Raw genomic sequence first — 343,482 nt, forward strand, 5'->3', positions numbered from 1 at the left:
CCCGCTCCACCAGCAGCGGCAACGGCTCACTGCTGGTCACCAGATCCCGCAGCGGATGCCTGGCCAGGACCTCGTCCACCTCCGGCGTCAGCGCCCCTGCCAGACGAGCCGCCGCGGGGCGGTCCTCGTCCCGCAGGGCGTCGACGGCGGTGAGGATCACGTCGCGCAGTCCCTCCTCCTCGGGCACACCGGCGGCCGCCCGCTCGTACAGACGCGCGCCCTCCTCCAGGACGACGTCCGTGTCCATGCCGGCCGGGATCTTGATCTCGGCATGGTGGCGCCAGGTACCGACCGGGTCCCCCCAAGCCTCGACGGTGAACGTCCACAGGCCGGGTTCCCCGGCGGTGACCGTGGCGCCCCAGCGGTCCGTCCCCGGGGCCAGTTCCCGCAGCGGTGTCCACGGGCCGGGCCGGCCCTCGGGGTCCCTCAGGACGACATTGGCGGCCACCGCGTCGTGCCCTTCCCGGAACACGGTCGCCGAGATCTCGAAGGTCTCGCCGGTGACGGCCTTGGCCGGCCGGCGCCCCTGCTGGACCACCGGGCGGACATCGAGTACGGGTATGCGCCCGACGGCGGTCGCGTCGCCAGGTGGTGGTGGCGAGGCCGGCGGACCGGCATCGGCCGGGCGCGCGGGGCGTGCTTCGCCGCCGGGCGCGCGCGCCCCGGTGGTGCGGCGGTTGGGGGGTGCTGGCGAATGGTGCTTGGCGGGCATGACCGCTCCTGTCCGCGTCAACGTGGGTGGGCGGAGGTCTGTGGGGAGGTGGGTCCTGCTTGGTGCTCCTGAGAGGGGTACCCGCAGGAGCCTTCCCACCCTATTCGGGTGGGCAATCCGGCACTTTGTTAACTACTCACGCGTATGTCGACACACAAGACCGGCCTCGTCCGCGATGGACGAGGCCGGCCCCCTGGTATGGCTGCTCCTTCGCCCTACTCGCGCGGCACCCGCAGTAACTTGTCCGGCGAACCGACGCCCCGGCCGGAGACCTTCCCGGTCGCCGCTCCGGCCGTCAAGGCCCTCCCGACCTGGGCCGGAGTCGCTTTCGGATGATCGTCCAGATAGAGCGCGGCCGCGCCCGCGGCGTGCGGAGACGCCATCGAGGTACCGGAAGAGGTGGCCCGCGCGATGTCGCTCGCGGCGGACGCGGAGGTGATGGCGACGCCGGGGGCGAACAGATCGAGCGCCGGACCGTGGTTGGAGAAGGCCGATTTCGTATCCCCCCGGTCGGTGGCCCCGACCGTGATGGCCTGCTTGACGCTCCCCGGGGAGTAGAGGCCGGCCGGCATGCCGTCGTTGCCCGCGGCGACCGTGTAGGTGACGCCGGAGGCGATGGAGGCACGGAGGGCGGCGTCCAGCCGGTCGTTGCGCGGGCCGCCCAGGCTGAGGTTGGCCACCGCGGGTTTCTTCGCGTGCCGGGTCACCCAGTCGATCCCGGCGATCACCCGGGCCGTGGTGCCCCCGCCGTGGGCGTCGAGGACGCGCACGGAGACGATCCGGGCCTTCTTGGCGACGCCGTGGGACGTCCCGGCGACCGTGCCGGCGACGTGCGTGCCGTGGCCGTTGGCGTCCGAGGCGACCCGGTCGTTCCCGACGAAGTCCCAGCCGTGGCCCGCCCGGCCGCCGAAGTCCCGGTGGGTGGTCCGGACGCCGGTGTCGATCACGTAGACCGTCACCCCCGCACCGGCCGGCCCGGGCCAGCTGTAGCTCCCCTCCAGCGGCAGCCTCGGCTGGTCGAGGCGGTCCAGCCCCCAGGACGGAGGGTTCTTCTGGGTGCCGTCGAGCCGTACGCGGGTGTCCTGGACGACCGAGGCGACCCGGGGGTCGGCGGCCAGCCGCCCGGCCTGTCTCTCGTCCGCGCGGACCGCGTAGCCGTTCAGGACCGTGCCGTAGGTGTGGCTGATCTGCACCCCGTACTGTCCGGCGAGCCTCTCTCCGGCCGCCGACCGGGCAACCGTGCCCTTCTCCAGCGTCACCAGGTAACTTCCGTGCACGGAGCCGGGTGATCCGGCGCCGGGTATCCGCCCCTCCGGTGCGGCGTGCGCGGGCAGGGTCATGGCCGAAAATGCCGCGGTACAGACCGCCGCGGCCAGGCCCCCCGTCCGGCGCAGACGCCGCTCGCGCGTCCGAGCCATGGTCCGAGTTCCCCTCCTCGACTCGGCGTACGGCTGCCGCGCGGCGCCGCGTACGGCGGGCACGGGCCGATAACGCCAGAGGCAGCCTCTCGTGACGGGTGAAGCACCACAAGGACGCCTATGGGTGCGGAATCGGCCATATCCGCGGATGGTGCTGTTCAGGCCGATCGGGCTGCGGGTGGCGGAGCCTCAGCGGCGGAGGCACCGACGCCGGTACTGTCGTAGGAGACGTCGTCGAAGCCCTGCGAAATCCAGCGAACGCGCCGAGGTGGAACCCGTGAAGGCGATCCGTCGATTCACCGTCCGACCCGTTCTCCCCGACCCCCTCCGGCCGATCGGTGATCTGGCCCGCAACCTGCGCTGGTCATGGCACGCGGAGACCCGTGACCTGTTCCGGTCCGTCGACCCCGAGCGGTGGGCCGCCTCGGGCGGCGACCCCGTCCGGCTGCTCGGCAGCGTGCCGCCCGCCCGGCTCGCGGAGCTGGCCGGGGACGGCCCGTTCCTGCGCCGCCTCGCCGCGGTCGCGGGCGATCTGCACGACTACACGACCGGCGACCGCTGGTACCAGTCCCAGCCCGAACAACTGCCCGCCGCCATCGCGTACTTCTCGCCCGAGTTCGGCATCACGGCCGCCCTGCCCCAGTACTCCGGCGGCCTCGGCATCCTGGCCGGCGACCACCTCAAGGCGGCCAGCGACCTCGGCGTCCCGCTGATCGGCGTCGGCCTGCTCTACCGGCACGGCTACTTCCGCCAGACCCTGTCCCGGGACGGCTGGCAGCAGGAGCACTACCCGGTCCTCGACCCCAACGAGCTGCCCGTCGTCCAGCTGGAGGAGCCCGACGGCACCCCCGCCCAGGTCTCCCTCGCCCTGCCCGGCGGCAAGCAGCTGCACGCCCGGATCTGGCTGGCGCAGGTCGGCCGGGTCCCGCTGCTGATGCTGGACTCCGACGTCGAGGAGAACGACCTCGGCGAGCGCGGCGTGACCGACCGGCTCTACGGCGGCGGCAGCGAGCACCGGCTGCTCCAGGAGATGCTCCTCGGCATAGGAGGTGTCCGGGCGGTACGGACGTACTGCCGGCTGACCGGCCACCCCGCGCCGGAGGTGTTCCACACCAACGAGGGACACGCCGGGTTCCTCGGTCTCGAGCGGATCGCCGAACTCTGCGCCGAGGGGCTGGACTTCGACTCCGCACTGGAGTCGGTCCGCGCCGGGACCGTGTTCACCACCCACACCCCCGTCCCGGCCGGCATCGACCGCTTCGACCGCGAACTGGTCGCCCGCCACTTCGGCCCCGACGCCGAGCTGCCCCGCATCGACGTCGACCGCGTCCTGCGGCTCGGCATGGAGAGCTACCCCGGCGGGGAACCCAACCTCTTCAACATGGCCGTCATGGGCCTGCGTCTCGCCCAGCGCGCCAACGGGGTCTCCCTGCTGCACGGCAACGTCAGCCGCGAGATGTTCGCCGGCCTGTGGCCCGGCTTCGACGCCGACGAGGTGCCGATCACGTCCGTGACCAACGGGGTGCACGCGCCCACCTGGGTCGCACCCGAGGTGTTCCGGCTCGGCGCGCGGCAGATCGGCGCCCAGCGTGCCGAGGACGCGCTGACCGTCGGCGGCTCGGACCGCTGGGACGCGGTCGCCGACATCCCCGACCAGGACATCTTCGATCTGCGCCGGGTCCTGCGCGAGCAGCTCGTCGAGGAGGTGCGCGAGCGGCTGCGGGCCTCCTGGCGGCAGCGCGGCGCCCACACGGCCGAGCTGGGCTGGATCGACGGCGTCCTCGACCCGGACGTCCTCACGATCGGCTTCGCCCGGCGCGTCCCGTCGTACAAGCGTCTGACGCTGATGCTGCGCGACCGGGACCGGCTGATGGGCCTGCTGCTGCACCCCGAGCGGCCCGTCCAGATCGTCGTCGCCGGCAAGGCGCACCCGGCCGACGACGGCGGGAAGCGGCTGGTGCAGGAGCTGGTGCGGTTCGCGGACGACCCGCGGGTGCGGCACCGGATCGTGTTCCTGCCGGACTACGGCATGGCGATGGCGCAGAAGCTGTATCCCGGCTGCGACATCTGGCTGAACAACCCGCTCAGGCCGCTGGAGGCCTGCGGCACCTCCGGCATGAAGGCGGCGCTCAACGGCTGTCTCAATCTCTCCGTTCTCGACGGCTGGTGGGACGAGTGGTTCCAGCCCGACTTCGGCTGGGCCATCCCCACGGCCGACGGTGCCGGGACCGACCCCGACCACCGCGACGACATAGAGGCCGCGGCGCTGTACGACCTGCTGGAGCAGCGGGTGACGCCCCGCTTCTACGAGCGCGGGCAGAGCGGGCTGCCCGACCGGTGGATCGAGATGGTCCGGCACACGCTGAGTCTGCTCGGGCCGAAGGTGCTGGCCGGGCGGATGGTCCGGGAGTACGTGGAGCGGCTCTACGCGCCCGCGGCCCTCTCCCACCGGTCCATGGGCCCGGACGCGGCGCGGGATCTCGCCGAGTGGAAGGGGCGGGTGCGGGCGGCTTGGCCGGGGGTCACGGTCGACCACGTGGAGACGTCGGCGTCCGACACCCTGGCCGAGCTCGGTACGACGCTGGGGCTGCGGGTGCGGGTCGCCCTCGGCGATCTCGGGCCGGACGACGTGGATGTCCAGGTCGTCTCGGGGCGGGTGGACGAGGAGGACCGGATCGGTGACGCGACGGTCGTGCCCCTGAAGCCGGTGGGCTCCGCCGATCAGGAGGGGTGCTGGGTTTATGAAGGGCCCTTGTCACTGGATCGCACCGGGCCTTTTGGGTACACGGTGCGGATCCTTCCCGCGCATCGGCTGATGGCGTCCAGCGCGGAGTTGGGGCTTGTGGCCGGGCCTTCCGAGGAGCTGGTGGCGGCGGCGGGGTTGTTGATGCGGTGAGTTCGCCGTCCGCCGCGCCCCTCAGGCGTCCGCACCGCCCTGCGTTGCCAGGTTCCGCAGAACGGTGCCGCACCGTCGTGCGTACGCGTGCTGGAAGCCCCTGGTGGCCGGGCCGCCCGCCTTCGCGTACCACTTGGCGGCCCGGCTGAACGCGTTCACCGTCAGCCAGACCGTGCCGTCTCCCGTGCGGTCGACGACGAACGACTCCTCGCCGGTCTCCGGGTGGCCGGGCAGGGTGCCGTAGGCCCAGCCCGCCCGGCGGGGTTCCTCGACCGTCCAGACCACGCGGCAGGGGGCCTTGATCATGCCGGCGAGGGTGACCGTGACGTCCACGCCGGGGGCGGCGCGGTCCGCGCTCGCGTCGATTCCCACGCCCATCGCACGGTGCATCTCCCAGGTGAGGACGGCCTCCGAGGCCCGGCGGAAGACCTCCTCGCCCTCGCCGAGACGGGTGCGTACGTTCATGGGACGGAAGCCCGGCGGGCAGAAACCCTGGTCACGGGTGGCGCCGACATCGGCGTAGGTGAAGTCCTGCGAAGACATGGTCCCCAAGAGTAGGGCGGTACCCGGACCCGCTTCGGGTCCGGGTACCGCCCGTGGTCGTGCTTCGGTCAGCCGACGTTGACGGCGGACCAGGCGGCCGCGACCGCCTTGTACTCGGTGCTGCTCGCTCCGTACAGCGCCGAGGCCGCGTTCAGAGTGGCCGTGCGGGCGGCCGCGTACTTGGTGGTCGACGTCATGTACGTCGTCAGCGCCTTGTACCAGATCTGCAGCGCCTTGGTCCGGCCGATGCCGGTGACCGTGGAACCGTTGGACGTCGGCGAGTCGTAGGAGACGCCGTTGATCGTCTTCTTCCCGCTGCCCTCGGACAGCAGGTAGAAGAAGTGGTTTGCGGGGCCGGAGGAGTAGTGGACGTCCAGGCCGCCGAGGCCGGCGGACCAGCTGTCCTTGGACGAGCCGTCCTTGCTGGGCTTGTCCATGTGGCGCAGCGGGCTGCCGTCGCCGTTGATGTCGATCTCCTCGCCGATGAGGTAGTCACCGACGTCGGAGGAGTTGTTCGCGAAGAACTCGGCGCCCGCGCCGAAGATGTCGCTCGTGGCCTCGTTCAGACCGCCGGACTCGCCGCTGTAGTTCAGGCCGGCCGTGGCCGACGTCAGACCGTGGCTCATCTCGTGCGCGGCCACGTCGAGCGAGGTGAGCGGGTGGGTGTTGCCCGAGCCGTCGCCGTAGGTCATGCAGAAGCAGCTGTCCGACCAGAAGGCGTTGACGTAGTTGTTGCCGTAGTGGACGCGCGAGTAGGCGGCCTTGCCGTCGTTGCGGATGCCGCTGCGGCCGAAGGCGCTCTTGTAGAAGTCCCAGGTGACCTGGGCGCCGTAGTGGGCGTCGGCGGCGGCCGTCTCCAGGTCGGACGGGTTGCCGGTGCCCCAGACGTCGTCCGGCCCGGAGAAGAGGGTGCCGGTGCCGGAGGTGCCGCGGTTCAGGTTGTACGTCTTGTGACCGCCGCGCGTGCCGTCGGTCAGGTTGTACGTCGAACCGGACTTGGTGGTGGTGAGGTCGACCTTGCCGCTGTACGTGGTGGTGCCGGTGCCGGTCTCGATGGCCTGGTACTCGTACAGCTTCTCGCCGCTGGCGGCATCGGTGACGACGTGGAGTTCGTTCGGGGTGCCGTCCTCCTGGAGGCCGCCGACGACCGTCTCGTAGGCCAGGGTGGGCTTGCCGTCGGCCGCCCAGATCACCTTGCGGGGCGCGGAGTTCGCCCCGGTCTTCTCCGAGCCGGCCGCCTTGGCGAGGGTCACGGCCTGCTTCTCGGCCTTGGCTGCGGTGACCGCCGGCTTGAGCGAGGCGACCTTGAGCGTGGCCTTCGTGGCTCTGGTGACGCCCTTGTTCGCGCCGGACTCCGACTCGTGCACGACGAGGTCGCCGCCGAGGACCGGCAGGCCGGCGTAGGTGCGCTCGTAGCGGGTGTGGACGGTGCCGTCGGCGTCCTTCACGACGTCCTTGACGACCAGCTTCTCCTGGGCGCCGAGGCCTATCTCGTCCGCGGTCCGCGTGGCGTCCGCCTGCTGCTCCTGGATGAGCGCGGTGCGGGCGGGCGCGGAGAGCAGCACGGGGGCGGCGGCGAGTGCCGGCTTGCTCGCGGAGTCCGCGGCGACGCTGCTGCCGGGGGTCAGACCGGTGGTGATCAGGGCACCGGCGGCGACGGCGGTGGCGATGGCCAGCGTGGCGCGCTTGTGACGCGCGTAGAGAGGGGAGGTCACACGAGCTCCTAGGTGTGGGGGAAGTGCTGTGGTGCCGTGCGGCGTGGGGGAAGAGTGGCACTTGAGACGCGTACATGTCAGGAGTGGCGGTGATGTTGGCCGGAATTCGACGACGAGATGTATGCGTGGGCACGTGAAACGGACGCCGCCCCGGGGGATTCGAACCCACCGGGGCGGCGCCCTGACTTGAGAGGCCTACGGCCCGCGATCTACGGGAACGTCAGCTTCCAGCTGTTGATGTAGCCGGTGTCGACGGCCGCGTTGTCCTGGACCCGAAGCTTCCAGACGCCGTTGGCCACCTCGGAGGAGGCGTTCACCGTGTAGGTGGTGCTGAGGTTGTCCGCGCTTCCGCCGGTGCCGTACCCCTTCAGCGTGTACGCCGTGCCGTCGGGGGCGACCAGATCCACCTTGAGGTCACCGATGTAGGTGTGGACGATGTCCACGGCGACCTGGAGGTTGGACGGCGCGTTGCCCGTCCGGCCGGAGACGGTGACCGACGAGGTGACCGCCGCGCCCCGGTCCGGGATCGCCACGTCGGCGGTGTTCTCGAAGGACGTACCGCCGCCGCCTCCGTCACCGGGCCGGGTGCCGACGTTGATGCCCGCCCACGCGTGCTGGACCGCCTTGTACTCGGCGCTGTCCGTGCCGTAGAGCTCACCGGTGGCCGCGAGGGTGCCGGTGCGGGCGCCCGCGTAGTTGGTGGTCGAGGTGAACTTCGTGGTGAGCGCGCGGAACCAGATCTTCTCCGCCTTGTCCCGGCCGATGCCGGTGACCGGAAGGCCGTCCGAGGTGGACGAGTTGTACGTGACACCGTTGATGGTCTTGGTGCCGCTGCCCTCGCTCAGCAGGTAGAAGAAGTGGTTCGCGGGGCCGGACGAGTAGTGCACGTCGATCGAGCCGATGCCCGAGTACCAGCTGTCCTTGGACGAGCCGTCCTTGCTCGGCTTGTCCATGTAACGCAGCGGCGTGCCGTCGCCGTTGATGTTGATCTCCTCGCCGATGAGGTAGTCACCGACGTCGGAGGAGTTGTTCGCGTAGAACTCGACCGTCGAGCCGAAGATGTCCGAGGTCGCCTCGTTCAGACCGCCGGACTCGCCGCTGTAGTTGAGGCCGGCGGTGTTCGAGGTGAGCCCGTGGGTCATCTCGTGCGCGGCCACGTCGATCGACGTCAGCGGGTTCGCGTTGCCCGAGCCGTCGCCGTAGGTCATGCAGAAGCAGCTGTCCGACCAGAAGGCGTTGACGTAGTTGTTGCCGTAGTGGACCCGGGAGTACGCGCCCACGCCGTCGCCGCGGATGCCGGAGCGGCCGTGCACGTTCTTGTAGTAGTCCCAGGTCAGGGCGGCACCATAGTGCGCGTCTGCGCCCGCGGACTCCAGGTTGGACGGGGTGCCGTTGCCCCACACGTCGTCCGGGCCGGAGAACAGGGTGCCGGTGCCGGAGGTGCCGCGGTTGAGGTTGTACGTCTTGTGGTTGCCGCGGGCGCCGTCGGTGAGGTTGTACGTCGACCCGGACTGGGTGGTGGTGAGGTCGACCGTGCCGGAGTACACCGTGTTGCCGGTGCCGGTCTCGATCGCCTCCCACTCGAACAGCTTCTCGCCGGTGGTGGCGTCGGTGACGACGTGCAGTTCCTGGGGTGTGCCGTCGTGCTGGAAGCCGCCGACGACCGTCTCGTAGGCCACGACCGGCTTGCCGCCGGCGGCCCAGATCACCTTGCGGGGCTCGCGGTTGATGTCGGCGTTCTTGGCCTCGTCGGCCTCGCCGGCGGTCAGGGCCTGCTGCCGGGCCTTCGCGGCGGGCACCGCGGTCTTCGTCGTCGCCGGCTTGATGGCGGCGCGGGTGGCCTTCACGACGGCCGCGGTGGCGTCCGTCTTCGTGCTCTCGACGACCAGGTCACCGCCGAGGACCGGCAGGCCGTCGTAGGTGCGCTCGTAGCGCGTGTGCACGGTGCCGTCGCGGTCCTTGAGGACGTCGCGGACGACCAGCTTCTCCTTGGCGCCGAGGCCCAGGTCCTTCGCGGTCTGCGCCTTGCCGGCGTCGGCTTCCCGGATCAGCGCGGCGCGCTGGGCGGGGGTGAGCCTGACCGACTCGGAGCCGGGGTTCGCCTTGGTCGCGGCCGACGGTGCCTTCTCCGGGGCCGCGATGGCGGTGCCGCCCTGGACGGCGGTGGCGATCAGCGCGGCGACGCCGGCGAGGGCCACGGCCGCGGTGCGGCGGGGGGTGTGGGGAGTGCGTCTGTGGGAGGTGCCTCTTCGCGAGGAACTGCTTCTCAACACTGACTCCTTCTGCGGGACCGGGGGTCGCCCGGCCTGGGGAGGTGGAGGTGTTGCTGTGGGGTTCCTGTGGAGCAGTCGTGGGAAGCGTGGCAGGCGACCGCGCTTTCTGTCAGGAGCGCGTCAACACAATGGCCGGAAACGGTTCGTTGTCCGGAAGTTCATGTTCGCTATACGGACGCTTCCCGTCCTCCTTGAACCGCCGCCCTACGCCAGACTGTCCCGCCAGGCCCGGTGCAGATCCGCGAACCTGCCGGTGCCCGCGATGAGTTCGGCCGGTTCGCCGTCCTCCACGATGCGGCCGTGCTCCATCACCAGGACCCGGTCCGCGATCTCGACGGTCGACAGCCGGTGCGCGATGACCACGGCCGTACGGCCCTTCAGCACCGTCGTCATGGCCCGCTGCACCGCACGCTCCCCGGGGATGTCCAGCGAGCTGGTCGCCTCGTCGAGGATCAGCACCGCCGGGTCGGCCAGCAACGCCCGGGCGAAGGCCACCAGTTGCCGCTGCCCGGCGGAGATGCGGCCGCCGCGCTTGCGGACGTCGGTGTCGTAGCCGTCGGGCAGGCCGCTGATGAAGTCGTGCGCGCCGATCTCCTTCGCCGCCTGCTCGATCTCCTCGCGGGTGGCGTCCGGGCGGCCGATCGCGATGTTGTCGGCGACCGTGCCGGAGAACAGGAACGCCTCCTGCGTCACCATGACCACCCCGCGCCGCAGCTCGGGCACGGCGAGGTCGCGCAGGTCGACGCCGTCCAGCAGCACCCGGCCCCCGGAGGGGTCGTAGAACCGGGCCAGCAGCTTGGCCAGGGTCGACTTGCCGGCGCCCGTGGAACCGACGACCGCGACCGTCTGCCCGGCCGGAAGGGTGAGGTCGAACGCGGGCAGCACCTCGCCGCCGGTGCGGTAGCCGAAGCGGACGCCGTCGAAGACCACTTCGCGGCCGGGGTGCTCGCCTTCGAGCGGCGGGAGCTGCCGGGGGGTGGCCGGCTCGGGGACCGACGGGGCCTGGGCGAGCAGGCCGGCGATCTTCTCCAGTGAGGCCGCCGCCGACTGGTAGGAGTTCAGGAACATCCCGAGCCGGTCGATGGGGTCGTACAGCCGCCGCAGGTACAGGACCGCGGCCGCCAGCACGCCGAGGGCCAGTGTGCCGTCCGCGACCCGGTAGCCGCCCCACAGCACGATCGACGCGACCGCCGTGTTGGCGACCAGCCGCGAGCCGGTGACGTAGCGGGCCATCTCCAGCAGCGCGTCGCCGTTGACCCGTTCGTGCCGGCTGTTGAGCACGCCGAAGTCCGCGTCGTTGGCGGCCTCGCGGCGGAAGGCGCGCACCGGCCGGATGCCGTTCATCGTCTCGACGAACTTGACGATGACGGCCGCGATGGCGGTCGACCGCGCCCGGTACACCCGGGCCGCCCGCCGCCGGTACCACCGCACGAGCGCGTACAGCGGCACCAGGGACGCCACCGCCACGCCCCCGAGCCCCAGGTCGAGCCAGAGCAGCATCGCCGAGATGTAGACGAAGGAGAGGATGACCGTCACGAGCTCATGGAGGCCCTCGTCCAGCAGTTCGCGCAGCGACTCCACGTCGGCCGTGGAGCGGGAGATGAGCCGGCCCGAGGTGTAGCGCTCGTGGAAGTCGACACTCAGCGCCTGTGCGTGGCGGAAGATCCGGCCGCGCAGGTCGAGCAGCACGTCCTGGCTGACCCGGGCCGCGGCGGCGACGAACGCGAACTGCAGCCCGCCCGCGGCCAGCGCACACCCCAGATAGCCGGCGCCCACCGCGATCAGCGGCCCGTGGTCCTGCGCCCGGAACGCCGGTACGGCACGGTCGATGGCGTACGCCACGAGCAGCGGGCCCGCCTGCACGACCGCCTGCTGGAGCAGCAGCAGGAGCGTGGTGACCGCGACCCGGGCCTTCATGGGCGAGAGCAGGGAGCGCAGCAGGGCCCCGGTGGCGCCCGGCGGAGTGGGCAGGACGTCCCGGTCGAAGGGGTCGCCGGTCGCGGCGGACGGGTCGTCGGGCCGATGGCCGGGCCGGTCGCCGGGTTTGTTGCCGGGTTTGTTGCCGGCCGGTGCGCCGGTGGCCGCCGTCATCGTGCGCCCTCCTCTTCCCCTGACATCAGATGCGCGTACTCGGCGTTCGTGCGCAGCAGTTCGTGGTGGGTGCCGACCGCGGCGATCCGGCCGCCGGACAGCAGCGCGACGCGGTCGGCGAGCAGCACGGTGGAGGGGCGGTGCGCGACGATCAGGGCGGTGGTGTCCGCGAGGACCTGGCGCAGGGCGGCCTCCACGGCGGCCTCGGTGTGCACGTCCAGGGCCGACAGCGGGTCGTCCAGGACGAGGAACTCCGGCTGCGCGACGACGGCCCGGGCGAGCGCGAGGCGCTGGCGCTGGCCGCCGGAGAGGCTGAGGCCCTGCTCGCCCACCGGGGTGTCCGTCCCCTGGGGCAGGGAGTGCACGAAGCCCGCCTGGGCGACGGCCAGCGCACGCTCCAGGTCGGCGTGGCCGGCGGTGTCCCCGGCACCCATGAGAACGTTGTCGCCCACCGACGCCGAGAACAGCGTGGGCTCCTCGAAGGCCACGGCGACCTTGGCGCGCAGGGCTTGTCTGGACAGGCCGGTGATGTCGGCGCCGTCGAGGGTGATCCGGCCCGAGGTCAGCTCGTACAGGCGGGGGATGAGCGCGGTGAGAGTCGTCTTGCCGCTGCCGGTGCCGCCGACCAGGGCCATGGACTCACCCGGCCGGATGTGCAGGTCGATGTGCTGGAGGACGGGCGGGGTGTCGGGCGGAGCGTCGGGGTAGCGGAACGTGACGTCGTGGAAGCGGAGCCCTCGTTCCCGGACGCGCGCCGAGCCCGTGCCGGGGGCTGGGACAGCGGCGGAGACGGAGCCCGGGCCCGGGGTGGCGGCCGGGGCGCAGGCCCGCTCCGCGGCGCCCTCCACCTCCGCGTCCATCACCTCGAAGTACCGTTCCGTCGCCGTCGCCGCCTCCTGGCTCATCGCCAGCAGGAAGCCGATCGACTCCACCGGCCACCGCAGCGCCAGCGCCGTCGACAGGAACGCCACCAGCGTCCCCGCCGACAGAACACCGTCGGCCACCTGGACGACCCCCACCACCAGCGCCGCCCCGATCGCCACCTCCGGCAGCGTCACGATGACGCCCCAGATCGTCGCCAGCAGCCGCGCCTTGCGCAGTTCCGTGCCGCGCAGCGTCTTCGACAGGTCCCGGAACGCCCGCTCCTGGCTCCGGTGGCGGCCGAAGCCCTTGATGATGCGGATACCGAGCACACTCTCCTCGACGACCGTCGTCAGGTCGCCGACCTGGTCCTGGGCACGCCGGGCCAGCTTCGCGTAGCGCCTCTCGAAGATCAGGCAGGTGACCATGACGGGCACGGCGGGCCCGAGGATGACCAGCCCCAGCGTCCAGTCCTGGAGCAGCATGATGATCACGCCGACGAGGATCGTCACCCCGTTGACCAGGAGGAACGTCAGCGGGAACGCGAGGAACATGCGCAGCAGCATCAGGTCCGTCGTCCCCCGGGACAGCAACTGCCCCGAGGCCCACCGGTCGTGGAAGGCCACCGGCAGCCGCTGGAGATGCCGGTACAGAGCCGCCCGCATCGACGCCTCGACGTGCGAGAGCGGCCGGGCCACCAGCCACCGGCGCAGCCCGAACAGCAAGGCCTCCGTGAAGCCGAGCAGCAGCAGGAACAGCGCGCCGAGCCACACCCCCGCCGGGTCCCGGTCGGCGATCGGCCCGTCCACCATCCACTTCAGGGCGAGCGGGATCACCAGGCCCACGCAGGAGGCCACGATCGCGACGAACGCGGCACTGACCAGCCGCGCCCGCACGGGCCGCACGTACGGCCACAGGCGCAGCAGCGTACGCACGGCGGAACGGTCCTGGGTGGGGGCTGGTGTCGTGGCCATCAGCAGCGAGCCTACGGATCGCCACTGACACTGCCCACCGAGTTTCCGCCGGACCCGGATCGGCCGTTGGTCCTACGACCTGGGGGAATGTTCGACGGGTCGTACGGCCGCATCGTCCTGTCGTCCACGGCAGGCCCTGGGTGCCACGCCGCCGGATGGCCCATCCCACCGGTTCGCGACCTTTCGGCCCTAATCTGCGCAATATGAATAAATGCCATATCGCACCTCTTGCATGCGCCGCGGCGCTGCTCGGGACGGGCCTCGGCGCCGCCGCGCCGACCGCCGCACACACGGTCCACCTCGTCAGACCGGGAGAGTCGATCCAGAAGGCGGTGGACTCCGCCCGGCCGGGTGACACCGTTCTGCTCGCCCGCGGCACCCACCGCGAGAGCGTCAGCGTGAGCACACCCGGACTCACCCTGCGCGGCATGGGCCGCGGTACGGTGCTCCGGCCGCAGGCGGGCCCGGGCACCGCGACCGCACCCGACACCGCGACCGCACCCGACACCGGGAGCGCCGCCGGCAGCTGCGCCGCGGCCGGCAACGGCATCTGCGTCGAGGGCACGCGGGACCACAACGTGGACGGCGTCACCATCGCCTCCCTGACGGTGACCGGCTTCCGCAAGGCCGGCGTCTACGCCCACGAGGCCGACAGGCTGACCGTGCGGAACGTCGGCGCGGTCGGCAACGGGGTGTGGGGCATCGCCACGGAGCAGTCGGTCCGCGGGGTGTTCCGCGGCAACACCGCCCGGGACAACGGCGACGCGGGCCTGTTCCTCGCCAACACGGTCACGGCGGAGCAGGGTGCCATGGACACCGGGGGAACGCTGGTCGAGCGCAACCGGCTGCAGGGCAACCGGATCGGCGTCACCGTCCGCCGGCTGCGCAACCTGACCCTCACCGACAACCACCTCACGGGCAACTGCGCGGGGGTGTTCGTCGTCGGCGACGAGAACAAGCCGAAGGCCGGCCTCGTGACCGTGCGCGAGAACCGCATCGAACGCAACAACAAGTCCTGCCCGAAGACCGCCCGGCTGGACGCCCTGCAGGGATCCGGCATCGTCCTCACGGGCACCGAGGACAACCTGGTCACCCGCAACGTGATCAGGGACAACGTCGGCACGTCGCCGCTGTCGGGCGGCATCGTCGTGTTCAAGAGCTTCGTCGGCACGCCCAGCGAGCGGAACCGGATCAGCCACAACCTGCTGCAGGGCAACGCTCCGGCGGACCTGGTCAACACCGACCCCGGCCAGGGCAACACGTTCCAGGGCAACACCTGCCGGCTGTCCACGCCCGCCGGCCTGTGCTGACCCCCCACCGTTGACGTGATCGAAACAGGAAGGCGGCACATGACGACCACCCATCCCGCACCTCCGCCGTCCATGCGGCTGCGGGAACTCGCCTTCGGGGCGGCATGTGCCGCCGCCCTGCGCGCGGCCGCCCGGCTGGGCGTCGCCGACGCCCTCGGTGACGACCCCATGGCCGTGGAGGACATCGCGGCCGCGGTGAAGACCGAACCCGGACCGCTGCGACGGCTCCTGCGAGCCCTGTCCTGCCACGGCGTCTTCGCGGAACGCCCGGACGGGACCTTCGCGCACACCGACGTCTCCCGGCTGCTGCGCGAGGACGACCCCCACAGCCTGCGCGCCATCACGCTGTGGTGCACCGAGCCGTGGACCTGGGACGTCTGGCCGAAGCTGGACGAGGCGGTACGCACCGGCCGGAACGTGGTGGAGGGCCTGTACGGCAAGGAGTTCTTCCCCTACCTCAACGAGGACGCCCCGGAGTCCGCCGACGTCTTCAACCGCGCCATGACGACGTCCAGCCTGCAGTCCGCCCAGGACGTCGCGGAGTTCCTCGACCTGACCGGCCACACGTCGGTCGCGGACCTCGGCGGCGGCCAGGGGCACGTGGTGGCGAGCCTCCTGGACAAGTACCCCGCCCTGCACGGGACCCTGGTCGACCTGCCCAGGGTGGTGGAGAACGCCGTGCCGAGACTGCGCCCGGGCGGCGACCTCGCCCACCGGGCGCGCGTGGTGCCCTGCGACGTCCGGACGGCCGTACCGGTGAAGGCCGACGTCTACGTCATCAAGAACATCCTGGAATGGGACGACGAGAGCACCGCCCGCACGCTGCGCAACGTCCGCGAGGCCGGCGGACCGGGTACGCGGGTCGTGGTCATCGAGAACCTCGTCGACGACTCGCCCTCGATGCGGTTCAGCACCGCCATGGACCTGCTGCTGCTCCTCAACGTCGGCGGGGCGAAGCACACCACCCGGAGCATGCTGGACCGGCTGGCCGAGGCGGGTCTGGCCGTCGACGACGTCAGTCCGGTCAATCCCTATCTGCACGCGTTCGACTGCCGCGTCCCCGCCTGACCGGGCCGCTTCCCGAGGGCCCCGGTGCTTCCGGGGCTCCGCCCCCCGGCAGGCCACCGGTCGCCGGGTCCGCGCTGTCGCGGACCCGGCGACCGGTGGCCTGCCGGCGAGGTCAGCCGGCCGGTTCGCGCTCCCAGAGGTAGAAGCGCTGCGCCATGGCGTCCTTCGGGGAGCGCCAGGTCTCGGGGTCGTACGCGCTGACGTACGCGGACAGCCGCTCGCTGACCTCCCGGAACTCGGGATGGCCGGTGATCCTGGCGATGGCCGGCCCGGGGTCGCGCTCGGCCTCGATCAGGTGCATGTACACATCGCCGAACTGGAAGAGGCTGCGCCGGGTCACGCCGACGAGGTGCGGCAGCTCCCCCCGGTCGGACTCCTCGAACACCTTGGCGATGTCGGGCGCCGACCCGGGGGCCATCCGGGCGACGATCAGAGCTTGGTGCATGGGCGTTCTCCGTCCGGCTCAGTCGGTCGGACCGGCACTCGCACCGCGCTCCGCGGCGATCTTCTCGACGCGGTCGCGGATCAGGGCCATCTGTACCTTGGAGTTCCGGTTGATGTTGTCCGTCATCCACTCGTCGTCGACCGGAGCGTCCGGCTTCATCGCGAAGTCCTGCGTCCAGACCATCCGCGTGCCGGCCGGGACCTCCTCGTACCGCCAGTGGATGTCCATGTGGTCGAAGGGACCCGTCTCGACCCGCCGGGCCTTGACGGTGAGCGTCTCGCGGTCCGGCTCGCGCTCGGAGACCCAGCTCCACACGGTGCCGTTCTCGTCCGGGTGCATCGTCAGCCGGAAGGTCGTCCTGTGGCCCTCCCGGGAGAGGATCTCGACGGAGGCGTACTCGCTGAACAGCCGCGGCCAGTTCTCCAGGTCGTTGGTCACCTCCCAGACCAGGTCCACGGGTGCGGCGATGGTGATCTCGTTCTGTGTGTGTCCGGTCATGTCACGCTCCTGCCAGGAGGGCACCGTTGACGAGGTCGAGGAACTGCCGGGGCGTCTTGGAGCGTTCGGCGTCGGTCGGCATCGGAGTGCCGTACCGGTTCTCCAGCTCGCCCACGATGCCCAGCAGGCCCAGCGAGTCGACCCCGAGGCTCTCGAAGGCCGTCTCGTCGCGGCGGAGTTCCTCCGGGGCGACGGTGACGCCGGTGCACTTCTTCATGAGTTCGGACAGCTCTTCCACAGTGATGCGGTCAGTCATGCCATTTCCCTTCCTTGCCTGTTTCCACGGCGCCTCACGACGAGGCGTCGGTGGCGCCGTGCCGCAGCACCAGCGCCGAGTTCGACCCCGTGAGTCCGCGGCTCAGCACCAGCGCCGTGCGTACCTCGGCGGTACGGGCCCGGCCTGTCACGAGGTCGAGGTCGTGGCAGATGTCGAAGACATTGGGGGTGGGCGGGATCAGACCGTGCTCCATCGAGAGCACCGCCGCCGCGGTGTCCATCAGCGGCGCCGCGCAGTAGCCCCGGCCGATCCCGGTCTTCGGCGCGGTGACGGGCACCCGGGTGCCGTGGGCCCCGAGAGCATCGGCGATGGCCAGGGCCTCGGCCCGGTCCGCCTCCGGTACGCCGAGGGCGTCGGCGAACACCACGTCGATCTCCTCGGGGGCGCAGCCGGCCTCCGCCAGGGCGCCCCGGACGGCCTGGGCGAGTCCTTCCCGGGACTCCTCCCAGCGTGAGGCCCCTGTGAAGGTCGCCGCGTGCCCGGCCAGGTGGGCCCGCACGGGCGCGCCCCGCTCCCGGGCCGTGCCCTCCGCCTCCACCACGACCATGGCGCCGCCCTCCGCGGGCACGAACCCGCAGGCCGCGGACGTGAACGGGCGGTAGGCAACGGTCGGGTCGTCGACCGTGCTGAGTTCCGTGTAGCCGAGCTGGCAGACCATCGAGTAGGGCGCGATCGGCGCCTCGGTCGCCCCGGCCACGATCACATCGGTGCCGCGCCGTACGGCTCGTGCCGCGTGGGCGAGGGCGTCCAGGCCGCCGGCCTCGTCGGCGGCGACGACCGAGCAGGGGCCCTTGAAGCCCCGGCGGATGGAGATCTGGCCGGTACTGGCGGCGTAGAACCAGGCGATGGACTGGTACGGGCCGACGAAACGACTGCCCTTGCCCCACAGCTGCTGGAGCTCGCGCTGTCCGAACTCGCCGCCGCCGGAACCGGCCGCGGTGACCACACCCACGGAGAACGGCACCTCGTCGGTCACGGACCGGGGGAGCCGGGCATCGTCCAGCGCCAGGTCGGCCGCGGCCATCGCGAAATGCGTGAACCGGTCGGTCTGCACCAGGAAGCGCTCCTCGATCGCCGCCGCCGGGTCGAAGTCGCGCACCTGGCCCGCCACCCGCAGCGGCAGATGCTCACAGCCCTCCCGGGTGACGCGGTCCAGGACGCTGATGCCCTCCTTGGTGGACTTCCAGAAGGACTCGGTACTGGATCCGTTGGGCGCGACCACACCGATTCCCGTGACGGCCGCGCGCTGAGGACGAGGTTCGCTCATCGTGACTTCTCCCTCGGCCGGTTCATGACCACCGCGGACTGGAAGCCGCCGAATCCGCTGCCCACCGAGAGCACACTGTCGAGGCTGCGCTCACGGGCCACGCGGGGGACGTAGTCCAGGTCGCACTCGGGGTCCGGGGTCTCGTAGTTCGCGGTCGGCGGTACCACCTGGTGGGTCAGGGCCAGCACACAGGCGACGAGTTCGATCGCTCCGATGGCGCCCAGGGAGTGGCCCACCATGGACTTGATGGAACTCATGGGGGTTTCGTAGGCGTGCGGTCCCAGGACCCGCTTGACCGCGGCGGTCTCGTGGCGGTCGTTCTGCTTGGTGCCCGAGCCGTGCGCGTTGACGTAGTCGATCGCGGTGGGGTCGAGCCGCGCGTGGTCGAGGGCGTCCTCGATGGCACGGGCCATCTCCACGCCCTCGCTGGTGAGGCCGGTCATGTGGTAGGCGTTGCCGAAGGTGGCGTAGCCGCCGAGCTCGCAGTACACGCGCGCGCCGCGGGCCCTGGCGTGTTCGAGCTCCTCCAGGACGAGTACGGCGCCGCCCTCGCCCATGACGAACCCGTCGCGGTCGGCGTCGAAGGGACGCGAGGCGTGAGCCGGGTCGTCGTTGTTCGAGGAGGTGGCCTTGATGGCGTCGAAGCAGGCCATGGTGATCGGGGAGATCGGCGAGTCCGAGGCACCGGCTATGCAGATGTCGGCCCGGCCCTCCTCCACGGTGTGGAAGGCGTAGCCGACCGCGTCGAGCCCGGAGGTGCAGCCCGTGGACACGGTCTGCACCGGGCCGCGCGCCCCGAACCGCTCCGCCACCGTCGAGGCGAGCGTGCCGGGCGTGAACGCGCGGTGCAGGTCGGGGCCGGCTTCCCGGTGGTCCACGTCCCAGCGCTGCCCGCCGTGGCTGACCAGGACGTAGTCGTGCTCCAGCCGGGTGGTGCCGCCGACCGCGGTGCCGAGCGAGACGCCGACCCGCCAGGGGTCCTCGGCGGCCAGGTCGAGACCGGCGTCCCGCACCGCTTCGTCGCCCGCCACCATGGCGAACTGGATGTAACGGTCGCTGCGTTCCACCTCCCGCGCGTCCAGGCCGTGGGCCGCGGGGTCGAAGTCGCACTCGGCGGCGATCCGCGACCGCAGACCGGACGGGTCGAAGAACGTGATGGCCCGTGTCGCGGTGCGCCCGGCCGCCAGGAGATCCCAGAACGCCGGTACGCCTATGCCTCCGGGAGCGACGATACCTATGCCGGTGACCGCCACTCGCCGCGTCATGATTGGACCTGACGTCGTTCGGCCGCCTCCGCTCCCACCACCGCGGACTCGGCGTCGGTTCCCTCGGTGTCGACGTGTCCCAGTGGCGGACTCGGCGCCAGGGGACCGAGGTGGAAGACCAGCCGGGCCTCCACGTCGCCGACGTTGCGGAAGCGGTGGCGCACGTTGACGGGGATCAGCAGCCCCTGCTCGGGCCGGAGCGGGTGCGGCTCCCCGTCCAGGTCCACCTCGAGCTGCCCGCACACCACGTACACGAACTCCTCGGAGTACGGGTGGTAGTGCTCACCGATGCGGTCACCGGGGTCGATGAGCGCCACGCCCATGAATCCACTGGTGGCGCCCACCGCGGCCGGAGTGAGCATGGCGCGCAGGTCACCGCCTCGCCGGCGGTTGGGCTCGACGTCGCTCAGGCTCACGATGTTGGGACGAGATGTGATCACGCGTTCCTCCGTTGAGGTGCTGCACCACCGCGGGAGAGGCGGCATCGCCTCTCCCGCCGGACGGTGAATCAGGCGTCGGACGACCGGCGGTCGGTGACGAGATCCATGCGCGCCAGTTCGAGCAGGCGCGCGAGGCTGCCGTCCTTCGACGCGGGCACGTCCATGCCCGCGGCGTCGTCCAGGAGCGTCGTCAGCTCGGTCACCTGCGCCGAGTCGGACAGACCGAGTACGTGGCCGGGGTCGGCCTCCTCGATCCCGCCGTGCACGTCGATCAGCCGTACGACGACGTCGTCGCGCTGGAAGATCGTGCTGCGCAGGACCGGGCTGCGCGGGTCGTCCGCGGCCGCCTCGTCCCGGTGGGCCAGGAGCTCGGCGAGCTGCATCCCGCGTTCCGGCCGCGCCGGGTAGTACAGGGCGTACCGCTCGGCCCGCGGCTCCTGCCGCCCCGCCGTCACGTGGTGGACGGCCGGCAGCGCGGCCCTGGTGAAGAAGACCCGGGCGGATTCGGGGTCGCCCAGGTCCCGGGCCTGCTCCAGATGGGGGTTGATGGCTTCCTCGACGGCCCGCACCTCGGGCTGCCGGGCGACGTGGCGCAGCGCGGCCAGCAGGTCGCCCCGCACCTCGACGGCCCGCACCACCCGGTTGCCGTGCATGAACAGGGAGGTGCGGCACAGCCGGGTGGTGTCGTCGACCTTCGGCTCGGGTGACTCGTAGTCGGCGAGGATCTTGGCGACGATCTCCTCGCTGCCCGGCTTCACGGTGAACGTGAGCGCGTGCCGGATCACACCGTCACCGATCCGGGGCGCCGTCTGGAGGCGGCGCCCCGCCTGGTCGGCGCCCTTCGCCGGTCCGCCGGTCTCGCGGACGACGTGGAAGCGCAGCGACCGTGTGTCGCGCACGCAGCTGTGCAGCGGCTCCACCATCCGCACGTGCTCCTCGCTGTTGACCCAGGCGAGGAACGGCGGGGCGCTCTCCCACTCACTGGTGATGAGCCACTGGGAGGGGTTCTCGATCGACTGGCACAGCTGGTCGCTGACGTGCCCGGGGACGGACGCGACCTGGTTGCACAACTGTTCGTAGGCTTCGAGGAACTCCTGCTGGGCCCCGTCGTGGACGTCGACCAGGAGGACGACTCGGAGCCGGGAACCGTCGAACACGGACTGGGAGACATGGTGCGAGGCCTGTCGCGCCCGCGAACCTGCCCCCCGTTCGGACGTGGTGGTCATCCTGCGCACATCTCCTTCGCGGCGGGGATCGTGAACGCCGGCCGCAGGGATGCGACGTCGGCGTTCCTCGATCCTGTGGCCGTCCCCGCACATCGCGCGACTCGGACGGCGTCCGCGGGTGACCGGCACGGGTGGCCGCCGGACGGGACGGGTCAGGACAACCGGGCCGTCCGCGCGGTCACCGGCCTGCCGGTCGCGGTACCCCGTCCGGGTGATGAGCGCGTGTTCCGCCCGCTCCTCAGCACCCGCCGGGGCACTCGCCGGTTCCAGGCTCGCGAGGATTCAGCCGACGGCCAGCCCGGTCCGCAGGACCTCGCGCAGCACCCCTTCGGCATCGGGGGCCGGACCCGGCGACCGCCAGGCGACGAACCCGTCGGGCCGGACGAGCACGGCGCCCCCGGGCCCCGTGCCGTGACGCTCCGCCCAGTCGGCGGCGTCCTCCGGCACCAGGTCGGCCAGGGGGCCGGTGCCCACCCGGTACGACTCGAGCGGGAGGGACAGCTCGTCGGCGAGGCGGACCGCGGCCTCGTGCCACGCGTTCGGCTCGGCGGCGTCACTGAGCAGCACCAGGGACCGCTCGTAGAGGTCGAGCGTCGACATCCGTTCGTCCCCGCGACGCACCCACAGGTGCGGGGCCCTGCTGCCGGGGCCAGCGGTCAGGTCGAGGCTCTCGGGTACCACGGGGGCCGCGGGATCGGCGCCGACGACAGCGCCCTGCGGGTAGCGGTACCCGAGGGCCACGTTGAGGATGCCGCGCTGGGGGCCGCCGCCCGCTCCGGCCGGCGGGGCGAATCCCGGATGGCTGTGCTCGGCCGACCGGGCCGCGGCACGCGCGCTGGTGGCCTCGGCCACGGGACGGCGCTCGGCGTCGTAGGTGTCCAGCAGGCGCTCCCCGGCCCAGCCGTCGAGCACAGCGGCGAGCTTCCAGGCGAGGTTGTGCGCGTCCTGGATGCCGGTGTTGGAGCCGAAGGCCCCGGTGGGAGACATCTCATGCGCAGAGTCACCGGCCAGGAACACGCGTCCGGACCGGTAGCTGCGGGCGACCCGCTGAGCGGCGTGCCACGGCGCCTTGCCGGTGATCTCCACGTCGAGGTCGGCGACCCCGACCGCCCGGCGGATGTGCTCGATGCACCGCTCGTCCGTGAATTCCTCCAGGGTCTGGCCGTGTTCGGGGTGCCAGGGAGCGTGGAAGACCCAGTTCTCGCGGTTGTCCACCGGCAGCAGGGCGCCGTCGGCTTCCGGGTTCGTCAGGTAGCAGACGATGAAGTGGCGCTCGCCCACGACATCGGCGAGGCGGCGGGAGCGGAAGGTGAGGCTGACGTTGTGGAACAGGTCGCCGGGTCCGCTCTGGGCGATCCCGAGCTGCTCACGCACGGGGCTGCGCGGACCGTCCGCGGCGACGAGGTAGTCCGCGCGGATGGTGGTGTGCTCACCCGTCTCGCGGCTCTTGACCACGGCGGTCACACCGGTGTCTCCGGCGTCGAACGACATCAGCTCGGTGGAGAAGCGCAGGTCTCCTCCGTGCCCGCGGGCGTGGTCGAGCAGGACCGGTTCGAGGTCGTTCTGGCTGCACAGGCACCAGGCGCTGGGGCTGAAGCGGGCCAGGCCGCCCCCCGGGTCGATGTCCTTGAACAGCCACTCGCCCGCGTCGCCGACCAGCGTAGGCGTTTGGAGGATGCCATGATTGACGGCCAGGGTGGCGGCCGCCTCCTTGATCGCCGTCTCGGCACCCGCGACCCGGAACAGTTCCATCGTGCGGACGTTGTTGCCACGGCCTCGCGGGTGAATGGAGGTGCCCGCGTGGCGCTCCACCAGCACGTGCGGCACGCCCAGCCGTCCCAGGAACAGCGAGGTCGACAGGCCGACCAGGGAGCCGCCGACGATGAGGACCGGGACGCTGATGGTGTGCGGATCCGTCTGTCCGCCTCGTTCGTTCATCACTCTCGCCTCCAGCGCGTCGATGCCGCCGACCCGGCCGGATGCGGCGGCGATCCTCATGCATGCCCCGGGAAGGTGACAGTGGCTCAGGCTTCACCCGCCTGCTGCGTGCTGCCCGTCCGCGCCCGCCGGCCGCCCCACCGGGGTCACCCCGCCACCCGCAGCAGCAGCACCGCCCGCGCCGGCATCGTGATCTCCGTCCCCGCCCGGTGCTCCACGCCCGGCGCCTCCCCCTGCTCCTCCCGGCTCGTGTCGACGACGACCTCGTAGCGCTCGGCCCACGGCGGCCCCGGCAGGGTGAAGTCCACCGGCCCCTCGCCCGCGTGCAGGACGGCCAGGAAGCTGTCGTCGAGGATCTGCTCCCCGCGCTCGTCGCGTCCCGGGATGTCCCGGCCGGACAGATACATGCCGAGGGTGGCGGCGGGCGCGTACCAGTCCTGCTCCGTCATCTCGGTGCCGCGGGACGTGAACCAGGCCAGGTCCCGCAGCCCGTCCGCGGTCTGGGCCCGTCCCGAGAAGAACGCCCGGCGCCTGAGCACCGGGTGGCGGTGGCGCAGCGCGATCAGCCGGGAGGTCAGCGCGAACAGGGCCCGCCAGCCCGGATCCTCCAGCAGCCCCCAGTCCAGCCAGCCGATCTCGTTGTCCTGGCAGTAGGCGTTGTTGTTGCCGCGCTGGGTGCGGCCCAGTTCGTCGCCCGCGACCAGCATGGGCACACCCGTCGACAGCAGCAGGGTGGTCAGCAGGTTCCTGAGCTGCCGGCGCCTGAGCGCCCGTACGCCCTCGTCGTCCGTCTCGCCCTCGGTGCCGCCGTTCCAGGCCCGGTTGTCGTCCGTGCCGTCCCGGTTGCCCTCGCCGTTGGCCTCGTTGTGCTTGCGCTCGTAGGAGACCAGGTCCCGCAGCGTGAACCCGTCGTGCGCGGTGATGAAGTTGACGGACGCGTACGGCCTGCGCCCGCCCCAGGCGTACAGGTCGCTGGAGCCCGACAGCCGGTAGCCCATCTCGCGGACGTCCGGCAGGGCGTGCCGCCAGAAGTCCCGTACGGCGTTGCGGTACCGGTCGTTCCACTCCGTCCACAGCGGCGGGAACGCCCCCACCTGGTAGCCGCCCGACCCCACGTCCCACGGCTCGGCGATCAGCTTCACCCGGCGCAGCACCGGGTCCTGGGCGATGACCGCCAGGAACGGGGAGAGCATGTCGACGTCGTGCATGGAGCGGGCCAGCGCCGCCGCCAGGTCGAAGCGGAAACCGTCCACGCCCATCTCCGTGACCCAGTAGCGCAGCGAGTCCGTGATCAGGCGCAGCACCTGCGGCTGGACCACGTGCAGCGTGTTGCCGCAGCCGGTGTAGTCGGCGTAGCGGCGGGCGTCGTCCTGGAGGCGGTAGTAGCCGCGGTTGTCGATGCCCTTGAGGGACAGGGCCGGGCCGAGTTCGCCCGCCTCGGCGGTGTGGTTGTAGACCACGTCGAGGATGACCTCGATCCCGGCCGCGTGCAGGGCGCGCACCATCCGCTTGAACTCGCCGACCTGCTGCCCTCTCGTCCCGGAGGCCGCGTAGGCCGCGTGCGGGGCGAAGTAGCCGATGGAGTTGTAGCCCCAGTAGTTCTTCAGGCCCCGGCGCAGCAGATGGTCCTCGTGCGCGAACTGGTGCACCGGCAGCAGCTCCACCGCCGTCACCCCCAGCTTCACCAGGTGCTCTATCGCCGCGGGGTGCGCGAGGCCGTCGTAGGTGCCGCGCAGTTCCTCGGGGATGCCCGGGTGCAGCCGGGTGAAGCCCTTGACGTGCAGCTCGTAGATCACCGAGTCCGCCCACGGCGTCTTCGGGCGGCGGTCGTCGGCCCAGTCGTCGTCATCGTGGACGACGACGCCCTTCGGGACGTGCGGCGCGGAGTCCCGGTCGTCGCGCACGGTGTCGGCGACATGCTGCTGCGGCCAGTCGCGGACGTGCCCGTACACCTCCGGCGGCAGACCGAAGTCCCCGTCCACGGCGCGGGCGTAGGGGTCGAGCAGCAGCTTCGCGGGGTTCCAGCGGGCGCCCGTCCACGGGTCCCAGCGGCCGTGCACCCGGTAGCCGTAGCGCTGCCCCGGCAGCACGCCGGGGACGAAGCCGTGCCAGATCTCGTGGGTCAGCTCGGCGAGCCGGACCCGCGACTCCTTGCCCGACTCGTCGAAGAGGCACAGCTCGACCCCCTCGGCCCCGCCCGCCCACAACGCGAAGTTGGTGCCCGCCACCCCGTCCGGGCCCACCCGGAACCGGGCCCCCAGCGGTGTCGGCGCACCCGGCCACGCGGGCACGGTGGGTGGCGGCGCGGCCCGCCGCGCCCCGTTCACGGCGGCCTGGCGCCCGTTCCCGGTGGCCTGACGACCGGCCACCGCCTCCTGCTCGGCTGCGCTGGACACCTGTCAGCCTCCCGCGGCTCGTGGGACGACGGGGGACAGAGGGGTGCGGCCCTGTCTGCGGCCCGGGCCGCGGCTCCCCTGCGCGTCGTCCTCCCCACTGTTCTGCCCAGAGCGTGGGTCGCACTCACGTTTCCCCGGGGGCGGGCATGGTCGTTTCCGGGGACATGGCCGGTCGTTGGGCACCTCGTGAGGCACGTACAAGGGCGCGCGCGGCGCGCGAGGGCCGCGCTGGCCGCCGTAGTGACATGGGCAGGGCTCCTCGCCGGGGCCACCGGCTGTACCTCGGACGACGTGGGCGGGATCGCCGGGGTGTTCGGCGCGCCCCCGGCGCCCGAGGACGTCATCAAGGTCTCGCCCGGCGACGGCAGCAGGGGAGTGCGCCCCGGCGAGCGGCTGCGGGTGCGCGTGCCCGACGGCCGGCTGGAGAAGGTGAATGTCGTCAGGTCGCAGGACGCACAGGAGTCCCCGGTGCCCGGCCACCTCTCCGCCGACGGCCTGACCTGGGAACCCGACGAGCCGCGGCTCGCGCTCGCCGCCAAGTACACGGTCGACGCGGTGGCCGTGGACGGCGACGGACGCCGCTCGGCCCGGCGCACCACCTTCACCACCTACGTCCCCGAGGAGCGCTTCATCGGCTACGTCGCCCCGGAGAACCGCGCCACGGTCGGCACCGGCATGATCGTCTCCCTGGAGTTCAACCGGCAGATCGCGAACCGCGCCGCCGTCGAACGCGCGGTACGCGTCACCGCCCGCCCGGCCGTCGAGATCCGCCCGCACTGGTTCGGCAGGACACGCCTCGACTTCCGCCCCGAGGACTACTGGAAACCCGGCACCCAGGTCACCGTCGCCCTGCGCCTGCGCGACGTCGAGGGGTTGCCCGGCGTCTACGGCCTGCAGCACAAGACGTTCTCCTTCACCGTCGGCCGCAGCCAGGTCTCCGTGGTCGACGCCGCCGCCCACTCCATGGAGGTCCGGCGCGACGGCGAGCCCCTCGCCACCGTCCCGGTCACGACCGGCGCCCCGAGGACGACCACCTACAACGGCAAGATGGTGGTGACCGAGATGCTCGACGTGACCCGGATGAACGGCGCCACGGTCGGCTTCAAGAAGCGCGACGGCAAGGGCGAGTACGACATCCCGGACGTTCCGCACGCCATGCGCCTGACCGACTCCGGCACCTTCCTGCACGGCAACTACTGGGCGCACCACACCGTCTTCGGCCGCACCAACATCAGTCACGGCTGCATCGGGCTGCGCGATGTGAAGGGCGGCGGCTCGGACACCCCGGCCGGCTGGTTCTTCGACCGCAGCCTCATCGGGGACGTCGTCGAAGTCGTCAACAGCAATGACAAAAAGGTTGCTCCCGACAATGGGCTCGGAGGATGGAATATGGACTGGAACGCATGGAAGGCGGGCAGTGCCGTGAAGTAGCCGGACAGGGGGACGGGTTGACCCGGCGCTCCGTTGGGACCGAACAGTGACAATCGCGGGCCTCCGGCGCCGTCCGGCCTGTGGTTACTATTCGCCGACGCGCGGGGGACGCGCGGGTGCGCGTGCGGGCCTGACCAGGCCCGGGGAGGGGAGAACCACTTGAACGGGCGACCGATATCGGGGGCGTCGGTTGGGCGCAGGAACGGAGTGCTCGCGCTGATACTCGGCGCGCTGCTGTTCGCCGTCACGGCGTGCGGCGGCGGGGGCACCGGCTCCGGTTCCGGCGGGAGCGACAGCAAGGGGAGGGACTCGGACGCCGCGCAGAGCAAGCAGTCCGAGGCGGTCGTCAGCATCACCCCCGAGGACGGAGCCAAGTCCGTCGACACGAGCGGTGCGCTGAAGGTCACCGCCGCCAAGGGGAAGCTGACCGAGGTCGAGGTCAAGGACGCCGAGGGCAACAAGGTCGAGGGCGAGATATCCGGCGACGGCACCGGCTGGACGCCGTCCACCCACCTGGCCGGTGCCACCAAGTACACGGTCCACGCGGTCGCCAAGGACTCCGAGGGCCGCACGGCCGCGGAGGACGCCGGCTTCACCACGCTGACCCCGAAGAACACCTTCATCGGCACCTTCACCCCCGAGGACGGCTCCAAGGTCGGCGTCGGGATGCCGTTCTCCATCCGCTTCTCGCGGGGCATCACCCACCCGGAGGACGTCGAGAAGGCCATCCGCATCAAGACGGAGCCGGCCGTCGACGTCGAGGGCCACTGGTTCGGCAACGACCGCCTCGACTTCCGCCCGGAGAAGTACTGGAAGCCCGGCACCAAGGTGACCGTCGACCTGAACCTCGACGGCGTCGAAGGCCGCTCCGGCGTCTACGGCGAGCAGGACAAGAAGGTCGAGTTCACCATCGGCCGCAACCAGGTCTCGGTCGTCGACGCCAAGAAGCTCACCATGAAGGTGATGCGCGACGGCAAGGTCATCAAGACCATCCCGGTCACGACCGGCAAGCCCGGCATGGAGACCTGGAACGGCCAGATGGTCATCAGCGAGATGCTCACGGTGACCCGGATGAACGGCGAGACCGTCGGCTACGGCGGCGAGTACGACATCAAGGACGTCCCGCACGCCGTTCGCCTGACCACCTCCGGCACGTTCCTGCACGGCAACTACTGGGCGAGCGGTGCCTTCGGCAACTACAACGCGAGCCACGGCTGCATCGGCCTGCGCGACGTGCGCGGCGGCTGGGACAAGAAGGTGGCGGCCGCGTGGTTCTTCAACCACTCGATGGTGGGCGACGTGGTGGTCGTCAAGAACTCCGAGGACCGGACCGTCGACCCGGACAACGGGCTCAACGGCTGGAACATGTCCTGGGAGAAGTGGAAGAAGTAGTTCTCCGCTGCTGACAAGAGGGCCCCGGTGTGACGGACCGCACCGGGGCCCTACCCGTTAGCCCCCGTTAACCTGCTGCCTATGACCGTCTCTCTCGAAGTCGCTGAAGGCGTCGGCACGCTCCGTCTCGACCGCCCGCCCATGAACGCGCTGGACATCGCCACGCAGGACCGGCTGAAGGAACTCGCCGAGGAGGCCGCGCGGCGCGAGGACGTCCGGGCCGTGGTGGTCTACGGCGGCGAGAAGGTGTTCGCGGCCGGCGCGGACATCAAGGAGATGCAGGAGATGGACCACACCGCGATGGTCCTGCGCGCCCGCGCCCTGCAGGACTCCTTCACTGCGGTGGCCCGGATCCCCAAGCCGGTCGTCGCGGCCGTGACGGGCTACGCGCTGGGCGGCGGCTGCGAGCTCGCCCTGTGTGCCGACTTCCGCATCGCCGGCGAGAACGCCAAGCTCGGCCAGCCGGAGATCCTGCTCGGTCTGATCCCCGGGGCCGGCGGCACCCAGCGCCTGGCCCGCCTGGTCGGCCCCTCCAAGGCCAAGGACCTCATCTTCACGGGCCGGATGGTGAAGGCCGAGGAGGCCCGCGAGATCGGCCTGGTGGACCGGGTCGTCCCCGCCGACGAGGTGTACACGCAGGCGCACGCCTGGGCAGCCAAGCTGGCACAGGGCCCGGCGCTCGCGCTGCGCGCCGCGAAGGAGTCGATCGACACGGGCCTGGAGACGGACATCGACACGGGCCTCGCGATGGAGCGGAACTGGTTCGCGGGTCTGTTCGCCACCGAGGACCGCGAGCGCGGGATGCGCAGCTTCGTGGCGGAGGGGCCGGGCAAGGCGAAGTTCCTGTGAACAGCCCTGCAGGGGCTTGCAATTGACACGGTGTCTGACCCGGGGTCCCTCGATGGGGCGGTTTATGGCAGCCTTAAGGCAACCTTAAGCCCATCTGGTCGGGGGAGTCCGGCCCTCACTCCGGAACCGTGCCTTCCAGCAGGTCGGGAGAGCTTCGCGCGGTTTCGAAGTGCCTCCGGCATATGACATCGGACCGCCGTTCCACCGCCCGTTCACCGGGGCGTATTCCCCGGGAACGGCCCCGTGCGGCGCTCCGGGCGGCCATGATGGGGGCATGGCGGGGCTGGAGGGTACGGAACAGCCGCGGGGGCACGCTCATGCGGCCGCGGCGCGCTGGTCGCCGACCGTCGAGGACGAACACGCGCTCAAGGCGCTGGAGCTGTACGGCAACCCGACGGAGGCAGAGGTTCCGCTGCCGTCCCGCCCCGAGTCCGCCGCCACCGCGAGACGGCTCACCCAGGTCGTGGTCCTGCGCCACTGGGGACTCACCCCCAAGACCACCGAGGACGCGGTCCTGCTCGTCTCCGAACTGGTCGGCAACGCCGTCCGCCACACCGGCGCCCGCGTCTTCGGACTGCGCCTGCACCGGCGCCGCGGCTGGATCCGCGTCGAGGTGCGCGACCCCTCCCGGGGACTGCCGTGCCTGATGCCGGTCCAGGAGATGGACATCAGCGGCCGGGGCCTGTTCCTCGTCGACAAGCTGGCCGACCGCTGGGGGGTCGATCTGCTGCCCCGGGGCAAGACCACCTGGTTCGAGATGCGGGTCGCCGACCGCTGACGCGCGCTGCCTCACCCGGTCGCCGGACGGACGAATCACAGGTTTCCCCACAAGACGCCCATTAAATGGTGCAATGCACCGCCATCTCGTCAAGAGCGCCCTGGTCACGGGTGCCGTCCTCGCCGTCCTCGCCGCCTGCGGCACCGGCAGCGGGGAGCGGACCTCCGAGGCACGGGGCACCAAGGCCGCCGTGCCCGCACCGCCCGAGAAGAAGCCCGTGAAGGGCCTGCCCGGCATGCCGCCCGTCCTGGACCCCGAGGACGTGTACGCGGCCGACCGCCCCGACAAGCTGTCCCCGGTGGTCAAGGACTTCCCGTCCCGGGTCTACGTCCCCAACACCGAGTCCGACACCGTCTCCGTCATCGATCCGAAGACGTACGAGATCATCGAGACGATCCCCGTCGGCCGGCAGCCCCAGCACGTCGTGCCCTCCTGGGACCTGAAGACGCTCTGGGTCAACAACAACCGCGGCCACACCCTCACCCCGATCGACCCGAAAACCGGCAAGGCGGGCAAGCCGGTCGACGTTCACGACCCCTACAACCTCTACTTCACGCCCCACGGCAGATACGCCGTCGTCATGGCCTCCCTCGACCGCGAGCTCGTCTTCCGCGACCCGCACACCATGGAGATCAAGAAGACCGTCCCGGTCTCCTGCTACGGCGTCAACCACGCCGACTTCTCCCTCGACGGCCGCTACTTCATCGTCTCCTGCGAGTTCAGCGGCGAGCTCCTCAAGGTCGACACCGAGAAGATGGAGGTCGTCGGGCAGCAGCGGCTGCCGTTCGAGGGCGCCATGCCGCAGGACGTGAAGATCTCGCCCGACGGCAAGACGTTCTACATCGCCGACATGATGGCCCACGGCATGTGGGTCCTCGACGGCGACAAGTTCACCGAGCCCACCCTGATGCCCACCGGCAAGGGCTGCCACGGCCTCTACGTCAGCCGCGACTCCCGCGAGATGTACGTGTCCAACCGCGGCGAGGGAACCGTCTCCGTCTTCGACTTCACCCAGGGCAAGCTGACCAAGAAGTGGAACCTGCCCGACGGCGGCAGCCCCGACATGGGCGGCGTCTCCGCCGACGGCAAGGTGCTGTGGCTGTCCGGCCGCTACGACGCCGAGGTGTACGCCATCGACACCCGCACCGGCACCCAGCTCGCCCGTATCCCGGTCGGCAGCGGCCCGCACGGCCTCGCGGTCTACCCGCAGCCCGGCCGCTACTCGCTCGGCCATACGGGCATCTTCCGGTGACACCCATGTGCCGTCCACCGAAGGCAAGTTGACACGCCCTGATCGGGTGAGGGTCCCGGTCGCGTCACGACGCACCCGCGATCGTGCCGTGCATGATCACTCTTCGTCCGAGGCGGCGGGCCGCTGCCGCCGCACTCAGCCTCGCCGCCGTCCTCACCACCACGGGCGCCGCACCCGCCGAGACCCCGGCTGCCGCCGCCGGGGTGGCCGCCCCCGCACCGGCCGCCTGCCCCGTCCAGTTCGACGACAAGGTCAAGGCCGCCGCCGACCGCCGGGTCGACGTCGGCCGCATCACCCCCGACCCCTCCTGGCGCACCACCTGCGGCACCCTCTACCGCGCCGACGGCCGCGGCCCGTCCGTCGTCTTCGAGGAGGGCTTCCAGCCCAAGGACGTCGTGAACGGCCAGTACGACCTGGAGAAGTACGTCCTGGTCAACCAGCCGTCCCCGTACGTGTCGACGACGTACGACCACGACCTGTTCAAGAAGTGGAAATCCGGCTTCAACTACTACGTCGACGCCCCCGGCGGCATCGACGTCAACCGGACCATCGGCGACGCCCACAAATGGGCCGACCAGCAGGAGGTCGCCTTCCCCGGCGGCATCGCCCGCCAGTACGTCATCGGCGTCTGCCCGGTCGACAAGCAGACCAGGACCGAGATCATGAGCGAGTGCGAGAGCAACCCGCACTACCGGCCCTGGCACTGAGCAGCAGCGTCTCCGAGCCCACGGGCCGGTAACCCGCCGCCTGGAACGCCCGCAGACTGCGGGCGTTCCCCGCGGACACCTGCGCCCACACCGGAGCGCCCCCGGTCAGCTGCCGCGCCGCCGTCACCAGCCGCCGCCCGACCCCCCGGTGCCGTGCCCCCTCGTCCACCTCGACGGCGACCTCCCACCGCCCGGCCACCCCACGGCCCAGCACGAGCACCCCGCCGTCCGCCGCCCACACCCGCACACCGTCACGCCGTCTGCGGGCCGACGCCACGCGCGGATGCCCGGGGTCGTCGATCTCCGTCAGCGCGACCGGCGGCTCCCCGGGCAGCGCGGCACCGGTCAGCAGCACGTCGATCGTGTCGGAGACACGCCCCGTCCGGTCCATCAGGGCCGTCAGGAAGCGGGCGTTCATCGTGGCCGCGAGCGCGTCGCAGTCGGTCCGGGCGAGGGTGCTGCGCACCCAGTCCGGGTCCTCGTCGGTGAAGACGACCGAGTGGGCCGTGAAGGCGAGCACCCCCGCGTCCCGGGGTGAGGGCTGGGGCACGATCGTCGTACCGCCGTCCGCCGGCGGGAAGACGCCCCGCGCCGCCGCGTCGAGTATGTCCCCGAGGCTGTCCGTCACCGTCGCGCTCCTTGAGTCTCCACCCGATGGAGGGTCCAGACTCGCAGACATGATCGACGACGCCAGCGGACTGCTCACCATCGGGGAACTGGCCCGGGTCACCGGACTCACCGTGCGCACCATCCGCTACTGGTCCGACCGGGGCGCCCTGCCTCCGGTGGGCCGGTCCGCGGGCGGCTACCGCCTCTACGACGCGCCGTCGGTGGCCCGGCTGGAGCTGATCCGCACCCTGCGCGAGCTGGGCCTCGGCCTGGCCGACGTCCGCCGCGTGCTGTCCGGTGAGACCACCGTCGCGCAGGTCGCGGCTGCACACGTGGTCGCCCTGGACGCGCAGATCCGGTCGCTCAAGGTGACCCGCGCCGTGCTGTCGACGGTGGCGAAGCGGGGCTCGGACGCGGAGGAGATGACGCTCGTGAACAGACTGGCACGCCTGTCGGCGGCCGAACGGCGGCGGATCGTGGAGGAGTTCGTGGACGAGGTGTTCCGCGGGCTGGACACCGCGGACCCGGTGATCCGGGAACGCATGCGCGACACCGCCGCCGACCTGCCCGAGGAGCCCACGCCCGAGCAGGTCGACGCCTGGCTGGAGCTGGCGGAGATGCTCCGGGACCCGGACTTCCGGGCCGAGATGCGCAAGGTGGCCGAGTTCAACGCGGCCGACCACGGGCAGGACGCGCCCGCCGGGGCATCCGTGTGGTTCTCCCGGCGGCTCGTGCAGCTGGGAGCCGACGCCGTCGAGCGCGGCGTCGCCCCCGACTCGCCGGACGCGGCCGAGGTGCTCAGCGGGCTGCTGGGCGACGCCGACCCGGCGACCGTGCTGGCCCGGCTGCGGTCGCACGCCACCCACCGGGTGGCCCGGTACCGCGAGTTGCTGGCCCTCGTGAAGGGCACCGGGCCCGAGGCCGCGTACCGGGCGGAGTTCGCCTGGGTGGTCGCCGCGCTGGAGGCGCGCACGGCCGGTTAACCTGACCTGCGTCAGACCTGCGTCATCAGGACGTACAGCACGAGATGAGGGGCGGATCGGTGGCGGACATCGAGGAAGCACGCAAGCAGTTCGAGCGGATCGATACGGACGGTGACGGGTTCATCACCGCTGCCGAGTTCAAGGCCGCCCTGGCCGGGTCGGGTGACTGGAACGTCACCGAGTCGGTCGCCGAGGTCGTCATCAAGACCCGGGACCTCGACGGCGACAAGCGCCTGAGCTTCGACGAGTTCTGGGCCTACCTCAACAAGTAGCCCGCCCGGGCGCAGCCGAGCGAAGGGGCCCGGTCCGCGATCACCGGACCGGGCCCCTCGCCATGCCCGGAGCGAAGTGCGCCAGGCCCCTCCCCGGCGGCGGAATAGCCCACCCGCCCCGCGGGTTGACCGTGGTCACGAGGCTCCACGAGACGCTGTTCAGCTCGGGAAGGGCTAGGCGAGGACATGAAGATCGGCATCATCGGCGCGGGCAACATCGGCGGCAATCTGACCCGGCGGCTCACCGCCCTCGGTCATGACGTGTCCGTCGCCAACTCCCGGGGGCCCGAGACGCTCACGGCCCTCGCGGAGGAGACCGGCGCGACGCCCGTGACGGTCGGCAAGGCGGCACGGGGCGCCGAGATCGTCGTCGTCACCGTCCCGCTCAAGGCCATCCCGGACCTCCCCTCCGGCCTGCTCGACGGCGCGGCGGACGGCGTCGCGGTCATCGACACCGGGAACTACTACCCCCGGCAGCGCGACGGCAGGATCACGGGGATCGAGGACGACGGCCTCACCGAGAGCCGCTGGACGGAACGGCACATCGGCCATCCGGTGATCAAGGCCTTCAACGGCACCTTCGCCCAGGACATCCTGGACCGCCCGCTCCCCGCCGGCGACCCCGGCCGGATGGCCCTGCCGGTGGCCGGCGACGACGAGACGGCCAAGCGCAAGGTACGGGACCTGATCGACGCGCTCGGCTTCGACACGGTCGACGCGGGCGGCATCGACGACTCCTGGCGCCAGCAGCCCGGCACCCCGGTCTACGGCCTGCGCGACGGCGCGGAAGCGGTCACGAAGGCCCTGGCGGAGGCCTCCCCGGAACGCACGCCGGAGTTCAGCGGCTAGGCCGGATCAGGCGTCCTCCGCCCACTTCCGCAGCGCCGCCCTGCTCTCGAAGTCGGCCACGTTCTTGTCCAGCGGGTCGTCGGTGTACTGGTGGAAGCGCCACTTCGCCTTGATGCGGGGCTTGCCCGCCGAGACGTAGTCGGCGATCCACAGGCCGTCGCCCGCATAGGACGTCGTGTCGACGTTGAGCCAGAAGTCGCGGTTGGCGTAGAGAATGACCTGGTTGTCGGGCCGCAGATCCTTCAGCTTCCGGATGAACAGGTCCTTCTCGGCGTTGCTCGCGTGGGTTCCGTTGCTGGTCGTCTCCCAGTCGACGGCGAGGATGTCGCCCGCCCGGTCCGGGGCCTTGCTCACGAAGTACTCGGCCTGGGCGGTGAGGTTGCCGGGCCACAGGAAGTGGTAGAAGCCGACGACCAGCCCGGCGTCCCGGGCCCGCTTGGTCTGGGCGGCGAGTTTGGGGTTGACGTAGGAGCGCCCCTCCGTCGCCTTGACGAAGACGAAGGAGAGGCCGTCGGTGCCGTAGGTGGAGGACTGGTAGGCGCTCACATCGATGCCGCGCAGCATGGAGGGCTCCCTGAAGTGCTGTGGGGGAGGGGAGTTGGTGTCCACCACCTTGGCACGGCCTGCCGTGGGATGACGTGTAAACGTCAACTTGGGTGAACCATGGGACGGGTGTCCGCCGCCGTCGCGGTGATCCGGTCCGCCAGGTCCGCGACGGCCGACAGGAGCCCGGCCGGTGGCAGGGCGAGGTCCAGGGTGTGGGCGGTGACGGTGATGCCGGAGCGGCGGATGACGTGGTCCGTGGGCCCGTTCTGGGTGGTGGCGGCATACACGAGATGGCCGTGCGGCAGGCCGAGCGCGGTGCAGTAGCCGAGCAGCTGGCCGAGGTGGTCGGTGGAGGGCGCGGCCCTGTCGAGGAACACGTACTTCGCGTCGACGACGGAGACCGCACGGCCCGCCCGGTACAGCACGATGTCCGGCCGCAGCCGCACCCGGCGGGCCACGTCCAGCCGGTGGTGCCCCTCCTGCCCGGCGCAGCGGACGCCCCGGCGGGCCAGGACGTCGCCGAGCGCCACCGTGAGGAACCGCTCGAAGACGTCCGGAAGGTGGAGCAGGAAGCCCTCCGCCGTGACGGGGCTGCCGCCCTCCGGCTGGACGGAACGGGCGGACAGCACCAGCTCCGCGAGCCTCAGCACCCGCGCGTAGCGGGAGTTGAGGCGGTTCGGTGTCCAGCGGGGCAGCGGCGCGCCCGGGTGGAGGGGGCGGACGCCCGTGAGCCGGCCGGCGAGGTGGCGCAGGGCCTGGCGGGTGTGTACGGGCACTCCGGGCAGCCGGGCGGCCAGGTCCAGGGCCGTGAGCAGGATGCGGTTCTCGGCGATGTCGGGGGTGTGGTCGTCGTAGCGCACGGCGACGGGCAGCGGCAGGCCGACGCGGCGCAGCTGGTCCGCCGTGCGGATCCGGCCGCGGATCAGGGGCAGGTCCTCCTCGACCGTGCGGTAGCCGTGCAGCACTCCGGTGTCGAGGGTGCGGCGTGCGGCGCGGGCGAGCAGCCCGGCGACCGCGGGGAGGAGCTCGTCCGACTCGGCCGCGCCGACCGGCTCGGGCCGCCAGGGGTCGTCGGAGGAGTAGGAGAGCAGGAACAGCAGGTCCCGCACGGGGAGTTTGGGGCGCAGATGGAGCTGGACGGTCCCGCCGGAGGGGGTGCGCAGCCGGACCAGCCCGGCCTTCTGGTTCCCCCGCAGGCGCCAGCGTCCGCCCGCCGCGGGGGTCAGCCGCACCAGGCCCGGCACGGTGAGCAGCCCGGCGATCTGGTCGCCCGTCAGCTCCCGCACGATGCCGGGGCCGGTCTCCGGAACGGTGAGGAGGAGGCCGGTCACGCCTCCTCCGGGCCCCGCTCCAGCGCCGCACGCAGCGCGGGCAGGCCGTACTCCTCCTCCACGTCGATCCCGGTGCCGTAGAGCTGGTCCTCCAGCAGGGGCAGGATCTGGGTGCGCCAGACGAGGCCGAGCCCGTCCGGCCGGGCGGCGGCGGGCTTCATCAGGTACGACGGTCCGATGGCGCGGTCGGCGTCCCCGAGCCGGGTGTTGAGCTCGTCCAGCAGCCGGGCGGCGGTGTCCGGCAGGCCGCGCTCCCGCAGCCAGCGGTCCAACAGGCCCCGGACGGGCGGCTTCTCGGGGGACAGGCGGCGGAAGGCGAACCGGCGCCGCATCGCCGCGTCGACCAGGGCGATGGAACGGTCGGCGGTGTTCATGGTGCCGACGAGGAACAGGTTGCCCGGCAGGGTGAACGGGGCGTGCGGGCTGTACTGGGTGGTGACGGGCTCCTCGCGGTACTCCAGCAGGAAGTACAGCTCGCCGAAGACCTTGGCCAGGTTGGCCCGGTTGATCTCGTCGACGATCAGGACGTACGGGTTGGACGGGTCCTTCGCGGCGCGCTCGGCGAGCAGCCGGAACGGCCCGGGCACGACGTCGAACACCACCGAGCCGTCCTCGCCCCGGACCGGGCGGAAGCCCTCGAAGAAGTCCTCGTAGGTGTACGAGGGGTGGAACTGCACGAGCTCGACCCGGTCGGGACCGGCCAGATGCCGGGCGAGGGCGCGGGCCAGGTAGGTCTTCCCGGTGCCGGGCGGGCCGTGGAAGACGAGCTGTCCCTGCTCCTGGAGCTGCTCGGCGGTCTCCCTGAGCCAGTCCAGCGGCATCAGCAGCCGCGCGGCCAGCTCCTCGGTGACGGGGGGCAGTTCCAGCGGCTTGGTGACGTCGACGTCGACGAGTTCCTCGGCGACGACGTCCTCCAGGCCGGCCCGCTCGGCGAGTTCGGCGGCGATGCTGCTGACGTCGTAGAGCGTGGGCGGCAGCGGCAGCCGGGCCTGCACCCGCTCGGGCAGCTCCGCGCGGACGAGCGGCCGCTCGGCGGTGGCCCAGCGCACCGGGCGGCGCCGGGCGTTGTCCGGGCCGTCCGAGGTGTCGTACTCCGCCGGGCCCTGGACCGTGCCGACGTGCACCTCCTCCGGTGTGACGGTGACGACCAGATCGCCCGGCTGCATCACGGTGACGAAGGCGTGCAGCTGGTACGCAGCCTGTCCGCGCAGTTGGGCGCTGGCCTCGGGCATCGCCTCGGCGACGGCCCGCTGGACGTCCTGCTTGGCGGAGCCGGCGGGGATGTCGGGAATCTCGCGCCAGGACATCGAGCAGTAGCCCTGCCGGAGCCAGTCCGGGATGAAGTTGCGCCCGTCGACGTTGTACCCGCGCACCAGCCAGCCGCGCTGCTCGTGCTCGACGGTACCCCCGCGCCATCTGCGCACCCACGGCTCGTCGTAGAAGTCGACGGCCTGCCCGGTCTGTTCCCGGAGCGTCCGGCACAGCTCCAGCAGGTCGAGGTCGTCGTCCCCGGTGGGCTCGGGGAGCTCGTCCGCGAACGCCTTGACGATCTCCTGCTTGTGGTAGGCGCTGGCGATCGGCTGGTAGAAGTCCGGGAAGAGCAGGAACAGCAGGACGTGGATCTGCGCCCGCCCCTTCTTGTGCCCGACCGACTCCTGGATGCCCAGGCACAGGGCCTTGAACGCCATCGGGTCCTTCAGCAGCGCGTCCCGCTCGGCGCCGGTCATCCCGGCGAGCCGCTCCACCAGCAGGACCAGGATCTGGAACTGCGCCCACCGGTAGTTGAGGAAGCCCTGGCCGCCGTGCAGGAAGCCCGTCAGGCCCGGTTCCAGATCCGCCGGAACGGTCACCGGGCGGCCGGCCCAGGACAGCACCTCGCCGAGGATCTGCCGCTTCTTGGCCGGCCCGATCTGCTCGGGCACGAGCGGTGCCATGTTCACGAACAGCAGCTCGGCGGCGAGTACGACGGTCGCGTCCGGGGCGCCGTCGAGTTGCCGGCGCAGTTTGACCAGGAAGGTGTCCGAGGATTCGTCCGGCCGGTCCACGAACCGTCTGCGCAGATCCGAGGCAGTCGCCCCGGTCCAGGCCGCAAGCTCCTGCGCAAAGGCGGACTTCCCGCTCGTCAGCCCGTCGTGGAAGACCCGCCGCACCGCCGCCACGACATCGGTACTTTCCGGCCGCCTCGCCACTGTGCCACCCCCTGGTGCTCGAAAGGCCCAGCTTAGGAGGGATCCGTGCGGTGCGGACAGGCATGTCCGGTCCGGCTCGGGGCCGCTCACAATCGGATCACTCACCTCCGGGGGCGACTTTCGGCCGACCTGCATCACACAGTTCACGGGAAGCACACAGGTAACCCGTCGGAATGTGCGCTTTCTTGTGCAACCGCTTCACGCCAGTCAGCGCGCGAGCCCGGAGTAAACCCTTGTTACGGACTGTAGGCCTGTGGCTATGGTGACTGTCGTGCCCGGCGGGACATGACCACCCGCTACGGCACGACTTGAGCGAGCGCCCGGGGGAACCGGCGCCGCTACGGGGGAGGGGAGTTCGTCATGCCACGATGCCGGCAGTCGCCTTCGGTGCCGAGCCGTGTCCACGTGGGGACGCCGTCCGGAAGCGGACGGGCCAGGGGGAAGATCTCCGACAGCGGCAGCATCGCGCACGTCGGCCGCCGCTGACGGCGGCGTGAACGGCCGGCGGTATGCCGGCCGTGTCCGTCGGGGGACTTGAGGCGTCAGGGGACTTGAGGCGTCAGCGGCTTTAGGAGTCAGGGGATTTGAGGCGTCGCCCCCTGGGTGCGGGCGGTGCGGATGCCGCCCCGCTTCCCCGCTCCGGGCGGCGCAGCGGGTCCTTCCCCGGCCACCTCGTGAGCCTTTCCCACATCTCGCCGTCTCCCGCTGTCGTCCGACGGGTGGCGGGCGGGCCCGGCAAGGCGCGCACAAGAGCGCGTCACCCCTTTCCCACCGCAGCGCAGCGAGGACCTGCCGAACGGCCGGCCCGCACGCAGTCCTGACCAGAAAGGAACAGAGACGTGAAGCCGATGACCAAACTGGCCCTGCCGGCCCTCGCCGTGGCCGGCGGGATCCTGGTGGCCGTCGCGGGGACCAGCCTCGCCCAGGGGGAATCCGGGGCGCGGGCCGAGACCGCGGCGCCGGTGGCGAAGGCGTTCGTCGGGGACCCGGAGGATCCGGGCACATGGCGCCTGCCCGTGGAGACGTTCGCGCCGACCAAGGCGCAGACGCGCATGGTCAGCGCCAGCCGTGACGAGCTGATCGACGCCTGCATGGACGGCAAGGGCTTCCCCGAGTGGACCCCGGCCCCGGATCTCCCGGACCTCGGTGGAACGACTCTGACCGACTGGCGGTACGGCATCCACGACGCCCAGGAGGCCCAGGAGCACGGCTACCACCCGGACCCCGCGGCACAGAAGGCGTACGACGACGCCCTCGCCCGGGACAAGTCCGGCGACACCGACCGCGGTGCCCTGCGCTCCTGCGTCGACCAGGCGGACGGCGGCGTTCCCCGCCTCGCCGTGTCCCCCCTGGTCAATCAGATCGGTGGCTACTCCTACCAGACGGCGCGCGAGGCACCCGAAGTGCAGAAGGCGTTCCAGCAGTGGTCGGAGTGCATGAAGACCAAGGGCTTCGCCTACGCCCAGCCGATGGACGCCGCGGAGGACTCCCGTTTCCTCACCGCCGACAAGGCGACCGAGCTGGAGAAGGACACCGCGGTGGCGGATGTCGCGTGCCGGGACAAGGTCAACGTCGAGAAGACGTGGTTCGACGCCGAAGCCCGCATCCAGGAGCAGGAGATCAGCAAGAGCCGAGCGGCACTCGAGGAGCAGCGGGCCGGCATCAAGACGGCCGTGGCCAAGGCCCGGGCCCTCGACTGACCACCGAACGACATCAGGAGATCACAGATCATGTCCCATCTGGTCAAGCGGGCCGCAGTCGTCGGTGCCGCCCTCGCCGCCGTGTTCACCATGGCCCCGAACGCCCAGGCCCTGGACGGCGACCACCACAACCTCTACTCACCGTCCGCATGTGACGATCACTGGAGGTCGGCGTTCTCCTTCCACATCTTCTTCAACTCGAACCTGAAGGGGTCGTACCGCAACATCGGTTACTCCGTCTACGACTTCGGCTCGCTCAAGGCGGGCGCGGGTGACCCCAACAACTATCCCCTGCGGTTCTGCCAGATGGGCGCGTCCGCTCCCTGGCCCGGGTCCAACCAGAAGATCAAGAACAACGCCGCATCCGCGAGGAACGACCACTACAAGTACATCGGCCGCGTCTACTACCGCAGTGGCTACAAGGGCGCGCAGGACGTGCTGAGCCCGAACGAGACCATCGGCAAGTTCTCGAAGGTCTACAACGAGAACGCCTCTTTCAAGTGGACCAGCTCCTGACCGGCATTCACATGCCGTTCGTCGGCCGGCGCGGCCTTCGTCCCCGAAGGCCGCGCCGGTATCTCACTCGTGCCCGAAAAGCAGCCATTGGAGGACGGCAGTTGAAAGTTCGCAGACCGGGCCGTGCCGGGATCGCGGGCCTCGCGGCCACCGCGGTCCTGACCGGGCTCATACAAGCCGCGCCGGCGTTCGCCGAGACCAGTCCCCCCGACCCGAAGCCGTCCGGGAATCCGTCGTCCGGTCCGCCGACGCGGGTGACGGATCCCGGCGAGAAGCTGGGGAAGGGCTGGAAGACCTCGGCGGACCGGGCCGTGACCACCGCGGCGGACAGCGGCGGCTTCAAGGTCCTCGTGGCGGACAGTGAGGACGCCTACCGGTGGCGGACCGTCGCCTCGCTGGCGGAGCCCGGCATGCCGGCGGACACCTGGATCGGCAACTCCTGCGTCATGGACCGTGACCACGCAGCGGTCGTGTACGCGCCGCGTACGTTCACGAACAAGCCGGACCTGATGCAGGGCGGTGCCTTCACCGCGGTCGTCGACCTGAAGTCCGGCCGGGTCACGAAGCTGCCGTTCACCGGCTCGCTGGCCTACTTCGACCCGTCGTGCAACCCCGGGACGCGCACGGCGGCCTTCACCGCGTCCCGCGACAGCAAGACCCGGCTCGTCACCGTCGACACCAGCGGCAGGACGACCAGCGATACCACTGTCACCGGACAGGTGACCTCGGCCGTCCCGGTGAAGGACGGCCTCGTCGCCGCCCACGGCCGTCACCTCGTGCACGTCTCCCCGGCGGACGGCAAGCCCCGGAGGCTCGCTGCCGCGGACAGCGTGCCGTTCGACATCCGCCCCACCAGCGAGGGGATCGCCTTCCTCGACCACAGCGGCGGCACGGCGCGCGCCAAGCTGTGGAAGGGCCGGGGCACACCGTCGACGCTCGGCTCGGGGAAACTCGGCGACCTGGCCCTCGAACAGGGCAGCGAGGGGCGGGCCTTCCTCACCGGCGACACCACGGACGCGAAGCTCACCGGTACCGCGGTGGCGCGCCTGGACGTCCCGGCGGACACGGATGTGTCCAGCCACGGCCGACTGGCCGTCGACCCCGTGCTCATGCCCGGCGTGCGTGCGGGCCTGGACCGGATCGGGAACGCGGGCAAGGGTTTCACCAAGGCCGAACCCTCGTCGCGGGCGCGCACGTCTCAGGACCCCACCGACTCGGACCCCGCGCCGCCGACCGTGACCAGTGTCGCGACCGCGACCGGCAAGAAGATCACCCAGACGATCGCCGACACCACCAGCCGCACGGGCAAGGAGTCCTTCTCACCCGCCCTGGGCGCGGCGGGCAAGAGCGGGCGGGCGCCCGAGAGGAGCGGGCGGGCGGCACAGGCGGCCGACCCGCACAATCCGGTCGACACGGACCGCTGGTGCTCCATCCCGCGTAACGACGTCAAGGCGCTGGCGCTGCAGCCGACTCCCAACCAGGTCGAGTGGGCCGTCAACATGGCGATCCGCGGCGAACTGCGCTCCAAGTGGATCAAGCAGGGAGGCTGGCGCTCGGGCCTGGGCACCGTCGACCCGCAAGGGCTGTTCCCGGCCCCCGCCCTGAAGGGCGGTGGGCGCATCCCCGCCCAGGTGCTGCTGGGCGTACTCGCCCAGGAGTCGAACCTGTGGCAGGCCGAAGGCGGCGCCATCCCCGGCCAGATGGGCAACCCGCAGGCGGCGATCGCGGGCTTCTACGGGCACAAGGGGGAGACGTCCGAGGCGTACTGGAGGATCAACTGGCACCAGTCGGACTGCGGCTACGGTGTCGGACAGGTCACCGACGGCATGCGCCTCGCCGGCCTGGAGAAGCCCGGCGAGACCTCTCTGTCTCCGGCGAAGCAGAAGGCCGTGGCCCTGGACTACGCGGTCAACATCGCCGCGTCGATGTACATCCTCGCGGACAAGTGGAACCAGGTGCACACCGCGGGGCAGACCATCACCGTCAACAACGACGACCCGTCGAAGCCGGAGAACTGGTTCGCCGCGCTGTGGAACTACAACCTCGGCTTCAACGAGAACAAGGGTGACGGCAAGCCGTGGGGCCTGGGCTGGTACAACAACCCCGCGAACCCGTCCTACCCGGCCTCGCGGCACCCGTTCATGTCCAACCCGCGTGACGCCGCGAAGCCCCAGAACTGGCCGTACCAGGAGAAGGTGATGGGCTGGTCCGCCTGGTCCATGGACACCGGCTACTCCTACGGCAGCGACGGGCGGCAGGACTGGCCCGGCGAGTCCGGGTTCTCCAGCGCCGGATTCCGGCCCGCCTGGTGGATCAACCCGGGGCAGCGCGACCTGGTCAAACCGCCACTGGACGCGTTCTGCAACACCACCAACAACTGCAACTCCGCCAACCCGCCGGACTGCCCCGACGCCAAGTGCTACGAGAAGTACTGGTGGCGCGGATCGAACGTGACGTGGAAGAAGAACTGCGACGCCGACTGCGGCAACGAGAGCATCAAGTACGTCACCCTGCGCGAGGAACCGGGCCGCGGCACTCGGCTGAAGCACGGCACGCCGGAGTGCGGCGCCGCCCCGGCCGGTGCGTTTGTCGTGGAGTCCCTCGCGGACAACGTCGAGACCTACAGTTCCTGCGGGGCGTCGGGCACCGACGCGGGGAAGTTCGAGTTCACGTTCCATCCCAACCCGGCGTCGACCGGTCCGGGTCTGGGCCCGTTCGAGGCCAAGGGAGACCTGCACCAGATCGGTGGTGGGCACGGCGGCCACTTCTGGTACACGCACACCCGTGACGCCGCTCATCTCGGCGGCCCCGGCGGCCGGATGACCATCGACGGCACCTGGACCCTGGACCGCAACGTCGAGTGGGCCCGCGTCTACGCGCACATGCCGGACACCGGGGCGCACACCCAGCAGGCCCACTACGTGATCAAGGGGGTCGCGGGCGGTGAGCGCCACCGCTACGTCAACACCCACCACAGTAAGAACACCTGGGTCGAACTCGGCGTCTACCGCTTCACCGGCACCCCCCGGGTGGAACTGACGAACACCACCGACGACGGCACCGCTGACGAGGACATCGCCTGGGACGCCGTCGCCTTCCAGCCGCTGTCCGGCAAGCCGAAGCACATGGTCGTCGCCATGGGCGACTCCTACACCTCCGGTGAAGGTGCCGGGTCCTATTCACCCGAGTCCGACAGGGACCACGGGAAGAGCAGCTGGAACGCGTGCCGGCGCAGCGACAACTCCTGGCCGCGCAAGATGAAGTTGCCCGGTCAGAGCACCAGCATCGGCGAACTGGCGAAGGACAGGAGCGCCACCGTCGACTTCCTGGACGTCAGCTGCTCCGGCGCGAAGACCTCGCAGCTCACCACGGGAGACCCCACGCCATGGGGAGACATGGGCAACTACCGCGAGAAGAGCCAGATCGACTCCGGTGTCCTCAGCGCGGACACCACACTGGTGATGCTGACCATCGGCGGCAACGACGGGGACAACTTCACCGAAGCCATCACGAACTGCTACGTCATGTGGGGGACGTGTGACGCGGCCGACTACACGGGCAGGGTCGACCAGGCGGTCACGGACACCGGTACAGTCATCGGCCAGATCGCGGGCGCCGCGCCGAACGCCCAGATCGTCCTCATGGGCTACCCGCGTCTGGTTGGTGAACAGCCGTGCGTCACAGCAGACTTCGACGCCCTGAACCAGCTGGCCGACTACTTCCGGGACAAGCAGAAGGCCAAGGTGGCGGAGCTGAGCAGGACCGGGACCAGGGTGGCGTTCGCCGATGCGATACCCGCCTTCCGGGGACACGGGATCTGTGAGGGCGACGAGTGGATCAACCGTGTCGTCGCCGGCCCGAACGGCGACGGCGACTTCCACGCCGGTGACCCGGCCAACCAGGCCCCGTGCCTGCCCTGGCCCGGGGAGAACGTCTGTGCCAGCCTGGAGTCGTTCCACCCGAAGAACGCCGGTACCGCGGGCTACGCCCGGGTCATGGAACAGGCACTGGCCGGTATCGGATACAAAGGCAGCTAGTGGGACCTGACACAACCGGCGGTGCGGTGGTCACGGGGCGGGCGAACCGCCTCGTGACCACCGGCTGCCTGACCATCCTGATCGCGCTGATCATTGTTCTCGGCGTCCCTGTCTCCTGGTTGTGGTACCGGCACTGGCACGACGGGCACGTGAACAGTGAACGCAGGGACAGGGCGTTCGCATCGATCCGGGAGCAGGCCCGTGCCACAGCGGACGAAACGGCCCGCGCACTCGGCACGAGCGGCGCCACTGGCACCGACGCCCTCATCGGCGTGATCTGGCGGCACACCGAAGCTCCCGTGATCACTTATGAAGCGTCCCGTCGCGAGTTCACCGCCACGGCCGCGAGATCCGCCCGGTACGACCATGCGGTCGTGTTCCCCGGTGGCGGACCCGTCGAGGTGACCCTGTGTTTCGTCGTCACCTACACCCATCGCACCGGTCAGGCATGGACGTCGCGAGTCTCCGAGCGGGACGACGAGGTGTGTCGTCCGGGCACCGATATCGGTGGTCTGGTACGCCTCGCGCAAACGCGCATCTCCGGTATGTATGCCCAGGACCTGACGCGAGCCGGAGTGCAGAAGGCCCTGGATCCCACCGGACGGCATACCTACGAGGTCAAGAGCGTGGTGCGCGAGGGGGACTCGACGACCGTCTCCGTCGTCGTGTCGAGTTCGGGGGCAGCGGTCGGCCAGTGCTACCGCTTCACCCGGCCCGTCCCCGGCGGCGCCGGCCGGGGTCCCGCCACCGCGGTTCCCACGTCCGCATGCTGACCCGGCGGCCGTGACGCACGGCGAGGCGGAACGCCCGCGCCACTCGAGCCCTAGCACTCGATGATGTTCACCGCCAGCCCGCCCCGGGCCGTCTCCTTGTACTTCACCGACATGTCCGCGCCGGTGTCCTTCATGGTCTTGATGACCTTGTCCAGGGACACCTTGTGGGAGCCGTCGCCGCGCATCGCCATGCGGGCGGCCGTGACGGCCTTGACCGCGGCCATGCCGTTGCGTTCGATGCAGGGGATCTGGACCAGACCGCCGACCGGGTCGCACGTCAGACCCAGGTTGTGCTCCATGCCGATCTCGGCGGCGTTCTCGACCTGTTCGGGCGAGCCGCCGAGGACCTCGGCCAGGGCGCCCGCGGCCATCGAGCAGGCGGAGCCGACCTCGCCCTGGCAGCCGACCTCGGCGCCGGAGATCGAGGCGTTCTCCTTGAAGAGCATGCCGATCGCGCCCGCGGCGAGCAGGAAGCGGACCACGCCCTCCTCGTCGGCGCCCGGCACGAAGTTCACGTAGTAGTGCAGGACCGCCGGGATGATGCCGGCGGCGCCGTTGGTGGGGGCGGTGACGACCCGGCCACCGGCGGCGTTCTCCTCGTTGACCGCCATCGCGTAGAGGGTGATCCACTCCATCGCCAGGGCCAGCGGGTCGCCCTCGGAGCGCAGCTTGCGCGCGGTGTTCGCGGCCCGGCGGCGCACCTTGAGACCGCCGGGCAGGATGCCCTCCTGGGACAGTCCGCGCGCCACGCAGTCCCGCATCACCTGCCAGATCTCCAGCAGGCCTTCGCGGATCTCCTCCTCGGTGCGCCAGGCCCGCTCGTTCTCCAGCATCAGCGCGGAGATGGACAGGCCCGTCTCCTCGGTCAGCCGCAGCAGCTCGTCGCCCGTGCGGAACGGGTACTTCAGCACGGTGTCGTCGAGCTTGATGCGGTCCGCGCCGACCGCGTCCTCGTCGACGACGAAACCGCCGCCGACCGAGTAGTACGTCTTGGTCAGCAGCTCCGCACCCGAGGCGTCGTACGCCCACAGCGTCATGCCGTTCGCGTGGTACGGCAGGGCCTTGCGGCGGTGCAGGACCATGTCGTCGTCGAAGGAGAACGCGATCTCGTGCTCGCCGAGCAGGTTCAGCCGGCCGCCGGCCTTGATCGCCTCCACGCGTTCGTCGGCGCTCGTGACGTCCACCGTGCGGGGCGAGTCGCCCTCCAGGCCCAGCAGCACCGCCTTGGGCGTGCCGTGGCCGTGTCCGGTCGCGCCGAGCGAGCCGTACAGCTCCGCGCGGACCTGTGCGGTCGGGGCCAGCAGCTCCTCGTTGCGCAGCCGCCGGGCGAACATCCGGGCCGCGCGCATCGGGCCGACGGTGTGGGAGCTGGACGGGCCGATGCCGATCGAGAACAGGTCGAAGACCGAGATGGCCACGGGGAACTCCTGACTACGGGGGTGGTGCAGAGGGGGTGGGTGCCGCGACCGCTTGTGACGGACGCGGCACCCGAAAGGTTTCTTCGTTACTTGTTCAGACCCGGGTACAGCGGGTGCTTGCCGGCCAGGGCCTTCACCCGGGCCTTGAGGGCCTCGACGTCGTACGACGGCTTCAGCGCCTCGGCGATGACGTCCGCGACCTCCGCGAAGTCCTCGGTGCCGAAGCCCCGGGTCGCCAGGGCCGGCGTGCCGATGCGCAGACCGGACGTCACCATCGGCGGACGCGGGTCGTTCGGGATCGCGTTCCGGTTGACGGTGATGCCCACCTCGTGGAGCCGGTCCTCGGCCTGCTGGCCGTCGAGCTCCGAGTGGCGCAGGTCGACCAGGACCAGGTGCACGTCCGTGCCGCCGGACAGGACGTCCACGCCCACGGCCCGGACGTCGTCCTTCACCAGACGCTCGGCCAGGATGCGGGCACCCTCCAGCGTACGGCGCTGGCGCTCCTTGAAGTCCTCCGAGGCGGCGACCTTGAAGGCGACCGCCTTGGCGGCGATCACATGCTCCAGCGGGCCGCCCTGCTGACCGGGGAAGACGGCGGAGTTGATCTTCTTGGCCAGTTCGGCCGTGGAGAGGATCACACCGCCGCGCGGGCCGCCGAGGGTCTTGTGGGTCGTGGTGGTGACCACGTGGGCGTGCGGCACCGGGTTGGGGTGCAGCCCGGCCGCGACAAGACCGGCGAAGTGGGCCATGTCGACCATCAGGTACGCGCCGACCTCGTCGGCGATCCGGCGGAACTCCGCGAAGTCCAGCTGCCGCGGGTACGCCGACCAGCCGGCGACGATCAGCTTCGGGCGGGACTCCTTGGCCAGCCGCTCCACCTCGGCCATGTCGACCCGGCCGTCCTCGCCCACGTGGTAGGCGACGACGTCGTAGAGCTTGCCGGAGAAGTTGATCTTCATGCCGTGGGTCAGGTGCCCGCCGTGCGCGAGGTTCAGGCCCATGATGGTGTCGCCCGGCTTGAGCAGCGCGAACATCGCGGCCGCGTTGGCCTGGGCGCCCGAGTGCGGCTGGACGTTGGCGTGCTCGGCGCCGAACAGCTCCTTGACGCGGTCGATCGCGATCTGCTCGACCACGTCGACGTGCTCGCAGCCGCCGTAGTAGCGGCGGCCCGGGTAGCCCTCGGCGTACTTGTTGGTGAGGACCGAGCCCTGCGCCTCCATGACCGCGACCGGAGCGAAGTTCTCCGAGGCGATCATCTCCAGCGTGGACTGCTGGCGGTGCAGCTCGGCGTCGACCGCCGCGGCGACCGCCGGGTCGAGCTCGTGCAGGGGTGTGTTCAGGACGGACATACGACTCCCTCAGCCCGCGGAGAACGCGGTGTACTCGTCGGCGGAGAGCAGGTCGCCCGGCTCGTCCGTGATCCGCACCTTGAACAGCCAGCCGCCCTCGAAGGGGGCCGAGTTCACCAGCGACGGGTCGTTCACGACGTCCTCGTTGACCTCGGTGACCTCACCGGAGACCGGGGAGTACAGGTCGGACACCGACTTGGTCGACTCCAGCTCGCCGCAGGTCTCGCCGGCGGACACGGAGTCACCGACCTCGGGAAGCTGGACGAACACGACATCGCCGAGCGCGTTGGCCGCGTGCTCCGTGATGCCGACCGTCGAGACGCCGTCCTCGGCGGCCGACAGCCACTCGTGCTCCTTGCTGTAGCGCAGCTCATTGGGGTTGCTCATGGCCTGGATTCTCCTGTACGCGCGGGAGTGCTGTGGAAGGGGGGACTGCTGGTGAGCTGGGACGACGGGCACGAGGCGCTGCCGCGGCCCTCCGGCCAGTGTCTACTTCTGGCGCTTGTAGAACGGCAGCGCCACGACCTCGTACGGCTCGTGACTGCCCCGGATGTCCACGCCCACGCCGGTCGAGCCGGGAGCGGCGTGCGCGGCGTCGACGTACGCCATCGCGATCGGCTTGCCGAGGGTGGGGGAGGGGGCGCCGGAGGTGACCTCGCCGATCACCTCGCCGCCGGCGACGACCGCGTACCCGGCGCGCGGGACGCGGCGGCCCTCGGCGACGAGCCCGACCAGCACGCGCGGCGGGTTCTGCTCGGCCCGGGCGGCGGCCTCGCGCAGGGCCTCGCGCCCCACGAAGTCGCCCTCCTTCTCGAACTTCACCACCCGGCCGAGACCGGCGTCGAAGGGGGTGAGGGAGGTCGACAGCTCGTGCCCGTACAGCGGCATGCCCGCTTCCAGGCGCAGCGTGTCGCGGCAGGACAGCCCGCACGGGACCAGGCCGACGCCCTCGCCGGCCTTGGTCAGGCCCTGCCACAGCTCGACGGCGTGCTCGGGCTTCACGAACAGCTCGAAGCCGTCCTCGCCGGTGTAGCCGGTCCGGGCGATCAGGGCCGGGACGCCCGCGACGGTGCCGGGCAGCCCGGCGTAGTACTTCAGGCCGTCGAGGTCGGCGTCGGTCAGGGACTTCAGGATCCCGGGCGACTCCGGTCCCTGGACGGCGATCAGCGCGTAGGCGTCCCGGTCGTCGCGGACCTCGGCGTCGAAGCCGGCGGCGCGCTCGGTCAGCGCGTCGAGGACGACCTGGGCGTTGGAGGCGTTCGCGACGACCATGTACTCGGTCTCACCGAGGCGGTAGACGATCAGGTCGTCCAGGATGCCGCCGTCGGCCCGGCAGATCATGGTGTAGCGGGCCCGGCCCGGCTTCACACCGCCGATGTTGCCCACCAGGGCGAAGTCGAGCAGGGCGGCGGCCTGCGGGCCGGTGACGGTGATCTCGCCCATGTGGGAGAGGTCGAAGAGGCCGGCCTTCGTGCGCACGGCGGTGTGCTCGTCGCGCTCGGAGCCGTAGCGCAGGGGCATGTCCCAGCCGGCGAAGTCGGTCATCGTCGCGCCGAGCGAACGATGCAGGGCATCGAGCGCGGTGTGACGGAGTTCTCCTGTACTGCTCACGGTCGGTCGTCTCCCAGGGCAATGACGGGCGAGGTCGTTCCTCCCCATCTGTCATCGGAACCTGAGAGGTTCGCCATGACCGCGCTGGTCCATGGCTTGCACCTTGGGTGGAGCCGGCCTGCCGGGGCAGGGGAGGGCCCGCTTTTCAGATGTGCCTCGCCCGCGCGGTAACGGGGCCTGAGAGATTCAAGGGAGGGACTTGCTCCTTCGGCGCCCCAGCGACAGCTGCTGCTGGGAACTCTCCCGCGCGGATTCAAACGGCCGGTATGCAGTTGGCGCGCACATCATTGCACGCATCCTTCCGGCGCGGCAGGGGGACCTTTCCCAGGGAGTGCACGAGTCCCGCCCGCCGGACACGGCGACCTGTAGCAGCCCTGTTGCAGGACAAGAACGTAAATGAGAGGCCTGCGGCATTACCTTCTCTTTACACTCGGCGGGGATGGGACTCCGTACCTGGCCCCAGGGGAGGACGATCACGGTGAACAGGACCACCGCGTACGCGACGACGGGCATCGCGCTGCCCGATCAGCCGGCCGCTCCGGCCGGGGCGGTCCGCGCCCCGGCGCCGGCACCGGTCGTCCGCGATCTGCGCGACCGCGACGGCCGCAGCCCGCACGCGCTGCTGTTCGGCCCCCGCGACCTCGTCGTGGTCACGGGCCTGCCCGGCAGCGGCAAGTCCACGCTGATGCGGCGCACCGTGCCGGGCCGGCGCGTCGACTCCCAGGACACCCGTGACCGCTGGGCCCGCCGCATGCCGCGCGTCCTGCCGTACGCGCTCTACCGCCCGTTCGTCCGCCTCGCCCACTACGCCGGGCTGCGCCGCGCCCTGCGCACCGGGGAGGGCGTCGTCGTGCACGACTGCGGCACGCAGGCCTGGGTCCGCCGCTGGCTCGCCCGCGAGGCCCGCCGCCGGGGCGGCACCCTGCACCTGCTCCTCCTCGACGTCACCCCCGACCAGGCCCTGGCCGGCCAGCGCGACCGGGGCCGCGGCGTCTCGCGCTACGCGTTCCTGCGCCACAGGGCGGCCAGCACCCGCCTCCTGCGCGCGGTGGAACGCGGCGACCTCCCCTCCGGCTGCGGCTCAGCAGTCCTCGCCGACCGCGACGCGGCGAACGCCCTCCACAGAATCGGCTTCACGGGCTGAGGGACGTGGGGCGAGGGACGGGGGCAGGGGGCAGGTGGCGGGGTGGCGGCCGCAGGGACCGGCGTCCGCATCCGCCCGACCTCCCCGCCGCGCCCCGTCATCCACAGCCCTGCCGCCCCGCGTCCGGCAGCCGTTAGCCTTTGTGCCACAGCAGTGGTTCCAGGCAGGCGGTAGGCAGATGGACATCCCGGCGGGCTTCTCCGCGGACTTCCCGGCGCAGACGCAGACCCACCCGCACGGCGGTTGGCCCGGCAACGAGCTGGAGGAGGTGCTCTCGGCCTCCCTCGGCGCCGGCCCGGCGGCCGGCGGGCGGATCGTCGAGGTGCTCGGCCGCAGCTTCGTGTGGATTCCGCTGCCCAGCGGCGGCGGCCCGCACAGCGGCCCCCTCGACCTGCCCGGCATCGAGATCGACGGCCAGGCGTTCGTGCCGGTGTTCAGCTCAGAGGAACAGTTCCGCCAGGTGGTCGGCTCCCACATGTCGTACACCATCGCTCCCGCCGTGGAGTTCGCCCGCGGCCTGCCCCCGCACGCGGGCATCGCCGTCAATCCGGGCGGCGTGGTCGGCATCCCGCTTCCGCCGCCCGCGGTGGCCGAGCTGTGCCGGGCCGGCCGCACCCCGCTGGACGGTCCCGCGAGCGGCGGCCGGGTCCGCCTCTTCGAGCCCGACTGGCAGGAGGATCCGGTGGACTTCCTCGCCGCCGCCTCCGCCGAGTTCGAGGCGATCGGTGTCGTCGTCACGGCCCGCCGCTGTCTCGCTGCGATCGAGACCGCCGACCCCGTGATGTTCGTCGGCGTCGAACTCTCCCAGTGGGAAGGCGACCTGCGCGCCCTCCCGCTGGACGCCCTCACCCGTGCCGTCAGCGCCGTCCCGGCCCCCTGGCCGGTCAACCTCGTCCTCCTGGACGTGGCGGAGGACCCGGTGGGAGCTTGGATGCGGGAGCGGGTCCGGCCCTTCTACCAGCGGTAGGGCAGCCGGCCCGGGGGCGCGAGGCTGTACGTCATGCGGCTCCGCCGCGTGGGCGCGATCAACCACACACGACCCGCACCCGCCCGACGGCATAATCCACGGGCGCCCCTGCGGGCTTAAGCTAGGGCACCGTCGAGGCGTTGTACGAAGGGGCGGTAAAGGTGAGCGCGAGCGGCACGGCCGCGGCCGGACAGGTCGAGCACATGCTGCGCCAGGTCACGCCCGGGCGTTACGACGCCTACGAGGCTCTCCTGCGCGCGCTCGCGACCCCGCACACCGGCCAGATCTGGATGCTCCTGTGGCACGGCCAGGCCGGCTCCCCGGACGCCCAGTACGGAAACATGGACGTCGACGGTCACGGTTACGCCCCCTGCGTGACCTCCGCCCAGGAGCTCTCGGCCAGCGGCTGGAACCGGTCCTACGAGGTGGTCGACGGGGTCGACGTCGCCCGCGCGCTCTACCCCGACCACCACGGCCTCTGGCTCAACCCGCACGCCCCCGGCGGCGGCGTCGGCATCCCCTGGCTCGACCTCCGGCGGATCGCCACGGGTCTGGACCGCCAGCCCGCAGGTCCCCTGAGACTGTCCGAACCCGCCATCGAGATCCCGCAGTTCTACGCCCTGCTCGCGCAGAACGCCCACCGCACGCCGGCCGTCCGCTCGCTGCGCCGCGCCTGGGTGCAGCCCGCGCTCGGCGCGCCGTACCTCGCCATCGGACTGGACGTGTACGACACCTCGCCGCCGGCCGTGGACTCCGTGCGCGCGATGATGCAGCAGTCCCTGGGCGCCGTGCCGGACGGGCTCCCCGTGTCGACCGTCGCCATGTCCGACGAGCACGACCCGGTCGCCATGTGGCTGCGCGCGAAGGCGCGCCCCTTCTACGACCGCGAGGCCCACGCCACCGCCCCCGTCCAGGCCCCGGCCTCGGGCTACGGATACCCTCCGGCCCAAGGCCGGTACTGACCGGCTGGAAGTCGCCCCTCGCGCCCCCTCTCTCGCCACCCTTCGAACGCGACAACCGCTCAGCTCTCCGCGCGTAGATAGGGGCGACATGTGCATTTGTGTCCTAAAATGCCCCTGTCCTCACGCGTCCGACCCCTGTTACCCGCTGTCCGGATAACGGAACCTCGCAGACAGCATCACGTTTGCGCATCCTTTCACCGCCAAGTCTGGCAACAGATCGCCAAAGCGTTGAAGACTCCCCGCAAGACACGGGCCGGGTCGGTCTCGTGTACGAGACAAACAAAACCGCTACAGCGGCAGCCAGGGGCTCGGCGATCGCCGGCCCGAGAGGGGTCAATCGCACCGTGACCGCACCGATCGAGACCACCGGGGCGGAAGCCGGAGCACAGCCCGAGGCCGTGCTCTCCGGGGTCAAGAAGAGCCAGATCGAAGGGCGTTCGCTCACCCAGATCGCCTGGATGCGCTTCAAGCGGGACAAGGTGGCGATGGCGGGAGGCGTCGTCGTCATCCTGCTCACGCTGATGGCGGTGTTCTCCAAGCCGATCCAGTGGATCTTCAACCTCGATCCCAACAAGTTCAACCAGGACCTCATCGACCCCGCGCTGCTCGCCCCCAAGGGCGGCTGGGGAGGGATGAGTTGGGACCACCCGCTCGGCGTGGACCCCCAGTACGGCCGGGACATGCTCGCCCGCATCATCGACGGCTCCTGGGTCTCCCTGCTGGTCGCGGGCGGCGCCACCCTGCTGTCCGTGTGCATCGGCACCGTGCTCGGTGTCGTCGCCGGCTACTACGGCGGCTGGATCGACAGCGTCATCAGCAGGCTGATGGACACCTTCCTGGCCTTCCCCCTGCTGCTGTTCGCCATCTCGATCTCCGCCGCCGTGCAGGACGGGTTCTTCGGCCTCGAAGGCCTGCCGCTGCGCATCTGCGTGCTGATCTTCGTGATCGGCTTCTTCAGCTGGCCGTACATCGGCCGCATCGTGCGAGCCCAGACGATGACCCTGCGCAAGCGGGAGTTCATCGAGGCCGCCACGAGCCTCGGGGCACGCGGCCCGTACGTCCTGTTCCGGGAGCTCCTCCCGAACCTCGTCGCACCGATCCTCGTCTACGCGACGCTGATCATCCCGACGAACATCCTGTTCGAGGCCGCGCTGAGCTTCCTCGGCGTCGGTATCGCTCCGCCACAGGCCTCCTGGGGCGGCATGCTCAGCAACGCTGTGGATCTCTACACGGCTGATCCGCAGTACATGTTCGTGCCCGGACTGGCGATCTTCATCACCGTCCTGGCCTTCAACCTGCTGGGTGACGGGCTGCGTGACGCCCTCGACCCTCGCAGCAAGTGATCCATCGAATGAGGGAGCTTCCTCAGGTGAAGACGAGAAGGGTGACCGCCGGCGTTGCGTCGGTCCTGGCACTGTCGCTGGGTGCTGCCGCGTGCGGCGGCGGAGGTGACGACAACGACGGGGGAGGCAACGGCAAGAAGGACGCCGCGCTGAACTCGATCGTCAACGCGTCGGACAAGAAGGGAGGGACGGTCACGTACGAGCACTCGGACGTGCCGGACTCCCTCGACCCGGGCAACACGTACTACGGCTGGGTCCAGAACTTCTCCCGCCTCTACGGCCGGACGCTCACCACGTTCAAGCCGGCGGCGGGCAAAGAGGGCCTGGAGGTCGTGCCGGACCTCGCCGAAGGGCTCGGCAAGTCCAGCCCGGACGCCAAGACCTGGACGTACAAGCTGCGTGCGGGTGTGAAGTTCCAGGACGGCACCCCGGTGACGTCCAAGGACGTGAAGTACGCCATCGAGCGCTCCAACTTCGCGCCCGAGGCGCTGTCCAACGGCCCGACCTACTTCAAGGCGTACCTTGAGGGCGGCGACAAGTACAAGGGCCCGTACAAGGACAAGTCCGCCGAGGGCATCAAGTCCATCGAGACGCCGGACGACCGGACGATCGTCTTCAAGCTGAAGCAGCCGTTCGCCGACTTCGACTACCTGGCGACGTTCTCGCAGACGGCCCCCGTGCCGAAGGCGAAGGACACCGGTGCGAAGTACGTCCAGGCCATCCAGTCCTCCGGCCCGTACCAGTTCGAGTCCTACGAGGAGGGCCGCGGCGCGACCCTCGTGCGCAACCCGCAGTGGGACGCCAAGACGGACCCGGTCCGCAAGGCCCTGCCGGACAAGATCACGATCAAGTTCAAGGTCAACCCGGTCACGGTCGACAACAACCTGATCTCCGACAAGATCACGGCTGACGCGGCCGGCACGGGTGTGCAGCCGCAGACCCAGCCGAGGGTGCTGCGCGGCAAGCTCGCCGACCAGACCGACAGCTCCTACGCGGGCGCCACGCAGTACATCGCGCTCAACGTGAACGTGAAGCCGTTCGACAACGCCGACTGCCGCAAGGCCGTGCAGTGGGGCCTCGACAAGCAGTCGGTGCTCGACGCCATGGGCGGTTCCCCGAAGGGCGACGTGGCTACCACGCTGCTGCCGCCGTCGGTGAACGGCTACACCAAGTTCGACACCTACGCGACCGACGGTCACAAGGGTGACGTGGCCAAGGCCAAGGCGGCGCTGAAGGCGTGCGGCAAGCCGAACGGCTTCAACACCATCCTGACCGCCCGCTCCGACCGCCCCGCCGAGGTCGCCGCGGCGACCGCCACCCAGGCGTCGCTGAAGAAGATCGGCATCAACGTCGAGATCAAGCAGTTCCCCTCCGGCAAGTACTTCTCCAACTTCGCCGGTGTCCCGAGCTACGTCCACGACAACAAGCTCGGCATGCTCTCGATGGCGTGGGGCGCCGACTGGCCGACCGGCTACGGCTTCCTCGACCAGATCATCAACGGTGCCGCCATCAAGCCCTCCGGCGGCAACAACCTGATGGAGCTGGACGACCCGAAGATCAACAAGGCCCTGACGGACGGGATCGCCAACACCGACGACGCCGCCCGCACCAAGGCCTGGGGCGACATCGACAAGATGGTGCTCGACAACGCCTCGGTCGTCCCGCTGGTCTACCGCAAGAACCTGCTGCTCCGGCCGACGTCCGCGACCAACGTCACGGTCACGCAGGCCTACCTCGGCATGTACGACTACCTGCTGATGAGCTCCTCGAAGTAATTCAGCAGGCCGGATCCTTTCGAAAGGCAGGTGAAGGCACCGGGTGGCCGCGGCGGACGACCCCGCCGCGGCCACCCGGGGCCGTACAGCTGTGGCTGCGTACATCCTCCGACGCGTCATGGGCGCCGTGCTGTTGCTGCTGGTGGTCAGCGCAGTCACTTTCGCCATCTTCTTCCTGGTGCCCCGCCTCGGGGGCCAGACGGCCGACCAGTTGGCCACCCAGTACGTCGGCAAGGACGCGAACCCCGAGTCCGTCGCCGCGATCAAGCAGAACCTGGGGCTGGATCTGCCCGTCTACGAGCAGTACTGGAACTTCATCAAGGGCATCGTGGCGGGCGCGGACTACAGGTTCGGTCCCGACGCGACGCACTGCAGCGCACCCTGCTTCGGGTACTCCTTCAAGAACCACGTCGAGGTGTGGCCCCAGCTCCTGGAGCGGATCCCCGTCTCCCTCTCGCTGGCCGTCGGTGCCGCGGTGATCTGGGTGGTCTTCGGTGTCATGACCGGCGTCGTCTCGGCGCTGCGCAAGGGCAAGCCGATCGACCGCGCCGCCATGTTCATCGCCCTCGCCGGCGTCTCGCTCCCGATCTTCTTCACCGGCCAGATCCTGCTCGCGCTGTTCGTCTACGAGATCCCGATCTGGGACAGCGTCGACTACGTCCCGTTCACCGAGAACCCCGCCGAATGGGCCTGGCACCTGGTGCTGCCCTGGGTCAGCCTCGCCTTCCTCTTCTCCGCGCTCTACGCCCGGCTCACCCGGGCGGGCATGCTGGAGACGATGAGCGAGGACTACATCAGAACGGCCAGGGCCAAGGGTCTGAAGGAGACCACGGTCGTGGCCAAGCACGGCCTGCGCTCCGCTCTCACCCCGATCGTGACGATCTTCGGCATGGACTTCGGCATCCTCATCGGCTCCGCGGTGCTCACCGAGACCGTCTTCTCGCTCCAGGGCATCGGCGCCTACGCCATCCAGTCCATCCAGACGAACGACCTGCCCATCATCATGGGCGTGACCATGGTCGCCGCGTTCTTCATCGTCTTCTGCAATCTGATCGTCGACCTGGTGTACGCAGCCATCGACCCCCGGGTGAGGTACTCGTGAGCAAGCTCGACAAAGCCGCGCTCGGCGAACCGGACTCCACCGCCCCGTCCGTCCCGGACGACGTGTTCCTGTCCGTCCGTGATCTGCGCATCCACTTCGACACCGACGACGGCCTGGTCAAGTCCGTCGACGGCGTCAGCTTCGACGTGCGCAAGGGCAAGACCCTGGGCATCGTGGGCGAGTCCGGCTCCGGCAAGTCGGTCACCTCGCTCGGCGTGATGGGCCTGCACCGCTCGGCGCGCGCCAAGGTCTCCGGCGAGGTCTGGCTGGACGGCCAGGAGCTGATCGGGGCCGACCCCGACGTCGTACGGCGGCTGCGCGGCCGGAAGATGGCCATGATCTTCCAGGACCCGCTGTCGGCGATGCACCCCTACTACTCGGTGGGGCACCAGATCGTCGAGGCGTACCGCGTCCACCACGACGTGAGCAAGAAGGCCGCCAAGCAGCGGGCGATCGAGATGCTCGACCGCGTCGGCATCCCCGAGCCCGCCAAGCGCGTCGACGGCTACCCGCACGAGTTCTCCGGCGGTATGCGCCAGCGCGCCATGATCGCCATGTCGCTGGTGAACAACCCCGAGCTGCTCATCGCCGACGAGCCGACCACCGCGCTGGACGTCACCGTGCAGGCGCAGATCCTCGACCTGATCCGGGATCTGCAGAAGGAGTTCGGCTCCGCGGTCATCATGATCACCCACGACCTGGGCGTGGTCGCCGAGATGGCGGACGACCTGCTGGTCATGTACGGCGGCCGGTGCGTGGAGCGCGGCCCCGCCGAGGACGTGTTCTCCGAGCCCCGCCACCCCTACACCTGGGGCCTGCTCGGCTCGATGCCGCGTCTGGACCGCGAGGAGACCGACCGGCTCATCCCGATCAAGGGTGCGCCGCCCTCCCTCATCAACCTCCCGTCCGGCTGCGCCTTCCATCCGCGCTGCCCGTACGCGGACATCCCGAAGGACAACGTCACCCGCACGGTCCGCCCCGAGCTGACCGAGGTCGGCGGCTCGCACTGGGCCGCCTGCCACATGACGCAGGAGCAGCGGGAGCGTATCTGGACCGAAGAGATTGCGCCGAAGCTGTGAGCGACGACAAAACGGTGAGCACACCGGACACGAGCGGGAGCACCCTCACCAAGGGCACCACCGCCGACGGCGAGGTCCTGCTGAAGGTGACCGGCCTTCAGAAGCACTTCCCGATCCGCAAGGGCCTGCTCCAGCGGCAGACCGGCGCGGTGCGTGCCGTCGACGGCATCGACTTCGAGGTGCGCAAGGGCGAGACGCTCGGCGTCGTCGGTGAGTCGGGCTGCGGCAAGTCCACCATGGGCCGGCTGATCACCCGCCTGCTCGAACCGACCGGCGGAAAGGTCGAGTTCGAGGGCCAGGACATCACGCACCTGAAGACCGGCGAGCTGCGCCCGATGCGCCGCGACGTGCAGATGATCTTCCAGGACCCGTACTCCTCGCTGAACCCCCGCCACACCATCGGCACGATCGTCGGCGCCCCCTTCCGGCTCCAGGGCGTCGACCCCGAGGGCGGCGTGAAGAAGGAGGTCCAGCGGCTGCTGTCGGTGGTCGGCCTCAACCCCGAGCACTACAACCGCTATCCGCACGAGTTCTCCGGCGGCCAGCGCCAGCGCATCGGTATCGCCCGCGCGCTCGCGCTCAACCCGAAGCTGGTCGTGGCGGACGAGCCGGTCTCCGCGCTGGACGTGTCGATCCAGGCGCAGGTGGTGAACCTGCTGGACGACCTCCAGGAGGAACTGGGCCTGACGTACGTGATCATCGCGCACGACCTGTCGGTGGTCCGGCACGTCTCCGACCGCATCGCGGTGATGTACCTCGGCAAGATCGTCGAGCTGGCCGACCGCGACAAGCTGTACAAGTCGCCCATGCACCCGTACTCCAAGGCGCTGCTGTCGGCCGTGCCGATCCCGGACCCCAAGCGCCGGGGCGTCAAGAGCGAGCGCATCCTGCTCAAGGGCGACGTGCCCTCGCCGATCGCCCCGCCGAGCGGCTGCCGCTTCCACACCCGGTGCTGGAAGGCGACGGAGATCTGCAAGACGACCGAGCCGCCGCTCAAGGAGCTGCGGGCCGGGCAGCAGGTCGCGTGTCACCACCCGGAGAACTTCGAGGACCAGCAGCCGCAGGACACCAAGCTGCTGTCCTCGGCCGAGAAGGCGGCCGGGAACGGCGCCACCCCCGTGGAGAAGTGACCCACCACGAGCCCCCGCCCTCGCACATCAGGGCGGGGGCTCACCCGTGGGGGAAAATGCCCGTGTGCTCCAGCAACTCTTCAGCCCGTCCGTCCAGCACACGCTCGACCTGATCGGCATCTTCGTCTTCGCGATCTCCGGCGCCCTGCTGGCCGTGCGCAAGAACTTCGACGTGTTCGGCATGGCCGTCCTCGCCGAGGTCACCGCGCTGGGCGGCGGGCTCTTCCGCGACCTGGTCATCGGAGCCGTACCGCCCGCCGCCTTCACGGACCTGGGGTACTTCCTCACCCCGCTCCTCGCCACCCTCCTCGTCTTCTTCCTGCACCCCCAGGTCGAGCGCATCCAGGTCGCGGTGAACGTCTTCGACGCGGCCGGCCTCGGCCTGTTCTGCGTCGCCGGCACGATCAAGGCGTACGAGTACGGGCTCGGCCTGACCGCCTCCGCCGGTCTGGGCCTGACCACCGCCGTGGGCGGCGGCGTGCTGCGGGACGTGCTCGCCAACGAGGTGCCCTCGCTGCTGCGCTGGGACCGCGACCTGTACGCCGTCCCGGCCATCGTCGGCTCCGCCCTGGCCGCGCTGTGCATCCGCTACGACGCCCTGAACCCGCTCACCAGCGGGCTCGCGGTGATCACCGCCTTCGTACTGCGCCTGCTCGCGATGCGGTACCACTGGCGAGCTCCGCGGGCGTGGCACCGGCGTTCGACGGTGAGCGAGGAGGAGCAGCCCGTCCTGCCGTGACGGGCCGGGCGCCCATCTGCTGGGTCAGCCAGCGGAACACCGGGACCACCTGCGGCCGCCACAGCGCCATGTTGTGACCGCCCGCGCTCTTCGGGATGTACACGACGTGCACGGTCGTCGGGGCCTTCGCGGCCTGCTCCAGGGCCACGGCGGCTTCGTAGCCGTCGTGCGGCTGGCCGGAGAGGTACAGCGCGACGCGCGGCGGGACGGGCGACCTGCGCAGCATCAGGTACGGGTTGTTCTCGGTGCGCAGGGCGGGGCTCTGCGCGGTGAGCGAGTCGCGCTCGCCGATCGGGTCGTTGTAGCCGGACAGGCTGACGGCCGCCCGGTAGCGGCCGGGGTGGGCGATGGCGAGCCGGGCCGCGCAGTGCGCCCCGGCCGAGTAGCCGGCGACGGCCCAGCCGCGCGGGGCGGACTGGGCGCGGAAGTTGTCCATGACCATCTTCGGCACGTCGACGCTGAGCCAGGTGTCGGCGTCGACCGTGCCCGGGATGTCGGCGCAGCCGGTGTCCACCCCCGCCAGCAGGTTGGTGCGGGGCGCGACGAGGATGAACGGGGCCACCCGGCCGTCGCGCATCAGCGGCTCCAGCTGCTCGTGCGCGTGCAGCGAGCCGAACCACGCCTTCGCCGAACCGGGGTAGCCGGGCAGCAGCTCGACGACCGGGAACCGGTAGTGCCGGTAGGCCGGTTCGGCGTACTGGGGCGGCAGCCAGACGTAGACCTCGGCGTTCACCCCCGACACCCGTCCCCGCAGCTGGGTCACCCGCACCCCGCCGGCCGCGCTCATCCCGGGGCCGGTGGCCGGCGTGAAGGTCTGCCGTACCTTGGGCAGCTTCGTGAGCGCGATGCCGCCGGTGCCGTCGGCGCCCAGATTCGCCGCCTGCTGCACGTGGTCGCCGGTGCCGAGCAGGTCGGCCCAGTTGTCGTACAGGTCGTTGGCGTTATTGACCAGCGTGAAGACCAGGGCCACGGCCGTCCCCTGCGCGAACAGCAGCATCAGCGCCCGGGCCGCGGTGCGCAGGGCCCTGGGCCCGCGGATGCGCGACCAGAGGACCAGCGGAGTGACGAGGGCGGCGACGGACAGCACGACCAGGGTGCAGAGGAACGGCGTTCCGGTGAGGCTCATGCCCCTGCAGAGGGCGGGGCCGGTGCGAGGGTTTACGGACCAGTCGGACACTTACCGAGAAGTTGCCCCTGTCTCACCAAGGTATGAGCCACGCCTGCCCGGAGCACAAAGCTACCGCTTAGTAGCAACATCTTGTACTGTTTCAGCCATGCCAGAAGCAGCCACCGCCCCGGCCGCCCGGGCCACGATCGGCGACAGCGAGTTCGACCGCGACACCGCGCTCACCCGCCGCGCGCCCGGCGTCTACGACATCGACCTCTCCGCCGGCTGGACGATCATCAGGGCCGTCAACGGCGGCTACCTGCTGGCCGTCCTGGGCCGCGCCCTCGCGGACGCCCTGCCGCACGCCGACCCCTTCACCATCTCGGCGCACTACCTGACCGCGTCCCAGCCCGGCCCGGCGGTCGTCCGCACCGACGTCGTCCGCACCGGCCGCACCCTGTCGACCGGACAGGCCTCCCTTTTCCAGTACGACGACGAGGGCCGCGAGGTGGAACGCATCCGCGTGCTGGCCTCCTACGGCGACCTGGACACCCTGCCCGACGACGTCCGCACGACGGCCCGGCCCCCCGCGATCCCGCCCATGGAGCACTGCTTCGGCCCCGAGGACGGACCCGCCCCCGTGGACGGCAGCTCGGCGATCACCGAGCGCCTGATGCTCAAGCTCGACCCCTCCACCCTCGGGTGGGCCCTCGGGCAGCCCTCCGGCAAGGGCGAGATGCGGGCCTGGTTCGGCCTGAAGGACGGGCGTGACCCCGACCCGCTCTCCCTGCTGCTCGCGGTGGACGCGCTGCCGCCCACCGCCTTCGAGATCGGGCTGAAGGGCTGGGTCCCCACGGTCGAGCTGACCGTGCACGTGCGCTGCCGTCCGGCGCCGGGTCCGCTGCGGGTGGCGATCACCACGCGCAACCCCGCCGGCGGCTTCCTGGAGGAGGACGCCGAGGTGTGGGACAGCGCGGACCGGCTGGTCGCGCAGTCCCGGCAGCTGGCACGGGTCCGGCTGGGCTGAACTTCGCCTCGCTGACAGGCGGTTCGCAGGCCGGTCCCAAGGGAGGCCCACGCGGCGCTGGTTGAGTGCTCGCCTCGGGACTCCTTCGACTCCCTGGAGCTGTCTCTCATGAAGCGTGTGCGTCTCCTCCCCGCCGTGGCCCTGCTGGCGCTCTCGCCCCTGGCCCTGGTGGCCTGCGGCTCGGGCGGCTCCTCGTCGTCCTCGGACGGCGGCGGTGGCTCAGGGCAGGGGCAGGCCTGCCAGGCACCGTCGGGGGCGGCTTCGGGCACTCCGGGCGGTGCCCCTTCCGGTGCGCCCTCGCGGGCCCCGTCGGGTGCTCCCTCCGCCGGTGCGAAGCCGGCGGGTACGCCGTCCGCGGCTCCTTCGGGGATGCCCGGCGGCACGCCGGGAGGCGGGCGGGGCGGCCCTGGTGGTCCCGGCGGCGGTCAGGGCGGCGGCTGCGGCGGCCCGGGCGGCGACCGGGCCGGGGGCGGTCAGGCGCAGGGGTAGGTGCAGGGCAGGGGCGGTGCGTCCGGTGAACGGGCGCGCCGCCCCTGCGCGTTGCATGAGGGGGTCAATCCAGCCAGTGCTGCCGGCCGAGGCCGATCAGCCGCATCTGGCGGGTCGCCAGCTGCGTGACGTGCGAGGTCCGGTCGGCGCGCTCCTCCTCCGGCCCCTCCAGGGCCTCCAGGAACAGCGACGCCGTGCTCAGCATCTGGTCGACGTAGAGGTGCGCGAGCATCAGCAGGTCGTCCTCGCTCCAGCCGCGCGACACCGGGTCCTTGGCCAGCTCGGCCCTGACCTCCTGGGCGAAACGGGCCAGTTGCTCGCGTATCGCCTCCCGGACCGGCTGGACTCCGCCATGTCGTTCACGGGCGATGAACCGGACATGGGCGGGGTACCCGTCGACGTGACGGGCGATCAGGTCGATGGCGCGCGCGACGCGTTCCTCGGGGTCACCCGTCGCGGACACCGTCGTCCGGATCATCGGGTGCAGGCTGCCCAGCGCTTCCTCGACCAGGGCCACCCCCAGATCCGCCGTGGAGCGGAAGTGGCGGTAGAAGGCGGTCGGGGCGACTCCGACGGCGCGGGTGACCTCGCGCAGTCCCAGGCTGCTCAGGCTCTGCTCCTCCAGCAGCGCCAGGGCCGCGTCCAGGAGTGCCTTCCGGGTCTTCTGCTTCTGGGCCTGCCGGATGCCGAGGGTGTGACTCATACCATGCAGTTAACAACTGTTCTCTGGAATTGGAAAGTCATGAGGAGCGCTAGACTGGGAAGTCAGTGAACAACTGTAACCACAACCGTTCACCGAAACCCTGGGGGCTGTTTCCCATGCTGTTCATCGTCGCCGCGCTCCTGCTGCTGGGTGTCGTCCTGGGCACCGTGGCCCACGCGCCGCTCACCTTCTCCCTCGCCGCGGGCGCCGTCATCGCCGTCTGGCTCGGCATCTTCGCGGTCCGCGAGCGCGGCCGCCGGCGCCACACACAGGCCCACTGACACCGTCCGCCACCTTCGAACCGACACGGGAGTCGATCATCATGCAGCTCACCGCCCCGGCCTCGCGCCGCACCGGTATCCGTGACACCGACGGCATGGCCGTCGCGTCCTTCATCCTCGGCCTGCTCGGGCTGCTCGTGCTCAACGTCTTCCTCGGCCCGATCGCCATCGTGCTGGCGAGTGTCGCCCTGTGGCGCGGCACCGAGCGTCGCGGCCGCGCATGGCTCGGCCTGGGGCTGGGCGTCGCCGACCTGCTGGTCCTCGCCGCCTTCATGGAGTTCGACAGCACCATCTCGTGGAGCTTCTGAGCCGCCGTCGGACAACCGTCCGCCGCTACGCCGCGGCCGGGCCCGGGGACGACGGGCCGTCGCAGCGCCGTACGGCGGTTCACGTTCGGCCAGCCTTGCTCCGAGGCCGGTCGAAAGGGAGCCGTAGAATCGGGCTCACCATGGCTTACCTCGACCACGCCGCGACCACCCCGATGCTCCCGGAGGCGGCAGAGGCGCTCACCGCGCAGCTGGGTGCCACCGGCAACGCGTCCTCCCTCCACGCATCCGGCAGGCAGGCCCGCCGCACCGTCGAGGAGGCCCGCGAGACCCTCGCCGAAGCCCTCGGCGCCCGCCCCAGCGAGGTCGTCATCACCTCGGGCGGCACAGAGGCCGACAACCTCGCCGTCAAGGGCCTTTACTGGTCACGCCGTGACGCCGACCCGGCCCGCACCCGCGTCCTCGCCAGCCCCGTCGAGCACCACGCGGTCCTCGACGCCGTGCACTGGCTCGGCGAACACGAGGGCGCCACCATCGAGTACCTGCCGGTCGACTCCCACGGCCGCGTCCACCCGGACGCCCTGCGCGAGGCGATCGCCCGCAACCCCGGCGACGTGGCCCTCGCCACCGTCATGTGGGCGAACAACGAGATCGGGACGATCCTGCCCGTTCGTGAACTCGCCGACGTGGCAGCCGAGTTCGGTGTGCCGCTGCACTCGGACGCCGTCCAGGCCTTCGGCCAGATCCCGGTGGACTTCGCCGCCTCGGGCCTCGCCGCGATGACGGTCTCGGGCCACAAGATCGGCGGTCCCTACGGCATCGGCGCGCTGATCCTCGGCCGTGAGCACACCCCCGTACCCGTCCTGCACGGCGGCGGTCAGGAACGCCATGTGCGCTCCGGGACCCTCGACGTCCCGGCCATCGCCTCCTTCGCCGTCGCGGGGCGGCTGGCCGCCGAGCAGCGCGAGTGGTTCGCCCGCGAGATCGGCGCCCTGCGCGACTCCCTCGTCAGCGCCGTCCGTTCCGCCGTGCCCGACGCGATCCTCGGCGGCGACCCGGATCCGCAGGGCCGCCTCCCGGCCAACGCGCACTTCACCTTCCCCGGCTGTGAGGGCGACTCCCTGCTGCTCCTCCTCGACGCCCAGGGCATCGAGTGCTCCACCGGCTCCGCCTGCACCGCCGGCGTCGCCCAGCCCAGCCACGTCCTCCTGGCCACCGGCACCGACCCCGACCTGGCCCGCGGCACCCTGCGCTTCTCCCTCGGCCACACCTCCACCGAGGCCGACGTCGAGGCGCTGGCCAAGGCCATCGGCCCGGCGGTCGAACGGGCCCGGGCGGCGGGACTGACCTAGGGCCCGGTGCCGACGAGCCCCGGAGCTCAGGCCGGTGTCGTACGCGCCCGGCGTACCAGGCGCATGTACTTGTCCCAGTCCCAGTGCCGCCCGGGGTCCGTGTGGTCCGTGCCCGGGACCTCCACGTGGCCGATGATGTGCTCGCGGTCGACGGGTATGTCGTAGCGGGCGCAGATCCGGGCCGTGAGACGGGCCGAGGCCTCGTACATCTCGTCCGTGAGGTCCTGCGGGCGGTCCACGAAGCCCTCGTGCTCGATGCCGACACTGCGTTCGTTGTAGTCGCGGTTGCCCGCGTGGTAGGCCACGTCCAGCTCGCGGATCATCTGCGTGACGCGCCCGTCCTGGCGGACGATGTAGTGCGTGGCGGCCTTGTGCCCCGGGTCCCGGAAGGCTTTCACCGCGCTGTCGTGGCTGCCCTGCGTGACATGGATGATCACCATGTCTATGCCGAAGTCGTCGGGGCGGTCCGCGCGGCGCCAGTTCGCGTCCGACGCCGCCACCCAGCGCGCGCCCGTGTAGTCGACCGCACCCTCCTCGCGCGGCTTCTCGACGCCCGGAGTGCGCCACCACAGCCGCGCCAGCTCGTCCCGGGCCAGCACGGCGGAGCCCGCCGCGGCCACCGTGCCACCGATCAGCAGCGCGCGGCGGCCGACCTTCCGGTCGCCGTCCTTCGAAGCCTTCCGCTGTCCCATGTGATCGTCAACGGATACCCGGCGGTCCTGGTTCCCGCGCCCCGTACCCTGGAAGGGTTATGACTGAGACCCCGCAGCGCCCCCGCCCCCTCCGCGTCCTGGCCGCCATGTCCGGCGGCGTCGACTCCGCCGTCGCCGCCGCCCGCGCGGCCGAAGCGGGCCACGACGTGACCGGCGTCCACCTCGCGCTCTCCGCCAACCCCCAATCCTTCAGGACCGGCGCGCGGGGCTGCTGCACCATCGAGGACTCACGCGACGCCCGCCGCGCCGCGGACGTCATCGGCATCCCGTTCTACGTGTGGGACCTCGCCGACCGCTTCCGCGAGGACGTCGTCGAGGACTTCGTCGCCGAGTACGAGGCCGGCCGCACCCCCAACCCCTGCCTGCGCTGCAACGAGAAGATCAAGTTCGCCGCCCTGCTCGACAAGGCGCTCGCGCTGGGCTTCGACGCGGTCTGCACCGGCCACTACGCCCAGGTGATCGTGCGCGAGGACGGCACCCGCGAGCTGCACCGCGCCTCCGACATGGCCAAGGACCAGTCGTACGTCCTCGGCGTGCTGGACGACCGGCAGCTCGCCCACGCCCTGTTCCCGCTCGGCGACACCGTCACCACCAAGGACGAGATCCGCGCCGAGGCCGAGCGCAGGGGCCTGGCCGTGGCCAAGAAGCCCGACTCGCACGACATCTGCTTCATCGCCGACGGCGACACCCAGGGCTTCCTGGCGAACCGGCTCGGCAGGTCCGAGGGCGACATCGTCGACGAGTCCGGCGCCAAGCTCGGCACGCACGAGGGCGCGTACGGCTTCACCATCGGCCAGCGCAAGGGCCTGCGCATCGGCACCCCGGCCCCCGACGGCAAGCCGCGCTACGTCCTCGACATCTCGCCCGTGGACAACACGGTGACCGTCGGCCCGGCGTCCGCCCTGGACGTCAGCGCCCTCACGGCCGTCAAGCCCCGCTGGTGCGGCGCCGCCCCCACCGGCCCCGGCACCTACACGGCCCAGCTGCGCGCCCACGGCGGCGAGACCGAGGTGACCGCCGAGATCGTCGACGGCTCCCTGGAGGTCACCTTCGCCGAGCCCGTCCGCGGCGTCGCCCCCGGCCAGGCGATCGTGCTGTACGACGGCACGCGCGTGGTGGGCTCGGCGACGATCGCTGCGACGACCCGGGCGACGGCGGGCGTGGCCTGATCCCGCCGGGGGACCAGGGGGCGGGCTCCACGCGCGTGTGCCTCCGCGCCGCCCGCCTCAGTCCCGGCTGAAGAACTCCGTCAGCACCGGCGCCAGCACGTTCGGCTCGACCATGTGCGTCTGCCCCTGGAGCGTGCGGTACGTGCCCTCAGGGACCGAGTCAGCGATCGCCCGGGCCGCCTCGCGCAGCCAGGAGGGGCTCGCGTCGCCCGCGACCGCCAGGACCGGGACGCCGACCGAGCCCAGCCGGGAGCGCGGAACCCGGCCGTCGCGCATCACGGCGTCGTCGTAGGCGAGACTCGCGGCCATCGTCTCCATGCCGGCCCACATGGGGGACTGGCGGGCGCCCTGGATCACCCCCTCGGCCAGACCGGTCAGCCGCAGGAACAGCTCGACCGCGTCCCCGCGCCGCCCCTCGCCGAGCGCCTCCGTCAACCGCTCCGTGTACTCCGCACGCTCCTTGGCGCCCTCCTCGGACATCGCGAACGGCGTCTCGTACACCGCCACGCGCCGTACCGGCAGCCCGCTCGCCGCCGCCTCCAGCGCCAGCGCCCCGCCCGAGGAGATGCCGTACAGGAGCGCCTCGCCGCCCACCGCCTCGATCACCGCGGCCAGGTCCTCCACCTCACGCTCCACGGCGTACGGCGCGGTGTCCCCGCTGGCGCCGCGGCCCCGGCGGTCGTACACCACGGCCTGGAAACGCTCCGAGAGCGACACGGCCAGCGGCGCCAGGGTGCCGCCCGTCGACATCGCGCCGCTCACCAGGACCACCGCGGGGCCGCGTCCGGTGCTCTCGTAGGCGATGCGCGTGCCGTCCCGCGAAAGAGTCTTCTTGTCCATGCTCATGCAGACTGCCGCACGGGGCGGTGTTCATCGATGAGGCGGGCGGCGCGTCAGCCGATCAGAACACTTCCACCTCGTAGAAGCACAGGTGGTCCCTGATCTCCGCCACGTCCGGCTTGGGGTCCGGATACGCCCAGACGAGGTCCGCCGCGTCCGGCAGCGACCAGTAGGAGGCGGTGCCCTTGAACGGGCAGTACGTCTGCGCGTCGGACGGCGTCAGCAGGTCCAGCCGCACGTCCTCACGCGGGATGTAGTACCGCTCGGGACAGCCCGTCTCGCGCAGCACGAGCGACCGCCCGCTCTCCGCCAGCACCTGCCCGCCGTGCACCACGCGCACGCGCCGGTCGCTGCGCTCGATGGTGATGCGATGCCCTGTCGTCACGATCGCCCCTCCTTGGGTAGCCGACTCCTCCCGTACAGCGCAGGCTGAAGCGGAGTTCTTCCCCCGCCGCAGGAGGCCCCCATGCGCGCCAAGGAACCGGCTGCCGGAAACCGCTCCCGCCTGCTCCACCAGGTCCGGTACGCCCTGCGCCACCCGGAGCGCGTGCCCGCGCACGCCCGGCGTGCGGTGCGCGACGCATGGCTGCGGCTGCGCCACCCCGACCACATCGCGTACTACCGGGCCGTGATGGCCTCGGACGCGGCCCGCAGCGCCGAGGCGGCGGTGGGGCACAACCCCTCGCGCGAGCAGTGGGCGCGGATCGGCCGCATGCAGTTCGACTACCTGGTGGGCCACGGCCTGCGGCCGCACCACCGGATGCTGGAGATCGGCTGCGGCAACCTGCGCGCCGGACGGCTGTTCATCGGCCACCTCGACACCGGGCACTACTACGGCATCGACATCTCGCCGCACATCCTGCTCGCCGCCCAGGACACCCTGGTGGCCGAGAAGCTCCAGACCAAACTGCCCTACCTGGCGCTCGCGGGCGACCTCACCTTCGCCTTCCTGCCGGACGCGCACTTCGACGTCGTGCACGCGCACAGCGTCTTCTCGCACTCACCGCTGCACGTCATCGAGGAGTGCTTCGCGAACGTCGGCCGGATCCTCGCGCCCGGCGGGTTCTTCGACTTCACCTTCGACCGCACCGAGGGCGAGGAGCACCAGGTCCTGCACGAGGACTTCTACTACCGGACGCGGACCCTCACCGACCTCGCCGCGAAGCACGGCCTGGACGCCCGGTTCATGGACGACTGGGAGCGCCTGCCGCACCGGCAGTCCAAAATACGGCTCACCGCCGCGGCGGACCGGGCCCGTACGGTGGGTTCATGAACATCTGTGTCTTCCTGTCCGCCGCCGACCTCGACGAGCGCTACACCCGCCCCGCGCGGGAGTTCGCCAAGCTGCTGGGCAAGGGCGGTCACACGCTCGTGTGGGGCGGCTCCGACGTCGGCCTCATGAAGGTGGTCGCCGACGGGGTGCAGGAGGCGGGCGGCCGGCTGGCCGGCGTCTCCGTGCAGTTCCTCGCGTCCAAGGCCCGCCCGGGCGTCGACGAGATGGTCGTCGCGAAGGACCTCGCCGAGCGCAAGAAGCTGCTCCTGGAGAGGGCCGACGCCGTGGTGATCATGGTCGGCGGCACGGGCACCCTCGACGAGGCCACCGAGATCCTGGAACTGAAGAAGCACGGGCACACCGACAAGCCGGTGGTCCTGCTGAACACCGCGGGCTTCTACGACGGGCTGAAGGAGCAGTTCCGCCGCATGGACGCCGAGGGCTTCCTGCCCCGGCCGCTCACCGACCTGGTGTTCTTCGCGGAGGAGCCGGTGGGGGCGCTGGCGTACCTGGAGGAGAGCCGGGGCATCGGGTGACCGGCTCTGATGCGAGCATGGCGGGCATGGCTACTCATGTGATCACCGGAGCCGGCTCCGGCATCGGCGCGGCCGTGGCCCGCCGCCTGCACGCGCGCGGGGACGACCTCGTGCTGCACGCGCGCGACGCGGGCCGCGCGAAGGAACTGGCGGCCGAGTTCCCCGGGGCGCGGACCCTGGTCGGCGACCTCGCCGACCCCGACCGGCTCTCCTGGGCCTTCTCCCACCAGTCGCTGCCCGACCGCGTGGACTCGCTGCTGCACATCGCCGGCGTCGTCGACCTCGGCCCGGTCGGCGAGCTCACCCCGAAGGCCTGGCGCCACCAGCTCAACGTCAACCTGATCGCCCCCGCCGAGCTGACCCGTCACTTCCTTCCCCAACTGCGCGCCGCCCGCGGCCACGTGGTCTTCGTCAACTCCGGCGCCGGCCTCAACGCCCACGCCGACTGGTCCGCGTACGCCGCCTCCAAGCACGGCCTGAAGGCCCTCGCCGACTCCCTGCGCCACGAGGAGCACGGCCACGGGGTCCGTGTCACCTCGGTCTACCCCGGCCGCACGGCCAGCCCCATGCAGGCCAAGGTCCACCAGCAGGAGGGCAAGGAGTACGACGCCTCGAAGTGGATCGACCCGGAGTCGGTCGCCACGACGATCGTGATGGCCCTGGATCTGCCCAGGGACGCGGAGGTCAACGACCTCACGGTGCGCCCGGGAGGCTGACCCCGGTGAAGGGGCTGCGTAGGCTTCTCCGGTGAGCGAAAACAGCCAGTTCAGGTTCGGCGCGGCCACCGGCGTGGGATCCATGCCCGGCGGCGACGCCCGTGAGGCCGCCAAGACCGTCACCGGCACCTTCGAGGACTTCCCCTTCCTGCCCGAACTGCCCGCCCGGGGCCCCGGCGCGGACATGATCGGGCGGACCGCGGGCCTGCTCGTCGAGCTGTACGCACGCGTGGAGCCCAGCGGCTGGCGGCTCGGGGACCGGCCGGGGCGGGACACCAAGCGGGCCCGCTCCTGGCTCGGCGAGGACCTCGACGCCCTGGAGGAGTTCACGCAGGAGTACGAGGGGCCGCTGAAGGTCCAGGCCGTCGGTCCCTGGACCCTCGCCGCCAACCTGGAGCTGCGCAACGGCGAGGCGGCCCTCTCCGACGCAGGCGCCTGCCGCGACCTCGCCGCCTCCCTCGCCGAGGGACTGCGGCTGCACCTCGCCGAGGTGCGGCGGCGGATCCCCGGCGCGCAGCTCGTCCTCCAGCTCGACGAGCCGTCCCTCACGGCCGTCCTGCGCGGCCGGGTGAAGACCGCCAGCGGCTACCGCACCCACCGGGCCGTCGACCGGCAGGTGGTCGAGCAGACGCTGCGCGACCTCGTCGGCACGCACACCGCCGGCCCCGTCGTGGTCCACTCCTGCGCCCCCGACGTGCCGTTCGCCCTGCTCCGCCGGGCCGGTGCCGCCGCCGTCTCCTTCGACTTCTCCCTGCTCACCGAGCGTGACGACGAGACGATCGGGGAGGCCGTGGAGGGCGGCACCCGGCTCTTCACCGGTGTCGTCCCGGGCGCGGAGGGCCCATTGTCAGACCCTGCCGGTAGCGTCATGGGTGTCAGGACGCTGTGGCGCAGGCTGGGGCTGGCTCCGGGGCTTCTCGCGGAGGCGGTCACGGTCACCCCGGCGTGCGGACTGGCGGGGGCCTCCCCGGGGTACGCGCGCACGGCTCTCGCGCACTGCGCCCGGGCGGCGAGATCCCTCGCGGACAACCCAGAGTAACGGGAGGACGACACGGTGGCCGGCGACAAGCAAGCGGAGACGACGACGGTGCCCGCCGAGGCACGGGAGAAGCACGCGCGCCTCGCGGAGCAGATCGAGGAGCACCGCTTCCGCTACTACGTGAAGGACGCTCCCGTCGTCAGCGACGCGGAGTTCGACCAGCTGCTGCGTTCCCTGGAGGCGCTGGAGGAGGAGCACCCCGAGCTGCGCACGCCGGACTCCCCGACCCAGAAGGTCTCCGGGTCCTACGAGACGGAGTTCACGGCGGTCGAGCACCGCCAGCGCATGCTCTCCCTCGACAACACGTTCAACGACGAGGAGATGGCCGCCTGGACGGAGCGCATCGCCAGGGAACTGGGCGAGCAGGAGTACCACTTCCTGTGCGAGCTCAAGGTCGACGGCCTCGCCGTGAACCTCACCTACGAGCACGGCCGCCTCACCCGCGCGGCCACCCGCGGTGACGGCCGCACCGGCGAGGACATCACGCCCAACGTGCGGACCATCGCGGAGATCCCCGACCGGCTCGAGGGCGACTCCGTCCCCGACCTCGTGGAGATCCGCGGCGAGGTCTACTTCCCGATGGAGAAGTTCCAGGAGCTCAACGCCCGCCTCGTCGAGGCCGGTGACAAGCCCTTCGCCAACCCGCGCAACGCGGCGGCCGGTTCACTGCGCCAGAAGGACCCGCGCGTCACCGCCACCCGGCCCCTGCACATGGTGGTCCACGGCATCGGCGCCCTGGAGGGCTTCACCGGCCTGACCCGCCTCTCCCAGGCCTACGACCTGCTCAAGACCTGGGGCCTGCCCACCTCCCGGCACAACAAGGTGGTCGACGGCCTGGAAGGCGTACGGGAGTTCATCGCCTACTTCGGCGAGAACCGCCACTCCGTGGAGCACGAGATCGACGGTGTGGTCGTCAAGCTCGACCAGATCCCTCTCCAGGGCCGCCTCGGCTCCACCTCGCGCGCCCCGCGCTGGGCGATCGCCTACAAGTACGCGCCGGAGGAGGTCAACACCAAGCTCGTCAACATCCGGGTGGGCGTGGGCCGCACGGGCCGCGTCACCCCGTACGCCCAGGTCGAGCCGGTCACGGTCGCGGGCTCCGAGGTCGAGTTCGCCACGCTGCACAACCAGGACGTGGTCAAGGCCAAGGGCGTCCTCATCGGGGACACGGTCGTGCTGCGCAAGGCCGGTGACGTCATCCCGGAGATCCTCGGCCCCGTCGCCGACCTGCGCGACGGCACCGAGCGCGAGTTCGTGATGCCGAGCGAGTGCCCCGAGTGCGGCACGGCGCTGCGGCCGATGAAGGAGGGCGACGTCGACCTGCGCTGCCCGAACGCCCGCACCTGCCCGGCCCAGTTGCGCGAGCGCCTGTTCTACCTCGCGGGCCGCAAGGCGCTGGACATCGAGCACTTCGGCTATGTGGCGGCGGCGGCCCTCACCGCCCCGCTGGAGCCGAAGGACCCGCCGCTGGCCGACGAGGGCGACCTGTTCGACCTCACCATCGAGCAGTTGCTGCCCATCAAGGCGTACGTCCTCGACCCGGACAGCGGGCTGCCCAAGCGCGACCCGAAGACGGGCGAGGAGAAGGTCGCCACGATCTTCGCGAACCAGCAGGGCGAGCCCCGCAAGAACGCGGTCGCCATGCTGGAGAACATCGCCGCGGCCAGGGAGCGCCCCCTGGCCCGCGTCATCACCAGCCTGTCGATCCGTCACGTCGGGCCCGTCGCCGCGGAGGCGCTGGCCCGCGAGTTCCGCTCGATCGAGCGGATCGACCAGGCCACGGAGGAGGAACTGGCGGTCACCGAGGGCGTCGGACCGACCATCGCCGCCTCCCTCAAGCAGTGGTTCGCCGAGGACTGGCACCGCGACATCATCCGTAAGTGGAAGGCCGCCGGCGTCCGCATGGAGGCCGAGAGCACCGGCGAGGACGAGGGGCCGCGCCCGCTCGAAGGCCTCACCGTCGTCGTCACCGGCACCCTCGAACACTTCACCCGGGACGGCGCCAAGGAGGCGCTGCAGAGCCGCGGAGCGAAGGTGACCGGCTCCGTTTCGAAGAAGACGTCGTTCGTCGTCGTGGGGGACAGCCCCGGATCGAAGTACGACAAGGCGATGCAGCTGAAGGTTCCGGTCCTGAACGAAGAGGGTTTCGGCGTCCTGCTGGAGCAGGGACCGGAAGCCGCGGCCGAAGTCGCCCTTTCGGCCGAGGAGTAGCGGTTGAAGGCCACCCGTTCGGCGCATACCAGATGCATACGGGTGGCTGGGGCGCATTCGGGCAACCGTCGGCGACCGCTGCCCGTGGAAGCCTTCTGCGGCCTACTGTTGAGATGTGCGCCTGCCGTGCCCAGCTGCGGTCGGGGCATCCTCGTGCTCGCACAGAGCGCGGGGAAGGGTTTTCGGGCGCGGGCCGTTGAGGGATGTCGGGCACCGGGCCGCGGGGCGTGGGCACCGCCGGCTGTGAGAGGGACGGGAATGGAACCGACCGAGAGCGCCGTGCCGGGCTCACGGCTGCGCCGTGTGGCGGTCGCATGGCGCGCAGTCCGTGGGGCCGTGCGGTCGGCGGGGCGTCCGGGAGCGGAGGTGCGCGCCGTCGGACAGTACACCCCCGACGGACGGGGTGACGGGGGGCGCGCCGTGGACGGCCCCGGCGCACAGCCGATCACCGAACACCCGCCCGTACTGGCCGGTGCGGACGACCCGGACGGCGAACGGCACCAGTCCTGGCCCGCGCTGCCAGCGGCCGTCGTCGCGGCGGCCGGGCTCGTCCTGGGCGCCGGCTTCTACCGCGCCTTCACCGGCGGCCACGCGCTCTTCCCGTCGGGCACGGCCGGCTGGGCGCTGGCCGTGCTGACCGGCATCATCGTCGGCCACCTCGTCATGCTGGGCCGCTCCCGCTGGTGGGGCGGCACCGGCTCGGGCGCCGCCCTCACCCTCGCCGTGCTGCTGCTCTACGGCTGGGTTCCGGCCGGCATGGTCAGTCTCACCGTCGTCGTGCTGGTGGGCATCGCCCGCCGCAACCGCTGGCGCCAAGGCGTGCTGCACGGCGCCGTCGACCTCCTCGGCATCGGCGCCGGCGCGCTCGTGCTGGGCGTCTTCGGAACCGTGCCGTCCGTCGAGTCCCCGGCGGATCCCGCCGCCTGGACGCTCGCCACGGCACCCCAGGTGGCCCTGGTCGCCGTCGCCTACCTGATGGTCACCCGCGTCCTGCTCTGGTACCTGCACGCCCCGCGCCCCGGACTGCCCACCGTCGCCCGCACCGCCCTGGTCAGGCAGGGTCTGGTCGCCGTCGCGCTGCTCGGCATCGCGCCGCTGGTCTGTGTGGTCGCCGTGGCCAAGCCGATCCTGCTGCCGCTGTTCTCCATCCCCCTGATCGCCCTGGACTCCACCCTGTGGATAGCCCGGGCCCGCGCGGAGGAACAGCTGCGCGACCCGCTGACCGGGCTGCCCAACCGCCAGTGGCTGCTGGAGCGTATCTGGACCGCTCTCGACGACGCGGAGCGGATCGACGCCCGCGCCGCCCTGATGCTGATCGACCTCGACCGGTTCCGGTCGGTCAACGACACGCTCGGTCATCTCGCCGGTGACCGGCTGCTGCTGCAGATCGCCGACCGGCTGCGGGTGGCGCTGCCGCGCGGGGCGGAGGCGGCCCGGCTCGGCGGGGACGAATTCGCCGTCTTACTGCCGGTCGCCGACTCCACGACGTCCGCGACCCGGATCGCCCGCACCCTCGTCGCCGCCCTCAGCTCCCCCCTCGACCTCGACGGCCTCACCCTCGTCCTGGAGGCCAGCGCCGGGGTCGCCGTCTTCCCCGACCACGCGCTGGACGCCGAGGGGCTGCTGCGGCGGGCGGACGTGGCGATGTACCAGGCGAAGCGGGACCGCACCGGCGTCGAGGTCTACGAGTCGAAGCGCGACTCCAACACCCCCGACCGTCTCGGCCTGCTGGGCGATCTGCGCCGCGCGCTCGACGCGCACGAGGTGCATCTGCACTACCAGCCCAAGGTCCGCTTCGACGGGCAGGTCGCCGGCCTGGAGGCCCTGGTCCGCTGGGTGCACCCCGAGCGGGGCAAGGTGCCGCCGGACGAGTTCATAGCGATCGCCGAGTCCTCGGGCCTGATGCCCCACCTCACCGAGTACGTGCTGGAGACCGCGCTCGGCCAGGTCGCGCGCTGGCGGGAGCAGGGCCTGTTCGTCCCGGTCGCGGTGAACGTCTCCCCGCGCGACGTGCACACCCCCGGCTTCGCCGGCTCCGTCGCCGCCCGGCTGGCCCGGCACGGCGTCCCGGCGGGAGCGCTCCAACTGGAGATCACGGAACACGTCCTCCTGGAGGACCCGCAGCGCGCCGCCGACACCCTCAACCAGCTGACCGCGCACGGCGTGAAGATGTCCCTCGACGACTTCGGCACGGGCTACTCCTCGCTGGTGCACCTGCGCCGGCTGCCGGTCAGCGAGCTGAAGATCGACCGTTCGTTCGTGGCCCGCCTCGCGGTCGACACCGAGGACGCCGAGATCGTGCGCTGCACGGTCGACCTCGCGCACTCCCTCGGCCTGCTCGTCGTCGCCGAGGGCGTCGAGGACGACGAGACCTGGGAACGCCTGCGCGACCTCGGCTGCGACGCCGTCCAGGGCTGGCTGGTCGCGGCGGCGATGCCCCCGGAGGAGACCACGGCCTGGCTCCGCGCCCGGGGCTCGCGGGGCTGGCAGCGGCCCCGGGCCGCCCTTCCGGCGGCCGCTACGGACGAGTCGGGCCGCGTCGGCTAGTCACCGGCACCTGACGCGCCCTCGCGGAGCCGGGGCGCGAAGGTCCGGCAAACCGTTTCACGGGCACGGCCTCCCGCCCCATAGGATTAGGCCAAACCACATTCACTCACCCCTGAGGATCGCTGCATGCCTGGCATCACGCGCGAGGAGGTCGCCCACCTCGCCCGGCTGGCGCGTCTGGAGCTGAAGCCCGAAGAGCTTGACCACTTCGCGGGACAGCTGGACGACATCATCGGCGCGGTCGCCCGCGTCAGTGAGGTCGCCGACCAAGACGTACCGCCGACCTCGCACCCGCTCCCGCTGACGAACGTCATGCGCGCGGACGAGGTCCGTCCGTCGCTCACCCCCGAGCAGGCGCTCTCCGGCGCCCCGGCCCAGGAGCAGCAGCGTTTCAAGGTGCCGCAGATCCTGGGGGAGGACTAACAGCCATGACGGACATCATCAAGCTCACGGCCGCCGAGACCGCCGCGAAGATCGCCTCCGGCGAGCTCACCGCGGTCCAGGTCACCGAGGCCCACCTCGCCCGCATCGAGGCCGTCGACGAGAAGGTGCACGCCTTCCTGCACGTCGACCGCGAGGGCGCCCTCGCCCAGGCCCGTGCCGTGGACGAGAAGCGCGAGCGCGGCGAGAAGCTCGGCCCGCTGGCCGGCGTGCCCCTGGCGCTGAAGGACATCTTCACCACCGAGGGCGTGCCCACGACCGTCGGTTCGAAGATCCTCGAAGGCTGGATCCCGCCGTACGACGCGACCGTCACGCAGCGGCTGAAGGCCGCCGACGTCGTCATCCTCGGCAAGACCAACATGGACGAGTTCGCCATGGGGTCCTCCACCGAGAACAGCGCCTACGGCCCGACCGGCAACCCCTGGGACCTCACCAAGATCCCCGGCGGCTCCGGCGGCGGTTCGTCCGCCGCGCTGGCCGCGCACATGGCCCCCCTCGCCATCGGCACCGACACCGGCGGCTCCATCCGCCAGCCCGCCGCCGTCACCGGCACGGTCGGTGTGAAGCCGACGTACGGCGCGGTCTCCCGCTACGGCATGGTCGCCTTCTCGTCGTCCCTGGACCAGGGCGGGCCCTGCGCCCGTACGGTCCTGGACGCGGCGCTGCTGCACGAGGTCATCGCCGGGCACGACCCGCTCGACTCCACGTCCATCGACGAGCCCGTCCCGGCGGTCGTCGAGGCCGCCCGCAACGGCAGCGTCCAGGGCATGCGCGTCGGCGTCGTCAAGCAGTTCCGCGGCGAGGGCTACCAGGCCGGCGTCATCCAGCGGTTCGACGAGTCCGTCGAGCTGCTCAAGGAGCTGGGCGCCGAGATCGTCGAGCTGGACTGCCCGTCCTTCGACCTGGCGCTGTCGGCGTACTACCTGATCGCGCCCTCCGAGTGCTCCTCGAACCTCGCCCGCTTCGACGGCCTGCGCTACGGCCTGCGGACCGGCGACGACGGCACGAACTCCGCCGAGGCGGTCACCTCGCTCACCCGCGAGGCCGGCTTCGGCCCCGAGGTCAAGCGCCGCATCATGCTCGGCACCTACGCGCTCAGCTCCGGCTACTACGACGCGTACTACGGCAGCGCCCAGAAGGTCCGCACGCTGATCAAGCAGGACTTCGACAAGGCGTTCGAGCAGGTCGACGTGATCGTCTCCCCGACGACCCCGACCACCGCGTTCGCGATCGGCGAGCGTGCCGACGACCCGATGGCGATGTACCTCGCCGACCTGTGCACCATCCCGACCAACTTGGCGGGCAACGCGGCCATGTCGCTGCCGTGCGGTCTCGCCCCGGAGGACAACCTCCCGGTCGGCCTGCAGATCATCGCCCCCGTCATGAAGGACGACCGCCTGTACAAGGTGGGAGCAGCCGTCGAGGCCGCCTTCGTGGAAAAGTGGGGCCACCCGCTGATCGAGGAGGCTCCGTCACTGTGAGCGCACTGTCCAAGGCCAAGGGCTTCAAGAAGTCCAAGTCCGGTCTGTACATCTCGATGGCCACGTCGGCGTTCGGCGCCGTCGGTGTCTACAAGCAGATCAAGAAGGCCCGCGGAGACAACGACACGCTGCGGCTGCTCGACGCCGTCGTGACCGGCGCCGCGGTCGTCACCAACCTGGCCATTCTCTATCGCGAGCTGAAGCAGCTGGGCGACGACGACGTTCTGCTGGGCTGAGAGGGAAGTTCACCGTGACCACCACGACCGACCTGGTGTCGTACGAGGACGCACTCGCGTCGTACGACCCCGTCATGGGCCTTGAGGTCCATGTCGAACTCGGCACCAAGACCAAGATGTTCTGCGGCTGTTCGACCGCTCTCGGGCAGGACGCCAACACGCAGACCTGCCCGGTCTGCCTCGGCCTGCCCGGCGCGCTCCCGGTCGTCAACGCGACCGGCGTCGAGTCCGCGATCAAGATCGGCCTCGCGCTGAACTGCGAGATCGCCGAGTGGTGCCGCTTCGCCCGGAAGAACTACTTCTATCCGGACATGCCGAAGAACTTCCAGACCTCCCAGTACGACGAGCCGATCGCCTTCAACGGCTACCTCGACGTGCAGCTGGAGGACGGCGAGACCTTCCGCGTGGAGATCGAGCGCGCCCACATGGAGGAGGACACCGGCAAGTCGACGCACGTCGGCGGCGCCACCGGCCGTATCCACGGCGCGTCCCACTCCCTGCTCGACTACAACCGCGCCGGCATCCCGCTCATCGAGATCGTCACCAAGCCGATCGAGGGCGCGGGCGAGCGTGCCCCCGAGGTCGCGCGGGCCTACGTCCGTGAGCTGCGCGAGCTCATCAAGGCGCTCGGCGTCTCCGAGGCCCGGATGGAGATGGGCCAGATGCGCTGCGACGTGAACCTGTCGCTGCGCCCGAACGGCACCGAGAAGTTCGGCACGCGTTCCGAGACGAAGAACGTCAACTCGCTCAGGTCCGTGGAGCGAGCGGCCCGCTTCGAGATCCAGCGGCACGCGGCCGTGCTGTCGTCCGGCGGCACGATCATCCAGGAGACCCGGCACTTCCACGAGGACACGGGGTCGACGACCTCGGGCCGCGTGAAGGAGGAGGCCGAGGACTACCGGTACTTCCCGGAGCCCGACCTCGTCCCGGTGGCCCCGTCCCGCGAGTGGGTCGAGGAGATCCGGGCCGGGCTGCCCGAGCTGCCGCTGGTCCGCCGCAACCGGCTCCGCGAGGAGTGGGGCGTCTCGGCGACCGACATGCAGGCGATCCTCAACGCCGGCGCGCTGGAGCCCATCGTCGCCACGATCGAGGCCGGGGCCGACGCCGCCTCCGCCCGCAAGTGGTGGATGGGTGAGCTGGCCCGCAGCGCCAACGAGTCGGGCAAGGCGCTCGACGAGCTGGCCATCACGCCGGCGCAGGTGGCCCGGGTCACCGAGCTCGTCGCGAAGGGCGACCTGAACGACAAGCTGGCCCGGCAGGTCATCGAGGGCGTCCTCGCGGGCGAGGGCACCCCGGACGAGGTCGTCGACAAGCGCGGTCTGAAGGTCGTCTCCGACGAGGGCGCCCTCACCACTGCCGTCGAGGAGGCCATCGCCGGCAACCCGGGCGTCGCGGACAAGATCCGCGGCGGCAAGGTGGCCGCGGCCGGCGCCCTGGTCGGCGCGGTCATGAAGGCGACGCGCGGCCAGGCCGACGCGGCCCGTGTGAAGGAGCTGATCCTTCAGAAGCTGGGCGTCAGCGAGGGCTGACCCCCGTGGATCCGACGAGGGGGGACGCACCGGACCCGGTGCGTCCCCCCTCGTCATGCACTCAGCGGCGGCGGCCGACGACCCGGACGAAGCCCAGCGTGCGGCCCCGGTCGAGGCGCAGCATCTCGGCGCACTGGCCGGCCATCCGGACGTGCCACTCGTCGGTGTGCTCCTCGGCCACGACCTCGCACCAGCGCAGCCAGTCGCGCCAGCCGTCCTTCAGCCAGTCGGCCGTCTCGACGGCCACCGCCCCGCTGCGGGTCCAGTGGCGCTGCCACCACGCCGCGGTGTGGAAGCACCAGAAGTCGGGCTCCCAGTACGGCTTCAGAAGCTCCGGCGGTTCGACGCCGTCGATCTCCTCCCGCAGTGCCGGTACGACGACGCCGATCCGCCCGCCGGGCTTCAGCAGCCGCGTCAGGCTGGGCAGGTACAGGTCGTCGGTGCCGAAGTACTGGTAGGCGTCGATCGAGACGATCGTGTCGAAGCTGTTCTCGCCGAACGGCAGGTCGTGCGCCTCGGCGAGCACGGGCAGGACGCGGTCGGCGACACCCGCCTCGGCGATGCGCCGGGCGTTCTCGTCGGGCTTGATCCACAAGTCGGCGGCCGTGACCTGGGCGTCGTACTCCCTGGCGAGGAAGATCGACGTCATGGCGCGGCCGCAGCCCAGGTCGAGCACGCGGGAGCCGGGGCGCAGGGTGTCGAGCCCCAGGGCGGGGGCCAGCCACTCCAGCAGCCACAGGGCGTGCGGGCCCATCTGGTTGTCGATGGTCCAGCGGGCGTCGTAGCCGTTGCTGCGCGGGTAGCCGGGGTGGCTCACACGGTCAGTGAGGGGGTCGTTCGAGGTCCGGGAAGTGATGTCCGGCATCGGTGAACGGGCTCCTTGGGTCCTTGAGGAAGAAGGGGGATGCGGAGGAGCTCGGTCGGACCGTCAAACAATGCACCTGCTTCGGCCGGGCGGCGGGAGGCCGCGGGCATTCCTCGGACCAGCGGACGCTAACAGCCGGCCCCTCGCCCCCGCATCCGTTTTTCGCCGCCCGGCGCGCTACCGTCTCGGCCATGAGTGGACGCGCTGATTCCGACACCGATGGAGAGATGGCGGACTCGGAGGCGACCGCCGCACAGGACGAGGCCGGCGACCCGGCGGAGGGCGAGGACCCGGCGCAGGGCGAGGAGGACGCGCGCCGGGCCCGCTGGACCGCGGCGGGCACCGGCGCCGCACTGACGCTGGCGGGCCTCGCCGCGGCGCTGCTGCGCCTCGCCCGCTCCGCGCCGGCACTCGTCCCGGCCGCGTACGCCGGCGGGGCCGCCGTCTGTGCTGCCGCCGCCGTGCTGGGCTCGCGCGGCCGCACCCGGCGCGCGCTGTGGCTGCTGATCGCGGGCGTGATGGTGATGGCGTTGGGGGATCAGTTCGACTGAGTCCGGCCGCTGTGAATAAGCCCACGAAACCGACAAATGATCTCGTTGGTTTGTAAGAGTGGCAGCGCATTGCTCATGCGTTCTTTGCTGGCTGTTCAGTTCATGTACGACTGTTCCCGGCCAAAGATCCACACAAGGCAACTCCGGGAGCACGTTTCGTGGCAGCCCTCGCACGCTGGTGCGTCCAGCGCCGTCTGCTCAGTGTCCTGCTGTGGCTTCTCGCGTTCGCGGGGGTCGCCGCCGGCGCCGCCGTCGCCGGCACCACGTACTCGAACGACTACCAGGTCCCCGGCACCGAGTCGGGCCGCGCCTCCGAGCTGCTGCACGAGGGCTTCCCGCAGCTCGGCGGGGACAGCGACACCGTCGTCTGGCACACCGCCTCCGGCAGCGTCCGCGCCGCCGACGTCGAGCAGACGATGACCCGCACCCTGGAGCGGATCGAGGACCTCCCCGGGGTGGCCTCGGTCACCAGCCCCTACGACGGACCGGGCACGGGCCGCATCAGCGAGGACGGCCGCACGGCGTACGCCTCGGTCACCTTCGACGACCAGGCCGAGGACATCGCCGAGGGCGAGGCACGGGCCGTCGTCGACACCGCCAAGGGCGCCGAGACCGACGGACTCCAGGTGGAGCTGGGCGGCAGCGCCGTCGCGCTCACGGAGTCCTCCGGCGGGCACCTCGCCGAGGTCATCGGCGTGATCGTCGCCGCGGCGGTGCTGTTCCTCGCCTTCGGCTCGCTCGCCGCCTCCCTGCTGCCCATCGCCACCGCCCTGGTCGGCGTCGGCACCGCCTACGCCGGGATCGTGCTGCTCGGGCACGCCATGACCGTCGCGGACTTCGCCCCCATGCTGGGCATGCTCGTCGGGCTCGGCGTCGGCATCGACTACGCGCTGTTCATCGTCACCCGGCACCGGCGCGGGCTGAAGCGCGGGCTGTCCGTCACCGAGGCCGCCACCAACGCCGTCGCGACCACGGGACGGGCGGTCGTCTTCGCGGGTGCCACCGTTTGCATCGCGCTGCTCGGCATGCTGATCCTCCGGCTGAGCTTCCTCAACGGCGTCGCCGTCGCGGCCAGCCTCACCGTGATCCTCACCGTCGCCGCCTCGGTGACCCTGCTGCCCGCCCTGCTGTCCTTCATCGGCATGCGCGCGCTCAGCCGCCGGGAGCGCCGCCGCCTCGCCGAGCACGGGCCGGAGCCCGAGGTGCCCACCGGTTTCGCGGCCCGCTGGTCGGCCTTCGTGGAACGCCACCCCAAGGTGCTCGGCGCGGTCGCCCTGGTCGTCATGGCCGTCCTCGCGCTGCCCACGTTCTCCCTGCACCTCGGCACCTCCGACCAGGGCAACGGCCCGAAGACGGCCACCACCCGCCAGGCCTACGACCTCCTGGCCGACGGCTTCGGCCCCGGCGTGAACGGCCCGCTCACCCTCGTCACGAAGGTCGACGGAGCCGACGACAAGCTCGCCCTGGAGAACCTCGACGGCACCCTCCGTGCCACCGACGGCGTCGCCTCGGTCACCCCGGTGACGTTCGACTCCGGCGGCCACACCGCGTACCTGACCGTCGTCCCGGAGTCCTCCCCGCAGTCGAAGGACACCAGCGACCTCGTCGACCGGCTGCGCGGCGAGGTGCTGCCGCGGGCCGAGTCGGGTACCTCGCTCGACGTGCAGGTGGGCGGCATGACGGCCGGCTACGACGACTTCGCCGACGTCATCGTCTCCAAGCTGCCGGTGTTCGTCGGGGTCGTCATCGGCCTGGGCTGTCTGCTGCTCCTGCTCGCCTTCCGCTCCGTCGGCATCCCGCTGAAGGCCGCCGCGATGAACGTCGCCGCCGTCGCCTCGGCCTTCGGGGTGGTGGTCGCGATCTTCCAGTGGGGTTGGGGCAGCGAACTGCTAGGCCTCGGCAGCGCCGGGCCCATCGAGCCCTTCCTGCCCGTGATCATGGTGTCGGTGCTCTTCGGCCTCTCCATGGACTACCAGGTCTTCCTGGTCAGCCGGATGTACGAGGAGTGGCTGGAGACCGGCGACAACCGCCGGGCCGTGCGCGTCGGCCTCGCCGAGACCAGCCGGGTGATCAACTCCGCGGCGGTCATAATGATCTCCGTCTTCCTCGCCTTCGTGCTCAGTGGCGACCGCGTGATCGCCATGTTCGGCATCGCCCTGGCCGCCGCCGTCGCCCTGGACGCCTTCGTCCTGCGCACCCTCCTCGTCCCGGCCCTGATGCACCTGCTCGGCGGCGCCAACTGGTGGCTGCCCCGCTGGCTGGACAAGCGCATGCCGCGCATCAGCATCGAGCCGCCCGAGAGCCGTGCCGCCCATGAGAGGCTGGCCGCCGCGACGGACGCCGAGGTGGCGGACGTCCTGGCGGAGGAGGAGCGGCAGCGGGATGTACGCGATATCCCTGGGTGACGACGCCGAACTGAGGCCCCTGGAGCCCTGGCACGCCGGCGAGTTCCTGGCGCACCTGGAGCGGGGGCGGGAGTTCATCGGCCAGTACATCCCGTTCGGGACGACCGAGACGGACCTGCTCTCGGCCCGGGCCAAGCTCCAGCTCTACGCCGACATGCGCGCCGCCGACACCGGCTCCCTGCACGGCCTGTGGCTGGAGGGGAGGCTGGTGGGCGGGGTGCTGTTCCTGAACTTCGACGCGGCGACCGGAAACTGCGAGGTCGGCTGCTGGCTGGAGCCGGCCGGAACGGGCCGGGGCCTGGTGACCCGCGCGATGCGGGTCCTCATCGACTGGGCCGTCGAGCAGCGCGGCATCCACCGCGTCGAATGGGTCGCCGCCTCCGGCAACCAGCCGAGCCTGAACGTGGCGCGGCGACTGGGCATGACCCGGGACGGTGTGCGGCGCGAGGCGCACCCCTATGGTGGCCTACGGCACGATCTCGAAGTCTGGTCGGTGCTGGCACCCGAGTGGCGCGCGGCACGCGCGCGTGCCGCTCACAACGATCATTAAGAGACTTCTCAGACAGCGACCCTACGGTGCGAGACATGGCTACGAACGCAGTGGACGAGACCGAGGCCACCCAGGCCACGACCGACGAGAAGGCGGTGGACACCACCAAGTCCGACGAGGTGCCCCAGACCGGGGTCCCGGCCGCGGCCGAGGACGCGCAGACCAAGGAGGAGAGCCCCTCCGGAGTCGGCCAGGGCGCCGCCGCCGTGGTCTCCGCGGCACTGGGCGTCGTCTCGCTCACCGGCAGCTGGATCGGCACCGTCGCCTCCGCGCGCCAGAACCTCATCGGTCAGCTGGAGACCGCGCAGAACGCGGGCGTGGCCCAGCAGATCCAGGCGGTCTACGGCGACGCCTGGCAGACCACCGCCCTGTGGGGCGGCCTGTTCGCGCTGATCGCGCTGGTCACCGGCGTCGTCACGCTCGCCCGGCCCGCGTTCGGCACGCCGGGCAGGATCCAGGCGCCCTGGATCAAGTCCGTCGCCTGGGCGGGAGTCGCGCTCGGCGTCATCGGCCTGTTCCTGGCCGTCCTCAAGTACACCGGCGTCCTGCTCGGACTGCCGTCCGCGAGCTGAGAGCCCGCGCGTCCTGAGGGGTCTCAGGCGGTTCCGTAAGCACCTTACTGAGCCCCTGAGGCCCCTCAGCCGCGTCTAAGGCCCCTCCCGGTGCCGAAGATGCGGAACTCTCCCGATGTGGCGGACCCGCCTGGGGGACGAGAGTGAGGTCATCGCGGAGAAACCCTCCGTGACCGGCCTCTCCTCAAGGACACACCATGCATGAGTACGAGCTCCAGCAGCTGCGCACCTTCGACCTCATCCGCCGGGCCGACCACGAGCGCCTGGTCCGCGAGGCGGCCCGGGCCCGCCGCACGGCCCGCCACGAAGCCGGCACGGACACCGCCGAGCACGAGAGCCATAGCCGCCGCTTCCGGCGGCCACGGTCCGCCCGGACCGCGTGAACACCGGGGCGGGACCGGCCCCGGCCGTGGCCGTCCGGGAGGCAGCGGCCGTCGTTCCTGCCGGAACGGCGGCCGCTGCTCCGGCCGTTGCGCGGAAAACCGGTGCCGCGCTGCCGGACCCGCATGCGATGCTCGGGGCCGTGGAGACCCGGTCCCTCAGCCCCGTGTTCGTCGGCCGTGCCGAGGAACTGGGCACGCTGCACGAGGCACTCGTGCGTGCCTGCGAGGGCGAACCGCAGGCGGTGCTCATCGGCGGGGAGGCGGGAGTCGGCAAGACCCGCCTGGTCGAGGAGTTCGCCGCCGCCGCCCGTGACCGCGGGGCGGTGGTCGCACTCGGCGGCTGCGTGGAGATCGGCGCCGACGGGCTGCCCTTCGCCCCCTTCTCCACCGCGCTGCGCGCCCTGCGCCACGAACTCCCCGGCGAGCTGGCCGCCGCGGCCGCCGGCCAGGAGGAGGAACTGGCCCGGCTGCTCCCCGAGCTGGGGGAGTCGAGGGCCGGGCGGCACGACGAGGACGGCATGGCCCGCCTCTTCGAGCTCACCGCACGACTGCTGGAGCGCGTCGCCGCCGAGCACACCGTCGTCCTCGCCCTGGAGGATTTGCACTGGGCCGACGCCTCCACCCGCCACCTGCTCTCCTACCTCTTCCGCACCTTGCGCACCGGCCGCCTCGTCGTCCTCGCGACCTACCGCTCCGACGACATCCACCGCCGCCACCCGCTCAGGCCCCTCCTCGCCGAACTCGACCGGCTCCGCACGATCCGCCGCGTCGAACTCGCCCGCTTCAACCGCGAGGAGGTGGGCCGCCAGATCGCCGGGATCCTCGCCCGGGAACCCGCGCCGGACCGGGTCGACGCGATCTTCGAACGCTCCGACGGCAACGCCTTCTTCGTCGAGGAACTCGCCGTCGCCGCCCACGAGGGCTGCCGGACGGGCCTGACCGACTCCCTGCGCGATCTGCTGCTCGTCCGCGTCGAAGGGCTTCCTGAGCCGGCCCAGCAGGTCGCCCGGATCGTCGCCGAAGGCGGCTCCACCGTCGAGTACCGGCTGCTGGCCGCCGTCGCCCGGCTCGCCGAGGACGACCTCATCGAGGCACTGCGGTCCGCCGTGAACGCCAGCATCCTCGCCCCCGCCGGCGACGACGGCTACCGCTTCCGCCACTCCCTGGTCCGCGAAGCCGTCAGCGACGACCTGCTCCCCGGCGAACGCTCCCGCCTCAACCGCCGCTACGCCGAGGCCCTGGAGACCGACCCGTCCCTCGTCCCCGCCGACCAGCGAGCAACGCGCCTGGCCAGCTACTGGTACCACGCCCACGACGCCGCCAAGGCCCTGCCGGCCGTCCTCAAAGCCTCCGTCGAGGCCCGCCGCCGCCACGCCTACGCCGAGCAACTCCGGCTCCTGGAACGGGCGATGGAACTGTGGGACGCCGCCCCCGACGCCGTACGCGAGACCCTGCGCCCCGTCGACTACGCAGAGGCCTACCCTCCCCCACTGCCTGAACGGCGTGGGGGGACCCCCAGCGGCTGCGACCCGGCCACCACCGCGCTGCGCTACCTGGACCTGCTGGCCGAGGCGGCCGTCGCCGGACGGCTCTGCGGGGAGCGCGAACGCGCCCTGAAGATCACCAAGCGGGCGCTGCGCCTGCTGGACGAGGAGAGCGACCCTCCCCGTGGCTCTCAACTGCGTTCGGGCAGGGGGGACCCCCAGCGTTCCGCCTGGTTCTGGATCCAGCGCTCCCGGCTGGTGCAGAGCCTCGCCCGCGGCGACGGCTGGCAGGAGATCGCCACCGCGCAGGACCTGGTGCGGGGCCTGCCGCCCTCCGAGGTGCACGCCGAGGTGCTCGCCACGGCCGCCCACTGGTCGATGCTCCACGAACCCGGCCCCGAGGTCCTGACCGCCGCCGAGCGGGCCGTCGAGTACGCACGCATGGTCGGCGCCGAGGACATCGAGGCCAACGCCCGGCTCACGCTCGGCGGGCTCATGGTCGACGCCGGCCAGATCGAGGCCGGGCTGACGCACATGTACGAGGTCAGGGACGAGGTGGTGGCGCGCAGTCTCGCATCGGTCGCGGGCCGAAGCCATGTGAACCTGCCCTCCGTCCTCGAAGGCGTCGGCCGCTCCGAGGAGTCCGTCGACATCCTCCAGGAGGGCCTGCGGCTCACGGGGAGGATGGGCCTGCGGATGGCCGAGGCCTGGATCTGGAGCAACCTCGCGGAATCCCTCATCTCCCTGGGCCGCTGGACCGAGGCCGCCGAGGCGGCGGTCAGCGCCCAGCGGCACGGGCGGACGGCAGCGCCGTACGGGTCGGGAGCCAACAGCCTGGCGTTCCTCGCGCTCGCCCGCGGCGAGGTGCCCGAGGCGGGGCGCCATCTCGCCGAGAGCCGCGCCTCCTACGGCCCGCACGGCCCCATGCCGCAGCACGACCTCCCGGTCGCCTGCCTCACCGTCGCCGTCGCCGTCGCCGAGGGCCGCCTTCCCGACGCCCGCGCCGAACTGGCCCGCACCCTGGAGTCCGGCTTCCCGCCCGGGACCCAGCGCTACGCCTGGCCGCTGCTCCTCGAAGCGGCCACGGCCGAGGCCGACGCCCGGACGCTGCCGGCCGCACAGGAGGGCCGCGAGGAGGCGCTGGCCGGCATCTCGGGGGCCGCCAAGCACCTCACCACGAACGCCCCCGTCTGGCTCGCACACGAACGGTGGGTCCGCGCCGAACTCCACCGCGCCGAGGAGCGGAGCATCCCGGACATCTGGTCGGAGGTGGTCACCGCCTTCGAACCCCTGGGCCGGCCCTACGACCTCGCCCGCGTCCGGTACCGCCTGGCCGAGTCCCTGCTGACGTGCGGCGGGGAGGACGAGCGAGAGCGCGCCGCGGAACTGCTCCGCCTCGCCCACGCCACCGCCCGCCACCTCGGCGCACGGCCGCTCGCCGACGCCGCCACCGCACTCGGCCGACGCGCCCGCCTCCCGCTCGCGCCCGCCACGGCACCCGGCCCCGCGCCCGCCGACCCCGCCGAGGCCCTGGGCCTCACCAGCCGGGAACGGGACGTGCTGCGCCTGGTCGCCGCCGGCCACACCAACCGCCGCATCGCGGAGGAGTTGTTCATCTCGCCGAAGACCGCGAGCGTCCACGTCTCCAACATCCTGGGCAAACTCGGCGTCTCCGGGCGGGGCGAGGCGGCGGCGGTGGCGCACCGGATGGGACTGTTCCCGGCCGAACTGCTCATGCCCGGCCCGGCGGGCTGAGGCATACGCTGTAAAGGACGTCGCGGCTCCCGCGGCTCAGGGAGGCTCCGTGTTCAACATGTTCGAGGAACTGTTCTCGCCCGGGCGCAAGCACACCCGCGACGAGCAGAACCGCCTGGAACTGACCCGTGAGGACGTCGGGGACGGCGACCCCGGACGCGGACCGATAGACCTCGCGTCCGGGAAGGTCGTCGTGCGCCCGTCCCCGGAGGAGGCGGAAGACCCGGGGGAGTAGGCGGGCTCTACTTCACCCGCAGCTCCAGGATCCGGTCGTCCCCGTCCTCCGGGCTGCCCCGGCCGTCCGTGTTGCTGGTCACCAGCCACAGCCGGTCGCCGCCCGCCGGCACCACCGTGCGCAGCCGGCCGTACTCGCCCTCCAGGAAGGCCTGCGGCTCGGCCGAGGCCTCGGTGCCGTTCAGCGGGATGCGCCACAGCCGCTTGCCGCGCAGGCCCGCCATCCAGACCGACCCCTCGGCGTAGGCGATGCCGCTGGGGGAGGCCTCGGCCGTGGTCCACTGGTCGACCGGGTTGTGGAACTCCCCGTCGCCGGACCGGCCCTCGGCCTCCGGCCAGCCGTAGTTGTCGCCCGGCTTGATCGCGTTGAGCTCGTCCCAGGTGTCCTGGCCGAACTCCGAGGCGAACAGCCGCTGCTTGCCGTCCCAGGCGAGGCCCTGCACATTGCGGTGGCCGTAGGAGTACACCGGCGAGTCAGGGAACGGGTTGCCCGGTGCCGGCTCGCCCTCCGGGGTCAGGCGGAGGATCTTGCCGCCGACGGAGTCCTTGTCCTGGGACAGACCGGTGTCGCCGCTCTCGCCCGTGCCCACGTACAGCATCTTGTCCGGGCCGAACTCGATGCGCCCGCCGTTGTGGATGAAACCCTTGGGGATGCCCCGGAAGACCGTGTCGGGAGCGCCGAGCTGCTCGCCGGAGGGCTTCCGCTCGTCGTAGATCATGCGGACGATGCGGTTGTCGGAGGCCGAGGTGAAGTACGCGTAGACCATGCGGTCCGAGGCGTAGTCGGGGGACAGGGCCAGCCCGAGGAGGCCGCCCTCGCCGGCCGCCGAGACCCCGGGCACCTCGCCCAGTTCGGTCTTCTTGCCGGTCTTCTCGTCGACCCGGACGATCGTCCCCTCGTCCCGGGACGCGACGAGCAGGCCGCCGCCCGGCAGCGGAGCGAGGCCCCAGGGGGACTCCAGGCCCTCGGCGACGGTACGCACCACCTCCACCGAACCCTGGGCGGGAGGTGTCTCCTCGGCGGCCTGCCGCGGCGGCGCGGACGACCCCGGCGCCGTACGGCCCGGGGAGGTGCTCCCGTCCTTGCCGGACGATCCTCCGCCGTCGGAGGAGCAACCGGCCGTCAGCAGGAGCGCGGCGGCCAGCACGGTCGGGACGGCTCGACGTGGCACGATCATGGTCCCTTCGACGGGGCGGGTCCTCTCCCTGTCATACACCGCTCGCGGCTCCCAGGTTCCCGATCACGGAACGCCGAACCGGGAAGGCGGGGTTTGCCCGGGAACGCACCGGCGTCGGCACCGGGCCTCAGTCCCACGACCCCTGGGCCGGCGGCAGCTCCGCTATCTCCTCGAGATCGCCGGGGGTCAGGCGCAGTGCCGCCGCGGCCGTGTTCTCGGTGACCCAGCGCTCCTGCTTCGTACCCGGGACCGGGACCACGTGCGGGCCCTGCGCCAGCACCCACGCGAGGGCGACCTGGGCGGGCGTGACGCCCGTGCCGTGCCGGCGGGCCACGCGGCGCAGCCCCGCGACGACCGGCTGGTTCGCGGCCATCATCTCGCCCGTGAAGCGGGGGTGCCGGGCGCGCGGGTCGTCCGCCTCGAAGCCCGCGCCGGGCCGCAGCCTGCCGGTCAGGAAGCCGTTGCCCAGCGGCATCGCCGCGAGGAAGCCGACCCCCCGCGTCCGGCACCAGGGCAGCAGGGTCTCCAGCGCCTCCGGCGACCACACCGACAACTCGGCCTGCACCGCGCTCACCGGGAAGACCTGCTGCACCCGCTCCAGTTGCCGGATCGTCCCGTCGTGCAGCCCGGCCCCGGTCCGGCGGCCGGCCCGCGCCCCCACCGCGCACAGGCCCAACGCCCGTACCTTTCCGGCCTGGACGAGCTCCGCCATCGCGCCCCAGGTCTCCTCCACCGGCACCTCGGGGTCGGACCGGTGCAGCTGGTAGAGGTCGATGACGTCCGTCTGCAACCGCCGCAGCGACGCGTCGCAGGCCCGCTTCACGTACCCGGGGCGGCCGTTGGCGACGATGTGCTGGTCGCCCACGAGCAGCCCGACCTTCGTCGACACGAACGCGTCGGACCGCCGCTCCTTCAACGCCCGCCCCACCAGCAGCTCGTTGGTGAAGGGGCCGTACATGTCGGCCGTGTCCAGCAGGGACGCGCCCAGGTCGAGTGCCCGGTGCACCGCCCTGAGCGACTCGTCGCCGCGCCGCCTCGACGCGCTGTAGGCCCAGCTCATCGGCATGCACCCGAGTCCGACGGCCCCCACCGCGAGCGCCGCCGCGCCGATCGTCCTGCGCTCCACCTGGTCGTGACCCTCCCTGTTCGAGCCACCCCAACCTAACCTCTGCCGTCGCACGCTCCTGACATAGCCTCCAGAGCATGACTGCTGACGTGTGGCTGCCCATCCCGCCGGACGAGATCGACGGGCTCCCCGAGGGCCCGGACTACCGCTTCTGGAACGGCGGGGAGGACTTCCCCGCGGACCCGGCCGACTGCGCCTTCTACGTCGTCCCCTACATGAAGCCCAGCCCGCTGTGCGTGCGTCCCATGGGGCGGATGAGCAACGTCCGGGTCGTGCAGACCCTCTCCGCCGGGATCGACCACGTGGAGCCGGGGCTCGGGCACCTGCCCGCGGGTGTGCGGCTGTGCAATGCGCGCGGGGTGCACGAGGCCAGCACCGGCGAGCTCACCCTCGCGCTGATCCTGGCCTCGCTGCGCGGGATCCCCGACTTCGTGCGCGCGCAGGACCGGGGGGAGTGGCTCGGCGGCTTCCGGCCCGCCCTCGCCGACAAGAACGTCCTCATCGTGGGGTACGGCTCGATCGGCGAGGCCATCGAGGACCGGCTCGTTCCGTTCGAGGTGGCGCGGGTGGCGCGCGTCGCGCGCTCCGAGCGCACCACGGCGCGCGGTCCGGTGCATCCGCTCACCGAACTCCCCGCGCTGCTGCCGGAGGCGGACGTCGTCATCCTGTCCACCCCGCTCACCGAAACCACCCGTGGCCTGGCCGGAGCCGACTTCCTGTCCCGGATGAAGGACGGCGCGCTCCTCGTCAACGTCGCCCGCGGTCCCGTCGTCGACACCAAGGCCCTGCTCGCCGAACTCGAGACCGGCCGTATCACCGCCGCCCTCGACGTCACCGACCCGGAGCCGCTGGCGCGCGAACACCCCCTGTGGCGTGCGCCGGGGGTACTCATCAGCCCGCACGTCGGCGGACCCACCTCCGCGTTCCTCCCGCGCGCCAAGCGGCTCCTGGTGGACCAGTTGAACCGTTATGTGAACCGGGAGCCGCTCCGCAACGTGATCCTTACGACGGGTGCATCAACCGACTGAGAGACCTTCGAGTACCGTCCGCAATCCTCCAGGTGCGGTGGGTACTCATCTATCTATTGATCGTCACGGAGCGTAGAGAACCTATGTCCCTGAGTGACGAGACTGGTGTATCGTCCCGACAGGGGATGCGCCGGGGACCGTTCCGGCGCCGGGGATGGGCACTTCGGACTGTGAGGGGGGCGACAGGCGATGCACGGCCTTTGGACGAGCGATCCGACGGGGCGGGGCTGCAGGCGGCGACCCTGGCGGACGGCCGCGGGCAGCCGCGGACGCCACGCCGATCACGTCGGCCACCACACCCACCACAGCAAACGCCACAGCGGGCACCACACCGAACGCGGCCGGCACCGCGGACCCGGCAGCCGCAGGAGGCATGACCAGCCGGTCCACCGGGGCCGGCGGGGCCCGGGAGCGGCGCGGACCGGGAGGACCCGGTGAGCGCGCCCCCCACCCCCACGCTGGACGGAGCGCTGCGGGCACAGCCTCCCTCCCCGGGCGCGCTGCTGCCCCGCACGCCGGCCACCGGCCACCGGCCGGGCCTGGCCCTCCAACTCGTCCTGGCCCTGGCCTGCGCGGCATACGCCGCGGGCTCCGCGTTCGGCTGGGGCTCAGCCCAGCTGGCCCTGATCATGGGCGACTTCGGGCTCAGCGCCGCGGCCGGCACCGCCGCCGTCTCGTGCTTCCTCTACGCCCGCAGCCGCCGCACCGGCTTCCGGCCCGCCTGGCTGCTGTTCGGCCTCTCCTCGGCCATGGCAGCCCTGGGCAATCTGGTCTGGGGGTGGTACGAGGTGGTCCTGGGACTGCCCGTGCCCAGCCCCAGCTACGCCGACCTGTTCTTCCTCTGCTTCGCGCCACCCGCGATCGTCGGGCTGCTCGTGCTCGCCAAGCGGCCGGTCACCAAGGCCGGCTGGGTCTGCCTGGGGCTGGACGCCTGGCTGATCGGCGGCTCGTTGCTGACGCTGGCCTGGAGCCTCGCCCTCGCCCAGGCCGCGAAGTCCGAAGGGCCGGGCGTGGCGCACACCGCGCTGTCGCTGGCGTACCCGCTGCTCGACATCGCGCTGGTCAGCATGGTGCTCGCCCTGCACTTCAGGCGGTCAGCGGTGAACCGCTCCGCGGTCAACACCGCCATCGGCGCCCTGGCGCTGACCGTGATGTGCGACGCTCTGTTCACCTCGCCGCTCATGCACCACGACTACCGCTCCGGCCAGCTGCTCGACGCGGGCTGGTTCGCGGGCTCGCTGCTGCTGGCGTACGCCCCGTGGGCCGGGCCCCGCGCGGAGGCCGACCGGCACGGCACCGACCGGCACGCCGGCACGGGGCACACCCGCGTGGTGCACGAGCACGTGCCGGGGCAGCGCGGCGGCCCCCACCATCCCCTGCTCCTGCCGGGCGCCGAGCACAGCCGATACCCGGCCGCCCGGCCCATCGCCGGCTCGCTGGCCGCCCTCACGCCGTACCTCGCGGCCGCCGTGTGCACCCTGGGGATCCTGTACAACGTCCTCAACGGCCGCAGCGTCGACCGCGTGGTCCTGCTGACCGGGGGCACGGTGGTGCTCGCGCTCGTCGTGCGCCAGGGCATCATGCTGCTCGACAACATCACCCTCACACAGGAACTGGCGCAGAAGGAGAACCACTTCCGCTCCCTGGTGCAGGGCTCCAGCGACGTCATCATGATCGCCGCCCCCAGCGGCGTCCTGAGGTACGTCTCCCCGGCCGCCGCAGGTGTGTACGGCCGCCCGGCGGAGGAGCTGGTGGGCACGGAACTGGCCCACCTCATCCACCCCGAGGACCTGGGCTGCGTCGTGCACGAGGTGCGCAGATTCCTCGCCGCCAACCCGGTCGAGGAACCCACCACGCGCATCGAGTGCCGCTTCCGCTCGGGCGACGACAGCTGGCTGAACGTCGAGTCCACCGTCAACCGTCATCACGGCGGCCTCATCTTCAACAGCCGCGACGTGACCGAACGGGTGCGGCTCCAGGCGCAGTTGCAGCACAACGCCGAGCACGACCCGCTCACGGACCTGCCCAACCGCGCCCTGTTCACCAAGCGCGTGCAGCACGCCCTCTCGGGCCGCCGCGCCTCCGACCGGGGCGTGGCCCTGCGGAACACGGCCGTGCTGTTCATCGATCTCGACGGCTTCAAGGCCGTCAACGACACGATCGGGCACCAGGCCGGCGACGAGCTGCTCGTCCAGGCCGCCCGCAGGCTCCAGGACTCCGTCCGGCACGGCGACACCGCGTCCCGGCTCGGCGGAGACGAGTTCGCGGCCCTGATCGCCGGGGACAACACCCGCGACCGGGACGCCCGGGAGCGGCACATCCTGGAGCTCGCCGACCGCCTCAGGACGACGCTGTCCCAGCCCTACCTCATCGACGGCAACGATGTCCGTGTCAACGCCTCCATCGGCGTGGCCTTCGCCGAGGCCGGCCTCGGGGCGGGCGAACTGCTGCGCAACGCCGACCTGGCCATGTACCGGGCCAAGGCCGGCGGAAAGGGCCGTGTCGAGCTGTACAAGCCGCAGATGCAGCAGGACGTGGCCCGCAAGGCCGAGCTCGCCACCCGCCTGCGGGCCGCCCTGCACGACGGGGAGTTCGCCCTGCTGCACCAGCCGGTGGTGTCGCTGGAAGACGGCCGGATCACGTCGGTGTCCGCGCAGGCGCGCTGGCGCTCCTCGCAAGGGGTGCTCTTCACCCCGGCGGAGTTCCTGCGCGTGGCCGAGGACAGCGACAAGACCGCCGAGCTGGGCCGGTGGCTGATCGAGGAGGCCGTCGAGCAGGCCGCCGAGCGGCACGCCACCGGGCTGTCCGTGCCGGTCGTGGTGCGGATGAGCGCCCGTCGGCTGCTGGACCGGTCGATGCCGCTCGGCTCGATCGAGGCGCTGCTCACGCGGCACGGGCTGCCGTCCGGCTCGCTGATCATCGAGCTGTCCGACGCCGACCCGAGGGTCTCGCTGGACGAGCTGGAACGGCGCCTGGGCGCCCTGCGGCGGGTCGGCGTACGGATCGCGCTCGACGGGTTCGGCAGCGGCTACGCGGCGATCACGGCCCTGAGGAGGCTCCCCGTCGACGTCCTGAAGCTGGACCGCGGTCTGGTCGAGGGCGTCGTCGAATCGGCCCGCCTGCACAAGATCACCAGCGGGCTTCTGCGCATCGCGGGCGATCTCGGGCTGAAGTCCGTGGCCGAGGGGGTGGATCTGCCCGAGCAGGTCACCGCCCTGCGCGCGATGGGCTGCACGCACGGGCAGGGCATGGCGTTCTCCGGGCCGCTCGACGAGTACCGGCTGCGCCGGGCGCTCGCCGGCGGCCGCTATCCGGTGCCGAACGGACCGGCCGAACCGGCGTTAGTGGGCGGCTCCCCGCGGTTGTACAGCTCGGGGGTGTCCGCCGTCATCGGAGGCGGTACGGCCCTCCGCTCACATAATGAGACTCCCGTCCCACCCACTTGACAGTGAGTGCGTGCCGGGGAGAGGGTCAGTGCCATGCGCACCCGAATTCTCGTACTTGGAAAGCGCGTCGGCTGACGCTGAGCCTCGACCGCTCAGCGATCCCACCCGGCGCGCTCCCCTCGCTTGCCTTATGGCACGAGGGGTTTTTTGTTGCACAGGCGCCTTTCGTGCGACAACCGAATACCGTACAAACCTCGCATAAACCCTCAGCATCTGAGAAGAGAATGCCGATGACCGAGCAGGCCACCGGGGCCCACCACCCGCAGCCCCGGCCCCGATCCGGAGGACACTCCGCCCCCGAGCAGGTGACGGGCGCGCAGTCCCTCATCCGCTCTCTCGAGGAGGTCGGCGCCGACACGGTATTCGGCATTCCCGGCGGTGCGATCCTCCCGGCCTACGACCCGCTGATGGACTCCACCAGGGTGCGCCACGTCCTGGTCCGCCACGAGCAGGGCGCCGGTCACGCCGCCACCGGCTACGCGCAGGCCACCGGCAAGGTCGGCGTCTGCATGGCCACCTCGGGACCCGGCGCGACCAACCTGGTCACCCCCATCGCCGACGCGCACATGGACTCCGTGCCGCTGGTCGCGATCACCGGCCAGGTGGCGTCCAAGGCGATCGGCACGGACGCCTTCCAGGAGGCGGACATCGTCGGCATCACCATGCCGATCACCAAGCACAACTTCCTCGTCACCAAGGCCGAGGACATCCCGCGGATCATCGCCCAGGCGTTCCACATCGCCTCCACCGGCCGCCCCGGCCCGGTCCTGGTCGACATCGCCAAGGACGCCCTCCAGGCGAAGACCACCTTCTCCTGGCCGCCCGCCATGGACCTGCCCGGCTACCGCCCGGTGACCAAGCCGCACGCCAAGCAGATCCGCGAGGCCGCCAAGCTGATCACCCAGGCCAGGCGTCCGGTGCTGTACGTCGGCGGCGGCGTGATCAAGGCCAAGGCCACCGCCGAGCTGAAGGTCCTCGCCGAGCTCACCGGCGCGCCCGTCACCACCACCCTGATGGCGCTCGGCTCGTTCCCCGACAAGCACCCGCAGCACCTGGGCATGCCCGGCATGCACGGCTCGGTGGCCGCCGTCACCGGTCTGCAGAAGGCCGACCTGATCGTCGCCCTCGGTGCCCGCTTCGACGACCGCGTGACCGGCAAGCTGGACAGCTTCGCCCCGTTCGCCAAGATCGTCCACGCGGACATCGACCCGGCCGAGATCGGCAAGAACCGCGCCGCCGACGTGCCGATCGTCGGTGACGCCCGCGAGGTCATCGCCGACCTGATCCAGGCCGTCCAGAAGGAGCACAGCGAGGGCCACCGGGGCGACTACAGCGCCTGGTGGAAGGACCTGAGCCGCTGGCGCGACACCTACCCGCTCGGCTACGACCAGCCCGAGGACGGCTCGCTCTCCCCGCAGCAGGTCATCGAGCGCGTCGGACAGCTCGCCCCCGAGGGCACGATCTTCGCGGCGGGCGTCGGCCAGCACCAGATGTGGGCCGCCCACTTCATCGAGTACGACAAGCCGGGCACCTGGCTGAACTCCGGCGGCGCCGGAACCATGGGCTACGCCGTCCCGGCCGCCATGGGCGCCAAGGCCGGAGCCCCCGAGCGGGCCGTCTGGGCCATCGACGGCGACGGCTGCTTCCAGATGACCAACCAGGAGCTCACCACCTGCGCCCTGAACAACATCCCGATCAAGGTCGCCGTCATCAACAACGGTGCCCTCGGGATGGTCCGCCAGTGGCAGACCCTCTTCTACAACCAGCGGTACAGCAACACCGTCCTGCACTCCGGCCCGGACGACGTCAACCCCGAGGCCCGCGGCACCCGTGTCCCCGACTTCGTGAAGCTGTCGGAGGCCATGGGCTGCTACGCGATCCGCTGCGAGTCCCCGGACGACCTCGACAAGGTCATCGAAGAGGCGAACTCCATCAACGACCGCCCGGTCGTCGTCGACTTCATCGTCCACGAGGACGCGATGGTCTGGCCGATGGTCGCCGCCGGCACCTCCAACGACGAGATCATGGCCGCCCGGGACGTCCGCCCCGACTTCGGCGACAACGAAGACGACTGAGAGCCGTCCAGGACTTTCAAGCAGAGGAAGCAGATCATGTCCAAGCACACGCTCTCCGTCCTGGTGGAGAACACCCCCGGCATCCTCGCCCGGATCGCCGCCCTGTTCTCCCGCCGCGGCTTCAACATCGACTCCCTCGCGGTCGGCGTCACCGAGCACCCCGACATCTCCCGCATCACCATCGTCGTCGGCGTGGAGGACCTGCCGCTGGAGCAGGTCACCAAGCAGCTCAACAAGCTCGTCAACGTGCTGAAGATCGTCGAGCTGGAGCCGTCGCAGGCGGTGCAGCGCGAACTCGTTCTGGTGAAGGTGCGCGCCGACAACGAGACGCGCTCCCAGATCGTCGAGATCGTCCAGCTGTTCCGCGCCAAGACCGTCGACGTCTCCCCGGAGGCCGTCACCATCGAGGCCACCGGATCCGGCGAGAAGCTGACCGCGATGCTCAAGATGCTGGAGCCGTACGGCATCAAGGAGCTCGTCCAGTCCGGCACGATCGCGATCGGCCGTGGCGCCCGTTCCATCACGGACCGGTCGCTGCGCGCCCTGGACCGGTCGGCGTAAGACGGAAAGCGGGCGGTCGGCGCGCCGTCGGCCGCCCGTATTCCGAGACCCTCAGACTTCCCTTCCGCCCCCCGTCATACGGTGGGACGCAACACCTGCACTCCCGAGGAGAGAACCCAAAGTGGCCGAGCTGTTCTACGACGCCGACGCCGACCTGTCCATCATCCAGGGCCGCAAGGTCGCGGTCATCGGGTACGGCAGCCAGGGCCACGCCCACGCGCTGTCGCTCCGTGACTCGGGTGTCGACGTCCGCGTCGGTCTGCACGAGGGCTCCAAGTCCAAGGCCAAGGCCGAGGAGCAGGGCCTGCGCGTGGTGAGCCCGTCGGAGGCCGCCGCCGAGGCCGACGTCATCATGATCCTCGTCCCGGACCCGATCCAGGCCCAGGTCTACGAGGAGCACATCGCCCCGAACCTGAACGACGGCGACGCCCTGTTCTTCGGCCACGGCCTGAACATCCGCTACGGCTTCATCAAGCCCCCGGCCGGCGTGGACGTCTGCATGGTCGCCCCGAAGGGCCCGGGCCACCTGGTCCGCCGCCAGTACGAGGAGGGCCGCGGCGTTCCGTGCATCGCCGCCGTCGAGCAGGACGCCACGGGCAACGGATTCGCGCTGGCCCTGTCGTACGCGAAGGGCATCGGCGGCACCCGCGCCGGCGTCATCAAGACGACCTTCACCGAGGAGACCGAGACCGACCTGTTCGGTGAGCAGGCCGTTCTCTGCGGTGGCACCGCGGCGCTGGTCAAGGCCGGTTTCGAGACGCTGACCGAGGCCGGCTACCAGCCGGAGATCGCGTACTTCGAGTGCCTGCACGAGCTGAAGCTGATCGTGGACCTCATGTACGAGGGCGGCCTGGAGAAGATGCGCTGGTCGATCTCCGAGACCGCCGAGTGGGGCGACTACGTCACCGGCCCGCGGATCATCACGGACGCCACCAAGGCCGAGATGAAGAAGGTCCTCGCCGAGATCCAGGACGGCACCTTCGCGCAGCAGTGGATGGACGAGTACCACGGCGGCCTGAAGAAGTACGGCGAGTACAAGAAGCAGGACTCCGAGCACCTGCTGGAGACCACCGGCAAGGAGCTGCGCAAGCTCATGAGCTGGGTCGACGAGGAGGCGTAAGCCTCACGGCCGAGGGGCCGGAGCATCCCGCTCCGGCCCCTTCGGCGAACCCGGGGTAACGTCGGTGGTACGGCGTTGTCCATCCCGTCCGGCCACGGACGGGTGATCCTTCCGCAGCGGCACAAGACGACGCCCCGTGCGCCACTAGACTGCTGCACACATACGCGTCAGGCCCACAGCGTCGTGCGTCTCCAACGCGGCAAGCATCCCTCCACCGCCTGCGGCCGTCGGGACGGCCGTCCGCAGCACTGGACTTGTGAGGACTCACGTGAGCTCGAAACCCGTCGTACTCATCGCTGAAGAGCTGTCGCCCGCCACCGTCGACGCGCTGGGCCCGGACTTCGAGATCCGGCACTGCAACGGCGCGGACCGGGCCGAGCTGCTCCCGGCCATCGCCGACGTGGACGCGATCCTGGTCCGTTCGGCCACCAAGGTCGACGCCGAGGCGATCGCCGCCGCGAACAAGCTGAAGGTCGTCGCACGAGCCGGCGTCGGCCTGGACAACGTGGACGTCTCCGCCGCCACCAAGGCCGGCGTGATGGTCGTCAACGCCCCCACCTCGAACATCGTGACCGCCGCCGAGCTGGCCTGCGGTCTGCTCGTCGCCACGGCCCGCAACATCCCGCAGGCCAACGCCGCGCTGAAGAACGGCGAGTGGAAGCGCAGCAAGTACACCGGCGTCGAGCTGGCCGAGAAGACCCTCGGCGTCGTCGGCCTCGGGCGCATCGGCGCGCTCGTCGCGCAGCGCATGTCGGCCTTCGGCATGAAGGTCGTCGCCTACGACCCCTACGTGCAGCCCGCGCGCGCCGCCCAGATGGGCGTCAAGGTCCTGTCGCTGGACGAGCTGCTGGAGGTCTCCGACTTCATCACCGTCCACCTCCCCAAGACCCCCGAGACCCTCGGCCTGATCGGCGACGAGGCGCTGCGCAAGGTCAAGCCGAGCGTGCGCATCGTCAACGCCGCCCGCGGCGGGATCGTCGACGAGGAGGCGCTGTACTCCGCCCTCAAGGAGGGCCGGGTCGCCGGTGCCGGTCTCGACGTGTACGCGAAGGAGCCCTGCACGGACTCCCCGCTCTTCGAGTTCGACCAGGTCGTCGCCACCCCGCACCTCGGTGCCTCCACCGACGAGGCGCAGGAGAAGGCCGGTATCGCCGTGGCCCGCTCGGTGCGCCTCGCCCTCGCCGGTGAGCTCGTGCCGGACGCGGTGAACGTGCAGGGCGGCGTCATCGCCGAGGACGTCAAGCCGGGTCTGCCGCTCGCCGAGCGCCTGGGCCGGATCTTCACCGCGCTCGCCGGTGAGGTCGCGGTCCGCCTCGACGTCGAGGTCTACGGCGAGATCACCCAGCACGACGTGAAGGTGCTGGAGCTGTCCGCGCTCAAGGGTGTCTTCGAGGACGTCGTCGACGAGACGGTGTCGTACGTCAACGCCCCGCTGTTCGCACAGGAGCGCGGTGTCGAGGTGCGCCTCACCACCAGCTCCGAGGCGACCGAGCACCGCAACGTGGTCACGGTGCGCGGCACCCTCGCCGACGGCGAGGAGGTGTCGGTGTCCGGCACGCTGGCCGGCCCGAAGCACCTGCAGAAGATCGTCGCCGTCGGTGACTACGACGTGGACCTCGCGCTCGCCGACCACATGATCGTGCTGAAGTACGAGGACCGCCCCGGTGTCGTCGGCACGGTGGGCCGCATCCTCGGCGAGGCGGGCCTCAACATCGCCGGCATGCAGGTGTCGCGGTCGGTGGCCGGTGGCGAGGCGCTGGCGGTGCTGACCGTGGACGACACGGTGACCGCGAACGTGCTGGCCGAGGTGGCCGCGGAGATCGGCGCGACCTCGGCCCGGTCGGTGAACCTGGCCTGACCTTCCCGGGGGCTGCGCCCCCGGATCTCCGTTCGCCCCGGACGGGATCGTCCTCAGACGCCGGACGAGCTGAGCTGATCAGCTCGTCCGGCGTCTTCTCGTGCGCGGCCCCGCCGCAGGGTCACCACCGCCGCTGCCGCCGCCACGGCCATCAGCACCGTCCCGGTGACCGCGGCCGCGTGCATGCCGCTCGTGAAGGCCTCGCGTGCCGCCGTCGCCAGGGCGTCTCCCGCCCGCCCCGGCAGCCGGCCGGCCACGGCGAGGGCGCCGCCCAGGGTCTCCTGGGCGGCGGCGGGCGCCGAGGCGGGGATCTCGTGGCGGTAGACGGCCGTGCCGATGGAGCCGAGGAAAGCCATGCTGAGCGCCCCGCCGAACTCCGTGCCGGTCTCCATCAGGGACGAGGCGGCGCCCGCCTTCTCCACCGGGGCGGCGCTCATGGCCAGGTCGACCACCAGGGCCATGACGGTGACGATGCCGCAGGCCAGGACGGCGCAGGCGGCCAGCAGCAGCCAGAGCGAGTCCGTCCCGGTCAGGGCCAGCAGCACATAGCCGCACGCGGTGACCGCGAAGCCACCGCCCACGACGTGCGCCCGGGGCACGCCCCGCTGCACCAGCTGGGCGGCGACCGGGGCCGCCAGGCCGATGGGCACCGACGGCAGCAGGCTCCACAGCGCCGCCTCCAGCGGGCTCTTGTCCAGGACCGACTGGATGTACTGGGTCGTGAAGTACGCCGAGCCCATCATGCCGAAGGCGGCCATCAGGTTGAGGGCCATGGCCGGACTGAAGCCGGGGCGCCGGAACAGCTCCGGCGAGATGAGCGGGGACACCGCTGTGCGCTGACGGTGCACGAACAGCGCGGCGAAGAGCAGTCCGGCCGACACCGACAGTGCGTACCGCACGTTCCAGCCCTCCGAAGCGAGCTCCTTCAGGCCGTAGATCACGGGGAGCACCGCGGCCATGGACAGCGGGACGCTCGGCCAGTCGAAGCGGCCGGGATGCGGGTTCCTGGATTCCGGCAGCAGGAGCGGGCCGAGGACCAGGAGCATCACCATCGCCGGCAGGTTGACCAGGAAGACCGAGCCCCACCAGAAGTGCTCGACGAGGACGCCGCTCAGTACCGAGCCCAGGGCGATGCCGGCCGTCATCACGCCCGACCACAGGCCGATGGCCTTCGCGCGCTGGCCGGGGTCGGTGAACATCGTGCGGACCAGCGCCATCGTGCTCGGCATCAGCGTCGCGCCGCCGATGCCGAGCAGGGCGCGGCCCGCGATCAGGGTCTCGGCGCTGTTCGCGTAGGCCGCCAGCAGGGACGCCGTACCGAAGGCGGCGGCGCCGATCAGCAGGAGCCTGCGGCGGCCGATGCGGTCGCCGAGCGAGCCCATCGTCATCAGCAGACCCGCCAGCACGAAGCCGTAGACGTCGAAGATCCACAGCTGCTCGGTGGCGCTGGGTTCCAGGTCGGCGCTGATCGCCGGGATCGCGAAGTAGAGGACCGAGACGTCCATCGAGACCAGCAGCAGCGGCAGCATCAGCACGCCGAGCGCCGTCCACTCGCGACGGCCGGCGCGGGCCGGAGGGTGGGGTGTCGTCATGAGCAGGACTGTACGAGCGTCTTAAACGCTTGTCTAGTACGGTCGTATAAGACGCTCGTCTGGACTCCGGGGTAGGGTGACGTGCCATGGGACACCGTGAGGATCTGCTGGAGGGCGCCAAGCGCTGCCTGCTGGCGAAGGGCTTCCTGCGCACGACCGCGCGCGACATCGTCAAGGAGTCGGGGACCAACCTGGCGTCGATCGGCTACCACTACGGCTCGAAGGACGCGTTGCTGGCGCGGGCGTACGTCGAGATGGTGGAGGGCATGTCCGACGCCTTCGAGGGCGGCGGCGAACTGCGGGGCGAGCCCGGGTCGTTGGAGCGGTTCACCGAGGTGTGGGCGAACATCATCGGGACCATGCGGGAGCCCGGCTCGCTCTGGCGGCTCAGCATGGAGATCGTGGCCATGGGGGACCAGCTGCCGGAGGTGCGGGAGCACCTCGCGCGGGCGCAGCGCGAGGGGGCGCGCGGGATCGTCACGCTCTTCCACGGAGGGCGCGAGGAGGACGTCTCCGAGGAGCGGGTGGACACCCTCGGGTACTTCTACCTCACCCTGATGATGGGGCTGATGGCGCAGTGGACCTTCGACCCCGAGAGCGCCCCCGAGGCCGGTCAGCTCGCCGCGGGGCTCCGCCAGGCGATCGAGGGCGCTACCCGGACGTGACGCGCCCCTCGCGCATCTCGACCACCCGGTCCGCGAAGTGCCGTACGACCGCCCGGTCGTGGCAGATGAACAGGTAGCCGAGGCCCAGGTCGTCCTGGAGGCCGGCGAGCAGGTTCAGCACGCCCGCCCGCACCGACGGGTCGAGGGACGACACCGGCTCGTCCAGGACCAGCAGGCGTGGGCCGGAGGCCAGGGCGCGGGCGATACCGGCCCGCTGGCACTGGCCGCCGGAGAGTTCGTGCGGCCGGCGGTCGCCGTACGCCGGGTCGAGGCCGACCCGGTCGAGGAGTTCGGCGACCCGGGCGGGGCCGTCGGCGGGATGCCAGCGGCCCTGGACCTTCAAGGGCTCGGCGATGGCGTCCCGGATGCGGTGGCGGGGGCTGAGAGTGCCGTAGGGATCCTGGAAGACCGGTTGCAGGCGGGGCCGCAGCGGACGCAGCTCGCGTTCGGAGAGGGTCGTCAACTCCCGTCCCTCGAAACGCACATGGCCCGCGGCCGGGCGGCGCAGCTGGAGCACCGCAAGGGCCGTGGAGGACTTGCCGCAGCCGGACGGGCCGTTCAGGGCCAGGGTCTCGCCGGCGGCCAGGGAGAAGGAGACACCGTCCACGGCGGTGACCGGGCCGTAGCGGACGACCAGGTCCCGGACGTCCAGCAGAAGGTCGTCGGTCATGCGGTCTGGCGCTCCTTCAGGAACAACGCGTGGGCGGGGTGGGGGAGTTCCTCGGCGCGGTGGCAGGCGAGCAGACGTCCTTCCACCTCCCGGGGCTCCGGTTCCGCCGTGCGGCAGGCATCCGCCGCGAGCGGGCAGCGCGGGGCGAAGGCGCAGCCCGGCGGGAGGGCCCCCGGGGCGGGCGGGGTGCCCCGCAGGGCGGGGAGACGGCGGCCGGGGAGCGCGTTCCGGGGGAGCGACGCCAGCAGACCGGCCGTGTAGGGGGTCCGGGGACGGGCCAGCACCTCGTCCGCCGCGCCGAGTTCGGTGAGCCGCCCCGCGTACATGACCAGCACGCGGTCCGCGTGGCCGCCGACGACGTCCATGTCGTGCGTCACCAGGACCAGCGCGGCCCCGACGGCTTCCCGCTGCTCCGCCAGCAGCCGCAGCACCTGGTCGCGCCGCTCCTCGTCGAGAGCGGTGGTGGGCTCGTCGGCGACGACGACGTCCGGTTCGTTGATGGTCGCCATGGCGATCACCGCGCGCTGCCGCATGCCGCCGGAGTACTCGTGCGGATACGCCCGTGCCCGGCGGGCCGCGTCCGGGATGCCGACCCGCTCCAGGGCCGCGACCGCCCGGGCCCGCGCCTCCTTGCGGGACACCCCGGCCACCGACCGTACGGCGGCGGCCAGTTGGTCGCCCACCGGGTGCACCGGGGAGAGCGCGGACAGGGCGTCCTGCGGGACCAGGGAGATGCGCCGGCCGCGATGGGCCGAGAGGTCCGGGCGGATCGTCCCGCTCGTCGTCGCGGAACGCGGGAGCATGCCGAGCAGGGCGCGGGCCGTGAGGGACTTGCCCGCTCCCGACTCGCCGACGACGGCCAGCACCTCGCGCGGGCGGACGTCGAAGGACACGCCGCGCACGGCCTCGACCCCGTCGAAGGCGATCCGCAGTTCGCGCACCGACAGCAGTGGCTCAGACTCCAACGGGGGCCTCCTTCGTGACCGGAGCGGGGGTGGCGCGCCGTGTCCTTTGGCCTCGCGCGAGCGCGGCCCCCGACACCGCCAGACCGGCCAGCAGGGCCAGCGCCACCGCCGGGGCGAGAGCCGCCCACGGGGCGCGTTCCACATAGGCGCGGGACTCGTCGAGCAGCAGACCCCACTCGGGAGCGGGTGGCTGCGCGCCCAGACCCAGGAAGCCCAGCGAGGCCAGGGCCAGGGCGATGCCCGGCAGCCGCAGCAGGGCGTGCCGGGCGACCGGGGCGGCCACGGACGGCAGCACGTGCCGGGTGAGGATCCACAACGGGCTCGCCCCGATGGCCCGTTGGGCGGTGAGGAACGCCGACGCGCGCACCTCCTGCACCAGGGCCGCCGCGTGCGCGGACAGGGCCGGCCAGGAGATCAGCGCGACCGCGAGGGCCGCACCGCCGGTGCCTGGCCCGACGACCGCGGCGACGAGGATGCCGACGATCACCGGGGGCAGGGCGTTGGCGATGTCCGCCGCGCCCTCCGCGATCCGCGGCAGGAACCCCAGCGCGAGCGCGACCAGCAGGCTCAGCAGGCAGACGGCCGCCGCCGTACCCACCGTGGAGGCGGCGCCGTGGCCCAGCCGGGCGAGCACGTCACGGCCGAGGCCGTCGGTGCCGAGCGGGTGCGTCCACGAGGGCGCGGCCAGCCTGGCCGTGGTGTTCACCGCGTACGGGTCCCGCAGCAGGCCCCAGCCGATGGTCACGGCCAGAACGGCGAACAGCGCCGACGGGACCGCGGGGTGCGCGCGGACCGGCCGGACCGGGGGCAGCGCCAGCGAGGCGTCCCGCAGGGCCGGGCCCAGCAACCGCCGCCGTGTGAACGCCGCCAGCGCGCCCGTGACCAGGCCGAGCGCGAGCAGCCCCAGCACCGAGCCCTGGAGCAACGGCAGGTCCTGCGACTTGGCCGCGCCCAGCGCGGTACGGCCGATGCCCGGCACGGCGAACACCGTCTCCACGGCGACCGCGCCACCGGTCAGCCCGACGGCGGCCATCCCGAACTGCGGGACCAGCGGCGGCAGGACGCGCCGCAGCGCCGCCCCCGCGATCCGCGCCCGGCTCACCCCGGCGCCCCGCCACAGCTCCACCCACCGCTCGTCGAGCACGGCGGGCAGCGCGTCCGCGACCAGCCGGCCGAGCAGGCCGCCGGCGGGGACACCGAGGGCCACGGCGGGCAGGACCATGTTCTGCGGGCCCACCCAGCCCGACGTCGGCAGCCATCCCAGCCACACCCCGAACACCAGCAGCGCGACCGTGGCCAGCAGGAACTCGGGCACGGCGGCCAGCATCGCGGCCCACGCCCCGGCCGAGGCCCGGCCCCGCACCAGCACCGGCGCGACCAGCGCGCAGGCCAGCAGCACCGCGACGCCGAGCGAGGCGCCCATCAGCGCCAGCGACACCTGGAGCCCGGAGACCACGGAGGGCAGGACCTCGGTGCCCGACACCCAGGACGTACCGAGGTCGCCGTGCAGGAGGCCGGAGGCCCAGCCGGCCAGCAGGGACAGCGGCCCGGCGTCCAGGCCGAGGTCCCGCCGTACGGACTCCAGGGCTTCCTCGGTCGGGTCCTGCTCTGCGGAGCGGGCGCGCAGCACGGCCAGCGCCGGGTCCCGGCCGGAGAGCCAGGGCAGCAGGCCGACGGCGGCCAGGACGGCGATCAGGCAGCACAGCCGGGTCAGCGCGGCGGCACCGGCCAACCGCCGTATACGGGATCTCACTTGACGTAGGTGTCCGCCGTGACGAGCTCCCGCTCCCGCGGGTCGTGGGCGACACCGGTGACGCCCTCGGCGTCGCCCTGGATCACCCGCTCGTGCAGCATCGGCACGGCGGCGTCGGTGCCGAGCACGGCGGCCTCGGCGGCGATGACCGCGGCGCGGCGCGGGTCACCGCTCCTGGCCCCGCCGGCCTTCTTCAGGGCCTTGTCGACGGCCGGGTCGGCGAGCTGGGCGAGGTTGAAGGAGCCGTCGGAGGCGAAGTCGCTGTAGAGGTAGGCGGCCGGGTCGCCGGAGTCGAGGACGGTGGCGCGGGAGAGGATGAACGCGTCGAACTCGCCCGCCAGCGCGTCGGATTCGATGTTCGCGTATTCGCGCACGTCGAGCTTCACCTTGAACCCGGCCTTCTGCAGCTGCTGTTGCAGCGCCGCGGCGACCTCGGGCAGCTCGGCGCGGTCGGTGAAGGTGCCGATGGTGATCGTCCGGCCGGCCGGGTCGCCCGCCGCGGCCCGCCTCACCGGCTTGCGCAGCTCGGCGGCCCACGGCAGGGCGGGGCCGAGCAGCCCCTCGGCGACGTCGGCGCGCCCCTCGTACACGCCCTTCACGATCGACTCGGCGTCGATCGCCCCGCGGGCCGCCGCCCGCAGCCCGGCGTTCTTGAAGGGACCCTTCTCCGTGTTGAGGTAGAGGGTGTTGGTGCGCGGCATGGGGACCTCGGTGATCAGGTCCTGGTCCAGGACCGCCGCCTGTGAGACCGGGATCGCCTCGACGATGTCGGCCTCGCCACTGCGCAGGGAGGCCGCGCGGGCGGTGCCGTCGGGCACGAACCGCACGTCGATCCCGGGGGCCTTGGCTTTCTTCCCCCAGTAGCGGTCGTAGCGGTCCAGGGCGGCGGAGGAGGTGCCGTCGACCTTCGTCAGCTCGAAGGGCCCGGTGCCCGCGCCGACGGGGTCGACTACCTTCCCCCGGTAGGCCTTGGCGGCCAGGATCGACAGCTGCGGGGAGCTGAGCCGCTGCGGGACCAGAGGGTCCTCGGTGGCGGTGGTGACGATGACCTTGCCGCCGTCGGCCTTCGCGGTCAGGTCCACGCCGTCGAGGATGCGGGGCTTGGGGGAGGCCGCGGCGGCCTTGTCGAGGGAGTTGACCACGGCTTTCGCGGTGAGCTCGGTGCCGTCGTGGAAGGTGACCTTCTCGCGCAGGGTGAAGGTCCAGCTCCGGCCGGACTGCTTCCACCCGGTGGCGAGCGCGGGCTCGGCGTCCCCGTCCGCGTTCAGCTTGACCAGGGTCTCCGCCGTCGACCAGCGCGACAGCTTGAAGGCGTCGTCCGACAGCGGGGACAGTGCCGAGCGCGGGGGCAGCATCATGGCGAGGCGTATCCGCTTCCCTCCCGCCCCGGAGTCGTCCGAGGCCGGCTGCCCGCCGGCGAAGCAGCCGGTGAGCAGGGCAGAGGCAGCGGTCAGGGCGGTGAGGGGGACGAGACGAGCGGGGACGCGCACGGGACACCTCGGTCAAGGCATGGTCAAACAACGGTCAATGGTTGAATGCGCCACGACCGTAGCACGATGACAATCGTTTTCAAGAGTGGGGTGTCCGGGTGAAACCCTCAGCCGGCCGGGCCCGGCGCCGCACCGCCTGCGAGCCGGGCCCCCTTCAGTGCCATGTGCAGCAGCAGCCGGTCCTCGCCGTCGTCCAGGTCCAGGCCGGTGAGCTTCTCGACGCGGGAGAGCCGGTAGTACAAGGTCTGGCGGTGGATGCCCAGCTCGGCGGCGGCCCGGGCGGCCTGGCCGGCGCAGTCCAGGTAGATCTCGGCGGTGCGGGCGAGTTCGCGGTGGGCGGGGGAGAGCAGCGCCTGTACGGCGGGGTCGTGGGCCAGGTCCGGCGGCAGGGCGGTGAGCAGCCGGAACGGTCCGATGGCGGACCACTCGGCGACCGGCCCGAACCGGGGCTCCGCGAGCGCCGCCCGCGCGGCGGCCGAGGCCTCCCGCCAGGCGGGCCCCAGCTCGGCGAGACCGGAGCGGGGGGTGGCGATGCCGGCGGCGGGACCGCGTGAGGCGCTCCCGGCCGGCCCGTGCGCGACCGGTCCCCCGGCCTTGCGGGACGTGCCGGCCGATGCCCCACCCGCGCCGCCGGGGGCCGGTGTGCCCGGGGTGGTGTCGGCCGGTTGTCCCCCCGGCCCGCGGGCAGCCGCACCGGCCGGGCTCGCACCCGCCACTGCGGGGAGTCCCCCCGGTCCGGCGCCCGAGCGCCCCCGCTCCAGCAACCGTCCCGCCGCCGTCGTCGCCGGTGTCAGCACGTCCGTCGAGCGCAGGCGCATCAGAACCGCCACGCACTGCTCGGCCGCCCCCCACGGCAACGTGCACAGGGCCGTCGCGCCCGGCATCGAGCGGACCGACGGCGCCTCGTCCGGGTCGGCCGAGGGCCAGGGGGCCACGCACACCACCGTGTGGGGGCCGTCGGCGCGGGACCCGAGGGCAGTGCGGAGCTCCGCGATCGCCATGTCGCTCTGCCAGCCGGGCTCGGCGGTGAGTACCGCCCTCAGTTCGCGGCTGAGGTCGGCGCCGTGCTGGGCCTCGTCCGCGAGGAGGGCGCCGATGCGGGCCGTGACCCGCATGGCGGCGTCGAGCCGGGGTTCGCTCGGGCCGGGATCGTCGTCCAGGAGCCAGACGTAGCCGTGCACCACGCCCCGGTGGCGGACGGGAAGACAGATGCGGCCCCGGTAGACCCCGGCCTCCGGTGTCGGGGGGATACGGACCGGGCCCGTCGCCCGGGTGATGCCGAAGCCCTCGAACCACGCCCGGACCGCCGCGGTCGAGCGGCGGGTGAGGATCGAGCGGGTGCGCACCGGGTCCAGGGCCGACGGGTCGAGGTCGCCCTCGCTGTCGTACGCCCCGAAGGCGATCAGCTCGAAGTCCCGGTTCTCCAAGGTCGCGGGCGCGCCGAGCAGCTCCGAGATCTCGTCGACCAGCTCCTCGTAGTCGCCCCTGTGTTCCGACGTCACCCGGGCATTGTCGCGCACTTCCAGGACCTCTTCATACATCTGTCTGAGATCTGCGGCACGAATGCGTGACAGCTGTCGATGGCCGACGATCGGAGGGATCCTTAGGTTTCACGGTGGTTCTCCGTGCCGTACCCGACGCGTCATCCGCGAGGGGTCCGGCCCTCACGTTGCTTGTGCTCTGGAGGTGCCCCGTGCTGGGTCCCGTGATTCTCGCCGCGTCACGCAGCGACCGGATGCGACGCCTGATCTCGGCGGCCCCGGTGACCAAGCAGGTCGTCGACCGCTTCATCCCCGGCGAGGACGTCGACGACATCGTCCCCGTCGTCCGGGACCTCGCGGGCAACGGCCTGGAACTGACGATGGACGTCGTCGGCGAGGACATCACCAGCCCCGCGCAGGCCGCCGCCGCCCGGGACGCCTACCTGGAGCTCGTCGACCGCCTCAAGCCGCTGGAGCTCGGCACCCGCGCCGAGATGTCGGTGAAGCTGTCGATGTTCGGGCAGGCCCTTGAGGACGGCCACGAGCTGGCCCTCAAGAACGTCCGTCCGGTCGTCGAGGCCGCCGCCGAGATCGGCACCACGGTCACGCTCGACGCCGAGGACCACACCACCCTCGACTCGATGTTCGCCATCCACGAGGAGCTGCGGAAGGACTTCCCGCAGACCGGCTGCGTCATCCAGGCGTACCTTTTCCGCACCGAGGCCGACGCCCGCCGCCTCGCGGAGAGCGGCAGCCGGGTCCGCCTGGTCAAGGGCGCCTACAAGGAGCCGGCCTCGGTCGCATACCAGGACAAACACGAGATCGACCGGGCATACGTTCGTATTCTGCGGACGTTGATGGACGGGAAGGGGTACCCGATGATCGGGTCCCACGACCCGCGCCTGATCGCGATCGGCCAGGAACTCGCCCACCAGGCCCGGCGCGAGCTCGACGAGTACGAGTTCCAGATGCTCTACGGCATCCGCACCGACGAGCACCTGCGGCTGGCCGCCGAGGGTCACCGGATGCGCGTCTACACCGCGTACGGCACCGACTGGTACGGCTACTTCATGCGCCGTCTCGCGGAGAAGCCGGCCAACCTGCGCTTCTTCGCCCGCTCGATGCTCACCAAGGGCTGACAGCTCTACACGGGCTGAGACCGACACACCGCTCAGTAAGGAGTTACGGAAAACATGGACGCTGTGACCCAGGTCCCCACCCCCGTCAACGAGCCGGTGCACGGCTACGCCCCCGGCTCGCCCGAGCGGGCCCGGCTGGAGGCCAAGCTGAAGGAGCTGGCCGACAACCCCGTCGACCTGCCCTGCACCATCGGCGGCGAGAAGCGGATGGGCGGCGGCGAGGCCTTCCAGGTCGTCCAGCCGCACAACCACAAGGCCGTGCTCGGCACGTACCGCAACGCCACGCAGGCGGACGCCCAGGACGCCATCGACGCGGCCCTGGCCGCCGCCCCCGCCTGGCGCGCGATGTCCTTCGACGACCGCGCGGCGATCATCCTGCGCGCCGCCGAGCTGCTGTCCGGGCCGTGGCGCGAGACGCTCGCCGCCTCCACCATGCTCGGCCAGTCCAAGACCGCCCAGCAGGCCGAGATCGACACGCCCTGCGAGCTGATCGACTTCTGGCGGTTCAACGTCTCCTACGCCCGCAAGCTGCTCGCCGAGCAGCCCCCGGCGAACTCCCCGGGCGTGTGGAACCGTCTGGACCACCGCCCGCTGGAGGGCTTCGTCTACGCGATCACGCCCTTCAACTTCACCGCCATCGCGGGCAACCTGCCGACGGCCCCGGCCCTGATGGGCAACGTCGTCGTCTGGAAGCCGTCCCCGACGCAGACCCACGCCGCCGTGCTGCTCATGCAGCTGCTGGAGGAGGCCGGTCTGCCCAAGGGCGTCATCAACCTCGTCACCGGTGACGGCATCGAGGTCTCCAAGGTCGCCCTGGAGCACCGCGACCTCGCCGGCATCCACTTCACCGGCTCGACCCCCACCTTCCAGTACCTGTGGAAGACGGTCGGCAACAACATCGAGAAGTACCGCACCTACCCGCGCCTCGTCGGCGAGACCGGCGGCAAGGACTTCCTCGTCGCCCACCCGTCGGCCGACCCGGCGATCCTGAAGACGGCGTTCACCCGAGGTGCCTTCGAGTTCCAGGGCCAGAAGTGCAGCGCCACCTCCCGGGCGTACATCCCCGCCTCGATCTGGAACTCCGGTTTCAAGGAGGAGCTGGCCGCCGAGGTCGACGGCATCAAGATGGGCGACGTCACCGACCTGTCGAACTTCATCGGCGCCGTCATCGACGAGCGTGCCTTCGCCAAGAACAAGGCCGCCATCGACCGCGCCAGGGAGGACGCCTCCTGCACGATCGTCGCGGGCGGCACGTACGACGACTCGGTGGGCTGGTTCGTCCGCCCGACCGTCATCGAGTGCACCGACCCGGAGAACGAGGTCTTCCGCACCGAGTACTTCGGCCCGATCATCGCCGTGCACGTCTACGAGGACGACAAGTACGACGAGATGCTGACCCAGATGGAGTCCGTCTCCGACTACGCGCTGACCGGCTCGGTCATCGCCAACGACCGCGCGGCGGCCGCCTACACGGCGGACAAGCTCCGCTACGCCGCCGGCAACTTCTACATCAACGACAAGTCGACCGGTGCCGTCGTCGGCCAGCAGCCCTTCGGCGGCGGCCGCGCCTCCGGCACCAACGACAAGGCCGGCGCCCCGCAGAACCTGATGCGCTGGACCCTGACCCGCGCCATCAAGGAGACGCTGGTCCCGCCGACGGACTACACCTACCCGCACATGGGCTGACACGCCCGGCGCACCGACGGGCCAGGTCGAAAAGACCTGGCCCGTCGGCATGCCCGGCAACAACACTGGGGCCATGACCACGACGGAGACCGTGACCACCGACGACGGCGTACGACTGTGGGCCGAGCGCTCCGGCCGGGGCGCCACGCCCCTGGTGCTCTGCCACGGCGGCCCCGGACTGTGGGACATGTTCGACGACGTCGCCGGACTGCTGGGCGACCTCGCCACGGTGATCCGCTGGGACCAGCGCGGCTGCGGGCGCTCGGGGCCCTGCGACGGCCCGTGGACCGTCGAACGCTTCGTGGCGGATCTCGAAGCCGTACGACGGCACTTCGGGCTGGACCGGACGGCGCTGCTCGGCCACTCCTGGGGCGCGCAACTGGCGTTGCACCACACACTGGCCCACCCGGACAGGGTCAGCACGCTGGTCTACGTCAGCGGTACCGGCATCGGCCCGGACACCGGCTGGCACGGCGCGTACAAGGAGAACCAGCGAGCCCGGCTCGGGGAGCGGCCCGAACGCCTGGCCCGCTGGCGGGAGCTGACGGACATGCCGGGGCGCGACGGGGCTCAGGAGCGGGAATGGGCGGTCCTCCACTGGTCGGCAGAGTTCCCGGACACCGACCGGGCGACGGAGCATGCCGAGCGGATGGCCGAACCCTGGCTCGGGATCAACGCCGCGTGCAACAAGCAGCTGAACGCCGCGGCGAGGAGTGCCTGCGGCACCCCCGGCCTGTACGCCGCCTGCGCCGCCCTGGACGTGCCGGTGCTCATCGTCGACGGGGCGGAGGACATCCGGCCGCGCTCGGCGGTGGACTCCCTGGAGCGGGCTCTGCCGCACGTGACGCGGGTGACGTTCCCGGAGGCCGGTCACCTGCCGTGGGTGGAGGATCCCAGGGCCTTCCAGGAGGCGGTGGCGGCGAGCCTCGGGTCCGGATAACCGGTCGAGAGCCACCCGGCCCCTTCACATACTGGCCGGATGACCATCCGAGTACGCACCGCCCATACCGCCGACCTGGCCCCCGCCGAACTCGACTCCGCACGCGGCCTGCTGGACGCCGCGTTCGAGGGCGACTTCGGTGACGAGGACTGGGACCACGGCCTCGGCGGCATGCACGCCCTCGTCCACGACGGCTCGGGGCTCGCCGCGCACGGCGCGGTCGTGATGCGCCGGGTGCGGCACCGCGGCCGGTGGCTGCGCACCGGGTACGTCGAGAACGTCGCCGTCCGCGCCGACGCGCGCCGCACCGGCCTCGGCGGGCTGGTCATGGCGGAACTGGAACGGATCGTCGACCGCGCCTACGACCTCGGTGCCCTCTCCGCGAGCGACGACGGAGCCCGGCTCTACACCTCGCGGGGGTGGCAGCTCTGGAGCGGCCAGGTGCACGCCCTCAGCCCGCGGGACGGCGTCGTCCGCCTGCCGGAGGAAGAGGACAGCACCTATGTACGGCCCGCCCTCGCCGGTCCGCTCGACCCTGCGTACGAGCTGCTCTTCGACTGGCGCGACGGCGACGTGCTCTAGAAATCACCGCAGGTCAGAGCAGTGTGACCCAGTCCACTGTCTCAGATAGTAGGAAGTCCGAGTAATTGTGGAGACAGACGCTCCGCGCTCCCTTAGTTTTGTAGGAGCCGAACGTCTCGCTCGACCAAGCGAATGGCGGTCGTGAGCCGGGCCCCGTGCAGGCAACCCCTGCGGCACCGCTCCCCGCCCCTTCCGGCGTCTCGATAACCCGCCCTTGCACTCCGTGCTGTCGAAGGAGTCGATTTCTCATGGCCGAGACGACCGTCCGCCGCCGAGTCCGTCACGTTTCCCGTACGACCGAGTCCGACCGCAAGAACGCCGCCGCCGCGCTCCAGCGCGCCCTAGACCGCAGGGACAACGGCGGATCCAGCGGCCACTGAGCCGCACATCGCAACAGGACCGGGAGCCGCCCGACGAGGTGCGGTGCGGGGCCTCACGCCCCGCGCCGCACCTCGAAGTGGTCGATCCGCTCACCGCCCGACGTCAGCGCCGACACCCGCAGTCTCGGCCTGGCGCCGCTCTCCGCCTCCACCGAGAGGAACGAGAAGCCGCGGTAGCGCACCCGCGACCACTGCGCCGACTCCTCCTTGGTGTCCCGGGACTTGGTCCACCGGAACGTGGTGACCGGCTCGTGGTCGGCGGTGTTCCCCTCGTAGCTCTCCTTCACGCCGTCGGGGAAGCCGTACAGTTCCTTGCCGCCGCCGCCCGCGGTGACGTACACGATCCCGTCCCGCCGCGGATCCGTCGCCCCGCCGACCGGCACCGGCCTGCCCACCTCACCGCCCCGGATCGCGTCGGTCCGCTCGTAGACGTGGTTGTGCCCGTTGATCACCAGGTCCACCTCGTGCCGGGCGAACAACGGCAGCCACTCTGCCCGCACTCCGCCGTCGGAGGCGTGCGTGGAGGTCGAGTACGCGCAGTGGTGGAAGAAGACGACGATGAAGTCGACGTCCTTCGAGGACCTCAGCTCGCCGAGCTTGCTGTCCAGCCACTTCGTCTGGCGCCCTTCCGTGTAGCCGAAGTTGGCGGGGATCTCGTACGACACGTCGTTCGCGTCCAGCGCGACCACGCCCACGTTGCCGTACGTGAAGGCGTACACGCCCGGCGCCGTGCGTGCGTCGAAGCCGCTGTCCGGCAGGGAGAACCGGGCGAGCTGGCCGCCGTAGCCGTCGGGTGAGTACCAGGCCTCCATGTCGTGGTTGCCGGTCGTCACCATCCACGGCACCGACCGGGCCACCGGCTCGGTCTGCTTCAGGAACCGGTCCCACTGGCTCGCGTCGAAGACGTCCGACTCCTTGCCCTTGCCGGTCGGGTCGGCGTAGCAGATGTCGCCGGCGTGCAGATGGAAGGCGGGCTCCCGGCGCAGCAGCGTACGGTCGTTGAGGGCCGCCTCGTCGCCCACGCCCTGGTCGCCGAACGCGGTGAACACGAACCGCTCCGGCGGGCTCGCCGGTGCCGTGCGGAAGGACGTGACGGTTCGCCGGTGCCGCGGGGCGGCCGGGTCGAAGCCCTCGTGGCCTACGCCGTAGTAGTACGTCGTGCCCGGGCGCAGGCCGTCCAGCGCGGCGTGCAGGTAGTACTGGTCGACCGCCGCCCGGACGCCCTTCAGCTCCGGGGTGTGCAGGTCGCGCAGCTCCGCCTCGATCTTGCGGCCGAGGTCGTCGGGGCGCAGGCCCACCCGGACGTACGGCTTCTTCACCGCGAGCGGCACCTGCCAGGAGATCCGCATCTGCGTCCGGGGGTCGGCACCGAACGCCAGATGGCGGCCGAAGGGCGTGACGAGGGAGCCGGGCGCCGTCGCGGTGCCCGGCGACGGGCTCCCGGCCGTCGTGGCGCCGCCCTGCCCGGACCGGGAGCCGGAACCGGAGCAGCCGGTCAGCAGCCCGCTCGCCACCGCGCCCGCGGTCACCAGGGTGCGCCGCCGCGACAGCCGCGTCCGCAGGTACTCGTGCTGCTCCGCCATGCTCATCCGGCGGGCGAGCTCGGGCGGGATGCCGAAGTGGGGGATCTCCATGTCCAGTGAACTTCCCAGCGGAGCCCAACGTCCCCACCACGTACGGGTGAACGCGAGCCGACGGACGCGTGCCTTCCCCCGGGCGGGTGCCGTCCCGCTGTCCGCATCACGGACACCTCATGTCATCCCATGGGACGAGGAGTAGGGTGCCCGCATGTCTCGCAGCATCAATCTCGCAGTGATCCCGGGTGACGGCATCGGCCAGGAGGTCGTGGCCGAAGGTCTGAAGGTCCTCTCCGCCGTCCTTCCGCAGGATGTGAAGCTGGAGACCGAGGAGTACGACTTCGGCGCCCGGCGCTACCACGCCACCGGTGAGACCCTCACCGACGCCGACCTCGACGCCCTGAAGCGGCACGACGCCATCCTGCTCGGCGCGATCGGCGACCCGTCCGTGCCCTCCGGCGTCCTGGAGCGCGGCTTCCTGCTCAAGCTCCGCTTCGCCTTCGACCACCACGTCAACCTGCGTCCCTCGAAGCTCCTGCCGGGGGTCGCCACCCCGCTCGCGGGCGAGCCGGAGATCGACTTCGTCGTGGTCCGCGAGGGCACCGAGGGCCCGTACACCGGCAACGGCGGCACGATCCGCAAGGGCACCGAGCACGAGGTCGCCACCGAGGTCTCCGTGAACACGGCCTTCGGTGTCGAGCGCGTGGTCCGCGACGCCTTCGCCCGGGCCCAGGCCCGCCCGCGCAAGAAGCTCGCGCTGATCCACAAGAACAACGTGCTGACCTTCGCCGGTCACCTGTGGACGAACATCTTCAACAAGGTGGCCGAGGAGTTCCCCGAGGTCACCACCGAGTACATGCACGTGGACGCGGCGACGATCTACCTCGTCACGCAGCCCGAGCGCTTCGACGTGATCGTCACGGACAACCTCTTCGGCGACATCGTCACCGACCTCGCCGCGGCCGTCTCAGGCGGCATCGGCGTCGCCGCGAGCGGCAACATCAACCCCTCCGGCGACTTCCCCTCGATGTTCGAGCCCGTGCACGGCTCGGCCCCGGACATCGCCGGCCAGGGCAAGGCCGACCCGACCGCCACCGTGCTGTCCGTCGCCCTGCTGCTGCGCCACCTCGGCTACGAGGCCGAGGCCGCCCGCATCGACGACGCGGTCGCCGCCGACCTGTCGGAGCGCACCGGCAAGCCCGCCCGCTCCACCTCGGAGATCGGCGACGCCCTCGCCGTACGCGTAGCCGGCTGACCCGCCGCTGCACACCGCAAGCCGCCGGGTCGCGACCGCGCCCGGCGGCTTTCGCATGTTCCCGCCGGGTGCCACCATCGACCACCGGGCCGCATTCACCCCGTTCCTTCCGCCGCCGCCCCCGGGCGATAATCGAACGCGAGGCCGCGGAATGAGGGAATGCTCGGACGTCCTAGCACTGGTCACCATCAGAGCAGTACCGAGCGCGGCCCGTCACTACAACCGGTGAAGGACATCAACCCATGACGACGCCCACGATCGAGCTCAAGCCCTCCGCCAACCCGCTCTCCGCCGCGGAACGCGAGGGGATCCTGGCCAACCCCGGGTTCGGCCGCCACTTCACCGACCACATGGTGACGATCAAGTGGACGGAGGGCCGCGGCTGGCATGACGGCCAGCTCGTGCCGTACGCGCCGATCTCCCTCGACCCCGCCACCACGGTCCTGCATTACGCCCAGGAGATCTTCGAAGGGCTGAAGGCCTACCGCCAGCCCGACGGCTCCGTCGCCACCTTCCGCCCCGAGAAGAACGCCGAGCGGTTCCAGCGCTCCGCCCGCCGGCTCGCGATGCCCGAGCTGCCGGTCGAGACGTTCATCGAGGCGTGCGACGCCCTGGTGAAGCAGGACAAGGCGTGGGTGCCGGCGCACGGCGGCGAGGAGTCCCTCTACCTGCGCCCGTTCATGATCGCCACCGAGGTCGGGCTGGGTGTGAAGCCGGCCAACGAGTACCTGTTCCTGGTGATCGCCTCCCCGGCCGGCGCGTACTTCCCCGGTGGTGTGCAGCCGGTGTCCATCTGGGTCTCCGAGGACCGCGTCCGTGCCGTCCCCGGCGGCATGGGCGACGCGAAGACGGGCGGCAACTACGCGGCGTCCCTGCTCGCGCAGGCGGAGGCCGCCACGAAGGGCTGCGACCAGGTCTGCTACCTCGACGCCGTGGAGCACACCTGGGTCGAGGAGCTGGGCGGCATGAACCTGTACTTCGTGTACGGCGACAAGATCGTGACACCCTCGCTCACCGGCTCGATCCTGGAGGGCGTCACGCGCGACTCCCTGCTCGCCGTCGCCCGTGACCTCGGGTACGAGGCGGAGGAGGGCCGGGTCTCGGTCGACCAGTGGCAGCGGGACTCGGAGAACGGGTCGCTGACCGAGGTCTTCGCCTGCGGTACGGCCGCGGTTATCACCCCCGTCGGCACGGTGAAGCGGGCCGGGGCGGAGTGGAAGCAGAGCGGGGGAGAGCCGGGCGAGGTCACGCTGCGGCTGCGTCAGGCGCTGCTGGACATCCAGCGGGGCACGGCGTCGGACCAGCACGGCTGGATGCACCGGCTGGGCTGATCCCCCCAGTGTTCCTGTGACGCCGGCCCCGGGCTCTCGATCGAGCCCGGGGCCGTTGTCTTGTCCGAACGCACCGAGCCTTTAGATCGACGTTCAATTCTTCTCTGCCTTTTTCTACCGTCATCGGAAGGGATTGTGTATACCTTCGTTAGAGTGATGCTCTAATCATGGACGGCAAGGAGGTGCCCCGGCGTGAGACTGACTCCCACCGAGCGTGACCGGCTGCTGCTCTTCTCGGCCGCCGAGCTGGCCCGGGCCCGCAAGGCGCGCGGTCTGCGGCTGAACGTGCCGGAGGCCACCGCGCTGATCGCGGACACCGTGTGCGAAGCCGCACGGGACGGTGCCCGGCTCGCCGAGGCGATCGAGCGGGCCCGGGCGGTGCTCGGCCCGGACGACGTGCTGCCCGGCGTCGCCGGCATCGTCACCGAGGTGCACGTCGAGGCCGTCTTCGACGACGGCTCACGGCTCGCGGTCGTCTCCGACCCCATCGGAGGCGGCTCGGGGCCGGACGCCCCGGGGGCCCTGCTGCCCGGGCCCGGGCAGCCCGAGCCCGAACCGGCCGTACGGCTGCCCGTCACCAACACCGCGACCGTGCCCGTCTCCGTGACCTCCCACTTCCACTTCTTCGAGGCCAACCCCCGGCTCCGCTTCGACCGCGGGCGGGCCTACGGCATGCGGCTCGCCGTGCCCGCCGGCTCGTCCGTGCGGTTCGGGCCGGGGGAGAGCAGCGAGGTCGGGCTCGTCCCCATCGGCGGCGAGCGGGTCGCGACCGGATTCGCCGGGCTGGTCGACGGGCCGCTGGACGCGCCGGGCGCGCAGGTGGAGGCGCTGCGGCGGGCCGCCGCCTGCGGCTACCTCGGCGTACCGGACACACCGGAGCAGGAGGCCGGACGATGAGCCGCCCAGGAGGCCACCCCGCCGAGGCCCGCCGCCTCTCCCCGTACGAGTACGCCGCCACGCACGGGCCCCGCGCCGGCGACCGCATCCGTCTCGGCGACTCGGGGCTGACCGTCAAGGTCGAGTCCGACTCCCAGCGCCCCGGCGACGAGTTCCTCGCCGGGTTCGGCAAGACCGCCCGTGACGGGCTGCACCTGAAGGCCGCCGCGGTCCGGGAGACCTGTGACGTCGTGGTCAGCAACGTCGTCGTGATCGACGCCGTGCAGGGCATCCGGAAGGTGTCCATCGGCATCCGCGAGGGCCGGATCCACTCGATCGGGCGGGCGGGCAACCCCGACACCCTCGACGGGGTCGACGTGGTCGTCGGCACGGGCACCTCGATCGTCTCCGGCGAGGGCCTCATCGCCACCGCCGGGGCCGTCGACACCCATGTCCACCTGCTGTCGCCGCGGGTCATGGAGGCCTCGCTGGCGTCCGGCGTGACCACGATCATCGGGCAGGAGTTCGGGCCCGTCTGGGGCGTCGGCGTCAACTCGCCCTGGGCGCTGCGGCACGCGTTCGGCGCGTTCGACGCCTGGCCCGTCAACATCGGCTTCCTGGGCCGGGGTTCGTCGTCCCACCCGGCGCCTCTCGTGGAGGCCCTCGCCGAGGGGGGTGCGAGTGGCTTCAAGGTGCACGAGGACATGGGCGCCCACACCCGCGCCCTGGACACCGCGCTGCGCGTCGCCGAGGAGCACGACGTCCAAGTCGCCCTGCACAGCGACGGACTGAACGAATGCCTCTCGGTCGAGGACACCCTGCGCGTGCTGGAGGGCCGCACCGTCCACGCCTTCCACATCGAGGGCTGCGGCGGCGGGCACGTGCCGAACGTCCTGAAGATGGCGGGCGTGCCGAACGTCATCGGCTCTTCCACCAACCCGACCCTCCCCTTCGGCCGGGACGCCGTCGCCGAGCACTACGGCATGATCGTCTCGGTCCACGACCTGAAGACCGACCTGCCCGGCGACGCCGCCATGGCCCGCGACCGCATCCGGTCCGGCACCATGGGCGCCGAGGACGTCCTGCACGACCTGGGCGCGATCGGCATCACCTCCTCGGACGCGCAGGGCATGGGACGCGCGGGCGAGACGGTCCGCCGTACGTTCGCCATGGCCGGGAAGATGAAGACCGAGTTCGGCGCACCCGACGAGCACGACAACGAGCGCGTCCTGCGCTACATGGCCAAGCTGACCATCAACCCGGCCCTCGCGCACGGGCTCGCGCACGAGGTCGGGTCCATCGAGACCGGCAAGCTCGCCGACCTCGTGCTGTGGCGGCCCGAGTACTTCGGCGCCAAGCCGCAGCTGGTGCTGAAGGCCGGCTTCCCCGCGTACGGCGTGACCGGCGACCCGAACGCGGCGACCGACACCTGCGAACCGCTCGTTCTCGGGCCGCAGTTCGGCGCGCACGGAGCGACACCGGCCGACATCTCGGTGGCGTTCGTCGCCCGGGCCGCGCTCGACCAGGGGCACGACACCCTGCCGACCCGGCGCCGCAGGGTCGCCGTGCGCGGTACCCGGGGCATCGGCCCGGCCGACCTGCGCCTCAACTCCCGTACCGGAGCCGTCGATGTCGACCAGCGCACCGGTCTCGTCACCCTCGACGGCGAGCCGCTGCACTCCGAACCCGCCGACTCCGTCTCCCTCAACCGTCTCTACTTCCTCTGAGGATCAACGATGTCCGCAGCCGCCGACGGCTTCCGCATGCCCGCCGAATGGGTCCCGCACGAACGGACCTGGATGGCCTGGCCGGGCCCGAACCCGACCTTCGACGACCCCGAGGACCTGGCCGCCGCCCGGATCGCCTGGGCGTCGGTCGCCCGCGCGGTGCGCCGCTTCGAACCGGTGACAGTGGTGTGCGGGCCGGGGCAGGCCGCCGAGGCCGCCGCGCTCCTCGGGCCGGGCGTCGACACCGTGGACCGCGACCTCGACGACGCCTGGATGCGCGACATCGGCCCGACCTTCCTCACCGACGGACGCGGCCGACTGGCCGCCGTCGACTGGACGTTCAACGGCTGGGGCGCCCAGGAGTGGGCCCGGTGGGACCACGACGCGAAGATCGCCGGGTACGTCGCGCACCTCGCGGGGGCGCGCACGTACACCTCGGAGCTCGTCAACGAGGGCGGGGCGATCCATGTCGACGGCGAGGGCACGGTCCTGCTCACCGAGACCGTCCAGCTCGGCCCGGAGCGCAACCCGAGCTGGTCCCGCGAGCAGGTCGAGGCCGAGATCCACGCACAGCTCGGTACCCGCAAGGCCATCTGGCTGCCGCGCGGCTTGACCGGCGATTACCCTCCCCCGAGCTCTCGGCTTCGCTCGAGCAGGGGGTACCCCCACCACGGCTTCGGTACCCTCGGCCACGTCGACATCGTCGCGGCCTTCGCCCGCCCGGGCGTCGTCGTGGCGCACTCCCAGCCGGACCCGGCCCACCCCGACCACGAGGTGACCCGGGAGGTCATCGGCCTGCTGAAATCACAGACGGACGCGCGCGGACGGCGCCTGGAGGTCGTCGAGGTCCCCGCCCCGACCGTCCTGGAGGCCGACGGCCACTGGGCCGACTACTCCTACATCAACCACTACCTGTGCAACGGCGGCGTGGTCCTGTGCGGCTTCGACGACCCGCGCGACGAGATCGCGGCCGGCGTCTTCCGCCGCCTCTTCCCCGAGCGGACCGTGACGCTGGTGGACGCCCGTACGATCTTCGCGGGCGGTGGAGGCGTCCACTGCATCACCCAGCAGCAGCCGAGGACCTAGGAGCGCAGATGGCCGGTGGGCGCAGGCAGGCCCCGCCCCGCGAGGACGTCCTCGCCGCCGCCATGGAGATGATCGCCGAGCGCGGCCTGGAGAAGCTCACCATGGCCGCCCTCGGCCGCGAGGTCGGCATGAGCAGCGGCCACCTGCTCTACTACTTCGGCTCCAAGGACGAACTGCTGCTGCGCACCCTGGAGTGGAGCGAGGGCCGGCTCGGGGCCGAGCGGGGGCGCTTGCTGACCCGGACCGCACCCGCCCGCGAACGCCTCGACGCCTACGTCGACCTGTACGTCCCGGACAGCCACCGCGACCCGCACTGGACGCTGTGGCTGGAGGTCTGGAACCGCTCGCAGAACGCCGACGCCGACGCCCGTGACCGGCAGGCCGCCATCGAGGGCGCCTGGCACCGCGACCTCGTCGCCCTGCTCGCCGAGGGCATCTCGCGCGGCGAGTTCCGGCGGGTCGACCCGGACCGGTTCGCCACCCGGCTGCGGGCGCTGCTGGACGGCTTCTCCATCCACGTGGCGATCGGCCTGCGCGGCACCGACCGGGCCCAAGTCCTCGGGCATGTGCGCGAGTTCCTCGCCGACGCCCTCCTCGCGGACACCTGAACGCACGCCCGGGTTGTACTCAATACGACGGATTGACCCTGTGGGCCGTCGTGATGTTGGCTCTGGGAAGCCCTCGGCGCGGGGCCGGGGGAAATGCGTCCACGGGGACACGGGGAACACAGGGGGAAACAGCACATGACCAGCACCAGGAGGGTCACGTCCGGCGCGCTCGGCGTGGCCCTGGCCGTCTCACTCGGCACCGCCGCCGCGCTGCCCGCGACCGCCGCGCCCACGGCGCCGCGGACCGGGAAGGCGAGCGTCGCCCCGGACGGCACCGACGGCAACGGCCCCTCCGGCAGGCCGAGTCTGAGCGCCGACGGCCGCCATCTGGCCTTCGTCTCCAGCGCCGACAACCTCGTCGCCGGTGACACCGACGGCACCGCCGACGCCTTCGTCCGCGACCTGAAAACCGGCACGACCCGACTGGCCGGCAGGTCGGTGGACGGCTCCGTCGACGACGTCGCCCTGAGCGGCAATGGCCGGTACCTGGCCTTCAGTGCCACCGACTCCGGCGACGGCCTGAGCCACATCTGGGTCGAGGACCTCCGGACCGGCGCCGTACAGCGCGTCAAGGACAGTCTCGAGGGCGGCTACGACACCGGACGGCAGCCCGCCATCAGCGCCGACGGCCGCTACGTCGCCTTCGTCGCCCAGCGGTCCGGCCCCGGGGAGGGCGAGGACCGCTGGGGCCGCGTCTACCGCGTCGACCGCACCGGCGGCGAAGCCGTCCGCATCAGTCAGGTGCCCGCCGCCGGCGACCGCAAGACCGCCGCGGCCAACCCGTCCATCAGCGCCGACGGCAAGCGCGTCGGCTACCAGTTCCTCGTGCCGCATCCGGCCTCGGGCGACTGGAGCGACGCCTACGTCCGTGACGTCCCGAGCGGCGAGCTGATCCAGGCCGACCGGGCCCCGGACGGCCGGACCTCCGACGGGCAGACCGAGTTCCCGCAGGTCAGCGCGGACGGCCGGTACGCGGTCTTCAACTCGCTCGACTCGCGGCTCACCCCGGGCGACACCAACCGGGGGCACAACGCCTTCGTCAGGGACCTGAAGACGGGCGAGCTGCGCCGGATCGACGCCGCCGACCAGGCCGCCTTCACCGCGTATCCGAGGCTCAGCGCCGACAACCGCCACCTGGCCTTCACCTCGGCCGACCCGGGCGACACGAACCGCACGACCCGTGCGTACGTCCGCGACCTGCGCACCGGAACCACGGTCCTCGCCAGCCCGGACGCCCGGGGCGGCGCCAACGACCAGAGCGTGTCCGCCCCGGTGATCGACCGCCACGGCCGCACCATCGCCTTCGGCAGCGCCTCACCCGACCTCGTGCCCGGCGACACGTACGACACCTCGCACGTCTACGTCCGTCACATGAGGTGACCGACCGCATCCTGAGACAATCGTGAGCGGAGCGCGGGGGTTGTGCCAGACTTCCCCCGTGCTCTCGTTCGCCATGATTATTGGCAGCAGGCGCGCCGGTCCGCAGTGACCACCACGTACGACCAGGTACGGGTGGACACCGTCGTCCTCGACCCGCGCGCAGACCTCTCGCACCCGCGAGAGGTTTTTCGCATTTCTGGCCCACCCACAGCCGGAGGCGAGAGCGCGAGGGAGTATGTGAGGGCGGTGGAGCCGGTCATTCCGGTACGACCGAGATCCCATTCTCAGGAGCCTTGAGACCATGACCGCTACCAGCGACCTCGACGATTCGTTCCACGTCTTCGACACCACCCTGCGCGACGGCGCCCAGCGTGAGGGCATCAACCTCACCGTCGCCGACAAGCTGGCCATCGCACGGCACCTGGACGACTTCGGCGTGGGCTTCATCGAGGGCGGCTGGCCGGGCGCGAACCCCCGGGACACCGAGTTCTTCGCCCGCGCCCAGCAGGAGATCGACTTCCGGCACGCCCAGCTCGTCGCGTTCGGCTCCACCCGCCGCGCCGGCACCACCGCCGACCAGGACCCGCAGGTCAGGGCGCTCCTGGAGTCCGGCGCCCCGGTGATCACGCTGGTCGCCAAGTCGCACGACCGCCATGTCGAGCTCGCCCTGCGCACCACCCTGGACGAGAACCTGGCGATGGTCCGCGACACCGTGTCCTTCCTCAAGGAGCAGGGCCGCCGGGTCTTCATCGACTGCGAGCACTTCTTCGACGGCTACCGGGCCAACCCCGAGTACGCCAAGGCGGTCGTCCGTACGGCGTCGGAGGCCGGCGCGGACGTCGTCGTCCTGTGCGACACCAACGGCGGCATGCTCCCGGCGCAGATCCAGGCCGTCGTCTCCACGGTCCTCGCCGACACCGGCGCCCGTCTCGGCATCCACGCCCAGGACGACACGGGCTGCGCGGTCGCCAACACCCTGGCCGCCGTCGACGCCGGCGCGACGCACGTGCAGTGCACGGCCAACGGCTACGGCGAGCGCGTCGGCAACGCCAACCTCTTCCCCGTCGTGGCGGCCCTGGAGCTCAAGTACGGCAAGCGGGTCCTGCCCGAGGGGCACCTGCGGGAGATGACGCGCATCTCGCACGCCATCGCCGAGGTCGTCAACCTCACCCCCTCCACGCACCAGCCCTACGTCGGCCTCTCCGCCTTCGCCCACAAGGCCGGATTGCACGCCTCGGCGATCAAGGTCGACCCGGACCTGTACCAGCACATCGACCCCGAGCAGGTCGGCAACACCATGCGCATGCTGGTCTCCGACATGGCCGGGCGCGCGTCCATCGAGCTCAAGGGCAAGGAACTCGGCATCGACCTCGGCGGCGACCGCGAACTGGTCGGCCGGGTGGTCGAGCGCGTGAAGGAACGCGAGCTCAAGGGCTACACGTACGAGGCGGCCGACGCCAGCTTCGAACTCCTGCTGCGCGCCGAGGTCCAGGGCGGGCCGCTGCGCTACTTCGAGGTCGAGTCCTGGCGCGCCATCGTCGAGGACCGGCCCGACGGCTCCCACGCCAACGAGGCCACGGTCAAGCTGTGGGCCAAGGGCGAGCGCATCGTCGCCACCGCCGAGGGCAACGGCCCCGTCCACGCCCTGGACCGGTCCCTGCGCGTGGGCCTGGAGAAGATCTACCCCCAGCTCGCCCAGCTGGAGCTCGTGGACTACAAGGTCCGCATCCTGGAGGGCAAGCACGGCACCAACTCCACGACCCGCGTGCTGATCTCCACGTCCGACGGCACGGGGGAGTGGTCGACGGTCGGCGTCGCCGACAACGTCATCGCCGCCAGCTGGCAGGCCCTGGAGGACGCGTACACCTACGGGCTGCTGCGCGCGGGAGTCGCACCGGCCGAGTAGCCGCGGCCCGGCCGGGTGCCCGGGGCGGGTGTCACATCGCCGTGTCCCGGGACCGCGGGACCGGGACCTCGCCGCCCCGCTCGCGGCCGGGGGCCCGGTCCAGGCGGAAGAGGCCCGCCGTGTGGGAGCGCTGACCGGTGGCGGTGGCCGTGGAGCGGGTCAGCTCCTCGACGCCGTCGGCCAGATAGCCGATCCACGCCGCGCCCTCGTCCTCGATGATGCGCTGCGCGTCGGCCCGCAGCCGCTCGATCACCCCGAGCAGGGCGGCCTGCTCCTTGTCGCTGGGGGAGTCGGTGGTCCTCAGGAACGCCTGCGCCCAGTCGGACTGCGCCTTCTTGAGGATCTGCTGCAACGCCATCTCCGCACGGATGTAGCGGGTCCACGATGCCGAGAACCCGAAGATCCGGTCGAAGAGCACGCAGCCCGCCCCGCCGGCCAGGAACACGAAGCCCCACTCGGGCTGCACGGCCGTGGGCGCGGCCGCGTGCACCAGCGGCGTGATCGTGCCGACTATGCCCAGCAGTGTGGCGAGCGCCCGCAGCGAGCGCGACCACAGTGACGGTCCCCGGCGCCGCGCCAGATACCAGCCGATCGCCGAGGTCACCTCCGCCTCGGCATGCCGGAACAGCTCCCACAGCAGGTCGGCCCGCGTACGCGAGCGGTCCAGCTCGGTCAGTTCGGACACCGTCATGTCCGCGGCCCTGCGTCTTCCGAACATGCCCCTGTTACCGCCCTTCCTGGATGGCCAGAGGCATCCTAGGCCCAGCCCCGGCCATAAATCCCTGCCTCACCGGATAACCCTTTATGGGTGGTTTCGGGTAGCTTCGAACATATGAAGGCCGCACTGGTGCGTACCGTCGTACGTCTGCTGATCGTGCCGGTCGCCGCCGTACTGGCGGTGCTGCTGGCCGGTGCGCCGGGCGCGCACGCGGCCACCGACCTCACGGAGGTCGCCCAGGAACTGCGCGAGAACCCCGTCTACGTCGATCCGGCCGCCTCCGGGCAGCTGGCGGCATCGGACGCCGAGGCGCTCGCCGACAAGATCAAGGACGCGGACAAGCCCGTCTTCGTGGCGGTCCTCCCGGCCGGTTATCCCACGCAGGACCTCTTCCGGAACCTGCGCACGGAGACCGGCATCACCGGCCTCTACGGCATCCACCTCGGTGACCGGTTCGACGCCCGTGCCGACAGCTCGGTGATGAGCCGGCAGGCGGTGTCCAACCTGGTCACGGCGGTGCAGGGCGCCGGCGACACCAAGGCCCAGCTGAACGACTTCGTCGACGACGCCCTGCGCAACGTGGGCGGTTCGGCGCCGAGCAGCTGGAGCGACGGCTCGGGCACCGACGTGCCGGTCGGCGGCCTGATCACGATCGGCGGGCTGGTCGCGGCCGGCGGCGCGGGCGCGTACACCCTGGTCCGCCGCAACCGCCGCCGCCACGAGGAGGAGCAGCGGGCCGCGCTGGAGAAGCTGCGGGTGGTCGTCGACGAGGACATCACCGCGTTCGGCGAGGAACTCGACCGCCTCGACTTCCACCCCGGGGAGCCCGGCGCCGACGACGCGATGCGCACGGACTACGAGCGTGCCCTGGACTCCTACGAGCGGGCCAAGTCCTTGATGGCGGCCGCGGCGAAACCGGAGGACGTCCGTGCCGTCACCGAGGCCGTGGAGGACGGCCGGTTCTCCCTGGCCCGGCTCGCGGCCCGCCGCGAGGGCGGCGCGCTGCCGGAGCGCCGGCCGCCCTGCTTCTTCGACCCGCGCCATGGCCCCGCCGTCGCTGACGCCTCCTGGACGCCCTCGGGCGGCGCAGCCCGCGAGGTCCCGGTCTGCGCGGCCGACGAGCGGCGTCTCGCCGAGGGCCGCGACCCCGCGATCCGCGAGGTCGACACGGACCTCGGCCGCCGTCCCTACTGGGAGGCCGGACCGGCGTACGGCCCCTGGGCCGGCGGCTACTTCGGCGGCGGCCTGCTGCCCGGCCTCCTCGTCGGCACCATGCTCGGCAGCATGATGGCCGCCCCCGCCTACGCGGCCGACTACGGATCCGGCTACGGCGACTTCGGCGGCTACGAGGGCGGCGACGTGTCCGGCGCGGACTTCGACACCGGCGATTACGGTGGCGATTTCGGAGGCGGGGACTTCGGAGGCGGCGGAGGCTTCGGCGGGGGAGGGGACTTCGGGGGCGGGTTCTGAGCCGAGGCGTGGGTGCCGGGGGCGGGCACGCGAGCTCAGTGCCGTGTAGCTCCTGGCCCGTGGCTCGCTGCTGCCGTGCCGCCACCCCGGCGACCGCGAACGCCAGGGCCACCAGAGCCGCGCTGACCCACAGCGGCCCCCGGTACCCGAACCCCACGCCGATCACCGCACCCCCGGCCCAGGGCCCCACCGCCGCACCCACGTTGAACGCGGCCGTCGCGAAGCCCCCGGTCACGCTGGGCGCGGGCTGGTGCGCCCCGGCCCTCGGGGCCGGGCACCCGGTCCCGGCACCAGCAGGGTGACGAGCAGCCGGGGGCTGCGCAGCGACCGCAGTTCACCGCGAGCGGGCGGCCTCAGCGGCCCGGCATCGGCGTCACGGACAGCCACCGGAGAGCCGGTGGCCGCACTCTGGACGCCTCGGGGCCGGACATGGGCGGCAGGTCAGGCGGACCCGGGCGACCGGGTCCACCGGTTTCCCCCGGCTCCGCCCGGGCGGCGGTCAGGGTCGTGTCCCTCCGGCCGCCGCCACGATGGACGATGATGACCGCGGCGAGACAGACGGTCAGCCCGAGGGCGGTCTGAGCGCCGAACGGCTCACCGAACATCAGCGCGCCCCAGACCGCGGTGACCGGGGCCATCAGGAACATCAGCGTGTTGACCTTGGTGACGCCGGCGCGCTTCAGGATCAGCCAGTACAGCCCGTACCCGCCGAACGTGGACAGCCCCACGAGCCAGGCGACCGCCACCCAGAAGTCCCACCGGCCGGGCGGCGCGGCGGCGCCGGTGCCCAGGGCCAGTACGGAGAAGAGGACCGCGCTGGTCGCGCAGTGCACGGTCAGCGACACCGACGGGGTGACCCGCGAGCGGGAACGGCTCTCCAGGAACGTCGCCGCGACCAGGGACAGCATGCCGAGCAGCGGCACGGCGTACGCCCACCAGGCCACGTCGCCGCCGGCCGCCGCGTCGGCCAGCGTGACCACGGCGACGCCGCTCAGCCCCAGGCCCAGACCGATCCACTGCCGGCCCGAGACGTACTGCCCCAGCAGCGGGCCGGCGAGGGCGCCGGCCACGAGGGGCTGGACGCCGTCGATCAGGGCCGTCGTACCGCTGGAGACGCCGAGCTGGATGGCGTAGTAGACGCTGAGCAGGTAGCCGCTCTGCGAGAGCACGCCGATCATGGCCTGCCGGGTCAGATCGCGGGTCGTCAGGCCCCGCCAGGCCGATCGCGTGAGGACGGCGACGACCACCAGGACGACGGCCAGCGGCAGGAACCGCCACATCAGGATCGTCGGCGCGGACGCGCTGCCGGCGCCGAGCTTCGCTCCGATGAAACCGGAACTCCAGCACAGGACGAAGGCGAGGGAGAGCAGGATGTTCACGACATCACAACCAGTAGACAGATCGGTTTACCCGTTCCCCCGTCACTATACAGATCGGTATAGTCGAGTGTCATGGGGACCACCGCGCAGAACCCGCGCCGGATCACGATGACGCCCGCCGCCCGCCGTGCCCTGACGGCCGCCGGCCGGCTGTTCTACGAGCGCGGCATCCACGCCGTCGGCGTCGACCTCATCTCCGCCGAGGCCGGCGTCACGAAGAAGACGCTCTACGACCGGTTCGGCTCCAAGGAGCAGATCGTCGTGGAGTACCTGGCGGACCGCGACGAGCGCTGGCGGGCCTTCCTCGGCGAGCGCCTCGACGCGGTGGGCCCGGACCCCCGCGAACGCGTCCTGGCCGTGTTCGACGCCTCGCGCGCCTGGGCGGCGGAGTTCAGCCCCAGGGGGTGCAGCATGGTCAACGCCCACGCGGAGATCAGCGACCCCGCCCATCCGGCCCACCCGATCATCACCGGGCAGAAGCGGTGGATGCTCGCCCTGTTCACCCGCTTCGCCGAGGAGATCGCGCCCACGACGGCGGACTCGACGGCCCGGACGCTGATGCTCCTGCACGAGGGCGCCCTGGTCGCCCATGGCCTGGGCGTCTTCCCGGACGCCATCCCCCAGGCCCGCGAACAGGCGCGCCTGCTGCTCGCATAGCGGACGGCAGCTGTCCTACTTCCTCCCTACGGTGATGCCATGACCACTTCCGACGGCTCCCGCCCGCTCTCCTTCGAGACCGTGGCCGACCTGGACGCCTGGCTGGCGGCACACCCGGCCCCGCACCCCGGCCTCTGGGTCAGGGTCGCGAAGAAGGGCTCGGGCGTCCCCTCCGTCAGCGCCGCCGACGTCAACGACCTGGCGTTGTGCCACGGGTGGATCACCGGGCAGCGCAAGGGACTTGACGAGTCGCACTACCTCCAGCGGATCACCCCGCGGCGCCCCGGCAGTCTCTGGTCCATGGTCAACGTCCGGCGCGTCGAGGAACTGACCGCCGCCGGGCGGATGCGGCCCCGCGGGCTCGCGGAGGTGGCGTCCGCACGGGCGGACGGCCGGTGGGACGCGGCGTACGCGTCCCAGAAGGAGGCCGAGGTCCCGGCCGACCTGGCGGCGGCCCTGGCCCGCAGCCCCCGCGCCGCCGCGGCCTTCGGGGCCCTGGGCCGTACGGACCGCTATCTGGCGATGCTCGGCGTACTCCGAGCCAGGACGGCGAGAAGCCGCGCCGCGCAGGTGACGGCGACGGTGAAGAACCTGGAGGCCCGGGCCTCTGCCCCCTGAGCCTCACGGCGTGGAACGACCGGCGTGGCGACCGGCACCTGTCCAGCACGACGAAGGCCGCACCGGACGGGCCCGGCACCGAAGCGGCGCCGGGCCCTGGAAGCCGCCGGTCAGAGGGTCGATGCCGCCGAGGCGATGGCGGAGGCGAAGGTGGAGACCTCCGTGTAGACGCCGGGCGCCTCGGGCCGGGCGCAGCCCTCACCCCAGCTGACGATGCCGACCTGGATCCAGCCGCCGGCGTTGTCCTTGCGGAACATCGGGCCGCCGGAGTCGCCCTGGCAGGTGTCGACGCCGCCCGCGTCGAAGCCGGCGCAGATCTCCTCGCTCGCGACGAGGCCGCTGTACAGACCGCCGTAGGCCTTGCACGCGGCGTCGCTGACGAACGGCACGGTCGCCTTCAGGAGGTAGCGCTGCTGGGAGCCGCCCTCGCGGTTCGCGCCCCAGCCGGCGACGGTGAAGTCACCGGTGTTGTACTGCGAGGTCGTGGCGATCTTCAGCGTCGGCAGGTTGATGGGCTGGGCGAGCTTGATGAGCGCCCAGTCCTTGCCGGTGCCGTTGTAACCGGGGGCACGCAGCACCTTGGTGGAGCGCACCTGGACCCGGCCGCTGGTGGACTGGAGGTCGACGACGCCCGCGGTGGCGGTGATGCTCGTGTTGTTGCCCGAACTGCCCACGCAGTGCGCGGCCGTGAGCACGATCTGCTGGGTGTAGAGCGCGCCGCCGCAGCCCATGGAGAGCCGGACCATGAACGGGAACTCGCCCTGTGCGGCCCGGGTCCCGCCGACGACGGGCGACGGCGCGGCCTGCGCGGCGGAAACGGGCTGGAGACTGGCGATCGCGAGCGCGGCGGCGCCGAGGGCCGCGCATCTCTTGAGGGCCGTGAGGAGTCTCTTCAACGTGATGCCTTTCGTGGGGGGTTGACTGGGGAGGTGCAACCGAAGCATCAGATTGACGAGAACATGACAGCAGCAGGAGCAAAAAGAACGTCCATGTGCTGGCATGGACTGGTCAAAATAGCGCTGCTGGATTATGAGAACGCCGGCAGTCTTTGCACAAGGGGCGGGAACCGGCCAGACCGGCCCGGGGCGGTGTCACCGGGCCGGTCCCGCGGGGCTCACGCGTTCCGGATGGCGGAGATGTCGAAGTTGAGCTTGATCTTGTCGGAGACCAGGACGCCACCGGTCTCCAGTGCGGCGTTCCAGGTCAGGCCCCACTCGGAGCGCAGGATCTCCGCCTTGCCCTCGAAGCCGACGCGCTCGTTGCCGAAGGGGTCCTTCGCGGCGCCGTTGAACTCGAGGTCGATGGAGAGGGGGCGGGTGGTGCCGAGGATCGTCAGATCGCCGGTGATCCGGTAGTCGTCACCGCCGAGCGCCTCCGCCTTCGTGGAGCGGAACGTCATGGCCGGGAACTCGTCCGCCTTGAAGAAGTCCGCGCTCTTGAGGTGTCCGTCGCGGTCGGCGTTGCCCGTGCTGATGCTGTCCATCACGACGTCGATGGAGGCCGTCGACCGCGACGGATCGCCGCCGTCGAGGTGGAGCGTGCCGGTGAAGTCCCGGAAGCTGCCCTTGACGTTGGTGACCATGGCGTGCCGGGCGACGAAGCCGATCGTCGAGTGCGCGGGGTCGATCGTGTAGTCGCCGGTCAGGGCGGCCAGCTCCGGGTTCACGGCACCGGTGGCGGTGGCGGTGGCGGTCCGGGCGTCGTTGCGGCTGAAGATGCTCATGGTGTGTACGCCTCCTGCGTGGGATGTTGAATCTTTAACTACTCCAACGCGACCCACCGTAGACCTATTCCGTTCAATGTTCAACTTCTTCGGTGGAGGAGTTTCCCACCGGCTCGCCGCGCACCTCGTCCGTACCCCCGCTTGGCGCAATCACCCGGCCCGTTGGGGTGGTGGTCCCGCCGGATGCGGCGCACCGCGTCGGCACGCGGCCGACCCCGCGCCCGGGGTGCGGTGGGGCGGCGGCACCCGGGCCCCGCCGGACCACCCTGCGGTGGCGGCGTACGGCGAGACGGGGTTCCGTTTTCAGTGACCGTATGGAGACAGACGAGACCACGGCGGACGCACAGCGCAGGGGAGCGACTCGTGACACTCACCGGCTCCGGCTCGGCCTACGACCCACCGGCGGACCCCGCCCCGCGCCGCTCCACGGCCCCGATCCCGGTCCGGGTGAACCAGTACGGACCGCCGCGACGGCTCGACCGGCGCGTCGCCCTCGTCACCGGAGCCTCCTCCGGCATCGGGGCGGCCACGGCCCGGCGGTTCGCCATGGACGGCTGGCAGCTGCTCCTCAGCGGACGCGACCGGCGCCGCCTGGAGCAGACGGCGTCCGGCACCACGGCCGTCGTACTGCCCGCCGACCTCGCCGCCCCGGACGGCCCGCGCCTGCTGGCCCAGTCCGCGCTGCACACCACCGGCCGGATCGACGTCCTGGTCGCCGGGGCGGGCATGGGCTGGGCGGGCCCCTTCGCCACCATGCCGCACACCGACATCGACCGGGTGCTGACCCTGGACCTCAACGCCACCCTCCACCTCGTGCGCGAGGTGCTGCCCTCCATGATCGCGGCGGGACGCGGCCGCGTGGTGCTGCTCGGCTCGGTCGCCGGCTGCGTGGGCCTGCGGGAGGAGGCGGTGTACTCCGCCGCCAAAGCCGGTCTGGCCGCCTTCGCCGAGGCGCTGCGCCAGGAACTGCGCGGCACGGGCGTGGGCGTGACCTTCGTCGTGCCCGGAGCGGTCGACACGCCCTTCCACACCCGCCGCGGCAGGCCCTACGACGGCACCCGCACCGGCCTCCTCTCGCCCGGCTGCGTCGCCGGCACGATCTGGGAGGCCGTCCGGCAGAACCGCGACGAGGCCTACGTCCCCACCTGGCTGACCGTCCCCGGCCGGGTCCGCGGCCTCGCGCCGGGCCTGTACCGCCGTCTGCTGAACCGCTTCGGCTAGGGCCTGCCGTCTGGATGACAGCTCCTGGCTCCCGCCCGCCGTTCCCCCGTTCCGGTCACTCCGGCCGGATCCACCATTCAGGTGGGCGCCTCCCCGTGGTAGGGCATGGGCATGACTCCCCAGCGCCGCGTCTTCCCCCGCCGTACGGCCGGGGCCGCCGCCCTGTTCCGCCCCGGCCGCCGCGCCCTGCTGCTGGCGGCCGCGGCCCTGGCGGCGACCGGGGGCGCGGCCCCCGTGGGCCGGGGCACCGACGCGCCGGGCGATCCGTACGACACCCTCCGCCGCCGCTGGCTCGGCATCTCCCTCGGCACCGGCTACGACCCCACGGCCGAGCCCTACGCCGCCCGGCTCGCCGAGACCGGCGCCCTGGCCCGCGACCTGCGCGCGAGCATGGCCCCGGCGGCGCGTTCCCTCTGGCCCGGCCACCCCTTCGACCCGCCGGCGGGCATCACCCTCAGCTACGGCCGGCTGTGGACCATGACCCGGGCCTACCTCCAGCAGGGCACCGGCTCGACCGCCGACCCCGCCCTCCTCGACGGCATCCTGCGCGGCCTGGACCACCTCTCCGCCACCGTCTACAACCCCACCACCACCCGCTACGGCAATTGGTGGGAGTGGCAGATCGGCAGCCCCCGCCTCCTGACGGACATCACGGCCGCCCTGTACGAGGAGCTGGGGGAGGCCCGGGTCGATGCCGCCTGCGCCGCCGTCGACCACTTCGTCCCCGACTCGGCCCTCGCCGACTACAGCGGCACCTCCACCGGCGCCAACCGCGTCGACCTGTGCCGCTCCGTCGCCCTGCGCGGCATCCTGGGCCGCGACCCCGCCAAGATCGCCCTCGCCCGGGACGCCCTCTCCCCGGTCTTCCCCCACGTCACCCGCGGCGACGGCCTCTACGCCGACGGCTCGTTCGTCCAGCACACCTGGGTCGCCTACTCGGGCACGTACGGCCAGGTCATGCTCGACGGACTCGGCCGGCTCCTCGCCCTGCTCGCCGGATCCGACTGGGAGGTCACCGACCCGAACCGGCAGATCGTCCTCGACAGCGTCGAGCGCGCCTACGCCCCGCTCATCCACGACGGGCTGGTGATGGACAGCGTCAACGGCCGGGCCATCAGCCGCGGTCACCTCACCACCGACGACCGCGAGCTGCTGCGCAGCGACCACTACCACGGCCACCAGCTCATCGCCGCCATCGCCCTGCTCACGGCCGGCGCGAGCCCCGCCGAACGCGACCGCTGGCACGCCCGTGTCAAGGGCTGGATCGAACGGGACACCGTGGCCCCGATCCTGACGGCACCCCAGTTCGGCGTCGCCGAACTGGCCCGGCTGCACGCCATCGCCGGCTCACCCGTCCCGGCCGCGCCCGAGCCCCCCGGGCACCACCTCTTCGCCGCCATGGACCGTGCCGTCCACCGCGGCGCAGGATTCACCGTGAACATCGCCATGGCCAGCGACCGCATCGCCCACTACGAGTGCGGCAACGGCGAGAACCCCCGCGGCTGGCACACCGGCGCGGGCATGGTCAGCTGGTGGGCCGAGGGCACCGGCGACCAGTACACGGACTGGTTCTGGCCGACCGTCGACTGGTACCGGCTGCCCGGCACCACCGTCTCGACCAAGCGGCTCGCCGACCGCGAGGGCGGCGAGTGGGGCACGGCCCGCCCGGACACGCGCTGGGTCGGCGGCACCACCGACGGCACCTGCGCGGCCCTCGGCCAGCACCTCAAAGGCCTCGGCTCCACCCTCGAAGCCCGCAAGTCCTGGTTCTGCGTCGCGGACGCGGTGATCTGCCTCGGCGCCGGGATCACCTGCGCCGACGGCGTCCCGGTCGAGACGATCGTCGACAACCGCAACCTCGGCGCATCCGGCACCCAGCGCTTCGTCAAGGGCCCCAACTGGGCCCACCTGGAGGACCACGGCGGCTGGATCCTGCTCGGCCGCGAGCCCAAGGCGCTGCGCGAGGACCGCACCGGCGCCTGGTCCGACATCAACACCGGCGGCACGCGGGAGCGGTGCACCCGCCGCTGGCAGACCCTCTGGCTCGACCACGGCACCGACCCCGAGGACGCCACGTACGCCTACGTCCTGATGCCCGGGGCCTCCCGCCGCGCGGTCGCGCGCCGTGCCACCGACCGCCACTGGCTGTCGGTCCTCGCCAACGACGCCGCCCGCCAGGCGGTCACCGTGCCCTCCCTCGGCTGCACGGCCGCCACTTTCTGGCGGGCGGGGACGGCGGGCCCGCTCTCCGCCTCCGGGGGCGCCAGTGTGCTGATCGTCCGGCGGGGCCGTACCGCTACCCTCTGCGTGAGCGAACCGCCCCGTACGGGCGAACCGCTGGAAGTCGTCTGGGACCACCCGGTCCGGCGGGCCGACCGCGCGGACGAGACGGTCGAGGTGCTCTCCACAGGCCGCCGGCTGCGCGTGCGCGTCACTCCGGGGGAGGCATGTGCCACACATGTCTGCGAGGTCACTCTCGCCTGACCGCTTTGTGCGACCCCTACAAGCGACACGCCCCCTGAGCAGTCGGAAAGGCTCAACCCCGCCACGGTTCTGTTCAGGGGTGCCAGGAAAACACGCCGGAGACTGTGAGGAGTCGACGGCCCGCATTCCTCGCTCGGCTTCGTAAGGTCACTACATGACCGTTTTGGATGAGGCGCCGGGCGAGCCGACCGACGCGCGCGGACGCGTGGCCGAACTGCACGAGATCCGTGCGCAGGCGGTGGCCGGACCGAGCGAGAAGGCGACCAGCGCGCAGCACGCCAAGGGCAAGCTGACCGCGCGGGAGCGCATCGAACTCCTCCTCGACCCGGACTCCTTCCGGGAGGTCGAGCAGCTGCGCCGGCACCGGGCCACGGGCTTCGGCCTGGAGGCCAAGAAGCCCTACACCGACGGTGTGATCACCGGCTGGGGCACGGTGGAGGGCCGCACGGTCTTCGTCTACGCGCACGACTTCCGCATCTTCGGCGGCGCGCTGGGCGAGGCCCACGCCACGAAGATCCACAAGATCATGGACATGGCCATCGCGGCCGGTGCCCCGCTGGTGTCGCTGAACGACGGCGCCGGCGCCCGCATCCAGGAGGGCGTCTCGGCGCTCGCCGGCTACGGCGGCATCTTCCAGCGCAACACCAAGGCCTCGGGCGTGATCCCGCAGATCTCGGTGATGCTCGGCCCGTGCGCCGGCGGCGCGGCCTACAGCCCCGCCCTCACCGACTTCGTCTTCATGGTCCGCGAGACCTCGCAGATGTTCATCACCGGCCCGGACGTCGTCAAGGCGGTCACCGGCGAGGAGATCACGCAGAACGGCCTGGGCGGCGCCGACGTCCACGCCGAGACGTCCGGCGTCTGCCACTTCGCCTACGACGACGAAGAGACCTGCATCGCCGAGGTCCGCTACCTCCTCTCCCTGCTCCCGCAGAACAACCGCGAGAACCCGCCCCGCTCGGAGTCCTCGGACGCGGCCGACCGACGCTCGGACGTCCTCCTGGACCTCGTCCCGGCGGACGGCAACCGGCCGTACGACATGGCCAAGGTCATCGAGGAGATCGTCGACGACGGCGACTACCTGGAGGTCCACGAGCGCTGGGCCCGCAACATCATCTGCGCGCTGGGCCGGATGGACGGCCAGGTCGTCGGCATCGTGGCGAACCAGCCGCAGGCCCTCGCGGGCGTGCTGGACATCGAGGCCTCCGAGAAGGCGGCCCGCTTCGTCCAGATGTGCGACGCGTTCAACATCCCGATCATCACTCTTCTGGACGTCCCCGGCTTCCTCCCGGGCGTCGACCAGGAGCACGGTGGCATCATCCGCCACGGCGCGAAGCTCCTCTACGCCTACTGCAACGCGACCGTGCCGAGGATCTCCCTGATCCTGCGGAAGGCCTACGGAGGTGCGTACATCGTCATGGACAGCCAGTCCATCGGTGCCGACCTCACCTACGCCTGGCCGACGAACGAGATCGCCGTCATGGGTGCGGAGGGTGCGGCCAACGTCATCTTCCGCCGCCAGATCGCCGACGCCGAGGACCCCGAGGCCATGCGGGCCCGCATGGTCAAGGAGTACAAGTCCGAGCTGATGCACCCCTACTACGCGGCCGAGCGCGGCCTGGTCGACGACGTCATCGACCCCGCCGAGACCCGCGAGGTGCTCATCAAGTCCCTCGCCATGCTCCAGACCAAGCACGCGGACCTGCCGTCCCGCAAGCACGGCAACCCGCCGCAGTAACCCTGCGGACATCTTCCTCACGGAGACTGACACCCATGGAATCTGCTGATATCCGCGTCGAGAAGGGCCACGCCGAGCCCGAGGAGGTCGCCGCCATCACGGCCATCCTCCTGGCCCGCGCCGCCGCCCGCCCCACGGACACGACCCCGGCCCACCGCGGCCGCATCAAGGCGGGCTGGCGCCGCCTGGAACGCGAGCCGGGCTTCCGCGCCCCGCACAGCTGGCGCTGACGCCTCCACGCCCTCACGGCCCCGTCCTCCTTCGGGAGGGCGGGGCCGTGGTGCTTGGCCGGCGGACGGTCACGTCCACGTCCACGCCGGGGAAGTCGAGGGCCGCCGGGTGGTCAGGGAGCAGGCAGTGGCCGAGGTTCAGGTAGGTCACGCCGGCTGGGGGGAACGAACCGACGTCCATCCAGGCGGTTACGTCGATGTGCGAGAGGGCCAGGCTCGGGCCGCAGCCGCAGCCGCGACGGGGAGCGGGCCGCGGCGCCGGCCCCCGTCGTCCCCGGTGGCCCGCAGACTCACGTACGCCGCCGACAGCCGCACCCGCGGCCCCGCCGCCCGGTCCGACGTACGGCGGAACAGCTCCACCTCGTCCAGGTCCCGGCTGATCAGCTCCAGGTACCGGCGCCGGAACGCCGTGTCCCGGTCCGTGCCGTCCGGCGCGAGCAGGGAGCAGTCCGGCAGGCGCTCCGGGAGCCGGGCGACTTCGGCGCCGAGCGTGGCCGTCCGGGCCAGGAGTTCGGCCCGGCCCGTTCCTCGAAGACCGGCAGGCTCCGCACGATCCGTACGTAGTGCTCCACGCACTCGGCGAAGAGCGTCTCGTACAGCCGGGACTCCGCCCTCGCTCAGCCCCACCGGGGCGCGCACCGACCCGGTGATGCGGCGGATCAGCTCCGCCGGGTCGGCGTCCGCCGCGAGCACGGCCTCGTCCGAGAGGTCCGCCCGCGAACGTGTCGCACACCGCGTCGGTGACCGCCTGTTGCCCGGCCTCGTCCAGCCCCCGGAACTCGTGCTCCAGGTACGGCTCCAGCCGGTCGAACACCGCGTCGGTGATCTGCCCGAACTGCCGCTCCACACTCCGCCGCAGCCGCAGCCCGGGCACTCGGGCCCGCACCAGCTCCGCCATCGACAGGTGCCGTTCCTGCTCGCGCCGCCTGCCGCCGAGCCACAGGTCGGCCGCCGTCCTCGCCACGGTCGTGCCCAGCCGTAACGCCGCCGCCTCCGCGCTCATCGCGTCCCCCTCCCGAAAACACCCGCGGCCCCCGTTCCTCCCACAGGAGGAACGGGGGCCGCAAGCGAAACGCGCCCGTTACCGCAGGCGAGCCATCAGCGCGTGCTCCACCAGCGTGATCAGCGCCGACTTCGCGTCCGCGCGGTGGCGGGCGTCCGTCGTGATGATCGGGGTGTCGGGGCCGATCTGGAGCGCCTCGCGGACCTCGTCCGGCGTGTACGGCTGCTGGCCGTCGAAGCCGTTCAGGGCGATGACGAACGGCAGGCCGGAGTTCTCGAAGTAGTCGACGGCGGGGAAGCAGTCGGCGAGCCTCCTCGTGTCGACCAGCACGATCGCGCCGATGGCGCCGCGCACCAGGTCGTCCCACATGAACCAGAAGCGGTCCTGGCCCGGCGTACCGAAGAGGTACAGGATCAGGTCCTGGTCCAGGGTGATACGGCCGAAGTCCATGGCGACCGTCGTGGTCGTCTTGTCCCCGGTGTGGGTGAGGTCGTCGATGCCGGCCGAAGCGGACGTCATGACGGCCTCGGTGCGCAGCGGGTTGATCTCCGAGACGGCACCCACGAACGTGGTCTTGCCCACGCCGAAGCCGCCAGCCACCACGATCTTCGCGGACGTGGTGGAGCGGGAAGGCCCTCCGCTAGAGCTTGCGAAGTCCACTGAGCACCCTTTCGAGCAGTGTCACGTCTGGCTGGCCGCCGGCGTTCTCGTCGCCGCCGGGCTGATGGATGGCGACCAGTCCCGCCTCCGCCAAGTCGGCGACGAGGATCCTGGCCACGCCGAGAGGGATCGTGAGGAGCGCCGAGATCTCGGCGACCGACTTGATTTCCCGGCAGAGGTTGCAGATCCGCTGATGCTCGGGCAACTGGCCCTGCATCTGGTGCGGCTGCGCAGTGGTGTGCACCAGCGCCTCGATGGCGAGCTGGTAGCGCGGGCGGGTCCGGCCGCCGGTCATGGCGTACGGACGCACCAGGGGGTTGTTCGACGCCCCGGCGGGCGCCGGCTCCGGGGTGCGGCGCTGCGGCTGCACAGGCTGGATGCGCGGGGCCGGCGGCTGGTCGTACGGCGACGGGCCGGGGCCCTGCGGCGCGTACGGCTGCCGGTGGCTCGGTGCGGAGGGGAAGTTGTAACGGTTCGGGTTCTGACCACCGTCGCCCTGGCCCTGGGCAGGGCCGTACGACCAGTTGCCCGAAGACGAACCGCCTGGGGGTGTTACCACTTTCTCCTCCTCCGACTGTGCCTGGCACCCATCGCTGTGGAGCCGCGTCCCGAAACCTTACGGCCACGGGACGCCAAAACGCACCGTCCGTCTGTTAGTTGAGCAGGCTCCCCTGGAGCTCTGCACGAAGGTCCGGTGTCAGGACCGTACCGGCTCGGTCGACCAGCAGCGCCATCTCGTACCCGATGAGGCCGATGTCCGCCTCCGGATGTGCGAGAACGGCGAGCGACGAACCGTCGGATACGGACATGATGAAGAGGAATCCCCGCTCCATCTCCACAACGGTCTGGTTCACGGCGCCTCCCTCGAAGATCCGGGAAGCGCCCGCCGTCAGCGACGTCAAACCGGAAGCGACGGCCGCGAGCTGGTCGGCGCGGTCGCGGGGGAAGCCTTCGGACATCGCCAGAAGGAGTCCGTCGGCGGAGACCACCACCGTGTGGGACACCCCCGGGGTGTTGTCCACGAAGTTGGTGATCAACCAGTTCAGGTTCTGTGCCGCCTGGCTCATCGGGCTCACACTAACGCTCCTGGTTGTAGGTGCTGTCAGGACCGAAGCCCTGGCCGTTCGTTTCACTGCCTGCGCTGCGTCCGCGCTGGACGCCCCGACGCAGGTTGCTCAGCCTGCCCCGGACGTCCTCCGGGGCGCGGGAGACCTGTGGGCCTCCCTGGGGGGTGCTCTCGGCGGCTCCCTCGATCAGGTTGGCCTTGGGAACCCGCCTCGGCAGGCCGGAGGAGGTGACCCCGCCCGCCTTGGGCTTCCGGAGCTGCGAAGCCTGCTGCCACCGCTCGTCGTTGGCCGAGCGCCAGTCGTCGCCCTTGCTCTCCGGAGCGGAGGCCGACGGCTCCTGGCTCACATGCCGTGCGCCACCCGTGCCGTTCGCACCGCTCGCGGTGGCTCCACGGCGGGGAAGCCCGGCGTCGGTCATCGTGTGAGCGGCGGAGGGGCTCGATCCCGGACGGTCGAAGCCTACGCGGTCCTGCTCACTTGCGTCAGCGGCCTGCGCAGATTCCGTTTCCTGGGCCTGAGAAGAGTACTGGCTCGGGTAGCCGTTCTGGTAACCGTCCTGCTGCGGCCAGTCGTCCTGGTGGCGCCGCTGCTCGAACGCGGCGAATCCGCCCTGCCCGCCCGCGCCCGGAGCCGAGGGCTCCTCCTGGGCCGGCTCCGCATAGGAGGAGGGCTCCGGGTAGCCGCCGTTCGGCGAGAAGGTGTCGTTCTGCGGCAGACCGCCGTTCGGCGCGTAGTACTGCTCGTCGTACGCAGACCGCTGCGGCTCCTCGTACGACGCCTGCTGCTCCTGGTACGGCGCCTGCTGTTCCTGGTACGGCGCCTGGCGGTCGTACGCGGACGGCTGCTGCTCCGGGTAGCCGGACTGGCCGGTGTCGTAGGCCTGCCCGGCGTCGTAGCCCTGCTGCCCGTTGTACTCGTCGCGGTAGCCGGTCGCCTGGGAGGGCTCCTGGCTGCTCTGCCCGGGCAGCGCGGGCTGCTCGTGCGACTGCGACTCCAGGGCCGCCCGGCGCTCCTCGCGCATCAGGGAGCGGCCGACGGGGTCCAGCTCGCGTATGTCGTCGGGGACGTCGGAGTAGCGGCTGTCGTCGAAGCCGAGCTCCGCGGCCGTGCGCATGGGCTGGCCGAAGTTCTCGCCGCCGCCGAAGTTCTGCTCCGGGATGATCTGCGAGACGGTGAACTCGTCGCGGTCCACGTGCTGCTCGCCGCCACCACCGTGGGTGATCGCGTCCGGCAGCATGACCAGCGAGGTGGTGCCGGCCTGCTCGCCCGAGGGGCGCAGCTGGACCCGGATGCCGTGCCGGTCGGACAGCCGGCCGACCACGAACAGGCCCATGCGCTGGGAGATCGCGGCGTCCACCGTCGGCGGGTTGGCCAGCTTGTGGTTGATGTCCGCGAAGTCCTCGGCGGTGAGGCCGATGCCCTTGTCGTGGATCTCGATCATCACGCGGCCGTCGGGGAGACGGGTCGCGGTGACGCGGACCTTGGTCTGCGGGGAGGAGAACGTCGTGGCGTTCTCCAGGAGCTCGGCGAGCAGGTGCACGAGGTCGGTCACGGCGCGGCCGTGGATCTCGGCCTCCGGGACACCGGACAGCTCGATGCGCTCGTACTGCTCCACCTCGGAGGAGGCGGCGCGCAGCACGTCGACCAGCGGGACCGGCTGGTCCCAGCGGCGGCCGGGCTCCTCGCCGGCGAGGACGAGGAGGTTCTCGCCGTTGCGGCGCATACGGGTCGCCAGGTGGTCCAGCTTGAAGAGGTTCTCCAGCTGGTCCGGGTCGGCCTCGTTGTTCTCCAGGTCGGTGATCAGGGTCAGCTGGCCCTCGATGAGCGACTGGTTGCGGCGCGACAGGTTGGTGAAGATCGCGTTGATGTTGCCCCGCAGCAGGGCCTGCTCGGCGGCGAGCCGGACGGCCTCGCGGTGGACCTGGTCGAAGGCGCGGGCGACCTCGCCGATCTCGTCGGTGGTGGCGATCGGGATGGCCTGGACACGGGTGTCGACGCGGCCGGGGTCGGTGCGGGAGAGCTGGTCGACCAGCATCGGCAGACGCTGCTCGGCGATGCCGAAGGCGGCGTTGCGCAGCTGGCGCATCGAGCGGCTCATCTGGCGGGCGACCGCGCCGGCCAGGATGAAGGCGAGGAGCAGGGCGACCACGACGGCGGCACCGGTGATGTAGGCGTCACGCTGGGCGTCGTCGGCGATGTCGGACGCTTCGCTCACGGCCTTGTCGGCCAGGTCCGTCTCGATCTTCTCGTACGCGTTGAACTTGAGCGTGTTGACCGCCCACCAGTTCTCGGCGGTGATGCCCCGCTCGGCGAGTGCGGCGCGCGCGCTCGGGTCCGTGCTCTGCAGCGTGGCCACGCCCGAGATCATCGTCGTCGGGTTGGCGGGCGGCGGGACGTAGTCCGGGTTCTTGGCCTTGGCCTCCCGGGCCATCGCGGCGCCGTCGGCCTTGATCTTGGCCTCGGCCTGCTTGAGCTTGGCCGCGTCCTGCTCGGTGCCACCGCCGATGTACTCCTGCACGGCGATGCGCTCGAGGTAGGCGTAGGAGGACAGGGCGATGCGCTGGCTGGCCAGGTTGCCGGCGTCCGGGCCCGGCTTGACCAGGATGTGCATGCCGATGGAGCGCTGCAGCGACAGGGCCGCCTTGGTGAGCTCGATGGCGTACACGGTCCGGCCGTAGCTGGTGATGTTGCCGGTGCCGAGACCGAGCTCGTTGGCGAACTCCGTCAGCGGGTGGGCGACCTCGACGTAGCCCTCTTCGGTCTGTACACCCTTGAGCTTGGAGGTGTACGCGACCTGGCGCAGGGTGGCCAGCTCGGGCTCCACCTTGCGGAAAAGCTTCAGCCGGCGCTCCAGGCCGGGCTTGGCCGGCATGTTCTGCGCCGCGGCGTCGAAGGCGTCCGCCGCCTCGTCGGTGGCCTTGCGGACCTGAGTGACGGTCGCCTTGTCCTGGGCGCTCTGGGCGCTGCCCTTCAGCAGGGGCGCCGCCGACGCGTCACGTTCGATGTAGAGGGCGTTGGCGTAGAGCAGCGAGGCGCGGACCAGGCGCGCGGTGTTCTCCGCGTCCTCGGCCTCCTGCCAGGTGTCGATCGAGCTCTTCACCTGGAAGCCGCCCATGACGAGGCCGACCAGCACGGGTATGAGCAGGATCGCGTTGAGCCTGGTCGCCACGCGCCAGTTGCGCGGGGAAAGACGGCCGCCGCTCTCGGCGGGCGCGGCCGTCGGTTCCGAACCGGGCACGGGGGCGGGCGCCGCTGTGCGCGGCGGCGGGGTGAAGTTGCCCCGGGCCGACGGCTCGGGACTGTTCTTGCTTCGCCTCACTCGACCAACAACCTCTCGGCGGTCGGCACCAACGTTGTGCCGCAGTGTTCAGAGCCCAACACGCCTCGATGGACGAGTGCGTCATTGACTATTGGGCAGTTCAGGCATTCCAGCACGACGACCTGCGCTCTTCCAAACAGTCCGGGAGGGGGAATCGACGTGATGTAAGCCCCAGATAAAACGGTCATAAAGAGCGAGCCCCGCCAAAAGGCGGGGCCGTTGTGCGCGCAGCGAGACCGGATGTGCGCGACGCGTGGCCATACCACCCGATTCCTCTGCCGAAACGTTATGAACACCTTGGCCGACCGTGTCAAAGGACACAGCCGGCTCCGGTGCATCTACGACAACTGCCGTATGGCGCTCCTGAATTGGGTGCTACCTCAGCCGTGCCATCAAAGCGTGCTCGACCAGCGTGATCAGGGCACTCTTCGCATCGGCCCGGTGCCGGGCGTCCGTCGTGATGATCGGGGTGTCCGGTCCGATCTGCAGCGCCTCGCGTACCTCTTCGGGCTGGTAGGGCTGCTGTCCGTCGAAGCCGTTCAGGGCCACGACGAACGGCAGACCCGAGTTCTCGAAGTAGTCGACGGCCGGGAAGCAGTCGGCCAGGCGCCGGGTGTCCACGAGCACCACCGCGCCGATGGCGCCGCGCACCAGGTCGTCCCACATGAACCAGAAACGGTCCTGGCCCGGGGTACCGAAGAGGTACAGGATCAGGTCCTGGTCCAGGGTGATACGGCCGAAGTCCATGGCCACCGTGGTGGTGGTCTTGTCCCCGGTGTGGGTCAGGTCGTCGATGCCCGCGCTGGCCGAGGTCATCACGGCCTCGGTCCGCAGCGGGTTGATCTCCGAGACGGCGCCCACGAACGTGGTCTTGCCCACGCCGAAGCCACCCGCCACCACTATCTTCGCGGAGGTGGTGGATCGACCCTGGTCAGAGCTTGCGAAGTCCACTGAGCACCCTTTCGAGCAGTGTCACGTCCGGCGCACCGGTGGCGTCGTCGCCGCCCGGCTGGTGGATCGCGACGAGACCGGCCTCGGCGAGGTCCGCGACCAGGATCCGGGCCACACCCAGCGGCATGTTGAGCAGCGCCGAGACCTCGGCCACCGACTTCACCTCACGGCAGAGGTGGCAGATCCGCTGGTGCTCCGGGAGCAGCCCCATGAGCGCGGCGGGGTCCGCGGTCGTGCTGATCAGTGCCTCGATGGCCAGCTGGTAGCGCGGCCGCGTCCGGCCGCCGGTCATGGCGTACGGCCTTACCAGCGGCTGGTCGCCCTCGTCCTCGTACGGCTCCGCGTACGGATCATGAGAGGCGGTGGGCGGGGTCATGGGTCCTCCGGGCGGGACAGCAAGTCGGTCAGCAAGCCGTCTGACGGGGCCTGTGTGGGGTGTGTGGCAGCCGGACGGTGATGTGGTGAGACGGGTGGTGCCGGGGCCGATCAGTGGAGCAGACTGCCTTGGAGCTCAGCTCGCAGGTCGGGGGTGAGAACCGCGCCCGCGCGGTCGACCAGGAGCGCCATCTCGTAGCCGACGAGGCCGATGTCGCACTCGGGGTGGGCGAGGACCGCCAGGGACGAGCCGTCCGAGACGGACATGAGAAAGAGGAACCCTCGCTCCATCTCCACGACCGTCTGCGCCACCTCACCGCCCTCGAAGATCCGGGAAGCGCCCGCCGTCAGCGACGTCAGGCCCGAGGCGACGGCCGCGAGCTGGTCCGCGCGGTCGCGCGGGAAGCCCTCCGACAGCGCCAGGAGGAGACCGTCGGCGGACACGACGACGGTGTGGGACACCCCGGGGGTGTTGTCCACGAAGTTGGTGATCAACCAGTTGAGATTCTGTGCCGCCTGGCTCATCGGACTCAACTAACGCTCCTGCTGGTGAGTGGGCCGTGGGTGGCTGCCGGTCTGTGTGGACCCGGCCTGACGACCCTGTGCGATTCCCCGACGGAGATTGGTCAGCCGGCCGCGCACGTCATCGGGCGCACGCGAGACCTGCGGACCGCTCTGGTGGGTTTGCTGCTGTGCCGTGCCCGGGACGAGGTTCGCCCGGGGCACCCGGCGCGGCAGGCCGGAGGTGGTGACACCACCCGCGGCGGGCTGGCGGACTCGCTCGGCCTGGCGGACGAGGTCGTCGTTCGGCGAGGTGCGCCAGCCGGCGGGGGCGGAGGACCGCTGCGGACCGGTGGGTCCCTGCGGCTGCTGCGGGGCGGCCGGAGCGGAGCCGTTGGTCTGCGGCTGCTGCTGCTCCTGCTGGCCGTGGAACCAGTTGGTTTCCAGCGTGTCGTACAGCGGCGTACGACCGTCGCCCGGACCGGACGCCGGTGGCAGGGCCTCGGGCTCCTGCCGGACGGGCCGGGCCTGCGGGGCGGGCGGCCGCGGGGCGCCGAAGTCGGCAGGTCCCCGGCCGCCGTTGACCTGCGGCTGCTCGAACCGGCCCGTGCCCGCGGGGTCGGCCGCGGTGGCCGGTCCCGGGAGGGTGGGCCGCCCGGCGCCGTTGTCCTGGCGCGGTGCGGGGTACTGGCCGGTCGAGCCGTTGTCGTAGGACTGCGGCGCCGGGTACTGGCCCGACGTGGACGAGTCACGGTGACCGCCCGGGGTGCCGAAGACGTCCGGGCGGACGAAGGCCCCCTGGTCCTGGCCCTGCTGTGCGTTGGCGCCGGGACCGAACGGGTCCGCGTGCTGGGCAGCGCCGAAGTCGGCCGGCGAGCCGAGGCCCTGCCGGTCGTCGCGCGGCACGGCCGGCATCTGCGCCGTCGCACCGGGACCCTGACGGTCGTCGACGCGCGGCAGGGAAGACGTGCGGGAGACGTCCGGCTGCTCCTCGTGACCGCGCGGGGCGTCCAGCGAGGCACGCGGCACCGGCGGCTGGGCGTTCTCGTCGCTCCAGCTCGGTACGCGCTGCTGCGCGTCGCCACCGGGCAGCTCGGCCCGCGGACCACCGCGCGGCGGCAGCTGCGGCCTGCGGCCCTTGCCCTGCTCGGCGTTGCCGCCCTGCTTCTTCCGGCTGCGGCCACCGCCGAAGGCGTCCTGGCCCTGCTGCGGCCCGTTGGTGCCCGCGGCCTGCAGACCCTGCGGGGCACCCGGAGCCTGCTGACCGAACCCGGCGCCACCGGTCGGAGCGGGACGGCCCTGCGGGGGGCCACTCTGCTCGAACGACGACGGGCCGGGGCCCTGCGGTCCGCGCGCACCGCCCTGCGATCCGGGACGGCCACCGTCCCCGTCCCGCCCGGGCAGCGCGGCTCGCGGGCCCTGGCCGGGAGCGAGCCGGCCGCCGCCGGGGGCACCGCCACCGAAGGCACCGCCGGAGGCGCCGGCCCCGAGGGCACCGCCGCCCTGGCCGGCACCGGCGGCACGCCGGGCCGCGGCCGCACCGGCGGCGGCCTGCGCGGCGGCGGGACCGCCACCGACGGGAGGCTGACCGGGCTGCTTGGGCTGGGGCTTCCTGCCGCCCTGGGCGACGTCGACGGGCAGCATGACCAGCGCGGTCGTACCACCGGAGTCGGACGGGCGCAGCTGGATGCGGATGCCGTGCCGCTGGGACAGACGGCCGACCACGAAGAGGCCCATGCGGCGGGAGACGGAGACGTCCACCGTCGGGGGAGAGGCGAGCCGCTCGTTGATCGCGGCCAGGTCTTCCGGCGACAGACCGATACCGGTGTCGTGGATCTCGATCAGCACACGGCCGTCGGGCAGCGCGTGACCGGTGACCTTGACCTTGGTCTGCGGGGAGGAGAAGGAGGTCGCGTTCTCCAGCAGCTCGGCCAGGAGGTGCACGAGGTCGTTGACGACCCGGCCGGCCACTTCGGTGGTCGGCACGGAGGCCAGTTCGATGCGCTCGTACTGCTCCACCTCGGACGCGGCGGCACGGAGCACGTCGACCAGCGGCACCGGACGGGTCCAGCGGCGGCCGGGCTCCTCACCCGCGAGGACGAGGAGGTTCTCACCGTTACGGCGCATGCGGGTGGCGAGGTGGTCGAGCTTGAACAGCGAGGACAGCTGGTCCGGGTCGGCCTCGCGGGACTCCAGTTCGGAGATGAGCGAGAGCTGACGCTGGATGAGGCCCTGGGAGCGGCGCGAGAGGTTGGTGAACATCGCGTTGACGTTGCCCCGCAGCAGGGCCTGCTCGGCGGCGAGGCGGACCGCCTCGCGGTGCACGTCGTCGAAGGCCGCGGCCACTCGGCCGATCTCGTCCCGGGAGTGCACACCGACCGATTCCACGGACGTGTCGACGTCCTGCGGGTCGGACTCGGACAGCTGCTTGACCAGCTCGGGCAGACGGTCGGAGGCGACCTTGGTCGCGGTGTCCTCCAGCCGGCGCAGCGAGCGGATCATGGAGCGGGCCACGACGAAGGCACCGACCAGCGACACACCCAGCACGATCAGGATCAGGGCACCGGAGATGATCGCGTCGCGCTCGGTGGCGCTGCGCAGCTCGCGGGCCTTCTGTTCCATCTCCTCGAGCAGGGTGTGCTCGATGTTCTTCATCTGCTGGATCTTGGTGGAGCTGTCGTCCAGCCAGTCGCGGTAGGACCGCTTGTCCTGCTGGGCGAGACCGCTCGCGGAGACCAGGGCGCGACCCGCGTAGGTGTCGGTCGCCTTGATCGTGGAGTTGCCGCCGTCCTCGATCGGCTTGAGCAGCTCGGCGGCGGCGTCCTCGCCGTAGATGCTCTTGAAGCTGCGGATCTCGGACTTCTGGCTCTCCAGGGCCGACTCGGCGTAGAGCCGGTCGTTCGGGGAGAGCTTGCCGGCCGTGGTGTTGCTCGCGGGCAGCGCCGCCGCGAGGGCCGCGCGCTGGATCGAGGAGTACTCCTTGGCGGAGGAGAACGCCGCGAGCGCTCGCGTGCGCTGGATCATGTCCGGGTTGCTGGTCGCCTCGGCCATGTCCTGGGAGAGGTCGATCAGGTTCTCGATCAGACGGTGGTACGCCTCGACCGTCTGCGTGGAGTTGCCCTCGGAGGCGTAGGCGCCCTTGCGGATCTGCGCCAGGTCGCCCAGCTCGCCGGCGAGCTGGATGAGGTACTCGCGGACGCCCTTGAGGTTGCCGTCCTTGCTGGCGCTGTCGATCTCCTCGGAACTGTCGAGGAAGTTCTTCATCGCCCGGTCGGTCTTCTCGCGAAGCCCCTTGACCGTGAAGTCGGTCGCCTTGCCGCCGTGGGCGAGCGGGCCGGCCGACTGGTCGCGTTCCTCCTGGAGCGCGGCCGACAGCTCGGTGGCCTGCTTGGTCATGTCCGTCAGCAGCTTCATGTTGTCGAGCTGCTGGATGTCGTCCATGGACTGGTTGATACGCAGCGCGCCCAGCGAGGTGGCCGCGACCACCGGGAGGGCGAGCAGCGACACCAGTCGCGTGGAGATGCGCCAGTTGCGCAGGGCTATTCGCGGCCCGGGGCCGGTCGGGCCCGTCGGCGGCTTCAGCGCCGGGGAAGGGCCCGCGGGCCCCGACGGGGCCGACGTGCCGGGGCGCCCGGAGCGCTCACCGCCGTCACCGGCAGGGCCCTGGTTCTGGGCGTGCTGGGGCGAGGGGCCGCCAGTCATGGGGCCAGTCCCGCCGTGCGGCTCCGGCGCCGCCGAAGCGTTGCCATCCCTCTTGAAACGTCCCTGCACTAGCGTCGCAACCTCTGGACCAGGCACCCCGTCGCCTGAACGGCGGGGCACGGTGTCGGCGTTCTGGGGACGCCCTGAAAACGCCCCCGTGGTGGTCTTGAGTGACCGGCGCTGGCTCCCCCTTCTCGCCGCCACTCGGCGCGACTGTGCGCCCCCTGTGCGCCGGCTCGATCCTGCGGCGGTCCGTGAGATTCCAGCACAGCACAGGATCTCCAACAAGGCCCGTAGGCCGAGCCGTGATGTAGGTGACACCACGTGAACGCCGGATCACCGGCCGTAGAAGGCGAGTTCGCCCATTTCGGGCGTAAGTCCGCGAGTCGCCGAGCGGTGCCGGGTGTCCCAGTCGCCATGATCAGGAGCGGAATGATGGCTTCAGTGAGCCAATGTCCGTTTCGCAGACGTGGAGCGCGAGTCCGGATTGACCGATTCGCCCTCTGATTCGTGAGGAAACTCACACGCTGATCATGGTCTTCGCGCGAACGAGCCGGGGAATCGCATGTTTAGCCTGACGCTTTACAGCGATGGCACAACCGACAACCCGCGCCCGTGCGGAGGTTTCACACACCCTCCCGGCGCCCGTCACAGGACAGGGTCAAGTAAACAGTGAAGACGACGACGATGTTCCACAAGATCGCCAACCCGCGACGCACGACGCTGGCTCACCTGGACGACGCCGACGAACTGCAGACGCCGGAGCAGCCGGAGCACCCCGTCGACCTCCCGGCCCAGACCGCAAACCCCAAGCGCACCGTCCTCATGGAGATCCCCGTCGCGGCCGCCGCAGCCGCGGAATGACACCTGGTAGTACGCGTGCCGGCCGCCGGATGCTCAGGGCGGAGGGACACGGATTTCGGAGGGGCGCCCCGTGTGACGGGGCGCCCCTCCGTAATGCGCGGGGCGGGGGGACCTCCCCGCGTTAGCCTGGACCGTCAGACTCCAGCCGCTTCAGTCAAGGGGCCAAGCATCCCGTGCGCATCGCCAGGTTCTCCATCGACGGGAACGTCGCCTTCGGCGCCATCGAGGGCGACAAGCAGGACGAACTCGTCCTGGACATCATCAAGGGCATCCCGTTCGCGGACTTCGAGCTCTCCGGCACGAAGGTGCCGGTCAGCAAGGTCAGGCTGCTGCCGCCGGTGCTGCCCAACAAGGTCGTGGCCTTCGGCCGCAACTACGCGGAGCACGCCCGCGAGCTGGGCAACGAGGTGCCCGACGCCCCCTTCGCCTTCTTCAAGCCGTCCACCTCGGTGATCGGCCCGGGCGACGAGATCCAGTACCCCTCCTTCTCCGAGGAGGTGCACCACGAGGCCGAGCTGGCCGTCGTGATCGGCCGGATGTGCCGCGAGGTCCCGCGCGAGCGCGTCAAGGACGTCATCTTCGGCTACACCTGCGCCAACGACATCACCGCTCGTGACGTGCAGCGGCGTGAGAAGCAGTGGGCCCGGGCCAAGGGCTTCGACAGCTCCTGTCCGCTCGGCCCCTGGGTGGAGACGGACCTCGACGCGAGCGACCTCACCATCCAGCTCACGGTCAACGGCCAGCAGCGTCAGCTGGGCCGGACCAGCGAGATGATCCACTCCGTCGAGGACCTGATCGTCAACATCTCCGAGGCCATGACGCTGCTCCCCGGCGACGTGATCCTCACGGGCACCCCGGCTGGGGTCGGCCCCCTGAACGTCGGCGACGAGGTCGCCGTCACCATCGAAGGCATCGGCACTCTCACCAACAAGGTTGTCAAGCGTGGCTAGCGCACCCGTACGCGTCCGTTTCTGCCCCTCGCCCACCGGTAACCCCCACGTGGGCCTGGTCCGCACCGCCCTGTTCAACTGGGCGTTCGCCAAGCATCACCAGGGCACCCTGGTCTTCCGCATCGAGGACACCGACGCCGCCCGTGACTCCGAGGAGTCGTACACCCAGCTGCTGGACTCGATGCGCTGGCTGGGCTTCGACTGGGACGAGGGCCCCGAGGTCGGCGGCCCGCACGCGCCGTACCGCCAGTCGCAGCGCATGGACCTCTACAAGGAGGTCGCGCAGAAGCTGCTCGACGGCGGGTACGCCTACCGCTGCTACTGCTCCCAGGACGAGCTGGACACCCGCCGCGAGGCCGCCCGCGCCGCCGGCAAGCCCTCCGGCTACGACGGCCACTGCCGCGAGCTGAGCGCCGAGCAGGTCGAGGAGTACAAGGCCCAGGGCCGCGAGCCCATCGTCCGCTTCCGGATGCCCGACGAGACGATCACCTTCACCGACCTCGTCCGCGGCGAGCTGACCTTCACCCCGGAGAACGTCCCGGACTACGGCATCGTCCGCGCCAACGGCGCCCCGCTGTACACGCTGGTCAACCCGGTCGACGACGCCCTGATGGAGATCACCCACGTCCTGCGCGGCGAGGACCTGCTCTCCTCCACCCCGCGCCAGATCGCCCTGTACAAGGCGCTGATCGAGCTGGGCGTCGCCAAGGAGATCCCGTCCTTCGGCCACCTGCCGTACGTGATGGGCGAGGGCAACAAGAAGCTCTCCAAGCGCGACCCGCAGTCCAGCCTGAACCTCTACCGGGAGCGCGGCTTCCTCCCCGAGGGCCTGCTCAACTACCTCTCCCTGCTGGGCTGGTCCCTCTCGGCCGACCAGGACATCTTCTCGGCCGAGGAGATGATCGCCGCGTTCGAGATCTCCGACGTGAACCCGAACCCGGCCCGCTTCGACCTCAAGAAGTGCGAGGCGATCAACGGCGACCACATCCGCCTGCTGGACGTGAAGGACTTCACGGAGCGCTGCCGCCCGTGGCTCCAGGCGCCGTTCGCCCCCTGGGTCCCGGAGGCCTTCGACGAGGCGAAGTGGCAGGCCATCGCCCCGCACGCGCAGACCCGCCTCAAGGTGCTCTCCGAGATCACCGACAACGTCGACTTCCTGTTCCTGCCGGAGCCGGTGGAGGACGAGGCCAGCTGGACGAAGGCCATGAAGGAGGGCTCGGACGCCCTCCTGCGCACGGCCCGCGAGAAGCTGGAGGCCGCCGACTGGACCTCCGCCGAGTCGCTCAAGGAAGCCGTCCTGGCCGCCGGCGAGGCCCACGGCCTGAAGCTCGGCAAGGCCCAGGCCCCCGTCCGCGTCGCCGTCACCGGCCGCACGGTCGGGCTGCCGCTGTTCGAGTCCCTGGAGGTCCTCGGCAAGGAGACCACCCTGGCCCGGATCGACGCGGCGCTGGCGAAGCTGGCCGCGTAACGCGCGACACCCCGTACGGCGAGGGCGGCGTCCGGTTCGGACGCCGCCCTCGCCGTGTCCGCCCAGCCGTCACCCGGAGTTCACCCTTCCGGCCAACTCCCGTCCCCGCACGGGACGTTGGATGCCCCCTGTGCGCACGGTGCGCGTGTGCGCCCTGGTACAGGGGGAGAGAACATGATCCGTTCACGAAGACTCGTCCGCGCGGCCGTCGGCGGGGTGGTCGCCCTGTCCTGCACCGTCCTGACCGCACCCGCGCAGGCGGCACCCGAGGCCGACGAGCCGGCCGGCACGGTGCGGCTCGTCACCGAGAAGCGCGTCACCGTCGACTACCCGTGGGCCGGCGCGTCCGGCTTCCAGTACCGGCCCGGAACCACCGCGGTCACCACGGTCGACTACCCCGACGCGGCCCCGCCCGCCCACGCCGGCCCGGACGACCTGGCCAGCGGCACCGACGTCCTGAACACCCGCGACAGCCAGACCGTCACCCAGCGGCACCGCTCCACGGGCGTCACCGCCACCGTCACGATCCCCTCCGGCCAGGCGTACCGGGCCGCCGCGGGCTGGAGCGTGCTGACCATGGACGGCACCGGCGCCCTGCACGTGCTGCGCGCCGGTGCCGACGGCACCACCGAGGACACCCCGGTCACCGGCCTTCCCGCGGGCGCCCGCCCCGTCCACTACCGCACCGGCGGCTCCGTCGGCCGTCTCGCGATCGTCTACGTGCTGGAAGACAAGACCTCCGTCGGTCTGGTCGACCTCGCGGACGGCGCCTTCCGCACGTACGTCACCGGCGACGAGGCGGCCCCGCAGCTCGCCTTCAACGACCGCTGGCTCGTCGCCGACTGGAAGGCGATCCGGGTGGACGCCGGACCCGGCACCGAGCCCACCGCCCTCACCAGGACCGACGCCCAGCTCGAAGCCGTCGTCGGCGACCGGCTCCTGATCGGAAACCCGGGCTTCGTACTGGGCGGCACCGAGGCCGCGCTGACCGCCCGCGACCTGGTCACGGGCGCCACCGGCACCGTGCTCACCTCGTCGTTCGGCGGCATCGGCCCGACCCTGGACGGCGGCGCCCTGGCCACCGCGGGCCCCTCCAGCCTCGACTGGAACATCCACCGCATCACCCCCACCGGCAGCGGCGGCCTCACCACCACCGAAGTGGCCCGGGTCCCCGCCGCCGCGACCGGCGTGCAGGGACTGGCCGTCGCCGGCGGCGAGTTGTTCCTCTACGGCGCGACGCCCGGTGCCTCACTGCGCTACAGCAGCTTCCAACTGGACGCCACCGGCCGGCCCGACGGCCCCCAGACCCGCCGCAGCCCGGCCCTGAGCCCGTCCACCTGCCTCCCCGGCGACGCCGCCTGCCCCCAGCTGGAGGCCCTCGGCGACGGCCGCGTCAGCCACCTGTGGACCGCCGACACGGGCGAGGAATCCGTCCTCAACGTGGGCCTCGACACCACGACTGTCCTCAACGAGCCCACGAACGGAGATTCCCGCGGCCGGATCGGCGGCAGCACCGGCCGTTACGTGCTCTACAACGGCGGTTCCGGCAAGCAGCGGGTCGTCGACTTCCCGCGCGGGGCGACCGCCGGCGAGACCGCTCTCACCCGCGACCGCACCGCCGCCGCGGTCTGGGGACAGACCCTGTGGGCCCCGGGCAGCACCCAGGGCTCGGTCACCGGCCGCAACCTCAAAACCGGCTCGACCACCACCATCGCCACCGGCGCCCCCTGCACCCCCACCGACATCCAGGCCGTCAACACCTGGCTGTACTGGTCCTGCGGCAGCTCGGCGGGCGTCTTCGACCGGGCGGCAGGCCGCAGGATCACGGTCCCGGCCGACATCGGCCCGGCCCGCCTCGCCGACGGCTTCCTGCTCCGCGAGAACCGCACCACCCACGAGCTGCTGCTCACCGACTTCCACACCGGCACCGCCACCACCCGCACCCTGGTCAAGCTGCCCGCCACCGACCAGAACACCGGCGGCAGCAACGGCCGCTGGGCCGTCGACCGCTTCGGCGGCCACATCGCCTACCTCAACGGGACCTACGGCGAGGTGTCGATCGTCCCCAGCGGCGTCCCCACCTCGCCCCTCGCGCAGATGGAAGCCCAGGTCTACACGCCGTCCGTGATCGGCAAGGCCTTCCCCTGGGCCCCGGTCTGGCAGCTGAACAAGCCCTCCACCTGGACCCTGACCCTCACCGACGCATCCGGCAGGCCCGTCCGCACGCTGACCGGCGCCTCCACCGGGGCCGCCGTACGCCCCGCCTGGGACGGCACCACCGACAGCGGCGGCGCCACGGGCGGCCCCTACACCTGGAAGCTCACCGCTCACCCCCGCGACGGCCAGGGCCCCGACCTGACACTCTCCGGGACCATGAACCCGGGCTGAGAACGGAACGCGGTGGGTACGGTCGGGGCATGAGCATCCAAGCCGTGGTCTGGGACGTCGACGACACCCTCTTCGACTACACCACCGCCGACCGCCTCGGCATGAGCGCCCACCTCACGGCCGAGGGCCTGCTCGACGACCACGAAACCGTCGAGCAGGCCATCACCCGCTGGCGGGAGATCACCGACCTGCAATGGGCACGCTTCGCGGCCGGCGAGGCCACCTTCGAGGCCCAGCGGCGCGACCGGGTGCGGGTGTTCCTGGACCGGAACCTCACCGACGCCGAGGCCGACGCGTGGTTCCAGCGGTACCTCACCCGGTACGAGGCGGTCTGGGCCCTCTTCCCGGACGTCCTGCCCGTCCTCGACGCCCTGTCCGCCAGCCACCGGCACGCCGTGCTCTCCAACTCCAGCCTCCACGTCCAGGACCGCAAGCTGCGCGCCCTCGGCGTCCACGACCGCTTCGAGACCATCCTGTGCGCGGCCGAGCTCGGCATCTCCAAGCCCGAGGCCGGGGCGTTCCTCGCGGCCTGCGATTTCCTCGGCCTCCCGCCGCACCAGGTCGCCTACGTCGGTGATCACCCGGAGATCGACGGACGGGGTGCCGCCGACGCCGGCCTGCTGTCGGTGTGGATCGACCGCGGCGGTCTGTACGCCACGATCGACCCGCCCGTCGGGCCGCACCGCATCGCCTCCCTCGCCGAACTGCCGTCCCTGCTCGGCTCGGATACTCGTTTTGGAGCCCCGTCCACCTTCGGGTAATGTTCTTCCTGCGCCGCGGGAGCGGGCCGGAAGGCCGGAACCCCAGGCGCACAACTAGAACAAAACCCCTTCGGGGGCTTGCGTTCCAGTGGCCTATGGTGTAATTGGCAGCACGACTGATTCTGGTTCAGTTAGTCTTGGTTCGAGTCCAGGTAGGCCAGCTCGCAGAGCTCATCTGCATCGCCCCCGTTGTGTAGCGGCCTAGCACGCTGCCCTCTCAAGGCAGTAGCGCCGGTTCGAATCCGGTCGGGGGTACTGGTTCCGAACGATCGACGATCATCTCGGAACTGCTAGGGCCCCCGTTGTGTAGCGGCCTAGCACGCCGCCCTCTCAAGGCGGTAGCGCCGGTTCGAATCCGGTCGGGGGTACTGACTGGTCTAAACCACATTGGTCTATGGTGTAATTGGCAGCACGACTGATTCTGGTTCAGTTAGTCTTGGTTCGAGTCCAGGTAGACCAGCTCGGACCTGCGGAAACGCAGGATCCACGCCCCCGTTGTGTAGCGGCCTAGCACGCCGCCCTCTCAAGGCGGTAGCGCCGGTTCGAATCCGGTCGGGGGTACACATCACAAGAGGCTCCTCACTTCGGTGAGGGGCCTCTTGCGTATGCCCTTCTTGGGGCGCGGGGAACTGCGCGATCAACCAAGGCCGGCCGTCAGCCGACATGAAACCCGAGCTGCCATGGCGCCTGGTCGGGGAAAGCCTGCCGCGGCGTTGAGGCCGACCTTCCCCCGAAACGCTCAGCCGGTCCGCCGAAGTGCCTCGGAGAGGCGCCCCGCCGCATCGATCACGGCCTGTGCGTGCATCCGGCCCGGGTGACGCGTGAGACGCTCGATCGGCCCGGACACGGACACCGCCGCCACCACCCGGTTCGACGGCCCCCGCACCGGCGCGGACACCGACGCGACGCCCGGCTCCCGCTCACCGATCGACTGCGCCCAGCCCCGCCGCCGCACACCCGACAGGGCCGTCGCCGTGAAGCGCGCCCCCTGCAGACCGCGGTGCAGCCGCTCCGGCTCCTCCCAGGCCATCAGGATCTGAGCCGAGGAGCCGGCCTTCATCGTGAGCGTCGAACCGACCGGGACCGTGTCCCGCAGACCGGACAGACGCTCTGCCGCGGCGACGCAGATGCGCATGTCGCCCTGGCGGCGATAGAGCTGCGCGCTCTCGCCCGTGATGTCACGAAGGTGCGTGAGCACCGGGCCGGCGGTGGCGAGGAGACGGTCCTCACCCGCGGCCGCGGCAAGCTCTGCCAGACGGGGGCCGAGAATGAAACGGCCCTGCATGTCGCGCGCCACCATGCGGTGGTGTTCCAGGGCCACGGCCAGGCGGTGGGCCGTGGGTCGTGCCAGTCCGGTGGCACCGACCAGTCCCGCGAGGGTGGCCGGGCCGGACTCCAGAGCGCTCAGGACGAGGGCCGCCTTGTCCAGAACGCCGACGCCGCTACTGTTGTCCATGAAACGATACTCGCGTCTCACTCTGTGAAACGCAAGTTCAAATTTCCGTGGAACGCGCCACCCTGGAATCACGAAGTCACAACGGCCCGTGACGTAAGGGCCTGGTGGCGTGTGCCCGGTATCAGGGGAACGGGCGCCGCCTCCTCCTCAAGATCTCTAGTTGGGTCGGCGGACCGTAGCCGGCCGGAGGGAACAGCGATGGGTAGGACACTCGCGGAGAAAGTCTGGGACGACCATGTCGTCCGGCGCGCGGAGGGCGAGCCCGACCTTCTCTTCATCGATCTGCACCTGCTGCACGAGGTGACCAGCCCGCAGGCGTTCGACGGTCTGCGCAAGAGCGGCCGTACCGTGCGGCGCCTGGACCTCACCATCGCCACCGAGGACCACAACACCCCGACCCTGGACATCGACAAGCCGATCGCGGACCCGGTATCGCGCGTGCAGCTGGAGACGCTGCGCAAGAACGCCGCCGATTTCGGGGTGCGCCTGCACCCGCTGGGCGACGTCGAGCAGGGCGTCGTGCACGTGGTGGGCCCGCAGCTGGGTCTGACCCAGCCCGGCACCACCGTGGTCTGCGGTGACTCCCACACCTCCACGCACGGCGCGTTCGGCGCGCTGGCGTTCGGTATCGGCACCTCCCAGGTGGAGCACGTGCTGGCCACCCAGACGCTGCCGATGTCGCGGCCGAAGACCATGGCGATCACGGTCGACGGTGAACTGCCCGAGGGCGTCACCGCCAAGGACCTGATCCTGGCGATCATCGCGAAGATCGGCACCGGCGGCGGGCAGGGCTACGTCCTGGAGTACCGCGGCGAGGCCATCGAGAAGCTGTCGATGGAAGCCCGGATGACCATCTGCAACATGTCGATCGAGGCCGGTGCCCGCGCGGGCATGATCGCCCCGGACGAGACCACCTTCGCCTACCTCAAGGGCCGTCCGCACGCCCCCGAGGGAGCCGACTGGGACGCGGCGGTGGAGTACTGGAAGACGCTGAAGACGGACGAGGACGCGGTGTTCGACGCCGAGGTCGTCATCGACGCGGCCTCGCTGTCGCCGTTCGTCACCTGGGGCACCAACCCCGGGCAGGGCGCACCGCTTTCGGCGTCCGTCCCCGATCCCGCTTCGTACGAAGACGCATCGGAGCGCTACGCCGCCGAAAAGGCCCTGGAGTACATGGGGTTGGAGGCCGGGCAGCCGCTGCGTTCCATCAAGGTGGACACCGTCTTCGTAGGCTCGTGCACCAACGGCCGCATCGAGGACCTGCGCGCCGCGGCCGAGCTGCTCAAGGGCCGCAAAGTCGCCGACGGTGTACGGATGCTGGTCGTGCCGGGCTCGGCACGGGTGGGGCTGCAGGCCGTCTCCGAGGGTCTGGACGTGGTCTTCAAGGAGGCCGGCGCCGAGTGGCGGCACGCGGGCTGCTCGATGTGCCTGGGCATGAACCCCGACCAGCTGGCCCCCGGTGAGCGCTCGGCGTCCACCTCCAACCGCAACTTCGAAGGCCGGCAGGGCAAGGGCGGCCGCACCCACCTGGTGTCCCCGCAGGTCGCCGCCGCCACCGCCGTCCTGGGCCACCTGGCCTCCCCGGCCGACCTGTCCGCCGACGCCCCCACGCCCGCTGGAGTCTGATCACCCATGGAAGCCTTCACCACCCACACCGGCCGGGCGGTGCCGCTGCGCCGTTCCAACGTCGACACCGACCAGATCATCCCCGCGCACTGGCTCAAGAAGGTCACGCGCGACGGGTTCGAGGACGGGCTGTTCGAGGCCTGGCGCAAGGACGAGACGTTCATCCTCAACCAGAGCGAGCGCATGGGCGCGACCGTGCTGGTCGCCGGCCCCGACTTCGGTACCGGATCCTCGCGTGAGCACGCCGTCTGGGCCTTGCAGAACTACGGCTTCAAGGCCGTGATCTCCTCCCGCTTCGCCGACATCTTCCGTGGCAACTCGCTCAAGAACGGCCTGCTCACGGTCGTTCTGGAGCAGAAGACCGTGGACGCGCTGTGGGAGCTGACCGAACAGGACCCGCAGGCCGAGATCACCGTCGACCTGGAGCGCCGCGAGGTGCGCGCCGAGGGCATCACCGCCTCCTTCGAGCTGGACGAGAACTCCCGCTGGCGGCTGCTGAACGGCCTCGACGACATCTCGATCACCCTCCAGAACGAGGCCGACATCGCCGCCTACGAGGCCAAGCGCCCGGCGTTCAAGCCGCAGACCCTCCCGGTCTGACCCCAGGCACGGCCCGCCGCCTCTGAACAAGGCGACTTTCGGCCACCGCAACACCCCCTCTGTACCCCCGATCAGCCCGATCGGGGGTACAGCTGCGTCTGCACCCGAACGGCCCTGCCCGCCCACGGTTCAGCTGCCAACTTCCCGCGTTATGCAGGTGGTTGCTGGGGTACGCGAGGAGCACAACCGTGACTTCCACGTGTGCCCGGAAGGCCGTTTGAGGCGTCAGTTGTCCCCTGCGCAGGCGACAACTCGCCCCAGATGGCACAATCTGTGCATGGAACACGACGGCCAACTCGAGCTCTATGCGGCAGTCGCGGACCAACTCAAGGAAGCGCACACAAGGGTGCGCGCACTGCAAGTCCCGGAGGGCGTACGGATGGCGCTGACCCGGAAGCTGCTGGTCATTACGGCCGCGGCCAAGCACGATCTCGCCGACGCGACAAGGCGGCTGGAGCGGTTCTCAGCGGACCTCGACGAGGGACGATTCCCCGACGAGGAACGCTGAACCCCGCGACACCGTCGAGTTCGTTGCGGCACAAGGGTGATAAGCCCGTTTCGTGTTTGATTTGCGGTATATATCTGCCTAACGTGCGAAAAGCTTGAACACTTTCGTTCTGGCGATGTCTCCGAAGGGGAAGACGTGAACAAGGCGCAGCTCGTAGAAGCGATTGCCGACAAGATGGGCGGCCGTCAGCAGGCCGCCGATGCTGTCGACCATGTACTGGACGCCATCGTCCGCGCGGTCGTCTCGGGTGAGCGGGTCTCGGTCACCGGCTTCGGTTCGTTCGAGAAGGTCGACCGTCCGGCCCGGTACGCCCGTAACCCCCAGACGGGCGAGAGGGTTCGGGTCAAGAAGACCTCCGTTCCGCGCTTCCGCGCCGGTCAGGGCTTCAAGGACCTGGTCAGCGGCTCGAAGAAGCTCCCGCGCGGCGGCGAGGTCTCCGTCAAGAAGGCGCCGAAGGGCAGCCTGACCGGCGGTGCCGGCGCGACGGTCAAGAAGGCCGCCGCGAAGAAGGCGACCGCGAAGTCGGCCGCCGCGAAGAAGACCACCGCCAAGAAGACGACGGCGAAGAAGGCCACCACGAAGACCGCGGCCGCGAAGAAGACCACGGCGAAGAAGGCGCCCGCCAAGAAGACCACGGCGACGTCCAAGACCACCGCCGCGAAGAAGACCACCGCGAAGAAGGCCCCGGCCAAGAAGGCCACGGCCAAGAAGGCGCCCGCCAAGAAGTCGACGGCGCGCAAGACCACCGCCAAGAAGACCACCGCCCGCAAGAAGTAAGGGCGCTGGAGTACTCACGCGCCGGGCCGGACTCCGCACGGAGTCCGGCCCGCGGCGTGTTCAGCACGTGGTCAGAGGGTCTGCAGGGTCACCAGAGTGATCCGGAGCGCGTCCTTCGCACCCTCCACCTCGATGCGCACCCGCTGTCCCGGGCGCAGCAGCCTGAGGCCGCCCGCGTCGAACGCGGCCGCGTCGAAGGGCACCGGGGTGCCGTCGTCCAGGAGCACCTGCCCGCTGCGGCTTTCGGGGTCGTACGTGTACGCGGTCGCCTGCATGGCCGCAGCCTACTGCCCGGGTATCAGCAATCGCGCGGCGGCCGCGGCCGTATGAGGGCCGACCCCCAGGGCCAGTGCGCTGCGCAGGTCCTCGCCGGTGTCCACGTCCTGGCGTACGGAATCCACCGCCGTGAGGGGCAGTTCCACGGCGCCGGACGCGCGGTGCCGGGCCCTTGAATCCGCGCCGAAGTCCGGGCGCAATTCGCAGCCCGCAGCCGCTGCCAGCAGGGTCGTGCCGATTGCGGCCGCGTCCGGGAGAAAAGCGCGCGGGAATTCGGCGGCGGCGTCGAGTACCCGGGACAATTCCGCGGGGCGCAGGGCCGGCAGATCGGCGTTGAGCGCGGCCACGGCCCGGGCCGGGCGGACCGACCGTACGGCCCGCGTCGCGTGTGCGAGGGCGGCGTTGAGGCCGCCGCCCGGCTCGTCGGGGATGATCGCGGCGCCCAGTGCCGCCAGCTCACGACCTGCCCGGGCGTCGTCCGTGACGACTGCCACATCCCCTACCGCCGGGCAGGCCAGCGCGGCCGCCACGGTGTCCTGGGCGAAGGCCAGCGCCAGGTCCGGCCGCAGCCCGTCGTCCGCGGTGTCCGCAAGCCTGCTCTTGGCCTTGGCCAGGGGCTTCAGGGGTACGACCAGGGTCCACTGCACGGGTGTTCCGTCCTCCTCTTGTCGCGGTCATTGTCACCCGGGGGCATCGGGTGGGCGGCGTGCCGGGGCGTACGGTGTTCTCGACAGACCGGCGGCCTGGGGCGACACTTGTGCGGCCCCCCGTGGCCCCGGCTTTCAGGCCCTAGAGGAAGGTGTCCGCGTGCCCCGCCGCAGAATCGGCTTCTGGTACCGCTTCGCCGCGGTGATCTGCAAACCGCCGCTGGTGGTTCTGCTCAGGCGGGACTGGCGTGGAATGGAGAACATTCCGGCCGAGGGTGGATTTATCACCGCGGTGAACCATAATTCGCACATCGACCCCTTCGCTTACGCGCACTTTCAGTACAACACCGGGCGGGTCCCGCGATTCCTCGCGAAGAGCGGGCTTTTCAAGAAGGGATTCGTCGGGGCCGCAATGCGGGGCACCGGGCAGATCCCCGTCTACCGCGAGAGCACGGACGCGCTGAGCGCCTTCCGGGCCGCGATCGACGCCGTGGACCGCGGGGAATGCGTCGCCTTCTATCCCGAGGGCACCCTCACCCGCGACCCGGACGGCTGGCCCATGACCGGCAAGACCGGGGCCGCGCGGGTCGCGCTGCAGACCAAGTGCCCGGTGATCCCCGTGGCCCAGTGGGGCTGCAACGAGTTGCTGCCGCCGTACGCGAAGAAGCCGCATCTGCTGCCGCGCAAGACGCACCGGGTGCTCGCCGGGCCGCCCGTGGACCTCGCGCGGTTCTACGACCGGGAGATGACCGCGGACCTGCTGAAGGAGGCCACGGAGGTCATCATGGCCGCCGTGACCGCCCAGCTGGAGCAGATCCGCGGCGAGAAGGCGCCCGAGACGCCGTACGACCCGCGCCGGGAGCGGATCGAGCAGCGGCGCAGAACACAGGCGCAGACGCATCAGAAGTCCGGGCAGAGCGTGCAGGAAGAGGGGCTGGGCAAGTGAGCAAGCCGGTCAAGGCGGCGGTGCTGAGCGCCGGTTCGTGGGGTACGGCCTTCGGCATGGTGCTCGCCGACGCGGGGTGCGAGGTCACCCTGTGGGCGCGCCGCCCGGAGGTCGTGGAGGCGATCAACTCCACGCGGACCAATCCCGACTACTTCCCGGGCGTCGAGCTCCCGGAGAACGTGCGGGCCACCACCGATCCCGCGCAGGCCGCGGCGGACGCCGACTTCACGGTCCTGTCGGTGCCCTCGCAGACCCTGCGCGGCAACCTCGCCGAGTGGAGCCCCCTGCTGGCCCCCGACACGGTCCTCGTGTCGCTGATGAAGGGCGTCGAGCTCGGCTCCGCGATGCGGATGAGCGAGGTCATCGACGACGTCGCCAAGGTCGGCCCGGACCGGATCGCCGTGGTGACGGGGCCCAACCTGGCCCGGGAGATCGCCGCGCGGATGCCGGCCGCGGCCGTGGTGGCCTGCACCGACGAGGTCGTGGCCCAGCGCCTCCAGGCCGCCTGCCACACGCCGTACTTCCGCCCGTACACCAATACGGACGTGGTGGGTTGCGAACTGGGCGGAGCCGTGAAGAACGTCATCGGCCTCGCCGTGGGCATCGCGGACGGCATGGGGCTCGGCGACAACGCCAAGGGCTCGCTCATCACCCGCGGCCTCGCCGAGACCACCCGGCTCGGCATGGCGCTCGGCGCCGACCCGCTGACCTTCTCCGGACTCGCGGGCCTGGGCGACCTGGTGGCCACCTGCTCCTCGCCGCTGTCGCGGAACCACACCTTCGGCACCAACCTCGGCAAGGGCATGACCCTGCAGGAGACCATCGCGGTCACCAAGCAGACCGCCGAGGGCGTCAAGTCGTGTGAGTCGGTGCTGGATCTGGCCCGCCGGCACGGCATCGACATGCCGATCACGGAGACGGTCGTCGGCATCGTGCACGAGGGCAAGCCTCCGGTGGTGGCCCTCAAGGAGCTGATGTCGCGCAGCGCGAAGCCCGAACGACGCTGAGCGACGCGAGACCGGCGGCGCTTACTAGCGGCCCTACCAACGGGTACTCTCAACGCGATATGAGCACCGAGAACCTCCCCCAGAGCCCCGAGCAGCCGCCTCGCAAGCCGCGTGTGGCCGTCGTGTTCGGCGGGCGCAGCTCCGAACACGGGATCTCCGTGGTCACCGCCGGCGCCGTCCTCAAAGCCATCGACCGGACGAAGTACGACGTCCTGCCGATCGGCATCACGCAGGACGGGCGTTGGGTGCTCACGGCGGACGAACCGGAGCGGATGGCGATCGTCGACCGGCGCCCGCCGAGCGTCGACGCCCTGGCCGAGTCCGCCGAGGGCGGAGTGATCCTCCCGGTCGACCCCGCCAACCGCGAAGTGGTCTACAGCGAGCCGGGATCGGTGCCCAAGGCCCTCGGCGAGGTCGACGTGGTCTTCCCGGTGCTGCACGGCCCGTACGGCGAGGACGGCACCCTCCAGGGCCTCCTGGAGCTCTCCGGCGTCCCATACGTGGGTTCGGGCGTGCTCGCCTCGGCCGTGGGCCAGGACAAGGAGTACATGAAGCGGGTGTTCACCTCGTTCGGGCTGAAGGTGGGCCCGTACGTGGTGGTGCGCCCGCGCGAGTGGGAGCAGGACCAGGCGGCCGCCCGCAAGAAGATCGTCGACTTCGCCGGCGAGCACGGCTGGCCGCTGTTCGTGAAGCCCTCGCGGGCCGGTTCCTCGATCGGCATCACCAAGGTCGACGACCTCTCCGGTCTAGACGAGGCGATCGCCGAGGCCCAGCGGCACGACCCCAAGATCCTCGTGGAGGCCGCGCTGCGCGGCCGTGAGATCGAGTGCGGTGTCCTGGAGTTCGAGGACGGCCCCCGGGCCTCCCTGCCCGCGGAGATCCCCCCGCCCGAGGCGCAGGCGTACTACGACTTCGAGGCCAAGTACATCGACTCCACCCCGGGTCTCGTCCCGGCGCCCCTCACCCCCGAGGAGACGGCCGGCGTCCAGCGCCTGGCGGTCGACGCCTTCGAGGCGGCGTCCTGCGAGGGCCTGGTCCGCGCGGACTTCTTCCTCACCGAGGACGGCGAGTTCGTGATCAACGAGATCAACACGATGCCCGGCTTCACGCCCATCTCGATGTATCCGCAGATGTGGCAGGCGAGCGGGGTGAGCTACCCGGAGCTGATCGACCTGCTGGTGCGGGCGGCACTGCGCAGGTCGACCGGCCTGCGCTGATCATCGACGCCCGGCGTTCAGGAGGCGATCCCCTTGGGGATCGCCTTCTTCACGGCGGCGGCCAGATCGATCAGCACACTCGAACTGTCCACGCCCTCCGGCGCCCGGACCTCGACGTAGGCCTCGCGGTTGGCGGTGGTGAACCGGTACCCGTCGTCGCCCTGCTTCTCCATCAGCCAGTCCACGCCGTTCACACCCCCGGCGACGGCGTCCGGATCATGTCCGTCGGCCACCCTCGGGTCGACCATCTTCGGCGGCTGCGGCACACCGCAGCGAAGTATGATCGCCGGGCTGCCCCAGCTCGCCGTCAGCGCCGACGCGGGCTCGGGATCCTCCCGGCGCTCACCGTTCACCTTCGCGGGCAGTACCTTGTCCAGGTTCCGGCACAGTTCCGCGACCTTCGCGTCCGGACTGGGAACCGCCGCCGACGCGCTGTCGTCTGCTGAGGAGCAGCCCGCAACAGTGATCAACAGCGCGACAGCGGGCAGGCGGAACACGCGGACGACACAACGGTGCCGGTGACGGAAAGAGTTCACCGGCACAGGGTAGACGGGGGCTAGAGATGGACCACCGGGCAGGTCAGGGTGCGGGTGATGCCGTCCACCTGCTGGACCTTGGCGACCACCATGCGGCCGAGGTCGTCGACGGTGTCGGCCTGCGCCCGCACGATCACGTCGTACGGTCCCGTCACGTCCTCGGCCTGGATGACCCCAGGGATCTTGCTGATCGTCTCGGCGACGGTCGACGCCTTGCCGACCTCAGTCTGGATCAGGATGTACGCCTGTACCACGGAACCTCCAGGGCGGCCACGAGGATCATGTGGGGAAAAGGAACGCCACGGTATCGCGTCGCCGCTCGCCGCGGGGAGACCTGCGGGGACCGGGTCTTGCGCGCCGAGGTGCAGGTCCGGCAGAACTTGACGGTCACTTCGACCGTAGCGAGGACCGAGATGCCTCGCGACCGGGCATGGACAGGGACAGAAGGGGAGAAAGGGCAATGAAGGGCACTGTTGGTGAGCTCGGTGAGTTCGGGCTCATCAGGGAGCTCACCTCCCGTCTGACCACCACCCCGGCGGTCCGGGTCGGCCCCGGCGACGACGCCGCCGTCGTGGCCGCCCCCGACCGCAGGGTCGTGGCGAGCACGGACATCCTGGTGGAGGGCCGGCACTTCCGGCGCGACTGGTCGACGGCCTACGACGTGGGCCGCAAGGCGGCCGCGCAGAACCTCGCCGACATCGCCGCCATGGGTGCCGTACCGACCGCGCTGCTGCTCGGCCTGGTCGTCCCGGCCGAACTGCCGGTCACGTGGCCGAGCGAGCTGATGGACGGCCTGCGCGACGAATGCCAGGTGGCGGGCGCCGCCGTGGTCGGCGGTGATGTCGTGCGCGGCGACTCGATCATGGTGTCGATCACCGCGCTCGGCGATCTGCGCAACCAGGAGCCGGTGACGCGGGCGGGCGCCCGGCCCGGCGATCGCGTCGCGGTGACCGGCTGGCTGGGCTGGTCGGCCGCCGGGTACGCGGTGCTGTCGCGGGGGTTCCGCTCGCCGCGCGCGTTCGTGGAGGCGCACCGGCGGCCCGAGCCGCCGTACCACGCGGGTCCGGCCGCCGCCGGGCTCGGGGCGACCGCGATGTGCGACGTGAGCGACGGGCTGATCGCCGACCTCGGGCACATCGCCGAGGCGAGCAAGGTGCGGATCGACATCCGCTCCGGGGCGATCGACATCCCGTCCCAGATGAACGACATCGGGCAGGCCGTCGGGGTCGACCCCATGCAGTGGGTGCTGACCGGGGGAGAGGACCACGCCATCGTGGCGACGTTCCCGCCGGACGTGAAGCTGCCCGCCCGCTGGAAGGTCATCGGCGAGGTCCTCAACCCCTCGGCACTGCCCCAGGTCACGGTCGACGGGGCGCCGTGGACCAGCAAGGGCGGCTGGGACCACTTCGGGGACATAGAGTCATGATCCCGGGCGTCCTGACGGTGGCGGGCTCCGACTCCGGCGGAGGCGCGGGCATCCAGGCCGACCTCAAGACGATGCTCGCGCTCGGCGTGCACGGCATGAGCGTCGTCACGGCGGTGACCGCGCAGAACTCCCTCGGCGTGCAGGGGGCTTGGGAACTGCCCGTGGCGGCCGTGCGGGCCCAGTACCGCAGCGTCGTCGACGACATCGGCGTCCGGGCGGTCAAGACCGGGATGCTCGCCTCCGCGGAACTCGTGGAGGCGGTCGCCGAGTTGATCGCGGGGACGGACGCCCCGGCCGTGATCGACCCGGTGGGTGTCTCCAAGCACGGCGACGCCCTGCTCGCCGCCTCCGCGCTGGACTCCGTCCGTACGAAGCTGCTGCCGGTGGCCACCGTCGCCACACCGAACCTCGACGAGGTGGCCCAGATCACGGGCGTACGGGTCGAGTCGGAGGCGGACATGCGGCGGGCCGCCGCGGCCGTCCTCGCGTACGGGCCGCGCTGGGCGCTGATCAAGGGCGGGCACCTGCCCGGTGACGCCGTCGATCTGCTCACCGACGGATCCGAGGAGCACTGGCTGCGGGCCCCGCGGCACGACAATCGCCACACCCACGGCACCGGTTGCACCCTCGCCTCGGCGATCGCCTCCCAGCTCGCCAAGGGGCAGTCCGTGCCGGAGGCGGTGGCGGCGGCGAAGGAGTACCTCACCGGGGCCGTCGCGGCCGGGTTCGCGCTCGGCGGGGGGATCGGCCCGGTGGATCACGGCTGGCGCCTCCGGGCGGCATCCGAGCGCTGAGGTGCGGGACGGGCGCTGGTGTGCCGTGCCCGGACATCAGCGCTGGTGTGCCGGGCCCGAGCGCCGATGTCCGGGCACGGCAAAGAGCCGGTCCACCAGAGGTGGACCGGCTCTGCAGCGAACCAGCAGTGGCCGCGCGCTAGCTGAGCGTCAGCGCGAGACCTTGCCGGCCTTGATGCACGAGGTGCAAGCGTTCACGCGCTTCGGCGTCCCGCCCACCACGGTACGCACACGCTGGATGTTCGGGTTCCAGCGGCGGGACGTACGGCGGTGCGAGTGCGAGATGTTGTTGCCGAAGCCCGGCCCCTTGCCGCAGACGTCGCAGTTGGCAGCCACGGGTCACTCCAAAGACTTCAGATGCACTTACGGTTGATCCCGGCAGGCCGGGATCAAGATTCTCGGGCTTTGTGGAGCCGGTCGAATCCGAGTGGCGTTGCCAGGGGGAAGGCCCGATCAGATCGGGCAACCGGAGCAGCATACAACGGCTGCACCCGTAGAACGAAACTACCATGGCAGCTCAGGGGCCCGGTCCCCTCCCTCTTCCGGTGAACACCGCCCCGGGGTCTACGCTGCGAGCCACGTCCAGCAGCTCAGGGAGGCGTAGTGGCGCAGGTGCCGCAGACATTCTTCGATGCTCTCGCGGTGCGCACCTGGTGCGGTCTCGCGCTGGAGACACTGGGGCGGGCGCGTGAGGAGATCGACGCGATCAACGTCTACCCGGTGGCGGACGGCGACACCGGCACCAACCTTTATCTGACGGTGGAGTCGTCGGTCGCGGCGGTCGAGGCGGTGTTCGCCGGGCACGCGGCGGGGTCCGGCCCCGGCGGGCCGACGCTCGCCGACGCCGCCCGCGCGATGGCGCACGGGGCGCTCATCGGCGCCCGCGGCAACTCCGGGACGATCCTCGCCCAGCTGCTGCGCGGCATGGCCCAGGTGCTGGCCGCCGACGACCCCGCCCACGCGGACGGCCAGGGCCTGCGGCTCGCCCTGCGGCAGGCGGCCGACTCCGCCCGCAGGGCCGTCGCCCATCCCGTGGAGGGCACCGTCCTCACGGTCGCCTCGGCCGCCGCCGACGCCGCGGACGACGCCCGGGGCGACTGCGGGACCGTCGCCCGGGCGGCCTACGACGGAGCCCGCGCGGCCCTCGCCGCGACCCCGGGCCAGCTGCCCGTCCTGGGACGCGCCGGCGTGGTCGACGCCGGGGGGCGGGGGCTGGTGGCGGTGCTCGGAGCGCTGGTGGAGACGCTCACGGGGGAGAGGGCGCGGGGGGTGGCGGGGAGTGCGTACCCCAACCCCTCCGAAGGCCGAGTGGACCCCCCAGGGGACCGCGCGCCGGTCGACGGCGTCCCCGACGAGTGCGCCGACAGCGCCGCCGCCGTGCCGGGCCAGGAAGGGCCGGCCTTCGAGGTGATCTACCTCCTGGAGGCCGGGGACCGGGCCGTGGAGCGGCTGCGGGAGCGGCTCGACGCCCTCGGGGACTCCCTCGTCGTGGTCGGCGGCGACGGGCTGTGGAACGTCCACGTCCACGTGGACGACGCGGGCGCCGCCGTCGAGGCCGGCATCGAGGCCGGGCGGCCCCACCGGATCCGCATCACGCACTTCGGCGCGGGCGACGTCCACACCACCGGCGCCGAGCGGCCGCCCCGGGAACGCGCCCAGCGGGCCGTCGTGGCCGTCGTGCCCGGCGAGGGGCTGGCCGGGCTGTACACCGAGGCCGGCGCGACGACCGTGCTCGCGCGCCCCGGGGAGCCGCCCGCGAGCGGCGAGCTCGTCCAGGCCGTACGGCGGGCCCACGCCCGCGAGGTCGTGCTGCTGCCCAACGACGCCGATCTGCGTCACACCGCAGCGGCGGCCGCCGAGCAGGTCCGCACGGAGGGCATCCGGGTCGCCCTGATCCCGACCCGCTCGGCGGTCCAGGGCATCGCGGCACTGGCCGTGCACGAGCCGGACCGCCGCTTCGACGAGGACGTCGTGTCCATGACCTCCGCCGCCGGGGCCACCCGCTACGCCGAGGTCACCGTCGCCGAACGCCAGTCCTGGACGATGGCCGGCATCTGCCAGGCCGGCGACGTGCTGGGGCTCATCGACGGGGACGTGGCCGTGATCGGCTCGGACATCGCCGAGACCGCCGAGACCGTGCTCGACCGCATGCTCTCGGCCGGGGGCGAGATGGTCACCCTGGTCCTCGGCGACGATGTCCCCGGCACTGTTGCCGAACACCTGGAGGGCCGGGTCCGCGAGGGGTACCTCGCCGTCGACACGGTCGTGTACCGCGGCGGACGGCAAGGGGCCCTGCTCCTCATCGGCGTCGAATAGCGCCGGGGCCGCCTCGACGGAACTGGCGGGACGCGACGGGCTGGTGCCCGGCGGCCGCCACGCCGTCGCCGATCAGCCCTGGCTCGCCGGCCACGCCACAGCCGGCACCGTCCTCTTGTCCGCCACCGTGTTCCTGGAGCCGGCCGTGGCCGCCGCGGGCCGCTACGGCATCGAACAGGTCGGCGAACCGGCCCCAGCAAGCCCCTCTCGACATGCAAGTCGCCGTCGGGCTCAGTCCGGCCGCTCCGCCAGCAGCCGGAGCAGCTGCTCCGCCTCCGCCCGGCGGGCCCGGACCACCTCGCCCTCGCCGTCCCCGTCGGCCGCCTGCGCGCCGCCGTGTGCCTCGTACGCCGCCAGGACCGCACGCGCGCGTGCCACCGCGTCGGCGGGGCGGCCCAGGTCGGCCTCCAGCCGGCCCGCGGCGAGTTCCGCGCCGGTGCGGCTGTGCAGGGCGCCGTCCCCGAGGGAGGCGAACACCCCGGCCGAGCGCACCATGTGGGCCAGTGCCTCCTCCAACACCTCGCGGACCGGGGCGCCCCCGGCGTCCTCCTCGGCGGCGGAGCGGGCCAGCAGGTCGCCCGACTGCCGGTGGGTGTGGCCGAGTTCGGCGACGAGCTGCTGCCGGCTCTCCTCGTCGGCGGCTGCCTGCCGTGCCGCCTCGCACTCCCGTATCGCGTCCGCCATCAGGCCGCGTGCCTCGTCCAGCCCGGCCTTTGCGCGGAGCGCCAGCCAGGCGCGGGCGCGCAAGGAGCGGATCAGGCCGTGGGTGTTGCCGAGCTTGCGCCACAGGTCGCCCGCGCGCGCGTAGGCCCGGTCCGCCTCGGCGGGCAGCCCGGCCTGTCCGAGGGACTCCCCGGCCAGGTGGGCGAGGGTCGCGTGGTCGTGCTGCTCGGGCCAGTGCCGGGCGATCTCGGCGGCCTGCAGGCGACGTTCGGCGGCAGCCCGGTGCTCGCCGAGCTCGCTCAGGCAGTCGCCGAGCCACCACTGGGTCTGCACGACCGCCCCGTCGCCGTGCGTCTCGGCGGTCAGTTCGGGCAGCGCCGACTCCAGCACCTCCGCGGCCTCGGCCCACCGCCCCTGCCGCAGCAGGAAGCCGCCGAGCTGCTGTCGCGCCCAGGCCCCGAGCGTCGCCGACTCGCCCGCCTCGTCGGCCCAGTGGGCGGCCTCCAGGGCGTGCCGGGCGGCCTCCACGGCCTCACCCCGGCCGCCGACGACCTCGGCGAGCTGAAGGTGCAGCTGGGCCCGTCCGGGCGCCTCCAGATGCGCCCCGCCGTGCTCCAGGGCAGCCCGCAGCGTCGTTCAGCCTCCGCCATGTCGCCGAGATGGTGGGCCAGAGAGGCGAGCCGGGCCTCGTACTCCACCGCGTACCACGGCAGCTCCGCCGCCACGAACGCCGCCGCGCCCCGCGCGAACAGCTCCGCGGCCCTCTCCAGATCCCCGGCCAGCCCCGCCAGCTCCCCGAGCATCGCCCGGGCCTCGGCGACCCGGGCGGCCAGCCGTACGTCCTCCCCGGCCCGGCCCTCGACGAGCGCGAGGACCTCCCGGACGGCGGCCTCGGCCTCGGCGAGAGCCGCCCCGTCGCCCTCGCCGCCGTGCGCCCGGCGCGTCAGGATCCGGGCCCGGCTCATCACGACGGACGCCGTCTGCCGGATGCCCGTGCCGTCGGCGGCGTACAGCGCGAGGACCTCGTCGTACGGGCCGGTCACCGCCACCACGGCGCCCTCCACGTCACCCGCGAGCGCGCGGACGTACGCCCCACGCGCGCGTGCCGCCAGCGCCTCGCCCGGGTCACCCGCCTCCGTGTAGAGGCCGGCGGCGCGTTCGAAGAGCTCGGCGCCTTCGGGGCCGAGGGACATCGCCTCGTGGTCGGCCATCTCGGCACGGTCGCGCGGGTCGAGCCCGGCGCCCCCGGCGGCCTCGGCGGCGGCCGCCCACGCCTCCACGGCGCCCGGCCGCAAGGTGTCCGACAGCCGCCGTGCCTCGGCGAGCAGGGAGGGCAGATCCGGCTGCCCGCTGCCGGGGACCGGAACCGTGGGGCGGGCGGGCGGCGGGACCGGCCGTACCGACCGCACCCCCAGCGGCAGGCGCCCCACCAGCGGTTGCCGCGCCATCCGCGCGCGTGCCCGCTCGCTCACGTGCGTCGTGCCGTTGCGTTCGTCGAAGCGCGCGGCCAGGGCGAGGGCCACCTCGCGCGCGTGCGCTGCGAGTTCGCGGGCGGTCCACTCCCGGCCGGGCGGGCCCGGCACCTGCCGGTCGCCCAGCCCGAGGACGGTCAGCCGGTCCATGAGCAGGGCCACCACGCTCATGAAGTCCAGCTTGCTCTGCGGCTGCCCGTCGTCCGTGAAGTACGCCGGCCGCTCCGCGAGCAGCTCCAGACCCCGCGCCTCGTTGCCGGTGAGCGCGCAGAACTCCACGTGCTCCGCGTAGGCGCCGCGCATGCTCTCCATCGACCGGACGAGCCGGAAGCCCCGCAGATGGCCGGCCCGGGCCTCCTCCTCACGTCCCAGCCTCAGCAGCGGCACCAGGGACGACGCGAGGGCCGTGTGCGGCTCGTGGGCGCAGGTGTACTCGCCCTCCAGCACCGGCCCCCACAGCTCCAGCGCCTGCGCGTCCCGCCCCTGCTCCGCCTGCCACCAGCCCTGCCCGTGCAGCTCGCACGCGTGGCAGTCGGCCATGCTGTCCCGGTCGGCCGCCAGCCACGCGGCGTACGCCCGCTCGGCCCGCGCCACGTCCCCCACGTGCGCGGCCACACTGTGCTCGGCGCTGCGCACCGCCCGTTCCGAGTAACCGGCGAGCCGGTAGCGGTGCTCCATCTCGCCGAGCCACTTCTCGATCGACGCGAGCGGGACGTGCGGCTGGTCGAGCATGCCGGCCGAGACCCATTTGAAGACCCAGTGCAGCGAGTGGGTCTCGTACTCGTCGAAGTCCTCGGGCCGTTCGTCCCACATGCGCAGCAGACGCGCGAAGGGGACGAACATCTTCCCCTTCTCGGAGCTGTAGTTGTAGACCTTCAGCTGGTGGCCGAGCGCCTCGATGACGGCGAGCGGGACGTTCAGCTTCTCGGCCGCCGTCAGGAGCTCCTCCGCGCGGGCGTTGCGGGCCGGTCCCTCCGGCTGTCCGGAGTTCTCCGCCATCGCCTCGCGCAGGGCGTCGAAGTCGGTGATCTCCGTCATGCCTGACCGTCCTCGCTGTGCGTGGCCCACTCCAGGAGGCCGATGAACGCGCGGTTGAGCAGCGCCGAGTCGGCCGGCCTGAGCGGTCGCTGCGCCATCAGCAGCGCCTGCCCGTAGAGCGACTCCGTGGCGGTGCCGATCAGCTCCGGGTCGGGCAGCGCGCCGATCCTCCGGACCAGCGGATTGAGGTGGTTGAGGACCAGACGCGCGCGGGGTGCGCTGCCCCGCAGGGAGCCCAGGATCCCCGCCCACAGGTCGTCGGCCCGCGCCTCGGCGTCCGCGCGGGCCTGCTCGTGCCGGGCGTCCCGGTCGTCGAGGTGCAGCGCGGGCACGGACAGCGGGTGGAAGGCCCGCAGGACCACGTCACAGCCCAGCGGGTCGAGCCGGGCCCGGGCCGCCGCCAGGAAGCCGGATAGCGCCAGCTCCTCGGCCGGGTCGACCGCGTCCAGGTGCGCGGTCACCGTCTCCGCGTCCAGCTCGGCGACCACGGTCCCCGGCCGCACCGACGGCAGGGCCTGAACCAGCTCGCTGTCGTACGTGTAGCCGCCGTTGATCACGCCGATGCCCTGCGCGGACGCGATCGGCGCCACCTGCCGGTACTCCTCGACGGTCCGCGTGAAGTGCACCACCGGGTGCCGCTGCGCGAACTCCTCCAGCGACAGCCGCCCGTCGGTCGTCTCGAACGGCAGCCACGGCAGCATCGTGCGCAGCATCTCCCGGTCGTGCCGGGCCAGCGACTTCACGCCCAGGTGGTGCACCGACAGGAACGCGGCCAGCCGCTCCGGATCACCGGCCGCGAGGCCCGTCAGCCAGGCCCGTATCCGCTCGCCCAGCGCCTCCCGCACGGCCGCCAGCGTCTCGTCCTCGTACAGCGACTCGCGCGACGCCGTGGGCCGCAGACTGTCCGTGTCGAGCACGCAGCGCACGAAGAACGCCCAGTCGGGCAGCAGCTGTTCGGCCCGCTCGGTCAGCAGCATGCCCTTGAGGTGCACGCGGTGACCGGCGCGCTGGGCCGGGCTGACCGCCGACGGCAGCACGTACGCCACCCCGCGGATGCCGGCCAGCGGCACGGACAGCTCGATCGTGTCCAGCGGGGTGAAGCCGAACAGGCCGTGGCAGTGCCGGGCAAGGGCGACGCGCCGGGCGGCCGGGCCCGGATACGGACGGTCCCAGGGCGCCGGAAGGTCGGTGACCGCCTCGTCGCCGACCCGGACGTCGTACGGCAGCAGCGACCCGAAGTCCCGGGCCAGCGCCTCGACCCGCCCGGGCGAGAGCCACTCCGCGGCACCCGCCCGGGCCACCAGGTGCACGGTCGTGCCCGGTTCGGGCCGCTCGGCATCCGGCAGCGTCCGCACGGTGTACGAACCGTCGTCGGACGCCGTCCACTCCACCGGCGGTGACCCGGGCGTACGGGCGCTGCGGCTGACGACCCGGATCCGCTCGGCGACGACGAAACAGGCCAGCAGCCCGATGCCGAACTGCCCGAGGAAGTCGGACCGGGCCTCCTCGAGCCCCTCGGCCCGCTTGGAGCTGCGTCCGATGGTGGCGAGCAGACTGTGCACGTCCGCCTCGGTGAGGCCCACGCCGGTGTCCTCGACACGCAGGGCACCGCCTTCGGCGTACAGCCGGACCCGGGCCGGAGCGTCGGGTTCCGTCGTGCGTCTGGCCGTGATGGCGTCCACGGCGTTCTGCAGCAGCTCCCGCAGGTACACCTTCGGACTGGAGTAGAGGTGGTGGGAGAGCAGGTCCACCAGACCACGCAGGTCGACCTGGAACGTATGAGGTGACGAGGGCGAATGGGGTGCCTGGGATGCCTGTGAGGTCTGGGAGTCCATCTTCACGGCGCCGGTGGGGGACTCGCGACGGCGCGGGGTCGGGCGGTCCCGGTGGGGCGGTGACCGCGAAAGAGGGCCGGGAGCGCGTCATCCTAAGGCGCGAACCAGCCGCCTGACCAGGGGTTTCCGGGACCTTTACGGCGATCCGGCCGCGGCCTGGGAGCCATTGTCAGTGGCGTGGTGTGCAATGGATCTCGTGCCCGCACTGGAAGAACCCCTGCGCCAGCCGCTGAAGTCGGTGCTCGGCCCCGCCACCGCGAAGGTGATGGCCGAGCACCTCGGCCTGCTCACCGTCGGCGACCTCCTCCACCACTACCCGCGCAGATACGAGGAGCGCGGCCAGCTCACGCACCTCGCCGACCTCCCCATGGACGAGCACGTCACGGTGGTCGCGCAGGTCGCCGACGCCCGTCTGCACACGTTCGCCTCCGCCAAGGCCCCGCGCGGCAAGGGCCAGCGCCTGGAGGTCACGATCACGGACGGCAGCGGCCGGCTCCAACTGGTCTTCTTCGGCGCGGGCGTCCACAAGCCCCACAAGGAACTCCTGCCGGGCACGCGCGCGATGTTCGCGGGCAAGGTCTCCGTCTTCAACCGCCGCCTTCAACTCGCCCACCCGGCCTACGAGTTGCTGCGCGGCGACCCGGAGGAGTCCGTCGAGACCTGGGCGGGCGCGCTGATCCCGATCTACCCCGCCACCGCCAAGCTGGAGTCCTGGAAGATCGGCAAGGCGATCCAGACGGTCCTGCCCACAGCACAGGAGGCCGTGGAGCCGCTCCCGGACTCCCTGCGCGAGGGCCGCGGCCTGGTGCCCCTCCCCGAGGCCCTGCTGAAGATCCACCGCCCGCACACCAAGGCCGACATCGAGGACGCCCGCTCCCGCCTCAAGTGGGACGAGGCCTTCGTCCTCCAGGTCGCCCTGGCCCGCCGCCGCCACGCGGACGCCCAACTCCCCGCCGTCCCCCGCAGACCCGCCCCCGACGGCCTCCTCACGGCCTTCGACGCCCGCCTCCCCTTCACCCTCACCGACGGCCAGCAGCGCGTCTCCCGCGAGATCTTCGACGACCTGGCCACGAGCCATCCGATGCACCGGCTGTTGCAGGGGGAGGTGGGTTCCGGGAAGACGATGGTGGCGCTGCGCGCCATGCTCGCCGTGGTCGACGCCGGTGGGCAGGCCGCCCTGCTCGCGCCCACCGAAGTGCTCGCGCAGCAGCACCACCGGTCCATCGTCGAGATGATGGGCGAGCTGGCCGAGGGCGGCATGCTGGGCGGGGCCGAGCAGGCCACCAAGGTGGTGCTGCTCACCGGCTCCATGGGTGCGGCGGCCCGGCGGCACGCCCTGCTCGACCTCACCACCGGCGAAGCCGGCATCGTCATCGGCACGCACGCGCTGATCGAGGACAAGGTGCAGTTCCACGACCTGGGCCTGGTCGTGGTCGACGAACAGCACCGCTTCGGCGTGGAGCAGCGAGACGCCCTGCGCGGCAAGGGCAAGCAACCCCCGCATCTGCTGGTCATGACGGCCACACCCATCCCGCGCACGGTCGCCATGACCGTCTTCGGCGACCTGGAGACCTCCGTCCTGGACCAGCTCCCGGCGGGCCGCTCGCCGATCGCCAGCCATGTGGTCCCGGCCGCGGACAAGCCCCACTTCCTGTCCCGCGCGTGGGAAAGGGTCCGCGAGGAGGTGGAGAACGGCCACCAGGCGTACGTGGTCTGTCCCCGCATCGGCGACGAGGAGGACGACCCGAAGAAGTCCGGCAGGAAGAAGCCGCCGGAGTCCCCGGAGGACGCCGCGGAGAAGCGCCCGGCCCTCGCCGTCCTCGACGTGGCCGACCAGCTCACCAAGGGCCCCCTGCAGGGCCTGCGGGTCGAAGTCCTGCACGGCAGGATGCACCCCGACGACAAGGACGCCGTGATGCGCCGCTTCGCCGCCGGCGAGACGGATGTCCTGGTGGCCACGACGGTCATCGAGGTCGGCGTCAACGTCCCGAACGCGACCGCCATGGTGATCATGGACGCCGACCGCTTCGGCGTCTCCCAGCTCCACCAGCTGCGTGGCCGTGTGGGCCGTGGTTCGGCCCCCGGCCTCTGTCTCCTGGTCACCGAGATGCCCGAGGCGAGCCCGGCCCGCCAGCGCCTGGGCGCGGTCGCCTCCACCCTCGACGGCTTCGAACTCTCCCGCATCGACCTGGAACAACGCCGCGAGGGCGATGTCCTCGGCCAGGCCCAGTCGGGCGCCCGCACCTCCCTGCGGATGCTGGCCGTCATCGAGGACGAGGAGATCATCGCGGAGGCGAGGCAGGAGGCGACGGCGGTGGTCGCCGCCGACCCGGAACTGACCCACCTCCCGGCCCTGCGCACGGTGCTGGAGGCCCTCTTGGACGAGGAGAGGGAGCAGTACCTGGAAAAGGGGTGAGGGGGACCGGCCCTCTTTCAGGGGCGCGGGGCGTAATCCGTATGCGGCTACCGCCGCGGGGGCGCGACCAGCCACAATGAACCTGAAGCCGCCCACAATCAAGGACCGAAGATGACCCGCGTGATCGCCGGCGCAGCCGGTGGACGTCGCCTGGCGGTACCTCCAGGCACCGGCACCCGCCCCACCTCCGACCGTGCACGCGAAGGCCTCTTCTCCACCTGGCAGTCCCTCCTCGGCGGCCCCCTGGACGGCGAACGCGTCCTCGACCTCTACGCCGGCTCCGGCGCCGTGGGCCTGGAGGCACTCTCCCGGGGCGCCGGCCACGCCCTCCTCGTCGAAGCCGACGCCAGAGCCGTCCGGACGGTCCGCGAGAACGTGAAGAACCTCGGCCTCCCCGGCGCCGAGGTCAGATCCGGCAAAGCGGAACAGATCATCCGTACGGCACCCCCCAGCGACCCGTACGACCTCGTCTTCCTCGACCCCCCGTACGCCGTCACGGACGACGATCTTCGGGAGATCCTCCTCACACTCGGCACAGAGGGCTGGCTCGCCGACGAAGCCCTCGTCACCGTGGAGCGCAGCACCAGAGGCGGTGAATTCCGGTGGCCCGAGGGTTTCGAACCCCTCCGGGCCCGTCGCTACGGCGAGGGAACGTTTTGGTACGGTCGCGCCGCCTCTACGTGCGAAGACGCACGATGACCGGACCGGAGAGCGAGGGAACACAAGTGCGCCGCGCCGTCTGTCCCGGGTCGTTCGACCCGATCACCAACGGACACCTCGACATCATCTCCCGCGCCTCCAGGCTGTACGACGAGGTCTATGTCGCGGTGATGATCAACCAGGCCAAGAAGGGCCTGTTCGAGATCGAGGAGCGGATCGACCTGATCCGCCGGGTCACCGCCGAGTACGGCAACGTCCGCGTGGAGGCCTTCCACGGCCTGCTCGTCGACTTCTGCAAGCAGCGCGAGATCCCCGCCATCGTCAAGGGCCTGCGCGCGGTCAGCGACTTCGACTACGAGCTGCAGATGGCCCAGATGAACAACGGCCTCTCGGGCGTGGAGACCCTCTTCATCCCCACCAACCCCACCTACAGCTTCCTGTCGTCCTCCCTGGTCAAAGAGGTCGCGACCTGGGGCGGCGACGTCTCCCACCTGGTGCCCGCGGAGGTCCTCGGCGTCCTCACCGAGCGCCTGAGGAAGGACTGAACCCGCCCCGGACGTCCCCGCGGGGCCTGACTGCCCGTCACCCGGTGTTCCGAGGCGACCCCGTGGCCGTACAGTCGTCCCGTCCGTCTCCAACGCATCTGTAGAGAGTGGCGAGCACACGGTGGACGTGCAGAAGAAGCTGGACGAGATCGTCTCCGCGGTCTCCGGCGCCCGGTCCATGCCCATGTCGGCCTCGTGCGTGGTCAACCGCGCCGACCTGCTCGCGATGCTGGAAGAGGTGCGCGCGGCGCTGCCCGACTCCCTCGCCCAGGCCCAGGAGCTGATCGGCGGCCGCGAGCAGATGGTCGAGCAGGCCCGTCAGGAGGCCCAGCGGATCATCGAGGGCGCGCACGCCGAGCGCGGTTCCCTGGTGTCCGGCACCGAGGTCGCCCGCCGCTCCCAGGCCGAGGCCGACCGGATCCTGGCCGAGGCCCGCCAGGAGGCCGAGGAGATCCGCGCCGAGGCCGACGAGTACGTCGACTCCAAGCTCGCCAACTTCGAGGTTGTCCTCACCAAGACCCTGGGCTCCGTCGGCCGCGGCCGCGAGAAGCTCCTGGGCACCGGCCCCGGCACCGACGAGCAGGGCTACGAGGACGAGGACGCCCCCGAGCGCAGCCACGACCCGGAGACCCAGCGCCGCAGCGCCGACGAGTACGTCGACGTCAAGCTGGGCGCCTTCGAGGCGGTCCTCGCCAAGACCCTGGAGGCGGTGGGCCGCGGCCGGCAGAAGCTGCACGGCCGGATCGCCACCGACGACCTCGGCTCCCTCGCCGACGACGCGAGCACCGTCCAGCACTCCAGCGACGCCGACTACCTCGCCGACCTGGCCGCCCTCGCGGACCAGAAGCCGGCCGAGCGGCCCGCCCAGCAGCAGGACTACGCGCAGCCGCAGCAGCCGGAGCCGGTGTACGGCTACCAGCAGCAGCCCGACCCCTACGGCGGCTACCCGCAGCAGGCCTACGCCGCTCAGCAGGACCCCTACGGCTACCAGCAGGCCGATCCGTACGCCTACCCGGGCTACGACCCCCAGCAGGCGGCCTACGACCCGAACCAGGTCCAGCAGCAGCCGCAGCAGGCCTCCCCGGCGCAGCAGGGCCACCAGGGGTACGCGCTCGACGAGACCAGTCTCTTCGACACCAGCATGATCAGCGCCGAGCAGTTGCGGGCCTACGAGCAGGGCCGGGGCCAGGGCTGAGGTCCGGATTGGGCCGACAGCGAAAGGTCCAGTATCCTGGCTCTTCGGTCGCGTGTACGTCCGCGATCAACGCTGCCCGGGAACACCGAAGGGCGGCGTCCACGAGTTCTCACCGAAAGCAGGAATGGCCCTGAACGCCCGCCTCGACCACCGCAACCCCCTCGTGTTCGACACACACGAGCTGGGTCGGCGGCCTGGTGCGCTGCAGCGCCTGACCCGCACGGTCGACGCTCCCAAGGACCTCGGTCTCAAGGGAGTCATCGGAGTGCCGGAAGGCGCCCCGGTGGAGCTTGAACTCCGCCTGGAGTCGGTCATGGAAGGGGTGCTCGTCACAGGCACCGCCCGTGCCGCGGCCGAGGGGGAGTGCGTAAGGTGTCTGGAGCCGCTCGAGCAGGAGCTCGAAGCGGATTTCCAGGAGATGTTCTCGTACCCTGACGCCGACGACCGGGGCCGTGTGATCGCGGAACCGGGCGACGACGCCGAGGACGACGAGGACAGGCTCTTCCTCGAGGACGGCTTGTTCGACCTCGAGCCCGTGCTGCGTGATGCGGTGGTGCTCGCACTGCCGATGCAGCCGGTGTGCCGGGAAGACTGCCCCGGTCTGTGCGCCGAGTGCGGTGCGCGGCTGGCGGACGACCCGGACCACCACCATGACGCCGTCGACATCCGTTGGGCGGCATTGCAGGGACTCGCCGGCACCATGAAGGACGGCGAGAAGGACGAGATGAGCGGCGGCGCGCCTCAGTCAGCACGCGCCGACGAGAAGCAGGAGAAGTAGCCGTGGCTGTTCCGAAGCGGAAGATGTCGCGCAGCAACACGCGCCACCGCCGGTCGCAGTGGAAGGCTGCGGTCCCCACCCTGGTTGCGTGCGAGCGCTGCCACGAGCCCAAGCAGCAGCACATCGCGTGCCCGTCGTGCGGCACCTACAACAAGCGCCAGGTCCTCGAGGTCTGAGCGGCTGGTGAGAGGCACTGTGTCCACGCCTAAGAACAAGTCTTCCCGTGTGAGCGGGAGTGCTCCGGCGGACAACCAGGCCTCGTCCCACACGCTTCTGGAAGGGCGGCTCGGCTACAAGCTCGAGTCCGCCCTTCTGGTGCGCGCACTGACCCACCGGTCGTACGCATACGAGAACGGCGGTCTGCCGACCAACGAGCGCCTGGAGTTCCTCGGGGACTCCGTACTCGGCCTCGTGGTCACGGACACGCTGTACCGCACCCACCCCGACCTGCCAGAAGGCCAGCTGGCCAAGCTGCGGGCGGCGGTGGTGAACTCGCGTGCGCTCGCCGAGGTGGGCCGTGGGCTCGACCTGGGCTCCTTCATCCGGCTCGGCCGCGGTGAAGAGGGCACGGGCGGCCGGGACAAGGCATCCATCCTCGCCGACACCCTCGAAGCGGTGATCGGCGCCGTCTATCTCGACCAGGGACTGGACTCGGCGGCGGAGCTGGTGCACCGCCTGTTCGACCCGCTGATCGAGAAGTCCTCGAACCTCGGAGCCGGCCTGGACTGGAAGACCAGTCTCCAGGAGCTCACCGCGACCGAGGGGCTCGGTGTCCCCGAGTACCTGGTCACGGAGACCGGCCCCGACCACGAGAAGACCTTCACTGCTGCCGCCCGCGTCGGAGGCGTCTCGTACGGCACCGGCACCGGCCGCAGCAAGAAGGAGGCGGAGCAGCAGGCCGCCGAGTCCGCATGGCGGTCCATCCGGGCCGCGGCGGACGAGCGCGCGAAGGCGGCCAAGGCCGCCGAGGCGACGCAGACGGCAGCCGCTCAGGCCGCCCACACGGCCGTCGACGGTCCCGCCGACGGCTGACCGCCGCCGCCCGCACCGGGCGGCGAGCACAGCGCACCCGAGCGCCCGCCCCTGCCCGGGGCGGGCGCTCGCGTCATCCACACGTCTGGGACGGGGGACCCCATGCCCGAGTTGCCCGAAGTCGAGGTCGTACGGCGCGGTCTCGAGCGGTGGGTCGCCCACCGGACCGTCGCCGAGACCGAGGTGCGGCACCCGCGCGCCGTGCGCCGCCACCTCGCGGGCGCCGACGACTTCGCGCACCGCCTGAAGGGCCACCGCATCGGCGTCCCCAGCCGCCGCGGCAAGTACCTCTGGCTGCCCTTGGAGGACACCGACCAGTCGATCCTGGCCCACCTCGGTATGAGCGGCCAGCTCCTGGTTCAGCCGCACACGGCCCCGGACGAGAAGCACCTGCGCATCCGCGTTCGTTTCACCGACGCCCTGGACACCGAACTCCGCTTCGTCGACCAGCGCACCTTCGGCGGCCTGTCGCTGCACGAGAACACCCCCGACGGCCTGCCCGACGTCATCGCGCACATCGCCCGCGACCCGCTGGACCCGCACTTCGACGACGAGGCCTTCCACCAGGCGCTGCGCCGCAAGCGGTCCACGATCAAGCGGGCCCTGCTCGACCAGTCGCTGATCAGCGGCGTCGGCAACATCTACGCCGACGAGGCGCTGTGGCGCGCCCGCATCCACTACGAGCGCCCCACCGCCACCTTCACGCGCCCGCGCACCCTGATGCTCCTGGGGCATGTGCGGGACGTGATGAACGCGGCCCTCGCGGTGGGAGGCACCAGCTTCGACAGTCTCTACGTCAACGTCAACGGGGAGTCGGGCTACTTCGACCGGTCGCTCGACGCGTACGGCCGTGAGGGCCTGCCCTGCCGGCGCTGCGGCACGCCCATGCGGCGGCGGCCCTGGATGAACCGGTCGAGCTACTACTGCCCGAAGTGCCAGCGGCCTCCGCGGATCACGCCCTAGCGGAGTCGTACCGCTCGCGCGCGGCCAGGACCTCGTCCATGCTGCCCTCCACGCAGTGGATGAGGGCGAGCAGCCGCTCGGCCACGTGGCGTCCCAGCGGCGTCAGTTCGTAGTCCACCCGGGGCGGGTTGGTCGGCTGGGCCTCGCGGTGGACGAGGCCGTCGCGCTCCAGGGCGTGCAGCGTCTGGGACAGCATCTTCTCGCTCACCCCGTCGACGCGGCGGCGCAGCTCGTTGAAGCGCAGCGAGCCCTCGTACAGGGCGCCGAGCGTGAGGCCGCCCCAGCGGCCCATGACGTGCTCCAGCGTGCCGCGCGACGGACAGGCCTTGGCGAACACGTTGTACGGGAGGTCGTCGAGCCCCTCCGTGAGCTCCTGGGTGGTGGTCATATGCCCCAGCCTACGCCAGCACAGCGCTAACCGACAGAAGGCACTAACCGAAAGTTAGCGCCTTCTGCCGGAATGCCCAGGGTGCCCTAGTAGCCGAAGTTCTGGGTCCACCAGGGGCCGCCGGAGCCGAACTCGACACCGACGCCCAGCGTCTTGAAGTCGCAGTTCAGTATGTTCGCGCGGTGGCCGGGGCTGTTCATCCAGGCGTCCATCACGGCCGCGGCGTCGGCCTGGCCGCGGGCGATGTTCTCGCCGCCGAGGTTCGATATCCCGGCCTTCTCGGCCCGGTCCCAGGGCGTGCGGCCGTCCGGGTCGGTGTGGTCGAAGAAGCCCCGCGCGGCCATGGCCTCGCTGTAGTTCTGGGCCAGACCGGCCAGGGCGCTGTTGGCGGCGACCGGGCTGCAGCCCACCTTGGCCCGCTCCTCGTTCACGAGGCTGAGCACCTGGGCCGCGGCGGCGGACTCGCCGGCCAGGGCGCCGGTGGCGCCGGGAGCCTTCGGGGCCTTGGTGGCCGTACGGGAGGGCGTGCTGTCCGGCTTCTCGCTCGGGGTGGCCGCCGGCTTCTTCTTCTCCGGGGTCTTCTCCTGCGTCTTCTCCGGCTTCTCCGGCGTCTTCGTCGGCGCGGCGGAGGACTTGGAGGCGGAGGGCGACGGGGACGCGGAGCGCTCGACGTCCCGGCTGGTGGACGTGTCGTCCCGGCTGTCGGCACTGCCGGAGGTGCCGCCCTGCTCGACCGGGGTGTTGGTCGGCGTGTTCCCGGCCTGGACCTTGTCGGCTCCGCCGTTGCCGCCGAGCTTGTAGTTCTCGAGGCCGGGCACGGCGCCGGTGGCGACCGCGACCGTGCCGAGGGCGACGGCGGCGGAGACGCCGAGCAGGCCGGTGCGCATCGGCCGGGCGGTCTTCTTGCGACGCCGGTGCGAACCCGGGCGGCGGCCGCCGCCGTCGGGCGTGAAGCCGTCGCTCGCGAAGACGGCTGTCTCCTCGAAGCGGTCACCCGCGGCGGACCCCTCCGCCCCGAACAGGTAGGCCTCGCTCCTCGCGTAGGTGCCGGCGTACGCCTCCGGGTTCAGATAGGGGGCGATGCCCATCGTCGGTGCGTCGTCCGCGGTGGGGTACAGCGGATCGCGCCCCTCCGCGAAGCCGTTTGCGTGGGTGATTCCCGTGGCGCGGCCCGTGGCGGCGCGGCCGGCGTCGGAGCGTCGGTGGCGTCCCATGTCCTGGCCTTCCTCGTCCTGGCGGTCGACTCGTCCTCGAGATCAACACCAAACTCACTCGATCGTGTGAGTTTCATATGAGATTCGTTGAGGGGGGACGGTACCGCATGGCGCAAGTGGAGGAAGTGCCCGGAGGGAGATTGGGCGGTTAGGTTGCAGTCATGAGCGAGGATGTGCGATTGGTCGCCTGGGTGCGTGGACGCGTCCAAGGTGTGGGTTTCCGCTGGTTCACGCGTGCCAAGGCATTGGAGATCGGCGGCCTGAGTGGCTTTGCTCTCAATTTGGGCGACGGACGGGTCCAAGTGGTCGCGGAGGGCGGACGCGAGGGCTGCGAGGGGCTCCTGGAGTGGCTCCAGAGTGACGACACGCCCGGCCGCGTGGACGGCGTCACCGAGATCTGGGACACACCGCGCGGCGGCTACGACGGCTTCGCCATCCGATGAGCACGCCCGCCGGGCGGCCCCCGGGGCCGCCCGCGGGCGACCGCCCCGAACAGAAACTCGCTGGTGATTGCCGAGAACCGCTTGCCTTGGCCCGCTCCACCCGCAAGGATGATCGCCACGCCCCGAGGGCCCCGCAGAAGCCGCAGTACGGCCGTTCCAGGCCGCGCGCGCCCGGGCCGCCCCCAATACGGGGCGTGATCGTGTTGACCGTCAAACTTTTTGGTGAGACGCTGAAAGCCCCGCGCACCTTAGCTGTTTGGCATGGCTGAACGGCAGCACAACTCCAGGCCCTGCCAAGACCGCGGGTGCGAATCCCTCACGACCCACACCGCAGCGGTCGGTCACGCATTGTGGAGGACCATCCATCATGGCAAAGGCGCTTCTCGGTTACGTCGGCGGCTCCGACCCTCGACTCCTCGCCGAGATGCGACGGCTCCAGCAGCGCGTCCAGGACCTGGAATCCGAGCTCGGACGAATCCAGGCGGAGAACGAAGCGCTGACGGCTGCCGCTTCTCACGACAGGATCATGGAGAGCGTTGACGCACACCAGGCGGAGCCTGCGCTCACCTGATCACTGCACCGCTCCACAACAGCACAGCAGTGGTTGGGCCGCCCGTCACAACCGCCTAGTTGTCTGAAGTGCAAGGGACGCCCCGTCGGCGTCCCTTCTTTCTTGCCTTGCTTGCCCCCGCATCCTTTCACCGTCTTTAACGTCTGATGTGCCCTGCGCGTTCAGCGGCGAAACCGTGGGTTCATGGAGTGAGACCGACCCGGGCGGTAGAGTCCGGCGGCGTGCACCTCAAGGCCCTGACCCTCCGCGGGTTCAAGTCGTTCGCCTCCGCGACCACCCTCCGGTTCGAGCCGGGGATCACGTGCGTCGTCGGACCGAACGGCTCGGGCAAGTCCAACGTCGTCGACGCGCTCAGCTGGGTCATGGGCGAGCAGGGCGCCAAATCGCTGCGCGGCGGCAAGATGGAGGACGTCATCTTCGCCGGCACCACCGGGCGCCCCCCGCTGGGCCGTGCCGAGGTGTCCCTGACCATCGACAACTCCGACGGCGCCCTGCCCATCGAGTACGCCGAGGTCACCATCACGCGGATCATGTTCCGCAACGGCGGCAGCGAATACCAGATCAACGGCGACACCTGCCGCCTCCTCGACATCCAGGAGCTCCTCTCCGACTCCGGCATCGGCCGTGAGATGCATGTGATCGTCGGGCAGGGCCAGCTCGACTCCGTCCTGCACGCCGATCCCATGGGCCGCCGCGCCTTCATCGAGGAGGCCGCCGGCGTCCTCAAGCACCGCAAGCGCAAGGAGAAGGCGCTGCGCAAGCTGGACGCGATGCAGGCCAACCTCGCGCGCGTGCAGGACCTCACCGACGAGCTCAGGCGGCAGCTCAAGCCGCTCGGCCGCCAGGCCGCCGTCGCCCGCAGGGCCGCCGTCATCCAGGCCGACCTGCGCGACGCCCGTCTGCGCCTCCTGGCCGACGACCTCGTACGGCTCAGGGAGGCCCTCAAGGCCGAGGTCGCCGACGAGGCCGCGCTGAAGGAGCGCAAGGAGTCCGCCGAGCAGCAACTGCGCAGGGCGCTCCAGCGCGAGGCCCTCCTGGAGGACGAGGTACGGCAGCTCACGCCGCGGCTCCAGCGTGCCCAGCAGACCTGGTACGAGCTCTCCCAGCTCGCCGAACGCGTACGGGGCACGATCTCGCTGGCCGACGCCCGTGTGAAGAGCGCCACCTCCGCGCCCCCGGAGGAGCGGCGCGGCCGCGACCCCGAGGACATGGAGCGCGAGGCCGCCCGCATCCGCGAGCAGGAGGCCGAGCTGGAGGCGGCGCTGGAGGCGGCCGAACGGGCCCTGGAGGACACGGTCGCCCACCGTGCCGAGCTGGAACGGGCGCTCATCCAGGAGGAACGGCGCCTGAAGGACGCCGCCCGCGCCATCGCCGACCGGCGCGAGGGGCTGGCCCGGCTCAGCGGCCAGGTCAACGCCGCCCGCTCCCGTGCGGCCTCCGCCCAGGCCGAGATCGAACGCCTGGCCGCCGCCCGCGACGAGGCGCAGGAACGTGCCGTCGCCGCCCAGGAGGAGTACGAGGCCCTCAAGGCGGAGGTCGACGGCCTCGACGCCGGTGACGCGGAGCTCTCCGAGCAGCACGAGGCGGCGAAGCAGCAGCTGGCCGAGGCCGAGGCGGCCCTCACGTCAGCCCGCGAGGAGGCCACGGCGGCGGAACGCAAGCGGGCCGCCACCCAGGCCCGCCACGAGGCCCTGGCACTCGGTCTGCGCCGCAAGGACGGCACCGGGATGCTGCTCGCGGCGAAGGACCGCCTCTCCGGCCTGCTGGGCCCGGCGGCGGAGCTCCTTACGGTGACCCCGGGGCACGAGGCCGCCCTGGCCGCGGCGTTCGGGGCGGCGGCGGACGCGATCGCCGTCACGACCCCGGCCTCGGCGGCAGACGCGATCAGACTCCTCCGCAAACAGGACGGAGGCCGGGCCACCCTGCTCCTGGCAGGAGATCCTCATCCTGGGGGCGCGGGGAACTGCGCGAACGACCACAACGGACCCGCAGACGCACGACACACCTTCGCCGCAGATCTGGTCCGCGGCCCCACCGAGCTCATGCCGGCCGTACGCCGGCTGCTCCACGGCGTCGTCGTCGTCGGCACCCTCGAAGACGCGGAAGACCTCGTATACGGTCACCCCCACCTCACCGCGGTGACCGCGGAAGGCGACCTCCTCGGCACCCACTTCGCCCACGGCGGCTCCGCCGGTGCCCCCAGCCTCCTCGAAGTGCAGGCCTCCGTCGACGAGGCGGCAGCCGAACTGGAAGAGCTCGCCGTCCGCTGCGAGGCGCTCACCGAGGCTCAGCACGCGGCCGTGGAGCGGCGCAAGGAGTGCGCCGCGCTGGTCGAGGACGTGGGGGAGCGGCGCCGGGCCGCCGACCGGGAGAAGTCGTCCGTCGCCCAGCAGCTCGGCCGGCTCGCCGGGCAGGCGCGGGGCGCGGCGGGAGAGGCCGAGCGGTCCACGGCCGCGGCGGCACGGGCGCAGGAGTCCCTCGACAAGGCCCTCGCCGAGGTCGAGGAACTGGCCGAGCGGCTCGCCGTCGCCGAGGAGATGCCGATCGAGGAGGAGCCCGACACCTCCGTCCGGGACCGGCTCGCCGCCGACGGCGCCAACGCACGCCAGACCGAGATGGAGGCCCGTCTCCAGGCCCGTACGCACGAGGAACGCGTCAAGGGCTTGGCCGGACGGGCCGACTCGCTGGACCGGGCCGCCCGCGCGGAACGCGAGGCACGCGCGCGTGCCGAACAGCGGCGGGCCCGGCTCCGGCACGAGGCAGCCGTCGCCGAGGCCGTCGGCGCGGGTGCGAGGCAGCTGCTCGCGCACGTCGAGGTCTCCCTGGCCCGTGCCGACGAGGAGCGCACCGCCGCGGAGGCCGCCAAGGCCCGCCGGGAGCAGGAACTCGCCCGTGCCCGCACCGAGGGGCGCGACCTCAAGGCCGAGCTCGACAAGTTGACGGATTCGGTCCACCGCGGCGAGGTACTCGGCGCCGAGAAGCGGCTGCGCATCGAGCAGTTGGAGACCAAGGCGCTGGAGGAGCTGGGTGTCGAACCGGCCGGACTGGTGGCGGAGTACGGACCGCACCAGCTCGTGCCGCCCTCGCCCCCCGCCGAGGGCGAGGAGCTGCCGGAGGATCCGGAGCACCCGCGCAACCGGCCGAGGCCGTATCTCCGGGCCGAGCAGGAGAAGCGCCTGAAGTCGGCCGAGCGTGCCTACCAGCAGCTCGGCAAGGTGAACCCGCTCGCTCTGGAGGAGTTCGCCGCGCTGGAGGAACGCCACCAGTTCCTCAGCGAGCAGCTGGAGGACCTGAAGAAGACGCGGGCGGACCTCCTGCAGGTGGTGAAGGAGGTCGACGAGCGCGTCGAGCAGGTCTTCACCGAGGCCTACCGGGACACGGCCCGGGAGTTCGAGGGCGTGTTCTCGCGCCTGTTCCCGGGCGGTGAGGGACGGCTGATCCTGACCGACCCCGACAACATGCTCACCACGGGCGTGGACGTCGAGGCGCGTCCGCCGGGCAAGAAGGTCAAGCGGCTGTCGCTGCTGTCGGGCGGGGAGCGGTCGCTGACCGCGGTGGCGATGCTCGTGTCGATCTTCAAGGCGCGGCCCAGCCCGTTCTACGTCATGGACGAGGTCGAGGCCGCGCTCGACGACACCAACCTCCAGCGGCTCATCCGGATCATGCAGGAGCTCCAGGAAGCCTCCCAGCTGATCGTGATCACCCACCAGAAGCGCACGATGGAGGTCGCCGACGCGCTCTACGGCGTCTCCATGCAGGGCGACGGTGTGTCGAAGGTCATCAGCCAGCGCCTCCGGTAGATGTGTGTCCTCTACACCGGTCTCACCTGCACCTCTCCATGGCTTCAACACTTGAACACACAGCTCCCACATCCCTGCCTCAGATTCACAGCTACTGATCTATTGACTTCGAAACTTGAAGGCATAGTCTCGGCAACGTTCCTTTTACCTTCAGGTACCTTCAGGTGGACCTCGAAGGGCAGATCCCCTCCGGCAGCGTTGCCGGTGGCCCGAGGAGTACACGTGACCAGCACAGCGCAGGCACCCAAGTCAGGAGCCAGGACGGCTCACCCCGATCATCTCGGGCACGTCGTCTTCATCGCGGCGGCGGCCGCGATGGGCGGTTTCCTCTTCGGCTACGACAGTTCCGTGATCAACGGCGCCGTCGAAGCCATCCGTGACCGCTACGACGTCGGCTCCGCGGCCCTCGCCCAGGTCATCGCCATCGCCCTCATCGGCTGCGCCATCGGTGCCGCCACCGCCGGCCGCATAGCCGACCGCATCGGCCGCATCCGGTGCATGCAGATCGCCGCGGTCCTCTTCACCGTCAGCGCCGTCGGCTCCGCGCTCCCCTTCGCGCTGTGGGACCTCGCCTTCTGGCGCGTCGTCGGCGGCTTCGCCATCGGCATGGCCTCCGTGATCGGCCCGGCCTACATCGCCGAGGTCGCCCCGCCCGCCTACCGCGGCCGGCTCGGCTCCTTCCAGCAGGCCGCGATCGTCATCGGCATCGCCGTGTCGCAGCTGGTCAACTGGGGTCTGCTGAACGCCGCCGACGGTGACCAGCGCGGCAAGCTGATGGGCCTGGAGGCCTGGCAGGTCATGCTCGGCGTCATGGTCGTCCCGGCCATCCTCTACGGGCTGCTCTCCTTCGCCATCCCCGAGTCCCCGCGCTTCCTCATCTCCGTCGGCAAGCACGAGCGCGCCCGGGAGATCCTCACCGAGGTCGAGGGCAAGGACGTCGACCTGGACGCTCGCGTCGCCGAGATCGAAGGCGCCATGAAGAGCGAGCACAAGTCGAGCTTCAAGGACCTGCTCGGCGGCAGCTTCTTCTTCAAGCCGATCGTCTGGATCGGTATCGGCCTGTCGGTCTTCCAGCAGTTCGTCGGCATCAACGTCGCGTTCTACTACTCCTCGACGCTGTGGCAGTCGGTCGGCGTGGACCCGACGGACTCGTTCTTCTACTCCTTCACCACGTCGATCATCAACATCCTCGGCACCGTCATCGCGATGATCTTCGTCGACCGCATCGGACGCAGGCCGCTCGCGATCATCGGCTCGGTCGGCATGGTCGTCGGCCTCGCCCTGGAGGCCTGGGCGTTCTCGTACCACCTGGTCGACGGCAAGCTGCCGGCCGCACAGGGCTGGATCGCCCTGATCGCCGCGCACGTCTTCGTCCTCTTCTTCGCCCTGTCCTGGGGTGTGGTCGTCTGGGTCATGCTCGGCGAGATGTTCCCCAACCGGATCCGCGCCGCCGCGCTGGGCGTGGCCGCCGCCGCGCAGTGGATCGCCAACTGGGCCATCACCGCGAGCTTCCCGTCGCTGGCCGACTGGAACCTCTCCGCCACGTACGTGATCTACACCGCGTTCGCCGCGCTCTCGATCCCGTTCGTCCTGAAGTTCGTCAAGGAGACGAAGGGCAAGGCCCTGGAGGAGATGGGCTAGGCCCGTCCCACGACTCGGGGAGGAGGGGCCAAAGTCCCCGCTGCCCCTCTCCCCGTAACCCGCCGCCGCCCCGGTTCGGCCACTGCCCGAGCCGGGGCGGCGGTCTGTCGTCTCACCAGATCAGGACGCCGCCCTCGATCACCCGGGTGTCGAGCGCGGCCACCTCCAGGTTCCGCAGCCGCCGCGCCAGCCCCGCCCGGTGCTCCGCGAGTCCGCGCGGTCGCCGCGTGCTCTCGGCGATCGCGTCGAGGTGATCGCGCAGCAGCGCCACCTCGCGCAGGAACTCCGCCACGTCCTCGGCCTCGACCTCCAGGTCGCCGTCGGCCAGGACCGGCAGGAACCGGGCCCCCGTCGCGCGCACCGACGGCGATCCCCACACCGTCCGGCGCCAGGACTCGAACCCGGCCGAGTCGTCGCGCCCCTCGGGGACGTCGAGTATCCGCCGCTGTCCGTCCGGCTCACGCAGGAACACGTCGACCGACAAGCTCATGGCGTCAGTGGATCACCGAGGAGGCGCGGCGGGCCACCGTTCATCCGGCAGGGTCAGCCGTCCAGGCCCGGCAGCACCCGCTCGCAGAACAGCTGCAGGCTCCGCCACCCCTCCTCCACCGGCATCCCGCCCGACAGCGGATGCAGGACATAGGAGTCCAGCCCCAGCGCCACGCACGCCTCCGGGGTGAGGATCCGGTACACGCCCTCAGCGCGGAGGTCCTCGACCGTCGTCGCGCCCGACTTCACCGCCGAGCGCACTCCGCCCGACTGCCAGGAGGCGTACGTCCGCGCCTCGTGCAGGAAGTGCCGCCCGTACTGCGCCCAGGCCCGGTCGGGGTCCTCGGCCACGTGCAGCAAGGGCGTCTCGGCGGCGGGCATCATCGCCCAGCCTTCGGTGCCGTACTCGACGAGCCGCTCCTTGTAGTACGCCTCCAGCTCCGGCAGGTGCGCGCTGGGGAAGAAGGGCAGCCCGAGCCGGGCGGCCCGGCGGGCGGCGGCCTTCGAGGAGCCGCCGACCAGGAGCAGCGGGTGCGGGTCGGTGAACGGGCGCGGGGTGACGCGTACCGTGCGGCCCCGGTAGGAGAAGGGCTCGCCGGTCCACGCCTTCAGCAGGGTCTCCAGCAGCTCGTCCTGGAGCCGCCCGCGCCGGGCGAAGTCCACGCCGAACAGGTCGTACTCCTCGGGCCGGTACCCGATCCCGGCGACCGTCACCAGCCGGCCGCCGCTCAGCAGGTCCAGCACGGCGATCTCCTCGGCGAGCCGCAGCGGGTCGTGCAGCGGACCGATGATCGCCGAGACCGTGACCGTGATACGCCGGGTCGCGCCGAAGACCGCCCCGGCGAAGGCGAACGGCGACGGCAGCCAGTTGTTCTCCGCCCCGTGGTGCTCCTCCGTCTGGACCGTGGTGACGCCCCGGTCGTCGGCGTACGCGGCCATCTCCAGGGCCGCCCGGTACCGGGCGCCGAGCTCGGCGGGGGAGGCCCCGGGAGCGACGAGGTTGAAGCGTGCGACCGTGACGGGCATGGCGGCGTCTCCCTCCACCGGGCGGGTGTCCGGGGGACGTTAGCTGACGATGCGTCAGACGGCCAGGGGTGTGGAGATCCGGCGCCCCGCGCCCCCGCGGGGCGGTGCGAGCGGGGTGCTCCGGGGGCCCATGACTGATACTGGACCCGTTATGGACATCGTCATCCTTGCTGTAGTCATCGCCGTGGTCGTGCTCGGCGCGCTCGGCGGGCTCATCGTCGGCAGCCGGCGCAAGAAGCAGCTGCCGCCGCCCCCGCCCGCGGCGCCCGACATCACCGCCCCACCGGCCGAGCCGCACGTCGGCGACGAGGCCGAGACGCCGCGGGAGGAACCGCGGCGCACGATAGAGGAGGTGGATCTCCCGGACGGCTCGGCTCCGGTCGTAGTCGAGGAGCCGCCCGCCGAAGCCCCCGAGATCGAGATCCCGGAACCCACCGCCGGCCGTCTGGTCCGGCTGCGGACCCGGCTCTCCCGCTCGCAGAACGCCCTCGGCAAGGGGCTGCTCACCCTGCTGTCGCGCGAGCACCTCGACGAGGACACCTGGGAGGAGATCGAGGACACGCTGCTCACGGCCGACGTCGGCGTGCAGCCCACCCAGGAACTGGTCGAGCGGCTGCGCGAGCGTGTGAAGGTGCTCGGCACCCGCACCCCCGAGGAGCTGCGCACCCTGCTGCGCGAGGAGCTCGTCACCCTGGTCGGCCGCGACATGGACCGCGTGGTCAAGACCGAGCCGGAGGACCGCAAGCCGGGCATCGTCATGGTCGTCGGCGTCAACGGCACCGGCAAGACCACCACCACCGGCAAGCTCGCCCGCGTCCTGGTCGCCGACGGCCAGAGCGTGGTCCTCGGCGCCGCCGACACCTTCCGGGCCGCCGCCGCCGACCAGCTCCAGACCTGGGGCGAGCGGGTCGGCGCCCACACCGTGCGCGGACCGGAGGGCGGCGACCCCGCCTCCGTCGCGTTCGACGCGGTCAAGGAGGGCAAGGAGATGGGTGCGAACGTCGTGCTCATCGACACCGCCGGCCGTCTGCACACCAAGACCGGCCTCATGGACGAGCTCGGCAAGGTCAAGCGGGTCGTGGAGAAGCAGGCCCCGGTCGACGAGGTGCTGCTCGTCCTGGACGCCACCACCGGCCAGAACGGCCTGGTCCAGGCCCGGGTCTTCTCCGAGGTCGTCGACATCACCGGCATCGTGCTGACCAAGCTGGACGGCACGGCCAAGGGCGGCATCGTGGTCGCGGTCCAGCGCGAGCTGGGCGTTCCGGTCAAGCTCGTCGGGCTCGGCGAGGGTGCGGACGACCTGGCGCCGTTCGAGCCGGAGGCGTTCGTTGACGCCCTTATCGGGGAGTGAGCTCGGCACCAGCCGCGGCACGACCTGCGAAGAACCGTCCCTGCGCGAGAAGCGCCCGCCCCCGAGGTGCAGTCGGGGCCGGGCGCTTCGCTCTGTGTCCTTGCCGTGCCTACGCTCGTGACCGGTGCGCCACGTAGGCCAGCGTGCCCAGCACCAGGCGGGCCTCCGGCGGCCGGGAGGCCGAGTCCAGGGCGGGGGAGCGCAGCCAGCGGACCGGGCCGAGGCCACCGCGATCGGAGGGCGGTGCCGTGATGTGCGTGCCGGGGCCGAGGCCGCGCAGGTCGAGGGAGTCAGGGTCGTCCCAGCCCATGCGGTAGAGCAGGCCGGGCAGGTCGGCGGCGGCGCCGGGGGCGACGAAGAAGTGGGCCCGGCCGTCCGGGGTCGCCGCGACCGGGCCGACGGGCAGGCCCATCCGCTCCAGCCGGGCCAGCGCGCGGCAGCCGGCGGGCTCGGCCACCTCGATGACGTCGAACGCCCGGCCTACCGGGAGCATCATCGAGGCGCCGGGGAACTCGCCCCACGTTTCGGTCACGTCGTCCAGCGTCGCCCCGGCGGCGAGCACCGGCGCGAAGTCCAGCGGGTGCGCGCCCGGCTCCGGGCAGTCGTCGCGGCCGCAGGAGCAGGCGCCCGCCGAGGCCCGGGCACCCGGCGCCACGTCCCAGCCCCACAGGCCGGTGTACTCGGCCACGGCCGTACCGTCCGACGTGCGGCCGCGGCGGCGTGAGCCGGTCCGGATGTCGCGCATGCCCCGGCTGATGCCGATCGTGAAGCCCATGCCCCCTCCAACGGGTCCGCCGCACCGGTGGTTACGCTGCGATCGCTATGCGTGACTCTCTGTTTCCGCCTTCCCGGGCGCCGGTCGGTTCATTCAGCGCCCGGACGTGCCCACGGTTGCGTGCCCGACGACGCGCGCCCCCGAGTGCATCACTGCACCCGCTCGTGGTTGTGCTGCGTCAAGTCAATCGCGCGTAGCCGTACGTGAGTTCATTCGAAGGGGTGGCGAATGGTGGCGTTTCCGTATGAGCCGTGGCTGGACGGGTGATCGTAGGATTACTTTGTGTGCACGAGTCCTGGGGGCACATGCGCTCGTGGGTATGCCGGAGGCAAGTCGTCATTCCGTTCGAAGGGTGACAAGGGCCGGACGGACGGCCGTACGAACCGGCATGCTGATAGGGCTTGGCGCACTCGGCGACAAGTGGTCTCAGGGATGGGGGCGTTCCAGTGAGCGGCAACGGCGGAAGCGGAACGAACGCTGCGAGCGCGACGCACGCTGACAAGCGCCCGAACGAGCTGCTCACCTCCTGGTTCGTGCGCAGCGGCTGGTCCAAGGGCGAGCTCGCCCGCCAGGTCAACCGCAGGGCACGCCAGTTGGGCGCCAACCACATCTCCACGGACACCTCCCGCGTGCGCCGCTGGCTCGACGGCGAGAACCCCCGCGAGCCGATCCCCAGGATCCTGTCCGAGCTGTTCTCGGAGCGCTTCGGCGTCGTCGTCTCCATCGAGGACCTGGGGTTGCGGACCGCCCGCCAGTCACCCTCCGCGACCGGCGTCGACCTGCCCTGGACGGGCCCGCAGACCGTGGCCCTGCTCAGCGAGTTCTCGCGCAGCGACCTGATGCTGGCGCGGCGCGGCTTCCTCGGGAGCTCGCTGGTCCTGTCCGCGGGCCCGGCCCTCATCGAGCCCATGCAGCGCTGGCTCGTCCCCTCGCCTCCCGCCCCGCGCACCGAGCCCGAGCCCGCGGGCGGCTCCGGTCGCGCCCGCGGCCGGCTCTCCCGGCCCGAGCTGGACCTCCTGGAGTCCACGACGGTGATGTTCCGCCAGTGGGACGCCCAGTGCGGCGGCGGCCTGCGCCGCAAGGCGGTCGTCGGCCAGCTGCACGAGGTGACCGACCTCCTCCAGGAGCCCCAGCCGGAGTCCACCACCCGCCGCCTGTTCAAGGTCGCCGCCGAACTCGCCGAGCTGGCGGGCTGGATGTCGTACGACATCGGGCTCCAGCCGACCGCGCAGAAGTACTTCGTCCTCGCGCTGCACGCCGCCAAGGAGGCCGGTGACCGGCCCCTCGGCTCGTACGTGCTGTCCAGCATGAGCCGCCAGATGATCCACCTCGGCCGGCCCGACGACGCGCTGGAGCTGATCCACCTCGCGCAGTACGGCAGCCGGGACTGCGCGAGCCCGCGCACCCAGTCGATGCTGTATGCGATGGAGGCCCGCGCCTACGCCAACATGGGGCAGCCCGGCAAGTGCAAGCGGGCGGTCCGGATGGCCGAGGACACCTTCGCCGAGGCCGACGAGTGGGACGAGCCGGACCCGGACTGGATCCGCTTCTTCTCGGAGGCCGAGCTGTACGGCGAGAACTCCCACTCCTACCGCGACCTGGCCTACGTCGCCGGCCGCAGCCCCACGTACGCCTCGCTGGCCGAGCCCCTGATGAACCGGGCCGTGAAGCTCTTCGCCGAGGACGACGAGCACCAGCGGTCGTACGCGCTGAACCTGATCGGCATGGCCACGGTGCACCTCCTGCAGCGCGAGCCCGAGCGGAGCACGGTCTTCGCGACCGAGGCCATGCAGGTCGCCAAGAAGGTCCGCTCCGAGCGCGTCAACACCCGGATCCGCAAGACGGTCGACACCGCCGCCCGCGACTTCGGCGACCTCGGTGAGGTCGTCGACCTCACCGAGCGGCTCGCCGCCGAACTGCCCGAGACCGCCGAGGCGGTCTGAGAAGCCGTACGACCCCCAGAACCCCGGCCGCGGCCGGCCCTCCCGAACTGCCCGACTCGGCTCCCCCATGCCAGGTCATCGGAAGGCCGACCGCGGCCGGTCTGTGTGCCCACGGCTGCCTGAAGCCGAAGGTTGCGCCACGATAACGATCGGCTCGCCCGCAATCCGGCAGTTCATCGACGCGTAACACAGAACGGGCCTTCGTCACGGCCGCGAAACAACGAGGGGCTTCGACCGAAACCGCGCTGCGCCAATCTCGTGGCGCATAACCGGCCCACCCCTCAATCCGCTCGAGGCTTCGCCCGCACGGGGCCGTACCAATGACGAGGAGACGCCGATGGCACCAGCCATCACCCTTGCCGCAGAGGCGCCCAAGCTCTCTGCCGCGAACACAGGGTTCATGCTCATCTGTTCCGCCCTGGTGATGCTCATGACCCCGGGTCTGGCCTTCTTCTACGGAGGCATGGTCCGCGTCAAGAGCACCCTGAACATGCTGATGATGAGTTTCATCAGCCTCGGGATCGTCACCATCCTGTGGGTGCTGTACGGGTTCTCCATGGCGTTCGGCACCGACTCCGGCAGCCTCATCGGCTGGAACTCCGACTGGGTCGGTCTCGGCAACATCGGCCTGACGGAGCTGTGGCCCGGATACACCATTCCGGTGTTCGTGTTCCTGGTCTTCCAGCTGATGTTCGCGATCATCACCCCTGCCCTGATCAGCGGCGCCCTCGCGGACCGCGTGAAGTTCAGCGCGTGGGCGCTGTTCATCGCCCTGTGGGCCACGGTCGTCTACTTCCCGGTCGCGCACTGGGTCTGGGGCACCGGCGGCTGGGCCTTCGAACTGGGTGTCATCGACTTCGCCGGTGGTACGGCGGTGCACATCAACGCCGGTGCCGCCGCGCTCGGCGTGATCCTCGTCATCGGCAAGCGCGTCGGCTTCAAGAAGGACCCGATGCGCCCGCACAGCCTGCCGCTGGTCATGCTCGGCGCCGGTCTGCTGTGGTTCGGCTGGTTCGGCTTCAACGCCGGCTCCTGGCTCGGCAACGACGACGGCGTCGGCGCGCTGATGTTCGTCAACACGCAGGTCGCCACCGCCGCCGCCATGCTCGCCTGGCTCATCTACGAGAAGATCCGCCACGGCGCGTTCACCACGCTGGGCGCAGCCTCCGGCGCGGTCGCGGGCCTGGTCGCCATCACCCCGGCCGGTGGCGCGGTCACCCCGCTCGGCGCGATCGCCGTCGGCGCCATCGCCGGTGTGCTGTGCGCCATGGCCGTCGGCCTGAAGTACAAGTTCGGCTACGACGACTCCCTGGACGTCGTCGGCGTCCACCTGGTCGGCGGTGTCCTCGGCTCCCTGCTGATCGGCCTCTTCGCCAGCGGCAAGGGCCAGTCCACCGTCGAGGGCCTCTTCTACGGCGGCGGCCTGACCCAGTTCTGGAAGCAGTGCGCCGGTGTCTTCGCGGTGCTCGCCTACTCCCTGATCGCCTCCGCGATCCTCGCCTTCATCCTCGACAAGACCATGGGCATGCGGGTCCCCGAGGACGACGAGGTCGCCGGCATCGACCAGGCCGAGCACGCCGAGACCGCATACGACTTCAGCGGCGCCGGTGGCGGTGCCGCCAAGACCGCCGCCACGGCCCCGGTCGCCGCGGCCGCGAGCAAGAAGGTGGACGCATGAAGCTCATCACCGCCGTCGTGAAGCCGCACCGGCTCGACGAGATCAAGGAGGCCCTGCAGGCCTTCGGAGTGCACGGCCTGACGGTCACCGAGGCCAGCGGCTACGGTCGTCAGCGGGGCCACACCGAGGTCTACCGCGGTGCCGAGTACACCGTCGACCTGGTCCCCAAGATCCGCATCGAGGTCCTGGTCGAGGACGACGACGCCGAGCAGCTGATCGACGTGGTGGTCAAGGCGGCCCGCACCGGCAAGATCGGTGACGGCAAGGTCTGGTCCATCCCGGTCGACACGGCCGTACGGGTCAGGACCGGCGAGCGCGGCCCCGACGCGCTCTGAAGGACCTTGAGGCAGGCAAACAGAACGGGAGTCGCCGGGTGACGGGTACGGACGTGCAGAAGGAAGCAGAGGACTCGGGACCCAGCGGCTACGCGGCGGCCCGGCTGCGTCTCCTCACCGAGGAGACGCGGCCAGGGCCGCCGCGCCGTGCGGCCCTGGCCCAACTGACCGACGACTGGCTGACCGGCCTGTTCGCGGCGGGCGCCGAGGGGCTGCGCGGGGCGTCACTGGTCGCCGTCGGCGGCTACGGACGGGGTGAGCTGTCCCCGCGCAGCGACCTCGACCTGCTTCTGCTGCACGACGGCGGTGACACCAAGGCGGTCGCCGCCCTCGCCGACCGGCTCTGGTACCCCGTCTGGGACCTGGGCCTGGACCTCGACCACTCCGTCCGCACCCCCGCCGAGGCCCGCAAGACCGCCGGCGAGGACCTCAAGGTGCAGCTGGGCCTCCTGGACGCCCGGCACATCGCCGGTGACCTCGGTCTCACCACCTCGCTGCGCACCGCCATCCTGGCGGACTGGCGCAACCAGGCGCCCAAGCGCCTCCCCGAACTCCAGGAACTGTGCGCCGAGCGCGCCGAGCGCCAGGGTGAGCTGCAATTCCTGCTGGAGCCCGACCTGAAGGAGGCCCGTGGCGGGCTGCGGGACGCCACCGCGTTGCGGGCCGTCGCCGCCTCCTGGCTCGCCGACGCCCCGCGCGAGGGCCTCGCCGACGCCCGGCGCCGGCTCCTCGACGTCCGGGACGCCCTGCACCTGGCCACCGGCCGGGCCACCGACCGGCTCGCGCTCCAGGAACAGGACCAGGTGGCCGCCGGGCTCGGCCTGCTCGACGCGGACACGCTGCTGCGGCAGGTGTACGAGGCCGCGCGGGTCATCTCGTATGCGAGCGATGTCACCTGGCGCGAAGTGGGGCGTGTCCTGCGATCGCGCGCCGTGCGGCCCCGGCTGCGCGCCATGCTGGGCGGCGGGAAGCCGAGCGCCGAGCGTTCCCCGCTGGCCGAAGGCGTGGTGGAGCAGGACGGCGAGGTGGTGCTCGCCCGCGCCGCGCGCCCCGAGCGCGACCCCGTGCTGCCGCTGCGTGCAGCGGCCGCCGCCGCACAGGCCGGCCTCCCGCTCTCCCTGCACGCCGTACGGCGTCTGGCGGCCACCGTGCGCCCGCTGCCCACGCCCTGGCCCGCCGAGGCCCGCGAACAGCTCGTCACCCTGCTCGGCTCCGGCCGCCCCACCATCGAGGTGTGGGAGGCCCTGGAGGCCGAGGGGCTGATCACCCGGCTGCTGCCCGACTGGGAGCGGGTCCGCTGCCGCCCGCAGCGCAACGCCGTGCACCTGTGGACCGTCGACCGGCACCTGATCGAGACCGCGGTGTGCGCCTCCGAGTTCACCCGCCGGGTCAGCCGCCCCGACCTGCTGCTGGTCGCCGCGCTGCTGCACGACATCGGCAAGGGCTGGCCCGGCGACCACTCCGTGGCCGGCGAGATCATCGCCAGGGACGTGGCCACCCGAATCGGCTTCGACCGCCACGACGTGACCGTCATCGCCACCCTCGTACGGCACCACCTCACGCTCATCGACACCGCCACCCGCCGTGACCTGGAGGACCCGGCCACCGTGCGCTCCGTCGCCGAGGCCGTCGGCTCCCAGGGCACCCTGGAGCTGCTGCACGCGCTCACCGAGGCCGACGCCCTCGCGACCGGCCCGGCCGCCTGGTCGTCCTGGCGCGGCTCGCTCGTCGCCGACCTGGTCAAACGCGTCTCGGCGGTGCTCGCCGGAGACGCCCCGGACGACCCGGAGGAGGCCGCGCCGACCGCCGAGCAGGAGCGGCTCGCCCTGGAGGCGGCCGCCACGGGCAGTCCCGTGCTCGCCCTGCGGGCCCAGACCGAGCCGCCCGCCGGGCAGGAGCCGTCCGGCGACCCCGAGCCGCTCGGCGTGGAGCTGCTCATCGCCGTCCCCGACCAGCCCGGGGTGCTGCCCGCGGTGGCCGGTGTCCTCGCCATGCACCGGCTGACCGTACGCACGGCCGAGCTGCGCTCCGTGTACCTCCCGGACGGTGTCGACGGGTCCGTGCTGCTGCTGGACTGGCGGGTCGCCGCCGAGTACGGCTCCCTGCCGCAGGCCGCCCGGCTGCGCGCGGACCTCGTCCGGGCCCTGGACGGCTCCCTGGACATCGCGGGCCGCCTCGCCGAACGGGACGCGGCCTATCCGCGCCGCCGGGGCGTGGTCGCCCCCGCCGCCCGGGTGTCCGTCCACCCGGCCGCCTCCCGGCTGGCCACGGTCATCGAGGTCCGCTCGCAGGACGCGCCGGGCCTGCTGTTCCGCATCGGCCGCGCCCTGGAGGACGCGAGCGTGCAGGTGCGCAGCGCCCACGTCTCGACGCTCGGCGCCAACGCCGTCGACGCCTTCTACGTGACCGGCCCGGAGGGCGCCCCGCTGCCCGGGGACGAGGCGGCGTCGGTGGCGCGGAAGCTGGAGGAGACATTGCGGGGGTGAGGCCGACCCGGCGACTTGTCACGCCGGGATACCCTGGAGGGCGATTCCCTGTAGCCACCGACCCCGAGGACCGCGAGCGCCGTGTTCGATACTCTTTCCGATCGCCTCTCAGCGACCTTCAAGAACCTGCGCGGCAAGGGACGGCTCTCCGAGGCGGACATCGACGCCACGGCGCGCGAGATCCGGATCGCGCTCCTCGAGGCGGACGTGGCGCTTCCCGTCGTCCGGACGTTCATCAAGAACGTCAAGGAGCGTGCCCTCGGAGCCGAGGTCAGCAAGGCGCTGAACCCCGCCCAGCAGGTCCTCAAGATCGTCAACGAGGAACTGGTCACCATCCTCGGCGGCGAGACCCGGCGTCTGCGCTTCGCCAAGCAGCCCCCCACCGTGATCATGCTGGCGGGTCTGCAGGGTGCCGGTAAGACCACCCTCGCGGGCAAGCTCGGCCGCTGGCTCAAGGAGCAGGGCCACTCGCCGCTGCTGGTCGCCTGTGACCTCCAGCGCCCCAACGCCGTGAACCAGCTCAGCGTCGTCGCCGAGCGCGCCGGTGTCGCGGTCTACGCCCCCGAGCCGGGCAACGGCGTCGGTGACCCGGTCAAGGTCGCCGAGGACTCGATCGAGCACGCCAAGTCGAAGGTCCACGACATCGTGATCGTGGACACCGCCGGCCGCCTCGGCATCGACCAGGAGATGATGCAGCAGGCCGCGGACATCCGCGACGCCGTCTCCCCGGACGAGATCCTGTTCGTCGTCGACGCGATGATCGGCCAGGACGCCGTCAACACCGCCGAGGCCTTCCGTGACGGCGTGGGCTTCGACGGCGTGGTGCTCTCCAAGCTCGACGGTGACGCCCGCGGTGGTGCGGCCCTGTCGATCCGGCAGATCACCGGCAAGCCGATCATGTTCGCGTCGAACGGCGAGAAGCTCGACGACTTCGACGCCTTCCACCCTGACCGGATGGCCTCCCGCATCCTCGACATGGGTGACCTGCTCACCCTGATCGAGCAGGCGGAGAAGACGTTCAGCCAGGAAGAGGCCGAGAAGATGGCCTCCAAGCTGGCGTCCAAGAAGGGCCAGGACTTCACCCTGGACGACTTCCTGGCCCAGATGGAGCAGGTCCGCAAGATGGGCTCCATCTCCAAGCTGCTCGGCATGCTGCCGGGTATGGGCCAGATGAAGGACCAGATCAACAACCTCGACGAGCGGGACGTCGACCGCACGGCCGCCATCATCAAGTCGATGACCCCGGCCGAGCGCCAGGAGCCGACGATCATCAACGGCTCGCGCCGGGCCCGTATCGCCAAGGGCTCCGGCGTCGAGGTCAGCGCGGTGAAGAACCTGGTCGAGCGGTTCTTCGAGGCCCGCAAGATGATGTCCCGGATGGCCCAGGGCGGCGGCATGCCCGGGATGCCGGGGATGCCCGGCATGGGCGGCGGCCCCGGCCGGACGAAGAAGAAGCAGAAGCAGGCCAAGGGCAAGCAGCGCTCCGGCAACCCGATGAAGCGCAAGCAGCAGGAGCAGGAGGAGGCCGCCCGCCGGGCCGCCGCGGCCGAGGGCGGCGGCGCCTTCGGGCTGCCGCAGCAGGGCGGCAAGGACTTCGAACTCCCCGACGAGTTCAAGAAGTTCATGGGCTGACGTCCCGCCCGAACCGCACTGAGGGCGCCCCCTTGTTCAGAAGGGGGGCGCCCTCAGTGATGTGCCGGCGGCGGCTCGCCGGTCAGCCGTTCGGGAACTTCCAGATGTACGGCTCGCCGTCCTCCTCGGACCAGTGGACCTCGACGCTCTTGGCGTTCGCCGGGATCACGTACGTCTCGCAGAAGACATGGCTCTCGCCCTGCTTCCAGCTGTCGACGTCGTACGGGTCCTCGCAGCCCGCCGCGTCCTCGGACGCGCCGATGAGGACGGTGCCGCGCTGTCCGTCGGCGAAGACGGCGGTGCCGTCGTGCACGTCGGAACCGTCGGTGAGGGCGGGCCCGCTCTTGTGCGTGTACTTCAGGTGCGCGACGGCCAGCACCTTGCCCTTGACCTTGCCGGGCTCCGAGACGGCCTTCGCCGCCTCCGCCTCGGTACCCACGTCGACCTTCTGTGCCAGGACCTCGTAGGTGACCTCGCCCGGGTCCTCCGCGACCTTGCCCGTCGCGCTCTCACCGGCCCCCATCTCGCCGCCGGAGGTGGGCTCCGGCGACGGCGAGGCCTTGGCCTGGGCGGTGCCCGTGCTCTTCGCGTCGGCTGTGTCGTCGCCGCCTCCGCAGCCGGTGAGCGTCAGAGCGAGGACGGCGACGGGCGCGACGAGGCGCAGCGCGGTCTGGTGGTGCGGCACAGCAGCTCCTGTATGCAGATGTGTAGGTCCCCCGAGCGGTGGATCACATTAAGCGTTCATGATCCACTTGGGGAAACCAGAAGCAGCCCATGGTGCTTTCTTCACACCATTCACACCTGCATCGGAAGCCCGTTCGTCAATGCGTTGTCAGCGCGTTCGTCAGGGAGTCCGGGCGATCAGGTACCGGAACACGTTCGGCATCCACACCGTGCCGTCCTGGCGCCGGTGCGGATGCAGGGCCTCGGTCAGCTCCTTGTCCACCTGCACCTGGTCCGTCGCCGTCATGGCCGCGTCGAACAGGCCCGTCGACTTCAGGCCGCGCACCGCGCTGTCCACGTCGGCGTAACCGAAGGGGCACGCCACCCGCCCGGAACCGTCCGGCCTGAGACCGGCTCGCTGGGCGACGTCCTCCAGGTCGTCGCGGCAGGCCGGACGCCAGCTGCCCGAGGTGCGCAGCGGCTCCGCCAGCTTCGTGGCCACCCGCATCACGGACGCCGTGGCGCAGCGCTCCGGCGGACCCCAGCCGGCCAGCACCACGGCCGCACCGCGCTGGGTGAGCGGCGTCGCCTCCGCGAGCAGACCGCCCAGCCCCTCCGAGTCGCCCGCCAGGCACCCGATCGGCTCGAAGGCGGTCACCAGGGTGTAGCCGGGAGCGCCCGGCACCGCGGTGTCCCGGGGCGAGCCGTCGACCAGCCGGGCCTCCGGGCCCGTCCGCGTACCCGGCGTCCCGGGCAGCAGCCGCTCCCGCGCCAGGGTCATTCTTTCGGGGGAAGCGTCGACACCGGTGACCGCCGCTCCCCGGGCGGCGGCCATCAGCAGGGAGAGTCCGGAACCGCAGCCGAGGCCGAGCAGCCGCGTGGCCGGACCCACTTCCAGTCGCTCGTAGACGGCCTCGTAGAGCGGTACGAGCATCCGCTCCTGGATCTCGGACCAGTCACGCGCGCGTGCACGCAGGTCCACGCGGGGTGCGGCCCCCGCGTGAGGCAGGTGCTGCCGCACGAGCGTAGGTGTCATAAGTAAGCGCCCCAATCCGCCGAGAGTTGCCTCTTGCCCGATTCCATGGCCCCCGTGACAGTGCGCTCGCACTACCCCCGTATGCCAGGAAACTCCCCCCTCGACCTGTCGTCCAGTGGAATGGGGCAGGGCTTATGAGTTGTCATGTGCCTATGGCGAGATTTCACATTCCGGCAACCTGGGCCCGTACCATCCCGCCATGGCCAAGGCACCCGTTCTCACCTCCCGGGCGGACGATTTCCCGCGCTGGTACCAGGACTTGATCACCAAGGCGGAGCTCGCCGACAACGGTCCGGTGCGCGGCACCATGGTCATCCGGCCGTACGGGTACGGGCTGTGGGAGCGGATGCAGGCGGAGATGGACGCCCGCATCAAGGAGACGGGCACCCAGAACGCGTACTTCCCGCTGCTGATCCCCGAGTCGTACCTCGCCCGGGAGGCCGACCACGTCGAGGGCTTCGCGCCCGAGCTGGCCGTGGTCACCCACGGCGGCGGCAAGGAACTCGAAGAGCCCGCCGTGGTCCGCCCCACCTCCGAGATGATCATCAACGAGTACTTCTCGAAGTGGGTGCAGAGCTACCGCGACCTGCCACTGCTCATCAACCAGTGGGCGAATGTCGTGCGCTGGGAGCTGCGGCCCCGCCTGTTCCTGCGGACGTCCGAGTTCCTCTGGCAGGAGGGCCACACCGCGCACGCCGGCTACGAGGAGGCGCGCGACTTCGCCGCGCACATCCACCGGCAGGTGTACGAGGACTTCATGCTGAACGTCCTCGCGATGGACGTCGTCCCCGGCCGCAAGACCGTCAGGGAACGGTTCGCCGGTGCGATCAACACCCTCACCCTCGAAGGCATGATGGGCGACGGCAAGGCCCTGCAGATGGCCACGAGCCACGAGCTGGGCCAGAACTTCGCGAAGGCCTTCAACACCCGGTACCTGTCCAGGGACGGCCGGCAGGAGCTGGTCTGGCAGACGTCCTGGGGTTCCACCACCCGCATGATCGGCGCCCTGGTGATGATGCACGGCGACGACAACGGCCTGCGCGTCCCGCCGCGGCTGGCGCAGATCCAGGCCGTCGTGCTGGCGATCAAGGGTGACGAAGCGGTTCTGGCCAAAGTCCGCGAGCTCGGCGCCCGGCTCAAGGCGGCCGGCGTCCGCGTCCACGTCGACGACCGCACCGACACCCCCTTCGGCCGCCGCGCCGTCGACTGGGAGCTCAAGGGCGTACCGGTCCGCATCGAGATCGGCCCGCGTGACCTGGAGAGCGGCACCGCGATGCTGGCCCGCCGCATCCCGGGCGGCAAGGAGCCGGTGGCGCTGGAGGACCTGGCCGGGCTGCTCCCCGAGATCCTCGAAGAGGACCAGGCGCTGCTGCTCCGGCAGTCCCGCGAGCGCCGCGAGTCCCGTACGACCGAGGTCTCGACCCCGGCGGAGGCCGTCGAGGCCGCCACGGCGGGGGGCTGGGCGCGCATCCCGTGGGCCGTGCTCGGCGAGGCGGGCGAGGCCGAACTGGCCGAGCACGCGGTGACCGTACGGTGTCTGGTCGCCGAGGACGGGTCGGTGCCGGACGCCGACGACGCGCCCGGTAACGTCGCGGTCGTCGCGCGCGCTTACTGAGCAGGGCCCCAGGCGGCCGAAACGCCTCTTGCGTACCCGCGGACCTCTGCTACATCGGCGCGCGCGGTTTGCGTACGCGCCGGCGCGTACGCGGGACTACGCACCACCTTGTGGTGAGCTGCGAGGCTTATCCACAGATCAGCGCACCCGCCCTCGTCGGGACGCATCAGAGGCAACTGACGGGTACGTGCAAATTATTTGGGATGGCCCGGAATCGGAACACTGAGGCACCCCGGCTCGTTGTCATTACGTGAGCACGACACAGACACCACCTGTTCTCGCCGCAGAGCTGGCACAGGCGTGGGCCGACATTCAGCGGTACCACCCCGAGCTGCCCGACCTTGCCGCGCCAGAGTCCCTGATCGGGGAGTCGTCGTCCGCGTGCGGTCACGAGCTCTCCTTCGAGCGACTGCTCCATGAGGCAGTCCATGGCATCGCCGCCTCCCGCGGCGTCCGCGACACCTCCCGTGCCGGCCGCTACCACAACCGCAGATTCCTCGCGATCGCCGAGGAGCTGGGCCTGGACCACCCCGAGGAACCGCATCCCAGCAGCGGCTTCTCCCTGGTCACGCTCACCCCCGAGGCGAAACGCCGCTACCGCCCGACGATGGAGCGCCTCCAGCGCGCCCTGAAGGCGCACACCGCGGCGACCTCCTCCGACACCTCCCGCACCTTCCGGGGCCCGGCCGCCCGGCACGGCTCCTCCGGCGGCGGCGTCCGCGTCAAGGCGGTCTGCGACTGCGGCCGCAACGTCCGGGTCGTCCCGTCGGTCCTGGCCCAGGCCCCGATCGTCTGCGGCGGCTGCGGCAAGCCGTTCCGGATCCCGGACGTCGTGGGAGCGGTAGCGAGCTGACGCCCTCCACCGGCATCTCGTGGCTGCCGGTCGTCGGCGCGGGGCTCGGACCGTGTCGCGCACCCGACGTGCCCCCCTTCCACGCCGGGTGCGCCGTCGGCATGCCCGCACACCGGCGCAGGCCCCCGGCCCGGAGCGCCCCCCGGGGTGTGGCACAATGGCTAGCTGTACTCGACAGCCGCACAGGAACCCTCTCGCCTCCGGCTGACGCGTCCATCGGGCACTCGGGTACCGCAACCCCACGCGGCATTTCCGCCGTGCCCAACCACGTCAAAACCAGGAGAACCCACTCCCGTGGCAGTCAAGATCAAGCTGAAGCGTCTGGGCAAGATCCGTTCGCCTCACTACCGCATCGTCGTTGCCGACTCCCGTACCCGCCGTGACGGCCGGGCCATCGAGGAGATCGGCAAGTACCACCCGACGTACAACCCGTCGGTGATCGAGGTCGACGCCGAGCGTGTGGCGTACTGGCTCGGTGTCGGCGCCCAGCCGACCGAGCCCGTGATGGCCATCCTCAAGAAGACCGGCGACTGGCAGAAGTTCAAGGGCGAGCCCGCCCCGGCTCCGCTGCTGACGCAGCCGGAGAAGGCCGCGCGCCCGTCGTTCGAGGCCATCGGTGGCGAGGACGAGGGCAAGGGTGAGGCGATCACCCAGAAGAAGAAGGCTGAGAAGAAGGACGAGGCCGCCGCTGAGTCCGCTTCGACCGAGGCCTGAGCATGCTCGAGGAGGCTCTCGAGCACCTCGTGAAGGGCATCGTCGACAACCCTGACGATGTGCAGGTCGCCTCGCGCAACCTGCGCCGCGGTCGCGTGCTCGAGGTCCGGGTCCACCCGGACGACCTCGGCAAGGTGATCGGCCGCAACGGCCGCACCGCACGCGCCCTGCGTACCGTCGTGGGCGCCATCGGCGGTCGCGGCGTCCGCGTCGACCTCGTCGACGTGGACCACGTCCGCTGACGCTTAACGCGTAACCGGCTCGGGCCGGGGAGGGCCTGAGGGCCGTCCCCGGCCCGCAGTCGTATGACAGGAGATTGGACACGTGCAGCTGGTAGTCGCACGGATCGGCCGTGCCCATGGCATCAAGGGTGAGGTCACCGTCGAGGTACGGACCGACGAGCCGGAGCTGAGGCTCGGCCCCGGCGCCGTACTCACCACCGATCCCGCCTCCGCGGGACCGCTCACCATCGAGACGGGCCGCGTCCACAGCGGCCGCCTCCTGCTGCGCTTCGAGGGCGTCAGCGACCGCAGCGGCGCCGAGGCCCTGCGCAACACCCTCCTGATCGCCGAGGTCGACCCGGAGGAACTGCCCGAGGGCGAGGACGAGTACTACGACCACCAGCTCATCGACCTCGACGTGGTCACCGCGGACGGCACCGAGGTCGGGCGGATCACCGAGATCTCGCACCTGCCCACCCAGGACCTGTTCATCGTGGAGCGCCCCGACGGCAGCGAGGTGATGATCCCCTTCGTCGAGGAGATCGTCAGGGAGATCGACCTGGAGGAGCAGAAGGCCGTCATCACCCCGCCGCCGGGACTGATCGACGACCGCGCGGAGATCGCCTCCAGCCGGGACGAGTCGTAATGCGCCTCGACGTCGTCACGATCTTCCCCGAGTACCTGGAACCCCTGAACGTCTCCCTCGTCGGCAAGGCACGCGCGCGTGGACAGCTCGACGTGCACGTCCACGACCTGCGTACCTGGACCTACGACCGGCACAACACCGTCGACGACACCCCGTACGGCGGCGGGCCCGGCATGGTCATGAAGACCGGGCCGTGGGGGGACGCACTGGACTCCGTCCTGGCCGACGGCTACGAGACGGGCTCCCGGGCGCCCGCCCTCATCGTGCCCACGCCCAGCGGCCGCCCCTTCACCCAGGAACTCGCGGTCCAGCTCTCCGAGCGCCCCTGGCTGATCTTCACGCCGGCCCGCTACGAGGGCATCGACCGCCGCGTCGTCGACGAGTACGCGACACGGATGCCGGTGTACGAGGTGTCCATCGGCGACTACGTCCTGGCCGGTGGCGAGGCGGCCGTCCTCGTCGTCACGGAGGCCGTGGCGCGGCTGCTGCCCGGGGTCCTGGGCAACGCCGAGTCCCACCGCGACGACTCCTTCGCGCCCGGCGCGATGGCGAGCCTGCTGGAGGGGCCCGTCTACACCAAGCCGCCCGAGTGGCGCGGCCGGGACATCCCCGACGTGCTGCTCAGCGGTCACCACGGGAAGATCGCCCGCTGGCGCCGCGACGAGGCCCTCAAGCGCACCACCGCCCACCGGCCCGACCTCATCGAGCGCTGCGACCCCAAGGCCTTCGACAAGAAGGACCGCGAGATGCTCTCCATCCTCGGCTGGGCACCCGACCCGGCGGGAGAGCCGTACGGCCGATTTTGGCGCAGGGCCGACGGCGTGGAAGAATAGCCAGCTGTTGTGCGTCCGTCCGGCGTGCGCCCCTGCCACAGGGGGAGACGACGTCCGCCCCGACCCGCACACACCTGATCCCGAAAACCTAGTTTCCGTTGATGACCTGTGGCATCAGCGAGGAAAGCAGACTCATGTCTCACCTGCTCGACACCGTCGACTCCGCGTCGCTGCGCAGCGACGTCCCCGCCTTCCGCCCGGGCGACACCGTCAACGTCCACGTCCGCGTCATCGAGGGCAACCGCTCCCGTGTGCAGCAGTTCAAGGGCGTTGTGATCCGCCGCCAGGGCTCCGGCGTGCGCGAGACCTTCACGGTCCGCAAGGTCTCCTTCTCCGTCGGCGTCGAGCGCACCTTCCCGGTGCACACCCCGATCGTGGAGAAGATCGAGCTCGTCACCAAGGGTGACGTCCGTCGCGCCAAGCTGTACTACCTGCGCGAGCTGCGCGGCAAGGCCGCGAAGATCAAGGAGAAGCGCGAGAGCTGAGCGCTCTCCGGGGTTCACACCGGGGCCGGATAGCATCTGGCTCCGATGGACACCGAAGCACAGCCGACGGAGCGCGACCGCTCCTCCCGCCCTTCCGCATCCGAGGGAACGACCTCGGAGGCCGCAGGGCCGGAGGACCGGTCGCGTTTCGCGTTGGTGTCGCGACTCAGCTCCTGGATCCCGGGCGGCCGGATCACTCTCACCCTGCTCGTCTGCCTGCTTTTCCTGCTGTTGCTCAGTACGTTCGTGCTGCGCCCGTTCCAGATCCCCAGCGGATCCATGGAGCAGGGATTGAGGATCGGGGACCGGGTTCTCGTAAATAAGTTGGCATACCGTTTCGGTGCCGTGCCGCAGCGGGGAGACATCGTCGTGTTCGACGGGACCGGGTACTTCGGGCACGCGGACTACATCAAACGCGTTGTCGGTGTGGGGGGAGACCGCGTGGTCTGCTGCGACAGGGAGGGGAGGATCCAGGTGAACGGCCGGCCGGTCGACGAGTCGGGCTTCCTGTATCCCGGCGACAGCCCGTCCGCGGTGCCCTTCGACGTCGTCGTGCCCGACGGCACCCTGTTCGTCCTCGGCGACCACCGCAGCGACTCCAGCGACTCCCGCGACCACCTCGGCTCGCCGGGCGGCGGCATGATCCCCGTCGGCGACGTGATCGGACGAGCCGACTGGATCATCTGGCCCTTCGGTCACGTCACCGGGCTGCACCGCCCCGACGCCTACGCGCGCGTGCCCGCCGGAAGGGCGGGCGCCCATGGGTAACCGCGGCAAACCGCGCGGCGTCCCCGCGAGCCCCGCGGAGAACCTGCTGCCCACCGGCGCCCGGCGCGCCGCCGGCGCCGCCTCCAGCGGCCGGACACGCGCCGAGCGGCGCAAGCTCCAGCGCAAGGTCAAGCGGCGCCGCAGGCGCGGTGCCGTCAAGGAGATACCGCTCCTCGTGGGCGTCGCCGTCCTGATAGCGCTCGTGCTGAAGACGTTCCTCGTGCAGGCCTTCGTCATCCCGTCCGGCTCCATGGAGCAGACGATCCAGATCGGCGACCGCGTCCTGGTCGACAAGCTCACCCCGTGGTTCGGCTCGAAGCCGCAGCGCGGGGACGTCGTCGTCTTCAAGGACCCCGGCGGCTGGCTCCAGGACGAGCAGCCCGCCAAGCAGAAGTCGGACCCCGTCGTCATCAAGCAGGTCAAGGAAGGGCTCACTTTCATCGGCCTGCTGCCGTCGGAGAACGAGAAGGACCTCATCAAGCGGGTCGTCGGTGTCGGCGGCGACCGCGTCAAGTGCTGCGACACGCAAGGGCGCGTGACCGTCAACGGCGTCCCGCTGATCGAGGACTACCTGTATCCCGGCATCGCCCCGTCCGACACGCCGTTCGACATCACCGTCCCCCAAGGGCGGCTGTGGGTGATGGGCGACCACCGGAACAACTCCGCGGACTCCCGCGCCCACCAGGACACCGACTACGGGGGCACCGTCTCCGAGGACGAGGTGGTGGGCCGCGCCATGGTCATCGCCTGGCCCTTCGGGCACTGGAACATGCTGGAGGAACCGAATACCTACGCCTCCGTGTCCGACTCGGCCACCGGGTCGACCGCTGCTCCCGAACTGTCGCATAGGGTTGCCTCCTACGATTCGAATGGAACGATCCAGCTCCCGACCCCTGCGGAACTCCCGCTCGTTATGGGAGTGGTGGGCCTGCGTCGTGTGTGGGGCAGGCGGCGGCACAGAGTGAGGAGTTGGCGTGGGGGATGTGGCGGTTGGCGCACGGTCCGGACACGACGGCGAGGAGCATCGCGGACGCCCCGCGGAATCCGCCGTCCCGGCCGCGGACAGCGCCGTGACCTCCGGGAGTGACTCCGGGACAGCCGAGGACGGCAGGGTGACGGGAGAACACACGACAGCCGGAGAGCCGGGCGGACCGGCCCGGACACCGAAGAAGCCGCGCTCCTTCTGGAAGGAGTTGCCCATCCTGATCGGTATCGCGCTGGTTCTGGCGCTGCTGATCAAGACCTTCCTGGTGCAGGCGTTCTCCATCCCCTCCGACTCGATGCAGAACACCCTCCAGCAGGGTGACCGCGTCCTGGTCGACAAACTCACCCCCTGGTTCGGCTCCGAGCCCGAGCGCGGCGAGGTCGTCGTCTTCCACGACCCGGACAACTGGCTGGCGGGCGAGCCGACCACGGACCCGAACGCCCTGCAGACCTTCCTCAGCTGGATCGGCCTCATGCCGTCCGCGGAGGAGAAGGACCTCATCAAGCGCGTCATCGGCGTCGGCGGCGACACCATCGAGTGCAAGGGCACCGGCCCGCTCACGGTCAACGGCAAGGCGCTGAACGAGCAGTCGTACGTCTACGCCGGCAACACGCCGTGCAGCGTCGACGACCAGGGCGGCCAGTTCAAGGTGAAGGTCCCCAAGGGCTTCATCTGGGTCATGGGCGACCACCGGCAGAACTCGCGGGACTCCCGCTACAACCAGTCCGACAAGAACCACGGCATGGTCCCGGTGAAGGACGTCGTCGGACGCGCCGTCGTCGTCGCCTGGCCGATCAACCGCTGGGACAACCTGCCGGTGCCGGACACCTTCGACCAGTCCGGTCTGAACGCCCAGCCGAACGCGGCGGGCCTGCCGGTCGCACCGCAGGGGATCGCGCTCCTCGGTGTGGTGCCGGTGGTGCTCTGGCGTCGCCGGAAGCAGTGATCCCGACCATGGGCTGACCGTGGCCTGTACCCCCGGGTAGGGTGCGGACCCATGGGTGGCGAGAGCATGACGCACACGGCCCCGCGCAGCGGCGGCTCAGGGACGGGCCCGGTGGGCAGCCGGACCGGACAGCGACTGTCCGGGCTGGCCGTCGCACTGGGCCTTGTGCTGTTCCTCGGCGGGTTCGCCTGGGGAGCGGTGGTCTACCGGCCCTACACCGTCCCCACCAGTTCGATGACACCGACGATCGACGCGGGCGACCGGATCCTGGCGCAGCGCGTCGACGGTGGCGAGGTGCGCCGCGGCGACGTCGTGGTCTTCAAGGACGCGACCTGGGCCAACGCCCCCATGGTCAAGCGCGTGGTCGCCGTCGGCGGCGACACGGTCTCCTGCTGCCAGGACGGCAGGCTGAAGGTCAACGGCAAGGAGATCGACGAAACGTACCTGCCCAAGGGCACCCCGGCCGAGATGAGCAACTTCCCGACCGTGACCGTCCCCAGGGGCCGCCTTTTCCTGCTCGGCGACGAGCGCGGCAACTCCGTGGACTCCACCGCCCACCTGACCGACGCCGCCAGCGGCACGGTGGCGCGCTCGGCCGTGGACGCCCGTGTCGACTCCGTCGTGTGGCCGATGAAGGGCATGCTGGAGCGCCCCACCGGCTTCGAGCCGCTCGGCGCCCTCTCCTCGCCCGGCCCGCTGCGGACGATCACGCTCCTCGTGATCGCCGGCGCCGTGCTCGTCCTGGGCGGAGGCGCCTATGGCCCCATCGCCAAGCGCACCGGCGCCGCCCGGGCCCGACGGGAGAGCGCGGAACCCGCAGGTGCCCGCTGAGGCCGTGGGGACGGGCCAGGACACCTACGAGGGCGGGTTGCGCAAGGTCGCCCGGGTCGTGCTGCTCGACCCCCGGGATCGCATCCTGCTGCTCCACGGGCACGAACCGGACGATCCGTCTTACGACTGGTGGTTCACCCCCGGCGGTGGCGTCGAGGGCGACGAGAGCCGTGAACAGGCCGCCCTGCGGGAACTCGCCGAGGAGACGGGCATCACCGAGGTCGAGCTCGGCCCGGTGCTGTGGCGGCGGAGGTGCTCTTTCCCGTTCGCCGGACGCCGCTGGGACCAGGACGAGTGGTACTACCTGGCCCGCACCGACCGCACGGCGGTGGCCGCCACCGGGCTGACCGAGCTGGAACGGCGCAGTGTCGCCGGAGCGCGCTGGTGGACGTGTCCGGAACTGAGCCGGGCACATGAGACGGTGTATCCGACCAGACTCGCCGGGCTGCTGCGCACGCTGCTCGACGAGGGTCCCCCGGCCAGGCCTGTGATCCTTGACCCGGAAATCGTCTAGGGGCTCACGGGACTGGCGCACAATGGGGGGATCGCACGGCTGAAGGGGAACATGCCATGAGCGCCGAGGACCTCGAGAAGTACGAGACCGAGATGGAGCTGAAGCTCTACCGGGAGTACCGCGATGTCGTCGGTCTGTTCAAATATGTGATCGAGACCGAGCGGCGCTTCTACCTGACCAATGACTACGAGATGCAGGTGCACTCGGTCCAGGGTGAGGTGTTCTTCGAGGTGTCCATGGCGGATGCCTGGGTGTGGGACATGTACCGGCCGGCGCGGTTCGTGAAGCAGGTCCGCGTCCTCACGTTCAAGGACGTGAACATCGAGGAGCTGAACAAGAGCGACCTGGAGCTGCCGAGCGGGTGACAGGGTTGTCCACAACCGCTGAGTAACCCACCAAGATCAACTCCTTGGACGTGGCTGCGTGATCGTTGGCACCGGAGGTGGTGCCGACATGACCGCACATCTGGCACGCAGTGCCATGGGCAGGTACGGGGAGAGCCTGGCCGCGCGGCGGCTGGCCGAGGCCGGTCTGACGGTCCTGGAGCGCAACTGGCGCTCCGGCCGCACCGGCGAGATCGACATCGTGGCCAGGGACGGGGACGTCCTGGTCGTCTGCGAGGTGAAGACCCGCAGGGAGGGCCGCTTCGAGCATCCGATGGCAGCCGTGACCCCGCAGAAGGCGGAGCGGCTGCGGGACCTGGCCGAGCGGTGGATCCAGACGCACGGAGGCGCGCCGCCCGGCGGAGTCCGCATCGACCTGGTCGGGGTGCTGCTGCCCGCCCGCGGCGCCGCCGTGGTCGAGCATGTGCGGGGGGTGGTCTGAATGGCATTCGCCCGTACGTGTTCGGTCGCGCTGGTGGGCGTCGAGGGCGTGGTCGTCGAGGTCCAGGCGGACCTGGAACCCGGCGTCGCGGCCTTCACGCTGGTGGGGCTGCCCGACAAGAGCCTCACGGAGAGCCGGGACCGGGTACGCGCAGCCGTCGTCAACTCGGGCGCGGCGTGGCCGCAGAAGAAGCTCACCGTCGGCCTGAGCCCGGCCTCGGTGCCGAAGTCCGGCAGCGGTTTCGACCTGGCCGTCGCCGCGGCGGTCCTCGGCGCGGCGGAGCGCATCGACCCGCGCGTCCTCGCCGACATCGTGATGATCGGCGAACTCGGGCTGGACGGCCGGGTGCGGCCGGTGCGAGGGGTGCTGCCGGCGGTCCTGGCCGCGGCCGGTGCGGGGTACGAGCAGGTGGTGGTGCCGGAGTGCGCCGCCGCCGAGGCGTCCCTCGTGCCCGGCGTGTCGGTGCTGGGCGTCCGCAGCCTGCGGCAGCTGATCGCCATCCTGGCCGACGAACCGGTGCCCGACGAGGAGCCGGACGAGCAGGGCCGCCCGGACCCCCTGCTCGCCGGGCTGCGCATGCCGGGGACCGGCGCGGCCACGGGCATGCACAGCGTCGGCGCGGCGCAGCCGGACCACGGCCATGACCTGGCGGACGTCGTCGGGCAGACCTCGGCGCGCACGGCGGTGGAGGTGGCCGCGGCGGGCGGGCACCACCTCTTCCTCGAAGGACCGCCCGGCGCCGGCAAGACGATGCTCGCCGAGCGGCTGCCGACCGTCCTGCCCCGGCTCGGCCGGCAGGAGTCGCTGGAGGTCACCGCGGTCCACTCGGTGGCGGGCCTGCTGCCGCCCGGCAAGCCGCTGATCGATGTCGCCCCCTACTGCGCACCGCACCACTCGGCCACCATGCAGGCGCTCGTCGGCGGCGGCCCAGGCGTCGCACGGCCCGGGGCGGTGTCGCTGTCCCATCGAGGGGTGCTGTTCCTCGATGAGACGCCGGAATTCAGCAGCCAGGCCCTGGACGCGCTGCGGCAGCCGCTGGAGGCGGGGCACGTCGTGATCGCGCGCAGTGCGGGAGTGGTGCGCTTCCCGGCGAAGTTCCTCATGGTGCTCGCCGCCAACCCCTGCCCGTGCGGCCGGTTCTCGCAGCGCGACGACCTGTGCGAGTGCCCGCCCTCGGCCGTCCGCCGCTACCAGGCCAGGCTCTCCGGCCCGCTGCTGGACCGCGTAGACCTGCGGGTCGAGGTGGACCGCGTCACCCGCGCCCAGCTGACCGCCTCCGGCGCCAGGGGCGAGTCGACCGCGACGGTCGCCGACCGGGTGCGGGCGGCCCGGGAACGGGCCTCGCACCGCCTCGCCGGCACCCCCTGGTGCACGAACAGCGAGGTGCCCGGCCGCGAGCTGCGCAGCCGCTGGTACGCCGTGCCGGGCGCGATGGACGAGGCCGAGCGGAGCCTGGAGCGGGGCGTCCTGACCGCCCGCGGGCTCGATCGCGTCCTGCGCGTGGCCTGGACCGTCGCCGACCTCGTCGGCCACGACCGGCCCGACGCCTCGGACGTCGCCCTCGCGCTCCAGCTGCGCACCGGAGTGCCGCGAGGCGTCCCCATGGCCATCGGGGCACTGACATGAGCGTCGACGGCGGACCGGACGAGGAGCTGCTCGGCCGTGTCCTGCTCACCCGGGTCATCGAGCCCGGCGACGAGGTCGGCGGGCGGTGGGTGCGGGAGCTCGGGGTCGGGGCGGTGGTGCGGCGTCTCGGGGAGGGCGGGGCGCCTCTGCCGGGGGCGAGAGGGACGCGGTGGGCCGGGCTGGTGGCCCGGGCTCGGGCCGCCCGGCCGCGCCGGGATCTTGAGGCCGCCCGGGACGCCGGAGTCCGGTTCGTGTCCCCCGGGGACGCGGAGTGGCCGGGGCAGCTCGACGATCTCGGAGATGCCCGGCCCCTGGGGCTGTGGGTGCGCGGGCGGCCCAGTCTGCGGATGTGGGCGCTGAGGTCGGTCGCCGTGGTCGGTGCCCGGGCCTGCACCGAGTACGGGGCCCATATGGCCGCGACCCTCGCCGCCGGCCTCGCCGAGCAGGGCTGGGTCGTGGTGTCCGGCGGCGCCTACGGAGTCGACGGCGCCGCCCATCGCGGAGCGCTAGGAGCCGGCGGCGCCACCGTCGCCGTCCTCGCCTGCGGCGTCGACCGGCCCTACCCCCGCGGCCACACCCAGCTGATCAGCAGGATCGCCGAACAGGGGCTGGTGATCGGCGAGTTGCCGCCCGGCGATCACCCGACACCGAGCCGGTTCATCCTGCGGAACAGAGTGATCGCCGCACTCACCCGCGGCACGGTCGTCGTCGAGGCCGCCCTCCGCAGCGGCTCCCTGGTCACCGCGCGGGCGGCACAGCGCCTCGGCCGGCACACGATGGGCGTGCCGGGCCCGGCCACCAGCGGGCTCTCCGCCGGAGTGCACGATCTGCTGCGCGGCGAGGCGGCCCTGGTCACCGACGTCGCGGACGTCGTCGAACTGGTCGGTGACATCGGAGAGCTGGCCCCCGACCGGCGCGGTCCCGTCCTGCCCCGGGACCTGCTGGAACCGGCCGCCCGGCAGGTGCTCGCCGCACTGCCCGGCCGCGGGTCCGCCCGGCCGGACGAGATCGCGCGCTCCGCACAGACCGCACCGGACGACGCGATCGCGAGACTGTACGAACTCCGAGCACTCGGTTACGTCGAACGACACGGCGACGGCTGGAAGTTGACACGCCAGGCGGTGATGTCGGTCCGCGACGGTCGCGGACCGGGTTGACCGTGCCGGTTCGGCCGTCCGGGGGAACCCCGACATCCCTTGGAAATGCGCCCAGTTGAGGCCTTCGGGTGATCACACCGGGCCGCCGCGACGCCCGGCGGGACGTCCTCGGGAACAGGTCTGCGCCCGCCTTGGCCTCCTTACTTCGCACACCGCGACTCCGTAGTCACGCTACGCTCACGAGGATCCCGACACGGACAGGCAACTCGACATCAGACAGACAGCTCACCTCAGCAGCACCACTTCGCAGCAGAACGGCACAAGGCGACGAATGCCCCAGCACACCTCCGGGTCCGACCGGGCGGCGATCCCCCCAGCCGCCCGTGACGGTGGCAGCGTGCGGCCGCCCGCTCCCTCGACGCTCGACGAGCTGTGGCGGTCGTACAAGGCGACGGGGGACGAGCGGCTGCGGGAGCAGCTGATCCTGCACTACTCGCCGCTCGTGAAGTACGTCGCGGGACGGGTCAGTGTGGGCCTGCCGTCCAACGTCGAGCAGGCCGACTTCGTCTCGTCCGGGGTCTTCGGACTGATCGACGCCATCGAGAAGTTCGACATCGACCGCGAGATCAAGTTCGAGACGTACGCGATCACCCGGATCCGCGGCGCGATGATCGACGAACTCCGGGCGCTGGACTGGATCCCCCGCTCGGTGCGGCAGAAGGCGCGCAACGTGGAGCGGGCGTACGCCACGCTGGAGGCGCGGCTGCGGAGGACCCCGAGCGAGGGCGAGGTGGCCTCCGAGATGGGCATCGCCGTCGAGGATCTGCACGCGGTGTTCAGCCAGTTGTCGCTGGCCAACGTGGTGGCCCTGGAGGAGCTGCTGCACGGGAGCGGTGAGGGCGGCGACGGGCTCAGCGTCATGGACACGCTGGAGGACACGGCCGCCGACAACCCCGTCGAGGTCGCCGAGGACCGGGAGCTGAGGAGGTTCCTGGCGCGGGCGATCAACACGCTGCCCGACCGGGAGAAGACCGTGGTCACGCTGTACTACTACGAGGGCCTCACCCTGGCCGAGATCGGGAACGTGCTGGGTGTGACCGAGAGCCGGGTCAGCCAGATCCACACCAAGTCGGTGCTGCAACTGAGAGCGAAGCTCGCGAGCTTCGGCCGCTGACCAGGCCGGATGCCGCCGGATCGGCCTCAACCACTCCCGGATGGCGGGACGCGTCCGTAGAGTGTTGACGTGCCAAGGATTCGAGCGGCCTCCGTGGCCGAGCACCGGTCGATGCAGCGAGCCGCCCTGCTGGACGCGGCTCGTTCCTTGTTGTCCGAGGGCGGTACGGAGGCGCTGACCTTCCCGGCCCTCGCCGAGCGGACGGGCCTCGCGCGATCGTCCGTCTACGAGTACTTCCGGTCCCGGGCGGCCGTGGTCGAGGAACTGTGCGAGGTCGACTTCCCGGTCTGGGCGGCGGACGTGTCGGCGGCCATGGAGCGGGCCGGGACGGCCGAGTCGAAGGTCGAGGCGTATGTGCGCCGGCAGCTGGAACTGGTCGGGGACCGGCGGCACCGGGCCGTGGTCGCGATCTCCGCGAGTGAGCTCGACGCGGGGGCGCGGGAGAAGATCCGGGCAGCGCACGGCGGGCTGGTCGCGATGATCGTCGAGGCGCTGGGCGAGCTCGGGCACGCGCAGCCCCGGCTGGCGGCGATGCTGCTGCAGGGGGTCGTGGACGCGGCCGTGCGGAGGATCGAGCTGGGGGCGGCGGAAGAACCGGCCGCCATTGTCGATGCGGCGGTTTCCATGGCTCTGCGGGGTGTGCGGGGCTGAAGGCGGGGCCGGTCCGCAGTCGGCCGGGCGGAGTCCCGACGCGTCCACCCGCGGGCGGCCACAATGGCCCGCCCACCTGCGGAGAGCTATGCGAGCGGCAGCAGCCTGGACGGGCCTCTGCGCAAAAGCCACGACGGCAGCAGCGACAGCGGGTCCAGGTACACCTCGCCGCGACGCAGCCCCCAGTGGACGCACGAGGCCGCCGTGCAGTGCGAGCCGCTCGCGTCCACGGTGCCGATCACCTCGCCCGGTTCCACCTCCTCGCCCTTCTCGACCGTCGCCGTCACCGGTTCGTACGTCGTGCGCAAGGGCGGATCGCCCGTCCCCGTGAGGTCCACCGAGACGACTCCCTTGCCGGCCACCCGGCCCGCGAAGGAGACCCGGCCCGCGGTCACCGCTCGAACCGGTGTGCCCGCCGGCGCCGCCAGGTCCACGCCCCGGTGGCCGGGGCCGTAGGGCGTCGCGGGTGGCTCCCAGCCCCGCAGGACCCGGGGGCGTAAGCCGACGGGCCAGGTGCGGCCGATCGCCGGCACGGTGACGTCCGCGAGGGGCGCGTCCGCCGCGAACAGCGGTGGTGGCGGGGCCAGCAGGGCCGTCGCCGTGACGATCAGCAGCAGGATCAGGCGCGCGCAGACGCGCGCACATCGGTTCGCTCGCATGCGGAAAGCGTCCCGGAAGGCGGGCGTCGCCGCTCGCGGCTGTGGGCGGGTGCGCGGTTGTGGACAACGGCGTCACCCGGCACCCCGCGGGTCCCGTACACTTCTGGTGGCGACCCGAGCCATCGGGTCGACTTCGCACGCCCCGATACGAACCTCGGCAACGGGCCCGTATCAGCGCCCCTCGGTCCCTCGTGGAACGGCGCGCAGTGGGCGTCAGGCGCGGAAGCCGTCCGGCATCCGCGGCACAACCGAGAAATTCAAGGAGATACGGCCATGGCCGTCGTCACGATGCGGGAGCTGCTGGAGAGCGGCGTCCACTTCGGTCACCAGACCCGTCGTTGGAACCCGAAGATGAAGCGCTTCATCTTCACGGAGCGCAACGGCATCTACATCATCGACCTGCTCCAGTCGCTGTCGTACATCGACCGCGCCTACGAGTTCGTCAAGGAGACCGTCGCCCACGGCGGCACGGTCATGTTCGTCGGCACGAAGAAGCAGGCGCAGGAGGCCATCGCCGAGCAGGCCACTCGCGTCGGCATGCCCTTCGTGAACCAGCGCTGGCTGGGCGGCATGCTCACCAACTTCTCGACCGTCTACAAGCGCCTGCAGCGCCTGAAGGAGCTCGAGCAGATCGACTTCGAGGACGTGGCCGCCTCCGGCCTCACCAAGAAGGAGCTGCTGGTTCTCTCCCGCGAGAAGGCCAAGCTGGAGAAGACCCTCGGCGGTATCCGCGAGATGTCCAAGGTGCCCAGCGCCGTCTGGATCGTGGACACCAAGAAGGAGCACATCGCCGTTGGTGAGGCCCGGAAGCTGAACATCCCGGTCGTCGCGATCCTCGACACCAACTGCGACCCCGACGAGGTCGACTACAAGATCCCGGGCAACGACGACGCGATCCGCTCCGTCACCCTGCTCACCCGCGTCATCGCCGACGCCGTCGCCGAGGGCCTCATCGCCCGCAGCGGTGTCGCCACCGAGGGCAAGGGCGAGAAGGCCGCCGGCGAGCCGCTCGCCGAGTGGGAGCGTGACCTGCTCGAGGGCGAGAAGAAGGCCGACGAGGCTGCCCCCGCCGCCGAGGCCGCCCCCGCCGCCGAGGCCGCTCCGGCCGCTGAGGCCGCTCCGGCCGCCGAGGCCCCCGCCGCCGAGGCCGAGAAGCCGGCCGAGGGCGACAAGCCGGCCGAGGCCGAGCAGGCCTGACCCGTCAGTCCCGTGGTGACGGCGGGAGCGGTACTGCATCCACCAGCGCCCTCGGCGCGGTGAAGTCCGCTCCCGCCGTTCACCCGTAGGTCAGCGGAAGGACAGCGCGCTCCTGCTCCATGGAGCGCATCCGCAGATCTTCGATCTTCCAGACTTCGAGAGAGATTCACAGACTCATGGCGAACTACACCGCCGCCGACGTCAAGAAGCTCCGTGAGCTCACGGGCGCCGGCATGATGGACTGCAAGAAGGCGCTGGACGAGGCCGAGGGCAACGTCGAGAAGGCCGTCGAGGCGCTCCGCATCAAGGGCCAGAAGGGCGTCGCCAAGCGCGAGGGCCGTTCCGCCGAGAACGGTGCCGTCGTCTCGGTCATCGCCGACGACAACTCCTCCGGTGTCATCGTCGAGCTGAAGTGCGAGACGGACTTCGTCGCCAAGGGTGACAAGTTCCAGGCCGTGGCCAACACCATCGCCCAGCACGTCGCCAAGACCTCCCCGGCCGACCTGGAGGCCCTGCTCGCCTCCGAGATCGAGGCCGGCAAGACCGTCCAGGCGTTCGTCGACGAGGCCAACGCCAACCTGGGCGAGAAGATCGTCCTGGACCGCTTCGCGCAGTTCGCCGACGGCTACGTGACGGCGTACATGCACCGCACGATGCCCGACCTGCCCCCGCAGATCGGTGTCCTCGTCGAGCTGGACAAGCCGAACGCGGAGATCGCCAAGGGCGTCGCCCAGCACATCGCCGCCTTCGCGCCGAAGTACCTCTCCAAGGAGGACGTGCCGGCCGAGGTCGTCGAGTCCGAGCGCCGCGTCGCCGAGGAGACCACCCGCGCCGAGGGCAAGCCCGAGGCCGCCCTGCCGAAGATCGTCGAGGGTCGCCTCAACGGCTTCTTCAAGGACGCCACGCTGCTCGGCCAGCCGTACGCTCTGGACAACAAGAAGTCCGTCCAGAAGGTCCTGGACGAGGCCGGTGTCACCCTGAAGCGCTTCTCGCGCATCAAGGTCGGCATCTGAGTCCGTACCGCGCTCGACGCCCGGCCCCGATAGGGTCGACAGCAGTCGTCCGCGTACGCCGTCACATGAGTGGCGGACGACAGCAGATCTGACAAGGAGGCCATTGCCGTATGGGATGCGAAACACGCCCCACCGGCAATGGCCTTCTTGGTATGTGCAACACGTGAAAGAGGCGGGATCCCCCATGACCACCAAGGCCCAGAAGAGCGACGACGGCAAAGTGCGCGGCCGGTTTCTGCTGAAGCTGTCCGGAGAGGCCTTCTCCGGTGGCGGCGGCCTGGGCGTCGACCCCGACGTGGTGCACAAGATCGCCCGTGAGATCGCCGCCGTCGTGCGCGACGGCGCGCAGATCGCGGTCGTCATCGGCGGCGGCAACTTCTTCCGCGGCGCCGAACTCCAGCAGCGCGGCATGGACCGGGCCCGCTCCGACTACATGGGCATGCTCGGCACCGTCATGAACTGCCTCGCCCTCCAGGACTTCCTGGAGAAGGTCGGCGTGGACTGCCGGGTGCAGACCGCCATCACCATGGGCCAGGTCGCCGAGCCGTACATCCCGCTGCGCGCCGTACGGCACCTGGAGAAGGGCCGCGTGGTCATCTTCGGCGCCGGTATGGGCATGCCGTACTTCTCGACCGACACCACCGCCGCCCAGCGCGCCCTGGAGATCGACGCCGAGGCGCTGCTCATGGGTAAGAACGGCGTGGACGGGGTCTACGACTCCGACCCGAAGACCAACCCGGACGCGGTGAAGTTCGACCACCTCGGCTACGGCGAGGTCATCACGCGCGATCTGAAGGTCGCCGACGCCACGGCGGTGACGCTGTGCCGCGACAACAAGCTCCCGATCGTGGTCTTCGAGCTGCTGGCGGAGGGCAACATCGCCCGCGCCGTCAAGGGTGAGAAGATCGGCACGCTGGTGGGGGACCCCGGCAGCCGGGACTGATACCCGAGAACGACCCCGTCCGGGGGACGGACGGGACGGAGCCGGGCCGGGGGATGGACAATGTCCCGCCGGTCGGGAACCGTTCAGAAGAAGACGCGACGCAGCCGGCCGCCGCCCCACATGGAACCGCAGCCGGGCCTACTCAAGACACGCAGGAGCAAGTGGTGATCGAAGAGACCCTCCTCGAGGCCGAGGAGAAGATGGAGAAGGCCGTCGTGGTCGCCAAGGAGGACTTCGCCGCGATCCGCACCGGCCGTGCGCACCCGGCGATGTTCAACAAGATCGTGGCCGACTACTACGGCGCGCCGACGCCGATCAACCAGCTGGCCTCGTTCTCCGTGCCCGAGCCGCGTATGGCCGTGGTGACCCCCTTCGACAAGAGCGCGCTGCGCAACATCGAGCAGGCGATCCGCGACTCCGACCTGGGCGTCAACCCGAGCAACGACGGCAACATCATCCGGGTGGTGTTCCCCGAGCTCACCGAGGAGCGCCGCCGCGAGTACATCAAGGTCGCCAAGGGCAAGGGCGAGGACGCGAAGATCTCGATCCGCTCCGTGCGCCGCAAGGCGAAGGAGGCCATCGACAAGCTGATCAAGGATGGCGAGGTCGGCGAGGACGAGGGCCGCCGTGCGGAGAAGGAGCTCGACGACACCACCGCGAAGTACGTCGCGCAGGTGGACGAGCTCCTGAAGCACAAGGAAGCGGAGCTGCTCGAGGTCTGATGAACGACTCTTCCTGGGGGGCGCCGCCACAGGCCGGGTACTGGGGGCCCACCGACCAAGGGCATGGTCGCGGGCACGTCCAGGGGCCGGGCCACGGGCACGTCCAAGGGGCCGCTCCGGCGGGTCCCGCATACGATGCGTATGAAGCGCCTCAGACTCGCCCCATGCCCATCGTGCCCGACGTGACCGACTTCGGCGGAAACCAGGATGACGACCGGGGGGCTGCTCGGCTGAGCGGCACCCCGGTCCGAAACGACACGAATCCGGAGCCCATGCCCGACGCCTCGCAGCCGGCACCCAAGCCGCCGAAGAAGAGCGCGGGTCGCGACCTGAGTGCCGCGATAGGGGTCGGTGTCGGGCTCGGTGCGGTGATCGTCGCCTCGCTGTTCGTCGTCAAGGCCGTGTTCGTCGGCGTCGTCGCGGTGGCCGTGGTGGTGGGCCTGTGGGAGCTGACCAAGCGGCTGGAGGAACGCAAGGGCATCCGGGCGCCCCTCGTGCCGCTCGCGCTCGGCGGTGCCGCGATGGTCGTCGCCGGGTACGTCCGGGGCGCCGAGGGCGCGTGGGTGGCGATGGCGCTCACGGCGCTGGCCGTCCTGGTCTGGCGCATGACCGAACCACCCGAGGGCTACCTGAGGGACGTCACGGCCGGTGTCTTCGCGGCGTTCTACGTGCCGTTCCTCGCGACCTTCGTCGCGATGATGCTGACCGCGGAAGACGGCGCGCAGCGGGTGCTCACCTTCCTGCTGCTCACGGTCGTCAGCGACACCGGTGCCTACGCCGTCGGCTGGCGGTTCGGCCGGCACAAGCTCGCCCCACGCATCAGCCCCGGCAAGACGCGGGAGGGCCTGCTCGGCGCGGTCTCCTTCGCCATGGTCGCGGGGGCGCTGTGCATGCAGTTCCTCATCGACGACGGTGCCTGGTGGCAGGGTCTGGTGCTGGGCCTCGCGGTCGCGGTCACCGCCACGCTCGGCGACCTCGGCGAGTCCATGATCAAGCGGGATCTCGGCATCAAGGACATGGGCACGCTGCTGCCGGGCCACGGCGGCATCATGGACCGCCTCGACTCGCTGCTGCCCACGGCTCCGGTGGTGTGGCTGCTGCTCGTGCTGTTCGTGGGGTCCGGCTGAGCCGACCGGTTGTCGTCAGCGAGCCCCTGCCCGGCCGGGCAGGGGCTCGCTGACGTCTCGGGGAGACGCCCGGGGGCCTGGGGTGGGACGATTCAGATGTACCTCCCAAAGGAGGCCATCATGGCCATCATCCGAGAGAGCATCGACGTCGACCGCCGTCCGGAGGAGGTCTACCAGTACGTCATGGACACGCAGCGCATGCCGGAGTGGCAGCTGAGCGCCGTGTCCGCGGAGCGTCTCGACGAGGGGCCCGTCGGTGTCGGCACCCAGGTCCGGGTGACCCGGCACGTCGGCCGTCGTGTCATGCCGATGACCATGGAGGTCACCGAGTACGACCCGCCGCACAGCTGGGGCATGCGCGGCGTCGACGGACCCGTCCGGGCGCATGTGCACGGCGAGGTCGAACCCTACGACGAGGGCCGGCGCTCCCACGTCACGATCGACATCGACTTCGAGGGCCACGGCATGGGCAAGGTCCTGGTCCCACTCGTCGTACGCCCCCAGGTCCGCAAGGAGCTCCCGCGCAACGAGCGGCTTCTCAAGGACCGGCTGGAGGGGACGGGCGGGTAGAGCGTCTTTCGCCCCGGCGGCTCGCCTCAGCGCCGCCGGGGAAACTTCCAGCCGTTCCGGCGCAGCTTGAACAGGACGGATACCCCGCAAAGGGCCCACACGGCGAGGAAGGCCCACGTGAACCACGGCGGGCCCTGCCGCTTCTCGGCCAGATGTACCGATGTCGCGCAGAAGGACGTCATTGCGCGCGCGTGCCCGGCCTCATGGACAGGAACACTCGGTTCCGCCGACCGGGGCCGCAGGCCACGTGAATCGATCTGCGACACTGGTACGGCCATGCCTAAGCCCGGAGAACTGATGTGATCCGGGCACGAAGAAGCCCCCTACCAGCGATGTTGCCGCCAGTGGGGGGCTGTCTTGTACCCGCCGGGCCGTCCCTGGGCCGTCAGGGCTTCTGGGCCGTGCCGAAGACGCCATCCAGGGCCCGGCGGGCGCGCTCGGTGCTGCTGGGCATCAGGTGGGCGTACACCCGCAGTGTCATCGCCGGGTCGGAGTGCCCGAGGTATTCGCTGACGGCCTTGATGCTCTCGCCCGCGTCCAGGAGGACTGAGGCGTAGAAGTGGCGGAGGGCGTGCATTCCGTGCTGCCGAGCGGAGGCGTACGGCTTGCCGGGTTCGGGCGTCGGGATGAGGCCGGCCGCCGCCAGGGCAGGCTTCCACTCCTGGATGTTGAAGTTGCTTCGCCAGACGATCCCGTCGGCCGTGTTGGTGAAGATGAGGCGGCGCTCGGTGAGGGGGCCGTCCGGCCTGGCCCACGGCAGCTTGATTGCTACGGGCGGGTGATTCTTTATGTGCCGCCGCAAGGCGGAGGCGACCGAGGACGGCAGCGGTACGTCCCGTTCCTTGTTGCCCTTGGGTGGAGCGAAGACGGCGACGCCCCGGATCAGCTTGACCTGAGCGGTGACCCGCAGGGTGTCGCTGTCGAGCTGCAAGGTGTCTTCGGCCAGGCCGAGGATCTCGCCCTGGCGGAGGCCGCATCCGCTGCCGACGTCGACCATGGCTCGGTAGCGCTCGGGTAGGGCGTCTCGGACCGCTCGTATCTGCGAGGGGAGCCAGGGCACGACCCGGGCAGTCGAGACGGCGGGCGGACGCACTGACGCTGCCGAGCACGGGTTCCGGGCGAGGAAGCCGTCATCCACGGCGGCCGACAGCACAGCGCGGACGTTGGCGTAGATGTTGCGGGCGTAGGTGCTGCCCATCGGACCGTTCTCCAGGTCGCGCACGAACTCGCGGATGTGGACCGGGCGGAAAGACCCGAGCGGTCGAGCCCCGATACGCGGGAAGGCGTGCAGCCGAAGCCGGGTCTCCACACCGATGCGCGTGTTCAGGTCGGTGGTCTGCCCGGTGATCCAGCGCTCCGCGTACTGCTGAAAGGTGGTCTGCGCTGCCCTGGGGTCCACGTACTGACCACGGGACATGTCGGCAGCCGTCTCGGCCAGCCACTCTTCCGCCCGGCGCTTCTGGCGGTCCGGGAAGGACTTGCTCTTCTCTGTGCCGTCCGGGCCGACGTACCGAGCTCGGTAGCGGAGTCCGTTGCCGTAGCGTTCGGTCTTGACCCTCATCGGCTTGCCGTCTGGCCCCGGCTCGGTCTTGTACCAGCGGTCTTGGATGTGTCCCGCCATCAGGCAGCCTCCCCAAGCTGGGAGTCCACCCAGGCCCGTATGTCGTCCGGGTCGAAGCGGAGATGCCGGCCGACTCGGAAGCCGCGGGGACCGGTGCGCTTGCGGCGCCACTGGTAGACCGTCTCGACGCTGGGCAGCTCGAACATCTCGACCAGGTCCTCAGGCGTCAGGAACCGGGTCGGCAGCTCTGAGGCCATGGTCAGTACTCCCCTTCGGTGAGTTGGTCGCGTAGGGCTTCGCGGGCGGTTTCGCGGTTGAGTTGGAGGCCGCGGGCGATGGTGGCGGCCAGGACGGATTCGCCGGGCGTGTGGCCGTGTCCGGCGTACTGCCAGTCGGTGAGGACGAGGACGGTGTCCGGCTCCTGGTCCTCGAGGCCGAGGGCGGCGTGTTCCTGGGCGGCGCGGTAGTCGGCACGGGCCTGCCTCAGGGCGCCGAGGGTGGTGGAGTAGCGGCGGGACTTCGAAGAGAAGTGGCCGCGAAAGCCGAGCATGTGAGCCCAGGCCCACAGGCGCCGGTCCGGGTAGAGCGGGTCGAGCTGCTTGCAGGCCTCGATGAGGCGGCGGGTGTGGTCGGGGACCTGGTGGCGGTCGAGCTCGGAGAGTTCGCCGATGCGGCGGTCCAGGGTGCCGGTCGTCTCGGCGGCCTTGGTGGCGTACTTGGCCACGTAGGAGGCGACGGCCTGTTCGGTGATGTCGGAGCCGTCTCCGAACGCCTTGACCGGCCGGACGTCGAGCTGTCGGCCCCAGCGGAAGGTCCGGGCGGGTTGGTCGTCGGCGGCGGGGACGGAGACCGAGGTGTAGGAGTGCGCGGCGGCGGCCCGGATGGCGTCCGTGAGGAGGTCGACCGTGGCCCAGTTCGGCGGTGGGGTGCCGGGCCCGTCCGGTCCGTCGATGCGGATCACGGCGTGGAAGTGCAGAGCCCCACGCTTCTGGAACTCAGCGACCTTGCCGTAGGAGAGCCGAGCGGCTTCTTTCAGCTCCCGCTGCGAGAGGCCGGCGCGGGCGGCTACCTCACGGCGGAGCCGGTTGGTGAAGCGCTGCCAGAGCTGTCCGGCGTGGTTGTTGAACAGCACCGTGCCCGCGTAGTCGTACGTCTCGGGGTCGAGCGCCGTGCCGAGGGCGGAATCGTCGGCGGCGTGGCGGGTGCCGCAACGGCAGACACCCCGGTCGGGCCGGTTGTGGACGCGACCGAACGAGGGGGCGGTGAGGGTGGCGAATACGCGGGGGTGGTCGCGGACGGTGGCGGGGATGTCGCGTCGGTCGTCTCCGGCCAGGCCCGCTCGGATGAGGTGGTAGGTGTCGCCCGCGTACGTCCAGGCGCAGGAAGGGCAGCGGGAGGCCCGGCGGTTGCCGCAGGCGACGCGGAGCCGCCCGCCCGGTTCGCCCTCGGTGGAGTAGTGGTGCAGCGTCTCGCCGGTGGTCTTGTCCTTGTGCAGGACCCAGCCGGTCAGGTGGATGGGGTCGGCACAGCCGCCGGTGCGGCGGATCTGCTCGTGCCAGCGGTGGTAGTCAGAGGCCGAAGTCACCCTCAGCAGGTCGCCGAGGGTGGCACGGTCGAGCAGCTGCTCAGGCACGAGCACCCTCCCGGTCGGGGCGGGTGCGGGTGACGCCGAGGCCGTCGCAGGCCGGGCAGTGGGCGGTGATGGTGCGCAGGTGACCACGGTGGTCGCGGCCGCCGAGGGTGACGGCGACGGAGGCGAAGCCGTCGCAGGCCGGGCAGATCCTCGGCGGGGGCGAGCTGTGGTGGGCCATGATGGTGGTTCCTTTCGATTGCGGTTGGAAGGAACGGCCCCGGGTGGCGGCGTGCTTGGCGGCTTGTGCGCCACCCGGCGGCCTCTCAGCGAGTGGTGTGGGAGCCCCGGCGGGTGCGGCCCTTGGCCGCATACATGGCGGCGTCGGCAGCGGCGAGGGCGTCTGTCAGGAGGGGCACCGGCAGCTCCGCGATAGGGCAGACGCCGACTGAGGCGGCCAGCGGCCGGTGCAGCACTGCTGTGAGCGCGTCGAGGTCGCCGGCGGCCAGGTCCCGGATCACGGCGACGAATTCGTCCCCGCCCAGGCGGCCCGCGGTGCCGTTGTGTCCGCACCAGGCGCGCAGCCGGTCGGCGGTGGCGACGAGGGCGGCGTCCCCGGCGGCGTGGCCGTGGGTGTCGTTCAGGGTCTTGAAGTGGTCGAGGTCGACCAGGAGCACGGCCGCGTTCGGGTGCCGGCGGATGAGGTGTTCGGCGCGGGCGGTCCATCCGGCGCGGGTGTGCAGGCCGGTGAGCGGGTCGCGGCGGGCGCAGGCGAGACGGCGGGTGAGGATGCCGCCGTGCACGGCCCAGCCGAGTAACGGCACGATGCTCGCGGCTATGTGCAAGTCCATGGCGTTGCTCCTTGGCGATGGCGGTTGGCTGACGGAATCCGGTCCCAGGAGCGGCGGCGTGCTTGGCGGCTTGTGCGTCGCCCCTGGGACCGTTCAGCGGCGGTGCTGCGAGGAGATGAGCGAGCGGATCACTACGGCGCAGACGGCGACGGACGCGCCGGTGACGGCGACGGCCAGGAGCATCGAGACCAGGACGGCGCCGACGACCAGGACCACGGCCGTACCAGCGCCCACCAGGGCGAGGGCTGTGCCGGGGGTGAGCTGGATCGTCGGGCGGGTCGACGCGGTCGGCGCAGGGACGGGCGTCGGGTGGTGCTGGACCACGGTGGTGGGCTCGACGACGGTGGGCGGGGTGATGAGTCCGGTAGGGCTGGGCATGGTGGGGATCTTCGGGCGGAGCATGGCGGTTCTCCCTTCGGGGCTACTTGCTGAGGGCGGTGTCGATCGCGGGGGCCAGGACGCTGTCGGCGAGGAGGTATCCGCCGAGGAGGAGGACAGCGACGAGCCACCAGGGCGGGCGGAGGAACTTGACGCCGAGGTAGCCGACGACGGCGAGGGCGAACCAGAGGGGGACCTGCACGGCGGTGTCTCCTAGCGGACGCGGCAGCGGTGGGTGCGGGCGGCGAGCTGGGCGGCGCTCTGGCTGGAGTGGTCGGCGGACCAGCCGCAGCGGTCGGCGGTGCAGACGGCGGCGTACTTGGTCTGGCCGTGGCGGTCGCGGTGGGTGCCGATCTGCACGGGGCCGATCCGCATCACGGAGTGGAAGTAGTCGCGGGCTGGCATGGCGGATGGTTCTCCTTCCGGGTCAGGCGAGCTGGGCGGCGATGGCGTCGGCGAGGTGGGGCGGGACGCCGAGTCGGGCACGCAGGGTGTCGGTGTCGATCGGCGCGCCGGTGCGGTCGCGGTAGTCGGCGGCGACCTTGCGGGCGTGGTCGATGAGGACGGCGGGGACTGCGGGTGCCGGGTCGGCGGGCGGAAGCGCCGGCGGTTCCTCCACCGGGGCCGGGGCGGGCTCCGGGTCCGGCGTGGGTTCGGGGGCCGGTTCGCGGTCGTCGGCGAGATCGGGTTCCGGGGCCGCGGCGGGCGCCGAGGCATCCGGCATCCGGTGGTCGCCGGAGTGTGCGAGGAGGGTTCCGCCGAGGAAGGCGAGCGCGGGCCATCCGGCGATGCCGAGGCGGAGCAGGGCGGGCGGGTCGGTCAGGTCGAGAAATCCGGCGGTGGCGACGTTGGCGCCGAGCGAGGCGAACAGGGCCATGAGGAACCAGCACCAGGCCAGCCGGGACGGGCCCTCACTGCGGAGTCGTCGCCAGGCGGCGACCAGGAGCAGGTCGACGCTGACCGGGTAGGCCCAAGCCTTCCAGCCGTCCTGTCCGGCAGCGGCGGCCAGGTCGTGCAGATGGGCGAAGGACAAGGCTCCGGCGATGACGGCCTGAACCAGGACGGCATCGACGCGCAGGCTGTGACGGGCAGTCATCAGGACTCCTCCCCGGTCGGCGGTTCGGGGAGTGAGGCGGCCAGGGAAGGGCTGACGGCGTCCACGAAGTCGAGGTCAGCGCCGGTCGTGTCGGCGTAGAGGGCGAGCTGGCCCAGGAGCAGGACCGTGCGGGCGAAGTCCTCGCAGTCGGGGCACATGGCGGGGGTTCTCCCTTCATCAGACATGGCAGGGGCAGGGACCTGGCGCGAAGGGCGGTCGCACCGACCGTTGGGCGGGGGAACTCAGGCCGTGACGGGAGCCGTCTTGGACAGCGGCACCGGGGCCTCGGAGGAGCTGACCAGCTCGGGCCGGAAGGCGGCCAGTTCGGGCAGGGCCGGTGTGCGGTCGGCGTGCCGGTTGCAGGTGTTCACGGCCTGGCGGAGCGAGGTGTGCGGGGCCCGGATGCGGTGCCAGCCACCGGTGGAGTCCCCGGCGATGGCCAGCCCGCGTGTCTCTGCGGGGATCTGGATGGCGGCCAGGACCGCTTCCGGGGAGATGTCGCCGAAGGCCATGTTGGCGCTGGTCTCGTCGTTGACGCGGTGGGCGGTGCGGCCGGTGAGCTGGGCGCGGAGCATGGTGATGCCCTTGCCGAGTTCGGAGCCGAAGCGCTGCCCGCAGATTTCGAGGTAGATGCCGGCCGCGCGGCCGAGCTGGGCGAGACGGACCAGTGTGGTGATGATGCGGTCGCGGCGCTTCTCCTCCTCCTTGCCGGCGAACAGGGCGAGTTCGGCGACCTCGTCGACCAGGACCACGACCGGGACGGGTCGGATGCCGTCGGGCAGGTCCCAGATGTCGGCGGCTATCTCGGCGTCGGGCACGGCGGAGGTGATGCGCTGCTCAGCCCGGATGAGCTGGTAGACCCCTTCCATGCGGGACACGAGCGCGTCGAGGAGCTCGGCGGCGGTGTCGGGGTTGTCGGCGAGGGCGGAGAACCGGCGGGCCAGCGGGAACAGCTCCACCCCCTGTTTGCAGTCGATGCCGACCAGGGCGACGTCCATCGGGGCGAGCCCGGCGACCAGGTTGCGCTGGTAGACGGACTTGCCAGACTCGGTGGCCCCCAGGGTGAGGGCGTGCGGAACGGCCCGGTAGTCGCGGTAGTGGACCGAGCCGTCCTCGCGCAGGGCGACCGGAACCCTCATGGGGCGGGTGTCGACCTTGGCGGGCATCTGCACCCGCTTGAGGACGTCGTAGCCGGTCATCCGCACTTCCACGACACCCGAGCGCACCTCACGCGAGGTGACCCCGTACATGGAGAAGGAGTGGCGCAGCCGGTCCGAGGCGGCGGCGACGTCGAAGGCGTCCTGACCGGGGCGCAGTCCCAGGCGCAGGACCAGACCGGTACGGGTCGGCCGGAAGCGCAGGATGCGCGGCGGGCGGGAGTCCGGCACGGGCCGGTTGGCGATCCGTGCCAGAGCCAGGCGCCAGCGCGGGGGCGGGACCGTCAGGCCACAGGCGTCCATGACGGAGGCGTAGCGGACCAGGACCCGCAGCGAGGCGAGGGTGACGCCGAAGGTCATCCAGTACCAGGCGGGGCGCCGCCACCGCAGGAGACCCGCAGCAGCGACGACCAGCACCAGAGCGACCGTGAAGGCGGTCATTGTCAGGCCGCCTTCGAGTTCGCGGCAGCGGCGGCCAGCGAGGTGACGGCGACCGCGCGGAAGGCGATGCCGTGCCGCTTCTGACCGTTGAAGTCGTTCTCCCACGGCCGTGCGATCAGGCCCGTGAGCGCGACCGGCGTGCCCATGGTCAGCTCACCGGAGATGCCCGGCTCGGGGACGGTGATGGAGAGGATCTCCACCTCGTCGTTGGCGGCGAACATCACGTCGACCGTCATCAGTTTCGCGCCGGACTCGACGTCCATGGCGATCTCACCGGTACGGCGGTCCTTCACCTTGGGCTGCGGGGTCTTGGCGACCATCACGGTCGCGGCGGAGGTGTCCACGGGGATCTGACGCATCGTCTTGTCTCCTGCTGTGGTGGGTTCTTGGCCGACGTCCCGTCGGTGAGATCAGGAGACCGCGAGAGGGGGTGGACGCATCACGGCCCGTATGGACGTTTAGGGACGTCTGAGCTACCGTCAAAACGTCCCTACGGGTCCCTAGGAGGGAACACCATGGCGAACGAGCGTCTGCGGGCTGCGATTTCGGCGAAGGGCGAGACGATCCAGTCCGTCGCCGAACACGTCGGAGTCGATCCCAAGAGCGTCGAGCGCTGGATCACCACCAACCGGACTCCGCACCGGGGGCACCGCTGGAAGGCCGCGAGCTTCCTCGGGGTCGACGAGGTCTACGTGTGGCCGTCAGTCGAGAAGCAGGCGGAGAAGGCGAGCGCGTCGGAGCTGATCACGTACTACCCGCACCGCGGTGCCGTCCCTGCCCCGCTGTGGTCCTCCCTGATCGAGAAGGCGACGGACCAGGTCGACATCCTGGTGTACGCGGGACTCTTCCTCTTCGACAGTCACCCGGACCTGCCGGACCAGTTGGCCGAGAAGGCGAAGGCCGGCGCCCAGGCTCGCATCCTGTTGGGCGACCCGGATTCCGCGGCCGTGCGCCAGCGTGGCGAGGAGGAGGGCATCGGCGACGACCTGGCGGCCCGAGCGCGGATAACTCGCCGGTACTTGCAGCCCGCCATGTCGACGCCCGGCGTCGAGGTCCGGCTGCACGACACGATCCTCTACAACTCGATCTACCGGTTCGACGACGACGTGCTGGTGAACCCCCACGTGCTCGGAGCTCCCGCCGGACAGAACCCGGTGATGCACTTCAAGTACCTGCCGGGAGCACGGACGTTCCGGCACTACATGCGGAGCTTCGACTACGCGTGGGACCAGGGCCGAAAGGCATAACCGGCTCCCGACGTGCGACGCTGAACGCATGGCACGCGTCGACTACTTCAACGATCCGAACGCCCCGAAGGCGAACAGCCTCGTCCCCTCTGTGACCGCCGTGGCCCGTAATGAGGCCGGTGAGGTCCTGCTGATCCACAAGACCGACAACGATCTGTGGGCCCTGCCCGGAGGCGGCATCGACCTGGGCGAGTCCGCGCCCGACGCGGCTGTACGCGAGACCAAGGAAGAGACCGGGTTCGACGTCGAGGTCACCGGCCTGGTCGGGATATACACGAACCCCGGACACGTCATGGCGTACGACGACGGTGAGGTCCGCCAGCAGTTCTCGATCTGCTTCCATGCCCGCATCGTCGGCGGCCGGCTGCGGACGAGCAGCGAGAGCAAGGAAGTAGCGTTCGTCGATCCGAGCAGGCTGGACGAGCTGAACATCCACCCGTCGATGCGCATGCGGATCGACCACGGATTGGCCGGCCGGACCGAGCCTTACATCGGTTGATGTCCTCGGTATGGTCCCGCCATGAACGAAACCGACCCGTCGACGGAAGCGGCCAAGGGCAGAGTGCCCCTACGGCTAGACCCCGACGACCTGCGATGGCTGTCTACCCACTGCTGCTGCTCATCGGACGCGTCCGATGAAGAGAAGGACCGCTGCGGACGTCTGCGGTTCCGCGCCAGCGCGGCACTGCACAAGCACGGGCATTCTCGCTGACCAGGTGATCAAGAGCTAACGCCAAGACGGCTGCGCGTCCGCTCGACAGCCGCACCGAGGTACGGTCGCGCTTTGCTGATCGCGTTGTGCACCTCGCTGCCCGGTTCGTAGCGGACGAGGATCTCGTCAATCCGCGTGTCGAAGTCGAAGGACTGCCCGGCGGGGCCGGTCGTCATGTCGGCGAAGATCAGCGCATCGAGGACGGGGGAGTCCTCCCGCTCGTAAACGGCCAGCTCTGCCGACAGACCGCGCTGCTCTGCTTCGTACACGGCCCCGGAGTGGTGAGCGACCAGCCGCACGAGACGCGTCGGCGCACCCAGCGTTTCCAGGTGGCGGGCACCGTCTAGGGGATGGAACCCGGTGTCCCGCAGTTCTGGGGCGTAACCGATGTCGTGCAGCCATGCTGCGGCGACGAGGAGGTCCCGGTCAGCTTCGGACACAGCCGCAGCAGCTTCCTGAGCTCGAGCAGCTACCGCCTGAGTGTGCAGCCAGCGGTTTCCGAGCCGGGGGAGCAGAGACTCGGCGAGTTCGGCCGCTCCCTGGGGCGTGTCCAGTGCAGAAGGCATGCATGGAACGGTAGCCGAGACGAGCAGTGAGCCGACAGGCCACGATCGAGCGGTTTCGATCATGGTGCGGTACAAGTTTCCCTACATCATCAAGGCTCGCTTCGCTCGCTCGCCCGGTGGCCCACAGTGCTTGTCGATCATCGCCAACCCGACCGCCGCACACTCCGCCCAAGCGCATCAAACGGCCGCGCCCGGCCCGCACACCACCGCCACCACGATCCGGCCTCAGGAAGGGAAAGACGCAACAGCAGCTCGACCCCAACGCCCCGCTTCCGGGGCCACGCCGCACCCTTTCCACCCGGTTGCCTACACCAGTAGGTCGGATCAAACCGAGGGCCGCACCGGAGCGCGGCGGCGCCGGTCGGTCGCCGCCGCGCCGCCTCAATGTCTTCGCCACCGGCCGCACGGCGCCGCCCGCCCGTCGCCGCACGCAGCGGCCACATTCCAACACGGGCACGGGGGCGAACGGTGATCCCCAACGGTGCAGGTCAAAGACGCTTTGTGTTACCGAAAGAGGCCGGATCGTGGTGGCGGTGGCATGCGGGCCGGCGCTGTCAGATGCGCGGGCGTTCGCACGGCCCGCTGGTCCCGCACCAGGTCACCGGCCGGACGGCGAGCGCGGCCATGGGGAGGGGAGAACCCCGTCGTGGCTGGGGCGGTCGGCTCCGCGACTTTAGCCAGCCACTTTGGCGCGAGCCTCGAAGATCATGGCCCCAACGTCGTGCTTTAACGGGCAGGTCAACAGACTGCCCGACGCGCCGGAAGCTTACGGGGCCATGATCACTCGCGCCAAAGCAGCTCCCGGCCAAAGTCACTACGCCGACCGCGTGACCAGGCACAAGGCTCCAGTGGCTGGGCCGTCTGTGGGCCGCGCGCGGGCAGACACTTAACGATCACCGCGACGCTACACAAGGCCGAGCCGTATCCCGAGCGAGCCATCCCCGGCGTGATCCTTGCCCCGTTCGCGCGGTGCCAAAGACGGGCTGCTGCGCGATCCGATACGGCCGTGTCTGTGTGTCGTACAGAGCCGAGTTTGTGGCCGCATCAGGAGTCAGAGGGGCGCGCGGCGGTTCGTAATGAACCCCCCTTGTGCGCCGGTGACAGACAGCATTGACGGGAGTACCTTCGGTGTCGGATGCGGGTTCGCGGGGGGCGACGTCAGCAGTCGTCAGACGCCCGCGGATCGGGGCCAAGGCACGGGGGGAAAGAATGTCCTTTGAGTACAACTTTGAAGAATTCTCGCGTTACATTCAGGAAAAGCATCAGGAATCGGTCGAGGAACGCGGGGGTAGTTTCAACTTGGCTCTGTTCGGTGATTCTGGCGCCGGCAAGAGCACTCTTATCAACACGGTGTTCGGCGTAAAACTAGCCCCGACGGGCATCGGCAATCGACAGACAACGCACGTGCGGTTCTACCGGGTGCCTGATGACGGCCCAATTGGCATCTACGACACACCGGGTTTCGAAATTGGGGCAGGAGACCTTCCCACTCTTATCGCCAAGATCGAGAGCATCTTAAAACGCCCTGGGCGGGGTCCAACCTCTGAGCCCATTCATGCTGTCTGGTTTGTCGTAAACCCCAGCGCAAATCGCTTCCTTGATAGCCACGCAAATATGGTGCGAGCCCTCGACGATCTCGGGCTTCCCGTCTTTGTCGTGCTCACCCACGTGGTTGGCGACGTGATTGGCCAGAAAGCCGTGCTTTTGCGGGAGGCTATCACAAAAAGGGGCCTACCGCTGGCTGCGGGGAAAGTCTTCCTCGTCAACTCGATAGAGGTTGTTACGCCAAAGTCTACCTACCCAATACACGGGGTGAGGGAACTTCTTGATTCGACGGTCAAAGCAATACCCGAAGCCGCACGAACTGCAGCGATGACGGCTCAGCGGCTCGACTTCACGGTTCAGCGCGCACGGTCTGAGCATGTGATTCTGCTTGCCGTGAATGCGGCGCTGGGAGCGCACGCGGCTCCCCCCGTAGTCGACATGGCGGCGTTACTCGCTGTCCACGGCGGCATGATGGCTGGAATCAGCGTCGCCTATGGCGTACCGGTAGACGTGAAATCCCTGTCAAATCTCTTGTGGAGAATTCTTGTTGGCAGTGTGGCAATCAAAGAGGGTGCTGGCTGGCTCGCCGAAGAGCTAGCGAAGCGAGCTGCAGAGGAAGCCGGTAAAAAGGCCGCAGCTAAGGGACTTGTCAAGTTCGTGCCTGGTCTTAACTTCGTGGTCGGAGCGGTGAGTACGATCATCGGGGCGCCCATGATGTACATCGTTGGGCACGCCTGGATGGATGTTTGTGAATATCTGCGAACCCATCCAGATCAAATAACAGACGACGGCGAGACGCGGTATGGCGAACTATTCCTAAGGTGCTATCGAAAGCGCCTTCAAGAAGGCGGCCCGAGTTGGCTGTCGCAGTTGCTGCATCGTGGGGCCGATAAATGAGTGAAAATACCCGTCGCAATCCAAGTATCGAAAACCGTCAGCGCCCAAACCGGAGAGGGCGTGCTCACAACAACTCAGCTATCCGAGAAGAAGTTACTAGAGAGCTTGCTGACGCCGCACAGCGAGGGCTGGACGGCGTTCCAATCGCCGAAGAGACTGTACCCGCATTCCAACAACTCTTCCTGACCGGCATCGAAGAAGTACTCGGGCAACCTTCCAGACGACCTGAAGCAACGGCCGTCGCGGAGCGTTTCTCCAGCGACCTCGCCACCGAGACGCGACGGAGAAGTCTCGCCGCCGTCAGCCTGGCGGTATTTACCCATATTAAAGATGCAGCCTGCCCGATGTGGCCATTCTGCCCCTAGCCCCATGGAAGGTCGTTAGCAGTGGCCGATCCTGAGGCGACCGAGCGGCGGAGACTTGCCCTGGCTGCAGGGGTAGACACATGCAAGCACGTGCTCACCCTCACGACCGCAGTCGTGACCCTTACGATCAGCTTCGCCAAAGACATCTCTGCTGACGCTTCCGCGTCTGATCTGTTGTGGCTGCGCCTGTCGTGGCTGAGCCATGCGGTCTCGGTGCTCGCCGGTGTGATCACCCTGCTCGCGCTGGCCGGCACAACACATGAGGCCGACGAAAATCGATCGATCTACGCTACGAATATTCGCCTGCCAGCTGCAGTACAAATGATCTTCTTCGGTCTGGGTGTGGGATTCGTCGTCGCCTTCGGTGCCCTGGCCGTTTAGCGGGAAGGTTTATCGTGCACAGGTTGGCCACTGTGCTGCTGCTGGCGATGATGGCCGCGGGCCGCTCGGCCGCGCCTGCCTCACCGAAGAACAGGTTGCGGCGCCAGTCAGAGTCACGCCGTCTCCCCCGCCCGCTGCGCCAGTCCGCGGAGCGGCGATCCAAACTGATTCGGCCCTGGGCCCCCCGGAGTAATTTCAGTACAGCACCGAAGTACAGCAACCGCCGCGACCCCAGTCGACCGCCGCTGGCTGCAGGACCACCGGTGACCAGCCAGGCAGACCTCAGCGACCACCCCGCCGATAGTTCGCATCGGGGGGCACGCCGGCAGGCCGCCTTCACTCGGCAGGTGAACCTTCCCAGTGCTGTTACGCCGACCGCTTCGTTGGGGTGAACACCCAATTGGACAAGTGTCCTTTGTGGCGGTCGAGGGACTCATCCATGGTGAAAGATAGGTATTCGTATCGGAAATGCTCTGACTCGTAACGCCGATCAGCTTGCTCCAGCGCGTCTACAAATTCTTCTGCGCTCGGCCGTTCATCGAATGTCTGCATTGCCGTACGGATAATGACCCCCAAGAGGTAGCTTGGGAGTCCGTCCGCCTCTTCTTCGCTCGAATGCTTCTTCACATTCGCCTTGAATAGCTCGCGCCAGATAACGGTGAACGGAGATATCTCCTGGATGTCCCTACGGGCTGTCCAGGCACCCGGAGGGATGTGCCAGGCGAGGCGCTGTTGGACAGGCAGGGTTTGGACCTGCCGGCTACGGATATGCATCCGCGGAGCCGTATAGCGCCGCCTTTTGCCTCTCTGAGCAGTCGAGGAACCACGGACCAGTAGTCGAGCAAAAAGGTGACCCGATCGTATGGGTCGATGCGAACTGATGTGGCAGATGTAGAGCTATCCGCTCCGAACCCCCTCGCCTCGAAGGCGCGCGGAGAAATGCTGTAGTCGGGCTTCTCGGTTCCTGCGATTGCCAACCCAGGCGTGTACACAGTGATCGCGGTTCTGCCGGGGTTTTCAACAACAAGCTGAGCCAGCTCTATGTTCTCACTACCTGATTCACCCAGGTCGGTGGTATTCAGTTCCCATTTGCCAGATCGGTTGACCATGATCTTCGAATTAGGCTCCCAAATGGCCACGTTAAGGTAGACCTTGGGACGCCCGCCGTCGAGTCGGTGCTTGGCGATCTGCCAGCCGAGGGCACCCAGGGCCACGGCGAAGCTAAGCAATGACACCGCGAGGGCCAGAACGGCAACGGGTACTCCGAGGACAGCGGGTGATGCCGAAGCGGAGATCAACATCCGGTCATGGTACTGACAAGTGGTGACACGGGGGCCGGATTCAGCACGGAGGCGGAGGATGCTGTCCGCCGACTCCAGGACGCCCTTGCCGCGATCACCGTCAAGACGGTTGACCTTGGCAGCGTTCGCCTACCTCGGTGACCGCCCCGCCCAGTTCGCATCGAGGGGCAACCTGAAATCCACGACTGACATCAACGACACCGGACGGGGATGCACGTCAGCGTCTCTGTCCGGCTGTTACACCAGCCGACGACCGCAGTCGGAGCGGGCTCGGATCGAACTCCTAAAGCGGTGCTCAAACGGCCGTGAACTATCCATGGACTCGTTGGACTCGTCCTGCCTCACCTACCACGTGCAGAACCGTGACCTGCCGCGTTGCCCGCCAATCAAGGAGCCTCCGGAGCCGTTGCAGTATGGCAGGCCAGGGCAGTGCAGTGGCCGCCCGGCCCATAGGCCGCATCGAAGCAGGGGTGCATGCTGAGCCGCGACTTGACTCGACCATTGAGAACCACCGCCCTCACCATGAGGCCAGCGCTATGCCTCAAGTCTTGCATCCAGCAGAATCCGCCGCACTACAGATGGATATTCTGGCAAGTTGCGAAACTCAGTAACCGAGTTCCGCCCGAAAGCTTGATGAATATTTGTGCCCGATCTGGCAATCAAGGCAACCTGAGCGCCGAGTGCTTGTGCTAGTCCGAGCTCGTAGTAACAACTTGGTCGTTCTAGCGAAAGGTCAGCGATTACCAAAGCTGCTTGCTTAAGCTCACTTACAACTCTCGCTAGGTCGAATTCCTTTCCAGTCTCGGGTAGGCCGCGATCTAGTGGAAAATGAACTGATAGATTGAATTCCTCCGCCGCGCTACTCAGGCCTGCCCGTTTTTCGTAATAGTCCTCGTCGGATGATACGGGCATGATTGAGTAGATGTAGTGGTTCATTTACTTACTCTTCTTTTCGGTTTGCTCCGACTTGCTGAATGGTGACGGATGGTCTGTGACATCACTCCAGCTCAGCGCGGAGAAGGTCAGTACAGAGAGGAAGATCAAGGCGAAGATGGCGCCAAAGGCCCGAGGAATGAAACGCTCCGCGCTTGAAGAGCGCAAGCCGCGCACGAAACTATTTGTCGAAGATGATTGTAGAGCCTGAGCTCTCGCCAGCGCTTGCCATTCCTTGTCGAAGCAATTGAAGGACTCTGCTACTGAAGGCCCATTGGGGCCTTCGAATGTTACCAGCGGTGCCATGTTGTTTAGCACTTCAAACTTGGCCGTGTTGAGTGCCTTGAAGTCGTCGATCTGCTTTAGCCAGTAGAAGCACATGAAGCAGGCGACGGCGCTAAGGACGAGAATTCCGACAATCCCCACCAATAGGAATGTATCATGCGAAGAAGCCCATCCGAGCACCACGCCAATCGCCAATAGGCTCGCTGTTAAGACGGAATAGTTCCAGCGATTCATAGCCAGCCGTCTCTCGGTGACTTTTTCTGTCGACTCGTAATAGAGGCGATACTCCTCGAACGAGACAGGGGGCTGGCTTGGTGGAGGGGGCATGTGCACCTCGTCGTGGAACGCAGCAGCTTGACACGGCCGAAGGTTAGCGGCGCTCCGCACCGACCGCGCGACTGTCATCAAAGATCGTTCGCCCGCGGCGCAGACTGCGACCGCCGCTGACCGATCCACGTTGAGCTACGCACCCAGAAGGTGAGACGGGCCGCGCGCGGCAGCGGTGATCGTGACGGCCGAGCCCTGGGCCGTCCCTGGGCCGTGCGAAGACGACCAACGCTGACAGACGGCACCCACAGGTGACCACCCCCACCCCACTCTGGCCTGGGCAACCGGAGTTGATCTGCCACACTGGATGGGTTATGCCTGCACCCGGAGAACTCACTTTCGTAGCCCCCCGCGGAGCCAAGAAGCCGCCGCGGCATCTTGCCGATCTCACTCCTGCCGAGCGCAAGGAGGCCGTTGCCGCTGTCGGGGAGAAGCCGTTTCGTGCCAAGCAGCTCTCGCAGCACTACTTCGCGCGGTACGCGCATGATCCGGAGCAGTGGACCGACATTCCGGCCGGTGCCCGGGGGCGGCTGCAGGAGGCGTTGCTGCCCGAGCTGATGACCGTCGTGCGGCATCTGTCGACCGACCAGGGCACCACCCGCAAGACGCTGTGGCGGCTGTTCGACGGGACGCTCGTCGAGTCCGTGCTGATGCGCTACCCGGACCGGGTGACCATGTGTATCAGCTCCCAGGCGGGGTGCGGGATGAACTGCCCGTTCTGTGCCACCGGGCAGGCGGGTCTCGACCGGAATCTGTCCACCGCCGAGATCGTCCATCAGATCGTGGACGGGATGCGGGCCCTGCGGGACGGGGAGGTCCCCGGCGGCCCCGCGCGGCTCAGCAACATCGTCTTCATGGGCATGGGTGAGCCGCTCGCCAACTACAACCGGGTCATCGGCTCCATCCGGCGGCTCACCGACCCCGAGCCCGACGGTCTCGGCCTGTCCCAGCGTGGCATCACCGTCTCCACCGTCGGGCTCGTCCCGGCCATCCACCGGTTCGCCGACGAGGGCTTCAAGTGCCGCCTCGCCATCTCGCTGCACGCCCCCGACGACGAGCTGCGCGACACCCTCGTGCCGGTGAACACGCGCTGGAAGGTCCGGGAGGTGCTGGACGCCGGCTTCGAGTACAGCGCGAAGTCCGGGCGGCGGCTGTCCATCGAGTACGCGCTGATCCGGGACATCAACGACCAGGCCTGGCGGGGTGACCGGCTCGGGCGGCTGCTCAAGGGCAAGCCCGTGCACGTGAACCTGATCCCGCTGAACCCGACGCCCGGCTCCAAGTGGACCGCCTCGCGACCCGAGGACGAGAAGGCGTTCGTCGAGGCGATCGCCGCTCATGGTGTGCCGGTGACGATCCGGGACACCCGTGGTCAGGAGATCGACGGGGCGTGTGGTCAGCTCGCGGCCACCGAACGGTAGTCTGACCGCCGTAAGAACATCTGCATATTCCGACAGGGGAGCGCCACAGCGCTGAGAGTGCGGCACACGGCCGCAGACCCTCCGAACCTGGCCCAGGTCATTCTGGGTAGGGAGATCGGTCATCACTCGAGCTGTTGCGCCCCGCCCGGGACCCTGGAAGTCCCGGGCGGGGCCGCGTCTTCTCCTGGTCACTCCAGGAGGAATCCAGTGCGAAACAACATCAAGCGGCTGACGGCGGCAGTCGTCGGGCTCGGCATGGCCGGCACGCTCGCCGCGTGCGGGTCGTCCGGCGGCGGTCAGGGGTCCGGCGACTCCAAGACCGTGACGCTCGTCAGCCACGACTCGTGGGCCGCGTCCAAGGACGTCATCGCGGCCTTCGAGAAGCAGTCCGGCTACAAGGTCGACGTCCTGAAGGACGGCGACGCCGGGCAGGCCGTGAACAAGGCCATCCTGACCAAGGACAACCCGCAGGGCGACGTCTTCTTCGGCGTCGACAACACCCTGCTGTCCCGCGCCCTCGACAACGGCCTGTTCCAGCCGTACGAGGCGAAGGGATCCGATCTGATCCTGCCGGAGTACCGCGTCGACCAGGACAAGCACCGGGTCACGCCCATCGACACCGGCGACATCTGCGTCAACTACGACAAGAAGTACTTCGCCGACCACAAGCTGGCGCCGCCGCGGAGCTTCCACGACCTGGTCAAGCCCGCGTACAAGGACCTGCTCGTCACCGAGAACGCCTCCTCGTCCTCGCCCGGCCTGGGCTTCCTGCTCGGCACGGTCGCGCAGTACGGCGACGACGGGTGGGAGGGCTACTGGCTGAAGCTCAAGGCCAACGGCGTGAAGGTCGTCGACGGCTGGGAGCAGGCCTACAACCAGGAGTTCTCCGGCTCCAGCAGCGGCAAGAAGGCCAAGGGCGACCGGCCGCTCGTCGTGTCGTACGCCTCCTCGCCGCCCGCCGAGGTGCTGTACGCCGACCCGAAGCCCACCGCCGCCCCGACCGGGGTCGCCGAGGGCACCTGCTTCCGGCAGGTCGAGTACGCGGGGCTGCTCAGCAACGCGAAGAACACCAAGGGCGGCAAGGCCCTCCTCGACTTCCTCATCAGCAAGCAGTTCCAGGACGACATGCCGCTCAACATGTTCGTCTACCCGGTGCGCGAGGGCGCCCAGGTGCCGCCGGAGTTCGTGAAGTACGGGCCGCAGGCGAAGGACCCGGAGACCATGGCCCCGGCGAAGATCGCCGACCATCGTGACCAGTGGGTCAAGTCGTGGACCTCACTCGTACTGAAGTAGCCGCCCGGAAGCGGAGCGCGGCGGCGCGGTTCGGTCTGCTGGCCGCGCCCGTCGCGTTCTTCGCGGTCTTCTTCGCCTACCCCGTCGCCGCGATCGTCGCGCGCGGCCTGAAGACCGACGGGACCTGGCACATCGGGCGGATCGGGGAGGTGCTGGCGCAGTCCGACGTCCGGCACGTGCTGTGGTTCACCACCTGGCAGGCGTTCGTCTCCACCGCGCTCACCCTGATCGTCGCCCTCCCCGGCGCGTATGTCTTCGCGCGTTTCAGCTTCCCGGGCAAACAGGTCCTGCGGGCGGTCGTGACCGTGCCGTTCGTGCTGCCGACGGTCGTCGTCGGCACGGCGTTCCTGGCGCTGGTCGGGCGGGGCGGGCTGCTCGACGAGCTGTGGGGCGTACGGCTGGACACCACCGTGTGGGCGATCCTGCTCGCGCACGTCTTCTTCAACTACGCGGTCGTCGTCCGGACGATCGGCGGGCTCTGGGCGCAGCTCGACCCGCGGCAGGAGGAGGCCGCGCGGATGCTCGGGGCGTCTCCGCTGAGGGCCTGGCGGCAGGTGACGCTCCCCGCCCTCGGCCCGGCCGTGGCCGCCGCCGCGCTCATGGTCTTCCTGTTCACCTTCACCTCCTTCGGTGTCGTGCAGATCCTCGGCGGGCCCACCTTCTCCACCCTGGAGGTGGAGATCTACCGGCAGACGTCCGAGATCTTCGACCTGTCCACGGCGGCCGTGCTGACACTGATCCAGTTCGCCGCGGTGGGCGCGATCCTCGCCCTGCACGCCTGGACCGTACGGCGGCGGGAGACCGCGCTGCGGCTGGTGGACCCGTCCGTGACCGCGCGCCGACCGCGCGGCGCCGGGCAGTGGGCGCTGCTGGGCGGGGTGCTCGCCACGGTCGTGATCCTGCTCCTGCTGCCGCTCGCCGTGCTGGTGCAGCGGTCCCTGGGTGCGCCGGGCTTCGGCTACTACCGGGCGCTGACCAGCGAGGACGGCGGGGTGTTCCTGGTCCCGCCGATCGAGGCGATCGGCAACTCCCTGTCGTACGCCGTCGCCGCCACGCTCATCGCCGTGGTGATCGGCGGTCTCGCCGCGGCCGCGCTCACCCGCCGGGACGCCGGGCGGTTCGTACGCGGCTTCGACGCACTGCTGATGCTGCCCCTCGGGGTGTCCGCGGTGACCGTGGGCTTCGGGTTCCTGATCGCCCTCGACGAGCCGCCGCTGGATCTGCGGTCCTCCTGGATCCTGGTGCCGCTTGCGCAGGCCCTGGTCGGGGTGCCGTTCGTGGTGCGGACCATGCTGCCCGTGCTGCGGGCGGTGGACGTCCGGCTGCGGGAGGCGGCCTCCGTGCTCGGGGCCTCGCCCTGGCGGGTGTGGCGGGAGGTGGACCTGCCGATGGTGCGGCGGGCACTGCTGATCGCGGCCGGGTTCGCCTTCGCCGTGTCCCTCGGCGAGTTCGGGGCGACGGTGTTCATCGCACGGCCCGACCGGCCGACCCTGCCGGTGGCCGTGGCCCGGCTGCTGGGGCGGCCCGGTGACCTCAACTACGGCCAGGCGATGGCCCTTTCGACGATTCTGATGGTGGTGTGCGCCGTGGCCCTGCTGGTGCTGGAGAGGCTTCGCACGGACCGGACGGGGGAGTTCTGATGCTGCTGGCTCTGCGGGGCGCGACGGTCCGTTTCGGCGGGCGGGCGGTGCTGGACGCCGTCGATCTGGAGGTCGCCGAGCACGAGATCGTGTGTGTGCTCGGGCCCAGCGGCAGCGGCAAGTCGACCCTGCTGCGCGCGGTGGCCGGGCTGCAGCCCCTCGACTCCGGGCAGGTGGTGCTCGACGGCCGCGACCAGGCCGGGGTGCCCGCGCACAGGCGCGGGGTCGGGCTGATGTTCCAGGACCACCAGCTCTTCCCGCAGCGGGACGTGGCCGGCAACGTCGCCTTCGGATTGCGGATGCGCAGCGAGCCGAAACCGCGACAGGCCGAGCGTGTACAGGAGTTGCTGGACCTGGTGGGGCTGCCGGGCGCGGGCCGCCGGGCCGTAGCGATGCTGTCCGGCGGGGAGCAGCAGCGGGTGGCGCTGGCCCGGGCCCTCGCGCCGAGCCCGCGGCTGCTGATGCTGGACGAGCCGCTGGGACAGCTCGACCGTTCGCTGCGAGAACGGCTGGTCGTCGAACTGAGGGAACTGTTCGGCCGGTTGGGCACGACCGTGCTCGCCGTGACGCACGACCAGGGGGAGGCCTTCGCGCTGGCCGACCGGGTCGTGGTGATGCGGGACGGGCGGATCGCCCAGTCCGGTACGCCCCTCGACGTCTGGCAGCGGCCCGCCGACGCGTTCGTCGCCCGCTTCCTCGGGTTCGAGAACGTGGTCGAGGCGACGGTCGGGACGGAGGCCGCGGACACGCCCTGGGGCAAGGTGCCGGTGCCGGAGGGCGCCCCGCAGGGGACACGGACGCTGCTGGTGCGGCCCGCCGGAGTGCGCCTGGTGACCGCGGACAAGGGCCTGCGCTGCACGGTGGCCGCGCGTACCTTCCGGGGCACCCATGTCGCCGTGCACCTCCAGCCCGGGGACGCCCCGCGCCTGGAGGCGGCGTGCGCGCTGCGGGCGGCACCCGAGGTGGGGGACGTGGTCGGGGTGGAGTTCGACGCGGCCGAAATCGTGGTGCTCGGCTGAACGTACCCGCCTAGGGTGCGAGGCATGACGCCACTCGCGCACGACCGCTACTGCGACGAAATCGCCCACCAGATCGTCCTGTTGAGGCAGGTGGTGAGCTCCGGGGCCGATCTGTCCGGCACGGTGCCGACCTGCCCCGACTGGTCGCTGGAGGAACTCGTCCGGCACACGGGCGGTGCCCTGCGCTGGGCGGAGTTGATGGTGCGGACCCGGGCCGCGGAGGAGGTGGCCGAGGAGCAGGTGCCGGGCGTGGCCGGTCCGGAGGCCGCCGGTGACGCCGCCGCACTGGACGCCTGGCTGGCGGAGACGGGCGAGCGGATCGTCGCCACGCTGCGGGAGGCCGGGCCGGACGCGAAGGTGTGGGGCTGGGCCGGGATACAGACCTCCGGGTTCTGGGCCCGCAGGATGACCCATGAGATCACCGTGCACCGCGCCGACGCGGCACTCGCCGCCGGGCTGCCCTACGAGGTCGCGCCCGAGGTCGCCGCCGACGCGATCGACGAATGGCTCCAGATCGTGGAGTACGTGCAGCGGACGGAGCCGCAGGACGTGGTGGGGGAACTGGTCGGCCTGGGCCGCAGCATCCACCTGCACGCCACCGACGGGGGACCGGACCTGAACGCCGAGTGGCTCGTCGAGCTCACCGAGGGCGGTGTCCGCTGGCGCCGGGGCCACGAGAAGGCCACGGTCGCCCTGCGCGGGCCGCTCACCTTCGTCCTGCTCGCGTTCTACCGCCGGCTGCCGCTGGACGCGAAGGAACTGGAGGTCCTGGGCGAGCGGGAGTTGCTGGAGTTCTGGCTGGAGCGGGCCACCTTCGGCTGAGACGGTCGAGACGGTACGAGGCCCGCCCCCGGTCGGGGGGCGGGCCTCGCCATGGTGTGTGCCGCGGGCGTCAGCTGTCGCTGTTGGCCCCGCGACGGCGCATGCCGAAGAACACCGCACCGCCACCGACGACGACCAGGGCCGCAGCGATGCCGGCGATGATGCCGGTGTTGGAGTCGGCACCGGTCTCGGCGAGGTTGGAGTCACCGGCCGGGGCGGGCACGTTGGCCGCGGGCGAGGTGCTCTGGCTCTCCGACGGCTCCGGAGCCGGGCTCTCGCTCTCCTCGGCCGGCTTGGAGGGGGAGGCCGACGGGGTCGGCGTCGCCGGCGGAGTCGAAGCCGGAGGAGCCGAAGGGGGCTCCTCCTCCTTCTTGCAGGCGGTCGCCGGGGTGACGAGGTTCGGCTTGATGTCCTCGTCGACGTAACCGGCGGCCTTGACGTGGATGCGGTACTCGGCGTTCGGCTTCCACTTCTCGGCGAAGGTGATGGTGGTGCCCTCGCGCGAGCCCTTCACCTCCTGCTCGCCGACCTTCTTCACGTCGGCGCCGTTGTTCTCCAGGTACACGGTGACCGTCGCCGGGATGCCGGCGGCGTCCACGTCGGTGACGGTGATGACGCCCTTGTCGCCATCGCACTTCGCCTCGGCGGAGAACTCGCTGATGTCGCAGGCGAGCGCGTTGCCGGCGGTACCGAGCGCGAGCGCGGCCGAGGCGGAGACGACACCGAGGACACGCACGGCACGTGCGCGGCGGGGTACGGACAGAACTGCCACGTTTGTCCTTTACAGGATTGCTCAAGCGGGGGGTTGGGGCAGTGCTGACTGGACATCAGCACCACCGTGAGGCTCACAGGTCTATAAGCGCTGCATAAGTAGTGTCAACGCATATGCAGGTTGCAAGCACTTGCTTTGCCTTCTTATTAACCGCCGAGACGTTTCAACGCCTTTGGCGCCTCCTCGATCCGGTCCACCAGCGCGATCCGCGCCTCCATCGAGCGGCCCCGGGCCAGCGACCGGAGCAGCGGCCACGCGGGCAGCTTCTCCGTCCAGTGCGCGCGGTTCACCAGCACCATCGGCGTCGGTTCGCCGCGGGATTCGTAGTAGTTGGGCGTCGCGTTGTCGAAGATCTCCTGTACGGTCCCGGCGGCGCCCGGCAGGAACACCACACCCGCGTCGGACCGGGCCAGCAGGCCGTCCTCGCGGGTGGCGTTGGCGAAGTACTTGGCGATGTGGGAGGCGAAGGCGTTCGGCGGCTCGTGGCCGTAGAACCAGGTCGGGATGCCGACCGAACGGCCGCCCTGTGGCCAGCGGGTGCGTATCTCGAAGGCGGCCGTCGCCCACTGGGTGACCGACGGGGTGAAGTGCGGTGTCTTGGCCAGGAGTTCGAGCGAATCGGTGAGCATGTCGTCGCCGAAGGGGGCGGCGTACGCGCCGAGGTTCGCCGCCTCCATCGCGCCCGGGCCGCCGCCGGTGGCGATCGTGAAGCCGGCGCGGGCCAGTTCCCGGCCCAGGCGCGCGGCGCCCGCGTACTCCTCGGTGCCGCGGGCCATCGCGTGGCCGCCCATGACGCCCACGACCCGGGCGCCGGACAGGAGTTCGTCGAGCGCGTCCGAGACGGAGTCGTCGTGGACCGAGCGCAGCATCGACGCGTAAATGTCGCGGTCCGCCTTCGTGCGCTGGAACCAGGCGTAGGCGAGGGCGTCGGGCGTGGCCTCGTAGCCGTCGGCCAGCGACGCGAAGAGTTCGTCCGGCGAGTAGACCAGGCCGCGGTACGGGTCGAACGGCAGGCCCGGGACCGGCGGGAAGACCAGGGCACCGTCGGCTCGGACCTTCGCGTCCGCGTCCTCGCGCATCGCGCAGCCGAGGAAGACCGCGCCCGCCGTGTCCGTGGTGAGCAGCTCGCGCGTACGGTCCGTCAGGTCGACGGCCTGGACGCGGTATCCGGCGAGGGTGCCGCGCGCCGAGACGGTGGCGTCGAACTCCTCGAGGGTCTCTATCTCACGGTCGTCGTGGTGGGCCGCATGGGCGGGCATCGTCTGCACTCGCCCATGCTGGCACAGCCGCCGTCAGCCCTGGACGGCCGCCGGGTCCATCCATACGACCTCGAAGGTGTGGCCGTCCACGTCGTCGAAGGCGCGGCCGTACATGAAGCCGTGGTCCTGCGTCTCGCCGGAGACGGAACCGCCCGCCGCGACCGCCTTCTCGACCAGCTCGTCGACCTTCTCGCGGCTCTCGGCGCTCAGCGCGATCAGCACCTCGCTGGTCTTCGTCGAGTCCACGATGTCCTTCTTGGTGAACTGCGAGTACTTCTCTTTGGTGTGCACCATCACCACGATGGTCTCGCTGATCACGACCGAGGCGGTCGTGTCGTCGCTGAACTGCTCGTTGATCGTGAAGCCCAGCTCCGTGAAGAACTTCTTCGAGGCGCCGAGGTCGCCGGTGCACAGGTTCACGAAGATCATCTGCTGGTACATGCGAGGTCTCTCCCATCAAGTCCGTGTCGTTACGCGGGGATAGACCGGGCGCCGGTCCGGAACTCATCGCCGTACGGAGATTTTTCTCGTACGAGTTTCCGGCGGCGGCCGCGGGACTCAGCGCGCCAGGGGGAGCGCCGCCAGTTCCGCGACCGTCAGGGTCAGCGGACCGAACACGGCGAGCAGCGCGCCCGCGCGCAGGGCGGCGGCGCTGCGCAGCGTCGTGGCGGGGGCACCCAGCCGCATCAGCGCGGCGGTGGTGCCGGCCCGGGCCTGCCTGGCCTCGACGGCCGCCGTGAGGAGCGTCGCCGTGGTGCAGCCGGTCACGAGCAGCACGCCGAGGGTGGTGAGCGGGCCGAGTGAGAGCCCGTCCGGGGCGTGCACCAGCGCCATGGCCCAGGCGGCGGACAGCACCGCGCAGACGACACCCAGGGGGCGCCCGATGCGGACCGCCTCCGCCATGAGGATGCGGCCGGCCAGCAGCCGCAGGGCGCCGGGCCGGGCCGACTGGAGCAGCCGTCCGCACAGATGGGTCAGGCCCGGACCGGCCAGGGCCAGGCCGACGGCGGCCAGCGCCCAGCCCGCCAGCACGCCCGGGGAGGCGCCGGAGAAGGAGAGGTCGGGGGGTGTCGGAGCGGTACGGCTCGTGTAGCTCACCACGGCGAGGCCCGCGGCCAGCACGGTGATGCCCCAGGGGAGACCGGAGGGGGCGGCGGTGGTGTCCGGCAGGGCCGCGTCGGAGGCCTCGTGGGGGGCCTCCTCATGGGGGGCGTCGGGCGCCGCGGGGCCCGGGTGCCGTGACAGGGCCCCGGCGGGGCTGATGGCTCCGGCCGCGTCCGGCGCCGCCGCGTGCGCGCTGAGCCGCTGGGCGGGATCGCCGGCCGGACCGAACGCGCCCGCCGCTTCCGGTGCGGCCGGGTGCGGGGATGCGGGCGGAGTCACGTCCGCAGCCGGGGCTACGGCGTCCGGGTCCGCCGCGGGCGGCCGGGCGGGGTCCGCGACCGCGCTCACCGTCCCGCCGGGGTCCGCGACCACCGCCGAGGCCGGCCCGCCGGTCCGGGCCGTCGGCGGGCCGCTCTCGGCGGCGGGCCCGGTGGTACGGCCGCCCGTGGGCCGGACGATCTGCCGGCCGAACCGGCCGTACGCGCCGAAGGTCTCGCGGGTGCTGGTGCGCCGGTAGGCGCCGAAGCTGCCGTACATCCGGGCCGCCCGGGGCGCGGCCGGCCCCGCCTCACGCGGGCGCAGGGTCAGTGCCACCGCCACCGACGCGCCGACGGGCACGAACGCCAGCAGGGTCAGAGTGCCCGGCAGCGGCAGCGGCCGGCCCGCGGCGAGGGACTCGGCGGCGGCGCCGTCGAAGGGCATGCCCGTCACGTCGCCCCGCAGGTGCAGGAAGACGAGCAGGGCCAGCATCGAACCCAGCGTGCAGGACAGGGCCGTCGTCGTCGCCGAGACGGCCATCATGCGGACCGGCCCGAGGCCGATGGCCGAGAGACCGGAGCGGGGCTTGGTGCCGGGGTCGGTACGGGCCACCGCGACCGCGAAGTACACCGTGGCGGCCAGCGGGGCCGTGCACCAGGCCAGCCGCAGCGCGGCGGCGCCGGGGGAGCCGGGGTGGCCCATCGCGTAGCCGAGGGCGCAGAGCAGCAGGAAGCCCGTGCCCGCCGAGGCCGCCGTGACCAGGAGGCGGCGCAGCTGGACGGCGGGGTGGGCGCCGCGGGTCAGACGGAGAGCGAGCACGCGGCCCGGCCTTCCGGCTCGCTGGTCTCGGCGACCGGGGGCAGGTGGACCGTCTGCACGCGCCGCCCGTCGAGCAGGGACACCGTGCGGTCGGCGAGGGCCGCCGTCTCGGCGTCGTGGGTGGCCAGGACGACCGTGATGCGGTGGGAACGGGCCGCCGTGGTGAGGGTGCGCAGCACATGGGCGCGGTCGGCGCGGTGCAGGGGCGCCGTGGGCTCGTCGGCGAACAGCACCGACGGTGCGGGGGCCAGGGCGCGGGCGATGCAGACCCGCTGACGCTCGGCCTGTACCAGCTGGTGCGGCCGTTTGCGGGCGCTGTCGCCGATGTCCAGGCGCTCCAGCCATTCCAGGGCCGCGGTCTTGGCGCGGCGCGTGCTGGTGCCGCGCAGCATCAGCGGCAGGGCGGCGTTCTCCCAGGCGTTGAGCTCCGGCACCAGGGCGGGGGCCGGGTCGATCCAGCCGAAGCGGTCGCGGCGCAGCCGCTCGCGGGTGAGGGGGCCCATGGTGTGCACGGGAACGCTGTTGAACCAGACCTCGCCACGCCGCACGGGCACCAGGCCGGACATGCACCGCAGCAGGGTCGTCTTGCCGCTGCCGCGGGGTCCGCCGACGGCGAGGATCTCACCCTCGCGCACACCGAGCGAGACGCCGCAGAGCGCGGGCGTGCCGTCGTCGTGCTGGAAGTGCAGGGCGCGTACCCAGAGCACGTCGTTGTCCGGCAGGGCCTCCATGCGCGTACACCTCGGTTCAGATCCGTAGTTCCCGTGTCCATCCCCCGTGCGGGGGAACGAAGGCAGGGCCGATCGGTCACTGGGCACGCTAGGCAGAGGGCGGCCGGACCCCGGACAGCACGCGGCCCCGGGCCGCCGTTTCTCACTCGAACGGGCGGCACCGGGGCCGGTGTTGATCATCCAGGCAGACGATCGGAGCGACGACGGGTCAGAGCTTGGTCCACGCCTCCGAGAGGGTGGCGCGCAGGATCTGCTCGATCTCGTCGAACGTCGACTGGTCCGAGATCAGCGGCGGGGCGAGCTGGACGACCGGGTCGCCGCGGTCGTCGGCGCGGCAGTACAGGCCGTTGTCGTAGAGCGCCTTGGAGAGGAAGCCGTACAGGACGCGCTCGGTCTCCTCGTCGTTGAAGGACTCCTTGGTGTTCTTGTCCTTCACCAGCTCGATGCCGTAGAAGAAGCCGTTGCCGCGGACGTCGCCGACGATCGGCAGGTCGTGGAGCTTCTCCAGGGTGGCGCGGAAGTTGCCCTCGTTGTCCAGGACGTGCTGGTTGAGGTTCTCGCGCTCGAACAGGTCGAGGTTGGCCAGGCCCACGGCGGCGGAGACCGGGTGGCCGCCGAAGGTGTAGCCGTGCAGGAAGGTGTTGTCGCCCTTGTAGAACGGCTCGGCCAGGCGGTCGGAGATGATGCACGCGCCGATCGGGGAGTAGCCCGAGGTCATGCCCTTGGCGCAGGTGATCATGTCCGGCACGTAGTCGAACTTGTCGCAGGCGAAGTACGTGCCCAGGCGGCCGAAGGCGCAGATGACCTCGTCCGAGACGAGCAGCACGTCGTGCCGGTCGCAGATCTCGCGGACGCGCTGGAAGTAGCCGGGCGGGGGCGGGAAGCAGCCGCCCGCGTTCTGCACCGGCTCCAGGAAGACAGCGGCGACCGTGTCCGGGCCCTCGAAGAGGATCTGCTGCTCGATCTGGTCGGCGGCCCAGCGGCCGAAGGCCTCCGGGTCGTCACCGAAGAGCGGGGCGCGGTAGATGTTGGTGTTCGGGACCTTGTGCGCGCCCGGCACCAGCGGCTCGAAGGGGGCCTTCAGGGCCGGCAGACCGGTGATGGACAGGGCGCCCTGCGGGGTGCCGTGGTAGGCGACCGCGCGGGAGATGACCTTGTGCTTGGTGGGCTTGCCGGTGAGCTTGAAGTACTGCTTGGCGAGCTTCCAGGCGGTCTCCACCGCCTCACCGCCGCCGGTGGTGAAGAAGACCTTGTTCAGGTCGCCCGGGGCGTGCCCGGCCAGGCGCTCGGCCAGCTCGACGGCCTTGGGGTGGGCGTAGGACCACACCGGGAAGAACGCCAGCTCCTGCGCCTGCTTGAAGGCGGTCTCGGCGAGCTCGACCCGGCCGTGCCCGGCCTGCACCACGAAGAGGCCGGCGAGGCCGTCCAGGTAGCGCTTGCCCTTGTCGTCGTAGATGTACGTGCCCTCGCCCCGGACGATGGTGGGGACGGGGGACTTCTCGTACGACGACATGCGCGTGAAGTGCATCCACAGGTGGTCGTACGCGGACTGGGAGAGGTCCTTGCTCACGGCTATCGGGTCCTCACGGTTATCGGGTTCCCCACATGTAGGTCTGCTTCTTGAGCTTGAGGTAGACGAAGCTCTCGGTGGAGCGCACTCCGGGCACGGCCCGCATGCGTTTGTTGATGACCTCCAGGAGGTGGTCGTCGTCCTCGCAGACGATCTCCACCATCAGGTCGAAGGAGCCTGCGGTCATCACCACGTACTCGCATTCGGACATGGCCGACAGCGCGTCCGCGACCGCCTCCACGTCGCCCTCGACGTTGACGCCGACCATCGCCTGTCTGCGGAAGCCCACGGTGAGCGGGTCCGTGACGGCGACGATCTGCATCACGCCCTGGTCGAGCAGCTTCTGGACGCGCTGGCGCACGGCCGCCTCCGACAGGCCCACGGCCTTGCCGATGGCGGCGTACGGCCGTCGGCCGTCCTCCTGGAGCTGCTCGATGATGGCGAGGGAGACGGCGTCCAGCTGCGGCGAGCTGCCGTTCCTGGACTCGCGGGAGGGCTCGCGGGGTTCCCGCGACCCCTTCTGGTCTGCGCTTCGACTGGCCACGAGGTCACTGTGCACGAGGTCTCGACACTTCCGCAAGCCTGGATCGATGAAATCCGTTGTTTGAGTCCCCGACACCTGCGGATTCCGCACGATCGAAGGGAGCGGGGGTGTTGAAAACGTGGGTCGGCCGACTAGGGTGGGTGTCTCAAGTACTGGACATCCGAACTGGAGGGCCGGCAGTGAGCACCGAGCTGCGTCGTCTGCGCAACTACATCGGCGGTGAGTTCAAGGACGCCGCCGACGGACGGACCACCGAGGTGGTCAATCCCGCGACGGGCGAGGCGTACGCGACCGCTCCGCTGTCCGGGCAGGCGGACGTGGACGCCGCGATGGCGGCGGCCGCCGAGGCCTTCCCCGGCTGGCGCGACACCACGCCCGCCGAACGCCAGAAGGCCCTGCTGAAGATCGCGGACGCCTTCGAGGAGCGCGCCGAGGAGCTGATCGCGGCCGAGGTGGAGAACACGGGCAAGCCCATCGGGCTGACCCGCTCCGAGGAGATCCCGCCGATGGTCGACCAGATCCGCTTCTTCGCGGGCGCGGCGCGGATGCTGGAGGGCCGCTCGGCCGGTGAGTACATGGAGGGCCTGACCTCCATCGTGCGCCGCGAGCCGGTCGGTGTCTGCGCGCAGGTCGCGCCGTGGAACTACCCGATGATGATGGCCGTGTGGAAGTTCGCCCCGGCGATCGCGGCGGGCAACACCGTCGTGCTGAAGCCGTCCGACACCACCCCGGCCTCGACGGTCCTCATGGCCGAGATCATCGGCTCGATCGTCCCCAAGGGCGTCTTCAACGTCATCTGCGGCGACCGCGACACCGGCCGCCTGATGGTCGAGCACGAGACCCCGGCGATGGCCTCCATCACCGGCTCGGTGCGCGCCGGCATCCAGGTCGCCGAGTCCGCCTCCAAGGACGTCAAGCGCGTCCACCTGGAGCTGGGCGGCAAGGCCCCGGTCGTGGTCTTCGAGGACACCGACATTGCCAAGGCCGTCGAGGACATCTCGGTCGCCGGCTACTTCAACGCCGGCCAGGACTGCACCGCCGCCACGCGCGTGCTCGTCCACGAGTCCATCCACGACGAGTTCGTCTCCGCGCTGGCCAAGGCCGCCTCCGAGACGAAGACCGGGCAGCCGGACGACGAGGACGTGCTGTTCGGCCCGCTCAACAACCCCAACCAGCTCAAGCAGGTCGAGGGCTTCATCGACCGGCTGCCCGCGCACGCGCGCGTGGAGGCCGGCGGCAAGCGGGTCGGCGACAAGGGCTACTTCTACGCGCCGACCGTCGTCTCGGGCCTGAAGCAGACCGACGAGATCATCCAGAAGGAGGTCTTCGGCCCGGTCATCACCGTGCAGTCCTTCTCCGACGAGGAGCAGGCGGTGAAGTGGGCCAACGGCGTCGAGTACGCGCTGGCCTCCTCCGTGTGGACCAAGGACCACGGCCGCGCCATGCGGATGTCCAAGAAGCTGGACTTCGGCTGCGTGTGGATCAACACGCACATCCCGCTGGTCGCCGAGATGCCCCACGGCGGCTTCAAGAAGTCCGGCTACGGCAAGGACCTCTCGGGCTACGGCTTCGAGGACTACACGCGGATCAAGCACGTGATGACGTCGCTGGACGCGTAGTCGAGCGGTTCGGCTGTGACGGCCCCGGGCGCTGCCGCCCGGGGCCGTTCGCGCGCCTGCCACGCAGCATGCCCTCGTTTTTGAACGTGTTCAACATGGGCGTAGAGTGCCGGCATGAGCGACAGAGCCGCCCTGCTGAAGGGCATCCGCGCCTGGCTGGTCTTCTTCGTCGTGTGCCTGGTGCTCAGCGGCGCCACGGCCTTTCCCCTGGTCCACGAACTGCGGTGGACCGAGGATGTGTTGCGCGGGCTGTCCGTGGGTGAGTACCTGCCCGGGCTGACGGACTGGATCGAGCGGGTCCGGGCCGGCCTCGAACAGGCCGACGCCGAATACCCCTTCCTCCTCTACGGCACGGACTGGCTGGCCTTCGCTCACCTGGTGATCGCGGTCGCCTTCTACGGGCCCTACCGTGACCCGGTCCGCAACATCTGGGTCGTCGAGTTCGGCATGATCGCCTGCGCGGGGATCATCCCGCTCGCCCTGATCTGCGGACCACTCCGCGGGATCCCCTTCTGGTGGTCGGTGATCGACATGGCCTTCGGCGTGTTCGGGGTGATCCCGCTGTACCTCGTCCGGCAGCGGATCAAGCGGCTGGAGGCGCTGACCGCGCCGGCGGCCGTCCCGGCGTCCGGTGGCTGAGAAAAACCGTTATCCCGGGAACCTTCACGCCGTCTCCCCGCATGTGATCCCCCACATAGCCAAGACCCCCGTCCTGTCTGAGAGGGTGCGTGCGGAAAAGTACTGATCCCATCCGGCGAGAGGCCACCGTGGACAGTCAGCACTGGCGCGCCGTCATCACGGCGGCCCAGGCCGGCGACCGGCGGGCGCTGGACGAGCTGGTCGGGGGCTGGCTGCCGCTGGTCTACAACATCGTCGGCCGGGCGCTGAACGGCCACGCCGACGTCGACGACGTCGTGCAGGAGACCATGCTGCGCGCGGTGGGCCACCTCGGTTCGCTGCGCGACCCGGACAGTTTCCGGTCCTGGCTGGTGGCGATCGCCATGCGGCAGATCCGCGACCGGGCCCGGCAGAAGACCCCGGACCGGCTCGTCGAGGAGGCACCGGCCTCCGACTTCGCCGAACTGACCGTGCTGCGCCTCCAGCTGGAAGGCCAGCGGCGCGAGGTCGCCGAAGCGGTGCGGTGGCTCGATGACGAGGACCGCCGGCTGCTGTCGCTGTGGTGGCTGGAGGTCGCGGGCGAACTGACCCGGCGCGAACTGGCCGCCGCCGTCGGCATCACCCGGCAGCACGCCGCCGTGCGCGTCCAGCGGATGAAGGAGCGACTGGAGACATCGCGCGGCATCGTCCGCGCCCTGGACGGCGCCTGCCCCGGCCTGCGCGAGCTGACCGGCCGCTGGGACGGCCGGCCCGACTCGGTGTGGCGCAAGCGGCTGGCCCGGCACATCCGCGGCTGCGGCTACTGCGGCGGCACCCGCGAGGCCGTCGTACCGGCCGAACGCCTCCTGGCCGGTATCGCCCTCGTCCCGCTGCCCGTCGGTTTCACGCTGTCGCTCGCCTTCGGCGGCAAGACCGCGGCTGCCGCCACCTCCGCCGGCTGGTCCGCCAAGCTGCTGGGCGCGCTCACCAAGCCGGCCGTCGCCATGACGGCGGGTGCGACGATCGTCGCGGGCGGCGCCTACGTCGTCACGCAGCCGCCGGACGCCGCGCCGCCCCGGGCCGCCCTCGCGCCCACGGCCACGGCCACCCCCGAACCGCCGCGTTCGTACGCGCCGCCCGCCCCCACCCCCAGGTCCTCACCGCCGCCGACGAAGAAGACCGACCCCTACGGGACCGTCGTCGACACCGTCGACCGCGCCCCCGACCCGAACGCCCGGCCCGCCGCCCTGCCGCGCCGCCCCGAATCCGGCATCACCAGCACCGGCGGCCCCAAGGCCGTCATGCAGCACCGCGGCGACCGCGTGACCCTCACCGGCCGGGGCTACGTCCTGGTCCGCTGGCAGATCTCACCCCGGTCCCGGCCCGGCGCGCTGGTCATGCCCTCCTGGACCGGCCTGGAGGGGAGGCTGTTCCATGTGGCGTCCGGCGGCTGGCGCCGGATGGACGACCCGCTGCCCGGCGCCCCGAACGGCTACGCCACCGGCATGGGCGGACCGGACATCGGCTACGCGGTCCTCCCGCCCGGCACCCAGCAGATGTGGCAGAACGAGTACTTCTACCTCGACGGCACCGTCACCCTCACCCAGAACGAACGGGGCTGCGACTACGGCCTCACCGTCTTCCCGTCGGACCGGGATGCCGTGGTCGGGGACATCAACGAAGGCCCCGCCGACGGCGCCATCCGCTACGGGCTCGTCCGCGACACCGGCACGGACAGCGCGCCGGTGCCGCAGTACGTCACGCGCTCGGCCCCGGCCGACCCGGCGACGGTGCCGCAGCGCTCGCGCGTGTAGCGCACAGCACGTCGACGCGGTTCGTCGTGATCGAGTCCACGCCCGCCTCCAGCAGCCGCCGCATGGAGCGGCGGGTGTCGGGGGTCCAGACGGAGACCAGGTGGCCGTCGGCGTGCACGCGCTCGGCGAGAGGGTGGTCCACCAGCGAGAAGCGGTAGTTGAGCCAGCGCGGGCGGACCGCCTCCAGCAGCACGGGCCGGGGCGGGGCCAGGGTCGTCCAGGTGAGGGCGATCTCGGCGGCCGGATCCGCCGCCCGCACGGCGAGCATGGCGTCGGCGCCCGCGCAGTAGTAGACCCGGTCCGCCGCCCCGGCCTCCGCCACGACGCCCATGATCCGGCGCACCGCCCGCACATCGGGCGACCCGGGCAGGTCGATCATCACCCGGTGCCCGTCGGTCGCGGGCAGGGCCTCGGCCAGCGTCGGCACCCCGCCGCCGGTCAGCCCGCGCACCTCCTCGGACGACAGCGCGAGCAGGGGCCGCTCGTGCTCCCACAGCCGCTTCAGCGTCGCGTCGTGCAGCAGCACCGGCACGCCGTCCCGGGTGAGCCGTACGTCGATCTCCACCGCGTCCGCGCCCCGGCGCAGCGCGGAACGCAGTGAGGCGACGGTGTTCTCCCGGACGCGGTAGGGGTCGCCCCGGTGGGCGACGGCGACCGGGGCGGGCGTCATCGGGAGAGCCACTGCGCGGTGTACGTGTCGATCTCGCCGGCGATGCGGGCCTTGCCCGCCGCGTCCAGGAAGGATGCCTCGACGGCGTTCTTCGCCAGTTCGGCCAGGCCCCGCTCGTCGAGGCCGAGGAGCCGGGCGGCGACCGCGTACTCGTTGTCGAGGTCGGTGCCGAACATCGGCGGGTCGTCGGAGTTGATGGTGACGACCACCCCGGCCCGCACGAACTCCTTGATCGGGTGCTCGTCGAGGGTGCGGACCGCGCGGGTGGCGATGTTCGAGGTCGGGCACACCTCCAGGGCGATCCGGTGCTCGGCGAGGTGCGCGAGCAGCTTCGGGTCCTGCGCGGAGCTGGTGCCGTGCCCGATGCGCTCGGCCCGCAGGTGGGTCAGAGCGTCCCACACGGTCTGCGGGCCGGTCGTCTCGCCGGCGTGTGGTACGGAGTGCAGTCCGGCGGCGATCGCCCGGTCGAAGTACGGCTTGAACTGGGGCCGTTCCACGCCGACCTCGGGCCCGCCGAGACCGAAGGAGACCAGGCCCTCCGGGCGCAGCCGGTCGTCGGTGGCGAGCCGGGCCGTCTCCTCGGCGGCCTGCAGACCCGCCTCGCCGGGGATGTCGAAGCACCAGCGCAGCACGGTCCCGAACTCGGCCTCGGCGGCCTTGCGGGCGTCCTCGATCGCGTCCATGAAGGCCCGCTCGTCGATGCCGCGCCGGGTCGAGGAGAAGGGGGTGATGGTCAGCTCGGCGTACCGCACCTGCTGCCGGGCCAGGTCGCGGGCCACCTCGTACGTCAGCAGCCGGACGTCCTCCGGGGTGCGGATCAGGTCGACGACCGACAGGTACACGTCGATGAAGTGCGCGAAGTCGGTGAACGTGAAGTAGTCGGCCAAGGCCTCGGGGTCGGTGGGCACCTTCGAGTCGGGGTGCCGAGCGGCCAGTTCGGAGACGATCCGGGGGGAGGCGGATCCCACGTGGTGCACGTGCAGTTCGGCCTTGGGCAGGTCCGCGATGAAGGCCCTGAGGTCGCGGGGGGCGTGAGGGTCGACGAGATGCTGGGTCAAGGTTCCTCCCCGGAACGGCGCCCCGGCCGGCACAGGGCGGGCGGGCGCGGGTGATCGGCTGATCGGTGACTCGGCATCATCGTAGGCCGTGGCGCAGCGCCCTCGCCGGGGGCACGGTGCCGTATCGATGTGCGGCTCCGCCGCGCGGGCGCGACCGGCCCCGGCGCACCCGCCCTGTGGCTCGCACCGGACGGCCCCGTAGCATGACGGGACGATCGACCCAGGGGGGACGCACGATGACGGACGCGACGCAGCCCGACGGAGGCAGCCACGACCCGTGGGCGCCTCCGGAGAACACGCCCTCGCCCGACAAGAACCAGTCGCCCCGGCCGCCGTCCGTGCACGACCAGGCCACGGTCACCTCCATGCCGGGTTTCACCCCGCCCGCCGGCACCCCGCAGTTCGACGCCTCCGCCACCGGCGCCGTGCCGCCCCCGCCCGTGGCTCCCACCGGCCCGGGGGCGGCGCCGGGCGGTTACGGATACCCGGGGAGCTACCCCCAGAGCGGCTACGGCTGGCCGGGCATGCCCATGGCCCCGCAGAACGGCATGGGCGTCGCCGCGATGGTGCTCGGCATCATCTCCTGCACCCTCTTCTGTCTCTACGGCGTGGTCTCCCTGGTCACCGGCATCCTCGCCGTCGTCTTCGGCATCAAGGGCCGCAAGCGCGCCGAGGCCGGGGTGGCCACCAACCACGGTCAGGCCCAGGCCGGTCTGATCATGGGCATCATCGGGATCATCCTCGGCATCACGGTGATCGTCCTGATCGCCGTGGGCATCACGGCCGCGATCAACAGCGACCGCGACGACGACCCGTACTACGGCGCCGCCGGCCCGGTGGCCACCGCCCCGTCCCACCGCTGAAACAGCCGCCCTCCGAGGCCGACTTGGCCACTACGATGCCCTGGTCTGACAACGGAGGGGAGAGCGTCCATGTCCAACACCAATCCGCCCCCGGGTGGTTTCGGCCCGCCGGCCCAGCCGCCGCAGCAGCCGGCCCCGGGCTACGGCTATCCGCAGCAGTCCGGCCCGGGCTACGGCTACCCCCAGGGCGGCCCCGGCTACCCTGCCGCGCCGCCCGTGGGTTACCCGCAGGCGCCCGGCTACGGGATGCCCGCGCAGCCCAGCAACGGCATGGGAACCACGGGCCTGGTGCTGGGCATCATCGGCGTGGTGTGCAGCCTGACGTTCATCATGTGGTTCTTCGGCGTGATCCTGGGCATCCTCGCGATCATCTTCGGTGCCATCGGCCGCGGCAAGGCCACCCGCGGTGAGGCCACCAACAAGGGCGCGGCGACCGCGGGCCTGGTCTGCGGCATCATCGCCACCGTGATCCTGCCGCTGCTCGGGTTCCTGCTGTTCGCCAGCATCATGGGCGGGCTCGGCGCGGCGTCCTGAAAGGGGCGCGCGGAGTGCGGCAGGGGCCGGTCCATGGGACCGGCCCCTCACTCATGCTCTCGCCGTCCGCAGCCGCTCCCGCGCCTCCATCAGGGCGAACCCCAGCAGATTCGGCCCCCGCCACCGCTCCGGATCCATCGCCGCCTCGTCGTCCGCGGCCAGCCCGATGCCCCAGACCCGGTCCACGGGGCTCGCCTCGACCAGCACCCGCTCGCCCGTGCCCAGCAGGTACGCCATGAGTTCGGGATGCGCGCCGAACTTGTGGACGCTGCCCTCGACGACGATCCGGAACCGCTCCCGGGCCCAGGTCGCCTCGTCGAAAGCGCGCACCAGCCGCCCGGCCTTCTTCGCCTCGGCGGGATGCCCCGCGGCCAGCGCGGCACGCTCCGCCGCCGGGTCCTCGAAGAGCCGGGCCTTCTCGGCCATCATCCAGTGCTCGGCCGTTGCGTAGGCCACGCCGTCCACCGTGAACGGCGAGGGCCACCACTGGCTCAGACAGCTCGCGCCGATCCGGCCGTCCGGCCGCGGCCGGTGCCCCCAGAAGTGCAGGTACCTGACCCTGGCCCCCGCGCGGACCGCCCTGATCAGGGCCTCCCGCGAGCCGACCGCCCCCGTGATCTTCTCCATGCACGCGAGTGTGGCACGCACCACTGACACAGCGTCCTGCCTTTTCGCGTGGAACTCGACACCTGGTCGACAGATTCCGTCGCGTAACCAAAAATCAACAACGGAATCACTTGTTGGCATGCCATACCTCTGTCAGGATCGGCACTCAAATCGAGCCTGAGCCACGCCGGCCCCATCAGGGGACACGGAGGAGAGCGACATGCACAACCCGGGCACTGCCATCCCGGACCGATTCCCGGCGGAGGAGCGCTTCGCACAGGGCGCGCAGTACATCGCGGGGCGCCTGACCAGGGGCACCTCCGGCCGTACGCACGCCGTCGTCGACCCGGCGTCCGGCGAGGAGGTCCTCACCTACGAGCTGGCCGGCCCGGCCGACGTCGACCGGGCCGTCGCCGCCGCCCGCGCGGCCTTCCCCGGCTGGGCGGGAGCCACCCCCGGCGAGCGGTCCGACGCCCTGCACCGGTTCGCCGCGGTCCTCGCCGACCGGGCCGAGGACTTCGCCCGCGCGGAGTCGCTCCAGTGCGGCAAGCCGCTGAAGCTGACCCGCGAGTTCGACGTCCCCGGGACCATCGACAACACCGCCTTCTTCGCCGGTGCCGCACGGCATCTGCAGGGCCAGTCGGCCGGTGAGTACTCCGGCGACCACACCTCGTACGTCCGGCGCGAGCCCATCGGCGTCGTCGGATCGATCGCGCCCTGGAACTACCCCCTCCAGATGGCCGCCTGGAAGATCCTCCCGGCGATCGCGGCGGGCAACACCATCGTCCTGAAGCCGGCCGAGCTGACCCCGCTGACCTCGCTGCTCTTCGCCCAGGCGGCCACCGACGCCGGGATCCCGGACGGCGTGATCAATATCGTCACCGGCACGGGCAGGGAGGCCGGGGAGCACCTCGTCGGCCACCCGGACGTGGCCATGACGTCCTTCACCGGCTCCACCGCCGTCGGCAAGCGCGTCGCCGAGGTCGCCACCGCCACCGTCAAGCGCCTCCATCTGGAACTCGGCGGCAAGGCGCCCTTCGTGGTCTTCGACGACGCCGACCTGGAGGCCGCCGCCCACGGCGCGGTCGCGGGCTCCCTGATCAACACCGGGCAGGACTGCACGGCCGCCACGCGCGCGTACGTGCAGCGGCCGCTGTACGAGGCCTTCGTGGAGCGGACCGCGGCGCTCATGGAGACGGTCCGGCTCGGCGACCCCTTCGCCGCCGGCACCGACCTGGGGCCGCTGATCTCGCAGGTGCAGCGGGACCGGGTGGCCGGGTTCGTGGACCGCGCACGGGCCTACGCGCGCGTGGTGACCGGCGGGGAGGCACCCGAGGGCGAGCTCGCCAAGGGCGCCTACTACCGGCCCACGCTGATCGCCGACGCGGCCCAGGACAGCGAGGTAGTCCAGTCGGAGATCTTCGGGCCGGTCCTGGTCGTGCTGCCGTTCGACACCGACGACGAGGGTCTCGCGCTCGCCAACGACACCCCGTACGGGCTCGCCGCCTCCGCCTGGAGCCGGGACGTGTACCGCGCGAACCGGGCCACCCGCGAGATCAAGGCCGGCTGCGTCTGGATCAACGACCACATTCCGATCATCAGCGAGATGCCGCACGGCGGCTACAAGTCCTCCGGCTACGGCAAGGACATGTCCGCGTACTCGTTCGAGGAGTACACCCAGATCAAGCACGTCATGTTCGACAACACCGCGGTGGCCGCCAAGGACTGGCACCGCACCGTGTTCGGGGACCGATAGCCGTCTGCAGGCCGCCTGACCAACGGCCGTCCACCCTCCGAAAGGGCACCACGCGCATGGAGCAGTACGAGCCCGACCGCCTGTCCGCGGCCCAAGTGGCCGCCATGCGGCGCAGTTTCACCAACGGCAGGGCCGCCCTCACCCGGCGGTCGCTGCTGCGCGCCTCGGCGGGCGGAGCGCTCGCGGCCGGCGGAATCGGCACGCTGAGCGCCTGTGGCATCCCCGCCGCCGGCCAGTCGAAGGGCGGCGTCCCGGCCGAGGACCACTCGGCCAAGGAGAAGACGGTGAACTTCTCCAACTGGACCGAGTACATGGACGTCGACGACAGCGGCAAGCACCACCCCACGCTGGACCAGTTCGCGAAACGGACCGGCATCAAGGTCAAGTACACCGAGGACATCAACGACAACAACGAGTTCTTCGGCAAGATCAAGCCGCAGCTCGCCGCGGGCCAGGACACCGGCCGCGACCTGATCGTCCTCACCGACTGGCTGGCCGCCCGCCTCATCCGCCTCGGCTGGGCGCAGAAGCTCGACCCGAGCAACCTGCCGCACGCCTACGCCAACCTGTCGGCCCAGTTCCGCAGCCCCGACTGGGACCCGGGCCGCGCCTACTCGTACGTCTGGCAGGGCATCTCGACCGTCATCGCGTACAACAAGAAGGCCCTCGACGGCGTCGAGGTGAAGTCGATATCCGACCTGCTCGACAACCCCAAGCTCAAGGGCCGGGTCGGCTTCCTGTCGGAGATGCGCGACAGCATCGGCATGACCCTGCTCGACATGGGCAAGGACCCGGCCGACTTCACCGCCGACGACTACGACGCGGCCATCGCGCGGCTGCAGAAGGCCGTCGACAAGGGCCAGATCCGCCGCTTCACCGGCAACGACTACACCTCGGACCTGACCAGCGGCGACTTCGCGGCCTGCGTCGCCTGGGCCGGGGACGTCGTCCAGCTCAAGGCGGACAGCCCCGACATCGACTTCCTCATCCCGGACAGCGGCTACGTGACGTCGACCGACAACCTGCTGATCCCCAACAAGGCCCGGCACAAGACCAACGCCGAGCGGCTCATCGACTTCTACTACGAGCCGAAGGCGGCCGCCGAACTCGCCGCGTACATCAATTACGTGTGTCCCGTCGACGGCGTGAAGGCCGAGCTGGAGAAGATCGACAAGGACGCGGCGAACAACCCGCTGATCATTCCCGACAAGGCCATGGCCGCCAAGTCGCACGCCTTCCGCTCGCTGAGCTCGAAGGAAGAGACCGAGTTCGAAGCGAAATTCGCGAAGCTGACGGGGGCGTGACCACCATGACGAACCAGACCGGCCCCGGCGGCGACGTCCGCCTCACGGGCATCGCCAAGACGTACGGTGCCTTCACCGCCGTGCACCCGCTCGACCTGACCGTGCCGCAGGGCTCCTTCTTCGCCCTGCTCGGCGCCTCGGGCTGCGGCAAGACCACCACCCTGCGCATGATCGCGGGCCTGGAGGAACCCTCCGCCGGCACCGTCTTCCTGGGCGACCAGGACGTGACCGCCCTCCCGCCCTACAAGCGGCCGGTGAACACGGTCTTCCAGTCCTACGCCCTCTTCCCGCACCTCGACATCTTCGAGAACGTCGCCTTCGGCCTGCGCCGGCGCGGCCTGAAGTCGGTGAAGAAGCAGGTCGAGGAGATGCTGGAGCTCGTCCAGCTCGGCGAGCAGGCCCGCAAGAAGCCGCACCAGCTCTCCGGCGGCCAGCAGCAGCGCGTCGCCGTGGCCCGCGCGCTGATCAACCACCCCAAGGTGCTCCTGCTCGACGAGCCGCTCGGCGCCCTCGACCTCAAGCTGCGCCGCCAGATGCAGCTGGAGCTCAAGCGCATCCAGACCGAGGTCGGCATCACCTTCATCCACGTCACGCACGACCAGGAGGAGGCCATGACGATGGCCGACACGGTCGCCGTGATGAACGGGGGCCGCGTCGAGCAACTGGGCGCCCCCACCGACCTCTACGAGAACCCGCGCACCACGTTCGTCGCGAACTTCCTCGGCACCTCGAACTTCATCGAGGCCGAGGTCGACTCCAGGAGCGGCGAGGAGATCGTGCTGAAGGCGGGCGGCGGCAAGCTCGTCCTGCCCGAGGCGCGCTGTTCCGCGCCCACCGCCACCGGCGGCAAGGTGCTGGTCGGCGTCCGCCCGGAGAAGATCTCCCTCAGCCACGCGGACGACGCCGGCGAGATACCGGAGGGCCGCAACCGCATCACGGGCCGGATCGCCGACTCCAGCTTCATCGGCGTCTCCACGCAGTACGTCGTCGACAGCCCGGTCTGCTCCGACTTCGAGGTCTACGCCCAGAACATCGACCGCGACCCCCGCCTGGTGCCCGGCGCCGAGGTCGTCCTGCACTGGAACCCGGCCCACACCTTCGGTCTGGACGCCGCCCAGGACGCCGACGCCGGAGTGGAAGAGGCGGCCTGATGAGCACACTCACCGAGGCGCCACCGCCCCTCGCACCGCAGGCGCCCGAGCCGAAGCGCCCCAAGCGCCGGGGCCGCCTGACGCCGTACTGGCTGCTGCTCCCCGGCATCGTCTGGCTGCTGGTGTTCTTCGCGCTGCCGATGATCTACCAGGCCTCCACTTCCGTGCAGACGGGCTCCCTGGAGGCGGGCTACAAGGTCACCTGGCACTTCGCCACCTACTGGGACGCGCTGTCCGCGTACTGGCCGCAGTTCGTCCGCTCGGTGCTCTACGCGGGCACGGCGACGATCCTGTGCCTGCTGCTCGGCTACCCGCTGGCCTATCTGATCGCCTTCCGCGCCGGCCGCTGGAAGAACCTGATCATGATCCTGGTGATCGCGCCGTTCTTCACCAGCTTCCTGATCCGCACCCTCGCCTGGAAGACGATCCTCGCCGACGGCGGCCCGGTCGTCGGCGCGCTCAACACGCTGCACGTCCTGGACGTCACCAACTGGCTCGGCATGACCGCCGGCGACCGCGTCCTCGCCACCCCGCTCGCGGTGGTGTGCGGTCTGACGTACAACTTCCTGCCGTTCATGATCCTTCCGCTCTACACCTCGCTGGAGCGCATCGACGGACGCCTGCACGAGGCGGCAGGCGACCTGTACGCCCGGCCCTGGACGACCTTCCGCAAGGTCACCTTCCCGCTGTCGATGCCGGGTGTCGTCTCCGGAACCCTGCTGACCTTCATCCCGGCGGCCGGTGACTACGTCAACGCCGACCTGCTCGGCTCCACCGACACCCGCATGGTCGGAAACGTCATCCAGACACAGTTCCTGAGAGTGCTCGACTATCCGACGGCCGCGGCGCTCTCCTTCATCCTCATGGCGGCCATCCTCCTCATGGTCACCTTCTACATCCGCAGGTCCGGGACGGAGGATCTGGTCTAAATGCCCTTCGTCAACTGGCTCAAGAGAAATCTCGTCGTCATCGCGGGACTGCTGACCCTCGGCTATCTGCTCCTGCCGAACGTCGTCGTGACGGTGTTCTCCTTCAACAAACCGAAGGGACGCTTCAACTACGAATGGCAGCAGTTCTCCCTCGACGCCTGGAAGGACCCGTGCGGCGTCTCCGGGCTGTGCGGGTCGCTGTCCCTCAGCCTCCAGATAGCGTTCTGGGCGACCCTCGGCGCCACGCTCCTCGGCACGCTGATCGCCTTCGCCCTGGTCCGCTACCGGTTCCGCGCCCGCGGCGCCGTGAACTCGCTGATCTTTCTGCCGATGGCGATGCCCGAGGTCGTCATGGCCGCCTCGCTGCTCACCCTGTTCCTCAACATGGGTGCCCAGCTCGGCTTCTGGACGATTCTCATCGCCCACATCATGTTCTGCCTGAGTTTCGTGGTCACGGCCGTCAAGGCGCGTGTGATGTCGATGGATCCAAAACTGGAGGAGGCGGCACGGGACCTGTACGCGGGCCCGTTCCAGACCTTCGTCCGGGTCACACTGCCGATCGCGGCACCGGGAATCGCGGCGGGCGCGCTGCTCGCTTTCGCGCTCTCCTTCGACGACTTCATCATCACGAATTTCAACGCCGGCTCGACCGTCACGTTCCCCATGTACGTGTGGGGCTCGGCGCAGCGTGGAACGCCCGTTCAGATCAATGTCATCGGCACGACCATGTTCGTCGTCGCCGTACTGTTCGTCCTGGTTTCCATGGTTGCCGGAAACCGCCGCAACAGGCAAAAGGCATAACCGTAGGGAGTTGAAATCATGGCCCCGAGCGCCATGAATCAGTGGACCCGTTCGCTTTCCGACGCCCAGCCGGTCCCGTACTGGCTGGACGACCCCGGCCGGCCCCGGCCCGAACCCGCCCTCACCACCTCCGAGACCTGCGACCTGCTGGTCGTCGGCGGCGGCTACAGCGGGCTGTGGACGGCGCTGATCGCCAAGGAACGCGACCCGCAGCGGGACGTGGTGCTGGTGGAGGGCCGCGAGGTGGGCTGGGCCGCCTCCGGCCGCAACGGCGGATTCTGCGCCGCCTCCCTCACCCACGGCCTGCCCAACGGCCTCACCCGCTGGCCCGACGAGATCCACAAGCTCCAGGAGCTGGGCGACCGCAACCTCGACGCGATCGAGGCCGCCGTCGCCCGGCACTCCATCGACTGCGACTTCGAACGCACCGGCGAGATCGACGTCGCCACCGAGGCGTACCAGGCGCGCGAACTGCGCGAGTGGCACGAGGAGACCGCCCGCCGGGGCCTGGCCGAGGGCGTCGAGTTCCTGGACGCCGACGCCGTACGGGAGCAGGTCGACTCGCCCACCTTCCAGGCGGGCCTGTGGGACCGCAGGGGCGTCGCCATGCTGAACCCCGCGAAGCTCGCCTGGGGCCTGAAGCGGGCCTGCGTGGAACTGGGCGTGCGCGTCTACGAGCACACCCCCGCCCTGACCCTGAAGCCTTACGGCCCCGGCATGGCCGTCCGCACCCCCTACGGCCGGATCCGCGCCCGCCGGGTCGCCCTCGGCACGAACATCTTCCCGAACCTGGTCAGACGCGTCCGCTCGTACACCGTCCCGGTCTACGACTACGCCCTGATGACCGAGCCGCTGACCGACGGGCAGCTCGACTCGATCGGCTGGAAGAACCGCCAGGGCCTCGGCGACAGCGCCAACCAGTTCCACTACTTCCGGCTGTCCGCCGACAACCGGATCCTGTGGGGCGGCTACGACGCGATCTACCCCTACGGCGGCCGCGTCCGCGCCGAGTACGACGACCGCCCCGAGACCTACGCCAAGCTCGCCGGGCACTTCTTCACCTGCTTCCCGCAGCTGGAGGGTGTCCGCTTCTCCCACGCCTGGGGCGGCGCGATCGACACCTGCTCCCGCTTCTCGGCGTTCTTCGGCAGCGCCCACCAGGGCAAGGTGGCCTACGCGGCCGGGTACACCGGCCTCGGTGTCGGCGCCACCCGGTTCGGCGCCGAGGTGATGCTGGACCTGCTGGCGGGGGAGCGCACCGAGCGCACCGAGCTGGAGATGGTCCGCAGGAAGCCGCTGCCCTTCCCGCCCGAGCCGTTCGCCTGGACGGGCATCGCCCTCACCAAGTGGTCACTGGCCCGCGCGGACGCCCAGGGCGGCCGCCGCAACCTGTGGCTGCGCACGATGGACCGGTTGGGGCTGGGATTCGACAGCTGACCGACCGGGTGTGATCCGGTTCACTCCAAGGAGGTACCGGAACCCGCGTAATGGCCGGGGGGACACCCCCTTCTCCCTCGTGATGCCCTCCGGACGCCCCGCGCGTCCGCGAGGTCCGCGAGAGAGAAGGGGGTCTTTCCGATGACCGGTGCGAAGACGGCGGTCGAGTGGCTCGCATCCGTCGCACCCGATCCCGCGGCCTGCCGCTGGGAGTGGGAGCGCAACCCGCTCGGGGTCGCGCTGCTGCCGGCGGGCAGCGCCTGGGACGTGCTCATCCTGCCCGGCGAACTCGGCTACGCGACACTCGACGTGCTGAGCCGCGTCCTCGACCAGCAGGGGCCCGTGCTCGTCGACTGCGGCGACGCGCGCATGGGCTTCTTCGTGCCCCCGGGCACCGCGGCCCGCTGGCTCGGCACCGGCATCCGGACGGCCGGCGCCGGCACCTGGATCGTGGTGCCGTACCCGGGCCGCTCCTCACCCGGTGGCGTCCGCTGGCTGGTACCGCCCGACGGCTCGGGCCTGCTGACCGACCCGGCCCTGCTGGAACTGGCCATGCACGAGGCGGCGGCGGGCCTGGCGACGGAGAACGACGGTCAGGGGCCGGGTGGTTGAGACCGGCCGGGCGTCGTCACCGTCCGGAGGAACAGCCACAGCGACGTCAGCAGCACCGCGCTCAGACACCAGCCGGCCACCACGTCCAGTGGCCAGTGATAGCCGCGGCGGACCAGGCCGTAGCTCGCGCCGAGGACCACGGCGGCGCAGAGGGTGATCAGGGCGCGGCGGGCCAGGGCCGTGCAGAGCCAGGGGAGCAGCAGCAGGGTCGCGCAGCCGTAGGCGATGGCGGCGGTGGCGGTGTGGCCCGAGGGGTAGTAGCCGGTGCCGGGCGGGACGGCCGGGGTGCCCGGGCGGTCGGTGAGTTCCTTCAGCGGGACGACCAGCGCCGAGACCAGGGCCAGGAGGAGGGCCGCCGCGGCGCCGGGCAGCCACCAGCGGTCCGCCCCGGCGCTACGCCGGCGTACGGCGACATACCCGGCCGCGAGGGCGAAAACCGGGACCGCGACCGGGATGTTGCCGAGGTCGGCGAGGAGTTCGGAGCAGCGGTCCGGGTTCACCAGGACGCGGCTGAGCCGTTCGTCGAGCCGGACGAGCGGGCCGCCGGCGACGACCTGCCAGGTGATCAGGGCGAAGAGGAGGGCCGGAAGGGCGAGCAGGAGGGCGACGGAGCCCGGGAGCGCGGCGCGTTCCTGGTTCGCGGGGATCGGCATGGGGGACAGCTTGGCACGAGCACCGACGCCCACTCGCGGCCCCTGCGGAGGACCACGTGAACCACCCGTCACACGACGACGGCCTCCTCGAGCACTGCCCGTGGCGCTTCGCCGGACAGGCCTCGGACCGGCAGCGGACTGCCCAGGAGCAGCGGCAGAAGCGGCTGTTCGCGGGGCCCGGGGAGGTGCGTCTGGGCGAGGACTGCTTCGTCGCGGAGAGCGCCGCGGTGTACCCGGACGTCCTGCACCTGGGCGACCGCTCGTACATCGCGGCCCAGGCCTACGTCACCGGCCGGCTTCGCGCCCGGCCTGCCGGTCCACCGGCAGCCGGTCACCAGCCGGGGGATCACCGTGGGCGACGACGTGTGGATCGGCTCCCACGTGGTCGTCCTCGACGGCGTCACGGCTGGCTCCCCTGAACGACCTGGTGCGGCGGGCGGCCGAGGCGGGTCACGGCCCGCACAGCGTCTCGGCACTCACCGAAACGCTCAGGAAGGAGGCGTTAGAGGGAGGTCGGCCGCCCCGGAACAGGGGGGGTGGTTCCGGGGCGGCCGTCCGGACCGGAACGTCGCGCGCCCCGGGGGGTTTGGGGCGGGCGACTGTCCGATCGGTGAGGAGATCCAGAGCCTCAGGCTCCGGTTGTGTGCGCGAGGGCACGACCAGGTCGAAGCTGGGGAGGCCCCGGCCTGATGTCACCCACAGTCCCCTGTGGGCGGGGTGTATCTCTCATCTGGGTAGAACCTACGACAGGGGCGGGGCGCAGGACAGGCCGTGGGGCCGCCTGTCATCCACCTCGCACACCTTCTTCACACGCTCTGCCGCTCGCCGCCCCGGTAGCGGAACCGGGGCGGCTCACCTGACCGGACGCCGGCTCAGATGCGTGTGCCGGGGGTTCAGACGCGGGAGAACGCCTGCTCGATGATGTCGAGGCCCTCGTTCAGCAGGTCCTCGCCGATCACCAGCGGGGGCAGGAAGCGGAGCACGTTGCCGTAGGTGCCACAGGTCAGGACCAGCAGGCCCTCGGCGTGGCAGGCCTTGGCGAGCGCGGCGGTCGCCTCCGGGTTCGGCTCCTTGGTGGCGCGGTCCTTGACCAGCTCGATGGCGATCATCGCGCCGCGGCCGCGCACGTCGCCGATGATGTCGAACTTCTCGGCCATGGCGGTGAGGCGGGCCTTCATGATCGCCTCGATGTTCTTCGCCTTGGCGTTGAGGTCGAGCTCCTTCATCGTCTCGATCGAGCCGAGCGCACCCGCGCAGGCGACCGGGTTGCCGCCGTAGGTGCCGCCCAGGCCACCGGCGTGCGCGGCGTCCATGATCTCGGCGCGCCCGGTGACGGCCGCGAGCGGCAGACCACCGGCGATGCCCTTCGCCGTCGTGATCAGGTCCGGGACGATGCCCTCGTCCTCACAGGCGAACCACTGGCCCGTCCGGCAGAAGCCGGACTGGATCTCGTCGGCGACGAAGACGATGCCGTTGTCCTCGGTGAACTTGCGGATCGCCGGCAGGAAGCCCTTGGCCGGCTCGATGAAGCCGCCCTCGCCGAGCACCGGCTCGATGATGACCGCGGCGACGTTGTCGGCGCCGACCTGCTTGCTGATCTGGTCGATGGCCTGCGCCGCGGCCTCGGGGCCGGCGTTCTCGGGCCCGGTCGGCCAGCGGTAGCCGTACGCCACCGGCACCCGGTACACCTCGGGCGCGAACGGGCCGAAGCCGTGCTTGTACGGCATGTTCTTCGCGGTCAGCGCCATCGTCAGGTTGGTGCGGCCGTGGTAGCCGTGGTCGAACACCACGACGGCCTGCCGCTTGGTGTACGCCCGCGCGATCTTGACCGCGTTCTCGACGGCCTCGGCGCCGGAGTTGAACAGGGCGCTCTTCTTGGCGTGGTCACCGGGGGTCAGCTCGGCGAGCGCCTCGGCGACCTCGACATACCCCTCGTAGGGCGTGACCATGAAACAGGTGTGGGTGAAGTCGGCGAGCTGCGCCGACGCCCGCCGTACGACGGCCTCGGCGGAGGCGCCCACGGACGTCACGGCGATGCCCGACCCGAAGTCGATCAGCCGGTTCCCGTCGACGTCCTCGATGATCCCGCCACCGGCACGCGCCGTGAACACGGGCAGCACGGACCCCACGCCCTGCGCGACCGCGGCGGTACGGCGGGCCTGCAGCTCCTGCGACTTCGGACCGGGAATGGCGGTGACGACGCGGCGCTCCTGCGGAAGTGCGGTCATGCGGGGCTCCTGGGGTGGTGCGGATGGTCTCGACGGACGCTTGGCTTCTTTTCTCGCAGGCTAGGGCGGGGGAAGGGGGGTGGGCATGCTCCATGTGGGCGTTGTCGGCGGAGCGCCTTGTCCGGGGTGGACATGGCAGTCTCGTGGGGCTGGTGCCCACGACCCGGCCGTGTAAGCGGTGAACTCCCCAGGAGAGGGCGTTAGATTGGCTCGCTGATGGTGGACGGAGCGGCTGGTCAGGGGGCAAGGGCGATGGACAGCGACGGGACGCAGGACGCGCGGGGTACGCATGCGAGTCCCGTGCCGCGCCCGGCGGGACCTCCTCAGGTGCCCGCGATGCCGACCAGGCCGCCCGCGGCCCCCGGGATGCCGCCGCTGCCGGACGGGTCGGCGTTCCTCACCTGGCTGCGCGCGCCGCGCCCCGATGCCGCACCGGGCGTGTGGCGTTTCGGGCACCGGCCGCGGCCCGCGGAGGAGCCCGAGGAGATCCCCACCCGGCAGCTGCTGAGCGGGGCGCTGATCGCCTTCCTCGTGGGATGGCTGATCTGGTCGCTGCTGCAGAACGGCTACCTCGGCACCTGGTGGTGGGTGCCGTTCGACCTGATCGTCCCCGACGCCTGGCGCGGCGGCGACAGCGATCTCGGGGAGACCGGGACGTTCATCGTCTACCAGGGCTACGAGCTGCTCGTCGCCCTGGGGATCATGATCGGGGCGGCCCGGCTCGGCCGCTGGGGCGAGGTGTGGCGCCGCTTCGTCACCCCCCGCTTCCGCCGGCCGGAGGCCCAGGAGGCCCGCACGGCCCCCGAGGACGACCCGGCCCAGTGGAACGAACTGCGTGCCGCCGGGGCCGCGGACGCCGCCGAGCGCCTCGCCACCGAGGCCCGTTCCGGACTGATGCGCGACGTCGACCATGCCCGGATCCTCCGCGCCTGGCAGGGGGTGCGCACCGGACGGCACAGCCTCGCCACCTTCAGCGGCGCCGTGCTCAAGGACGGCGCCGCCGCGTGCCTCCACCCCTCCGGGGAACGAGACCTGCCCGCCCGGCTCGCCCGGCACGACCTCGTCACCGGGCAGGTGCGGCTCGGCACCACCGTGGACGACGCCCGCAACCCGTACGCCTACCGCGGCACCGGGCTGGCCCTCGGGCCCGACCTGCTCGGCACCTCCCTCGTGGCCGTCGGCCCCGCCGGCTCCGGCAAGACCGGGACCGTCGTCCGTCCGCTCGCCGAGTCGCTCTGTCTGCACGCCCTCGCCGGGCGCGCCGCCGTGGTCGTCGTCGGGGCGGCCGGCGCGGGGCTCGGGCCGGCCGACGCCTACGACGTGGTCGTACGGATCGGGAACCAGGACTCCGAGTACGACCTCGATCTGTACGGGGGCAGCACCGACCCGGACGAGGCCGCGGCCGTGCTCGCCGAGGCCCTCGTCGGGGACCTCGCCGACCCCCACCCCGGCAGCGACAGCCGCCGGTCCACCACCGTCCTCGCCCAGCTGCTCGGGCCCTTCCGGGCCGTGCACGGGCGGTTCCCTTCCGTACCGGAGCTGCGGCAGCTGCTCGACGGCGCGCCGGGGCCGTTCGCCGCGCTGCGGCAGGGGCTCCAGGAGGCCGGGCAGGAGTCGCTGCTGCGGGAGCTCGACGCCCGGGAGCGGCAGATGGGGCAGCCCGGGGACGTCGGCGGAGTGCTGGGCGACCGGGTCGCGCTGCTCGACCGGCCGGCCTTCGCCGGGTTCTTCGACACCTCCGGGCAGTCCCGGCCCTTCACGCTCAAGGCCCTCGACCACCCGGTGCGGGTGCGCATCGACCTGCCGCAGCGCGGCCACGCCGACGCCTCCAAGATGCTGGCCCGGCTCGTGCTCGCGCAGTTCACGGCGAGCGTCGCCGTACGCGAGGACCGGTCGCTGTTCGCCTGCCTGCTGCTGGACGACGCGACCGGGGTGGTGACGCCCGAGGCCGTGCGGGGCATCCAGCGGCTGCGGTCCGGCAACGCCGGGGTCGTGCTCACCCTGCGGACCCTGGACGACGTGGCCCGGCCGCTGCGGGGACCGCTGCTCGGGGCCACCGGATGCCGGATGGCGCTGTCGGGGCTCACACCGTGGGACGGGCAGGACTTCGCCGAGGTGTGGGGCAAGGAGTGGACCGAGGCCCGCGACGTCACCGACCGGCAGATCATCGCGGAGACCCCGGCGGGCAAGGCCGTGCACATGCTGCGCCGGGTGATCACCGGCAAGGCCCCGACCGCGCGGGCGGTGACCGTGCGGCAGGTCGAGCGGGAGCGCTGGTCCGCCTCCGAGCTGGCGCACGGCGTACCGGCGGGGCACGCGGTGCTGTCGCTGACCGACGTCAAGGGCGAGCACGCGCCACCGCTGCTGGTGGATCTGCGGGGCTGACCCCTGCCCACGGGTGTGGGTACGCGGGGACCGTACGGTGAGGCAGAATCGTCACAGGTCGTTCATACGCGGCGGCCAAAAGACACAGTGATCACACAGCCCTGACGCAGAAGGCCTCATGCCCCCGACGCTCGCCTCGCTCGTCCACCACTCCGCGCTGAAGCTGACCGTGCGGGCGGGCGAGGACCGCCTCGACGTGCCGGTCCGCTGGGCGCACCCCAGCGAGCTCGCCGACCCCGTCCCCTACATGGAGGGCGGGGAACTGCTGCTGATCACCGCGCTCAAGCTGGACGCCGAGGACCCGGAGGCCATGCGCCGCTACGTGCGGCGGCTGGCCGGGGCCGGGGTGGCCGGGCTCGGCTTCGCCGTCGGCGTCAACTACGAGCAGATCCCCGAGGCGCTCGTCGACGCGGCCGAGAAGGAGGGCCTGCCGCTGCTGGAGGTGCCGCGCCGCACCCCGTTCCTCGCCATCAGCAAGGCCGTCTCCGCCGCCATCGCCGCCGACCAGTACCGGGCCGTCACCGCCGGCTTCGCCGCCCAGCGCGAGCTGACCCGGCAGGCCCAGACCGGCGGGCCGGAGGGGCTGCTGGCCGCGCTGGCCGCACAGGTCGACGGCTGGGCGGCGCTGTACGACGCCTCGGGCGCGGTCGTCGCCACGGCACCGGAGTGGGCGGGGCGGCGTGCCGCGCGGCTCACCGGCGACGTGCAGAAACTGCGGGACCGCCCCGCGCCCGCCTCCTCCGTGGCCGGCGGGCCGGAGAACGAGGACCGGGTCGAGCTGCACACCCTCGGCACCGGCCGCCGCCCCCGGGCGGCCCTGGCCGTCGGCACGGCCGCGGCCCCGGGCACCGCCGAGCGCTACGCCGTCCACTCGGCCATCGCGCTGCTGACCCTGACCACGGAACGTTCCCGGTCCCTCCAGGCCGCCGAGCAGCGGGTCGGTGCGGCGGTGCTGCGCATGCTGCTGGCCGGGGAGCCGGACCACGCCCGCGCGGTCGCCGGTGACCTGTACGGCCAGTTGCTGGACGCGCCGTTCCGGATGATGGTCGCGGAGCGGGTGCCGGTCTCGGCGTCCGCCGCGCTGGCCCGTGCCGAGGCGCGCAAGGGCGCTGCCCCCGCCGAGCGGCACTCGGCCGCCGCGCTCGCCGCGGCCGACCCCGGCGGCGACCCCCTCGCGGCGCTCGCCGATGTCGTGGAGTCCGCGGCCGCCCGGGCCGGGGAAGCCGTGCTGGTGGTGCCGGAAGGGGAGCGGCTGGTGGTGCTGGCCGCGGACGGCGGCGCCGCCGCCGCGGCCTGCGGGGAGTACGCCGCCGCCCTGGAGACGGCCCGGGCGGGGATACGCGAGAAGGTGCCGGGCGGCGAGGAGGACGAACTGGTCGTGGGCCTGTCGGCACCGGCCGGGCCCATCGCCGCGTCCGCCGCCTACAAGCAGGCCGAGCAGGCACTGTCGGTGGCGCGGCGACGCGGGCGCGTCCTCGTGGAGCACGAGCAGATGGCGGCCGGATCGGTGCTGCCGCTGCTGGCGGACGACGCGGTACGGGCCTTCGCCGACGGCATGCTGCGGCCGCTGTACGAGCACGACGCCACGGGCCGCGGCGACCTCGTCGCCTCCCTGCGCGCCTGGCTGTCCAGGCACGGCCAGTGGGACGCGGCGGCGGCCGACCTCGGCGTTCACCGGCACACCCTGCGCTACCGCATGCGGCGGGTCGAGGAGATCCTCGGCCGGTCCCTGGAGGACCCGGACGTGCGGATGGAGCTGTGGCTGGCCCTGAAGGCCACCACCACGGAGTAGCCAAACCGTAGTATCCGCTTCCGCCACTGCTACGGCTCGGACAAACGCCCTTCGGTCACCTCGCCCCTACCTTTGATCCGTAGCACAGGACCACCCCCAACGCCGAAGGGCCGGAACGAACATGACCTCCACCCACGCCTTCTGGCTCGCCGGCCGCCAGGCCACCGGCGAGGACACCTTCGACGTCACCTCCCCCTGGGACGGGCGGCTCGTCGGCACGGTGAGCGTGCCGACGGACGCGCAGGTCGAGGAGGCCGTGGCCGCCGCGCACGCCGTCCTGGACGAGTTCGCCGCCACCCCCGCCCACGTCCGGGCCGCCGCCCTCGACCACGTCAGCAAGCGCCTCGTCGAGCGCACCGAGGAGATCGCGCGGCTGATCTCCGCCGAGAACGGCAAGCCCATGAAGTGGGCGCGCGGCGAGGTCGGCCGGGCCGTGTCGGTGTTCCGGTTCGCGTCCGAGGAGGCCCGGCGGTTCAACGGCGGCGAGGCCCAGCGCCTGGACACCGACCTCGGCGGCCAGGGCCGGCTCGCCCTCACCCGCCGCTTCCCCAAGGGCGTCGTGCTGGGCATCGCGCCCTTCAACTTCCCGCTGAACCTCTGCGCCCACAAGATCGCCCCGGCCATCGCCGCCGGCGCCCCCATCATCCTCAAGCCGGCCCCGGCGACCCCGCTGTCCGGCCTGATCATCGGCGAGCTGCTGGCCGAGACCGAGCTGCCCGCGGGCTCCTGGAGCATCCTGCCGGTCGCCAACGACAAGATGCCCGCCCTCGTGCAGGACGAGCGGCTGCCCGTCATCTCCTTCACCGGCTCCGAGAAGGTCGGCTACGCGATCATGGACTCGGTGCCGCGCAAGCACTGCACCCTGGAGCTGGGCGGCAACGGCGCGGCCGTCGTCCTCGCCGACTGGGCGAGCGACGAGGACCTGGAGTGGGCGGCGAACCGCATCGCCACCTTCTCCAACTACCAGGGCGGCCAGTCCTGCATCTCCGTGCAGCGGGTCATCGCCGACGCCTCGGTGTACGACCGGCTGCTGCCGCGCATCGTCGCCGCCGTCGAGGCCCAGGTCACCGGTGACCCGGGCGACGACAGCACGGATGTCGGCCCGCTGGTCAGCGAGGACGCCGCCAAGCGCGTCGAGTCGTGGGTCCAGGAGGCGGTCGACGCCGGTGCCGCGCTGCTCACCGGCGGCAAGCGCGACGGCGCCTCGTACGCGCCGACCGTCCTGGCCGACGTGCCGGCGGACGTCACGATCTCCTGCGAGGAGGTCTTCGGGCCGGTCCTCACCGTGCAGAAGGCGGACGGCGAGGCCGCGGCCTTCGCCGCCGTGAACGACTCCAAGTACGGCCTCCAGGCGGGTGTCTTCACCCACGACCTGCAGACCGCCTTCCGCGCCCACCGGGCCCTGGAGGTCGGCGGTGTCGTCATCGGCGACGTGCCGTCCTACCGCGCCGACCAGATGCCGTACGGCGGCGTCAAGCAGTCCGGCGTGGGCCGTGAGGGCGTGCGGTTCGCCATGGAGGACTACACCTACGAGCGGGTGCTGGTGCTGACCGGAATCAGCCTCTAGCTCATGGGAACCATTTTCATATAGGCTCTGCGAAGAGGCCCGGCACCGATGCCTTCCGGTGCCGGGCCTCTTCTCTGTGCCGGCCTGCTCCGGACCCTCAACCGGAGAAGCCGACGTGCGCGAGCCGCAGCGGGCCGCGCAGTCTGAGGTGCACGTCGTGGACGCCCGCGGCGGCGACGGACGCGCTGAGTGAGACGTAGTCGTACGGGCCCGGGGTCGGTGCTGCGGGCGACAGCACCGCGAGGACGGGGCCGCCGTCGAGGGACAGCTCGACCGTGCCCTCGCCGGCCACCTCCACCGTCACCTCGGAGATGCCCCGCCCGAAGTCGCAGGCGCGGTAGACGAGTTCGCCCGTCGCCGGGCCCGCCGGTGTCACCGCGTCGCCCGACACCTTCGTCCGGTCGACGATCTCGATGCCGCTGTACTCGTCGAACCCGGCCGCGGGGAGACCGTTCGCCACGACCGCGCGGGGCAGGGCCGGCTCGCCGACGAGCGTCACCACCGTGCGCAGCCGGACGTCCTCGCTGGACGCCCCCGCCAGCAGCTCGTACCCGCCCGGCTCCACCCGCCACCGGTCCTGGGCGACGTCCCAGAACGCGAAGGCGCTCAGCGGGACCTCGAAGCTCAGCTCGGCCGTCGCCCCCGGGGCGAGGGTGACGCGGCGGTGGTCCAGCAGCTCGCGGCGCGGACGCGGCACGGACGGCTCGACGGCCCGGGCGTAGAGCTGGGCGACCTCGTCGGCGGTGACATCACCGGTGTTGGTGACCGAGAAGGAGACGTGCACGGTCTCCTCTTCGGCCCGGGCCGTCAGGTCGCCGTACGCGAACCGGGCGTACGACAGGCCGTGCCCGAAGGGGAACAGGGGCGTCCCCTCGAAGTACAGGTACGTCTGACGGGAGCCGATGACGTCGTAGTCGAGGAGGCCGGGCAGGCCGGTGTCGTCGGCGTACCAGGTCTGCGGGAGGCGGCCGGCAGGGGAGACGTCGCCGGCCAGGACGCGGGCCAGGGCGGTGCCGGCCGCCTGGCCGCCGTGCGCGGTCCACAGCACGGCGGGCAGCCCGGCCGGGTCGACGGCGTACGGATAGGCGGAGACCAGCGCCAGCACGGTGGCCGGGTTCGCCGCGCGGGCCGCCCGCAGCAGCCGTTCCTGGTGGTCCGGCAGGCGCAGGGTCGTACGGTCCTCGGTCTCGCGCCCGTTGATGTACGGGTCGTTGCCCGCGACCACCACGACCACGTCGGCCGCCGCGGCGGCCCGCGCCACGGCCTCCTCGCCGCGCTCGGCGACGACCAGCTCGAAGACCTCGGCGCCCGCGTCGGCAACCTTCACGCCGCCGGCGGAGACAGACACGTGGCGACCCGTCCCCAGGTGCTTCAGGAGGTGCCCGTTCCCGTGCGGTTCCAGGCGGAAGGTCTCCTGCACGATCCAGCCGCCCGGCTGGTCGGCGGAGGCGCGGAGGCAGCCGTCGTCGGCGACCGACAGGTAGCGGCCGTCGGGGGCGCGCAGGGTCAGGACGCCCCCGCCCCAGTCGGCGAGCGCCAGTTCGGTGCCGTCCGCGTCGGTGGTGAGCGCGGGCAGGTCGGTGCGGCCGGTGAGCAGGGCCGGGTCGAGCGCGCCCTCGGCCCCGCGCACCTCGGTGGCGGCCCCCTCGGCCACCGGCACGTGCAGGAACGCACCGGTGGAGGTCTTCAGCCGGACCCGGTCCACGCCTTCCGTGAAATCCACCCGCTCCGCGCCGAACCGCGCGTGGAGGCCCTCCAGCGGGGTCGAGCGGTGGATGAGGGTGCCGCTGTACCAGTCGAGTTTGCACTCGTCGGCGAGCAGCCCGACCACCGCGACGCGGGTGTCCGGGGCGAGCGGCAGCACCCCGTCGTTCTTGAGCAGCACGATCGCCTGCTCGGCGGCCTCCTGGGCGAGGGCGCGGTGCGCCGGGGTGTCGAACGCGCCGGTGGCGTCGTGCGGGTCGTACTCCGGGTCGAACTCGCCGAGCCGGAAACGGACCGAGAGCTGGCGGCGGACGGCCGTGTCGACATCGGCCTCGGTCAGCAGACCGCGCTCCAGGGCGCCGCGCAGCCGCCCGGTCATCTGCGAGGAGTCCGTGCCGTGGTCGGTGAAGCTGTCGACCCCCGCGACGAGGGAGGCGGCGGTGGCCTCCTCGTGGGTGTCGAAGTAGTGCTCCGAGTCGACGAGGTTGCTCGGCGCGCCCGCGTCCGAACAGACCAGCAGCTCCTCGTCCGTCCAGGCGCGCAGGTGCTCGCGCAGGTACGGCGACACGTGGTTCGGGCGGCCGTTGACCAGGTTGTACGCCGGCATCACCCCGGCCACCGCGCCCGCCTCGACGGTCTCGCGGAAGGCCCGCAGGTCGTACTCGTGCAGCACACGCGGGCGCACCGAGCTCGATGTCGTGGAGCGGTCCGTCTCGTTGTTGTGGGCCAGCCAGTGCTTCAGCACGGGCGCGGTGCGCCAGTAGGTGGGGTGGTCGCCGCGCAGGCCGTGGGTGTAGGCCGTGGCGATCGCCGAGGTGAGCTTCGGATCCTCCGAGTAGCCCTCCTCGTTGCGGCCCCACAGGGGGTGGCGCAGCAGGTTGACCGTCGGGGACCAGACGTTGAGTCCGACCCGGTCGTCCCTGGCGCGCATCGCGCGGATCTCCTTGGACACGGCGTCGCCGACGCGCCGCACCAGCTCCGGGTTCCAGGTGGCGCCGAGGCCGACCGCCTGCGGGAACACTGTCGCCGGGCCCATCCACGCCACCCCGTGCAGGGCCTCCTGGCCGGTGCGGAAGGCGGCGATGCCGAGCCGCTCGACGGCCGGGGCGAACTGGTGCAGGAACGACGTCTTCTCGTCGAGGGTGAGCCGCCCCAGCAGGTCGTCGACGCGCTTCGCGAACGGCAGCTGCGGATCGCGGAACGGTTCGGTGGGCAGCGGAAGTTCGGTCACGTGGGGATCCCCCTGCGATGGATCGGCGAGGCGCTTTCGAAGCGCTTCGATGCTGGGTCGGCGACGGGTCGGGTGTCAAGAGCCGAGGCTGTCGCTTCAAGTCGTGCATGAGGAACGGTCCCCTCTCGCACCTGCGAGGAAGTTTGGGGACGACCCTTGTGCACCCTGGGGTGTTCACTTAACCTCACAGCAACATCGAAGCGCTTCGACTGCGGAAGCCTCTCTGGTCGAAGTGTCGCTTCTGCTCAGCCAGTTCCACTCGAGACACCGCAGCCGACGGCCTTCCGCCGGGTGTCCTGGTGCGCCATGAAGGGTTGACGCAATGACGCCGAACGCCGCCTCCGCCTCCTCCGGACCGAGCCGGAGAAGCTTCCTCGCCTCCACGGCGGTCGCCACCGCGGCCGTGGCGGGCGGGATGCCACTGCTCGCCGCGTGCGGCGGGTCGGAGGGTGGTTCGCGGGACGGCACCACGTCGGGCAAGGACGCGAAGAAGATCCTGCCGGCGTATGTGGCGAGCAACGTGGTGAAGCCGGACATCCCTGCCAAGAACGGCTCGGCCATGGGCTTCACCAGCAAGCTGGACCTCTCCACCCTCAAGACCTCGGTCACGAAGAAGCTCGGCAAGGGCGGCAAGGTCACCGTCATGGCGCCGTTCTGGGGTTCGCCGCCGAAGCAGAACAACGCCTACTACACGGCGATGAACGACCTGATCGGCGTCGACGTCGTCTGGCAGAACCAGGACGGCAACACCTATGACCAGAAGCTCGGCGCGGTCCTCGCCTCCAGCGACGTCCCGGACGTGGTGGTCGTCCCCGGCTGGAACATGGGCGGCAAGATACCCAGCGCCATCATCAGCAAGTTCGCCGACCTCGGCCCCTACCTGTCCGGGGACAAGGTCAAGGAGTATCCGAACCTCGCGGCGATCCCGACCGACGCCTGGCAGCGTTCCATCTTCGGCGGCAAGCTGCGCGGCCTGCCCATGCCGGCGCCGTCCGCCCCCTCCATGGTGCCTCTGTACCGGCAGGACATCTTCGAGAAGGAGGGCTACGAGGTCCCGAAGTCCTGCGACGAGTTCATGGCCCTGGCCAAGGAGATCACCAACGCCAAGGCCAAGCGGTGGGCCTGCCTGGACATGAAGTGGACCGCCTTCCAGGCTTTCGGTGTGCTCTCGGGATCCGAGAAGCCGCTCGGCTGGAACCTCGTCGACGGCAAGCTCGTCAACCGCATCGAGACCGAAGAGTTCCTCGAGGCGCTGGAGTGGTCCCGGAAGCTCTTCGCCGCCGGGGTCGTCCACCCCGACTCCAAGATGGGCAAGAACGCACCCGACCCGGGTCCCAAGTTCGCGGCGGGCGAGTTCCTGATCTACCCCAACAACATCTCCCAGTGGTGGGGCCGCACCGCTGAACAGGCCACTCAGAACCCGGACTTCAAGATCTGGGGCATGGACGTCTGGGGCCACGACGGCGGCGACCCCATCCTGTGGGCCGACCAGCCCGCCGGCATCTTCGCCTTCGTCAGCAAGAAGGCCTCCGAGTCGGTCATCCGCGACGTGCTGGCCGTCGCCAATGTCACCGCGGCGCCGTACGGCACCAAGGAGTACATGATGACCAACTACGGCGTCGAAGGCACCCACTACACCGTCAAGGACGGCGTCCCCGTCAAGTCCGACAAGGGCAACATCGAGGTGATGAACGCCTACGTCATGGTCGCGAGCCCCGCCGCGACCCTCGCGCACCCCGACTTCCCCGAGGTCGCCAAGGGCCAGGTCGAGTGGCAGCAGCGCATGGGCGCCTTCGCCAAGAAGTCCTCCTTCTGGGGCATGCAGATCACCGAGCCCGCCCGGTACACCAACCTCTCGAACGACGTCGAGCAGCTCGAGGACGACATCGTCCGCGGCCGGAAGAAGATCAGCGACATGCAGCAGTTCGTATCCGACTGGAAGAGCAAGGGCGGCGACAAGCTGCGCGACTGGTACCAGAAGCTTCTCGACGAGAACGGCTCGGCGGCGAGCTGACCAGGCTCTGAGGCAAGGAGAACTGCCGTGTCCCACAGCACGGTGCCTCGGAGCAGCACCGAGGCCGGAACGCTCGAGAAGGTCCCGGTGGCGTCCGGTGACACCACCGGTTTCCGGGAGAAGCCACCTGCGGGCAAGCTGAGCCTCCGCCACAGGTTCCGACGCGATCGCGTCCTGGTGCTCATGACGCTGCCGGCCGTCCTGCTGGTGCTGGTCTTCAACTACCTGCCCATCCTCGGCAATGTCGTCGCCTTCCAGGACTACGACCCCTACATCAGCGACAACGGCATCGTCTCCATCCTGAACAGCCCCTTCGTGGGCGTGGAGAACTTCCAGCGGATCTTCGAGGACTCGGCTTTCTGGAACGCCGTCGAGAACACGCTGGTGCTGTTCTTCGTCCAGCTCCTGCTGTTCTTCCCGATCCCGATCCTGCTCGCTCTGCTCATCAACAGCGTGGTCCGGCCCCGCGTACGGGCCGTCGCGCAGGCGGTGCTCTACCTGCCGCACTTCTTCTCGTGGGTGCTGGTCATCGCCGTCTTCCAGCAGATGTTCGGCGGCGCGGGAATGCTCTCCCAGCTGCTGCGCCAGAACGGGTACGACGGCATCGACATCATGACCAACCCGGACACCTTCCCCTTCCTGCTCACCGCGGAGAGCGTGTGGAAGGACGCCGGGTGGGGGATCATCGTCTTCCTCGCCGCCCTGGCGTCGGTCAGCCCGGACCTGTACGAGGCCGCCGCGATGGACGGTGCGGGACGCTGGCGCCGCATGTGGCACGTCACCCTCCCCGCCCTGCGGCCGGTCATCGCGCTCCTGCTCGTGCTGCGCGTCGGCGACGCCCTGACCGTCGGGTTCGAACAGATCCTGCTGCAACGCGACGCCGTCGGACCGGGTGCGGGAGAGGTCCTCGACACCTTCGTGTGGTGGAACGGTGTGCGCAACCAGGACTTCAGCTACGCGGCCGCCGCCGGTCTCATCAAGGGCGTGGTCAGCATCGGCCTGGTCCTGGCCGCGAACAAGGTGGCCCATCTCATGGGCGAGCAGGGGGTGTACAAGAAGTGACCGCCGTCATCGAGAAACCGGCGAACAAGCCGCGCCCGTGGACCGCGCCGCCCCGCCCCGCGTGGGAGGAGGAGCCTTCCAAGGCCGGCCTCGCGGGCAAGGGCATCGCCCTGTCGTTCGCCTGCCTGGCGATCCTCTTCCCGCTGTGGATCGTGATCGTCACCAGCCTGTCCTCGCGGAAGACCATCGACGAGGCGGGGGGCCTGGTGCTGGTGCCCAAGGGCATCACGTTCATCGCGTACCAGGAACTGCTCAGCGGCGGCCAGGTCACCCGCGCCGCGATCATCAGCATCCTCGTCACCCTGGTCGGCACGCTGTTCTCCATGGCGGTGTCCGTGCTGTGCGCCTACGGCCTCTCCCGTAGCGGATCCCTCGGCCACCGCTGGATCCTGATGACGCTGCTGGCGACCATGTTCTTCAGCGCCGGCCTCATTCCCACGTACCTGCTCGTGCAGTCCCTCGGCCTGATGGACAGCTATCTCGCGCTGATCCTGCCGAGCGCGATCAGCGTCTTCAACATCCTGGTGCTGCGTGGCTTCTTCATGGGGATCTCACAGGAACTCATCGACAGCGCACGCATCGACGGTGCCGGAGACTTCCGCATCCTCCAGCAGATCGTCATGCCGCTGTCGCGGGCCGTCCTCGCGGTGATCACACTGTTCTACGCCGTCGGGTACTGGAGTGCCTGGTTCAACGCGTCGCTCTACCTGAACGACCAGGACATGATGCCGTTGCAGAACGTCATGATCCAGCTCGTGCAGAAGCAGGAAGCGCCGGTCGGCCTGGGCCAGGCCATCAAGACCGGTCAGTTGTCGGGGCTGGCGGTGCAGATGGCGGTCATGGTGATGGCCCTCTTGCCGGTTGCCGTGCTGTCGCCCTTCGTCCAGAGGCACTTCAAGAAGGGCATGCTCACCGGGGCCGTCAAGGGCTGACGCCCTTTCCCGAGGTCTCGCCGCAGGGCTGCCGGTCATGTGTCGTTCGCGGCTAGTCGTGGTTGCTCGCGCAGTTCCCCGCGCCCCTGAGGGCACCCACTTCCCCCCTCTTGGCAAGAACCGAGGTATCTCATGAGCACGTTTCACCTCAGCAGACGTTCCGTGCTGGCCGGGACCGCGGTCGCCGCCGCAGCCGTCTCCCTGCCGCTGACCCAGGGGCGCGCACAAGCCGCCGCCCCTGCGAAGAGCGGGTACCGCTGGCGCAACGCCGTCCAGGGCGGCACGGGATTCATCACCGGGGTGCTGTTCCACCCCTCCGCCAAGGGGCTCGCCTACCTCCGCACCGACATCGGCGGTGCCTACCGCTGGGACGACCGGAGGGACCGGTGGCTCCCGCTGACCGACCACATCGGCTGGGACGACTGGAACCTGCTCGGTGTGGAGGCCATGGCCGTCGACCCGGCGCATCCGGACCGGGTCTACCTCGCCCTGGGCACGTACGCGCAGTCCTGGGCCGGCAACGGGGCCGTGCTGCGTTCGGAGGACCGCGGCGCGACCTGGCAGCGCACCGACCTCACCGTGAAGCTCGGGGCCAACGAGGACGGGCGCGGCTGCGGCGAGCGGCTGCTGGTGGATCCCCGGGACAGCGACACCCTGTGGCTCGGCACCCGGCGCGACGGGCTGCTCAGATCCACCGACCGGGGCGCCAGTTGGCAGGCCGTGAGTTTCCCGGCCGAGCCGAGCGCCACCGGCCAGGGCATCACGCTCCTGGTCGCCGCCGGCCGCAGCGTCTACGCCGGCTGGGGCGACTCCGACGGCACCTCCGCGAACCTCTACCGCACCACTGACGGCGCCACCTGGGAGGCCGTCCCGGGGCAGCCCGCCGGCACTGCCGCCAAGGTTCCGATCCGGGCCGCGTACGACCGGCACACCCGCGAGCTGTACGTGACGTACGCCAACGCCCCCGGCCCGAACGGGCAGTCCGACGGCAGCGTGCACAAGCTGCGGACGCCGAACGGGAAGTGGACCGAGGTCACCCCGGTGAAGCCGGGCGGCACGACGGCCGACGGCTCCGCCGACTCCTTCGGCTACGGCGGTGTCGCCGTCGACGCCCGCCGGCCCGGCACGCTCGTCGTCTCGACGAACAACCGCTGGGCCGACATCGACACCGTCTTCCGCTCCACCGACGGCGGCCGCACCTGGACGTCCCTGAAGGACAAGGCCGTTCTTGACGTGTCCGAGACGCCGTACCTCAACTGGGGCGGCGACAAGCCGAAGTTCGGCTGGTGGATCCAGGCCGTCGGGCTCGACCCGTACGACTCCCGGCACGTGGTCTACGGCACCGGCGCGACCCTCTACGGCACTCGCGACCTCCAGCACTGGGCCCCGCAGATCCGCGGTGTGGAGGAGGCGTCCGTCCGCCAGCTGGTCTCGCCCCCGACCGGTCAGGCGCACCTGCTCAGTGGCTCCGGGGACATCGGCGTGATGTACCACGAGCGGCTCACCTCGTCGCCGTCGCGGGGCATGGCGTCGAACCCGGTGTTCGGCACGGCGACGGGCCTGTCGCTGGCCGCCGCCAAGCCGTCGTACGTGGTCCGGTCCGGCTGGGGGGACAACGGCAACGGCGCCTTCTCGAACGACGGCGGCAAGACCTGGGCCCCCTTCAAGACCCAGCCGGACGTCGCCAAGTCCGCGCCGGGCCCGATCGCCACCAATGCCGACGGCAGCGTGCTGCTGTGGTCCTTCGGCACGGCCTACCCCGGCCACCGCTCGGCGGACAACGGCGCCGGCTGGTCCGAGGTCACCTCCTTCCCGAAGGGCGCCACACCGGTCGCGGACCCCGTCGACCCGGCCCGCTTCTACGCCTTCGACACCACCACCGGCACGCTGTTCGCCAGCACCGACAGCGGCCGGACCTTCACCGCGAGGGCCACCGGCCTCAACTCGGGGGACAGCGAGTTCCAGCTCGTCGCCGCCCCGTGCCGCTCCGGCGACCTCTGGCTGAGCCTGAAGTGGAACGGGCTGTACCGCTCGACCGACGGCGGCGCGACCTTCACCAAGGTGAGCAGCTGCTGGGCCTCGTACACGCTCGGATTCGGCAAGGCGGCCGAGGGTGCCTCCTACCCGGCGATCTACCTGGTCGGCTCCACGGACGCCGTCACGGGCGTCTACCGCTCCGACGACGAAGCCGGGACCTGGACGCGGATCAACGACGACCGGCACCAGTGGGGCTGGATCGGCGCCGCCGTCACCGGCGACCCGCGGATCCACGGACGGGTCTACATCGCCACCAACGGCCGCGGCGTGCAGTACGGGGAGCCCGTCTGATGCCCGACCTGAGTGAGGTGACCAGGGGGCGGTTGCTCTTCGGAGGCGACTACAACCCCGAGCAGTGGCCCGAGGCAACCTGGCACGAGGACGTGCGGCTGATGAAGGCCGCCCGCGTCAACTCGGTCACGCTCGGTGTCTTCTCCTGGTCGATGCTCGAACCGGAGCCGGGGGCCAGGGAGTTCGGCCGCCTGGACACGCTGATGGACCTGATGCACGAGAACGGCATCGGGGTCGTCCTCGCCACGCCCACCTCCTCGCCTCCGCCCTGGATGGGCCGGCTGCACCCCGACACCCTGCCCGTCACCGAGGACGGCCGCACCGAGTGGTGGGGCGGCCGGCAGCACTTCTCGCACTCCAGCGCCACCTACCGGCGCTACGCCGCTGCCATCACCGAGGACCTGGCCGCCCGCTACGGCGGCCATCCGGCCCTGACGATGTGGCACATCAACAACGAGTACTGCACCTACGACTACGGCGACGAGGCAGCGGCCGCCTTCCGCCGCTGGCTGCGCGAGAGGTACCGCACGCTCGATGCCCTCAACGAGGCCTGGGGCACCGCCTTCTGGAGCCAGGGCTACGACACCTGGGACGGCATCCTGCCGCCCCGCCTGCCGCACTACCTGCGCAACCCCGGCCAGGTCCTGGACTTCCGCCGTTTCACCTCCGACATGCTCCTGGAGTGTTACACCGCCGAGCGGGACATCGTCCGGCGGCACACCCCGCACCTGCCGGTCACCAGCAACTTCATGCCCCTGTGGTTCGGGCAGGACGCCTGGCGCTGGGCCGAGGAGGAGGACGTCGTCTCCGTCGACCTCTACCCCGACCCGCGCGACCCCCTCGGCGCCCAGCACGGCGCCCTGGTCCAGGACATGACCCGCTCCCAGGCGCGCGGGCCCTGGATGCTGATGGAGCAGGCGGCCGGGCCGGTCAACTGGCGGGGTGTGAACCACCCCAAGCCGCGCGGCCTCAACCGGCTGTGGTCCCTCCAGGCCGTGGCCCGGGGCGCCGACGCCGTCTGCTACTTCCAGTGGCGCCAGTCCCGGCAGGGAGCGGAGAAGTTCCACTCCGGCATGGTCAGCCACGCGGGGGAGGAGGGCCGCACGTACCAGGAGGTCAAGCGGCTCGGGGCCGACCTGGAGCGGATCGCGCCCGAGGTGACCGGCCGGCACCTCAGCGCGGACGTCGCCGTCCTGCACGACTGGCACGCCTGGTGGGCCGGTGCCCAGGACGGCCGGCTGTCCGGCCGGGTGGAGTACCCGGACGTCCTGCGCGCCTGGCACCGGGCCCTGTGGCAGGCGCACCTCACCACCGACTTCGCCCACCCCGAGCACGACCTGACGCCGTACGCGCTGGTCGTCGTGCCACAGCTGTACGCGCTCACCGACGCGGCGATCGACAACCTCCTCGCCTACGTGCGGCAGGGCGGCACCCTCGTCTGCGGGTTCCAGACCGGCGTCGCCGACGAGGACGACCGGGTCCGCCCCGGCGGCATGGACGCCCGGCTGCGCCAGCTGTTCGGCATCCGCACGCTGCACGAGTGGTGGCCCCTGGACGAGGGGGAGAGCGTCGCCTGCGAGGGCTTCGGCGGCACGCTGTGGTCCGAGGAACTGGAGGGAGACGGCACCGCCGAGGAGACCGTCCCCTACAAGGGCGGCGAACTCGACGGACTGCCCGCCGTCCTGCGCAAGGGCCGGGCCTGGTACGTCTCCACGCTCCCCGAGCCGGAGGCGCTGCGCGGCATGCTCGCCTCGATCGCCGACGGCGTGGGCGTCCGGCCGGTGCTCGACGGGCTCCCCGAGCAGGTCGAGGCCGTACGCCGGGGCGAGGTGCTGTTCGTGCTCAACCACGGCCCCGAGCCGGTGACCGTGGACGTTCCCGGCACCCACCGCGACCTGCTGACCGGTGCGGACGTCACCGACCGGGTCACCCTCGACCGCCACGGGGCGGCGGTGCTCCGGCCATGACCGCCTCCGCCCCCGTCCACGGCACCTGGGAGCCGCACCCGGCCGCCCGCTGGGAGGACGCCTTCCTCAGCGGCAACGGCCGGCACGGCGTGATGGTGCTCGGTGATCCGCACGCCGAGCGGGTCGTCGTCACGCACCACACCCTGGTGCGGCCCAACGGCCGGGACCCCCGCCCCCCGCGGCTCGCCGACGACCTGCCCGGGCTCCAGGACCGCCTGCTGGCAGGCGACGTGAGAGCCGCCGAGGACTTCACGGACGGCCGCCCGCTCCAGTGGGTGCAGCCCTTCCACCCCGCCTTCCAGATCCGGCTGCGGCGGCCCGCCGACACCTGCCACGACTACCGCCGCGACGTCGACTTCACGACCGGCGTGGTGCGGGCGGCCTGCGCCGGGTGGACCAGCCGCGTCTTCGTCTCCCGCGCCGACGACGTGATCGTCCAGCAGGTCACCGGCCCCGGCCTCACCCTCGGCATCGACCTCGACCCCCACCTGCCCGGCGCCCCCGCCGGCCTGGGCATCGGCCACGGAGCCGTCCTCACCCCCGAGGGCGCCCTGCTCAGCCTGCGCGCCCGCTACCCGGACGGCGACCGGGCCTGCACCGGCGTCACCCAGGTCACCGTCACCGGCGGCACGACCACCCTGGTGCCCCCGGGCGTGCGCATCGAGGGCGCCCGGTCCGTGCTGCTCCTCACCCGGGTGCACCGGCACACCGGCGAACTGGACGTGGTCGCCGAGGGCCGCGCCCTGCGCGACCTGCCCGGTGCGTACGACGAGCTCCTCGACCGCCACACCGCCCTGCACCGCACCGCCTACGAGCGCGTCACCCTCGACCTCGCCGCCGACCCCGCCGAACGGTCCCTGCCCGGCTCCGAGTTGCTCAAGCAGCCCCGCGGCGCCGCCCTGCTGGAACGCCTCTTCGCCGCCGGGCGCTACCACCTGCTCTCCGCGAGCGGTCTCTTCCCGCCCCGCCTGACCGGACTGTGGACCGGCGACTGGAACACCGCCTGGTCGGGCGCGTTCACCAACGACGCCAACCTCAGCCTCCAGACCGCCTCGGCCGCTGCCGCAGCCCTCCCCGAGGTCACCGAGGCCCTCGCGAACCTGGTCCACCGCCAGCTCCCCGACTGGCGGGACAACGCCCGCGCGATCTTCGGCACCCGGGGCGCCGTGGCCCCCGCCCACACCGACGGTGAGTCCGGCCACTCCTACCACTACAACCGCGAGTACCCGCTGCACCTGTGGACCGCCGGCGCCGACTGGCTCCTCAAGCCGCTCGCCGACCACGACGAGACCCACGGCACCCGCGACCCCCGCACCGCCGCCGCCTTCGCCGAAGTCGCCCTGTTCTACGAGGACTTTCTCACCAGGACGGACGAGAACGGCCACCTCGTCGTCGTGCCCTCCTACTCACCGGAGAACCGCCCGGCCAACGCGAGCTGGGGCACGATCAACGCCGCCATGGACCTCTCCGCGGCCCGCCACGCCCTGCGCACGGCGGCCGCCTACCACCCGGACACCCCGGAGGCCGCCCGCTGGCACGCCCTCGCCGACCGGCTTCCGCCGCACCGGATCAACGAGGACGGAGCCCTCGCCGAATGGGCCTGGCCCGGCCTGACGGACTCCTACGACCACCGCCACCTCAGCCACCTCTACGGTGTCTGGCCGCTCGACGAGATCACCCCCTACGACAGCCCCGAACTCGCGGCCGCCGCCCACCGCGCCCTCGAACTGCGCGGCGCCGAGAACGACTCCGCGCACGGCCACCTCCACCACGCCCTCGTCGCGGCCCGGCTCCGGGACGCGGGCCGCGTCGCCCACGCCCTCGGCCAGGTCCTGGACGGCGACTTCTTCCACGCCTCCCTGATGAGCGCCCACTACCCGAAGCGCGACGTCTACAACGCCGACGCCGCCCACACGCTGCCCGCCGTGCTGATCGAGATGCTCGTCCAGTCGACCCCCGACCGGCTGGTCCTGCTGCCCGCGCTGCCGTCGGCGTACCCCGAAGGCGCCCTGCGCGGGGTACGCACCCGGTTCGGGGCCGGGCTCGACCTCACCTGGACGCGGGACGGTGCCACCGCCGTCATCAGGCCCGGCCGCACCCACCGCGTCGAACTCCGCACTTCCTCCGGCGCAGAATCCCTCCACCTGGTCGCCGGAGAGGACCGCGTCCTCACCCTGAGGACGCGGTAGTTCCCCCCACCCATGGAAGGGACACCATGGCATCAAGCACGCTGCGCAGGGTCACCAAGGCCCTGCTGGCCCCCACCCTGGCGCTCGGCGCCACCATCGGCCTCGCCTCGGCCCCCGCCTCCGCCGCCGTCTGGAACTCCTGCGACCAGTGGGGCCAGACCAACCTGAGCGGCTACACGCTGTACAACAACATCTGGGGCAGTGGCGCCGGCAGCCAGTGCATCTGGGCCAACTCCGGCACCAACTGGGGCGTCTGGGCCAACCACCCCAACACCGGCGGCATCAAGTCCTACCCGAACCAGACGAAGGCGATCAACAAGTCGATCACCTCGCTGGGCTCGCTCTCCAGCAGCTACAACGTCAGCGTCCCGTCGTCCGGCGCGTACAACACGTCGTACGACATCTGGGACACGGACCACGACTACGAGATCATGCTCTGGGTCAACAAGACCGGACCCGTCGGCCCGCTCGGCAGCTCGCAGGGCACCGTCAGCCTCGGCGGCCACTCCTGGAACGTCTTCAAGGGCACCAACGGCGCCAACGAGGTGTTCTCGTTCATCCGCACCTCCAACTCCAGCTCCGGCACCGTGAACATCCTGCCGATCCTGAAGTGGATCAAGGACACCAAGAAGTGGATGGGCAACGAGACGATCGGTGACGTGCAGTTCGGCTACGAGGTCACCTCGTCGTCCGGCGGGCTGAACTTCACCACCAACAACCTGACGGTCAGCAGCAGCTGATCCGTCACCGGCCGGGGCCGGCCGTGCCGTCAGGCTCGGTCGACCTCGGCCCGCAGCGCGTCGTACCCGGCGAAGGCCGACTCGACCTCGTCGCGGGTGAGGCCGTAGCGGGAGAGGTCGTAGGTGTGCCTGCGGGTGCCCCTCGGGCGGGCGACGGCCGCGGGGAGCCGGGCCGTCTCGGTCTCGGTCCACGGGGCACCGACGGCCGCGTAGAGCTTCGGCGCACCGGACGCCGGGTCGGAACCGAGCCAGGCGTACGGGGCGTCCACCAACTGCTCCGGCGGGACGGCCGCCCGGGCCGCGAGACCGCGCGTCATGGCCCGGCTCAGCAGCTCCAGCCAGGTGGCTCCGATGCCGGCCAGGTCGACGGGGCGGGTGCTGACGGCCATGCCGTGCTCGATCAGGGAGCAGAAGGACGCCACGACGGTCACCGGATCGCGGTGGCACCACACGATCGTGGCGTCGGGGAACACCGTCAGCAGCGCGTCCAGGTTCTCCAGGTGCATGGGGGACTTCAGCATCCAGCGCCGCCGCGGACGGCCGTACTGGAGCACCTGGTAGACCTGCTTGAGGTACCGGTAGTCGGCGGTGAAGTCCCGCGCGCAGTGCCAGGCCTGGTACTCGGGGAGGCGCGCCTGGGATAACGGCATGAGGGCGTGCGGCAGCGCGAACGTGCACTCCTCCGGGCCCTCGGCGGCCATCGCGTGGATGTCACGGAAGCGCGGCGCGAACAGGTCCGTGCCCCGGACCATCCGGCGCCCGGCCGCGATCGCCCTGCGTCGCTCCCGGGGTGGCAACTCCAGGTCCGGTGCGAGCAGTTCCCACAGCAGAGGGCTGCGGTGCCCCTCGGAGAGCGACAGCACGGAGTGCGTGACGGTGGTCGCGGTGCGGGGCAGGCCGACGACGAACACCGGCCTCTCGATGGGTTCCCGCTCGATCTCCGGGTGCTCGGCGATCAGCCGCCGCACCCGTGCCCGGTTGGCGAGATGCCGCCGGATGTGCCCCTGAGCGGCCTGCCAGCCGACCGGGGTGAGGTGTTCCGCCTTCGCCCACCAGCCCAGCAGGGTCCGGAAGCCGTCGACGAACTCCCGATCTCCCGGAGCCTCACCGGCCTCCACCACGATGCGGTCGAAGACCCGGCCGGGAGCCCGGCGGGACCCGAAGGCCGGCCGCAGCAGCAGACCGGCCACGGTGAGGGCGAGCGGTGAAGAGGCCACGAGAAGACACTGTCCGCCGAACTGTCCTTCGTGGCAAGCCAGTTGGGAGACGGCCGGAACGCTCTCGCCCCGGCCGTCCGCACCGCGCGGCTACTCCGCCACAGGCAGCCGTGCCCCGTCCCGCAGGAACAGCGGGATGCGGTCCAGCGGGGCGTCGACCGTCACGGAACGGCCGCCCTCGTACGTCTCACCCGTCCACGCGTCCGTCCAGGCCGCACCCGCAGGCAGGTACGCCGTACGGGCGGTGGCGCCGGCCGTCAGTACCGGCGCGACCAGCAGGTCCGGGCCGAACAGGTAGGAGTCGTCGACCGACCAGGCAGCCGGGTCGTCCGGGAACTCCAGGAACAGCGGCCGCATCACCGGCAGGCCCTCCTCGTGAGCCGCTCGCATGACGTCCAGCACGTACGGCTTCAGCCGCTCGCGCAGCCGCAGGTACCGCTCCATGATCGCCCCGGCCTCCTCGCCGTACGACCACACCTCGTTCGGGCCGCCCGTCATCTCCGGGCCCAGCGGCATGCCCGGGTCGCGGAAGCCGTGCAGCCGCATCAGCGGGGACAGAGCGCCGAACTGGAACCAGCGGACCATGACCTCGCGGTACGCCGGGTCGTCCGGGTCGCCGCCGTGGAAACCGCCGATGTCGGTGTTCCACCACGGGATGCCCGAGAGGGCCGTGTTCAGCCCGGCCGCGATCTGCCGGCGCAGGGTCGGGAAGTCCGTGCCGATGTCACCGGACCACAGGGCGGCACCGTAGCGCTGACTGCCCGCCCACGCCGAGCGGTTGAGGGTGACGATCTCCTCCTCGCCCGTGGCGGCCAGGCCCTCGTAGAAGGTGCGGGCGTTCTCCGCCGGATAGGCGTTGCCGACCTCAAGGCCCGGGCCCGCCCAGTACCGCAGGTTCTCCTGGAAACCGGGCTTCAGTTCCGGCTCGCAGGCGTCCAGCCAGAACGCCGTGATGCCGTACGGGTCGAGGTAGTTCTCCTTCACCTTCGACCACACGAACTCCCGGGCCTCCGGGTTGGTCGCGTCGTAGAAGGCCACCTGGACCGTGGAGGCGACCTCCTTGTCCGGCCAGTCGGCGTGCGCCATCGGGCCGTACTGGGTACCGATGAACCAGCCGCGCTGCTCCAGGACCGGGTGGTTCTCGCTCAGCGGCGACACCGACGGCCAGACGCTCACCACCAGCTTGATGCCGAGCTCCTCCAGCTCCCGCACCATCGCCGCCGGGTCCGGCCACTCCTTCGGGTCGAACTTCCAGTCGCCGAGGTGCGTCCAGTGGAAGAAGTCGCAGACGATCGCCGAGATGGGCAGCCCCCGCCGCTTGTACTCCCGGGCCACCGCCATGAGTTCGTCCTGGGTGCGGTAGCGCAGCTTGCACTGCCAGAAGCCCGCCGCCCACTCCGGCAGCATCGGGCTGCGGCCGGTCACCGCGCTGTAGCGGCGCTGCCCGTCGGCCGGGTCGCCCGCCGTGATCCAGTAGTCGATCTGCCGGGCCGAGTCGGCGACCCACCGGGTGCCGTTGTGCGCCAGCTCCACGCGGCCGATCGCCGGGTTGTTCCACAGCAGGGTGTAGCCACGGCTGGAGCTGAGCACCGGGATGCCGACCTCGGCGTTGCGCTGGATCAGGTCCAGCACCAGGCCCTTCTGGTCCAGGCGTCCGTGCTGGTGCTGGCCGAGGCCGTACAGCTTCTCGTCGTCGTAGGCGGCGAAGCGCTGCTCCAGGCGGTGGTGGCCGTTGCCGACGGCCGTGTAGAGGCGCGAGCCCGGCCACCAGAAGTGGGCGCGGTCCTCGGCGAGGATCTCGGCGGAGTCCTCGGTGCGCAGGAAGCGGATCAGACCCTCGGCGCTCACCTCGACGGTGAGCGCGCCGACGGTCAGCCGCCCGCGTCCGTCCTCGGTCTTCACCGTGGCCGCCGTCGCGGGAGCCTCGTCGAGCAGGGCGCCCGGGAGTCCTTCGAGGACCGGGCCGCCGAGCCGGGCCCGCACCCGGACCGCGTCCGGACCCCACGGCTCGATCCGGAGGGTCTCCTGGCGGCCGCTCCACTCCAGCGCTCCGTCCCGCTCGCGGAACGTGCCGACGGTCGGGGAGGACTGCGCCAGACTCACCTGGGGCTGGGTTTCGGCAGGCTGATTCACGTGGCGTGCTCCTGTGCTCCTGGAGGAGTGCAGACATGGGGGTGCCCTGAGAGGGCGGTGTTCCCGAAGTGCGGGGGAGGGGCGCCTACGGCCGGCTGGGCGCCGGCCCCGTGCTCCCCCGGACCGTCAGCTCGGGCGCGATCAGCACGACCTCGTCGCTGCCGCGCCCGTCGAGCTTGGCCACCAGGTGGTCCACGGCGTGCCGCCCCATCTCCTGCGCGGGGATGGCGACCGACGTGAGCCGCACCGAGGCCTGCGTCGCGACCTGGTCGGGGCAGATCGCGACCACCGACACGTCCTCCGGCACGGCCCGGCCCTGCTGCCGCAGCAGCGCGAGCAGCGGCTCGACCGCAGACTCGTTCTGGACGATGATCCCCGAGGTCCCCGGGCGTTCGTCGAGGATCCGGGCGAGCGTCACCGCCATCGCGTCGTACCCGCCCTCGCACGGCCGGTGCAGCAGCCGCACCCCCAGCTCCCGGGAACGGGAGCGCAGTCCCTCCAGGGTGCGTTCGGCGAAGCCGGTGTGCCGCTCGTAGACGGCCGGGGCCTCCCCGATGACGGCGATGTCCTGGTGCCCCTGCTTGGCCAGGTGCTCCACGCACAGGGCGCCCGTCGCCCGGAAGTCCAGATCGACGCAGGTCAGACCCGTGGTGTCGGCGGGCAGCCCGATCAGCACGGAGGGCTGGTCCGTCTCCCGCAGCAGCGGCAGCCGCTCGTCGTCGAGTTCGACGTCCATCAGGATCATGCCGTCGGCGAGCCCGCTGCCCGCCACGCGGCGCACCGCGTCGGGGCCCTCCTCGCCGGTGAGCAGCAGCACGTCGTACCCGTGGGCACGGGCGGAGGTCGCCACGGCGATGGCGATCTCCATCATCACCGGCACGTACATGTCCGTGCGCAGCGGGACCATCAGCGCGATGATGTTCGACTTGCTGCTGGCCAGGGCACGGGCCCCGGCGTTCGGGTGGTACCCGAGCTCGCGGATGCTCCGCTCCACCCGCTGCCGGGTGTTCGCGGAGATGGACCGCTTGCCGCTGAGGACATAGCTCACCGTGCTCGCCGAGACTCCGGCGTGCTGGGCGACCTCGGCAAGGGTGACCATCCAGCTCTCCAAGCTCTTGTGAAGCGCTTCGACAGTGCGCGTAGCTGACAGGGGTGGGTGAGGGTGGTTCGACAGTAGCCCCAGCGAGAGTGGGTGTCCATAGGTTATCGAAGCGCTTCGATACCGATTTCCCGGAGCGCTTTCAGAGACGGAGCCGCCACCGGGAGGGCACCTCGATGCAACACCGTCGTCAGGCGGACGACAAGTGCCGGGGGCGCCCCGCCCCCTTCGGCTGAACGGACGCGCGAGGACTGGTGGGAGCGTCCGGATTCGGGTACCAACGATCCAGTAGCACTGGTCGGTAACGAAACGATCCTCCATCTTCCTAGTTGCGGCGAGGTGCCCCTCATGTCCGCTTCCACCACCCCCTCTTCCCGTCCCGCCGTCACCGAGCGGGAGGCCCGTGAGGTGGCGGAGGCCGCCCGGGAACAGCACTGGCGCAAGCCCAGCTTCGCCAAGGAGCTGTTCCTCGGCCGCTTCCGGCTCGACCTCATCCACCCCCACCCCCTGCCGGACGACGAGGCGGCCCAGCGCGGCGAGGAGTTCCTCGCCAAGCTCCGCGACTTCGTCGAGACGAAGGTCGACCCGGCCCTCATCGAGCGCGAGGCCCGGATCCCCGACGAGGTGATCGACGGTCTGAAGGAGCTCGGCGCCTTCGGCATGAAGATCGACACCAAGTACGGCGGTCTCGGCCTCGGGCAGGTCTACTACAACAAGGCGCTCACCCTGGCCGGCTCCGCCAGCCCCGCGATCGGCGTGCTGCTCTCCGCGCACCAGTCGATCGGCGTGCCCCAGCCGCTGAAGCTGTTCGGCACCCAGGAGCAGCGCGAGCGCTTCCTGCCACGCTGTGCCCGCACGGACATCAGCGCCTTCCTGCTCACCGAGCCCGACGTCGGCTCCGACCCGGCCCGCCTCGCCACCACGGCCGTGCCCGACGGCGACGACTACGTCCTGGACGGCGTGAAGCTGTGGACCACCAACGGCGTCGTCGCCGACCTGCTGGTCGTCATGGCCCGGGTCCCGAAGAGCGAGGGCCACCGCGGCGGCATCACCGCCTTCGTCGTGGAGACGAACGCGCCGGGCGTCACCGTCGAGAACCGCAACGCCTTCATGGGGCTGCGCGGCATCGAGAACGGCGTCACCCGCTTCCACCAGGTCCGCGTCCCCGCCGCCAACCGCGTCGGCGAGGAGGGCCAGGGCCTGAAGATCGCCCTGACCACGCTGAACACCGGGCGGCTGTCCCTGCCCGCGTCCTGCGTCGCGGCGGGCAAGTGGTGCCTGAAGATCGCCCGGGAGTGGTCGGCGGCCCGCGAGCAGTGGGGCAAGCCCGTCGCGCACCACGAGGCGGTCGGCTCCAAGATCTCCTTCATCGCGGCCACCACCTTCGCCCTGGAGGCCGTGACGGACCTGGCCTCGCAGATGGCCGACGAGGACCGCAACGACATCCGCATCGAAGGCGCCCTCGCCAAGCTGTACGCCTCCGAGATGGCCTGGACGATGGCCGACGAGCTCGTCCAGATCCGCGGCGGCCGGGGCTTCGAGACGGCCGAGTCCCTGAGGGCCCGCGGCGAGCGCGGCGTCCCCGCCGAGCAGCTCCTGCGCGACCTGCGGATCAACCGCATCTTCGAGGGCTCCACCGAGATCATGCACCTGCTGATCGCGCGGGAGGCCGTCGATGCCCACCTCTCGGTCGCCGGCGACCTCATCGACCCCGAGAAGTCCCTCGGCGACAAGGCCAGGGCGGGCGCGAACGCGGGCGTCTTCTACGCCAAGTGGCTGCCGAAACTGGTCGCGGGTCCCGGCCAGCTGCCCGCCTCCTACGGCGAGTTCAAACACGAGGTCGACCTCTCCGGGCACCTGCGCTACGTCGAGCGCACCGCCCGCAAGCTCGCCCGCTCCACCTTCTACGCCATGTCCCGCTGGCAGGGCCGCATGGAGTCCAAGCAGGGCTTCCTCGGCCGGATCGTCGACATCGGCGCCGAGCTGTTCGCCATGAGCGCGTCCTGCGTCCGGGCCGAACTCCTGCGCAGCCAGGGCGACCACGGCCGCGAGGCCTACCAGCTCGCCGACGTCTTCTGCCGCCAGGCCAGGATCCGTGTCGAGGAGCTCTTCACCCGCCTGTGGACCAACACCGACGACCTCGACCGCAAGGTCGTCAAGGGCGTCCTCTCCGGCACCTACGAGTGGCTGGAGCGGGGCATCGTCGACCCGTCGGGCGAGGGCCCCTGGATCGCGGACGCGACACCGGGACCGAGCCGGAGGGAGAACGTCCACCGGCCGATCCGGTAGCCCCGGCCTCCCCGGGGGCGCGCATAGAGGTGGCGCGCGCCCCCATGAGGGGGATGCGCTGTCCTCACACACCGGCCTTACGGCAACAATGGAGCAATGAGCGACAGTCCAGCCCCCCTCGCCGATCCCCATCTGGTCTACGACCCCGTAGCGGGCGACGGCCCCAAGGACGTGGTGATCCTCGGCTCCACCGGGTCCATCGGCACCCAGGCCATCGACCTCGTGCTGCGCAACCCCGGCCGGTTCCGGGTCACCGGTCTCTCGGCCAACGGCGGCCGGGTCGCCCTCCTCGCCGAGCAGGCGTACCGGCTGGGGGTGCGGACGGTCGCCGTGGCCCGCGAGGACGTCGTACCGGCCCTGCGCGAGGCGCTCACCGCGCAGTACGGCACGAGCGAGCCGCTCCCCGAGCTCCTCGCAGGCCCGGACGCCGCCACCCAGCTGGCGGCCTCCGACTGCCACACCGTCCTGAACGGCATCACCGGCTCCATCGGACTCGCCCCGACCCTCGCCGCCCTGGAGGCGGGCCGCACCCTCGCGCTCGCCAACAAGGAGTCGCTCATCGTGGGCGGCCCGCTGGTCAGGGCCCTCGCCAAGCCCGGGCAGATCATCCCGGTCGACTCCGAGCACGCCGCCCTCTTCCAGGCCCTGGCCGCCGGCACCCGCGCCGACGTCCGCAAGCTGGTCGTCACCGCCTCCGGCGGCCCCTTCCGCGGCCGTACGAAGGCCGAGCTCGCGAGTGTCACCGTCGAGGACGCCCTCGCCCACCCCACCTGGGCCATGGGCCCGGTCATCACGATCAACTCCGCGACCCTCGTCAACAAGGGCCTGGAGGTCATCGAGGCGCACCTCCTCTACGACATTCCCTTCGACCGCATTGAGGTGGTCGTGCATCCCCAGTCGTATGTCCACTCGATGGTTGAGTTCACGGATGGATCGACACTGGCCCAGGCGACCCCGCCCGACATGCGCGGGCCCATCGCCATCGGCCTCGGCTGGCCCGAGCGCGTGCCCGACGCCGCGCCCACCTTCGACTGGAGCAAGGCCTCGACCTGGGAGTTCTTCCCGCTCGACAACGAGGCCTTCCCCTCGGTGAACCTCGCCCGGCACGTGGGCGAGCTCGCGGGCACCGCCCCGGCCGTGTTCAACGCGGCCAACGAGGAGTGCGTGGAGGCGTTCCGCCGGGGCGCGCTGCCGTTCAACGGGATCATGGACACCGTCACCCGGGTCGTCGAGGAGCACGGCACCCCGCGTACGGGAACCTCACTCACCGTGTCGGACGTCCTCGAAGCGGAGACCTGGGCGCGGACCCGGGCCCGGCAACTGGCGGCACAGACGGCGGAGGCCCGTGCATGACGACCTTGATGTTCATCCTCGGCATACTCCTCTTCGCGGTCGGCCTGCTGTTCTCGATCGCGTGGCACGAGCTGGGGCACCTGTCCACCGCCAAGCTCTTCGGCATCCGCGTGCCGCAGTACATGGTCGGCTTCGGGCCCACCCTCTTCTCGCGCAACAAGGGTGAGACGGAGTACGGCATCAAGGCCATCCCGTTCGGCGGCTACATCCGCATGATCGGCATGTTCCCGCCCGGCCCCGACGGCCGGATGGAAGCCCGCTCCACCTCCCCCTGGCGCGGCATGATCGAGGACGCCCGCACCGCCGCCTACGAGGAGCTCAAGCCGGGCGACGAGAACCGCATGTTCTACACGCGCGCCCCCTGGAAGCGCGTGATCGTGATGTTCGCGGGCCCCTTCATGAACCTGGTCCTGGCGGTGGCGCTGTTCCTCACCGTCCTGATGGGCTTCGGCATCACCCAGCAGACCACCACGGTCAGCTCGGTCTCCCAGTGCGTGATCGCGCAGAACGAGAACCGCGACAAGTGCGAGAAGGGCGACCCGGCCGCCCCCGCTGCCGCCGCCGGCCTCAAGGCGGGCGACAAGATCGTCTCCTTCAACGGTGTGAAGACCGACGACTGGAACAAGCTGTCCGACCTGATCCGCGCCACCCCCGGCAAGGAGGTGCCGATCGTCGTCGAGCGGGGCGGCCAGGACGTCACCCTGCACGCGAAGATCGCCACCAACCAGGTCGCCAAGAAGGACTCCTCCGGCCAGATCGTCGAGGGCCAGTACGTGCAGGCCGGTTTCCTCGGCTTCAGCGCCGCCACGGGCGTGGTCAAGCAGGACTTCGGCGACTCGGTGACCTGGATGGGCGACCGGATCGGCGAGGCAGTCGACTCCCTCGCCGCCCTCCCCGGCAAGGTCCCGGCCCTGTGGAACGCGGCCTTCGACGGCGCCGAGCGCGAGGCCGACTCCCCGATGGGCGTGGTCGGCGCCGCCCGCGTCGGCGGTGAGATCTTCACCCTCGACATCCCGCCCACCCAGCAGCTGGCCATGGCCCTGATGCTGGTCGCCGGCTTCAACCTCTCCCTGTTCCTGTTCAACATGCTCCCGCTGCTGCCGCTCGACGGTGGCCACATCGCGGGCGCCCTCTGGGAGTCGCTGCGCCGCAACACGGCCAAGCTGCTGCGCCGGCCGGACCCGGGCCCCTTCGACGTGGCGAAGCTCATGCCGGTCGCCTACGTCGTCGCCGGGATCTTCATCTGCTTCACGATCCTGGTCCTCATCGCCGACGTGGTTAACCCAGTGAGAATCTCCTAGTCATACGGCGTTCGAGGCGGCCCGGCATGCTTTTCGCCGGGCCGCCTCCCATGGGGTGGCACGGCGGGTGGGATGTGCCCGCCCCGAGGCATGTGCCGTAATCTCGAAGCTCGGAGCCCGCTGCTCACGGGACCGGACCTTGATCCACGACTTGGGGTTGCACAGCAGATGACTGCGATTTCTCTCGGCATGCCGTCCGTTCCGACCAAGCTCGCCGAGCGCCGGAAGAGCCGCAAGATCCAGGTCGGATCCGTGGCCGTCGGCGGGGACGCCCCCGTCTCGGTGCAGTCGATGACCACGACCCGCACGTCGGACATCGGCGCGACCCTCCAGCAGATCGCCGAACTGACCGCCTCCGGCTGCCAGATCGTCCGGGTCGCCTGCCCGACGCAGGACGACGCCGACGCCCTCGCGACCATCGCCCGCAAGTCGCAGATCCCGGTCATCGCCGACATCCACTTCCAGCCGAAGTACGTGTTCGCGGCCATCGAGGCCGGCTGCGCGGCGGTCCGCGTCAACCCCGGCAACATCAAGCAGTTCGACGACAAGGTCAAGGAGATCGCCAAGGCGGCCCGGGACCACGGCACCCCGATCCGCATCGGCGTCAACGCCGGCTCCCTCGACCGGCGCCTGCTCCAGAAGTACGGCAAGGCGACCCCCGAGGCCCTCGTCGAGTCGGCCCTGTGGGAGGCGTCCCTCTTCGAGGAGCACGACTTCCGGGACATCAAGATCTCCGTCAAGCACAACGACCCGGTCGTCATGATCGAGGCGTACAAGCAGCTCGCAGCCCAGTGCGACTACCCGCTGCACCTCGGCGTCACGGAGGCGGGCCCGGCCTTCCAGGGCACCATCAAGTCGGCCGTCGCCTTCGGCGCGCTCCTCTCCCAGGGCATCGGCGACACCATCCGCGTCTCGCTGTCCGCGCCCCCCGCCGAGGAGGTCAAGGTCGGCATCCAGATCCTGGAGTCGCTGAACCTCAAGGAGCGCGGCCTGGAGATCGTCTCCTGCCCGTCCTGCGGCCGCGCCCAGGTCGACGTCTACAAGCTGGCCGAAGAGGTCACCGCCGGCCTCACCGGCATGGAGGTCCCCCTCCGCGTCGCCGTCATGGGCTGCGTGGTGAACGGCCCCGGCGAGGCCCGCGAGGCCGACCTCGGCGTCGCGTCCGGCAACGGCAAGGGCCAGATCTTCGTCAAGGGCGAGGTCATCAAGACCGTCCCCGAGTCCAAGATCGTGGAGACGCTCATCGAAGAGGCCATGAAGCTCGCCGAGCAGATGGAGAAGGACGGCGTGACCTCGGGCGAGCCGTCGGTGGCGGTCGCGGGCTGAGCCTTCCACGCGGCCGGCGGGGTCCGGCCTTTCCGGGGGCGCAGGGAACGGCGCGACAAGCCACCGAGGTCCCGCGCCCGCCCGGAAACCAGAACCCCGAGCTCCGAGACGCCCCACCCAAGTAGCGCAGCTATAGTGCGGAGACCAGCAACCCCAGTTCGTGAGGCCCGCACGTGTTGACGCAGACCACCTCACGGGTCCTCGAACCGAGCGACCTGGACGCGGCGCTCGCCGTCCTCGACCGCGAGCCGGTCGCGAACGCCTTCGTGACGTCCCGCGTACAGGTCGCCGGACTCGACCCGTGGCGGCTCGGCGGCGAGATGTGGGGCTGGTACGAGGACGGCATACTCACCTCCCTCTGCTACGCGGGCGCCAACCTGGTCCCGATCTGCGCCGGCCCACGTGCCGTCCGCGCCTTCGCCGACCGCGCACGCCGGGCCGGCCGCCGCTGCTCCTCCATCGTCGGCCCCTCCGGCGCCACCTCCGACCTGTGGCGGCTGCTGGAACCCCAGTGGGGCCCGGCCCGCGAGGTCCGCCGGCACCAGCCGCTCATGGTCACCGACCGCCTCCCGGCCGACATCACCCCGGACCCCTACGTCCGTCGTGTCCGCAAGGACGAGATGGAGACGATCATGCCGGCGTGCGTCGCGATGTTCACCGAGGAGGTCGGCGTCTCCCCGCTGGCCGGCGACGGCGGCCTGCTCTACCAGGCCCGCGTCGCCGAACTCGTCGGCTCCGGCCGCGCCTTCGCCCGCTTCGACGCGGACGGCAAGGTCGTCTTCAAGGCCGAGATCGGCGCCGCGACGGACCGCGCCTGCCAGATCCAGGGCGTGTGGGTGGCCCCCGAGTACCGGGGCACCGGCCTGGCGGCCCCCGGCATGGCCGCCGTACTGCGCTACGCCCTGGCCGACGTCGCTCCGGTCGTCAGCCTCTACGTCAACGACTTCAACACGGCGGCCAGGAGGGCCTACCAGAGGGTGGGCTTCCAGGAAGTGGGAGCTTTCATGAGCGTCTTGTTCTGAAGGCGCCCCCAAAGGGGCGCGGGGAACTGCGCGCTCAGCCACATCCAGCCCGCACTCGGCAATGAACGGGAACCCCCCTGTAGGCTCCCCGCCATGGACCTGGTGATCGGCTCCCTCGACCTCTCCGCCCATGTCGACGAGGCCCTGGAAGTCCAAGCGGTGGCATTCGGTCTAGGCCCCGACGAAGTAGCCGTCCGCCGCCAGATCGTCCTCCGCCACATGACCTACCCCGGCGCCCGCGCCCTCGGGGCGACAGTCGGCGGCAGCCTCGTCGGCTTCGTCTACGGTATGCCCAACGACCGCACCCACTGGTGGTCCACCGTCGTCGAGCCCTACCTCCGCGCCCAGCACAACGACCACTGGCTCGACGACTCCTTCGTGATCACCGAGCTGCACGTCCACCCCGCCTACCAGAACCGCGGCCTCGGACGCTCCCTGATCACCACGATCACCGACGGCGCCGCCGAACCCCGCTCGATCCTCTCCGCGATCGACACCGACAGCCCGGCCCGCGTCCTCTACCGCTCCCTCGGCTACCAGGACCTGGCCCGCCAGGTCCTCTTCCCCAGTGCGCCGAAGCCGTACGCGGTGATGGGAGCCCCCTTGCCCCTGCGCCGCGGATAACCGATTTCCACCGCCGCGCACCCCCCGGATAACCTCCTGCCATCACCTTCCCCCACTCTCGGCTCCGCTCGAGCGGGGGGACCCCCAGCAGCAGGAGCAGAGGAACCATGGCGAACGTACCGGTCCAGCGCATGTCCCAGTTGTTGGCGAAGACGTTGCGCGACGACCCGGCGGACGCCGAGGTCCTCAGCCACAAGCTCCTCGTCCGCGCCGGCTACGTGCGCCGCACGGCCGCCGGCATCTGGAGCTGGCTGCCGCTGGGCAAGAAGGTGCTGGCCAACGTCGAGCGGATCGTCCGTGAGGAGATGGACGCCGTCGGCGCCCAGGAGGTGCTGCTCCCCGCGATCCTGCCGCGCGAGCCCTACGAGGCCACCGGCCGCTGGGAGGAGTACGGCCCCGAGCTGTTCCGCCTCCAGGACCGCAAGGGTGGCGACTACCTCCTCGGCCCCACCCACGAGGAGATCTTCACCCTCCTGGTGAAGGACCAGGCGTCCTCCTACAAGGACCTGCCGGTCATCCTCTACCAGATCCAGAACAAGTACCGCGACGAGGCCCGGCCCCGCGCCGGCATCCTGCGCGGCCGCGAGTTCCTCATGAAGGACTCCTACTCCTTCGACACCGAGGACGAGGGCCTCGCGAAGTCCTACGCCCTGCACCGCGAGGCCTACCAGAAGATCTTCGCCCGCCTGGGCCTCGACTACCGCATCTGCGCCGCGACGGCCGGTGCGATGGGCGGCTCCAAGTCCGAGGAGTTCCTGGCCCCGGCCGAGGCCGGCGAGGACACCTTCGCCGACTGCCCCAACTGTGACTTCGCCGCCAACACCGAGGCGATCACGTACGAGTTGAAGCCCGTCGACGGCTCGGACGTGCCGGCCGCCGAGGACATCCCGACCCCCGACACCCCGACCATCGAGACCCTCGCGGCCTCCCTCGGCGTCCCCGCCTCGGCCACGCTGAAGAACCTCCTCGTGAAGGTCGACGGCGAGATCGTCGCCGTGGGCGTCCCCGGGGACCGCGAGGTCGACATGGACAAGGTCGAGGCGCACTTCGCCCCGGCCGCCGTCGAGCTGGTCACCGAGACGGACTTCGCGGCCCGTCCCGACCTGGTCCGCGGCTACGTCGGACCGCGGGGCCTGGAGAAGGTCACGTACATCGCCGACCCGCGGGTCGCCCCGGGCACTGCCTGGATCACGGGCGCGAACAAGGCCGGCACGCACACCAAGAACGTGGTCGTGGGCCGCGACTTCGAGGTCGGCGAGTACGTCGACGTCGTGGTCGTGCAGGAAGGCGACCCCTGCCCGAAGTGCGGCACGGGCCTCGTCCTCGACCGCGCCATCGAGATCGGCCACATCTTCCAGCTGGGCCGCAAGTACGCCGACGCCCTCAAGCTCGACGTCCTCGGCCAGAACGGCAAGCCGGTCCGCGTCACGATGGGCTCCTACGGCATCGGCGTCTCCCGCGCGGTGGCCGCCCTGGCCGAGCAGAGCGCCGACGACAAGGGCCTGTGCTGGCCCGCCGAGGTCGCCCCGGCCGACGTCCACGTGGTCGCCGCCGGCAAGGCCCTGCAGACCGAACTGGCCCTGGAGATCTCCCAGAAGCTGGCCGCCGCCGGCGTCCGCGTCCTGGTCGACGACCGCCCCGGCGTCTCCCCGGGCGTCAAGTTCACGGACTCCGAGCTGATCGGCGTACCGCAGATCCTGGTGGCCGGCCGGCGCGCGGCCGACGGTGTGGTCGAACTGAAGGACCGCCGCACCGGCGAACGCGAGGAACTGACGGTCGAGGAAGCCGTCGCCCGCCTCACGGCGTAGCACGAGCCCGCCCGGCGTCGGCGCTCCAGCCCGGAGCGCCGACGCCGGTCCGGCGTGGCCTTCGGCCCGCCGTAGTGAACGGGTGGGCGGGGCGTCCCGGCCGGGAGGCCCCCTCCGGTGCCGGGCGGGTCCTCCGGCCCGGCACCGTCACACGCGGGTTGCGTGATCCTCTGGCCGGCGACAGCTCCGCATCCGGGACCGGCCGCTCGGCCCGGCGTCTTCGTCGGTCTGGCGTAAGTCCCCTGTCCGGGGCCGGTGTGGCCTCCGGTCCGTTGTCCGGTTCCGGCACGCAGGGCGTGCGTGCCGGGGTTCGTCTCAGCGTTCGCGTTCCGGCGCGCTCACAGCCACCCCGCGAACTCCAGCAGCAGCTCCGCATCGCGTGGCCGTCCGACCCGGCCCGCCCGTACGCCCGACTCCACCGCCCGGAACAGCGTCCAGCCCCGCAGGCGCTCCTGGTCCACGTCCAGGGACTCGGCGAGCCGCTTCACCCGGCGCCGGGTCGTGGCCGCGCCGGACGGCTGGGCGATCAGGTCCTCCACCCGGTCCCGGACCAGCCGGGCCAGGTCGAAGGCGCACTCGCCGACCACCGGGTCGGGCCCCACGGCCAGCCACGGCATCCGCTCCCCGGCGAGCACCTTGCTCTGCCGGAACGTGCCGTGCAGCAGCCGGTGCTCGGGCGGCGCGGCCAGCAGCTCCTCGCGCGCTGCGAGCGCCACCTCCACCAGGGGCGCGACCTCGGGAGCGGCCTGCGCACGCGCCCGCATCGCCTCCGCCTGCCGCCCGGTCCGCTCGGCCACGGTCTCGAAGGGGAAGCCGGGGGGCGGCTCCACCCACAGCCGCCGCAACGTCCCCGCCGCCTCCAGCAGAGCCTTCGCCTCCGGCAGCGACCGCACCGACACGTCCGGATGCAGCCGCTCCAGCAGCAGCACGCCCTCGGTGGAGAACTCTTCGAGCAGCTGCACCGCACCGCGCCCGGCCCAGTGCGCCAGCGCGGCCCGCTCCGCTTCCGGGCGCGCCCGGCCCGGAGCCAGCTTGAGCACGGCCGGCGTCCCGTCCGCGGCCCGCACCAGTACGACCAGGCTGCTGCGCCCGCCGGGCACCTGCACCCGCTCCACGGTCAACTCGCGTAGCGCGACGGCCCGCTGCGCCGCCTCGGGCAGCTTCTCCAGCCAGTCGTCACCGTCCGGTGCCGTCTCACCGAGCGCCCTGACCAGGCGCTTCGGCGGTTCGAAAACCATGAGCGAGTCGTTCCCTTCGTGCTGTCCCCGGTGCGTGCCCCGCGCGGGTCACGCCGTCGGCGCCGCCGAGGGCGGGGCGGTGCCGGCCCGCTCCGCGAGCCCAGGGAAGGCTACGCTCTCGCCGCGCCAGCGCACCGCCCGTACTGCCGCCTCCCGCAGCGCCTCCGCGGCCAGGGCCCGCCGCCCGCCGCCCGCCGCGCGCACCAAGTCGGCGTACACACCGGCCACCCGGTCCTCCAGCTCGGCCGCGAGCCGCACGGCCGCCGGCGAGTCCGGCACCTGGAACGGCAGCGCGTAACCGGCGGACGCGGCCACCGGCCGGCCCCCCAGGTCCTTCACCTCACGCACCAGCGCGTCCCGGCGCGCCCGGTGCGCGTCGTACGCCGTCACCGCCTCCTTGCGCCGCCCGTCATCGATCCTGCCGCCGACGACGCCGTAGCCGTACACCGCCGCGTGCTCGGCCGCCAGCGCGTCCTGCAGGGCCCGCAGCTCCCGGTCCTCGTCCTCGCTCACGCGTCCCCCTCCGTCAGCAGATACACATGCGCCGCCCCGGCCGCCGCCACCGACGCCAGCAGTCGCGCCAGCTCACCCGGCACCCCGCCCAGCGCCTTGGTCCGCCGGTCGGCGAGCTCCTTCTCCGCCGCGGCGAGCCCCGCGAGGGCCTCCTTGTCGTTCCCCGGCACGGCCCCGGACGGTGAGGGCGAGTCCGAAGAGGACGCCGATGCCGACGCGGACGCCGAGGGTGACGCTTTCCGGCCACCGCCGAGGGCCCGCGCGTGCCGCACGACCTCCTCGCGCAGCGGCCGCAGCCGGTCCGCGAGCCCCGGCCGGGCGGCGATCACCGCGTCGTAGCGCTCCACCAGAGCCTCGCTGTCGCGGGCCGCACGCGCGCGTGCCCGGTCGGCGGCGGGCTGGCCGTCACCGGCCGGGCCGCCGGAATCCCCGCCGGTGCAGCCCGTCAGGGCGAGGGCCGCCGGGGCGACGGCGAGCAGGCTCCTTCTGCGCGGCCCCGAGCGGGCACGCGGCGATGGGGGGAACGGCACGTCAGACGTCCTCGGGGCTCGTTTCGAGAAACATTCGAGAAAGAAGGCACTGCGAGGGCTGCACGCCCGTGATCACGGTACCCGGGCCCCCGCCCCACATCACTCAGCGGCACTGTTCGTGACCGGGTGGACGGCAACACTCCCCGCGACCGGATACCCTTTGACCAGACACGCGACCCATCCCACAACAGCACACGCGGCCGAGGAGTCACCCGGATGAGCACCACCCAGAGCGAGAGGCTGCGAGGACTGCTGGAGCCGCTCGTCACCTCTCAGGGCCTGGACCTCGAAGAGATCGAAGTGGACTCCGTCGGACGCAAGCGTGTGCTGCGCGTCGTCGTCGACTCGGACACGGGCGCCGACCTGGACCAGATCGCCGATGTGAGCCGCGTGCTCTCGGCGAAGCTCGACGAGACGGACGCGATGGGCGAGGGCGAGTACACCCTCGAAGTCGGCACCCCGGGCGCGGAGCGCCTCCTCACGGAACACCGGCACTACGTCCGCGCCACGGAGCGGCTGGTGAAGTTCCAGCTGGCCGAGGGCGGCGAGCTGGTCGCCCGGATCCTGAAGGTCGACGACGAGGGTGTCGACACCGAGGTGCCCGGGGTGAAGGGCCGCAAGGCCACCGCGCGCAGACTCGCCTTCGACGAGATCGTCCGGGCGCGTGTCCAGGTCGAGTTCAGCCGCAAGGACAACAAGAAGGAAGAGGAGGCGTAGCCGTGGACATCGACATGAGCGCCCTGCGGGGCTTGGTTCGGGAGAAGGAGATCTCCTTCGACCTGCTGGTCGAGGCGATCGAATCGGCCCTCCTCATCGCCTACCACCGCACCGAGGGAAGCCGCCGCCACGCGCGCGTGGAGCTCAACCGGGAGACCGGCCATGTGACCGTGTGGGCGAAGGAGGACCCCGACGACCTCGAGGAGGGCCAGGAGCCCCGCGAGTTCGACGACACCCCGTCCGGCTTCGGCCGTATCGCCGCCACCACGGCCAAGCAGGTCATCCTGCAGCGCCTGCGCGACGCCGAGGACGACGCGACGCTCGGCGAGTACGCCGGCCGCGAGGGCGACATCGTCACCGGAGTGGTCCAGCAGGGCCGCGACCCGAAGAACGTGCTCGTCGACATCGGCAAGCTGGAGGCCATCCTGCCCGTCCAGGAGCAGGTGCCGGGGGAGACCTACCCCCACGGCATGCGGCTGCGCAGCTACGTCGTCCGGGTCGCCAAGGGTGTCCGCGGCCCGTCCGTGACGCTGTCGCGCACGCACCCCAACCTGGTGAAGAAGCTCTTCGCCCTGGAGGTGCCGGAGATCGCCGACGGATCGGTGGAGATCGCCGCGATCGCCCGTGAGGCCGGTCACCGCACGAAGATCGCCGTCCGGTCCACCCGCTCCGGTCTGAACGCCAAGGGTGCCTGCATCGGCCCCATGGGCGGCCGCGTGCGCAATGTCATGGGCGAGCTGAACGGCGAGAAGATCGACATCGTCGACTGGTCGGACGACCCGGGCGACATGGTGGCGAACGCGCTGTCCCCGGCGCGGGTCTCCAAGGTGGAGATCGTGGACATGGCGACCCGGTCGGCCCGGGTGACCGTGCCCGACTACCAGCTGTCCCTGGCCATTGGCAAGGAAGGGCAGAACGCCCGCCTCGCGGCCCGGCTGACCGGCTGGCGGATCGACATCCGCCCGGACACGGAACCGGCCGGTAGCGGCTCCGAGGAATAGATCCAAGCCGCGCGTCGTTCAGAACACGACAGGTTCCCGCGCGGCAACTGTTCGATCCCTGCCCCAAAGGGGTGAGGGGCGTACGGGGAGGTAGACTTAACAGTGTCTGGCCGGACGCGCGCCCGCGCATGCCCTGAACGCACCTGTGTGGGGTGTCGGGAGCGAGCGGCCAAGGCCGAACTGCTGCGGATCGTGGCGATCAAGGACGAGTGCGTCCCTGATCCACGCGGTACGCTGCCCGGCCGGGGTGCGTACGTTCACCCCGCACCGGTCTGTCTCGACCAGGCGGTTCGCCGCCGGGCGTTCCCGCGGGCACTGCGCGTCCCGGGGCCGCTCGACACAAAGGCGTTGCGCCGATACGTCGAGCAGACAACAGTTGCCGAGCAGGCAACACCGTAAGACGTGCCGTACGGAACCCCGTGCGGCTAGGTACCTCGCGAGTCGAAAGCAGGTCGAGATTGCGATGAGCACTCGATGAGTACGCGATGAGTACGCCCATGAACTAGCGACGGTCCGGACGCAACCCGGACCTCAAAGGAGCGAAGTGGCTAAGGTCCGGGTCTACGAACTCGCCAAGGAGTTCGGCGTCGAGAGCAAGGTCGTCATGGCCAAGCTCCAGGAACTCGGTGAATTCGTCCGTTCGGCGTCTTCGACGATCGAAGCGCCCGTTGTACGCAAGCTGACGGACGCCCTCCAGCAGGGCAGCGGAGGCGGCAAGCCCGCCCCCGCGCGCAAGGCTGCCCCGGCGAAGCCGGGTGCCCCCTCTCCCGCGCAGGCTGCCCGTCCGGCCGCCCCGCGCCCGCCGGCCCCCAAGCCGGCCGCCGCAGAGAAGCCCGCGGCTCCGGCCGCGCCGGCCTCTCCCGGCCCCCGTCCCACCCCGGGCCCGAAGCCCGCGCCGCGGCCCGCCCCGGCGTCCCCGGCTCCGACCACGCCCGAGTTCACCGCGCCCCCGGCGGCTCCCGCCGCGCCGGCCGCCTCTCAGGGCCAGGGCTCCGGCCCGCGTCCGGGCGCCCCGCGTCCGGCCGGCCAGGCGCCGCGTCCGGGTGCCCCGCGTCAGGGCGGTCCCGGCCAGGGTGGCCAGGGCCGCGGTGACCGCGGCGACCGTCCCGGCGCTCCGCGTTCGGGTGGCGGCGCCCCGCGTCCCGGTGCCCGTCCGGCCGGTCCCCGTCCGGGCAACAACCCGTTCACCTCTGGTGGCTCCACCGGCATGGCGCGCCCGCAGGCGCCCCGTCCGGGCGGCGCCCCGCGTCCGGGCGGCCCCGGTGCGCCCGGTGGTGCCCCGCGTCCGCAGGGCCAGGGCCAGGGCGGTCCCCGTCCGCAGGGCGCCGGCGGCGGTCCCCGTCCGCAGGCTCCGGGTGGCGCGCGTCCGACCCCGGGCGGCATGCCCCGCCCGCAGGGCGGCGGCCCGCGTCCCGGCGGCGGTCCCGGTGGTCCGCGTCCGAACCCCGGCATGATGCCGCAGCGTCCTGCTGCCGGCCCGCGTCCCGGTGGCGGTGGCCCCGGCGGCCGCGGTCCCGGTGGCGGCGGTCGTCCCGGTGGCGGCGGCGGTCGTCCGGGTGGCGGCGGCTTCGCCGGCCGTCCCGGTGGCGGCGGTGGCGGTTTCGCCGGTCGTCCCGGTGGTCCCGGTGGCGGTGGCGGCGGTTTCGCCGGTCGTCCCGGTGGTCCCGGTGGCGGTGGCCGTCCCGGCTTCGGTGGCCGTCCCGGCGGTCCCGGTGGCCGTGGTGGCACGCAGGGTGCCTTCGGTCGTCCCGGCGGTCCCGCGCGTCGTGGCCGCAAGTCGAAGCGGCAGAGGCGCCAGGAGTACGAGGCCATGCAGGCCCCGTCGGTTGGCGGTGTGATGCTGCCTCGCGGCAACGGCGAGACCGTTCGCCTGTCGCGCGGTGCCTCGCTCACCGACTTCGCGGAGAAGATCAACGCCAACCCGGCGTCGCTCGTCGCGGTCATGATGAACCTCGGCGAGATGGTCACGGCCACGCAGTCCGTCTCCGACGAGACGCTGCAGCTCCTCGCCGACGAGATGAACTACACGGTTCAGATCGTCAGCCCGGAGGAGGAGGACCGCGAGCTCCTCGAGTCCTTCGACATCGAGTTCGGCGAGGACGAGGGCGACGAGGAGGACCTGATGGTCCGTCCGCCCGTCGTCACCGTCATGGGTCACGTCGACCACGGTAAGACCCGGCTCCTCGACGCCATCCGCAAGACGAACGTCATCGCGGGCGAGGCCGGCGGCATCACCCAGCACATCGGTGCCTACCAGGTCGCGACCGAGGTCAACGAAGAAGAGCGCAAGATCACCTTCATCGACACCCCGGGTCACGAGGCGTTCACCGCCATGCGTGCCCGTGGTGCGCGGTCGACGGACATCGCGATCCTGGTCGTCGCGGCCAACGACGGCGTCATGCCGCAGACGGTCGAGGCGCTCAACCACGCCAAGGCGGCCGAGGTCCCGATCGTCGTCGCGGTCAACAAGATCGACGTCGAGGGCGCCGACCCGACCAAGGTGCGCGGTCAGCTGACCGAGTACGGCCTGGTGGCCGAGGAGTACGGCGGCGACACGATGTTCGTCGACATCTCCGCCAAGCAGGGTCTGCACATCGACTCCCTGCTGGAGGCCGTGATCCTCACGGCCGACGCCTCGCTCGACCTGCGGGCCAACCCGAACCAGGACGCGCAGGGCATCTCGATCGAGTCCCGTCTCGACCGCGGCCGCGGTGCCGTGTCGACGGTCCTCGTCCAGCGCGGCACCCTGCGGGTCGGCGACACCATGGTGGTCGGCGACGCGTACGGCCGAGTCCGGGCGATGCACGACGACAACGGCAACAGCGTTGCCGAGGCCGGTCCCTCGACGCCGGTTCAGGTCCTGGGCCTGACCAACGTCCCGGGTGCGGGCGACAACTTCCTGGTGGTCGACGAGGACCGTACGGCCCGTCAGATCGCCGAGAAGCGTGCCGCCCGTGAGCGCAACGCCGCGTTCGCCAAGCGCACGCGCCGTGTGTCGCTGGAGGACCTGGACAAGGTGCTCAAGGCCGGCGAGGTCCAGCAGCTGAACCTGATCATCAAGGGTGACGCTTCCGGTTCGGTCGAGGCCCTCGAGTCCTCGCTGCTCCAGCTGGACGTCGGCGAAGAGGTCGACATCCGCGTCCTGCACCGCGGCGTCGGTGCGGTCACGGAGTCCGACATCGACCTGGCCATGGGCTCCGACGCCATCGTCATCGGCTTCAACGTGCGCGCCGCCGGGCGTGCGCAGCAGATGGCCGAGCGCGAGGGTGTCGACGTCCGGTACTACTCGGTCATCTACCAGGCGATCGAGGAGATCGAGGCGGCCCTCAAGGGCATGCTCAAGCCGGAGTACGAAGAGGTCGAGCTCGGTACGGCGGAGATCCGCGAGGTCTTCAAGTCGTCCAAGCTGGGCAACATCGCGGGTGTTCTCATCCGCTCCGGCGAGGTCAAGCGCAACACCAAGGCGCGCCTCATCCGCGACGGCAAGGTGGTCGCGGAGAACCTCAACATCGAGGGCCTGCGTCGCTTCAAGGACGACGTCACCGAGATCCGCGAAGGGTTCGAGGGCGGTATCAACCTCGGCAACTTCAACGACATCAAGGTCGACGACGTCATCGCGACGTACGAGATGCGCGAGAAGCCGCGCGTCTGACCTGAGTCACGATCGGGGCCGATCGGCGGGACTTATTCCGTCGATCGGCCCCGGCCGTTGCGTGTACGGTTCCCGTATCGGCGTCGAAGCGTGGCGCCCGTACCCCGAACCGGCGGGACATCCGGATACACACATGTATGTGGGGACTCTGTCCTTCGATCTGCTCCTCGGCGACGTCCACTCGCTCAAGGAGAAACGCTCTCTCGTCCGTCCGATCGTGGCCGAACTCCAGCGCAAGTACGGGGTGAGCGCGGCGGAGACGGGGAATCAGGACCTCCACCGCAGGGCCGAGATCGGGCTCGCGGTGGTCTCAGGGGAGACGGGACACCTCACCGACGTCCTGGACCGCTGTGAGCGGCTCGTCGCCGGGCGGCCCGAAGTCGAACTGCTCTCGGTTCGACGCAGGCTCCACAGCGACGAAGACTGAAGCAACAAGTAAGCACTTAAGGAGACGGACCAGTGGCCGACAACGCGCGTGCCAAGAGGCTGGCGGACCTCATCCGAGAGGTGGTGGCCCAGAAGCTGCAGCGCGGGATCAAGGACCCGCGGCTCGGCTCGCACGTCACCATCACGGACACCCGGGTCACGGGTGACCTCAGGGAGGCGACCGTCTTCTACACGGTGTACGGGGACGACGAGGAGCGCGCGGCGGCCGCCGCCGGCCTGGAGAGCGCCAAGGGCATCCTGCGCTCCGAGGTGGGCCGGGCCGCCGGTGTGAAGTTCACGCCGACCCTGGCCTTCGTCATGGACGCCCTCCCGGACAACGCCCGCACCATCGAGGACCTCCTCGACAAGGCGCGCCAGTCCGACGAGAAGGTGCGCGAGGCATCCGCGGGCGCCAAGTACGCCGGCGACGCCGACCCGTACCGCAAGCCCGACGAGGACGACGAGACGGACGACGGCGCCGAATGACCCAGAAGCACACCACGCCCGACGGCCTTGTCATCGTCGACAAGCCGTCGGGCTTCACTTCGCACGACGTCGTCGCCAAGATGCGCGGTATCGCCAGAACGCGACGCGTCGGGCACGCCGGCACCCTCGACCCGATGGCGACGGGCGTCCTCGTCCTCGGCGTCGAGAAGGCCACCAAGCTCCTCGGCCACCTCGCGCTGACCGAGAAGGAGTACCTGGGCACCATCCGGCTCGGGCAGAACACCCTCACGGATGACGCCGAGGGGGAGATCACCTCCTCCACGGACGCCTCCGAGGTCACCCGCGACGCGATCGACGCCGGCATCGCCGCGCTGACCGGCGACATCATGCAGGTGCCCTCCAAGGTCAGCGCCATCAAGATCAACGGCGTGCGGTCGTACAAGCGGGCCCGGGAGGGCGAGGAGTTCGAGATCCCGGCCCGGCCCGTGACGGTCTCCTCCTTCGGCGTGTACGACGTCCGGGAGGCCGTCGCCGACGACGGCACTGCCGTACTCGACCTGGTCGTCTCGGTCGTCTGCTCCTCCGGCACCTACATCCGGGCGCTGGCCCGCGACCTGGGCGCCGGCCTGGGCGTCGGCGGTCACCTCACCGCTCTGCGCCGCACCCGCGTCGGCCCCTACAAGCTGGACGCGGCCCGCACCCTCGACCAGCTCCAGCAGGAGCTGACCGTGATGCCGATCGCCGAGGCCGCCGCGGCCGCGTTCCCCCGCTGGGACGTCGACGCCCGGCGGGCCAAACTGCTCACCAACGGCGTGCGGCTGGAGATGCCCGAGACGTACGCGGGCTCCGGCCCGGTCGCCGTCTTCGACCCGGAGGGCCGCCTCCTGGCGCTCGTGGAGGAGCAGCGGGGCAAGGCCAAGAGCCTGGCCGTCTTCGCCTGACGGAGGACCCGGGGGCCGGTGTCCGCCCGTGGAGCGGCAGCCACGGGGTACCTCCACTGCCGCCGCTCCACGGCCCCCCTCGGTTCCCCCACCCCTAGGGTGTATCCAGCCGCCCCCGATCCTTCACCCGTCCGTGCGGGCGCTCGGAGTGAACGGGGGGAGCGGAAGGGGGCGCTTTCGCCGAGCGATCTGTCCCGCTGATCATCCCGCCCCTACTGTCCAACACAAGGGCACGGGTGTACGGCGGGGAGGCTCGACGATGGCGTCGCGGAACCGGTCCCGGGAGACGGACGACAGCTCACAAGGCTCCCCTGACGTCCCCGGAACAGCACGGCACGAGGACGGGGCGGTCCCCGGCGACACCCTCGTCCGCATCCACGACCTGGCCGGCCGCCCCCGCGGCACCGGCTTCCTGGCCGACCACCACGGCACCCTGATCACCAGCCACGAGGCCGTCGACGGCCTGCCCCGCATCGTCCTGTACGGCGCCGGGGACCGCCGCCGCGTCGTGTCCGCCGACGCGGTCACCCCGCTGCCCGCACTGGACCTGGCCCTCGTACGGACCGAGGGTCTCGGCGTGCCGCCGCTGCCCGTCACCGTGCGGGAGGGGCCCAGGACCGGCGCCTATGTACGGATCGCCGCCGGCGGCTGGCGCGAGGCCCGGCTGCTGGGCTCGACCTCCGTGACCTACGCGGCCACGGACCGCTTCCACCGCCTCGACGACGCGCTCGAACTGGCGGTCGGCACGGCAGGGCGGGACGCGCTGCGGCTGGGCGGCGGAGCGGCCGGCGGCCCCGTGCTCGACGCCGCGACCGGTGCCGTGGTCGGGGTGCTGGGCACCGCGCTCAGCTCCGATCACCGCGAGGTCGGGTTCGCCGTACCGCTGCGTTCCCCGCTCCCCGGTGCCGCGCGGTCCCTCGCCGACCTGCTCGCCGAGAACGCGGCGACGGTCCCCGCGTACGGCGCGGACCTCAATCTCGCCGGGGTGCTGGACCTGACCGCCGCCTCCGTGGCACTGGAGGGCCCGCCCGGCGGCACCGGTGTCCCGCAACCGGTCGAACGGACGGCCGTGGCGGCCGGGTTCACCGCGTTCACCGGCGGCCCGGCGGCCGTGCTCGGCCTCGTCGGCCCCCCGGGCAGCGGTCGTACGACGGAACTCGCGGCGCTCGCCGCGCGCCGCCGGCGGGACGGGCAGCCCACGCTCTGGCTGCGCGGCAGTGAACTGCGGGACGGCGACGCGTCGGTGGCGGACGCGGCACACCGGGCGCTGAGCCGGGCCGCCTCCGCCGTGGCCGCCTCCGCCCCGGCCGGCCCGGGCGACATCACGCCCGAGCGCCTGGCCCACCTCGCCCGGTCCGCGGGCCGCCCGCTGCTGCTCCTGCTCGACGGCCCCGAGGAGATGCCACCGGCCCTGGCCCGCCGCCTGACCGACTGGGCGGACGGGAGCACGCGGTGGCTGCGGGGGACGGGAGCCCGGCTGGTGGTGGCGTGCCGGGCGGAGTACTGGGAGACCGCGCCCTTCCCCGCGGAGCCGTGCGTGCCCCTCGGCGACCTCACCGAGAGCGAGGCGCGGGAGGCGTACCGGAGCCACGGCATCGCGGGTCACGCCCTCGCCCCGGCCGACGCCCGGCATCCCCTCACCCTCGGTCTGCTCGCCGAGGTCCGGGCGGCCCTCACCGAGCCGCCCGAGGCGGCCGTGGTCGACCGGAACGACGTCTTCGCGGCCTACCTCGACCTGATGTCCCTGCGCATCGCCCAGCGCCTGGCAGCCGGCGACGGTCTGCAGGGCACCGCCGTACGCCGCCTGGCCGCCAAGGTCGCCGGGCAGGTGCACGAGGCCGCCCGGCGCAGTCTCGGACCGGGGCCGGGGTACCTGGACCAGGAGGTGTTCGCGGCCGTGTTCCCGTGGGGGGCCGCCCCGGCGCGGCTCGGCGGCGGCAGCGGCTGGGCGTCGGCCGTAATCGCGGAGGGCCTGCTCGTGCCCGCCGGACCCGGCTACCGCTTCGCGCACGAGGGGCTCGCCGACTGGCTCCAGGGCATGCACCTCGACCTCGACGAAGCGCTGCACGCCCTCGTCCACCGCGCCGAGGACGCCCCGTCCGACCCCGTGCCGCACCACCGCATCGGGCCGGTCGTCCAGGCCCTGCTGTACCTCGGCCGCCAGCACGGCCCCGGTCAACTGGCCTCCCGCCTGGCCGACCTGGTGCACGCCCTGGACGCCGATCCGCGCTCCTGGTGGGCCGCCCGGCTGCTCGCCGGGACGCTGTCGGCCCTGCCCGACGCGGCGCCGTACACGGAGGTGCTGCGGCTGCTCGCCGACCGGATCGTGGCCTGGCGGCGGCAGGAGCGGCCCGTGCCGGAGGAGCTCGGGCCCGCGTTCTGGACCGGCGTACGGCTCCCGGAGGAGGCGCGCTGCGCCCTGCTGCGGCGGCTGGTCCACGCCGACGGGCCGCCGTGCGAGGCCGGGCCCCGCTTCCTGGACGCCGTCGCCGGACTTCTCGCCGCCGACCCCGCCGCCGTGCAACCGCAGCTCGCCCGCTGGTTCGACGACGAGCAGCCGCTGCCCGCCACCCCGCACGCGACCGTGGCCACGGCCGCCCAGGCGCTGCTGCACACCCACCGTCACGGCGCCCTGGACGGTCTGACGGACGTGCTCGTCGACCGTGCGCACCGGCGGGCCGACGAACTGCTCGCCGTGCTGGCCGAGGAGGAACCGTCGCGGGTGTGCCGGGCCGTCGACCGGTGGGCGCGCGACGAGCGGCCCGCGCGGCGGAGCGCCGCGGTGGCGCACGGACTGCGCGTCGCGCCGCACGTGAGCACCACAGGCGACCGCGCCCTCCTGCGCTACGCGGCCCTCACCCTGCTCGCCCGGCCCGCCGACCGTGCCCTGCACGGCGGCGCCCTCGCCCTCCTCGTCCAGGACCCCCACACCCGGGCCCGCTACCTCCCGCGGGCGCTGGAGCACTTCGCGGCGGGCGACCCGCGGTTCTCGCCGGAGGCGCTGGCCGGCGCCCTCCTGACCGACCCCGAGCCCGTCCTCGCGGCCTTCGCGGCCCGGCTGGAGCGGCCGGACGGGGAGGAGGCCCTGCGGGCCCTCGCCGACGCCGCCCCGCCCGGCCTGGCCCGGCGGGTCGCCGCTGTGGTGTGCCGGGCGGCCTCGCTGCGGCCGGAACTCGCCGGGCAGGTGGCCGCGTACGCCGACCAGCGGCTCGACCGGGGCCCCGCCGCCCGGCCCGTGCTCCTGCCGCTGATCACGGGCCTGCTGGAGGACGGCCCGGTGCGGCTGCGCTGCGCCCTGGCCGCCGCCCTGACCCTGCCCGGCATCCCCGCCTCGCGTCCGCTGCGCCGGGAGCTGCGCGACGCGCTCCTCGCCCGCGAGCACGACACCGACGTCCTGGACGCGCTCCTGCAGGCCGCCGCCCGCAACGGCGAAGACGACCTGCGCGACCTCGTCCACCGCATCGGGCGGCTCCTCGTGCGCACCCCGGAGGGCGCCACCCGCTTCGACCGCGCCCTGGTCGACCTGGGCCGGCACGTGCCCGGCTTCGCCGGCCGCGCGGCCGCCTGGCTGGCCGAGTCGCCCGAGGAATGGGTGGCGCTGGTCGGGCCGAGCTCCCACCGCATGATCGAGAACCTGGCGGGCGCGGGCGTCCTCGCATGACCGGCCTCACGGCGCCGGGCCGCAGTACGGTGCCGTGCGCCCGGTCACAGCCCCCATGCCGATGCGGGCAGGAGGCACCCGGCATGGCACCCTTAGACCTGCGCACGAGGCAATGACGGACAACCGACCGGACACGGGTTCGACGAGCTTTCGACAAGGAGCAGGCACAGTGCAGCGCTGGCGTGGCTTGGAGGACATCCCCCAGGACTGGGGACGCAGCGTCGTCACCATCGGCTCCTACGACGGAGTGCACCGCGGGCACCAGCTGATCATCCGGCATGCCGTGGACCGCGCCCGGGAACTGGGCGTTCCCGCCGTCGTCGTCACCTTCGACCCGCACCCCAGCGAGGTCGTCCGCCCCGGCAGCCACCCGCCGCTGCTCGCCCCGCACCACCGCCGCGCCGAACTCATGGCCGGCCTGGGCGTGGACGCGGTGCTCATCCTCCCCTTCACGACCGAGTTCTCGAAGCTGTCCCCGGCCGACTTCGTCGTCAAGGTCCTGGTCGACAAGCTGCACGCCAAGGCGGTCGTCGAGGGCCCCAACTTCCGCTTCGGCCACAAGGCCGCCGGGAACGTGGAGTTCCTGTCCACGCAGGGCAAGACCTACGACTTCGAGGTCGAGGTCGTCGACCTGTACGTGACCGGCGCGGCGGGCGGCGGCGAGCCGTTCTCCTCCACGCTGACGCGGCGGCTGGTCGCCGAGGGCGACGTCGAGGGCGCGGCGGAGATCCTGGGCCGGCCGCACCGGGTGGAGGGCGTCGTCGTCCGGGGCGCCCAGCGCGGGCGCGAACTGGGCTTCCCCACCGCGAACGTCGAGACGCTGCCGCACACGGCCATCCCGGCCGACGGTGTGTATGCCGGCTGGCTGCACGCCCAGGGCGAGGCGATGCCGGCCGCGATCTCCGTGGGGACGAATCCGCAGTTCGAGGGGACCGAGCGGACGGTGGAGGCGTATGCCATCGACCGGGTCGGGCTCGATCTGTACGGGTTGCATGTCGCGGTCGACTTCTTGGCGTTCGTGCGGGGGCAGGCGAAGTTCGAGACGCTGGATGCGTTGCTGGTTCAGATGGGGCAGGACGTCGAGAGGTGCAGGGAGTTGGTGGCCGGCGAGGGGGCTGCCTAGTCCCCTCGTAAGCCGGGCGCGGGTGCGTTGTGGCTTGTCGCGCGGTTCCCCGCGCCCCTGAGGGACGTCGCCCAGTGGCAAGCGACCTGTGACTCGCCGCTCCCGCCCAGCACCTCCAGATCCTGGCCCCTGCACGCGTCCGCCACACCTGCCGCCTCCGCCTCACCACTGGCCAGGATCTGGCAGCGGGCGTGGAAGCGGCAGCCGGACGGCACGCGCGACGGGTCGGGGGGCTCGCCCGTGAGGATCACCGGGGCGCCGGGAGCCTCCGGCAGCACGGACAACAGCGCCTGCGTGTAGGGATGCCGCGGGGCCGTCAGGACCTGCTCCACCGCGCCCGTCTCCACGATCCGGCCCAGGTACATCACGGCGACCCGGTCGGCGATGTTCCACGCCAGGCCCAGGTCGTGCGTGACGACCAGGGCGGACAGGCCCAGATCGGTGCGCAGCCGGAGCAGCAGGGCGAGGATCTCGCCGCGTACCGAGGCGTCGAGGGACGCCACCGGCTCGTCGGCGACGAGGAGTTCTGGTTCCAGGACGAGCGCGCCGGCGATGACGACGCGCTGCCGCTGCCCGCCGGACAGTTCGTGCGGGTAGCGCAGGAAGAAGCGCTCCGGAGGGCGCAGCCCCGCCCGGGACAGCGCCTCGGCGACCGCCGTGCGTTCGTCGCCGCCGTAGCCGTGGATGCGCAGGCCCTCGGCGACCGCGTCGTACACCGTGTGCCGGGGGTTGAGCGAGCCGCTCGGGTCCTGGAGGACCAGCTGGACGCGTTTGCGGTAGGCCTTCAGAGACCGGCCGGAGTAGTCCAGGGGGCGGCCGTCGAAGGTGACCCGGCCCGCCGTCGGCTCGACCAGACCGAGCAGGCCGCGGGCCAGGGTCGTCTTGCCGCAGCCGGACTCGCCGACCAGCGCGACGATCTCGCCGGGGCGGATGTCGAGGTCGACGCCGTCCACCGCGCGGGCCCGGGGGCCGCCGTGCCGGCCGGGGAAGGTGACGTAGAGGCCCTGGGCGCTCAGCAGCGGGGCCGTGGTGACCTCGGGGGCCGTGGGCGACGTGGTCATGGCGTGCCGGGCCTCGCTTCCTCCAGGGGCTCTGGATCCTCTTCCGTGCCGCGGGGTGCGTCCGCGGGTGACCCGACCAGCACGCACGCCGCCCGGCGCTCCGGCCCCGCGGTCCGCAGCAGCGGGTCCTCCTCCGGGCACGACTCCAGCGCCACGGGGCAGCGCGGATGGAACGTGCACCCGGACGGCAGTGCGGCCGGGTCCGGCGGATCGCCCGCCAGCCCTTGCGGCGTGAACCGGGACGCCGGGTCGCCGATGCACGGGAACGCGGCCGCCAGGGCCCGGGCGTACGGGTGCCGGGCGTCCTCGTACACCTGGGCGGCCGGGCCCTCCTCGACCACCCGGCCCGCGTACATCACCGCGAGCCGGTCGCAGGTGTCGGCGAGGACCGCCAGGTCATGACTGATCATGATCAGGCCGAGGTCCTGGTCGGCGACGAGCTGCTCGATGAGCCGGAGGATCTGGGCCTGGATCATGACGTCGAGCGCGGTCGTCGGCTCGTCGGCGATGATCAGCCGGGGATCGCAGGCCAGGGCCATGGCGATCATGACGCGCTGGCGCTGGCCGCCGGACAGCTCGTGCGGATAGGCGTCGGCGCGGGCCGCCGGGAGACCGACCTGCTCCAGCAGTTCGCCGGTCTTCCTCTTCGCCCCCGCCGCGGTGGCCTTCTTGTGCAGCAGGATCGGCTCGGCGATCTGGTCGCCGATGCGGTGCACCGCGTTGAGGGAGTGCATCGCGCCCTGGAAGACGACGGAGGCCCCGGCCCAGCGGACCGCCCGGACCCGGCCCCACTTCATGGCCAGCACGTCCTCGCCGTCGAGGAGCACCTCCCCGGTGATCCTGGCGCCCGCCGGGAGCAGCCGCAGCAGGGCCAGCGCCAGCGTGGACTTGCCGCAGCCCGACTCCCCGGCGAGGCCGAGCTTGCGGCCCGCGTCCAGGCGCAGGTCCACCCCGCGCACGGCCGCCGCCCCGCCGGCGTACGTCACGGTCAGGTTCCTGACGTCGAGCAGACTCAACGCGACACCCCCAGCCTGGGGTTGAGGACGGACTCCACGGCCCGCCCGCACAGCGTGAACGCCAGCGCCACCACGGCGATGGCGATGCCCGGCGGCACCAGGTACCACCAGTCCCCGGCGCTGACCGCGCCCGCCTCGCGCGCGTCCTGGAGCAGCCCGCCCCACGAGACGACCGTCGGGTCACCGAGGCCGAGGAAGGCGAGGGTCGCCTCGGCGAGGATGGCCGAGGAGATGATCAGGGTCGTCTGGGCCAGTACCAGTGGCATCACGTTGGGCAGGACGTGCCGGGACATGATGTGCCAGTGGCCGCCGCCGAGCGCCTGCGCCCGCTCGATGTACGGACGGGTCTCCACGGCGAGGGTCTGGGCGCGCACCAGCCGGGCCGTGGTCGGCCAGGTGGTCACGCCGATCGCGACGACGGTCGTGGTCAGCGAGCGGGACATCACGGTCGCCAGGGCGATCGCCAGCACCAGGGTCGGCATGACCAGGAACCAGTCGGTGATCCGCATCATCACCGTCGCGTACCAGCCCTTGAAGTGCCCCGCCGTCACCCCGATCAAGGTGCCGATCGCGACCGACAGCACGGCGGCGAGCAGCCCGACCAGCAGCGACACCCGCGAGCCCCAGATCACCAGGCCCAGCAGATCCCGCCCGAACTGGTCGGTGCCCAGCGGGAACTCGGCGCTCGGGCTCTGCATCGGACGCCCCGGCGCCTCCGTCACGCTGCTCACGTCGGAGCCGACGAACACCGGTGCGAACAGGGCCAGCAGCGCGCACAGCGAGAGCGCGGTCAGGCCGTACAGCCCCGCCCGTTCGGAGCGGTACTGCCGCCAGAAGCGGGCGACGGACGCCCTGCGGCGCTGCCGGGCCAGGGCGCGCGGGCTCGGGGCCGTGCCGGTCGACGTCGTCATCGGGCCACCCGGGGGTCCAGCAGCGGATAGACCAGGTCGGCGAGGGTGTTCATCAGGATCACCGCGGCGGCGAACACGAAGAACAGGCCCTGCACCAGCGGCAGGTCGGGCACGCTCAGCGCCTGGTAGAAAAGCCCGCCCAACCCCGGCCAGGAGAACACCGTCTCCACGAGGATCACGCCCGCCACCGTCCGGCCGAGGTTGATGAAGATCAGCGTCACGGTCGGCAGCAGCGCGTTCGGCACGGCGTGCCGGCGGCGGACGAGGTCGTCGCGCAGGCCCTTGGCCCGTGCGGTCGTCAGATAGTCGCTGCCCATCTCGTCCAGCAGCGCCGACCGCGTGACCAGCAGCGTCTGCCCGTACTCCACGGCCACCAGCGTCACCACCGGGAGCACCAGGTGGTGCGCCACGTCGAGGACGTACGCGAAGCCTTCCTCGCCGCCCGACTCCATGCCGCCGGTCGGGAACATGCCGGGCAGCGGTCCGATGCCCACCGACAGCACGATGATCAGCAGCAGCCCCAGCCAGAAGGACGGGATGGAGTACAGCGTCAGCGCGAGGCCCGTGTTGACGCGGTCGCCCAGCTTGCCGTGCCGCCACGCCGACCGGGTGCCGAGGAAGATGCCCAGCGCCGTGTAGAGGACGAACGCCGTCCCCGTGAGCAGCAGGGTGTTCGGCAGCGCCTCGGTGATCTTGTCGACGACGGGGGCGCGGAACTGGTACGACGTGCCGAAGTCACCCGTGAGCGCCTTGCCGCAGTAGTCCGTGAACTGCCGCCACAGCGGCAGGTCGAGACCGAACTCGTCGCGATAGGCGGCCAGCTGCTCCGCCGACACCTGACGGCCGCCCGTCATGGTCTTCACCGGGTCGCCCGGGATCAGCCGGAAGAGGAAGAAGCTGGTCACGAGGACGGCCAGCAGCGATACGGCGGCACCGGCCACCTTGCCCGCCAGGTACCGCGGGTACGCGGAGCTCTTGCGTGCCCGCGGCCCGGCCGCCGGCCGCTGCTTGTCCTCGACCAGCGCGGGGGTCGCGTCAGCGGTCATGAGTACCCGCTCGCCGCTTCACTCGCGTTCCTCGGCGGTGGCCCGCCGCCGCATCGCCGCGAAGGCGCCGAGCCCCCCGAGGATCACGACCCCCGCGACGATCCCGACCACGACCCCCGTCGACGAGGCGTTGTCCGACGATCCGCCGGAGTCGGCCGGGACCGCCGACCACCAGCTCCAGTAGCCGTCCTGGCCGTAGATGTTGCCCGCCTTCGCCGGCATGGTCGTGATCGACTTGATCTGGTCCGTCCGGAAGGCCTCGACCGCGTTCGGATACGCCATGACGTTCATGTACCCGAGGTCGTACAGCCGCGATTCCATCTGCTTGACGATGTCCGCCCGTTTGGCGGGGTCGTACTCGGTGAGCTGCCGGGCGTAGAGCTCGTCGTACTTCTTGTCGCAGATGAAGTTGTCCGTCGCGCCCGTGTCCTTCGGGGTCGCCGGGAGCGCGCCGCAGGTGTGGATCGACAGGACGAAGTCCGGGTCGGGGTTGACCGACCAGCCGTCGAACGCCAGGTCGTACTTGCCGGCCAGCCATGGGTCGGTCACGTTGTCCAGGCAGTTGAGCTGGACACCGATGCCGAGCTCGCCCCACCACTCCTGGAGGTACTTGCCGACCGCCTTGTCGTTCGGGTCGGTGGCGTGGCACAGCACGCGGTAGGTGATGGGCTTGCCGTCCTTGCCGACGCGTTTGCCGTCGCCGTTCTTCTTGTACCCGGCCTGGTCGAGCAGCCGGGCCGCCTCGGCCGGGTCGTAGGCCAGCTTCTGGCTCGCGGACGGCTTCCAGAAGTAGTCCTGGAAGCGCGGCGGGATGTAGCCCTCGCCCTCGACGGCGTGGCCCCGGAACACCTTGTCGATGATGGCCTCGCGGTCGACGGCCCGGAACAGGGCGTTGCGCACCCGCTGGTCCAGCAGGGAGGGGTGGCCGTCCCCGAACTTCTCGCCGTTCTTCGCCTTGGCGCCCGGGTTGGTGGCGAGGGCGTAGAAGCGGCGGCCGGGGGCGTCGTTGACCTGGATGTCGTCCGCGCCCTTCAGGGACTCCGCCTGAGCGGGCGTCAGGGACGGGGACCCGGCGACGAAGGACACCTCGCCCTTGCGCAGCGCCGATACGGCCGCGTCCTGGTCCTTGTAGTAGCGGAAGACCAGCTCGTCGAACTTCGGCGCCCCGCGCCAGAAGCTCTTGTTGGCCTTGAGGCGGACGTAGCTGTCTGCCTTGTAGCCGCTCAGCACGAACGGCCCGTTCCCGACGACGGGGAAGCTCTTGTCGTTGTTGAACTCGGAGAAGTCCGAGACCTTCTCCCACACGTGCTTCGGCACGATCGGCACGTCCAGCGCGGCCATCGTGGCCTGCGGCTTCTTCAGCTCGATGACCAGCTTGGTGGGGCTCGGGGCCGTCACCTTCCTGAAGTTCCCGACGTAGCTGCCGTTCGCCGTGGCCGCGCCGGGGTCGGTCATCATCTTGTTGAACGTCCACGCCGCGTCCTCGGCGGTGGCCTGCTCGCCGTCCGACCACGTGGAGTTCGAGCGGATCGTGTACGTCCACGTCAGCTTGTCCGGCGACGGCTCCCACTTGGTGGCCAGGCCCGCGATGGCGTGGTTGTCCTTGGGGTCGTAGTTGGTCAGGTACTCGTACATGAGCCGGTGGATGCTCGTGCTGAGCAGCCGGACCGCCAGGAACGGGCTCAGCGAGTCCACGCTCTGCGCCACGGCGACGGTCAGCACCTTCTTGCCGTCGTCGGCCGCCCGGGCCTGCTGGGGCGCCGGGTCGAGCGGGGTCGCGAGACCGGCGGTGAGGGTGAGCGTGGCGGCCCCGGCCAGGGCGACGAGCCGGAGGCCGTGCGGGAGGCTGCGCTTCTGATCGTTCGTGCCCATGGTCGGACCTCGCGTCATCGCTCGGACGGGAAGGACGGGTTGATCAGCTGTCAGATGCGTGATGTGTGTGTACCAGCGGCCGTCTCCACCCGTCAACGGCGTGTTCACCCCTTGTGGCCTGCGGAAATAACGAATTGGCGAGCTTTTCGCACTCATTGGTAGAGACCACTGAAGCGCTCCTGGCCAGGGCCTGGCAACGGAATTCGCCCCTGAACGCGCCACGGCCCGCGCCGAGTCGGAACGGCGCGGGCCGGGCGGCGATCGGCCCCTCGAAAGGGGCCGATCGGGTGAGGCGATTACTGCGTCGGAGGCGGGGGCGGCGGGGTCTGCCCGTCGGGCTGGGGGTAGCCGTAGCCGGGCTGCGGGGGAGCGGCCGGGGGCTGGCCCGGCTGCGGGTACGGCTGGCCGGGGTGGGCCGCCGGCTGCCCGGGCTGCTGCCCCGGCTGCCCAGGCTGTCCCGGCTGCGGGTAGGGCGGCTGCCCGGCGGCCTGCGGGTAGGGCTGTCCCGGCTGGGCGTAGGGCTGTCCGGGCTGCGGGTACGGCTGTCCGGGCTGGGCGTACGGCTGGCCCGGCTGCGGCTGCGGCTGCGGCTGCGGCTGCTGCGGGTACGGGCCCGGCTGACCGGGACCCGGCTGTTGCTGCCCCGGGTACGGGGGCTGGCCCGGCTGGGCGTAGGGCTGACCGGGGACGGGCTGGCCCGGCATGGCCTGTCCGGGCAGCGGCGGGGCCGCGACCGGCGGCGGGTTGCCGTCGGAGGTCCACAAGCCGTGCGCCTGCTGGTGGCGGGTGAAGTCCTCGGCGACCATCGCCGCGAGGTTGAAGTAGGCCTCGCGCACCTTCGGCCGCATCATGTCGAGGTCGACCTCGGCACCGGCGGCCAGGTGCTCGTCGAAGGGCACGACGATGACGCCCCGGCAGCGCGACTCGAAGTGCGTCACGATGTCCTCGACCTTGATCATCTTGCCGGTCTCACGGACGCCGGAGATGACGGTGATGGACCGCGAGACGAGGTCGGCGTACCCGTGCGCGGACAGCCAGTCCAGCGTCGTGCTGGCACTGCTCGCCCCGTCCACGGACGGCGTCGAGATGATGATGAGCTGGTCGGCGAGGTCCAGCACACCGCGCATGGCGCTGTACAGCAGACCGGTACCCGAGTCGGTGAGGATCACCGGGTACTGCTTGCCCAGCACGTCGATCGCGCGCCGGTAGTCCTCGTCGTTGAAGGTCGTGGACACGGCCGGGTCGACGTCGTTGGCGATGATCTCCAGACCGGAGGGCGCCTGGGACGTGAACCGCCGGATGTCCATGTACGAGTTGAGGTACGGGATCGCCTGGACCAGGTCACGGATGGTCGCCCCGGTCTCCCGCCGCACGCGGCGCCCGAGGGTGCCCGCGTCCGGGTTGGCGTCGATCGCGAGGATCTTGTCCTGCCGCTCGGTGGCGAGCGTGGAGCCCAGCGCGGTGGTGGTGGTCGTCTTGCCGACACCGCCCTTGAGGCTGATCACGGCGATCCGGTAGCAGGACAGCACCGGCGTGCGGATCAGGTCCAGCTTCCGCTGCCGCTCCGCCTCCTCCTTCTTGCCGCCGATCTTGAACCGGCCGCCACCGGCCGCCGGACGGCTGCTCTTCGCCTTCTGCTTCTTGCTGTTGAGCAGCCGGTCGGACGACAGCTCCACGGCAGCGGTGTAACCGAGCGGCGCGGCACCGGGGTTCGTCGGCTGCCGCTGGTCGTGCTGCATGGGCTGCGGCCAGGCGGCACCGGTACGGGGGTCGACGGGCTGCTGCGGCTGCTGGGGCTGCGCCTCGGGCTGCGGCTGGGCCTGCGGGGGGACGCCGGGCTGTGCCTGCTGGGGCTGTGGCTGCTGCGCCGGCGGCTGGGGGAAGCCGTACCCGCCCTGGGCGTCGGGGACGCCCGGGTGCGGGAAGCCGTAGCCGGCCTGCGCGTTCGGCGCGGCCGGAGGCTGGGCGCCCGGCTGCGGGAAGCCGTAGCCGTCCGGTGGGGCCGGCGCGGGGGTGGGCGGAGCGGCGGGGGGCTGGGCCGGGGGCTGCTGGGCGGCCGGGGCGGAGGCACCCTGCTGGGGGAAGCCGTAGCCGCCCTGCGCGGGGGGCGCCTGCGGGCCGTCCGGCCGCGGGGCCGGGGGCTGTGCAGCCGGGGCGGGGGCGCCGGGGTGCGGGAAGCCGTAGGCGCCCTGCGCGTTCGGCGCGGCCGGCGCCTGGGCCTCCGGTTGCGGGAAGCCATAGCCCCCGGGCTGCGGTGCGGGCTGGGCGGGCGGCTGGTTGGGCGGCGTCGGTGCGGGCTGCTGGTTCCACGCGGCGGGCGCGGGCTGCGGCGCCTGGGGCTGGAACGGCGGCTGCTGTGCCGGCACGTAGGGCTGCGGCGGCACCGGGGGCTGCCCCTGGGCGGCCGCCGGCTGCGCGGGCACGTCCGGGCTCACAGGCTGTCCCTGCGGCTGCTGCTCCGGCTGGGCGGGCCACTGGCTCGCGGGAACCGGGGCGGCCGGCTGGTACGACGGCGGCAGCGGCGGCACGCCCTGCGGGGGCGGGGGAGCGGAGTCGGACGGTGTGCTCTGCGGGGCATCGGGGGAGGCCGGCACGGCCGGTACGGCGTCCTCCGGCTCGTTCTGCGCGGGCGCGTCCTCCGGCTCGGCGGCAGGCGCCGCCGAGTCCTCACGCTCCTGCTCGGCCCCGGCCGGCACCGCGTCCTCAGGCTCGTCAGAGTCGGGCAGGGCGTCCTCGGGCTGTTCCTGCTCGGTCTCGGCCTCGGCGTCGTCGGCCTCGATGTCCTTGGACACGGCGTCTTCCGGCCCGGCGTGCTGGGTCTCGGTGTCCTCGGGCCCGGTGTCCTGGGGCCCGGTGTCCTCGGCCGCTGCGGCTTGCGGCTCAAGGGCCTCGGGTGCCACGTCCTCGGTTTCCGGCCGGGTGTCCTCCGGCTCGGCCTCCCCGGCCGGCGGCACGTCGGTGAAGGCGTCCGCGTCCAGGGCGTACTCCGAAACCGCGGCGGAGTCGTCGGCCTCCCCACCGGGGCCTTCGTCCTCCGCGTCATCGGCACGGGCACCGCCACCGGCCCCGTCGGCGTCCTCCGCCTCGGTGACTTCGGGTGCCTCGGGCGCGGAAGCCGCCTCCGCGGCGGCACGCTCCTCGATCTCCCGCTTCAGTGCGCCGGCGGAGAACCGCATGGTGGCACCGCTCTCCAGGTCGCCGTTCCCCGGCTCCGCGGCGTCACCGGGAGCCGCCGCCGCCGGAACCCCGGGAGTGGCCGGAACCTCCGGAGCGGCAGGGGGAGTCGCCGGAGCCTCGGGAACGGGCGGTGCCTCCGGCGGAGCCGGCGGCGTCCACGGCGACTGGTGACCACCGACGGGGATGTTCGGCACAGCCGTAGGAGAGCCCGCGTCATCCGCGGGCGCCTCGGTCTGCCCCTGCGGCCGGGCCTCCGGCTGCGAGCCCTGCGGCTCGAACCCGCTCCCCATCGGAAGCCTGGGCACGGCCGAGGGACCCCCGGAAGAGGGCGCGGGCGGCGCCGGCGGCGTGAAGGGCGTACCCGGCGCGGGCGCGGGAGGCGTGAACGGAGCGCCCGGAGCGGGCGCCGGCGCGGGAGGAGTGAAAGGCGCCCCGGGCGCCGGAGCCGGAGCCGGAGCGGAAGCCTGCCCCGGCAGGGACGTCGGAAGGGACGAAGGCCCACCGGAAGGGTTGGCGTGCGGCGGCGGAGTCAGCCCGGGCAGCGGCGGCACCGGCCCCTTCGGCCTCCCGGGAACCCCAGGCGTCCCAGCAGTCCCCGGAGCCCCGGAACCTCCATTGGCCCCGGACCCCCCGGGCGCCCCCGAAGCACTGGAATCCCGGGACGCCCCGGCCCCCTGCCCCGAGGACGAACTCCCCGAGGCGTTCTGCGTGTACCAGGCGGGCGGCGCGTAGTCGATGGTGAACTCGCCCGTCATCTCCGCTGCGGACTCCGCGTCGGGCTGGTCATCGCCGGGTGTCGCCCAGCCCCCGCGGATCCCGTCCCGATCGCTGCTCACAGTGTTCCTCCTGGTGTGGTCGAGCACCCTCATGCCGTGCTGGGGCGACCCTTGCTTGTCGTCCGACGTCGTGCGAAGTCGTTTGAGGCGTATCGAGGTCGTCCGAGGTCGTCCACTCCACAGGCTCCCCCGCCTTCCCCCCTGGGACGCCGACGCCTACCACGGGTTCTGACGGCGCGCCCCGTCCCAGCCTAATCACCACAAGCCCCGCCACGGCAGGCCCGTCCACCCCCGAGCAGCTGTCCGCCGCGTCACAACCTGCCCAGAAGGTGCCCGGAAGTGACGTATACGGCAGGCACTTTGGTGAAGAAAAAGGACGGTACGTGTGAAGAGTCGTGAACCGCCTTGCGAAACAGGCGCCTTGAGTTCATGAGCGAGCAGTCGCCTTGAGGCGCGGGGGACATACGAGCCGGGGGACATGCGAGGCGGGAGACATGCGAGGCGGGAGACATGCGAAGAGGGGCGGCCGTTCACCGGCTCACCCCTCGCCCTCCACCGCGGCACCTACTGCCCGGCGTCAGACCCTCCGCCGCGCGCCCCCGGCTCAAGATCGAACTCCCCGTCCCGGGCCCCGAGCACGAACGCCCGCCACTCCGCCTCCGTGTAGCGCAGCACCGTGTCCGGGTCGAGCGACGACCGCATCGCCACCGCCCCCTCGGGCAGGTAGGCGATCTCGACCCGCTCCTCGTGCCCCTCGGTGCCCGGCGCGCTGTGCCACTCGACACCGGAGATGTCGAGGGCGTAGAGCTCGTCCCGCTCCCGTTCCTTGCGTGCCTTGATCTCCTCAGCCGTCTCCGCCATGCCGCAGCGACCCCTTCCCGACGTACGAACGATCCGAATCTGCTCACCCTAGTGGCCCCCTCCGCTCCGGCCGGGGGGTTCGAAAGACCAGGGCAAAGAGGACCCCGGCCGCCTGGTACGCTGGTCGACGGCCGTTTGTGTACGCACCCCCGGAGCGCCGCTCTGGAGGCCGCGCCCAGCGGATCCCCGCCTTCCGAGTCATGGAAGCTCCCCCGAGACACAGACCGGGGGCACTCGGTGGCCATCACAGACCATGAGGAGTACGCGTGCCGCTCGACGCCGCTACGAAGAAGCAGATCATCACCGAGTTCGGCCAGAAGGAGGGCGACACCGGCTCCCCCGAGGTCCAGGTCGCCATGCTCTCGCGCCGCATCTCGGACCTGACCGAGCACCTCAAGACCCACAAGCACGACCACCACTCCCGCCGTGGTCTGCTGATCCTCGTGGGTCAGCGTCGCCGCCTTCTCCAGTACCTGGCGAAGAAGGACATCCAGCGCTTCCGCGCGCTGGTCGACCGCCTCGGCATCCGCCGTGGTGCGGCGGGCGCCAAGTAAGACGCCGTGAGGGGAGCGGTTCCCGGAGAATGGGGGCCGCTCCCTTTGCTGTACGTGCGGAGTGTCACCACTGCTTTGTAGTGTGGTAGCACAACGCAATACGGACGACACAGCACGACAAGAAGAGGAGAGGCGCACCCAGCCGCCGCCGGTCCTCGGTAGTGGCCCCCGGGAGAGCGAACCCCGGGTGCTTCGATCGAAGACCGGCCCGCACAGCACGGCGCGCTTCTCCGCAACCGTCCCCCTGCCACACGGGCAGGGCGACGAGGACGAGGAGAAAACGCTAGTGGAGAACGAGACCCACTACGCCGAGGCCGTCATCGACAACGGCGCCTTCGGTACCCGCACCATCCGCTTCGAGACGGGCCGCCTGGCCAAGCAGGCCGCCGGCTCCGCCGTGGCGTACCTGGACGACGACACCATGGTGCTGTCGGCCACCACCGCCTCCAAGAACCCCAAGGACCAGCTCGACTTCTTCCCCCTCACGGTGGACGTCGAGGAGCGGATGTACGCCGCCGGCAAGATCCCCGGCAGCTTCTTCCGCCGTGAGGGCCGTCCCTCCGAGGACGCGATCCTCACCTGCCGCCTGATCGACCGCCCGCTGCGCCCGTCCTTCAAGAAGGGCCTGCGCAACGAGATCCAGGTCGTCGCCACGATCATGGCGCTCAACCCCGACCACCTGTACGACGTCGTCGCGATCAACGCCGCGTCCGCGTCCACGCAGCTGGCCGGCCTGCCCTTCTCCGGCCCGATCGGCGGCGTCCGCGTCGCGCTGATCAACGGCCAGTGGGTGGCGTTCCCGACGCACTCTGAGCTCGAGGACGCCGTCTTCGACATGGTCGTCGCGGGCCGCACCCTGGAGGACGGCGACGTCGCGATCATGATGGTCGAGGCCGAGGCCACCGAGAAGACCATCAAGCTGGTCGAGGGCGGCGCCGAGGCGCCGACCGAGGAGGTCGTCGCCGCCGGTCTGGAGGCCGCGAAGCCCTTCATCAAGGTGCTCTGCAAGGCCCAGGCCGACCTCGCCGCGAAGGCCGCCAAGCCGACCGGCGAGTTCCCGATCTTCCTGGACTACCAGGACGACGTCCTGGAGGCGCTCACCGCCGCCGTCAAGCCGGAGCTCGCCTCCGCGCTGACCATCGCCGGCAAGCAGGAGCGCGAGTCCGAGCTGGACCGCGTCAAGGCGCTCGCCGCCGAGAAGCTCCTGCCGGAGTTCGAGGGCCGCGAGAAGGAGATCTCCGCCGCGTACCGCTCGCTGACCAAGACCCTGGTCCGTGAGCGCGTGATCAAGGAGAAGAAGCGCATCGACGGCCGCGGTGTCACCGACATCCGCACCCTGGCCGCCGAGGTCGAGGCCATCCCGCGGGTCCACGGCTCCGCCGTGTTCGAGCGTGGCGAGACCCAGATCCTGGGCGTCACCACCCTGAACATGCTCCGCATGGAGCAGCAGCTCGACACGCTGTCGCCGGTGACGCGCAAGCGCTACATGCACAACTACAACTTCCCGCCGTACTCCACCGGCGAGACCGGCCGCGTCGGCTCCCCGAAGCGCCGCGAGATCGGTCACGGCGCTCTCGCCGAGCGCGCCCTCGTGCCGGTCCTGCCGACGCGCGAGGAGTTCCCCTACGCGATCCGCCAGGTCTCCGAGGCGCTGAGCTCCAACGGCTCGACGTCCATGGGCTCGGTCTGCGCCTCCACCATGTCGCTGCTGAACGCCGGTGTGCCGCTGAAGGCCCCCGTCGCCGGTATCGCCATGGGCCTGATCTCCCAGGAGATCGAGGGCGAGACGCACTACGTCACCCTCACCGACATCCTCGGTGCGGAGGACGCCTTCGGCGACATGGACTTCAAGGTCGCCGGCACGAAGGACTTCGTGACCGCCCTCCAGCTCGACACCAAGCTGGACGGCATCCCGGCCTCCGTCCTGGCCGCGGCCCTCAAGCAGGCCCGCGACGCCCGCCTCCACATCCTCGACGTGATGATGGAAGCGATCGACACGCCGGACGAGATGTCCCCGAACGCCCCGCGGATCATCACCGTCAAGATCCCCGTGGACAAGATCGGCGAGGTCATCGGCCCCAAGGGCAAGATGATCAACCAGATCCAGGAGGACACCGGCGCCGACATCACGATCGAGGACGACGGCACGATCTACATCGGCGCGGTCGACGGACCGTCCGCCGAGGCCGCCCGCACCACGATCAACGGCATCGCCAACCCGACCATGCCGGAGGTCGGCGAGCGCTACCTGGGTACGGTCGTGAAGACGACCACCTTCGGTGCGTTCGTCTCCCTGCTGCCCGGCAAGGACGGCCTGCTGCACATCTCGCAGATCCGCAAGCTGGCCGGCGGCAAGCGCGTGGAGAACGTCGAGGACGTTCTCGGTGTGGGCGCCAAGGTCCAGGTCGAGATCGCCGAGATCGACTCCCGCGGCAAGCTCTCCCTGATCCCGGTCATCGAGGGCGAAGAAGGCGACGAGAAGAAGGACGACGGCGACAAGTGACGTCCCGCGGCTTCCAGGCGACGGCCCGCACCTCCTCGGAGGCGCGGGCCGTCGCCCGTACCCAAACCCTCATCAAGGGCCGGAACGGCATCGGCACGGTCCGCAGGACCACCCTCCCGGGCGGCCTGCGCATCGTCACCGAAACCCTGCCCTCGGTCCGCTCCGCGACCTTCGGCATCTGGGCGCACGTCGGCTCCCGCGACGAGACCCCGGCCCTGAACGGCGCCACCCACTACCTGGAGCACCTGCTCTTCAAGGGCACCAGCAGAAGGTCCGCCCTGGACATCTCCGCCGCGCTCGACGCGGTCGGCGGCGAGATGAACGCCTTCACGGCGAAGGAGTACACGTGCTACTACGCACGCGTGCTCGACAACGACCTGCCGCTGGCCATCGACGTCGTCTGCGACATGCTGACCGGCTCGCTGATCCGCGAGGACGACGTCGACGTGGAGCGCGGCGCCATCCTCGAAGAGATCGCCATGACCGAGGACGACCCGGGCGACTGCGTGCACGACCTGTTCGCGCACACGATGTTCGGCGACAACCCCCTCGGCCGCCCGGTCCTCGGCACGGTCGACACGGTCAACGCCCTCACCGCCGACCGCATCCGCCGCTTCTACAAGAAGCACTACGACCCGACGCACCTGGTCGTCGCCTGCGCGGGCAACATCGACCACGCCAAGGTCGTACGGCAGGTCCGCGCCGCCTTCGAGAAGGCCGGTGCCCTCAAGGACCTGGCCGCGGACCCGGTCGCCCCGCGCAGTGGCACGCGCGCCCTGCGCACCGCGGGCCGCGTCGAGCTGATCGACCGCAAGACCGAGCAGGCGCACGTCGTGCTCGGTATGCCCGGCCTGTCCCGCACGGACGAGCGGCGCTGGGCCCTGGGCGTGCTGAACACTGCTCTCGGCGGCGGCATGTCCTCCCGCCTCTTCCAGGAGGTCCGCGAGAAGCGCGGCCTGGCCTACAGCGTGTACTCGTATACCTCCGGCTTCGCCGACTGCGGCCTGTTCGGCGTGTACGCCGGCTGCAGGCCCTCCCAGGTGCACGACGTGCTGAAGATCTGCCGCGACGAACTCGACCACGTCGCCGAGCACGGCCTCTCCGACGACGAGATAGGGCGTGCGATCGGCCAGCTCCAGGGCTCCACGGTCCTCGGCCTGGAGGACACCGGCGCGCTGATGAACCGTATCGGCAAGAGCGAGCTGTGCTGGGGCGAGCAGATGTCCGTCGACGACATGCTGGCCCGGATAACGTCGGTCACCCCGGACGACGTCCGCGAGGTCGCCCGCGAGATCCTGGGACGGCGGCCCTCCCTGTCGGTCATCGGCCCGCTGAAGGACAAACAGGCGGCCCGCTTGAACGACGCCGTCGCCTGACAATCCCCTGGTGAAGGAAGCACAAGAGATGAGCAAGCTGCGCGTGGCGGTCCTCGGCGCCAAGGGCCGGATCGGCTCGGAAGCCGTCCGGGCCGTCGAAGCCGCCGAGGACATGGAACTGGTCGCCGCCCTCGGCCGGGGCGACAAGCTGGAGACACTGACCGAATCGGGCGCCCAGGTCGCGGTCGAACTGACCACGCCCGACTCGGTCATGGCCAACCTCGAGTTCTGCGTCGGCCACGGCATCCACTCGGTCGTCGGCACCACCGGCTGGACCGACGAGCGCCTCGCGCGGCTGAACGGCTGGCTGTCCGCCTCTCCGGAGACGGGTGTGCTCATCGCGCCGAACTTCTCCATCGGGGCCGTCCTGAACATGAAGTTCGCGCAGATCGCGGCACCGTACTTCGAGTCGGTCGAGGTCATCGAGCTCCACCACCCGAAGAAGGTCGACGCCCCGTCGGGCACCGCCACGCGCACGGCCCAGCTCATCGCGTCGGCTCGTGCCGAGGCGGGTACGGCCCAGGCACCGGACGCCACGGAGACGGCTCTGGACGGCGCGCGGGGCGCGGACGTCGACGGCATCCCCGTGCACTCCGTCCGCCTGCGCGGTCTGCTGGCCCACCAGGAGGTCCTCTTGGGCGGCGAGGGCGAGACGCTCACCATCCGCCACGACTCCCTCCACCACAGCAGCTTCATGCCGGGCATCCTGCTCGGGGCCCGCCGCGTGGTGAGCACCCCGGGCCTGACGTTCGGCCTTGAACACTTCCTGGACCTGAACTGAGCCTCTGACCGTCATGCGCGCGAAGCTCACCTACGCCCTCACCGCCGCCGTCCTGCTCGTCTACTTCGTCCTGGTCGGCAGCCGCGGCATCCTGCTCATCGAGACCGGCACACCCCTCACCGTCACCTTCGGTGTCGCCGTGCTGATCCTGCCGGTCATCGGCCTGTGGTTCCTGTGGAAGAACACCCAGTTCGCCCGCAGGGCCAATCAACTCGCCGCCGAACTGGACGCCGAGGGCGGTCTGCCCGTCGACGAACTGCGGCGCACCCCCAGCGGGCGCATCGACCGCGACTCGGCCGACGAGGTCTTCGCCAAGCGCAAGGCCGAGACGGAGGACGCCCCCGACGACTGGCGCACCTGGTTCCGTCTCGCCGTCGCCTACCACGACGCCCGCGACACCCCGCGTGCCCGCAAGGCGATGCAGCGCGCGATCGCCCTGCACGACGGCAAGCAGCCCGAAGCGGCCTGAACCGCAGCCCCCACTCATGCCTGCGGGGCCGGACCGTGCACACGGTCCGGCCCCGCAGGCCTGAGATGGGTGAGGTCAGCGAGGGCCGTACTCCTCGGCCCACGCCTCGACCGAGTCCGCCGCCCGGTCGAAGGCGACCGCGCGGCCCAGGAAGTCCGCGTTGTGCGTCGTCATCAGCGGCGGCTGACCGCCCTCTTCCCGGCCCTGGCGGCCGAGCAGCAGCGCCTGCCCCTGCACGGTCCGCGGCAGCCCCAGCCAGCGCACCGGCTGCTGCACCGTCCGCACGGAGACGACCTGCTCCCAGGACGCCGTACGCGTCGTGAGGAACCCCACGTGCCGCAGCCCGCGGGCGCTGACCCACACGCCCATGCGCAGCAGCCGCAGGGCCGCGGCGATGACGAGCAGCGCGAGAGCGAACACGACCCCGGCCGAGGTCAGTTCGGCCGTCGCGGCGATGATGACCGCCGCGAACAGCACGAACGAGGCGAGCAGCAGCGCGAGCGCCGCCACTGCGACCCGCCACGGCCCGGGCCGGTACGGCCGCCGCCAGCGGTCACGGTCGTCGTAGGGCAACGGAACGTCGTCCGCCGCCTCGAAAACGCGGTCGGCCGTCAGGAAGGGCAGGGGCACCGGCTGGTCCTCACTCGATCCATGCGTGGGCTGTGCCCGGTGAGGCTACCGATCTGTGTCCCCGGTCACCACTGGCGGGGGGCCGGATGGAGTCACCACCGGCCCGGTGCGCTTCAGCGCTTGTCTGACGCCTGCGACTGCTGAGGCTGATTGGCCGTCTGGTCGGGCGTCAGCGCGGGCGTCCCGATGACCAGGGACCCCACGAGCCCCGCCACGATGGTGAGCCCCAGCAGCCAGCTGCCGGCCACCTGACCGACGGACGACCGCTCGCGCGGTGGGGGAGTGACATTGCTGCGGAACCTGTCGGCCTCGGCGAGGAAGGCAAACGGTACGGGTTCACGCCGACCGAACATCAGGGGTACGTCTCCTTCAAGGGTGGAACGGATCACTTTCGTCTGTAGAGACGAACGAACTCCCTCAGAGGTGCCCTGTTTCACCGACTTCATTGCGGCACGCCACCGATCGCACTGAATCGGCCGGGCCGTAGAGTGGCGTCGCCACACGACGAGATGGGAAGGCCCTGCCAACCGTGACCGACACCCCCGCCGACGACCTCAAGCCCAGCTACCGCAGTGACGTCACCGTCGAGCTGGTCAAGCACACCGCGTCAGACGCGGACGTCCTCTTCGCCGCCCGCGTCTCGACCCTCGGCGAGCAGTCCCTGGACGAGCTGAAGAAGGACCCCGAGCGTTCCAAGGGCCTGATCAACTACCTGATGCGGGACCGGCACGGCAGCCCCTTCGAGCACAACTCGATGACCTTCCTCATCAGCGCCCCGATCTTCGTCTTCCGGGAGTTCATGCGGCACCGCGTCGGCTGGTCGTACAACGAGGAGAGCGGCCGCTACCGCGAGCTCCAGCCCGTCTTCTACGTCCCGGACGAGTCCCGCAAGCTGGTCCAGGAGGGCCGCCCGGGCAAGTACGTCTTCGTGGAGGGCACCCAGGCCCAGCAGGAACTCGTCGGCCGTGTGATGGAGGACTCGTACCGGCAGGCGTACGAGGCCTACCAGGAGATGCTCGCCGCCGGTGTCGCCCGCGAGGTCGCCCGCGCGGTCCTGCCCGTCGGCCTCTACTCCTCGATGTACGCCACCTGCAACGCCCGCTCGCTGATGCACTTCCTCGGCCTGCGCACCCAGCACGAGCTGGCGAAGGTCCCGTCCTTCCCGCAGCGCGAGATCGAGATGGTCGGCGAGAAGATGGAGGCCGAGTGGTCCCGGCTCATGCCGCTCACCTACGCCGCCTTCAACGCGAACGGACGCGTGGCGCCGTAACGTGCTCCCGGTCGTCAGGTCAGGTACAGATGTACGGTTCAGCCGCGCGAAGTGTCCGTATTGCGGCATTTAGAGAAATGCATCTAGCCTGATCAAACGGGTCCGGCACTGCTTGAACCCCCGAGCAGGCAGTGCCGGGCTCCACCTTTGTCGCGACTTGTCCCCTGCCCCGCGGGCAGACCCGGTCCTGAGCAACGAGTAGCGTGTAACCCATGGCTCCGACCTCGACTCCGCAGACCCCCTTCGGGCGGGTCCTCACCGCCATGGTCACGCCCTTCACGGCGGACGGCGCACTCGACCTCGACGGCGCGCAGCGGCTCGCCGCCCACCTGGTGGACGCAGGCAACGACGGCCTGATCATCAACGGCACCACCGGCGAGTCCCCGACCACCAGCGACGCGGAGAAAGCGGATCTCGTACGGGCGGTCCTGGAGGCGGTCGGAGACCGTGCCCACGTGGTGGCCGGAGTCGGCACGAACGACACGCACCACAGCATGGAACTCGCCCGGACAGCGGAGCGCACCGGCGCGCACGGCCTGCTCGTCGTGACCCCGTACTACAACAAGCCCCCGCAAGAAGGCCTCTACCGGCACTTCACGGCCGTCGCCGACACCACCGGCCTCCCGGTGATGCTCTACGACATTCCCGGCCGTAGCGGCGTCCCGATCAACACCGAGACGCTCGTCCGCCTCGCCGAGCACCCGAGGATCGTCGCCAACAAGGACGCCAAGGGCGACCTCGGCCGCGCCAGCTGGGCGATCGCCCGCTCCGGCCTCGCCTGGTACTCCGGCGACGACATGCTGAACCTCCCCCTGCTCTCGGTCGGCGCGGTCGGCTTCGTCTCCGTCGTCGGCCACGTCGTCACCCCCGAGCTGCGCGCCCTGGTCGAGGCGTACACCTCGGGCGACGTCCAGAAGGCCACCGAGATCCACCAGCAGCTGCTCCCCGTCTACACCGGCATGTTCCGCACGCAGGGCGTCATGACGACCAAGGCGGCACTCGCCCTGCAGGGACTGCCCGGCGGGCCGCTGCGCGCTCCCATGGTCGAGTGCGCGCCCGACGAGATCGAGCAACTCAAGATCGATCTTGCCGCCGGCGGGGTACAGCTCTGACATCAGACTTCGCGCGGATCCCCGCGCAACTGCTTCACAACTGAATACGCGGGCCACCGGTGCCCGCACCCCACACAGACAACTGCTTCTGCACGAACGTCACGCGCGCCACGTGCCCCACCGGTACGTGGCGTGCGTGGTGAGGAGAGTCTTTTGAGTCATCCGCATCCCGAACTGCGCACGCCCCCGCCGCTCCCCGAAGGCGGCCTGCGCGTCACCCCGCTCGGTGGCCTCGGCGAAATCGGCCGGAACATGACGGTCTTCGAATTCGGCGGCCGCCTCCTGATCGTCGACTGCGGAGTGCTCTTCCCCGAGGAGGAGCAGCCCGGAATCGACCTGATCCTGCCGGACTTCTCGTCCATCAGGGACCGCCTCGACGACATCGAGGGCATCGTGCTCACGCACGGGCACGAGGACCACATCGGCGGCGTCCCCTTCCTCCTGCGCGAGAAGCCGGACATCCCGCTGATCGGCTCCAAGCTGACCCTCGCCCTCATCGAGGCCAAGCTCCAGGAGCACCGCATCCGCCCCTACACGCTGGAGGTGGCGGAGGGGCAGCGCGAGCGCATCGGCCCCTTCGACTGCGAGTTCATCGCCGTCAACCACTCCATCCCGGACGCGCTGGCCGTGGCCATCCGCACCCCGGCGGGAATGGCGGTCCACACCGGCGACTTCAAGATGGACCAGCTTCCGCTGGACAGCCGCCTCACGGACCTCCACGCATTCGCACGCCTGAGCGAGGAGGGCATCGACCTCCTCCTCTCGGACTCGACGAACGCCGAGGTGCCGGGCTTCGTCCCGCCGGAGCGGGAGATCTCCAGCGTCCTGCGCCAGGTCTTCGCGGGCGCCCGCAAGCGCATCATCGTCGCGAGCTTCGCCAGCCATGTGCACCGCATCCAGCAGATCCTGGACGCGGCGCACGAGTACGGCCGCCGCGTCGCCTTCGTCGGCCGCTCCATGGTCCGCAACATGGGCATCGCGCGCGACCTGGGCTACCTGAAGGTCCCCCCGGGCCTCGTCGTGGACGTCAAGACGCTCGACGACCTCCCGGACAGCGAGGTGGTCCTGGTCTGCACGGGCTCCCAGGGCGAACCGATGGCGGCCCTGTCCCGCATGGCCAACCGTGACCACCAGATCCGCATCGTCCAGGGCGACACGGTGATCCTGGCGTCGTCCCTGATCCCCGGCAACGAGAACGCGGTCTACCGCGTGATCAACGGCCTCACCCGCTGGGGCGCCAACGTGGTCCACAAGGGCAACGCCAAGGTGCACGTCTCCGGCCACGCCTCCGCGGGCGAGCTGCTGTACTTCTACAACATCTGCCGCCCGAAGAACCTGATGCCGGTGCACGGCGAATGGCGCCACCTGCGCGCCAACGCCGAGCTGGGCGCCCTGACCGGTGTCCCGCACGACCGCATCGTCATCGCCGAGGACGGCGTCGCCGTCGACCTCGTCGAGGGCAAGGCGAAGATCTCCGGCAAGGTCCAGGCGGGCTACGTCTACGTCGACGGCCTCTCGGTCGGCGACGTGGGCGAGCCGGCGCTGAAGGACCGCAGGATCCTCGGCGACGAGGGCATCATCTCGGTCTTCCTCGTCATCGACTCGTCCACCGGGAAGATCACCGGCGGCCCGCACATCCAGGCCCGAGGGTCCGGCATCGAGGACTCCGCCTTCGCCGACGTGGTTCCCAGGATCACGGAGGTGCTCGAACGCTCCGCCCAGGACGGTGTGGTCGAACCCCACCAGCTCCAGCAGCTCGTACGCCGCACGCTGGGCAAGTGGGTCTCGGACACCTACCGCCGCCGCCCGATGATCCTGCCTGTGGTGGTGGAGGTCTGACGGACCGTCGGGCCTGAGCCGACGCCAACTGGGAGCGGGGCGCCTCGATTTGCATCGAGGCGCCCCGCTCCAGTAGGTTTACAACTCCTCCCGACGGGGCACCCGGGCCAATTCAGGCACCAGGGACCATGCCCGGCCGGGGAAGGAAATCCGACTCAGAACTTCTGATAAAGTCGGAACCGCCGGAAAGGGAAACGCGGAAGCGGGAACCTGGAAAGCACCGAGGAAATCGGATCGGAAAGATCTGATAGAGT

General features: G+C 71.2%; 299 protein-coding genes, 5 tRNA genes, 5 pseudogenes and 3 riboswitches. Of the genes and pseudogenes, 193 read left to right on the forward strand and 116 right to left on the reverse strand.

Translation table 11 applies throughout. From position 1 onward, the window contains the following. Both HNR57_RS28850 and HNR57_RS28855 read right to left on the reverse strand, forming a co-directional pair. A partial coding sequence (locus HNR57_RS28850; RefSeq protein ID WP_184564470.1) for a maltotransferase domain-containing protein occupies window positions 1–712 on the reverse strand: 712 nt, incomplete at its 3' end. Window positions 713–927: 215 nt separating this feature from the next. Continuing rightward, complete coding sequence (locus HNR57_RS28855; protein WP_184564472.1) at window positions 928–2,130, reverse strand: S8 family peptidase; 1,203 nt, start codon at window positions 2,128–2,130, stop codon at window positions 928–930. A 277-nt stretch (window positions 2,131–2,407) separates the two neighbouring features. Here HNR57_RS28855 and HNR57_RS28860 point away from each other — a divergent pair, with 277 nt between their 5' ends. Beyond that, window positions 2,408–5,026 (forward strand): glycosyltransferase family 1 protein, encoded by a 2,619-nt coding sequence (locus tag HNR57_RS28860; protein ID WP_184564473.1) that lies wholly within the window; start codon window positions 2,408–2,410, stop codon window positions 5,024–5,026. Between the two features lie 21 nt (window positions 5,027–5,047). Here HNR57_RS28860 and HNR57_RS28865 read toward each other — a convergent pair whose 3' ends face one another. The 5 genes from HNR57_RS28865 to HNR57_RS28885 all read right to left on the reverse strand — a co-directional run bounded on the left by HNR57_RS28865 (window position 5,048) and on the right by HNR57_RS28885 (window position 13,483). Continuing rightward, on the reverse strand, window positions 5,048–5,569 hold the full coding sequence (locus tag HNR57_RS28865; protein ID WP_184564476.1) for a DUF1990 domain-containing protein: 522 nt from the start codon (window positions 5,567–5,569) through the stop codon (window positions 5,048–5,050). Window positions 5,570–5,637: 68 nt separating this feature from the next. Next, the gene (locus HNR57_RS28870; protein ID WP_184564477.1) at window positions 5,638–7,284 is read right to left on the reverse strand and encodes a M4 family metallopeptidase; all 1,647 of its coding nucleotides are present in this window, start codon (window positions 7,282–7,284) and stop codon (window positions 5,638–5,640) included. Between the two features lie 209 nt (window positions 7,285–7,493). Beyond that, window positions 7,494–9,554: a M4 family metallopeptidase gene (locus tag HNR57_RS28875; protein WP_184564479.1), complete on the reverse strand. Its 2,061-nt coding sequence runs from the start codon at window positions 9,552–9,554 to the stop codon at window positions 7,494–7,496. Window positions 9,555–9,761: 207 nt separating this feature from the next. Beyond that, window positions 9,762–11,648, reverse strand: coding sequence for an ABC transporter ATP-binding protein (locus HNR57_RS28880; RefSeq protein ID WP_184564481.1), 1,887 nt, complete (start codon window positions 11,646–11,648; stop codon window positions 9,762–9,764). Then, the gene (locus HNR57_RS28885; protein ID WP_184564482.1) at window positions 11,645–13,483 is read right to left on the reverse strand and encodes an ABC transporter ATP-binding protein; all 1,839 of its coding nucleotides are present in this window, start codon (window positions 13,481–13,483) and stop codon (window positions 11,645–11,647) included. The genes HNR57_RS28880 and HNR57_RS28885 overlap by 4 nt, the downstream gene beginning before the upstream one ends. Before the next feature lie 203 nt (window positions 13,484–13,686). Between HNR57_RS28885 and HNR57_RS28890 the strand changes: the two genes are divergently transcribed. Next, window positions 13,687–14,793, forward strand: a complete 1,107-nt coding sequence (locus HNR57_RS28890) for a right-handed parallel beta-helix repeat-containing protein (protein WP_184564484.1) — start codon at window positions 13,687–13,689, stop codon at window positions 14,791–14,793. 39 nt (window positions 14,794–14,832) lie between these two features. Beyond that, window positions 14,833–15,861, forward strand: coding sequence for a methyltransferase (locus HNR57_RS28895; protein WP_184564486.1), 1,029 nt, complete (start codon window positions 14,833–14,835; stop codon window positions 15,859–15,861). A 112-nt stretch (window positions 15,862–15,973) separates the two neighbouring features. Here HNR57_RS28895 and HNR57_RS28900 read toward each other — a convergent pair whose 3' ends face one another. The 9 genes from HNR57_RS28900 to glgX all read right to left on the reverse strand — a co-directional run bounded on the left by HNR57_RS28900 (window position 15,974) and on the right by glgX (window position 25,613). Then, window positions 15,974–16,306 carry a TcmI family type II polyketide cyclase gene (locus tag HNR57_RS28900; protein WP_184564488.1) on the reverse strand — a complete coding sequence of 111 codons (333 nt, stop codon included), beginning with the start codon at window positions 16,304–16,306 and terminating at the stop codon, window positions 15,974–15,976. An 18-nt stretch (window positions 16,307–16,324) separates the two neighbouring features. Further along, window positions 16,325–16,804 (reverse strand): SRPBCC family protein, encoded by a 480-nt coding sequence (locus HNR57_RS28905; protein WP_184564490.1) that lies wholly within the window; start codon window positions 16,802–16,804, stop codon window positions 16,325–16,327. Between the two features lies 1 nt (window position 16,805). Next, the gene (locus HNR57_RS28910; RefSeq protein ID WP_184564492.1) at window positions 16,806–17,060 is read right to left on the reverse strand and encodes an acyl carrier protein; all 255 of its coding nucleotides are present in this window, start codon (window positions 17,058–17,060) and stop codon (window positions 16,806–16,808) included. 34 nt (window positions 17,061–17,094) lie between these two features. After that, complete coding sequence (locus tag HNR57_RS28915) at window positions 17,095–18,348, reverse strand: ketosynthase chain-length factor (RefSeq protein WP_184564494.1); 1,254 nt, start codon at window positions 18,346–18,348, stop codon at window positions 17,095–17,097. Continuing rightward, entirely contained in the window at window positions 18,345–19,613 is a 1,269-nt protein-coding gene (locus HNR57_RS28920; RefSeq protein ID WP_184564496.1) for a beta-ketoacyl-[acyl-carrier-protein] synthase family protein, read from the reverse strand. Before HNR57_RS28920 ends, HNR57_RS28915 begins: the two co-directional genes overlap by 4 nt. Continuing rightward, window positions 19,610–20,053: a cupin domain-containing protein gene (locus tag HNR57_RS28925; RefSeq protein ID WP_313675062.1), complete on the reverse strand. Its 444-nt coding sequence runs from the start codon at window positions 20,051–20,053 to the stop codon at window positions 19,610–19,612. The genes HNR57_RS28920 and HNR57_RS28925 overlap by 4 nt, the downstream gene beginning before the upstream one ends. A 68-nt stretch (window positions 20,054–20,121) precedes the next feature. Next, window positions 20,122–21,279 (reverse strand): SchA/CurD-like domain-containing protein, encoded by a 1,158-nt coding sequence (locus HNR57_RS28930; RefSeq protein WP_184564500.1) that lies wholly within the window; start codon window positions 21,277–21,279, stop codon window positions 20,122–20,124. Window positions 21,280–21,561: 282 nt separating this feature from the next. Further along, window positions 21,562–23,217 (reverse strand): FAD-dependent oxidoreductase, encoded by a 1,656-nt coding sequence (locus HNR57_RS28935; RefSeq protein ID WP_246555073.1) that lies wholly within the window; start codon window positions 23,215–23,217, stop codon window positions 21,562–21,564. A 146-nt stretch (window positions 23,218–23,363) separates the two neighbouring features. Continuing rightward, a complete protein-coding gene (gene glgX, locus HNR57_RS28940; RefSeq protein WP_184564504.1) occupies window positions 23,364–25,613 on the reverse strand; it encodes a glycogen debranching protein GlgX in 2,250 nt (749 codons plus the stop codon). 186 nt (window positions 25,614–25,799) lie between these two features. Between glgX and HNR57_RS28945 the strand changes: the two genes are divergently transcribed. The 6 genes from HNR57_RS28945 to HNR57_RS28970 all read left to right on the forward strand — a co-directional run bounded on the left by HNR57_RS28945 (window position 25,800) and on the right by HNR57_RS28970 (window position 32,022). Then, window positions 25,800–27,044 (forward strand): L,D-transpeptidase, encoded by a 1,245-nt coding sequence (locus HNR57_RS28945; RefSeq protein WP_184564506.1) that lies wholly within the window; start codon window positions 25,800–25,802, stop codon window positions 27,042–27,044. A 159-nt stretch (window positions 27,045–27,203) separates the two neighbouring features. Continuing rightward, a complete protein-coding gene (locus tag HNR57_RS28950) occupies window positions 27,204–28,436 on the forward strand; it encodes a L,D-transpeptidase (RefSeq protein ID WP_184564508.1) in 1,233 nt (410 codons plus the stop codon). 81 nt (window positions 28,437–28,517) lie between these two features. Then, a complete protein-coding gene (locus HNR57_RS28955; RefSeq protein WP_184564510.1) occupies window positions 28,518–29,285 on the forward strand; it encodes an enoyl-CoA hydratase/isomerase family protein in 768 nt (255 codons plus the stop codon). A gap of 169 nt (window positions 29,286–29,454) precedes the next feature. After that, entirely contained in the window at window positions 29,455–30,063 is a 609-nt protein-coding gene (locus HNR57_RS28960; protein WP_184564512.1) for an ATP-binding protein, read from the forward strand. 73 nt (window positions 30,064–30,136) lie between these two features. Further along, window positions 30,137–31,315 carry a YncE family protein gene (locus HNR57_RS28965; protein ID WP_184564514.1) on the forward strand — a complete coding sequence of 393 codons (1,179 nt, stop codon included), beginning with the start codon at window positions 30,137–30,139 and terminating at the stop codon, window positions 31,313–31,315. A gap of 92 nt (window positions 31,316–31,407) precedes the next feature. Continuing rightward, on the forward strand, window positions 31,408–32,022 hold the full coding sequence (locus tag HNR57_RS28970) for an ADP-ribosyltransferase (protein ID WP_184564516.1): 615 nt from the start codon (window positions 31,408–31,410) through the stop codon (window positions 32,020–32,022). Here HNR57_RS28970 and HNR57_RS28975 read toward each other — a convergent pair. Next, window positions 31,976–32,701, reverse strand: a complete 726-nt coding sequence (locus HNR57_RS28975) for a GNAT family N-acetyltransferase (RefSeq protein WP_221343171.1) — start codon at window positions 32,699–32,701, stop codon at window positions 31,976–31,978. The genes HNR57_RS28970 and HNR57_RS28975 overlap by 47 nt on opposite strands. Here HNR57_RS28975 and HNR57_RS28980 point away from each other — a divergent pair. The 3 genes from HNR57_RS28980 to HNR57_RS28990 all read left to right on the forward strand — a co-directional run bounded on the left by HNR57_RS28980 (window position 32,700) and on the right by HNR57_RS28990 (window position 34,735). Then, window positions 32,700–33,614: a MerR family transcriptional regulator gene (locus HNR57_RS28980; protein ID WP_184564520.1), complete on the forward strand. Its 915-nt coding sequence runs from the start codon at window positions 32,700–32,702 to the stop codon at window positions 33,612–33,614. The genes HNR57_RS28975 and HNR57_RS28980 overlap by 2 nt on opposite strands. A 59-nt stretch (window positions 33,615–33,673) precedes the next feature. After that, the gene (locus HNR57_RS28985; protein WP_184564522.1) at window positions 33,674–33,886 is read left to right on the forward strand and encodes an EF-hand domain-containing protein; all 213 of its coding nucleotides are present in this window, start codon (window positions 33,674–33,676) and stop codon (window positions 33,884–33,886) included. Between the two features lie 186 nt (window positions 33,887–34,072). Continuing rightward, complete coding sequence (locus tag HNR57_RS28990) at window positions 34,073–34,735, forward strand: NADPH-dependent F420 reductase (RefSeq protein WP_184564524.1); 663 nt, start codon at window positions 34,073–34,075, stop codon at window positions 34,733–34,735. Between the two features lie 6 nt (window positions 34,736–34,741). On the opposite strand, the gene HNR57_RS28995 is transcribed toward HNR57_RS28990, so the two are convergent. The 3 genes from HNR57_RS28995 to HNR57_RS29005 all read right to left on the reverse strand — a co-directional run bounded on the left by HNR57_RS28995 (window position 34,742) and on the right by HNR57_RS29005 (window position 38,771). After that, entirely contained in the window at window positions 34,742–35,299 is a 558-nt protein-coding gene (locus tag HNR57_RS28995) for a glycoside hydrolase family 25 protein (protein WP_184564526.1), read from the reverse strand. Window positions 35,300–35,382: 83 nt separating this feature from the next. After that, window positions 35,383–36,612: an McrC family protein gene (locus HNR57_RS29000; protein WP_184564528.1), complete on the reverse strand. Its 1,230-nt coding sequence runs from the start codon at window positions 36,610–36,612 to the stop codon at window positions 35,383–35,385. Further along, entirely contained in the window at window positions 36,609–38,771 is a 2,163-nt protein-coding gene (locus tag HNR57_RS29005; protein WP_313675069.1) for an McrB family protein, read from the reverse strand. Before HNR57_RS29005 ends, HNR57_RS29000 begins: the two co-directional genes overlap by 4 nt. A gap of 869 nt (window positions 38,772–39,640) precedes the next feature. Here HNR57_RS29005 and HNR57_RS29010 point away from each other — a divergent pair. The 4 genes from HNR57_RS29010 to HNR57_RS29025 all read left to right on the forward strand — a co-directional run bounded on the left by HNR57_RS29010 (window position 39,641) and on the right by HNR57_RS29025 (window position 45,827). After that, window positions 39,641–40,501 carry a hypothetical protein gene (locus HNR57_RS29010; protein WP_184564532.1) on the forward strand — a complete coding sequence of 287 codons (861 nt, stop codon included), beginning with the start codon at window positions 39,641–39,643 and terminating at the stop codon, window positions 40,499–40,501. A 30-nt stretch (window positions 40,502–40,531) separates the two neighbouring features. Beyond that, on the forward strand, window positions 40,532–41,017 hold the full coding sequence (locus tag HNR57_RS29015) for a hypothetical protein (RefSeq protein WP_184564534.1): 486 nt from the start codon (window positions 40,532–40,534) through the stop codon (window positions 41,015–41,017). A gap of 101 nt (window positions 41,018–41,118) precedes the next feature. Then, on the forward strand, window positions 41,119–45,054 hold the full coding sequence (locus tag HNR57_RS29020) for a GDSL-type esterase/lipase family protein (RefSeq protein ID WP_246555059.1): 3,936 nt from the start codon (window positions 41,119–41,121) through the stop codon (window positions 45,052–45,054). A 53-nt stretch (window positions 45,055–45,107) separates the two neighbouring features. Next, complete coding sequence (locus HNR57_RS29025; RefSeq protein ID WP_184564536.1) at window positions 45,108–45,827, forward strand: hypothetical protein; 720 nt, start codon at window positions 45,108–45,110, stop codon at window positions 45,825–45,827. 50 nt (window positions 45,828–45,877) lie between these two features. On the opposite strand, the gene HNR57_RS29030 is transcribed toward HNR57_RS29025, so the two are convergent. From HNR57_RS29030 to gcvT, 4 genes are all read right to left on the reverse strand, one after another. After that, the gene (locus tag HNR57_RS29030; protein ID WP_184564538.1) at window positions 45,878–47,245 is read right to left on the reverse strand and encodes an L-serine ammonia-lyase; all 1,368 of its coding nucleotides are present in this window, start codon (window positions 47,243–47,245) and stop codon (window positions 45,878–45,880) included. A gap of 86 nt (window positions 47,246–47,331) precedes the next feature. Further along, entirely contained in the window at window positions 47,332–48,594 is a 1,263-nt protein-coding gene (gene glyA / locus HNR57_RS29035; RefSeq protein WP_184564540.1) for a serine hydroxymethyltransferase, read from the reverse strand. Between the two features lie 9 nt (window positions 48,595–48,603). Beyond that, window positions 48,604–48,981 carry a glycine cleavage system protein GcvH gene (gcvH, locus tag HNR57_RS29040; protein ID WP_184564542.1) on the reverse strand — a complete coding sequence of 126 codons (378 nt, stop codon included), beginning with the start codon at window positions 48,979–48,981 and terminating at the stop codon, window positions 48,604–48,606. A gap of 102 nt (window positions 48,982–49,083) precedes the next feature. Then, a complete protein-coding gene (gene gcvT, locus HNR57_RS29045; protein ID WP_184564544.1) occupies window positions 49,084–50,205 on the reverse strand; it encodes a glycine cleavage system aminomethyltransferase GcvT in 1,122 nt (373 codons plus the stop codon). 38 nt (window positions 50,206–50,243) lie between these two features. Further along, window positions 50,244–50,360: riboswitch (glycine riboswitch) on the reverse strand. Continuing rightward, window positions 50,361–50,461, reverse strand: a riboswitch (glycine riboswitch). It abuts the riboswitch before it with no gap. Window positions 50,462–50,683: 222 nt separating this feature from the next. On the opposite strand from gcvT, the gene HNR57_RS29050 reads away from it, so the two are divergent. The 9 genes from HNR57_RS29050 (at window position 50,684) to HNR57_RS29090 (ending at window position 60,446) form a co-directional block, all read left to right on the forward strand. Next, entirely contained in the window at window positions 50,684–51,349 is a 666-nt protein-coding gene (locus HNR57_RS29050) for an AAA family ATPase (protein ID WP_184564546.1), read from the forward strand. Window positions 51,350–51,527: 178 nt separating this feature from the next. Next, a complete protein-coding gene (locus tag HNR57_RS29055; RefSeq protein ID WP_184564548.1) occupies window positions 51,528–52,316 on the forward strand; it encodes an enhanced serine sensitivity protein SseB in 789 nt (262 codons plus the stop codon). A 161-nt stretch (window positions 52,317–52,477) separates the two neighbouring features. Further along, complete coding sequence (locus HNR57_RS29060) at window positions 52,478–53,278, forward strand: enhanced serine sensitivity protein SseB C-terminal domain-containing protein (protein WP_184564550.1); 801 nt, start codon at window positions 52,478–52,480, stop codon at window positions 53,276–53,278. Window positions 53,279–53,622: 344 nt separating this feature from the next. Continuing rightward, window positions 53,623–54,621 carry an ABC transporter permease gene (locus tag HNR57_RS29065; protein WP_161365988.1) on the forward strand — a complete coding sequence of 333 codons (999 nt, stop codon included), beginning with the start codon at window positions 53,623–53,625 and terminating at the stop codon, window positions 54,619–54,621. A gap of 26 nt (window positions 54,622–54,647) precedes the next feature. Next, window positions 54,648–56,396: an ABC transporter substrate-binding protein gene (locus HNR57_RS29070; protein ID WP_446696906.1), complete on the forward strand. Its 1,749-nt coding sequence runs from the start codon at window positions 54,648–54,650 to the stop codon at window positions 56,394–56,396. Between the two features lie 91 nt (window positions 56,397–56,487). Beyond that, the gene (locus HNR57_RS29075; RefSeq protein ID WP_184564554.1) at window positions 56,488–57,498 is read left to right on the forward strand and encodes an ABC transporter permease; all 1,011 of its coding nucleotides are present in this window, start codon (window positions 56,488–56,490) and stop codon (window positions 57,496–57,498) included. Further along, window positions 57,495–58,577: an ABC transporter ATP-binding protein gene (locus HNR57_RS29080; protein ID WP_033313297.1), complete on the forward strand. Its 1,083-nt coding sequence runs from the start codon at window positions 57,495–57,497 to the stop codon at window positions 58,575–58,577. The genes HNR57_RS29075 and HNR57_RS29080 overlap by 4 nt, the downstream gene beginning before the upstream one ends. Further along, window positions 58,574–59,707 carry an ABC transporter ATP-binding protein gene (locus HNR57_RS29085; protein WP_184564556.1) on the forward strand — a complete coding sequence of 378 codons (1,134 nt, stop codon included), beginning with the start codon at window positions 58,574–58,576 and terminating at the stop codon, window positions 59,705–59,707. The genes HNR57_RS29080 and HNR57_RS29085 overlap by 4 nt, the downstream gene beginning before the upstream one ends. A gap of 64 nt (window positions 59,708–59,771) precedes the next feature. Next, a complete protein-coding gene (locus tag HNR57_RS29090; protein WP_184564558.1) occupies window positions 59,772–60,446 on the forward strand; it encodes a trimeric intracellular cation channel family protein in 675 nt (224 codons plus the stop codon). Here HNR57_RS29090 and HNR57_RS29095 read toward each other — a convergent pair. After that, on the reverse strand, window positions 60,337–61,572 hold the full coding sequence (locus tag HNR57_RS29095; RefSeq protein ID WP_184564560.1) for an alpha/beta hydrolase: 1,236 nt from the start codon (window positions 61,570–61,572) through the stop codon (window positions 60,337–60,339). The two genes, HNR57_RS29090 and HNR57_RS29095, sit on opposite strands and share 110 nt — an antisense overlap. 148 nt (window positions 61,573–61,720) lie before the next feature. Between HNR57_RS29095 and HNR57_RS29100 the strand changes: the two genes are divergently transcribed. Both HNR57_RS29100 and HNR57_RS29105 read left to right on the forward strand, forming a co-directional pair. Next, complete coding sequence (locus HNR57_RS29100; protein ID WP_184564562.1) at window positions 61,721–62,581, forward strand: thioesterase family protein; 861 nt, start codon at window positions 61,721–61,723, stop codon at window positions 62,579–62,581. A 108-nt stretch (window positions 62,582–62,689) separates the two neighbouring features. After that, the gene (locus HNR57_RS29105) at window positions 62,690–63,070 is read left to right on the forward strand and encodes a hypothetical protein (RefSeq protein WP_184564564.1); all 381 of its coding nucleotides are present in this window, start codon (window positions 62,690–62,692) and stop codon (window positions 63,068–63,070) included. Window positions 63,071–63,134: 64 nt separating this feature from the next. Here HNR57_RS29105 and HNR57_RS29110 read toward each other — a convergent pair whose 3' ends face one another. Beyond that, a complete protein-coding gene (locus HNR57_RS29110; RefSeq protein WP_184564566.1) occupies window positions 63,135–63,773 on the reverse strand; it encodes a TetR family transcriptional regulator in 639 nt (212 codons plus the stop codon). Window positions 63,774–63,889: 116 nt separating this feature from the next. Here HNR57_RS29110 and HNR57_RS29115 point away from each other — a divergent pair, with 116 nt between their 5' ends. The 3 genes from HNR57_RS29115 to HNR57_RS29125 all read left to right on the forward strand — a co-directional run bounded on the left by HNR57_RS29115 (window position 63,890) and on the right by HNR57_RS29125 (window position 65,672). Beyond that, the gene (locus HNR57_RS29115; RefSeq protein ID WP_107308391.1) at window positions 63,890–64,054 is read left to right on the forward strand and encodes a hypothetical protein; all 165 of its coding nucleotides are present in this window, start codon (window positions 63,890–63,892) and stop codon (window positions 64,052–64,054) included. Window positions 64,055–64,095: 41 nt separating this feature from the next. Continuing rightward, on the forward strand, window positions 64,096–64,362 hold the full coding sequence (locus HNR57_RS29120; protein ID WP_184564568.1) for a DUF4190 domain-containing protein: 267 nt from the start codon (window positions 64,096–64,098) through the stop codon (window positions 64,360–64,362). Between the two features lie 140 nt (window positions 64,363–64,502). After that, window positions 64,503–65,672 (forward strand): cysteine desulfurase family protein, encoded by a 1,170-nt coding sequence (locus HNR57_RS29125; RefSeq protein WP_184564571.1) that lies wholly within the window; start codon window positions 64,503–64,505, stop codon window positions 65,670–65,672. Window positions 65,673–65,698: 26 nt separating this feature from the next. Here the strand turns inward: HNR57_RS29125 and HNR57_RS29130 are convergent, their stop codons facing one another. Beyond that, window positions 65,699–66,364 carry an N-acetylmuramoyl-L-alanine amidase gene (locus HNR57_RS29130; protein ID WP_184564573.1) on the reverse strand — a complete coding sequence of 222 codons (666 nt, stop codon included), beginning with the start codon at window positions 66,362–66,364 and terminating at the stop codon, window positions 65,699–65,701. A 59-nt stretch (window positions 66,365–66,423) separates the two neighbouring features. Here HNR57_RS29130 and mnmA point away from each other — a divergent pair, with 59 nt between their 5' ends. Then, window positions 66,424–67,554, forward strand: coding sequence for a tRNA 2-thiouridine(34) synthase MnmA (gene mnmA, locus HNR57_RS29135; protein ID WP_184564575.1), 1,131 nt, complete (start codon window positions 66,424–66,426; stop codon window positions 67,552–67,554). A gap of 57 nt (window positions 67,555–67,611) precedes the next feature. On the opposite strand, the gene HNR57_RS29140 is transcribed toward mnmA, so the two are convergent. Together HNR57_RS29140 and HNR57_RS29145 are read right to left on the reverse strand one after the other, a co-directional pair. Further along, window positions 67,612–68,394 (reverse strand): alpha/beta fold hydrolase, encoded by a 783-nt coding sequence (locus HNR57_RS29140; protein WP_184564577.1) that lies wholly within the window; start codon window positions 68,392–68,394, stop codon window positions 67,612–67,614. Window positions 68,395–68,455: 61 nt separating this feature from the next. After that, the gene (locus HNR57_RS29145) at window positions 68,456–68,779 is read right to left on the reverse strand and encodes a DUF427 domain-containing protein (RefSeq protein ID WP_184564580.1); all 324 of its coding nucleotides are present in this window, start codon (window positions 68,777–68,779) and stop codon (window positions 68,456–68,458) included. An 81-nt stretch (window positions 68,780–68,860) separates the two neighbouring features. Between HNR57_RS29145 and HNR57_RS29150 the strand changes: the two genes are divergently transcribed. From HNR57_RS29150 to gatB, 10 genes are all read left to right on the forward strand, one after another. Then, on the forward strand, window positions 68,861–69,667 hold the full coding sequence (locus HNR57_RS29150; protein ID WP_184564582.1) for a class I SAM-dependent methyltransferase: 807 nt from the start codon (window positions 68,861–68,863) through the stop codon (window positions 69,665–69,667). Beyond that, window positions 69,664–70,203, forward strand: coding sequence for an LOG family protein (locus HNR57_RS29155; RefSeq protein WP_184564584.1), 540 nt, complete (start codon window positions 69,664–69,666; stop codon window positions 70,201–70,203). The genes HNR57_RS29150 and HNR57_RS29155 overlap by 4 nt, the downstream gene beginning before the upstream one ends. A gap of 17 nt (window positions 70,204–70,220) precedes the next feature. Beyond that, window positions 70,221–70,919: an SDR family oxidoreductase gene (locus HNR57_RS29160; protein WP_184564977.1), complete on the forward strand. Its 699-nt coding sequence runs from the start codon at window positions 70,221–70,223 to the stop codon at window positions 70,917–70,919. Window positions 70,920–70,950: 31 nt separating this feature from the next. Then, a complete protein-coding gene (locus HNR57_RS29165) occupies window positions 70,951–71,958 on the forward strand; it encodes a methionine synthase (RefSeq protein WP_184564587.1) in 1,008 nt (335 codons plus the stop codon). A gap of 15 nt (window positions 71,959–71,973) precedes the next feature. Continuing rightward, window positions 71,974–74,169 carry an NAD-dependent DNA ligase LigA gene (gene ligA, locus HNR57_RS29170; protein ID WP_184564589.1) on the forward strand — a complete coding sequence of 732 codons (2,196 nt, stop codon included), beginning with the start codon at window positions 71,974–71,976 and terminating at the stop codon, window positions 74,167–74,169. 258 nt (window positions 74,170–74,427) lie between these two features. Then, window positions 74,428–76,716 carry a putative bifunctional diguanylate cyclase/phosphodiesterase gene (locus tag HNR57_RS29175; RefSeq protein WP_184564591.1) on the forward strand — a complete coding sequence of 763 codons (2,289 nt, stop codon included), beginning with the start codon at window positions 74,428–74,430 and terminating at the stop codon, window positions 76,714–76,716. A gap of 126 nt (window positions 76,717–76,842) precedes the next feature. Then, complete coding sequence (gene gatC, locus HNR57_RS29180) at window positions 76,843–77,139, forward strand: Asp-tRNA(Asn)/Glu-tRNA(Gln) amidotransferase subunit GatC (protein WP_018531282.1); 297 nt, start codon at window positions 76,843–76,845, stop codon at window positions 77,137–77,139. Between the two features lie 5 nt (window positions 77,140–77,144). Then, complete coding sequence (gene gatA / locus HNR57_RS29185; protein ID WP_184564593.1) at window positions 77,145–78,638, forward strand: Asp-tRNA(Asn)/Glu-tRNA(Gln) amidotransferase subunit GatA; 1,494 nt, start codon at window positions 77,145–77,147, stop codon at window positions 78,636–78,638. Continuing rightward, window positions 78,635–78,874 (forward strand): hypothetical protein, encoded by a 240-nt coding sequence (locus tag HNR57_RS29190; RefSeq protein ID WP_030851407.1) that lies wholly within the window; start codon window positions 78,635–78,637, stop codon window positions 78,872–78,874. The genes gatA and HNR57_RS29190 overlap by 4 nt, the downstream gene beginning before the upstream one ends. A 14-nt stretch (window positions 78,875–78,888) precedes the next feature. Continuing rightward, on the forward strand, window positions 78,889–80,403 hold the full coding sequence (gene gatB / locus HNR57_RS29195; protein WP_184564596.1) for an Asp-tRNA(Asn)/Glu-tRNA(Gln) amidotransferase subunit GatB: 1,515 nt from the start codon (window positions 78,889–78,891) through the stop codon (window positions 80,401–80,403). 61 nt (window positions 80,404–80,464) lie between these two features. Here the strand turns inward: gatB and HNR57_RS29200 are convergent, their stop codons facing one another. Next, window positions 80,465–81,268: an SAM-dependent methyltransferase gene (locus HNR57_RS29200; RefSeq protein ID WP_184564598.1), complete on the reverse strand. Its 804-nt coding sequence runs from the start codon at window positions 81,266–81,268 to the stop codon at window positions 80,465–80,467. Between the two features lie 191 nt (window positions 81,269–81,459). Between HNR57_RS29200 and HNR57_RS29205 the strand changes: the two genes are divergently transcribed. From HNR57_RS29205 to HNR57_RS29235, 7 genes are all read left to right on the forward strand, one after another. Next, window positions 81,460–81,819 carry a hypothetical protein gene (locus tag HNR57_RS29205; RefSeq protein WP_184564601.1) on the forward strand — a complete coding sequence of 120 codons (360 nt, stop codon included), beginning with the start codon at window positions 81,460–81,462 and terminating at the stop codon, window positions 81,817–81,819. A 158-nt stretch (window positions 81,820–81,977) separates the two neighbouring features. After that, on the forward strand, window positions 81,978–84,224 hold the full coding sequence (locus HNR57_RS29210; protein ID WP_184564603.1) for an MMPL family transporter: 2,247 nt from the start codon (window positions 81,978–81,980) through the stop codon (window positions 84,222–84,224). Beyond that, complete coding sequence (locus HNR57_RS29215) at window positions 84,202–84,774, forward strand: GNAT family N-acetyltransferase (protein WP_184564605.1); 573 nt, start codon at window positions 84,202–84,204, stop codon at window positions 84,772–84,774. The genes HNR57_RS29210 and HNR57_RS29215 overlap by 23 nt, the downstream gene beginning before the upstream one ends. A 35-nt stretch (window positions 84,775–84,809) precedes the next feature. After that, a complete protein-coding gene (locus tag HNR57_RS29220; RefSeq protein ID WP_184564607.1) occupies window positions 84,810–85,346 on the forward strand; it encodes a hypothetical protein in 537 nt (178 codons plus the stop codon). A 197-nt stretch (window positions 85,347–85,543) separates the two neighbouring features. Beyond that, complete coding sequence (locus tag HNR57_RS29225; protein WP_184564609.1) at window positions 85,544–85,729, forward strand: hypothetical protein; 186 nt, start codon at window positions 85,544–85,546, stop codon at window positions 85,727–85,729. Window positions 85,730–85,857: 128 nt separating this feature from the next. Continuing rightward, window positions 85,858–88,968 carry a helix-turn-helix transcriptional regulator gene (locus tag HNR57_RS29230; protein WP_184564611.1) on the forward strand — a complete coding sequence of 1,037 codons (3,111 nt, stop codon included), beginning with the start codon at window positions 85,858–85,860 and terminating at the stop codon, window positions 88,966–88,968. Window positions 88,969–89,017: 49 nt separating this feature from the next. Then, a complete protein-coding gene (locus HNR57_RS29235) occupies window positions 89,018–89,203 on the forward strand; it encodes a DUF6191 domain-containing protein (RefSeq protein WP_184564613.1) in 186 nt (61 codons plus the stop codon). 7 nt (window positions 89,204–89,210) lie between these two features. Here the strand turns inward: HNR57_RS29235 and HNR57_RS29240 are convergent, their stop codons facing one another. Beyond that, window positions 89,211–90,380: a PQQ-dependent sugar dehydrogenase gene (locus tag HNR57_RS29240; protein ID WP_184564615.1), complete on the reverse strand. Its 1,170-nt coding sequence runs from the start codon at window positions 90,378–90,380 to the stop codon at window positions 89,211–89,213. A gap of 127 nt (window positions 90,381–90,507) precedes the next feature. Next, complete coding sequence (locus HNR57_RS29245; protein WP_184564618.1) at window positions 90,508–91,506, reverse strand: aldo/keto reductase; 999 nt, start codon at window positions 91,504–91,506, stop codon at window positions 90,508–90,510. Window positions 91,507–91,583: 77 nt separating this feature from the next. Here HNR57_RS29245 and HNR57_RS29250 point away from each other — a divergent pair, with 77 nt between their 5' ends. From HNR57_RS29250 to serA, 6 genes are all read left to right on the forward strand, one after another. After that, a complete protein-coding gene (locus tag HNR57_RS29250) occupies window positions 91,584–92,534 on the forward strand; it encodes a 2-hydroxyacid dehydrogenase (protein ID WP_184564621.1) in 951 nt (316 codons plus the stop codon). Window positions 92,535–92,968: 434 nt separating this feature from the next. After that, window positions 92,969–95,980, forward strand: a complete 3,012-nt coding sequence (locus tag HNR57_RS29255) for a putative bifunctional diguanylate cyclase/phosphodiesterase (protein ID WP_184564623.1) — start codon at window positions 92,969–92,971, stop codon at window positions 95,978–95,980. Window positions 95,981–96,204: 224 nt separating this feature from the next. After that, a complete protein-coding gene (locus HNR57_RS29260) occupies window positions 96,205–98,055 on the forward strand; it encodes an acetolactate synthase large subunit (protein ID WP_184564625.1) in 1,851 nt (616 codons plus the stop codon). A gap of 36 nt (window positions 98,056–98,091) precedes the next feature. Then, the gene (gene ilvN / locus HNR57_RS29265; protein WP_003993148.1) at window positions 98,092–98,616 is read left to right on the forward strand and encodes an acetolactate synthase small subunit; all 525 of its coding nucleotides are present in this window, start codon (window positions 98,092–98,094) and stop codon (window positions 98,614–98,616) included. 121 nt (window positions 98,617–98,737) lie between these two features. Next, a complete protein-coding gene (gene ilvC, locus HNR57_RS29270; protein ID WP_184564627.1) occupies window positions 98,738–99,736 on the forward strand; it encodes a ketol-acid reductoisomerase in 999 nt (332 codons plus the stop codon). A 268-nt stretch (window positions 99,737–100,004) separates the two neighbouring features. Then, window positions 100,005–101,594, forward strand: coding sequence for a phosphoglycerate dehydrogenase (serA, locus tag HNR57_RS29275; RefSeq protein WP_184564628.1), 1,590 nt, complete (start codon window positions 100,005–100,007; stop codon window positions 101,592–101,594). Between the two features lie 53 nt (window positions 101,595–101,647). On the opposite strand, the gene HNR57_RS29280 is transcribed toward serA, so the two are convergent. After that, complete coding sequence (locus HNR57_RS29280) at window positions 101,648–103,186, reverse strand: MFS transporter (RefSeq protein WP_184564631.1); 1,539 nt, start codon at window positions 103,184–103,186, stop codon at window positions 101,648–101,650. A gap of 86 nt (window positions 103,187–103,272) precedes the next feature. Here HNR57_RS29280 and HNR57_RS29285 point away from each other — a divergent pair, with 86 nt between their 5' ends. Next, window positions 103,273–103,851, forward strand: a complete 579-nt coding sequence (locus tag HNR57_RS29285; protein ID WP_184564633.1) for a TetR/AcrR family transcriptional regulator — start codon at window positions 103,273–103,275, stop codon at window positions 103,849–103,851. Here HNR57_RS29285 and HNR57_RS29290 read toward each other — a convergent pair. From HNR57_RS29290 to HNR57_RS29310, 5 genes are all read right to left on the reverse strand, one after another. Further along, window positions 103,838–104,521, reverse strand: a complete 684-nt coding sequence (locus HNR57_RS29290; RefSeq protein ID WP_184564635.1) for an ATP-binding cassette domain-containing protein — start codon at window positions 104,519–104,521, stop codon at window positions 103,838–103,840. The two genes, HNR57_RS29285 and HNR57_RS29290, sit on opposite strands and share 14 nt — an antisense overlap. Further along, window positions 104,518–105,486 (reverse strand): ABC transporter ATP-binding protein, encoded by a 969-nt coding sequence (locus tag HNR57_RS29295; protein ID WP_184564637.1) that lies wholly within the window; start codon window positions 105,484–105,486, stop codon window positions 104,518–104,520. The genes HNR57_RS29290 and HNR57_RS29295 overlap by 4 nt, the downstream gene beginning before the upstream one ends. Next, window positions 105,476–107,239, reverse strand: coding sequence for an ABC transporter permease subunit (locus tag HNR57_RS29300; RefSeq protein ID WP_313675094.1), 1,764 nt, complete (start codon window positions 107,237–107,239; stop codon window positions 105,476–105,478). The genes HNR57_RS29295 and HNR57_RS29300 overlap by 11 nt, the downstream gene beginning before the upstream one ends. Continuing rightward, a complete protein-coding gene (locus HNR57_RS29305; protein WP_184564639.1) occupies window positions 107,236–108,729 on the reverse strand; it encodes an ABC transporter substrate-binding protein in 1,494 nt (497 codons plus the stop codon). The genes HNR57_RS29300 and HNR57_RS29305 overlap by 4 nt, the downstream gene beginning before the upstream one ends. A 107-nt stretch (window positions 108,730–108,836) precedes the next feature. After that, window positions 108,837–110,231: a PucR family transcriptional regulator gene (locus HNR57_RS29310; protein WP_184564641.1), complete on the reverse strand. Its 1,395-nt coding sequence runs from the start codon at window positions 110,229–110,231 to the stop codon at window positions 108,837–108,839. Window positions 110,232–110,422: 191 nt separating this feature from the next. Here HNR57_RS29310 and HNR57_RS29315 point away from each other — a divergent pair, with 191 nt between their 5' ends. From HNR57_RS29315 to HNR57_RS40370, 5 genes are all read left to right on the forward strand, one after another. Further along, complete coding sequence (locus HNR57_RS29315) at window positions 110,423–111,349, forward strand: proline dehydrogenase family protein (protein WP_184564643.1); 927 nt, start codon at window positions 110,423–110,425, stop codon at window positions 111,347–111,349. 54 nt (window positions 111,350–111,403) lie between these two features. Further along, on the forward strand, window positions 111,404–113,035 hold the full coding sequence (gene pruA, locus HNR57_RS29320; protein ID WP_184564645.1) for an L-glutamate gamma-semialdehyde dehydrogenase: 1,632 nt from the start codon (window positions 111,404–111,406) through the stop codon (window positions 113,033–113,035). 73 nt (window positions 113,036–113,108) lie between these two features. After that, window positions 113,109–113,975, forward strand: a complete 867-nt coding sequence (locus HNR57_RS29325; protein WP_184564647.1) for an alpha/beta fold hydrolase — start codon at window positions 113,109–113,111, stop codon at window positions 113,973–113,975. 39 nt (window positions 113,976–114,014) lie between these two features. Further along, entirely contained in the window at window positions 114,015–114,557 is a 543-nt protein-coding gene (locus HNR57_RS29330) for a GNAT family N-acetyltransferase (protein WP_184564649.1), read from the forward strand. A 248-nt stretch (window positions 114,558–114,805) separates the two neighbouring features. After that, window positions 114,806–114,937 (forward strand): hypothetical protein, encoded by a 132-nt coding sequence (locus tag HNR57_RS40370; RefSeq protein ID WP_104781486.1) that lies wholly within the window; start codon window positions 114,806–114,808, stop codon window positions 114,935–114,937. A 53-nt stretch (window positions 114,938–114,990) separates the two neighbouring features. Here HNR57_RS40370 and HNR57_RS29335 read toward each other — a convergent pair whose 3' ends face one another. Next, a complete protein-coding gene (locus HNR57_RS29335) occupies window positions 114,991–116,571 on the reverse strand; it encodes a purple acid phosphatase family protein (protein WP_184564651.1) in 1,581 nt (526 codons plus the stop codon). Window positions 116,572–116,725: 154 nt separating this feature from the next. Here HNR57_RS29335 and HNR57_RS29340 point away from each other — a divergent pair, with 154 nt between their 5' ends. From HNR57_RS29340 to cimA, 8 genes are all read left to right on the forward strand, one after another. Further along, window positions 116,726–117,769, forward strand: a complete 1,044-nt coding sequence (locus HNR57_RS29340; RefSeq protein WP_184564653.1) for a 3-isopropylmalate dehydrogenase — start codon at window positions 116,726–116,728, stop codon at window positions 117,767–117,769. Between the two features lie 242 nt (window positions 117,770–118,011). Next, window positions 118,012–119,100 (forward strand): branched-chain amino acid aminotransferase, encoded by a 1,089-nt coding sequence (locus HNR57_RS29345; RefSeq protein WP_184564655.1) that lies wholly within the window; start codon window positions 118,012–118,014, stop codon window positions 119,098–119,100. Window positions 119,101–119,292: 192 nt separating this feature from the next. Then, window positions 119,293–119,997, forward strand: coding sequence for an urease subunit gamma (gene ureA, locus HNR57_RS29350; protein WP_184564657.1), 705 nt, complete (start codon window positions 119,293–119,295; stop codon window positions 119,995–119,997). Then, complete coding sequence (locus tag HNR57_RS29355; RefSeq protein ID WP_184564659.1) at window positions 119,994–121,703, forward strand: urease subunit alpha; 1,710 nt, start codon at window positions 119,994–119,996, stop codon at window positions 121,701–121,703. Before ureA ends, HNR57_RS29355 begins: the two co-directional genes overlap by 4 nt. A 9-nt stretch (window positions 121,704–121,712) precedes the next feature. Continuing rightward, window positions 121,713–122,789: an agmatine deiminase family protein gene (locus HNR57_RS29360; protein ID WP_184564661.1), complete on the forward strand. Its 1,077-nt coding sequence runs from the start codon at window positions 121,713–121,715 to the stop codon at window positions 122,787–122,789. Between the two features lie 8 nt (window positions 122,790–122,797). Continuing rightward, window positions 122,798–123,397, forward strand: a complete 600-nt coding sequence (locus tag HNR57_RS29365) for a TetR/AcrR family transcriptional regulator (RefSeq protein ID WP_184564663.1) — start codon at window positions 122,798–122,800, stop codon at window positions 123,395–123,397. A gap of 135 nt (window positions 123,398–123,532) precedes the next feature. Next, window positions 123,533–124,777: a PD40 domain-containing protein gene (locus tag HNR57_RS29370; RefSeq protein ID WP_184564665.1), complete on the forward strand. Its 1,245-nt coding sequence runs from the start codon at window positions 123,533–123,535 to the stop codon at window positions 124,775–124,777. A gap of 301 nt (window positions 124,778–125,078) precedes the next feature. Next, window positions 125,079–126,683 carry a citramalate synthase gene (cimA, locus tag HNR57_RS29375; protein ID WP_184564667.1) on the forward strand — a complete coding sequence of 535 codons (1,605 nt, stop codon included), beginning with the start codon at window positions 125,079–125,081 and terminating at the stop codon, window positions 126,681–126,683. A gap of 31 nt (window positions 126,684–126,714) precedes the next feature. Here the strand turns inward: cimA and HNR57_RS29380 are convergent, their stop codons facing one another. Further along, the gene (locus tag HNR57_RS29380; protein WP_184564669.1) at window positions 126,715–127,374 is read right to left on the reverse strand and encodes an SLATT domain-containing protein; all 660 of its coding nucleotides are present in this window, start codon (window positions 127,372–127,374) and stop codon (window positions 126,715–126,717) included. A 141-nt stretch (window positions 127,375–127,515) separates the two neighbouring features. On the opposite strand from HNR57_RS29380, the gene HNR57_RS29385 reads away from it, so the two are divergent. Continuing rightward, window positions 127,516–128,871, forward strand: a complete 1,356-nt coding sequence (locus tag HNR57_RS29385) for a hypothetical protein (RefSeq protein ID WP_184564671.1) — start codon at window positions 127,516–127,518, stop codon at window positions 128,869–128,871. 353 nt (window positions 128,872–129,224) lie between these two features. Here HNR57_RS29385 and HNR57_RS29390 read toward each other — a convergent pair whose 3' ends face one another. Next, window positions 129,225–130,250, reverse strand: a complete 1,026-nt coding sequence (locus HNR57_RS29390; protein ID WP_184564673.1) for a DMT family transporter — start codon at window positions 130,248–130,250, stop codon at window positions 129,225–129,227. Window positions 130,251–130,322: 72 nt separating this feature from the next. Between HNR57_RS29390 and HNR57_RS29395 the strand changes: the two genes are divergently transcribed. Then, window positions 130,323–130,907, forward strand: a complete 585-nt coding sequence (locus HNR57_RS29395) for a TetR/AcrR family transcriptional regulator (RefSeq protein ID WP_246555060.1) — start codon at window positions 130,323–130,325, stop codon at window positions 130,905–130,907. A gap of 39 nt (window positions 130,908–130,946) precedes the next feature. Further along, window positions 130,947–131,525, forward strand: coding sequence for a YdeI/OmpD-associated family protein (locus HNR57_RS29400; protein WP_184564675.1), 579 nt, complete (start codon window positions 130,947–130,949; stop codon window positions 131,523–131,525). Between the two features lie 110 nt (window positions 131,526–131,635). On the opposite strand, the gene HNR57_RS29405 is transcribed toward HNR57_RS29400, so the two are convergent. Together HNR57_RS29405 and HNR57_RS29410 are read right to left on the reverse strand one after the other, a co-directional pair. After that, window positions 131,636–132,421 carry a S1 family peptidase gene (locus tag HNR57_RS29405; protein ID WP_184564677.1) on the reverse strand — a complete coding sequence of 262 codons (786 nt, stop codon included), beginning with the start codon at window positions 132,419–132,421 and terminating at the stop codon, window positions 131,636–131,638. A 218-nt stretch (window positions 132,422–132,639) separates the two neighbouring features. Further along, on the reverse strand, window positions 132,640–133,248 hold the full coding sequence (locus tag HNR57_RS29410) for a YceI family protein (protein ID WP_184564679.1): 609 nt from the start codon (window positions 133,246–133,248) through the stop codon (window positions 132,640–132,642). A gap of 363 nt (window positions 133,249–133,611) precedes the next feature. Between HNR57_RS29410 and HNR57_RS29415 the strand changes: the two genes are divergently transcribed. From HNR57_RS29415 to HNR57_RS29430, 4 genes are all read left to right on the forward strand, one after another. Then, window positions 133,612–134,469 (forward strand): SDR family NAD(P)-dependent oxidoreductase, encoded by an 858-nt coding sequence (locus tag HNR57_RS29415; RefSeq protein WP_184564681.1) that lies wholly within the window; start codon window positions 133,612–133,614, stop codon window positions 134,467–134,469. Window positions 134,470–134,580: 111 nt separating this feature from the next. Further along, window positions 134,581–136,953 carry a polysaccharide lyase 8 family protein gene (locus tag HNR57_RS29420; RefSeq protein WP_246555062.1) on the forward strand — a complete coding sequence of 791 codons (2,373 nt, stop codon included), beginning with the start codon at window positions 134,581–134,583 and terminating at the stop codon, window positions 136,951–136,953. Window positions 136,954–137,107: 154 nt separating this feature from the next. Beyond that, complete coding sequence (locus tag HNR57_RS29425) at window positions 137,108–138,691, forward strand: acyl-CoA carboxylase subunit beta (RefSeq protein WP_184564685.1); 1,584 nt, start codon at window positions 137,108–137,110, stop codon at window positions 138,689–138,691. A gap of 35 nt (window positions 138,692–138,726) precedes the next feature. Further along, window positions 138,727–138,921 carry an acyl-CoA carboxylase subunit epsilon gene (locus tag HNR57_RS29430; protein ID WP_184564687.1) on the forward strand — a complete coding sequence of 65 codons (195 nt, stop codon included), beginning with the start codon at window positions 138,727–138,729 and terminating at the stop codon, window positions 138,919–138,921. 189 nt (window positions 138,922–139,110) lie between these two features. Here the strand turns inward: HNR57_RS29430 and HNR57_RS41085 are convergent, their stop codons facing one another. The 10 genes and pseudogenes from HNR57_RS41085 to HNR57_RS29475 all read right to left on the reverse strand — a co-directional run bounded on the left by HNR57_RS41085 (window position 139,111) and on the right by HNR57_RS29475 (window position 150,568). Continuing rightward, a complete protein-coding gene (locus HNR57_RS41085) occupies window positions 139,111–139,614 on the reverse strand; it encodes a hypothetical protein (protein ID WP_313675103.1) in 504 nt (167 codons plus the stop codon). A gap of 79 nt (window positions 139,615–139,693) precedes the next feature. Further along, a pseudogene (locus tag HNR57_RS40945) lies at window positions 139,694–139,924 on the reverse strand (NACHT N-terminal Helical domain 1-containing protein); the annotation flags it as partial. A 78-nt stretch (window positions 139,925–140,002) separates the two neighbouring features. Further along, a complete protein-coding gene (locus HNR57_RS29440; protein WP_014675207.1) occupies window positions 140,003–140,584 on the reverse strand; it encodes a GTP-binding protein in 582 nt (193 codons plus the stop codon). Then, window positions 140,565–141,143 (reverse strand): DUF742 domain-containing protein, encoded by a 579-nt coding sequence (locus HNR57_RS29445; protein ID WP_184564688.1) that lies wholly within the window; start codon window positions 141,141–141,143, stop codon window positions 140,565–140,567. The genes HNR57_RS29440 and HNR57_RS29445 overlap by 20 nt, the downstream gene beginning before the upstream one ends. A 94-nt stretch (window positions 141,144–141,237) precedes the next feature. After that, window positions 141,238–141,651: a roadblock/LC7 domain-containing protein gene (locus HNR57_RS29450; protein ID WP_003993185.1), complete on the reverse strand. Its 414-nt coding sequence runs from the start codon at window positions 141,649–141,651 to the stop codon at window positions 141,238–141,240. A gap of 10 nt (window positions 141,652–141,661) precedes the next feature. After that, window positions 141,662–144,970 (reverse strand): sensor histidine kinase, encoded by a 3,309-nt coding sequence (locus tag HNR57_RS29455; protein ID WP_184564690.1) that lies wholly within the window; start codon window positions 144,968–144,970, stop codon window positions 141,662–141,664. A 375-nt stretch (window positions 144,971–145,345) separates the two neighbouring features. Further along, a complete protein-coding gene (locus tag HNR57_RS29460) occupies window positions 145,346–145,921 on the reverse strand; it encodes a GTP-binding protein (protein ID WP_102911445.1) in 576 nt (191 codons plus the stop codon). Further along, window positions 145,902–146,297, reverse strand: a complete 396-nt coding sequence (locus HNR57_RS29465) for a DUF742 domain-containing protein (RefSeq protein WP_030851927.1) — start codon at window positions 146,295–146,297, stop codon at window positions 145,902–145,904. The genes HNR57_RS29460 and HNR57_RS29465 overlap by 20 nt, the downstream gene beginning before the upstream one ends. 110 nt (window positions 146,298–146,407) lie before the next feature. After that, the gene (locus HNR57_RS29470) at window positions 146,408–146,821 is read right to left on the reverse strand and encodes a roadblock/LC7 domain-containing protein (RefSeq protein ID WP_031138073.1); all 414 of its coding nucleotides are present in this window, start codon (window positions 146,819–146,821) and stop codon (window positions 146,408–146,410) included. Window positions 146,822–146,830: 9 nt separating this feature from the next. Then, the gene (locus tag HNR57_RS29475; RefSeq protein WP_184564692.1) at window positions 146,831–150,568 is read right to left on the reverse strand and encodes a sensor histidine kinase; all 3,738 of its coding nucleotides are present in this window, start codon (window positions 150,566–150,568) and stop codon (window positions 146,831–146,833) included. 603 nt (window positions 150,569–151,171) lie between these two features. Here HNR57_RS29475 and HNR57_RS29480 point away from each other — a divergent pair. The 10 genes from HNR57_RS29480 (at window position 151,172) to HNR57_RS29525 (ending at window position 157,491) form a co-directional block, all read left to right on the forward strand. After that, complete coding sequence (locus HNR57_RS29480) at window positions 151,172–151,363, forward strand: hypothetical protein (RefSeq protein WP_184564998.1); 192 nt, start codon at window positions 151,172–151,174, stop codon at window positions 151,361–151,363. Between the two features lie 173 nt (window positions 151,364–151,536). Continuing rightward, entirely contained in the window at window positions 151,537–152,313 is a 777-nt protein-coding gene (locus tag HNR57_RS29485) for a fumarylacetoacetate hydrolase family protein (protein WP_184564694.1), read from the forward strand. Further along, complete coding sequence (gene gltX / locus HNR57_RS29490) at window positions 152,306–153,781, forward strand: glutamate--tRNA ligase (protein WP_376772301.1); 1,476 nt, start codon at window positions 152,306–152,308, stop codon at window positions 153,779–153,781. The genes HNR57_RS29485 and gltX overlap by 8 nt, the downstream gene beginning before the upstream one ends. A 174-nt stretch (window positions 153,782–153,955) precedes the next feature. Then, window positions 153,956–156,169: a T9SS type B sorting domain-containing protein gene (locus HNR57_RS29495; RefSeq protein ID WP_184564698.1), complete on the forward strand. Its 2,214-nt coding sequence runs from the start codon at window positions 153,956–153,958 to the stop codon at window positions 156,167–156,169. Between the two features lie 29 nt (window positions 156,170–156,198). Then, a complete protein-coding gene (locus HNR57_RS29500; RefSeq protein ID WP_184564700.1) occupies window positions 156,199–156,930 on the forward strand; it encodes an HAD family hydrolase in 732 nt (243 codons plus the stop codon). Window positions 156,931–157,019: 89 nt separating this feature from the next. Continuing rightward, window positions 157,020–157,091 (forward strand) — tRNA-Gln (locus HNR57_RS29505). Between the two features lie 21 nt (window positions 157,092–157,112). After that, window positions 157,113–157,185: transfer RNA gene (locus HNR57_RS29510), tRNA-Glu, on the forward strand. A gap of 40 nt (window positions 157,186–157,225) precedes the next feature. Next, window positions 157,226–157,298, forward strand: a tRNA-Glu gene (locus tag HNR57_RS29515). 20 nt (window positions 157,299–157,318) lie between these two features. Then, a tRNA-Gln gene (locus tag HNR57_RS29520) sits at window positions 157,319–157,390 on the forward strand. A 28-nt stretch (window positions 157,391–157,418) separates the two neighbouring features. Further along, window positions 157,419–157,491 (forward strand) — tRNA-Glu (locus tag HNR57_RS29525). 178 nt (window positions 157,492–157,669) lie between these two features. Here HNR57_RS29525 and ndgR read toward each other — a convergent pair. After that, window positions 157,670–158,386 (reverse strand): IclR family transcriptional regulator NdgR, encoded by a 717-nt coding sequence (gene ndgR, locus HNR57_RS29530; protein WP_003993203.1) that lies wholly within the window; start codon window positions 158,384–158,386, stop codon window positions 157,670–157,672. Between the two features lie 198 nt (window positions 158,387–158,584). Here ndgR and leuC point away from each other — a divergent pair, with 198 nt between their 5' ends. The 4 genes from leuC (at window position 158,585) to HNR57_RS29550 (ending at window position 161,897) form a co-directional block, all read left to right on the forward strand. Further along, window positions 158,585–160,012 (forward strand): 3-isopropylmalate dehydratase large subunit, encoded by a 1,428-nt coding sequence (gene leuC, locus HNR57_RS29535; protein ID WP_184564702.1) that lies wholly within the window; start codon window positions 158,585–158,587, stop codon window positions 160,010–160,012. Between the two features lie 6 nt (window positions 160,013–160,018). Then, complete coding sequence (leuD, locus tag HNR57_RS29540; protein ID WP_184564703.1) at window positions 160,019–160,612, forward strand: 3-isopropylmalate dehydratase small subunit; 594 nt, start codon at window positions 160,019–160,021, stop codon at window positions 160,610–160,612. Window positions 160,613–160,889: 277 nt separating this feature from the next. After that, the gene (locus HNR57_RS29545) at window positions 160,890–161,120 is read left to right on the forward strand and encodes an SCO5555 family protein (RefSeq protein ID WP_184564705.1); all 231 of its coding nucleotides are present in this window, start codon (window positions 160,890–160,892) and stop codon (window positions 161,118–161,120) included. A 135-nt stretch (window positions 161,121–161,255) separates the two neighbouring features. Continuing rightward, window positions 161,256–161,897 carry an HU family DNA-binding protein gene (locus HNR57_RS29550; RefSeq protein ID WP_184564707.1) on the forward strand — a complete coding sequence of 214 codons (642 nt, stop codon included), beginning with the start codon at window positions 161,256–161,258 and terminating at the stop codon, window positions 161,895–161,897. 71 nt (window positions 161,898–161,968) lie between these two features. Here HNR57_RS29550 and HNR57_RS29555 read toward each other — a convergent pair whose 3' ends face one another. Both HNR57_RS29555 and cofC read right to left on the reverse strand, forming a co-directional pair. Next, window positions 161,969–162,172: a hypothetical protein gene (locus HNR57_RS29555; RefSeq protein WP_031138097.1), complete on the reverse strand. Its 204-nt coding sequence runs from the start codon at window positions 162,170–162,172 to the stop codon at window positions 161,969–161,971. A 9-nt stretch (window positions 162,173–162,181) separates the two neighbouring features. Further along, complete coding sequence (gene cofC, locus HNR57_RS29560) at window positions 162,182–162,820, reverse strand: 2-phospho-L-lactate guanylyltransferase (protein ID WP_184564709.1); 639 nt, start codon at window positions 162,818–162,820, stop codon at window positions 162,182–162,184. 160 nt (window positions 162,821–162,980) lie between these two features. Here cofC and HNR57_RS29565 point away from each other — a divergent pair, with 160 nt between their 5' ends. The 3 genes from HNR57_RS29565 to HNR57_RS29575 are packed head-to-tail and all read left to right on the forward strand — an operon-like array spanning window position 162,981 to window position 165,990. Further along, a complete protein-coding gene (locus tag HNR57_RS29565) occupies window positions 162,981–163,766 on the forward strand; it encodes a lysophospholipid acyltransferase family protein (RefSeq protein ID WP_184564711.1) in 786 nt (261 codons plus the stop codon). Beyond that, the gene (locus HNR57_RS29570) at window positions 163,763–164,773 is read left to right on the forward strand and encodes an NAD(P)H-dependent glycerol-3-phosphate dehydrogenase (RefSeq protein ID WP_184564713.1); all 1,011 of its coding nucleotides are present in this window, start codon (window positions 163,763–163,765) and stop codon (window positions 164,771–164,773) included. The genes HNR57_RS29565 and HNR57_RS29570 overlap by 4 nt, the downstream gene beginning before the upstream one ends. A 59-nt stretch (window positions 164,774–164,832) precedes the next feature. Next, window positions 164,833–165,990 (forward strand): D-alanine--D-alanine ligase family protein, encoded by a 1,158-nt coding sequence (locus HNR57_RS29575; protein ID WP_184564715.1) that lies wholly within the window; start codon window positions 164,833–164,835, stop codon window positions 165,988–165,990. A 17-nt stretch (window positions 165,991–166,007) separates the two neighbouring features. Here the strand turns inward: HNR57_RS29575 and HNR57_RS29580 are convergent, their stop codons facing one another. Beyond that, the gene (locus HNR57_RS29580) at window positions 166,008–166,526 is read right to left on the reverse strand and encodes a DUF3515 domain-containing protein (protein WP_184564717.1); all 519 of its coding nucleotides are present in this window, start codon (window positions 166,524–166,526) and stop codon (window positions 166,008–166,010) included. Between the two features lie 20 nt (window positions 166,527–166,546). Then, a complete protein-coding gene (locus tag HNR57_RS29585; protein ID WP_003997603.1) occupies window positions 166,547–166,780 on the reverse strand; it encodes an Lrp/AsnC family transcriptional regulator in 234 nt (77 codons plus the stop codon). Window positions 166,781–166,986: 206 nt separating this feature from the next. On the opposite strand from HNR57_RS29585, the gene HNR57_RS29590 reads away from it, so the two are divergent. After that, complete coding sequence (locus HNR57_RS29590) at window positions 166,987–167,952, forward strand: thiamine-phosphate kinase (RefSeq protein WP_033313188.1); 966 nt, start codon at window positions 166,987–166,989, stop codon at window positions 167,950–167,952. Then, a complete protein-coding gene (gene thiD / locus HNR57_RS29595; RefSeq protein ID WP_184564719.1) occupies window positions 167,949–168,746 on the forward strand; it encodes a bifunctional hydroxymethylpyrimidine kinase/phosphomethylpyrimidine kinase in 798 nt (265 codons plus the stop codon). The genes HNR57_RS29590 and thiD overlap by 4 nt, the downstream gene beginning before the upstream one ends. Window positions 168,747–168,896: 150 nt before the next feature. Here thiD and rpmB read toward each other — a convergent pair whose 3' ends face one another. Beyond that, window positions 168,897–169,082, reverse strand: a complete 186-nt coding sequence (gene rpmB, locus HNR57_RS29600; RefSeq protein WP_003993230.1) for a 50S ribosomal protein L28 — start codon at window positions 169,080–169,082, stop codon at window positions 168,897–168,899. Between the two features lie 267 nt (window positions 169,083–169,349). Here rpmB and fakA point away from each other — a divergent pair, with 267 nt between their 5' ends. Further along, window positions 169,350–171,062, forward strand: coding sequence for a fatty acid kinase ATP-binding subunit FakA (fakA, locus tag HNR57_RS29605; protein WP_184564722.1), 1,713 nt, complete (start codon window positions 169,350–169,352; stop codon window positions 171,060–171,062). After that, window positions 170,956–171,219, forward strand: a pseudogene (locus HNR57_RS40950) (hypothetical protein); the annotation flags it as partial. The gene fakA and the pseudogene HNR57_RS40950, both read left to right, overlap by 107 nt. Before the next feature lie 74 nt (window positions 171,220–171,293). On the opposite strand, the pseudogene HNR57_RS29610 reads toward HNR57_RS40950, so the two are convergent. Beyond that, window positions 171,294–174,235: pseudogene (locus tag HNR57_RS29610) on the reverse strand (tetratricopeptide repeat protein). Further along, window positions 174,232–176,070, reverse strand: coding sequence for an HSP90 family protein (locus tag HNR57_RS29615; protein ID WP_184564724.1), 1,839 nt, complete (start codon window positions 176,068–176,070; stop codon window positions 174,232–174,234). Before HNR57_RS29615 ends, HNR57_RS29610 begins: the two are co-directional and overlap by 4 nt. Before the next feature lie 187 nt (window positions 176,071–176,257). On the opposite strand from HNR57_RS29615, the gene recG reads away from it, so the two are divergent. From recG to mutM, 8 genes are all read left to right on the forward strand, one after another. Continuing rightward, on the forward strand, window positions 176,258–178,486 hold the full coding sequence (gene recG, locus HNR57_RS29620; protein WP_184564726.1) for an ATP-dependent DNA helicase RecG: 2,229 nt from the start codon (window positions 176,258–176,260) through the stop codon (window positions 178,484–178,486). 111 nt (window positions 178,487–178,597) lie between these two features. Beyond that, a complete protein-coding gene (rsmD, locus tag HNR57_RS29625) occupies window positions 178,598–179,185 on the forward strand; it encodes a 16S rRNA (guanine(966)-N(2))-methyltransferase RsmD (RefSeq protein ID WP_184564728.1) in 588 nt (195 codons plus the stop codon). A 26-nt stretch (window positions 179,186–179,211) separates the two neighbouring features. Continuing rightward, window positions 179,212–179,691 carry a pantetheine-phosphate adenylyltransferase gene (gene coaD / locus HNR57_RS29630; protein WP_033313182.1) on the forward strand — a complete coding sequence of 160 codons (480 nt, stop codon included), beginning with the start codon at window positions 179,212–179,214 and terminating at the stop codon, window positions 179,689–179,691. A 121-nt stretch (window positions 179,692–179,812) separates the two neighbouring features. Then, window positions 179,813–180,886 carry a F0F1 ATP synthase subunit B gene (locus tag HNR57_RS29635; protein ID WP_184564730.1) on the forward strand — a complete coding sequence of 358 codons (1,074 nt, stop codon included), beginning with the start codon at window positions 179,813–179,815 and terminating at the stop codon, window positions 180,884–180,886. Window positions 180,887–181,010: 124 nt separating this feature from the next. Further along, window positions 181,011–181,664, forward strand: a complete 654-nt coding sequence (locus HNR57_RS29640) for a YceD family protein (protein ID WP_184564732.1) — start codon at window positions 181,011–181,013, stop codon at window positions 181,662–181,664. A 2-nt stretch (window positions 181,665–181,666) separates the two neighbouring features. Further along, on the forward strand, window positions 181,667–181,840 hold the full coding sequence (gene rpmF / locus HNR57_RS29645; protein WP_003951102.1) for a 50S ribosomal protein L32: 174 nt from the start codon (window positions 181,667–181,669) through the stop codon (window positions 181,838–181,840). A gap of 19 nt (window positions 181,841–181,859) precedes the next feature. After that, window positions 181,860–182,696, forward strand: coding sequence for a ribonuclease III (gene rnc / locus HNR57_RS29650; protein WP_376772303.1), 837 nt, complete (start codon window positions 181,860–181,862; stop codon window positions 182,694–182,696). A gap of 102 nt (window positions 182,697–182,798) precedes the next feature. Continuing rightward, window positions 182,799–183,659 carry a bifunctional DNA-formamidopyrimidine glycosylase/DNA-(apurinic or apyrimidinic site) lyase gene (gene mutM, locus HNR57_RS29655; RefSeq protein WP_184564736.1) on the forward strand — a complete coding sequence of 287 codons (861 nt, stop codon included), beginning with the start codon at window positions 182,799–182,801 and terminating at the stop codon, window positions 183,657–183,659. Here mutM and HNR57_RS29660 read toward each other — a convergent pair. Both HNR57_RS29660 and HNR57_RS29665 read right to left on the reverse strand, forming a co-directional pair. Next, window positions 183,649–184,047 carry a winged helix-turn-helix transcriptional regulator gene (locus HNR57_RS29660; protein ID WP_184564738.1) on the reverse strand — a complete coding sequence of 133 codons (399 nt, stop codon included), beginning with the start codon at window positions 184,045–184,047 and terminating at the stop codon, window positions 183,649–183,651. The genes mutM and HNR57_RS29660 overlap by 11 nt on opposite strands. Window positions 184,048–184,133: 86 nt before the next feature. Then, a complete protein-coding gene (locus HNR57_RS29665; RefSeq protein WP_184564740.1) occupies window positions 184,134–185,261 on the reverse strand; it encodes a CAP domain-containing protein in 1,128 nt (375 codons plus the stop codon). Window positions 185,262–185,422: 161 nt separating this feature from the next. Here HNR57_RS29665 and HNR57_RS29670 point away from each other — a divergent pair, with 161 nt between their 5' ends. From HNR57_RS29670 to HNR57_RS29685, 4 genes are all read left to right on the forward strand, one after another. Then, window positions 185,423–185,704, forward strand: a complete 282-nt coding sequence (locus HNR57_RS29670) for an acylphosphatase (protein ID WP_031138144.1) — start codon at window positions 185,423–185,425, stop codon at window positions 185,702–185,704. A gap of 367 nt (window positions 185,705–186,071) precedes the next feature. Next, the gene (locus HNR57_RS29675; RefSeq protein WP_030852030.1) at window positions 186,072–186,275 is read left to right on the forward strand and encodes a hypothetical protein; all 204 of its coding nucleotides are present in this window, start codon (window positions 186,072–186,074) and stop codon (window positions 186,273–186,275) included. 221 nt (window positions 186,276–186,496) lie between these two features. Continuing rightward, window positions 186,497–190,075 (forward strand): chromosome segregation protein SMC, encoded by a 3,579-nt coding sequence (gene smc / locus HNR57_RS29680; RefSeq protein ID WP_184564742.1) that lies wholly within the window; start codon window positions 186,497–186,499, stop codon window positions 190,073–190,075. 222 nt (window positions 190,076–190,297) lie between these two features. Next, window positions 190,298–191,716 (forward strand): sugar porter family MFS transporter, encoded by a 1,419-nt coding sequence (locus HNR57_RS29685; RefSeq protein WP_184564744.1) that lies wholly within the window; start codon window positions 190,298–190,300, stop codon window positions 191,714–191,716. Between the two features lie 112 nt (window positions 191,717–191,828). On the opposite strand, the gene HNR57_RS29690 is transcribed toward HNR57_RS29685, so the two are convergent. Further along, window positions 191,829–192,206, reverse strand: a complete 378-nt coding sequence (locus HNR57_RS29690) for a hypothetical protein (RefSeq protein WP_184564746.1) — start codon at window positions 192,204–192,206, stop codon at window positions 191,829–191,831. Window positions 192,207–192,259: 53 nt separating this feature from the next. Then, window positions 192,260–193,231, reverse strand: a complete 972-nt coding sequence (locus tag HNR57_RS29695; RefSeq protein ID WP_184564748.1) for an LLM class flavin-dependent oxidoreductase — start codon at window positions 193,229–193,231, stop codon at window positions 192,260–192,262. Between the two features lie 151 nt (window positions 193,232–193,382). Here HNR57_RS29695 and ftsY point away from each other — a divergent pair, with 151 nt between their 5' ends. Beyond that, window positions 193,383–194,582, forward strand: coding sequence for a signal recognition particle-docking protein FtsY (gene ftsY, locus HNR57_RS29700; RefSeq protein ID WP_184564750.1), 1,200 nt, complete (start codon window positions 193,383–193,385; stop codon window positions 194,580–194,582). 109 nt (window positions 194,583–194,691) lie between these two features. Here ftsY and HNR57_RS29705 read toward each other — a convergent pair whose 3' ends face one another. Next, a complete protein-coding gene (locus HNR57_RS29705; protein ID WP_184564752.1) occupies window positions 194,692–195,357 on the reverse strand; it encodes a bifunctional DNA primase/polymerase in 666 nt (221 codons plus the stop codon). 446 nt (window positions 195,358–195,803) lie between these two features. Here HNR57_RS29705 and nsdA point away from each other — a divergent pair, with 446 nt between their 5' ends. The 5 genes from nsdA (at window position 195,804) to ffh (ending at window position 203,431) form a co-directional block, all read left to right on the forward strand. Further along, complete coding sequence (nsdA, locus tag HNR57_RS29710) at window positions 195,804–197,300, forward strand: transcriptional repressor NsdA (RefSeq protein WP_184564754.1); 1,497 nt, start codon at window positions 195,804–195,806, stop codon at window positions 197,298–197,300. A 337-nt stretch (window positions 197,301–197,637) separates the two neighbouring features. Next, window positions 197,638–198,978, forward strand: coding sequence for an ammonium transporter (locus HNR57_RS29715; protein ID WP_184564756.1), 1,341 nt, complete (start codon window positions 197,638–197,640; stop codon window positions 198,976–198,978). Further along, window positions 198,975–199,313, forward strand: a complete 339-nt coding sequence (locus HNR57_RS29720; protein ID WP_003993253.1) for a P-II family nitrogen regulator — start codon at window positions 198,975–198,977, stop codon at window positions 199,311–199,313. The genes HNR57_RS29715 and HNR57_RS29720 overlap by 4 nt, the downstream gene beginning before the upstream one ends. A 38-nt stretch (window positions 199,314–199,351) precedes the next feature. Beyond that, entirely contained in the window at window positions 199,352–201,799 is a 2,448-nt protein-coding gene (locus HNR57_RS29725; protein WP_184564758.1) for a [protein-PII] uridylyltransferase, read from the forward strand. 81 nt (window positions 201,800–201,880) lie between these two features. Next, complete coding sequence (gene ffh / locus HNR57_RS29730) at window positions 201,881–203,431, forward strand: signal recognition particle protein (protein ID WP_184564760.1); 1,551 nt, start codon at window positions 201,881–201,883, stop codon at window positions 203,429–203,431. An 82-nt stretch (window positions 203,432–203,513) separates the two neighbouring features. On the opposite strand, the gene HNR57_RS29735 is transcribed toward ffh, so the two are convergent. Both HNR57_RS29735 and HNR57_RS29740 read right to left on the reverse strand, forming a co-directional pair. Then, window positions 203,514–204,116 (reverse strand): hypothetical protein, encoded by a 603-nt coding sequence (locus HNR57_RS29735; RefSeq protein ID WP_184564762.1) that lies wholly within the window; start codon window positions 204,114–204,116, stop codon window positions 203,514–203,516. A 159-nt stretch (window positions 204,117–204,275) separates the two neighbouring features. Beyond that, window positions 204,276–205,130, reverse strand: a complete 855-nt coding sequence (locus HNR57_RS29740; protein WP_184564764.1) for a class I SAM-dependent methyltransferase — start codon at window positions 205,128–205,130, stop codon at window positions 204,276–204,278. 199 nt (window positions 205,131–205,329) lie between these two features. Here HNR57_RS29740 and proS point away from each other — a divergent pair, with 199 nt between their 5' ends. From proS to HNR57_RS29830, 18 genes are all read left to right on the forward strand, one after another. Then, window positions 205,330–206,745, forward strand: a complete 1,416-nt coding sequence (gene proS / locus HNR57_RS29745) for a proline--tRNA ligase (protein WP_184564766.1) — start codon at window positions 205,330–205,332, stop codon at window positions 206,743–206,745. A 250-nt stretch (window positions 206,746–206,995) separates the two neighbouring features. Continuing rightward, window positions 206,996–207,598: a hypothetical protein gene (locus tag HNR57_RS29750; RefSeq protein WP_031107038.1), complete on the forward strand. Its 603-nt coding sequence runs from the start codon at window positions 206,996–206,998 to the stop codon at window positions 207,596–207,598. A 294-nt stretch (window positions 207,599–207,892) separates the two neighbouring features. Continuing rightward, a complete protein-coding gene (gene rpsP, locus HNR57_RS29755; RefSeq protein ID WP_033313156.1) occupies window positions 207,893–208,312 on the forward strand; it encodes a 30S ribosomal protein S16 in 420 nt (139 codons plus the stop codon). Window positions 208,313–208,314: 2 nt separating this feature from the next. Beyond that, window positions 208,315–208,554: an RNA-binding protein gene (locus tag HNR57_RS29760; RefSeq protein WP_003973401.1), complete on the forward strand. Its 240-nt coding sequence runs from the start codon at window positions 208,315–208,317 to the stop codon at window positions 208,552–208,554. Between the two features lie 82 nt (window positions 208,555–208,636). Further along, window positions 208,637–209,179, forward strand: coding sequence for a ribosome maturation factor RimM (rimM, locus tag HNR57_RS29765; RefSeq protein WP_184564768.1), 543 nt, complete (start codon window positions 208,637–208,639; stop codon window positions 209,177–209,179). Then, a complete protein-coding gene (trmD, locus tag HNR57_RS29770) occupies window positions 209,179–210,012 on the forward strand; it encodes a tRNA (guanosine(37)-N1)-methyltransferase TrmD (RefSeq protein ID WP_184564770.1) in 834 nt (277 codons plus the stop codon). Before rimM ends, trmD begins: the two co-directional genes overlap by 1 nt. 134 nt (window positions 210,013–210,146) lie before the next feature. Next, entirely contained in the window at window positions 210,147–210,497 is a 351-nt protein-coding gene (rplS, locus tag HNR57_RS29775; protein ID WP_003993262.1) for a 50S ribosomal protein L19, read from the forward strand. Between the two features lie 45 nt (window positions 210,498–210,542). Next, window positions 210,543–211,265 carry a signal peptidase I gene (gene lepB / locus HNR57_RS29780; protein ID WP_184564772.1) on the forward strand — a complete coding sequence of 241 codons (723 nt, stop codon included), beginning with the start codon at window positions 210,543–210,545 and terminating at the stop codon, window positions 211,263–211,265. Then, complete coding sequence (gene lepB, locus HNR57_RS29785; RefSeq protein ID WP_184564774.1) at window positions 211,258–212,352, forward strand: signal peptidase I; 1,095 nt, start codon at window positions 211,258–211,260, stop codon at window positions 212,350–212,352. Before lepB (HNR57_RS29780) ends, lepB (HNR57_RS29785) begins: the two co-directional genes overlap by 8 nt. Then, window positions 212,240–213,196: a signal peptidase I gene (gene lepB, locus HNR57_RS29790; RefSeq protein WP_184564776.1), complete on the forward strand. Its 957-nt coding sequence runs from the start codon at window positions 212,240–212,242 to the stop codon at window positions 213,194–213,196. Before lepB (HNR57_RS29785) ends, lepB (HNR57_RS29790) begins: the two co-directional genes overlap by 113 nt. 51 nt (window positions 213,197–213,247) lie before the next feature. Beyond that, on the forward strand, window positions 213,248–214,027 hold the full coding sequence (gene lepB, locus HNR57_RS29795; RefSeq protein WP_184564778.1) for a signal peptidase I: 780 nt from the start codon (window positions 213,248–213,250) through the stop codon (window positions 214,025–214,027). After that, entirely contained in the window at window positions 214,017–214,541 is a 525-nt protein-coding gene (locus HNR57_RS29800; RefSeq protein WP_184564780.1) for an NUDIX hydrolase, read from the forward strand. Before lepB (HNR57_RS29795) ends, HNR57_RS29800 begins: the two co-directional genes overlap by 11 nt. Before the next feature lie 56 nt (window positions 214,542–214,597). Beyond that, window positions 214,598–214,906 carry a DUF2469 domain-containing protein gene (locus HNR57_RS29805; protein ID WP_003993268.1) on the forward strand — a complete coding sequence of 103 codons (309 nt, stop codon included), beginning with the start codon at window positions 214,598–214,600 and terminating at the stop codon, window positions 214,904–214,906. Window positions 214,907–214,964: 58 nt separating this feature from the next. Then, window positions 214,965–215,366: a YraN family protein gene (locus HNR57_RS29810; RefSeq protein WP_184564782.1), complete on the forward strand. Its 402-nt coding sequence runs from the start codon at window positions 214,965–214,967 to the stop codon at window positions 215,364–215,366. Next, window positions 215,367–216,992, forward strand: coding sequence for a YifB family Mg chelatase-like AAA ATPase (locus HNR57_RS29815; protein ID WP_184564784.1), 1,626 nt, complete (start codon window positions 215,367–215,369; stop codon window positions 216,990–216,992). It abuts the gene before it with no gap. Beyond that, a complete protein-coding gene (dprA, locus tag HNR57_RS29820) occupies window positions 216,989–218,149 on the forward strand; it encodes a DNA-processing protein DprA (RefSeq protein WP_184564786.1) in 1,161 nt (386 codons plus the stop codon). The genes HNR57_RS29815 and dprA overlap by 4 nt, the downstream gene beginning before the upstream one ends. 271 nt (window positions 218,150–218,420) lie before the next feature. Next, window positions 218,421–219,263, forward strand: coding sequence for an RNA polymerase sigma factor WhiG (whiG, locus tag HNR57_RS29825; protein WP_184564788.1), 843 nt, complete (start codon window positions 218,421–218,423; stop codon window positions 219,261–219,263). Window positions 219,264–219,356: 93 nt separating this feature from the next. After that, window positions 219,357–219,914 carry a TetR/AcrR family transcriptional regulator gene (locus HNR57_RS29830; protein ID WP_184564983.1) on the forward strand — a complete coding sequence of 186 codons (558 nt, stop codon included), beginning with the start codon at window positions 219,357–219,359 and terminating at the stop codon, window positions 219,912–219,914. Between the two features lie 86 nt (window positions 219,915–220,000). On the opposite strand, the gene HNR57_RS29835 is transcribed toward HNR57_RS29830, so the two are convergent. Continuing rightward, complete coding sequence (locus HNR57_RS29835) at window positions 220,001–220,573, reverse strand: M23 family metallopeptidase (protein WP_184564790.1); 573 nt, start codon at window positions 220,571–220,573, stop codon at window positions 220,001–220,003. A gap of 273 nt (window positions 220,574–220,846) precedes the next feature. Between HNR57_RS29835 and rpsB the strand changes: the two genes are divergently transcribed. The 6 genes from rpsB (at window position 220,847) to HNR57_RS29865 (ending at window position 226,145) form a co-directional block, all read left to right on the forward strand. After that, window positions 220,847–221,770: a 30S ribosomal protein S2 gene (gene rpsB / locus HNR57_RS29840; protein WP_184564792.1), complete on the forward strand. Its 924-nt coding sequence runs from the start codon at window positions 220,847–220,849 to the stop codon at window positions 221,768–221,770. 176 nt (window positions 221,771–221,946) lie between these two features. After that, the gene (gene tsf, locus HNR57_RS29845) at window positions 221,947–222,783 is read left to right on the forward strand and encodes a translation elongation factor Ts (RefSeq protein WP_184564794.1); all 837 of its coding nucleotides are present in this window, start codon (window positions 221,947–221,949) and stop codon (window positions 222,781–222,783) included. 184 nt (window positions 222,784–222,967) lie between these two features. After that, on the forward strand, window positions 222,968–223,726 hold the full coding sequence (gene pyrH / locus HNR57_RS29850; protein WP_003993277.1) for a UMP kinase: 759 nt from the start codon (window positions 222,968–222,970) through the stop codon (window positions 223,724–223,726). A gap of 164 nt (window positions 223,727–223,890) precedes the next feature. Next, a complete protein-coding gene (gene frr, locus HNR57_RS29855) occupies window positions 223,891–224,448 on the forward strand; it encodes a ribosome recycling factor (protein ID WP_006136598.1) in 558 nt (185 codons plus the stop codon). Beyond that, window positions 224,448–225,575 (forward strand): phosphatidate cytidylyltransferase, encoded by a 1,128-nt coding sequence (locus HNR57_RS29860; RefSeq protein ID WP_184564796.1) that lies wholly within the window; start codon window positions 224,448–224,450, stop codon window positions 225,573–225,575. Before frr ends, HNR57_RS29860 begins: the two co-directional genes overlap by 1 nt. A 120-nt stretch (window positions 225,576–225,695) precedes the next feature. Then, on the forward strand, window positions 225,696–226,145 hold the full coding sequence (locus HNR57_RS29865; protein WP_184564798.1) for an SRPBCC family protein: 450 nt from the start codon (window positions 225,696–225,698) through the stop codon (window positions 226,143–226,145). A gap of 385 nt (window positions 226,146–226,530) precedes the next feature. Here the strand turns inward: HNR57_RS29865 and HNR57_RS29870 are convergent, their stop codons facing one another. The 12 genes from HNR57_RS29870 to HNR57_RS29925 form a co-directional block, all read right to left on the reverse strand. Continuing rightward, entirely contained in the window at window positions 226,531–227,766 is a 1,236-nt protein-coding gene (locus HNR57_RS29870; protein WP_184564800.1) for a tyrosine-type recombinase/integrase, read from the reverse strand. Continuing rightward, window positions 227,766–227,963 carry a helix-turn-helix transcriptional regulator gene (locus HNR57_RS29875; RefSeq protein WP_184564802.1) on the reverse strand — a complete coding sequence of 66 codons (198 nt, stop codon included), beginning with the start codon at window positions 227,961–227,963 and terminating at the stop codon, window positions 227,766–227,768. The genes HNR57_RS29870 and HNR57_RS29875 overlap by 1 nt, the downstream gene beginning before the upstream one ends. Before the next feature lie 2 nt (window positions 227,964–227,965). Further along, window positions 227,966–229,339, reverse strand: a complete 1,374-nt coding sequence (gene repSA / locus HNR57_RS29880; RefSeq protein ID WP_184564804.1) for a replication initiator protein RepSA — start codon at window positions 229,337–229,339, stop codon at window positions 227,966–227,968. Then, window positions 229,332–229,517, reverse strand: coding sequence for a hypothetical protein (locus tag HNR57_RS29885; protein WP_184564806.1), 186 nt, complete (start codon window positions 229,515–229,517; stop codon window positions 229,332–229,334). The genes repSA and HNR57_RS29885 overlap by 8 nt, the downstream gene beginning before the upstream one ends. Before the next feature lie 85 nt (window positions 229,518–229,602). After that, entirely contained in the window at window positions 229,603–230,127 is a 525-nt protein-coding gene (locus HNR57_RS29890; protein WP_184564808.1) for a GGDEF domain-containing protein, read from the reverse strand. A 93-nt stretch (window positions 230,128–230,220) separates the two neighbouring features. Beyond that, the gene (locus tag HNR57_RS29895) at window positions 230,221–230,529 is read right to left on the reverse strand and encodes a SpdD-like protein (RefSeq protein WP_184564810.1); all 309 of its coding nucleotides are present in this window, start codon (window positions 230,527–230,529) and stop codon (window positions 230,221–230,223) included. Between the two features lie 19 nt (window positions 230,530–230,548). Then, a complete protein-coding gene (locus HNR57_RS29900; RefSeq protein ID WP_184564812.1) occupies window positions 230,549–230,707 on the reverse strand; it encodes a hypothetical protein in 159 nt (52 codons plus the stop codon). A gap of 11 nt (window positions 230,708–230,718) precedes the next feature. After that, a complete protein-coding gene (locus HNR57_RS29905) occupies window positions 230,719–230,910 on the reverse strand; it encodes a mobile element transfer protein (RefSeq protein WP_184564814.1) in 192 nt (63 codons plus the stop codon). Window positions 230,911–230,932: 22 nt separating this feature from the next. Then, window positions 230,933–231,601, reverse strand: a complete 669-nt coding sequence (locus tag HNR57_RS29910) for a DUF2637 domain-containing protein (RefSeq protein ID WP_184564816.1) — start codon at window positions 231,599–231,601, stop codon at window positions 230,933–230,935. Further along, window positions 231,601–231,759 (reverse strand): hypothetical protein, encoded by a 159-nt coding sequence (locus tag HNR57_RS29915; protein WP_167396220.1) that lies wholly within the window; start codon window positions 231,757–231,759, stop codon window positions 231,601–231,603. The genes HNR57_RS29910 and HNR57_RS29915 overlap by 1 nt, the downstream gene beginning before the upstream one ends. 84 nt (window positions 231,760–231,843) lie before the next feature. Continuing rightward, a complete protein-coding gene (locus HNR57_RS29920; RefSeq protein ID WP_184564818.1) occupies window positions 231,844–233,199 on the reverse strand; it encodes an FtsK/SpoIIIE domain-containing protein in 1,356 nt (451 codons plus the stop codon). Between the two features lie 2 nt (window positions 233,200–233,201). Then, entirely contained in the window at window positions 233,202–233,558 is a 357-nt protein-coding gene (locus HNR57_RS29925; protein ID WP_184564820.1) for an SCO3933 family regulatory protein, read from the reverse strand. Between the two features lie 156 nt (window positions 233,559–233,714). On the opposite strand from HNR57_RS29925, the gene HNR57_RS29930 reads away from it, so the two are divergent. Both HNR57_RS29930 and HNR57_RS29935 read left to right on the forward strand, forming a co-directional pair. After that, the gene (locus tag HNR57_RS29930; RefSeq protein WP_184564822.1) at window positions 233,715–234,446 is read left to right on the forward strand and encodes a helix-turn-helix domain-containing protein; all 732 of its coding nucleotides are present in this window, start codon (window positions 233,715–233,717) and stop codon (window positions 234,444–234,446) included. Window positions 234,447–234,474: 28 nt separating this feature from the next. After that, window positions 234,475–234,945: an NUDIX hydrolase gene (locus HNR57_RS29935; protein ID WP_184564824.1), complete on the forward strand. Its 471-nt coding sequence runs from the start codon at window positions 234,475–234,477 to the stop codon at window positions 234,943–234,945. Window positions 234,946–235,166: 221 nt separating this feature from the next. Here HNR57_RS29935 and HNR57_RS29940 read toward each other — a convergent pair whose 3' ends face one another. After that, complete coding sequence (locus HNR57_RS29940; protein ID WP_184564826.1) at window positions 235,167–235,724, reverse strand: HDIG domain-containing metalloprotein; 558 nt, start codon at window positions 235,722–235,724, stop codon at window positions 235,167–235,169. Window positions 235,725–236,933: 1,209 nt separating this feature from the next. Here HNR57_RS29940 and HNR57_RS29945 point away from each other — a divergent pair. Both HNR57_RS29945 and HNR57_RS29950 read left to right on the forward strand, forming a co-directional pair. Then, complete coding sequence (locus HNR57_RS29945) at window positions 236,934–238,166, forward strand: GTPase family protein (protein ID WP_184564828.1); 1,233 nt, start codon at window positions 236,934–236,936, stop codon at window positions 238,164–238,166. 386 nt (window positions 238,167–238,552) lie between these two features. Further along, window positions 238,553–238,912, forward strand: a complete 360-nt coding sequence (locus tag HNR57_RS29950; RefSeq protein WP_184564830.1) for a hypothetical protein — start codon at window positions 238,553–238,555, stop codon at window positions 238,910–238,912. 623 nt (window positions 238,913–239,535) lie between these two features. Here the strand turns inward: HNR57_RS29950 and HNR57_RS29955 are convergent. The 3 genes from HNR57_RS29955 to HNR57_RS29965 form a co-directional block, all read right to left on the reverse strand. Continuing rightward, complete coding sequence (locus HNR57_RS29955; RefSeq protein ID WP_184564832.1) at window positions 239,536–240,213, reverse strand: hypothetical protein; 678 nt, start codon at window positions 240,211–240,213, stop codon at window positions 239,536–239,538. 534 nt (window positions 240,214–240,747) lie between these two features. Then, a complete protein-coding gene (locus HNR57_RS29960) occupies window positions 240,748–241,149 on the reverse strand; it encodes a hypothetical protein (RefSeq protein ID WP_184564834.1) in 402 nt (133 codons plus the stop codon). Then, on the reverse strand, window positions 241,150–241,758 hold the full coding sequence (locus HNR57_RS29965; protein WP_184564836.1) for a RipA family octameric membrane protein: 609 nt from the start codon (window positions 241,756–241,758) through the stop codon (window positions 241,150–241,152). Between the two features lie 314 nt (window positions 241,759–242,072). Here HNR57_RS29965 and rlmN point away from each other — a divergent pair, with 314 nt between their 5' ends. The 5 genes from rlmN (at window position 242,073) to HNR57_RS29990 (ending at window position 247,953) form a co-directional block, all read left to right on the forward strand. Then, window positions 242,073–243,179 (forward strand): dual-specificity RNA methyltransferase RlmN, encoded by a 1,107-nt coding sequence (gene rlmN, locus HNR57_RS29970; RefSeq protein WP_161368217.1) that lies wholly within the window; start codon window positions 242,073–242,075, stop codon window positions 243,177–243,179. 24 nt (window positions 243,180–243,203) lie between these two features. Beyond that, window positions 243,204–243,310, forward strand: a riboswitch (TPP riboswitch). Window positions 243,311–243,434: 124 nt separating this feature from the next. Further along, window positions 243,435–244,472 (forward strand): thiamine ABC transporter substrate-binding protein, encoded by a 1,038-nt coding sequence (locus HNR57_RS29975; protein ID WP_184564985.1) that lies wholly within the window; start codon window positions 243,435–243,437, stop codon window positions 244,470–244,472. Window positions 244,473–244,510: 38 nt separating this feature from the next. Continuing rightward, on the forward strand, window positions 244,511–246,112 hold the full coding sequence (locus HNR57_RS29980; protein WP_184564988.1) for an ABC transporter permease: 1,602 nt from the start codon (window positions 244,511–244,513) through the stop codon (window positions 246,110–246,112). Further along, window positions 246,112–247,131 (forward strand): ABC transporter ATP-binding protein, encoded by a 1,020-nt coding sequence (locus tag HNR57_RS29985; protein ID WP_184564838.1) that lies wholly within the window; start codon window positions 246,112–246,114, stop codon window positions 247,129–247,131. The genes HNR57_RS29980 and HNR57_RS29985 overlap by 1 nt, the downstream gene beginning before the upstream one ends. 24 nt (window positions 247,132–247,155) lie before the next feature. Further along, the gene (locus tag HNR57_RS29990) at window positions 247,156–247,953 is read left to right on the forward strand and encodes a maleylpyruvate isomerase family mycothiol-dependent enzyme (RefSeq protein ID WP_184564840.1); all 798 of its coding nucleotides are present in this window, start codon (window positions 247,156–247,158) and stop codon (window positions 247,951–247,953) included. Window positions 247,954–248,023: 70 nt separating this feature from the next. Here the strand turns inward: HNR57_RS29990 and HNR57_RS29995 are convergent, their stop codons facing one another. The 7 genes from HNR57_RS29995 to HNR57_RS30025 form a co-directional block, all read right to left on the reverse strand. After that, the gene (locus tag HNR57_RS29995) at window positions 248,024–248,716 is read right to left on the reverse strand and encodes an LAETG motif-containing sortase-dependent surface protein (RefSeq protein WP_184564990.1); all 693 of its coding nucleotides are present in this window, start codon (window positions 248,714–248,716) and stop codon (window positions 248,024–248,026) included. Window positions 248,717–248,871: 155 nt separating this feature from the next. Further along, on the reverse strand, window positions 248,872–249,993 hold the full coding sequence (locus HNR57_RS30000; RefSeq protein ID WP_184564842.1) for an LOG family protein: 1,122 nt from the start codon (window positions 249,991–249,993) through the stop codon (window positions 248,872–248,874). Between the two features lie 24 nt (window positions 249,994–250,017). Then, window positions 250,018–250,425 (reverse strand): VOC family protein, encoded by a 408-nt coding sequence (locus HNR57_RS30005; RefSeq protein ID WP_184564843.1) that lies wholly within the window; start codon window positions 250,423–250,425, stop codon window positions 250,018–250,020. Window positions 250,426–250,542: 117 nt separating this feature from the next. Beyond that, window positions 250,543–252,165, reverse strand: coding sequence for a hypothetical protein (locus HNR57_RS30010; RefSeq protein ID WP_184564845.1), 1,623 nt, complete (start codon window positions 252,163–252,165; stop codon window positions 250,543–250,545). Further along, complete coding sequence (locus HNR57_RS30015; protein WP_184564847.1) at window positions 252,147–252,896, reverse strand: ABC transporter ATP-binding protein; 750 nt, start codon at window positions 252,894–252,896, stop codon at window positions 252,147–252,149. The genes HNR57_RS30010 and HNR57_RS30015 overlap by 19 nt, the downstream gene beginning before the upstream one ends. Window positions 252,897–253,104: 208 nt before the next feature. After that, window positions 253,105–254,472, reverse strand: a complete 1,368-nt coding sequence (locus HNR57_RS30020; protein ID WP_184564992.1) for an aspartate aminotransferase family protein — start codon at window positions 254,470–254,472, stop codon at window positions 253,105–253,107. A gap of 13 nt (window positions 254,473–254,485) precedes the next feature. Further along, window positions 254,486–255,025 (reverse strand): Lrp/AsnC family transcriptional regulator, encoded by a 540-nt coding sequence (locus tag HNR57_RS30025; RefSeq protein ID WP_184564849.1) that lies wholly within the window; start codon window positions 255,023–255,025, stop codon window positions 254,486–254,488. Window positions 255,026–255,189: 164 nt separating this feature from the next. Between HNR57_RS30025 and HNR57_RS30030 the strand changes: the two genes are divergently transcribed. From HNR57_RS30030 to HNR57_RS30040, 3 genes are all read left to right on the forward strand, one after another. Then, the gene (locus HNR57_RS30030) at window positions 255,190–256,629 is read left to right on the forward strand and encodes a gamma-aminobutyraldehyde dehydrogenase (RefSeq protein ID WP_184564851.1); all 1,440 of its coding nucleotides are present in this window, start codon (window positions 255,190–255,192) and stop codon (window positions 256,627–256,629) included. Window positions 256,630–256,743: 114 nt separating this feature from the next. Continuing rightward, on the forward strand, window positions 256,744–257,268 hold the full coding sequence (locus HNR57_RS30035) for a hypothetical protein (protein ID WP_184564854.1): 525 nt from the start codon (window positions 256,744–256,746) through the stop codon (window positions 257,266–257,268). Window positions 257,269–257,396: 128 nt separating this feature from the next. Further along, window positions 257,397–259,040: an RNA polymerase sigma factor gene (locus HNR57_RS30040; protein ID WP_184564856.1), complete on the forward strand. Its 1,644-nt coding sequence runs from the start codon at window positions 257,397–257,399 to the stop codon at window positions 259,038–259,040. Here HNR57_RS30040 and HNR57_RS30045 read toward each other — a convergent pair. Together HNR57_RS30045 and HNR57_RS30050 are read right to left on the reverse strand one after the other, a co-directional pair. After that, complete coding sequence (locus tag HNR57_RS30045) at window positions 258,985–259,710, reverse strand: glycerophosphodiester phosphodiesterase (RefSeq protein ID WP_184564858.1); 726 nt, start codon at window positions 259,708–259,710, stop codon at window positions 258,985–258,987. The two genes, HNR57_RS30040 and HNR57_RS30045, sit on opposite strands and share 56 nt — an antisense overlap. Then, on the reverse strand, window positions 259,707–260,768 hold the full coding sequence (locus HNR57_RS30050) for an adenosine deaminase (protein WP_184564860.1): 1,062 nt from the start codon (window positions 260,766–260,768) through the stop codon (window positions 259,707–259,709). The genes HNR57_RS30045 and HNR57_RS30050 overlap by 4 nt, the downstream gene beginning before the upstream one ends. Window positions 260,769–261,004: 236 nt before the next feature. On the opposite strand from HNR57_RS30050, the gene HNR57_RS30055 reads away from it, so the two are divergent. Next, complete coding sequence (locus HNR57_RS30055) at window positions 261,005–261,631, forward strand: DUF4190 domain-containing protein (RefSeq protein ID WP_184564862.1); 627 nt, start codon at window positions 261,005–261,007, stop codon at window positions 261,629–261,631. A gap of 69 nt (window positions 261,632–261,700) precedes the next feature. After that, entirely contained in the window at window positions 261,701–262,165 is a 465-nt protein-coding gene (locus HNR57_RS30060; protein WP_184564864.1) for a DUF4190 domain-containing protein, read from the forward strand. A gap of 51 nt (window positions 262,166–262,216) precedes the next feature. Here HNR57_RS30060 and ybiA read toward each other — a convergent pair whose 3' ends face one another. Then, the gene (gene ybiA, locus HNR57_RS30065; protein ID WP_184564866.1) at window positions 262,217–262,792 is read right to left on the reverse strand and encodes a riboflavin biosynthesis intermediates N-glycosidase; all 576 of its coding nucleotides are present in this window, start codon (window positions 262,790–262,792) and stop codon (window positions 262,217–262,219) included. A gap of 199 nt (window positions 262,793–262,991) precedes the next feature. On the opposite strand from ybiA, the gene HNR57_RS30070 reads away from it, so the two are divergent. The 7 genes from HNR57_RS30070 (at window position 262,992) to HNR57_RS30100 (ending at window position 270,761) form a co-directional block, all read left to right on the forward strand. Further along, entirely contained in the window at window positions 262,992–264,527 is a 1,536-nt protein-coding gene (locus tag HNR57_RS30070) for a gamma-aminobutyraldehyde dehydrogenase (protein ID WP_184564868.1), read from the forward strand. Window positions 264,528–264,583: 56 nt separating this feature from the next. After that, window positions 264,584–265,831 carry a polyamine ABC transporter substrate-binding protein gene (locus tag HNR57_RS30075; RefSeq protein WP_184564870.1) on the forward strand — a complete coding sequence of 416 codons (1,248 nt, stop codon included), beginning with the start codon at window positions 264,584–264,586 and terminating at the stop codon, window positions 265,829–265,831. A 5-nt stretch (window positions 265,832–265,836) separates the two neighbouring features. Then, the gene (locus HNR57_RS30080) at window positions 265,837–266,982 is read left to right on the forward strand and encodes an ABC transporter ATP-binding protein (protein WP_184564994.1); all 1,146 of its coding nucleotides are present in this window, start codon (window positions 265,837–265,839) and stop codon (window positions 266,980–266,982) included. Further along, window positions 266,982–267,911 carry an ABC transporter permease gene (locus HNR57_RS30085; protein WP_184564872.1) on the forward strand — a complete coding sequence of 310 codons (930 nt, stop codon included), beginning with the start codon at window positions 266,982–266,984 and terminating at the stop codon, window positions 267,909–267,911. The genes HNR57_RS30080 and HNR57_RS30085 overlap by 1 nt, the downstream gene beginning before the upstream one ends. Further along, the gene (locus HNR57_RS30090; protein ID WP_184564874.1) at window positions 267,912–268,712 is read left to right on the forward strand and encodes an ABC transporter permease; all 801 of its coding nucleotides are present in this window, start codon (window positions 267,912–267,914) and stop codon (window positions 268,710–268,712) included. An 18-nt stretch (window positions 268,713–268,730) separates the two neighbouring features. Continuing rightward, the gene (locus tag HNR57_RS30095; protein ID WP_184564876.1) at window positions 268,731–270,149 is read left to right on the forward strand and encodes an NAD(P)/FAD-dependent oxidoreductase; all 1,419 of its coding nucleotides are present in this window, start codon (window positions 268,731–268,733) and stop codon (window positions 270,147–270,149) included. 141 nt (window positions 270,150–270,290) lie between these two features. Continuing rightward, the gene (locus tag HNR57_RS30100) at window positions 270,291–270,761 is read left to right on the forward strand and encodes a hypothetical protein (RefSeq protein ID WP_184564878.1); all 471 of its coding nucleotides are present in this window, start codon (window positions 270,291–270,293) and stop codon (window positions 270,759–270,761) included. Here HNR57_RS30100 and HNR57_RS30105 read toward each other — a convergent pair. The 4 genes and pseudogenes from HNR57_RS30105 to gabT form a co-directional block, all read right to left on the reverse strand. Further along, window positions 270,743–271,414 (reverse strand): phosphatase PAP2 family protein, encoded by a 672-nt coding sequence (locus tag HNR57_RS30105; protein WP_184564880.1) that lies wholly within the window; start codon window positions 271,412–271,414, stop codon window positions 270,743–270,745. The two genes, HNR57_RS30100 and HNR57_RS30105, sit on opposite strands and share 19 nt — an antisense overlap. Before the next feature lie 68 nt (window positions 271,415–271,482). Further along, a complete protein-coding gene (locus tag HNR57_RS30110) occupies window positions 271,483–271,818 on the reverse strand; it encodes a hypothetical protein (RefSeq protein WP_184564882.1) in 336 nt (111 codons plus the stop codon). 101 nt (window positions 271,819–271,919) lie between these two features. Continuing rightward, window positions 271,920–272,144, reverse strand: a pseudogene (locus HNR57_RS41090) (phosphatase PAP2 family protein); the annotation flags it as partial. A gap of 163 nt (window positions 272,145–272,307) precedes the next feature. Next, entirely contained in the window at window positions 272,308–273,642 is a 1,335-nt protein-coding gene (gabT, locus tag HNR57_RS30115) for a 4-aminobutyrate--2-oxoglutarate transaminase (protein ID WP_184564884.1), read from the reverse strand. Window positions 273,643–273,894: 252 nt separating this feature from the next. Between gabT and HNR57_RS30120 the strand changes: the two genes are divergently transcribed. From HNR57_RS30120 to HNR57_RS30130, 3 genes are all read left to right on the forward strand, one after another. Continuing rightward, window positions 273,895–276,027: an ATP-binding protein gene (locus HNR57_RS30120; protein WP_184564886.1), complete on the forward strand. Its 2,133-nt coding sequence runs from the start codon at window positions 273,895–273,897 to the stop codon at window positions 276,025–276,027. 118 nt (window positions 276,028–276,145) lie between these two features. Further along, entirely contained in the window at window positions 276,146–277,819 is a 1,674-nt protein-coding gene (locus HNR57_RS30125; RefSeq protein WP_184564888.1) for a PucR family transcriptional regulator, read from the forward strand. 121 nt (window positions 277,820–277,940) lie between these two features. Next, on the forward strand, window positions 277,941–279,386 hold the full coding sequence (locus HNR57_RS30130) for an aldehyde dehydrogenase family protein (protein WP_184564890.1): 1,446 nt from the start codon (window positions 277,941–277,943) through the stop codon (window positions 279,384–279,386). Window positions 279,387–279,483: 97 nt separating this feature from the next. Here HNR57_RS30130 and HNR57_RS30135 read toward each other — a convergent pair whose 3' ends face one another. Then, complete coding sequence (locus tag HNR57_RS30135; RefSeq protein ID WP_184564892.1) at window positions 279,484–282,321, reverse strand: glycoside hydrolase family 3 C-terminal domain-containing protein; 2,838 nt, start codon at window positions 282,319–282,321, stop codon at window positions 279,484–279,486. A gap of 322 nt (window positions 282,322–282,643) precedes the next feature. Here HNR57_RS30135 and HNR57_RS30140 point away from each other — a divergent pair, with 322 nt between their 5' ends. The 7 genes from HNR57_RS30140 to HNR57_RS30170 all read left to right on the forward strand — a co-directional run bounded on the left by HNR57_RS30140 (window position 282,644) and on the right by HNR57_RS30170 (window position 293,553). Next, complete coding sequence (locus tag HNR57_RS30140; RefSeq protein ID WP_184564894.1) at window positions 282,644–284,335, forward strand: extracellular solute-binding protein; 1,692 nt, start codon at window positions 282,644–282,646, stop codon at window positions 284,333–284,335. Between the two features lie 27 nt (window positions 284,336–284,362). Next, a complete protein-coding gene (locus HNR57_RS30145) occupies window positions 284,363–285,397 on the forward strand; it encodes an ABC transporter permease (protein ID WP_184564897.1) in 1,035 nt (344 codons plus the stop codon). Next, entirely contained in the window at window positions 285,394–286,329 is a 936-nt protein-coding gene (locus tag HNR57_RS30150) for a carbohydrate ABC transporter permease (protein WP_184564899.1), read from the forward strand. Before HNR57_RS30145 ends, HNR57_RS30150 begins: the two co-directional genes overlap by 4 nt. A 132-nt stretch (window positions 286,330–286,461) precedes the next feature. Then, entirely contained in the window at window positions 286,462–288,657 is a 2,196-nt protein-coding gene (locus tag HNR57_RS30155; RefSeq protein WP_184564901.1) for a sialidase family protein, read from the forward strand. Further along, complete coding sequence (locus tag HNR57_RS30160) at window positions 288,657–290,624, forward strand: beta-galactosidase (protein WP_184564903.1); 1,968 nt, start codon at window positions 288,657–288,659, stop codon at window positions 290,622–290,624. Before HNR57_RS30155 ends, HNR57_RS30160 begins: the two co-directional genes overlap by 1 nt. Then, window positions 290,621–292,813 (forward strand): glycosyl hydrolase family 95 catalytic domain-containing protein, encoded by a 2,193-nt coding sequence (locus tag HNR57_RS30165; RefSeq protein WP_184564905.1) that lies wholly within the window; start codon window positions 290,621–290,623, stop codon window positions 292,811–292,813. The genes HNR57_RS30160 and HNR57_RS30165 overlap by 4 nt, the downstream gene beginning before the upstream one ends. Window positions 292,814–292,839: 26 nt before the next feature. Continuing rightward, window positions 292,840–293,553, forward strand: coding sequence for a glycoside hydrolase family 12 protein (locus HNR57_RS30170; protein WP_184564906.1), 714 nt, complete (start codon window positions 292,840–292,842; stop codon window positions 293,551–293,553). A 29-nt stretch (window positions 293,554–293,582) separates the two neighbouring features. Here the strand turns inward: HNR57_RS30170 and HNR57_RS30175 are convergent, their stop codons facing one another. The 3 genes from HNR57_RS30175 to HNR57_RS30185 form a co-directional block, all read right to left on the reverse strand. Then, window positions 293,583–294,770 carry a sulfotransferase family protein gene (locus HNR57_RS30175; protein ID WP_184564908.1) on the reverse strand — a complete coding sequence of 396 codons (1,188 nt, stop codon included), beginning with the start codon at window positions 294,768–294,770 and terminating at the stop codon, window positions 293,583–293,585. Window positions 294,771–294,860: 90 nt separating this feature from the next. Beyond that, the gene (locus HNR57_RS30180) at window positions 294,861–296,903 is read right to left on the reverse strand and encodes a glycoside hydrolase family 31 protein (protein WP_184564910.1); all 2,043 of its coding nucleotides are present in this window, start codon (window positions 296,901–296,903) and stop codon (window positions 294,861–294,863) included. Between the two features lie 85 nt (window positions 296,904–296,988). Further along, the gene (locus HNR57_RS30185) at window positions 296,989–298,002 is read right to left on the reverse strand and encodes a LacI family DNA-binding transcriptional regulator (RefSeq protein ID WP_184564912.1); all 1,014 of its coding nucleotides are present in this window, start codon (window positions 298,000–298,002) and stop codon (window positions 296,989–296,991) included. Between the two features lie 348 nt (window positions 298,003–298,350). Here HNR57_RS30185 and HNR57_RS30190 point away from each other — a divergent pair, with 348 nt between their 5' ends. The 7 genes from HNR57_RS30190 to HNR57_RS30220 all read left to right on the forward strand — a co-directional run bounded on the left by HNR57_RS30190 (window position 298,351) and on the right by HNR57_RS30220 (window position 307,725). Then, window positions 298,351–300,291 carry an acyl-CoA dehydrogenase family protein gene (locus HNR57_RS30190; protein WP_184564914.1) on the forward strand — a complete coding sequence of 647 codons (1,941 nt, stop codon included), beginning with the start codon at window positions 298,351–298,353 and terminating at the stop codon, window positions 300,289–300,291. Window positions 300,292–300,387: 96 nt separating this feature from the next. Then, window positions 300,388–301,644: a 1-deoxy-D-xylulose-5-phosphate reductoisomerase gene (gene dxr, locus HNR57_RS30195; RefSeq protein ID WP_184564916.1), complete on the forward strand. Its 1,257-nt coding sequence runs from the start codon at window positions 300,388–300,390 to the stop codon at window positions 301,642–301,644. Then, entirely contained in the window at window positions 301,641–302,945 is a 1,305-nt protein-coding gene (locus tag HNR57_RS30200; RefSeq protein WP_513821838.1) for a M50 family metallopeptidase, read from the forward strand. The genes dxr and HNR57_RS30200 overlap by 4 nt, the downstream gene beginning before the upstream one ends. Window positions 302,946–303,113: 168 nt before the next feature. Next, window positions 303,114–304,271 (forward strand): flavodoxin-dependent (E)-4-hydroxy-3-methylbut-2-enyl-diphosphate synthase, encoded by a 1,158-nt coding sequence (ispG, locus tag HNR57_RS30205; RefSeq protein WP_184564918.1) that lies wholly within the window; start codon window positions 303,114–303,116, stop codon window positions 304,269–304,271. Between the two features lie 173 nt (window positions 304,272–304,444). After that, entirely contained in the window at window positions 304,445–305,293 is an 849-nt protein-coding gene (locus tag HNR57_RS30210; RefSeq protein ID WP_184564919.1) for a GNAT family N-acetyltransferase, read from the forward strand. Window positions 305,294–305,386: 93 nt separating this feature from the next. After that, complete coding sequence (locus HNR57_RS30215; RefSeq protein WP_184564921.1) at window positions 305,387–305,917, forward strand: GNAT family N-acetyltransferase; 531 nt, start codon at window positions 305,387–305,389, stop codon at window positions 305,915–305,917. 107 nt (window positions 305,918–306,024) lie between these two features. Further along, window positions 306,025–307,725: a proline--tRNA ligase gene (locus HNR57_RS30220; RefSeq protein WP_184564923.1), complete on the forward strand. Its 1,701-nt coding sequence runs from the start codon at window positions 306,025–306,027 to the stop codon at window positions 307,723–307,725. Window positions 307,726–308,063: 338 nt separating this feature from the next. Here HNR57_RS30220 and HNR57_RS30225 read toward each other — a convergent pair whose 3' ends face one another. Genes HNR57_RS30225 through HNR57_RS30235 form a run of 3 tightly spaced genes read right to left on the reverse strand, consistent with a single transcriptional unit; the run spans window position 308,064 to window position 310,006 of the window. Further along, entirely contained in the window at window positions 308,064–308,963 is a 900-nt protein-coding gene (locus HNR57_RS30225; RefSeq protein ID WP_184564925.1) for an aminoglycoside phosphotransferase family protein, read from the reverse strand. A 48-nt stretch (window positions 308,964–309,011) separates the two neighbouring features. Further along, window positions 309,012–309,476 carry a ferritin-like domain-containing protein gene (locus HNR57_RS30230; RefSeq protein WP_184564927.1) on the reverse strand — a complete coding sequence of 155 codons (465 nt, stop codon included), beginning with the start codon at window positions 309,474–309,476 and terminating at the stop codon, window positions 309,012–309,014. Then, window positions 309,473–310,006 carry a hypothetical protein gene (locus HNR57_RS30235; protein ID WP_184564929.1) on the reverse strand — a complete coding sequence of 178 codons (534 nt, stop codon included), beginning with the start codon at window positions 310,004–310,006 and terminating at the stop codon, window positions 309,473–309,475. Before HNR57_RS30235 ends, HNR57_RS30230 begins: the two co-directional genes overlap by 4 nt. Before the next feature lie 216 nt (window positions 310,007–310,222). On the opposite strand from HNR57_RS30235, the gene rimP reads away from it, so the two are divergent. From rimP to HNR57_RS30280, 9 genes are all read left to right on the forward strand, one after another. Then, window positions 310,223–310,723 (forward strand): ribosome maturation factor RimP, encoded by a 501-nt coding sequence (gene rimP / locus HNR57_RS30240; RefSeq protein ID WP_184564931.1) that lies wholly within the window; start codon window positions 310,223–310,225, stop codon window positions 310,721–310,723. Window positions 310,724–310,725: 2 nt separating this feature from the next. Further along, entirely contained in the window at window positions 310,726–311,724 is a 999-nt protein-coding gene (nusA, locus tag HNR57_RS30245; protein ID WP_184564933.1) for a transcription termination factor NusA, read from the forward strand. Window positions 311,725–311,826: 102 nt separating this feature from the next. Then, the gene (locus tag HNR57_RS30250) at window positions 311,827–312,123 is read left to right on the forward strand and encodes a YlxR family protein (RefSeq protein ID WP_107459168.1); all 297 of its coding nucleotides are present in this window, start codon (window positions 311,827–311,829) and stop codon (window positions 312,121–312,123) included. Between the two features lie 145 nt (window positions 312,124–312,268). Beyond that, complete coding sequence (gene infB / locus HNR57_RS40660) at window positions 312,269–315,376, forward strand: translation initiation factor IF-2 (protein WP_184564935.1); 3,108 nt, start codon at window positions 312,269–312,271, stop codon at window positions 315,374–315,376. A 133-nt stretch (window positions 315,377–315,509) separates the two neighbouring features. Continuing rightward, the gene (locus HNR57_RS30260) at window positions 315,510–315,803 is read left to right on the forward strand and encodes a DUF503 domain-containing protein (RefSeq protein ID WP_030853207.1); all 294 of its coding nucleotides are present in this window, start codon (window positions 315,510–315,512) and stop codon (window positions 315,801–315,803) included. A gap of 32 nt (window positions 315,804–315,835) precedes the next feature. Next, window positions 315,836–316,288, forward strand: coding sequence for a 30S ribosome-binding factor RbfA (gene rbfA / locus HNR57_RS30265; protein WP_184564937.1), 453 nt, complete (start codon window positions 315,836–315,838; stop codon window positions 316,286–316,288). Next, entirely contained in the window at window positions 316,285–317,190 is a 906-nt protein-coding gene (gene truB, locus HNR57_RS30270) for a tRNA pseudouridine(55) synthase TruB (RefSeq protein ID WP_184564939.1), read from the forward strand. Before rbfA ends, truB begins: the two co-directional genes overlap by 4 nt. Before the next feature lie 259 nt (window positions 317,191–317,449). Then, a complete protein-coding gene (locus HNR57_RS30275) occupies window positions 317,450–320,851 on the forward strand; it encodes a trypsin-like peptidase domain-containing protein (RefSeq protein ID WP_184564941.1) in 3,402 nt (1,133 codons plus the stop codon). 169 nt (window positions 320,852–321,020) lie between these two features. Beyond that, window positions 321,021–321,974 (forward strand): bifunctional riboflavin kinase/FAD synthetase, encoded by a 954-nt coding sequence (locus HNR57_RS30280; protein ID WP_184564943.1) that lies wholly within the window; start codon window positions 321,021–321,023, stop codon window positions 321,972–321,974. Here the strand turns inward: HNR57_RS30280 and HNR57_RS30285 are convergent. From HNR57_RS30285 to HNR57_RS30315, 8 genes and pseudogenes are all read right to left on the reverse strand, one after another. Continuing rightward, window positions 321,971–323,035, reverse strand: a complete 1,065-nt coding sequence (locus tag HNR57_RS30285; RefSeq protein WP_184564945.1) for an oligopeptide/dipeptide ABC transporter ATP-binding protein — start codon at window positions 323,033–323,035, stop codon at window positions 321,971–321,973. The genes HNR57_RS30280 and HNR57_RS30285 overlap by 4 nt on opposite strands. After that, window positions 323,032–324,051, reverse strand: coding sequence for an ABC transporter ATP-binding protein (locus HNR57_RS30290; protein ID WP_184564947.1), 1,020 nt, complete (start codon window positions 324,049–324,051; stop codon window positions 323,032–323,034). Before HNR57_RS30290 ends, HNR57_RS30285 begins: the two co-directional genes overlap by 4 nt. Next, complete coding sequence (locus HNR57_RS30295) at window positions 324,048–324,962, reverse strand: ABC transporter permease (protein WP_184564949.1); 915 nt, start codon at window positions 324,960–324,962, stop codon at window positions 324,048–324,050. The genes HNR57_RS30290 and HNR57_RS30295 overlap by 4 nt, the downstream gene beginning before the upstream one ends. Continuing rightward, on the reverse strand, window positions 324,959–326,008 hold the full coding sequence (locus HNR57_RS30300; RefSeq protein WP_184564951.1) for an ABC transporter permease: 1,050 nt from the start codon (window positions 326,006–326,008) through the stop codon (window positions 324,959–324,961). The genes HNR57_RS30295 and HNR57_RS30300 overlap by 4 nt, the downstream gene beginning before the upstream one ends. A gap of 18 nt (window positions 326,009–326,026) precedes the next feature. Beyond that, the gene (locus tag HNR57_RS30305; RefSeq protein WP_184564953.1) at window positions 326,027–327,880 is read right to left on the reverse strand and encodes an ABC transporter substrate-binding protein; all 1,854 of its coding nucleotides are present in this window, start codon (window positions 327,878–327,880) and stop codon (window positions 326,027–326,029) included. Window positions 327,881–328,176: 296 nt separating this feature from the next. Then, window positions 328,177–331,056, reverse strand: coding sequence for a nucleotide-binding protein (locus tag HNR57_RS30310; RefSeq protein ID WP_221343240.1), 2,880 nt, complete (start codon window positions 331,054–331,056; stop codon window positions 328,177–328,179). Window positions 331,057–331,764: 708 nt separating this feature from the next. Beyond that, window positions 331,765–331,926 (reverse strand): annotated as a pseudogene (locus tag HNR57_RS41095) (SCO5717 family growth-regulating ATPase); the annotation flags it as partial. Between the two features lie 471 nt (window positions 331,927–332,397). Then, entirely contained in the window at window positions 332,398–332,694 is a 297-nt protein-coding gene (locus tag HNR57_RS30315; protein WP_184564957.1) for a DUF397 domain-containing protein, read from the reverse strand. A gap of 266 nt (window positions 332,695–332,960) precedes the next feature. On the opposite strand from HNR57_RS30315, the gene rpsO reads away from it, so the two are divergent. From rpsO to HNR57_RS30340, 5 genes are all read left to right on the forward strand, one after another. Continuing rightward, window positions 332,961–333,248 (forward strand): 30S ribosomal protein S15, encoded by a 288-nt coding sequence (gene rpsO / locus HNR57_RS30320; RefSeq protein ID WP_003993372.1) that lies wholly within the window; start codon window positions 332,961–332,963, stop codon window positions 333,246–333,248. A gap of 286 nt (window positions 333,249–333,534) precedes the next feature. Continuing rightward, the gene (locus HNR57_RS30325; RefSeq protein ID WP_184564959.1) at window positions 333,535–335,751 is read left to right on the forward strand and encodes a polyribonucleotide nucleotidyltransferase; all 2,217 of its coding nucleotides are present in this window, start codon (window positions 333,535–333,537) and stop codon (window positions 335,749–335,751) included. Beyond that, window positions 335,748–337,127, forward strand: a complete 1,380-nt coding sequence (locus HNR57_RS30330) for a M16 family metallopeptidase (RefSeq protein WP_184564962.1) — start codon at window positions 335,748–335,750, stop codon at window positions 337,125–337,127. Before HNR57_RS30325 ends, HNR57_RS30330 begins: the two co-directional genes overlap by 4 nt. 28 nt (window positions 337,128–337,155) lie before the next feature. Then, the gene (dapB, locus tag HNR57_RS30335; RefSeq protein WP_184564964.1) at window positions 337,156–337,908 is read left to right on the forward strand and encodes a 4-hydroxy-tetrahydrodipicolinate reductase; all 753 of its coding nucleotides are present in this window, start codon (window positions 337,156–337,158) and stop codon (window positions 337,906–337,908) included. A 13-nt stretch (window positions 337,909–337,921) separates the two neighbouring features. Beyond that, window positions 337,922–338,377, forward strand: coding sequence for a tetratricopeptide repeat protein (locus HNR57_RS30340; protein WP_184564967.1), 456 nt, complete (start codon window positions 337,922–337,924; stop codon window positions 338,375–338,377). A 75-nt stretch (window positions 338,378–338,452) separates the two neighbouring features. Here HNR57_RS30340 and HNR57_RS30345 read toward each other — a convergent pair whose 3' ends face one another. Both HNR57_RS30345 and HNR57_RS30350 read right to left on the reverse strand, forming a co-directional pair. Next, the gene (locus tag HNR57_RS30345; RefSeq protein ID WP_184564969.1) at window positions 338,453–339,007 is read right to left on the reverse strand and encodes an SCO5741 family PH domain-containing membrane protein; all 555 of its coding nucleotides are present in this window, start codon (window positions 339,005–339,007) and stop codon (window positions 338,453–338,455) included. A gap of 113 nt (window positions 339,008–339,120) precedes the next feature. After that, window positions 339,121–339,360, reverse strand: coding sequence for a hypothetical protein (locus HNR57_RS30350; protein ID WP_184564971.1), 240 nt, complete (start codon window positions 339,358–339,360; stop codon window positions 339,121–339,123). A 176-nt stretch (window positions 339,361–339,536) separates the two neighbouring features. Between HNR57_RS30350 and thyX the strand changes: the two genes are divergently transcribed. The 3 genes from thyX to HNR57_RS30365 all read left to right on the forward strand — a co-directional run bounded on the left by thyX (window position 339,537) and on the right by HNR57_RS30365 (window position 343,228). Next, window positions 339,537–340,277 (forward strand): FAD-dependent thymidylate synthase, encoded by a 741-nt coding sequence (gene thyX, locus HNR57_RS30355; protein ID WP_033313015.1) that lies wholly within the window; start codon window positions 339,537–339,539, stop codon window positions 340,275–340,277. 212 nt (window positions 340,278–340,489) lie between these two features. Then, the gene (gene dapA, locus HNR57_RS30360; RefSeq protein ID WP_062929407.1) at window positions 340,490–341,389 is read left to right on the forward strand and encodes a 4-hydroxy-tetrahydrodipicolinate synthase; all 900 of its coding nucleotides are present in this window, start codon (window positions 340,490–340,492) and stop codon (window positions 341,387–341,389) included. A 153-nt stretch (window positions 341,390–341,542) separates the two neighbouring features. Continuing rightward, window positions 341,543–343,228, forward strand: coding sequence for a ribonuclease J (locus HNR57_RS30365; protein ID WP_184564973.1), 1,686 nt, complete (start codon window positions 341,543–341,545; stop codon window positions 343,226–343,228). Window positions 343,229–343,482: the final 254 nt, after the last annotated feature.

It is taken from the genome of Streptomyces paradoxus (assembly GCF_014202475.1).
GTDB lineage: Bacteria > Actinomycetota > Actinomycetes > Streptomycetales > Streptomycetaceae > Streptomyces > Streptomyces paradoxus.

Excerpts from the sequence above, each read along its gene's own strand:
- HNR57_RS29870 (WP_184564800.1), bottom strand. The coding sequence starts at position 227,766 with ATGGCGGGACACATCCAAGACCGCTGGTACAAGACCGAGCCGGGGCCA.
- HNR57_RS30185 (WP_184564912.1), bottom strand. The coding sequence starts at position 298,002 with ATGGTCACCCTTGCCGAGGTCGCCCAGCACGCCGGAGTCTCGGCGAGC.
- tsf (WP_184564794.1), top strand. The coding sequence starts at position 221,947 with ATGGCGAACTACACCGCCGCCGACGTCAAGAAGCTCCGTGAGCTCACG.
- HNR57_RS29015 (WP_184564534.1), top strand. The coding sequence starts at position 40,532 with ATGTCCCATCTGGTCAAGCGGGCCGCAGTCGTCGGTGCCGCCCTCGCC.
- HNR57_RS29335 (WP_184564651.1), bottom strand. The coding sequence starts at position 116,571 with ATGGAGATCCCCCACTTCGGCATCCCGCCCGAGCTCGCCCGCCGGATG.
- HNR57_RS30305 (WP_184564953.1), bottom strand. The coding sequence starts at position 327,880 with ATGGGCACGAACGATCAGAAGCGCAGCCTCCCGCACGGCCTCCGGCTC.
- HNR57_RS29875 (WP_184564802.1), bottom strand. The coding sequence starts at position 227,963 with ATGGCCTCAGAGCTGCCGACCCGGTTCCTGACGCCTGAGGACCTGGTC.
- HNR57_RS29500 (WP_184564700.1), top strand. The coding sequence starts at position 156,199 with ATGAGCATCCAAGCCGTGGTCTGGGACGTCGACGACACCCTCTTCGAC.
- HNR57_RS30120 (WP_184564886.1), top strand. The coding sequence starts at position 273,895 with ATGGACAGCGACGGGACGCAGGACGCGCGGGGTACGCATGCGAGTCCC.
- HNR57_RS28885 (WP_184564482.1), bottom strand. The coding sequence starts at position 13,483 with ATGGCCACGACACCAGCCCCCACCCAGGACCGTTCCGCCGTGCGTACG.
- HNR57_RS29860 (WP_184564796.1), top strand. The coding sequence starts at position 224,448 with ATGAACGACTCTTCCTGGGGGGCGCCGCCACAGGCCGGGTACTGGGGG.
- HNR57_RS29670 (WP_031138144.1), top strand. The coding sequence starts at position 185,423 with ATGAGCGAGGATGTGCGATTGGTCGCCTGGGTGCGTGGACGCGTCCAA.
- HNR57_RS29450 (WP_003993185.1), bottom strand. The coding sequence starts at position 141,651 with ATGAGCCAGGCGGCACAGAACCTGAACTGGTTGATCACCAACTTCGTG.
- HNR57_RS28880 (WP_184564481.1), bottom strand. The coding sequence starts at position 11,648 with ATGACGGCGGCCACCGGCGCACCGGCCGGCAACAAACCCGGCAACAAA.
- HNR57_RS28900 (WP_184564488.1), bottom strand. The coding sequence starts at position 16,306 with ATGCACCAAGCTCTGATCGTCGCCCGGATGGCCCCCGGGTCGGCGCCC.
- HNR57_RS29575 (WP_184564715.1), top strand. The coding sequence starts at position 164,833 with ATGAGCACCGAGAACCTCCCCCAGAGCCCCGAGCAGCCGCCTCGCAAG.
- mnmA (WP_184564575.1), top strand. The coding sequence starts at position 66,424 with ATGACTGAGACCCCGCAGCGCCCCCGCCCCCTCCGCGTCCTGGCCGCC.
- HNR57_RS29990 (WP_184564840.1), top strand. The coding sequence starts at position 247,156 with ATGACGCCACTCGCGCACGACCGCTACTGCGACGAAATCGCCCACCAG.
- HNR57_RS29155 (WP_184564584.1), top strand. The coding sequence starts at position 69,664 with ATGAACATCTGTGTCTTCCTGTCCGCCGCCGACCTCGACGAGCGCTAC.
- HNR57_RS29590 (WP_033313188.1), top strand. The coding sequence starts at position 166,987 with ATGAAGGGCACTGTTGGTGAGCTCGGTGAGTTCGGGCTCATCAGGGAG.
- rplS (WP_003993262.1), top strand. The coding sequence starts at position 210,147 with ATGTCTCACCTGCTCGACACCGTCGACTCCGCGTCGCTGCGCAGCGAC.
- HNR57_RS29140 (WP_184564577.1), bottom strand. The coding sequence starts at position 68,394 with ATGGACAAGAAGACTCTTTCGCGGGACGGCACGCGCATCGCCTACGAG.
- HNR57_RS29555 (WP_031138097.1), bottom strand. The coding sequence starts at position 162,172 with ATGCAGGCGACCGCGTACACGTACGACCCCGAAAGCCGCAGCGGGCAG.
- pyrH (WP_003993277.1), top strand. The coding sequence starts at position 222,968 with ATGACCACCAAGGCCCAGAAGAGCGACGACGGCAAAGTGCGCGGCCGG.
- HNR57_RS30055 (WP_184564862.1), top strand. The coding sequence starts at position 261,005 with ATGACGGACGCGACGCAGCCCGACGGAGGCAGCCACGACCCGTGGGCG.
- HNR57_RS29160 (WP_184564977.1), top strand. The coding sequence starts at position 70,221 with ATGGCGGGCATGGCTACTCATGTGATCACCGGAGCCGGCTCCGGCATC.
- HNR57_RS29130 (WP_184564573.1), bottom strand. The coding sequence starts at position 66,364 with ATGGGACAGCGGAAGGCTTCGAAGGACGGCGACCGGAAGGTCGGCCGC.
- HNR57_RS29285 (WP_184564633.1), top strand. The coding sequence starts at position 103,273 with ATGGGACACCGTGAGGATCTGCTGGAGGGCGCCAAGCGCTGCCTGCTG.
- ybiA (WP_184564866.1), bottom strand. The coding sequence starts at position 262,792 with ATGGAGAAGATCACGGGGGCGGTCGGCTCGCGGGAGGCCCTGATCAGG.
- HNR57_RS30080 (WP_184564994.1), top strand. The coding sequence starts at position 265,837 with ATGACGAACCAGACCGGCCCCGGCGGCGACGTCCGCCTCACGGGCATC.
- HNR57_RS30140 (WP_184564894.1), top strand. The coding sequence starts at position 282,644 with ATGACGCCGAACGCCGCCTCCGCCTCCTCCGGACCGAGCCGGAGAAGC.
- HNR57_RS28855 (WP_184564472.1), bottom strand. The coding sequence starts at position 2,130 with ATGGCTCGGACGCGCGAGCGGCGTCTGCGCCGGACGGGGGGCCTGGCC.
- rimP (WP_184564931.1), top strand. The coding sequence starts at position 310,223 with ATGAGCACCACCCAGAGCGAGAGGCTGCGAGGACTGCTGGAGCCGCTC.
- HNR57_RS28895 (WP_184564486.1), top strand. The coding sequence starts at position 14,833 with ATGACGACCACCCATCCCGCACCTCCGCCGTCCATGCGGCTGCGGGAA.
- HNR57_RS29150 (WP_184564582.1), top strand. The coding sequence starts at position 68,861 with ATGCGCGCCAAGGAACCGGCTGCCGGAAACCGCTCCCGCCTGCTCCAC.
- ftsY (WP_184564750.1), top strand. The coding sequence starts at position 193,383 with ATGGACATCGTCATCCTTGCTGTAGTCATCGCCGTGGTCGTGCTCGGC.
- HNR57_RS28995 (WP_184564526.1), bottom strand. The coding sequence starts at position 35,299 with ATGCTGCGCGGCATCGATGTGAGCGCCTACCAGTCCTCCACCTACGGC.
- mutM (WP_184564736.1), top strand. The coding sequence starts at position 182,799 with ATGCCCGAGTTGCCCGAAGTCGAGGTCGTACGGCGCGGTCTCGAGCGG.
- rlmN (WP_161368217.1), top strand. The coding sequence starts at position 242,073 with ATGCCTGCACCCGGAGAACTCACTTTCGTAGCCCCCCGCGGAGCCAAG.
- HNR57_RS29885 (WP_184564806.1), bottom strand. The coding sequence starts at position 229,517 with ATGGCCCACCACAGCTCGCCCCCGCCGAGGATCTGCCCGGCCTGCGAC.
- HNR57_RS30260 (WP_030853207.1), top strand. The coding sequence starts at position 315,510 with ATGTATGTGGGGACTCTGTCCTTCGATCTGCTCCTCGGCGACGTCCAC.
- leuC (WP_184564702.1), top strand. The coding sequence starts at position 158,585 with ATGGGTAGGACACTCGCGGAGAAAGTCTGGGACGACCATGTCGTCCGG.
- HNR57_RS30090 (WP_184564874.1), top strand. The coding sequence starts at position 267,912 with ATGCCCTTCGTCAACTGGCTCAAGAGAAATCTCGTCGTCATCGCGGGA.
- HNR57_RS28890 (WP_184564484.1), top strand. The coding sequence starts at position 13,687 with ATGAATAAATGCCATATCGCACCTCTTGCATGCGCCGCGGCGCTGCTC.
- HNR57_RS30015 (WP_184564847.1), bottom strand. The coding sequence starts at position 252,896 with ATGGAGGCCCTGCCGGACAACGACGTGCTCTGGGTACGCGCCCTGCAC.
- truB (WP_184564939.1), top strand. The coding sequence starts at position 316,285 with ATGACCCAGAAGCACACCACGCCCGACGGCCTTGTCATCGTCGACAAG.
- ispG (WP_184564918.1), top strand. The coding sequence starts at position 303,114 with ATGACTGCGATTTCTCTCGGCATGCCGTCCGTTCCGACCAAGCTCGCC.
- HNR57_RS29330 (WP_184564649.1), top strand. The coding sequence starts at position 114,015 with ATGACCATCCGAGTACGCACCGCCCATACCGCCGACCTGGCCCCCGCC.
- HNR57_RS30075 (WP_184564870.1), top strand. The coding sequence starts at position 264,584 with ATGGAGCAGTACGAGCCCGACCGCCTGTCCGCGGCCCAAGTGGCCGCC.
- HNR57_RS29955 (WP_184564832.1), bottom strand. The coding sequence starts at position 240,213 with ATGTTGATCTCCGCTTCGGCATCACCCGCTGTCCTCGGAGTACCCGTT.
- ilvN (WP_003993148.1), top strand. The coding sequence starts at position 98,092 with ATGTCCAAGCACACGCTCTCCGTCCTGGTGGAGAACACCCCCGGCATC.
- HNR57_RS30035 (WP_184564854.1), top strand. The coding sequence starts at position 256,744 with ATGAGCGACAGAGCCGCCCTGCTGAAGGGCATCCGCGCCTGGCTGGTC.
- HNR57_RS28920 (WP_184564496.1), bottom strand. The coding sequence starts at position 19,613 with ATGACGCGGCGAGTGGCGGTCACCGGCATAGGTATCGTCGCTCCCGGA.
- HNR57_RS28970 (WP_184564516.1), top strand. The coding sequence starts at position 31,408 with ATGATCACTCTTCGTCCGAGGCGGCGGGCCGCTGCCGCCGCACTCAGC.
- HNR57_RS28955 (WP_184564510.1), top strand. The coding sequence starts at position 28,518 with ATGACCGTCTCTCTCGAAGTCGCTGAAGGCGTCGGCACGCTCCGTCTC.
- HNR57_RS29760 (WP_003973401.1), top strand. The coding sequence starts at position 208,315 with ATGCTCGAGGAGGCTCTCGAGCACCTCGTGAAGGGCATCGTCGACAAC.
- ndgR (WP_003993203.1), bottom strand. The coding sequence starts at position 158,386 with ATGGACAACAGTAGCGGCGTCGGCGTTCTGGACAAGGCGGCCCTCGTC.
- HNR57_RS30005 (WP_184564843.1), bottom strand. The coding sequence starts at position 250,425 with ATGTACCAGCAGATGATCTTCGTGAACCTGTGCACCGGCGACCTCGGC.
- HNR57_RS28935 (WP_246555073.1), bottom strand. The coding sequence starts at position 23,217 with ATGAACGAACGAGGCGGACAGACGGATCCGCACACCATCAGCGTCCCG.
- HNR57_RS29740 (WP_184564764.1), bottom strand. The coding sequence starts at position 205,130 with ATGACACCTACGCTCGTGCGGCAGCACCTGCCTCACGCGGGGGCCGCA.
- HNR57_RS30215 (WP_184564921.1), top strand. The coding sequence starts at position 305,387 with ATGGACCTGGTGATCGGCTCCCTCGACCTCTCCGCCCATGTCGACGAG.
- HNR57_RS29935 (WP_184564824.1), top strand. The coding sequence starts at position 234,475 with ATGGCACGCGTCGACTACTTCAACGATCCGAACGCCCCGAAGGCGAAC.
- glyA (WP_184564540.1), bottom strand. The coding sequence starts at position 48,594 with ATGTCCGTCCTGAACACACCCCTGCACGAGCTCGACCCGGCGGTCGCC.
- HNR57_RS29115 (WP_107308391.1), top strand. The coding sequence starts at position 63,890 with ATGCTGTTCATCGTCGCCGCGCTCCTGCTGCTGGGTGTCGTCCTGGGC.
- recG (WP_184564726.1), top strand. The coding sequence starts at position 176,258 with ATGGATCTCGTGCCCGCACTGGAAGAACCCCTGCGCCAGCCGCTGAAG.
- HNR57_RS29200 (WP_184564598.1), bottom strand. The coding sequence starts at position 81,268 with ATGCCGGACATCACTTCCCGGACCTCGAACGACCCCCTCACTGACCGT.
- HNR57_RS29110 (WP_184564566.1), bottom strand. The coding sequence starts at position 63,773 with ATGAGTCACACCCTCGGCATCCGGCAGGCCCAGAAGCAGAAGACCCGG.
- dapA (WP_062929407.1), top strand. The coding sequence starts at position 340,490 with ATGGCTCCGACCTCGACTCCGCAGACCCCCTTCGGGCGGGTCCTCACC.
- HNR57_RS30200 (WP_513821838.1), top strand. The coding sequence starts at position 301,641 with ATGACGACCTTGATGTTCATCCTCGGCATACTCCTCTTCGCGGTCGGC.
- HNR57_RS30100 (WP_184564878.1), top strand. The coding sequence starts at position 270,291 with ATGACCGGTGCGAAGACGGCGGTCGAGTGGCTCGCATCCGTCGCACCC.
- HNR57_RS30285 (WP_184564945.1), bottom strand. The coding sequence starts at position 323,035 with ATGACCACGTCGCCCACGGCCCCCGAGGTCACCACGGCCCCGCTGCTG.
- HNR57_RS29985 (WP_184564838.1), top strand. The coding sequence starts at position 246,112 with ATGCTGCTGGCTCTGCGGGGCGCGACGGTCCGTTTCGGCGGGCGGGCG.
- HNR57_RS29905 (WP_184564814.1), bottom strand. The coding sequence starts at position 230,910 with ATGCCAGCCCGCGACTACTTCCACTCCGTGATGCGGATCGGCCCCGTG.
- HNR57_RS29240 (WP_184564615.1), bottom strand. The coding sequence starts at position 90,380 with ATGATCGTGCCACGTCGAGCCGTCCCGACCGTGCTGGCCGCCGCGCTC.
- HNR57_RS29920 (WP_184564818.1), bottom strand. The coding sequence starts at position 233,199 with ATGACCGCCTTCACGGTCGCTCTGGTGCTGGTCGTCGCTGCTGCGGGT.
- HNR57_RS30085 (WP_184564872.1), top strand. The coding sequence starts at position 266,982 with ATGAGCACACTCACCGAGGCGCCACCGCCCCTCGCACCGCAGGCGCCC.
- HNR57_RS30295 (WP_184564949.1), bottom strand. The coding sequence starts at position 324,962 with ATGACGACGTCGACCGGCACGGCCCCGAGCCCGCGCGCCCTGGCCCGG.
- HNR57_RS29495 (WP_184564698.1), top strand. The coding sequence starts at position 153,956 with ATGATCCGTTCACGAAGACTCGTCCGCGCGGCCGTCGGCGGGGTGGTC.
- thiD (WP_184564719.1), top strand. The coding sequence starts at position 167,949 with ATGATCCCGGGCGTCCTGACGGTGGCGGGCTCCGACTCCGGCGGAGGC.
- HNR57_RS29865 (WP_184564798.1), top strand. The coding sequence starts at position 225,696 with ATGGCCATCATCCGAGAGAGCATCGACGTCGACCGCCGTCCGGAGGAG.
- HNR57_RS29125 (WP_184564571.1), top strand. The coding sequence starts at position 64,503 with ATGGCTTACCTCGACCACGCCGCGACCACCCCGATGCTCCCGGAGGCG.
- proS (WP_184564766.1), top strand. The coding sequence starts at position 205,330 with ATGGCCAAGGCACCCGTTCTCACCTCCCGGGCGGACGATTTCCCGCGC.
- HNR57_RS29815 (WP_184564784.1), top strand. The coding sequence starts at position 215,367 with ATGGCATTCGCCCGTACGTGTTCGGTCGCGCTGGTGGGCGTCGAGGGC.
- HNR57_RS29095 (WP_184564560.1), bottom strand. The coding sequence starts at position 61,572 with ATGAGCCTCACCGGAACGCCGTTCCTCTGCACCCTGGTCGTGCTGTCC.
- HNR57_RS29615 (WP_184564724.1), bottom strand. The coding sequence starts at position 176,070 with ATGGACTCCCAGACCTCACAGGCATCCCAGGCACCCCATTCGCCCTCG.
- HNR57_RS28910 (WP_184564492.1), bottom strand. The coding sequence starts at position 17,060 with ATGACTGACCGCATCACTGTGGAAGAGCTGTCCGAACTCATGAAGAAG.
- HNR57_RS29355 (WP_184564659.1), top strand. The coding sequence starts at position 119,994 with ATGAGCCGCCCAGGAGGCCACCCCGCCGAGGCCCGCCGCCTCTCCCCG.
- HNR57_RS29465 (WP_030851927.1), bottom strand. The coding sequence starts at position 146,297 with ATGACCCCGCCCACCGCCTCTCATGATCCGTACGCGGAGCCGTACGAG.
- HNR57_RS28975 (WP_221343171.1), bottom strand. The coding sequence starts at position 32,701 with ATGTCTGCGAGTCTGGACCCTCCATCGGGTGGAGACTCAAGGAGCGCG.
- HNR57_RS29175 (WP_184564591.1), top strand. The coding sequence starts at position 74,428 with ATGGAACCGACCGAGAGCGCCGTGCCGGGCTCACGGCTGCGCCGTGTG.
- HNR57_RS29225 (WP_184564609.1), top strand. The coding sequence starts at position 85,544 with ATGCATGAGTACGAGCTCCAGCAGCTGCGCACCTTCGACCTCATCCGC.
- HNR57_RS29835 (WP_184564790.1), bottom strand. The coding sequence starts at position 220,573 with ATGCGAGCGAACCGATGTGCGCGCGTCTGCGCGCGCCTGATCCTGCTG.
- HNR57_RS29420 (WP_246555062.1), top strand. The coding sequence starts at position 134,581 with ATGACTCCCCAGCGCCGCGTCTTCCCCCGCCGTACGGCCGGGGCCGCC.
- gatA (WP_184564593.1), top strand. The coding sequence starts at position 77,145 with ATGACGGACATCATCAAGCTCACGGCCGCCGAGACCGCCGCGAAGATC.
- HNR57_RS28965 (WP_184564514.1), top strand. The coding sequence starts at position 30,137 with ATGCACCGCCATCTCGTCAAGAGCGCCCTGGTCACGGGTGCCGTCCTC.
- HNR57_RS30310 (WP_221343240.1), bottom strand. The coding sequence starts at position 331,056 with ATGCGGTTCTCCGCCGGCGCACTGAAGCGGGAGATCGAGGAGCGTGCC.
- HNR57_RS30190 (WP_184564914.1), top strand. The coding sequence starts at position 298,351 with ATGTCCGCTTCCACCACCCCCTCTTCCCGTCCCGCCGTCACCGAGCGG.
- HNR57_RS29215 (WP_184564605.1), top strand. The coding sequence starts at position 84,202 with ATGTACGCGATATCCCTGGGTGACGACGCCGAACTGAGGCCCCTGGAG.
- HNR57_RS29100 (WP_184564562.1), top strand. The coding sequence starts at position 61,721 with ATGCCAGAAGCAGCCACCGCCCCGGCCGCCCGGGCCACGATCGGCGAC.
- HNR57_RS29940 (WP_184564826.1), bottom strand. The coding sequence starts at position 235,724 with ATGCCTTCTGCACTGGACACGCCCCAGGGAGCGGCCGAACTCGCCGAG.
- HNR57_RS29665 (WP_184564740.1), bottom strand. The coding sequence starts at position 185,261 with ATGGGACGCCACCGACGCTCCGACGCCGGCCGCGCCGCCACGGGCCGC.
- HNR57_RS29640 (WP_184564732.1), top strand. The coding sequence starts at position 181,011 with ATGGCCCTGAACGCCCGCCTCGACCACCGCAACCCCCTCGTGTTCGAC.
- HNR57_RS29395 (WP_246555060.1), top strand. The coding sequence starts at position 130,323 with ATGGGGACCACCGCGCAGAACCCGCGCCGGATCACGATGACGCCCGCC.
- dprA (WP_184564786.1), top strand. The coding sequence starts at position 216,989 with ATGAGCGTCGACGGCGGACCGGACGAGGAGCTGCTCGGCCGTGTCCTG.
- HNR57_RS28865 (WP_184564476.1), bottom strand. The coding sequence starts at position 5,569 with ATGTCTTCGCAGGACTTCACCTACGCCGATGTCGGCGCCACCCGTGAC.
- HNR57_RS30070 (WP_184564868.1), top strand. The coding sequence starts at position 262,992 with ATGCACAACCCGGGCACTGCCATCCCGGACCGATTCCCGGCGGAGGAG.
- HNR57_RS30060 (WP_184564864.1), top strand. The coding sequence starts at position 261,701 with ATGTCCAACACCAATCCGCCCCCGGGTGGTTTCGGCCCGCCGGCCCAG.
- HNR57_RS29965 (WP_184564836.1), bottom strand. The coding sequence starts at position 241,758 with ATGCCCCCTCCACCAAGCCAGCCCCCTGTCTCGTTCGAGGAGTATCGC.
- HNR57_RS30340 (WP_184564967.1), top strand. The coding sequence starts at position 337,922 with ATGCGCGCGAAGCTCACCTACGCCCTCACCGCCGCCGTCCTGCTCGTC.
- lepB (WP_184564774.1), top strand. The coding sequence starts at position 211,258 with ATGGGTAACCGCGGCAAACCGCGCGGCGTCCCCGCGAGCCCCGCGGAG.
- HNR57_RS29690 (WP_184564746.1), bottom strand. The coding sequence starts at position 192,206 with ATGAGCTTGTCGGTCGACGTGTTCCTGCGTGAGCCGGACGGACAGCGG.
- HNR57_RS29385 (WP_184564671.1), top strand. The coding sequence starts at position 127,516 with ATGAAGGCCGCACTGGTGCGTACCGTCGTACGTCTGCTGATCGTGCCG.
- HNR57_RS29545 (WP_184564705.1), top strand. The coding sequence starts at position 160,890 with ATGGAACACGACGGCCAACTCGAGCTCTATGCGGCAGTCGCGGACCAA.
- cimA (WP_184564667.1), top strand. The coding sequence starts at position 125,079 with ATGACCGCTACCAGCGACCTCGACGATTCGTTCCACGTCTTCGACACC.
- HNR57_RS29660 (WP_184564738.1), bottom strand. The coding sequence starts at position 184,047 with ATGACCACCACCCAGGAGCTCACGGAGGGGCTCGACGACCTCCCGTAC.
- HNR57_RS28990 (WP_184564524.1), top strand. The coding sequence starts at position 34,073 with ATGAAGATCGGCATCATCGGCGCGGGCAACATCGGCGGCAATCTGACC.
- HNR57_RS29260 (WP_184564625.1), top strand. The coding sequence starts at position 96,205 with ATGCCGATGACCGAGCAGGCCACCGGGGCCCACCACCCGCAGCCCCGG.
- HNR57_RS30225 (WP_184564925.1), bottom strand. The coding sequence starts at position 308,963 with ATGGTTTTCGAACCGCCGAAGCGCCTGGTCAGGGCGCTCGGTGAGACG.
- HNR57_RS29120 (WP_184564568.1), top strand. The coding sequence starts at position 64,096 with ATGCAGCTCACCGCCCCGGCCTCGCGCCGCACCGGTATCCGTGACACC.
- dxr (WP_184564916.1), top strand. The coding sequence starts at position 300,388 with ATGAGCGACAGTCCAGCCCCCCTCGCCGATCCCCATCTGGTCTACGAC.
- HNR57_RS30160 (WP_184564903.1), top strand. The coding sequence starts at position 288,657 with ATGCCCGACCTGAGTGAGGTGACCAGGGGGCGGTTGCTCTTCGGAGGC.
- HNR57_RS29975 (WP_184564985.1), top strand. The coding sequence starts at position 243,435 with ATGGCCGGCACGCTCGCCGCGTGCGGGTCGTCCGGCGGCGGTCAGGGG.
- HNR57_RS30125 (WP_184564888.1), top strand. The coding sequence starts at position 276,146 with ATGCCCCCGACGCTCGCCTCGCTCGTCCACCACTCCGCGCTGAAGCTG.
- whiG (WP_184564788.1), top strand. The coding sequence starts at position 218,421 with ATGCCCCAGCACACCTCCGGGTCCGACCGGGCGGCGATCCCCCCAGCC.
- HNR57_RS29960 (WP_184564834.1), bottom strand. The coding sequence starts at position 241,149 with ATGAACCACTACATCTACTCAATCATGCCCGTATCATCCGACGAGGAC.
- HNR57_RS29715 (WP_184564756.1), top strand. The coding sequence starts at position 197,638 with ATGGCACCAGCCATCACCCTTGCCGCAGAGGCGCCCAAGCTCTCTGCC.
- HNR57_RS29230 (WP_184564611.1), top strand. The coding sequence starts at position 85,858 with ATGCTCGGGGCCGTGGAGACCCGGTCCCTCAGCCCCGTGTTCGTCGGC.
- HNR57_RS29345 (WP_184564655.1), top strand. The coding sequence starts at position 118,012 with ATGACGACGCCCACGATCGAGCTCAAGCCCTCCGCCAACCCGCTCTCC.
- HNR57_RS29720 (WP_003993253.1), top strand. The coding sequence starts at position 198,975 with ATGAAGCTCATCACCGCCGTCGTGAAGCCGCACCGGCTCGACGAGATC.
- HNR57_RS29705 (WP_184564752.1), bottom strand. The coding sequence starts at position 195,357 with ATGGGCTTCACGATCGGCATCAGCCGGGGCATGCGCGACATCCGGACC.
- HNR57_RS29380 (WP_184564669.1), bottom strand. The coding sequence starts at position 127,374 with ATGACGGTGTCCGAACTGACCGAGCTGGACCGCTCGCGTACGCGGGCC.
- HNR57_RS29400 (WP_184564675.1), top strand. The coding sequence starts at position 130,947 with ATGACCACTTCCGACGGCTCCCGCCCGCTCTCCTTCGAGACCGTGGCC.
- HNR57_RS29890 (WP_184564808.1), bottom strand. The coding sequence starts at position 230,127 with ATGGACTTGCACATAGCCGCGAGCATCGTGCCGTTACTCGGCTGGGCC.
- HNR57_RS29365 (WP_184564663.1), top strand. The coding sequence starts at position 122,798 with ATGGCCGGTGGGCGCAGGCAGGCCCCGCCCCGCGAGGACGTCCTCGCC.
- HNR57_RS28915 (WP_184564494.1), bottom strand. The coding sequence starts at position 18,348 with ATGAGCGAACCTCGTCCTCAGCGCGCGGCCGTCACGGGAATCGGTGTG.
- gcvH (WP_184564542.1), bottom strand. The coding sequence starts at position 48,981 with ATGAGCAACCCCAATGAGCTGCGCTACAGCAAGGAGCACGAGTGGCTG.
- HNR57_RS30045 (WP_184564858.1), bottom strand. The coding sequence starts at position 259,710 with ATGACGCCCGCCCCGGTCGCCGTCGCCCACCGGGGCGACCCCTACCGC.
- HNR57_RS28930 (WP_184564500.1), bottom strand. The coding sequence starts at position 21,279 with ATGACCACCACGTCCGAACGGGGGGCAGGTTCGCGGGCGCGACAGGCC.
- HNR57_RS30350 (WP_184564971.1), bottom strand. The coding sequence starts at position 339,360 with ATGTTCGGTCGGCGTGAACCCGTACCGTTTGCCTTCCTCGCCGAGGCC.
- HNR57_RS29410 (WP_184564679.1), bottom strand. The coding sequence starts at position 133,248 with ATGAGCATCTTCAGCCGCAACGACGCCCGGACCGCCACCGCCACCGCC.
- HNR57_RS30300 (WP_184564951.1), bottom strand. The coding sequence starts at position 326,008 with ATGACCGCTGACGCGACCCCCGCGCTGGTCGAGGACAAGCAGCGGCCG.
- pruA (WP_184564645.1), top strand. The coding sequence starts at position 111,404 with ATGGACGCTGTGACCCAGGTCCCCACCCCCGTCAACGAGCCGGTGCAC.
- HNR57_RS29470 (WP_031138073.1), bottom strand. The coding sequence starts at position 146,821 with ATGAGCCAGGCGGCACAGAATCTCAACTGGTTGATCACCAACTTCGTG.
- HNR57_RS40370 (WP_104781486.1), top strand. The coding sequence starts at position 114,806 with ATGGCCGAGACGACCGTCCGCCGCCGAGTCCGTCACGTTTCCCGTACG.
- gabT (WP_184564884.1), bottom strand. The coding sequence starts at position 273,642 with ATGACCGCACTTCCGCAGGAGCGCCGCGTCGTCACCGCCATTCCCGGT.
- HNR57_RS29250 (WP_184564621.1), top strand. The coding sequence starts at position 91,584 with ATGACTGCTGACGTGTGGCTGCCCATCCCGCCGGACGAGATCGACGGG.
- HNR57_RS29370 (WP_184564665.1), top strand. The coding sequence starts at position 123,533 with ATGACCAGCACCAGGAGGGTCACGTCCGGCGCGCTCGGCGTGGCCCTG.
- HNR57_RS29205 (WP_184564601.1), top strand. The coding sequence starts at position 81,460 with ATGAGTGGACGCGCTGATTCCGACACCGATGGAGAGATGGCGGACTCG.
- trmD (WP_184564770.1), top strand. The coding sequence starts at position 209,179 with ATGCGCCTCGACGTCGTCACGATCTTCCCCGAGTACCTGGAACCCCTG.
- rsmD (WP_184564728.1), top strand. The coding sequence starts at position 178,598 with ATGACCCGCGTGATCGCCGGCGCAGCCGGTGGACGTCGCCTGGCGGTA.
- HNR57_RS29290 (WP_184564635.1), bottom strand. The coding sequence starts at position 104,521 with ATGACCGACGACCTTCTGCTGGACGTCCGGGACCTGGTCGTCCGCTAC.
- HNR57_RS29280 (WP_184564631.1), bottom strand. The coding sequence starts at position 103,186 with ATGACGACACCCCACCCTCCGGCCCGCGCCGGCCGTCGCGAGTGGACG.
- rpsB (WP_184564792.1), top strand. The coding sequence starts at position 220,847 with ATGGCCGTCGTCACGATGCGGGAGCTGCTGGAGAGCGGCGTCCACTTC.
- HNR57_RS29360 (WP_184564661.1), top strand. The coding sequence starts at position 121,713 with ATGTCCGCAGCCGCCGACGGCTTCCGCATGCCCGCCGAATGGGTCCCG.
- HNR57_RS29425 (WP_184564685.1), top strand. The coding sequence starts at position 137,108 with ATGACCGTTTTGGATGAGGCGCCGGGCGAGCCGACCGACGCGCGCGGA.
- HNR57_RS29945 (WP_184564828.1), top strand. The coding sequence starts at position 236,934 with ATGTCCTTTGAGTACAACTTTGAAGAATTCTCGCGTTACATTCAGGAA.
- HNR57_RS29055 (WP_184564548.1), top strand. The coding sequence starts at position 51,528 with ATGGACATCCCGGCGGGCTTCTCCGCGGACTTCCCGGCGCAGACGCAG.
- HNR57_RS29915 (WP_167396220.1), bottom strand. The coding sequence starts at position 231,759 with ATGTGCCCCGACTGCGAGGACTTCGCCCGCACGGTCCTGCTCCTGGGC.
- HNR57_RS30165 (WP_184564905.1), top strand. The coding sequence starts at position 290,621 with ATGACCGCCTCCGCCCCCGTCCACGGCACCTGGGAGCCGCACCCGGCC.
- HNR57_RS29220 (WP_184564607.1), top strand. The coding sequence starts at position 84,810 with ATGGCTACGAACGCAGTGGACGAGACCGAGGCCACCCAGGCCACGACC.
- HNR57_RS29695 (WP_184564748.1), bottom strand. The coding sequence starts at position 193,231 with ATGCCCGTCACGGTCGCACGCTTCAACCTCGTCGCTCCCGGGGCCTCC.
- HNR57_RS30105 (WP_184564880.1), bottom strand. The coding sequence starts at position 271,414 with ATGCCGATCCCCGCGAACCAGGAACGCGCCGCGCTCCCGGGCTCCGTC.
- HNR57_RS28905 (WP_184564490.1), bottom strand. The coding sequence starts at position 16,804 with ATGACCGGACACACACAGAACGAGATCACCATCGCCGCACCCGTGGAC.
- HNR57_RS30095 (WP_184564876.1), top strand. The coding sequence starts at position 268,731 with ATGGCCCCGAGCGCCATGAATCAGTGGACCCGTTCGCTTTCCGACGCC.
- leuD (WP_184564703.1), top strand. The coding sequence starts at position 160,019 with ATGGAAGCCTTCACCACCCACACCGGCCGGGCGGTGCCGCTGCGCCGT.
- HNR57_RS29895 (WP_184564810.1), bottom strand. The coding sequence starts at position 230,529 with ATGCTCCGCCCGAAGATCCCCACCATGCCCAGCCCTACCGGACTCATC.
- lepB (WP_184564778.1), top strand. The coding sequence starts at position 213,248 with ATGGGTGGCGAGAGCATGACGCACACGGCCCCGCGCAGCGGCGGCTCA.
- HNR57_RS29910 (WP_184564816.1), bottom strand. The coding sequence starts at position 231,601 with ATGACTGCCCGTCACAGCCTGCGCGTCGATGCCGTCCTGGTTCAGGCC.
- gatC (WP_018531282.1), top strand. The coding sequence starts at position 76,843 with ATGCCTGGCATCACGCGCGAGGAGGTCGCCCACCTCGCCCGGCTGGCG.
- HNR57_RS30170 (WP_184564906.1), top strand. The coding sequence starts at position 292,840 with ATGGCATCAAGCACGCTGCGCAGGGTCACCAAGGCCCTGCTGGCCCCC.
- HNR57_RS30155 (WP_184564901.1), top strand. The coding sequence starts at position 286,462 with ATGAGCACGTTTCACCTCAGCAGACGTTCCGTGCTGGCCGGGACCGCG.
- HNR57_RS29925 (WP_184564820.1), bottom strand. The coding sequence starts at position 233,558 with ATGCGTCAGATCCCCGTGGACACCTCCGCCGCGACCGTGATGGTCGCC.
- HNR57_RS29340 (WP_184564653.1), top strand. The coding sequence starts at position 116,726 with ATGTCTCGCAGCATCAATCTCGCAGTGATCCCGGGTGACGGCATCGGC.
- HNR57_RS29675 (WP_030852030.1), top strand. The coding sequence starts at position 186,072 with ATGGCAAAGGCGCTTCTCGGTTACGTCGGCGGCTCCGACCCTCGACTC.
- HNR57_RS30220 (WP_184564923.1), top strand. The coding sequence starts at position 306,025 with ATGGCGAACGTACCGGTCCAGCGCATGTCCCAGTTGTTGGCGAAGACG.
- HNR57_RS29325 (WP_184564647.1), top strand. The coding sequence starts at position 113,109 with ATGACCACGACGGAGACCGTGACCACCGACGACGGCGTACGACTGTGG.
- HNR57_RS28980 (WP_184564520.1), top strand. The coding sequence starts at position 32,700 with ATGATCGACGACGCCAGCGGACTGCTCACCATCGGGGAACTGGCCCGG.
- HNR57_RS29930 (WP_184564822.1), top strand. The coding sequence starts at position 233,715 with ATGGCGAACGAGCGTCTGCGGGCTGCGATTTCGGCGAAGGGCGAGACG.
- HNR57_RS29105 (WP_184564564.1), top strand. The coding sequence starts at position 62,690 with ATGAAGCGTGTGCGTCTCCTCCCCGCCGTGGCCCTGCTGGCGCTCTCG.
- lepB (WP_184564772.1), top strand. The coding sequence starts at position 210,543 with ATGGACACCGAAGCACAGCCGACGGAGCGCGACCGCTCCTCCCGCCCT.
- HNR57_RS30315 (WP_184564957.1), bottom strand. The coding sequence starts at position 332,694 with ATGGCGGAGACGGCTGAGGAGATCAAGGCACGCAAGGAACGGGAGCGG.
- HNR57_RS29805 (WP_003993268.1), top strand. The coding sequence starts at position 214,598 with ATGAGCGCCGAGGACCTCGAGAAGTACGAGACCGAGATGGAGCTGAAG.
- dapB (WP_184564964.1), top strand. The coding sequence starts at position 337,156 with ATGAGCAAGCTGCGCGTGGCGGTCCTCGGCGCCAAGGGCCGGATCGGC.
- HNR57_RS30130 (WP_184564890.1), top strand. The coding sequence starts at position 277,941 with ATGACCTCCACCCACGCCTTCTGGCTCGCCGGCCGCCAGGCCACCGGC.
- HNR57_RS29430 (WP_184564687.1), top strand. The coding sequence starts at position 138,727 with ATGGAATCTGCTGATATCCGCGTCGAGAAGGGCCACGCCGAGCCCGAG.
- HNR57_RS30275 (WP_184564941.1), top strand. The coding sequence starts at position 317,450 with ATGGCGTCGCGGAACCGGTCCCGGGAGACGGACGACAGCTCACAAGGC.